Annotated in this window: 417 protein-coding genes, 8 tRNA genes, 14 pseudogenes, 1 riboswitch and 1 other annotated feature (2 of these 441 running past the window's edge); of the genes and pseudogenes, 223 read left to right on the top strand and 216 right to left on the bottom strand. The window is 51.4% G+C overall.

Annotation, left to right across the window (positions count from 1 at the left end; genetic code table 11):
• The 4 genes in view from FEK66_RS05280 to FEK66_RS05265 are tightly spaced (at most 54 nt apart) and all read right to left on the bottom strand, a layout consistent with a single transcriptional unit that may run on beyond the window.
• Window positions 1-431: the 5' portion of a D-lyxose/D-mannose family sugar isomerase gene (locus FEK66_RS05280; RefSeq protein WP_135495149.1), read on the bottom strand. It extends 253 nt beyond the left edge of the window; 431 of the gene's 684 nt are visible here — the first part of the coding sequence; it begins with the start codon at window positions 429-431; its stop codon lies off the left edge, out of view.
• Between the two features lie 54 nt (window positions 432-485).
• Entirely contained in the window at window positions 486-1,427 is a 942-nt protein-coding gene (locus FEK66_RS05275) for an ABC transporter substrate-binding protein (RefSeq protein WP_130205867.1), read from the bottom strand.
• A 30-nt stretch (window positions 1,428-1,457) separates the two neighbouring features.
• Entirely contained in the window at window positions 1,458-2,432 is a 975-nt protein-coding gene (locus FEK66_RS05270) for a hypothetical protein (RefSeq protein ID WP_021557441.1), read from the bottom strand.
• Window positions 2,429-3,949: a sugar ABC transporter ATP-binding protein gene (locus tag FEK66_RS05265; RefSeq protein ID WP_135495148.1), complete on the bottom strand. Its 1,521-nt coding sequence runs from the start codon at window positions 3,947-3,949 to the stop codon at window positions 2,429-2,431. The genes FEK66_RS05270 and FEK66_RS05265 overlap by 4 nt, the downstream gene beginning before the upstream one ends.
• Before the next feature lie 113 nt (window positions 3,950-4,062).
• Between FEK66_RS05265 and FEK66_RS05255 the strand changes: the two genes are divergently transcribed.
• The 3 genes from FEK66_RS05255 (at window position 4,063) to yjdP (ending at window position 7,438) form a co-directional block, all read left to right on the top strand.
• Complete coding sequence (locus tag FEK66_RS05255) at window positions 4,063-6,327, top strand: hybrid sensor histidine kinase/response regulator (protein ID WP_135495147.1); 2,265 nt, start codon at window positions 4,063-4,065, stop codon at window positions 6,325-6,327.
• An 80-nt stretch (window positions 6,328-6,407) separates the two neighbouring features.
• A complete protein-coding gene (locus FEK66_RS05250; protein ID WP_135495146.1) occupies window positions 6,408-6,998 on the top strand; it encodes a GNAT family N-acetyltransferase in 591 nt (196 codons plus the stop codon).
• Window positions 6,999-7,108: 110 nt separating this feature from the next.
• The gene (gene yjdP, locus FEK66_RS05245) at window positions 7,109-7,438 is read left to right on the top strand and encodes a DDRRRQL repeat protein YjdP (RefSeq protein WP_130205873.1); all 330 of its coding nucleotides are present in this window, start codon (window positions 7,109-7,111) and stop codon (window positions 7,436-7,438) included.
• A gap of 26 nt (window positions 7,439-7,464) precedes the next feature.
• On the opposite strand, the gene phnP is transcribed toward yjdP, so the two are convergent.
• From phnP to FEK66_RS05165, 16 genes are all read right to left on the bottom strand, one after another.
• Entirely contained in the window at window positions 7,465-8,223 is a 759-nt protein-coding gene (gene phnP, locus FEK66_RS05240) for a phosphonate metabolism protein PhnP (RefSeq protein WP_130259486.1), read from the bottom strand.
• A gap of 1 nt (window position 8,224) precedes the next feature.
• Window positions 8,225-8,659, bottom strand: a complete 435-nt coding sequence (gene phnO, locus FEK66_RS05235; protein ID WP_135495145.1) for an aminoalkylphosphonate N-acetyltransferase — start codon at window positions 8,657-8,659, stop codon at window positions 8,225-8,227.
• Window positions 8,646-9,203 carry a ribose 1,5-bisphosphokinase gene (gene phnN, locus FEK66_RS05230; RefSeq protein WP_131161364.1) on the bottom strand — a complete coding sequence of 186 codons (558 nt, stop codon included), beginning with the start codon at window positions 9,201-9,203 and terminating at the stop codon, window positions 8,646-8,648. The genes phnO and phnN overlap by 14 nt, the downstream gene beginning before the upstream one ends.
• Window positions 9,203-10,339 carry an alpha-D-ribose 1-methylphosphonate 5-triphosphate diphosphatase gene (gene phnM, locus FEK66_RS05225; RefSeq protein WP_130205881.1) on the bottom strand — a complete coding sequence of 379 codons (1,137 nt, stop codon included), beginning with the start codon at window positions 10,337-10,339 and terminating at the stop codon, window positions 9,203-9,205. The genes phnN and phnM overlap by 1 nt, the downstream gene beginning before the upstream one ends.
• Window positions 10,336-11,016: a phosphonate C-P lyase system protein PhnL gene (gene phnL / locus FEK66_RS05220; protein ID WP_000611425.1), complete on the bottom strand. Its 681-nt coding sequence runs from the start codon at window positions 11,014-11,016 to the stop codon at window positions 10,336-10,338. Before phnL ends, phnM begins: the two co-directional genes overlap by 4 nt.
• A 110-nt stretch (window positions 11,017-11,126) precedes the next feature.
• Window positions 11,127-11,885 carry a phosphonate C-P lyase system protein PhnK gene (gene phnK / locus FEK66_RS05215; protein ID WP_001075518.1) on the bottom strand — a complete coding sequence of 253 codons (759 nt, stop codon included), beginning with the start codon at window positions 11,883-11,885 and terminating at the stop codon, window positions 11,127-11,129.
• Window positions 11,882-12,727, bottom strand: a complete 846-nt coding sequence (gene phnJ, locus FEK66_RS05210; protein WP_000002284.1) for an alpha-D-ribose 1-methylphosphonate 5-phosphate C-P-lyase PhnJ — start codon at window positions 12,725-12,727, stop codon at window positions 11,882-11,884. Before phnJ ends, phnK begins: the two co-directional genes overlap by 4 nt.
• A complete protein-coding gene (gene phnI, locus FEK66_RS05205) occupies window positions 12,720-13,784 on the bottom strand; it encodes an alpha-D-ribose 1-methylphosphonate 5-triphosphate synthase subunit PhnI (RefSeq protein WP_001298870.1) in 1,065 nt (354 codons plus the stop codon). The genes phnJ and phnI overlap by 8 nt, the downstream gene beginning before the upstream one ends.
• On the bottom strand, window positions 13,784-14,368 hold the full coding sequence (phnH, locus tag FEK66_RS05200) for a phosphonate C-P lyase system protein PhnH (protein WP_089574897.1): 585 nt from the start codon (window positions 14,366-14,368) through the stop codon (window positions 13,784-13,786). Before phnH ends, phnI begins: the two co-directional genes overlap by 1 nt.
• Entirely contained in the window at window positions 14,365-14,817 is a 453-nt protein-coding gene (gene phnG / locus FEK66_RS05195; RefSeq protein ID WP_135495144.1) for a phosphonate C-P lyase system protein PhnG, read from the bottom strand. The genes phnH and phnG overlap by 4 nt, the downstream gene beginning before the upstream one ends.
• Window positions 14,818-15,543: a phosphonate metabolism transcriptional regulator PhnF gene (gene phnF / locus FEK66_RS05190; RefSeq protein WP_001295387.1), complete on the bottom strand. Its 726-nt coding sequence runs from the start codon at window positions 15,541-15,543 to the stop codon at window positions 14,818-14,820. It abuts the gene before it with no gap.
• A gap of 20 nt (window positions 15,544-15,563) precedes the next feature.
• Complete coding sequence (phnE, locus tag FEK66_RS05185; RefSeq protein WP_135410848.1) at window positions 15,564-16,343, bottom strand: phosphonate ABC transporter, permease protein PhnE; 780 nt, start codon at window positions 16,341-16,343, stop codon at window positions 15,564-15,566.
• Window positions 16,344-16,448: 105 nt separating this feature from the next.
• Window positions 16,449-17,465 (bottom strand): phosphonate ABC transporter substrate-binding protein, encoded by a 1,017-nt coding sequence (phnD, locus tag FEK66_RS05180; protein WP_085008099.1) that lies wholly within the window; start codon window positions 17,463-17,465, stop codon window positions 16,449-16,451.
• A 24-nt stretch (window positions 17,466-17,489) separates the two neighbouring features.
• The gene (gene phnC / locus FEK66_RS05175) at window positions 17,490-18,278 is read right to left on the bottom strand and encodes a phosphonate ABC transporter ATP-binding protein (protein ID WP_135495143.1); all 789 of its coding nucleotides are present in this window, start codon (window positions 18,276-18,278) and stop codon (window positions 17,490-17,492) included.
• 132 nt (window positions 18,279-18,410) lie between these two features.
• A complete protein-coding gene (gene yjdN, locus FEK66_RS05170) occupies window positions 18,411-18,854 on the bottom strand; it encodes a VOC family metalloprotein YjdN (protein ID WP_130205897.1) in 444 nt (147 codons plus the stop codon).
• A 284-nt stretch (window positions 18,855-19,138) separates the two neighbouring features.
• Window positions 19,139-19,474, bottom strand: a complete 336-nt coding sequence (locus FEK66_RS05165) for a zinc ribbon domain-containing protein YjdM (RefSeq protein ID WP_001300891.1) — start codon at window positions 19,472-19,474, stop codon at window positions 19,139-19,141.
• A gap of 397 nt (window positions 19,475-19,871) precedes the next feature.
• On the opposite strand from FEK66_RS05165, the gene crfC reads away from it, so the two are divergent.
• The 4 genes from crfC (at window position 19,872) to pmrR (ending at window position 24,944) form a co-directional block, all read left to right on the top strand.
• Window positions 19,872-22,100, top strand: a complete 2,229-nt coding sequence (gene crfC, locus FEK66_RS05160; RefSeq protein ID WP_135495142.1) for a clamp-binding protein CrfC — start codon at window positions 19,872-19,874, stop codon at window positions 22,098-22,100.
• The gene (locus tag FEK66_RS05155; RefSeq protein WP_138211421.1) at window positions 22,097-22,975 is read left to right on the top strand and encodes a diguanylate cyclase regulator RdcB family protein; all 879 of its coding nucleotides are present in this window, start codon (window positions 22,097-22,099) and stop codon (window positions 22,973-22,975) included. Before crfC ends, FEK66_RS05155 begins: the two co-directional genes overlap by 4 nt.
• A gap of 262 nt (window positions 22,976-23,237) precedes the next feature.
• Window positions 23,238-24,740: a glycine betaine/L-proline transporter ProP gene (gene proP / locus FEK66_RS05150; RefSeq protein WP_130205905.1), complete on the top strand. Its 1,503-nt coding sequence runs from the start codon at window positions 23,238-23,240 to the stop codon at window positions 24,738-24,740.
• Between the two features lie 114 nt (window positions 24,741-24,854).
• The gene (gene pmrR, locus FEK66_RS05145) at window positions 24,855-24,944 is read left to right on the top strand and encodes an LpxT activity modulator PmrR (protein ID WP_074399408.1); all 90 of its coding nucleotides are present in this window, start codon (window positions 24,855-24,857) and stop codon (window positions 24,942-24,944) included.
• Here pmrR and pmrB read toward each other — a convergent pair.
• The 7 genes from pmrB to melR form a co-directional block, all read right to left on the bottom strand.
• A complete protein-coding gene (pmrB, locus tag FEK66_RS05140) occupies window positions 24,920-26,020 on the bottom strand; it encodes a two-component system sensor histidine kinase PmrB (RefSeq protein ID WP_171023565.1) in 1,101 nt (366 codons plus the stop codon). The genes pmrR and pmrB overlap by 25 nt on opposite strands.
• Window positions 26,021-26,689, bottom strand: a complete 669-nt coding sequence (basR, locus tag FEK66_RS05135) for a two-component system response regulator BasR (protein WP_130205907.1) — start codon at window positions 26,687-26,689, stop codon at window positions 26,021-26,023.
• On the bottom strand, window positions 26,686-28,329 hold the full coding sequence (gene eptA / locus FEK66_RS05130) for a phosphoethanolamine transferase EptA (RefSeq protein WP_130205909.1): 1,644 nt from the start codon (window positions 28,327-28,329) through the stop codon (window positions 26,686-26,688). Before eptA ends, basR begins: the two co-directional genes overlap by 4 nt.
• A gap of 104 nt (window positions 28,330-28,433) precedes the next feature.
• Entirely contained in the window at window positions 28,434-29,771 is a 1,338-nt protein-coding gene (gene adiC / locus FEK66_RS05125; protein WP_130259497.1) for an arginine/agmatine antiporter, read from the bottom strand.
• Between the two features lie 136 nt (window positions 29,772-29,907).
• A complete protein-coding gene (gene adiY, locus FEK66_RS05120) occupies window positions 29,908-30,669 on the bottom strand; it encodes a DNA-binding transcriptional activator AdiY (protein ID WP_138211420.1) in 762 nt (253 codons plus the stop codon).
• 333 nt (window positions 30,670-31,002) lie between these two features.
• The gene (gene adiA, locus FEK66_RS05115) at window positions 31,003-33,270 is read right to left on the bottom strand and encodes an arginine decarboxylase (RefSeq protein ID WP_130206100.1); all 2,268 of its coding nucleotides are present in this window, start codon (window positions 33,268-33,270) and stop codon (window positions 31,003-31,005) included.
• Between the two features lie 197 nt (window positions 33,271-33,467).
• Complete coding sequence (melR, locus tag FEK66_RS05110) at window positions 33,468-34,376, bottom strand: transcriptional regulator MelR (protein WP_135495140.1); 909 nt, start codon at window positions 34,374-34,376, stop codon at window positions 33,468-33,470.
• Window positions 34,377-34,648: 272 nt separating this feature from the next.
• Here melR and melA point away from each other — a divergent pair, with 272 nt between their 5' ends.
• Window positions 34,649-36,004: an alpha-galactosidase gene (gene melA / locus FEK66_RS05105; protein ID WP_130205917.1), complete on the top strand. Its 1,356-nt coding sequence runs from the start codon at window positions 34,649-34,651 to the stop codon at window positions 36,002-36,004.
• Here melA and FEK66_RS05100 read toward each other — a convergent pair.
• The 5 genes from FEK66_RS05100 to FEK66_RS05080 form a co-directional block, all read right to left on the bottom strand.
• Window positions 36,001-36,651, bottom strand: a complete 651-nt coding sequence (locus FEK66_RS05100) for a DUF2238 domain-containing protein (RefSeq protein ID WP_131161354.1) — start codon at window positions 36,649-36,651, stop codon at window positions 36,001-36,003. The genes melA and FEK66_RS05100 overlap by 4 nt on opposite strands.
• A gap of 122 nt (window positions 36,652-36,773) precedes the next feature.
• Window positions 36,774-38,420 carry a class I fumarate hydratase gene (gene fumB, locus FEK66_RS05095; RefSeq protein WP_130205921.1) on the bottom strand — a complete coding sequence of 549 codons (1,647 nt, stop codon included), beginning with the start codon at window positions 38,418-38,420 and terminating at the stop codon, window positions 36,774-36,776.
• 77 nt (window positions 38,421-38,497) lie between these two features.
• Window positions 38,498-39,838 (bottom strand): anaerobic C4-dicarboxylate transporter DcuB, encoded by a 1,341-nt coding sequence (gene dcuB / locus FEK66_RS05090; RefSeq protein WP_000899528.1) that lies wholly within the window; start codon window positions 39,836-39,838, stop codon window positions 38,498-38,500.
• Window positions 39,839-40,394: 556 nt separating this feature from the next.
• Window positions 40,395-41,114 (bottom strand): two-component system response regulator DcuR, encoded by a 720-nt coding sequence (dcuR, locus tag FEK66_RS05085; protein ID WP_130205923.1) that lies wholly within the window; start codon window positions 41,112-41,114, stop codon window positions 40,395-40,397.
• Window positions 41,111-42,742 carry a sensor histidine kinase gene (locus tag FEK66_RS05080; protein WP_135495139.1) on the bottom strand — a complete coding sequence of 544 codons (1,632 nt, stop codon included), beginning with the start codon at window positions 42,740-42,742 and terminating at the stop codon, window positions 41,111-41,113. The genes dcuR and FEK66_RS05080 overlap by 4 nt, the downstream gene beginning before the upstream one ends.
• 179 nt (window positions 42,743-42,921) lie before the next feature.
• On the opposite strand from FEK66_RS05080, the gene yjdI reads away from it, so the two are divergent.
• From yjdI to ghoT, 4 genes are all read left to right on the top strand, one after another.
• A complete protein-coding gene (gene yjdI / locus FEK66_RS05075; protein WP_130205927.1) occupies window positions 42,922-43,152 on the top strand; it encodes a 4Fe-4S mono-cluster protein YjdI in 231 nt (76 codons plus the stop codon).
• Between the two features lie 11 nt (window positions 43,153-43,163).
• Window positions 43,164-43,436 (top strand): GNAT family N-acetyltransferase, encoded by a 273-nt coding sequence (locus FEK66_RS05070; protein WP_000405647.1) that lies wholly within the window; start codon window positions 43,164-43,166, stop codon window positions 43,434-43,436.
• Window positions 43,437-43,653: 217 nt separating this feature from the next.
• Window positions 43,654-43,950: a type V toxin-antitoxin system endoribonuclease antitoxin GhoS gene (gene ghoS, locus FEK66_RS05065; protein WP_130205929.1), complete on the top strand. Its 297-nt coding sequence runs from the start codon at window positions 43,654-43,656 to the stop codon at window positions 43,948-43,950.
• Window positions 43,951-43,976: 26 nt separating this feature from the next.
• Window positions 43,977-44,150 carry a type V toxin-antitoxin system toxin GhoT gene (gene ghoT, locus FEK66_RS05060; protein ID WP_130205931.1) on the top strand — a complete coding sequence of 58 codons (174 nt, stop codon included), beginning with the start codon at window positions 43,977-43,979 and terminating at the stop codon, window positions 44,148-44,150.
• Between the two features lie 118 nt (window positions 44,151-44,268).
• On the opposite strand, the gene lysS is transcribed toward ghoT, so the two are convergent.
• From lysS to aspA, 11 genes are all read right to left on the bottom strand, one after another.
• The gene (gene lysS, locus FEK66_RS05055) at window positions 44,269-45,786 is read right to left on the bottom strand and encodes a lysine--tRNA ligase (RefSeq protein ID WP_135495138.1); all 1,518 of its coding nucleotides are present in this window, start codon (window positions 45,784-45,786) and stop codon (window positions 44,269-44,271) included.
• Window positions 45,787-46,023: 237 nt separating this feature from the next.
• Window positions 46,024-47,481 carry a dipeptide/tripeptide permease DtpC gene (gene dtpC / locus FEK66_RS05050; RefSeq protein WP_130205935.1) on the bottom strand — a complete coding sequence of 486 codons (1,458 nt, stop codon included), beginning with the start codon at window positions 47,479-47,481 and terminating at the stop codon, window positions 46,024-46,026.
• A gap of 58 nt (window positions 47,482-47,539) precedes the next feature.
• A complete protein-coding gene (gene cadA, locus FEK66_RS05045) occupies window positions 47,540-49,687 on the bottom strand; it encodes a lysine decarboxylase CadA (RefSeq protein WP_130205937.1) in 2,148 nt (715 codons plus the stop codon).
• A gap of 79 nt (window positions 49,688-49,766) precedes the next feature.
• Window positions 49,767-51,101 carry a cadaverine/lysine antiporter gene (gene cadB, locus FEK66_RS05040; RefSeq protein WP_130205939.1) on the bottom strand — a complete coding sequence of 445 codons (1,335 nt, stop codon included), beginning with the start codon at window positions 51,099-51,101 and terminating at the stop codon, window positions 49,767-49,769.
• A gap of 362 nt (window positions 51,102-51,463) precedes the next feature.
• Complete coding sequence (gene cadC / locus FEK66_RS05035; protein ID WP_135495137.1) at window positions 51,464-53,002, bottom strand: lysine decarboxylation/transport transcriptional activator CadC; 1,539 nt, start codon at window positions 53,000-53,002, stop codon at window positions 51,464-51,466.
• 602 nt (window positions 53,003-53,604) lie between these two features.
• Window positions 53,605-53,680, bottom strand: a tRNA-Phe gene (locus FEK66_RS05025).
• 106 nt (window positions 53,681-53,786) lie between these two features.
• The gene (locus tag FEK66_RS05020; RefSeq protein ID WP_001188520.1) at window positions 53,787-54,362 is read right to left on the bottom strand and encodes a transcriptional regulator; all 576 of its coding nucleotides are present in this window, start codon (window positions 54,360-54,362) and stop codon (window positions 53,787-53,789) included.
• 35 nt (window positions 54,363-54,397) lie between these two features.
• Window positions 54,398-56,095 carry a protein-disulfide reductase DsbD gene (gene dsbD / locus FEK66_RS05015; protein ID WP_130259504.1) on the bottom strand — a complete coding sequence of 566 codons (1,698 nt, stop codon included), beginning with the start codon at window positions 56,093-56,095 and terminating at the stop codon, window positions 54,398-54,400.
• A complete protein-coding gene (cutA, locus tag FEK66_RS05010; protein ID WP_064525746.1) occupies window positions 56,071-56,409 on the bottom strand; it encodes a divalent cation tolerance protein CutA in 339 nt (112 codons plus the stop codon). The genes dsbD and cutA overlap by 25 nt, the downstream gene beginning before the upstream one ends.
• A 115-nt stretch (window positions 56,410-56,524) precedes the next feature.
• Window positions 56,525-57,826, bottom strand: a complete 1,302-nt coding sequence (dcuA, locus tag FEK66_RS05005) for an anaerobic C4-dicarboxylate transporter DcuA (RefSeq protein ID WP_130205947.1) — start codon at window positions 57,824-57,826, stop codon at window positions 56,525-56,527.
• A gap of 117 nt (window positions 57,827-57,943) precedes the next feature.
• A complete protein-coding gene (gene aspA, locus FEK66_RS05000; RefSeq protein ID WP_130205949.1) occupies window positions 57,944-59,380 on the bottom strand; it encodes an aspartate ammonia-lyase in 1,437 nt (478 codons plus the stop codon).
• Between the two features lie 336 nt (window positions 59,381-59,716).
• On the opposite strand from aspA, the gene FEK66_RS04995 reads away from it, so the two are divergent.
• Complete coding sequence (locus FEK66_RS04995) at window positions 59,717-60,193, top strand: FxsA family protein (RefSeq protein ID WP_130258490.1); 477 nt, start codon at window positions 59,717-59,719, stop codon at window positions 60,191-60,193.
• A gap of 15 nt (window positions 60,194-60,208) precedes the next feature.
• On the opposite strand, the gene yjeH is transcribed toward FEK66_RS04995, so the two are convergent.
• Window positions 60,209-61,465: an L-methionine/branched-chain amino acid transporter gene (gene yjeH / locus FEK66_RS04990; RefSeq protein WP_138211419.1), complete on the bottom strand. Its 1,257-nt coding sequence runs from the start codon at window positions 61,463-61,465 to the stop codon at window positions 60,209-60,211.
• Between the two features lie 275 nt (window positions 61,466-61,740).
• Here yjeH and FEK66_RS04985 point away from each other — a divergent pair, with 275 nt between their 5' ends.
• The 3 genes from FEK66_RS04985 to FEK66_RS04975 all read left to right on the top strand — a co-directional run bounded on the left by FEK66_RS04985 (window position 61,741) and on the right by FEK66_RS04975 (window position 64,215).
• Window positions 61,741-62,034 (top strand): co-chaperone GroES, encoded by a 294-nt coding sequence (locus FEK66_RS04985; protein ID WP_001026276.1) that lies wholly within the window; start codon window positions 61,741-61,743, stop codon window positions 62,032-62,034.
• A gap of 43 nt (window positions 62,035-62,077) precedes the next feature.
• Entirely contained in the window at window positions 62,078-63,724 is a 1,647-nt protein-coding gene (gene groL, locus FEK66_RS04980; protein WP_000729132.1) for a chaperonin GroEL, read from the top strand.
• A 137-nt stretch (window positions 63,725-63,861) separates the two neighbouring features.
• Window positions 63,862-64,215: a DUF4156 domain-containing protein gene (locus tag FEK66_RS04975; protein WP_000558209.1), complete on the top strand. Its 354-nt coding sequence runs from the start codon at window positions 63,862-63,864 to the stop codon at window positions 64,213-64,215.
• 202 nt (window positions 64,216-64,417) lie between these two features.
• On the opposite strand, the gene FEK66_RS04970 is transcribed toward FEK66_RS04975, so the two are convergent.
• Window positions 64,418-65,287, bottom strand: a complete 870-nt coding sequence (locus tag FEK66_RS04970; protein ID WP_130205955.1) for a YjeJ family protein — start codon at window positions 65,285-65,287, stop codon at window positions 64,418-64,420.
• A gap of 393 nt (window positions 65,288-65,680) precedes the next feature.
• Window positions 65,681-66,709 carry an EF-P beta-lysylation protein EpmB gene (gene epmB, locus FEK66_RS04965; protein WP_130205957.1) on the bottom strand — a complete coding sequence of 343 codons (1,029 nt, stop codon included), beginning with the start codon at window positions 66,707-66,709 and terminating at the stop codon, window positions 65,681-65,683.
• Window positions 66,710-66,750: 41 nt separating this feature from the next.
• Between epmB and efp the strand changes: the two genes are divergently transcribed.
• The 4 genes from efp to sugE all read left to right on the top strand — a co-directional run bounded on the left by efp (window position 66,751) and on the right by sugE (window position 68,425).
• Window positions 66,751-67,317, top strand: a complete 567-nt coding sequence (efp, locus tag FEK66_RS04960; protein WP_000257278.1) for an elongation factor P — start codon at window positions 66,751-66,753, stop codon at window positions 67,315-67,317.
• Between the two features lie 51 nt (window positions 67,318-67,368).
• On the top strand, window positions 67,369-67,494 hold the full coding sequence (gene ecnA / locus FEK66_RS04955; protein ID WP_064525758.1) for a lipoprotein antitoxin entericidin A: 126 nt from the start codon (window positions 67,369-67,371) through the stop codon (window positions 67,492-67,494).
• Window positions 67,495-67,604: 110 nt separating this feature from the next.
• Entirely contained in the window at window positions 67,605-67,751 is a 147-nt protein-coding gene (ecnB, locus tag FEK66_RS04950; RefSeq protein ID WP_000239596.1) for a lipoprotein toxin entericidin B, read from the top strand.
• Window positions 67,752-68,107: 356 nt separating this feature from the next.
• Window positions 68,108-68,425 (top strand): quaternary ammonium compound efflux SMR transporter SugE, encoded by a 318-nt coding sequence (gene sugE, locus FEK66_RS04945; RefSeq protein ID WP_130205961.1) that lies wholly within the window; start codon window positions 68,108-68,110, stop codon window positions 68,423-68,425.
• Here sugE and blc read toward each other — a convergent pair.
• The 6 genes from blc to frdA all read right to left on the bottom strand — a co-directional run bounded on the left by blc (window position 68,422) and on the right by frdA (window position 73,559).
• Window positions 68,422-68,955, bottom strand: coding sequence for a lipocalin Blc (gene blc, locus FEK66_RS04940; protein ID WP_130205963.1), 534 nt, complete (start codon window positions 68,953-68,955; stop codon window positions 68,422-68,424). The genes sugE and blc overlap by 4 nt on opposite strands.
• A gap of 87 nt (window positions 68,956-69,042) precedes the next feature.
• Window positions 69,043-70,185 carry a BlaEC family class C beta-lactamase gene (locus tag FEK66_RS04935; RefSeq protein ID WP_135495136.1) on the bottom strand — a complete coding sequence of 381 codons (1,143 nt, stop codon included), beginning with the start codon at window positions 70,183-70,185 and terminating at the stop codon, window positions 69,043-69,045.
• A gap of 62 nt (window positions 70,186-70,247) precedes the next feature.
• Window positions 70,248-70,607, bottom strand: coding sequence for a fumarate reductase subunit FrdD (frdD, locus tag FEK66_RS04930; RefSeq protein ID WP_001299198.1), 360 nt, complete (start codon window positions 70,605-70,607; stop codon window positions 70,248-70,250).
• A 10-nt stretch (window positions 70,608-70,617) separates the two neighbouring features.
• Window positions 70,618-71,013, bottom strand: a complete 396-nt coding sequence (gene frdC, locus FEK66_RS04925) for a fumarate reductase subunit FrdC (RefSeq protein ID WP_001568431.1) — start codon at window positions 71,011-71,013, stop codon at window positions 70,618-70,620.
• Between the two features lie 10 nt (window positions 71,014-71,023).
• Window positions 71,024-71,758: a fumarate reductase iron-sulfur protein gene (gene frdB, locus FEK66_RS04920; RefSeq protein ID WP_064525766.1), complete on the bottom strand. Its 735-nt coding sequence runs from the start codon at window positions 71,756-71,758 to the stop codon at window positions 71,024-71,026.
• On the bottom strand, window positions 71,751-73,559 hold the full coding sequence (gene frdA, locus FEK66_RS04915; protein ID WP_130205969.1) for a fumarate reductase (quinol) flavoprotein subunit: 1,809 nt from the start codon (window positions 73,557-73,559) through the stop codon (window positions 71,751-71,753). Before frdA ends, frdB begins: the two co-directional genes overlap by 8 nt.
• A 324-nt stretch (window positions 73,560-73,883) precedes the next feature.
• Between frdA and epmA the strand changes: the two genes are divergently transcribed.
• The 3 genes from epmA (at window position 73,884) to FEK66_RS04900 (ending at window position 76,994) form a co-directional block, all read left to right on the top strand.
• Window positions 73,884-74,861, top strand: coding sequence for an elongation factor P--(R)-beta-lysine ligase (gene epmA / locus FEK66_RS04910; protein ID WP_000004771.1), 978 nt, complete (start codon window positions 73,884-73,886; stop codon window positions 74,859-74,861).
• A 218-nt stretch (window positions 74,862-75,079) separates the two neighbouring features.
• The gene (gene yjeM, locus FEK66_RS04905; protein ID WP_130205971.1) at window positions 75,080-76,582 is read left to right on the top strand and encodes a glutamate/gamma-aminobutyrate family transporter YjeM; all 1,503 of its coding nucleotides are present in this window, start codon (window positions 75,080-75,082) and stop codon (window positions 76,580-76,582) included.
• A gap of 97 nt (window positions 76,583-76,679) precedes the next feature.
• Window positions 76,680-76,994 carry a YjeO family protein gene (locus FEK66_RS04900; RefSeq protein WP_130216739.1) on the top strand — a complete coding sequence of 105 codons (315 nt, stop codon included), beginning with the start codon at window positions 76,680-76,682 and terminating at the stop codon, window positions 76,992-76,994.
• Window positions 76,995-77,024: 30 nt separating this feature from the next.
• Here the strand turns inward: FEK66_RS04900 and mscM are convergent, their stop codons facing one another.
• The 3 genes from mscM to rsgA form a co-directional block, all read right to left on the bottom strand.
• Window positions 77,025-80,348 carry a miniconductance mechanosensitive channel MscM gene (mscM, locus tag FEK66_RS04895; RefSeq protein WP_135495135.1) on the bottom strand — a complete coding sequence of 1,108 codons (3,324 nt, stop codon included), beginning with the start codon at window positions 80,346-80,348 and terminating at the stop codon, window positions 77,025-77,027.
• A 21-nt stretch (window positions 80,349-80,369) separates the two neighbouring features.
• Window positions 80,370-81,338: an archaetidylserine decarboxylase gene (gene asd, locus FEK66_RS04890; RefSeq protein WP_135495134.1), complete on the bottom strand. Its 969-nt coding sequence runs from the start codon at window positions 81,336-81,338 to the stop codon at window positions 80,370-80,372.
• Between the two features lie 96 nt (window positions 81,339-81,434).
• Window positions 81,435-82,487, bottom strand: coding sequence for a small ribosomal subunit biogenesis GTPase RsgA (gene rsgA, locus FEK66_RS04885; protein ID WP_130205979.1), 1,053 nt, complete (start codon window positions 82,485-82,487; stop codon window positions 81,435-81,437).
• Window positions 82,488-82,581: 94 nt separating this feature from the next.
• Between rsgA and orn the strand changes: the two genes are divergently transcribed.
• The 5 genes from orn (at window position 82,582) to FEK66_RS04860 (ending at window position 84,044) form a co-directional block, all read left to right on the top strand.
• On the top strand, window positions 82,582-83,127 hold the full coding sequence (gene orn, locus FEK66_RS04880; protein ID WP_064525781.1) for an oligoribonuclease: 546 nt from the start codon (window positions 82,582-82,584) through the stop codon (window positions 83,125-83,127).
• A gap of 210 nt (window positions 83,128-83,337) precedes the next feature.
• Window positions 83,338-83,413 (top strand) — tRNA-Gly (locus tag FEK66_RS04875).
• Between the two features lie 157 nt (window positions 83,414-83,570).
• Window positions 83,571-83,646, top strand: a tRNA-Gly gene (locus FEK66_RS04870).
• Window positions 83,647-83,681: 35 nt separating this feature from the next.
• Window positions 83,682-83,757 (top strand) — tRNA-Gly (locus FEK66_RS04865).
• Between the two features lie 233 nt (window positions 83,758-83,990).
• Entirely contained in the window at window positions 83,991-84,044 is a 54-nt protein-coding gene (locus FEK66_RS04860; RefSeq protein WP_100699686.1) for a hypothetical protein, read from the top strand.
• On the opposite strand, the gene queG is transcribed toward FEK66_RS04860, so the two are convergent.
• Window positions 84,027-85,166, bottom strand: coding sequence for a tRNA epoxyqueuosine(34) reductase QueG (queG, locus tag FEK66_RS04855; RefSeq protein ID WP_130205981.1), 1,140 nt, complete (start codon window positions 85,164-85,166; stop codon window positions 84,027-84,029). The two genes, FEK66_RS04860 and queG, sit on opposite strands and share 18 nt — an antisense overlap.
• Here queG and nnr point away from each other — a divergent pair.
• The 21 genes from nnr to FEK66_RS04750 all read left to right on the top strand — a co-directional run bounded on the left by nnr (window position 85,165) and on the right by FEK66_RS04750 (window position 107,020).
• Window positions 85,165-86,712 (top strand): bifunctional ADP-dependent NAD(P)H-hydrate dehydratase/NAD(P)H-hydrate epimerase, encoded by a 1,548-nt coding sequence (gene nnr / locus FEK66_RS04850; protein WP_135495133.1) that lies wholly within the window; start codon window positions 85,165-85,167, stop codon window positions 86,710-86,712. The two genes, queG and nnr, sit on opposite strands and share 2 nt — an antisense overlap.
• Window positions 86,684-87,145 (top strand): tRNA (adenosine(37)-N6)-threonylcarbamoyltransferase complex ATPase subunit type 1 TsaE, encoded by a 462-nt coding sequence (tsaE, locus tag FEK66_RS04845; protein WP_000981977.1) that lies wholly within the window; start codon window positions 86,684-86,686, stop codon window positions 87,143-87,145. The genes nnr and tsaE overlap by 29 nt, the downstream gene beginning before the upstream one ends.
• Window positions 87,146-87,163: 18 nt before the next feature.
• Window positions 87,164-88,501: an N-acetylmuramoyl-L-alanine amidase AmiB gene (amiB, locus tag FEK66_RS04840; RefSeq protein ID WP_135495132.1), complete on the top strand. Its 1,338-nt coding sequence runs from the start codon at window positions 87,164-87,166 to the stop codon at window positions 88,499-88,501.
• A gap of 9 nt (window positions 88,502-88,510) precedes the next feature.
• On the top strand, window positions 88,511-90,376 hold the full coding sequence (mutL, locus tag FEK66_RS04835) for a DNA mismatch repair endonuclease MutL (RefSeq protein ID WP_135495131.1): 1,866 nt from the start codon (window positions 88,511-88,513) through the stop codon (window positions 90,374-90,376).
• Entirely contained in the window at window positions 90,369-91,319 is a 951-nt protein-coding gene (gene miaA / locus FEK66_RS04830) for a tRNA (adenosine(37)-N6)-dimethylallyltransferase MiaA (RefSeq protein WP_001280339.1), read from the top strand. Before mutL ends, miaA begins: the two co-directional genes overlap by 8 nt.
• A gap of 85 nt (window positions 91,320-91,404) precedes the next feature.
• Window positions 91,405-91,713 carry an RNA chaperone Hfq gene (gene hfq / locus FEK66_RS04825; protein WP_001051883.1) on the top strand — a complete coding sequence of 103 codons (309 nt, stop codon included), beginning with the start codon at window positions 91,405-91,407 and terminating at the stop codon, window positions 91,711-91,713.
• 76 nt (window positions 91,714-91,789) lie between these two features.
• Entirely contained in the window at window positions 91,790-93,070 is a 1,281-nt protein-coding gene (gene hflX / locus FEK66_RS04820) for a ribosome rescue GTPase HflX (RefSeq protein ID WP_000460360.1), read from the top strand.
• 85 nt (window positions 93,071-93,155) lie between these two features.
• Window positions 93,156-94,415, top strand: a complete 1,260-nt coding sequence (gene hflK, locus FEK66_RS04815) for an FtsH protease activity modulator HflK (RefSeq protein ID WP_130205989.1) — start codon at window positions 93,156-93,158, stop codon at window positions 94,413-94,415.
• A gap of 2 nt (window positions 94,416-94,417) precedes the next feature.
• Window positions 94,418-95,422 carry a protease modulator HflC gene (gene hflC / locus FEK66_RS04810; protein ID WP_001232411.1) on the top strand — a complete coding sequence of 335 codons (1,005 nt, stop codon included), beginning with the start codon at window positions 94,418-94,420 and terminating at the stop codon, window positions 95,420-95,422.
• 81 nt (window positions 95,423-95,503) lie between these two features.
• A complete protein-coding gene (locus FEK66_RS04805; RefSeq protein WP_001089295.1) occupies window positions 95,504-95,701 on the top strand; it encodes a DUF2065 domain-containing protein in 198 nt (65 codons plus the stop codon).
• Between the two features lie 103 nt (window positions 95,702-95,804).
• Window positions 95,805-97,103, top strand: a complete 1,299-nt coding sequence (purA, locus tag FEK66_RS04800; protein WP_000527955.1) for an adenylosuccinate synthase — start codon at window positions 95,805-95,807, stop codon at window positions 97,101-97,103.
• 206 nt (window positions 97,104-97,309) lie between these two features.
• Window positions 97,310-97,735 (top strand): nitric oxide-sensing transcriptional repressor NsrR, encoded by a 426-nt coding sequence (gene nsrR / locus FEK66_RS04795; RefSeq protein ID WP_001177639.1) that lies wholly within the window; start codon window positions 97,310-97,312, stop codon window positions 97,733-97,735.
• 38 nt (window positions 97,736-97,773) lie between these two features.
• Complete coding sequence (rnr, locus tag FEK66_RS04790) at window positions 97,774-100,215, top strand: ribonuclease R (RefSeq protein WP_130216725.1); 2,442 nt, start codon at window positions 97,774-97,776, stop codon at window positions 100,213-100,215.
• A 180-nt stretch (window positions 100,216-100,395) separates the two neighbouring features.
• Window positions 100,396-101,127 (top strand): 23S rRNA (guanosine(2251)-2'-O)-methyltransferase RlmB, encoded by a 732-nt coding sequence (gene rlmB / locus FEK66_RS04785; RefSeq protein WP_001293284.1) that lies wholly within the window; start codon window positions 100,396-100,398, stop codon window positions 101,125-101,127.
• 126 nt (window positions 101,128-101,253) lie between these two features.
• Window positions 101,254-101,655 carry a DUF2170 family protein gene (locus FEK66_RS04780; protein ID WP_130205993.1) on the top strand — a complete coding sequence of 134 codons (402 nt, stop codon included), beginning with the start codon at window positions 101,254-101,256 and terminating at the stop codon, window positions 101,653-101,655.
• Window positions 101,656-101,673: 18 nt separating this feature from the next.
• Window positions 101,674-102,372 carry a PspA/IM30 family protein gene (locus FEK66_RS04775; protein WP_130259517.1) on the top strand — a complete coding sequence of 233 codons (699 nt, stop codon included), beginning with the start codon at window positions 101,674-101,676 and terminating at the stop codon, window positions 102,370-102,372.
• 49 nt (window positions 102,373-102,421) lie between these two features.
• Complete coding sequence (locus FEK66_RS04770; RefSeq protein WP_135408730.1) at window positions 102,422-103,081, top strand: YjfK family protein; 660 nt, start codon at window positions 102,422-102,424, stop codon at window positions 103,079-103,081.
• A 17-nt stretch (window positions 103,082-103,098) separates the two neighbouring features.
• On the top strand, window positions 103,099-103,497 hold the full coding sequence (locus FEK66_RS04765) for a DUF350 domain-containing protein (RefSeq protein ID WP_000547760.1): 399 nt from the start codon (window positions 103,099-103,101) through the stop codon (window positions 103,495-103,497).
• Between the two features lie 9 nt (window positions 103,498-103,506).
• Window positions 103,507-104,145: a DUF1190 domain-containing protein gene (locus FEK66_RS04760; protein ID WP_135495130.1), complete on the top strand. Its 639-nt coding sequence runs from the start codon at window positions 103,507-103,509 to the stop codon at window positions 104,143-104,145.
• Window positions 104,146-104,147: 2 nt separating this feature from the next.
• A complete protein-coding gene (locus FEK66_RS04755) occupies window positions 104,148-105,311 on the top strand; it encodes a glutathionylspermidine synthase family protein (RefSeq protein WP_130206001.1) in 1,164 nt (387 codons plus the stop codon).
• A gap of 83 nt (window positions 105,312-105,394) precedes the next feature.
• The gene (locus FEK66_RS04750; RefSeq protein WP_138211418.1) at window positions 105,395-107,020 is read left to right on the top strand and encodes an isovaleryl-CoA dehydrogenase; all 1,626 of its coding nucleotides are present in this window, start codon (window positions 105,395-105,397) and stop codon (window positions 107,018-107,020) included.
• 116 nt (window positions 107,021-107,136) lie between these two features.
• Here the strand turns inward: FEK66_RS04750 and yjfN are convergent, their stop codons facing one another.
• Complete coding sequence (yjfN, locus tag FEK66_RS04745) at window positions 107,137-107,412, bottom strand: DUF1471 family protease activator YjfN (protein ID WP_001517630.1); 276 nt, start codon at window positions 107,410-107,412, stop codon at window positions 107,137-107,139.
• Between the two features lie 148 nt (window positions 107,413-107,560).
• Window positions 107,561-107,890 carry a biofilm peroxide resistance protein BsmA gene (gene bsmA / locus FEK66_RS04740; RefSeq protein WP_135495128.1) on the bottom strand — a complete coding sequence of 110 codons (330 nt, stop codon included), beginning with the start codon at window positions 107,888-107,890 and terminating at the stop codon, window positions 107,561-107,563.
• A 181-nt stretch (window positions 107,891-108,071) separates the two neighbouring features.
• Between bsmA and yjfP the strand changes: the two genes are divergently transcribed.
• The gene (gene yjfP, locus FEK66_RS04735) at window positions 108,072-108,821 is read left to right on the top strand and encodes an esterase (RefSeq protein WP_130216713.1); all 750 of its coding nucleotides are present in this window, start codon (window positions 108,072-108,074) and stop codon (window positions 108,819-108,821) included.
• Here yjfP and ulaR read toward each other — a convergent pair.
• The gene (gene ulaR / locus FEK66_RS04730; protein WP_000133631.1) at window positions 108,818-109,573 is read right to left on the bottom strand and encodes an HTH-type transcriptional regulator UlaR; all 756 of its coding nucleotides are present in this window, start codon (window positions 109,571-109,573) and stop codon (window positions 108,818-108,820) included. The two genes, yjfP and ulaR, sit on opposite strands and share 4 nt — an antisense overlap.
• A gap of 107 nt (window positions 109,574-109,680) precedes the next feature.
• Window positions 109,681-110,745, bottom strand: coding sequence for an L-ascorbate 6-phosphate lactonase (gene ulaG, locus FEK66_RS04725; RefSeq protein ID WP_001295191.1), 1,065 nt, complete (start codon window positions 110,743-110,745; stop codon window positions 109,681-109,683).
• A 353-nt stretch (window positions 110,746-111,098) separates the two neighbouring features.
• On the opposite strand from ulaG, the gene ulaA reads away from it, so the two are divergent.
• From ulaA to ulaF, 6 genes are read left to right on the top strand one after another with little or no spacing between them, the layout of a single operon-like run.
• Window positions 111,099-112,496, top strand: a complete 1,398-nt coding sequence (gene ulaA / locus FEK66_RS04720) for a PTS ascorbate transporter subunit IIC (protein ID WP_001355100.1) — start codon at window positions 111,099-111,101, stop codon at window positions 112,494-112,496.
• A 15-nt stretch (window positions 112,497-112,511) separates the two neighbouring features.
• A complete protein-coding gene (ulaB, locus tag FEK66_RS04715) occupies window positions 112,512-112,817 on the top strand; it encodes a PTS ascorbate transporter subunit IIB (protein WP_000218362.1) in 306 nt (101 codons plus the stop codon).
• A gap of 9 nt (window positions 112,818-112,826) precedes the next feature.
• Complete coding sequence (gene ulaC / locus FEK66_RS04710) at window positions 112,827-113,291, top strand: PTS ascorbate transporter subunit IIA (protein WP_000776505.1); 465 nt, start codon at window positions 112,827-112,829, stop codon at window positions 113,289-113,291.
• 13 nt (window positions 113,292-113,304) lie between these two features.
• Complete coding sequence (ulaD, locus tag FEK66_RS04705) at window positions 113,305-113,955, top strand: 3-keto-L-gulonate-6-phosphate decarboxylase UlaD (protein WP_023216462.1); 651 nt, start codon at window positions 113,305-113,307, stop codon at window positions 113,953-113,955.
• Between the two features lie 9 nt (window positions 113,956-113,964).
• Window positions 113,965-114,819, top strand: coding sequence for an L-ribulose-5-phosphate 3-epimerase UlaE (ulaE, locus tag FEK66_RS04700; protein WP_044697638.1), 855 nt, complete (start codon window positions 113,965-113,967; stop codon window positions 114,817-114,819).
• Window positions 114,819-115,505: an L-ribulose-5-phosphate 4-epimerase UlaF gene (ulaF, locus tag FEK66_RS04695; protein WP_135495127.1), complete on the top strand. Its 687-nt coding sequence runs from the start codon at window positions 114,819-114,821 to the stop codon at window positions 115,503-115,505. The genes ulaE and ulaF overlap by 1 nt, the downstream gene beginning before the upstream one ends.
• Window positions 115,506-115,634: 129 nt before the next feature.
• Here the strand turns inward: ulaF and yjfY are convergent, their stop codons facing one another.
• Window positions 115,635-115,910: a DUF1471 family protein YjfY gene (yjfY, locus tag FEK66_RS04690; RefSeq protein WP_000492914.1), complete on the bottom strand. Its 276-nt coding sequence runs from the start codon at window positions 115,908-115,910 to the stop codon at window positions 115,635-115,637.
• 326 nt (window positions 115,911-116,236) lie between these two features.
• Here yjfY and rpsF point away from each other — a divergent pair, with 326 nt between their 5' ends.
• The 6 genes from rpsF (at window position 116,237) to FEK66_RS04655 (ending at window position 119,432) form a co-directional block, all read left to right on the top strand.
• A complete protein-coding gene (gene rpsF / locus FEK66_RS04685; RefSeq protein WP_001216676.1) occupies window positions 116,237-116,632 on the top strand; it encodes a 30S ribosomal protein S6 in 396 nt (131 codons plus the stop codon).
• 6 nt (window positions 116,633-116,638) lie between these two features.
• The gene (priB, locus tag FEK66_RS04680; protein WP_089615903.1) at window positions 116,639-116,953 is read left to right on the top strand and encodes a primosomal replication protein N; all 315 of its coding nucleotides are present in this window, start codon (window positions 116,639-116,641) and stop codon (window positions 116,951-116,953) included.
• A gap of 4 nt (window positions 116,954-116,957) precedes the next feature.
• A complete protein-coding gene (rpsR, locus tag FEK66_RS04675; protein WP_000135199.1) occupies window positions 116,958-117,185 on the top strand; it encodes a 30S ribosomal protein S18 in 228 nt (75 codons plus the stop codon).
• Between the two features lie 41 nt (window positions 117,186-117,226).
• The gene (gene rplI / locus FEK66_RS04670) at window positions 117,227-117,676 is read left to right on the top strand and encodes a 50S ribosomal protein L9 (RefSeq protein ID WP_001196062.1); all 450 of its coding nucleotides are present in this window, start codon (window positions 117,227-117,229) and stop codon (window positions 117,674-117,676) included.
• 410 nt (window positions 117,677-118,086) lie between these two features.
• Window positions 118,087-118,578, top strand: a complete 492-nt coding sequence (locus FEK66_RS04660) for a helix-turn-helix transcriptional regulator (RefSeq protein WP_130206011.1) — start codon at window positions 118,087-118,089, stop codon at window positions 118,576-118,578.
• A 2-nt stretch (window positions 118,579-118,580) separates the two neighbouring features.
• Window positions 118,581-119,432: a hypothetical protein gene (locus FEK66_RS04655; protein ID WP_135495126.1), complete on the top strand. Its 852-nt coding sequence runs from the start codon at window positions 118,581-118,583 to the stop codon at window positions 119,430-119,432.
• A 56-nt stretch (window positions 119,433-119,488) separates the two neighbouring features.
• Here FEK66_RS04655 and FEK66_RS04650 read toward each other — a convergent pair whose 3' ends face one another.
• From FEK66_RS04650 to FEK66_RS04615, 8 genes are read right to left on the bottom strand one after another with little or no spacing between them, the layout of a single operon-like run.
• Window positions 119,489-120,460, bottom strand: coding sequence for a TRAP transporter substrate-binding protein (locus tag FEK66_RS04650; protein ID WP_135495125.1), 972 nt, complete (start codon window positions 120,458-120,460; stop codon window positions 119,489-119,491).
• Between the two features lie 52 nt (window positions 120,461-120,512).
• Window positions 120,513-121,814, bottom strand: coding sequence for a TRAP transporter large permease (locus FEK66_RS04645; protein WP_130206017.1), 1,302 nt, complete (start codon window positions 121,812-121,814; stop codon window positions 120,513-120,515).
• Between the two features lie 42 nt (window positions 121,815-121,856).
• The gene (locus FEK66_RS04640; RefSeq protein ID WP_130259525.1) at window positions 121,857-122,333 is read right to left on the bottom strand and encodes a TRAP transporter small permease; all 477 of its coding nucleotides are present in this window, start codon (window positions 122,331-122,333) and stop codon (window positions 121,857-121,859) included.
• Window positions 122,334-122,353: 20 nt separating this feature from the next.
• The gene (locus FEK66_RS04635; protein WP_135495124.1) at window positions 122,354-124,435 is read right to left on the bottom strand and encodes an FAD-binding protein; all 2,082 of its coding nucleotides are present in this window, start codon (window positions 124,433-124,435) and stop codon (window positions 122,354-122,356) included.
• The gene (locus FEK66_RS04630; protein WP_138211417.1) at window positions 124,432-125,973 is read right to left on the bottom strand and encodes a CoA-transferase; all 1,542 of its coding nucleotides are present in this window, start codon (window positions 125,971-125,973) and stop codon (window positions 124,432-124,434) included. The genes FEK66_RS04635 and FEK66_RS04630 overlap by 4 nt, the downstream gene beginning before the upstream one ends.
• A 9-nt stretch (window positions 125,974-125,982) precedes the next feature.
• Window positions 125,983-126,759 carry an enoyl-CoA hydratase/isomerase family protein gene (locus FEK66_RS04625; RefSeq protein WP_135495123.1) on the bottom strand — a complete coding sequence of 259 codons (777 nt, stop codon included), beginning with the start codon at window positions 126,757-126,759 and terminating at the stop codon, window positions 125,983-125,985.
• A 9-nt stretch (window positions 126,760-126,768) separates the two neighbouring features.
• The gene (locus tag FEK66_RS04620) at window positions 126,769-127,611 is read right to left on the bottom strand and encodes a sugar phosphate isomerase/epimerase family protein (RefSeq protein WP_130206027.1); all 843 of its coding nucleotides are present in this window, start codon (window positions 127,609-127,611) and stop codon (window positions 126,769-126,771) included.
• A 9-nt stretch (window positions 127,612-127,620) separates the two neighbouring features.
• Window positions 127,621-128,412 carry a 3-ketoacyl-ACP reductase gene (locus tag FEK66_RS04615; protein ID WP_130216695.1) on the bottom strand — a complete coding sequence of 264 codons (792 nt, stop codon included), beginning with the start codon at window positions 128,410-128,412 and terminating at the stop codon, window positions 127,621-127,623.
• A 211-nt stretch (window positions 128,413-128,623) separates the two neighbouring features.
• Between FEK66_RS04615 and FEK66_RS04610 the strand changes: the two genes are divergently transcribed.
• Window positions 128,624-129,271 carry a TetR/AcrR family transcriptional regulator gene (locus FEK66_RS04610; protein ID WP_135495122.1) on the top strand — a complete coding sequence of 216 codons (648 nt, stop codon included), beginning with the start codon at window positions 128,624-128,626 and terminating at the stop codon, window positions 129,269-129,271.
• Here the strand turns inward: FEK66_RS04610 and ytfB are convergent.
• The gene (gene ytfB / locus FEK66_RS04605) at window positions 129,255-129,893 is read right to left on the bottom strand and encodes a cell division protein YtfB (protein ID WP_135495121.1); all 639 of its coding nucleotides are present in this window, start codon (window positions 129,891-129,893) and stop codon (window positions 129,255-129,257) included. The genes FEK66_RS04610 and ytfB overlap by 17 nt on opposite strands.
• A 217-nt stretch (window positions 129,894-130,110) precedes the next feature.
• On the opposite strand from ytfB, the gene fklB reads away from it, so the two are divergent.
• On the top strand, window positions 130,111-130,731 hold the full coding sequence (fklB, locus tag FEK66_RS04600) for an FKBP-type peptidyl-prolyl cis-trans isomerase (RefSeq protein ID WP_064525832.1): 621 nt from the start codon (window positions 130,111-130,113) through the stop codon (window positions 130,729-130,731).
• Window positions 130,732-131,032: 301 nt separating this feature from the next.
• A complete protein-coding gene (cycA, locus tag FEK66_RS04595; protein WP_130206033.1) occupies window positions 131,033-132,436 on the top strand; it encodes a D-serine/D-alanine/glycine transporter in 1,404 nt (467 codons plus the stop codon).
• A gap of 41 nt (window positions 132,437-132,477) precedes the next feature.
• Here cycA and FEK66_RS26175 read toward each other — a convergent pair.
• Window positions 132,478-132,576 (bottom strand): annotated as a pseudogene (locus FEK66_RS26175) (hypothetical protein); the annotation flags it as partial.
• A gap of 126 nt (window positions 132,577-132,702) precedes the next feature.
• Between FEK66_RS26175 and FEK66_RS04590 the strand changes: the two are divergent.
• The gene (locus tag FEK66_RS04590; RefSeq protein ID WP_135408865.1) at window positions 132,703-133,860 is read left to right on the top strand and encodes a hypothetical protein; all 1,158 of its coding nucleotides are present in this window, start codon (window positions 132,703-132,705) and stop codon (window positions 133,858-133,860) included.
• 32 nt (window positions 133,861-133,892) lie between these two features.
• A complete protein-coding gene (locus tag FEK66_RS04585; protein ID WP_135495120.1) occupies window positions 133,893-135,386 on the top strand; it encodes a hypothetical protein in 1,494 nt (497 codons plus the stop codon).
• Between the two features lie 52 nt (window positions 135,387-135,438).
• On the opposite strand, the gene ytfE is transcribed toward FEK66_RS04585, so the two are convergent.
• The 3 genes from ytfE to qorB form a co-directional block, all read right to left on the bottom strand.
• Entirely contained in the window at window positions 135,439-136,101 is a 663-nt protein-coding gene (ytfE, locus tag FEK66_RS04580) for an iron-sulfur cluster repair protein YtfE (protein ID WP_130206037.1), read from the bottom strand.
• Between the two features lie 107 nt (window positions 136,102-136,208).
• Window positions 136,209-137,174, bottom strand: coding sequence for a DMT family transporter (locus FEK66_RS04575; RefSeq protein ID WP_135495214.1), 966 nt, complete (start codon window positions 137,172-137,174; stop codon window positions 136,209-136,211).
• Between the two features lie 107 nt (window positions 137,175-137,281).
• Window positions 137,282-138,142: an NAD(P)H:quinone oxidoreductase gene (gene qorB, locus FEK66_RS04570; protein ID WP_135495119.1), complete on the bottom strand. Its 861-nt coding sequence runs from the start codon at window positions 138,140-138,142 to the stop codon at window positions 137,282-137,284.
• Window positions 138,143-138,230: 88 nt separating this feature from the next.
• On the opposite strand from qorB, the gene FEK66_RS04565 reads away from it, so the two are divergent.
• On the top strand, window positions 138,231-138,611 hold the full coding sequence (locus FEK66_RS04565; protein WP_000084622.1) for a helix-turn-helix domain-containing protein: 381 nt from the start codon (window positions 138,231-138,233) through the stop codon (window positions 138,609-138,611).
• Window positions 138,612-138,823: 212 nt separating this feature from the next.
• On the opposite strand, the gene cpdB is transcribed toward FEK66_RS04565, so the two are convergent.
• Window positions 138,824-140,767: a 2',3'-cyclic-nucleotide 2'-phosphodiesterase gene (gene cpdB, locus FEK66_RS04560; protein ID WP_135495118.1), complete on the bottom strand. Its 1,944-nt coding sequence runs from the start codon at window positions 140,765-140,767 to the stop codon at window positions 138,824-138,826.
• Window positions 140,768-140,938: 171 nt separating this feature from the next.
• Here cpdB and cysQ point away from each other — a divergent pair, with 171 nt between their 5' ends.
• Window positions 140,939-141,679: a 3'(2'),5'-bisphosphate nucleotidase CysQ gene (gene cysQ, locus FEK66_RS04555; protein WP_130206045.1), complete on the top strand. Its 741-nt coding sequence runs from the start codon at window positions 140,939-140,941 to the stop codon at window positions 141,677-141,679.
• Here cysQ and FEK66_RS04550 read toward each other — a convergent pair.
• Window positions 141,669-142,226, bottom strand: coding sequence for a YtfJ family protein (locus tag FEK66_RS04550; protein WP_064525852.1), 558 nt, complete (start codon window positions 142,224-142,226; stop codon window positions 141,669-141,671). The two genes, cysQ and FEK66_RS04550, sit on opposite strands and share 11 nt — an antisense overlap.
• Window positions 142,227-142,550: 324 nt before the next feature.
• Here FEK66_RS04550 and FEK66_RS04545 point away from each other — a divergent pair, with 324 nt between their 5' ends.
• Complete coding sequence (locus FEK66_RS04545; protein ID WP_000689228.1) at window positions 142,551-142,757, top strand: DUF1107 domain-containing protein; 207 nt, start codon at window positions 142,551-142,553, stop codon at window positions 142,755-142,757.
• A 60-nt stretch (window positions 142,758-142,817) separates the two neighbouring features.
• Here FEK66_RS04545 and FEK66_RS04540 read toward each other — a convergent pair whose 3' ends face one another.
• Together FEK66_RS04540 and msrA are read right to left on the bottom strand one after the other, a co-directional pair.
• The gene (locus tag FEK66_RS04540) at window positions 142,818-144,173 is read right to left on the bottom strand and encodes a hemolysin family protein (protein ID WP_130206047.1); all 1,356 of its coding nucleotides are present in this window, start codon (window positions 144,171-144,173) and stop codon (window positions 142,818-142,820) included.
• Window positions 144,174-144,360: 187 nt separating this feature from the next.
• Window positions 144,361-144,999: a peptide-methionine (S)-S-oxide reductase MsrA gene (gene msrA, locus FEK66_RS04535; RefSeq protein WP_130206049.1), complete on the bottom strand. Its 639-nt coding sequence runs from the start codon at window positions 144,997-144,999 to the stop codon at window positions 144,361-144,363.
• 205 nt (window positions 145,000-145,204) lie between these two features.
• Here msrA and tamA point away from each other — a divergent pair, with 205 nt between their 5' ends.
• Genes tamA through FEK66_RS04520 form a run of 3 tightly spaced genes read left to right on the top strand, consistent with a single transcriptional unit; the run spans window position 145,205 to window position 151,061 of the window.
• Window positions 145,205-146,938 carry an autotransporter assembly complex protein TamA gene (tamA, locus tag FEK66_RS04530; RefSeq protein WP_130206051.1) on the top strand — a complete coding sequence of 578 codons (1,734 nt, stop codon included), beginning with the start codon at window positions 145,205-145,207 and terminating at the stop codon, window positions 146,936-146,938.
• Window positions 146,935-150,714 (top strand): autotransporter assembly complex protein TamB, encoded by a 3,780-nt coding sequence (gene tamB / locus FEK66_RS04525; RefSeq protein WP_135495117.1) that lies wholly within the window; start codon window positions 146,935-146,937, stop codon window positions 150,712-150,714. Before tamA ends, tamB begins: the two co-directional genes overlap by 4 nt.
• Window positions 150,715-150,716: 2 nt before the next feature.
• Window positions 150,717-151,061 carry a gamma-glutamylcyclotransferase gene (locus FEK66_RS04520; RefSeq protein WP_130206055.1) on the top strand — a complete coding sequence of 115 codons (345 nt, stop codon included), beginning with the start codon at window positions 150,717-150,719 and terminating at the stop codon, window positions 151,059-151,061.
• Between the two features lie 568 nt (window positions 151,062-151,629).
• Here FEK66_RS04520 and ppa read toward each other — a convergent pair.
• Window positions 151,630-152,160: an inorganic diphosphatase gene (gene ppa / locus FEK66_RS04515; protein WP_000055075.1), complete on the bottom strand. Its 531-nt coding sequence runs from the start codon at window positions 152,158-152,160 to the stop codon at window positions 151,630-151,632.
• A 308-nt stretch (window positions 152,161-152,468) separates the two neighbouring features.
• Here ppa and ytfQ point away from each other — a divergent pair, with 308 nt between their 5' ends.
• The 4 genes from ytfQ to yjfF all read left to right on the top strand — a co-directional run bounded on the left by ytfQ (window position 152,469) and on the right by yjfF (window position 157,092).
• Complete coding sequence (ytfQ, locus tag FEK66_RS04510) at window positions 152,469-153,425, top strand: galactofuranose ABC transporter substrate-binding protein YtfQ (RefSeq protein WP_064525873.1); 957 nt, start codon at window positions 152,469-152,471, stop codon at window positions 153,423-153,425.
• Between the two features lie 146 nt (window positions 153,426-153,571).
• The gene (gene ytfR / locus FEK66_RS04505) at window positions 153,572-155,074 is read left to right on the top strand and encodes a galactofuranose ABC transporter, ATP-binding protein YtfR (RefSeq protein ID WP_135495116.1); all 1,503 of its coding nucleotides are present in this window, start codon (window positions 153,572-153,574) and stop codon (window positions 155,072-155,074) included.
• 13 nt (window positions 155,075-155,087) lie between these two features.
• A complete protein-coding gene (gene ytfT / locus FEK66_RS04500) occupies window positions 155,088-156,110 on the top strand; it encodes a galactofuranose ABC transporter, ATP-binding protein YtfT (protein WP_135495115.1) in 1,023 nt (340 codons plus the stop codon).
• Window positions 156,097-157,092 (top strand): galactofuranose ABC transporter, permease protein YjfF, encoded by a 996-nt coding sequence (gene yjfF / locus FEK66_RS04495; protein ID WP_000596015.1) that lies wholly within the window; start codon window positions 156,097-156,099, stop codon window positions 157,090-157,092. Before ytfT ends, yjfF begins: the two co-directional genes overlap by 14 nt.
• Before the next feature lie 32 nt (window positions 157,093-157,124).
• Here yjfF and fbp read toward each other — a convergent pair whose 3' ends face one another.
• Window positions 157,125-158,123 carry a class 1 fructose-bisphosphatase gene (gene fbp, locus FEK66_RS04490; RefSeq protein WP_000853753.1) on the bottom strand — a complete coding sequence of 333 codons (999 nt, stop codon included), beginning with the start codon at window positions 158,121-158,123 and terminating at the stop codon, window positions 157,125-157,127.
• A gap of 175 nt (window positions 158,124-158,298) precedes the next feature.
• Between fbp and mpl the strand changes: the two genes are divergently transcribed.
• Complete coding sequence (gene mpl / locus FEK66_RS04485) at window positions 158,299-159,672, top strand: UDP-N-acetylmuramate:L-alanyl-gamma-D-glutamyl-meso-diaminopimelate ligase (RefSeq protein WP_135495114.1); 1,374 nt, start codon at window positions 158,299-158,301, stop codon at window positions 159,670-159,672.
• Window positions 159,673-159,851: 179 nt separating this feature from the next.
• Here mpl and yjgA read toward each other — a convergent pair whose 3' ends face one another.
• Window positions 159,852-160,403: a ribosome biogenesis factor YjgA gene (yjgA, locus tag FEK66_RS04480; protein WP_130259537.1), complete on the bottom strand. Its 552-nt coding sequence runs from the start codon at window positions 160,401-160,403 to the stop codon at window positions 159,852-159,854.
• A 94-nt stretch (window positions 160,404-160,497) separates the two neighbouring features.
• Between yjgA and pmbA the strand changes: the two genes are divergently transcribed.
• The 4 genes and pseudogenes from pmbA (at window position 160,498) to FEK66_RS04455 (ending at window position 163,135) form a co-directional block, all read left to right on the top strand.
• Window positions 160,498-161,850 carry a metalloprotease PmbA gene (gene pmbA / locus FEK66_RS04475; protein ID WP_032230414.1) on the top strand — a complete coding sequence of 451 codons (1,353 nt, stop codon included), beginning with the start codon at window positions 160,498-160,500 and terminating at the stop codon, window positions 161,848-161,850.
• A 183-nt stretch (window positions 161,851-162,033) separates the two neighbouring features.
• The gene (gene cybC, locus FEK66_RS04470; RefSeq protein ID WP_130206066.1) at window positions 162,034-162,420 is read left to right on the top strand and encodes a cytochrome b562; all 387 of its coding nucleotides are present in this window, start codon (window positions 162,034-162,036) and stop codon (window positions 162,418-162,420) included.
• A gap of 191 nt (window positions 162,421-162,611) precedes the next feature.
• Window positions 162,612-162,854: a type II toxin-antitoxin system RelB/DinJ family antitoxin gene (locus FEK66_RS04460; protein WP_097748117.1), complete on the top strand. Its 243-nt coding sequence runs from the start codon at window positions 162,612-162,614 to the stop codon at window positions 162,852-162,854.
• A pseudogene (locus FEK66_RS04455) lies at window positions 162,844-163,135 on the top strand (type II toxin-antitoxin system RelE/ParE family toxin). The gene FEK66_RS04460 and the pseudogene FEK66_RS04455 overlap by 11 nt, the downstream one beginning before the upstream one ends.
• Here the strand turns inward: FEK66_RS04455 and nrdG are convergent.
• The 4 genes and pseudogenes from nrdG to treR form a co-directional block, all read right to left on the bottom strand.
• Entirely contained in the window at window positions 163,136-163,600 is a 465-nt protein-coding gene (gene nrdG / locus FEK66_RS04450; protein WP_064530204.1) for an anaerobic ribonucleoside-triphosphate reductase-activating protein, read from the bottom strand.
• Between the two features lie 122 nt (window positions 163,601-163,722).
• Window positions 163,723-165,861: an anaerobic ribonucleoside-triphosphate reductase gene (gene nrdD / locus FEK66_RS04445; protein ID WP_130206068.1), complete on the bottom strand. Its 2,139-nt coding sequence runs from the start codon at window positions 165,859-165,861 to the stop codon at window positions 163,723-163,725.
• Window positions 165,862-166,254: 393 nt separating this feature from the next.
• Window positions 166,255-166,350 (bottom strand): annotated as a pseudogene (locus FEK66_RS25905) (hypothetical protein); the annotation flags it as partial.
• A 46-nt stretch (window positions 166,351-166,396) separates the two neighbouring features.
• Window positions 166,397-167,371: a trehalose operon repressor TreR gene (gene treR / locus FEK66_RS04440; protein WP_276606725.1), complete on the bottom strand. Its 975-nt coding sequence runs from the start codon at window positions 167,369-167,371 to the stop codon at window positions 166,397-166,399.
• A 156-nt stretch (window positions 167,372-167,527) separates the two neighbouring features.
• On the opposite strand from treR, the gene mgtL reads away from it, so the two are divergent.
• Together mgtL and mgtA are read left to right on the top strand one after the other, a co-directional pair.
• Window positions 167,528-167,581 (top strand): mgtA regulatory leader peptide MgtL, encoded by a 54-nt coding sequence (mgtL, locus tag FEK66_RS04435; protein ID WP_001387276.1) that lies wholly within the window; start codon window positions 167,528-167,530, stop codon window positions 167,579-167,581.
• A gap of 142 nt (window positions 167,582-167,723) precedes the next feature.
• Entirely contained in the window at window positions 167,724-170,420 is a 2,697-nt protein-coding gene (gene mgtA, locus FEK66_RS04430; RefSeq protein WP_135495112.1) for a magnesium-translocating P-type ATPase, read from the top strand.
• Window positions 170,421-170,625: 205 nt separating this feature from the next.
• Here mgtA and FEK66_RS04425 read toward each other — a convergent pair whose 3' ends face one another.
• The 4 genes from FEK66_RS04425 to pyrL all read right to left on the bottom strand — a co-directional run bounded on the left by FEK66_RS04425 (window position 170,626) and on the right by pyrL (window position 172,632).
• Complete coding sequence (locus FEK66_RS04425) at window positions 170,626-171,012, bottom strand: enamine/imine deaminase (RefSeq protein ID WP_000047542.1); 387 nt, start codon at window positions 171,010-171,012, stop codon at window positions 170,626-170,628.
• A 72-nt stretch (window positions 171,013-171,084) separates the two neighbouring features.
• A complete protein-coding gene (gene pyrI / locus FEK66_RS04420; RefSeq protein ID WP_000148581.1) occupies window positions 171,085-171,546 on the bottom strand; it encodes an aspartate carbamoyltransferase regulatory subunit in 462 nt (153 codons plus the stop codon).
• A 12-nt stretch (window positions 171,547-171,558) separates the two neighbouring features.
• Complete coding sequence (pyrB, locus tag FEK66_RS04415) at window positions 171,559-172,494, bottom strand: aspartate carbamoyltransferase (RefSeq protein WP_000013052.1); 936 nt, start codon at window positions 172,492-172,494, stop codon at window positions 171,559-171,561.
• A 3-nt stretch (window positions 172,495-172,497) separates the two neighbouring features.
• Window positions 172,498-172,632, bottom strand: a complete 135-nt coding sequence (gene pyrL, locus FEK66_RS04410) for a pyr operon leader peptide (RefSeq protein WP_032341226.1) — start codon at window positions 172,630-172,632, stop codon at window positions 172,498-172,500.
• A gap of 259 nt (window positions 172,633-172,891) precedes the next feature.
• Here pyrL and tabA point away from each other — a divergent pair, with 259 nt between their 5' ends.
• Entirely contained in the window at window positions 172,892-173,344 is a 453-nt protein-coding gene (gene tabA, locus FEK66_RS04405; protein WP_130216649.1) for a toxin-antitoxin biofilm protein TabA, read from the top strand.
• 46 nt (window positions 173,345-173,390) lie between these two features.
• Here the strand turns inward: tabA and argF are convergent, their stop codons facing one another.
• On the bottom strand, window positions 173,391-174,395 hold the full coding sequence (gene argF, locus FEK66_RS04400) for an ornithine carbamoyltransferase (RefSeq protein WP_135408769.1): 1,005 nt from the start codon (window positions 174,393-174,395) through the stop codon (window positions 173,391-173,393).
• A 161-nt stretch (window positions 174,396-174,556) separates the two neighbouring features.
• Between argF and rraB the strand changes: the two genes are divergently transcribed.
• A complete protein-coding gene (gene rraB / locus FEK66_RS04395) occupies window positions 174,557-174,973 on the top strand; it encodes a ribonuclease E inhibitor RraB (RefSeq protein WP_130206080.1) in 417 nt (138 codons plus the stop codon).
• Between the two features lie 45 nt (window positions 174,974-175,018).
• Here the strand turns inward: rraB and FEK66_RS04390 are convergent, their stop codons facing one another.
• Window positions 175,019-175,522 (bottom strand): GNAT family N-acetyltransferase, encoded by a 504-nt coding sequence (locus FEK66_RS04390; RefSeq protein WP_130206082.1) that lies wholly within the window; start codon window positions 175,520-175,522, stop codon window positions 175,019-175,021.
• Window positions 175,523-175,714: 192 nt separating this feature from the next.
• Between FEK66_RS04390 and FEK66_RS04385 the strand changes: the two genes are divergently transcribed.
• A complete protein-coding gene (locus FEK66_RS04385) occupies window positions 175,715-176,902 on the top strand; it encodes a DUF898 family protein (RefSeq protein WP_135495111.1) in 1,188 nt (395 codons plus the stop codon).
• Between the two features lie 49 nt (window positions 176,903-176,951).
• Here the strand turns inward: FEK66_RS04385 and valS are convergent, their stop codons facing one another.
• The 3 genes from valS to pepA all read right to left on the bottom strand — a co-directional run bounded on the left by valS (window position 176,952) and on the right by pepA (window position 182,214).
• Entirely contained in the window at window positions 176,952-179,807 is a 2,856-nt protein-coding gene (gene valS, locus FEK66_RS04380; RefSeq protein ID WP_130259542.1) for a valine--tRNA ligase, read from the bottom strand.
• Window positions 179,807-180,250: a DNA polymerase III subunit chi gene (holC, locus tag FEK66_RS04375; protein ID WP_000786399.1), complete on the bottom strand. Its 444-nt coding sequence runs from the start codon at window positions 180,248-180,250 to the stop codon at window positions 179,807-179,809. The genes valS and holC overlap by 1 nt, the downstream gene beginning before the upstream one ends.
• Window positions 180,251-180,702: 452 nt before the next feature.
• Complete coding sequence (pepA, locus tag FEK66_RS04370; protein ID WP_000397144.1) at window positions 180,703-182,214, bottom strand: leucyl aminopeptidase; 1,512 nt, start codon at window positions 182,212-182,214, stop codon at window positions 180,703-180,705.
• 153 nt (window positions 182,215-182,367) lie between these two features.
• On the opposite strand from pepA, the gene ytgA reads away from it, so the two are divergent.
• The 3 genes from ytgA to lptG all read left to right on the top strand — a co-directional run bounded on the left by ytgA (window position 182,368) and on the right by lptG (window position 184,663).
• Window positions 182,368-182,418: a protein YtgA gene (ytgA, locus tag FEK66_RS25900; RefSeq protein ID WP_211180521.1), complete on the top strand. Its 51-nt coding sequence runs from the start codon at window positions 182,368-182,370 to the stop codon at window positions 182,416-182,418.
• Window positions 182,419-182,480: 62 nt separating this feature from the next.
• Window positions 182,481-183,581: an LPS export ABC transporter permease LptF gene (gene lptF / locus FEK66_RS04365; protein WP_105290081.1), complete on the top strand. Its 1,101-nt coding sequence runs from the start codon at window positions 182,481-182,483 to the stop codon at window positions 183,579-183,581.
• Window positions 183,581-184,663, top strand: a complete 1,083-nt coding sequence (lptG, locus tag FEK66_RS04360; protein WP_105290080.1) for an LPS export ABC transporter permease LptG — start codon at window positions 183,581-183,583, stop codon at window positions 184,661-184,663. Before lptF ends, lptG begins: the two co-directional genes overlap by 1 nt.
• 125 nt (window positions 184,664-184,788) lie before the next feature.
• On the opposite strand, the gene FEK66_RS04355 is transcribed toward lptG, so the two are convergent.
• Window positions 184,789-186,291 carry a helicase HerA-like C-terminal domain-containing protein gene (locus FEK66_RS04355; protein WP_130206088.1) on the bottom strand — a complete coding sequence of 501 codons (1,503 nt, stop codon included), beginning with the start codon at window positions 186,289-186,291 and terminating at the stop codon, window positions 184,789-184,791.
• Between the two features lie 109 nt (window positions 186,292-186,400).
• A pseudogene (locus FEK66_RS04350) lies at window positions 186,401-186,587 on the bottom strand (alcohol dehydrogenase); the annotation flags it as partial.
• Window positions 186,588-186,780: 193 nt separating this feature from the next.
• On the opposite strand from FEK66_RS04350, the gene FEK66_RS04345 reads away from it, so the two are divergent.
• From FEK66_RS04345 to FEK66_RS04320, 6 genes and pseudogenes are all read left to right on the top strand, one after another.
• Window positions 186,781-186,865 (top strand) — tRNA-Leu (locus tag FEK66_RS04345).
• Between the two features lie 189 nt (window positions 186,866-187,054).
• Window positions 187,055-187,162, top strand: a pseudogene (locus FEK66_RS04340) (Arm DNA-binding domain-containing protein); the annotation flags it as partial.
• A gap of 248 nt (window positions 187,163-187,410) precedes the next feature.
• The gene (dptF, locus tag FEK66_RS04335; protein ID WP_135495110.1) at window positions 187,411-189,060 is read left to right on the top strand and encodes a DNA phosphorothioation-dependent restriction protein DptF; all 1,650 of its coding nucleotides are present in this window, start codon (window positions 187,411-187,413) and stop codon (window positions 189,058-189,060) included.
• A 4-nt stretch (window positions 189,061-189,064) separates the two neighbouring features.
• Complete coding sequence (gene dptG, locus FEK66_RS04330; RefSeq protein WP_138211416.1) at window positions 189,065-190,387, top strand: DNA phosphorothioation-dependent restriction protein DptG; 1,323 nt, start codon at window positions 189,065-189,067, stop codon at window positions 190,385-190,387.
• Window positions 190,368-195,449, top strand: coding sequence for a DNA phosphorothioation-dependent restriction protein DptH (dptH, locus tag FEK66_RS04325; protein WP_138211415.1), 5,082 nt, complete (start codon window positions 190,368-190,370; stop codon window positions 195,447-195,449). Before dptG ends, dptH begins: the two co-directional genes overlap by 20 nt.
• On the top strand, window positions 195,446-196,267 hold the full coding sequence (locus tag FEK66_RS04320; protein ID WP_000152409.1) for a restriction endonuclease: 822 nt from the start codon (window positions 195,446-195,448) through the stop codon (window positions 196,265-196,267). The genes dptH and FEK66_RS04320 overlap by 4 nt, the downstream gene beginning before the upstream one ends.
• Before the next feature lie 2 nt (window positions 196,268-196,269).
• Here FEK66_RS04320 and FEK66_RS25895 read toward each other — a convergent pair whose 3' ends face one another.
• The 5 genes from FEK66_RS25895 to dndB form a co-directional block, all read right to left on the bottom strand.
• Window positions 196,270-196,650 carry a hypothetical protein gene (locus tag FEK66_RS25895; RefSeq protein ID WP_240782953.1) on the bottom strand — a complete coding sequence of 127 codons (381 nt, stop codon included), beginning with the start codon at window positions 196,648-196,650 and terminating at the stop codon, window positions 196,270-196,272.
• 321 nt (window positions 196,651-196,971) lie between these two features.
• Window positions 196,972-197,325 (bottom strand): DNA sulfur modification protein DndE, encoded by a 354-nt coding sequence (gene dndE / locus FEK66_RS04310; protein WP_000937305.1) that lies wholly within the window; start codon window positions 197,323-197,325, stop codon window positions 196,972-196,974.
• Complete coding sequence (dndD, locus tag FEK66_RS04305; RefSeq protein ID WP_135495109.1) at window positions 197,325-199,334, bottom strand: DNA sulfur modification protein DndD; 2,010 nt, start codon at window positions 199,332-199,334, stop codon at window positions 197,325-197,327. Before dndD ends, dndE begins: the two co-directional genes overlap by 1 nt.
• Entirely contained in the window at window positions 199,324-200,958 is a 1,635-nt protein-coding gene (gene dndC, locus FEK66_RS04300) for a DNA phosphorothioation system sulfurtransferase DndC (RefSeq protein WP_135495108.1), read from the bottom strand. The genes dndD and dndC overlap by 11 nt, the downstream gene beginning before the upstream one ends.
• Window positions 200,955-202,040 carry a DNA sulfur modification protein DndB gene (gene dndB / locus FEK66_RS04295; protein ID WP_000179015.1) on the bottom strand — a complete coding sequence of 362 codons (1,086 nt, stop codon included), beginning with the start codon at window positions 202,038-202,040 and terminating at the stop codon, window positions 200,955-200,957. Before dndB ends, dndC begins: the two co-directional genes overlap by 4 nt.
• 298 nt (window positions 202,041-202,338) lie before the next feature.
• Between dndB and FEK66_RS04290 the strand changes: the two are divergent.
• Window positions 202,339-203,506, top strand: a pseudogene (locus tag FEK66_RS04290) (IS3 family transposase).
• 36 nt (window positions 203,507-203,542) lie between these two features.
• Here the strand turns inward: FEK66_RS04290 and FEK66_RS04285 are convergent.
• Window positions 203,543-204,649 carry an N-acetylneuraminate epimerase gene (locus tag FEK66_RS04285; RefSeq protein ID WP_135495107.1) on the bottom strand — a complete coding sequence of 369 codons (1,107 nt, stop codon included), beginning with the start codon at window positions 204,647-204,649 and terminating at the stop codon, window positions 203,543-203,545.
• Window positions 204,650-205,107: 458 nt separating this feature from the next.
• Between FEK66_RS04285 and uxuA the strand changes: the two genes are divergently transcribed.
• From uxuA to iraD, 4 genes are all read left to right on the top strand, one after another.
• Window positions 205,108-206,292, top strand: coding sequence for a mannonate dehydratase (uxuA, locus tag FEK66_RS04280; RefSeq protein ID WP_135495106.1), 1,185 nt, complete (start codon window positions 205,108-205,110; stop codon window positions 206,290-206,292).
• Between the two features lie 80 nt (window positions 206,293-206,372).
• Window positions 206,373-207,833: a fructuronate reductase gene (locus tag FEK66_RS04275; RefSeq protein WP_130204660.1), complete on the top strand. Its 1,461-nt coding sequence runs from the start codon at window positions 206,373-206,375 to the stop codon at window positions 207,831-207,833.
• Window positions 207,834-208,101: 268 nt separating this feature from the next.
• On the top strand, window positions 208,102-208,875 hold the full coding sequence (uxuR, locus tag FEK66_RS04270; RefSeq protein ID WP_130259556.1) for a Uxu operon transcriptional regulator: 774 nt from the start codon (window positions 208,102-208,104) through the stop codon (window positions 208,873-208,875).
• A gap of 413 nt (window positions 208,876-209,288) precedes the next feature.
• Complete coding sequence (gene iraD / locus FEK66_RS04265; protein WP_135495105.1) at window positions 209,289-209,693, top strand: anti-adapter protein IraD; 405 nt, start codon at window positions 209,289-209,291, stop codon at window positions 209,691-209,693.
• Here the strand turns inward: iraD and FEK66_RS25890 are convergent.
• The 3 genes and pseudogenes from FEK66_RS25890 to FEK66_RS04250 all read right to left on the bottom strand — a co-directional run.
• A pseudogene (locus FEK66_RS25890) lies at window positions 209,673-209,949 on the bottom strand (LysR family transcriptional regulator); the annotation flags it as partial. The gene iraD and the pseudogene FEK66_RS25890 sit on opposite strands and share 21 nt — an antisense overlap.
• Window positions 209,950-210,013: 64 nt before the next feature.
• Window positions 210,014-211,186 (bottom strand): beta-aspartyl-peptidase, encoded by a 1,173-nt coding sequence (gene iadA, locus FEK66_RS04255; protein ID WP_135495104.1) that lies wholly within the window; start codon window positions 211,184-211,186, stop codon window positions 210,014-210,016.
• A gap of 12 nt (window positions 211,187-211,198) precedes the next feature.
• Window positions 211,199-211,393: pseudogene (locus tag FEK66_RS04250) on the bottom strand (hypothetical protein); the annotation flags it as partial.
• A gap of 171 nt (window positions 211,394-211,564) precedes the next feature.
• Here FEK66_RS04250 and kptA point away from each other — a divergent pair.
• Window positions 211,565-212,119, top strand: a complete 555-nt coding sequence (gene kptA / locus FEK66_RS04245) for an RNA 2'-phosphotransferase (protein WP_130204700.1) — start codon at window positions 211,565-211,567, stop codon at window positions 212,117-212,119.
• 12 nt (window positions 212,120-212,131) lie between these two features.
• On the opposite strand, the gene FEK66_RS04240 is transcribed toward kptA, so the two are convergent.
• The 4 genes and pseudogenes from FEK66_RS04240 to FEK66_RS04230 all read right to left on the bottom strand — a co-directional run bounded on the left by FEK66_RS04240 (window position 212,132) and on the right by FEK66_RS04230 (window position 215,774).
• Window positions 212,132-213,310: an MFS transporter gene (locus FEK66_RS04240; protein WP_135495102.1), complete on the bottom strand. Its 1,179-nt coding sequence runs from the start codon at window positions 213,308-213,310 to the stop codon at window positions 212,132-212,134.
• Between the two features lie 76 nt (window positions 213,311-213,386).
• Complete coding sequence (locus FEK66_RS04235) at window positions 213,387-214,238, bottom strand: YjiK family protein (protein WP_130259560.1); 852 nt, start codon at window positions 214,236-214,238, stop codon at window positions 213,387-213,389.
• 60 nt (window positions 214,239-214,298) lie between these two features.
• Window positions 214,299-214,459 (bottom strand): annotated as a pseudogene (locus FEK66_RS25885) (2-hydroxyacyl-CoA dehydratase); the annotation flags it as partial.
• A gap of 34 nt (window positions 214,460-214,493) precedes the next feature.
• On the bottom strand, window positions 214,494-215,774 hold the full coding sequence (locus tag FEK66_RS04230) for a DUF445 domain-containing protein (protein ID WP_135495101.1): 1,281 nt from the start codon (window positions 215,772-215,774) through the stop codon (window positions 214,494-214,496).
• A gap of 184 nt (window positions 215,775-215,958) precedes the next feature.
• Here FEK66_RS04230 and FEK66_RS04225 point away from each other — a divergent pair, with 184 nt between their 5' ends.
• Window positions 215,959-216,903 carry an Rpn family recombination-promoting nuclease/putative transposase gene (locus FEK66_RS04225; protein WP_135495100.1) on the top strand — a complete coding sequence of 315 codons (945 nt, stop codon included), beginning with the start codon at window positions 215,959-215,961 and terminating at the stop codon, window positions 216,901-216,903.
• Between the two features lie 244 nt (window positions 216,904-217,147).
• On the opposite strand, the gene FEK66_RS04220 is transcribed toward FEK66_RS04225, so the two are convergent.
• On the bottom strand, window positions 217,148-218,560 hold the full coding sequence (locus FEK66_RS04220) for a PLP-dependent aminotransferase family protein (RefSeq protein ID WP_135495099.1): 1,413 nt from the start codon (window positions 218,558-218,560) through the stop codon (window positions 217,148-217,150).
• A gap of 250 nt (window positions 218,561-218,810) precedes the next feature.
• Between FEK66_RS04220 and FEK66_RS25880 the strand changes: the two genes are divergently transcribed.
• The 3 genes and pseudogenes from FEK66_RS25880 (at window position 218,811) to FEK66_RS25870 (ending at window position 221,091) form a co-directional block, all read left to right on the top strand.
• Window positions 218,811-218,855, top strand: a complete 45-nt coding sequence (locus tag FEK66_RS25880) for a hypothetical protein (protein ID WP_240780251.1) — start codon at window positions 218,811-218,813, stop codon at window positions 218,853-218,855.
• Window positions 218,856-218,997: 142 nt separating this feature from the next.
• A pseudogene (locus FEK66_RS25875) lies at window positions 218,998-219,880 on the top strand (DUF262 domain-containing protein).
• Between the two features lie 47 nt (window positions 219,881-219,927).
• The gene (locus tag FEK66_RS25870) at window positions 219,928-221,091 is read left to right on the top strand and encodes a DUF1524 domain-containing protein (RefSeq protein ID WP_135495098.1); all 1,164 of its coding nucleotides are present in this window, start codon (window positions 219,928-219,930) and stop codon (window positions 221,089-221,091) included.
• Window positions 221,092-221,137: 46 nt separating this feature from the next.
• On the opposite strand, the gene symE is transcribed toward FEK66_RS25870, so the two are convergent.
• The 4 genes from symE to FEK66_RS04185 all read right to left on the bottom strand — a co-directional run bounded on the left by symE (window position 221,138) and on the right by FEK66_RS04185 (window position 227,443).
• The gene (symE, locus tag FEK66_RS04200; RefSeq protein ID WP_135495097.1) at window positions 221,138-221,479 is read right to left on the bottom strand and encodes an endoribonuclease SymE; all 342 of its coding nucleotides are present in this window, start codon (window positions 221,477-221,479) and stop codon (window positions 221,138-221,140) included.
• Window positions 221,480-221,699: 220 nt separating this feature from the next.
• Entirely contained in the window at window positions 221,700-223,475 is a 1,776-nt protein-coding gene (locus FEK66_RS25605; RefSeq protein ID WP_171023564.1) for a restriction endonuclease subunit S, read from the bottom strand.
• Window positions 223,475-224,944, bottom strand: a complete 1,470-nt coding sequence (locus FEK66_RS04190) for a type I restriction-modification system subunit M (protein ID WP_135495096.1) — start codon at window positions 224,942-224,944, stop codon at window positions 223,475-223,477. Before FEK66_RS04190 ends, FEK66_RS25605 begins: the two co-directional genes overlap by 1 nt.
• A 66-nt stretch (window positions 224,945-225,010) precedes the next feature.
• A complete protein-coding gene (locus tag FEK66_RS04185; protein WP_135495095.1) occupies window positions 225,011-227,443 on the bottom strand; it encodes a DEAD/DEAH box helicase family protein in 2,433 nt (810 codons plus the stop codon).
• A 140-nt stretch (window positions 227,444-227,583) separates the two neighbouring features.
• On the opposite strand from FEK66_RS04185, the gene FEK66_RS04180 reads away from it, so the two are divergent.
• Window positions 227,584-228,552, top strand: coding sequence for a hypothetical protein (locus FEK66_RS04180; protein ID WP_138211414.1), 969 nt, complete (start codon window positions 227,584-227,586; stop codon window positions 228,550-228,552).
• A gap of 40 nt (window positions 228,553-228,592) precedes the next feature.
• A pseudogene (locus FEK66_RS04175) lies at window positions 228,593-228,754 on the top strand (antitoxin); the annotation flags it as partial.
• Between the two features lie 114 nt (window positions 228,755-228,868).
• Here FEK66_RS04175 and yjiA read toward each other — a convergent pair.
• The 7 genes from yjiA to FEK66_RS04140 form a co-directional block, all read right to left on the bottom strand.
• Entirely contained in the window at window positions 228,869-229,825 is a 957-nt protein-coding gene (yjiA, locus tag FEK66_RS04170; RefSeq protein WP_001295525.1) for a GTPase, read from the bottom strand.
• A gap of 10 nt (window positions 229,826-229,835) precedes the next feature.
• A complete protein-coding gene (locus FEK66_RS04165; RefSeq protein WP_000467859.1) occupies window positions 229,836-230,039 on the bottom strand; it encodes a YbdD/YjiX family protein in 204 nt (67 codons plus the stop codon).
• A gap of 130 nt (window positions 230,040-230,169) precedes the next feature.
• On the bottom strand, window positions 230,170-232,320 hold the full coding sequence (btsT, locus tag FEK66_RS04160; protein WP_001298933.1) for a pyruvate/proton symporter BtsT: 2,151 nt from the start codon (window positions 232,318-232,320) through the stop codon (window positions 230,170-230,172).
• A gap of 501 nt (window positions 232,321-232,821) precedes the next feature.
• Entirely contained in the window at window positions 232,822-234,087 is a 1,266-nt protein-coding gene (locus tag FEK66_RS04155) for an FAD/NAD(P)-binding oxidoreductase (RefSeq protein ID WP_135495094.1), read from the bottom strand.
• A complete protein-coding gene (locus FEK66_RS04150; protein WP_135495093.1) occupies window positions 234,068-234,331 on the bottom strand; it encodes a 2Fe-2S iron-sulfur cluster-binding protein in 264 nt (87 codons plus the stop codon). The genes FEK66_RS04155 and FEK66_RS04150 overlap by 20 nt, the downstream gene beginning before the upstream one ends.
• Window positions 234,328-235,437 (bottom strand): FAD-dependent oxidoreductase, encoded by a 1,110-nt coding sequence (locus FEK66_RS04145; protein WP_135495092.1) that lies wholly within the window; start codon window positions 235,435-235,437, stop codon window positions 234,328-234,330. The genes FEK66_RS04150 and FEK66_RS04145 overlap by 4 nt, the downstream gene beginning before the upstream one ends.
• Entirely contained in the window at window positions 235,434-236,381 is a 948-nt protein-coding gene (locus FEK66_RS04140; protein ID WP_135495091.1) for a 4-hydroxyproline epimerase, read from the bottom strand. The genes FEK66_RS04145 and FEK66_RS04140 overlap by 4 nt, the downstream gene beginning before the upstream one ends.
• Window positions 236,382-236,692: 311 nt before the next feature.
• On the opposite strand from FEK66_RS04140, the gene FEK66_RS04135 reads away from it, so the two are divergent.
• The 5 genes from FEK66_RS04135 to FEK66_RS04115 all read left to right on the top strand — a co-directional run bounded on the left by FEK66_RS04135 (window position 236,693) and on the right by FEK66_RS04115 (window position 242,852).
• Window positions 236,693-237,520, top strand: a complete 828-nt coding sequence (locus FEK66_RS04135; protein ID WP_135408828.1) for an AraC family transcriptional regulator — start codon at window positions 236,693-236,695, stop codon at window positions 237,518-237,520.
• Between the two features lie 151 nt (window positions 237,521-237,671).
• Window positions 237,672-238,592: a dihydrodipicolinate synthase family protein gene (locus FEK66_RS04130; RefSeq protein ID WP_130204736.1), complete on the top strand. Its 921-nt coding sequence runs from the start codon at window positions 237,672-237,674 to the stop codon at window positions 238,590-238,592.
• Between the two features lie 14 nt (window positions 238,593-238,606).
• On the top strand, window positions 238,607-240,217 hold the full coding sequence (locus FEK66_RS04125; protein ID WP_135408830.1) for an aldehyde dehydrogenase (NADP(+)): 1,611 nt from the start codon (window positions 238,607-238,609) through the stop codon (window positions 240,215-240,217).
• Window positions 240,218-240,228: 11 nt separating this feature from the next.
• Window positions 240,229-241,830: an APC family permease gene (locus FEK66_RS04120; protein WP_130259572.1), complete on the top strand. Its 1,602-nt coding sequence runs from the start codon at window positions 240,229-240,231 to the stop codon at window positions 241,828-241,830.
• Window positions 241,831-241,841: 11 nt separating this feature from the next.
• Window positions 241,842-242,852 (top strand): Ldh family oxidoreductase, encoded by a 1,011-nt coding sequence (locus FEK66_RS04115; protein WP_135408833.1) that lies wholly within the window; start codon window positions 241,842-241,844, stop codon window positions 242,850-242,852.
• Window positions 242,853-242,910: 58 nt separating this feature from the next.
• Here FEK66_RS04115 and FEK66_RS04110 read toward each other — a convergent pair whose 3' ends face one another.
• Window positions 242,911-244,131: an amino acid deaminase gene (locus FEK66_RS04110; protein ID WP_135408835.1), complete on the bottom strand. Its 1,221-nt coding sequence runs from the start codon at window positions 244,129-244,131 to the stop codon at window positions 242,911-242,913.
• 200 nt (window positions 244,132-244,331) lie between these two features.
• On the opposite strand from FEK66_RS04110, the gene FEK66_RS04100 reads away from it, so the two are divergent.
• The 3 genes from FEK66_RS04100 to FEK66_RS04090 all read left to right on the top strand — a co-directional run bounded on the left by FEK66_RS04100 (window position 244,332) and on the right by FEK66_RS04090 (window position 247,745).
• Entirely contained in the window at window positions 244,332-245,774 is a 1,443-nt protein-coding gene (locus FEK66_RS04100; protein WP_135408838.1) for a D-aminoacylase, read from the top strand.
• 9 nt (window positions 245,775-245,783) lie between these two features.
• Window positions 245,784-246,173, top strand: coding sequence for a RidA family protein (locus FEK66_RS04095; RefSeq protein ID WP_000023754.1), 390 nt, complete (start codon window positions 245,784-245,786; stop codon window positions 246,171-246,173).
• 102 nt (window positions 246,174-246,275) lie between these two features.
• A complete protein-coding gene (locus FEK66_RS04090; RefSeq protein ID WP_130259575.1) occupies window positions 246,276-247,745 on the top strand; it encodes a sodium:solute symporter family protein in 1,470 nt (489 codons plus the stop codon).
• Between the two features lie 9 nt (window positions 247,746-247,754).
• Here FEK66_RS04090 and FEK66_RS04085 read toward each other — a convergent pair whose 3' ends face one another.
• Window positions 247,755-248,618, bottom strand: coding sequence for a MurR/RpiR family transcriptional regulator (locus tag FEK66_RS04085; RefSeq protein WP_064530245.1), 864 nt, complete (start codon window positions 248,616-248,618; stop codon window positions 247,755-247,757).
• A gap of 181 nt (window positions 248,619-248,799) precedes the next feature.
• Here FEK66_RS04085 and tsr point away from each other — a divergent pair, with 181 nt between their 5' ends.
• Complete coding sequence (gene tsr / locus FEK66_RS04080) at window positions 248,800-250,464, top strand: methyl-accepting chemotaxis protein (protein ID WP_130204749.1); 1,665 nt, start codon at window positions 248,800-248,802, stop codon at window positions 250,462-250,464.
• Between the two features lie 49 nt (window positions 250,465-250,513).
• Here the strand turns inward: tsr and FEK66_RS04075 are convergent, their stop codons facing one another.
• Window positions 250,514-251,872, bottom strand: a complete 1,359-nt coding sequence (locus FEK66_RS04075; protein ID WP_135408840.1) for an MFS transporter — start codon at window positions 251,870-251,872, stop codon at window positions 250,514-250,516.
• 212 nt (window positions 251,873-252,084) lie between these two features.
• Entirely contained in the window at window positions 252,085-252,999 is a 915-nt protein-coding gene (locus FEK66_RS04070; RefSeq protein WP_135408842.1) for a GntR family transcriptional regulator, read from the bottom strand.
• A gap of 139 nt (window positions 253,000-253,138) precedes the next feature.
• Here FEK66_RS04070 and lgoD point away from each other — a divergent pair, with 139 nt between their 5' ends.
• On the top strand, window positions 253,139-254,161 hold the full coding sequence (gene lgoD / locus FEK66_RS04065; protein ID WP_138158451.1) for an L-galactonate oxidoreductase: 1,023 nt from the start codon (window positions 253,139-253,141) through the stop codon (window positions 254,159-254,161).
• Between the two features lie 166 nt (window positions 254,162-254,327).
• On the opposite strand, the gene opgB is transcribed toward lgoD, so the two are convergent.
• The 6 genes from opgB to FEK66_RS04035 form a co-directional block, all read right to left on the bottom strand.
• On the bottom strand, window positions 254,328-256,619 hold the full coding sequence (gene opgB / locus FEK66_RS04060) for a phosphatidylglycerol--membrane-oligosaccharide glycerophosphotransferase (protein WP_135408845.1): 2,292 nt from the start codon (window positions 256,617-256,619) through the stop codon (window positions 254,328-254,330).
• A 254-nt stretch (window positions 256,620-256,873) separates the two neighbouring features.
• On the bottom strand, window positions 256,874-257,368 hold the full coding sequence (gene yjjA, locus FEK66_RS04055) for a DUF2501 domain-containing protein YjjA (protein WP_135404049.1): 495 nt from the start codon (window positions 257,366-257,368) through the stop codon (window positions 256,874-256,876).
• A 48-nt stretch (window positions 257,369-257,416) separates the two neighbouring features.
• Window positions 257,417-258,154, bottom strand: a complete 738-nt coding sequence (gene dnaC / locus FEK66_RS04050; RefSeq protein ID WP_130204755.1) for a DNA replication protein DnaC — start codon at window positions 258,152-258,154, stop codon at window positions 257,417-257,419.
• Between the two features lie 2 nt (window positions 258,155-258,156).
• Window positions 258,157-258,696 carry a primosomal protein DnaT gene (gene dnaT / locus FEK66_RS04045; protein WP_130259582.1) on the bottom strand — a complete coding sequence of 180 codons (540 nt, stop codon included), beginning with the start codon at window positions 258,694-258,696 and terminating at the stop codon, window positions 258,157-258,159.
• Between the two features lie 106 nt (window positions 258,697-258,802).
• Window positions 258,803-259,276 (bottom strand): threonine/serine exporter, encoded by a 474-nt coding sequence (locus FEK66_RS04040; protein ID WP_135408847.1) that lies wholly within the window; start codon window positions 259,274-259,276, stop codon window positions 258,803-258,805.
• A complete protein-coding gene (locus FEK66_RS04035) occupies window positions 259,267-260,037 on the bottom strand; it encodes a threonine/serine exporter ThrE family protein (protein ID WP_130204758.1) in 771 nt (256 codons plus the stop codon). Before FEK66_RS04035 ends, FEK66_RS04040 begins: the two co-directional genes overlap by 10 nt.
• Window positions 260,038-260,666: 629 nt before the next feature.
• On the opposite strand from FEK66_RS04035, the gene FEK66_RS04030 reads away from it, so the two are divergent.
• Together FEK66_RS04030 and bglJ are read left to right on the top strand one after the other, a co-directional pair.
• A complete protein-coding gene (locus tag FEK66_RS04030; protein ID WP_130204760.1) occupies window positions 260,667-261,392 on the top strand; it encodes a response regulator transcription factor in 726 nt (241 codons plus the stop codon).
• Complete coding sequence (gene bglJ / locus FEK66_RS04025; protein ID WP_130204762.1) at window positions 261,350-262,027, top strand: DNA-binding transcriptional activator BglJ; 678 nt, start codon at window positions 261,350-261,352, stop codon at window positions 262,025-262,027. The genes FEK66_RS04030 and bglJ overlap by 43 nt, the downstream gene beginning before the upstream one ends.
• 37 nt (window positions 262,028-262,064) lie before the next feature.
• Here the strand turns inward: bglJ and fhuF are convergent, their stop codons facing one another.
• Window positions 262,065-262,853: a siderophore-iron reductase FhuF gene (gene fhuF / locus FEK66_RS04020; RefSeq protein ID WP_135408849.1), complete on the bottom strand. Its 789-nt coding sequence runs from the start codon at window positions 262,851-262,853 to the stop codon at window positions 262,065-262,067.
• 140 nt (window positions 262,854-262,993) lie between these two features.
• Here fhuF and FEK66_RS04015 point away from each other — a divergent pair, with 140 nt between their 5' ends.
• Window positions 262,994-263,230, top strand: coding sequence for a DUF1435 domain-containing protein (locus FEK66_RS04015; protein WP_130259585.1), 237 nt, complete (start codon window positions 262,994-262,996; stop codon window positions 263,228-263,230).
• A 27-nt stretch (window positions 263,231-263,257) separates the two neighbouring features.
• On the opposite strand, the gene FEK66_RS04010 is transcribed toward FEK66_RS04015, so the two are convergent.
• The 4 genes from FEK66_RS04010 to rsmC form a co-directional block, all read right to left on the bottom strand.
• Window positions 263,258-263,344, bottom strand: a tRNA-Leu gene (locus FEK66_RS04010).
• 33 nt (window positions 263,345-263,377) lie between these two features.
• Window positions 263,378-263,464, bottom strand: a tRNA-Leu gene (locus FEK66_RS04005).
• Between the two features lie 28 nt (window positions 263,465-263,492).
• Window positions 263,493-263,579: transfer RNA gene (locus tag FEK66_RS04000), tRNA-Leu, on the bottom strand.
• Between the two features lie 305 nt (window positions 263,580-263,884).
• A complete protein-coding gene (gene rsmC, locus FEK66_RS03995; protein WP_001272323.1) occupies window positions 263,885-264,916 on the bottom strand; it encodes a 16S rRNA (guanine(1207)-N(2))-methyltransferase RsmC in 1,032 nt (343 codons plus the stop codon).
• A 102-nt stretch (window positions 264,917-265,018) separates the two neighbouring features.
• On the opposite strand from rsmC, the gene holD reads away from it, so the two are divergent.
• The 8 genes from holD (at window position 265,019) to FEK66_RS03955 (ending at window position 271,488) form a co-directional block, all read left to right on the top strand.
• A complete protein-coding gene (gene holD / locus FEK66_RS03990; RefSeq protein ID WP_130204768.1) occupies window positions 265,019-265,432 on the top strand; it encodes a DNA polymerase III subunit psi in 414 nt (137 codons plus the stop codon).
• Window positions 265,401-265,847, top strand: coding sequence for a ribosomal protein S18-alanine N-acetyltransferase (gene rimI / locus FEK66_RS03985; protein ID WP_135495090.1), 447 nt, complete (start codon window positions 265,401-265,403; stop codon window positions 265,845-265,847). The genes holD and rimI overlap by 32 nt, the downstream gene beginning before the upstream one ends.
• A 14-nt stretch (window positions 265,848-265,861) precedes the next feature.
• Window positions 265,862-266,539, top strand: a complete 678-nt coding sequence (gene yjjG, locus FEK66_RS03980; protein WP_000870705.1) for a pyrimidine 5'-nucleotidase — start codon at window positions 265,862-265,864, stop codon at window positions 266,537-266,539.
• Window positions 266,540-266,629: 90 nt separating this feature from the next.
• The gene (prfC, locus tag FEK66_RS03975) at window positions 266,630-268,219 is read left to right on the top strand and encodes a peptide chain release factor 3 (protein WP_000175943.1); all 1,590 of its coding nucleotides are present in this window, start codon (window positions 266,630-266,632) and stop codon (window positions 268,217-268,219) included.
• A 401-nt stretch (window positions 268,220-268,620) separates the two neighbouring features.
• Window positions 268,621-269,226, top strand: coding sequence for a molecular chaperone OsmY (gene osmY / locus FEK66_RS03970; protein ID WP_112035949.1), 606 nt, complete (start codon window positions 268,621-268,623; stop codon window positions 269,224-269,226).
• A 126-nt stretch (window positions 269,227-269,352) separates the two neighbouring features.
• On the top strand, window positions 269,353-269,514 hold the full coding sequence (locus tag FEK66_RS03965) for a DUF1328 family protein (protein ID WP_000490275.1): 162 nt from the start codon (window positions 269,353-269,355) through the stop codon (window positions 269,512-269,514).
• 121 nt (window positions 269,515-269,635) lie between these two features.
• Window positions 269,636-270,709 (top strand): patatin family protein, encoded by a 1,074-nt coding sequence (locus FEK66_RS03960; protein WP_138211413.1) that lies wholly within the window; start codon window positions 269,636-269,638, stop codon window positions 270,707-270,709.
• The gene (locus tag FEK66_RS03955; RefSeq protein ID WP_130204774.1) at window positions 270,706-271,488 is read left to right on the top strand and encodes a metal-dependent hydrolase; all 783 of its coding nucleotides are present in this window, start codon (window positions 270,706-270,708) and stop codon (window positions 271,486-271,488) included. The genes FEK66_RS03960 and FEK66_RS03955 overlap by 4 nt, the downstream gene beginning before the upstream one ends.
• Before the next feature lie 45 nt (window positions 271,489-271,533).
• Here the strand turns inward: FEK66_RS03955 and FEK66_RS03950 are convergent, their stop codons facing one another.
• Window positions 271,534-272,397, bottom strand: a complete 864-nt coding sequence (locus tag FEK66_RS03950) for a YjjW family glycine radical enzyme activase (RefSeq protein WP_131161278.1) — start codon at window positions 272,395-272,397, stop codon at window positions 271,534-271,536.
• Window positions 272,369-273,919, bottom strand: a complete 1,551-nt coding sequence (locus FEK66_RS03945) for a YjjI family glycine radical enzyme (RefSeq protein WP_135490755.1) — start codon at window positions 273,917-273,919, stop codon at window positions 272,369-272,371. The genes FEK66_RS03950 and FEK66_RS03945 overlap by 29 nt, the downstream gene beginning before the upstream one ends.
• Before the next feature lie 257 nt (window positions 273,920-274,176).
• Between FEK66_RS03945 and deoC the strand changes: the two genes are divergently transcribed.
• From deoC to deoD, 4 genes are all read left to right on the top strand, one after another.
• On the top strand, window positions 274,177-274,956 hold the full coding sequence (gene deoC, locus FEK66_RS03940) for a deoxyribose-phosphate aldolase (RefSeq protein WP_088544469.1): 780 nt from the start codon (window positions 274,177-274,179) through the stop codon (window positions 274,954-274,956).
• 125 nt (window positions 274,957-275,081) lie between these two features.
• Window positions 275,082-276,404: a thymidine phosphorylase gene (deoA, locus tag FEK66_RS03935; RefSeq protein ID WP_000477811.1), complete on the top strand. Its 1,323-nt coding sequence runs from the start codon at window positions 275,082-275,084 to the stop codon at window positions 276,402-276,404.
• Window positions 276,405-276,455: 51 nt separating this feature from the next.
• The gene (gene deoB / locus FEK66_RS03930) at window positions 276,456-277,679 is read left to right on the top strand and encodes a phosphopentomutase (protein ID WP_130204780.1); all 1,224 of its coding nucleotides are present in this window, start codon (window positions 276,456-276,458) and stop codon (window positions 277,677-277,679) included.
• Window positions 277,680-277,735: 56 nt separating this feature from the next.
• Complete coding sequence (deoD, locus tag FEK66_RS03925) at window positions 277,736-278,455, top strand: purine-nucleoside phosphorylase (protein ID WP_000224878.1); 720 nt, start codon at window positions 277,736-277,738, stop codon at window positions 278,453-278,455.
• 160 nt (window positions 278,456-278,615) lie between these two features.
• Here deoD and FEK66_RS03920 read toward each other — a convergent pair whose 3' ends face one another.
• Genes FEK66_RS03920 through FEK66_RS03910 form a run of 3 tightly spaced genes read right to left on the bottom strand, consistent with a single transcriptional unit; the run spans window position 278,616 to window position 280,599 of the window.
• Window positions 278,616-278,879, bottom strand: a complete 264-nt coding sequence (locus tag FEK66_RS03920; RefSeq protein ID WP_135495089.1) for a helix-turn-helix transcriptional regulator — start codon at window positions 278,877-278,879, stop codon at window positions 278,616-278,618.
• Between the two features lie 31 nt (window positions 278,880-278,910).
• Window positions 278,911-279,927: a lipoate--protein ligase LplA gene (lplA, locus tag FEK66_RS03915; RefSeq protein ID WP_130221684.1), complete on the bottom strand. Its 1,017-nt coding sequence runs from the start codon at window positions 279,925-279,927 to the stop codon at window positions 278,911-278,913.
• A 27-nt stretch (window positions 279,928-279,954) separates the two neighbouring features.
• Window positions 279,955-280,599, bottom strand: coding sequence for a YtjB family periplasmic protein (locus FEK66_RS03910; protein WP_130204786.1), 645 nt, complete (start codon window positions 280,597-280,599; stop codon window positions 279,955-279,957).
• 105 nt (window positions 280,600-280,704) lie between these two features.
• Here FEK66_RS03910 and serB point away from each other — a divergent pair, with 105 nt between their 5' ends.
• Genes serB through nadR form a run of 3 tightly spaced genes read left to right on the top strand, consistent with a single transcriptional unit; the run spans window position 280,705 to window position 284,357 of the window.
• Window positions 280,705-281,673: a phosphoserine phosphatase gene (gene serB, locus FEK66_RS03905; RefSeq protein WP_130204788.1), complete on the top strand. Its 969-nt coding sequence runs from the start codon at window positions 280,705-280,707 to the stop codon at window positions 281,671-281,673.
• A 48-nt stretch (window positions 281,674-281,721) separates the two neighbouring features.
• Entirely contained in the window at window positions 281,722-283,104 is a 1,383-nt protein-coding gene (radA, locus tag FEK66_RS03900) for a DNA repair protein RadA (RefSeq protein ID WP_001029698.1), read from the top strand.
• Between the two features lie 20 nt (window positions 283,105-283,124).
• Complete coding sequence (gene nadR, locus FEK66_RS03895; RefSeq protein WP_130204790.1) at window positions 283,125-284,357, top strand: multifunctional transcriptional regulator/nicotinamide-nucleotide adenylyltransferase/ribosylnicotinamide kinase NadR; 1,233 nt, start codon at window positions 283,125-283,127, stop codon at window positions 284,355-284,357.
• A gap of 186 nt (window positions 284,358-284,543) precedes the next feature.
• Here the strand turns inward: nadR and FEK66_RS25865 are convergent, their stop codons facing one another.
• The 6 genes and pseudogenes from FEK66_RS25865 to FEK66_RS03870 form a co-directional block, all read right to left on the bottom strand.
• Window positions 284,544-284,669 (bottom strand): hypothetical protein, encoded by a 126-nt coding sequence (locus tag FEK66_RS25865; RefSeq protein ID WP_001295413.1) that lies wholly within the window; start codon window positions 284,667-284,669, stop codon window positions 284,544-284,546.
• A pseudogene (locus FEK66_RS03890) lies at window positions 284,629-284,757 on the bottom strand (hypothetical protein); the annotation flags it as partial. The gene FEK66_RS25865 and the pseudogene FEK66_RS03890, both read right to left, overlap by 41 nt.
• 66 nt (window positions 284,758-284,823) lie before the next feature.
• Window positions 284,824-285,036, bottom strand: a complete 213-nt coding sequence (locus tag FEK66_RS03885) for a DUF1471 domain-containing protein (protein WP_000848792.1) — start codon at window positions 285,034-285,036, stop codon at window positions 284,824-284,826.
• A 157-nt stretch (window positions 285,037-285,193) separates the two neighbouring features.
• Window positions 285,194-285,610 (bottom strand): SRPBCC family protein, encoded by a 417-nt coding sequence (locus tag FEK66_RS03880; RefSeq protein WP_001140838.1) that lies wholly within the window; start codon window positions 285,608-285,610, stop codon window positions 285,194-285,196.
• A 25-nt stretch (window positions 285,611-285,635) separates the two neighbouring features.
• Window positions 285,636-286,433 (bottom strand): SDR family oxidoreductase, encoded by a 798-nt coding sequence (locus FEK66_RS03875; protein WP_000762716.1) that lies wholly within the window; start codon window positions 286,431-286,433, stop codon window positions 285,636-285,638.
• A gap of 19 nt (window positions 286,434-286,452) precedes the next feature.
• Window positions 286,453-287,463 carry an aldo/keto reductase gene (locus FEK66_RS03870; protein ID WP_000023622.1) on the bottom strand — a complete coding sequence of 337 codons (1,011 nt, stop codon included), beginning with the start codon at window positions 287,461-287,463 and terminating at the stop codon, window positions 286,453-286,455.
• A 133-nt stretch (window positions 287,464-287,596) separates the two neighbouring features.
• Here FEK66_RS03870 and FEK66_RS03865 point away from each other — a divergent pair, with 133 nt between their 5' ends.
• On the top strand, window positions 287,597-288,484 hold the full coding sequence (locus FEK66_RS03865; RefSeq protein ID WP_000566334.1) for a LysR substrate-binding domain-containing protein: 888 nt from the start codon (window positions 287,597-287,599) through the stop codon (window positions 288,482-288,484).
• 153 nt (window positions 288,485-288,637) lie between these two features.
• Here FEK66_RS03865 and ettA read toward each other — a convergent pair whose 3' ends face one another.
• A complete protein-coding gene (ettA, locus tag FEK66_RS03860; RefSeq protein WP_000046754.1) occupies window positions 288,638-290,305 on the bottom strand; it encodes an energy-dependent translational throttle protein EttA in 1,668 nt (555 codons plus the stop codon).
• 335 nt (window positions 290,306-290,640) lie between these two features.
• Between ettA and sltY the strand changes: the two genes are divergently transcribed.
• Together sltY and trpR are read left to right on the top strand one after the other, a co-directional pair.
• On the top strand, window positions 290,641-292,578 hold the full coding sequence (gene sltY, locus FEK66_RS03855) for a murein transglycosylase (protein WP_135408857.1): 1,938 nt from the start codon (window positions 290,641-290,643) through the stop codon (window positions 292,576-292,578).
• An 89-nt stretch (window positions 292,579-292,667) separates the two neighbouring features.
• Window positions 292,668-292,994 carry a trp operon repressor gene (gene trpR / locus FEK66_RS03850; RefSeq protein ID WP_064530383.1) on the top strand — a complete coding sequence of 109 codons (327 nt, stop codon included), beginning with the start codon at window positions 292,668-292,670 and terminating at the stop codon, window positions 292,992-292,994.
• 84 nt (window positions 292,995-293,078) lie between these two features.
• Here trpR and yjjX read toward each other — a convergent pair whose 3' ends face one another.
• The gene (gene yjjX / locus FEK66_RS03845) at window positions 293,079-293,600 is read right to left on the bottom strand and encodes an inosine/xanthosine triphosphatase (RefSeq protein ID WP_135408859.1); all 522 of its coding nucleotides are present in this window, start codon (window positions 293,598-293,600) and stop codon (window positions 293,079-293,081) included.
• Window positions 293,601-293,650: 50 nt separating this feature from the next.
• Between yjjX and gpmB the strand changes: the two genes are divergently transcribed.
• Window positions 293,651-294,298: a 2,3-diphosphoglycerate-dependent phosphoglycerate mutase GpmB gene (gpmB, locus tag FEK66_RS03840; protein ID WP_130259594.1), complete on the top strand. Its 648-nt coding sequence runs from the start codon at window positions 293,651-293,653 to the stop codon at window positions 294,296-294,298.
• On the opposite strand, the gene robA is transcribed toward gpmB, so the two are convergent.
• Window positions 294,295-295,164, bottom strand: coding sequence for an MDR efflux pump AcrAB transcriptional activator RobA (gene robA, locus FEK66_RS03835; RefSeq protein ID WP_130204798.1), 870 nt, complete (start codon window positions 295,162-295,164; stop codon window positions 294,295-294,297). The two genes, gpmB and robA, sit on opposite strands and share 4 nt — an antisense overlap.
• 210 nt (window positions 295,165-295,374) lie before the next feature.
• Here robA and creA point away from each other — a divergent pair, with 210 nt between their 5' ends.
• Genes creA through creD form a run of 4 tightly spaced genes read left to right on the top strand, consistent with a single transcriptional unit; the run spans window position 295,375 to window position 299,384 of the window.
• Entirely contained in the window at window positions 295,375-295,848 is a 474-nt protein-coding gene (gene creA, locus FEK66_RS03830; RefSeq protein ID WP_000875488.1) for a protein CreA, read from the top strand.
• 12 nt (window positions 295,849-295,860) lie between these two features.
• Entirely contained in the window at window positions 295,861-296,550 is a 690-nt protein-coding gene (creB, locus tag FEK66_RS03825) for a two-component system response regulator CreB (RefSeq protein WP_130259595.1), read from the top strand.
• A complete protein-coding gene (creC, locus tag FEK66_RS03820) occupies window positions 296,550-297,974 on the top strand; it encodes a two-component system sensor histidine kinase CreC (RefSeq protein WP_130204802.1) in 1,425 nt (474 codons plus the stop codon). Before creB ends, creC begins: the two co-directional genes overlap by 1 nt.
• A gap of 57 nt (window positions 297,975-298,031) precedes the next feature.
• A complete protein-coding gene (creD, locus tag FEK66_RS03815) occupies window positions 298,032-299,384 on the top strand; it encodes a cell envelope integrity protein CreD (protein WP_130259597.1) in 1,353 nt (450 codons plus the stop codon).
• A gap of 48 nt (window positions 299,385-299,432) precedes the next feature.
• On the opposite strand, the gene arcA is transcribed toward creD, so the two are convergent.
• The gene (gene arcA, locus FEK66_RS03810; protein WP_001194358.1) at window positions 299,433-300,149 is read right to left on the bottom strand and encodes a two-component system response regulator ArcA; all 717 of its coding nucleotides are present in this window, start codon (window positions 300,147-300,149) and stop codon (window positions 299,433-299,435) included.
• Between the two features lie 95 nt (window positions 300,150-300,244).
• Here arcA and yjjY point away from each other — a divergent pair, with 95 nt between their 5' ends.
• The 7 genes from yjjY to FEK66_RS03775 all read left to right on the top strand — a co-directional run bounded on the left by yjjY (window position 300,245) and on the right by FEK66_RS03775 (window position 307,034).
• A complete protein-coding gene (gene yjjY, locus FEK66_RS03805) occupies window positions 300,245-300,385 on the top strand; it encodes a protein YjjY (RefSeq protein ID WP_057696375.1) in 141 nt (46 codons plus the stop codon).
• A gap of 399 nt (window positions 300,386-300,784) precedes the next feature.
• Window positions 300,785-301,471, top strand: coding sequence for a tRNA/rRNA methyltransferase (locus FEK66_RS03800; RefSeq protein ID WP_130217510.1), 687 nt, complete (start codon window positions 300,785-300,787; stop codon window positions 301,469-301,471).
• Window positions 301,472-301,684: 213 nt separating this feature from the next.
• Window positions 301,685-301,750 carry a thr operon leader peptide gene (thrL, locus tag FEK66_RS03795; RefSeq protein WP_001386572.1) on the top strand — a complete coding sequence of 22 codons (66 nt, stop codon included), beginning with the start codon at window positions 301,685-301,687 and terminating at the stop codon, window positions 301,748-301,750.
• Window positions 301,686-301,805, top strand: a sequence feature (Thr leader region). Its footprint overlaps the gene before it by 65 nt.
• Before the next feature lie 25 nt (window positions 301,806-301,830).
• Complete coding sequence (thrA, locus tag FEK66_RS03790; protein WP_131161272.1) at window positions 301,831-304,293, top strand: bifunctional aspartate kinase/homoserine dehydrogenase I; 2,463 nt, start codon at window positions 301,831-301,833, stop codon at window positions 304,291-304,293.
• Window position 304,294: 1 nt separating this feature from the next.
• Complete coding sequence (gene thrB, locus FEK66_RS03785) at window positions 304,295-305,227, top strand: homoserine kinase (protein WP_131161271.1); 933 nt, start codon at window positions 304,295-304,297, stop codon at window positions 305,225-305,227.
• Window positions 305,228-306,514 (top strand): threonine synthase, encoded by a 1,287-nt coding sequence (gene thrC / locus FEK66_RS03780; RefSeq protein WP_130259599.1) that lies wholly within the window; start codon window positions 305,228-305,230, stop codon window positions 306,512-306,514. It begins immediately after the preceding gene.
• A 205-nt stretch (window positions 306,515-306,719) separates the two neighbouring features.
• Window positions 306,720-307,034 carry a DUF2502 domain-containing protein gene (locus tag FEK66_RS03775; protein WP_130217502.1) on the top strand — a complete coding sequence of 105 codons (315 nt, stop codon included), beginning with the start codon at window positions 306,720-306,722 and terminating at the stop codon, window positions 307,032-307,034.
• 38 nt (window positions 307,035-307,072) lie between these two features.
• Here the strand turns inward: FEK66_RS03775 and yaaA are convergent, their stop codons facing one another.
• Together yaaA and FEK66_RS03765 are read right to left on the bottom strand one after the other, a co-directional pair.
• Complete coding sequence (gene yaaA / locus FEK66_RS03770) at window positions 307,073-307,849, bottom strand: peroxide stress protein YaaA (RefSeq protein ID WP_130204817.1); 777 nt, start codon at window positions 307,847-307,849, stop codon at window positions 307,073-307,075.
• Between the two features lie 69 nt (window positions 307,850-307,918).
• The gene (locus FEK66_RS03765; RefSeq protein ID WP_130204819.1) at window positions 307,919-309,349 is read right to left on the bottom strand and encodes a sodium:alanine symporter family protein; all 1,431 of its coding nucleotides are present in this window, start codon (window positions 309,347-309,349) and stop codon (window positions 307,919-307,921) included.
• A gap of 279 nt (window positions 309,350-309,628) precedes the next feature.
• On the opposite strand from FEK66_RS03765, the gene tal reads away from it, so the two are divergent.
• Complete coding sequence (gene tal / locus FEK66_RS03760) at window positions 309,629-310,582, top strand: transaldolase (protein ID WP_000130187.1); 954 nt, start codon at window positions 309,629-309,631, stop codon at window positions 310,580-310,582.
• A gap of 114 nt (window positions 310,583-310,696) precedes the next feature.
• Window positions 310,697-311,284, top strand: coding sequence for a molybdopterin adenylyltransferase (mog, locus tag FEK66_RS03755; protein WP_130204821.1), 588 nt, complete (start codon window positions 310,697-310,699; stop codon window positions 311,282-311,284).
• Between the two features lie 46 nt (window positions 311,285-311,330).
• Here the strand turns inward: mog and FEK66_RS26170 are convergent.
• From FEK66_RS26170 to FEK66_RS03740, 4 genes and pseudogenes are all read right to left on the bottom strand, one after another.
• Window positions 311,331-311,429, bottom strand: a pseudogene (locus tag FEK66_RS26170) (hypothetical protein); the annotation flags it as partial.
• A gap of 58 nt (window positions 311,430-311,487) precedes the next feature.
• Window positions 311,488-312,054 (bottom strand): acetate uptake transporter, encoded by a 567-nt coding sequence (gene satP / locus FEK66_RS03750; RefSeq protein ID WP_064530367.1) that lies wholly within the window; start codon window positions 312,052-312,054, stop codon window positions 311,488-311,490.
• Window positions 312,055-312,202: 148 nt separating this feature from the next.
• Window positions 312,203-312,916 carry an acidic protein MsyB gene (gene msyB, locus FEK66_RS03745; protein ID WP_130217496.1) on the bottom strand — a complete coding sequence of 238 codons (714 nt, stop codon included), beginning with the start codon at window positions 312,914-312,916 and terminating at the stop codon, window positions 312,203-312,205.
• Window positions 312,917-312,941: 25 nt separating this feature from the next.
• Complete coding sequence (locus FEK66_RS03740) at window positions 312,942-313,346, bottom strand: DUF2541 family protein (RefSeq protein ID WP_130259604.1); 405 nt, start codon at window positions 313,344-313,346, stop codon at window positions 312,942-312,944.
• Window positions 313,347-313,721: 375 nt separating this feature from the next.
• Here FEK66_RS03740 and dnaK point away from each other — a divergent pair, with 375 nt between their 5' ends.
• Together dnaK and dnaJ are read left to right on the top strand one after the other, a co-directional pair.
• On the top strand, window positions 313,722-315,638 hold the full coding sequence (gene dnaK / locus FEK66_RS03735; protein WP_000516137.1) for a molecular chaperone DnaK: 1,917 nt from the start codon (window positions 313,722-313,724) through the stop codon (window positions 315,636-315,638).
• Window positions 315,639-315,726: 88 nt separating this feature from the next.
• A complete protein-coding gene (dnaJ, locus tag FEK66_RS03730; RefSeq protein ID WP_001118464.1) occupies window positions 315,727-316,857 on the top strand; it encodes a molecular chaperone DnaJ in 1,131 nt (376 codons plus the stop codon).
• Between the two features lie 104 nt (window positions 316,858-316,961).
• Here dnaJ and mokC read toward each other — a convergent pair whose 3' ends face one another.
• Complete coding sequence (gene mokC, locus FEK66_RS03725) at window positions 316,962-317,114, bottom strand: type I toxin-antitoxin system toxin MokC (protein ID WP_000809168.1); 153 nt, start codon at window positions 317,112-317,114, stop codon at window positions 316,962-316,964.
• 584 nt (window positions 317,115-317,698) lie between these two features.
• On the opposite strand from mokC, the gene nhaA reads away from it, so the two are divergent.
• Together nhaA and nhaR are read left to right on the top strand one after the other, a co-directional pair.
• A complete protein-coding gene (gene nhaA / locus FEK66_RS03720; RefSeq protein ID WP_130204827.1) occupies window positions 317,699-318,865 on the top strand; it encodes a Na+/H+ antiporter NhaA in 1,167 nt (388 codons plus the stop codon).
• Window positions 318,866-318,924: 59 nt separating this feature from the next.
• Entirely contained in the window at window positions 318,925-319,830 is a 906-nt protein-coding gene (gene nhaR / locus FEK66_RS03715; RefSeq protein WP_135493436.1) for a transcriptional activator NhaR, read from the top strand.
• A 96-nt stretch (window positions 319,831-319,926) separates the two neighbouring features.
• Here the strand turns inward: nhaR and rpsT are convergent, their stop codons facing one another.
• Window positions 319,927-320,190 (bottom strand): 30S ribosomal protein S20, encoded by a 264-nt coding sequence (gene rpsT, locus FEK66_RS03710; RefSeq protein ID WP_001274019.1) that lies wholly within the window; start codon window positions 320,188-320,190, stop codon window positions 319,927-319,929.
• Between the two features lie 102 nt (window positions 320,191-320,292).
• Between rpsT and FEK66_RS03705 the strand changes: the two are divergent.
• The 12 genes and pseudogenes from FEK66_RS03705 (at window position 320,293) to caiF (ending at window position 334,181) form a co-directional block, all read left to right on the top strand.
• Window positions 320,293-320,511 (top strand): annotated as a pseudogene (locus FEK66_RS03705) (DUF2575 domain-containing protein).
• A gap of 7 nt (window positions 320,512-320,518) precedes the next feature.
• Entirely contained in the window at window positions 320,519-321,460 is a 942-nt protein-coding gene (gene ribF, locus FEK66_RS03700) for a bifunctional riboflavin kinase/FAD synthetase (RefSeq protein ID WP_130204831.1), read from the top strand.
• Between the two features lie 42 nt (window positions 321,461-321,502).
• The gene (ileS, locus tag FEK66_RS03695) at window positions 321,503-324,331 is read left to right on the top strand and encodes an isoleucine--tRNA ligase (RefSeq protein WP_135493437.1); all 2,829 of its coding nucleotides are present in this window, start codon (window positions 321,503-321,505) and stop codon (window positions 324,329-324,331) included.
• A complete protein-coding gene (gene lspA, locus FEK66_RS03690; RefSeq protein WP_135493438.1) occupies window positions 324,331-324,825 on the top strand; it encodes a signal peptidase II in 495 nt (164 codons plus the stop codon). Before ileS ends, lspA begins: the two co-directional genes overlap by 1 nt.
• Window positions 324,826-324,931: 106 nt before the next feature.
• Complete coding sequence (fkpB, locus tag FEK66_RS03685; protein WP_000004655.1) at window positions 324,932-325,381, top strand: FKBP-type peptidyl-prolyl cis-trans isomerase; 450 nt, start codon at window positions 324,932-324,934, stop codon at window positions 325,379-325,381.
• A gap of 1 nt (window position 325,382) precedes the next feature.
• On the top strand, window positions 325,383-326,333 hold the full coding sequence (gene ispH / locus FEK66_RS03680) for a 4-hydroxy-3-methylbut-2-enyl diphosphate reductase (RefSeq protein ID WP_130204835.1): 951 nt from the start codon (window positions 325,383-325,385) through the stop codon (window positions 326,331-326,333).
• 65 nt (window positions 326,334-326,398) lie between these two features.
• Window positions 326,399-327,313, top strand: coding sequence for a ribonucleoside hydrolase RihC (gene rihC, locus FEK66_RS03675; RefSeq protein WP_135493439.1), 915 nt, complete (start codon window positions 326,399-326,401; stop codon window positions 327,311-327,313).
• A gap of 22 nt (window positions 327,314-327,335) precedes the next feature.
• On the top strand, window positions 327,336-327,701 hold the full coding sequence (locus FEK66_RS03670) for a DUF805 domain-containing protein (RefSeq protein ID WP_130204839.1): 366 nt from the start codon (window positions 327,336-327,338) through the stop codon (window positions 327,699-327,701).
• A 160-nt stretch (window positions 327,702-327,861) separates the two neighbouring features.
• Complete coding sequence (gene dapB / locus FEK66_RS03665) at window positions 327,862-328,683, top strand: 4-hydroxy-tetrahydrodipicolinate reductase (protein WP_135493440.1); 822 nt, start codon at window positions 327,862-327,864, stop codon at window positions 328,681-328,683.
• 455 nt (window positions 328,684-329,138) lie between these two features.
• On the top strand, window positions 329,139-330,287 hold the full coding sequence (gene carA / locus FEK66_RS03660; protein ID WP_001589662.1) for a glutamine-hydrolyzing carbamoyl-phosphate synthase small subunit: 1,149 nt from the start codon (window positions 329,139-329,141) through the stop codon (window positions 330,285-330,287).
• A gap of 17 nt (window positions 330,288-330,304) precedes the next feature.
• Window positions 330,305-333,526 carry a carbamoyl-phosphate synthase large subunit gene (gene carB / locus FEK66_RS03655; RefSeq protein WP_130204843.1) on the top strand — a complete coding sequence of 1,074 codons (3,222 nt, stop codon included), beginning with the start codon at window positions 330,305-330,307 and terminating at the stop codon, window positions 333,524-333,526.
• 259 nt (window positions 333,527-333,785) lie between these two features.
• Window positions 333,786-334,181 carry a carnitine metabolism transcriptional regulator CaiF gene (gene caiF / locus FEK66_RS03650; protein ID WP_130204845.1) on the top strand — a complete coding sequence of 132 codons (396 nt, stop codon included), beginning with the start codon at window positions 333,786-333,788 and terminating at the stop codon, window positions 334,179-334,181.
• A 118-nt stretch (window positions 334,182-334,299) separates the two neighbouring features.
• Here the strand turns inward: caiF and caiE are convergent, their stop codons facing one another.
• The 6 genes from caiE to caiT all read right to left on the bottom strand — a co-directional run bounded on the left by caiE (window position 334,300) and on the right by caiT (window position 341,449).
• On the bottom strand, window positions 334,300-334,890 hold the full coding sequence (caiE, locus tag FEK66_RS03645; protein ID WP_135493441.1) for a carnitine operon protein CaiE: 591 nt from the start codon (window positions 334,888-334,890) through the stop codon (window positions 334,300-334,302).
• A gap of 5 nt (window positions 334,891-334,895) precedes the next feature.
• Complete coding sequence (caiD, locus tag FEK66_RS03640; RefSeq protein WP_135493442.1) at window positions 334,896-335,681, bottom strand: crotonobetainyl-CoA hydratase; 786 nt, start codon at window positions 335,679-335,681, stop codon at window positions 334,896-334,898.
• Between the two features lie 109 nt (window positions 335,682-335,790).
• Complete coding sequence (gene caiC, locus FEK66_RS03635; protein ID WP_135493443.1) at window positions 335,791-337,344, bottom strand: crotonobetaine/carnitine-CoA ligase; 1,554 nt, start codon at window positions 337,342-337,344, stop codon at window positions 335,791-335,793.
• A gap of 72 nt (window positions 337,345-337,416) precedes the next feature.
• The gene (gene caiB, locus FEK66_RS03630) at window positions 337,417-338,634 is read right to left on the bottom strand and encodes an L-carnitine CoA-transferase (RefSeq protein ID WP_130204851.1); all 1,218 of its coding nucleotides are present in this window, start codon (window positions 338,632-338,634) and stop codon (window positions 337,417-337,419) included.
• A 127-nt stretch (window positions 338,635-338,761) separates the two neighbouring features.
• Window positions 338,762-339,904 (bottom strand): crotonobetainyl-CoA dehydrogenase, encoded by a 1,143-nt coding sequence (caiA, locus tag FEK66_RS03625; RefSeq protein ID WP_130204853.1) that lies wholly within the window; start codon window positions 339,902-339,904, stop codon window positions 338,762-338,764.
• Between the two features lie 30 nt (window positions 339,905-339,934).
• Window positions 339,935-341,449, bottom strand: a complete 1,515-nt coding sequence (gene caiT, locus FEK66_RS03620; RefSeq protein WP_130221654.1) for an L-carnitine/gamma-butyrobetaine antiporter — start codon at window positions 341,447-341,449, stop codon at window positions 339,935-339,937.
• Window positions 341,450-341,921: 472 nt separating this feature from the next.
• Between caiT and FEK66_RS03615 the strand changes: the two genes are divergently transcribed.
• The 8 genes from FEK66_RS03615 to folA all read left to right on the top strand — a co-directional run bounded on the left by FEK66_RS03615 (window position 341,922) and on the right by folA (window position 349,825).
• Window positions 341,922-342,692 carry an electron transfer flavoprotein FixA gene (locus FEK66_RS03615; protein WP_135493444.1) on the top strand — a complete coding sequence of 257 codons (771 nt, stop codon included), beginning with the start codon at window positions 341,922-341,924 and terminating at the stop codon, window positions 342,690-342,692.
• Window positions 342,693-342,706: 14 nt separating this feature from the next.
• Window positions 342,707-343,648 carry an electron transfer flavoprotein subunit alpha/FixB family protein gene (locus FEK66_RS03610; protein ID WP_135493445.1) on the top strand — a complete coding sequence of 314 codons (942 nt, stop codon included), beginning with the start codon at window positions 342,707-342,709 and terminating at the stop codon, window positions 343,646-343,648.
• 50 nt (window positions 343,649-343,698) lie between these two features.
• Window positions 343,699-344,985 carry an FAD-dependent oxidoreductase gene (locus tag FEK66_RS03605; RefSeq protein WP_135493446.1) on the top strand — a complete coding sequence of 429 codons (1,287 nt, stop codon included), beginning with the start codon at window positions 343,699-343,701 and terminating at the stop codon, window positions 344,983-344,985.
• Window positions 344,982-345,269, top strand: coding sequence for a ferredoxin-like protein FixX (gene fixX / locus FEK66_RS03600; RefSeq protein WP_000203747.1), 288 nt, complete (start codon window positions 344,982-344,984; stop codon window positions 345,267-345,269). Before FEK66_RS03605 ends, fixX begins: the two co-directional genes overlap by 4 nt.
• A 58-nt stretch (window positions 345,270-345,327) precedes the next feature.
• Window positions 345,328-346,659, top strand: a complete 1,332-nt coding sequence (locus FEK66_RS03595; protein WP_135493447.1) for an MFS transporter — start codon at window positions 345,328-345,330, stop codon at window positions 346,657-346,659.
• A gap of 110 nt (window positions 346,660-346,769) precedes the next feature.
• Window positions 346,770-347,300 carry a glutathione-regulated potassium-efflux system oxidoreductase KefF gene (kefF, locus tag FEK66_RS03590; protein WP_000600725.1) on the top strand — a complete coding sequence of 177 codons (531 nt, stop codon included), beginning with the start codon at window positions 346,770-346,772 and terminating at the stop codon, window positions 347,298-347,300.
• Window positions 347,293-349,155, top strand: a complete 1,863-nt coding sequence (kefC, locus tag FEK66_RS03585; protein WP_131161263.1) for a glutathione-regulated potassium-efflux system protein KefC — start codon at window positions 347,293-347,295, stop codon at window positions 349,153-349,155. Before kefF ends, kefC begins: the two co-directional genes overlap by 8 nt.
• A 190-nt stretch (window positions 349,156-349,345) precedes the next feature.
• Window positions 349,346-349,825 carry a type 3 dihydrofolate reductase gene (gene folA, locus FEK66_RS03580; protein ID WP_135409456.1) on the top strand — a complete coding sequence of 160 codons (480 nt, stop codon included), beginning with the start codon at window positions 349,346-349,348 and terminating at the stop codon, window positions 349,823-349,825.
• Window positions 349,826-349,902: 77 nt separating this feature from the next.
• Here the strand turns inward: folA and apaH are convergent, their stop codons facing one another.
• Genes apaH through lptD form a run of 6 tightly spaced genes read right to left on the bottom strand, consistent with a single transcriptional unit; the run spans window position 349,903 to window position 356,635 of the window.
• On the bottom strand, window positions 349,903-350,745 hold the full coding sequence (gene apaH / locus FEK66_RS03575) for a bis(5'-nucleosyl)-tetraphosphatase (symmetrical) ApaH (protein ID WP_130204871.1): 843 nt from the start codon (window positions 350,743-350,745) through the stop codon (window positions 349,903-349,905).
• A gap of 6 nt (window positions 350,746-350,751) precedes the next feature.
• Window positions 350,752-351,129 carry a Co2+/Mg2+ efflux protein ApaG gene (gene apaG / locus FEK66_RS03570; protein ID WP_130204873.1) on the bottom strand — a complete coding sequence of 126 codons (378 nt, stop codon included), beginning with the start codon at window positions 351,127-351,129 and terminating at the stop codon, window positions 350,752-350,754.
• Between the two features lie 2 nt (window positions 351,130-351,131).
• Window positions 351,132-351,953 (bottom strand): 16S rRNA (adenine(1518)-N(6)/adenine(1519)-N(6))-dimethyltransferase RsmA, encoded by an 822-nt coding sequence (rsmA, locus tag FEK66_RS03565; protein WP_130204875.1) that lies wholly within the window; start codon window positions 351,951-351,953, stop codon window positions 351,132-351,134.
• Window positions 351,950-352,939 carry a 4-hydroxythreonine-4-phosphate dehydrogenase PdxA gene (gene pdxA, locus FEK66_RS03560; protein ID WP_138211412.1) on the bottom strand — a complete coding sequence of 330 codons (990 nt, stop codon included), beginning with the start codon at window positions 352,937-352,939 and terminating at the stop codon, window positions 351,950-351,952. The genes rsmA and pdxA overlap by 4 nt, the downstream gene beginning before the upstream one ends.
• Window positions 352,939-354,225 (bottom strand): peptidylprolyl isomerase SurA, encoded by a 1,287-nt coding sequence (gene surA, locus FEK66_RS03555; RefSeq protein ID WP_105289210.1) that lies wholly within the window; start codon window positions 354,223-354,225, stop codon window positions 352,939-352,941. The genes pdxA and surA overlap by 1 nt, the downstream gene beginning before the upstream one ends.
• A 52-nt stretch (window positions 354,226-354,277) precedes the next feature.
• On the bottom strand, window positions 354,278-356,635 hold the full coding sequence (lptD, locus tag FEK66_RS03550; RefSeq protein ID WP_135493448.1) for an LPS assembly protein LptD: 2,358 nt from the start codon (window positions 356,633-356,635) through the stop codon (window positions 354,278-354,280).
• Between the two features lie 254 nt (window positions 356,636-356,889).
• Here lptD and djlA point away from each other — a divergent pair, with 254 nt between their 5' ends.
• Window positions 356,890-357,705, top strand: a complete 816-nt coding sequence (gene djlA, locus FEK66_RS03545; RefSeq protein WP_130204881.1) for a co-chaperone DjlA — start codon at window positions 356,890-356,892, stop codon at window positions 357,703-357,705.
• 117 nt (window positions 357,706-357,822) lie between these two features.
• On the opposite strand, the gene rluA is transcribed toward djlA, so the two are convergent.
• The 6 genes from rluA to araB form a co-directional block, all read right to left on the bottom strand.
• On the bottom strand, window positions 357,823-358,482 hold the full coding sequence (gene rluA, locus FEK66_RS03540) for a bifunctional tRNA pseudouridine(32) synthase/23S rRNA pseudouridine(746) synthase RluA (protein WP_000525176.1): 660 nt from the start codon (window positions 358,480-358,482) through the stop codon (window positions 357,823-357,825).
• Window positions 358,483-358,493: 11 nt separating this feature from the next.
• Window positions 358,494-361,400 (bottom strand): RNA polymerase-associated protein RapA, encoded by a 2,907-nt coding sequence (gene rapA / locus FEK66_RS03535; RefSeq protein ID WP_001117011.1) that lies wholly within the window; start codon window positions 361,398-361,400, stop codon window positions 358,494-358,496.
• Window positions 361,401-361,563: 163 nt separating this feature from the next.
• On the bottom strand, window positions 361,564-363,915 hold the full coding sequence (polB, locus tag FEK66_RS03530; protein ID WP_135493449.1) for a DNA polymerase II: 2,352 nt from the start codon (window positions 363,913-363,915) through the stop codon (window positions 361,564-361,566).
• 74 nt (window positions 363,916-363,989) lie between these two features.
• Window positions 363,990-364,685 (bottom strand): L-ribulose-5-phosphate 4-epimerase, encoded by a 696-nt coding sequence (araD, locus tag FEK66_RS03525; protein WP_130204885.1) that lies wholly within the window; start codon window positions 364,683-364,685, stop codon window positions 363,990-363,992.
• A gap of 114 nt (window positions 364,686-364,799) precedes the next feature.
• On the bottom strand, window positions 364,800-366,302 hold the full coding sequence (araA, locus tag FEK66_RS03520; protein WP_000151734.1) for an L-arabinose isomerase: 1,503 nt from the start codon (window positions 366,300-366,302) through the stop codon (window positions 364,800-364,802).
• Window positions 366,303-366,312: 10 nt separating this feature from the next.
• Entirely contained in the window at window positions 366,313-368,013 is a 1,701-nt protein-coding gene (araB, locus tag FEK66_RS03515; RefSeq protein ID WP_135493450.1) for a ribulokinase, read from the bottom strand.
• Window positions 368,014-368,351: 338 nt separating this feature from the next.
• On the opposite strand from araB, the gene araC reads away from it, so the two are divergent.
• Together araC and FEK66_RS03505 are read left to right on the top strand one after the other, a co-directional pair.
• Window positions 368,352-369,230 (top strand): arabinose operon transcriptional regulator AraC, encoded by an 879-nt coding sequence (gene araC, locus FEK66_RS03510; protein ID WP_135493486.1) that lies wholly within the window; start codon window positions 368,352-368,354, stop codon window positions 369,228-369,230.
• Between the two features lie 85 nt (window positions 369,231-369,315).
• Window positions 369,316-370,080 (top strand): DedA family protein, encoded by a 765-nt coding sequence (locus FEK66_RS03505; RefSeq protein WP_135493451.1) that lies wholly within the window; start codon window positions 369,316-369,318, stop codon window positions 370,078-370,080.
• 76 nt (window positions 370,081-370,156) lie between these two features.
• Here the strand turns inward: FEK66_RS03505 and thiQ are convergent, their stop codons facing one another.
• From thiQ to sgrR, 4 genes are all read right to left on the bottom strand, one after another.
• On the bottom strand, window positions 370,157-370,855 hold the full coding sequence (gene thiQ, locus FEK66_RS03500) for a thiamine ABC transporter ATP-binding protein ThiQ (RefSeq protein WP_130204890.1): 699 nt from the start codon (window positions 370,853-370,855) through the stop codon (window positions 370,157-370,159).
• The gene (gene thiP, locus FEK66_RS03495; RefSeq protein ID WP_135493452.1) at window positions 370,839-372,449 is read right to left on the bottom strand and encodes a thiamine/thiamine pyrophosphate ABC transporter permease ThiP; all 1,611 of its coding nucleotides are present in this window, start codon (window positions 372,447-372,449) and stop codon (window positions 370,839-370,841) included. The genes thiQ and thiP overlap by 17 nt, the downstream gene beginning before the upstream one ends.
• On the bottom strand, window positions 372,425-373,408 hold the full coding sequence (thiB, locus tag FEK66_RS03490) for a thiamine ABC transporter substrate binding subunit (protein ID WP_135493453.1): 984 nt from the start codon (window positions 373,406-373,408) through the stop codon (window positions 372,425-372,427). Before thiB ends, thiP begins: the two co-directional genes overlap by 25 nt.
• A 30-nt stretch (window positions 373,409-373,438) precedes the next feature.
• A riboswitch (TPP riboswitch) is annotated at window positions 373,439-373,538 on the bottom strand.
• Window positions 373,539-373,571: 33 nt separating this feature from the next.
• Window positions 373,572-375,227, bottom strand: a complete 1,656-nt coding sequence (sgrR, locus tag FEK66_RS03485; RefSeq protein ID WP_135493454.1) for a DNA-binding transcriptional regulator SgrR — start codon at window positions 375,225-375,227, stop codon at window positions 373,572-373,574.
• Window positions 375,228-375,315: 88 nt separating this feature from the next.
• Here sgrR and sgrT point away from each other — a divergent pair, with 88 nt between their 5' ends.
• On the top strand, window positions 375,316-375,447 hold the full coding sequence (gene sgrT / locus FEK66_RS03480; protein WP_130204898.1) for a glucose uptake inhibitor SgrT: 132 nt from the start codon (window positions 375,316-375,318) through the stop codon (window positions 375,445-375,447).
• Between the two features lie 107 nt (window positions 375,448-375,554).
• On the opposite strand, the gene leuD is transcribed toward sgrT, so the two are convergent.
• From leuD to leuL, 5 genes are all read right to left on the bottom strand, one after another.
• Window positions 375,555-376,160: a 3-isopropylmalate dehydratase small subunit gene (leuD, locus tag FEK66_RS03475; RefSeq protein ID WP_135493455.1), complete on the bottom strand. Its 606-nt coding sequence runs from the start codon at window positions 376,158-376,160 to the stop codon at window positions 375,555-375,557.
• Between the two features lie 10 nt (window positions 376,161-376,170).
• Window positions 376,171-377,571 (bottom strand): 3-isopropylmalate dehydratase large subunit, encoded by a 1,401-nt coding sequence (gene leuC, locus FEK66_RS03470; protein WP_131161252.1) that lies wholly within the window; start codon window positions 377,569-377,571, stop codon window positions 376,171-376,173.
• A gap of 2 nt (window positions 377,572-377,573) precedes the next feature.
• Entirely contained in the window at window positions 377,574-378,665 is a 1,092-nt protein-coding gene (gene leuB, locus FEK66_RS03465; protein ID WP_130204904.1) for a 3-isopropylmalate dehydrogenase, read from the bottom strand.
• The gene (gene leuA / locus FEK66_RS03460; RefSeq protein ID WP_097291249.1) at window positions 378,665-380,236 is read right to left on the bottom strand and encodes a 2-isopropylmalate synthase; all 1,572 of its coding nucleotides are present in this window, start codon (window positions 380,234-380,236) and stop codon (window positions 378,665-378,667) included. Before leuA ends, leuB begins: the two co-directional genes overlap by 1 nt.
• 90 nt (window positions 380,237-380,326) lie before the next feature.
• Window positions 380,327-380,413: a leu operon leader peptide gene (gene leuL / locus FEK66_RS03455; protein ID WP_001300467.1), complete on the bottom strand. Its 87-nt coding sequence runs from the start codon at window positions 380,411-380,413 to the stop codon at window positions 380,327-380,329.
• Between the two features lie 660 nt (window positions 380,414-381,073).
• Between leuL and leuO the strand changes: the two genes are divergently transcribed.
• From leuO to mutT, 24 genes are all read left to right on the top strand, one after another.
• Window positions 381,074-382,018 carry a transcriptional regulator LeuO gene (gene leuO, locus FEK66_RS03450; protein ID WP_130204908.1) on the top strand — a complete coding sequence of 315 codons (945 nt, stop codon included), beginning with the start codon at window positions 381,074-381,076 and terminating at the stop codon, window positions 382,016-382,018.
• A 316-nt stretch (window positions 382,019-382,334) separates the two neighbouring features.
• Window positions 382,335-384,059, top strand: a complete 1,725-nt coding sequence (gene ilvI / locus FEK66_RS03445; protein WP_135406051.1) for an acetolactate synthase 3 large subunit — start codon at window positions 382,335-382,337, stop codon at window positions 384,057-384,059.
• Between the two features lie 2 nt (window positions 384,060-384,061).
• Window positions 384,062-384,553, top strand: coding sequence for an acetolactate synthase small subunit (ilvN, locus tag FEK66_RS03440; protein ID WP_001252744.1), 492 nt, complete (start codon window positions 384,062-384,064; stop codon window positions 384,551-384,553).
• Window positions 384,554-384,564: 11 nt separating this feature from the next.
• Window positions 384,565-384,651 (top strand): hypothetical protein, encoded by an 87-nt coding sequence (locus tag FEK66_RS03435; RefSeq protein ID WP_032160836.1) that lies wholly within the window; start codon window positions 384,565-384,567, stop codon window positions 384,649-384,651.
• A gap of 81 nt (window positions 384,652-384,732) precedes the next feature.
• Window positions 384,733-385,737: a catabolite repressor/activator gene (gene cra / locus FEK66_RS03430; RefSeq protein ID WP_064525210.1), complete on the top strand. Its 1,005-nt coding sequence runs from the start codon at window positions 384,733-384,735 to the stop codon at window positions 385,735-385,737.
• A gap of 599 nt (window positions 385,738-386,336) precedes the next feature.
• Window positions 386,337-386,795 carry a division/cell wall cluster transcriptional repressor MraZ gene (gene mraZ, locus FEK66_RS03425; protein ID WP_064525207.1) on the top strand — a complete coding sequence of 153 codons (459 nt, stop codon included), beginning with the start codon at window positions 386,337-386,339 and terminating at the stop codon, window positions 386,793-386,795.
• Between the two features lies 1 nt (window position 386,796).
• On the top strand, window positions 386,797-387,738 hold the full coding sequence (rsmH, locus tag FEK66_RS03420) for a 16S rRNA (cytosine(1402)-N(4))-methyltransferase RsmH (protein ID WP_135493456.1): 942 nt from the start codon (window positions 386,797-386,799) through the stop codon (window positions 387,736-387,738).
• Window positions 387,735-388,100, top strand: a complete 366-nt coding sequence (gene ftsL / locus FEK66_RS03415) for a cell division protein FtsL (protein WP_000625658.1) — start codon at window positions 387,735-387,737, stop codon at window positions 388,098-388,100. Before rsmH ends, ftsL begins: the two co-directional genes overlap by 4 nt.
• A gap of 15 nt (window positions 388,101-388,115) precedes the next feature.
• Window positions 388,116-389,882: a peptidoglycan glycosyltransferase FtsI gene (gene ftsI, locus FEK66_RS03410; RefSeq protein WP_000642222.1), complete on the top strand. Its 1,767-nt coding sequence runs from the start codon at window positions 388,116-388,118 to the stop codon at window positions 389,880-389,882.
• Complete coding sequence (murE, locus tag FEK66_RS03405; RefSeq protein WP_135493457.1) at window positions 389,869-391,356, top strand: UDP-N-acetylmuramoyl-L-alanyl-D-glutamate--2,6-diaminopimelate ligase; 1,488 nt, start codon at window positions 389,869-389,871, stop codon at window positions 391,354-391,356. Before ftsI ends, murE begins: the two co-directional genes overlap by 14 nt.
• Entirely contained in the window at window positions 391,353-392,711 is a 1,359-nt protein-coding gene (gene murF, locus FEK66_RS03400; protein ID WP_131161248.1) for a UDP-N-acetylmuramoyl-tripeptide--D-alanyl-D-alanine ligase, read from the top strand. The genes murE and murF overlap by 4 nt, the downstream gene beginning before the upstream one ends.
• Window positions 392,705-393,787 carry a phospho-N-acetylmuramoyl-pentapeptide-transferase gene (mraY, locus tag FEK66_RS03395; protein ID WP_094337176.1) on the top strand — a complete coding sequence of 361 codons (1,083 nt, stop codon included), beginning with the start codon at window positions 392,705-392,707 and terminating at the stop codon, window positions 393,785-393,787. Before murF ends, mraY begins: the two co-directional genes overlap by 7 nt.
• Before the next feature lie 2 nt (window positions 393,788-393,789).
• Window positions 393,790-395,106, top strand: coding sequence for a UDP-N-acetylmuramoyl-L-alanine--D-glutamate ligase (gene murD / locus FEK66_RS03390; RefSeq protein WP_131161247.1), 1,317 nt, complete (start codon window positions 393,790-393,792; stop codon window positions 395,104-395,106).
• Window positions 395,106-396,350: a cell division protein FtsW gene (ftsW, locus tag FEK66_RS03385; protein ID WP_130204918.1), complete on the top strand. Its 1,245-nt coding sequence runs from the start codon at window positions 395,106-395,108 to the stop codon at window positions 396,348-396,350. Before murD ends, ftsW begins: the two co-directional genes overlap by 1 nt.
• Complete coding sequence (murG, locus tag FEK66_RS03380; protein WP_135493458.1) at window positions 396,347-397,414, top strand: undecaprenyldiphospho-muramoylpentapeptide beta-N-acetylglucosaminyltransferase; 1,068 nt, start codon at window positions 396,347-396,349, stop codon at window positions 397,412-397,414. The genes ftsW and murG overlap by 4 nt, the downstream gene beginning before the upstream one ends.
• Window positions 397,415-397,467: 53 nt before the next feature.
• On the top strand, window positions 397,468-398,943 hold the full coding sequence (gene murC / locus FEK66_RS03375) for a UDP-N-acetylmuramate--L-alanine ligase (protein WP_130204922.1): 1,476 nt from the start codon (window positions 397,468-397,470) through the stop codon (window positions 398,941-398,943).
• Window positions 398,936-399,856: a D-alanine--D-alanine ligase gene (ddlB, locus tag FEK66_RS03370; RefSeq protein WP_130204924.1), complete on the top strand. Its 921-nt coding sequence runs from the start codon at window positions 398,936-398,938 to the stop codon at window positions 399,854-399,856. The genes murC and ddlB overlap by 8 nt, the downstream gene beginning before the upstream one ends.
• A 1-nt stretch (window position 399,857) precedes the next feature.
• Complete coding sequence (gene ftsQ / locus FEK66_RS03365; RefSeq protein ID WP_000075731.1) at window positions 399,858-400,688, top strand: cell division protein FtsQ; 831 nt, start codon at window positions 399,858-399,860, stop codon at window positions 400,686-400,688.
• The gene (ftsA, locus tag FEK66_RS03360) at window positions 400,685-401,947 is read left to right on the top strand and encodes a cell division protein FtsA (RefSeq protein ID WP_000588474.1); all 1,263 of its coding nucleotides are present in this window, start codon (window positions 400,685-400,687) and stop codon (window positions 401,945-401,947) included. Before ftsQ ends, ftsA begins: the two co-directional genes overlap by 4 nt.
• Before the next feature lie 60 nt (window positions 401,948-402,007).
• Window positions 402,008-403,159 (top strand): cell division protein FtsZ, encoded by a 1,152-nt coding sequence (ftsZ, locus tag FEK66_RS03355; protein WP_064525175.1) that lies wholly within the window; start codon window positions 402,008-402,010, stop codon window positions 403,157-403,159.
• A 100-nt stretch (window positions 403,160-403,259) separates the two neighbouring features.
• A complete protein-coding gene (gene lpxC, locus FEK66_RS03350) occupies window positions 403,260-404,177 on the top strand; it encodes a UDP-3-O-acyl-N-acetylglucosamine deacetylase (RefSeq protein WP_000595482.1) in 918 nt (305 codons plus the stop codon).
• A 230-nt stretch (window positions 404,178-404,407) separates the two neighbouring features.
• Window positions 404,408-404,920: a secA translation cis-regulator SecM gene (gene secM / locus FEK66_RS03345; RefSeq protein ID WP_130204926.1), complete on the top strand. Its 513-nt coding sequence runs from the start codon at window positions 404,408-404,410 to the stop codon at window positions 404,918-404,920.
• 61 nt (window positions 404,921-404,981) lie between these two features.
• Entirely contained in the window at window positions 404,982-407,687 is a 2,706-nt protein-coding gene (gene secA, locus FEK66_RS03340) for a preprotein translocase subunit SecA (protein ID WP_130204928.1), read from the top strand.
• A gap of 59 nt (window positions 407,688-407,746) precedes the next feature.
• The gene (gene mutT, locus FEK66_RS03335) at window positions 407,747-408,145 is read left to right on the top strand and encodes an 8-oxo-dGTP diphosphatase MutT (protein WP_130204930.1); all 399 of its coding nucleotides are present in this window, start codon (window positions 407,747-407,749) and stop codon (window positions 408,143-408,145) included.
• Between the two features lie 553 nt (window positions 408,146-408,698).
• Here mutT and yacG read toward each other — a convergent pair.
• Genes yacG through coaE form a run of 3 tightly spaced genes read right to left on the bottom strand, consistent with a single transcriptional unit; the run spans window position 408,699 to window position 410,269 of the window.
• Window positions 408,699-408,896, bottom strand: coding sequence for a DNA gyrase inhibitor YacG (gene yacG / locus FEK66_RS03330; protein ID WP_000005046.1), 198 nt, complete (start codon window positions 408,894-408,896; stop codon window positions 408,699-408,701).
• 9 nt (window positions 408,897-408,905) lie between these two features.
• Window positions 408,906-409,649 (bottom strand): cell division protein ZapD, encoded by a 744-nt coding sequence (gene zapD / locus FEK66_RS03325; protein WP_135493459.1) that lies wholly within the window; start codon window positions 409,647-409,649, stop codon window positions 408,906-408,908.
• A complete protein-coding gene (gene coaE, locus FEK66_RS03320; RefSeq protein ID WP_130221628.1) occupies window positions 409,649-410,269 on the bottom strand; it encodes a dephospho-CoA kinase in 621 nt (206 codons plus the stop codon). The genes zapD and coaE overlap by 1 nt, the downstream gene beginning before the upstream one ends.
• Before the next feature lie 224 nt (window positions 410,270-410,493).
• Between coaE and guaC the strand changes: the two genes are divergently transcribed.
• Window positions 410,494-411,537, top strand: coding sequence for a GMP reductase (gene guaC, locus FEK66_RS03315; RefSeq protein WP_130204936.1), 1,044 nt, complete (start codon window positions 410,494-410,496; stop codon window positions 411,535-411,537).
• Between the two features lie 34 nt (window positions 411,538-411,571).
• Here guaC and hofC read toward each other — a convergent pair whose 3' ends face one another.
• The 4 genes from hofC to nadC all read right to left on the bottom strand — a co-directional run bounded on the left by hofC (window position 411,572) and on the right by nadC (window position 415,695).
• A complete protein-coding gene (gene hofC, locus FEK66_RS03310) occupies window positions 411,572-412,774 on the bottom strand; it encodes a protein transport protein HofC (protein ID WP_135493460.1) in 1,203 nt (400 codons plus the stop codon).
• Window positions 412,764-414,149: a type II secretion system protein GspE gene (gspE, locus tag FEK66_RS03305; RefSeq protein ID WP_135493461.1), complete on the bottom strand. Its 1,386-nt coding sequence runs from the start codon at window positions 414,147-414,149 to the stop codon at window positions 412,764-412,766. The genes hofC and gspE overlap by 11 nt, the downstream gene beginning before the upstream one ends.
• A gap of 9 nt (window positions 414,150-414,158) precedes the next feature.
• Window positions 414,159-414,599, bottom strand: a complete 441-nt coding sequence (gene ppdD / locus FEK66_RS03300; RefSeq protein ID WP_130204940.1) for a prepilin peptidase-dependent pilin — start codon at window positions 414,597-414,599, stop codon at window positions 414,159-414,161.
• Between the two features lie 202 nt (window positions 414,600-414,801).
• Window positions 414,802-415,695 carry a carboxylating nicotinate-nucleotide diphosphorylase gene (nadC, locus tag FEK66_RS03295; protein WP_130204942.1) on the bottom strand — a complete coding sequence of 298 codons (894 nt, stop codon included), beginning with the start codon at window positions 415,693-415,695 and terminating at the stop codon, window positions 414,802-414,804.
• 87 nt (window positions 415,696-415,782) lie between these two features.
• Here nadC and ampD point away from each other — a divergent pair, with 87 nt between their 5' ends.
• Both ampD and ampE read left to right on the top strand, forming a co-directional pair.
• Complete coding sequence (ampD, locus tag FEK66_RS03290) at window positions 415,783-416,334, top strand: 1,6-anhydro-N-acetylmuramyl-L-alanine amidase AmpD (protein WP_130204944.1); 552 nt, start codon at window positions 415,783-415,785, stop codon at window positions 416,332-416,334.
• Window positions 416,331-417,185 carry a beta-lactamase regulator AmpE gene (ampE, locus tag FEK66_RS03285; protein WP_135493462.1) on the top strand — a complete coding sequence of 285 codons (855 nt, stop codon included), beginning with the start codon at window positions 416,331-416,333 and terminating at the stop codon, window positions 417,183-417,185. The genes ampD and ampE overlap by 4 nt, the downstream gene beginning before the upstream one ends.
• Before the next feature lie 42 nt (window positions 417,186-417,227).
• Here ampE and aroP read toward each other — a convergent pair whose 3' ends face one another.
• Window positions 417,228-418,601, bottom strand: coding sequence for an aromatic amino acid transporter AroP (gene aroP, locus FEK66_RS03280; RefSeq protein ID WP_165383261.1), 1,374 nt, complete (start codon window positions 418,599-418,601; stop codon window positions 417,228-417,230).
• Window positions 418,602-419,141: 540 nt separating this feature from the next.
• Here aroP and pdhR point away from each other — a divergent pair.
• From pdhR to lpdA, 4 genes are all read left to right on the top strand, one after another.
• Window positions 419,142-419,906 carry a pyruvate dehydrogenase complex transcriptional repressor PdhR gene (gene pdhR / locus FEK66_RS03275; RefSeq protein ID WP_000331776.1) on the top strand — a complete coding sequence of 255 codons (765 nt, stop codon included), beginning with the start codon at window positions 419,142-419,144 and terminating at the stop codon, window positions 419,904-419,906.
• Window positions 419,907-420,066: 160 nt separating this feature from the next.
• Window positions 420,067-422,730 carry a pyruvate dehydrogenase (acetyl-transferring), homodimeric type gene (gene aceE, locus FEK66_RS03270; protein WP_130204947.1) on the top strand — a complete coding sequence of 888 codons (2,664 nt, stop codon included), beginning with the start codon at window positions 420,067-420,069 and terminating at the stop codon, window positions 422,728-422,730.
• Window positions 422,731-422,744: 14 nt separating this feature from the next.
• Window positions 422,745-424,637, top strand: a complete 1,893-nt coding sequence (gene aceF / locus FEK66_RS03265; RefSeq protein WP_135493463.1) for a pyruvate dehydrogenase complex dihydrolipoyllysine-residue acetyltransferase — start codon at window positions 422,745-422,747, stop codon at window positions 424,635-424,637.
• Between the two features lie 324 nt (window positions 424,638-424,961).
• Complete coding sequence (gene lpdA, locus FEK66_RS03260; RefSeq protein ID WP_135493487.1) at window positions 424,962-426,386, top strand: dihydrolipoyl dehydrogenase; 1,425 nt, start codon at window positions 424,962-424,964, stop codon at window positions 426,384-426,386.
• A 242-nt stretch (window positions 426,387-426,628) separates the two neighbouring features.
• On the opposite strand, the gene FEK66_RS03255 is transcribed toward lpdA, so the two are convergent.
• Window positions 426,629-428,482: a DUF3300 domain-containing protein gene (locus FEK66_RS03255; RefSeq protein ID WP_138211411.1), complete on the bottom strand. Its 1,854-nt coding sequence runs from the start codon at window positions 428,480-428,482 to the stop codon at window positions 426,629-426,631.
• Window positions 428,483-428,836: 354 nt separating this feature from the next.
• Here FEK66_RS03255 and acnB point away from each other — a divergent pair, with 354 nt between their 5' ends.
• Window positions 428,837-431,434, top strand: a complete 2,598-nt coding sequence (gene acnB, locus FEK66_RS03250) for a bifunctional aconitate hydratase 2/2-methylisocitrate dehydratase (RefSeq protein ID WP_130204951.1) — start codon at window positions 428,837-428,839, stop codon at window positions 431,432-431,434.
• Between the two features lie 175 nt (window positions 431,435-431,609).
• Window positions 431,610-431,972 (top strand): protein YacL, encoded by a 363-nt coding sequence (gene yacL / locus FEK66_RS03245; protein WP_000384304.1) that lies wholly within the window; start codon window positions 431,610-431,612, stop codon window positions 431,970-431,972.
• Between the two features lie 37 nt (window positions 431,973-432,009).
• Here the strand turns inward: yacL and speD are convergent, their stop codons facing one another.
• The 3 genes from speD to FEK66_RS03230 form a co-directional block, all read right to left on the bottom strand.
• A complete protein-coding gene (gene speD / locus FEK66_RS03240) occupies window positions 432,010-432,804 on the bottom strand; it encodes an adenosylmethionine decarboxylase (RefSeq protein ID WP_130260722.1) in 795 nt (264 codons plus the stop codon).
• Between the two features lie 15 nt (window positions 432,805-432,819).
• Window positions 432,820-433,686, bottom strand: a complete 867-nt coding sequence (speE, locus tag FEK66_RS03235; protein WP_135493465.1) for a polyamine aminopropyltransferase — start codon at window positions 433,684-433,686, stop codon at window positions 432,820-432,822.
• A 105-nt stretch (window positions 433,687-433,791) separates the two neighbouring features.
• Window positions 433,792-434,139 carry a YacC family pilotin-like protein gene (locus FEK66_RS03230; protein WP_000846617.1) on the bottom strand — a complete coding sequence of 116 codons (348 nt, stop codon included), beginning with the start codon at window positions 434,137-434,139 and terminating at the stop codon, window positions 433,792-433,794.
• A gap of 164 nt (window positions 434,140-434,303) precedes the next feature.
• On the opposite strand from FEK66_RS03230, the gene cueO reads away from it, so the two are divergent.
• Window positions 434,304-435,854, top strand: coding sequence for a multicopper oxidase CueO (gene cueO, locus FEK66_RS03225; protein ID WP_131161236.1), 1,551 nt, complete (start codon window positions 434,304-434,306; stop codon window positions 435,852-435,854).
• A 46-nt stretch (window positions 435,855-435,900) separates the two neighbouring features.
• Here cueO and gcd read toward each other — a convergent pair whose 3' ends face one another.
• Complete coding sequence (gene gcd, locus FEK66_RS03220; protein WP_135493466.1) at window positions 435,901-438,291, bottom strand: quinoprotein glucose dehydrogenase; 2,391 nt, start codon at window positions 438,289-438,291, stop codon at window positions 435,901-435,903.
• 205 nt (window positions 438,292-438,496) lie between these two features.
• Here gcd and hpt point away from each other — a divergent pair, with 205 nt between their 5' ends.
• Window positions 438,497-439,033, top strand: a complete 537-nt coding sequence (gene hpt / locus FEK66_RS03215; RefSeq protein ID WP_000683335.1) for a hypoxanthine phosphoribosyltransferase — start codon at window positions 438,497-438,499, stop codon at window positions 439,031-439,033.
• 40 nt (window positions 439,034-439,073) lie between these two features.
• Here the strand turns inward: hpt and can are convergent, their stop codons facing one another.
• Window positions 439,074-439,736, bottom strand: coding sequence for a carbonate dehydratase (can, locus tag FEK66_RS03210; RefSeq protein ID WP_130204959.1), 663 nt, complete (start codon window positions 439,734-439,736; stop codon window positions 439,074-439,076).
• A gap of 108 nt (window positions 439,737-439,844) precedes the next feature.
• On the opposite strand from can, the gene FEK66_RS03205 reads away from it, so the two are divergent.
• The 4 genes from FEK66_RS03205 (at window position 439,845) to FEK66_RS03190 (ending at window position 443,366) form a co-directional block, all read left to right on the top strand.
• A complete protein-coding gene (locus FEK66_RS03205; RefSeq protein WP_000150638.1) occupies window positions 439,845-440,771 on the top strand; it encodes an ABC transporter ATP-binding protein in 927 nt (308 codons plus the stop codon).
• Window positions 440,768-441,538 (top strand): ABC transporter permease, encoded by a 771-nt coding sequence (locus FEK66_RS03200; RefSeq protein WP_064525104.1) that lies wholly within the window; start codon window positions 440,768-440,770, stop codon window positions 441,536-441,538. The genes FEK66_RS03205 and FEK66_RS03200 overlap by 4 nt, the downstream gene beginning before the upstream one ends.
• A gap of 104 nt (window positions 441,539-441,642) precedes the next feature.
• A complete protein-coding gene (locus FEK66_RS03195; protein WP_130260735.1) occupies window positions 441,643-442,083 on the top strand; it encodes a PTS sugar transporter subunit IIA in 441 nt (146 codons plus the stop codon).
• A 56-nt stretch (window positions 442,084-442,139) separates the two neighbouring features.
• Window positions 442,140-443,366, top strand: a complete 1,227-nt coding sequence (locus tag FEK66_RS03190) for a polysaccharide deacetylase family protein (RefSeq protein WP_130204963.1) — start codon at window positions 442,140-442,142, stop codon at window positions 443,364-443,366.
• Window positions 443,367-443,369: 3 nt separating this feature from the next.
• Here FEK66_RS03190 and panD read toward each other — a convergent pair whose 3' ends face one another.
• Entirely contained in the window at window positions 443,370-443,750 is a 381-nt protein-coding gene (gene panD, locus FEK66_RS03185) for an aspartate 1-decarboxylase (protein WP_000621508.1), read from the bottom strand.
• A 273-nt stretch (window positions 443,751-444,023) separates the two neighbouring features.
• Here panD and rpnC point away from each other — a divergent pair, with 273 nt between their 5' ends.
• Both rpnC and FEK66_RS03175 read left to right on the top strand, forming a co-directional pair.
• Window positions 444,024-444,896, top strand: a complete 873-nt coding sequence (gene rpnC, locus FEK66_RS03180) for a recombination-promoting nuclease RpnC (RefSeq protein ID WP_135493467.1) — start codon at window positions 444,024-444,026, stop codon at window positions 444,894-444,896.
• 68 nt (window positions 444,897-444,964) lie between these two features.
• A complete protein-coding gene (locus FEK66_RS03175; RefSeq protein WP_135493468.1) occupies window positions 444,965-445,198 on the top strand; it encodes a hypothetical protein in 234 nt (77 codons plus the stop codon).
• Between the two features lie 70 nt (window positions 445,199-445,268).
• Here FEK66_RS03175 and panC read toward each other — a convergent pair whose 3' ends face one another.
• The 15 genes from panC to thpR form a co-directional block, all read right to left on the bottom strand.
• Window positions 445,269-446,120, bottom strand: a complete 852-nt coding sequence (gene panC, locus FEK66_RS03170) for a pantoate--beta-alanine ligase (RefSeq protein WP_131161231.1) — start codon at window positions 446,118-446,120, stop codon at window positions 445,269-445,271.
• An 11-nt stretch (window positions 446,121-446,131) separates the two neighbouring features.
• Window positions 446,132-446,926: a 3-methyl-2-oxobutanoate hydroxymethyltransferase gene (gene panB, locus FEK66_RS03165; protein ID WP_138211410.1), complete on the bottom strand. Its 795-nt coding sequence runs from the start codon at window positions 446,924-446,926 to the stop codon at window positions 446,132-446,134.
• 134 nt (window positions 446,927-447,060) lie between these two features.
• On the bottom strand, window positions 447,061-448,191 hold the full coding sequence (locus tag FEK66_RS03160; protein ID WP_135406064.1) for a fimbrial protein: 1,131 nt from the start codon (window positions 448,189-448,191) through the stop codon (window positions 447,061-447,063).
• An 11-nt stretch (window positions 448,192-448,202) separates the two neighbouring features.
• Window positions 448,203-448,790 carry a fimbrial-like protein gene (locus tag FEK66_RS03155; protein ID WP_138158442.1) on the bottom strand — a complete coding sequence of 196 codons (588 nt, stop codon included), beginning with the start codon at window positions 448,788-448,790 and terminating at the stop codon, window positions 448,203-448,205.
• Window positions 448,791-448,810: 20 nt separating this feature from the next.
• Entirely contained in the window at window positions 448,811-449,413 is a 603-nt protein-coding gene (locus FEK66_RS03150) for a fimbrial protein (RefSeq protein WP_135406065.1), read from the bottom strand.
• Window positions 449,414-449,427: 14 nt separating this feature from the next.
• Complete coding sequence (locus FEK66_RS03145) at window positions 449,428-449,985, bottom strand: fimbrial protein (RefSeq protein ID WP_135406066.1); 558 nt, start codon at window positions 449,983-449,985, stop codon at window positions 449,428-449,430.
• A 13-nt stretch (window positions 449,986-449,998) separates the two neighbouring features.
• Window positions 449,999-452,599, bottom strand: a complete 2,601-nt coding sequence (locus FEK66_RS03140; protein WP_135493469.1) for an outer membrane usher protein — start codon at window positions 452,597-452,599, stop codon at window positions 449,999-450,001.
• Between the two features lie 40 nt (window positions 452,600-452,639).
• Window positions 452,640-453,365 (bottom strand): fimbrial chaperone, encoded by a 726-nt coding sequence (locus FEK66_RS03135; RefSeq protein WP_130260745.1) that lies wholly within the window; start codon window positions 453,363-453,365, stop codon window positions 452,640-452,642.
• 88 nt (window positions 453,366-453,453) lie between these two features.
• Window positions 453,454-454,050, bottom strand: a complete 597-nt coding sequence (locus tag FEK66_RS03130; RefSeq protein ID WP_130260746.1) for a fimbrial protein — start codon at window positions 454,048-454,050, stop codon at window positions 453,454-453,456.
• 346 nt (window positions 454,051-454,396) lie between these two features.
• A complete protein-coding gene (gene folK / locus FEK66_RS03125) occupies window positions 454,397-454,876 on the bottom strand; it encodes a 2-amino-4-hydroxy-6-hydroxymethyldihydropteridine diphosphokinase (protein WP_130260747.1) in 480 nt (159 codons plus the stop codon).
• Window positions 454,873-456,270, bottom strand: coding sequence for a polynucleotide adenylyltransferase PcnB (gene pcnB / locus FEK66_RS03120; RefSeq protein ID WP_205712810.1), 1,398 nt, complete (start codon window positions 456,268-456,270; stop codon window positions 454,873-454,875). Before pcnB ends, folK begins: the two co-directional genes overlap by 4 nt.
• A 59-nt stretch (window positions 456,271-456,329) precedes the next feature.
• Window positions 456,330-457,226 (bottom strand): tRNA glutamyl-Q(34) synthetase GluQRS, encoded by an 897-nt coding sequence (gluQRS, locus tag FEK66_RS03115; RefSeq protein WP_135383394.1) that lies wholly within the window; start codon window positions 457,224-457,226, stop codon window positions 456,330-456,332.
• Between the two features lie 66 nt (window positions 457,227-457,292).
• Window positions 457,293-457,748, bottom strand: coding sequence for an RNA polymerase-binding protein DksA (dksA, locus tag FEK66_RS03110; protein ID WP_032270415.1), 456 nt, complete (start codon window positions 457,746-457,748; stop codon window positions 457,293-457,295).
• A gap of 177 nt (window positions 457,749-457,925) precedes the next feature.
• Entirely contained in the window at window positions 457,926-458,630 is a 705-nt protein-coding gene (gene sfsA / locus FEK66_RS03105; protein WP_130204989.1) for a DNA/RNA nuclease SfsA, read from the bottom strand.
• A gap of 14 nt (window positions 458,631-458,644) precedes the next feature.
• Complete coding sequence (gene thpR / locus FEK66_RS03100) at window positions 458,645-459,175, bottom strand: RNA 2',3'-cyclic phosphodiesterase (RefSeq protein ID WP_131161225.1); 531 nt, start codon at window positions 459,173-459,175, stop codon at window positions 458,645-458,647.
• Between the two features lie 73 nt (window positions 459,176-459,248).
• On the opposite strand from thpR, the gene hrpB reads away from it, so the two are divergent.
• Window positions 459,249-461,373, top strand: partial view of an ATP-dependent helicase HrpB gene (gene hrpB, locus FEK66_RS03095; protein WP_135493470.1) — the 5' portion only. 305 nt of this gene lie beyond the right edge of the window; only the first 2,125 of its 2,430 coding nucleotides appear in the window; it begins with the start codon at window positions 459,249-459,251; its stop codon lies beyond the right edge, outside the window.

The raw sequence follows: 461,373 nt of genomic DNA, 5'->3' as shown, positions 1-461,373 counted from the left end.
CCGTCGATCACCACCGTAACGTCGCTATCAACCGTTTGCTCGTTGCTATTGGCATTCCACAGTTCAACAATCAAATTGCCGCCGCCGCGATTGATAATGTCCTCACGCTTACGCCAGTGAAAATGCATTGGCGTTACCTGCGCATCGCGCACATGCATGATCTTCTCGGCGTAACATTTCACATACGGCATTCCTTTTGGTGAGCCGTTACGCAGGGTAAACAGCGTCAGCCCCTGTGCAGCAAAGTCGTTGCCACCAAAAGCGGTAACATCCCAGCCGAGTTTGAGCTCAAAAACTTCCTCCCACGCAGTGGAGTCGAGTTGTTGCCATTGGGCAGGCGTGAAACTGGCAAAGGGCGGAAGATGCACGTCATGTTGCGAAAAGAATTGCCGTGTATGGCCGAGAATGTCGTTTATAGCGGAGCGTTTCATCGAAAGCGTTCTCCTTAGCGGTGGCCGGGCAGCTGCGCCGCCCGGCGTGTGGACTTATTTCACCGTCCAGCCTTTGTAATTGCCGACGTTGTTTTTGTCGATCATCGTCACCGGGATCAGCACCGGCTCTTTCGGCGCGGGTTTGCCCTGCAAAATGTCGTAGCCAATTTCCACCGCTTTCGCTGCCATCACCTGGGGATCTTGCGCAGGGGTGGCGACAAACAACGAGTTCTCACGTTTCAGCGCCTCTTCGGCGTCCGGGCTTCCGTCAACGCCGACAATAAAGAACTCGCTACGTTGTGCCTGTTTGGCTGCCAGATCGGCACCGATCGCGGTGGGATCGTTAATGGCAAATACGCCGTCGATCTTCGGATTTGCCGCCAGCAGTCCGGTCATTACCTCCAACCCGCCTTCACGACTGCCTTTGGCGTTCTGGTTGTCAGAGAGCACCTTGATATCAGGATGGCGTTTAAATTCAGTCTGGCAGCCTTCAACGCGGTTTTGCACGGCGGACACCGGAGGTCCGTTGATGATCACCACGTTGCCTTTGCCTTTCAGGCGATCGGTGATGTACTTACAGGCCATTTCGCCTGCCTGGGTGTTATCGGAAGTGATGGTGGCATCGGCGCCTTCTGCCGCTACGTCAACTGCGACGACCACGATCCCGGCGTCTTTCGCCCGTTTCACCGCCGGGCCGATCCCTTTTGAATCGGCAGCGTTGAGGATGATCATATCGACGTTAGCGGCGATAAAGTTGTCGATCTGCGACACCTGCTGGCCCAGATCGTAGCCGCTGGACACCAGCGTCACTTTGACGTTATCGCCCGCCAGTTTGCGCGCTTCCAGCTCCGCGCCTTTGGTGATCTGCACGAAGAATGGGTTTGCCAGATCGCCTACCGTCACGCCTATCGACTTCAGTTCTTTTGCCTGGGCGAACGGTGCTGCGGCCAGCAGCGCGCCTGCACAGAGCGCGGTCACTAAGGGCTTCAATCTCATGCTGTATTCCTCATGTGTAGGGTATTGTTGTTATGCGCTTTGATGATGTCGGGTACGGTATTTATCGATCAGCACCGCAATGATGATCACCGCCCCTTTGATCACCAGTTGCCAGAAGTAAGAGACGCCCATTAGGGTCATGCCGTTGTTTAGCGTGGCGATAATCAGCGCCCCAACCAGCGTGCCGGTGATGGTGCCGATACCACCGACAAAACTGGTGCCGCCGAGGATCACCGCCGCAATGGCATCCAGTTCGTACCCCATGCCTAAGTTGCCGTTGGCGCTGTACAGCCGCGAGGCGCTCATAATCCCGCCAAGCCCTGAAAGCAGGCCGCTCATGCCATAAACAAACAGCAGCACCAGCCAGACCTTAATGCCGGTAAGACGCGCTGCCTGCATATTGCCGCCGACGGCGTAGATATGAACGCCAAGCGTGGTGCGGCGCAGAATAAACCAGCACAGCACAATCACTGCGAGGGCAATCACCACCAGCCACGGGACAGGCCCAAGATAGTTATTACCTATCCACTCGAAATTAATGTTGGAGTTGATGACCGTGGTGCCGTCCGCCAGCAGATACGCCGCCCCGCGTAGCGCCGTATAGGTGCCGAGCGTGACGATAAACGGTGGCAATCCGGCAAAGGCCACCAGCGCGCCGTTGAACAAACCCAGCAGCAGGCCGAGCATCAGCGCCGCTGGAATCGACAGCATGGCGAACTCCGGGCTAAGGGAGACGACCATCGCCGCTACCGCCGTGGTGCCGAGAATTGAACCTACAGAAAGGTCGATCCCGCCAGTCAAAATGATGAAGGTCATCCCCGCCGCCAGCACAATGTTGATCGACGCCTGGCGGGTAATATTTAGCAGGTTGCTTTCGGTAAAAAAGTTTGGCGCGATAAAGCCAAATACCGCCACGATCAGGATCAGAATCGGCAAAATGCCGACCGTTTGCATCAGATCGCTCATCAGCATTTTTTTGGCAGAGGTCTTTGCAGATGTCGTCATGAGGGCACCGCCTGGGAATGGGCGTCGTTGACGCCAGTCGCTAAGGTCATAATGTTTTCCTGGGTGATGTTTTTGCCGTTTAACTCACCGGCAATGCTGCCTTCGCGCATCACATAAACGCGATCGCTCATGCCAACTATCTCCGGCAGTTCGCTGGAGATCATCAGGATCGCCACGCCTTTGCGCGCCATCTCGTTCATGATCCGGTAGATCTCGCTTTTTGCGCCGACATCCACACCACGCGTGGGTTCGTCGAGCAGTAAAATACGCGGGCCAATCGCCACCCAGCGGGAGATCAACAGCTTTTGCTGATTGCCGCCTGAAAGCCCGCCCGCTCTCACCTGGGCATGAGGCACGCGGATGTTGAGCAACTTGATGGCGTCATCGGAGATGGTTTGTGCTTTTTTGCGGTTGAGTATTCCCCAGCTGGCATCGCGCTCCAGGGTTGCCATAGTGATGTTTTCGGCTGCCGCCATTTCAAGGAACAAACCTTGTTCTTTGCGATTTTCGGTGAGAAAACCAATGCCAAGATCGATAGCTTCGCGCGGGGAGTGGATCACCACCGGTTCGCCATCGACTTCAATCATTCCGCTCGTCGCTTTATGCACGCCGAAGATCAACTGTGCCAGTTCGGATCGTCCGGCGCCCACCAGCCCGGCGAGGCCGACAATTTCACCGGAACGCACCAGCAGGCTACTCGGCTGGACTTTGCCACCGTCGGTCAGGTGGTGAACATTCAGGCGGGCTTTGCCGAGCGGGATATCGCGCTCTTTATTGAACAGATCGCTCAGTGGCCTGCCGACCATCATCCGCACCAGTTCAGCGGCGTTGAGATTGTCGCGGGTCAGGCTGCCAACGTATTGCCCGTCGCGCAGCACGCTGACGCGATCGGAAAGCTCATACACTTCCGCCATGCGGTGGCTGATATAGATAATCGCCATCCCTTCATCGCGCAGCCGCATAATCAGTTCAAACAGGCGGTGAGTTTCACGCGAGGAGAGGGCGGCGGTGGGTTCGTCCATCACCAGAATGCGGCTGTTGCGATGCAGCGCGCGGGCGATTTCGACCTGTTGTTGCTCGGCAATGGTCAGCGTCATGACTTTATCGCTGGCGTTAAACTGCGCGCCGAGGCGGTCGATCACTTTTTGCGCCTGCATCAGCATCTCTTTGCGCTGCACCAGCCCGCCGTGGGAAAGCTCGCTGCCGAGGAAAATGTTTTCAGCTACCGTCAGATTCGGTGCCAGCTGCATCTCCTGATAAATCAACGTAATACCGGCGCTTAAGGCATCTTTTGGCGTGCGAATGTGAAAGGGCTTGCCGTCAATCAGGATCTCGCCGCTGGTGGCGGTATATGCCCCCGCCAGCACCTTCATCAGTGTGCTTTTTCCCGCGCCGTTTTCCCCCATCAGAGCATGGATCTCGCCTGGGTAGACCGTCAAATCCACCCCTTTGAGCGCATAAAATTTGCCAAAAGCTTTGGCAATATTGCGCATCTCCAGAACCGGCGTGCTGTTCATGGCGGACTCCTGCGAGGTTGTCGATATCAGCACTCCATCACAGGAAAGTAAATGCAAAATGTCAGAAGCCGTTCATATTTGTCATATTGCGATTTTTCTTTACGGAGCGTGATATGGCGCACCCCGGACGTCACTTTTTTGCCAGCGCGCGCGGGCGATTGCTGCTTTTAAATTTGCTGGTGGTGGCGGTGACGCTGATGGTCAGCGGCGTGGCGGTAATGGGCTTTCGTCATGCCAGCCAGATGCAGGAGCAGGTGCAGCAACAAACGGTGGATGATATGACCGGCAGCCTGAATCTGGCGCGCGACACGGCAAACGTGGCGACGGCGGCGGTGCGATTGTCACAGGTGGTGGGGGCGCTGGAATATAAAGGTGAAGCCGAGCGATTGCAGGAGACACAGCGGGCATTAAAAAGCTCGCTTGAGCAACTGGCGGACGCGCCTTTAGCGCAGCAGGACGCCGGGCTGGTGACGCGAATCATCACGCGTAGTAACGAACTGCAAACCAGCGTCGGCGGAATGCTGGAGCGCGGGCAAAGGCGGCATCTGGAGCGTAACGCGCTGTTAAGTTCGCTATATCAAAACTTAAGTTATCTGCGACATTTGCAAAAAGTCACTCACGCGGAAGATGACATTTTGCTTAACGAGATGAACCGACTGATTGTTGCCGCTATTGCCACGTCCGCGCCGCAGGCGATTATTCATCAACTGGTCGGGGTGATGTCTGCATTACCGACCCACAGCGATACGCCATTGGTTAATACGCTACTCACTGATTTCAATGATGAACTGCGCAAGCTGGCGCCGCTTTCGGCCGCTCTCGAGCAAAGCGATCTGGCGATCAGCTGGTATATGTTCCACATCAAAGCGCTGGTGGCGATCCTCAATAGTGACATTAACCGTTACGCCGAACAGGTGGCGACGCTCTCCGGTCAGCGGGTGGCACAAAGTTACCAGGATCTGCGCTCCGGCGAGAGGCTGATCATGATTTTCGCTCTGTTAGCGGTGGTGATCACCGCGTTTGCAGGCTGGTATATCTATCGCAATCTCGGCTCTAACCTGACGGCAATTTCCCGCGCCATGAGCCGCCTGGCGCACGGTGAAGCGGACGTCACTTTTCCGGCGTTACAGCGACGCGATGAGTTGGGTGAACTGGCGCGCGCCTTTAACGTTTTTGCCCGCAATACCGCGTCACTCGAACGAACCTCACGGCTGTTGAAAGAGAAAACCACGCAGATGGAGATTGCCCAAACCGAGCGGCAGGGGCTGGAAGAGGCGCTATTGCACAGCCAGAAGTTGAAAGCGGTCGGGCAACTGACGGGCGGGCTGGCGCATGATTTTAATAATCTACTTGCAGTGATTATCGGCAGCCTGGAGCTGGTGAACACGGACTCGCCCGACGCGCCGCGAATACAGCGGGCGCTGCAAGCCGCCGAACGTGGGGCGCTACTGACCCAGCGGCTACTGGCGTTTTCCCGCAAGCAGTCCTTACATCCGCAAGCCGTTGAACTGAAAACTCTGCTGGAAGAGTTAAGCGAATTAATGCGCCACTCCTTACCGGCAACCCTGGCGCTGGAGATCGAAGCGCAGTCTCCGGCGTGGCCTGCGTGGATTGACGTCAGCCAGCTGGAAAACGCCATCATCAATCTGGTAGTGAACGCCCGCGATGCGATGGAAGGGCAGACGGGAATCATCAAAATTCGCACCTGGAATCAGCGTGTCACCCGCAGCAGTGGGCAGCGACAGGACATGGTGGCGCTGGAGGTCATCGATCATGGCAGCGGCATGTCGCAGGCGGTGAAAAGCCAGGTGTTCGAGCCGTTCTTTACCACCAAACAGACGGGCAGCGGCAGTGGGCTGGGCTTGTCGATGGTCTATGGTTTCGTGCGCCAGTCGGGCGGGCGCGTAGAAATTGAAAGCGCGCCGGGGCAGGGAACAACGGTCAGATTACAGCTTCCCCGCGCGCTGACGGTGGCGAAAAACCTCTCGCCAGCGGTGGTAGAGCAGACAGCCGTCAGCGGCGATAAACTGGTGTTAGTGCTGGAAGATGAAGCCGCGGTGCGCCAGACCATCTGCGAGCAGTTGCACCTGTTGGGCTATTTGACGCTGGAAGCGAGCAGCGGCGAACAGGCGCTGGACCTGCTGGCGGCATCAACGGAAATCGATATTTTTATCAGTGACTTAATGCTCCCCGGCGGTATGAGCGGCGCAGAAGTGGTCAATGCAGCCCGCAAACTTTACCCGCACCTGACGCTGCTACTCATCAGCGGCCAGGATTTACGCCCCAGCCATAACCCCGCGCTGCCCGATGTGGCGCTACTGCGCAAACCTTTTACCCGCGCGCAGCTGGCGCAGGCGCTGGGGCAAATTGAGGGATAATTTTCAGAATTTATCAAGAGGCCTGAAGCAAACGTGCTGCTATTGTGAGCAATTCTGTTCTGAATTGAAGTGATTTACATATGATCGTGATGCCAACCACCTATAGCCCTATGACGGTTGCTCGTTCTTTTCGCGTGGTGGAAGAGATCGAGCTTTCTGGACGTCTGTTACAGGTAATTTATGACAAGCAGACGCCAAGAGCGGCCATCATTGAAGCGGACATTGAAGTTTTTGCAGGCGTGCCGCGTCATCGGGTACTTGCCGCTCTCGATCTGCAGCGTAAAAAAGAGTTCGGCAGCGATATCATTGCCGTTGAACGCTGGTGGGAAGACTCGGATCTGGTACAGGTGGAAGGTATTTGTGTCTCTCCTGGTGAGCGCGATAAGGGGCTGGCAACTCGGCTGTATGAAGCGCTAATTCTGCAATGCGGTATCACGCTAATCAGCGATTTTGATCAATATGATGGCGGGAAGATGCTCTGGCAGAAGATCGCGCGCGAGTCCGATCAGATTTCCGTGTTTGTATTAGACACTGAACAAGGGGCATTTTGGCCTTACGATAGCACGAAAGTGATCTACGATGGCGGTTGCATTCCGGAAGAGCGTATCTGGAGTATTTCACCGGATCAAAAATGTCATGGCATTGTGCTGGTGGCGGAAAATAAACAGTGAGCTAACCAGCTAATGGAAGAGTCTGCGCCTTACCGAATTTGAGATTACTCCGCTACTCCGCTCATTCACACTCAACTAACGTTAAGCCAGTCCATTGCAGAGACTGGCTTATGAAACCTTACTCCACGCTCTTTCTTTTCACCCTGCTCACGCTGTCCACCGTTCCGGCCCAGGCCGATATTATCGACGACACCATTGGCAATATTCAGCAGGCGATTAACGACGCTTATAACCCTGACCGTGGGCGAGACTATGAAGATTCGCGCGACGACGGCTGGCAGCGTCAAGTGAGCGACGATCGGCGCAGACAATATGACGACCGCCACCGCCAGTTTGAAGATCGCCGCAGGCAGCTGGACGATCGCCAGCGCCAGCTTGATCGGGAGCGTCGGCAACTGGAAGATGAAGAGCGGAGAATGGAAGATGAGTATGGGCGGTGAGGGGGCCAGTGCGCACATTCTCCCCATCACGCTACCCCAATCTCCATCCCATCAAACCCCGCCTCAAATCCCGACGGCAGCGCGTTCTCCATCAGCCACGCATCAAACTGGTGGCTGATGTGCGTCAGAATCACGCGCGGCGAGCGGATAACTTCATTCAGCGCCAGCACGGTGTTTAAATCGCAGTGATTACGCGGCGCATCCTCGCGCGGCGGGTGGCTGCAATCAATCACCATCACTTGCGGCTGGTTATTGCGTAAAAATTTCAGCGTTTTTTCCGGCAGGCCAGCGGTGTCAGACAGCCACGCCACCCGGCTATGTGCCGTTTCCAGTAAATAGCCGAAAGTGAGTTTTGAGTGGGTGAGCGGCAGGGGCGTGACCTGCACCCCCTGCAAATCAAACACTACAAACGGTTCCACCGTGTGGCTGAAATCAAGCAGGCCCGGATGTTTAAACAGATCGTCGCAACCCTGTTCATCCGGCGGGCCGTAAACCGGGATCGGATCGCCAACGCCCCAGCGCAGCGGAAACAGCCCCTGCACGTGATCCATATGATAATGCGTCAGCAAAAACTGCTGGAACGATCCGGGTGACCAGCGATCGGCGAGATCGTGCCGCCCGGCGTCGATCAGGGTGACAGCCTCGTTAAACTTCACCACGCCGCTGCATGGCTGGCGGCGATACCGCGGTGAGCGCCGCGCTCTGACGCAGGCCGCGCACTCACAGCCCCATGCCGGAACGCCCTGTGCGCCGCCAGTGCCGGTGAGCGTGAGAGTCAGGCTCATGTTACAGCGCCTTCGTGAAGCGGAAATGGCTCTGCTCGTAGCCTTCGCGCAGATAGAAACGGTGCGCGTCGTGGCGCTTCACGTTGGTGGAAAGCTCGGTCATTTCGGCCCCGGCCTGGCGGGCTTCTTCTTCTGCCCATGCCAGCAACTTGCTACCCACGTTCAAACCGCGCGCCTGCGGCATCACCACCAGTTCCTGAATTTCGCCGATCCAGTTGACATGATGCAGATGAAACTGCAAATGCAGGCCGATCATGCCGACAACTTCGCCATCCAGCAGCGCCAGATGGTAGCGCATATTCGGGTCGCGCAGGTTGGCGTTAAAGCCCACGCGAAACGCGTGATGGTCAAACTCCGCCTGTTTTAGCTCACAAATCAGCGCGTAAACCGCGTCGGTATCGTACTGCGTGGCCGGGCGAAGCTCATAAGCAGGCATGGTGTTTCTCCTTCTGATGGATCAGCGTCAGCAGCGTGTCGACCGACTGGCGCAGGCTGCCGTCATTGTTGAGCGTATGGCAATCCTGCGGAGTATAGCGGGCGGCGCGCGCCAGCCGGGCGTTAATTTCACTGGGGTTTTCACGCCCACGGTTTTCCAGGCGCTGGCGGAGGATCTCCGGCGAAACCTGTAAACAAATGGGCAGCAGCGCCGATTGATAGCGCGCCCGCGCCTGCGGCAAATGCGCGCGTGAGCCGTTGACTACCACGTCGAATCCAGCGTGCAGCCAGAGGTCAATCTCGATGCCGACGCCATAATACAGACCGTTAGCGTGCCAGCTTAAGGCCAACAGATTTTGCCCCGCGCGGGTAAAAAACTCCTGCTCGCTCAGGGCGATATGGTTTTCGCTTCCGGCACAGGCATCGCGCGTGATGTAGCGATGTGCCACCAGTAACTGCGCCTGTTCCCGCTGGCGCAGCGCCGCCAGCAGGCTGTCTTTCCCGGAGCCGGAAGGCCCCATCAACCAGATTAGCTTTCCCATCATCAGAACACCCTTTTACCCTGACGCCAGACGTGGTCGATATGAATATGATTGCCCTTGCGATGCGCCAGCACCAGGTCGGCGCGTTTGCCCTCGCCAATCACCCCGCGATCCTGAAGATTCAGCGCCTGGGCCGGATTTTTGGTCACCAGCTTCACCGCCTGCGGCAGCGTAAAGCGGTTGCTCTGGTCATCGGCGACGCGAAATGCCGCATCCAGCAGGCTGGCGGGGTAGTAGTCGGAAGAGAGGATATCCAGCAGGTCAAGCTGCGCCAGTTCACTTGCCGCCACGTTGCCGGAGTGCGAGCCGCCACGCACGATATTCGGCGCGCCCATCAGCACGTTCATGCCATGCTTACGCGAGGCTTCCGCTGCTTCAAACGTGGTGGGAAATTCGGCGATCACGCTGCCAAGCTGGTGGGATTCGGCGACGTGGGCGTGCGTGGCGTCATCGTGGCTGGCAAGCGCAATCTGGCGTGTGCGGCAGATCGCGGCAATGGTTTCGCGATTCGGCTGCGACCAGCGTGCGGCGAGCGCCAGTTGTTCCTCTTCGTACTGCTGCATCTGCGCATCGGTGAGCGAGTATTTGCCCTGATAATATTCGCGATACTTCTCGCGGTTGGCGAACTGGCGCTGGCCGGGTGAGTGGTCCATCAACGACACCAGCGTGACTGGCTCGCGCTGCACCAGTTTTTCAAACAGCGGCAGCGTGGTGTGATGCGGCAGTTCGCAGCGCAGGTGCAGACGGTGCTCGGCGCGGTTGACGCCGCGTTTCTGCGTCTCTTCGATGGCGTTGATCATCTTCTCCAGATTCTCCAGCCGATCGCCGCCGTCGCGCACATCACCAATCGCCACGGCGTCCAGCACGGTGGTGATGCCGCTCGCCACCATCAGCGCGTCGTGGCTGCTCATCGCCGAGTGGGCAGGCCAGTCAACTTTCGGGCGCGGGGTGAAGAATTTATCGAGGTTGTCGGTATGCAGCTCAATCAGCCCCGGCAGCAGCCAGCCGCCTTCGCCGTCCATCGCTTCTGGCAGGCGGCTCTGGCTTTCGGCAAAGGCGCGGATTTCGCCGTCCTGCATCTCCAGCGAACCGTGCACCACTTCGTTTTCCAGCACCAGTTTGACGTTATTGATAATCATGCAGAGGCTCCCATTGGGTGCAGGCGGTCGGCGACGTCATTGCGTACGGCTTCATCATGGAAGATGCCGACGATGGCCGCGCCACGGGCTTTGGCTTCGCGAATCAGCTCGACTACGGCGGCGCTGTTTTTGGCGTCCAGCGAGGCGGTGGGTTCGTCGAGCAGCAGAATGGGGTAGTCGACGATAAAGCCACGGGCAATGTTGACGCGCTGCTGTTCGCCGCCGGAGAAGGTTGATGGCGCAAGGTGCCACAGGCGTTCCGGTACGTTCAGGCGCGTGAGCAGACGCGCGGCTTTAGCGGCGCAGGCTTCACGCGGAACGCCAGTATCGAGCAGCGGCTGCATCACCACTTCCAGCGCCGAAATACGCGGGATGACGCGCAGAAACTGGCTCACCCAGCCGACGGTGGTTTTGCGGATTTCCACCACTTTGCGCGCTGGTGCAGTGACCAGGTCTACCCATTCGTCACCGTGTTTGATCTGGATTTGCCCTTCGTCGGGCAGATAGTTGGCGTACAGCGAGCGCAGCAGGGTTGATTTGCCGCTGCCGGAGTGGCCGTGGAGCACCACGCATTCGCCCGCGTTGACGGTGAGCGAGGCGCGTTGTAAGACGGGCAGGCGCACGCCGTTTTGCTGGTGCAGGATGAAGGTTTTACTGACGTTTTGTACGTTAATCATTTTTCGCCTCGTGGTTCGGGTGTCGGATGCGACGCTGATGCGTCTTATCCGACCTACTGGGAGCGCATTTGTAGGCCAGATAAGGCGTTTACGCCGCATCCGGCACCGGCTCAATTCTGCAAAACCGATGACACCAGCAGCTGGGTATACGGATGATGCGGGTCGTCGAGCACGCGGTCGGTTAACCCACTCTCCACCACTTGCCCCTGCTTCATCACCAGCAAACGGTCCGCCAGCAGGCGGGCGACGCCCAGATCGTGGGTGACAATTACCACTGCCAGATTCAGCTCCACCACCAGACCGCGCAGCAGATCGAGCAGGCGTGCCTGTACCGACACATCCAGCCCGCCGGTCGGTTCATCCATAAACACCAGCTTCGGATGCGTCACCAGGTTGCGGGCAATCTGCAAACGCTGCTGCATGCCGCCGGAAAAGGTGGTTGGCAGGTCGTCGATACGGTTGGCGGGAATCTCCACCTCTTCCAGCCACTTCTGCGCGGTGGCGCGAATGTCGCCGTAATGACGCGCCCCGGTTGCCATCAGCCGCTCGCCGATATTGCCGCCTGCCGAGACTTGGCGGCGCAGGCCGTCGAGCGGATGCTGATGCACCACGCCCCATTCGGTGCGCAGCAGGCGACGGCGGTCGGCCTCGCTCATGCCATAGAGGGAACGGTTTTCATAGTGAATCTCCCCCTGCTGCGGCGTCAGGCGCGCGGAGATTGATTTCAGCAGCGTGGTCTTCCCGGAGCCGGATTCCCCGACAATGCCCAGCACTTCCCCCGGCCATAAATCAAAAGAGACATCGCTAAAGCCTTTGCCCGGCGCGTAAAGGTGAGTCAGGTTATTGACCGAAAGTAACGGTTGATTCATTGGCTTTTCGCCTCACTCTGTTGGCGGCAGTAATCGGTATCGGAGCAGACAAACATGCGGTTTCCGGCGTCATCCAGCACCACTTCATCAAGATAGCTGTGGGTCGATCCGCAGATGGCGCACGGCTCATCCCACTGCTGGACGGTGAACGGGTGATCGTCGAAATCGAGGCTTTCCACGCGGGTAAACGGCGGCACCGCATAGATGCGTTTCTCGCGCCCCGCGCCGAACAGCTGCAGGGCGGGCATCATGTCCATTTTCGGGTTATCAAATTTCGGGATCGGCGACGGGTCCATCACGTAGCGCCCGTTTACTTTCACCGGATAGGCGTAGGTAGTGGCGATATGACCGAAGCGGGCGATATCTTCATACAGCTTCACCTGCATCACGCCGTACTCCTCCAGCGCGTGCATGGTGCGGGTTTCCGTTTCGCGCGGCTCGATAAAGCGCAGCGGTTCCGGGATCGGCACCTGGAAAATAATGATCTGATCTTCGGTCAGCGGCGTTTCGGGGATGCGATGGCGCGTCTGGATAAGCGTCGCATCATCCGTGCGTTCGGTGGTGTTCACCCCGGTCACGCGCTTAAAGAAGTTGCGAATCGACACGGCGTTGGTGGTGTCATCCGCGCCCTGGTCAATTACCTTCAACACGTCGCTTTCACCAATCACGCTGGCGGTGAGCTGTATGCCGCCGGTTCCCCAACCGTACGGCATCGGCATCTCGCGCCCGCCAAACGGCACCTGATAACCGGGGATCGCCACCGCTTTTAAGATGGCGCGGCGGATCATGCGTTTGGTCTGCTCGTCGAGGTACGCAAAGTTGTAGCCGCTCAGATTAGCCATGGTTCTGCTCCTGTTGCAGACGTTTGAGTAGCTCCAGTTCGGCCTGGAAATCGACGTAGTGCGGAAGTTTGAGGTGCGAGACAAAGCCTGCGGCTTCGACGTTATCGGCATGCGCCAGCACGAACTCTTCATCCTGCGCCGGGCCTGTCGCGTGCTCGCCGTATTCCGGGGCTTGCAGAGCGCGGTCAACCAGCGCCATTGCCATCGCTTTGCGCTCGCTCATGCCGAACACCAGCCCATAGCCGCGTGTAAAATGCGGCGGCTCATCCGGCGGGTCGATAAAACCGTTGACCATTTCACACTCAGTCATCAGCAGTTCGCCGACGTTCACCGCAAATCCCAGTTCTTCCGGCACAATCGACACGTCGATATAGCCGCTGCGGATTTCGCCTGCGAACGGGTGGTTGCGCCCGTAACCACGCTGGGTGGAGTAGGCCAGCGCCAGCAAATAGCCTTCGTCGCCGCGCATGAGCTGTTGCAGGCGGGAGGAGCGTGAGCAGGGGTAAACCGGCGGCGTGCGGGTGATGTCGTCCGGCTGTGCGCCGCTATCTTCTTCAAACTTCGCCAGCCCCTGACGCGCCAGCAGGCTGAAAACGTGCGGCGACGGCTGTTGTTCGCTGTCGGCGGTGGTTAGCGTCGGCGCTTCACCGTTTGCCAGCAGAGTGAAATCGAGCAGGCGATGGGTGTAGTCGTAGGTTGGGCCAAGCAGCTGGCCGCCGGGAATGTCTTTATAAACCGCTGAAATACGCCGTTCGAGACGCATCTCCGTGGTGTCGAGCGGCTCGCTTACCGCGAGCTTCGCCAGCGTGGTGCGGTAGGCGCGCAACAGGAAAATGGCTTCAACGTTATCGCCGCTGGCCTGTTTCAGCGCCAGTGCCGCCAGTTCGCGGTCGGCAATGCCGCCTTCGGTCATCACGCGATCCACCGCGAGATTAAGCTGCTGTTCAATCTGGGCGACGCTCAGTTCAGGCAAATCAGTATCGCCCCGGCGTCGGCTCTCTTGCAGAGCGTGGGCGGCGTCGATCGCCTTTTCGCCCCCTTTCACGGCAACGTACATCAGCACACCTCCACATGAGTGGTTCGCGGGATAGCCAGCAGGCGCTCGCCGCAGGTCAGAATCAGGTCGATGCCGAGCGGGAACGGGTGCGGGCGCTCGGTGAGTTCGTGCAGAATGCACTCCGGTAGCTGCGGGGCGATCATTCGTTCTTCGGCAATACCCGCGCCGGTGAGACGCAACATGCGCCCGCCGCTCAGGCTGGCGACCTGTAAAATCAGCGTCGCGCCCGCTTCTGGCGCAACGGCTGTGCCGGTGGAAAGGGCGTTGAGCTGTTCGCTGGAAATCGCCTCATCCGTCACCGCGAAGGTCGCCTGTTCCGGTTGATTGACCAGCGGCGCGTTGGTATGAAAACGCAGGCTCTGGCTGACGATATCGTTACTTAATGGCGCGGAAAGCCACACCGGCGTGTCGTTATCGGCCAGCGTGAGCAGCACGCTGGTGGTGGCGATATTCAGCGGCTGCCAGCCGCGTTTGAGCTGATGCAGGGCGACAATCACGCCCGGCTCGCTCATGGCCTTTAACAGGCGACGAAAACTGTGCTGGGCATCCTGCACAGGAAGCATAAAAGCGGTTTCCAGGGTCATGCGTTGTCTCCGCGAACCATCGTAAAGAAGTCGACCCGGCTGGCGTTCACTTCGGCCTGGCGTGCGGCAATGCGTGCCATACGGTCAGCGTCCAGCGGGGCAATAAGGGTTTCTGATAAGTTTTGAAAGTGGCGAGATTGCTGCATCAGCGCGTCAATCAGCGCGCAGCGTTCGGCATGCTGTTTATCACGCCCCAGCACCCAGCTGTAGCCGAGCGTGCCGTCAGTCAGGCGCACGGCGGCGCGGGTGAGCGTGGCGTCGCCAGCAAAAAAGCGTTCGCCGGTGCCGCCCATCCGCGCCTGAATCTGCACCAGGCCGGTTTCAGCGGCGCGAATCACTTCATAGTCGGCGGTGATGTTCAGCGCTTTCAGGCGGGCTGCCAGTTCAGCCGGTTGGCTGTGCGCCAGCACGGACATCCAGTGCTGGTGGGTCGCGGTATCTGCGTGCATTCAGTGCTCCATGGTGAATTCAATCATGTCGGCGCGCGTCAGGCTGACGGAGTACTCCGCCGGGCTGCTTTCACCGTCACGGTGGTTAAGGGTGCGCACGCACAGCAGCGGCGACATATTCGGGATTTCAAGACGCTGGCACTCTTTGGCCTGGGCGCGGCGGGCGCTGATCCGCGTCTGGCTGCGGCGCAGCGCAATCCCCGTTTGCTCGCGCAGAAAATCGTGCAGCGAGCCGCTGTCGAAGCGTTGCAGCGTCGGCCAGAGGGTGAGGTCCGCAAAGTAGTGGTCGATTAAACAGAGCGCGACGCCGTTGACCCGACGCAGGGTGCGCAGGTGGATGACGTTCTCCCCCTCGGTTATCCCCAGCGCGTCAGCGACGTGACCGGAGGCGGGGCGCAGCACCGACAGCAGTTTTTCGCTGGTGGGGTGGCTGCCCTGGTCCAGCAGGTTCTGGCTAAAACGCGCCTGGGCGTTGAGCGGGTAATCGAACGGGCGCATCAGCACCAGCACGCCGACGCCCTGACGGCGCTGTACCCAGCCTTTCTCCACCAGTTGGTCGATGGCGCGGCGCAAGGTGTGGCGGTTCACCTCAAAGCGTGCCGCCAGTTGCTGCTCCGCGGGGAGATAGTCACCGCAGCGGTAGTGTTGACGAAGCTCCTGCTCAAGTTTTGCGGCTATCTCCTGATAGCGTGTCGGGTAGCTGGTCGGATGTGTAGACAAGTGCATAGATATCAATGCCTCGCTAATCAGATAAAGTGCTTACGCAACCGTTGAGAGAGGAAATCCAGCAGGCTGACCGTGACGATAATCAGCACCATCAGGGCGCAGGTTTGCTGGAACTGGAAACCGCGAATCGCTTCCCACAGCGTGACGCCGATCCCGCCCGCGCCGACCATGCCGACGACGGTCGCCGAGCGGACGTTGGATTCGAAGCGATAGAGGGAGTAGGAAATCAGCAGTGGCATCACCTGTGGCAGTACGCCGTAGAGGATCTCTTCGAGCTTGTTGGCGCCAGTGGCGCGAATGCCTTCCACCGGGCCGGGTTCAATCGCTTCCACTGCTTCGGAAAGCAGTTTGGAGAGCACGCCGGTGGTGTGGATAAACAGCGCCAGCACGCCAGCGAACGGACCGAGGCCGACGGCGACCACGAACAGCATGGCGAAGACCATTTCGTTAATGGCGCGGCAGGCGTCCATCAGGCGGCGCGTGGGCTGGTAAACCCACCAGGGCACCAGATTTTCGGCGCTCATCAGACCGAAGGGAATGGAGAGAATGATGGCCAGCGCAGTTCCCCAGACGGCGATTTGCAGCGTGACGGCCATTTCGGTGAGGTAATCCTGCCACTGGCTGAAATCGGGCGGGAAGAAGTCGGCGGCGAAAGTCGCCATGTTGCCGCCATCTTTAATCAGCGTGAGCGGGGCCATTTCCGCGCCCTGCCACGAGACGACCAGCACGGCGAGAACAACGGCCCAGCTCAGAAGCGAGAACCAGCTGCGCTTGGGTGGGGCGATGGTGATGGTTTGCATGTTTGGCTCCGGTTTGTAGGCCAGATAAGGTGCTTGCACCGCATCCGGCATCAACGTCTGCACATTGTCGGATGCGACGCTGGGGCGTCTTATCCGACTTACGATTTACTGCACCGCTTTACTCACCGAACTCATCGCGCTTAACGCGTTGTTCAGGCGGTCCAGGTCATCCAGCTGGGCCTGAATCTCGGTGGTTTTTGCCAGCTTGTCCTGCTCATTCAACCCTTTATTGCCTTTCACGCTTTGCATCTCTTTAAACAGCGCGAGCTGGCGAATCGGCACCAGTTGCAGGTCGCTGGAGGCGCGAAACGGTGCCCAGCCCAGGCGCTCCAGCACCGCTTTCTCTTCCGGCGTTTTGCCGTAATTCATAAAGAAGTCGTAGATCTTGTCTTTGGTGGTTTCGGAAAGATTTTTGCGCCAGACGATCGGATCGCCTGGGATCAGTGGCGACTTCCAGATCACTTTCAGTTCTTTCAGCTTCTCTGGCGCGGAGGTTTTCAGCTTGTCGAGGTTTTCGGTATTGTTGGTGGCAACATCCACCTGCTTGTTGGCGACGGCCAGCGCGTTGGTTTCATGCCCGGCGTTGACGGTGCGCTTGAAGTCGCTGGCGGAGATATTGTTTTTGGCGAAGACGTAGTAACCGGGGACGAGGAAGCCGGAGGTAGAGTTAGGATCGCCATTGCCGAAGGTGAGATCTTTCCGCTTCGCCAGCAGATCGTTCAGGTTGTTGATCGGGCTATCTTTGTTGACGATCAATACGCTCCAGTAACCCGGCGATCCATCCGCCGCGACCGTCTGGGCGAAGACCTGACCGTTGGCGCGATCCACCGCTTCCATTGCCGACAGGTTGCCGTACCAGGCGATATCCACTTTGTTGAAGCGCATTCCCTGGATAATGCCTGCGTAATCTGGGGCAAAGAAGGCGTTGACCTTCACGCCCAGCTTCTTCTCCATATCCTGTAAGAATGGCGTCCATTGCGGTTTCAGGTTTTGCTGTGATTCCGTTGAAATAATGCCGAAATTCAGCGCCTTTTCCTGCTCTTCGGCGTGCGCCGGGCTTAACAGGGTGCTGAGGCTGAACATGCTGGTGAAGGCCAGCGAGGCAATTATCTTAGCGTTCATTCGTTTTCCTCAATGATGGGGATGTCAGGCAGCTTTCGCGTTCTCTTCGATGCGATTAATGCTGCGGTAGAGATGGTCAAAACGTTCGTTATCAAACTGTTGGCTGCTGCCGTCGTAGAAGACGTGCCCCTGGCGCAGGGCGACGATGCGTTCGCAGTAGCGCAGGGCGTAATCCACCTGATGCAGCGTGACGACCACGGTGATGCCGTCGTTCTGGTTGATGTCGCGCAGTGTGTCCATCACGATGCGCGCTGATTCCGGGTCCAGCGAGGCGATCGGTTCGTCCGCCAGAATTACCTTCGCCTGCTGCATCAGCGCACGGGCAATCGCCACACGTTGCTGCTGGCCGCCGGAGAGGGTGGAAACGCGCTGATGAGCAAAGTGCACCATGCCAACGCGGGTCAGCGCCTGTAACGCGTGCTGTTTCTGCTCGCCGGTGAACCAGCTAAAACAGGTGCGCCAGAACGGCGTGCTGCCGAGCGCGCCAATCAGCACGTTCTCCAGTACGCTCAGGCGATTCACCAGGTTGAATTGTTGGAAGATGTAGCCGGTATGGGCGCGGCTTTTGCGGATATCGCGCGCCAGACGGCCTTCGCGCTGGACAGTGCGGCCCAGCAGCTCGATATGGCTACCGACAGATTTATCGCCGGTAATCAAACCGCTTAAGTGACGTAAAAGGGTGGATTTGCCGGAACCCGACGGCCCAAGCAGAGCCACCATTTCACCATGATGAATATTCAGATCAACCGCGTGCAGCGCCTGATGCTGATTGAAGGTTTTGGCGAGCTTCTCGACACGGATAATCGTTTGCATGATGCAGCCTCCCTAAAAAAGTGGCTCCATCGTGGCGGATTATTGTGACGATTTGGTTAATTAAAAGTGACTAACAGATGAAGAGTTAACGGGAATTCGATGACAGTGCGGGAGGGCGGGCCTCCCGGCGGGTTATTGCGTTGGTTGTTGTTTGACGACATTAATCATCCACGGTACGCCAAATTTATCGGTGACTTTGCCGAAGCCATGCGCCCAGAAGGTTTCCTGCCAGTCCATTTCGATTTTTCCGTTAGCTGCAAGGTTATCAAACCAGCGTTTTCCTTCTTCGACCTGTTGCGAATCGAGCACCAGCGTAAAGCCGGAGTAGCTGGCTTTTCCTGACGGCATGGCATCGCTCATCATGATATCGCTTCCGGCAATACGCACGTTAGCATGGGCGATGGCGGTATCGGGAAATTGCAACCCGGAAGGGCAGCCTTCGGCGCTGTCCTGCGCTGATTTCGGCATTTCGCCGAAGCTGATTTTATAGAGCAGTTCCGCGCCCAATGTGCGTTGATAATAAGCAATTGCGTCGGCACAGTTACCGGCAAAAGAGAGGTAGGGACTTAACGGCATGATGGTGACCTCAGTTAAGAGAAGCCAGTTAAGTGTAGTTCGAAATTTGTACAGATGAGAGGCGGCCTGATAAGACGCGCGAGCGTCGCATCAGGCAGTCGCACTGTTGCCGGATGCGGCGTGAACGCCTTATCCGGCCTACGGATGGTGCGGGTGTGCGGGAATTTGTAGGCCTGATAAGACGCGCAAGCGTCGCATCAGGCAGTCGGCACCGTTGCCGGATGCGGCGCGAGCGCTTTATCCGGCCTACCGATCATGTGCCAACATTACATTGAGCAATACAATCAGTTCTTTTTCACGAACTCAGATTTCAGTTTCATCGGACCAAAACCGTCGATTTTGCAATCGATGTTATGGTCGCCTTCAACCAGGCGGATGTTTTTCACTTTGGTGCCGATCTTCAGCATCGAAGAGCTACCTTTCACCTTCAGATCTTTAATGATGGTAACGCTGTCGCCGTCAGCCAGCAGGTTGCCGTTAGCATCTTTAACGATCAGCTCGTCACTTTCCTGCGCAGGTTCTGCGTCGTTCCATTCGTAGGCGCATTCCGGGCAGATGTACATGCCGTTATCTTCGTAAGTGTATTCGGAGTTGCATTTTGGGCAGTGTGGTAATGACATGTGGATTTCCTCAAAAGTCAGCGGGGCAAAAGCGCCAAAAAACGGCAGATTGCCGAAAAAGGCCGCAATTATACACAAAATCCCTGAGTTTGTCGGGGGTACTGCTGATTTTAGACGACGATCGTTTTCATTTGAAAGAGAAGGCAAAAAGAAAATAATCTTTTTGCCTCAGTTTATTATTTGAGATAAGGTTAACTTTATTCTTGTTCTTTTTTTTATTTAATTGTTTTCTATCTTTCTGACTTTTAAACGTGTCGGAAGAGACGTCGTCATTCTAATAAAAACAACAAATTAAATATAAATTATTTCCCGCAGTAATTATAAAAGCCGAAAACAGAACTAAAAAACGATCTGGCTAAATAAAAGTAATAAAATTTGCTTTAAGGAAGAACTTTCCATGTGCACACAGACAATATATGAGTTAAGTCAGGAGGCGGAACGTCTGTTACTGCTTTCCCGACAACAGTTGCAGTTACTGGAAAAAATGCCTCTCGCTGTACCTGGAGAAGTGGCGCCGCCTCTGACTTTACCCTGGAGTCAGCATAATATCGTCGAGCGCCACGCGATGCTGAATAATGAGCTGCGTAAAATTTCCCGTCTGGAAATGGTGCTGGCGATTGTCGGCACAATGAAAGCAGGGAAATCAACCACCATTAATGCCATTGTTGGCACTGAAGTTCTTCCTAATCGCAATCGCCCTATGACTGCGCTGCCAACGCTTATTCGCCATACACCGGGGCAAAAAGAACCCGTACTGCATTTTTCACATGTCGCGCCAATTGACCGTTTAATCCAACAATTACAACAACGCCTGCGTGATTACGATATTAAGCATCTGACCGATCTGCTGGAAATAGATAAAGATATGCGTGCACTTATGCAGCGGATCGAAAATGGCGTCGCTTTCGAAAAATATTACCTGGGCGCCCAGCCTATTTTTCATTGTCTGAAAAGTTTGAATGATTTGGTGCGCATGGCGAAAGCGCTGGACGTTGATTTTCCTTTTTCTGCTTACGCCGCCATTGAACATATTCCGGTGATTGAAGTGGAGTTCGTCCATCTGGCGGGGCTGGAAAGTTATCCGGGGCAGTTAACATTACTGGATACTCCCGGGCCAAACGAAGCCGGACAACCACATCTGCAACAAATGCTTAATGAGCAGCTGGCGCGCGCTTCTGCGGTGCTGGCGGTGATGGATTATACGCAACTGAAATCGATCTCCGATGAAGAGGTGCGTGCGGCGGTTATGGCCGTCGGCAAGTCAGTACCGCTGTATGTATTGGTCAATAAATTCGATCAGCAGGATCGTAACAGCGACGATGCCGAACAGGTGCGGGCGCTGATTTCCGGGACGTTGATGAAAGGCTGTGTTACGCCAGGGCAGATATTTCCGGTATCGTCGATGTGGGGCTATCTGGCGAATCGGGCGCGCCATGAGTTAGCCAGCAGTGGCAGGTTGCCCGATCCTCAACAGCAACGCTGGGTGGAGGATTTTGCTCATGCGGCGCTCGGTAGGCGCTGGTGTAACGCGGATCTGGAGGATATCGACCATATTCGCCATGCAGTTGAGCAATTGTGGGAAGACTCGTTATTTGAACAGCCGGTGCAGGCGTTGCTTCATGCCGCGTATGCCAACGCGTCGTTGTACGCTCTGCGTTCTGCCTCGCATAAATTGTTGAATTACGCCCAGCAGGCGCGGGAGTACCTTGATTTTCGCGCCCACGGCCTGACTGTCGCCTGCGAGCTATTGCGGCAAAATATCCACCAACTCGAAGAAAATTTGCTGCTATTGCAACTCAATCAGACGCAGGTGAGCGGTGAGATTCAACATGAAATAGAGCTGGCCCTGACATCAGCCAACGACTTTTTGCGTCAGCAGCAAGAGCAGGTGAATGCCCAGTTAGCCGTGCTGTTTCAACATGATTCGTGGCCATTAAGCGAGATTCGTACTCGCTGCGAGACACTGTTACAGACGGCACAGACCCAAATCAGCCGGGATTTCACGCTGCGTTTTGCTGAACTGGAATCAACCCTTTGCCGGGTACTAACCGATGTTATTCGTCCCATTGAACAACAGGTTAAAGTGGCATTGAGTGAGTCTGGGTTTCGCCCTGGATTTGAGTTTCCTGTTTTTCGCAGCGTGGTTCCCCACTTCAATACTCGCCAGCTATTCAGCGATGCAATATCACTCCAGGAAATAGCGGATGAGCAGGTCACCCGTTTAGGTATTGTACGTGAGACTTTCTCGCGCTGGTTGAATCAACCAGACTGGGGACGGAGTAGTGATAAATCCCCGACGAAGACCGTTGATTACAGTGTGCTACAACGTACGTTAACCGAAGAAATTGACCTCTATTGCCAACAAATGGCTAAAGTTTTAGCGGTTCAGGTCGATGATTCTGTCACGGCAGGAATGAGCACATTTTTCGCTGATTTCGCTGTATGTTTGACGGAATTACACACGCGTTTACGCGAAAGTCTGGCTTTGCGACAGCAAAATGAATCCGTGGTGAAAATTATGCAGCAGCAATTGCAGCAGACTGCAACAACGCACGGCTGGATTTATACGGACTCTCAGTTGCTACGCGATGATATTCAAACTCTTTTCACGGCAGAACAGTATTGACAAAGACGTTACTGGACGGCCCCGGTCGCGTGCTGGAGTCGGTTCATCCCCGCTTTTTAGTGGATCTGGCGCTGGGCGATGATACCCGCCATCCGCAAGCCCATCAGCAGCAGTTTCGCGAACGGCTGATGCAGGAGATCCTTGCTCGCACACAGCTTCAGATGTGGGCGAATGCCGGAATGTTAAATGCGCCGCTTAGTCTACGCCTGGCATTGGTGGAAAAATTGGCGGCAATGCTTGACCCCGGTCATCTGGCGTTGACACAGATCGCACAATATCTGGCGTTACTGCAAAAAAGGGATCTCCGCCCACAATCCGCTTTCCCGGAACTCCAGCAGCAAATTACTGCTTTATATGAGTGGTTTTCAGCCCGTTGTCACTGGAAGGAAAAAGCCTTAACGCAACGAGGGTTGCTGGTGCAGGCGGGCGAACAGAGCGAGCAAATTTTTACTCGCTGGCGTGCCGGTGCGTATGACAGTTGGTCGCTGCCTGGACGTGGTTTCATCGTTCTGGAAGAACTGCGTTGGGGGGCGTTTGGCGATGCCTGCCGTCTGGGAAGTCCGCAAGCGGCAGCGTTGTTGCTTGATGATTTGCGCGTGAAAGCGACGCAATATCTGGCTGAAAGTATCAACGCGGCACCGACTACTCGTCATTATTACCACCAATGGTTCACATCACCCACAGCTCTAAGCGGTGGGGAGCATGCTGATTTTTTAGGTTGGTTGGGTAAGTGGTCCGATGCAGATAAACAGCCCGTTTGCTGGTCGGTGACCCAACGTTGGCAAACTGTCGCGGTAGGGATGCCACGGCTCTGTTCAGCACAACGTCTGGTGGAGGCCATGGTCGAGGAAATCTTCTCTGTAAATTGCGTGTAAATAATTAGTTACATTGATGGGTGTTTAACGAAATCCATGTGTGAAGTTGATCACAAATTTAAACGCTGGTAGGGTAAAAAGGTCATTAACTGCCCAATTCAGGCGTCAACTGGTTTGGTTGTACAATTCTTAATCGGAACGTGTAAGTAAACCCGCTACGCTTGTTACAGAGATTGCACCCTGCAATTCCCGCTTCCCTTTTGCGGGCGCCACGTTATTTGCCTGACGTGTGCGGAAATGGGCTTACTCTGCGAGGAAAGCTATGCTGAAAAGGAAAAAAGTAAAACCGATTACCCTTCGTGACGTCACTATTATTGATGACGGTAAACTGCGCAAAGCCATTACCGCAGCATCGCTGGGTAATGCAATGGAATGGTTCGATTTTGGTGTTTATGGTTTTGTTGCCTACGCATTAGGTAAGGTCTTTTTCCCGGGGGCTGACCCCAGCGTGCAGATGGTTGCTGCACTTGCCACCTTCTCCGTTCCCTTTCTGATTCGACCGCTTGGCGGGCTCTTCTTCGGTATGTTGGGCGATAAATATGGTCGCCAGAAGATCCTTGCGATCACCATTGTGATTATGTCGATCAGTACGTTCTGTATTGGCTTAATACCGTCCTACGCCTCTATTGGTATTTGGGCACCGATTCTGTTGTTGATCTGTAAGATGGCGCAAGGATTCTCGGTAGGGGGCGAATATACCGGGGCGTCGATATTTGTTGCGGAATACTCCCCTGACCGTAAACGCGGCTTTATGGGCAGTTGGCTGGATTTCGGTTCTATTGCCGGGTTTGTGCTGGGTGCGGGCGTGGTGGTGTTAATTTCGACCATCGTCGGTGAAGAAAACTTCCTCGACTGGGGCTGGCGTATTCCGTTCTTTATCGCTCTGCCTCTAGGGATTATCGGGCTTTACTTGCGCCATGCGCTGGAAGAGACGCCAGCTTTCCAGCAACATGTTGAGAAACTGGAGCAGGGCGACCGGGAAGGTTTGCAGGATGGTCCGAAAGTCTCGTTTAAAGAGATTGCCACCAAACACTGGCGCAGTTTGTTGACGTGTATTGGCCTGGTGATTGCCACCAACGTCACTTACTACATGCTGCTGACCTATATGCCGAGTTATTTGTCGCATAACCTGCACTACTCCGAAGACCACGGAGTGCTGATTATTATCGCCATTATGATTGGTATGCTGTTTGTGCAACCGGTGATGGGGCTGCTTAGTGACCGTTTTGGCCGTCGTCCGTTTGTGATCCTCGGCAGTGTTGCGCTGTTTGCGCTGGCGATCCCGGCGTTCATCCTGATTAACAGTAATATCATCGGCCTGATTTTCGCTGGGTTGTTGATGCTGGCAGTGATCCTTAACTGCTTTACGGGTGTTATGGCCTCAACGCTGCCAGCGATGTTCCCGACGCATATCCGTTACAGTGCACTGGCGGCGGCATTTAATATTTCGGTGCTGATTGCTGGTCTGACGCCAACACTGGCGGCCTGGCTGGTCGAAAGCTCGCAGAATCTGATGATGCCTGCCTATTACCTGATGGTCGTGGCGGTGGTTGGTTTAATCACCGGCGTAACCATGAAAGAGACGGCGAATCAGCCATTGAAAGGTGCGACGCCAGCGGCGTCAGATTTACAGGAAGCGAAAGAAATTCTTGTCGAGCATTACGATAATATTGAGCAAAAAATCGAGGATATTGACCACGAGATTGCCGATTTGCAGGCGAAACGTTCTCGCCTGGTGCAGCAACATCCGCGTATTGATGAGTAATCTGAAATGGATGGCTTGATGCGACGCTGTCTTATCAGGCCTACAACCGAACTCTTAAGGTTCACTTAATCTCTGGCGCGCATACTCTCCTCCAGGTTAACGGAGGAGAGTGCAATGAAAAACCGTATTTATGAACGTTTAACTACCGTGTTCAGCGTGCTGGTAGTCAGCAGCTTTCTCTATATCTGGTTTGCCACGTACTGATCTTTCTTCAGCCGTACCCAGGCACGCGTGCCGGAGGTTTCTTCCCGGTTTTGCAGGAAAAACTGCCCGTGATGCAACTGCGTGATGCGGCTGACAATACTTAATCCCAGACCAATTCCGCCATAACGGCTGTCCATTCGTACAAACGCTTTGCTTAACTCCCCGCATTTACTCTCATCAATACCCGGCCCTTCATCTTCAACCGCCATTACCGCACCGCCATCTTCTTGCAGCTTAATCATAATGTTGCTGCCTTGTGGGCTGTAACGATGGGCGTTTTCTACCAGGTTTCGCAATAACATCCGCAGCAGGGTTGCATCACCCTGAACGGTGATGTCGGCGGCGATCTCTGGCAACAGCAAGGTTTGCTGACGCTGGTCGAGCATGGTACTTAACTCGTCATACGAGGGCAGAATCACATCTTCCAGCAGTTTTACATGCTGATAATTACCGGATGAAAATGACTGACCCGCACGCGCCAGTTGTAACAACTGGGAGACGCTCTCCATCATCTGATCAAGCCGCGCCACTAACGGCGCTACATCAATGTGATGCGTTTTCGCCAGCAACTCCAGATGCAAACGTACCCCCGCCAGCGGCGTTCGCAGTTCGTGAGCGACGTCAGCGGTAAACAAGCGTTCGTTATCCAGCGTGCTGGTCAGGCGAGATACCAGATCGTTCAAAGCCGAAACCACCGATTCTATTTCGAGGGTGGCACTGTGAATGGCAATGGGCGTTAAGTTGTCGGCGGTGCGCGCTTCCAGCTCTTTTTGCAACTCCGCCAGCGGACGGGTGATGCGCCGTACCGCTTGATAGCAGATAAATAGCGTCAGGCTGACCATAAACACGCCGGGGACAATCAGGCTGGCGACCGCCTCGCGGATCTCACGCATGATGTGGCGGTCGTTGTTGCGATTGTCGCGTAACGCCTGCTCAAATAGCTGAATCTGCTCGGTACTTTCATGCCATAGCCAGAAGACGCTGATCAGCTCAAACACCAGCAAAATGGCCCCGATGGTCAATATTAGCCGCTGGCGTAGCGATATTGGACGACGCAGAAAACGCATCAGATTCAATTAGTTCTCCTCATTTAAGACCAGCATATAGCCAAAACCGCGTACGGTACGGATGCGCGACTTACCCACTTTATCGCGCAGGTTGTGGATATGCACTTCCAGGGTGTTAGTCGAGGGTTCGTTGTCCCAGTTATAGATGTCGTTGTAGAGAATTTCCCGATGCACGGGGCTGCCTGCCTTGAGCATCAACCGTGACAGCAGAGCATATTCTTTCGGCGTCAGAATCAGTTCTTCACCGCCCATCCATACCTGACGGCGACCCATATTCAGCGTCAGGTTGCCAACAATCAACTCGCTTTCGCCCTGATTATTATGGCGTCGCAGCAGGGCGCGAATGCGGGCGTGTAACTCTTCCAGCGCAAAAGGCTTCACCAGATAGTCGTCAGCCCCGACATCCAGCCCGGCGATTTTGTCGGTCAGAGTGTCGCGGGCGGTGAGGATCAGCACCGGCAGGGTGTATTTTTTCTGCCGGATGCGGGCGAGAAAATGCAGCCCGTCTTCGTCGGGTAACCCTAAATCCAGTACCACCAGGCTGTAATGACCGGCTTCAAGGCTTTGTTCCGCCATCCGTGCGGTCGTGACGCCGTCGCAGGCGTAACCTTCCGTTTGCGCCGCCAGAATCAATCCCTGCAATAACAGTGTATCGTCTTCAACAATTAGAATTTTCATTCAGTCGTTCTCCTGCAAGTTTGCAGAATATCATCCGCAGCCTGGTAATACTTCGTCTCAACGCCGGTTAATCCCAACAGCGTTGAGAATAAATTGTCTTGTGAATAGTGCTGCGTTTGCGCCTGTTTTTGCAGGCAATTCTGGTCAACCTGATACCGCTTTTGATAATCCTCCGACAGCCACAGCAGCATTGGCACCTGTTTTTGGCTATCCGGGGCGATGGCATAAGGCAGGCCGTGCAGATAGATGCCATTTTCACCTAACGATTCACCGTGATCAGAAAGATAAACCAGGCTGGTGGTAAATTTATCCTGATGTTCTTTCAGCAGATTAATCGCTTTATCAACAATATAGTCGACGTAGACTAGCGTGTTGTCGTAAGTGTTCACCAGTTGTTCTTTCGTGCAGGTTTGGATCTCGTTGGTGTCGCAAGTAGGGGTAAATTTCCTGAACTGCGGCGGATAACGGTTGTAATAGGTCGGGCCGTGGCTGCCGATGGTGTGTAATACAATCACGCCATCTCCCTGCAGGTTATTGATGTACTCTTCCAGCCCGTGGAACAGCACTTCGTCATAGCATTCGCCGTTGATGCACTGACCAGGCAAGTTCAGCGCAGTGACGTTCTGGTGAGGCACGCGGTCGCAGACGCCTTTGCAGCCGCCATCGTTGTCATTCCAAAGCACGTTGATACCCGCCCGCTGAATGATATCCAGCACGCCTTCCTGGTGTTGTGCCAGCTCTTCTTTGTAATGCTCGCGCGGCATATCCGAGAACATGCACGGTACAGAAACAGCCGTTGCTGTGCCGCAAGACGCAGTATTTGGGAAATAGACCACGTTATCTTTCGCCAGCCGCGGGTTAGTTTCACGCGGGTAGCCGTTGAGCGAGAAGTTTTCCGCCCGTGAAGTTTCACCGACGATCAAAATGGTCAGGTTTTTCCGATCTCCATTTTGCATTAACGGGTTGCGGCGAGCATCCTCACCAATGCGTACCAGCGGCAGATTCGCCAGTCGTTGATGAGAATACCATGACCAGCTGGCAACAATGCTGTTAGACGGGCTTAAGGATTTCACCAGCTCTTTGTTGTTGCGAAACAGCGAGGCGTAGTCTTTATAAAATAGTGCGGCGACCAGCACAATCAGCAGTATAGAAATCAGGATGCTGGCTCCGCGGAAAAGAACACTGCGCAGGCGCGAGGTGGCAGGTTTGATTTTTATCCAGCAGGCAATCAGCGCGGCAAGTACGCCGCTTAACCCTAGCGTTAATAACATCCGCGGCGTCATCAACGCATAACTTTCCGCCGCTGTGGTATCCATAATATTGGCAATCATTGAACGGTCGATGACGATGCCATAAGTCATGATGAAATATTGCGCTGATGCGCCGACAAGAATAAACAGACATGCCAGCGGGCGATTAAGCCATAAGAAAGAGCTTAGTGTCAGGACAATATTAATCACGCTGAAGGCGACGACCGGCATCGACAAGAAAACCAGCACGTTATGCAGTGAATCCAGCGGTAACGCCTGTAATACCTGTTTAAAAAAGGCAATATTCAGGCAGATAGAGATATAAAAAGAGGCCAGCAATAGCCAGGCGAGTAAATTCAAAGAGGGTCTTTTTAGAAGGCGCTTCAACATCACGGTGTTTCCATCGAACAAAGTGCGCGTATGTTCGCAAAGCAAAGTTAAGCCAACCTTAAGTTCTTAAGGTTGGCTTATGCGTTTGCTGGATTAAGGGGGACTTAATCTTTACTGGTCGGTGCATCTAAAGGATAGGGGTTTTTATGCATCCGGTTGTAGTTCAGCGTGTACATGGCTGTGATCACCATCAGAGTGACGAATGACCACATGACCTCTTTTGCGCCAGAACCGACCACCGCCCAGATACAGTAAAGGAAGGCGATAGTCGTGATGGTCACATACGCCGGACGCGTTTTGCCAAAGTGACCGTGACCTAAAAGCAGTAAAGCGGCACAGGTGTAAAGATAAGGCACGAGGGTAAAGATTACCGATACGGAGGACACCAGACCAAACTCTTTGGTGGCGTTTGGCGAGATGCTACTGAACTGGAAGATAGTCATCAGAATACCAACGATAATCAACCCGGCAACCGGAGTACCCGCTTTGTTAACGCGGGCAAAAATGGGGGGGAACAGGCCGTCATCGGCAGCCGCTTTCGCCGTTTGCCCGGCCAGTAGTGTCCAGCCGCCCAGCGAGCCTAAGCAACCTGCCGCTGCGCAGAAGGAGACAATGGCCCCAGCGGTATCACCCAGCGCCATCCGCGCTGCATCGCCAAAAGGTGAGGCGGAAACGCGCAGCGCGGCATTAGGGATCATTCCCATAATTGCCGTGGTCGAGAGTACATAGCAGACGGCGGCAATCAATACCCCGCCTATGGTGGCGATAGGCACGTTGCGTTTCGGGTTTTTCACTACGCCCGCCGCAACGGAAGCACTTTCTACCCCGATAAACGACCACAACGTGACGTTTAAGGTACTTTGAATCGCACCGAAAGTACCCTGACCACTCACGTTCCAGGCTGCCATATACGTTTCACTGTGGAACCAGAACCAGCCGAATACTGCAATTCCGACAATGGGGATCAGCGCCAGCACAGTGGCGACAGCCTGCACGCGGGTGATCATTTTTGGACCGACGATATTAAGCAGAACGAAGATCCACAGCACCACCACACAGGTGATGGTTAATACCAACGGATCTTTGAGGATAGGGAAGAAGTAGCTTAAATACCCCACGCCAATGACCACCATGGCAATATTGCCGATCCAGCAGGCCAGCCAGTAGAGAACGTTTGTTTGATACCCGAGGAAAGGGCCAAAGCAGCGGCGCGCGTAGGCATATGAACCGCCAGGGCTGGGATCAAGGAAAGACATTTTGGCGTAGACCATCGACAAAGCCAGCGCACCGATAATCGTCACCAACCAACCATATATGGCTATCCCGCCTGTCGAGGCCAGGTTTGCAGGTAACAGAAAAACACCTGACCCCATAATATTCCCCGACACCATCAGGGTGACGGGGATTAAGCCCACTTTGTGAGCGTCAGCATCCGAAGACATAATTAAACTCCTGCGAAGGCGAGCTTCGTGACAATAAATTACGTCATATCATACGCCTACACTCGCGCGTTGAATTATCCTCAACCGGGTTATCGCTGATGCTGTTATTAATATAGCTCTTCGTTCAGGTTATAAATCAGGCGACAGAACGTTCTCTGTGCTGACTAACATAATGGAGAGGCGTCATACCATAGAAGTCTTTAAATACAGATATAAAATAGGAAGTGCTGTTGTAGCCGCAGGATTGTGATACCTGTGAGATATTTTTGCCGTCCATCATTAATTCATTTACGGCATAACGCATACGGCAGGTGGTGATTATTTGGCTATAACTGGTGTTTTCACTTTTCAGTTTTTTCTTTAACAGGCTGGGGCTTAGACATAAACAGCTGGCTACCATACTAAGATTCCAGTCTTTATGAATATCGCTTTCAATTATTTGATAAACGCTATCACTTACACAATTACGTAACATATACATCATAAGAGAAAGGAATTTTTTACTGTCGAGAAAGCGTGATAGCACAGTGAATAATAATGCACGAGTGCGTTCTTTTTCTGACTCTGTTTCAGCGGGCATCATGCTATGTTGAGCAGCGACGCGAAAGAGGTCCAGTGTCAGGCATGGTAAGGCCTGGACTGGGGTGGCGCTTCGTTGCCAGACGGGTATTTTTGAGAGATCTTTATTCAGAAAACGGAGGTAATCTTTGATGATGTTATGACTAATATGCGCAACCAAAGTGTTATTAAGTGAGGAGACATCAATAATATTATTTTCACAACTTAATAACGCCATGTGGTTAGCCTTCAGGCTTATAGGTTCTTTCCCATTCACCCTTAACCAGACATCTTTTTCAGTCAATAAAACAATACAAGGTTGGTCGCTGCAAATCCTCATACATGTACTCCTGAATGCAAATAAAAGACCCGTTTTCGCCAGGAAGAGCGATACGGGGAAATGGTTATATAATTGTATGACGAATCAAAACATGCATAAAAATAACGTGTTTTACTAATATTACAAATTTTTATAGTAATTTCTCATGTACAAAAAATTTTACATGCTGAAAAAGTGTAAATAACAGGCAAAAAAAAGCGCGGGGTGGGGCCGCGCAAAAAGTATGACATTTTTGTTTGCAGCAATTTTTATGAAAACGTTGCCATACTCAAAAGGCCTCAGGCCAGGCGGCGTAATGTTATTTAAACAATTACGCCTTCAGCGGAATAGTGGTTACGCTTTCACACACATCACGTGGTAAATACCGTCAATAATTTCGGTACCTTCAGTTTCGTGTTCGAAACCAGGGAAATGATGATCCCAGGATTGTAGTGAGCGTAAATAGCTTACCTGCGGACTGTTTTTATCGCCGAAGTTTTCGCCAGAGAGCAGCATTGGGATTCCTGGCGGATACGGGATAACAGAGTTCGCCGCAATACGTCCCGGTAGGTTTTCAATGGATACCAGTTCGACGTTGTTATCGACAATCGCGTTGTAGGCTTCACGCGGGGTGATTTCAGCCACCGGCAGGCCAGAATAGGCTTCGTTCAACCGTGCGCCTGGGTTGTTTTCTTTCAGCCAGGCAAACATTTTGTCACCCAGATCGTGAATACCCATATTCGCGTAAGTGTCAGGATATTGTTCAGCAAGTTCCGGCATCACCTGCGCCAGCGGTGTATTAGCATCGTAGTGGCGTTTGAAAGAGCAAAGTGTGTTAACCAGAGTTCCCCATTTCCCACGGGTTACGCCCATAGAGAACAGGAACATAATCTGGAAGTCAGTGGTGCGGGTTGGCACGATGCCGTGACGACCAAGCCAGGCGGTGACCAGTGCGGCAGGTACGCCAGTCTCTTCCAGTTCGCCGTCTTCTCCCATCCCCGGTGCGAGGATGCTGACTTTAATCGGGTCGAGCATGCTCCAGTTGTCCGGGATATCTTTAAAGCCGTGCCAGCTTTCGCCTGGGTGCATTACCCAGCAGTCCTGAACGGTGGTCAGCAGTTTGCTCGGCGCGTCGGCAAAGTCATAGGTTTTGCCAGTTTCCGGGTCGGTAACCACTTCTTTATTCCACGGTTTAAAGAACCAGTTTCCTTCGTCGGTAAATTCTTTATACAACCGCGCCATTGCCTGACGGAAATCGACCGCTTCGTCGATCACTTCCTGCGTCAGAGACTGGCCGCTGTTGCCGTCCATCATCGATACTGCCACATCGTTTGATGCGCAGATGGCATACAACGGGGAAGTGGTGGCATGCATCATATATGCCTGATTAAAGCGGGAGAAGTTGATCGCGCCACGGCCTTCACGCACATGAATGTAAGACGCCTGCGACAGCGCATTCAGCAGTTTGTGAGTGGAGTGGGTAGCAAAAACGGTTGGGCCGTTATGATCGCCCGGTTCACCGCGCATGGCATAGTGATCGGCATAGATCGGATTAAAGCGCGCATAGCCGTACCAGGCTTCGTCGAAGTGCAGACGATCGGAGGTTTTTTCCAGCAGATCCTGTGCTTCTTTGGCGTTGTAGCATACGCCGTCATAGGTGCAGTTGGTTACCACGCAGTAAGAGGGTTTTTGCCCAACTTTATCTTTGGTCAGCGGGCTTTCGCTGATTTTCTTCTGTAAAGTTTCAGGCTGCATTTCCTGCGGGTAGATTGGCCCGATAATGCCGTAGCGGTTGCGGCTTGGCACCATGTAGACCGGTTTCGCGCCAGTCAGCATTAAGCCTTGTTCGATGGATTTGTGGCAGTTACGGTCAACGACCACCACATCGTTATCGGTCATGCAAGCCTGCATGATAGTGCGGTTAGAGCCGGAAGTCCCGACGACGACTGACCAGGAGCGATCGGCACCAAATACGCGCGCGGCATATTTTTCGCTTTCGCCAAATGCGCCAGTATGGTCGAGTAAAGAACCGAGGGAAGTTCTTTCGATGCCCATGTCGGTACGGAACAGATTTTCACCATAATAGTCATGGTAGAAACGCCCGGCTGGCGTTTTGGTGAAGCCAACGCCGCCCTGGTGGCCCGGTGCGGCCCAGGAATACTCGTGGATGTCGCTATATTTCATCAGCGCGCTGAACAGTGGCGGCAACAGTTGCTGACGATAGCGGGTCATCGCGGCAACGGCGCGTCCGGCGATAAAGTCGGCGGTATCTTCCAGAATCCAGGCGAATTCATCGACAAGCTCCAGCAGGTCGCGATCTATTGCGGCGAGGGCTTTTTCCCGATCGCCCAACAGGAAGACCGGCACATTTTGCTGGCGTTCGTGAAGCTTACCGATCAATTCTCTGACGTTTTGATGTTCGTCCGGATGTTCCATTTGATAGCTGAACATCAGACAATCAATGGCCTCATTTGAAGAGAGAATGGCAAAGCCGTCATCAAATGAGGTTGATTTAATGACAGTGACATTTTGCTGGCTTAAGGCATTCGCCAGACGCTCAACGGCGTTACCGACCCAGGTGTCCTGATGGAGAAACTCGCTTTCAACAATTAATACTTTCATCATTGCTTACCCGGTTATGAAGGAATCTTCGTTGCGGGCAAGTATCTTCTGGGTATTTCAGGCTGTAAAGCGAGTAAAAAACAGTCGCTTTTGTTTTTTTATTTTTATAAACAAACAATTACATTGATTTCTAAAGTTGTTTTCACTGCTTATTATCGACAGCTAAACTATTTTTTTGGCTGATACTGATATCATCTTTATCCGGGAAGTGTCTGGCGGTGTTGTTGGCTAAGTTTGCGGTATTTTTGCGGCGACATGCCGACATATTTGCCGAACGTACTGTAAAAGCGACTGCTCGAACGAAAGCCTGCTGTCAGGGCAATATCGAGAATACTTTTATCGGTATCGCTCAGTAACGCGCGAACGTGGTTGATGCGCATCGCCGTAATGTACTGTTTCATCGTCAATTGCATGACCCGCTGGAAGATCCCCATCGCATAGTTGGCGTTAAGTTTGACGTGCTCGGCCACGTCGTTGATGGTTAGCGCTTGATCATAGTTTTCTGCAATAAAGCCCAACATCTGGCTGACATAAAACTGTGCATGACGCGAGACGCTGTTTTTGTGCGTACGCGAGGTTTTATTGACCAGAACCGGCTCCCAGCCAGAGAGGCTAAATCGCTTGAGCATCAGGCCAATTTCATCAATAGCGAGTTGGCGAATTTGATCGTTTGGGCTGTTGAGCTCCTGCTGCCAGCGACGCACTTCAAACGGACTAAGCTGCTGTGACGCCAGTGATTTGATCACCATACCGTGAGTGACGTGGTTTATAAGGTCTTTATCCAGCGGCCAGGAGAGAAACAGATGCATCGGCAGATTAAAAATTGCCATGCTCTGACAGGTTCCGGTATCTGTTAGCTGATGTGGCGTACAGGCCCAGAACAGCGTGATATGCCCCTGGTTGATCTTCACTTTTTCATTGTTGATCAGGTATTCCACATCGCCATCGAAAGGCACATTCACTTCGACCTGACCATGCCAGTGGCTGGTGGGCATGATATGCGGTGCGCGAAACTCAATCTCCATTCGCTGATATTCTGAATACAGTGATAGCGGGCTGCGGGTCTGCTTTTCATCGCTGCTACACATAAAGTTATCAGTATTCATGGATGGCTCTCTTTCCTGGATTATCAGAATTATGACATGAGTGGGGGAGGATGACTGCGAATGGGAGCACGGTTTTCACCCTCTTCCCAGAGGGCGTCCAAGGATAAGGAGGCCGAAATCTCTGCTTTTCAGCTAATTTATTCCCATAAACTCAGATTTACTGATACTTCACTCAGGATCTGAGTTTATGGGAATACTCGACGGGGAAGCCGGAAGTTTTCTGCGGTATCGCCTGCCATGATGAAGTTATTCAAGCAAGCCAGGAGATCTGCATGATGTCTGCACCCAAAATTACATTTATCGGCGCTGGTTCGACAATTTTCGTTAAAAATATTCTTGGTGATGTGTTTCACCGTGAGGCACTGAAAACGGCGCATATCGCTCTGATGGACATCGATCCCACACGGCTGGAAGAGTCGCACATTGTGGTGCGCAAGCTGATGGATTCAGCAGGGGCCAGCGGCAAAATCACCTGCCACAGTGAACAGAAAGAAGCCTTACAGGGCGCCGATTTTGTGGTGGTGGCGTTTCAGATTGGCGGTTATGAACCCTGCACAGTGACTGATTTTGAGGTCTGTAAGCGCCACGGTCTGGAACAAACCATTGCCGATACGCTGGGGCCTGGCGGCATTATGCGTGCGCTACGTACCATTCCGCACTTGTGGCAGATTTGCGAGGACATGACGGAAGTTTGCCCCGATGCCACCATGCTCAATTACGTTAACCCGATGGCGATGAATACCTGGGCGATGTATGCCCGCTATCCGCATATCAAACAGGTGGGGCTGTGCCACTCGGTGCAGGGAACGGCGGAAGAGCTGGCCCGCGACCTGAATATCGATCCGTCCACGCTGCGTTATCGTTGCGCTGGTATCAACCATATGGCGTTCTACCTGGAGCTGGAGCGCAAAACCGCAGACGGCAGTTACGTGAATCTCTACCCGGAACTGCTGGCAGCGTATGACGCAGGCCAGGCACCGAAACCGAATATTCATGGCAATACTCGTTGCCAGAATATTGTGCGCTATGAAATGTTCAAAAAGCTGGGCTACTTCGTCACGGAGTCGTCAGAACATTTTGCCGAATATACGCCGTGGTTTATTAAGCCAGGTCGCGAGGATTTGATTGAGCGTTATAAAGTGCCGCTGGATGAGTACCCGAAACGCTGTGTTGAACAGTTGGCGAACTGGCATAAAGAGCTGGAGGAGTATAAGAACGCCTCCCGGATTGATATTAAACCGTCGCGGGAATATGCCAGCACGATTATGAACGCTATCTGGACTGGTGAGCCGAGTGTGATTTACGGCAACGTTCGTAACGATGGTTTGATTGATAACCTGCCACAAGGATGCTGTGTGGAAGTGGCCTGTCTGGTTGACGCCAATGGTATTCAGCCAACCAAAGTTGGTGCACTGCCTTCGCATCTGGCTGCCCTGATGCAAACCAACATCAACGTACAGACGCTGCTGACCGAAGCCATTCTTACCGAAAATCGTGACCGTGTTTACCACGCCGCAATGATGGACCCGCACACCGCCGCCGTGCTGGGCATTGACGAAATTTATGCCCTGGTTGACGACCTGATTACCGCTCACGGCGACTGGCTACCTGGCTGGTTGCACCGCTAAGGTGTAATCGCTTCCGGCGCTCTGGTGATTAAGCCATAGCGCCGTAACTGGCGGCAGTGAAGACGAGCGAGCAATATCACTGTCGTTAATGCGCCAAGCAACGCACAGAACATATCGGATTGCGTGTCCCACTGGTCGCCCTGGGTGCCGAGAAAATCATCCGCTCCCTGGCCCATCGCCAGCGCCGCCCACCACTCGATCAACTCATACATGGCGCTTATTGCCAGCGCTACGCAGCAGACCAGGAACGCCACCATTTTCCGTCCACGAACGTACATTCCGCGCACGAGAATTTCTCGTGCCACCAGTGCAGGCACCAGCCCCTGGAAAAAATGCCCCAGCTTGTCATACGGATTACGGCTCAACCCTAACCATTCCTGCACCTCAAAACCGATGGGAACTTTCGCGTAGGTGTACTGCCCGCCGACCATCAGGATGATGGCGTGAAAGAAAATGAGCGTATAGAGCAGCGGCGTTAACGGGTAACGTCTGGCGGTGGCAAGCAGTAGCGGCACGACAATAATCACCGGTGTTACTTCCATCAGCCAGGTGAGTTTGTCATGGGCCGAAATGCCGGTATAAATCAGGATTAACGTTAGCGCCAGTGCGCCGGTGTTAAGAATTAACGGCTTGAGTGTGCGGGTCATGGTGAGTTCGCAAGTCAGGGAAAATACTGACTATTCACCAGCAAGCGTGAAATTACAATCGCAAAAGAGGTGGCCCAGGGGGATCACCTGGCAGCATGCTGCCAGGCGCTGGGCCGAAGAGGTTACTTAGTGCAGTTCGCGCACTGTTTGTTGACGATTTGCTGGAAGAAGTCGTTGCCTTTGTCATCGACCAGGATAAACGCCGGGAAATCTTCTACTTCGATTTTCCAGATAGCTTCCATACCCAGCTCCGGATAAGCAACGCATTCCAGATGCTTGATGCTCTGCTGTGCCAGTACCGCTGCCGGACCGCCGATGCTACCGAGGTAGAAGCCGCCGTGTTTATGACACGCGTCGGTAACCTGCTGACTGCGGTTACCTTTCGCCAGCATGATCATGCTGCCGCCGTGGGATTGCAGCAGATCCACGTAGGAGTCCATACGACCTGCGGTGGTTGGGCCAAGTGAACCTGATGGATAACCGGCAGGGGTTTTCGCCGGACCCGCGTAGTAGATCGGGTGATCTTTGATGTACTGCGGCAGTTCTTTACCAGCGTCGATCAGCTCTTTCAGCTTGGCGTGTGCAATATCTCGACCCACGATAATGGTGCCGGTGAGCGACAAACGAGTGGAAACCGGATATTGCGAAAGCTGGGCGAGGATCTCTTTCATTGGGCGGTTGAGATCGACTTTCACCGCTTCACCTTCACCCGCCTGGCGCAGTTCTTCCGGAATGTACTGGCCTGGGTTGTGTTCCAGTTTTTCGATCCAGATACCTTCGCGGTTAATTTTCGCTTTGATGTTACGGTCAGCGGAACAGGACACGCCCATACCGACCGGGCAGGAAGCGCCGTGACGCGGCAGGCGGATTACGCGGATATCGTGAGCAAAATATTTACCGCCAAATTGCGCGCCGAGGCCGAGTTTCTGGGCTTCTTCCAGCAGTTCCTGTTCCAGCTGGACATCGCGGAACGCCTGACCGTGTTCGTTCCCTTCGGTCGGCAGTTCATCGTAATAGTGAGCGCTTGCTAACTTGACGGTTTTCAGGTTGGTTTCCGCAGAAGTGCCGCCAATCACAAACGCGATATGGTACGGCGGGCAGGCTGCGGTCCCGAGGGTGCGCATTTTCTCGACGAGGAAGTTTTTCAGTTTACCCGGAGTCAGCAGGGCTTTAGTTTCCTGATAGAGATACGTTTTGTTGGCAGAACCGCCGCCTTTGGCGACGCAGAGGAATTTATATTCATCGCCATCTACCGCGTACAGGTCGATTTGCGCAGGCAGGTTAGTGCCAGTGTTGACCTCTTTGTACATGTCCAGCGGCGCGTTCTGTGAATAGCGCAGGTTATCTTCGATATAGGTGTTATAGACGCCTTTCGACAGCGCTTCTTCATCACCACCGCCGGTCCATACGCGCTGACCTTTTTTACCAACAATGATCGCGGTGCCAGTATCCTGGCAGGTCGGCAGCACGCCTTTGGCGGCGATTTCGGAGTTTCTCAAGAATTGCAGCGCCACGTACTTATCGTTCTCGCTGGCTTCTGGGTCGTGAAGAATAGAAGCAACCTGTTTCTGGTGTGCTGGGCGGAGCATGAAAGAGGCGTCGTGGAAGGCTTGCTGCGCCAGCAGGGTCAGGGCTTCTGGTTCCACTTTCAGGATGGTTTCGCCGTTGAATTCGGCAACGCTAACGTAATCGGAAGTGAGCAGATAGTATTCGGTGTTGTCTTTCCCCATCGGGAAAGGCGCCTGGTAGATAAATGGTTTGTTTGACATAGCTTCCAGCCTGTAACTCTGTATTTGTTATACGAAAATGGCGTGCCGCACAGCGACGGGCGGCACGCAAAGTGCATTTATAAGAACCCGTACATCGCGGCGAAGATCCAGCCAAAGACGCAAGATACGCTCACGCCAATCAACCCTGGCAGAATAAAGCTGTGGTTGATGACGAAGCGACCGATGTGGGTGGTGCCGGAACGGTCAAACTGAATCGCTGCCAGATCGCTCGGATAGGTCGGCAGGATATAATAACCGTAGCAAGCCGGTGCTGAAGCCACGATGTAAGCCGGGTCAACGCCAATCGCCAGTGCGACAGGAACAATCGCCGCCAGCGCCGCGGCCTGGGAGTTTACAAACTTGGAAACCAGCAGCAGAACAATGGCATAGGCCCACGGATACTCTTTCACCATTTCGCCCAGTACGCCCTGAATTTCAGACATATGCGCACCGAACATGGTTTCTGCCATCCATGCGATACCGTACACCGCCACGATGGCGATCATACCGGAACGGAATACTTCGTTTTTTGAGATAGACGCGGGATTGGTTTTGGTCAGGATAATAATCAGCGCCCCGGTCAGCAGCATAAACATCTGAATAACCAAGACCATCGACAGCGGTTTGCCGCCGAAGGACGGACGCAGGTCCGAATCAGCACCGAGGAGTGCGACCACGGCAATTGCCCCGAGGAAGATCCACATTGCCAGCCAGTTGCTTTTCGGCAGTTTTTTATCCAGCAGCGTCGCGGTGTCACCGTAAACGTACTCACGGTTTTCCGGTACGGAGATGAATTTCTGGAACTCTTCGTCTTTATCCAGATCTTTACCGCGGAACCAACTGAAAATACCGATCGCCAGGATACCGAGTAACGTCGATGGAATGGTGATTGCCAGCAGGTCGAGGAACTCAAGGTGACGACCATCAAAGGTAACGTTACCCAGCATCGCGACCAGAGACACTACCGCAACCGACACCGGACTGGCGATAATCCCCATCTGTGCACCGATAGAACTTGCCGCCATCGGACGTTCCGGACGGATATTGTTCTTAATTGCCACGTCGTAGATGATTGGCAGGATGGTGTAAACCACGTGACCTGTACCGCAAAGAATGGTCAGCGTACAGGTAACAAACGGCGCGACAATGGAGACATATTTCGGATTGCGGCGCAGCAGTTTCTCGGCAATTTGCAGCATGACGTCAAGGCCGCCCGAGGCTTGCAACGTGGCCGATGCCGCCACCACCGCGATGATAACCAGCATAACATCAACCGGTGGTTTACCTGGCTGAAGATGGAAGACGAATACCAGAATGACGAGGCCGATACCGCCTAATAGACCTAGCGCGATACCGCCCTTTCTGGCGCCATAGAACAGACATATCAATATTATGATAAGTTGGATAGTAAATAACATTTGTGAACCCTCGCGATAATCCCATTTAAATTTCTACTGAATAGAACGCAGTCTCGTTCTGTTTGTATGAACTTTTTTCAGAGCCTGACTAATATCCTTTTGGTCGTTACTGGCCTGAGTAATTACTTCACAGTGAATATTGGCTGATTCAGGCAGCAATAAATTAATACACTGTGATAAGCGACTTTTTCAGAGAAAAATACTCTCTGGCGATGGGGTTATAGTTTGTGCTGCGCAGATGTTAATAGTTTGTTTTCTACTATCTTATTGATATTTATTGGTGTATTTTTTGTTCTAATGACGGTTATAGATTATTCTGATCTACCCATTTATGGGTAAAAATACACATAATGCGGGTGACATAATAGTTAATTAACTTTTGTTAGCGTTTTGAAATTAAAAACACTATTTATCCTAAAGAATATTAAATCGATGAAATGAGAAGGGGATAATTATATTTGATCTGGCACAAGTTTTACTGATGGACGATGTAACTTGTGCCAGTGCTCTTTTGCATTACTGCAATAATTGTTACTTGCGGATAACCAATGGTGCGTTATTGGCAATATTGTTTCAGCAATGAGTAATGTTCCGCTTGAATACGGTAACGGTAAACCGGACGACCCGTGACGCCATAATGGATGCTGGTAAATAAGATGTGGCAGTTGACCAGCCAGATCAGGTACTTGCGGCAGGAAACGCGCGAGATGTTCACCTCGTTGGCCAACTCGTCGGTTGAAAACTCATAGTCCTGATGCGCGTCAATCCACTGGCACAGCGTGCGTAACGTCTGCGGCGTTAAGCCTTTTGGCAAGCGACGAGGATCCTGCTCGTTGGCGCTGCTGCCGTGGATTAGCTGATCCAGCTCGGCCTGGTCATAATACTGATGTTTTTCCAGCGCCATTTTCTTTTGTCGCCAGCCGGTGAGTGCCTCTTCAAAGCGTGATGCCTGGAAGGGTTTTATCAGGTAATCAACAACGCCGTAATGCAGCGAATCTTTAATCGTCGCGGCATCGGCGGCGGAAGAGATGACTATCACATCGCTTTTGCAGCGAGCGTTATGCAGTACCGGAAGTAAATCGAGCCCGTTCTCCTTCTGCATATAGATATCGAGCAATATCAGGTCAATAGACGTGTCGCTGTTGAAAATTATCTCTTTGGCTTTTTCCAGTGTCGAGGCCGTTCCGCAGCATTGAAAGCCCGGGATCTGCGCCACGTATCGGCGATTCAGCTCCGCCACCATTGCGTCGTCATCGATAATTAATACATTGATCATTTGCTCGACTTCTCCCCGTCCCAGGGTATCTGGACAAAAAATTGTGTGAAAATCCCGGGTTCCGATTCTACGGCGATACTGCCGTCGAGATTTTCTACCTGTTGTTTGACAAGAGCTAAACCGACGCCTCGTTCGCTTCCTTTTGTCGAGACACCTTTGTCAAAAATGTGATCGATTTTGTCGGGTGCGATCCCCGGTCCATCATCGTTAACTTCACAGTGCAGCCAGCCGTGACGGTAGTGCAATGTTACGCTAATTTCGCCTCCAGCTTCCGGCCCTAATGCCTCCAGCGCGTTTTCTATCAGATTTCCCAACGTGGTAATCAGCGTCGCGACCTGGTCTTCACTGCCGCTGTCGGGCAACTGGCTTTCGCTGTTTAAAATCAGCGTATGGCCTAAATCGGTCGCGCGGTTAATCTTGCTGATTAAAAAACCAGCGATAACCGGCGATTTGATCTTGCCCAACAGAGAGCCAATCTCTTCCTGATAGTTATTGGCTGTTTTGAGAATGTAATCTTCCAACTGCTTATAACTCTTCAGATGCAATAATCCGAGAATCACGTGCAATTTATTCATAAATTCGTGGGATCGTTCACGAAGTGCGTCAGCATAGTTGACCAGACCATCCAGTCGCTGCATCAGTTTACGTACTTCAGTTTTATCCCTGAAGGTTGAAATGGCACCGATGATAACGCCATTACTGCGCACCGGAACGGTGTTGATCAGTAATAGCCGATCTTTGACGGTAATCTCTTCGTCGCGGCGCGGCGTACCGTCGCGTAACACTTCCGAGACATCTACTACCTGTGACCACGAGTGGCTTAGCGTCGACAGTTTCTCATCGTCCTGCGACTTACGGTAATTCAGCAATTCTTGTGCGGCATCGTTGATCAGCGTGACTTCGCCGCGATCGTCCACGGCAACGACGCCTTCTTTGATAGACTGCAACATGGCCTGGCGTTGCTCAAACAGTGTGGATATTTCGTAGGGTTCCAGGCCGAAAAGGATTTTTTTCAGCACCTTAACCAGAATGCAGGTGCCGATGAGGCCGACCAGCATGCCAAATAACACCGACCAGATAATGCTCCAGCGACTGTCATTGATTTGTTGGGCCACGCGGCTTAATTCAAGGCCGATCGCCACCACGCCAATCTGTTTATTATTCTCATCATAGATGGGGGTAAATATGCGTAAAGCCTGCGCCAGAAAACCGCGATTGATAGCGACATTTTCTTCGCCATTCAGCGCTTTAAGGATGTCATCACCTTTAAATGGCTGACCAATACGCTGGGCTTCAGGATGCGAGTAGCGAAGACTTTGCATATCGGTAACGACAATAAATAGCAGATCGTTACGTTTGCGCACGGCTTCCGCGATGGCCTGGATCCCCCTCTCCTGCGGTTTTTTCTGCAAGCCCTGACGGATTTCCGGCGAATCGGCAAGGGTACGCGCTACCGCCAGCGCCTTGTTGGCCAGTCCGTCACGCGCCATATTACTGATTTGCGAGAAGTAAATCAGATGCACCGAGAACAGCACCGAGAACAGCACCGCGCTGACCATTAAGATCACTGTGGTACTCAATTTCATCGGACGTTTGCGTAACTTGCGGTAGGGCAATGGATGTCTCATCAGCTTCCTTGTGTGACAAATTTCTTAAGCATTATCTCTGATGAGGCAGATAATTCAAAGGGAGTAAGAATAATTGGCTATATAGGGGGAGAGACTCTGGAAACTGAAACTGCCGGTGCTGTATGAAGATTCCGGGCTATGCTTATTGCGAAAACCATACTGATGAGAGAGGGAAGGTCATGGATCAGGATCTACTGGACGGTGGTTATCGCTGCTATACCGGCGAAAAGATCGATGTCTATTTCAACACTGCAATATGTCAGCATTCTGGCAATTGCGTACGTGGCAACGGCAAGTTATTTAATCTCAAACGTAAGCCGTGGATCATGCCGGATGAAGTGGACGTCGCCACTGTAGTGAAAGTGATTGATACGTGCCCGAGCGGCGCACTGAAATACCGTCATAAATAAGCGAGGGAAAAATGGAAATACGTGAAGGTCACAATAAATTTTACATCAATGACGAACAGGGTAAGCAAATCGCTGAAATTGTCTTTGTGCCGACTGGAGAGAATTTAGCGATTATCGAACATACCGATGTTGATGAAAGCCTGAAAGGGCAAGGGATTGGTAAACAGTTGGTTGCGAAAGTCGTGGAAAAAATGCGCCGGGAAAAACGAAAAATTATCCCACTGTGCCCATTTGCGAAACACGAATTTGATAAAACGCGTGAGTATGATGATATTCGCAGTTGATGAGTAACGATATTTTTCATGCTCTGCGTAATGCGATGCAGGGGAGTATCTGAAGGGTCGGGGGATGCACAAAGAATGGTCAGAGAGAGCGTTTTCTTGTCCCAAGTCATCCCCTTTAGTGAGCAAAAAAAAAAGAATATCTCCTATATGAGAATCATCAATCGGGGTTAATAAACTTTGCATCCCCAGGGCATTTAATATTGATAGGAGTCTTATTATGGAAGGTAAAAAAAAGTTCAATACTTATGTCGTTTCTTTTGATTATCCATCATCTTATTCCTCAGTTTTCTTAAGGTTAAGATCATTGATGCATGATATGAACTTCTCCTCTATAGTGGCTGATGAATATGGAATACCACGACAATTGAATGAGAATTCTTTCGCAATAACGACATCATTAGCCGCAAGTGAAATTGAAGATTTAATCAGGATCAAATGCTTAGACTTGCCAGATATTGATTTTGACCTCAACATTATGATAGTTGATGACTATTTCCGTCAGTTTTACAAATAGATGGAAGGGATAAGAAGATATTCAAAATGACACTATTCTATAAAATATTAATTTTTTATGTGATTGGTGTGAACATATCCTTTGTCATTATCTGGTTTATCTCACATGAGAAAACACATATTCGTTTACTTAGTGCATTCCTGGTAGGAATAACCTGGCCAATGAGTCTGCCTGTGGCATTACTTTTTTCTCTCTTTTAGGAGCTGTGGTTGAGTGGATCCGCTGGTTATCTTGAAACGAAGCGTCTCTCCTCAAAACTTGATTTGCGGAACGACGAACGAAGCAGTCGCCTGGCTGCTTCGTTCATTAAAGTGAAACTTATTTCTGTGGACGCATCGCCGGGAAGAGAATAACGTCGCGAATAGTATGACTGTTAGTAAACAGCATAATCATTCGGTCGATACCAATTCCCAGACCTGCGGTTGGCGGCAGACCATATTCCAACGCAGTCACGTAATCTTCGTCGTAGAACATCGCTTCGTCGTCACCTGCAGCTTTGGCGTTAACCTGTTCCTGGAAACGTTCAGCCTGATCTTCTGCGTCGTTTAATTCGCTAAAACCATTACCGATTTCACGACCACCGATGAAGAATTCAAAACGGTCGGTGATTTCCGGGTTAACATCATTACGGCGCGCCAGCGGTGACACTTCTGCCGGATACTCAGTAATAAAGGTTGGCTGAATCAGATGTGCTTCTGCAACTTCATCAAAGATTTCGGTGACAATACGTCCCAGCCCCCAGCTTTTCTCTACTGTAATACCGATAGATTCAGCTAATGCTTTAGCGGCATCAAAATTATCCAGGTCGGCCATATCGGTTTCTGGACGATATTTTTTGATTGCTTCACGCATGGTGAGTTTTTCAAACGGTTTGCCGAAATCAAACACATGCTCGCCATAAGTGACTTTAGTGGTACCCAGTACCTCTTGTGCCAGGGTGCGGAACAGTGACTCTGTCAGTTCAATCAAATCGTGGTAATCCGCATACGCCATGTAGAGTTCCATCATCGTGAACTCAGGATTATGACGAACAGAAATACCTTCATTACGGAAGTTACGGTTGATTTCGAATACCCGTTCAAAACCACCTACAACCAGACGTTTCAGATACAGCTCCGGCGCGATACGCAGATACATATCTAAATCCAGAGCATTATGATGGGTAATAAACGGGCGAGCAGATGCCCCACCTGGAATTACCTGCATCATCGGGGTTTCTACTTCCATAAAGCCGCGTGCGACCATGAACTGGCGGATAGCGGCCAGAATTTTTGAACGGACAACAAACGTTTGACGGGATTTATCGTTAGCGATGAGGTCCAGATAACGTTGACGATAACGGACTTCCTGATCCTGCAGACCATGGAATTTATCTGGTAAAGGACGTAGTGCTTTAGTCAGCAGGCGTAACTCAGTACAGTGAATGGAAAGCTCACCAGTTTGCGTCTTAAACAGCGTACCGCGGGCACCGATAATGTCACCCAGGTCCCATTTTTTAAACTGATCGTTATAAACACCTTCTGGCAGGCTATCTCGTGCAACGTACAGTTGAATACGGCCACCGACATCCTGCAATGTTACAAAGGAGGCTTTCCCCATGATTCGACGGGTCATCATTCGGCCAGCAATCGAGACTTCAATGTTTAAGGATTCCAGTTCCTGGTTATCCTTCGCATCATACTCTTCGTGCAACTGGTCAGAAGTATGGTCGCGGCGAAAATCATTGGGAAACGCCACGCCTTGCTGACGCAGCGCTGCCAGTTTTTCGCGACGATTTCTCATTTCATCGTTAAAATCAATAGCCTCATTGGCTCCCTGTGTTTCTTGTTCAGACATTTTGGTTCCTCTTAATCCAGCTTTCAATTTAGCGTAGATAAAGAGACAGATCGGTACACTGTATTATCTGCCTCGACTATTAGTAACTCAGTTCATCTTATCTAAACCAACGCTTACCTCAAGTTGATATCACTAATAAATAACCATAAAAATGGTTTAAATATCTTATTAATCTGGGATTTGCTAGTGTGATTAACTGAAAGTAAATTGATTCATAACTAATTGTTTTTACGGAAGTTAATCGTTGCTTTCCTGTATCATATTCGTCGGAGTGCTAAACAGAAATCGGGTAGCAAAGGCCAATGCCACGATGATCGCGACACAAGCCAACGTCCACTCTCCCATCTGGGAAAAGAATCGCTGGTAAGCTGCAATTGCCATACCGCTAATTTGCGACTCTGTCGTCTGTTGTGCCACTACGCCTGCCAGCCAGTTGGCGACCGCGCCTGTTGCCAGCATATAAATACCGGTTAATACGCCAGACATTTTCAGACGCGTGATTTGCGCAATCGCCACCGGGTCAATAAAGAGTTCGGCAAAGCCCATTAGCGCCAGCCCGGATATCATCACACCCATTGACGCTTGACCGCCAGCCGCTGCATGTCGGGCATCAAATGCCAGCAACATAAAGCCACAAGCCATCAGCAGTAAGCCAAAGGCAAACTTCAGCCAGACGCGCAATGTTGAGTTGCCGTGGCTTTCTGGCGACGCCAGCCAGGCAAGTACAACTCCAGCGAGCATCACCGCAATTGCATTCACTGACTGGAATAGCGCGGTAGGTACTTCAATATTGAATGCCTGACGATTCACAAAGCGATCGATAAACAAGCTGATGGTACTGCCGCCCTGTTGTGCCAGTACCCAGAACAACGTCCCGACAAACATCAACAATACAATTTGCCAAAGAGCACGGCGGTGTTCGGGGAATTTGATCATCATGCGGGCAATGATTTGTGCAGCAATAAGGCAAACAATCGCCAGCAAATATCCGGACCAGTCGTTCTCCAGCAGCAGGGTAAAAAATACTGGGGCTAAACAGAGCATCACCACTAACCAGCTCCATACCGGTAAGGCAAATTTCACGCGAGTGAGCGCTTTTTTATCCATACTACGCGTGGACTGGAAATGACGATGACCGCTTAAGAAAATCAACAAACCGATAAACATGCCGCCACCCGCAAGGGCAAAGCCAACATGCCATCCATACCACTGAGCAGCCAGGCCGCAGGCGATGGGGGCTGCGATAGAACCGATATTGCCCGCAGCATACAGCAGCGAAAAACCGCCATCACGTCGATGATCGTTCTCGTCGTAGAGCTCGCCAAGCAAACAGCTGATGTTTGATTTGAATAAACCGTAGCCACAAATAATGATTGCCAGCGCCAGATACAGGCTAAAGGTTGAATTTGTATCAATGCCCAGCACCACATGGCCAAGGGTCATTAACAGCGCGCCGGCAATTACCGCAGTGCGGTTGCCGAGCAGGCGGTCGGCAAGCCAGCCGCCGAGAATAGGGGTAACGTAAACCAAAGAAGCGTATGCGCTGAACAGGCTGATGGCATGGTTATCATCAAAACCAAGCTGATGGGTGAGATAGAGAATGAGTAAGGCACGCATGCCGTAAAAACTGAAGTACTCCCAGATCTGGATCGCCACGATATAGTATATCGCGCGCGGCTGTGAGGGTGTTTTCATGTGTTCTCCTTATGAGCAAAAAAGGGAAGTGGCAAGCCACTTCCCTTGTACTAGCTAATTATTTTTTGCTTTCTTCTTTCAATACCTTAACGGTATAGCGGCCATCAGCCTGACGGTATGCACCGTGAATATCGGTTTCAAAGCCCGGATAGTGAGCGCCGATTTCACACAGCATCTGCAGGAACTCCAGAACCGGACGGCTTTCTTCGGTGATCATTTCACCCGGCATTACCAGAGGAACTCCCGGCGGATACGGAAGGATCATATTGGCGTTAATACGACCTACCATTTCGTCGAGGTAAACTTCTTCGGTCATACCGTGCAGCTCTTTCTGGAACGCAGCATACGGAGTCATTACCATTGTCGGCAGCACTTCAAATGCGCGATACATCAGATCCGGCAGATTGTGGTGAACAATCAGTTTGTGGATATTCTGAGCCAGTTCCTGAATACGCATGTTTTCATAGAATTCAGGATCTTCACGATACAGAGACGGCAGCATGTTTTTCACACGCAGGTTCAGGTCGAACGCACGTTTGAAGTCAGTCAGAGCACGCAGCAGGCTCAGTGCTTTGGTCTTATCAATACCGATGCTGAACAGGAACAGCAGGTTATACGGACCGGTCTTCTCAACAACGATGCCATGTTCGTCGAGGTATTTCGCCACGATGCTGGCCGGAATACCAAAGTCGCTCATGGTGCCGTCTTTTTCCATCCCCGGAGTCAGCAGAGTGACTTTGATCGGGTCAAGATACATGTGCTCGTTATCGATGTTTTTGAAGCCGTGCCAGGTGCTGTCAGAACGCAGCGGCCAGCATTCAGTAGTATCGATATGATCCGGCTGCCATACATCAAAGAACCAGCCATCAGATTCCGTTCTCAGACGTTTGATCTCTTTACGGAACTTGATCGCACGTTCAATGGAACCGTCGATCAGGCGTTTACCGGCATTACCTTTCATCATCGCCGCAGCGGTTTCAGTGGACGCCACGATACCGTAGTGCGGAGAAGTGGTGGTGTGCATCATGTAGGCTTCGTTAAAGGTTTCTTCGTTTACATCACCTTTAACGTGGATCATGGAAGCCTGAGAGAACGCCGCCAGCAGTTTGTGAGTGGACTGGGTTTCGTAAATCACTTTCCCTTCGACACGGCCACCGCTCATACCGCATTTACCTTCGTAAATCGGTGAGAAGTTGGTGTAAGGCACCCACGCGGAGTCAAAGTGGATGGATTTCACATCCAGCGTTTTCTTGATGAAGTCGGTGTTGTACAGCAGACCATCATAGGTAGAGTTAGTAATTACGGCATGTACCGGCCAGGTCGCGTTTGGTGTTTCTTTCACGCGCTTAGCAATGGTAGCGTGCTGGAATTCACTCTGTGGGATACCGCCAAGAATACCGTAAGCGTTACGGGTCGGGCGGAAATAGATTGGCGTAACATCGCTCATCATCATCAGGTGGGTCAGCGATTTGTGGCAGTTACGGTCAATCAGAATGGTGCTGCCTGCCGGAGCAGAGTACATACCAACAATTTTGTTCGCAGTGGAAGTACCGTTGGTCACCATGTAGCTGCGCTCTGCGTTAAAGACGCGAGCGATATACTGTTCTGCTTCTTTGTGTGGACCGCTGTGATCCAGCAGGGAACCCAGTTCAGATACTGAAATGGAAATATCAGATTTCATGGTGTTCGGACCAAAGAAATCATAGAACAGGCTACCTACCGGGCTTTTCTGGAATGCAGTACCGCCCATGTGACCAGGAGTACAGAAAGTATATTTACCTTCACGAACATATTTAAACAGCGCTTTGGTCAGCGGAGGCAGAATAGTGTTGATATATTCGTCAGTGGTCTGCTTGATCTTGTTAGCAATATCATCAGCAGCACCCAGCGCATATTCAAAGAAGCTAATCTGTAAACGCAGATCGTTCAGGCTTACATCGAGTGTGGAATATGTATTAGCGAACGCGTACAACGGCAGGTTCTCGTTCATTTTGCTAATTTCTTCGCACAACTCGAGATTATATTTATCCCAGTCAAAAATAACACCGCACAGACGCGCATTGTTTTCGATCAGTTTTAATAAGTCGTCACGGTCGTTCGGGTAAACAATCTGGAAGTTCAGACGTTCAAGCGCGCGATGAAGTTCACGGATGGGTTCTTCTTTAAAATAAACCCCCATGTGATTCAATATTGCAATAACGTTCATAGTCATATCTCCAGGTAAAAAAGGCCCCTCCCAACACATGGGACAAAATGAAAGGAGGAGCCTCGGAAAATACTTTTAATTAATGTGCGTTAGATGCTGTGTGGTTATCCATTGAGTGGCTCTGGCGCTCATGCATTTTGCGAGCGTAGAACATCAGGATAATCAGGCTGACGATGAAGGTACCTGCCAGCTCGAAGGAGCTTGCGCCCATCAGAGCGATGAAGCAGAACACGCAACCCAGTACAGAGCAGATCAGGCTGACAAAGTTGCGGATGTTAACGCCTTCAAAACGAATCAGGTCAACGCAAGAGTAGAAGTACGGCAGCATAGTCAGCAGTACTGCGATACCGGTCAGTTCACCGAACAGGTCAGATGCTTTACCACCGGCAGAGTTCATCAGAGTGATGAGGATCATCAGGGCAGTCATTTTCACTGCAGCCAGCAGCAGACCTTTTTTCGGAATACCGTTGCTGTCGACTTCACCATAAACTTTCGGGAAGTTACCGTCGTTAGCGGCACGTACACCTGCCTGGCCTACCAGCATCATCCAGGAGCCCAGAGAAGTCAGGCACGCAAAGGCGGTGAATGCAGAAACCAGCGGCGCAGCCCAGTTACCGAGGATAGTTGAAGCACTGATTGCAAACGGAGCACCGGAAGCTGCCATTACAGAAGACGGATACATACCGGAAAGCACCTGAGTCGCAGCAATGTAAACAATACCTGCTAAACCAGTACCCAGCATGGTTGCCAGTGGAACGGTACGTTTCGGGTTTTTAACCATACCAGTACTTACAGCTGCGGATTCAACACCCACGAAGGCCCACAGGCAGAGCAGAATACTTTTAATGATCGCATGACCATCAGTGGTACCCGCAGTATTCCAGTTAGCTGCATAAGTTGCAGCATCAAACCAATGCCAGCCAACAATAGCAGTCATAACCACAGGAATAAGAACCAGCACCAGGCCAATAGTGGTTAAACGGCTTACCCAGGTACCGCCGAGCATATTTACAAAGGTAAATACCCAGACGATAGCAATACAGGCGATACCCGCCGGAACAGGATCATTTAATACTGGGAAGAAGGTGGAAAGATAAGATACAGCGGTAATACCAATCGCCAGGTTACCAATCCAGTTAGCATGGTAATAAAGAACACCTGTCTGAAAACCAAATGCAGGGGAAATTTCTCCAGCATAAGCAATTGGGCCACCTTGTTGCGGGTTCTTTGTTGCCAGTCGGGCATATACATAAGCCAGCGACATTGCACCAATAATAGAAATGATCCAACCCCAGATAGCAATACCACCGATACTTGCAAGGTTCGCAGGTAATAATGCAATACCGCTCCCCATCATATTACCGGCAACAACACCGGTACAGGCAAATAGCCCAATCTTCTTGGCAGAACTCATGCTCTTCTCCTAATTTCATTTTAGAATTTGGAGTCCGGGTCATGATGTATAACTATTTACTGACCAGACCAAACTGGCGACAAGACTACTCAAAAAAAAAGATTAATCCTAAAGATTAGGTGAAATAATACAAAAGTTTATGTCAGTGAGGATTTTAGCTCTTCATTAACAGATCAGAATCGCAAGTTGATATCATGAAAAGATAAACATTCAATATTTACAATGAATTACGAGAAAGTTGCTGGTTAAATTTATGTAATAAAAAATTATGCAGCAAATAAATTGCTGCAACATGTTATGTCAATAAATATACAAGCGTTTAACGCTAAAAATCCCCACGAATGAATCAACCCAGGATTCGTTTATTCTGAAGCGAGAAATTTGTCGAGATAAGGAACAACATAAGAAACAGAAGTCTGGAATATGCCATTTTCAATCCAGTAAAGGGTGTTTGCTCCTGGGCGTAAATTAAAGGCGGTGAGATATGCATCAGCAGCTTCTCGGTTCATCCCCTTCATCTCATAAACTTTGCCAAGCAACACATAATTTAGCCAGGACATTTCAAGGTCAATGCCAGTATTTATCGCCTGATAAGATTCGTCTGTTTTTCCTTTTGTCAGAGCACTGACCGCTTTTATTTGATAGAGAATGGCCAGACTATTCATTCCTGGCAGTGTAGCAATGTTATCAATTTCTGTGTTCAGTGCTGCTAATTGTTTTTCATCTAAAGGATGCTGAGAATGACGTACTATATCAACTAATGCTTTCTCTGCTCTCGCGTAGGTAAATTCGGGAGATGATTGAACAATCTCACCTAATAACTCACTGGCACGGTTCAATGATTTATCATCACCATGCATTAAATAATCATGTGCCTGATAAAAATTAGTTAATAACGCACCACGATGAGGCAAAATTTGTTGGAGCATCTCCTGCATTTGTTGTGGCCACGGTTGATTTAACGCTTTTGACAAACTCTCCAGTAAATCATTTTGAATCGCCAGCTGATTACCGTTAGTGATGACATAACGTTTATCCAGCATGGTTGAACCATCTGCATTGTCTACCAATTTCACCGACATAAAGCACTGTTGAGCGCGGTATTGGCGCTGATTAACAAACGCAATAGATAATGTTTTACCGGAACTGCTCGGTTCATCAATGTTGTAGTTGATTTTGTCATGAACCATAAAAGTGGAGAAGGTATTAAGTGACGTAGCCACCAAATCACCCACGCCTATCGCGTAAGAGAGCTGATACGGGGAAGTCCAGCTGTTACAACTCTTATTCACCATATTAATGTCAATATCGCGTGGATTGAGCAAAATACGCGATTTACTCATAGGAAGGCGCGTTTCAAGACTGGAAAACGCCACCAGTGCTACACAGATACCTAACGACAACAGGAAAAAAAACCATACCCAAAAGGTAGTGAATCGTTTGCTTTTAACTGGGGATTGTTCAGGTGGCGTTGCGGTGTTTTGAATGTTAAGACTGTGGGAAGGAGAATCTGTGTCAGGAATCGCCTCTGGTATAGGGGGAGGCGAAGATTGCATTATTTCTTCTCCCTCCTCTTCGCTGTACCAGATAACTGGCACCATTAATTTATAACCGCGCTTTGGAACAGTAGCGATATAGACAAGACTATCTTCATCATTATCTTTTAATGACTTACGCAGTTCTGAGATACTCTGCGTTACAACGTGATTGGTAACAATACTTCTCTTCCAGACATTATCGATAAGTTCATCTCTGCTAAGTACTTCGCCACTGTGTTGAGCAAAGAAAACCAGAAGATCGATTAGTCTCGGCTCAAGGGTAAGTTGACGCCCATTGCGACTAATTTGGTTTATGGACGGAGTAACAAGCCACTCGCCAACGCGAACTACAGGTTGTTGCATAATAAAAACTCATTCGAAAAGGGAATGGTGCAATGATAATTGCCATAACCTATTTTTACCATCTATAGATGGATGCGTTTACATATTACAGGTGAATGTGAGACGTTATTTTTACCACCCGTAAACCTCTTGATTACATCGCCTTACGAAATGACTTTAATGAGAATCAGAAGTAATTTGCCTTACCACCAAGATTGATTATCTTTGCCAAAGAAAACGTTCAGAAAATAATCCCCGGAAAATTGCCTGGAACGCTTACTATTTTAATGGATTGTTAGTCTTTGCATGATCAAACGGACTGATACATTTCTCTTTGTTCGCATCCAGGAAATCTCATCAGTCGGCGTTCTGTTTATGGATGCGTTACGCTCCTGATGACGTCATTTGACGTTCAACAGCATCACGGGGCCGCACGACATTTCGCGTCAGTCAGTGTCATAGCTCAGGGACAAATTTTCTCAAACAGGGGTATACCCGCAAAATGCTGGTGATGTGGGGAGAATTTGGTTGAGTTTGGTGGGAGTGATTTGGAGGAAGAACGGTTAAATCGTCGCGTCCTGAAACGAAAAACGGACCTCCGTGGAGGTCCGTTCATATGAATTTGGTGCCCGGACTCGGAATCGAACCAAGGACACGGGGATTTTCAATCCCCTGCTCTACCGACTGAGCTATCCGGGCAACGGGGCGCATTAAACCGTAATCTGCACATCTCGTCAACCTAATTTCAGTAAAAGCGATTCAACTGCTTAAGATTGCGGCAAATCGCTTCTTTTCTGTGTTTCTGTCAGGTCAGTGCGCCACCCTGGCGGCAGCGAGCGAAGCGCAGGATATCTTCCGCCAGCCGATGTGCGGTGTCGACATCCGCCTGGCTACGATTCACCAGCATTCGGCTTAAACAACCTTCCAGCACCAGTTCCATCTGCTTTGCTACCATCGCCGGATCGTCCACTTCCAGCGTGGTTAACAGTTCGTGGGTAAAGTCGTAGGCCGCGCTTTTTTGCTGATCGGCCAATTGATGAATAGGGTGGCCAGGATCGGGATAAAACGTACAGGCAGCGATAAACAGACAGCCCGGATAGCGGTTGTTTTTAACGCACTCCGATAGCGCCTGATAACGTGCCAGCAGCTTTTGTTCGGCGGTTTGCGTTTCGTCCAGCATCAGCTGACGACGCCAGACATCTATCTGTTGGCTAAGATAGCGCAGGGCATCGTAGAGGATCGCCTCTTTGTCTGGCCAGAAGCGGCGCAGCTCGTCCAGTGGATAATCCACACGTTCAGCAACCATCTCCAGCGTGGTGTTGGCAATCCCTTGTAATTCTAATAATTTCAGGGCTTCTCCCAGTACATCTTCACGTTGCACGCTATTTTCCTCCGTCTTTCCCACTGAAGTGTCGTTCACGGTTGGCGATCGCGCAAATGTGCGCTGAAGGTTTCAGCATCCATAAAGCCCGTGACGCGCGCTTGTGGATGCTCCTGGCCTTGTCCGTCAAAAAAGAGAATTGTCGGTAGGCCAAGGACATTTAGATGCTTTAACAGCGCCACATCTTGTGCGTCGTTGGCAGTGACGTTGGCCTGAAGTAAGACCGTGTCTGCTAACGCTTTTTGCACCTGCGGGTCGCTGAAGGTGTATTTCTCAAACTCTTTACAGGCGACGCACCAGTCGGCATAGAGATCTAACATCACCGGTTTGCCTTTGGCTTCAGCGAGTGCCTGATTTAACTCATCTACCGTTTTGATTTGTGTAAAGTTGAGATGCGCCTGAGTTTGCGCGGTATGCGTCGCGCCAAATGCCCAATCCTGGAGTGGGCGCACGCTAACCAATGCTGCCGCCAGCAGGATAATTTGCACAATACGCATCCAGCCGCGTTTGGCCTGTAAGCTGGTGATAAAGGCCCAGCCAAAGAACGCGACACCCAGCGCCGACCACAAGCGTAATCCCCAGACATCACCAACTACTCGCTCCAGCAGGAAGACCGGAAGTGCGAGGATCACAAAACCAAACGCGGTTTTGACCTGTTCCATCCACGGGCCGCTTTTCGGCAGCAGGCGGTTACCAAAGACGGTTATTAGCATCAGCGGCAGGCCCATGCCCAGCGCATAGAGATAAAGCGTGCCGCCCCCCAGCCACATGTTCCCGCTTTGGGCGATATACAACAGAATCGCGCTAAGCGGTGCGGTGGTGCATGGTGAACAGATCAGCCCGGCAATCGCCCCCATAACAAACACACCGCCGGGCGAGCCACCTTGTTGGCGATTGCTCATTAGCGTGAGGCGCGTTTGCAGCGAAGAGGGGAGTTGCAGGGTAAACAAGCCAAACATCGACATCGCCAGCAAGGTAAAGACAATAGCGAGGCCGATAAGTACGTAAGGATGCTGTAGCGCTGCCTGGAACTGTAATCCTGCGGCGGCAACCACCAGACCCAGTGCCGTGTAAGTCAGCGCCATCCCTTGCACATAAATAAAGGTCAGCAACAATGCTCTGGCAGTGGAGAGCCGCTGTTTACCGCCCAGCACGATGCCAGAAATCAGTGGGTACATTGGCAGCACGCATGGCGTAAAGGCGATACCAATACCGATCAACAACGCCCAGAGCGCGGAAAAGGGCAATTGCGCGGTGGGCTGCTCTTGCTGCGGAACTGATGCAGACGGTGGCGTCGCGTTGTTAGTAACCACTTCGCTTAACGGAACGGTTTTGGTTTCTGGCGGATAACAAAAACCGGCGTCAGCACAGCCCTGGTAGGTGACAGTCAATGTCGCACCCGCACTTGCCTGGTTGATGGTCACAGGAAGCGTCAGCCGCTCGCGGTAAATCTCGCTTTTGCCGTAAAACTCATCTTCATGCCAGACGCCCTGGGGCAGCTGCACGTCGGCAATTTTCGCTTGTTCCGGCGTAATGCGGATCTGTTTACGGTAAAGATAGTAACCGTCTTTGATCTGCCAGCTCAGATTAAGCTCATGTTGGTTTTGCTGAAAATCAAAAGCAAAGGCTTGATCCGCGGGGACAAATTGTGAGCGTCCCGGCGCGTCGAATAATCCGGCAAAAACGGAAGTGCTGCAAAGTAGCAGGATCAGCGTAAAGATGCGTTGAGCCATGAGAGGTAATCTGTGTCTCCGTGTGTAACAGGTAAAACCAGAAGCTCCGGGGTTTGATACGGATGATGAGACTTCAGGCATTCCAGCAGTGCCTGCTGGTGAGATACGGTGGTTTTTAAAATCATCTGCACTTCGTATTCCTGTTCCAGTTTACCTTCCCAGTAATAGAGAGAGGTAGCGCCAGGAATCAAGGTTGCGCAGGCCGCCAGTTTTTCCGCCAACACTTTGGCAGCTAATTCCTGGGCCGTCGCTTCATCCGGCGCGGTGCACAGCACCACGACGGACGCGGTATTCGAACTTTTTTCATCAAGCATAAACACCTCGCAAGAACAGATGGAACCGCAAGAGAGAGGTCACTATACAACGGACGGGGAAAGGATGTTAGTCGGCGGGAAAGAAAGCGGGGCGTGAACGCCCCGCGATTTGTCATTACAGCATCACGCTGCCCAGCACGAAGCCGAAGCAAACGGCCAGGGCAACACCCAGAGTACCTGGGATAAAGAACGGATGGTTGAAGACGAATTTACCGATACGAGTGGTACCCGTGTCATCCATCTGTACCGCAGCAACCAGCGTCGGGTAGGTCGGCAGAATGAACAGACCAGACACGGCTGCGAAAGAAGCTACAGCGGTCAGTGGAGAAACGTTCAGCGCCAGAGCCATCGGCATCAGTGCTTTTGCAGTTGCAGCCTGAGAGTACAGCAGAGCAGAAGCAAAGAAGAAGATAACAGCCAGCAGCCACGGATGGCCCTGAATAACTTCACCAGCGGTATCTTTGATCCAGTCGATGTTGTTGGAAACGAAAGTATCGCCCAGCCATGCAACACCCAGGATACAAATACAGGCGCTCATACCTGCTTTGAAGGTGCTGGAGTTGAGGATGTTGTCGGTGTCCACTTTACAAAGAACAGTGGTCAGGGTTGCAACGCTCAACATGATAATCAGGATCGCGTTAGTGGTGTTCATCAGCGGTTTTTCAACCAGGCCCATGCTCGGGCTGTTGATAATCGCATAGATAACCACGCCAACTACGCCCAGCAGGAACAGCCAGACGGATGCTTTCGCGCCTTGTTTGATTTCAATCTGTTTCTCACCGCGCAGTTCAACCAGACCTTCTTCCAGACGCTTGCGATAAATCGGATCGTCAGACAGTTTGGAGTTGAAAAGCATGGTTACCAGGAAGGACATCACCAGAACTGCCAGCAGGGTAGACGGGATGACCACAGAGAGCAGATGCAGGTAGCTGATGCCATGACCTTCCATCACGGAAGACATGTAAACCACCGCCGCAGAGATTGGCGATGCGGTGATCGCAATCTGCGCGGATACCACTGCAGTAGACAGCGGACGGCAAGGTTTAACGCCTTGTTCCTTCGCAACTTCAGCGATAACTGGCAGTGTCGCCAGAGAGATGTTGCCGGTACCAGCAAAGATGGTCAGGAAATAGGTTACGATCGGTGCAAGGATCGTGATGTATTTCGGGTTACGGCGCAGCAGCTTTTCTGTCTGATGAACCAGATAGTCCAGACCGCCAGCAACCTGCATAGCAGAAATAGCAGCGATAACCGCCATGATAATGGAAATGACATCGAATGGGATGTTACCAGGCTTGACGCCGATAGCGGCAAGAACCAGCACCCCCAATCCACCTGCAAAACCAATACCAATTCCCCCTAATCTGGCGCCCAAGAAGATCGCCAGCAAAACGATGATGAGTTCTACAACTAGCATATTAGCCTTCCTTGTTTTTTAACAAGTTGATATCAGGTTGTTGTTTTTAAGTTACTACTCACAAGAAAAAAGGCACGTCGTCTGACGTGCCTCTTTTATTTGTACTACCCTGTACGATTACTGTTCGCTTTCATCAGTATAGCGTTTTGCTTTGTAAGCCGGATGCATCAGGTTCTGTACGGAGAAAATATCGTCTAGTTCTGCTTCAGTCAACAGACCGCGCTCCAGAACGACTTCACGTACGCTCTTGCCAGTTTCGGCACAGATTTTACCCACGATGTCACCGTTGTGGTGGCCGATGAATGGGTTCAGGTAAGTGACGATACCGATAGAGTTGTAAACGTAACCTTCGCACACTTCTTTGTTAGCAGTGATGCCGTTAACGCATTTTTCCAGCAGGTTGTAGCAAGCGTTGGTCAGAATGTGAACGGATTCAAACATGGCCTGGCCAATGACTGGCTCCATAACGTTCAGCTGCAGCTGACCCGCTTCTGCTGCCATGGTAACAGTGATGTCGTTACCGATGACTTTGAAGCAAACCTGGTTAACCACTTCCGGAACAACTGGGTTTACTTTAGCTGGCATGATGGAAGAGCCAGCCTGCAGTTCCGGCAGGTTGATCTCGTTCAGGCCGGCACGTGGGCCAGAAGAGAGCAAGCGCAGGTCGTTACAGATTTTGGACATCTTCACAGCCATGCGTTTCAGCGCGCCATGAACCATAACGTAAGCGCCGCAGTCAGAGGTCGCTTCGATCAGGTCTTCAGCAGGTACGCATGGGAAGCCAGTGACTTCAGCCAGTTTTTTCACTGCCAGCGGAGAGTACTCTTTCGGCGTGTTCAGGCCAGTACCGATTGCAGTTGCGCCGAGGTTAACTTCCAGCAGCAGTTCAGCGGTACGTTCGATGTTTTTCACTTCTTCTTTCAGCAGGATGCTGAAAGCGCGGAATTCCTGACCGAGGGTCATCGGTACTGCGTCCTGCAGCTGGGTACGACCCATTTTCAGGATGTCCTGGAATTCGACAGCTTTACGTTCAAAGCCTTCACGCAGTTGGTTAATAGCATCTACCAGTTTAATCAGAGAAGAGTAAACTGCGATGCGGAAACCGGTCGGGTAGGCGTCGTTAGTGGACTGACATTTGTTAACGTGGTCGTTCGGGTTCAGATACTGATATTCACCTTTCTGGTGACCCATCAGTTCCAGACCGATATTGGCCAGCACTTCGTTGGTGTTCATGTTTACGGAAGTACCTGCGCCGCCCTGGTAGACGTCTACCGGGAACTGATCCATGCATTTTCCGTTGTTCAGGACTTCATCACATGCGGCAATGATTGCATTCGCTACACTTTTAGGAATGGTTTGCAGCTCTTTGTTTGCCATAGCTGCAGCTTTTTTAACCATTACCATACCGCGAACAAATTCAGGAATATCGCTGATTTTGTTGTTGCTGATATAGAAGTTTTCAATCGCTCTCAGAGTGTGAACACCATAGTAGGCATCAGCTGGAACTTCCCTGGTACCCAACAGATCTTCTTCGATACGAATGTTGTTTGACATGTGAACCTTCTTTTTCAAGCTGCCAATGATTTGCTTTAAACACACAGAATATATGTGGTTTCGAATGTTTTTCGACCGACGATTATCCCCTGCATCAGTCGAATACTCGGGATCATATGCTGCTTGAGGATTTCTACCGTAATCTGGATCACTTTAAGTGTTGGTTTTTACCCCTTAATTATTAATTTGTGAAATAGATCACCGCTTTGGGATTACTACCAAAAATAGTTGCGCAAACATCTTGAAATTTTGCTAATGACCACAATATAAGCTGAACGCGATTCGCAACCCATTCAGGCGACCTGATTTAACTGGTTGCTATTACAGGAGAAACCTTTGCGCTGGTTACCTTTTATTGCCGTTTTCCTTTATGTCTATATTGAGATTTCAATCTTTATTCAGGTTGCTCATGTCCTTGGGGTATTGCTGACCCTCGTGCTGGTTATATTCACCTCAATTATTGGTATGTCACTGGTACGTAATCAGGGCTTTAAGAATTTTGTGCTGATGCAACAAAAAATGGCGGCGGGAGAAAACCCAGCGGCGGAAATGATTAAAAGTGTTTCGTTGATCATTGCCGGTTTGCTGCTTTTATTACCGGGCTTTTTCACCGATTTCCTCGGTCTTCTACTTTTATTACCGCCAGTGCAAAAGCACCTGACGGTGAAGCTGATGCCGCATTTGCGCTTTTCCCGTATGCCGGGCGGTGGTTTTAGTGCCGGAACCGGTGGCGGTAATACTTTTGATGGTGAGTATCAGCGTAAGGATGATGACCGCGACCGCCTTGATCATAAAGACGATCGCCAGGATTAATGACGAAACGCCGGATTATGTGGTTATGCCATTTTCCGGCGTTTTTCGTTTTGGCAGAAATAGCCATAACCCCGCCAGCATGATCAGGGCATATAAACTTTTCCAGCCGACCATCGCCAGTAACAGAACACATAACAGCCCGCCAATTACCGCCAGTAGTCGATAACGTCCTTGCAATAATTTACAGCCTGCCAGCATGCATAACAGGTAAATCATAATAAAGATGCCATTGGCATAGATGATAAGTGCGTCCAGATTGATCTCTAACATATGGATCGCCAACGTGCTCACCACGCAACAGCCGAGCACGGCATTAAGGGCATTAGTCGGGATATGGCGAGAAGAGAGGCGTGCCAGGTAGTGGTCAGGATTGTGTTGCGCCTGCGACCAGACTAATCGGGCGAAGCTCTGTATATAAATGTTGAGACTGGCAAAGCAGGCCAGATAGCCAATCACGCAGGCAATCCACAATGCTCCTACACCGAACAGCTGCACCACAATTTTTGGAAGCGATGCTGCCGCCGCCATTTTTTCACCATAGGCGTCGAAGTGTAATACCACCACCGTACAGCCCCAATAGACTAATCCTGCCAGCAACAGACCAATCATCAGAGCGCGGGGAAAATCACGCTCTGGATTTTTAAATTCCGAGGCGAGATGGGCAAATGCCTCCAGACCGACAAAGCACCAGAACATCACCGATAACGCAGCAAACAACCCGGAAAGTTCGATATCACCAGGCGCAGGGAAGTGGATATTCGCAGGTTTGATATCGCCCGCCCACCAGATAGCGACAATCAGCGCGACGATAAGCCCGGCAATAACCGTTTGTAGATTAGCACTGGAACTGGCACCGCGAGTACCGATGTACCACACCAGTGCCAGCGTACCAAGTTCTGCCAACAACAGTTGCCAACTATGCCAGCCAAACATTGCCTGGCCAAAGCCGGCGGCAATTTGTAGTGCAGCGGGCAGGCCCACGGGAATGACCGATAAAAATAGCCAGCCAGTGACTCGCTCAAGCCGCGAGCCAAACGCCATACCAACGAAGTGCGCGACGCCGCCCGCGCTGGGATAGTGGCGTCCCAGCAGCGCAAAGACGATTGCAATCGGGAACACCAAGATAATCAAAACGGGCCAGGCCCACAGGCTGGTATTGCCCGCTAGCAGGGCGGCTAATGCGGGAACGGCAAACACGCCCGTGCCTAATAATGAGGTTGATAACAGGCCGATCCCCTGGGCTAATCCCAGTTCTTGTTTGAGTCCACTCATGGGTTAATGTCCAATTGTGCCCAAATTTTGGGCAACTGCGCAGGATTTCGATGGTAGCACAATCAGATTCGCGTATGGCGGCGATGGAGAAATTGCGATGAAATGTGATGTGAATCAGGATTTTTACCCGATTTTGTACTGATCAGAATTTTTTTTCATTTGCCCCCTTGAAGGGGGAGAAGCCCATCCCCATTTCACTGGTCACCAGCCGGGAAACCACGTAAGGTCCGGCGTCACCCATAACAGATACGGACTTTCTCAAAGGAGAGTTATCAATGAATATTCGTCCATTGCATGATCGCGTGATCGTCAAGCGTAAAGAAGTTGAAACTAAATCTGCTGGCGGCATCGTTCTGACCGGCTCTGCAGCGGCTAAATCTACCCGTGGCGAAGTGCTGGCTGTTGGCAATGGCCGTATCCTTGAAAATGGCGAAGTGAAGCCGCTGGATGTGAAAGTTGGCGACATCGTAATTTTCAATGATGGCTACGGTGTGAAGTCTGAGAAGATCGACAATGAAGAAGTGTTGATCATGTCCGAAAGCGACATTCTGGCAATTGTTGAAGCGTAATCCGCGCACGACACTGAACATACGAATTTAAGGAATAAAGATAATGGCAGCTAAAGACGTAAAATTCGGTAACGACGCTCGTGTGAAAATGCTGCGCGGCGTAAACGTACTGGCAGATGCAGTGAAAGTTACCCTCGGTCCGAAAGGCCGTAACGTAGTTCTGGATAAATCTTTCGGTGCACCGACCATCACCAAAGATGGTGTTTCCGTTGCTCGTGAAATCGAACTGGAAGACAAGTTCGAAAACATGGGTGCGCAGATGGTGAAAGAAGTTGCCTCTAAAGCGAACGACACTGCAGGCGACGGTACCACCACCGCAACCGTACTGGCTCAGGCTATCATCACTGAAGGTCTGAAAGCTGTTGCTGCGGGCATGAACCCGATGGACCTGAAACGTGGTATCGACAAAGCCGTTACTGCTGCAGTTGAAGAACTGAAAGCGCTGTCCGTACCGTGCTCCGACTCTAAAGCGATTGCTCAGGTTGGTACTATCTCCGCTAACTCCGACGAAACCGTAGGTAAACTGATCGCTGAAGCGATGGACAAAGTCGGTAAAGAAGGTGTTATCACCGTTGAAGACGGTACTGGTCTGCAGGACGAACTGGACGTGGTTGAAGGTATGCAGTTCGACCGTGGCTACCTGTCTCCTTACTTCATCAACAAGCCGGAAACTGGCGCAGTAGAACTGGAAAGCCCGTTCATCCTGCTGGCTGACAAGAAAATCTCCAACATCCGCGAAATGCTGCCGGTTCTGGAAGCCGTTGCAAAAGCAGGCAAACCGCTGCTGATCATCGCTGAAGATGTTGAAGGCGAAGCGCTGGCAACTCTGGTTGTTAACACCATGCGTGGCATTGTGAAAGTCGCTGCGGTTAAAGCTCCGGGCTTCGGCGATCGCCGTAAAGCTATGCTGCAGGATATCGCAACCCTGACTGGCGGTACCGTAATCTCTGAAGAGATTGGTATGGAGCTGGAAAAAGCAACCCTGGAAGACCTGGGCCAGGCTAAACGTGTTGTGATCAACAAAGACACCACCACCATCATCGATGGCGTGGGTGAAGAAGCTGCGATTCAGGGCCGTGTTGCTCAGATCCGTCAGCAGATTGAAGAAGCAACTTCTGACTACGACCGTGAAAAACTGCAGGAGCGCGTAGCGAAACTGGCAGGCGGCGTTGCAGTTATCAAAGTTGGTGCTGCTACCGAAGTTGAAATGAAAGAGAAAAAAGCACGCGTTGAAGACGCCCTGCACGCGACCCGTGCTGCGGTAGAAGAAGGCGTGGTTGCTGGTGGTGGTGTTGCGCTGATCCGCGTAGCGTCTAAACTGGCTGACCTGCGTGGTCAGAACGAAGAGCAGAACGTGGGTATCAAAGTTGCACTGCGTGCAATGGAAGCTCCGCTGCGTCAGATCGTACTGAACTGCGGTGAAGAACCGTCTGTTGTTGCTAACACCGTTAAAGCTGGCGACGGCAACTACGGCTACAACGCAGCAACCGAAGAATACGGCAACATGATCGACATGGGTATCCTGGATCCAACCAAAGTAACTCGTTCTGCTCTGCAGTACGCAGCTTCTGTGGCTGGCCTGATGATCACCACTGAGTGCATGGTTACCGACCTGCCGAAAAACGATGCAGCTGACTTAGGCGCTGCTGGCGGTATGGGCGGCATGGGTGGCATGGGCGGCATGATGTAATTGCCCTGCACCTCGCAGAAATAAAGAAACCCCCGGGCAGAAATGTCTGGGGGTTTTTCTTTTGGTCATCTTTCTAGTATAAGATTCAGACACGGACGACGCGAGTTGCGTCCAGCTCATTGATTATGGGGAATAACATGCACGTAAAATACTTAGCAGGGATTGTCGGTGCCGCGCTACTGATGGCGGGTTGTAGCTCCAGCAACGAATTGAGCGCTGCCGGACAGAGCGTTCGCATCGTGGACGAGCAACCAGGTGCAGAGTGCCAGCTGATTGGTACTGCTACCGGTAAGCAAAGTAACTGGCTTTCCGGGCAACACGGTGAAGAGGGCGGTTCTATGCGTGGTGCGGCAAACGATCTGCGCAACCAGGCGGCAGCAATGGGCGGTAACGTGATTTATGGTATCAGCAGCCCGTCGCAGGGCATGCTGTCCAGCTTTGTCCCGACTGACAGCCAGATTATCGGTCAGGTATATAAGTGCCCGAACTGATGGGATCCTGAGGCTGGGTGACAAACGTATAATTGCCAGATGCGCTTCGCTTATCAGGCCCACATCAGGCATTGCAACTGATTGAATGCTCGAGAATTTGTAGGCCGGATAAGGCGTTTACGCCGCATCCGGCATGATCAACGATCACGTTATCGGTCATTTCAGGCTGGATGGCTCCAGCCTCGCATTAGCAAAGATGGGATTATTTCGCCTGTGGTGCAGTTTTGCTGATGGATTGAACGCGTAGGTGATGCAGTGCGCGTAGGCATTGATCCTGGGTCAGTGGTTGGGCGTTATTGGCTGCCATAGTCCGAACGTAGACCTGACACGGCACACCCGCGAGTTTTTTCAGTCGAGGACTGAAATCAAGCATCCGGCGAGTGATAGCCTCCACTTCTTTACCCGCTGTTGCTTCACGCGTTTTTACTACTGCTCCGCTAAATTGCTCTTTGCCACCTTCATCTTTAAAGCGATAAAGTACGGCCAGATAATGACTAAACAGATTATGTTTCCATTCTGGTTGGGAATAGGTGTCGTATTCCAGATTGCCATTGTCCTGGCAGTCGACGTCATATAACGGCAGGAAATCTAACAACGATGTAATACGTAACGCCAGTTCACGCATTTCTGCATTATTAATTGCATGAATGATTGCTCGCGCCAGCATTTCAATCTGCAACTCATTGACCACTAATTCGCATTTGCTGCCATCATGTAGCGTTAATGCGAAATTAAGATTTTCGCCCTGATTATCGGTAAGTTCCAGCGCGTTAACCCGGCGATTAATATCGGCATTTTTAAGCTCATCAACCAGAATTTCCGGGATATTTTCTGCCATTTTCTTAATGACTTTATCGCGAGCTTGCTCATACAGAAGGCGTGCATCAGCATCCAGTTTATGCTTTTGATGCAGACGACTTTCCAGCGCAATCAGAAGGTCGCGCAGTTCCATCACAGACATGAAGAACAACGATTCTTTATTGCGAGGCTCTTTAATTTTCAGCGCCAGTGCAATGAAATTATTACTCTTGCGAATAACACCGGTATTAACACCCTTGATGCTTATGGCCATGTAGGTTCTCCCTAACCATTTCTCAATTAAATAATTAATTTTAATTTATAAGCCAGATAAATGGGCTTGGTAGTAATAGTTGTTAAAATAACATAAATAGCCGTGCTCACTCTATATAAACAGAAAAGAAAGGTTAATTATTGGTGTTGGCTATATAAAGAGTAAAAATAGCAATGTATATGAATAATTAAAGGTTATGCAACGGGCAAAGATTAAACTTCCCTGTAAAATGACAGGTCGCTGTACTGCGTTTGTTGCTCTTGCCGGATGCGGCGTAAACGCCTTATCCGGCCTATAGTTCATTGAAAATTCATTCAATTTCAATGCACGATGTAGGCCTGATAAGCGTAGCGCATCAGGCAATTTTAATGTTTAACTTCCCTGTTTAATCAGTTACTGCTGGCGTAGCTGGAGATCCAGCGGCGTTTTGCTGGGTTCGCCACCAATCTCGCGCGCCAGTTTTGGCACCAGATATCCCGATACTAACGTCAGCAACTCACGCATAATCTGCCGCGCTTCATCATCGCTCACCATGAAATGCGCCGCGCCCTGCACTTTATCGAGCACATGCAGGTAATAGGGCATCACACCGGCGTCAAACAGTGCATTACTCAGATTTGCCAGCGTTTGCGCGTTATCGTTCACGCCACGTAACAGAACGCTTTGGTTAAGCAGGGTGACGCCGACACGGCGCAATTTAGCCATCGCCTGACGAAACGTTTCATCTACCTCATTGGCATGGTTGATGTGATTCACCAGCAAGATTTGCAGCGTAGAACGGGCAAAGCGTTCAACCAGCGCCTCGGTGATGCGTGCCGGGATTACAATCGGCAGACGGCTGTGAATCCGCAGACGTTTGATATGTGGGATGGCTTCCAGTTGCGTTAATAACCAGTCCAGTTCGTGATCTTTCGCCATCAGCGGATCGCCGCCGGAGAAAATAATCTCGTCCAGTTCCGGATGCGCAGCAACATACTCAAGTGCCGTCTTCCAGTTTCGCTTGTTGCCCTGATTTTCGGCATACGGGAAGTGGCGACGGAAGCAATAGCGGCAATTTACCGCGCAGCCGCCTTTGACCAGCAATAGCGCCCGGTTGTGGTATTTATGCAACAAACCAGGCACTACGCTGTGCTGTTCTTCCAGCGGGTCGGTGGAGAATCCGGGCGCGACGACAAACTCATCTTGCGAGGTAAGTACCTGACGCAAAAGTGGATCGTTTGGATTGCCTTTCTCCATGCGATCGATAAATGAGCGGGGCACGCGCAGGGCAAACAGCTTTTTGGCGCTGCGTCCGGCCAACAGTTTTTCGTCCGCGTCTATATTCAAAAGACGCAGAAGTTCATCAGGATCGGTCACAACATCGGCAAGTTGCGCTAACCAATCTTCTCTGGATGGGGTATTTAGGGTTACAATATGCGCCATTTTGTGGCTTAGCTACCAATTAATAAATTTCAGAGGGCCTTATGGCAACGTACTATAGCAACGATTTTCGTGCTGGTCTTAAAATCATGTTAGATGGCGAACCTTACGCGGTTGAAGCCAGTGAATTCGTGAAACCGGGTAAAGGTCAGGCATTCGCTCGCGTTAAACTGCGCCGTCTGCTGACTGGCACTCGCGTAGAAAAAACCTTCAAATCTACCGATTCCGCTGAAGGCGCTGATGTTGTCGATATGAACCTGACTTACCTGTACAACGACGGTGAGTTCTGGCACTTCATGAACAACGAAACTTTCGAGCAGCTGTCTGCTGATGCAAAAGCAATTGGCGACAACGCTAAATGGCTGCTGGATCAGGCAGAGTGCATCGTAACTCTGTGGAATGGTCAGCCGATCTCCGTTACTCCGCCGAACTTCGTTGAACTGGAAATCGTTGATACCGATCCGGGTCTGAAAGGTGATACCGCAGGTACTGGTGGCAAACCGGCTACCCTGTCTACTGGCGCTGTGGTTAAAGTTCCGCTGTTTGTACAGATCGGCGAAGTCATTAAAGTGGATACCCGCTCTGGTGAATACGTATCTCGCGTGAAGTAATGCGGTTGTGGTGCGGCCTGTGGGCTGCACCATCACTTTCTCAGGTCAGAGATGATGAAACGCCTTATCCTTCTTGTTTTGCTTGCCAGTGCGCTGCTCACGGGCTGTAACACCGCTCGCGGTTTTGGTGAAGACATTAAACATCTCGGTAATTCCATCTCCCGCGCAGCCAGCTAATTTTTCTTCTCTTCCTAAAAATCATCAGATTTCCGTCATTTTCGGTGGTGTTGTCTATTATTAATTTGCTATAGGCAAACACAAATAACATTACCTAAAAGGAAGACATTATGGTGAAGAAGACAATTGCAGCGATCTTTTCTGTTCTGGTGCTTTCAACAGTATTGACTGCCTGCAACACCACGCGTGGCGTTGGTGAAGATATCTCCGACGGCGGTAACGCGATTTCTGGCGCAGCAACGAAAGCGCAGCAATAAGCAATAACGGTACGGCAGTTTTGTCGTGCCGTTGATACTGATGACAAAGGCAAAATTGCCTGATGCGCTACGCTTATCAGACCTACATATCCCATGCAATATATTGAATTTGCACGATTTTGTAGGCTGGGTAAGGCATTAACGCCGCATCTGGCATAAACAACTGACACTTTGTCAACAATCGGTAACGGTACGACAAGTTTGTCGTACCGTTTATTTTTTCAGCGATAGTCACTAAGGTAATAGTTGAAATTCCCCTGCCACCAGGCAAAATATCCGTTCAACCATCAGCTTTGCAGGACGACCTGCAAACGCTTCTTTTCACCGGGGACGGCCCCATTTCTCCGGAGTTTTATATGTCCTGGATTATCTTATTTATTGCTGGGTTGCTGGAAGTCGTCTGGGCTGTTGGCCTGAAATATACCCACGGCTTTAGTCGTTTGACGCCAAGTGTTATTACCGTGACGGCGATGATTGTCAGTATGGCGCTGCTCGCCTGGGCGATGAAGTCATTACCTGTAGGGACGGCTTATGCTGTCTGGACGGGGATTGGCGCAGTCGGCGCGGCTATCACCGGCATTGTGCTGCTCGGCGAGTCCGCTAACCCGATGCGCCTGGCGAGTCTGGCGTTAATTGTGGTGGGAATTATTGGTCTGAAGCTCAGCACTCACTAACTACCGGGCTGTTGTACCCAAATAAACTTACTAACATCAAACCCTTCCCGGGTTGCGACTGCCAACATCTCCTGTTTAACTTCGTCAGAAATGGTTGGCGTGCGAGAGAGTATCCACAGGTAGTCGCGGTCCGGGCCGCAAACCAGCGCGTGGCGGTACTCCCGGTCGAGCGCGATGACATTATAACCGCCGTAGAATGGCCCAAAGAACGACACTTTCAGGGCTGCGCGACGCGGATCTCCAGTAAAGTAGGCTTTTCCTTCACTCTGCTGCCACATCTCTCTGTCTGGGTTATAGCCTTTATTAATGACATTCAGGCCGCCGTCATCCCGCAGGCTATACGTCGCGGTCACTTTCTCCAGCCCGCGTTCAAAGCGGTGATCAAAACGGGCAATCTCATACCATGTACCCAGATAGCGTTTGGTATCGAAATTATTTACCACGGTCACGCCACGCGGTGGTGTGGGAGAACTACAGGCAACCACCAGAAATGCAGCCGTCGCTGCGGCAACGAGAGGGAGCAGGCGCATAAATGTTTCCTTACTGGTTTTTTCTAAGTGTAGATGACAGCAAGGAAATGCGAAGAAAAGGTCCGAAAATTCGGACCCGATGAAATTTTACTGCAGAGCGTTGAGAATCTGCCAGGCGGCGGTAACTCTCGCTGGATTGGGATAATTTTTGTTAGCCAGCATCACAATACCCAGCTCTTTTTCTGGGATAAACGCGACATAGCTACCAAATCCGCCGGTCGCACCTGTTTTATGCACCCATGATGACCGCACAGCAGGAGCTGGGGGCGTAATCGCTTTTACTGGGCTTGTCGCCAGCGCAATTTTACTGTCGCTGCCATTGATGATGCTGTCAGGATTTACCGGCCAGTCCAGCATTTCCCAGCCCAGGCCCTGATACATATCGCCGGTTTGCCAGTAGCGAGATTGCGCCAGTTGTATCCCTTGCTGAAGTGTTTTGTCGTTGATATCACGGGGATTCATATTGCTTCGTACCCAGCGGGCCATATCTTCAATCGTCGATTTTACACCGTACGCTTCAGCATCTAACGCCCCTGGCGAAACATGCACTGCCTTACCTTCGCGATACCCCCAGGCGTAATTCTTTTCTTCCGCTGATGGCACATTAATCCACGTATGAGTGAGTTTGAGTGGCTGGAAAACACGAGTTTGCATCGCCTGTTCAAAGCTCAAACCGGATGGCTTCACAGCCAGTGCGCCGAACAAACCGATACTGGAGTTTGCATACAGACGTTGTGTTCCTGGCGCCCATTCAGGCTGCCAGTTTTGATAGAAGCGCAGCAAGTCGCTTGAGGATTTCACCTCATCCGGCACCTGTAACGGCAGGCCGCCAGCGGTGTAGGTTGCGAGATGTAATAGTGTGATCCCATTCCACTGTTTAGCGGTAAGTTCAGGCCAGTATTTTGTGACGGGATCGTTTAGATTGATTTCCCCTCGAGCAATAGCATCGCCACCAAGCACGCCCGTAAATGTTTTACTGACCGAGCCTAACTCAAACAACGTTTGCTGCGTGACGGGCCGCTTTTTTGCCACATCCGCGTAGCCCCAGGTAAAGTAATAAGGCTTACCCTGATAAATCACTGCAACGGCCATGCCGGGGATGTTTTGTTGCTCAACAAGTGGGGTAATTGTGTGATGCACAATATCGTTGATTTGTTGTTCGCTGTGGGGCGCGGCAAGAGTGGAGCAAGAGACGGTAATCAGTAAGGCGCAAAGCGTCGTTTTGAGCATAAGGTCTGGTTTCCATACAAAACGGCCCGCCATAGGCGGGCCGGATTTACATTGGCGATACGTTAGATTGTAACGATACCAATCAGTGTGACAACTGTCAGGATAGCAGCCAGACCGTAGAAAACCCATTTACCCGCAGGCACGTGAATTTTCAGATCGTGCATCGCGTGGTGCATACGGTGTAAACCACACCACAGCGGCAGGACGATCATCAGGAACAGGAATACGCGACCAATGAAGCTTTGCGCGAACGCCAGAACGCGTTCGTAGCTCAGTGCGTCACCCGGGAACAGACCCAGCGGCAACAGAATGCCAACCAGCAGGATCATTACCGGCGCAATGATCGCACTCCACATACCACCGGCCCCGAAGAGGCCCCAGAATACCGGTTCGTCAGAACGCTTTGGATTTGGATTAATCATCTCAGGCTCCTTACCAGTACAGGGCAACAAACAGGATTACGATGGTGGCAACCACGGTTACCGCCCAGAGACTTTTGATAATTGGCTCTGGTCCCATTTTTTCGTCTTTTACAATGATATTGGCCGCTTTCGGTGCCAGTTCAAACCAGGTTTTGGTGTGCAGCAGGGCTGCCGCCAGAGTGATCAGGTTAATGATCACGATAACCGGGTTTTGTAAAAAGTCGACGAATCCCGCCCAGGTTTCCGGGCCATTTTTCAGGGCAAACAGCCCGAAAATCAGTTCAATGCTGAACCACACAGCCGGAACCGCTGTGCCTTCGCGCAGCATGTAAAAGCGATAAAACGGCAATTTTTTCCACCAGGTGGACGTCATTGGCCGTACATACGGTTTACGTTTAGTCGTCATGTTGCACTCCTTAGCGTGGTTTCAGGGTCGCGATAAGAAAGTCTTTTGAACTTTCTACTTTGCCCTGCTGAATGGCCGCAGCCGGATCGACGTGTTTCGGGCAGACTTCGGAGCAGTAGCCCACGAAAGTACAGCTCCATACGCCGTTCTGGCTGTTTAACTGCGCCATACGCTCCTTCTTACCGTGGTCTCGGCTATCTTCGTTATAACGATGTGCCAGCGTAATGGCAGCCGGACCGATGAACTCTGGGTTCAGGCCGAACTGCGGGCATGCGGCATAGCACAGACCACAGTTGATGCAACCGGAGAACTGGTGATACTTCGCCATCTGCGCCGGGGTCTGGATGTTAGTACCCTGATCCGCGGTGCGGGAGTTGCCGATGATGTACGGTTTGATCGCTTCCAGACTTTCGATGAAGTGGGTCATATCGACCACCAGATCGCGTTCAATCGGGAAGTTAGCTAACGCTTCAACCTTCATGCCGTTGGTGTAGTCACGCAGGAAGGTTTTACATGCCAGTTTCGGCACGTTGTTAACCATCATGCCGCAGGAGCCACAAATCGCCATACGGCAGGACCAGCGGTAGCTCAGGTCCGGCGCAAGGTTGTCTTTGATATAGCCCAGCGCATCCAGCAATGAGGTGGTTTCATCATAAGGCACTTCATAGAATGCGCTATGTGGTGCGGTATCGACTTCCGGGTTATAACGCACCACCTCAATTTTCAGGTTTTTCATCTCAGCCATTCGCCTTCTCCTTCTTATTGGCTGCTTCCGCCTTATCGGCTGCATCCGCTTCGCCACCGTACATGCGTTTGGCCGGCGGCAGCTTAGTAATTTTCACGTCGCTGTACTCCAGGCGAGTAGTGCCATCAGCATCGCGGAAGGCGAGGGTGTGTTTGAGGAAGTTGATGTCGTCACGTTCAGTGCAACCTTCGTCCAGACGCTGGTGCGCGCCGCGGGACTCTTTACGTGCCATTGCAGAGTGCGCCATACATTCGGCAACGTTCAGACCGTGGCCCAACTCAATGGTGTAAAGCAGGTCGGTGTTGAACACGCTGGAAGTGTCGGTGATGCGAACGCGCTTGAAGCGTTCCTGCAGTTCCGCCAGCTTGTCGATGGTTTTCTGCATCAGTTCCGGCGTACGGTAGATACCGCAGCCTTCTTCCATGGCCAGGCCCATTTCGTCGCGGATCTTCGCCCAGTTTTCGCCGCCGTCCTGGTTAACCAGATCTTTCAGACGCTGTTCAACGCCAGCAACCTGGGCATTGATCGCTGCATCGTTGCCATTACCGGCAGTAGATGCGCGCTCCATTGCTTGCTCACCAGCCAGACGACCAAAGACCACCAGTTCCGCCAGGGAGTTGGAGCCCAGACGGTTTGCGCCGTGCAGACCTACAGAGGAACATTCGCCCACGGCGAACAGGCCCTTAATGCGGGTTTCGCAGTTCTGATCGGTTTCGATACCACCCATGGTGTAGTGCGCGGTCGGACGTACCGGAATCGGCTCTTTAACCGGATCGACGCCAACATAAGCTTTCGCCAGTTCACAGATGAACGGCAGACGTTCGTGCAGTTTTTTCTCGCCCAGGTGACGCAGGTCGAGGTAAACCACATCGCCACGCGGCGTGGAGATGGTGTTGCCTTTACGCCATTCGTGCCAGAAGGCCTGAGAAACTTTGTCGCGTGGACCCAGTTCCATGTATTTGTTTTTCGGTTCGCCCAGCGGAGTTTCTGGACCCATGCCGTAGTCTTGCAGATAACGGTAGCCATTTTTGTTGACCAGAATACCGCCTTCGCCACGGCAACCTTCGGTCATCAGGATACCGGAACCTGGCAGACCGGTTGGGTGATACTGAACGAATTCCATGTCACGCAGCGGAACACCGTGGCTCAGCGCCATACCCATACCGTCGCCAGTAACGATGCCGCCGTTGGTGTTGTAACGATAAACACGGCCAGCGCCACCGGTTGCCATCACCACTGCGTTAGCACGGATCTGAACCAGCGTGCCTTCCATCATGTTCATTGCTACCAGGCCGCGAACATGACCATCATCAACCAGAATATCCAGCACGAAGTGTTCGTCAAAACGCTGGATCTGCGGGAATTGCAGAGAGGTCTGGAACAGCGTATGCAGCATATGGAAGCCGGTCTTATCGGCGGCGAACCAGGTACGCTCGATTTTCATGCCGCCGAAGCGACGTACGTTCACGCTACCATCCGGGCGACGGCTCCATGGGCATCCCCACAGTTCCAGTTGGGTCATTTCGGTTGGGCAGTGGTGGACGAAATAATCCACAACATCCTGCTCACATAACCAGTCGCCACCCGCTACTGTATCGTTAAAGTGATAATCGAAGCTGTCATGATCCTGCGCGACAGCGGCGGAGCCCCCTTCTGCAGCAACGGTATGGCTGCGCATTGGGTATACTTTTGAGATTAGTGCGATTTTTGCATTCGGATTTGCCTGCGCGGCAGCAATTGCAGCACGTAATCCCGCGCCACCGGCACCTACAATGGCAAGATCGGCTTGAAAGGTTTGCACGACATTCCTCCAGATTGTTTTTATCCCACATCCACGTACTTCAGGGTAAGTGCCTGAAAGTTACGGTCTGCGAACGCTATTCCACTGCTCCTTTATAGGTACAACAGTATAGTCTGATGGATAAGTCTGAAATTTGACGAGATCGATTTTTTTAGTGCGCAAGCGGGCTAAATTATCACTGAAGATGATTAATTTAATTACTAAACCATCAGATTGTGGTTTTTTTAGTCACCCCCCCTTGCTGAATGATTCCTGCGTAAAATTTGTCTCGCCGTCGCGTTGCGAGTAGACTTCGTGCCCTTGTTAAAAACTGGAGATTTCACTATGAGCGAAACGGCATCCTGGCAGCCGAGCGCATCCATTCCTAACTTATTAAAACGCGCGGCGATTATGGCGGAGATCCGTCGTTTCTTTGCCGATCGTGGAGTGCTGGAGGTGGAGACGCCTTGTATGAGCCAGGCGACGGTAACCGATATTCATTTGGTCCCGTTTGAGACACGTTTCGTTGGCCCCGGACACTCTCAGGGGATGAATCTCTGGTTAATGACCAGCCCTGAATATCACATGAAACGCCTGCTGGTTGCCGGTTGTGGCCCAGTATTCCAGCTGTGCCGCAGCTTCCGTAATGAAGAGATGGGGCGTTATCACAACCCTGAGTTCACGATGCTGGAGTGGTATCGGCCGCATTATGATATGTACCGGCTGATGAACGAAGTTGACGATCTTCTGCAGCAAGTACTGGATTGCCCGGCTGCAGAAAGCCTTTCTTATCAGCAAGCCTTCTTACGTTATCTGGAAATTGATCCGCTCTCAGCTGATAAAACGCAGCTGCGGGAAGTGGCGGCGAAACTGGATCTGAGCAACGTTGCTGATACCGAAGAAGACCGCGATACGTTGTTGCAGTTGCTGTTTACCTTTGGTGTGGAACCGAACATTGGTAAAGAAAAACCGACCTTTGTTTATCATTTCCCTGCCAGTCAGGCATCACTGGCGCAAATCAGTACCGAAGATCATCGGGTCGCAGAGCGCTTCGAGGTCTACTACAAAGGTATTGAGCTGGCGAATGGTTTCCATGAATTAACAGACGCCCGTGAACAGCAACAACGTTTTGAGCAGGATAACCGCAAACGTGCGGCGCGTGGTTTACCGCAGCATCCAATCGACCAAAACCTCATCGAAGCTCTGAAAGTCGGTATGCCTGACTGCTCCGGCGTAGCTCTGGGCGTTGATCGTCTGGTGATGCTGGCGTTGGGCGCGGAGACGCTTGCGGAAGTGATTGCCTTTAGCGTTGACCGGGCATAATTCTGAAAAATCATCTAATTAACCACACAGAATGGCGCTGTAACGCCATTCTGTAGCAGATGTTTTCATTTTTCTGCTAAAGGCCACAATTTAAGACTGGATATTTGCTATCATCCAGGTATCAATTCTGTATGTTTTTTTATTGCGGCCCGTCAATCGATGGGTAGTGCAGTTCAGTGCGCGCGTTTTATACATGTGCTAAAACGAAGGATAATTTCATGCCTCACACGATAAAAAAGATGAGTCTGATAGGACTCATATTGATGATCTTTACCTCAGTATTTGGGTTTGCCAATAGTCCGGCAGCTTATTATTTAATGGGGTATAGTGCGATTCCCTTTTATATATTTTCTGCATTATTATTTTTTATACCATTTGCCTTAATGATGGCAGAAATGGGCGCGGCCTATCGCAAAGAAGAAGGCGGCATCTATTCCTGGATGAATAATAGTGTCGGACCACGTTTCGCCTTTATCGGCACATTTATGTGGTTTTCCTCTTATATCATCTGGATGGTGAGTACCTCAGCTAAAGTCTGGGTACCATTTTCTACGTTCCTCTACGGTACCGACATGACTCAGCACTGGCGCATTGCTGGCCTGGAGCCAACGCAGGTAGTGGGTCTGCTGGCGGTGGCATGGATGATCCTGGTTACCGTGGTTGCCTCAAAAGGGATTAATAAAATTGCTCGTATTACTGCAGTAGGTGGTATTGCAGTAATGTGTCTTAATTTAGTATTACTGTTAGTGAGCATTGCCATTTTGTTATTAAATGGTGGCCATTTTGCACAGGATATTAATTTCGTGGTATCGCCGAATCCAGGATATCAATCCGGTCTGGCGATGTTATCGTTTGTGGTATTTGCCATTTTCGCTTACGGCGGAATTGAAGCGGTTGGTGGTCTGGTAGATAAAACAGAAAACCCAGAAAAGAACTTTGCCAAAGGTATTGTTTTTGCCGCTATTGTTATTTCAATCGGTTATTCGCTGGCGATATTTTTATGGGGCGTCAGCACTAACTGGCAGCAGGTATTAAGTAATGGTTCCGTTAACCTCGGCAATATCACCTATGTGTTGATGAAAAGTCTGGGGATGACGCTGGGTAACGTGCTGCATTTGTCACCTGAGGCGTCATTGTCGCTGGGCGTATGGTTTGCGCGTATTACCGGGCTTTCGATGTTCCTGGCTTACACCGGCGCGTTCTTTACTCTTTGCTACTCGCCACTAAAAGCGATCATCCAGGGTACGCCGAAAGCGTTATGGCCGGAACCGATGACGCGCCTGAACGCCATGGGCATGCCGTCTATCGCCATGTGGATGCAGTGCGGGCTGGTTACTGTCTTCATCCTGCTGGTTTCGTTTGGCGGTGGTACCGCATCAGCGTTCTTTAACAAGCTGACGCTGATGGCGAACGTTTCCATGACGCTTCCCTATCTGTTCCTCGCGCTGGCTTTCCCATTCTTTAAAGCTCGTCAGGATCTCGACAGACCATTTGTGATTTTCAAAACACACATGTCGGCAACGATCGCGACAGTGGTGGTGGTACTGGTGGTGACGTTTGCGAACGTTTTCACAATTATCCAGCCAGTGGTTGAAGCCGGAGACTGGGATAGCACATTGTGGATGGTTGGCGGCCCTGTCTTCTTCTCGCTGTTAGCGATGGCGATTTACCAGAATTATTGCAGCAGAGTGGCAAAAAATCCTCAGTGGGCGGCTGAGTAATCAGATGCCCTATCGTCGGCCTGACGATAGGGCGTAATGACAGGGAATGAGTGGGATTTCGTATGCGCTATAGCGAAATTAAACTACGGGTTACCTCATGAGTGCGCGCATGTTTGTCTTGTGCTGCATCTGGTTTGTTGTGGCGATCCCCTGGATACTCATCACTTCCACGCTGGACAAAGAGTGGATGATTGATGAAGGCGGGGTTAAAAACATCTGTGATGTGCTGGAGTATCTGGAAAATGACGATACTCGCGATGTCGGTGTGATATTGACGTTGCCGCTCTTTTTCCCTTTTCTCTGGTTCGCGCTGCGGCGAAAAAAAGGCGGCTGGTTTATGTACGTCACCGCACTTGCGATCTTCGGCTACTGGCTGTGGCAGTTTTTTCTGCGCTATCAGTTTTGCTTGTGAGCCGGATGGGGTCATCCGGCCACAAAGACCTTACAAACTTCCCGCCTGACGACCTTTGCCCGCAGAAGTTAATGTTCTCCCCGTTTGTTTACCGTTGAGTCTTTCCAGACGCATCTGGAAGGGCGGGAATGGCATATCAATACCGTGGGCGTGGAAGCCCGCCAGAATCAGTTGATGGATTTCATGGCGCAGCGGCATGCGGTGACCCATTTCTGCGGCGTAAATACGCAGCTCGAAAATCTGGATCCCTTGCTGTAGATCCACCAGGAAGACTTCCGGCGCCGGGTTATCGATCACCAGCGAGCAGCGGCGCGCAGCGTTGAGCAAGATTTCTGTCACTTCTTCACTGTTGGCATCGGCAGGGGCCGGAATCGTCAGCACCACGCGCGTGACCGAGTCAGAGAGCGACCAGTTGATAAACTGCTCAGTAATAAACGCCTTGTTTGGCACGATAATCTCTTTGCGGTCCCAGTCGCTGATAGTTGTGGCGCGGGTGTTAATTTTCGTTACGCTACCGGTAAGATCGCGGATCGTTACCGTATCGCCAATGCGAATCGGTTTTTCGAATAGGATAATCAGGCCAGAGATAAAGTTGGCGAAAATTTCCTGCAAACCAAAGCCCAGACCAACACCGAGCGCGGCGACCAGCCACTGTAATTTCGACCACTCAATACCAATCATCGAGAAGCCGACCAGCCCGCCAATCAGCATCAGCAGATATTTGGTGATGGTGGTGATGGCGTAGCCCGTACCCGGCGTTAAATCGAGATGCTGCAAGATTGCCAGTTCCAGCAGCGCGGGCAGATTGCGCACCAGTTGCGTGGTGATGATGAACACCAGAATAGCTATCAGCACCGCACCGAGGGTGATCGGCTCCAGGCTTTCTACGCCCTGTACCGTGGAAGTGACATCCCACAGCGAAATATTTTCGAGGAAGCCGAAAGCGGAATGGATTTCTGACCACAGCACAATGACCGAAAGCAGGGCGATCAACATCAGGATTGAGCGCACCAGCCGCAAGGACTGCGCACTGATGGCATCGAGATCGACTTCGCTTTCATCGACTTCAATCGCCCCTTCCGGGCTACTGTGATGATGCGCTTCCTCTTCGCCACGCGCGCGCTGCGCTAACATCTCGGCCCGGCGATGTTTCGCCCGGTCAAAAGCCAGTCTGCGCCGCTGGATTAGCATCCAGCGGCGGATAACGTGGTAAACCACCAACAGCAGGAACCAGATGGCGACCGAGGTTTCAAGCCTTGCTAACAGCGCCTGTGCCGTTGCCAGGTAACCGACTGCCGCTGCCAGAATAGCGACCAGCGGCGCGCCAATCATCATGTTCCATAACATATGGTTGGTAATGTTATCGCCGCTTCCCTCTTTGTTGAGGTACAGCGGGATCCCCGCTTTTTTCAAACTGAGGGTGACCACCGCCAGCGCACCACATATGAGAATAAAGCAAAGCCGTCCCAGCGAACCGGAAAACTCGCGGTCGTCGAGATTATCGAACATCATCAGCGCCATAATCAGCGGCACGATAAGCCCGATGCTCATCAGGTAGTAGCGCATCCCGCGGGAAACACGTTCGCGCGGCCAGCCAAAATGAGCGATAAACAAGCCGTTCGGGCGGGCAAATGTGGCGCAAATCATCACTACCCACAGCAGCGGCACGGTGGCTGTTACGCCATCACCAATCGCTACCGCCAGCGGATAAGGCCACGCCTCGCGCAAGCCGTAACCCAGCGTCATCCACAGCACCGGTAACGGTGACGCGACGAGAATCGACCAGAAAAGGGTGCGTAATGTCAGCCAGAAGTGATCCTGAGTCACCTTGCCGACTTTCGCTGCCGAACGTTCGAGAAAACGGGTGAAATAGCGGCGCGAGTAAATACTGCAACCGACCAGAATCAACGCGCCAAACAGCGGCAAAATCGTTTCTTTGCTGGTCAGCATCATGATGCTGGCTTTACCTAACTGGCTGAAGGTGTCCAGCGAAATGAGACGGCGCAGGTCCTGGGCGATTTCCAGCGGCCAGGCGATGGTCATCGGGCGCACGTCAGAGGTCCAGAACAGATAGCGGTGCGTCGCTTCGTTCACCTCTTTCAGCGCATCTTCCAGTTGCCCGTTGGAGACTTTCAGCTTGGTCAGTTCCAGCAGTAGCGTGTCACCACCCTGCAACAATGAGTTCAGCAACTCACGCTGAGTACGCAGTTGTGCTTCGAGAATACGGTTTTGCTCGGCGGTCAGCGGTTTGCCGTCAGCCTGAAGGATTTGTCGCAGTTGAGGTTGTTTATTGAGTAGATCCTCATAGTGCAGCCGTTGAACGCGCAACTGCGCCATTTCGGTATCAAGTTGTTGCGGTTTCGGCATTTCCGGCAGTCGTGCCACCTGCGCTCGCAATGCTTCGCCGAGCAGGTTGGACGCTCCCAGCCATTGTGACTGCTCGCGCAGGGTATTCAGCGCCTGCCGGACCTGTAATGTCTGGCTGGCAGCCTGACGTTGTTGCGAAGCGACGAGATCCATTCGCTGCGCCTGCTGATTCAGCGCTGCCGAAAGCTCGCGGTTAATTTTGAATTGCGCGACGATATCTTTCGGTAAATCGGCACTGCTTTCAGCCAACAACTCGGTGCTTTCCAGCGCCCGCTCCGCCTCAAGCTGGCGTTGGCTGTTCAACTGATTACGTAAGGCCTGCAAATACGCATCCAGCTGCTGGCTCTCTTTTTCCGCCAGCTCAGAGCGCAAGCGCGCTAATTCCTGGCGGTTATTGGCAGACAGCTGCGCCAGCTCCAGTTCATCAACGAGGGCTTTCAGACGTGCGGAGTCAGACTGCAACGCGAAATTTTGTGCCTGATTAAGCGGGGTATTGCCGGTAAGTGTTCCCAGGCGGCGCTCAATTTCATTTAACTGACGACGGGCATCAGTTTGCTGTTGCGGAAGTTGATTCAATGAATCCGCTATCTCGCGGGCGCGTTCCTGCTCTTGCTGGGCCTGACGGCTTTTATCCAGCAACTGACTGCTGACCTGGAGAATTTCCTGATTCAGCGCGTCGGTAGACATTCCCGGCGACACGCTGCGCGGCTCGTCACGCATGTTGTTTAATTGTGCGCGCAGAGTAGCAGAGAGTTTCGGATAATTATCAATGACTTCTTGATATTGCTTGATACGCTCAAGGGAACTTTTTCGTTCCTCAAGCGCATTTAAGGCAGACTGGAGCGCCTCTACGACGTCCGGCTGCGCGGGTTTTGCCGCTTTTGCCTGCTCCAGTTCTTGGGTGATTTGTTTGCTATCGGGGGCCGTCGCGGCGTACGCCCCCCAACTGAGGCACCAGGCCATCAGAAAAGTGATAATCAGGCGCACGTCAGCGTTTCCTTTGATGGATTAGACCTGGTCTTTTTTGTCGTCAACCAATGGGCTGGCGTCGTGTTCTGCTTCGATCTCTTCAGCAGGAAGCGAGGCTGGTTCAGCGTCTGGCGTAACAAAGGTTTCGGTAGATACTGCCAGCGGCTGGCCAATTTTCGTGACAGACAGGCTTTCCAGTTGCTCAACCAGATTCACTTTACCTGGTGCAAACAGGTTGATAACGGTAGAGCCAAGTTTAAAGCGACCCATTTCCTGGCCTTTCAGCAGCGCCACAGAACCGTCGTTTTCCCCGGCAGGCCAGGTCCAGCGTTTGATGATGCCTTCGCGCGGTGGTGTAATGGTACCCGCCCAGACAGTCTCAATGCTGCCAACAATCGTCGCACCAACCAGAATCTGCGCCATCGGGCCAAATTCGGTATCGAACAGGCAGATCACGCGTTCGTTACGGGCAAACAGATTTGGCACGTTCTGAGCAGTGAGATGGTTAACGGAGAAGAGATCGCCCGGCACGTAGATCATCTCACGCAAAATACCGTTGCACGGCATGTGTACGCGGTGATAGTCACGCGGGGAGAGGTAAGTGGTCACAAACGTACCATTGCGGAAAAGATCCGCCATCAGATAGTTGCCCGCCAGCAGGGCTTCGAGGCTGTAATTGTGGCCTTTGGCTTGCAGGATTTTATCTTCTTCGATTTTACCTAACTGGCTGATAACGCCATCGGCAGGCATGACCAGTACATTCGGATCGGTATTGATTGGGCGTACTTCGTCACGCAGCGGACGGACAAAAAATTCGTTAAAGGTGCGGTAGCTGGCAGTATCCGGCTTCTGCGCCTCTTGCATGTCGACTTTGTAGTATTTAACGAACAGATCGATAACCAGTTTTGTCAGCCATCCTGCTCGCTTGCTTGCGCCCCAACCCGCCAGGCGAGTAAGCCATAGTTTCGGCAGAATGTACTGTAGCGAAAGTTTAAATGAATTTAACAAAGTAGCCTCCAGGCCATTGTTTTGTCGTTCCTGATCCGGCGTATATGCCGGATCCTGAAAAAAAGGGGACGATTCTAACGACGGTTAGCTTAATTGTCAGTCATCCGTATCAGAAAAGTTTTTACGCGTTTTTACCTGCGCCATGCTTTCCAGAATACGGTGATAGTTTTCGAAACGGGTTTCCGCGATTTTCCCTTCGTCAACGGCTTCACGGATAGCGCAGCCCGGATCGGTATCGTGTTTGCAATCGCGGTATTTGCACAGACCTAAGTAGTCATGGAATTCGACAAAACCGTGAGTGATTTGTTCCGGCTCGAGATGCCAGAGTCCGAATTCGCGTACCCCAGGAGAATCAATCACATCGCCGCCGTGCGGGAAGTGATACAACCGAGCGGCAGTCGTGGTGTGCTGACCCAGACCAGAGTTGTCAGACACATCGTTGGTCAGGATCTCTTTTTGCAGCCCCAGCAACGCGTTCAGCAGGCTGGATTTGCCAACGCCAGATTGCCCGGCAAAAATGCTGATGCGTCCGGTCAATGCCTCTTCCAGCGGTTTCAGCCCATCCTGAGTATGGCTGGAAACCATCAATACGCGATAACCGATGTTGCGGTAGATATCCATCTGTTCGTTGACGAACGCCATGCCTTCGTCGTCCAACAGGTCAATCTTGTTGAGCACAATAATCGGCTCAATCTGCAAGGTTTCGCAGGCTACCAGGTAACGGTCGATGATATTGAGCGACAGCTCCGGCAAAATGGCGGAGACAATAACAATCTGATCGATGTTGGCGGCGATGGGTTTCACGCCGTCGTAGAAATCCGGGCGCGTTAACACCGAGGTGCGCTCATGTACCGCTTCCACGATCCCTTTGACATTTACGCCTTCCGCCGCCGGTTTACCCGGACGCCAGACTACGCGGTCGCCGGTCACCAGCGAACGGATGGTACGGCGAATATTGCAGCGGTGAACGTCGCCATCGGCGGATTCCACATCAGCGTGCATACCAAAGCGGCTGATGACGATACCTTCATCAGGCTCGCCAAACAGATTGTCGTCGTAGTCGGGCTTCTCCTTAGACGTTTTAAGACGACGCTGGTGATTGGCGTTCACGCGGCGCTGCTGGCCTTTGGAGAGTTTATTTTTACTCAATCGTACAGACTCCTGGTCGCCCCTGATGGGCAAAACATCTATGATACACGCAATTGTGGATCAATATAGTCACTGTGAATGGGTGGAAAATAGCATGAGTGCCAATGAAAACAACCTGATTTGGATCGATCTTGAGATGACCGGTCTGGATCCCGAGCGCGATCGCATTATTGAGATTGCCACGCTGGTGACCGATGCCAACCTGAATATTCTGGCAGAAGGGCCGACCATTGCAGTACATCAGTCCGATGAACAGCTGGCGCTGATGGATGACTGGAACGTGCGCACCCATACCGCCAGCGGGCTGGTGGAGCGTGTGAAAGCGAGCACGATGGGCGATCGGGAAGCAGAACTGGCGACGCTCGAATTTTTAAAACAGTGGGTGCCAGCGGGGAAATCGCCTATCTGCGGTAACAGCATCGGTCAGGATCGCCGCTTCCTGTTCAAATACATGCCGGAACTGGAATCGTACTTCCACTACCGCTATCTCGATGTCAGCACGCTGAAAGAGCTGGCGCGCCGCTGGAAGCCGGAAATTCTCGACGGTTTTACCAAGCAGGGGACGCATCAGGCGATGGATGATATCCGCGAATCAGTTGCGGAACTGGCTTACTACCGCGAGCATTTCATCAAGCTGTAAAATTTTTCCTGGTCACGTAACCGCCGGAATACACTTGCGGCGGCGTGATTTTGACGCTAAATTGAACGCCTTGCTGATAATTTCAGCACTTGAGATAAAAATTCTAAAAATTTTTTTTAGGGGGGTTGCAGAGGGAAAGATTTCTCGTATAATGCGCCTCCCGTAACGACGCAGAAATGCGAAATTACGAAAGCAAAAATTAAGTAGTACGCGGGAATAGCTCAGTTGGTAGAGCACGACCTTGCCAAGGTCGGGGTCGCGAGTTCGAGTCTCGTTTCCCGCTCCAAAATTTGAAAAGTGCTGTAAAGCACAGACCACCCAATCGCAGTATTTCGAATTGCGACAAGGCGGCAACTGAACGAATCCTTGGGGACTTACAAAAGTAAGTGACTAAGGTGAGTGAAGGCAGCCAAGGCAGTAGCAGTTCGAAAGACGAAGATTAAGCGGGAATAGCTCAGTTGGTAGAGCACGACCTTGCCAAGGTCGGGGTCGCGAGTTCGAGTCTCGTTTCCCGCTCCAAAATTTGAAAGTGCTGCAAAGCACAGACCACCCAAGCGGGAATAGCTCAGTTGGTAGAGCACGACCTTGCCAAGGTCGGGGTCGCGAGTTCGAGTCTCGTTTCCCGCTCCAAATTCTTCCCCCAATAAAATATCCACAGCGACGCGATGCGTTATTGCTGGTTTTTGTTGCCTCTGACAAACTCTTGTAAACAGAGTTATCCACAGGTCCGGGCTGTAATCTTAATTTCAGAAAAACTTCGCACGGTGAATAGTAATTTTTTAACTTGTTGATATATAAGTTGAAAATTAAGATTGTATTTTGTCGTATCGATCACTTGACGATGATATTCGTCTTGAATTGCAATGCGTTTTTATTTTTATTCACAAGCTGTGGATGAATCAGGCGTCACGTGGTAGTCCCTTTTCAATTACACGAACCAGACGCTGTTTTTTCGGTAATTGCACTTCGACCACGCACGCATTTCGTCTCTCAATTTGCTGCGCAATCGCCCACGCTATATGCTCATCAAGAAGTGGGTGCTCACCTTTACGACTTTCCAGCGCCGTCAGAATCGCTTCATCCCAGGGCGCATTGCCTAATGCTACGGCGATATTACGCAGCCAACGCAGGTGACCTATACGGCGAATCGCCGATCCTTCCGTGACTTTTAAGAATTTCTCTTCGCTCCATGCAAAAAGCTCAATGAGTTCCGGTGCGTGTAGTGGTTTGCGCGGGCTGAAATCGTCTTCAGTTGTCAGTTGTGAATAGCGATTCCACGGGCAGATAAGCTGACAGTCATCACAGCCGTAAATACGGTTTCCCATTAACGGTCGCAACTCTTCCGGGATAGCCCCTTCCAGCTCAATCGTCAGATAAGAAATACAACGGCGAGCATCGACGGTATATGGCTCGACGATGGCGCCGGTCGGGCAAATCGTCATACAGGCCACGCATTTACCGCATCCTTCCTCGACCGGTTGATCCACGGGCAGAGGAATATCGACCAGCAATTCACCTAAAAAGAAGAACGAACCGGCCTCGCGATTGAGGATAAGTGAGTGCTTACCTGTCCAGCCAAGTCCAGCTTTTTCAGCTAACGGGCGCTCGAGAATAGGCGCAGAATCGACAAACGGTCTAAAATTCAGCGAAACACAATGTTGCTGAATCATCTCGCCCAGCTTTTTGAGTCGGTTGCGCAGAAGCTTGTGATAGTCACGGCCCAGCGCATAACGGCTAACATAGCCGAGTTTGGGATTTTTCAGCGTGCTGGCAAATGCGGCGTTGGCAGGAAGATAATTCATCCGCACGCTGATCACGCGCAGCGTACCGGGCAATAACTCGTGGGGGCGGGCGCGCAGCATACCGTGACGCGCCATCCAGTCCATTTCGCCGTGGTACTGTTTGTCCAGCCATGCTTGCAGTTTGGGCTCGGACTCGCTGAGATCGGTATCGGTAATACCTACCTGCTGAAAGCCCAGTTCCAGCCCCCACTGTTTAATTTTTTGCGCTAACTGATTGAGATCGAGGGGCTCTGACATGACGGACCATACAATGAAGAAAAACCCCGTAAGTATACCACACACCGTCTGGCACGCCGACGATATCCGCCGCGGAGAACGTGAGGCGGCCGATGCGCTGGGGCTAACGCTCTATGAGCTGATGCTTCGCGCTGGCGAAGCCGCATTTCAGGTGTGTCGTGCGGCTTATCCTGACGCCCGCTACTGGCTGGTGCTGTGCGGTCACGGCAATAACGGCGGTGATGGTTACGTGGTCGCGCGGCTGGCAAAAGCGGTCGGCATTGATGTCACGCTGCTGGCCCAGGAAAGTGACAAACCGTTGCCGGAAGAGGCCGCGCTGGCACGCGAGGCATGGTTAAACGCGGGAGGCGAAATCCATGCGACGAATATTGTCTGGCCCGAGTCGGTGGATCTGATCGTCGATGCGCTGCTCGGCACTGGATTGCAGCAAGCGCCTCGTGAATCTATTAGCCAATTAATCGACCATGCTAATACCCATCCCGCGCCGATTGTGGCGGTTGATATCCCTTCCGGCCTGTTGGCGGAAACCGGCGCCACGCCAGGTGCGGTGATCAACGCCGATCACACCATCACCTTTATTGCGCTGAAACCTGGCTTGCTCACCGGGAAAGCACGGGATGTTACCGGACAACTGCATTTTGACTCTCTGGGGCTGGATAGCTGGCTGGCAGGTCAGGAGACGAAAATTCAACGGTTTTCTGCTGAACAACTTTCTCACTGGCTGAAACCGCGTCGCCCGACTTCGCATAAAGGTGATCACGGGCGGCTGGTGATTATCGGTGGCGATCACGGCACGGCAGGAGCTATTCGTATGGCAGGAGAAGCGGCGCTGCGTGCTGGCGCTGGTTTGGTCAGAGTGCTGACCCGCAGTGAAAACATTGCGCCGCTGCTGACCGCACGACCGGAATTGATGGTGCATGAACTGACTATGGACTCTCTTACAGACAGCCTGGAATGGGCCGATGTGGTGGTGATTGGTCCCGGTCTGGGCCAGCAAGAATGGGGAAAAAAAGCCCTGCAAAAAGTTGAAAATTTTCGCAAACCGATGTTGTGGGATTCCGATGCATTGAACCTGCTGGCAATCAATCCCGATAAGCGTCACAATCGCGTGATCACGCCGCATCCTGGCGAGGCTGCGCGGTTGTTAGGCTGTTCCGTCGCTGAAATTGAAAGTGACCGCTTACATTACGCACAACGTCTGGTACAACGTTATGGCGGCGTAGCGGTGCTGAAAGGTGCCGGAACCGTGGTCGCCGCACATCCTGACGCTTTAGGTATTATTGACGCCGGAAATGCAGGCATGGCGAGCGGCGGCATGGGCGATGTGCTCTCTGGTATTATTGGCGCATTGCTTGGGCAAAAATTATCGCCGTATGATGCAGCGTGCGCGGGCTGTGTCGCACACGGTGCGGCAGCTGACGTACTGGCAGCGCGTTTTGGTACGCGCGGGATGCTGGCAACCGATCTCTTTTCCACGCTACAGCGTATTGTTAACCCGGAAGTGACTGATAAAAACCATGATGAATCGAGTAATTCCGCTCCCTGATGAGCAGGCAACATTAGACCTGGGCGAGCGGGTAGCGAAAGCCTGCGATGGCGCAACCGTAATCTATCTGTATGGCGATTTAGGCGCAGGTAAAACCACCTTCAGCCGTGGCTTTTTACAAGCTCTGGGTCATCAGGGTAATGTCAAAAGCCCCACTTATACGCTGGTCGAACCCTATACGCTCGACAATTTAATGGTTTATCACTTTGATTTGTACCGCCTTGCCGATCCCGAGGAGCTGGAGTTTATGGGGATCCGCGACTATTTTGCCAACGATGCCATCTGCCTGGTGGAGTGGCCACAACAAGGTACAGGTGTTCTTCCTGACCCGGATGTCGAAATACACATTGATTATCAGGCACAAGGCCGTGAGGCGCGCGTGAGTGCGGTTTCCTCTGCGGGTGAATTGTTGCTGGCGCGTTTAGCCGGTTAACCTTTAAAAGGTGGCGGGATGATGTATCGCATCAGAAATTGGTTGGTGGCGGCGTTGGTGCTGCTGTGCGCGCAGGCTGGCGCCGCGACGCTCTCTGATATTCAGGTTTCTAACGGTAATCAACAGGCGCGGATAACGTTAAGTTTTAATGGCGATCCTGATTATGCGTTTAGCCATCAAAGCAAACGCACCGTGGCGCTCGATATCAAACAAACGGGCGTGATTCAGGGGCTGCCGTTGTTGTTCAGCGGTAATAATCTGGTGAAGGCGATTCGCTCTGGAACGCCTAAAGATGCACAAACGTTGCGGCTGGTGGTCGATCTTACCGAAAACGGTAAAACCGAAGCGGTGAAGCGGCAGAATGGCAGCAATTACACCGTTGTCTTTACGATTAATGCCGATGCGCCGCCACCGCCCCCTCCAACGCCTGTGGTTGCTAAACGCGTTGAGGCTCCGCCAGTGGTCGCACCGCGCGTCAGCGAACCGGCGCGCAATCCGTTTAAAACAGAAAACAACCGTACCACGGGCGTTATCAGCAGCAATACGGTAACGCGTCCGGCAGCGCGCTCGACGGCTAACACTGGCGATAAAATTGTCATCGCTATTGATGCTGGACACGGCGGTCAGGACCCTGGCGCTATCGGCCCTGGTGGTACACGGGAGAAAAATGTCACCATCGCCATTGCGCGTAAATTACGTACCTTGCTCAATAACGATCCGATGTTCAAGGGCGTTTTAACCCGTGACGGGGATTACTTTATCTCGGTGATGGGGCGCAGCGATGTGGCACGTAAGCAAAACGCCAATTTCCTTGTGTCGATTCATGCCGATGCCGCACCAAACCGTAGTGCCACCGGAGCCTCCGTATGGGTGCTCTCTAACCGTCGCGCCAACAGCGAAATGGCAAGCTGGCTGGAACAGCATGAGAAGCAGTCGGAGCTGCTGGGCGGGGCGGGCGATGTGCTGGCGAACAGTCAGGCCGACCCGTACCTAAGCCAGGCGGTGCTGGATTTACAATTCGGTCATTCCCAGCGGGTAGGGTATGATGTGGCGACCAATATGATCAGTCAGTTGCAACGCATTGGCGAAATTCATAAACGCCGACCAGAACACGCCAGTCTCGGCGTTCTGCGTTCGCCGGATATCCCGTCAGTACTGGTCGAAACTGGTTTTATCAGCAATAACAGCGAAGAACGTTTGCTGGCGAGCGACGATTACCAACAACAACTGGCAGAAGCCATTTACAACGGCCTGCGCAATTACTTCCTTGCGCATCCAATGCAGTCTGCGCCGCAGGGTGCAACGGCACAAACTGCCAGTACGGTGACGACGCCAGATCGCACGCTGCCAAACTAAGGATTATTGATGCCAATTCAGGTCTTACCGCCACAACTGGCGAACCAGATTGCCGCAGGTGAGGTGGTCGAGCGACCTGCGTCGGTAGTCAAAGAACTGGTGGAAAACAGCCTCGATGCGGGCGCGACGCGTATCGATATTGATATCGAACGCGGTGGGGCGAAACTTATCCGCATTCGTGATAACGGCTGCGGTATCAAAAAAGATGAGCTGGCGCTGGCGCTCGCGCGTCATGCCACCAGTAAAATCGCCTCTCTGGACGATCTCGAAGCCATTATCAGCCTGGGCTTTCGCGGTGAGGCGCTGGCGAGTATCAGTTCGGTTTCCCGTCTGACGCTCACTTCGCGTACCACGGAGCAGCAGGAAGCCTGGCAGGCCTATGCCGAAGGGCGCGATATGGACGTGACGATTAAACCGGCGGCGCATCCGGTGGGTACGACGCTGGAAGTGCTGGACCTGTTCTACAACACCCCGGCGCGGCGCAAATTCTTGCGCACCGAGAAAACCGAATTTAACCATATCGATGAAATCATCCGCCGCATTGCGCTGGCGCGTTTCGACGTCACTATCAACCTGTCGCATAACGGAAAAATCGTACGTCAGTACCGAGCAGTACCGGAAGGCGGGCAAAAAGAACGCCGTTTAGGGGCGATTTGCGGCACTGCTTTTCTCGAACATGCGCTGGCGATCGAATGGCAACACGGCGATCTCACGCTGCGCGGCTGGGTGGCCGATCCGAATCACATCACGCCCGCACTGGCGGAAATTCAGTATTGCTACGTGAATGGTCGCATGATGCGCGATCGCCTGATCAATCACGCGATCCGCCAGGCCTGCGAAGACAAACTGGGGGCCGATCAGCAACCGGCATTTGTGCTATATCTGGAGATCGACCCGCATCAGGTGGACGTCAACGTACACCCCGCCAAACACGAAGTGCGTTTCCATCAGTCGCGTCTGGTGCATGACTTTATCTATCAGGGCGTGCTGAGCGTGCTGCAACAGCAGCTGGAAACGCCTTTGCCGTTGGAAGATAACGCCCAGTCAGCACCGCGCCATATACCCGAAAACCGCGTGGCAGCAGGGCGTAATCACTTTGCTGAACCGGCAGTTCGTGAGCCAGTGGCTCCGCGTTACTCTCCGTCTTCATCTCCTGCGCCTGCTGCAAGTAGCGGTAGCCGTCAGGCCGCCCCGTGGCCGAACGCGCAACCGGGCTACCAGAAACAGCAAGGCGATGTGTATCGCCAGCTTTTGCAAACGCCTGCAGCGATGCACAAACCAAAAGTGCAAGAATCGCAGGAACTTACGCTGGCTGCGAATGGTCAAAGCTTTGGTCGGGTGTTGACTATCGTCCATTCGGACTGTGCGCTACTAGAACGTGACGGCAATATTTCACTTTTAGCCCTGCCGGTGGCGGAACGCTGGTTACGTCAGGCGCAGTTAACGCCGGGAGATGCGCCGGTCTGCGCTCAGCCGCTGCTTATTCCGCTGCGGCTAAAAGTCTCTGGTGAAGAAAGATCGGCCTTAGAAAAAGCGCAGTCTGCACTGGCGGAATTGGGTATTGAATTTCAGTCCGATGCGCAGCATGTGACCATCAGGGCCGTGCCTTTACCCTTACGCCAACAAAATTTACAAATCTTGATTCCTGAACTGATAGGCTACCTGGCGAAGCAGTCCGTATTCGAACCTGGCAATATTGCGCAGTGGATTGCACGAAATCTGATGAGCGAACATGCGCAGTGGTCAATGGCACAGGCCATTACCCTGCTGACGGACGTAGAACGGTTATGTCCGCAGCTTGTGAAAACGCCGCCGGGTGGTCTGTTACAATCTGTTGATTTACATCCGGCGATAAAAGCCCTGAAAGATGAGTGATATCAGTAAGGCGAGCCTGCCTAAGGCGATTTTTTTGATGGGGCCGACGGCCTCCGGTAAAACGGCGTTAGCTATTGAGCTGCGTAAAATTTTACCAGTAGAGTTGATAAGTGTTGATTCTGCCCTTATTTACAAAGGGATGGATATCGGGACGGCGAAGCCGAACGCTGAAGAATTACTCGCCGCGCCGCACCGATTGCTGGATATTCGCGATCCGTCGCAGGCTTATTCGGCCGCTGATTTTCGCCGCGATGCGCTGGCGGAGATGGCCGATATCACGGCGGCGGGGCGGATCCCACTGTTAGTGGGCGGTACGATGTTGTATTTCAAGGCATTGCTGGAAGGGTTGTCGCCGCTACCGTCGGCGGACCCGGAAGTACGGGCCAGAATTGAGCAACAGGCGGCAGAGCAAGGTTGGGAGTCATTGCATCGTCAACTTCAGGAGATCGATCCGGTTGCGGCAGCAAGGATTCATCCAAATGATCCACAAAGGCTTTCCCGAGCACTGGAAGTTTTTTTCATTTCGGGTAAAACTTTAACGGAACTGACGCAAACGTCAGGAGACGCTCTACCGTATCAGGTGCATCAGTTCGCCATCGCCCCGGCGAGCCGTGAACTGCTCCATCAACGAATTGAGCAGCGTTTTCATCAGATGTTGGCTTCAGGTTTTGAAGCAGAAGTCCGGGCGCTTTTTGCCCGAGGAGATTTGCATACGGATTTGCCTTCCATTCGTTGCGTGGGTTATCGCCAGATGTGGTCTTACCTTGAAGGCGAAATCTCATACGATGAAATGGTTTATCGAGGTGTTTGCGCCACGAGACAGTTGGCGAAGCGGCAGATAACCTGGCTGCGTGGTTGGGAAGGAGTTCACTGGCTTGACAGTGAAAAACCAGAACAGGCGCGTGACGAAGTATTACAGGTTGTTGGTGCTATCGCAGGCTGAATGTGTACAATTGAGACGTATCGTGCGCAATTTTTTCAGAATCGAAAGGTTCAAAGTACAAATAAGCATATAAGGAAAAGAGAGAATGGCTAAGGGGCAATCTTTACAAGATCCGTTCCTGAACGCACTGCGTCGGGAACGTGTTCCAGTTTCTATTTATTTGGTGAATGGTATTAAGCTGCAAGGACAAATCGAGTCTTTTGATCAGTTCGTGATCCTGTTGAAAAACACGGTCAGCCAGATGGTTTATAAGCACGCGATTTCTACTGTTGTCCCGTCTCGCCCGGTTTCTCATCACAGTAACAACGCCGGTGGCGGTACCAGCAGTAACTACCATCATGGTAGCAGCGCGCAGAATACTTCCGCGCAACAGGACAGCGAAGAAACCGAATAAGGTTTCGGGCTGTTTTTTTTACACGGGGAGCCAGCGATCCTGCGTTCCCCGCTGATCTATTTAGAGGGTTATACGCTTGTTTGACCGTTATGATGCTGGTGAGCAGGCGGTACTGGTACACATCTATTTTACGCAAGACAAAGATATGGAAGACCTCCAGGAGTTTGAATCTCTGGTTTCTTCCGCCGGTGTCGAAGCATTGCAGGTGATTACCGGTAGCCGTAAAGCGCCGCACCCAAAGTATTTTGTAGGTGAAGGTAAAGCAGTTGAAATTGCGGAAGCCGTAAAAGCGACGGGAGCTTCGGTCGTTCTTTTTGACCATGCCCTGAGCCCGGCGCAGGAGCGTAACCTGGAGCGTTTGTGCGAGTGTCGTGTTATCGACCGCACCGGCCTTATTTTAGATATTTTCGCCCAACGTGCGCGTACCCATGAGGGTAAGTTGCAGGTTGAGCTGGCGCAGCTGCGCCATCTGGCTACGCGCCTGGTGCGTGGCTGGACCCACCTTGAAAGACAGAAAGGCGGGATAGGTTTGCGTGGTCCGGGTGAAACCCAGCTCGAAACCGACCGTCGTTTGTTGCGTAATCGCATCGTACAGATACAGTCGCGCCTGGAAAGAGTTGAAAAGCAGCGTGAGCAGGGGCGGCAATCACGTATCAAAGCCGACGTCCCTACTGTTTCGCTGGTGGGATATACCAACGCCGGTAAATCTACCCTTTTCAATCGCATCACCGAAGCGCGGGTCTACGCGGCAGACCAGTTGTTTGCCACCCTCGACCCGACGTTGCGGCGTATTGACGTCGCAGATGTCGGTGAAACCGTGCTGGCAGATACCGTAGGGTTTATTCGCCATTTGCCGCACGATCTGGTGGCGGCATTTAAAGCCACGTTACAAGAGACGCGGCAAGCCACATTGCTGCTGCACGTCATTGATGCGGCAGATGTGCGTGTACAAGAAAACATCGAAGCGGTGAATACGGTTCTTGAAGAGATCGATGCTCACGAGATCCCAACTCTGCTGGTGATGAACAAGATCGATATGCTGGAAGATTTCGAACCGCGTATTGATCGGGACGAAGAGAACAAACCGATCCGTGTCTGGCTTTCCGCACAGACCGGAGCGGGGATACCACAGCTTTTTCAGGCTTTGACGGAGCGGCTTTCCGGCGAGGTGGCGCAGCATACATTGCGTTTGCCGCCGCAGGAAGGGCGTCTGAGAAGTCGTTTTTATCAGCTTCAGGCAATAGAAAAAGAGTGGATGGAGGAGGACGGCAGCGTAAGTCTGCAAGTTCGTATGCCGATCGTTGACTGGCGTCGCCTCTGTAAACAAGAACCGGCGTTGATCGATTACCTGATCTAACGGCGTAGCGTCTGAAGCGTGGAGTCATATCCTCTGGCGTCGAAAGACAACAGGGATCACCGCATAACAAATATGGAGCACAAACATGGCGTGGAATCAGCCCGGTAATAACGGACAAGACCGCGACCCGTGGGGAAGCAGCAAACCTGGCGGCAACTCTGAGGGAAATGGAAACAAAGGCGGTCGCGATCAAGGGCCACCTGATTTAGATGATATCTTCCGCAAACTGAGCAAAAAGCTCGGTGGTCTGGGCGGCGGTAAAGGCACTGGTTCTGGCGGTGGCAGTTCATCGCAAGGCCCGCGCCCGCAGCTTGGCGGTCGTGTCGTTACCATCGCAGCGGCAGCGATTGTCATTATCTGGGCGGCCAGTGGTTTCTACACCATTAAAGAAGCCGAACGCGGCGTGGTAACACGCTTTGGCAAATTCAGCCATCTGGTTGAGCCGGGTCTGAACTGGAAACCGACGTTTATCGACGAAGTCAAACCGGTGAACGTGGAAGCCGTGCGTGAATTGGCCGCTTCCGGTGTGATGCTGACGTCCGATGAAAACGTAGTGCGCGTTGAGATGAACGTGCAGTACCGCGTCACCAATCCGGAAAAATATCTGTATAGCGTGACCAGCCCGGATGACAGCCTGCGTCAGGCTACCGACAGCGCCCTGCGTGGGGTTATCGGTAAATACACCATGGACCGCATTCTGACGGAAGGTCGTACCGTGATTCGTAGCGATACTCAGCGCGAACTGGAAGAGACTATCCGCCCGTATGACATGGGTATCACGCTGCTGGACGTCAACTTCCAGGCTGCTCGTCCGCCGGAAGAAGTAAAAGCGGCGTTTGATGATGCGATTGCCGCGCGTGAAAACGAACAGCAATACATTCGTGAAGCAGAAGCGTATACCAACGAAGTTCAGCCGCGTGCGAACGGTCAGGCGCAACGTATCCTCGAAGAGGCGCGTGCGTACAAGGCCCAGACCATCCTGGAAGCTCAGGGTGAAGTGGCGCGCTTTGCTAAACTTCTGCCGGAATATAAAGCCGCGCCGGAAATTACTCGCGAGCGTCTGTATATCGAGACGATGGAAAAAGTGTTGGGCAACACCCGCAAAGTGCTGGTTAACGATAAAGGTGGCAACCTGATGGTTCTGCCGTTAGACCAGATGCTGAAAGGTGGTAACGCGCCTGCGGCGAAGAGCGATAACGGTGCCAGCAATCTGCTGCGTCTGCCGCCAGCCTCTTCCTCCACAACCAGTGGAGTAAGCAACACGTCGTCCACCAGTCAGGGCGATATTATGGACCAACGCCGCGCCAACGCGCAGCGTAACGACTACCAGCGTCAGGGGGAATAACGATGCGTAAGTCAGTTATCGCGATTATCATCATCGTGCTGGTAGTGCTTTACATGTCTGTCTTTGTCGTCAAAGAAGGTGAGCGCGGTATTACGCTGCGTTTTGGTAAGGTACTGCGTGACGATGACAACAAACCTCTGGTTTATGAGCCGGGTCTGCATTTCAAGATACCGTTCATTGAAACGGTGAAAATGCTCGACGCACGTATTCAGACCATGGACAACCAGGCAGACCGCTTTGTGACCAAAGAGAAGAAAGACCTGATCGTCGACTCTTACATCAAATGGCGCATCAGCGATTTCAGCCGTTACTACCTGGCAACGGGTGGTGGCGACATTTCGCAAGCGGAAGTGCTGTTGAAACGTAAGTTCTCTGACCGTCTGCGTTCTGAAATTGGTCGTCTGGACGTGAAAGACATCGTCACCGATTCCCGTGGTCGTCTGACCCTGGAAGTGCGTGACGCGCTGAACTCTGGTTCTGCGGGTACAGAAGATGAAGTTACTACCCCGGCAGCAGATAACGCCATTGCCGAAGCGGCAGAGCGCGTAACGGCTGAGACGAAGGGTAAAGTTCCGGTCATCAACCCAAACAGTATGGCGGCGCTGGGTATTGAAGTTGTCGATGTGCGTATCAAGCAGATCAACCTGCCGACCGAAGTGTCTGAAGCGATCTACAACCGTATGCGCGCCGAGCGTGAAGCGGTAGCGCGTCGTCATCGTTCACAAGGTCAGGAAGAAGCAGAAAAACTGCGTGCGACTGCTGACTATGAAGTCACCAGAACGCTGGCAGAAGCAGAACGTCAGGGCCGTATCATGCGCGGTGAAGGTGATGCCGAAGCTGCCAAGCTGTTTGCAGACGCATTCAGCAAGGATCCGGACTTCTACGCGTTCATTCGTAGCCTGCGTGCTTATGAGAACAGCTTCTCTGGCAATCAGGACGTGATGGTCATGAGCCCGGACAGCGATTTCTTCCGCTACATGAAGACGCCGAGTTCCGCGACGCGTTAAGATAACGACCGCGGTACAGGTCAATAAAGCCACCGCATCCTCAGGGATGTCGGTGGTTTTCTTTTTCTATAAGGATAATGAATGAATTCGACAATCTGGCTGGCGCTTGCCCTGGTTTTAGTCTTGGAAGGTTTAGGGCCGATGCTTTACCCGAAGGCATGGAAGAAGATGATCTCCGCAATGACTAATTTACCCGATAATATTTTACGTCGTTTTGGCGGTGGACTTGTGGTTGCGGGCGTTGTGGTCTACTACATGTTGAGGAAAACGATTGGCTGAGCAAAAAATAGGCTGACTAAGGTCATTTTTGGATGCAAAAAGTGCTGTAACTCTGAAAAAGCGATGGTAGAATCCATTTTTAAGCAAACGGTGATTTTGAAAAATGGGTAACAACGTCGTCGTACTGGGCACCCAATGGGGTGACGAAGGTAAAGGTAAGATCGTCGATCTTCTGACTGAACGGGCTAAATATGTTGTACGCTACCAGGGCGGTCACAACGCAGGCCATACTCTCGTAATCAACGGTGAAAAAACCGTTCTCCATCTTATTCCATCAGGTATTCTCCGCGAGAATGTAACCAGCATCATCGGTAACGGTGTTGTGCTGTCTCCGGCCGCGCTGATGAAAGAGATGAAAGAACTGGAAGATCGTGGCATCCCCGTTCGTGAGCGTCTACTGCTGTCTGAAGCATGTCCGCTGATCCTTGATTATCACGTTGCGCTGGATAACGCGCGTGAGAAAGCACGTGGCGCGAAAGCGATCGGCACCACCGGTCGTGGTATCGGGCCTGCTTATGAAGATAAAGTAGCACGTCGCGGTCTGCGTGTTGGCGACCTTTTCGACAAAGAAACCTTCGCTGAAAAACTGAAAGAAGTGATGGAATATCACAACTTCCAGTTGGTTAACTACTACAAAGCTGAAGCGGTTGATTACCAGAAGGTTCTGGATGATACGATGGCAGTTGCCGACATCCTGACTTCTATGGTGGTTGACGTTTCTGACCTGCTAGACCAGGCGCGTCAGCGTGGCGATTTCGTCATGTTCGAAGGTGCGCAGGGTACGCTGCTGGATATCGACCACGGTACTTATCCGTACGTAACTTCTTCCAACACCACTGCTGGTGGCGTGGCGACCGGTTCCGGCCTGGGCCCGCGTTATGTTGATTACGTTCTGGGTATCCTCAAAGCTTACTCCACTCGTGTAGGTGCAGGTCCGTTCCCGACCGAACTGTTTGATGAAACTGGCGAGTTCCTCTGCAAGCAGGGTAACGAATTCGGCGCAACTACGGGGCGTCGTCGTCGTACCGGCTGGCTGGACACCGTTGCCGTTCGCCGTGCGGTACAGCTGAACTCTCTGTCTGGCTTCTGCCTGACCAAACTGGACGTTCTGGATGGCCTGAAAGAGGTGAAACTCTGCGTGGCTTACCGTATGCCGGATGGTCGCGAAGTGACTACCACTCCGCTGGCAGCTGACGACTGGAAAGGTGTTGAGCCGATTTACGAAACCATGCCTGGCTGGTCTGAATCCACCTTCGGCGTGAAAGATCGTAGCGGCCTGCCGCAGGCGGCGCTGAACTACATCAAGCGCATTGAAGAGCTGACCGGTGTACCGATCGATATCATCTCTACCGGCCCGGATCGTACTGAAACCATGATTCTGCGCGACCCGTTCGACGCGTAATTCTGGGACGCCCGGCAGATATTTTGCCTGCTGGGCTAACAGTGTGATACATTGCTGTGTCGGGTAAGCCATTACGCTATCCGACACAGTGTTAAATCCTCGCTTTTTTCCTTCCCCAAACTGAAATAAATTAGCGACACAGCTTGTGGCTGGTTTATCATCAATATAAATGTATTTTTTCCCGATTTCCCTTTTTTGAGGTTGATGTGCAGTTAACGAGTTTCACTGATTACGGATTACGTGCGCTGATCTACATGGCATCATTGCCAGAAGGGCGGATGACCAGTATTTCTGAAGTGACTGACGTCTACGGCGTCTCCCGTAATCATATGGTCAAAATAATCAATCAACTTAGTCGTGCCGGCTACGTGACTGCTGTTCGTGGAAAAAATGGCGGCATTCGCCTGGGTAAACCGGCGAGTGCGATACGTATTGGTGATGTGGTGCGCGAGCTGGAACCTTTATCGCTGGTGAATTGCAGCAGTGAGTTTTGCCACATTACACCTGCCTGTCGGTTGAAACAGGCACTTTCTAAGGCCGTGCAAAGTTTTCTTACGGAACTGGATAACTACACGCTTGCCGATTTGGTTGAAGAGAATCAACCGCTTTATAAATTATTGCTGGTGGAGTGACGAAAATCTTCATCAGAGATGACAACGGAGGAACCGAGATGTCACAAGATCCTTTCCAGGAACGCGAAGCTGAAAAATACGCGAATCCCATCCCTAGTCGGGAATTTATCCTCGAACATTTAACCAAACGTGAAAAACCGGCCAGCCGTGATGAGTTGGCGGTAGAACTGCACATTGAAGGCGAAGAGCAGCTTGAAGGCCTGCGTCGCCGCCTGCGCGCGATGGAGCGCGATGGTCAACTGGTCTTCACTCGCCGTCAGTGCTATGCGCTGCCGGAACGCCTCGACCTGGTGAAAGGTACCGTTATTGGCCACCGTGATGGCTACGGCTTTCTGCGGGTTGAAGGACGTAAAGATGATTTGTATCTCTCTAGCGAGCAGATGAAAACCTGCATTCATGGCGATCAGGTGCTGGCGCAGCCGCTGGGCGCTGACCGTAAAGGTCGTCGTGAAGCGCGTATTGTTCGCGTACTGGTGCCAAAAACCAGCCAGATTGTTGGTCGCTACTTTACCGAAGCGGGCGTCGGCTTTGTGGTTCCTGACGACAGCCGTCTGAGCTTCGATATTTTAATCCCGCCCGATCAGATCATGGGCGCGCGGATGGGCTTTGTGGTGGTTGTTGAACTGACCCAACGCCCGACTCGCCGTACCAAAGCGGTGGGTAAAATCGTCGAAGTGCTGGGCGACAATATGGGCACCGGCATGGCGGTTGATATCGCTCTGCGTACCCATGAAATTCCGTACATCTGGCCGCAGGCTGTTGAGCAACAGGTTGCCGGGCTGAAAGAAGAAGTGCCGGAAGAAGCAAAAGCGGGCCGTGTCGATCTGCGCGATTTACCGCTGGTCACCATTGATGGCGAAGACGCCCGTGACTTTGACGATGCAGTTTACTGCGAGAAAAAACGCGGCGGCGGTTGGCGTTTATGGGTCGCGATTGCCGACGTCAGCTACTATGTGCGTCCGCCAACACCGCTGGACAGCGAAGCGCGTAACCGTGGTACGTCGGTGTATTTCCCTTCGCAGGTTATCCCGATGCTGCCGGAAGTGCTCTCTAACGGCCTGTGCTCGCTCAACCCGCAGGTAGACCGCCTGTGTATGGTGTGCGAGATGACAATTTCGTCGAAAGGCCGCCTGACTGGCTACAAATTCTATGAAGCGGTGATGAGCTCTCACGCGCGTCTGACCTACACCAAAGTCTGGCATATTCTGCAGGGCGATCAGGATCTGCGCGAGCAGTACGCCCCGCTGGTTAAGCATCTCGAAGAGTTGCATAACCTCTATAAAGTGCTGGATAAAGCCCGTGAAGAACGCGGTGGGATCTCGTTTGAGAGCGAAGAAGCGAAGTTCATTTTCAACGCTGAACGCCGTATTGAGCGTATCGAACAGACCCAGCGTAACGACGCACACAAGTTAATTGAAGAGTGTATGATTCTGGCGAATATCTCGGCGGCGCGTTTCGTTGAGAAAGCCAAAGAACCGGCACTGTTCCGTATTCACGACAAGCCGAGCACCGAGGCTATTACCTCTTTCCGTTCAGTGCTGGCGGAGCTGGGGCTGGAACTGCCGGGCGGCAACAAGCCGGAACCGCGTGACTACGCGGAGCTGCTGGAGTCGGTTGCCGATCGTCCTGATGCAGAAATGCTGCAAACCATGCTGCTGCGCTCGATGAAACAGGCGATTTACGATCCGGAAAACCGTGGTCACTTTGGTCTGGCATTGCAGTCCTATGCGCACTTTACTTCGCCGATTCGTCGTTATCCTGACCTGACGCTGCACCGCGCCATTAAGTATCTGCTGGCGAAAGAGCAGGGGCATCAGGGCAACACCACTGAAACCGGCGGCTACCATTATTCGATGGAAGAGATGTTGCAACTGGGTCAGCACTGTTCCATGGCGGAACGTCGTGCCGACGAAGCAACGCGCGATGTGGCTGACTGGCTGAAGTGTGACTTCATGCTCGACCAGGTGGGCAACGTCTTTAAAGGCGTTATTGCCAGCGTCACTGGTTTTGGCTTCTTTGTTCGTCTCGACGACCTGTTCATTGATGGTCTGGTCCACGTCTCTTCGCTGGACAATGACTACTATCGCTTTGACCAGGTAGGGCAACGCCTGATGGGCGAATCCAGCGGCCAGACTTATCGCCTGGGCGATCGCGTGGAAGTTCGCGTCGAAGCGGTTAATATGGACGAGCGCAAAATCGACTTTAGCCTGATCTCCAGCGAACGCGCACCGCGCAACGTCGGTAAAACGGCGCGCGAGAAAGCGAAAAAAGGCGATGCAGGCAAAAAAGGCGGCAAGCGTCGTCAGGTCGGTAAAAAGGTAAACTTTGAGCCAGACAGTGCCTTCCGTGGCGAGAAAAAACCGAAGCCGAAAGCGGCGAAGAAAGATGCGAGAAAAGCGAAAAAGCCATCGGCTAAAACGCAGAAAATAGCCGCAGCGACCAAAGCGAAGCGTGCGGCGAAGAAAAAAGTGGCAGAGTGATCATTACCCTCTTCAAACAGAAGAGGGTTAGATTGCTGACAAAATGCGCTTTGTTCATGCCGGATGCGGTGTGAACGCCTTATCCGGCCTACATAATCACGCAAATTCAATATATTGCAGGGACCATGTAGGCCGGATAAACGTAGTGCATCAGGCAAAACGTAAACAACGAGTACATTAATGAGCGAAATGATTTACGGCATCCACGCAGTGCAGGCCCTGCTGGAGCGCGCCCCTGAACGTTTTCAGGAAGTCTTTATTTTAAAAGGCCGTGAAGATAAACGTCTGTTACCGCTGATTCACGCCCTTGAATCCCAGGGCGTGGTTATCCAGCTGGCAAACCGCCAATATCTCGATGAGAAAAGCGACGGTGCCGTGCATCAGGGCATTATCGCCCGTGTGAAACCAGGACGGCAGTATCAGGAAAACGATCTGCCGGATCTGATCGCTTCGCTCGAACAACCGTTCCTGCTGATCCTCGACGGTGTAACCGATCCGCACAACCTCGGCGCGTGCCTGCGTAGCGCGGACGCCGCTGGCGTTCATGCGGTGATTGTGCCGAAAGATCGCTCCGCACAGCTCAACGCCACGGCGAAAAAAGTAGCCTGCGGCGCGGCAGAAAGCGTTCCGCTGATTCGGGTGACTAACCTTGCGCGCACCATGCGTATGTTGCAGGAAGAGAACATCTGGATCGTCGGTACGGCAGGCGAGGCGGATCATACACTCTATCAGAGCAAAATGACCGGACGGCTGGCGCTGGTGATGGGCGCGGAAGGTGAAGGTATGCGTCGTCTGACCCGTGAACATTGCGATGAGTTGATCAGCATCCCAATGGCAGGAAGTGTTTCTTCGCTGAACGTTTCGGTTGCGACCGGAATTTGCTTATTTGAAGCGGTTCGCCAGCGCAGCTAATCCCTCTGATTTAAGAAAAACCATCCAGATTTGGATGGTTTTTTTTTATCTATAGCTGGTAAGATAATTACGCTCTATAAATATTCACCTTATTAATAATTAAATTTAATATATATGGAATAATATATGATATGGAATCCGTTGGCGCTGGCGACAGCGTTACAAGCTGTACCTAAACAAAATATTGATGTAACAAATAGTGAAAATGCATTAATTATTAAAATGAATGATTACGGCGATTTGCAAATCAATGTTCTTTTTACTTCTCGCCAGATGATTATCGAAACATTTATTTGTCCGGTAAGCTATATCAATAATCCAAATGAATTTAATACATTCCTTTTAAGAAATCAGAAAATTATGCCGCTGTCATCGGTGGGGATCTCCAGCGTGCAACAGGAAGAGTATTACATTGTTTTCGGGGCATTATCGCTTAAATCTTCTCTTGAAGATATCCTGCTTGAAATAACCTCGCTGGTAGATAATGCATTGGATCTGGCTGAAATTACAGAAGAATATTCACACTAATTACAAGGACGGGTATTTATGGGAATTTTAAAAAGTTTATTTACGCTGGGGAAATCGTTTATCTCCCAGGCGGAAGAATCCATTGAAGAAACCCAGGGCGTGCGCATGCTGGAACAACATATTCGGGACGCCAAAGCTGAACTGGATAAAGCCGGAAAATCTCGCGTCGATCTGCTGGCGCGGGTGAAATTAAGTAACGATAAGCTGAAAGATTTACGCGAGCGTAAAACCAGTCTGGAAGCCCGTGCGCTGGAAGCATTAAGCAAGAACGTTAACCCATCGTTAATTAACGAAGTCGCCGAAGAAATTGCGCGCCTTGAGAATCTTATTACCGCTGAAGAACAGGTGTTGTCGAATCTGGAAGTCTCCCGCGATGGTGTGGAAAAAGCCGTTACGGCAACGGCACAGCGTATTTCCCAGTTTGAGCAACAAATGGAAGTCGTTAAAGCTACTGAAGCCATGCAGCGTGCGCAGCAGGCCGTAACGACCTCGACCGTTGGCGCCTCTTCCAGCGTTTCGACAGCTGCAGAGTCATTAAAACGCCTGCAAACGCGTCAGGCCGAGCGCCAGGCCCGGCTGGATGCCGCCGCGCAGCTGGAAAAAGTGGCAGACGGTCGCGATCTCGACGAAAAACTGGCGGAAGTGGGGATTGGTGGTGTTAATAAAAGCAATGCCCAGGATGTGCTGGCAAGGCTGCAACGCCAACAGGGCGAGTAATTTTTTGCCAGCCTCACTAAAAGGCTGGCTGCTAATTTAAGGATAAAATATGTCTGGTTTTTTCCAGCGCCTGTTTGGTCAGGATGATAAGCCTGTTATCGTTCGCGGTCCGCTGGGACTTCATCTCAATAGTGGCTTTACGCTCGACTCGTTAGCGTTTCGTTTGCTGGAAGATGAATTGCTGATTGCGCTGCCGGGTGAAGAATACACGGTAGCAGCTGTCAGCCACATCGATCTGGGCGGCGGTAGCCAGATTTTCCGCTACTACACTTCGGGCGATGAATTTCTGCAAATCAATACCACCGGCGGCGAAGATATTGATGACATTGATGATATCAAGCTCTTTGTCTATGAAGAGAGCTACGGTATCAGTAAAGAGAGTCACTGGCGCGAGGCGATCAACGCCAAAGCGATGGGGGCAATGACCTTAAACTGGCAGGAAAAACGCTGGCAGCGATTTTTTAACAGCGAAGAACCGGGAAATATCGAACCCGTCTACATGCTGGAAAAAGTAGAAAATCAAAACCATGCCAAATGGGAGGTCCATAATTTTACCATGGGCTACCAACGGCAAGTGACCGAAGATACTTACGAATATTTGCTGTTAAATGGTGAGGAATCTTTTAACGATCTCGGCGAGCCGGAGTGGTTATTTTCGCGCGCGCTGGGCGTCGATATCCCGCTGACATCACTTCATATTATTGGTTAATTACAGGGACGTTTACGATGCATATACTGGATTCACTTCTTGCTTTTAGCGCCTATTTTTTTATTGGCGTGGCGATGGTAATTATTTTTCTTTTTATCTATTCTAAAATTACACCGCATAACGAATGGCAGTTAATAAAAAACAATAATACCGCGGCGTCACTGGCGTTCAGCGGTACATTGTTGGGTTACGTGATCCCGTTATCCAGTGCGGCAATCAATGCGGTGAGCATTCCGGATTATTTCGCCTGGGGCGGGATTGCACTGGTGATTCAGTTACTCGTTTTTGCTGGTGTCAGACTTTATATGCCCGCATTAAGCGAAAAAATTATTAATCACAATACCGCCGCAGGAATGTTTATGGGAACCGCCGCGCTGGCTGGCGGTATTTTTAACGCAGCTTGTATGACATGGTAATGGACGATCATGGCCAGAAAACGCAAATCAAGAAATAACAGTAAAATTGGTCACGGAGCGATCAGTCGCATTGGTAGACCGAATAATCCTTTTGAGCCACGCCGCAACCGCTACGCACAAAAATACTTAACGTTGGTGTTAATGGGCGGCGCCGCTTTTTTAATAGTCAAAGGATGGAGTGAAAGTAGCGATGTCGATAACGACGGCGACGGAACGTTTTACGCGACAGTGCAGGATTGCATTGATGACGGTAATAATTCAGACATCTGTGCTCATGGCTGGAACAATGCCAAAGCGGCATTTTATGCCGATGTTCCGAAGAATATGACTCAGCAAAATTGCCATTTTAAGTATGAAAATTGCTATTACGACAATGTTGAACAGAGTTGGATCCCGGTCATTTCTGGATTTTTGTTAAGCCGGGTTATTCGTAAAGATCGCGATGAGCCGTTCGTCTATAACAGCGGTGGATCCTCATTTGCTTCCCGTCCCGTCTGGCGCAACACTTCCGGTGATTACTCCTGGCGCTCCGGTTCTGGCAAAAAAGAGTCTTACTCCACGGGCGGCTTTACCACCAAAAAAGCGTCTACCGTTTCTCGCGGCGGCTATGGTCGCTCGTCCAGCGCCCGCGGGCATTGGGGAGGCTAATCATGCTGAGACACAATGTTCCTGTGCGGCGGGATCTGGACCGGATTGCCGCCGATAACGGATTTGACTTTCATATCATCGACAATGAAATCTATTGGGATGAGAGTCGGGCTTACCGCTTTACTCTGCGCCAGATTGAAGAGCAGATCGAAAAACCGACTGCGGAACTGCATCAGATGTGCCTGGAGGTGGTGGATCGTGCGGTTAAAGATGAAGAGATCCTGACGCAACTGGCGATCCCGCCGTTGTACTGGGATGTGATCGCCGAAAGCTGGCGCGCACGCGATCCTTCGCTGTATGGCCGTATGGATTTTGCCTGGTGTGGTAATGCGCCGGTTAAGTTGCTGGAGTACAACGCCGATACGCCAACTTCATTGTACGAGTCGGCTTATTTCCAGTGGTTGTGGCTGGAAGATGCTCGGCGCAGCGGCGTTATTCCGCGCGATGCCGATCAGTACAATGCCATTCAGGAGCGCCTGATTTCACGCTTTAGCGAGCTTTATAGCCGGGAGCCATTTTATTTTTGCTGCTGTCAGGACACCGACGAAGACAGGAGTACCGTGCTGTACTTGCAGGACTGCGCTCAGCAGGCAGGACAGGAGTCGCGGTTTATCTACATTGAAGATCTCGGTTTGGGCGTCGGCGGTGTACTGACCGATCTTGATGATAATGTCGTCCAGCGTGCATTTAAGCTGTATCCGCTGGAGTGGATGATGCGTGACGATAACGGTCCGCTGCTGCGCAAGCGTCGTGAGCAGTGGGTAGAGCCGTTATGGAAAAGTATCTTGAGTAACAAAGGGCTAATGCCGCTGCTTTGGCGCTTCTTTCCTGGTCATCCTAATCTTCTGGCGTCCTGGTTTGAGGGTGAAAAACCGCAGATCGCCGCTGGCGAAAGCTATGTGCGTAAACCGATCTACTCACGCGAGGGCGGTAACGTCACCATTTTCGACGGCCAGAATAACGTCGTTGACCACGCTGATGGTGATTACGCCGATGAACCGATGATCTATCAGGCGTTTCAACCGCTACCGCGATTTGGCGATAGTTACACGCTGATTGGTAGCTGGATTGTCGATGATGAAGCGTGCGGTATGGGTATCCGCGAAGATAACACGCTGATCACTAAAGATACTTCGCGTTTTGTTCCGCACTACATTGCGGGTTAAGAATGTTTTAGCAATCTCTTTCTGTCAGGAATCCGTGGCAGTGACCATACTAATGGTGACTGCCATTGATGGAGGGAGACACCGTGCACTGGCAAACTCACACTGTTTTTAATCAACCTATACCCTTAAATAACAGCAATTTATACCTGTCTGATGGCGCGCTCTGCGAAGCGGTAACGCGCGAAGGCGCTGGCTGGGATAGCGATTTTCTCGCCAGTATTGGTCAGCAACTCGGAACGGCAGAATCCCTTGAACTGGGGCGGCTGGCGAATGTAAACCCACCTGAACTGTTGCGCTACGATGCCCAGGGGCGACGTCTGGACGATGTCCGTTTCCATCCCGCATGGCACCTGCTGATGCAGGCGTTATGTACCAATCGGGTACACAACCTGGCCTGGGAAGAAGATGCTCGTTCTGGCGCATTTGTGGCGCGGGCGGCGCGTTTTATGTTGCACGCGCAGGTTGAGGCCGGGTCGTTATGCCCGATAACGATGACCTTTGCCGCTACGCCATTGCTGTTACAGATGCTACCCGCGCCGTTTCAGGACTGGACCACGCCGCTGTTGAGTGATCGCTACGATTCCCACTTATTGCCAGGCGGGCAAAAACGCGGTTTGTTGATTGGCATGGGAATGACGGAAAAGCAGGGCGGTTCCGATGTCATGAGCAACACCACCCGTGCAGAGCGTCTGGAAGATGGCTCTTATCGGCTGGTGGGGCATAAATGGTTTTTCTCGGTGCCACAAAGCGACGCGCATCTGGTGCTGGCGCAGACCGCGGGCGGTTTGTCCTGCTTTTTTGTGCCGCGATTTTTGCCTGACGGGCAACGCAACGCGATTCGGCTGGAGCGTCTGAAAGATAAGTTGGGTAATCGTTCCAATGCCAGTTGCGAAGTGGAGTTTCAGGATGCCATTGGCTGGTTGTTGGGTCAGGAAGGGGAAGGGATTCGCCTGATCCTGAAAATGGGCGGGATAACGCGTTTTGATTGTGCACTGGGCAGCCACGCCATGATGCGCCGTGCGTTCTCGCTGGCGATTTATCACGCACATCAGCGCCATGTATTTGGTAATCCGTTAATAGAACAGTCTCTGATGCGCCATGTCTTAAGTCGCATGGCGCTTCAGCTTGAAGGGCAAACAGCATTGTTGTTTCGTCTGGCGCGGGCCTGGGATCGACGTGCCGATGCTAAAGAAGCCCTATGGGCGCGCTTATTTACGCCTGCGGCGAAATTTGTGATCTGCAAACGTGGCATTCCGTTTGTGGCTGAAGCGATGGAGGTACTGGGCGGTATTGGCTATTGCGAAGAGAGCGAACTACCGCGACTTTATCGAGAGATGCCAGTGAACAGCATCTGGGAAGGCTCTGGCAATATTATGTGCCTCGATGTGCTGCGCGTTCTTAATAAGCAAGCGGGTGTATACGACTTGCTGTCGGAAGCGTTTATGGAAGTGAAAGGGCAAGATCGTTATTTTGATCGCGCGGTTCGTCGCTTACAACAGCAACTGCGCAAACCGGCTGAGGAATTGGGACGGGAGATAACACATCAATTATTTTTGCTGGGCTGCGGCGCGCAAATGTTGAAATATGCTTCTCCGCCAATGGCGCAGGCGTGGTGTCAGGTGATGTTAAATACGCGCGGTGGCGTGCGGTTGTCAGAGCAGATCCAGAATGATTTATTGCTGCGGGCGACGGGGGGAGTGTGTTTGTAAGCGTATACGACGGATGCGACGCTGGTTTCGATTAACTAAATGAAATATGTGAAAATTGTAGGCCGGACAAGGCGCTCGCGCCGCATCCGGCATTGTTCATTTGCTGTAGATGACACTCACGCATACAGTATCGCCTGTACACGCCAGTTATCGGGCTGCTGGTCTTCATACATGGTAATAATGCGATACCATGATGCCCCTTGTTCATCGGCCTTTAACGCCACGATACGTTCCACGTCCTGCGGATCCCCTGAAATATTGCTAACCGAGATCTGACCTATTTCATTCAGGCCCGTCACGCAGTCAGCACTGGCGAATTCTGCAGACTGTGCCGTGGCGCTCGCAGGGCAAGTCACTAATTGCAGCGAGGGTGAGGCAAGTAATTGTTTCATCGTCAGCTCCATTTTTCGTTTCCCCACATGTGGCAGGGCATTCCATCGCGGTAATAAACGCCCGAGCTTCCAGCCGGTAATTTATTGTGCACAGGTAAACGCATAGGGACGCAAAGCAATGTAAAGCTGGCTATGTAAGTTGTCTGATTTATTTAAGGTACAAAATGGCTTGTGAATACCACTGTCCTGTCACGATGGTTTCATCCACCATTACGACAACGTAATAATCAGCTTTTGCAGCGACAGCTTTCGCTCTGATTTCTGCTAATGCGTCATCCGGAGAGCCCCGTACCATCGTGCTTACGCTACCTATTCGCTGTAACCCTTGTGTCTGGTCACGGCGAATCTCTTGCGGATGGTCCGTTACTGGCGGTGCTGGCTGTGGCGTACCTTGCAGTGCGCTACAGGCGCTTAGCATCAACACCAATAATAAACTGGCAAACCGATAAATAACGCTATTACGTTTCCTGCTAACCATAGTGTAGTGCCTTATTTATTTAACTTGAGGGGAATGTTCCCAAATTGTTACCTGGTACGCGATTTTCGAATGAAAACGTTGTGAAAGCGTAATCCACATCTCAACATTATGAACTAATACGGTCAGCAGAAACTTGTGCTAAGGATTTCTTCATGTCATACCAGACTCAAAGGAGAAAAAGATGATTGAATTAGAATCACGCGTGCTGGCTGATATTCCCGTTCTTCACGCTTATCCCATAGGGCAAAAAGAACCCCCATTACCGTGTGTGATTTTTTATCACGGATTTACTTCATCCAGCCTGGTTTATAGCTATTTTGCCGTCGCGCTGGCGCAGGCTGGTTTCCGGGTGATCATGCCGGATGCGCCCAATCACGGTAGCCGTTTTAGTGGCGACGCAGCGAGGCGTTTAAATCAATTCTGGCAAATCTTGCTACAAAGTATGCAGGAATTCACTACTTTACGTGCGGCAATAGCCGAAGAAAACTGGCTGCGTGATGAACGCCTGGCGGTTGGTGGCGCGTCGATGGGCGCAATGACCGCGTTGGGGATTACCGCTCGCCACCCCACGGTGAAATGTACCGCCAGCATGATGGGGTCTGGCTATTTCACATCGCTTGCCCGTTCACTGTTTCCACCGTTGAAGCCTGAAACGCCAGCACAGCAAAACGAATTTAATAACATTATTGCTCCACTGGCAGAGTGGGAAGCGACAAACCACCTGGACGAACTGGGAAGCAGGCCACTGCTGTTGTGGCATGGCCTTGACGATGATGTTGTGCCTGCCGAGGAATCACTACGTTTGCAGCAGGCATTAAGAGAAACGGGACGAGATAAACAGTTAACCTGTTTATGGCAGCCTGGCGTGCGCCACCGTATTACACCCGAGGCGTTAGATGCTGCGGTGACATTTTTCCACCAGCATCTTTAAACACGCAGAATGCTGACCCCTTGCGCTTCCAGCTGTTGCAGGATCTCTGGGTTAGCATTTTTGCCGGTGATCAGCATATCGATTTGATCGGCGCGGCTAAAGAGCATCCCCGCGCGTTCACCAATCTTACTGCTATCGACCAGCACTACCAGTTTCCCCACCACACTCAGCATCTTCTGCTCTGCCATCGCCGTCAGCATATCGGTTTTATATAACCCTTCTGCGGTCAGCCCTTTGCCGCTGGTAAACATCCAGTGCCCGGCATAGAGACTGTTTTCGCTGCCCTGTGGGCTTAAGGTGATGGACTGACTTTTGTTGTACTGCCCGCCCATGATGATCACGCTGTCATGTTCCTGATCGATCAGATAGTTTGCCAGCGGGAGATAATTAGTGATGATTTGTACCGGTTTGCCACACATTTCCCGGCCGAGCAGAAACGCGGTAGAGCCGCAGTTGATGACCACGCTTTCGCCCGGGTTGACCAACTGCGAGGCCGCTTTAGCGATACGTACTTTTTCATCGTGATTTTGCGCCTGGTGCAGATTCATCGGCGTCCATCGCGGGCGCTGCTGGGTAATCGCTTCGGCGCCATTGCGCACTTTTTTCAGTTTGCCGCTTTCGTCGAGTTTATTGATATCGCGTCGCGCAGTGGCAGGCGAAATTCCCAGACGCTCAACGACTTTCTCCACGGTCACAAAGCCCAATTGTGCGAGCATTTCCAGGAGGATTTGATGTCTTTGTGCTTCAGTCATGAGCTATTCCGATAAAATTTGATTTTTTTAGATGATATTTGAAATAGCCAGGAAATACTACGCCGGATAGCGCGAACAGATCCACGCTACCCGGTATCAACGACAGATTACAGGAACGATTTGAACGGCAGATCCGGTTCAATAGTGAAGCAATCGTCAAAACCACGCGGATAGTGATACTCGAAGTTATCTTTATCCAACGGCCAGGTAAACTTGCCACCGACCTGCCAGATAAATGGCTTAAAGCCATACTTCAGACGATCTTTTTTCATCTCCCACAGTACGCGGATTTCCTGCGGATCGGCCTGGAAGTTTGACCAGATATCATGGTGGAACGGGATAACAACTTTCGCATTCAACGCTTCGCCCATACGCAGCATATCGGCGCTGGTCATTTTGTCGGTAATACCGCGTGGGTTCTCACCGTACGATCCTAACGCCACGTCGATCTGATGCTCGTTGCCATGTTTTGCATAGTAGTTAGAGTAGTGGGAATCGCCGCTGTGATACAGGGAGCCGCCCGGTGTTTTGAACAGATAGTTTACTGCGCGATCGTCCATGCCGTCTGGCAGCACGCCAGCCGCTTTTTGATCCGCTGGTAGGGTGATCAGTGCAGTACGGTCGAACGCGTCAAGGGCATGAATTTCAATGTCTTTCACTTTTACCACATCGCCTGGTTTGACCACGATGCAGCGCTCTTTTGGTACTCCCCAGCCAATCCATAAATCCACGCAGGTTTTCGGTCCGATAAACGGTACGTCATCAGCACAGTTCTGCATCACGGCAGCAGCGACATTGACGTCGATATGATCGTTGTGATCGTGAGTTGCCAGTACCGCGTCGATCTGGCGAATCGCAAACGGATCAAGAACAAACGGGGTAGTACGCAGGTTTGGCTGCAGTTTTTTCACGCCAGCCATGCGCTGCATCTGGTGACCCTGTTTCATCAGCGGGTTACCGTGACTTTGTTTGCCAGTACCGCACCAGAAATCAACGCAAACGTTGGTGCCACCTTCCGATTTCAGCCAGATCCCAGTACAACCGAGCCACCACATCGCGAATGTACCAGGAGCTACCTGCTCTTGTTCAATTTCTTCATTCAGCCAGCTACCCCACTCCGGGAAAGTGCTCAGGATCCAGGATTCACGGGTGATACTTTTCACTTTACTCATCGCCATTTACCTTCATGATGTTCAGTTTTAATCAATATGTGATTGGTTTTGATTAATCCTGACACTATTTTTTCAGGAAGGCAATGGCCATTTTTTGACTTTTTGCCAGGGGAGTTGTTGTGGATTTTGAGTGTGGAAAGATTTAACGGAATGTGTAATTCATTTAACTAAATGAATTTAAATGAGTAATTGTTTCGTTGCATGAATCCCACTCTATCCATGTGGAATTATTTGCGTGCCGCGTCACATTTAATCATAAATAATCTTGTTGTGATTACTTTTGAAAATTAGAGTGAATGCACAACATTCCGGGTGTGCGGAATACCCGGTTACCTCTTCTTCAGGAGATCGTTATGGAGATCCTCTACAACATCTTTACCGTGTTTTTTAACCAGGTCATGACCAATGCCCCGTTGTTGCTGGGTATTGTGACCTGTCTGGGCTACATCCTACTGCGCAAAAGTGTCAGCGTTATTATTAAAGGGACGATTAAAACCATTATTGGTTTCATGTTGTTGCAGGCAGGGTCCGGCATCCTGACCAGCACCTTCAAACCGGTGGTGGCGAAAATGTCGGAAGTCTACGGTATCAACGGTGCGATTTCAGATACTTACGCGTCGATGATGGCAACCATTGAACGCATGGGCGATGCCTATAGCTGGGTGGGTTACGCGGTGTTGCTGGCTCTGGCGCTGAACATCTGTTACGTGCTGCTGCGTCGTATTACCGGTATTCGCACCATCATGCTGACTGGTCACATCATGTTCCAGCAGGCGGGGCTGATTGCCGTTACGCTGTTTATTTTCGGTTATTCCATGTGGACGACCATTATCTGCACCGCGATTCTGGTTTCGCTCTACTGGGGCATTACCTCCAACATGATGTACAAGCCGACTCAGGAAGTGACGGATGGCTGCGGTTTCTCCATCGGTCACCAACAGCAGTTTGCATCATGGATTGCTTATAAAGTCGCGCCGTTCCTGGGCAAAAAAGAGGAGAGCGTTGAAGACCTCAAACTGCCTGGCTGGCTGAACATTTTCCACGACAACATCGTCTCCACGGCGATTGTCATGACCATCTTCTTTGGCGCCATTCTGCTCTCCTTCGGTATCGATACCGTGCAGGCGATGGCGGGCAAAGTGCACTGGACGGTCTACATTCTGCAAACCGGTTTCTCCTTTGCGGTGGCGATTTTCATCATCACTCAGGGCGTGCGCATGTTTGTGGCGGAACTCTCTGAAGCATTTAACGGTATCTCCCAGCGTCTGATCCCAGGTGCGGTTCTGGCGATTGACTGTGCGGCTATCTATAGCTTCGCGCCGAACGCCGTAGTCTGGGGCTTTATGTGGGGCACCATCGGTCAGCTGATTGCGGTTGGCATCCTGGTCGCCTGCGGTTCCTCCATTCTGATTATTCCTGGCTTTATCCCGATGTTCTTCTCCAACGCCACCATCGGCGTGTTCGCTAACCACTTCGGCGGCTGGCGTGCGGCGCTGAAAATTTGTCTGGTGATGGGGATGATTGAAATCTTTGGTTGCGTCTGGGCGGTGAAACTCACCGGTATGAGTGCCTGGATGGGTATGGCGGACTGGTCAATTCTGGCACCGCCGATGATGCAGGGCTTCTTCTCCATCGGTATCGCCTTTATGGCCGTCATCATTGTAATTGCACTGGCTTATATGTTCTTCGCAGGCCGCGCGCTGCGCGCAGAAGAAGATGCAGAAAAACAACTGGCAGAACAGTCTGCTTAATAAGGAGTTTTGATTATGACCGTACGTATTCTGGCTGTGTGTGGCAACGGACAAGGCAGTTCCATGATCATGAAGATGAAAGTGGACCAGTTTTTAACCCAATCAAACATTGACCACACGGTAAATAGCTGCGCGGTTGGCGAATACAAAAGCGAGTTGAGCGGCGCGGATATCATCATCGCTTCTACGCACATTGCGGGCGAAATCACCGTGACCGGCAACAAATACGTGGTTGGCGTACGCAACATGCTCTCTCCTGCTGATTTTGGCCCGAAACTGCTGGAAGTGATCAAAGAGCATTTCCCGCAGGATGTGAAGTAAGGACGCGCCATGAAATTACGTGATTCGCTGGCGGAGAATAAATCTATCCGTCTGCAGGCTGAAGCTGAGACATGGCAGGACGCAGTGAAAATCGGCGTTGACCTGCTGGTGGCGGCGGATGTTGTCGAGCCGCGTTACTACCAGGCGATTCTGGATGCGGTTGAACAGCACGGCCCGTACTTTGTGCTCGCACCAGGCCTGGCAATGCCGCACGGTCGCCCGGAAGAGGGCGTTAAGAAAACCGGTTTTGCGCTGGTGACGCTGAAAAAGCCGCTGGAGTTCAACCACGAAGATAACGATCCGGTGGATATCCTCATCACTATGGCGGCGGTTGATGCCAACACTCACCAGGAAGTGGGCATCATGCAGATCGTCAACCTGTTTGAAGATGAAGAGAATTTCGACCGTTTACGTGCCTGCCGTACCGAGCAGGAAGTACTGGATCTCATTGACCGCACCAACGCGGCAGCTTAAGAAGGAATTGAACATGTCATTACCGATGTTGCAAGTCGCGCTGGACAACCAGACTATGGATAGCGCCTACGAAACCACTCGCTTGATTGCCGAAGAAGTCGACATTATCGAAGTGGGCACCATTCTATGCGTGGGCGAAGGCGTGCGTGCGGTTCGTGACCTGAAAGCGCTCTACCCGCACAAAATCGTGCTGGCAGATGCCAAAATTGCCGATGCGGGCAAAATCCTTTCTCGTATGTGCTTCGAAGCCAACGCTGACTGGGTGACCGTAATTTGCTGTGCGGATATCAACACCGCCAAAGGTGCGCTGGACGTAGCAAAAGAGTTTAACGGCGACGTGCAGATCGAACTGACCGGTTATTGGACCTGGGAACAGGCGCAGCAGTGGCGTGACGCAGGCATTCAGCAGGTGGTTTATCACCGCAGCCGTGACGCGCAGGCCGCAGGCGTGGCATGGGGCGAAGCGGACATTACCGCGATCAAACGTCTTTCCGATATGGGCTTCAAAGTAACCGTCACCGGTGGTCTGGCGCTGGAAGATCTGCCGCTGTTCAAAGGTATTCCGATTCATGTGTTTATCGCAGGTCGCAGCATCCGTGATGCCGCTTCTCCGGTTGAAGCTGCGCGTCAGTTCAAACGTTCCATCGCCCAGCTGTGGGGCTAAGGAGCGGATATGTTGTCCAAACAAATCCCGCTTGGCATCTATGAAAAAGCGCTCCCCGCCGGGGAGTGCTGGCTGGAACGGCTGCAACTGGCAAAAACGCTGGGCTTCGATTTTGTCGAGATGTCGGTAGATGAAACTGACGAGCGCTTGTCGCGCCTCGACTGGAGCCGCGAGCAGCGTCTGGCGCTGGTGAATGCAATTGTGGAAACCGGCGTGCGTGTACCGTCCATGTGCCTTTCTGCTCATCGTCGTTTCCCGCTGGGTAGCGAAGATGATGCGGTGCGGGCGCAGGGGCTGGAGATTATGCGTAAAGCTATCCAGTTCGCCCAGGACGTCGGCATTCGCGTGATCCAGTTGGCGGGCTATGACGTTTACTATCAGGAGGCCAATAACGAAACGCGTCGTCGTTTCCGTGACGGCCTGAAAGAGAGCGTCGAGATGGCGAGCCGTGCGCAGGTCACGCTGGCAATGGAGATCATGGATTACCCATTGATGAACTCTATCAGCAAGGCGCTGGGCTACGCGCACTATCTCAACAATCCGTGGTTCCAGCTCTACCCGGATATCGGCAACCTGTCGGCGTGGGACAACGATGTGCAGATGGAATTGCAGGCCGGAATCGGGCATATCGTCGCGGTGCATGTGAAAGACACCAAACCGGGTGTCTTCAAAAACGTGCCGTTTGGCGAAGGCGTAGTGGATTTCGAACGTTGCTTTGAAACGCTCAAACAGAGTGGCTATTGCGGGCCGTACCTGATTGAGATGTGGAGCGAAACGGCGGAAGACCCGGCGGCAGAAGTGGCGAAAGCGCGTGACTGGGTAAAAGCGCGCATGGTCAAAGCGGGCATGGTGGAGGCGGCATAATGCAAAAGCTGAAACAGCAGGTGTTTGAAGCCAACATGGATCTGCCGCGTTACGGGCTGGTGACCTTTACTTGGGGCAACGTCAGCGCCATTGACCGCGAACGCGGGCTGGTGGTGATCAAGCCCAGCGGTGTCGCCTACGAAACCATGAAAGCGGACGATATGGTGGTGGTCGATATGAGCGGCCGGGTGGTGGACGGGAAGTATCGCCCGTCTTCCGACACCGCGACGCATCTCGAACTCTACCGCCGTTATCCGTCGCTCGGCGGCATTGTCCATACCCACTCCACTCATGCCACCGCATGGGCGCAGGCAGGGCTGGCGATCCCGGCGTTAGGCACCACGCACGCTGACTACTTTTTGGGCGATATCCCGTGTACGCGCGGGTTAAGCGAAGAAGAGGTGCAGGGCGAGTACGAACAGAACACTGGCAAAGTGATTATCGAAACGCTGGGTGACGCCGAGCCGCTGCATACGCCGGGAATTGTGGTGTATCAGCACGGACCGTTTGCCTGGGGGAAAGATGCTCACGATGCGGTGCATAACGCGGTGGTGATGGAGGAAGTGGCAAAAATGGCGTGGATTGCGCGCAGTATTAACCCACAACTCAATCACATCGACAGCTTCCTGATGAATAAACACTTCATGCGTAAGCACGGTCCCAACGCCTATTACGGGCAGAAGTAAAACACGCGCTGCGGAAATTGCCTTCTTCGGGAGATAACTGGTCTGATTCCGCAGCCGTTTTTCAAAAAAAAGCCCCCGGAGAAGGGGGCAAAGCAAACTATGGCAATGTTTCGTTGGTTATACCTGGTGCTAGCGATAAATATCCGCGCTGGCGTGCATATTGCCGTTACTCCCCGGTTCCCGCATCAGAATCACGTGGTAGTACGTTGCGCCTTGCGCATCTGTCTCTTCATTCAGTGCCTGGCGAGCTTCACTTTCAGTGGCGAAGTTATGGTTGATATAAATCACGCCTAAGCTCTGCACGTCGTCCATATTTCTGGCCTGGTGGTTATTAATTTCAATGGCTGCCCATGTATTTGCACTTAGCAAAAGCACAGCCAGAAGGGCTAAAACACGGCTGAACATAGATACCTCCTCAACGGCTGACTTTGTGCGCGCTCCTCTGTGATGATCTTCTGATTTAATTTTAATCAATGATAAAGAAGTTGATGGTGACCATTTCTGATGCAGTTGTTCAAAAAAACGCCCTGATGGGATGTGATGAACTTCAAATCAGCGGGTTAGTACGATTTGGCGAAAGATGAGATTTATTTGTCGGCTGGCCTTGAGTTTAGCGGGGCATACAAGTACTATAACGCGTCATTTTTCAGCCGACCTTTAACACGTTCCTTGCCTCCCCGGGATTCGGCTGACCCAGACAGGAGGCTGAATAATCCGTAAGGAGCAATTCGATGCGTCATTACGAAATCGTTTTTATGGTCCATCCTGACCAGAGCGAACAGGTTCCGGGCATGATCGAGCGCTACACTGCTGCCATCACTGGTGCAGAAGGCAAGATCCACCGTCTGGAAGACTGGGGCCGCCGTCAGCTGGCTTACCCGATCAACAAACTGCACAAAGCACACTACGTTCTGATGAACGTTGAAGCTCCGCAGGAAGTGATCGATGAGCTGGAAACTACCTTCCGCTTCAACGATGCCGTTATCCGCAGCATGGTTATGCGTACCAAGCACGCTGTTACCGAAGCATCTCCGATGGTTAAAGCGAAAGACGAGCGCCGTGAGCGTCGCGATGATTTCGCAAACGAAACCGCAGATGATGCTGAAGCTGGGGATTCTGAAGAGTAATTTCTGATGACCAACCGTCTGGTGTTGTCCGGCACCGTGTGCAGGACTCCCCTTCGCAAGGTCAGTCCATCAGGAATTCCTCACTGCCAGTTCGTGCTTGAGCATCGTTCTGTGCAGGAGGAAGCCGGTTTTCACCGGCAGGCGTGGTGCCAAATGCCCGTTATTGTTAGCGGATACGAAAACCAGGCCATTACTCACAGTATAACGGTCGGCAGTCGCATAACCGTTCAGGGGTTCATTTCATGCCACAAGGCAAAGAACGGACTGAGCAAAATGGTTTTGCATGCCGAGCAGATTGAATTGATAGATTCTGGAGACTAGCCATATGGCACGTTATTTCCGTCGTCGCAAGTTCTGCCGTTTCACCGCGGAAGGCGTTCAAGAGATCGACTATAAAGATATCGCTACGCTGAAAAACTACATCACCGAAAGCGGTAAGATTGTCCCAAGCCGTATCACCGGTACCCGTGCAAAATACCAGCGTCAGCTGGCTCGCGCTATCAAACGCGCTCGCTACCTGTCCCTGCTGCCGTACACTGATCGCCATCAGTAATCGGTCACGGTCCATTAATACGACTTTGAGAGGATAAGGTAATGCAAGTTATTCTGCTTGATAAAGTAGCAAACCTGGGTAGCCTGGGTGATCAGGTAAACGTTAAAGCGGGCTATGCTCGTAACTTCCTGGTACCGCAGGGTAAAGCTGTTCCAGCTACCAAGAAAAACATTGAATTCTTCGAAGCACGTCGCGCTGAACTGGAAGCTAAACTGGCTGAAGTTCTGGCAGCAGCTAATGCTCGCGCTGAGAAAATCAATGCACTGGAAACTGTTACCATCGCGTCTAAAGCTGGCGACGAAGGTAAACTGTTCGGTTCCATCGGTACTCGCGACATCGCTGACGCTGTAACTGCAGCTGGCGTTGAAGTGGCTAAGAGCGAAGTTCGTCTGCCGAACGGCGTTCTGCGTACCACTGGCGAACACGAAGTGAGCTTCCAGGTTCACAGCGAAGTATTCGCGAAAGTGATCGTAAACGTAGTAGCTGAATAATTCGTTATTCAACGAGACGTAAAAACGCCGACCTTGTGTCGGCGTTTTGCTTTTAGTGATAAAAACCTCAGAAACAGCTGTTCCCTTCATAAAGTTCTCTTACTATTCCTTTTATAAAAAACTCTCAGGACCCATACCTGGCCCCCAGCCTCGCCGCTGGTAGCTCGTGTCATGTTTTTTTACGCGGAAAACATGACAAAAGCATCAATACAGCGTCTCCCTTGTAAGATAATAAAAACAATAAGTTAGGTGCAAATTCGCTGTTATTTTATTGTTTTTTTAGATAAAAAGATAAAATATTATCGCTTCTATGGGGCTGATTGCTTGATGTGCAAAGTAAAAGATCGTTTAACCAAAAAAATGCTAATATTATGGTTATTATGGTCGTAAAAAGATAAAATATTATCACTATGGGTAAAAAAACAGCACCGTTACTCCCTTATACGAATCAGATGCTTAGTGAATTTGGTGAGCGGCTGAAACTTGCTCGTTTACGACGCAGGCTTACCGCAAAGCAAGTTGCTGAACGTGCCGGGATGTCGCCAATAACATTGCGTTCTCTGGAGTCAGGAAGTGCAGGGGTCACGATAGGGGCATATTTGTCTGTGATGCAGGTTTTGGGTCTGGAAACGGATTTAAATAAGCTTGCAGCTGAAGACGACTTAGGGCGTCAGCTCCAGGATTCCCGTTTGATTAAAAAAAGAGGGCTTGCTCGTTCATCCGGTAAGAATGACGAAGGGATTCAGACAGCCTCATTTCAGACGAAACGCGAGAAAGAAGGTCATCTCACCACGGATTTAACAGCGCTGGCAAAAGACTCAACGCCAACTAATCCAGGGGAAACGTCCACCTCTCTTGCTGCACTATTACAACCGATAAAAAAACCGATAAAAGGAAATTAATTATGGCATTAATCGGAGTGTATGCGGATTGGGAAGGCCTGGATGGTCCTGCGCGTATTGGTTATTTGCACAGTCGTCGCACCCGGGCGCGTGAGATATTTGAGTTTGAGTACGATAAAAAGGCGCTTGCAGATCCTGCACTTAATTTTATTCAGTTAGATCCTGAAATAATGTTGTATGAGGGAGCACAGTACCCAATTCCTCCTAAGGATAAATTTGGTGCATTTAGTGATTCCTGCCCGGATCGTTGGGGACGCATGCTAATGAAGCGGCGTTTTGAGAGGGATATCCGAGACGGATTATTTGATAAAGACTCCCACCTTTATGAGTCTGATTATTTATTAGGTGTACATGATCTTTATCGGGTTGGGGCTCTTCGATATAAACTTGAAGACACTGGAGAGTTTCTTGATAACCGCATTGATGTTGCAGCCCCACCATTTACCGAAATAGCGAGTCTGGAAAGGGCTAGCCGGGCAATTGAAGAAGATCCTGATAATAGAGAACTCATGGGGCAAAAATGGTTAAGAATGCTAATCGCTCCGGGGGGATCATTAGGAGGGGCACGTCCGAAAGCCAGTGTTGTTGATGAAGCAGGACATCTCTACATCGCTAAATTTCCCAGTGCAAAAGATGAGTATGATGTTGGTGGATGGGAAATGGTCGTTAATGCACTTGATTTGGAATTAGCTCGAGAAGTTGCGGAGTATTTTCGACTTGGTTTGACAGAAGCAGATGACATTATTGCTAATTTTAGAGGAATTGTCAGTCAGTGGCGAACCATTGCCGAGCGTCTTAGATTACCTGGTCGTGAACAAGAGTTAATGGCAGAGGCGTTCAGGGCGTCAATTTAGAATAGTTATTTCGATATATTCGATGAGGGCCGCAATAAGCAGCCCTATTAAGATAATTACTTCGTCGCCTGAATGTCGGCCAGCATTGGGGCAAGGGCAGGGTTATCCTTAGCGAAGTTTGCGTACATTGGCTGTACTTTCTCGATAAACGGAGCTTTATCAACCTGGTAGACTTTCACGCCCATTTTATCCAGTTTCGCAAATTCTTGTTTCTCTTCTTCGCTCCACAAGTCTTTCATGTAGCTCATTGATTCTTTAGATGCTTTTAATATAGCAGCCTGATTTTCCGGGCTAAGTTTATCAAACGCAGCATTGCTCATCAGAACCACATCGGGAACCATAGTGTGTTCGTCAAGGCTGAAGGATTTTGCCACTTCACCGTGACGCATGGTGGTCAGCGCCATCACACTGTTTTCCGCCATATCGACGACGCCCTGCTGTAAGGCTGTATACAGCTCGCCGTAATCCAGTGGCGTCGGGTTACCGCCCATGACTTTGATCATTTCAACTGCGCCAGGACTTGGCTGGACACGGACTTTCATGCCTTTCAGATCCTCTGGTTTCAGTACCGGTTTATTGCCGTAGAAGCTGCGGGCGCCTCCATCATAAAAAGTCAGCCCGAAATAACCTTTGCTTTTCGTTGAGTCGAGGATTTTTCTCCCGATATCGCCCTGCATCACCTGATAATAATGATCACGATCGCGGAACAAATAAGGCAGGCTAAATAATTTATAAGAATTTTCAAATGCTTCCATTTCTGCCGCATTGGTTTTTACCAGCGGAATAGCGCCAGAACGAATCAGCTCCATTGTTTCTCGTTGAGTACCCAATGTTCCATTTGGATAAATACGAATAGTAATATCACCGTTAGAGTACTCTTTGCTCTTTTTCGCAAAGAACTCCATCGCTTTATGAACAGGATGAGACTTATCCTGATTATGACTCAGTTTTAATGTCACTGCCCAGGACTGGCTTGCGGATAACATAAGAACAGCACCGATAATGCCAGCGGATACTTTTATTTTCATAGATGTTCCTTTTCTAATAAATATGGCGGCAGGTGCCGCCAGTGAATGCATATCAGTAGCCCAGTGCTCTTGGCAATGCCATACTGATTTGCGGAATATAGGTCACCATTGCCAGCACCAATACCATCACGGCATAGAATGGCAGCATAGGTTTGATAATTTTATTAATCGGTAATTTAGATACACTACAACCGACAAATAACACACTGCCTACAGGCGGAGTACAAATACCGATACACATGTTCAGTACCATGACAATACCAAAGTGAATCGGGTCCATGCCCAGTTCGGTGACAACCGGTAAAAATATCGGCGTAAAAATCAGTACCGCTGGCGTCATATCCATAAATGTGCCAATGATCAACAAGATAATATTGATAATAAGCAGGATTACTATTGGATTATCAGAAATGGTATTGAGCAAATCGAGGATCAGGAAGGGGACGTCAGCGTTGGACATAGCCCATGACATGCCCATTGAAGAACCGATCAATAACAAAACAATTGCGGTGGTAATGACGGATTCCAGAAATATTTTAGGCAAATCTTTAACTGAGATTTCACGATAAAGAACCAGCGCAAGGAAAAGGGTATAAATTACCGCAATTGCCGAAGCCTCTGTCGGGGTAAAAACACCGCTTAGTACACCGCCCATAATTAACACAATCAGGAAAATACTGGGGATCGCCATCCATATAGCCACTCCAGCCTGGCGTAAAGTTGGGCGTTCTGGTTTGGGGTATCCGCGACGTACCGCGATAATACCGGCGACGACCATCAGCGCCAGGCCCAGTAAAATTCCCGGAACATACCCTGCCAGGAACAGTGCAGCAATAGACGTACCGCCGCTGACCAGTGAATAGACGATCAACGTATTGCTTGGTGGAATAAGTAAACCAGTAGGAGCAGAAGCAACGTTAACCGCAGTGCTGAATGCCGGGTCGTAGCCTTCTTTAACCTGTTGCGGATGCATGACACCGCCCATCGCCGCCGCCGAAGCAACGGCTGAACCAGAAATTGCCCCGAACAGCATATTGGCAAGAATATTACAGTGAGCAAGTGAGCCTGGCAGACGACCGCCAAGAATTCGCGCAAAGTTAATTAGCCTTCGTGCTATTCCTCCATGATTCATAATGTTGCCAGACAAGATAAAAAATGGGATTGCCAACAACGTAAAACTATCTAACCCGGAGGCTAACTTTTGGGAAACCACACTCAATGCTGAGTTGAAATCGAGTTGTGTGGAAATTGATGCCAGTGTCGATAAACCAATGGCATAAACAATAGGTACACCTAATGCCAACATAAAAAAGAAGGCACCAAATAACACAATAATCGGTAACCAGTAATCCATAATTTCTCCATTCCTACTATGGTTGGTTGTTGTTTATTATCTTTAGCGTGGTTGTTTAAGTTCTGTTAAAACCATATCTATGGTGTATATAATAATAAGTACACCACTAATCGGGATGCTCATATAGATATATCCCATCTGCCAACCTAAAGCGGGTGAGGTTTGACCTGAATCGAATGTGTCCATAGTTAATAGCCCACCACCATATACCATAATGATGGTGGCGAAGATAATAACGATAGTCTGAATACACAAAAATAAATGACGCCGTGCTTTTCCTTTCAGCATCATAGGAAGCAGGTCAATCGCCAGGTGCCGGTTCTGCCCCGCGGTATAGGCACCACCAAAAAGGCCAAGACAAATAAAAAGCAAACGACTGAGCTCATCCGTAAATATACTGGGGCTTTTAAATATAAATCGTGCTACCACCTGCCATGTCACACATGCCACAATGATCGCCAAAATGGTAATATTCAATGTTGCAAGCAGAGCATTAATAGATCTAATTATATTTCGCATAGTGATTAACCTTTGCAATATCATTCATCCTGTGGCTGGTAAATTGTCCCATTAAGAAAACCAGGCCAGTTTTTTTCAAACCAAATGCCGCGGATAATGGGAAACTCACGAACAGGTGCTTTTCTGACGTGAAAGATACCATTGCAATAATGAATAAGTAGCTTATCTTTTTTATCCTCAGTACGCTCTGAACGAAAGCGCCAAGCATCACAAAAACCATTTCGTGTTTGCGGAATAGAATTTCCATCTCCGTCGAGAATAATACGAGCCCCACGGCTACCACCATCGGCATCAATATAATGCGTCAACTGTGTCAATACGGCAGCAGAGGTCAGCGCCATATGCCGCCACATAAACAGCTCGGCAACTTCGCCCACATGTTTGATAGCCAATCCATGCTGTTGGACAAATTCGTTCAATAGCAGGGCATCACGAGTGGCACGTCGGACTTTATCGGCATGGCAAATAAACCCCGCATGATCAGACATTCGTGCCTGAATTTTTTCCTTAACCAATGACAATGGCATCCCGGTCCCGTTATCGTGCGCCTGAGTAATGATCTCTCTTATGGACGCCAGGGCCGGAGCGGTCAGTTGTGCAATATCCCCATCAACAGACTGCTTCTGCGTGCAACCAATAAAACGCGCCAGGCGCACTGCAAAAACCTGTCCAGCATTCAGTGCCGCGCCGCCAGGCCGGGTAACGCCGTGAGTTCCGGCAACTTCTCCCACCGCGAAGCAACCAGGCAGGGAGGTTTGCCCCCAGATATCCACTTCTATACCGCCATTCATATGTTGATTGTTCATGGCGAACTGCAGAGGCTGCGCGGTGAGATCGTAGCCGTGCATCTTGTACAGCGAGATAGACAGCGGATTCATTCGTTGCAGGCGTTCGATGGGCGATTGCGCCAGGGCGCCGTTGTTTTCAAGATATGCGCGAACGTCGTCGTCCAATCGATCCAATGAGAACGGCAAATCACCAGGCACCGCTTCAGGATTGCGATTGAAATCCATAAATACCTGGCGACCTGATTGCTGCTCTTGCGCCACCGCCATATCTAACAAGCTGGAGCCAAAATCCATTACCCGCGTGGCGTGAAACGGCCACTGATAACCTTTACGGAAGATGTTTGAAGCCAGTTCCTGGGTGGTGCGATAGTAATCTGCAAGGAAGTTATACTCGTTGCCCTCAGCATCCACAGAATAGATATACGGGATCACCTGCACATAGGTGCCGGATAAATTCCACGGAAACGTGCTGCGTGGCGTGCCTATACCAAACTGGCTTTCTGTCAGATTGGTTAGCGTCAGACCTTCTTCCAGGGCCAGTCCCAGCGAGCCGAAGCATTTATGTGGATAAACACTGTCGCGATAAAGCTCGCCCGGTCCGCCCGTTGCCAGTACCACATTGGGCGTAGTCACAATGGCCAGCCCCCAGGGGTTATGAGCGCGGGAACCGGTTGCGAGAATAGCCCCCGCAACGCGATCTTCGCCATTCTCTCCGCACTGATGCAGGAGCTTAATCACCGTTGCACTGGTCAACATTGGGATGGCGAGGCGCTGCACTTCCTCCAGCAATACTTTTACCATCAGGCGAGATGTCCGCGGTCCACAGGAGGTTGCGCGTCCGGCTTCGTCATGGTCGGTTTGATAACGGAGAATTGCGCCATAGCGATCTTCCGGTAATTCCAGACCAAGATATTGCAGACCGCCGAGGGTATGCAGAGAACCGACCGCCTCGACATAAGCGGTGTCGTGATCCATTGCGCCACCGCTCGCCAGTGCCTCGGCCAGTTTGGCAAAATTGTCTCCGTTGCCCGCAGTAGCGGCGGTAAACAGTGTTTGTTTATCAGAACCGGAACACGCTGACGTTCCCATGTATAACCCGGCGGTCGCGATCAGTACATTTTGCAGGCGACGTTTCAGCTCAACCGCCGCACGTAATCCTGCTGCGCCGCTACCAACGACCAGCGCATCAACTTGCCAGATCGGGTAATCAATATCCTCAACGGTGACAATTGACGTTGGTTCTGCTGACACAAACCCCTTTGGAAAAGTGACGTGCGTCAGCGAATCGAGGATGGCGTCATCAAGCTGGCTCATGCATCCTCCATTGGCGTAAACAGGCTGCTTTCCATCAGACGTGGTTGCCTGATAATCGGGCGGAAGGCCATAAACGGCAGAATGTCGCGCTCAATCTCCACACCCGGCGCGATCTCAATTAATTCAACGCCTTCTGCCGTTAACTGGAATACCGCGCGTTCAGTGATATACAACACTTCTTGACCACTTTGCTGTGCGTAGGCGGCGCTAAAGGTAATTTTTTCCACCTGAGTAACCAGTTTGGGGATCTGACCTGACTGAGCTATATGCAGGCCATCTGGCGTTACATCGATTTTGCTGCCTTTGGCGTCAAACGTGCCGCAGAACACCACTTTTCGGGCGTTTTGTGCAATTTCGAGGAAGCCGCCGGGGCCGATCAGATTGCCGTTGAGATGCGAAACGTTGACGTTGCCGTGCTGATCCATCTCGCCCATGCCGAGGAAAGTGATATCGATACCGCCGCCGCTGTAGAATTCGAATTGATCCAGCGAAGGGATAATGGCGTCGGCGTTACGGGCACAGCCAAAAAACGCGTCATCCAGCATCATGCCGTTATGTACGCCTTGCTCAACACTTAGCCACAAACTTTGATAAGGCACGCCTTCACGCAGCGCAACGCCAGGAATACCGCCCGGAATACCAAAGCCAAAGTTGGTTGAAGCACCAGCTACCAGTTCACGTGCTGCCCGACGGGCAATCAGACGACGTACCGGATGACTAACCAGTTCAATAGCGTCGTTAGAACTCAGACGGCGATGTTGACCACTAATTGTCAGGTCGTAACCACCAAGATAGGTTTGCGGTTGTTCGCGGTGTTCAACGATGCCATCGACCAGAATCCCCGGAAGCTTGACTCTACGTGGTTCAAGCGCGCCTGCTTCCAGTACATCGCGCACCTGTACGAACACTTTGCCGCCGCTGTTGTGTGCTGCCAGCGCCATCGAATAGCTATCCATATCAATCGCTTCTTCTTCGAGGCTGACGTTGCCACGCGGATCGGCATAAGTGCCGCGCAAAATGGCATAGTCCACTTTGAAAGGGCGATAGCGGAGTTTGGTTTCACCATCAATTTCAATCAGTTCTACCAGATCATCGGTGGTGCAAGCGTTTGACTTCCCGCCGCCATTACGCGGATCAACAAACGATCCCAACCCTACGTGGGTAAAAAGTCCCGGACGTCCGGCGCCGATCTCCCGCAGCAGAGCCTGAATTACGCCGCCCGGGAAGCAGTAGGCTTCAATGGCATTGTTTTTCACCAGTTCCTGCATTTTGGGCGACCAGGTAAAGTGTCCGGCAATTATGCGTTTGAGCATTTCGGCATGAGCGAAGCGATTGGTACCTTTGCTGTCGCGATCGCCAATACCCAGCGAGTGGATTAATGTCAGATCGCGCGGGTGTCCGGTTTGCAGGAAACGAGCTTCAATGGCTGCCAGAATATGGTCAGCTTCCACCATGCCGCCGCCGTTACCGCTAATGGCAATGGTTGCGCCGTCCTGAATTTGCGCCGCCAGTGCCTCGGCGGTTGATATCTTACGCATACAATTTCCTTATTGATTGTGGAAGCTCACGCTACTTTTTTCGGCAAACGCGCGCGTCGCCTGCTGGCAATCCTGAGTGGCGGACATTAACCCTGCCAGTAACTGGTGCGAGTAATCGGCGTGTTTATTTTCCAGCGCCAGAATCAGTTGCTTAATATGCGCCAGTGCCACCGGACCACATTTTTCCAGCTGCGCTAACTGATTCGCCATCCAGCTTTCTACCTGTTCTTTTTCCACCACTTCATCAATTAAATTCGCCGCCTGGGCTTCATGTGCCGTCAGACGTTTCCCCAGCATCAGCATCTGGCGACCGACCACCGGACCGACCTGATTAAGCACGCGTTCAATGCCCATCCAGCCAGGCACCATACCGAGCATCACTTCCGGGTTAGAGAATTTCGCGCTGGGGCGAGCAATACGAATATCGCAGCACAAAGCAAGTTCAATCCCACCGCCAATGGTATGACCGTTGAGATTCGCAACGGTTAATTGGGGTAAATTGCGCAGGCGATTAAAAACCTCATTACCGCGTTTAATCCATTTTCTGCCCATATCTAATGGCGAATAGGCTGACCACGATTTAATATCGCCGCCTGCACAAAAGAATTTATCGCCGGTAGCAGTTAATTCGACTAATCGTAATGTGGTGTCGTTTTCAATTTCATTTAAATAATGATCGAGAGATTCGATCATTTCTTCATTAATAGCATGACATTTATCTTCACGGTTCAATGTCAGGCGGCAGGTAGCCGCCGCTCTGCTGAACAGAACGGGTTGGTCACTCATGTTCATTCCTTAACAATAATGCGCGATGCGATCGACGCTAATATCCAGCGTGCTGTTAATATCTTTCTGCCACCAGTACGGCGAGAATATTTCCAGTTCAATAGCGCCATTAAATCCGGCGTTTTCAACCAGCCGACGGATTGACGGAATATTGATGACGCCATCTCCCGGCATTCCCCGATCATTGACCAGATCGGTGGTTGGTACTAACCAGTCGGAAACATGAAACGCGAGAATGCGTTTTCCGGCACGCAGGATTTGGCTGGCGAGCTCCGGATCCCACCAAACGTGGTAGACATCTACCGCGACGCCGAGGCCAAATTCGCCATCGGGATCGAGTTCATCACACCAGTCCAGCGCCTGGCGTAACGTGCACAAACAGGAACGATCGGCTGCGGTCATCGGGTGCAGCGGTTCCAGCGCAATCGGCACGCCGACCTCTTTCGAATGCGGTAGTAACTGGCGAATCCCTTGTTTCACCTGTTCCCGCGCCTCATACAGATCTTTTGTACCCGTTGGCAGTCCACCAACCACCTGCATATAACAGGCGGCGTTAAGCACGGCGGCGTCGTCCAGCGCCCGGCGGTTATCATCAATCGCTAGTTTGCGTTCCGCCAGCGTCGGTGCGGTGTAGTAAGTGCTACGGCACAAACCGGAGACGCTCATGTTACTGGCGGCGAGTTGGCGGGCGATCTGCTGGAGATCTTCGCCCTGCAATTCTCTGCGCCAGGGGGCTATTGCGCCAATACCGCGCGCGGCGCAAGCGTCAATAATGGCGGGCAGCGGCGTTTTATAACCCAGCGTCGCGGTATTAATGCTGAATAAATCAGGGCGTTGTAACAGATCTCTCATGATTCAGCCTCAGAAGCGCGGCATACTTAAGCCGCCGTCGATGGCGACCGCCTGACCACAGGTGTAAATCAGTTTGCCTTCCGCCATCGCGCGGACAGTGGAGGCGATATCAGCCGGATAACCCCAACGTCCCCACGGCACCAGACCTTTGGCAATCAATTCGTCGTAATAGGCGGTTGCCGGAATGGTCATATCGGTTTTTATTAGGCCAGGGCGCACTTCATAGACGCCAATTTGTTCGTTACAAAGGCGAGCGGCAAACAGACGAGCAGCGGCAGAAACGGCGGTTTTGGCAATGGTGTATTCGCCGCGATTCATCGCCAGCATGATGGCGTTTATGGAACTGACAAAAATAATCGAACGGTGCGGCAGCTCCGCTTCCGGCTTCGGCTGTGCGAGCAGACGTTTACTGAATGCCTGAGCGAGGAAGAACGGTGCGCGGGTATTGATGGCAATGTTTTGGTCGAAACTGTCTGGTTCGAGATCGAGGAGGTCACCGCGCTTTTTCACTGAAATCCCTGCGTTGTTGAGCAGACAGTCCAGACGCCCCCACTGGTTTTGCGCCGCGTCGAGCATCTCTTCATGTAGGGAGAGATCGCCGACATCGGCAGGGAAGCAAATGACTTCCACGCCTTCTGCCATACATTCTTGTTGTGTGATATGCAGTTTTTCTACGCTGTCGGCATCAGGGCGATCGTTAATCAGCAGGTTAAACCCGCCACGAGCAAGTTCCAGCGCACAACCCTTTCCAATACCACGTGCAGCGCCAGTGATGACAGCAACAGGACGAGTGGATTTCATAGGTTAATCCTCTTTTTTTGAATATTGTTTCCTTAAGTGATGGTTAGCTTGCAACTAGTTAGCAAAAAGATCAACCATCTGGTTGGTTGATCTGCGATAATGATCACAGGACATTTGATAACTCGATGAAAGACAATGTTTTGCCTTTTTGCTGTCGCTGAGATCAAATACGGTTATGATAGCCATCACGAAGAAGACGTGGGGAAGCGGAATGTATCTTGATACCAGTCACGCGCAAAACCTGAAGGAAAAATTGTTGTTATGCGCAGTCAATGAATTTGCCGAATATGGCTACGAAGGGGCCAGAGTCGATAATATTGTGAAGGCCGCAGGGTGCAGTAAACAGACGGTTTATCACCACTTCGGGAACAAAGAAAATTTATTTATTGAAGTTCTGGAATATACCTGGAATGATATTCGGCAAAAAGAAAGATCCCTTGATGTTTCTGGCCTTCCGCCACAAAAAGCCATAGAGGAAATTATCGATTTCACCTGGGATTATTATATATCTAATCCCTGGTTTCTAAAGATCGTGCATAGCGAAAACCAAAGTAAAGGTGTGCATTATGCGAAATCACAGCGCCTCCAGGATATTAACCACGCGCACTTGCAGTTAATGGAGACATTATTGGCTGAAGGGAAGAAACGTAATATTTTTAAGCCAGATATCGACCCGCTGCAGGTGAATATTAATATTGCTGCACTCGGGGGATATTATTTGATAAACCAGCATACACTTGGCCTGGTTTATCACATCAGTATGGTTTCACCGCAGGCGCTGGAAGCCAGACGTAAGGTCATCAAAGAAACTGTCCTTAGCTGGCTTCTGATTGACCCTTCAGCTATCGAGCGCGAATAAAACTGCCATCCGGCTGGCGGGTAAACAAGACTTGTTGATTATTCCCCGTATCAATGGTTAAGCCCGTCACCACGCCGCTGGCGTTCTGGCGGATTTTCACTATCTGCCCGTTTTGCAAATTACTTAATGGTTTGCCCGCGCCTTCTACCTGTGCCATTGCGTATACATCGGTAGGAGGCAGACCGTGGTCGCGGAACAGTTGTGCCATCGTTTTACCGGCTTCAACACGATAAGAGCGCCATTGATTGTCAATGCCGCTATCTGGCTGGAAAGGTTGCGTTTGCGTAGCTTGCGGCTGCTCTTCCGGTTGACCTTCCTGTATTGGTTCTGGAGCGACCGGGGCAACTTGATCCGGATCGTTTTGCGGCGTAACTAGCTGCGCCCGAAGTTGTTCTTCTGTCGGCGGCTGAGATTGCGACTGAATATCCAGCTGCGCTTCACGCGTCACGACGGGGGAGTCGGGCGCATCCTCAGACGGAAGCAGAAAACCGACCACCAAAATAATGGCGGCAATAATAATCCCCCGACGATGCATCGGTGGTAGCGGATCCATGAAGCGAAAGTTGTCCGGCGCGTGCCAGACCTTCTCCAGGGTTGGTTTTAGTTCAAAGCGCCCGGGCATGGTTTCCTCCTGCTCCGCGTCTTGTTCCTCAATCATAGCCTATGAATAAGCTAACGCTATGATGTCCGTGGTAAACCCGCCTCTATTATATTCATACGGGATATTGCTATTGTTTCTTTTTCCCCGGGATTTGTCATCACTCTCGCGACAAAGTTTTACCCAAGGAAGTGTGGCTGATATGCTGCCCGTTACTTTATACCCTGAGGAAGGAAATACGATGACCACCCCAACTTTTGACACCATCGAAGCGCAAGCAAGCTACGGCATTGGTTTGCAGGTAGGGCAACAACTGAGTGAATCTGGTCTGGAAGGGCTGCTGCCAGAAGCGCTGGTTGCAGGTATTGCCGACGCGCTGGAAGGCAAACATCCGGCTGTTCCGGTTGATGTGGTGCACCGCGCGCTGCGTGAAATCCATGAACGTGCCGATGCTGTTCGTCGTCAGCGTTTCCAGTCGATGGCTGCTGAAGGTGTGAAATATCTTGAAGAAAACGCTAAAAAAGAAGGCGTGAACAGCACTGAATCCGGCCTGCAATTCCGCGTGATCAACCAGGGCGAAGGCGCAATTCCTGCCCGTACCGACCGCGTCCGCGTTCATTACACCGGTAAATTGATCGACGGCACTGTATTTGACAGCTCTGTTGCCCGTGGCGAACCGGCTGAATTCCCGGTGAACGGCGTGATCCCTGGCTGGATTGAAGCACTGACTCTGATGCCAGTAGGTTCTAAGTGGGAACTGACGATCCCGCAGGAACTGGCCTATGGCGAGCGTGGCGCTGGCGCGTCCATCCCTCCGTTCAGCACCCTGGTGTTTGAAGTCGAGCTGCTGGAAATCCTCTAAACAGCGTATTCTGTTCCCCTCGAGCCAGAGGGGAGCAGGCATTTAGCAATAAACCCTTCAGTTTGCCAATAGGCGATATTTTGTGTTGCAAACACTCCGTAAGCGTGTATTTTTGTGAGCTGTTTCGCGTTATCACCGTGATATGACACTCATTTTAAACATAAAATTAACATTAGATCTAAATCTTAGTATTCATCCCACGTATTGTTTCCTAATATCGATGAGTCCCGATACAGATTCGTCGTATCATAGACTGACTAAAGGCCGCAGAGCCTGAACAACACAGACAGGAAGAAAAAACATGGTAGATCAGGTAAAAGTCGTTGCCGATGATCAGGCTCCGGCTGAACAGTCGCTACGGCGCAATCTCACAAACCGGCATATTCAGCTTATTGCCATTGGCGGCGCCATTGGTACGGGGTTGTTTATGGGATCCGGTAAAACAATCAGTCTTGCCGGGCCGTCGATCATTTTCGTTTATATGATCATCGGTTTTATGCTCTTTTTCGTGATGCGGGCAATGGGGGAATTGCTGCTTTCGAATCTGGAATACAAATCTTTTAGTGACTTCGCTTCCGATTTATTAGGGCCGTGGGCAGGATATTTCACTGGCTGGACTTATTGGTTCTGCTGGGTGGTTACCGGTATGGCGGACGTGGTTGCCATCACGGCTTATGCGCAGTTCTGGTTTCCGGGGCTATCTGACTGGGTCGCCTCGCTGGCGGTTATTGTGCTGTTGCTGACCCTGAACCTCGCCACCGTGAAAATGTTCGGTGAGATGGAGTTCTGGTTTGCGATGATCAAAATCGTCGCCATCGTGTCGTTGATTATCGTCGGCCTGGTCATGGTGATGATGCACTTCCAGTCTCCGACCGGTGTGGAAGCGTCATTTGCGCATTTGTGGAATGACGGCGGCTGGTTCCCGAAAGGCTTAAGCGGCTTCTTTGCCGGATTCCAGATAGCGGTTTTCGCTTTCGTGGGGATTGAGCTGGTAGGTACTACTGCTGCGGAAACCAAAGATCCAGAGAAATCACTGCCGCGCGCAATTAACTCTATTCCGATCCGCATCATTATGTTCTACGTCTTCGCGCTGATTGTGATTATGTCCGTGACGCCGTGGAGTTCGGTAGTCCCGGATAAAAGCCCGTTTGTTGAACTGTTCGTGTTGGTGGGGCTGCCTGCTGCTGCCAGCGTGATCAACTTTGTGGTGCTGACGTCTGCGGCTTCTTCCGCTAACAGTGGTGTCTTCTCTACTAGTCGCATGCTGTTTGGTCTGGCGCAGGAAGGTGTGGCGCCGAAAGCGTTCGCTAAACTCTCTAAACGCGCCGTACCAGCGAAAGGGCTGACCTTCTCTTGTATCTGTCTGCTCGGCGGTGTGGTGATGTTGTACGTGAATCCAAGCGTGATTGGCGCGTTCACGATGATCACGACGGTTTCCGCGATTCTGTTTATGTTTGTCTGGACGATTATCCTTTGCTCATACCTTGTGTATCGCAAACAGCGTCCGCACCTGCATGAGAAGTCAATCTACAAGATGCCGCTCGGCAAGCTGATGTGCTGGGTATGTATGGCGTTCTTTGTGTTCGTCATCGTGCTGCTGACGCTGGAAGATGACACCCGCCAGGCGCTGCTGGTTACCCCACTGTGGTTTATCGCGCTGGGGCTGGGCTGGCTGTTTATTGGTAAAAAACGCATGGCGAAGTAATGCCGCTAAGGCACCTGCGGGTGTCTTTCAGGCTGCAAAATTGCCTGATGTGCTGCGCTTATCAGGCCTACAGAACCTCTGCAATATATTGAATTTGCGTGCTTTTGTAGGCCGGATAAGGCGTTTACGCCGCATCCGGCATGAACAAAGCACACTTTGTCAGCAATCTCCTTTGTCTTTATACATTCCTAAAAATACTTCCTGTCATCGACAGCTCTCAGGCGCGGGCTTACCGTGGATCTTTGCCACTCATTGCAGAGTTCACTATGGCTAAGCACAGTTGGTTATTAATCGCCGCATTACCTCTCTCCATTTCACCTTCCTGGGGCGCAGATTTTTATTACCGCCAGCAGGAGAAAAGCACGGTTTATGTCGCCGAACAGAAGGGAGAAAAAGATGAGATCCTCTCCGAACTGCCGGACGTTAATTTTTCCCGCCTCTGGCGCATTGCCAATTTAGCCAATAAACAAGAAACCCGTTTACTGTCCGATTTTAATCCCGATAAGTTCGATTGCGATGATGAGGGGGATTGCCAGCATACCTGGCTCACCGATGGACGCTCTGTTCTTTGGTCTGGCAAAGTCCTGAAAAATCCACCCGGTAAACCTAAAGTCGATGCCGCCAGTTTTCAGGCATTCGGCGCTTTCGCTGCCGATAAACGCAGCGTCTATTTTGACGGCCAGCGTACCGATGATAATAGCGGTGATAAGCAGGTGGATATGTCAACGCTGGAAGAGACGGACATCTGGAATTTACTGCGTGATAAAAATAGTCTCTGGCATAAGGGGCGCTGGTTGGGAAGCGCTGACGGGTTTCAAATCGTGCGGCATGATTCATCCCTGCAATTTGTTGTGCTGACAAATTCGCAGGTGATTGTTAATGGCAAGCCGCTGCCCGCCGATCGCAAAACCTTTCAGATTAAACGTTGGATGCCTGGCGAACGGTTGGTTTATCGCGATAAAAGCGGTGAGCATGACTATGAGCTGGAGGATACCAGCTATCGCTGTGCACCTTTTAATATTGGTCTGAATAACGTGTCCTGGCTCAAACATAAAGCCACTCCAGCGGGCAGTGAGTGTATTTATGAAACGCTGGCGGGAGTTGATCCGGAATATTTTTATCTATTTGTTCGGAATACCGGTTTATATAAGAACCAAATTTATAAAGTCACAACCAACGCCCTGGGCGAAGGGGAGTTGATTAATCTCAAGCCAGAGGATCTCTCCGACTCACTTGAAGCAGGTGGTAGTTGGGGATTAACTAACACGTTTATATCAACAGACGGGCAGCTTTACACTCAACAAGCGACTGGAATTGGGAAAGAGCACGCCCAACAAGGTGAATGGCTGCGTTATAACTTAGGTAAGGGAGGTTGGTCATCGGTGAAGCAACCCCCGAGCGGTCTTAAACCCTTATTTAAATAACCTCTTCACGCTAACAGCTTCAGGATGACGCTATGTTGCCAATTAAACCCTTTTGTCTCGCACTGGCTTTATTTTCAACCTCCTCACTAGCCTGCTCCGGTGTGCCTACTGCTGTGTTTTATTACCAGCCGTGGGGGCAAGGCACAAAATATATCGTTGAAGATAGCGACGGTTACGGACTCTATTTCCCGGATATTCATATACCACAGGTGAAGTTCAAACAACTGCGCCGTGTATCTGACGGCACTGATGATGAATATGATTCTCCTGATGATATCAATAATGATTTTGTGCGGGTGGATGGTGGCGCTTATATCAGAACCAACGGTGGTTGGCGTTTCGACTGGTTGACTGATGGCCGCCATATTTTATGGGCAGGGAAAATAGTTCAGAACCCGCCGGGAATACCGAAAGTCGATGCCGCAACATTCCGCGCATGGGGGCGTTTTGCTGCCGATAAAGACAGCCTCTATTTTGATGGCGAACGCACGGATGATAATCACGGCGAAAAGCAGGTCGATATGGATTCGCTGCAACAGGTGGGAGGGAGGATGAATTCAATTGATTCCGCGGATGTGCTGAAAGATCGTCGCAATCTTTACTTTCAGGGGCGCTGGTTAGGTAGTGCGCAAGGGTATTCTATTCTTGACATTAAACCCTGGACACGTCGTCCCATTATTTATTCACCTAATAGCTGCGAAAGCAAAAGTAATCCGGGACCCTGGGATACCATCTGGCGGACTAAATCGCAGGTCTTTGTGAATGGAGATGCCATCAACGCCGATCCGGATACCTTTCATATTGTGCGCTGGATAGCCGGTTCACTGCTGATTTATCGCGATAAAGACGGGGAGAAACGTTATTCATTCGGTAAAGATTGCCGGAGTACGTTTGATCTACAGCGGGATAAAGTAACCTGGATGACCCGAGATGCTTCCAGGCGTGCCAATGACTGCCGGGTTGCGACCATTCCTGATGTTGATCCGGAATATTTTCGCCATCTGACGGATAATGTGGCGCAATATAAAGATTCGCTCTATCTGGTGAAGTATGTTTCTGGGGTCGAAAAAACGCTGTCGGTCATACATTTACCAGGCCCACAACAAGAATTACAGGAAGGTGCTAATGTTGTAGGGAACAAAGTTTATTTCATTGCGAGCGATGATGTGACTATTTTTGATATCAATGGGCAATGGCAGTGGTATAAAAGCTCCGATGGCACACCATTAAATTATTTAGCACATGACGATCGCTATACGTATTTTATTAATGGAGACACGGTTGAGCATTTTGAACTGAAAGGCCAATGGACCTGGTTTAAAGACGCTAATGGTCAATTATCAGATACCTTTGCTCATGATGACCATTATATTTATTACGTAGGCGATGGGCTGGTTCGTGATGCGAAGCGGCGTAATGAGACTCGGCAACTCAATGCGGCGCATCTTGATAAAAATGGCAGTCTGCTTACCGTTGAAGGCAGATACACCAGTTACAACAATGAATTACTTCCATTGAATGACTGAATCACTTAATAATCAACGATCCTGCTCATGTCAGGATCGTTGATCGAACAAATCACTCACCCGCCAGCGCGCGCGGGAACAGTACATTGTTTTCCAGACTGATGTGCTCCATCAGGTCATCAATCAGTTCATTAATGCCGTTATACATCGCTTTCCAGGTGGTGCAGGCTTCCGGCGGCGGTGTGACGTTATTGGTGGTGTGTTTAATCACTTCCAGCAGTTCACCCGCTTCATCGTGCTCGCTTTCCATCACGCTGATTGGCCCCATTGCCTGGCTGCCCATGCCTTGTTTGATCATCGGGAAGAGGATCTGCTCTTCTTTCATCATGTGGCTGGAAAGCTCTTCATGCAGCATAGTCAGATATTTTGTCAGCCCTTTTGGAACGCTCGGTTTGTCGGCGTGAACGCGCTCGACTTTAGTCGCTTGCAGGATCAGCTCCGGCAGTTGCTCGCGGTGACGATCGTGGTAGCGCACGATGATATGGTCGATGATTTCTGCCAGCGGCGCGCTACGCCAGTCTTTCTCAATCGGTTGTTCAGCAAGCTTTGCCAGCTCGGCCTCAATGACGTCAACATCCAGCTCTTTACGTGCCGCAGCACGAGCCAGCGTCTGCTTACCGCCACAGCAGTAATCCATATCATATTGACGAAACAGAGCCGAAGCGCGAGGAATAGAGAGCGCCAGTTCACCTAAAGGTTGGTCGCGATAAGCCATAGCTGATACCTCATTCTTAATAATATAAGATGTATTTTAAATGCATCTTTAAGGCAAAAGCTATAACCCTTACGTAGCAGAGGCTTATTTAACTCACTGCCAGCATGTCAACTTTCTGAGACAGATTCAGTTAAAGGCTTTTCCGGTTTTGCTCTGACCGCAATAACCACGCCAACCACTAACAGCGCGATACCGCTCAGCGTCATCAGCGGTGGAATTTGTTGGCGTAGCAAAAAGGTGTACAGCAAACCTGCCAGCGTTTCGAAAACAATCAGCGGCCCGAGAATCACTGTCGGTAATCGCTGGCTGGCGACGTTCCAGCAAAGCGCGCCGACCCATGAGCAAAGCACGGCAATCGCAATCATCAGGCTGATAAACACCAGCGGACGGGGGCCAAAGGGTAGGGAGAAGTCCGGCGTTTGGGTATTCAGCCAGTAACAAGCGACGAGATAGCCGATGAGAGAAACCGGCAGTGTGACCAGTGCCTGGGCCGTCGCCCACATCATTGGATGTTTGTCTGGGTTTTCCCGCAGCCAGCGGGCGTTGCGCAGGGCATACCACGCCCAACAGACTACAGAGACTGACGCCAGCACGATGCCTGAGGTATAACGAGCCCAGTCAAAATCGGGGAGTCCGTGGTTTAACTCAGCAATATTCACACACGACAGGCCGATGCCAATACAAACCAGCGCCGGGGCGAGTTTTCCCCACCCGAGTTTGCCGTCGCGCTGGCTATAAAGCAGATTGGCGAAGACAGGAATAACTACCGGCAGAGTTCCGATAATCATCGTGGAAACAGGCGCGCCGGTACGTTGAATGGCACTGGCGAGACAGAAGTAATAGATCAGGTTGCCCATCATGGTGAGCATTAGTGCGGTAAGCCAGTCGCGACGCGCCAACTGACGCAGACGCACGCGTCCCAGCCAGGCAATGGGCAGCGCAATTAACCCTAACGCCAGATAACGCCCCATCGACTGCAACATCGCCGGGTATTCTGGCACGATCAACGGCCCGACAAAAATAAGCCCCCACATCAACCCTGCTAACAGGGCGTACAGCACGCCGCTAATCATTACTGGCATCCATTGGTCTGTCAGAAGAAAGTTCAGGAAGCAGACGTGATTGCTCCCGGCATCCCGTCATTATCAGAGAGGATGCGGGAGGATGCCACTTTAATTAACTAGTTATTAACATTAAAAAGATGGCTTACGCTTTCGGCTAGCGTTGTCGTTGGGCGGCCAATTAATTTGCTAAGCGTTTTGCTGTCATCAAACAGACCGCCTTTCGATGCGCCAACGTCAGAATCCGCCAGCATATCCGCCAGTCCGCCAGGCAGTCCGACGCTTTTCAGTGCCGCGGCGAAATCGGCTTCGCTCAGGTTTTGATAGGTAACCTGTTTGCCGCTCTGTTTGGTCAGCTCTGCCGCTAACTGTGTCAGCGTCCAGGCACTATCACCTGCCAGTTCATAAATTTTGCCTTCGTGGCCTGTTTCGCTCATTACGCGCGCCGCAGCTTCTGCATAATCTGCGCGCATGGCTGAGGCGATTTTGCCATCGCCCGCCGCACCGATAAATACGCCGTGTTCCAGTGCTGCCGGGGCGCTGGCGAGGTAGTTTTCGGTGTACCAGCCGTTGCGCAGCAGGGTGTAAACGATGCCAGAATCAGCCAGCATTTTCTCGGTTTCGATGTGCTCATCGGCGAGGCCGAGCGGTGAGGTATCTGCATGTAGCAGGCTGGTATAAGCGATAAATTTCACGCCAGCCGCCTTTGCGGCATTAATAACATTACGATGCTGCGGGGCACGTTGACCCACTTCGCTGGAAGAGATCAGCAGCAGTTTTTCCACGCCCTGTAGCGCAGATGTCAGTGCGGCTTCATTTCCGTAGTCAGCCTGACGCACGGCAATGCCTTGTGCGTTCAATGCATGGGCTTTTTCCGGATTGCGGACAATAGCCACTATTTGGCTGGCAGAAACCGATTTCATCAAGGATTCAATAACATAGTGACCAAGTTGGCCAGTTGCGCCAGTAATAGCGATCATGGGAAGTCTCCATCTGTTTGTCTTGTGTTTAAATACGCTAACACCTAAACTTACTTTTAGTAAGTACGTACAAAAAGGTAAGTATGAGATGAGTCAGGTTAGCCTGTCGCAACAACTGAAAGAGGGAAATCTCTTTGCTGAACAGTGCCCGTCGCGCGAGGTGTTGAAACACGTCACCAGCCGTTGGGGGGTATTGATTCTGGTGGCGCTACGCGAAGGTACTCATCGCTTTAGCGACCTGCGGCGCAAAATCGGCGGGGTGAGTGAAAAGATGCTTGCGCAGTCGTTACAGGCGTTAGAGCAGGATGGTTTTCTTAACCGTATCGCGTATCCGGTGGTGCCGCCGCATGTGGAATATAGCCTCACGCCGCTGGGCGAGCAGGTGAGCGAAAAGGTTGCTGCACTGGCGGACTGGATTGAGTTGAATTTGCCCGAGGTGTTGGCGGTGCGGGATGAACGTGCGGCATAACAGCCGGATGCGCTGCGCTTCTACGGCCTACGGTTCATAGCTTGTAAGGCGGATAAGGTGCGTCAGTATCGCATCCGCCAGGAAGAGCCGGATGAGCTGCGCTTATCCGGTCTACGGTTCATGGCTTGTAGGGCGGATAAGATGCGCCAGCATCGCATCCGCCAATAAATGCCGGATGCGGTTGATGATTTGTAGGCCGAAAATGAAGTGTTTTACTTACTCAAATCCACCTGATAAATCGCAAAGCCGATATCATCGGTCGCGACTTTATTCATCGGATACTGCCCTTTCTCTTTAATAAATGCTGCGGCTTTATCTGACGGGGAAGTTTCGAAACGGATATCCAGTTTCTTATCGCCAGCAATCGGCGCTAGACGCCAGTTGTTATCTGCCGCCGGGTGGATTTCTCCCGCACGTTTAGACTCTTCAGCAATCCACGCTGCCAGTACCGAACGGTTCTCATCCGGTGAAGCAAAGGCAATATGGCTATCACCTGTTCCGGCAAATTTGCCGCCGTAAGCGCGATAGTTATTGGTGGCAACGAGGAACATGGCGTTCGGATCAATGGGTTTACCGTTAAAGGTCAGGTTCTTAATCCGCTCTGCATTGGCATTAACCACCTGACATTCGCCGTCATAGCGGGCGGGCTGGGTAACATCAATCTGATAATTCACGCCATCAATCACATCAAAGTTATAGGTACGGAAACCATCCCAGTTGATGAGTGACTGTGGTTGAGTGCTGTTGGGGTCTATCTGATTAAACTGCCCGGCGGAGCATTCCAGCCACTCTTTCACCTCTTTACCGCTGGCTTTCACTACGATAAGCGTATTGGGATAGAGATAGAGATCGGCGGCATTACGGAAGGTCAACTGGCCTTTTTCCACTTCGACATAGCTGGCAGGGTCGTTCTTACGCCCACCGACTTTAAACGGCGCGGCAGCAGAGAGCACCGGCAGTTTTGCCAGGTCAGGATCGCCCTGAATGTAATGTTCGACATACGCTTTTTGCGCGTTGTTCACTACCTGCACGGTCGGATCATCCTGCACCAGCGCCAGATAGCTATACATATTGTCGGCAGATTTACCGATCGGTTTGCTGACAAACTGGCGTGTGGCGTCGTGATCGACCTTTAGCGTTTCTACCAGTTGACTGTCTTCCGCCGCGAGAGATTTTTTATTGGTGATATCGTAAATAGGCCGTGCTTCGGCTTTGGCCTGCGTCACCTGCCATTTCCCGCTGTCATTATTGAGTTGCAGATCAACCACGCCCAGATGATCGCCCCACATGCCAGGCATTACCGCCGGAACGCCGTTCAGCGTACCTTTGGCAATATCCGCGCCTTTAATATCGGCAAAATCTTTACTCGGGAAGACGGCGTGAGCATGGCCAAACATAATGGCGTCAACGCCCGGAATTTCACTGAGATAATAAACTGAGTTTTCCGCCATCACTTTATACGGATCGGCAGACAAACCAGAATGCGCCAGGACGACAACAATATCGGCCCCTTTCTCGCGCATTTCTGGTACGAACTTGCGCACTGTTTCAGTAATATCGTTAACGGTGACTTTGCCGGATAAATTGGCTTTATCCCAGCTCATAATCTGCGGTGGCACGACGCCGATGTAGCCAATTTTCAGCGTCTGTTTTTTCCCGTCTTTATCGACCACTTCGGTGTCTTTAATTAAATACGGCGTAAACATCGGCTGTTTGGTCTTAGCGTCAATGACGTTGGCGTTTATATAAGGGAATTTCGCCCCTGCCAGCGCATTTTTCAGGTAATCCAGACCGTAGTTAAATTCATGATTGCCGAGTGTGCCGACCGTATAATCCAGCGTATTCAGCGCCTTATAAACCGGATGAACATCACCTGCTTTTAATCCTTTCGCCGACATGTAATCTGCCAGCGGACTCCCCTGAATCAAATCGCCGTTATCGACCAGCACGCTGTTTTTCACTTCATTACGCGCGCCATTAATCAGACTCGCAGTACGAACCAGTCCGAATTTTTCTGTGGCGGAGTCTTTGTAATAATCGAAATCCATCATATTGCTATGCAAATCAGAGGTTTCCATTATGCGGAGATCGACTGTTGCCGCATTCACACTGGCGGCAATCAGCGTAGCAAGGAGCGTTGCACTAAACTTAACCATCTGGGCATCCTTTTATGAATGAGTAGATGAAACGTCTTTCATACAGAGCGTTGAAGGATGCCATAAATAATAAATCAGGAAACGATGACGCCATCACAGTTGGCGGATTCTTTAACGATAGGGTATAAGTAAAACAACGAGTTAACACCACTGAAACAAAAGAGGTGGAGAATGTTAGAACAAGTATGTCAACTCGCACGGATTGCGGGCGATGCCATTATGCAGGTCTACGACGGGACGAAACCGATGGACGTCGTCAGCAAAGCGGATAACTCACCGGTGACAGCGGCGGACATTGCCGCGCATACCGTAATCATGGACGGTTTACGTACGCTGACGCCGGATATTCCGGTTCTGTCTGAAGAAGATCCTCCCGGCTGGGAAGTCCGTCAGCACTGGCAGCGTTACTGGCTGGTGGACCCGCTGGATGGCACTAAAGAGTTTATTAAACGTAACGGCGAATTCACTGTTAATATTGCGCTCATCGACCACGGAAAACCGATTTTAGGTGTGGTGTATGCGCCAGTAATGAACGTAATGTACAGTGCGGCAGAAGGCAAAGCCTGGAAAGAAGAGTGCGGCGTGCGCAAGCAGATTCAGGTACGCGATGCGCGGCCGCCGCTGGTGGTCATCAGCCGATCCCATGCGGATGCAGAGCTGAAAGAGTATCTGCAACAGCTTGGCGAACATCAGACGACGTCCATTGGCTCTTCGCTGAAATTCTGTCTGGTGGCGGAAGGGCAGGCGCAGCTCTACCCACGTTTCGGACCAACCAATATTTGGGACACTGCCGCCGGCCACGCTGTTGCTGCTGCAGCCGGAGCGCACGTACACGATTGGCAGGGTAAACCGCTGGATTATACCCCGCGTGAATCGTTCCTGAACCCAGGATTCAGAGTTTCTATTTATTGAGCAACTTATGCAGCAGGTCCATCACTTGCTGCACCTCTTCCTGGGTGAGCGCTCCGTCCTTCGCCCATTGCACACGGCCGTCTTTATCGAGCACGGCAATGGCAGAACTCTCTTCATCCAACTGCCAGGCGCCGCGCGCGACGCCGTTGCTATCGACAATAAACTGCGACCACGGATAAAGCTTTTTATTACTTTCCAGACTGCTGCGCACAAACATGCCGGAACCCGGAATTGCGTCATCTGTGTTGACAATGGTGGTGGTCTGGTAGCGATCGTGCGGCAACTTCGCCGATTTAATCGCTTCTATCAGCGTCGCGTTTTTCTCTTTGGCTGACGTACGACCAGCTATATGTTGTAGCACTCGCACTTTTCCCGCTAACTGCGCGCTGTTCCAGGTTTTGTAGCTAAACTGATCTTTATCAAGCACCAACTCGCCACGATCGGTAATGCCAATCGGCGGTACTCGCTGGCCGGTTTCGAACTGATGTGCAGAGGCCATCATCGGCAGCAGCAGGCAGGTGAGGGCCAGAATCTTGCGTAGAGTCATGGTGTTTCCTTCTTATGATATGCAGGTGATCCGACCACTTGGGTCTGACTTTTAATCATATGTGCTATTTATCGAAAATCCCGCAAGTGTGATGCCAGTTTGCGGACAAGCGCACAAATCATATGAAAAATGAATGCTTATACTAAAGATTCTGATTAGGCGAAAAGATAATTCTGAATAATTGTAACGTTACGGTAAAAAAACTCATACAGGCTGGAAACATTACCGCAGTAGTCTATAGTCATTAGGCATTAAAATTTGCGCCTCATAATAGTTGGACCGATTGTGGTACCGCAAAGGCGTAATACTCAGCAGGAGACAACAATGAAAATTTTCCAACGGTACAACCCACTGCAAGTGGCGAAGTACGTGAAGATCCTGTTTCGTGGACGGTTATACATCAAGGATGTTGGCGCTTTTGAATTTGATAAGGGTAAAATTCTTATCCCAAAAGTGAAGGATAAACTGCATTTATCAGTGATGTCCGAGGTAAACCGTCAGGTTATGCGTCTGCAAACAGAGATGGCTTAACCAAAGTGCTATGCAGTAATAAGACGGCTCCTGATTCAGGAGCCGTTGATGTTTCTGAGGTTATGCGACGTTTTCTTCTTTATCTTTGTCTTTATCTTTTGCGTCAGTCAGTTTTGGCGAAAGGACGGTGGCTTTGCTGTCGATCCGCGTTACCAGCAGCTGGTCGATGCGGTAGTTATCGATATCCACCACTTCAAATTTGTAGCCGGCGAATTTCACCGAATCAGTGCGTTTGGGGATCTTACGCAGCATAAACATCATAAAGCCGCCAATGGTTTCGTAATTGCCTGACTGCGGGAACTCGTCAATATCCAGTACACGCATCACGTCATCAATCGGTGTTCCACCATCGATTAGCCATGAGTTCTCATCACGCGCCACAATCTGCTCTTCCAGACCCTGACCAACCAGATCGCCCATCAGTGTGGTCATCACGTCGTTGAGGGTGATTATCCCCACAACCAGCGCGTATTCATTCATGATTACTGCAAAGTCTTCGCCCGCAGTTTTAAAACTTTCCAGCGCCTCAGAAAGGGTCAGCGTGTCTGGCACGATCAGCGTGTTGCGAATTTGTACGCCACTGTTCAGCGCCAGGCTTTGATTGGCCAGCACGCGGTTAAGCAGATCTTTCGAATCCACATAGCCGATGATGTGGTCGATATCTTCAGTACAGACGAGGAATTTTGAGTGCGGATGTTCCGCCACTTTATTCTTCAGACTTTGCTCGTCTTCGTGGAGATCGAACCAGATGACGTTCTCACGCGGAGTCATAGACGACGGGACAGTACGGGATTCAAGCTCGAACACGTTTTCAATCAGTTCATGCTCTTGTTTACGTAATACCCCCGCCAGCGCCCCCGCTTCTACTACCGCGTAAATATCATCGGAAGTGATGTCATCCTTGCGCACCATCGGCAGTTTAAAGATACGGAAGATCATGTTCGCCAGGCCGTTGAAGAACCACACCAGCGGGGTGCAGACGTACAGGCAGAAGCGCATCGGGTTGATGATACGCAAAGCCACAGCTTCTGGCGCAATCATACCGATGCGTTTCGGGGTTAAATCCGCAAACAGGATAAACATGCCAGTCACTAACGAGAAAGAGAGAATAAAGCTCAGTTGCTCAGAGAGCTCTGCCGACATATAGCGGGAGAACAGGCTGTTAAAAGCCGGGGAGAACGCTGCATCACCGACGATACCGCCGAGAATCGCCACTGCGTTCAGACCGATTTGTACCACGGTAAAGAACATGCCGGGATTTTCCTGCATATTCATAACGCGTTGGGCATTTATATTGCCTTCATCAGCCAGCAGTTTAAGTTTGATTTTGCGTGAGGCGGCAAGCGAGATCTCGGACATCGAGAAGAACGCACTTACGGCGATCAAGCAGAGTATGACTAAAATACTGTTTAACATATCTTATCTAACCGTTCAGGTCAGATCCTCGGAAGGGGAAGTTGATTAATTTGTGTGAAATACACATTGAAAGCCGATTCGAAGAGAGTGAACCGGCATTTTCAGAGGCTAGTATAGCGTAAGGTACTGTAAAGTCGCCAGAGGGTTAAATTTTTGTCTCATTTCACTTTGGGGCCACCTTTTAATACTACACTTCAGGCGGCAGACAAACGCCTATTCCACCAATTCCGCAATAGCCATAAGGGTTTTTATGTAGATACTGTTGGTGGTCATCTTCGGCATAATAGAACGGTGTGGCGTTAGCAATCTCGGTGGTTATCTGGCGATCGTCATCGGCGGTGAGCATTGCGGCCTGAAAACGTTCCAGACTGGCGCGGGCTGCGGCATCCTGTTCTGGTGTCAGCGGGTAAATCGCGGAACGGTACTGCGTGCCGTGATCATTACCTTGACGCATCCCTTGTGCAGGATCGTGGTTCTCCCAGAAAACCTGCAACAGTTGTTCATAGCTGATTACCGACGGATCATAAACCACCCGCACCGCTTCGGCGTGGCCGGTCTCACCGGAACACACTTCCCGATAAGTCGGGTTTGGCGTGTAACCGCCAGTGTAGCCTGCGGCAGTGCTGTAAACACCGGGAAGTTGCCAGAAAAGGCGTTCAACGCCCCAGAAACAGCCCATCGCAAAAATGGCGATCTCCATTCCGTCAGGCACATTTGTCATTGAGTGACCGTTGACCGCATGCAGCGTAGCTACGGGCATCGGGGTATTCCGTCCAGGAAGGGCATCGGTGGGGGAAACCAGATGCTTTTTATCAAATAAACTCATGGTGTCGTTCTCCCGAAAGTCGGTCATAGGGGTTTAGGTTGTAACAAGGGACGTATTTGCACACAATAACCCCCGTGAATGGGTCTAAAGTAAAACATAAGTAATATTTTGGGTTTAGTCTGCTTTTTAATCCATATTGCTGGATTATTGTTAAGCCGTTTAACGGAGTTCCAGGGGCAGGAATAAAGGATATTCAGGAGAAAATGTGCGCTATATCCGACAGTTATGCTGTGTAAGCTTACTCTGCTTTAGTGGTTCTGCCATCGCCGCGAATGTCCGTCTACAGGTGGAAGGGTTATCGGGACAGCTGGAAAAAAACGTTCGTGCACAGCTTTCTACGATTCAAAGTGATGAAGTGACGCCAGACCGGCGCTTTCGCGCACGTGTTGATGATGCCATTCGGGAAGGTCTAAAAGCACTGGGCTATTACCAGCCAACAATTGAATTTGATCTCCAGCCACCGCCAAAGAAAGGACGGCAGGTGCTGGTTGCTAAAGTTACACCGGGTGTACCCGTGTTGATTGGCGGCACCGATGTAGTCTTGCGCGGCGGTGCGCGAACCGATAAAGACTATTTGAAGTTGCTGGATACTCGCCCGGCTATAGGTACGGTGCTAAACCAGGGCGATTATGAAAATTTCAAAAAGTCCTTAACCAGTATTGCGCTGCGTAAAGGCTATTTCGATAGCGAATTTACCAAAGCTCAGTTAGGCATAGCGCTTGGCCTGCATAAAGCGTACTGGGATATTGATTACAACAGTGGCGAACGTTACCGCTTTGGGCATGTCACTTTTGAAGGTTCGCAAATTCGCGACGAGTACCTGCAAAACCTGGTACCGTTCAAAGAAGGCGATGAATACGAGTCAAAAGATCTGGCGGAACTGAACCGTCGCCTTTCCGCGACTGGCTGGTTTAATTCGGTGGTAGTGGCACCGCAATTTGATAAAGCGCGCGAAACGAAAGTATTACCATTGACAGGCGTGGTTTCGCCGCGAACAGAAAACACCATCGAAACCGGGGTCGGTTACTCTACGGACGTGGGACCGCGCGTGAAAGCGACGTGGAAAAAGCCGTGGATGAACTCATACGGTCACAGTCTGACCACCAGTACCAGTATTTCCGCGCCGGAACAGACCCTCGACTTCAGCTATAAAATGCCGCTGCTGAAGAATCCACTGGAACAATATTATTTGGTGCAGGGCGGTTTTAAGCGCACTGACCTGAACGATACCGAATCCGATTCCACTACGCTGGTGGCTTCTCGCTACTGGGATCTCTCCAGCGGCTGGCAGCGCGCCATTAACCTACGCTGGAGTCTCGACCACTTTACTCAGGGTGAAATTACTAACACCACAATGCTGTTTTATCCAGGGGTGATGATTAGCCGGACGCGATCACGCGGCGGCCTGATGCCGACCTGGGGCGACTCGCAACGCTACTCTATCGACTATTCCAACACAGCCTGGGGATCGGATGTCGATTTCTCCGTTTTCCAGGCACAGAACGTCTGGATCCGCACACTGTACGATCGCCATCGCTTTGTTACGCGCGGCACGTTGGGCTGGATTGAAACCGGTGACTTCGACAAAGTACCGCCGGATCTGCGTTTCTTCGCCGGGGGCGACCGCAGTATTCGCGGCTATAAATACAAATCTATTGCGCCGAAATATGACAATGGTGACCTGAAAGGGGCATCAAAACTAATTACCGGATCACTGGAGTACCAGTACAACGTGACCGGAAAATGGTGGGGCGCGGTGTTTGTCGATAGCGGTGAAGCGGTGAGTGATATCCGCCGCAGCGACTTCAAAACCGGCACCGGGGTCGGCGTGCGCTGGGAATCGCCGGTCGGGCCAATCAAGCTCGATTTCGCCGTACCGGTCGCGGATAAAGACGAGCACGGGTTACAGTTTTACATCGGTCTGGGGCCAGAATTATGAGTTTATGGAAAAAAATCAGCCTCGGCGCGGTTATCGTCATCTTACTACTGCTGGGCTCGGTGGCATTTCTGGTTGGCACCACCAGCGGCCTGCATCTGGTATTTAAAGCGGCGGACCGCTGGGTGCCTGGGCTGGACATCGGCAAGGTCACTGGCGGCTGGCGCGACCTTACCCTGTCTGACGTTCGTTATGAGCAGCCAGGCGTGGCGGTAAAAGCGGGCAATCTGCACCTGGCCGTTGGGCTGGATTGTCTGTGGAACAGCAGCGTTTGTGTTAACGATCTGGCGCTTAAAGATATTCAGGTCAACATCGACAGCAAAAAAATGCCTCCTTCTGAGCAGGTTGAAGAAGAGGAGGATAGTGGACCGCTGGATCTCTCTACGCCGTATCCCATCACACTGACACGCGTGGCGCTGGATAACGTCAACATCAAGATTGATGACACTACGGTGTCGGTGATGGACTTCACCTCCGGCCTGAACTGGCAGGAGAAAACCCTGACCCTGAAACCGACGTCGCTGAAAGGCCTGTTGATTGCTTTGCCGAAAGTGGCGGACGTGGCGCAGGAAGAAGTGGTCGAACCGAAGATTGAAAATCCGCAGCCGGAGGAAAAGCCGCTCGGCGAAACGCTGAAAGATCTCTTTTCTCGCCCGGTATTACCGGAAATGACCGACGTGCATTTGCCGCTTAACCTGAACATTGAAGAGTTTAAAGGCGAGCAACTGCGCGTGACAGGCGACACGGATATCACCGTGAGCACCATGCTGCTGAAAGTGAGCAGCATCGACGGCAATACCAAACTGGATGCGCTGGATATTGACTCTAACCAGGGGATTGTCAATGCCAGCGGTACGGCACAATTGTCCAACAACTGGCCAGTAGATATCACCCTCAACAGCACTTTGAATGTGGAGCCGTTGAAAGGTGAAAAGGTGAAGCTGAAAGTGGGCGGTGCGCTGCGCGAACAGCTGGAGATAGGCGTTAACCTTTCCGGCCCGGTGGATATGGATTTGCGCGCTCAGACGCGGCTGGCGGAAGCCGGACTGCCGCTCAACGTGGAAGTGAACAGCAAACAACTTTACTGGCCGTTCACTGGTGAGAAGCAATATCAGGCGGATGACCTGAAACTGAAACTCACCGGCAAAATGACCGATTACACGCTGTCTATGCGTACGGCGGTGAAAGGGCAGGAGATCCCGCCAGCGACCATTACCCTTGATGCGAAAGGGAATGAACAGCAGGTCAATCTCGATAAACTCACCGTTGCGGCGCTGGAAGGAAAAACCGAGCTGAAGGCGCTGCTCGACTGGCAGCAGGCCATTAGTTGGCGCGGCGAATTGACGTTCAACGGCATTAATACGGCGAAAGAGTTCCCGGACTGGCCATCGAAACTCAATGGTTTGATCAAAACGCGCGGTAGCCTGTACGGCGGCACCTGGCAGATGGACGTGCCGGAGTTGAAGCTGACCGGCAACGTCAAACATAACAAAGTGAACGTTGAGGGAACGCTGAAAGGCAACAGTTATATGCAGTGGATGATCCCAGGTCTGCATCTGGAACTGGGGCCAAACAGTGCCGAAGTGAAAGGCGAGCTGGGGGTAAAAGATCTCAATCTTGACGCCACCATCAATGCGCCGGGGCTGGATAACGCGCTGCCAGGACTTGGCGGTACAGCGAAAGGGCTGGTGAAAGTTCGCGGTACGGTGGAAGCGCCGCAGTTGCTGGCGGATATCACCGCGCGCGGCTTGCGCTGGCAGGAACTTTCTGTGTCGCAGGTTCGCGTGGAAGGCGACATCAAATCCACCGATCAGATTGCGGGTAAACTCGACGTGCGCGTTGAGCAAATCTCGCAGCCGGATGTGAATATCAGCCTCGTTACTCTGAATGCGAAAGGCAGCGAAAAGCAGCACGAGTTACAACTGAGGATTCAGGGCGAGCCGGTTTCCGGGCAGCTTAATCTGGCAGGTAGCTTTGATCGCAAAGAAGAACGCTGGAAGGGAACACTTAGCAATACGCGCTTCCAGACGCCGGTCGGACCGTGGTCGCTGACGCGTGATATCGCGCTGGACTATCGCAATCAGGAGCAAAAAATCAGCATTGGGCCACACTGCTGGCTTAACCCGAATGCGGAACTGTGCGTGCCGCAAACCATTGATGCCGGGGCTGAAGGGCGTGCGGTTGTGAATCTCAACCGCTTCGACCTGGCAATGCTGAAACCGTTTATGCCGGAAACTACTCAGGCAAGCGGTATCTTCACGGGTAAAGCGGACGTTGCCTGGGACACCACCAAAGAGGGGCTGCCACAGGGTAGTATCACTCTTTCGGGGCGTAACGTGCAGGTGACGCAAACCGTCAACGATGCGGAGCTACCGGTGGCGTTTCAGACGCTGAACCTATCGGCAGAGCTGCGGAATAATCGCGCTGAGCTGGGCTGGACCATCCGTCTGACCAATAACGGCCAGTTTGATGGTCAGGTGCAGGTGACCGATCCGCAAGGCCGTCGGAATCTTGGCGGCAACGTCAACATCCGCAATTTTAACCTCGCAATGGTGAACCCCATCTTTACGCGTGGTGAAAAAGCAGCGGGGATGGTGAGCGCCAACCTACGTCTGGGCGGTGATGTGCAAAGCCCGCAGCTGTTTGGTCAGCTACAGGTCACAGGCGTGGATATCGACGGCAACTTTATGCCATTTGATATGCAGCCGAGCCAGCTTGCGGTCAATTTTAACGGTATGCGCTCGACGCTTGCGGGGACCGTGAGGACTCAGCAGGGTGACATCTACCTGAACGGTGATGCTGACTGGAGCCAGATTGAAAACTGGCGGGCGCGGGTAACGGCGAAAGGCAGTAAGGTACGGATCACCGTACCACCGATGGTGCGAATGGATGTGTCGCCTGACATCGTATTCGAAGCGACACCAAGCCTGTTTACCCTCGATGGTCGCGTGGATGTACCGTGGGCGCGCATTGTGGTGCACGATCTGCCGGAAAGTGCGGTGGGTGTCTCAAGCGATGTGGTGATGCTCAACGATAACCTGCAACCGGAGGAGACGAAAACCGCGTCAATTCCGATCAACAGCAACCTGATTGTCCACGTCGGCAATAACGTGCGCATTGATGCCTTTGGCCTGAAGGCGCGGCTGACGGGCGATCTCAACGTCGTACAGGACAAACAAGGTCTGGGCCTGAACGGGCAAATTAACATCCCTGAAGGGCGCTTCCATGCATATGGCCAGGATCTGATTGTGCGCAAAGGCGAGCTGCTGTTCTCTGGTCCACCGGATCAACCGTATCTCAATATCGAAGCCATTCGTAACCCGGATGCTACAGAAGATGACGTAATCGCTGGTGTTCGTGTCACCGGGCTGGCGGATGAGCCGAAAGCGGAGATCTTCTCTGACCCGGCGATGTCACAACAGGCTGCATTGTCTTACTTATTGCGTGGACAAGGGTTGGAGAGCGATCAGAGCGACAGCGCGGCGATGACTTCGATGCTGATTGGTCTGGGGGTTGCGCAAAGTGGTCAGATTGTGGGTAAAATCGGCGAGACATTTGGTGTAAGTAATTTAGCGCTCGACACCGAGGGGGTAGGTGATTCTTCCCAGGTGGTGGTCAGCGGCTATGTATTACCAGGCTTACAAGTGAAATACGGCGTGGGGATATTTGACTCTATAGCAACACTCACGTTACGTTATCGCCTGATGCCGAAGCTATATCTGGAAGCCGTGTCTGGTGTAGATCAGGCACTGGATTTGCTCTATCAGTTCGAGTTTTAGCTATGCGAATATTTGTCTACGGCAGTTTACGTCACAAACAAGGCAACAGCCACTGGATGACAAATGCCCAGTTGCTGGGCGATTTCAGTATCGATAACTACCAGTTGTATAGTCTGGGCCACTATCCAGGCGCAGTTCCGGGAAACGGAACGGTACATGGTGAAGTTTATCGTATTGACAACGCCACGCTGGCCGAACTTGATGCCTTGCGCACCAGGGGCGGTGAATACGCGCGCCAGTTGATTCAGACGCCGTACGGGAGTGCATGGATGTACGTTTATCAACGACCCGTCGATGGATTAACGCTGATTGAAAGCGGCGACTGGTTAGACAGGGATCAGTCATAATATAAACACGCCACCTTCGGGTGGCGTTGTTTTTTGCGATGTATCTCGCGATTTTTTTGTAACTTTCACATCTTTTGCTTTTCTCTCCGAGCCGCTTTCCATATCTGCAATCGCATAAAAAACTCTGCTGGCGTTCACAAATGTGCAGGGGTAAAACGGGGGCACGCTTTGAACGGTGAGTATGAGTGAGGTCGGCTAACTTCCAGCAAGTGGCTATGAACAGCAAAATGGTGGTCGAGTTTAGCTTGTTCTTACCGTTCAAGCCTTTCAACTGCTGAAAATAATAATAGTGGAGTAGATAGTTTATAAATTGCGGGCATAAAAAAACCCTTACTAACCGAAGCCCGGCGTTCAGGGTTATTGCGCTATACTCGTCATACTTCAAGTTGCATGTGCTGCGACTGCGTTCATTCACCCCAGTCACTTACTTCTGTAAGCTCCAGAGGATTCACTCACTTGTCGCGTTACTCGGCCTTAGGCCTCGCCCTTTCAGGGCCAACGCAAGCGTTGTTCAAAACGCCGTTGGCGTTTTGTCCTGCAAGTTGAATTATTTAGAGTATCTAAGAACTTATTTATTCTTTGCGCGCTCGAAGGAAGCAACGATTTCAGCTTTAGCGGCTTCAGCGTTTTCCCAACCTTCAACTTTCACCCACTTGCCTTTTTCGAGGTCTTTGTAGTGCTCGAAGAAGTGAGCGATCTGAGCTTTCAGCAGCTCCGGCAGATCGTTAACGTCTTTGATGTGATCGTATTCTTTGCTCAGTTTGCTGTGCGGAACAGCAACCAGTTTCGCATCTTCACCAGCTTCGTCGGTCATTTTCAGAACGCCAACCGGACGGCAACGGATCACAGAACCCGGCTGCAGCGGGTACGGAGTCGGGACCAGAACGTCAACCGGGTCACCGTCCAGAGACAGAGTGTGGTTGATATAGCCGTAGTTGCACGGGTAGAACATCGCGGTGGACATGAAGCGGTCAACGAACAGTGCGCCGCTCTCTTTGTCGATTTCGTATTTGATCGGATCAGCGTTAGCCGGGATTTCGATAACAACGTAGATGTCTTCCGGCAGATCTTTACCCGCAGGGACGTTGAGTAAGCTCATGTCTGTTTCCTTTAGAATATGTGGCAAACAAGTGCCGAGTATTATAGCCAACTCGCGCCGAATGTCTTCGCTTGTTTTCGCTCTCATTTTCCTTTTTCGCCAGTTTTAAGACGGTTCGCAGAGCTGGAAAATCCATAACCGTAGCCGCATTTTTCATAGTGATATGAAAGCGATTACAAACTTGTGATTAACGATGTATTTACTTTTTTGAAGTGTGATGTAACGCAATCTGTTACAGAACCAATTGTCTATAGTTTTTTCGCGAACATCTTTTCACCAATAATAATCACCCCGACGAGGACAACCCTATGTGGAAACGCTTACTTGTAGTCTCTGCAGTCTCGGCAGCCATGTCGTCTATGGCGTTGGCAGCTCCGTTAACCGTAGGATTTTCGCAGGTTGGATCCGAATCCGGCTGGCGCGCAGCAGAAACTAATGTGGCGAAAAGTGAGGCCGAGAAACGCGGTATCACACTGAAAATTGCCGATGGTCAGCAAAAGCAGGAAAACCAGATTAAAGCAGTGCGTTCCTTTGTCGCGCAAGGGGTAGATGCCATCTTTATCGCCCCGGTGGTTGCAACGGGTTGGGAACCTGTTTTGAAAGAAGCAAAGGAAGCCGAAATTCCGGTCTTTTTGCTTGACCGTTCCATCGACGTGAAAGACAAATCTCTCTATATGACCACCGTCACCGCCGACAACATCCTCGAAGGCAAGTTGATCGGTGACTGGCTGGTCAAAGAGGTCAATGGCAAACCGTGTAACGTGGTTGAGTTACAGGGCACCGTTGGGGCCAGCGTCGCCATTGACCGTAAGAAAGGCTTTGCCGAAGCTATTAAGAATGCGCCAAATATCAAAATCATCCGCTCGCAGTCCGGTGACTTCACCCGTAGTAAAGGCAAAGAAGTGATGGAGAGCTTTATCAAAGCGGAAAACAACGGCAAAAACATCTGCATGGTTTACGCCCATAACGACGACATGGTGATTGGCGCAATTCAGGCAATTAAAGAGGCGGGCCTGAAACCGGGCAAAGATATCCTGACAGGCTCTATCGACGGCGTGCCGGACATCTACAAAGCGATGATTGATGGCGAAGCAAACGCCAGCGTTGAACTGACGCCAAACATGGCGGGACCCGCCTTTGACGCGCTGGAGAAATATAAAAAGGACGGCACCATGCCTGAAAAGCTGACGCTGACCAAGTCCACCCTTTACCTGCCTGATACCGCAAAAGAAGAGTTAGAGAAGAAGAAAAACATGGGGTATTGAGACGTATCAGGCATTAATGCCTGATACCGACTCGTAGGCCGGAAAAGGCGTTTACGCCGCATCCGGCAGTTGTGCACTGGTGCCTGATGCGACGCTGGCGCGTCTTATCAGGCCTGGCGGGAGCACGCTTTACTTCGGGGGAAACCATGACGACCGGCCAACACCAGGAAATCCTCCGCACCGAAGGATTAAGCAAATTTTTCCCTGGCGTCAAAGCGTTAGACAACGTTGATTTCAGCCTGTGCCGTGGCGAAATCATGGCGCTGCTCGGTGAAAACGGGGCGGGAAAATCAACGCTAATCAAAGCATTAACCGGTGTATACCACGCCGATCGCGGCACCATCTGGCTGGAAGGCCAGGCTATCTCACCGAAAAATACCGCCCATGCACAACAACTCGGCATCGGAACCGTCTATCAAGAAGTCAATCTGCTACCCAATATGTCGGTCGCTGATAATCTATTCATAGGTCGCGAACCCAAACGTTTCGGCCTTCTACGCCGCAAAGAGATGGAAAAGCGCGCCACCGAACTGATGGCATCTTACGGTTTCTCCCTCGACGTGCGCGAACCGCTCAACCGCTTTTCAGTTGCGATGCAGCAAATCGTCGCCATCTGTCGGGCTATCGATCTCTCCGCCAAAGTGCTGATCCTCGATGAACCCACCGCCAGTCTCGACACCCAGGAAGTAGAGTTACTGTTTGGCCTGATGCGTCAGTTGCGCGATCGCGGCGTCAGCCTGATCTTTGTCACTCACTTTCTCGATCAGGTCTATCAGGTCAGTGATCGGATCACCGTCTTACGCAACGGCAGCTTTGTTGGTTGTCGGGAAACCCGCGAGCTACCGCAGATCGAACTGGTGAAAATGATGCTGGGGCGTGAGCTGGATACTCATGCGCTACAGCGTGCCGGAAGAACATTGCTTAGTGACAATCCTGTTGCAGCGTTTAAAGATTACGGCAAGAAAGGAACGATCGCGCCGTTTGATCTGGAAGTACGCCCCGGCGAGATCGTCGGTCTGGCAGGCTTGCTGGGATCAGGACGTACCGAAACCGCTGAAGTGATCTTCGGCATCAAACCAGCCGATAGCGGCACGGCGCTGATCAAAGGCAAACAGCAAACCCTGCGATCGCCACATCAGGCTTCGGTACTGGGCATCGGCTTTTGCCCGGAAGACAGGAAAACCGATGGCATCATCGCCGCCGCCTCGGTGCGGGAAAATATCATCCTCGCTCTCCAGGCCCAGCGCGGCTGGCTACGGCCGATTTCCCGTAAAGAACAGCAAGAGATTGCCGAACGCTTTATCCGTCAGCTGGGCATTCGTACTCCTTCCAGCGAACAACCGATTGAATTTCTCTCCGGCGGCAATCAGCAAAAAGTGTTGCTCTCACGCTGGCTGCTGACTCGTCCGCAATTTCTGATCCTCGATGAGCCAACGCGTGGCATTGACGTTGGCGCCCATGCCGAGATCATTCGCCTGATTGAAACGCTGTGCGCTGACGGTCTGGCGCTGCTGGTGATCTCCTCCGAACTGGAAGAACTGGTGGGCTATGCCGATCGGGTGATTATCATGCGCGATCGCAAACAGGTGGCGGAGATCCCGCTGGCAGAGCTTTCCGTTCCGGCGATCATGAACGCCATTGCGGCGTAAGGAGAACAGTGTGATGCCTCAATCTCTCCCGGACACTGCGCCGTCGAAAAGGCGTTTTCGCTGGCCGACGGGGATGCCGCAACTGGTAGCGCTATTGCTGGTGCTGCTGGTCGACAGCCTGGTAGCCCCGCATTTCTGGCAGGTAGTGCTTCAGGATGGGCGTTTGTTCGGTAGCCCCATAGACATTCTTAACCGTGCAGCTCCCGTTGCGTTACTGGCGATTGGCATGACGCTGGTGATCGCCACCGGTGGGATTGATCTCTCCGTAGGGGCGGTGATGGCTATCGCCGGAGCCACAACGGCTGCGATGACGGTCGCGGGATTCAGCCTGCCGATTGTTTTGTTAAGCGCCCTGGGCACCGGCATCCTGGCGGGATTGTGGAACGGTATACTGGTAGCGATCCTCAAAATTCAGCCGTTTGTCGCCACCCTGATCCTGATGGTCGCCGGGCGCGGCGTGGCGCAACTGATCACCGCCGGGCAGATCGTCACGTTTAACTCGCCGGATCTCTCATGGTTTGGCAGCGGATCGCTGTTGTTCCTGCCAACGCCGGTCATTATCGCGGTGCTGACGCTTCTTCTGTTCTGGCTGTTGACCCGCAAAACGGCGCTGGGGATGTTTATTGAAGCCGTTGGTATCAACATTCGGGCGGCAAAAAATGCCGGAGTCAACACACGAATCATCGTCATGCTCACCTACGTATTGAGCGGGCTGTGTGCGGCGATTGCAGGCATTATCGTGGCGGCGGATATTCGCGGTGCCGACGCCAATAACGCCGGATTATGGCTGGAGCTGGATGCCATTCTTGCGGTGGTCATCGGTGGCGGATCGCTGATGGGCGGACGCTTTAACCTGCTGCTCTCAGTGGTGGGGGCGCTGATTATTCAGGGAATGAACACCGGAATTTTACTTTCGGGATTCCCGCCGGAGATGAACCAGGTGGTAAAAGCGGTGGTGGTGCTTTGCGTGCTGATTGTCCAGTCGCAACGCTTTATCAGTCTGATTAAAGGAGTGCGTAGCCGTGATAAAACGTAACCTGCCGCTTATGATCACCATCGGCGTCTTTGTGCTGGGCTATCTCTACTGCCTGACGCAGTTTCCCGGCTTTGCTTCCACGCGCGTGATTTGCAATATCCTGACCGATAACGCCTTTCTTGGGATCATTGCCGTTGGCATGACCTTTGTGATCCTCTCCGGTGGGATCGATCTCTCTGTCGGTTCGGTGATCGCCTTTACCGGCGTGTTTCTGGCAAAAGTGATTGGCGATTTCGGCCTCTCGCCGCTATTGGCGTTTCCACTGGTGCTGGTGATGGGTTGCGCCTTCGGCGCATTTATGGGGCTTCTGATCGACGCCCTGAAGATCCCTGCGTTCATCATTACCCTGGCAGGAATGTTCTTTTTGCGCGGCGTCAGCTATCTCGTTTCGGAAGAGTCGATCCCGATAAATCATCCCATTTATGACACGCTTTCAAGCCTGGCGTGGAAAATCCCCGGTGGTGGTCGCTTAAGCGCGATGGGGCTGCTGATGCTGGCGGTGGTGGTTATCGGCATATTCCTCGCGCATCGTACCCGTTTTGGTAATCAGGTATACGCCATTGGCGGCAACGCGACGTCGGCAAACCTGATGGGGATTTCCACTCGCAGCACCACTATTCGCATTTATATGCTCTCTACCGGACTGGCGACACTGGCAGGAATTGTCTTCTCGATTTATACCCAGGCCGGATACGCCCTGGCGGGTGTAGGTGTGGAACTGGACGCTATCGCGTCGGTGGTGATTGGCGGTACACTTTTGAGCGGTGGCGTTGGAACGGTATTAGGGACGCTTTTTGGTGTGGCGATTCAGGGACTGATCCAGACTTACATAAACTTTGACGGCACGCTGAGCTCATGGTGGACGAAAATCGCCATCGGCATTTTGTTATTCATTTTTATTGCCTTACAGCGTGGGTTAACGGTGTTGTGGGAGAATCGTCAGAGTTCGCCAGTGACAAGAGTCAACATTGCGCAGCGATAAAAACGCCTCTCCGTGTGGAGAGGCGCAGGAGATTACGCGTCCGGGAACTCACGGATAAAGCGTTCGACATCTTCAACCATATGGTCGTTGCCGACGAAGAACGAACGACGCTGGTGCAGGGTTTCCGGGATGATATCCAGAATACGCTCTTTGCCATCGCTCGCTTTACCGCCCGCTTGTTCCGCCAGGAATGCCATCGGGTTGCACTCATACAGCAAACGCAGTTTGCCGTCCGGGTGGCTGGCAGTGCTTGGGTAGAGATAAATACCGCCTTTCAGCAGATTACGGTGGAAATCCGCGACCAGCGAGCCGATATAACGTGAGGTATACGGACGGTTGGTAGATTTATCTTCTTCCTGGCAGAATTTAATGTACTTCTTCACCCCGTTCGGAAACTTAATGTAGTTCCCTTCGTTGATAGAGTAGGTTTTTCCTTTCTCCGGGAAGCGCATCCGTTCCTGGCACAGGCAGAAAACGCCGAGCGAAGGATCGTAAGTAAAGGCGTGAACACCGCATCCGGTGGTGTAAACCAGCATGGTAGAGGAGCCGTATACCACGTAACCTGCAGCAACCTGTTTGTTACCAGGCTGGAGGAAATCTTCTTCCGTTACCGGCGTGCCGACCGGTGTAACGCGGCGGTAAATGGAGAAAATGGTACCGACAGAGACGTTAACATCGATGTTGGACGAGCCATCCAGCGGATCCATCAGCACAACGTATTTTGCGTGTTCACAACCTTCAAAGACGACAATCTCATCTTCTTCTTCGGATGCAATGCCCGCAACAATATCGCGTGCTTTCAGTGCGGCTTTCAGTTTTTCATTAGCGAACAAGTCGAGTTTTTGTTGAACCTCGCCCTGCACATTCTCAGCACCGCTGGCACCCAGGATATCAACCAGTCCAGCTTTGTTGATATCGCGATGAATAATCTTGGCGCCCAGTTTTATTGCCGATAGCAAAGCAGTGAGCTCACCGGTAGCATGAGAAAACTCGTGCTGCTTTTCGACAATAAATTCACCTAACGTTTTCATAAAACTTTCCCTGCAATGTTTATGGAGTAAAGCGACCGCAATAATCTTAACAAATAATCTCAATGTTGCGCTCAGGTGAATCGCGCCAGCAAATTACGGATTATCCTGAAATGCGTTTCTCTGTTGCCCGACATATGCGTAAAATGAACGGTAGATTAAAAAAGGATAGTGACGTATGCGCATTCATATATTAGGAATTTGTGGCACGTTTATGGGCGGTCTGGCGATTCTGGCGCGCCAGTTGGGCCATGAAGTAACGGGTTCGGACGCCAATGTGTATCCGCCGATGAGCACCTTACTTGAGAAGCAAGGCATTGAACTGATTCAGGGTTATGATGCCAGCCAGCTCGATCCTCAGCCGGATCTGGTGATTATTGGCAACGCCATGACCCGTGGAAATCCGTGTGTGGAAGCGGTACTGGAAAAAAACATTCCATATATGTCAGGTCCGCAGTGGTTGCACGATTTTGTGCTGCGTGACCGCTGGGTGCTGGCCGTTGCCGGTACACACGGTAAAACCACCACCGCGGGAATGGCGACCTGGATTCTGGAACAGTGCGGCTATAAACCAGGTTTTGTGATCGGTGGAGTACCGGGGAACTTTGACGTTTCTGCACGCCTGGGCGAAAGCGACTTCTTTGTTATCGAAGCAGACGAGTATGACTGCGCCTTCTTCGACAAACGCTCTAAGTTTGTTCATTACTGCCCGCGAACGCTGATCCTCAACAACCTTGAGTTCGACCACGCCGATATCTTCGACGACCTGAAAGCGATTCAGAAACAATTCCACCATCTGGTGCGTATTGTTCCTGGTCAGGGGCGTATTATCTGGCCGGAAAACGACATCAACCTGAAACAAACCCTGGCGATGGGCTGCTGGAGTGAACAGGAGCTGGTGGGCGAGCAAGGTCACTGGCAGGCGAAAAAGCTGACCACTGACGCTTCCGAATGGGAAGTCTTGCTGGATGGCGAAAAAGTGGGCGAAGTGAAATGGTCGCTGGTGGGCGAACATAATATGCACAATGGTTTGATGGCGATTGCTGCGGCCCGTCATGTTGGCATCGCACCGGTTGATGCTGCTAACGCGCTGGGATTGTTTATCAATGCCCGTCGCCGCCTGGAACTGCGTGGCGAAGCTAATGGCGTGACGGTGTATGACGATTTTGCCCATCACCCAACGGCAATTCTGGCAACGCTGGCGGCGCTGCGCGGCAAAGTTGGCGGTACGGCGCGTATTATTGCCGTGCTTGAGCCGCGTTCCAACACCATGAAGATGGGCGTCTGCAAAGATGATTTGGCTCCGTCATTAGGTCGTGCCGATGAAGTCTTCCTGCTGCAACCGTCACATATTCCGTGGCAGGTAGCTGAAGTGGCAGAAGCATGTATTCAGCCTGCGCACTGGAGTGGAGATGTTGATGCGCTGGCAGAAATGGTGGTGAAAACCGCTCAGCCTGGCGACCATATTCTGGTGATGAGCAACGGCGGTTTTGGTGGGATCCATCAGAAACTGCTGGATGGTCTGGCGAAGAAAGCGGAAGCTGCGCAGTAATCCTGAGACGTTTTATCAGGCCTACAGGGGCAACGTGCTTTTGTAGGCCGGATAAGGCGTTGACGCCGCACCCGGCATTTGAGCATAGCGCCTGATGCGACGCTTGACGCGTCTTATCAGGCCTACAGATCTGACGGTGCACTGCATCCGGCAAACCATACTCACATCAACAACGAAAATTACCCTTCGTTCTCTGCCAGCTCGCGCAGATACTGGAAAATCTGGCGTGCGGATTTCGGCGGCTTATTCCCTTCTTTCTCTTTCTTCGCGTTGCGGATCAGAGCACGCAGTTGCTGACGATCGGCATCTGGCCACAGATTCAATACTTCAGCGATAGCATCATCCCCTTGATCGATCAGACGATCGCGCAGGTTTTCCAGTTTATGGAACAACACCACCTGCTGGTTGTGGCGGTTTTTCAGCTTATCCAGCGCCTGACGGATAGGCTCTACATCGCGTTGGCGCAGCATCTTACCAATGAGCTGCAACTGGCGGCGGCGACCTTCCATCTTAATACGCTGGGCTAACTCAATAGCCGCACGCAGATCCGCATCTAACGGGATCTTATCCAGCGCGTTTTTCCCCAGATCAACAATTTCTGCGCCCAGGCGTTTTAGCTCCTCGGCGTCACGTTTAATTTCACTTTTACTAACCCAGATAATTTCATCGTCTTCGTCTTCGATGTCATCACCGGGAACGTCGTCGAGCCAGTCTTCGGGCTGCTTAGTCATGTCAGGCTCCTTAAAAAAAAGAGGCTAATGTTACCAGTTAAGATGCGCACTGAAAAACGGTTCTCTGTTAGACTTCAGAGAAACTCTCTACATTATGGCACTTGCAATGAAAGTAATCTCTCAAGTTGAAGCGCAGCGCAAGATTCTGGAAGAAGCAGTTTCGACTGCGCTGGAGTTGGCCTCAGGCAAATCGGACGGTGCGGAAGTTGCCGTCAGCAAGACCACCGGCATTAGCGTTAGTACGCGCTATGGTGAAGTGGAGAATGTCGAATTCAATAGCGATGGCGCGCTGGGGATAACCGTTTATCACCAGAACCGCAAAGGTAGCGCATCATCCACCGATTTAAGCCCGCAGGCCATTGCACGCACCGTACAGGCGGCGCTGGATATTGCGCGTTACACTTCGCCAGATCCGTATGCAGGCGTGGCAGACAAAGAACTGCTGGCTTTCGACGCGCCGGATCTTGACTTGTTCCACCCCGCAGAAGTCTCTCCAGACGAAGCCATTGAACTGGCGGCCCGTGCTGAACAGGCGGCATTACAGGCGGATAAACGCATTACCAACACCGAAGGCGGCAGTTTTAACAGCCATTACGGCGTCAAAGTTTTCGGTAATAGCCACGGTATGTTGCAAGGCTACTGCTCAACGCGTCATTCGCTCTCCAGTTGCGTGATTGCCGAAGAAAATGGCGATATGGAGCGTGATTATGCCTACACCATTGGCCGCGCGATGAGCGATCTACAAACGCCAGAGTGGGTCGGGGCCGACTGCGCTCGCCGTACTTTATCGCGTCTGTCACCGCGTAAACTCTCCACCATGAAAGCGCCGGTCATTTTTGCCAATGAAGTGGCAACCGGGCTTTTTGGGCATCTGGTTGGGGCGATAGCGGGTGGATCGGTTTACCGTAAATCCACCTTCCTGCTGGATTCGCTGGGTAAACAAATTCTGCCGGACTGGCTGACCATTGAAGAGCATCCGCATCTGCTGAAAGGGCTGGCATCTACGCCATTCGACAGCGAAGGTGTTCGCACCGAACGTCGCGACATTATTAAAGATGGCATCCTGACTCAGTGGCTGCTGACCAGCTACTCGGCGCGCAAACTGGGGCTGAAAAGCACCGGACACGCGGGCGGCATTCACAACTGGCGCATTGCCGGACAAGGTCTAAGCTTCGAGCAGATGCTCAAAGAGATGGGTACTGGGCTGGTGGTGACGGAATTGATGGGCCAGGGCGTGAGTGCAATTACCGGTGATTATTCCCGTGGCGCGGCGGGCTTCTGGGTAGAAAACGGCGAAATTCAGTATCCGGTTAGCGAAATCACCATCGCAGGTAATTTAAAAGATATGTGGCGCAATATTGTCACCGTCGGTAACGATATTGAAACACGCAGTAATATACAGTGTGGTTCTGTGCTGTTGCCGGAGATGAAAATCGCCGGACAGTAAAAAAACTGGCGCGACCTGCCGCGCTATAAACTAAAAAATTACACAAAATCATTCGCACTGCATCGAGACGGAAAGTGAATGAGGGCCGGGGAGCGTACTCGTAGTACGTGACTCGGGCGAATGAGCGTAGCCGTCGATGAGGCAGTGTGAAGGATGAAGTGTAAATAAAAAAGGAAGTGAGCAATGCGTAAAAGCCTGTTAGCTATTCTTGCAGTCTCCTCGTTGGTATTCAGTTCGGTGTCGTTTGCCGCTGAGCTGGAAGACAATATGGAAACCCTCAACGACAATTTAAAAGTGGTCGAAAAAGCGGATAACGCGGCGCAAGTCAAAGACGCGTTAACCAAAATGCGTGCCGCGGCGCTGGATGCGCAAAAAGCAACGCCGCCGAAGCTGGAAGGAAAATCGCCAGACAGCCCGGAAATGAAAGACTTCCGCCACGGTTTCGACATTCTGGTTGGCCAGATTGACGACGCGCTGAAGCTGGCTAATGAAGGTAAAGTAAAAGAAGCGCAGGCCGCCGCAGAGCAACTGAAAACGACCCGCAATTCATATCACAAGAAGTATCGTTAATTCCTCATTGGGCGGTGAAACGTCGCCGCCCAATGCTCTCCTCTCCCTTCGTAAAATCACCGCTAAATCTCTCTTCACTACGGCATATTTCTGCGTGTCGCCGCCATTTTTGCGAGGCGTTTTCCAGAAATGAATGTAATGCATATGTAATGCTATAATGCATTACACTTTTCATAATTACCGGAGGCATAATGGCCACACTTAACGTCCGTCTGGATGACAAATTGAAAAACGAGGCTTATGCGGTGCTGGAAAAATTAAATATCACGCCTACTGAAGCCGTACGGCTGCTGTTTCAGTACGTTGCGGAAAATGGGCGAATGCCGGTAAAAACGCTCACTGTCAGTGATAGTGAAGAAGCCTTGTTACGCACTGTCAGGGAACGACTGGCCAACCCACAAGAGGCCATTAAGGTCCGACCGGATGAACTATGAGCTGGCCTTTGATCCGCGAGCGCTGAAAGAGTGGCAAAAACTGGGCGTGACAGTCCGGGAACAATTTTAAAAAAGAGCTTGAGGATGTGCTGAAAAGGCCGCGCAATCCCTCGGCTAAACTGCGGGATTTACCGAACTGCTACAAAATTAAGCTTCGCATTCTGGGATATCGCCTGGTTTATCAGGTTAACAATAAAGAGTTGCTCGTGTTGGTGATAGCTATTGGTAAGAGAGAGAACTCAGCCGTTTATGAAGATGCGGATAAACGGCTGGAAGAGTGATTAACGTAAATGGTGTACCACCTGGTTGCTGCTGCCGCGCCAGATCAGGGAAGGGTCTTTTAAATCCTGCATAAACTTGCCATCAACCAGCACGTTAATCAAATCAACAACCTGCATTTGTGCAGCGTTGAGTTCGTCGAGTTTATACCCTGTCCACACCCAAATGTCTTTACCCGGGCATTCGGCACGGATGCGTTGTACCAGTTTCAGAATATCCGGCACGTTTTGCGGATGCAGCGGATCGCCGCCGGAGAGGGAAATGCCCTGGCGTTTGATGCGAGTGTCGTTCAGATCGTTGATGATCTGGTCTTCCATTTCTTTGGTAAATGGCTGACCGGAATTTACCCGCCAGGTGCTTTTGTTATAGCAACCGGGGCATTCATGAACACACCCGGAGACAAACAGGGTGCAACGAGTGCCGGGGCCGTTGACGATGTCGACAGGATAGTATTGATGGAAGTTCATATTTCGCCTGGCTTATCAGTCCGCGTGTAGGCCGGATAAGGCGTTTACGCCACATCCTGCAATCAACGCCGGATGCGACGCTTTCACATCACATCCGGCATTTGCTTAACGCAGCGTGGAGATCAACCGATCTGCCCATTTCCCAAATGTTTAACGCGGCGCTTAACTTCTTCCTGCTTGCCGGCGTTAAACGGACGCGCATCCGGACTACCTAAATATCCGCACACGCGGCGAGTTACCGACACACGGGAGGTGTCATGGTTACCACATTTCGGACAAGTGAAGCCTTTGCTGGTGCACTCAAACTCGCCGGTAAAGCCACATTCGTAGCATTCATCGATCGGTGTGTTGGTGCCGTAATACGGCACATGCTGATAGCTGTAATCCCAGACATCTTCCAGCGCCTTCAGGTTGTGCTGAATGTTTGGATACTCGCCGTAGCAAATGAAGCCACCGTTCGCCAGCGGCGGGTAAGGCGCTTCAAAGTCGATCTTGTCGTACGGGTTCACCTTCTTCTCCACATCAAGGTGGAAACTGTTGGTGTAGTAACCTTTATCGGTCACGCCCGGCACCACGCCAAACTCGGCGGTATCGAGACGGCAGAAGCGGTCGCACAGGTTCTCACTCGGCGTACTGTAGAGGCTGAAACCGTAGCCGGTTTCTTCTTTCCACTGATCCACCGCCTGACGCAGACGTTCAACAATCGCAATACCTTTCGCACGCAGCTGCTCGTTGTCGTAAACATGCTCGCCGCCGAACAGCGCGTTAATGGTTTCGTGGATACCGATGTAACCCAGCGAGATAGACGCTCGACCATTTTTGAAGATTTCAGACACGTCATCGTCTGCATTCAGACGTACGCCGCAGGCACCTTCCATATAGAGGATCGGCGCTACGCGCGCTTTCACGCCTTCCAGACGGGCGATACGGGTCATCAGCGCCTTACGCGCCAGCACCAGACGTTCATCCAGCAGCTTCCAGAAGGTGGCTTCATCGCCTTTTGCTTCCAGAGCAATACGTGGCAGGTTCAGGCTGATCACGCCGAGGTTGTTACGACCATCGTGGATCTGCTCACCGTTTTCGTCTTCCCACACGCCGAGGAAGCTGCGGCAACCCATTGGTGTTTTAAACGAGCCGGTGACTTTCACTACCTGATCGTAGTTCAGGATATCCGGATACATGCGCTTGCTCGCGCACTCCAGCGCCAGCTGTTTGATGTCGTAGTTCGGATCGCCCACTTTATGGTTCAGGCCATCGCGAATTGCGAACACCAGTTTCGGGAACACGGCGGTTTTACGGTTTTTACCCAGGCCCGCGATACGGTTACGCAGGATAGATTCCTGAATCAGGCGCGATTCCCAGCTGGTACCCAGACCAAAGCCAAAGGTCACAAACGGCGTCTGACCGTTGGCGGTGTGCAGGGTATTTACTTCATATTCCAGCGACTGGAATGCGTCGTAGCACTCTTTGATAGTACGAGAGTTAGCGTAACCTTCGACGTCAGGAATGCTCCACTCTTCCGCGGTTTTACGGTGTTTGTTGTAGCTGGCGGTGACAAACGGCGCCAGAACTTCGTCGATACGGTTAATGGTGGTGCCACCATAAATATGGCTGGCGACCTGAGCAATAATTTGTGCAGTTACTGCGGTAGCTGTAGAGATCGACTTCGGCGGTTCAATCTCTGCATTCCCCATCTTAAAGCCTTGCGTCAGCATGCCTTTCAGGTCGATCAACATGCAGTTGAACATTGGGAAGAACGGCGAGTAATCGAGATCGTGGTAGTGGATATCACCACGTTCATGCGCCTGCACCACGTCACGCGGCAGCAGGTGCTGACGTGCATAGTGTTTAGCAACAATCCCGGCCAGCAGGTCACGCTGGGTCGGAATGACTTTACTGTCTTTATTCGCGTTTTCATTGAGCAGCGAGGAATTAGTCTGCTCGACCAGACCACGGATCTCCTGGTTCAGACGACCGCGTTTTTCACGTTCAATGTCGCGATCGTGACGGTACTCAATATATGCACGGGCCAGTTGTTTGTACGGGCCAGACATCAGTTGGTTTTCAACAGCGGTCTGGATTTCGTTGATATCTACCTGGTTACGCCCCTGCATTTGCTCGCTGACGATAGCGGCAACAGTGGCACAATAATCTGCATCATCGACTTCCGCTGCTTTAGCTGCACGCAGAATAGCTTCTTTGATGCGCTCTGATTTAAACGGCACTTTGCAGCCGTCTCGTTTCATCACATGCGGTGTCATGATCGCTCCATATTTTTAAGAACAGGTTATCCACAGAAAGTTGGGAAGTGCGCCCCGGTTTATTCAGCTCTTGTTACGGGGATTTACTGCAATCCCAATTCGCTTTATCCACAATTGTGTCGGCTTCGTTGATGTGTATCTTGTTGCAAGTTTAGACGATGGATACAACATATTGGGTTTAGATGCATTTTAAAGTCTATATATAGTGCTTTGCATTAAGGATGTTTGCGTTTTTTTTGATTTAGCTCAAAGTAAAAAGCAGAGAGTACGGATGGCGGGCGCTAGAGCGATGTGTAAATTTTTTGATGATTTTCTGGTTATAAAATCAACAAAAACAATATACTACCCGGTAAGTCCCCGGAAATACTCGCTTTAGCATGGTCTGGAGAGGGATTATCTCTGAAACCACCAGACAGCCTCAAAAGACCGTAATGTCGTGGCACAGAGTTGTGGTGAGGTTTCTTCAAAGCTATACATCAGAAGCTGCCAGTAGTGTTCTGAACACTCTTTGGATAAATCTGGTAGAAGGTAACTCTCAGGAAAGGGCTGCTGGGATGACGATTTGTTGAGGTTCGCTGCGTCCGGTTACCTGTTCGATCAACTGGCTGGCAGCCTGACGTCCGGCTTCGGCGTAGCCTGGATCAACGGTGACGATCTCCGGATGGAGAAACTTCATTAACGGCGTGTTACCGACGCTCGCCAGTTGCAGTGTGTCGATGTGTTGCTCTTGCAGGTACTTACATGCCCCGAGCGCCAGCGTGTCGGTTGCGCACAGCAACGCAGTGGTTTCTGGCATAATCACTTTTGCCACGTTCTCGTAACCTTGCTTCATGGCCAGGCCGGGCAGGGCGGCGACGGGATGTAGTTTATGTGCTTTGCAAAATGCCAGATAAGCCTCATGACGCCGCTTACCAGTGGTAATGTCGCTGTGTGGTACGCCAAGATAACTGATATTGCGATGCCCCCGATCGTAGAGGCATTGCATCAGAATCTTAATCGCCCCTTCGTCGTCATAACAGACCGAAGCAAAACCTTTTGCGTCATGCGCCAGCAGTACCAGAGATGATTGCCAGTGAGCTAACATTTCTTCCGTTATGCCGGTAAAACCGAACAGCACCACTCCGTCAATATTGCGACGTTTCAGAACGCCTAAATGTTCAGTAACCAGCTGTGGCGAAAACTGGCTTTCCATCATGATCGGATCGTAACCCTGTTCATAGAATGCCGGCAGCATCGTCTGAACGGCGAGATTTTCTGATAACGAATCCAGACGGGTGACGATAATAGCAACCACTTTATCGCTTTGCCCACGCATAGCACGCGCGGATCGGGAAGGGGAAAATCTATGCTGATTCATCACTGCTTCCACGCGCTCGCGCGTGTGCTGACTCACGCCACTTTCGTTATTCAGCACTCGGGAAACCGTGGATTTCCCCACGCCGCTTAAACGAGCAATGTCTTTGATGGTCAGCCGATTTTGCATCCTGTTGTCCCGTAATTTGCGTTTAATTATTTGAGCCTAACTTTACCCACGCATTCAGCAATGGGTAAAGTCTGGTTTATCGTTGGTTTAGTTGCTTGCAGATATTATATCGGCATAAATGCTACGAATATTATTGGATTCTCCTTATTATTTGCGGCGCTTTTTTCACTTACCGGAGGTTATATGGAACCTGATCCCACGCCTCTCCCTCGACGGAGATTAAAACTTTTCCGGTAAGCCCGTCTTTTCACGGCATTACCGGATGTGTAAGGCCGTGACGTTTTAACGTCCCAGCTCATGTTTATTACCTTCAGGTAATGCTTTGCGACGCCTGAAGATATTTTCTGCACCATGCTTACAGGGTGCGGAGGGACTTCCTATGTTTAAAGAAATTTTTACCCGGCTCATTCGCCATTTACCTTCTCGTCTGGTCCATCGCGATCCGTTGCCTGGTGCGCAACAGACAGCGAATATTCCGATCCCGCCTTCCTTAAGCGCGCATTGCCTGAAAATGGCGGTGATGCCAGAAAAGGAATTATGGAAAACCTTCGGCACGCATCCAGAAGGGTTAAATCAGGCGGAAGTGGAATTAGCCCGCGAACAACACGGTGAAAATAAACTACCCGCGCAACAACCGTCGCCGTGGTGGGTACATTTGTGGGTCTGTTATCGCAACCCCTTTAATATTTTGCTCACGATCCTCGGCGGCATTTCTTACGCCACGGAAGATTTATTTGCCGCGGGCGTTATTGCGTTAATGGTAGCTATTTCTACGTTGCTGAACTTTATTCAGGAAGCGCGCTCCACCAAAGCAGCAGATGCCCTGAAAGCGATGGTCAGTAATACTGCGACGGTGCTGCGCGTAATTAACGATAAAGGCGAAAATGGCTGGCTGGAGATCCCGATCGATCAGCTGGTGCCTGGCGATATTATTAAACTGGCGGCGGGAGATATGATCCCGGCAGATTTACGTATTTTGCAGGCGCGGGATCTGTTCGTCGCCCAGGCATCGTTAACCGGTGAGTCTCTGCCCGTGGAAAAAGCCGCAACCACTCGCCAGCCAGAGCACAGCAATCCGCTGGAGTGCGATACCCTGTGTTTTATGGGCACCACCGTGGTGAGCGGTACGGCACAAGCAATGGTGATTGCCACAGGTGCCAACACTTGGTTTGGTCAACTGGCGGGGCGTGTCAGCGAGCAGGAAAGCGAGCCGAATGCTTTTCAGCAAGGGATCAGCCGCGTCAGTATGCTGCTGATTCGCTTTATGCTGGTGATGGCGCCTGTGGTGCTGTTGATCAACGGGTACACCAAAGGCGACTGGTGGGAAGCGGCACTTTTCGCGCTTTCGGTAGCAGTAGGCTTAACGCCGGAAATGTTGCCGATGATTGTCACCTCGACGCTGGCGCGTGGAGCAGTAAAACTGTCGAAACAGAAAGTGATTGTCAAACATCTGGACGCGATTCAGAACTTTGGTGCAATGGATATTCTGTGCACTGATAAAACAGGCACCCTGACGCAAGATAAAATTGTGCTGGAGAATCATACCGATATCTCCGGTAAAACCAGTGAGCGCGTGCTGCATAGCGCGTGGTTGAACAGTCATTACCAGACCGGACTTAAAAACCTACTTGATACGGCGGTGCTGGAAGGTATAGATGAAAAGTCAGCGCGCTCGCTGGCCAGTCGTTGGCAGAAAGTGGATGAAATTCCTTTTGATTTCGAGCGTCGCCGGATGTCGGTGGTAGTGGCAGAAAATGCCGAACACCATCAACTGGTGTGCAAAGGCGCATTGCAGGAAATCCTCAATGTGTGTTCGCAGGTGCGTCACAATGGCGCGATTGTTCCGCTCGATGACACCATGCTGCGTAAGATTAAGCGGGTTACAAATACGCTTAATCGTCAGGGGTTGCGTGTGGTGGCGGTGGCGACGAAATATCTGCCCGCGCGTGAAGGGGATTATCAGCGGGCGGATGAATCCGACCTGATCCTCGAAGGATATATTGCTTTCCTTGATCCGCCAAAAGAGACAACCGCTCCGGCACTGAAGGCATTAAAAGCGAGTGGAATTACCGTCAAAATCCTTACTGGCGACAGTGAGTTAGTGGCGGCGAAAGTGTGCCATGAAGTGGGGCTGGATGCGGGAGAGGTGGTAATTGGTAGTGATATTGAAACGCTAAATGACGATGAACTGTCAAGCCTGGCGCAACGTACCACACTGTTTGCCCGCCTGACGCCGATGCATAAAGAACGCATTGTGACTTTACTGAAGCGCGAAGGGCATGTGGTTGGCTTTATGGGCGATGGTATTAATGATGCGCCCGCCTTACGCGCTGCGGATATCGGCATTTCTGTGGACGGTGCGGTAGATATTGCCCGTGAAGCGGCTGATATCATTCTGCTGGAAAAAAGCCTGATGGTACTGGAAGAGGGGGTTATTGAAGGACGCCGAACTTTTGCCAACATGTTGAAATACATCAAAATGACGGCGAGTTCGAACTTCGGTAATGTGTTCAGCGTGCTGGTGGCGAGTGCTTTCCTGCCCTTCCTGCCGATGTTGCCGTTACACTTGCTTATTCAAAACCTGCTGTACGATGTGTCACAGGTGGCGATTCCGTTTGATAACGTTGATGACGAGCAAATTCAAAAGCCGCAGCGTTGGAATCCGGCGGATTTGGGGCGCTTTATGATCTTCTTCGGACCGATAAGTTCGATCTTCGATATTCTGACGTTTTGCCTGATGTGGTGGGTATTTCATGCCAATACGCCGGAAACGCAAACGCTGTTCCAGTCGGGCTGGTTTGTGGTGGGATTACTGTCGCAAACGCTGGTTGTGCATATGATCCGCACCCGCCGTGTGCCGTTTATTCAGAGTTGTGCGTCGTGGCCATTAATGGCGATGACCGCGATCGTGATAGTCGTGGGGATCGCGTTGCCGTTTTCACCGCTGGCTGGTTATCTGCAACTGCAGGCACTGCCGTTAAGTTACTTCCCGTGGCTGATTGCGATTCTGGCAGGGTATATGGTGTTAACGCAGTTGGTTAAAGGGATTTATAGTCGTCGTTACGGCTGGCAGTAAAGAATTAACTGGGCATGGTGGCCCGGATTCAGATTGCAGACAAAGTGGGCTTAGTTCATGCCGGATGCGGCGTAAACGCCTTATCCGGCCTACAAATTCAATAAATTGCAGGAATCACGTAGGCCTGATAAGCGTAGCGCATCAGGCGATTTTGCTTTTGTCATCAGACTTAATCCGGGCATGATAGCCCGGATTTCCATCAAGATTAGCGACGAACAGCGATCGCTTCGATCTCAATCTTCACGTCTTTCGGCAGACGTGCAACTTCAACGCAAGAACGTGCCGGGAAGGTGGCATTGTGCTCGGTGAAGAACGCTTCGTAAGTGGCGTTTACGGTTGCGAAATCGTTCAAATCTTTCACAAACACGGTGGTTTTAACGATATCGCCCACTTTCAGACCTGCCGCTTCCACGATCGCTTTTACGTTATCCAGCGACTGACGCGCCTGTGCAGCGACGTCTGCCGGTACTTCGCCAGTTTTCGGGTTTACCGGGATCTGACCGGAAGTGATGATCATACTGCCCAGATCAACGCCCTGAACATACGGACCGATAGCTGCGGGTGCATTTTCCGTCGCGATAGTTTTGCTCATGATTTCTCCTTTATTACAGCGGTAAAAAGTCTGGCTCATTATAGGGAGCCTGACATTTATTACCAACCGCAATTAATTGGCCAGCACCACATTATGCGAAAACTCTTTTTCACAATATTTGCATTTGAGCGCAATATCATTGGCGCGTTTTCTCACGGCAAAGCTGGAAGAAACCGGTTCTGCATGGCTGATACAGTTGCTGTTCGGGCAGACCAGCACATTATCAATACGTTCCGGCAGGCTGGGGCGTGATTTGCCGACCACTTCATAGTTGTCGATACGGTTTACCGTGGCTTGCGGTGCATACAGTGCCAGTTGGTCTACTTGATCTTCACTTAAAAAGGTATTTTCGATTTTGATCAGATCCTTGCGGCCCATCTCGCCGGAAGGTAGGTTCAGACCGATGGTGATGCGCTGATCGGTTTCGGTTAACTTGAACAAGCTCAACAGCTTAAATCCGATCTGGGCGGGGATATGGTCAATTACCGTGCCGCGTTTAATAGCTTCAACTTGCAATTTATTATCGTGTGTCATCTCTATTTCCCCTTACAGTACCAGATCGCGATTCAGAACCAGTGCCAGTAACGCCTGGCGAGCGAAAATCCCATTGCCTGCTTGCTGGAAGTACCAGGCGTGCGGCGTTTTATCGACATCCGTCGCAATTTCATCAATACGCGGCAGCGGATGCAGCACTTTCATATTGGCTTTGGCGTTGTGGAGATCGCTGGCGCGCAGGACAAACTGTGCTTTTACGTTGGCGTATTCGGACGGGTCCAGACGCTCTTTTTGCACGCGAGTCATATACAGAATGTCCACTTCCGCCATCACTTCTTCAATGGAACTATGCAGACTCCAGGCGATACCTTTTTCATCGAGCATATCCAGAATGTATTGCGGCATTGCCAGCGCGTCCGGCGCGATGAAGTAAAAACGGTTGCCGTCGAACTTCGCCAGCGCCTGGGTCAGGGAGTGAACGGTGCGACCATATTTCAGGTCGCCGACCATTGCGACGCGAAGATTGTCGAGACGCCCCTGGGTTTCCTGAATGGTGAATAGATCCAGCAAGGTTTGCGTCGGATGTTGGTTGGAGCCATCACCGGCATTCAGTACCGGTACATTGCCGGAAAATTCGGTTGCCAGGCGTGCCGCACCTTCCTGTGGATGGCGCATCACAATCGCATCGACGTAAGTGCTGATAACCGAGATGGTATCAGCCAGCGTTTCCCCTTTTTTTCCCAGTGAGGTGTTTGCGCTGTCAGAGAATCCCACCACACTAGCGCCCAGGCGGTGCATCGAGGTTTCGAAAGAGAGGCGGGTGCGGGTTGATGCTTCGAAGAAGCAACTGGCAATCACTTTATGTTTCAACAGTTCTGGTTGCGGGTTCGCTTTCAGTTTCGCCGCTGTCGCCAGCACCAGATTAAGGTCATCGCGACTAAGGTCGTTTATGGAAATGATATGTTTTTGATATAGCGGATTAGCCATCTTTTATCTCCTGACGCCTGGGCAAAAAAAAGCCCCTCGATTGAGGGGCTGGGAATAGGTGAACAACGGGAAGAAAAACGGCAGGCCAGCGTCTTTTTTCAGACGCGGTAAGACAAAATGTCGAACACACTGAACCATACATCCTCCCGGCAAATTGTCCGGCATTATACTCAGCCAGAAAGTGGGATCAAGCAATCAATGCAAAAAATTACCCAGGTAAACGATTGTAGTGAATTTATATGCTTTAAAATTGAGTTTTTAACAATGATTTTTTTGTGAAAAGCGGGCGGAAAAACATGCTTTGGCGCAATCGGACAGCAAAAAATGCTGGTATGGCAGTAAGGAATTACGTATAACGAGAGAAATGAAACATTGTTTTAATTGAGGAATGAAAAAGATGATCATCGGAAATATTCATAATCTCCAGCCGTGGTTGCCAGAAGAGTTACGCCAGGCCATTGAACATATCAAAATGCACGTTACGGCAGAAACGCCAAAAGGTAAGCATGATATCGAAGGCAATCGTCTGTTTTATCTTATCTCTGAAGATATGACTGAGCCGTATGAAGCGCGTCGCGCGGAGTATCATGCCCGCTATCTCGACATCCAGATTGTGTTAAAAGGGCAGGAAGGAATGACTTTTAGCACACAGCCTGCGGGTACGCCGGATACTGACTGGTTAGCTGATAAAGACATCGCCTTTTTGCCTGAAGGTATTGAAGAGAAAACAGTTATCCTTAATGAAGGCGATTTTGTTGTGTTTTATCCGGGTGAAGTGCACAAACCGCTGTGCGCAGTGGGTGAGCCTGCTCAGGTTCGCAAAGCGGTTGTTAAGATGCTGATGGCTTAAGCGAGTACCTGCCGGTGGCGACGTGAAGCCGCCTCCGGTACTGAAATTATTTGGCAAGCGTCGCGACCATTACCGCTTTGATAGTATGCATACGGTTTTCCGCCTGATCAAAAACAATGCTGGCGGGAGATTCGAAAATCTCGTCCGTTACTTCCATCCCACCATGTAGGCCAAATTCTTCAGCCATCTTTTTGCCAAGCGTTGTTTGGTCATCATGAAACGCGGGCAGGCAGTGGAGGAATTTGACCTCCGGGTTACCAGTTAACTGCATCATCTTGCTATTCACCTGATAATCACGCAGCAATGCAATCCGTTCAGCCCATTTCTCTTTTGCTTCACCCATTGATACCCACACATCGGTATAGATAAAGTCAGCACCTTTAACGCCAGTCGCGACATCTTCTGTCAGGGTAATATTCCCGCCATTTTGTTGTGCCAAGGCGCGGCATTCCGTAACCAGCGAAGATTCCGGCCAGCATGCCTGTGGCGCCACCAGACGCAAATCCAAACCGGTCAGCGCGGCCGCTTCCAGCATCGAGTTCCCCATGTTATTGCGGGCATCTCCGGCGTAGACCAGCGTCATCTCATTAAACGCTTTACCCGGTAAATGTTCTTGCATGGTCAGCAGATCTGCCAGCAGTTGCGTGGGGTGGAACTCATTGGTCAGCCCATTCCATACCGGGACGCCAGCGTATTCCGCCAGTGTTTCGACAATCTCCTGACCATAGCCACGATACTGAATACCGTCATACATGCGGCCAAGCACGCGGGCGGTATCTTTAATTGACTCTTTATGGCCAATCTGGCTGCCGCTTGGGCCGAGATAAGTAACGCGAGCGCCCTGGTCATATGCGGCAACTTCGAAAGAGCATCGGGTACGGGTTGAGTCTTTTTCGAAGATGAGCGCGATGTTTTTACCGGTGAGTCTGGCTTCTTCTTTACCGCTTTTTTTATCTGCTTTTAGTTTAGCGGCTAGCTGGAGCAAGGTGTTGAGTTCAGCTGGCGTAAAATCAAGTAATTTCAGGAAATGCTTATGATAAAACCCGGACATAGATCCCTCCTGTGGCTTGCGCCATAATGAATTAAAATTCAATTTATATGTATGAATATTCATTTGCAAGCCTAAAGCATAAAACTTTGTCACAAAGGTGGAGGCAATGTCAGTGGTGTGTGACAATAAGAGTATCAGCAGGACATTAAGAGGAATAAGTCATGGCAAACCCGGAACAACTCGAAGAACAGCGTGAAGAAACACGTTTGATTATTGAAGAATTACTGGAAGATGGCAGCGATCCGGACGCGCTGTACACCATCGAACATCACCTTTCCGCAGACGATCTGGAAACCCTGGAAAAAGCAGCGGTTGAAGCGTTTAAACTTGGTTACGAAGTGACCGATCCGGAAGAGCTGGAAGTGGAAGATGGCGATATCGTAATTTGCTGTGACATCGTCAGCGAATGCGCGTTGAATGCCGATCTGATCGATGCCCAGGTTGAGCAATTGATGAACCTGGCAGAGAAATTCGACGTTGAATACGACGGTTGGGGGACTTATTTTGAAGATCCTAACGGCGAAGATGGCGACGATGAAGATTATGTCGACGAAGACGATGACGGTGTTCGCCATTAATTAATTGATTAAAATGCCCGATAGCACACACTAGCGGGCATTTTTTTAGAGTTCGCGCAACATCCGCACTTCACAATCAACATGGCCCGTGCAGCCAAGTGCATAGTCGATATGTTGAAAACCTAAATGTTCATACAAACCAATCGCTTCTTTCAAAAAAGCGGTCGTTTCCAGATAGCAGCGTTTGAAGCCCATTTCTCGTGCCTGCTCCATCGCCATTAAGGCCAGTTTTTTCGCCAGCCCTTTGCCGCGAATGGCGGGAAGAAAATACATTTTCTGCAGTTCGCAAATGTCCGATTCACTACCTGCTAATGGCGCAATCCCGCCGCCGCCCACCACTTCGCCATTGTGCTCAACTACCCAATAGGCATGACCGGGCTGACTATACACTTGATACAATTCGTCGAGATTGGGATCGGCGACGGTATAGCCTTTATCAGCGGTAAGACCGTACTCTGCGGACACCTGGCGGATGACGCTGGCGATGGCGGGATTATCGGCGGCGGTAAGTTTGCGCAAACGGAGCGCGGGCGAAACGACAACATTCATAGCATAGCTCAATTTCAAATGTATGATTTATAGCTCCCTTTAATACCACCCTCGCTTATGTGGTGCAAGAAGAAGATAAATCAGAAAATATTAAGCATATATCGCTTAGATAAAGCGTATTCTAGGTGGTCCAGTATCAATTGACTGGAATTATTATCTATATGAATGGAATTTATTTTAGGGATATAGTTCATGAATGGTGTAAACGTCGGGAAAGATAATCCTCGTCACGCATTTGTTTTTACAGGAAAAGGTGGTGAGTATTTTCTTATTTGTCTTGTGAATTTTTTACTGACAATTATTACTCTGGGAATATATGGGCCGTGGGCATTAGTGAAATGCCGTCGTTATATTTATCAACATGTGACACTCAAGGGGCAACCATTTAGTTATAAGGGAACAGGTGGTGCCATTTTTGTTAGCATGTTACTTATTATGATCGTTTATTTTTTCAGTATTTCTTGTTTTGCAGGCCAACACTTTGTTCTTGCTTTTCTCCTGTTTGCTCTCTTGATCTGCGGTATTCCTTGCATGGCAGTGAAGAGTCTGCAGTATCAGGCGAACATGACCTCACTGAATGGTATTCGCTTTGGCTTTAACTGCTCAATGCTTCGTGCATGGTGGGTTATGTTAGGTCTGCCTGTTCTGTTGGCATTAGCTTTTTGGCTCGCACTGTACCTTATTGCGCAAGTGACGACATCGATAGGTGGGTTATTCTTTAACTTAGTGGTCTTAAGCTTGCTTTCCGTCATCGGACTGGGTGTTATCAACGGTATTACCTATAGCAAGTGGATGCCATTACTGGGTAATAACGCGACTTTTGGTGTCCATCAATTTTCCATTAAGGTCAACGTAAAAGAATGCATTAAAGGCTGTATGCTCGCAATATTAACCATGGTTCCTTTCATCATTGTGATTGGTGTTATGATTGCGCCAGTATTTCAGCAGTTAATGATGATGACCATGTTGGGTAGGTCCGATGCGGGCAGGGAGCTAGTATTGCAATATTACCCGCAGATTACGGCTTCTTATTTCCTGTATTTTGTCGCGATTCTTGTTTTTGCCTGTTATCTCTATGTCACGTTACGCAATCTGTTTTTGAATAATCTGGCACTGGCAAATGGCACTATTCGTTTTCATTCATCTGTTACCGCGATCGGTATGCTTTTGCGCATGTTGGCGGTATTAATGGGGTCCTCAATTACCTGTGGTCTGGCTTATCCCTGGCTGAAAATGTGGATGGTTAGCTGGATTGCTAACAATACCCATGTCCAGGGCGACCTTGATTCGCTGGAGTTAACCAATGATGACAAACCGCAGGATAGCGGTCCGTTAATGTGGATATCTCGCGGTATTATGCCGTATGTTCCGTTTATCTAAATAAAAAGGCCGGAGCATGCTCCGGCCTTCGTTTTCTTCACAGTGTTGATTACAGCGCGGCGATAACTGCCTGCTGTTCAATCAGCTTCGCTTTCGCTTCCGCATAACCTTCCAGCTTTTCACGCTCTTTCGCGATGACCGCTTCCGGTGCGCGCGCTACAAAGCCTTCGTTCGCCAGCTTGTTCTCGATGCGGCTGATTTCACCTTCAATCTTTGCCACTTCTTTTGCCAGACGCGCCAGCTCATCTTCTTTGTTAATGAGGCCCGCCATCGGGATCAGCAGCTCTGCGCCGTCGACGATCTTAGTAACGGAAACCGGGCCTTTGTCATCCGCGGGCAGTACGGTGATGCTTTCCAGACGCGCCAGCGTTTGCAGGAAGCCACGGTTTTCGTTCACGCGACGTTCTGCATCTGCACTGCAACCACGCAGCAGCAGCTCCAGCGGTTTGCCCGGCGCGATGTTCATTTCCGCGCGGATATTACGTACAGCAACGATCGCCTGCTTCAGCCACTCGGTGTCGGCCAGCGCCGCTTCATCGACCTGAGACGCATCGTACTGCGGGAACGGCTGCAGCATGATGGTGTCGGCAGTGATGCCACAAAGCACTTTCACACGCTGCCAGATGGTTTCGGTGATGAACGGAATGATCGGATGCGCGAGGCGCAGCAGACCTTCCAGCACGGTCACCAGCGTATGGCGAGTACCGCGCAGTTCGGCTTCGGTGCCACCGTTCATTACCGGCTTGGTCAGCTCCAGATACCAGTCGCAGAACTGGTTCCAGGTGAATTCATACAGAATCCCTGCGGCGATATCGAAGCGGAAGCTGTCCAGCGCTTCGCGGTACGCTTTAATGGTCTGGTTGAACTCAGCCAGAATCCAGCGGTCCGCCAGTGACAGCGTCATTTCGCCGCCGTTGAAGCCGCAATCCTGACCTTCCGTGTTCATCAGTACAAAGCGGCTGGCGTTCCACAGCTTGTTACAGAAGTTACGGTAGCCTTCCAGACGCTTCATATCCCAGTTGATGTCACGACCGGTAGAAGCCAGCGCCGCCAGGGTGAAGCGCAGCGCGTCAGTACCGTGCGGCTCAATGCCGTTCGGGAACTGCTTCTCGGTGCGCTTACGGATTTTATCCGCCAGCTGTGGCTGCATCATATTGCCGGTACGTTTTTCCAGCAGTTCTGGCAGCGAAATACCGTCAACCATATCCAGCGGGTCGATAACATTACCCTTGGATTTAGACATCTTCTGGCCTTCGTCATCACGAATCAGACCGGTCATGTAAACGGTGTGGAACGGCACCTGCGGTTTGCCATTTTCATCTTTGATGAAGTGCATGGTCATCATGATCATGCGGGCAATCCAGAAGAAGATGATGTCGAAACCAGATACCATCACGCTGGTTGGGTGGAACTGACGCAGGGCGTCGGTGTTTTCCGGCCAGCCAAGGGTAGAGAATGTCCACAGTGCAGAAGAGAACCAGGTGTCGAGAACGTCTTCGTCCTGACGCAGGGCAACATCAGCACCAAGGTTATTTTCTTTACGCACTTCGTCTTCGTTGCGGCCAACATAAACGTTACCCGCTTCGTCGTACCATGCCGGGATACGATGACCCCACCACAGCTGACGAGAGATACACCAGTCCTGAATATCGCGCATCCAGGAGAAGTACATGTTTTCGTACTGCTTCGGTACGAACTGAATGTCGCCGTTCTCAACCGCTTCAACCGCCGGTTTCGCCAGTACATCGGCACGCACGTACCACTGGTCGGTCAGCATCGGTTCGATAACTACGCCGCCACGGTCGCCGTAAGGAACGGTCAGGTCGTGCGGTTTAATTTCTTCCAGCAGGCCAAGCGCGTCAACCGCAGCAACGATGGCTTTACGCGCAGCAAAACGCTCCAGTTTCTGGAACTCTGCCGGGATCTCGCTGGAATAAACATCAGATTCGTTACCTTTGGTATCGAACACTTGAGCGCTTTCACGGATATCACCGTCAAAGGTCAGGATGTTGATCATCGGCAGGGCGTGACGTTTACCGACTTCATAGTCGTTAAAGTCGTGCGCCGGAGTGATCTTCACGCAGCCGGTGCCTTTTTCCATATCGGCGTGTTCGTCGCCCACGATCGGAATACGACGGTTAACCAGCGGCAGAATGACATATTTGCCAATCAGATCTTTGTAACGCGGGTCTTCCGGGTTAACGGCCACGCCGGTGTCGCCCAGCAAGGTTTCCGGACGGGTAGTCGCAACCACCAGATAATCTTTACCGTCTGCGGTTTTCGCGCCATCAGCCAGCGGATAGCGGATGTGCCACATCGAACCTTTCGATTCGCGGTTTTCTACTTCCAGGTCAGAGATAGCGGTACGCAGTTTCGGGTCCCAGTTTACCAGGCGTTTGCCACGGTAAATCAGGTCTTCTTTATACAGACGGACGAAAACTTCTTTCACCGCATTGGACAGGCCTTCGTCCATGGTGAAGCGTTCACGCTCCCAGTCGACGGAGTTGCCGAGACGGCGCATCTGACGGGTAATGGTGCCGCCGGATTCCGCTTTCCATTCCCAGATTTTGTCGATGAAAGCTTCGCGGCCGTAATCGTGACGGGTTTTACCTTCTTCTGCGGCAATCTTGCGCTCAACGACCATCTGGGTAGCGATCCCGGCGTGGTCAGTACCGACCTGCCACAGGGTGTTTTTACCCTGCATACGCTGATAGCGGATCATGGTATCCATGATGGTTTGCTGGAAGGCGTGACCCATATGCAAACTGCCGGTGACGTTCGGCGGCGGGATCATGATGCAGAAACTTTCCTGGCTTTCATCGCCATTAGGCTTAAAGTAGCCCTGCTTTTCCCAGTGCTCGTAAAGCGGCTGTTCGATATCTTGTGGGTTATATGTCTTTTCCATTATTTCCAGGTTGCCGTATTCAGGTTGAAACCAGCCACGCGGTAGGCTTTATAGCGTTCGCGCGCCAGTTGTTTCAGAGAATCTTCATAAGGGACGAAGTCTACCACTTCTGTGAAAGCGGTGGCAAAATCTGCAAAGCTTGTTCGCAGACTAATCAATATATCGCGCGGGCTGCTGCTACGCTTTTGCGGCCAGGCGATCTCCACCGGCGCACCGCCGCGCGGTCCTTCTCCCGCTAAATTATGCGGAACAAAGCTTTCTGCCGGACGTGCCCACAGGGCTTCATCCAGCCGGTAAGCCTGCTTTTCATCTTCACAGGCGATGAGCACGCGCTTACCACTGCGCCAACGTTCTGCGGCAATTTCACACACCAGCTGCTCAACGGCGCTTAAGCCATCGACGGTGGTGTCATTGTCCAGAAGGTAGAACGTTGCGTTTTTCATATATGGGGCTTCTTGTGGTGGATTTAAATATGCATCTGGTAATACACAGCATTGCCTGATGCGACGCTGCCACGTCTTATCAGGCCTACAAGTTCAGTGCTGTGTGTCGGTCGGATAAGGCGTTCACGCCGCATCCGACAATAACAGCGTTGCCTGATGCGACGCTGCCGCGTCTTATCAGGCCTGCGAGTTCAGTGCTGTGTAGGTCGGATAAAGCGTTCACGCCGCATCCTACAATAACAGCGTTGCCTGATGCGACGCTGCCGCGTCTTATCAGGCCTACGAGTTCAGTGCTGTGTGTCGGTCGGATAAGGCGTTCACACCGCATCCGACAATAACAACTTTGCCTGATGCGACGCTGCCACGTCTTATCTGGCCTACGAGTTCAGTGCTGTGTAGGTCGGATAAGGCGTTCACGCCGCATCCGACAATAACAACTTTGCCTGATGCAATTACTCTTCGCCGTTAAACCCGGCGCGATTCAACAGGAACTGTGCCAGCAACGCCACCGGACGACCGGTTGCGCCTTTTGCTTTACCAGAACGCCAGGCTGTTCCTGCAATATCCAGGTGCGCCCAGTTGTACTTGCGGGTAAAGCGCGACAGGAAGCAACCTGCGGTAATTGCCCCGCCAGGACGACCGCCAATGTTCGCCATATCGGCAAAATTGGACTCCAGTTGTTCCTGGTATTCGTCACCCAGCGGTAAACGCCATGCGCGGTCACCGGATTGTTCAGATGCAGCAATCAGCTCATGGGCCAGCGGGTTATGGTTCGCCATCAGACCGGTAATGTGATGACCCAGCGCGATAACGCAAGCACCGGTCAGCGTCGCCACGTCAATCACCGCTTCCGGCTCAAAACGCTCAACGTAAGTTAACACGTCGCACAGTACCAGGCGGCCTTCGGCGTCGGTATTCAGCACTTCTACGGTTTGACCGGACATGGTGGTTAACACATCGCCCGGACGATAGGCACGCCCGCCAGGCATGTTTTCGCAGCCTGCCAGCACGCCGATAACGTTAATCGGCAGTTGCAGTTCCGCGACCATCCTCATCACGCCATAAACCGCCGCCGCACCGCACATATCGTACTTCATCTCATCCATGCCTTCTGAAGGCTTGATGGAGATACCGCCGGAGTCGAAGGTTAAACCTTTACCGACCAGCACGATAGGGCGTGCATCTTCCGACGCGTTGCCTTTGTACTCAATCACCGACATCAGCGATTCGTTTTGCGAGCCCTGACCGACTGCCAGATAGGAATGCATCCCCAGCTCTTTCATCTGCTGTTCGCCGATAACGCGGGTAATAACATTCTTGCTGTAGCTGTCAGCCAGCTGGCGCGCCTGAGAGGCGAGGTAAGCGGCGTTACAGATATTCGGCGGCATATTGCCGAGATCTTTTGCTGCTTTAATCCCGGCGGCAATCGCCAGACCGTGCTGGATCGCGCGCTCCCCGCTGGTCAGTTCGCGGCGGGTCGGCACGTTGAACACCATTTTACGCAGCGGACGACGCGGTTCGCTCTTGTTCGTTTTCAGCTGATCAAAACTGTAGAGTGTCTCTTTTGCCGTCTCGACAGCCTGGCGCACTTTCCAGTAGTTGTTACGGCCTTTAACGTGCAGTTCAGTCAGGAAGCAGACCGCTTCCATCGAGCCAGTATCATTCAGCGTATTAATGGTTTTCTGAATCACCTGCTTGTACTGGCGCTCATCCAGCTCACGTTCTTTACCGCAACCAATAAGGAGAATGCGCTCAGAAAGCACGTTCGGCACATGGTGCAGCAACAGCGTCTGCCCCGGTTTTCCTTCCAGTTCGCCTCGGCGCAGCAGGGCGCTGATGTACCCATCGCTGATTTTATCGAGCTGTTCTGCAATCGGAGAAAGGCGACGTGGTTCGAAGACGCCCACGACGATGCAGGCACTCCGCTGTTTCTCCGGGCTACCGCTTTTTACACTAAACTCCATGCACTACGCTCCTGAATCTTAAAGACAACGGCGGTGGCTACAGATAGAATTGCAAGCTTTCGTAACTCATGTCCGCTGTTGCGATGACTTCGTGTTAATCTTAACGTTATTACGGCATTGGCACGTCAGAACAAAATCTGAGAGGTGAATCCGTTGAGTATAATTATCTTAGCGACGATTTCGACGACTCAAGAGAATAAATGACGTTTAAGCCATGAAACAAGCTAAAATCCTGCAAAAGACGAGTTTTTACGGGCGTATTTAAAGTGATAATCATAAGATATCTGGTGCGGGAGACGCTCAAAAGCCAGCTGGCGATACTCTTCATCTTGCTTTTGATCTTCTTCTGTCAAAAGTTAGTGAGGATCCTCGGCGCAGCGGTTGACGGCGATATTCCGGCGAATCTGGTGCTCTCCCTGTTGGGGCTGGGCGTGCCGGAAATGGCGCAGCTTATCCTGCCATTAAGCCTGTTCCTCGGGCTGCTGATGACGCTGGGCAAACTGTATACCGAAAGTGAAATTACGGTAATGCATGCCTGCGGCCTGAGCAAAGCGGTGCTGGTGAAAGCGGCGATGGTTCTCGCGGTGTTCACGGCGATTGTCGCGGCGGTTAACGTTATGTGGGCGGGGCCGTGGTCATCGCGCCATCAGGATGAAGTGCTGGCAGAAGCGAAAGCTAACCCAGGCATGGCGGCGCTGGCGCAAGGGCAATTCCAGCAAGCGACTAATGGCAGCTCAGTGCTGTTCATCGAAAGCGTTGACGGCAGCGATTTCAAAGATGTGTTCCTCGCGCAAATTCGACCAAAAGGTAACGCGCGTCCTTCCGTGGTGGTGGCCGATTCCGGACATTTAACGCAACTTCGCGACGGATCCCAGGTCGTCAGCCTCAACCAGGGAACGCGCTTCGAAGGCACCGCACTGTTACGTGATTTCCGCATTACGGACTTCCAGGATTATCAGGCGATCATTGGTCACCAGGCGGTGGCGCTCGACCCGAACGATACCGACCAGATGGACATGCGCACATTGTGGAACACCGACACCGATCGTGCCCGCGCAGAACTGAACTGGCGTATCACGCTGGTATTCACTGTATTTATGATGGCGCTTATGGTCGTACCTCTGAGCGTGGTTAACCCGCGTCAGGGACGTGTCCTGTCGATGCTGCCAGCCATGCTGCTATATCTGCTTTTCTTCCTGATCCAGACCTCCCTTAAATCTAACGGCGGTAAAGGTAAGCTGGACCCGACGCTGTGGATGTGGACCGTTAACCTGATTTATCTGGCTTTGGCGATTGTTCTCAACCTTTGGGACACAGTACCGGTCCGCCGACTGCGCGCCAGTTTTTCGCGTAAAGGAGCGGTGTGATGCAACCTTTTGGTGTTCTTGACCGCTATATCGGTAAAACCATTTTCACCACCATCATGATGACGCTGTTCATGCTGGTGTCGCTCTCCGGCATTATCAAGTTTGTCGATCAGCTGAAAAAAGCCGGGCAGGGGAGTTACGACGCGGTAGGCGCGGGAATGTATACCCTGTTGAGCGTGCCGAAAGATGTGCAAATCTTCTTCCCGATGGCGGCCCTGCTGGGCGCGTTGCTCGGGCTGGGGATGCTGGCGCAGCGCAGCGAACTGGTGGTGATGCAGGCTTCTGGTTTTACCCGCATGCAAGTCGCGTTGTCAGTAATGAAAACCGCCATTCCACTGGTTTTGCTGACGATGGCGATTGGCGAATGGGTCGCGCCGCAGGGCGAACAGATGGCGCGTAATTACCGCGCGCAGGCGATGTACGGTGGTTCGTTGCTCTCTACTCAGCAAGGTTTATGGGCTAAAGATGGTGACAACTTTGTCTATATTGAGCGAGTAAAAGGTGATGAAGAGTTAGGTGGTATCAGTATTTATGCCTTTAACGAGAATCGTCGTCTGCAATCCGTTCGCTATGCCGCTTCCGCGAAGTTTGACCCTGAACATAAAGTCTGGCGTCTGTCGCAGGTTGATGAATCTGACCTGACCAATCCAAAACAGATAACCGGTTCGCAGACGGTGAGCGGCACCTGGAAAACCAACCTCACGCCGGACAAACTGGGCGTGGTGGCGCTGGATCCGGATGCGCTCTCCATCAGTGGTTTGCACAACTACGTGAAGTATCTGAAGTCGAGCGGTCAGGATGCCGGACGTTATCAGCTCAACATGTGGAGCAAAATCTTCCAGCCGCTATCCGTGGCGGTGATGATGCTGATGGCGCTGTCGTTCATCTTTGGCCCACTGCGTAGCGTACCGATGGGCGTTCGCGTGGTCACCGGTATTAGCTTCGGTTTTGTGTTCTACGTACTGGACCAGATCTTCGGCCCGCTGACGTTGGTTTACGGCATCCCGCCGATTATCGGCGCACTGTTGCCAAGCGCCAGCTTCTTCTTAATCAGTCTGTGGCTGTTAATGAGAAAATCGTAACTTGATGAATGAATAAAGGGAGCTAAAGCTCCCTTTATTATTGTTAGCAAAGTGGCGTTGGCCTGATAAGCGTAGTGCATCAGGCAAAGGCAAGCTGGTGTGAGAGAACACAAACAGCGCCTGACTTACCTTTTTCTCCCTCCAAGCAAACTCCCCAGCACACCGCGTACAATCTGATTCGTCACCTGGCGGGCGGCGCTTTTCGCCATTGTTTGCACCACGCCATCTTTCTTCCCGCCGCGTGGTCCGGTAGTGCCAAACAAAATATCCTTCAACCCACCCAGAATACCGTCATCTTCACTTATCTCTTTCCCTTTGGCCGGAGGGGTATTTTGCTGCTCGGTACTTGCCTGTACGCCTTTTTGCAACATCTCATAGGCGGATTCCCGGTCCACGTCATCTTCATACTTGCCATACACCGGGGAGTGATTAATCAAGCCATTACGCTCATCTTCTGTCACCGGCCCCATCCGTGAACAAGGCGCGATCACCATCGCACGCTCTACCACAGAAGGGCTTCCTTTCGCATCCAGAAAAGAGATCAACGCTTCGCCGGTTCCTAGTTCCTGAATCGCCTTTTCCGTATCAAATGCAGGATTAGGTCGCATGGTTTGCGCTGCCGTCTTCACCGCTTTCTGGTCTTTCGGTGTAAAGGCGCGCAGAGCGTGCTGAACACGATTTCCCAACTGCCCAAGCACGTTGTCCGGAATATCAGAAGGGTTTTGCGAAACAAACCAGACGCCTACGCCTTTTGAACGGATAAGCCTTATTACCTGTTCAATCTTATCCAGCAACACCTGCGGCGCATCGTTAAACAACAGATGCGCTTCGTCAAAGAAAAACACCAGTTTCGGTTTATCCAGATCGCCTGCTTCCGGTAATTGTTCATACAACTCTGAAAGCATCCACAACAGGCTGGCGGCGTACAGTTTTGGCATCTGGTAGAGTTTTTCGGCGCTAAGGATATTGATAACACCCTTACCGTTGGCATCGGTACGCATCCAGTCTTTGATATCCAGCATCGGCTCGCCAAAGAAATGCGTCGCCCCTTGCTGTTCCAGCGTCAGTAATCCGCGCTGGATGGCACCAACCGATGCGCTACTGATATTACCGTACTGATTCTGGAATGATTTGGCGTTATCACCGATGTATTGGGTAATCGCCCGCAAATCTTTAAAGTCGAGAAGCAACAATCCCTGATCGTCAGCAATACGGAAAATGATATTCAGGACGCCAGATTGCACATCGTTGAGATTCAACAAACGCGCCAGCAACAACGGCCCGAGATCCGATACCGTTGCCCGCACTGGATGACCTTTCTCACCAAAAATATCCCATACCACCACTGGATTAGCATGTGGTTGCCAGTCGTTGACGCCGATATTTTTCAACCGAGCGAGCAGTTTTTCCGAGGTAGTACCTTCTGCCGCAACCCCGGTCAAATCACCTTTTACATCGGCCATAAACACCGGAACGCCGATTTCTGACAGAGATTCCGCCAGTTTTTGCAGCGTGACAGTTTTACCTGTCCCCGTTGCGCCAGTAATCAGTCCGTGACGGTTAGCCATAGCGGGTAATAAAAACAGTTCTGTGTCCGGCGTGCGGGCAATTAAACGTGGTTCGCTCATGAGATTTCCTCCAGTTCCCTGTCTGGAGTATAGGCACGGTTAAAAAGTTTTCACCACTAAATTCAGCCGATTGCGAGATATCTTAAAGGCCTGGCAGAAGCGACCCAACAAAGTCTCCGCAATTCATAATTGTAGGCACCGCACCTTGCCAGAAGTTGGTCTGATTATCGCGAATACAGGTGTCACAGTGACCACTGCTGCGCGGCGCTACCTTGGGCAACCACGCGGCGAATCACCTTATGTTCGGCAAGTAGCGGATATTGCGAAAATCCCTATTCGTTATTGATTATCGACATGCTTTTGTCGTTCTTTGGTGTTGCCCGAGAAGTGTAGAGCACGGCTGAGCGGGGTCTGGAGTGTGACAAAGGTTACATATCGCTGAAGACAACGCTGAAATTTTCAGCACTTAGCGAGGCAGGCACAAGCTGGCGCTTGCATGGCGGCGCGTGACAGGTATAATCCACAACGTTTTCCGCATACCTCTTCAGTGCCGAAGTGGCGAAATCGGTAGACGCAGTTGATTCAAAATCAACCGTAGAAATACGTGCCGGTTCGAGTCCGGCCTTCGGCACCACATCGTATGCAAATCGAGTCGCTCAAGGGCGGCTTTTTTTGTGTCTGAAATCCAGTAGTTATCTACTTTTTTCGCTATTTTAACTCTCTCAGGGGCAACCTATATCAACGTACATCTACCAACACATGTTGGTATAGATGATGGTATTTCCGGTTCGATAATGCTTGTACCAACAGGGAGGGGATAAGCATGGCGTTAACAGATATAAAAATCAGAACAGCCAAGCCAACGGATAAGCAATACAAACTGACCGATGGCAGCGGTATGCACTTGCTTGTCCATCCTAATATTAGCCGTTTGACTATGCAAAAATCAGTCTGGGTAATATTTAGCGTATATGTTTAATTAATATACAACTAATCAACCAGCTTCCAACGTGGAGCTGGTTGATGGATTTGACCCGCCATCTCTGGATGTGTTTTGTGTACGGATAGGCAAAGATACAATTTTCAAATTGCTTGTAATAAATGTCTCAAAGAGACTATAGATATCAGCGGATTGCTTTTATAGAATAGGTGTAATCTTACTTTTGAGAACATGAAGTTATGAGCGCAATCACATTACGTAAAGCGTTGGGTGTACTTGCGAAGTCATCTTCGTTTTCCGTCACCACCGTTACACATCGCCAGAAGGACGAGTTCGACCAGTTGAAAGAACAACTCTTTGTAAAACAAGAGATTGAGACTGAATTACAACGTTATTTAGAAATTGCTAAGTCTGGCGAAATCATTTTTCTGTGCGGTAGTAGCGGGGATGGGAAGTCCGAGATTTTAACCCGTTGCCAATCAAATCCGCGTTATCAGCGGCGATTTAATTTTCATCTGGATGCAACGCATAGCTTTGCCCCGCGACAATCAGCCATTGATGCTTTGAATGATTTATTTGCGAATCATCATCAGCAATCATCTCCATTGCTCATTGGTATCAACACCGGAATGCTCGCTAATTTTGCTAGAGAAGGAGCTAAATGCCATCAGGTGATCCGATCGGCTATTGACTCATTTTTATCGGCGCAGCACGACGCAAGCCGCCCTTACCGTAACGAGAATTGTTCTTTTTTTGATTTTGAACACTACCCTAAATTTCAGTTTAACGAAAATAAAAATTATTCACCATTTATTAAAACTTTATTAGATAACTTAACTCGCGATCATGATAATAACTTATTTCAGGTTATTTTTCGGCGCGATGAATCAGTTAATCCAGAGCTAAAAGAGGTCGTGAATTTTAAATTGCTTTGCATGCCTGGCGTGCAGAATGTATTAATTACACAACTCTTTAAAGCTCGATTAATTAAAGACCAGTTCGTAACTACCAGAACACTGTTGGATTTTTTGCATCACCTGCTGACGGGACCTGGCTACTTATTTGATAACCTCTTCACCGGTGAAGAAAATGATTTGATTGAAAAAGTTTGCGATTTTGATCCCGCTAGATTGCACACTTATGAACTTGATCAGTTTGTTCTGCGCTATGAACTGGGACTGGTTGACGCTGAGCTAGATGATTTTTTAGTCGCACTTGAGTCGTTGCATATTAAGTTTGATCGCCAGTGCGTTAAGCCAGGCGATGCAACTTCATTGATCCGGCTTTTTTGGCTGCTACAACACGAATCATTGGGAAATGATTATCATCGGAAATTTTCCGCGTTCTTTAACGAGTCGGTGTTTGAACGTTACTCAGAAATCTGGCACTTGCATAGAAATTACACAGCAGATCCAGAGCAAAAAAGATCACTGAATCGCTTCTATGCATTTGAACTCATCGCGGGTATCCAGCGTTATGCGAACCGCAAAGCGCCTGAATTAAGTATGCAAAAAGAAGAGTTCTTTTTGGGTGAATTTGGTGGGGTTAAAATAACCGCGCCGGTAGAGGTTAAGCCTAATTGGGATGCCATCCGCAATAAACATACTGCCCATCCAACCGGTTTCGATGTCTATTTAAAAGTGGGGGAAAATCCACTGCCGCATATCCATATCGGACTTAATCTTTTTGAACTATTGGACAAACTGAATAATGGCTATCGTCCGAATAAATACGATAAAAACGCTATTGTGTTACTCGATGAAATTGTTGAGTTGATTGCAGGGCAGGCTAAATTCAGCCGCGAAATCAAATTTTATGACGGCGGACAACGGGTTTATCGTGCAAAGGCTGATGACGATATGATCACTATTAGCGGTATGGAGGGTTAGCAGAATGTACCCTATCGCAACTGAGTTAAAGGTGGGTAACAATCAACTGGATAGCTACCTGCCAGTACGCAATAAAAATAATGATGTTAACTGGCAATTTGTTACTGGCCTGGTCCTTAGCTATGCCCTGAAACGCAAAATCGAAGCCTACGATCCTGACCAATTCCGTGAAGATTGTAAAATACATATGCAGGAGTTGCTTGATGAGCCTGCATTCTGGTCCGTGCTGGAACGGATGTATTTTTCCAGTCAGGATATTTTCCGTGTCTCCCCACTTTTTTTACTTTTTCACGCCCAGTTTAATGGTGAAAAAATAAGTGCGGGCTCAACGGCAGATAAACGACTTGGCACGTTGTTTGCCAATTTAATGGGCGATTTCAGCCTTCGTTACCCTATACAGGACAGACTGAATTTCATTGAGCAGCAAATGCTGAATAAGCTCAATGAAAAGATAATGCTGTTGGGGAAAGGACCGTTTGCCGAGGAGCAACCGTATCTTCCGTATATGGTAAAGTGTTTTCAGTCTGATCTGGCATTTCTGGCAGAACATCCACAGTACCTTTTACAGGAATTGACCAACACCCTACGCTTGTACGCTTTTAGCTGGTGCGCTCAACTGGCGCTCAATATTGACAATTGGCAGGATGGCGAACCACAAAGCAAATCGCTTTTTTTTATCCTTGATAGCGAAAAAGCCAGCTCTGAACGGGAAAAGGTGAAACGTTATGGCTATAAGCTGTTTGCCAGCCAGAGTGAAAAACTGTTCCCGGTGCTCTCTGCTCTAGAGGTTTTGCAGTGGGGAAAAGGACAGAAAAAGCGTCCGTTATGGCAGATTTATCAAGACACTCTGAATGATTCAGACTCATCTGCCCGAGTACTAAATGACCTTAATGTTTATTTGCAGGATTTTATTGTGGATCGAGGCCTCCCACTTCGTGAACGCGCAACAAACCTGGAAAATGCCTTCAAACAGCTATTATCCGTTGCCGTAGAGCAGTTCCAGGGTAAAAAAACTGACCGCGCAACGGTAAATCGTAAATACGTTAATGAGCTGGAAAACCATATTTGCACTGACTTCATTCAGGTGCGTGGTCGGGCAGGGAAAGTGCTGGTGCTGAATCAGGATCGTCTTCTGTTGCTGACCAATCTCACCGTGGGCAAAAATGACAAACTCCGCCTGCATGAACTGCTGCGTGGTTTTGAACAGCGCGGTTTTTATCTGGATAACCAGTCGGCGCAAACGCTGGTGGCGTTTTATGAACGCATGGGAAATGTAGAGCGAATGAGTGATAGTGGAGACGCAGTGTATGTCCGTAAAACAGTATGAAACCTATCTGGCAGAAACTTTTATTGAATGGGTAGGTGGCATCATTCAGCCCGGCGAGCGCTACCAGTTCAAATCTCCCGATCCCGATAATGCCTTAAAACTGTGGGAAGCATTCGTCTCTCTGGCGGACGGCAATCAGTTGGAAATTGCGCCAGGGCAATATATTGATTGCCTCTCCTGCAATGGTGTTCAGCTTATTCCTGTACTGCACGGAGCCGAGGTCCCAGCATTCACAGAAAACTACATTTCTCATTTGCGCGATGAAGTTGCAGGGCGCAGCGGCGTTTTTGCTCAAACAGCGCTGTTGATTATTCACAACAGTATGCTCGATACCCTGATTAATAGCACGAAAGATGTGGCTGCACCGGATGCTATCTGGTATCCAGAAACTTTCAGTCATCAACTGGAGAAGCTCATTACCACTGACAGTAACCGTTCGGAATTGTCCCGCTGTTTGCTGGAGGATCAACTGGCAACGGTACTGGATGAAGGCGCGACCGTATTTGGTTTCTCGTCTTTGTATCGCTTGCTGGATGATGGAAATCTGGATTTCTCCGAGCTTCATTTGTTTAAAGATGATGAACTACTGAACTATAGCCGGAAGCAACTACGCACCCGACTGAATGAAAACCGGAAATTGTATCGGCAGATAGAAGATTGTGTTGAACGCTATAGTGGACAGCTGGAGAATGTGCTGCCTGAGTTTAGTACAAAATTTATTCAGGAGCATTTTTACGATAAAAATGACTGGCGTGAGCTCGATTTCTCTGACTACAGGAAAGAGAAAGAAGATAACATCAAACAAAAACTGGTGCTGGAGGACGTTTCCGTCAAAAACGGCGAGATTTGGCAACGGGCGAAAAGCTCTAGTAAGGCAGGTAAACGTGACATCAGTCTGCTGGTGCAGGTGCAGCCGGGGAAATCAACTGCTGAGCTGGAGTTCCGTTTTCAGGGTAGTGATCTTCAGGATCATCAGATAAAGATTGCCCACAATCGCCAATTAAAGAATGTACCTTTCTGGAGCACCAGTCGGGCGGGCGGCAAGATTTCCCGCATTAAGGCATCGGTGCCTTTTGACGGGCATCCCTGCTTCTTTAGTCTCGAGCTGATCAACCGCAATCATTCAGCCGAAGAGTATAAATTTCGCCTGTTGTTAGTCGAGCAGGGACAATTCTGGCTAAACGATATTCAGCACTTCTACCGTGTTGAGCCAGGTAAAGATCAAATAACCCTGCAACTGGAAGATAACACGCTTCGTATTGCCGAGTCTGGTAACCTGATCTATACGTTGGATGACGGGAATGAAGACATCGACTGCCAGCATTATGCTCAGGTGAATTTTGAGACGCTGGCAAATCAAAGTGACTTGGTTCAGTTTGCGCTCGTTTCCGGTGATTCCCGTCTGTTGTTTAACATCGAGGGGCCTGGAGCAGAAGAAGGGTTAACGCTGCCGTTGCTTTTTGACCAAAGTCGTTTCAATAAGTTGTTCAAAGAAGAGGGCAATGCAACCTGGAACCGATTAAAAAGTCGCATCATACTCGATAATACTGAACACCAGGTCGTCGGAGTACGCCAGCAGTTGTTGATGCAGGAAGCCTTATTAATTGAGCAACGTTTGCTGGGGACGGGAAATGACGATAGCGAGTTTGCGCTGGATGAACTCCTTGCCAGCTATCCTGATCTCCATAACGCCTATGAGCAGTTATTTGCCTACTATCATCGTCGTAACACCCTGCCGAGTCTGGTATCGTGGTCAGCGGAATATCGCACACTGGTCAGGTACATTGTTACTACGTTTGAACAGTCACTCCAGCAAATCGGCCTGAGTAGAGCGCTAACAGCGCAGGAAAAACGTCTTCTGCATCTTGGAATCTGCCGCAATGATAGCCATGAGCGCATCTCACCACTGCACCCATTAGTGCTGGCCTACCATCTACAACTGGCAGACGCTATCGTTACTGAGTCGGAACAGAACGATTCGGCTTCATTTGCCACACTACCACCGATCACTCTTGATCGCCTGATGGTTTCCGGTTTAATGCCGTTTGTTTACCACAGTGAACATGAATACGCGCAACTACAGCCGGTGGAAGAAAACCGCTTCTGGATTGATGTGGTTCCTCAGCGGAAAGTTAGCCATGACTATGTTAAACGTCTGGTAAAAGACAAACTCAATGAGTTCACGGACGCTTACGCCCGATTGTTCCAGAGCACTGAAAACAGTGCATTGATTATTAACGCCATTAATCAAGGGAACGCCAAAGAACTGTTTCTGGGATTAGTAGAATATTTTAAGCAAGAAAAAGAGCACGCTATTTCGGTTCATGTGAACTGCTACGATGAACGTTTGCTACCCAATATGTTCGATCACTTTGCCGAAAGTGGTAGTTATGAGCAGCTTAAAAACGATCTCGATCTGAACAGTGGCGTATGGCGAGCTGAAGCCGATATGTTGATCGATCTGCTGCGTAGCCGGTTAACGTTCAGCAAGTTTGTCCTGCCGTCAGAAAGCGACAAGCTGGCCTATGCTCATCTGGCATTTTTCACTAATACAGCACCTGTGGATTGTCGCCAGATCCGCATTGAAGATGCGTCCAGCGGAGTATTGTGTCATGGGTTGATTGCTGGGGAAGGTGCTGAAACACAGGGGGATGCTTACTTTACCGCGTTTGGACTGCGTGATGTGGATACTGAGCCTTACTGCGCCCTGCGTCTTGCCCGACTAATCGGTTGCCTGTGGCAACCCGCACGTCAAAGTAACAACCAATATCATGGACAAGGGATCGGCCTGGCTGTGAGTGGCAATTTTAAACAGCTACTCAATTACTCCTACAATAGCGCGCTCTGGACCACCATTATTGATCCAAAAGTCACTCTCGACTTTTTCACCAGTCAGAAAGATGTGGTGCTTATCCACTATTCTGACCAGTACACCAGTTGCGCAGGCTACGATGCCGTCACCGTCACGAAGCAGGTTGATTTGTTCCTGCGGTTGCTCCAGACCGGAAGCCCGTTAGGGCAACCTGCTATTGATAGTCAGCATTTGCTGGCTGAATTTAATGCCTTTAACGGCGAATGGCTGCTGAAAATGCTGCGCTCCAGTGAAAGAGAGCGTAAAGAGAAGCACGGCATTATAGGTGCGTACAAATTTGTGCAATCTATGTTGCAGCAGTCCGATATTTGCTGGATTCCGTTATCGGTGGCCGAAATGATCCGCGTGTCCGGGAATGTCGGACTGAAAATGAAAGAGAGCGATTTGTCGAGAAATTTACAGGGTTATCGTAAAGGTGCGATCTCTGATGATGTGCTCTTTGTTGGTTTCAAAGAAAACCGCCTCTATCTGTTGCCGCTGGAAGTTAAAACTGGGGCGCGGCCTGACTACAGCTATGCGGGCCAACAGGCTCGTGAGCTGAAACGTTATTTACAGCAGGACATTCTGGAACCACAAACGCTGGCATCACAATTGTACCGGGCGCTCTTTATTCGTCAGGTGCTGATGCAGGTGGAGAAACTGCGTCTGTATGGTGTGCTGGACAGCAACAAACTGGCTCCCTTGCTCGAGCGATGCGAATGGTGGTTAACGGGCGACTATCAGTTAGGTGAGTTGACCGATTATGCGGACGGCTTCGTCGTGGCGCATGTGGACAGCGCAACCTGCTTCGATCTCTCTTATAAAGAGACAGCGGAGAATATCTTACAGATCGAAATCCCTTATTCACTGCTGCCTTCGTTGATTGCTGCTCAGGGGGATGAACCACCGCTGGCAGAACGTTACCGGGTGCCGGAAAAATACCGGCTTAAGCCAGAGTGTGATGCCAGTCCGACACAACCCGAAGCCGTGGTAGAAGTCACCACGCCGACTACTGCACAACTCGTTTCGGAACCAGAGTCGTTACCGCCTGCTGTACCGGCGGCAACCCCTGATATTCGCGATACTCCATTACAGATCCTGTTTGGTTATGATGCTGCGCGTCAGAGCCCGTTACATTGGGAGCCAACCAACACCGCCAAGTTCATGAATACCAATACCGGCATTATTGGAACGATGGGCACCGGTAAAACCCAGTTTACTAAATCGCTGGTCACACAGTTGATGCGTAATCAGTCCTGTAATGTTGATGGTAAACCTATCGGTCTGCTGATCTTCGACTACAAATCAGACTATGTGGACGAGGCTTTTCTTGATGCTACGGGGGCCAAAAAGTACAAATTATTTAAGCTGCCCTACAACCCCTTATCTCTGTTTGGCGACACGCCAATGTTACCAATCCATACCGCTGGTGGACTATCAGAAACGATGGCAAAAGCCTATGGATTGGGCCATAAACAGCAGCTCAAATTAGAAAATCTGATTTTAGAATGCTACGAAGCTGCAGGCATTTCGCCGGAAGATCCGACAACATGGTCAAGGACTGCGCCGACGATTGAAGATGTATGGCAGCGCTTCCTCGATCAGGAAAAGGTTGAAGAGGATTCGCTTTACGCAGCACTTTCTAAACTGGCGCGTTACAAGATATTCGAGACCATCCCGGAGAATATGACCAGCTTGTACGAATTGATTGACGGCGTCACCGTGATTGAACTGGCTGGTTACCCGCCAGAAGTTCAAAACTTGGTGGTCGCACTCACTCTGGATCTGTTTTACGCGCAGATGCAAAAACGCGGTAAACCGGTGGTGCGGGGAGATTATCGTCAGCTTACCAAAATGATTCTGGTGGACGAAGCCGATAACTTTATGCGTCAGGATTTTTCCAGTCTGCGTAAGATCCTTAAAGAAGGCCGTGAGTATGGCGTCGGTGCGATCCTGTCAACGCAGGAGATCACTCACTTTAAGACCGGGGAAAATAATTATGCCTCCTATATTTTAACATGGGTGATCCATCGTGTTTCTGAGATTCGGAATGCGGATATCAAGGCGGTATTTAACGTCGATGATAAAGGTGAGCAGGAGTCTTTGATGGGGCAGATTCGGCAGCTTGAGAAGCATTTTAGCCTGTATGTGGATGGGGACAAGCGGGTTAAGAAAATGCGGGATCGTGCATTTTGGGAGTTAATTAAATGACGATTATTGAAGCTATCATAAATGTATTAAAGGAACATGGAAAACCTTTGTCACATAAGGATATTTATGATTGCATCATAAATAAAGAGTATTATTCATTTGGTGCAAAAGATCCTGTGGCAGTAGTGCGGGGGGAAATTAGAAAACATTGCTATGGCATTGATTTTCCTAGTGCATCACCACGAAAAATATTTATTGAAGTTAAATCTGTAGGGCAATCAAAGCCATTATACGACCTATGGCAGGGACAAGCATCAAATGCTAGCCCTCTTAAAATTGAAAAGGTAACAAAAGATCAACTACCAGAAGAGATAATTCATGGGAAGTATCTTGAGCATATTAAAACTATTAAAGAACAATTGCTTGATGCTATTAATTCTTCGGATCCAGCTTTCTTTGAGAGACTTGTTGTTACACTTTTGTTAAAAATGGGTTATGGGTGGCACGAGTCTGAGGCAGGCAAGGTTGTTGGTGGCGCTGGGGATGAGGGCATAGATGGAATTATTAATGAAGATAAATTAGGTTTGGAAAAAATATATATCCAAGCTAAAAGATATAATAGTAAAAAGGTACCACCTAGCGAAATTAGAGAGTTTATTGGTTCGATGAACCAAAAAGGAGCACATAAAGGGGTATTTTTTTCATCTTCATGTTTTACCGAACAGGCAATTAATAGTGCAGAAAAAGCACAAGGCATGAACATCACTCTTGTTGATGGTGAACAGTTATGTGAATATTTAGTCCAAAATGGCATGGGGGTTGCGAAGGTAAGTACATATGAAATCTATGAAATAGATAAAAATTTCTTTGATTTATAATGTTAATATAAAATGGGGTGCCACCCCCATTTTATTAAATTTGTTTTTTTTATCTCGTCCTTAAAATCTCTTATCTTATTGAAAAAACTGTCCTTTATCGTGTCTAATTCGTTTCTTATTTTTTCAATTTTACCTGAAATCTCCTTGCATTTTTCAGTATTGGGACTTTCATCGCTTGTTTCAAAATCTATTATAAGTTTCCTTAGCTCTACGGTTTTTTCCTTATAACTATCTACACATTTTTTAGGTTCAAAAGCGCCTATTGATTGTAAGAGGCTGGAAGCCATGTTTTGTTTTTCAAAAGCAGGGTAAACCTTTTCAGAGGACTGTTTTTCTTTATCACTAAAGCCTTCCTCTAATGGTTTACTACCAGGATCGCTCAATGTTGTATACTTTCTGTGTTTGTTCGAGGCATATAATCCTACAGCATCGGAAAATAAGCAAAAACAATCGAAGGCTTTATATAATAGATCTACTTCTTTTTCATAAACTTTGCTACGAGCAGTTTGATTAGGTGTTTTAAAAAAATATAACAGGTTAAAAGTATTATTGCCACGGAGCTAATTAAACTTCCTATGGAGGTCACGTAATCTACCCAATCTTTGCTGGTAACTATTTCTGTTAGTTCTTTAATCTGATCGAAAGTAATTTCCATTTTATTTCCTTAATTGCCAGTGCATAACGCACTGGCATGATAGTTATCATTACAATGAAATTAAAAAGTCTCTTAAATTTCGATGGTTTCTAACAGAAGCGATTCCATCCTCAACATGTGCTGCCCATGCTTTAATTATCAATTTTTGGTCGAGATTAGGATAAAGCATCTTTAACACCAGTTCTGTAGCTTGCAGTGTTTCCCCAAGCCACGTAATTTTATCCAGCACTAGCGAGCCATCCAGCTTCTTACTATCCCGCTCAGGCGAATAGCGAAACTCACTCTCCACCGAGCGAAAAAATGCTAGTCGAGCCGCGACATTGGGCGTAATTCCAGTATATCCCTTTAACTTCTTGAGCTGATCTTCGGTCTGACGACTAAGCACCATTCGATTTGGGAGCATTAGACAGCCTCCTTGGTTAATTCCCAGAAATAGCCAGGCTTCAGCGCAGATGATTTAGTATGCGCATTAAACACAATCTCATAAGCATGAGAAATATCATCACGCAGTTGATCGACGAAATAACGCTCGTCCACTTCAGTATCGGTGGATAGCAGCACAACCTGATGGCTGGCCTCCGGGAAATAATGATTAATCAATTTATCCCGATGCTGAGAATCCAGACGCCCTAACGGCGTATCAATAATCACCGGGAAATCACGCCCAGAGGTTTTTGCCAGCGCCTCAAGAATGGCAATCGCATAAATCTGCTTTTCACCCGCAGAAAGCAGCTTACGATTAATCACCGAACCCTTTTCATCCACCAGTTCAACATCAAATGTCTGCGGATTTATGTGCGCATTAAGCTGTAAATCCTCTTTACGAGCCAGCTTGTGGTAGGCAATTTCAAAGTTAGCAGATAATTTTTTCACTCGCGCCTGCGTAAGTACATCGCTGTAGTAATCGAGCAGGTTAATGGTTTCCTGCGCATTTTTAAATGCGCTGCTCAAACCATGTTGGCTACGGGTGATGTCATGTGCTTTCTGTACCTGACGAACACAGTCCAGTTGCTGCTGTTTCGTCCGTTTAGCCTCTTCCAGCAGTGAGCGGTATTTTTGCCGCTGTTTTTCACGCTTATGGTCGAGCTCGCGTAATGCTGCAAAGAGATCCATTAACTGCTCGTCTTCCGGGGCACGAGCAATATTAGCTGCGGCCTGCTCCAGTTGTTGTTCAATATCTGCTAATTGTTGGCGGTACATATCAAAACGCTGCCATGCTTTTTTGCTGTCTTGCTCAATGGACTGCTGGAGCATACCGGCTTCACGTTCAGAAATATCAAACAGCAAATCACCTTTTGGTTTGGCTGCCATATATGCTTCCAAATTATTGGTAATCGCTTCGGTAGCAATGGCTCTTGTACTGCTTTCACTGCTTGAACGGAACGCAATATCATTTTTGAGTTGAGTTAAAAATTGATTTAACTCCGTCTCAAAATTTTTCGCCTGCTTGATCTGCGCTTCATTGGCAATTTTTTCCAGCAACCGCGACAACGTATTAGGCGCTAACGCATAGGGCAACGATCCATCGCATTCCTGTCGTAACGCTTTTTCCAGACGCTCTTTTTCTTTTAACAGCGTTTCAACTTTCTGTTTTTCCTGTGCTTTGGACTGGGCAAATGCACCGCCCTGTGCATTTAACAATCCCTCATGGCGAATAATGTCCTGGGATAAAAATTCAATCCGCGAGTTGACGAAGTCGGCCTCTTCCAGCAATTTCTCAGCCTGACGGGCAAGCGTTTTAATCTTTGTCTCAAGCGCTTCGACCTGCTGTTGCTGGGAGCCACCTAACTGTGCGGTTTGTTGGCGTTTGACAAAAATCATCAGGTCATTTTGCAGTCTGGCGATCAGATCCAGTCCTAACAAACGACGCACTGCTGTACGCAGAATATTGCCGGATTCATCTTCCGCCAACTCCGCAATCTTCTCTCCATCAAAAAAGAAAAGATCGGCAACACCGTGAGGAATTAATTCATTCAAAAACCCCTGGCACTGGTCATAACTGAGTTCACTTCGCGGTTGTCCATCCTGCTGCAAAGAGAGGCGATCTTTCTTTCCTTTCTTCCAACTACGCGTGACGGTGAATTCAGTCTCATGACCGTTTTGATTGTAGGTAAAGGTCAGTTCTACTGCGGCCTCATCCGGACGCTCTGCTGTATACGTCCCGCTGTGCACCAGTGCTCCGAGATGTTCAACATACTCCTGCTGCTGCATTGCCGGGCCAAACGCTAAACGCCCATACAGTGCCAGTCGAATTGCCGACAAAATAGATGTTTTCCCTGCACCATTTAAACCACCAAATAGAACAATCGGGCGAGGATTTACTTCATGCGGACGCTTTCTTGGAGCAAGGTCAATTGTGTGAGTACCGTTAAATACTCGAAAATTATGTAACACTAATTGTTTAATGAGCACGTTCGTTTTCCTCCTCGACCAAAACAGAGGATTCACTGGCGTCTACAATTCTGCGCTGTAGAACCTGAAGTTCAGCTTCCAGCTTGGTGACTTCTTCCTGATGAATATCCCGGTCGTTACGTTTTTGTAGTGTTGCTTGTTGCTGTTGGATCTCTTCGAGGCTGCCCCAGTCCTGTTTTAGAATGGTACCAAGCTTGTCAAAAATCCCCTGACGACGGCTTAACCCTTCCATTGATACTTCCAGTTCAATTAGCTTCATGACCATCTCGGGTGCAACATCAAACCCCTGAGCTATCTGTACCAACAAATCTGCATCGCTGGCATCAAAGCGTGATTGATCATCAACTACCCAGTCCAGATCCCGTTGATACACCTCGCGGTAAATCCCCGGCAACGTATCGTACCAGTCTGGCTCATTAGGATCCTTCAACCACTCTTGGCGGATAGCGTGCAGTTCCGGCTCGGTGATTAACGTAATCGTGTGGCCCTGGGCGTTTAAATCACGCTCAATTTCCAGTAAGTCTTTTAACCATTGCTGGCGATATTTGAGCCAGTAGGGGCCAGGAACATGCTTACGCTCTGCACTGCGATCTTCACCGTCTTTAGCGTACTGATAGCTCACCTTACCGGTACGGCGTTTATAGTTGCGATAGGTGTCTTTATTCACCGGATCGGTGGTAAACGCCAGCAGATCACGATATTTCAGCAATGGCGACATCCACTCTTCGCCATTTTTGATCAGACTTTCCATCGCTTTATCTTTGGTGACTACGGTACAGGTCCAGCATCCAAAGCGAGAGTTCCCGCAAGAGGGGGTACTTTCGTCTATTACCAAGGGACACTCACCCTGTGCGGAAGAGTCCATATACAGCGTCCACAGAGGACGATTGTTTCCACCCCACGGGCTTTCCCATTCGTCGATATCTTCAGGAGCATAGCGGAACGCGCCGCGCAGCAGTTTCCAGACGTCTTCTACATCCCAGGTATCAATAGGGGTATAGATAAACGCATTTGCCAGTGTGGTATGCCGGGCCAAGCGTGAGCCATCAATTTTGTGCTTTGCGATGACCTGCGCACGGGAGGCACTCTCACTACTACGTGAGCCGAGGACAACAATCACTTCATCAAACTGGCTGATCTTTTCTTTAATAAAGTCGCTCACCGGATTGATTTTCATACGCTCGGTACACCAGCGAAAACTACGGGTTGGGGCCGGATAACCTTTCCCCAGTAAATTGACCCAGAAGGTTTCATTAGTTTTAGGCGTTACCGCATGTTGAGTGATCGGCAGGCCATTACGTTTTGCGCCTGCCTCAATCTGCAACATCGTTTTCTTAATTAAATCTACTACTACTGGGGTTTCCACCAGCGTATCGGATGACACTACAAAAACATCTTTGCTGCGCATTTCCGGGGGCAGGCCAAGCAGGGCCAGATACACTAGCGTGATCACGGCGGAAGAATCTTTCCCACCGCTATAGCCAATTACCCACGGACGCTTATCCGTACAATAAATTCTCTGAACCTCGGCAACATATTCGGCCAGAGGGCGTCCAGCGAACTGCTCCTGATTAATAAAATCTTCGTATTCGGCCAAATCATAGGCCTGAACTAATTTACTCATAAGACAACCATTTGAGCTTCAAGCTCCTGTTCTTCAGGAGTGAGAGGAATTGAGAGTGCGTTTTTTAGCGCATTGCAGGTGAGCTGGATCGCCGTACTGGTTTTGCTCAACTTGCCGTGCTGCATCGCACGTTTGATAAGATCCGGATTGTTTCTGCGCCAGTTAAACGCTTTGAGTGCAGCAATTTTATCAGGCCACTGCTCAGGGTAATCTGTCAGCAGTGTATACCCCAGTTGTCCGAGTGCCTGCAAACCAATACCGTGAGCATGAACATAGTCCTGACGTAGTTGAACCGGTGAAACTTCCTTTTTTGCGGCTAACTGCCAGTCCGGCATTACATGATAAATAGCCTGCCAATAGCGAGTTGCTATCTGGGTACATTCTTCAAAATCGCTCTCTTTAGGATCTTTTCCCAGCAACGCACGGGTAGCTTGTTTGATGCTGCTTAACGTAAATAATTTATTTGACCGCTGACTGATACTGGATTTTTCCAACTCAGTCATTCCGACAAACGGCTCTACGGACATTGCCAGATAACGCGCCAGATTTGAACTGGCATCCCGATGATCATACAACGATGCCAACGATGGGCTGGGACGAATAGCATATTTATTCAGATCGGCAAACATCTGTTGGCTGCGTTTTAATCCTTCATCGACAAAAAACAGCACAGGAATGTTATCCTGCCCCAGTTCCGGGCGAGCGTCTAAAGCGTCTTCAATCGCTTTACGACGATGCTGACCGTCGTTGATCAAGATTTGTGCGTCCATCGGTACACATAACGTCCCTAGATTATTCGTGCCGGGAAACTCATCAAACTGGACGTCAACGGCAATGGACGCTGTTAGTGCAGAGAATACATAATCTTTGGGGTTTTCAAGAAGATAGCGCACCATTTCGGGGATGCGAGATTTATTGAGGGTGCGTTGCGCCCGCAACTCCGGGGGGACATCATTTTCATCAAAGCTAAAAATTTTGGGGATGATACGCATCGGGCATGTGGCAATGTAGAAGGGGCGACCCGCCTGAATGCCACGTATAGCCGGAAACGAGTAGCAGTAGTCTGCATCAACACTAGCCATGCTGTAATCCGTAAAAAATTAAATGAATTTGAGTTACGTGATATTTTACGTAACACTGGATAAAAATTACAGCTTTTTTACGTAATAAATTGCGTACTATTTTCAGATATACCCGCTAATTAGCTTTATACTTAATACACTCGTACAGAAATGGTGTGTTCTGCAGAACACTCTCTTTCCCTGGGGACAATGGCTGTTGTAACTCACCCAGCAGTTTTGTCAGCACTGAAGTGGCACACTGAATTTGGCCACCTGAACAGAGGTGATATGCTCACCTGAGAACAACACAGGTGCTCCAATGAAAAAAAGAAATTTCAGCGCAGAGTTTAAACGCGAATCCGCTCAACTGGTTGTTGACCAGAACTACACGGTGGCAGATGCCGCCAAAGCTATGGATGTCGGCCTTTCAACAATGACAAGATGGGTCAAACAACTGCGTGATGAGCATCAGGGCAAAACACCAAAAGCCTCTCCGATGACACCAGAACAAATCGAAATATGTGAGCTGAGGAAAAAGCTACAACGCATTGAAATGGAGAATGAAATATTAAAAAAGGCTACAGCGCTCTTGATGTCAGACTCCCTGAACAGTTCTCGATAATCGGGAAACTCAGAGCGCACTATTCGGTGTTCACACTCTGCCATGTGTTCGGGGGGCATCGCAGCAGCTACAGATACTGGAAAAACCGTCCTGATAAACCAGACGGCAGACGGGCTGTATTACGCAGTCAGGTACTTGAGCTACATGGCATCAGCCACGGTTCAGCCGGAGCAAGAAACATCGCCATAATGGCAACCCGGAGAGGCTACCAGATGGGACGCTGGCTTGCTGGCAGGCTCATGAAAGAGCTGGGCTGGTCAGCTGTCAGCAGCCGACTCACCGCTATAAACGTGGTGGTCATGAACATGTTGCTATCCCTAACTACCTTGAACGGCAGTTCGCCGTGACCGAGCCAAATCAGGTGTGGTGCGGTGATGTGACCTATATCTGGACGGGTAAGCGCTGGGCGTACCTCGCCGTTGTTCTCGACCTGTTCGCAAGAAAACCAGTGGGCTGGGCCATGTCGTTCTCGCCGGACAGCAGGCTCACCATGAAAGCGCTGGAAATGGCATGGGAAACCCGTGGTAAGCCCGGCAGGGTCATGTTCCACAACGATCAGGGCAGTCATTATACGAGCAGGCAGTTCCGGCAGTTACTGTGGCGATACCAGATCAGGCAGAGTATGAGCCGGCGCGGAAACAGCTGGGATAACAGCCCAATGGAACGCTTCTTCAGGAGTCTGAAGAACGAGTGGATGCCGGTGGTGGGTTACGTAAGCTTCAGCGAGGCAGCTCACGCCATAACGGACTATATCGTTGGATATTACAGCGCACTAAGACCGCACGAATATAACGGTGGGTTACCCCCAAACGAATCGGAAAATCGATACTGGAAAAACTCTAACGCGGTGGCCAGTTTTTGTTGACCACTTCAATTTTCAGGCAATGGAAACCCAGAAAAGTTAGTTTTGCACAGTAACTTTATTATCTCTCACTGAGAGCAACACTGAATCCGCAACAGCTTTACCACCCGCAATTTCACCGCCAATAATCAATAGACTATTATTCCAGGGCAATGATACTCCGTAGGCTCGACCTTGCGACAGTTCGCCAGATTTCTCCCATTTCCCGTTATGCCACAGATAAATATCAGCACTATACGATTTTTTCAGGCCTTCATGCGCATAGTTCTTACCGTTCTGGTAATTTTCGCGCGAGCCTTTAAATCCGGCTCCTCCGGCAAATATAAGAGAGTCATTGCTAATACCTGCAAAACCGCCAGCGACGCCATCTGGTGATGAGACGGGAGGAAGCTTATTCCATTTTACGTTATTGCCGGTAAGATCAAGTTCAAATACGGCATCTGTCCGCAGTCCAGGCTTTATTTCACCATTAATAAGCCAGGTTTTATCACCTTTATTCACAACCGCCGCACCAGCCGTCCCGTACCAGGGCGATTCGCCAGCGTAACTCCATTGCTGTGTAGAGGGATCAAAAGACAACAGAAACTTATTGAAGAAATAATCTTCTGCTTTTTTATCGAAATAGCGGGTGTTGATTTTATCTATAGTTTTTGAATCTTTTCCGGCCTCGTTGAGATCTTCAAAATAGCCATTGAAGATATTTTGGTTAACACCGCCAGTAACATAAGCCTTGCCGTTGTGTACAAAAGTCACATGGCCCGCTATGCCCATTGGCGCGTGTGACATCAATTTAATCCAGGTATTAGTTGCTGGGCTATATTTATACACATCGTTGAACACCCTGGTTAAACCTTGTTGGTTTTTGCCAATACCGCCAAATACATACAAATCACCATCAATAAATGCGGACGTTGCTTGATCTCTCGCGCCGCCGGGGAATTCAGCCAGAGCTGTCCATTTTTTATCTTTGGCCTGTGTGTCCAGCTTGTACCATGCCGTTCCTGCACTACCTAAACCAATGTAGACAGTGTCGTTATCAATTGCACCAGTACCACTTTTAAATGGTACTGGAATTTCCGGTAATACAGACGCGTTCGCGGCAAATGATGCCATCATGATAGCAAGCGCCGTTATTGTTTTATTCATTGTGAATTACTCCTGCTCGCTGGAATTCAAATGTCGCACCATGTGCCTATATACCTTTTATACCAAAACTAAATAGCAATCTTCGCAACAACATCAGTTTTGTTGTGTCGGTCACAACTTATGCAATGGGGGAGCAGGTTAATCCATTGTTATGTTGGACGACACGTTATGTAAATTGGTCAACCATTATTGCGATGAATGTCACATCCCCCGATCACTAACCGCCGATCCTCCTTTGTTGTCATTTGCAGTAACCGACATGAGAGTAGATTTCTTGTGATGTGGTTAACCAATTTTAGATTTCAGGTTGACATGTCTTACCAAAAGGTAGAACTTATACGCCATCTCATCCGATGCAACGCCACGGCTGCGGTCTGGTCGTTCATTCGGATACCTAAACAACTCCGGGGTTCCGCGTCTCTTCGCTGTTGAACCCACTACGTGAAAGAGGAATAAACATGGAACAGACCTGGCGCTGGTACGGCCCTAACGATCCGGTTTCTTTAGCTGATGTCCGTCAGGCGGGCGCAACTGGCGTGGTTACCGCGCTGCACCATATCCCGAACGGCGAAGTATGGTCCGTTGAAGAGATCCTCAAACGCAAGGCGATCGTTGAAGACGCAGGTCTGGTGTGGTCTGTCGTGGAAAGCGTGCCAATTCACGAAGATATCAAAACCCACACTGGCAACTATGAGCAGTGGATCGCTAACTATCAGCAGACCCTGCGCAACCTGGCGAAATGCGGTATCCGCACCGTGTGCTATAACTTCATGCCGGTGCTCGACTGGACCCGTACTGACCTCGAATACGTGCTGCCAGACGGCTCCAAAGCTCTGCGCTTCGACCAGATCGAATTCGCTGCATTCGAAATGCATATCCTGAAACGTCCAGGCGCGGAAGCGGATTACACCGAAGAAGAAATTGCTCAGGCCGCTGAACGCTTCGCCACCATGAGCGACGAAGACAAAGCGCGTCTGACCCGTAACATCATCGCCGGTCTGCCGGGCGCGGAAGAAGGTTATACCCTCGACCAGTTCCGTAAGCACCTGGAGCTGTACAAAGATATCGACAAAGCGAAGCTGCGCGAAAACTTTGCGGTCTTCCTGAAAGCGATTATTCCAGTTGCCGAAGAAGTTGGCGTGCGTATGGCTGTTCACCCGGACGATCCGCCGCGCCCGATCCTCGGCCTGCCGCGTATCGTTTCCACCATTGAAGATATGCAGTGGATGGTTGATACCGTAAACAGCATGGCGAACGGTTTCACCATGTGCACCGGTTCCTACGGCGTGCGTGCTGACAACGATCTGGTTGATATGATCAAGCAGTTTGGTCCGCGCATTTACTTCACCCATCTGCGTTCCACCATGCGTGAAGATAACCCGAAAACCTTCCACGAAGCGGCGCACCTGAACGGTGACGTTGATATGTACGAAGTGGTGAAAGCGATTGTTGAAGAAGAACACCGTCGTAAAGCGGAAGGCAAAGAAGACCTGATCCCGATGCGTCCGGACCACGGTCACCAGATGCTGGACGACCTGAAGAAGAAAACCAACCCAGGTTACTCCGCGATTGGTCGTCTGAAAGGCCTGGCCGAAGTTCGCGGCGTCGAACTGGCGATCCAGCGCGCTTTCTTTAGCCGTTAATACCCACCGGCATGGCTGCGCGCCGTGCCGGTTCCTTCTTCCTTGCCGTCACTCTCTGAAGACGGATTCTGGAGTTTACGATGACTACTATTGTTGACAGCAATCTGCCGGTTGCCCGCCCGTCATGGGATCATTCTCGTCTGGAATCACGCATTGTGCATCTCGGTTGCGGGGCGTTTCACCGCGCGCACCAGGCGCTGTATACCCATCACCTGCTGGAAAGCACCGATAGCGACTGGGGTATCTGCGAAGTTAACCTGATGCCAGGCAACGACCGCGTGCTGATCGAAAACCTGAAAAAACAGCAGCTGCTGTACACCGTGGCGGAAAAAGGCGCGGAAAGCACCGAGCTGAAAATTATTGGTTCGATGAAAGAGGCCCTGCATCCGGAAATCGACGGTTGCGAAGGTATTCTCAACGCGATGGCGCGTCCGCAGACGGCGATTGTCTCCCTGACGGTCACGGAAAAAGGCTACTGTGCCGATGCGGCGAGCGGTCAGCTGGATCTCAATAACCCGCTGATCAAGCACGATCTGGAAAACCCGACTGCGCCGAAGTCCGCAATTGGTTACATCGTAGAAGCCCTGCGTCTGCGTCGTGAAAAAGGGCTGAAAGCGTTTACGGTGATGTCCTGTGATAACGTGCGTGAAAATGGTCATGTGGCGAAAGTTGCCGTTCTGGGGCTGGCTCAGGCGCGTGACCCGCAACTGGCGGAATGGATTGAAGAGAACGTCACCTTCCCGTGCACCATGGTTGACCGTATCGTTCCGGCGGCGACGCCTGAAACGTTGCAGGAAATTGCTGACCAGCTGGGCGTTTATGACCCGTGCGCCATTGCCTGCGAACCATTCCGTCAGTGGGTCATTGAAGATAACTTCGTTAATGGTCGTCCGGACTGGGATAAAGTCGGCGCGCAGTTTGTTGCGGATGTTGTACCGTTCGAAATGATGAAACTGCGTATGCTTAACGGCAGCCACTCTTTCCTGGCATACCTCGGTTACCTCGGCGGTTATGAAACCATTGCCGACACCATGACTAACCCGGATTACCGCAAAGCGGCCTTTGCCCTGATGATGCAGGAACAAGCACCAACGCTGTCGATGCCGGAAGGGACGGATCTGAACGCCTATGCGACGCTGCTGATCGAGCGTTTCAGCAACCCGTCTCTGCGTCACCGTACCTGGCAGATTGCGATGGACGGCAGCCAGAAGTTACCGCAGCGTTTGCTGGATCCGGTGCGTTTACACCTGCAAAACGGCGGTAGCTGGCGTCACCTGGCGCTTGGCGTAGCGGGCTGGATGCGTTACACCCAGGGCGTGGATGAGCAGGGTAATGCTATCGACGTGGTAGACCCGATGCTGGCCGAGTTCCAGAAGATCAATGCGCAGTATCAGGGCGCAGACCGCGTGAAAGCGTTGCTGGGCCTGAGCGGTATCTTTGCCGATGATCTGCCGCAAAATGCAGACTTTGTTGGCGCGGTGACTGCGGCATATCAGCAGCTGTGCGAGCGCGGCGCGCGTGAGTGTGTGGCTGCACTGTAACTGACTGATTACCCTACAGACTCACTGGTCAATCAAAAACATATTTGGTTGACCAGTTTTCGTTTTTTGCCCACCTGTACGTGCCAACTTCCAGTGCTAATGGTATAGTTTGAAATTAACGGTCAACGTAAAATTGCCCGGTAAGTAAGCCTGGCGGGCCTACGGATCAATCGCAATTTATTGAATACGCACTCTTTGTAGGCCGAATAAGGCGTTCACGCCGCATCCGGCAATAATTTGATTAATCGCATCTAACGGACACAACATCATGAAATCTGCCACCTCTGCGCAAAGACCTTACCAGGAAGTTGGGGCGATGATCCGCGATCTGATCCTTAAGACGCCGTACAATCCTGGCGAACGGCTACCGCCGGAGCGTGAAATCGCAGAAATGCTGGATGTCACCCGCACGGTGGTGCGTGAGGCACTGATCATGCTGGAGATCAAAGGGCTGGTAGAAGTACGACGTGGTGCCGGTATTTATGTGCTCGACAGTTTACCCAGCCACAATGCAGAGAGCACAGAGGCCAACGTCTGCAATGACGCCGGTCCTTTTGAACTGTTACAGGCGCGCCAGTTGCTGGAAAGTAACATCGCCGAGTTTGCCGCTTTGCAGGCTACCCGCGAAGATATCGTTAAAATGCGTCAGGCATTGCAACTGGAAGAGCGTGAACTGGCTTCCAGCGCGCCGGGCAGTAGCGAAAGCGGCGACATGCAGTTCCACCTTGCTATTGCTGAAGCCACGCATAACAGCATGCTGGTGGAACTGTTCCGTCAGTCCTGGGAGTGGCGGGAAAATAATCCAATGTGGATCCAGTTACATAGCCATCTCGATGACAGCTTATACCGCAAAGAGTGGTTGGACGATCACAAACAGATCCTGGCTGCGTTAATCAAGAAAGATGCCCGCGCGGCAAAACTGGCGATGTGGCAGCATCTGGAGAATGTGAAGCAGCGCTTGCTGGAGTTCTCTAATGTTGATGACATCTATTTCGATGGTTATCTGTTTGATTCGTGGCCGTTGGATAAAGTGGACGCCTGATCCCTCATTTCTGGTGCAAAGTTGAACCGCTTTGCACTATGTATGTTCCCTGAATAATTAATTATGTTCTGCAGAATATATTATGCGTAATTTAATCATTACGTACGATATATTGTTTTGGAATAATTATATATCAGTTTAACGCTGAGAAATTATTCGGAATAATCAGAATATGTTAACGTATTTCCGTTATGTTTAATGACTTTTGTCAAATGATACCTTTTTAAATAAAAAGTCAGTGGATATTCTTTTCTGTACAGTGTTTTATCTTTGGCGGATCTTATAAATCCCTTATGAAAGTGCCAGGGACGCAATGAGCATAAAGGAATGATTATGGAATATGAGCATCAACCCAGTGGTGTCCAGCAGCCAGGGCAGGATACAGATGCCACTAAACGTCAGGAGTGCGCAAAATGATGCGCCAATCGGTTCAGACGGTATTACCTGAAAGTACAAGGAACAATACGTTATCGCTGCGTGATTCCGTATGTCGGGATCTCTTTCAACTTTTTAGTTCTCCCCATTCACCGCTACCAATATTACTTGTTTCAGGCATGCCTGAGTGGCAAGGGCATAATCAGAGCGACAAGCTTCTCCAGAGTTGGTATTGCCGCCAGTTACGTTCCGCGCTTTTATTTCATGAGCCACGTATTGCAGCATTGCAGGTCAATCTGAAAGCAGTCTATTGCCACGAGTTGGTCATTAGTCTGGAGATGATGCTGTACCACGATGATGAGCCGCTAACGTTTGACCTGGTCTGGCAGAAGGGGAGCTGGCATAGTTCAATACCGGGACTTTCAGCCAGGTTCAATCTTTAGCCCACGCAGTTCACGCCAGAAACGCTCTGCAACGGGATTCATCCGGAATGCGGGATAACTAATTCGTCCCGATTCAGGACAATGAGCTACCCGCTGCGAATTTCTTGTTGTATGGCGTACTCCGGCAGCCAGATATTCCACAGCTGCCGAAGGCAACTTGCTTGAATAATTGGCCCATGAAGAGCCAAAAAGTGCTGAAACGTAACTCGCAGTGGCATGTCAGGGGGCGGTTAATAAATCGCCCCACACAGGAGTTGTAGCGTTGCCTTTGGCGATTAAACAGCTCAACGCCAGTCGCCTGTTCAAGCGTTCGGAACTGCTTATGCAGTTTCAAACGTCCCTTTCACACACGCTTTGCCGTCTTTGACCATCAGTTTGCCGCGAGCGTATACCTGTTCGATACGCAACTGTGGTGTCATCACTAACAGATCCGCGTCATTGCCCGGCAGAATTTCGCCTTTCCCGTTCAGGTTAAGGAAACCAGCGACGCTACTGGTGAGTGGACGCAGGGCATCGCTGATACTAAAGCCATAGTCTTTAACCAACACTTGCACGGTTTCCAGCAACGTCTCAAAACCCGCAACACCGATATGCGTTAAATTCCCTTCATCGTCAAAGAACGGCTGACTGCCGTTGCCGTCGGAGCTAAGGGTAACGCGAGCCAGCGGAATACCCGCCTGAACGGCGCGGGCAATACCTTCGGCAGGGGCGACCGGTTCGTCAATGCTGCTGGTGATGTCGATGGTGCCGCCTTTGCGCGCGAACTCCAGCGCCTGCTCAAACAACGGAATGTTGCGGTTAACGTGGGTCGGCAGCAACTTGCTGATGGGGACGTCGCAGTTCTCAAGAAGGTCATAGATGGGCTGTAACGCCTTTTTGCTGTCGCCCATGTGGAACACGGTGACGCCAGGTTTACCGCCGAGCAAACCTCCAACGCGGGATTCCGCCGCCATATTGGCCAGATGATAAACATCCGGCGCGGCCGAGCGGTGGTCTGAGATGGCACATTTCACACCAATCACGCGATCGATAATCGCCACATCTTTTTCCACCGAGCCTGTAATGGTACGGGAAGGCACATGATAAGCACCGGTCAGCATCCAGGCGCTGATGCCTTCTTCATTGAGCGCACGAGTCTTGGCGAGTAAGGATTCCGGGTGGCGAGAGATAGAGTCGGTGCCGAGCAGACCAACCACTGACGTGACGCCCGCTTCTGTCAGACGACTAAGCGCGACTTCCGGCGTGCGTGTAGTGGGGCCAGCTTCGCCGCCGCCGCCAATTAAATGGACGTGTTGATCAATAAAACCGGGGCAGAGGATCTGCCCGCTGAGATCGACAACCGTGCAGTCCGGTACGATGTCAGAAGGGATGTTGCTGGCAACGGCGATAATCTTGCCGTTAGCGACGAGGACATCGCAAATTCCTCGATCTTCCGGCGCATATAAATGCGCTCCCTGCAGCAGGGTAAAACCGGCTGCGGAATAATCAATCATGGTAACTCCTTGTTAAATAATAAGCTGCATAACCAGGTTTGACAGCAACGCGTTAATCACGCCGACGGCAATGATATGCGGGTAGCCTTTGGCATTCACTTTAGCTGTCTCCATGCAGCGACCGACATTTTGCACCGGGTTGCCTATTAAATACATCGCGGGCAGTAAAACGGTGACATCATGCTCGGTTAACACGCCAGCTACAGCATCCCCTTGTTGTGCCATAACAATCCCCATTATGTATGCTTGTGGCGGCTACGTGGAAAAATTACGCTGCGCGGAGAACCTTCCTGTAAGGATTGAGTTGCAGAAAATTCATAAACACAGTGACAATAACGGCTGGTGAGTAAAGGCGGCGAATACAAGGACGAATGCAAAATGGCAAAATACAACGACAAAGAGCTGGCAGAGACGAGCAAGTTTTTAAGTTTTGTCCTCCGACATAAACCGGAGGCGATTGGCATCGTGCTGGACCGTGAAGGATGGGCGGATATCGATAAGCTCATACTCTGTGCACAAAAAGCTGGCAAGCGGTTAACCCGCGCATTACTGGATACTGTGGTCGCCACCAGCGATAAGAAGCGCTTTAGTTATTCCAGTGATGGTACGTGTATTCGCGCCGTTCAGGGGCATTCGACTTCGCAGGTCGCCATTGCCTTCATCGAAAAAACACCGCCACAATTTCTCTACCACGGTACGGCAAGCCGTTTTCTTGAGGCGATAAAAAAACAGGGGCTGATTGCAGGGGAGCGTCATCATGTGCATCTCTCTGCTGATGAAGCAACGGCCCGCAAAGTTGGGGCAAGACACGGTTCGCCGGTTATCTTAACCGTCAAAGCACAGGAAATGGCGAAACGAGGGATCCCTTTCTGGCAAGCGGAAAACGGGGTCTGGCTGACATCAATGGTTGAGGTTGAGTTTCTTGAGTGGTAAGGGAAACAGCCCTTATGAAGCGACCACTTGTAGCTTAAATAATTGCACTGTGCTGATAAGCGCAGCAATAAACAACGCCGCCGCGCCGCAGAGAGTGGCGCTGGCAAGCGCCGATGTTCCATTGCCGAGCATACTGGTCAGCGCCGGGCCGAGGATTTGCCCAATGCCGTAAATGAGCGTCACAAAGCCTAAAAGATTGAGATTTCCCGGTACGCTCAGTTGGCGGGCGATAGTCATCACCAGAGATGTCGTGCCCATAAAGGTACCGCCAAAACCGATACTACTGATGATAAGCAAGAGAGGCGAGTCGCTGGCGAGAGTAAGCAGCACACAGACAGCCTGCACCAGTAAATTCGCCGTCAGGCAGGGTAATGCTCCCCAACGTTTTGCTGCCCATAGCCAGCCAAAGCAACCAGGCACAATTGATAAGCCGACTAACGTCCAGAGATGGGCGGTTAACAATGGTGAGCCTGCATCTTTCGCCATGAGCGGCAGGTAAGTCGCGACGATGATATAACCAAATCCCGCCAGGCCGTACAGAATAGCCAGTAACCACCAGCTCATTATCTGTTGCTCCGTTTTTGCCAATGGCGTTGGCGCGACGGTGTGTTTTTTCGAGGGCATTAAAAGCGTAAGTGCAATCAGCATCATGCCAGAAAGCGCCCCGGCGCCTTGCCATAACGTTTGCGAGGAGAGGGCAAAATGCAGGCCTGCCAGAACATATTCATTGCCCAGCGCGATGCCAATGCCAACGCCAGAAAACAAAGCTGCCAGCACAAAAGGATGGCGCGTGTGCTGCATAATCAGCGTCGAACCAAAAATCAGCATTCCAGCGCTGGCGACACCCGCCAGGAAGCGAATCAAGAACACCAGGATAAATGACGGCAACCATGCCATTGCGAGGATCAACAATCCGCTCGCCAGGGCAGAAGCCAACAGAAATGGGCGCAGACGCGACGGCTGGTGAAATGCGCCAAACGAAAATAGCAGACTGCCAGCCAGATACCCCGCATAGTTGCCGCTGGCAATCCACGAGAGCTGGCTAAATGAAAACGCCCCTTCCGCCATCATGACGGGCAACATAGGTGTATAAAGGAAGCGACCTAATCCCATACCTAAGGTCAGAACCAGCATCCCGAAAAGCGCGGTGCTGAAAGAAAAGCGTTCTACGGGATGCGAGGACGGAGGCATGTTTAACCTTGTTTGTATTTTTTGTAATTAACAAGTTAATAACAAAAAAGTGAAACATGCCAGCCTGTTAATGTGATTATTTAGGGGTAAAGCGATAAAAATGATTTGGTTCGCTAACGATATAAATATTACCAGAGGCATCCATCGCAACCCCTTCGGCCTGTTTGATGTTATGTGAAAGGCCATACTTGCCTTTGGTTAACGACATTTCGCCGATCACGTCTCCTGTTACGGTTACTTCCTGGAGTGCGCGTGATTCATGAGACAACACCAACAAGCTATTTTTTTGTGGGTTAAAATCTGCGCCAGAAACATCATCTAAATTAAACTGCTGCTGTAATGTCTGGTCTTTGCTGATGTGTAATTCATCGTTACGCAACAGCCCGCTCACTTTGTAGACCTCGATCGGATTTTTCTCTTTAAAAAACCAGAAAGTTTGATCGGCAGGAGAATAGGCCAGCCCTTCAAAACCACAATTGGTCGGGGTTTCCTGCAGCGGGATTTTTATTTTTTTGAGGATTTTTACTTCCGAGTTGGCATCAAGTGAAATCACATAAATGGCATAATCGCGCTCATCGCTAATGACAAACTGATTATCGCCAATGTATTCGATCGTCTCGAGATCCTTAACAAAATCCAGAGGAATAGTGCGGATCAAATCGCCATTGGTGGTCATTTCAACAATGGCGGCAGGTTTGTTGATAGTGCTAAACAGGGTATTGCTCTGTGCCGACCAGGTCAGCGAGGAGATATTATTCGTTACGCCTGCAATTTCTTTGCCGTCAATGGTGGCGTGGTAATTCTGAAATGATGCTGCATGATTGCTTTTACGGGCGCAAGATTGCACGAAGAAAGTACACACTGCCACAATGGCAAAAAGAATCACAATAACGGAGATGCGTTTACTTAATGAAATACTTTTTGTCACGGTAATCCCTTTAAGGCAAATCAATAAGATATCGGGAAGTATACGTAGCGATCTTAATAAATCCTTAACGCCGTTCGGCTGTTGCATTACATGAACAGGTTTAAACGCCGCCATGTATTCGTACATTTTCTTTTTGCTGTCGCAGATAGCTTCACTGACCACCAGATCAGAAAAATAGAAGTAGGGGCATTATCGGTTTTGCTGAAACTGTAGCTGCTTTTCTCAGTTCGCCCCTGGCATAATTTTTATCGCTTCCTAAAAATTGCTGAGGGGTAGCAAGGCCGGGAGCTGCGACAACAAATACAAAATCAGACCAATACAACCGCCGACTAGCGTGCCGTTAACACGGATAAACTGGAGGTCCTTGCCAATATTTAACTCGATCTGCCGCGACATATCGCGCGCATCCCAGCTTTTTACCGTATCGCTAATGTGGCGAGTCAGGAATGCCGAAAACTCTGGCGCGACGCGGTGCGCGGCCTGTTCCAGATGACCATTTAACGAGGCGCGCAGGGCATCATCGGCAATTAACGTCTCGCCAAACCACTGCCCCGCTCGCGCGATGCGTTCTTTCACGCGAGAATCTTCGCTGTTGATATCCGCTTTCAACCACTTCCGCAAATCTCCCCACAATTCACCAAGATAGCGGTTAAATGCTTCATCTTCTTTCAGATAACTTTTCACGGCATCGGCCCGCGCCGCCATTTCCGGATCGTTTTTCAGTTTCTCGATCAGCGCGAAGGTAGCGCGATCAAACGCATGGCGGATCTGATGTGCGCGATCGCGGCTGATATCATCAAGCAAAGAATTCACGGCGTCAGAAACCAACTCCGCGCTATGTTCGCCCAGCCATTCAGTGGGCAAAATTTTGGCTTTCAGCGGATGCTCGCTCTCCAGCCAGCGGACGATCTGCTGGGCGATAAACTTGCGCGATTTGTCTCGTTGCAGCAGGGCGATCAGTTGTGCGATTAACGTATCGAGCAGCACCTGATGACGATCGTTTTTGGTCATGCTCTCCAGCATTAGTGCACTGGTGCCGGAAAGATCCACTTTATCGATCGCCTTATGCACCGCACGCTTAAGCAGACGTTGAATACGCGCATCATCGGTCAGTTCGAGAAAACCACTCATGATCTGCAACAGATGCTGTCCAACGCGACGGGCGTTTTCCGGCTGACTAAACCAGTTGCCAATTAACAACGCCGGTTCATGACGCCGGATTAGCGCTACCAGCGATTGAGTATCGAGAAATTTTTCCTGCACGAACTGGCCGAGATTTTCGCCAATCCGGTCTTTATTACGCGGAATAATCGCCGTATGGCGAGAAATAATCGGTATCGGCACGCGGCGAAACAGCGCCACCACCGCAAACCAGTCCGCCAGCGCGCCGACCATCGCCGCTTCGGCAATCGCCTTCACGCCGCTCACCCAAAAGTTGGGCGGCAAAAACAGCGTAACGATAAAAGTCGCGGCAGCAACGAGCAGCAAAGAGAGCGCCAGCATTTTGGCGCGTCGGAGTTCAATGATTTTATTCATATCGTAAGAATAGAGCCTGACGGTAAGAAAACGCAAAAAGCGAGATATCTTCCATAAAAATGTATCGCTTGCAGGAGAACAAAAATAGCCTGGAACGTGCCTCGGGGAATGGGAAATTGCCGGGTGAGAAGGGTTTTGTTAGTCGCTAAAGTCGGGTCATCTTATCAACAGGTGATGGATCGCCATGACAAACTTCACGACCAGCACGCCGCATGATGCATTATTTAAAACCTTTCTCACGCACCCTGACACTGCGCGGGATTTTATGGAGATCCATTTACCAAAAGGCATACGTGAACTATGCGATCTCGACACCTTAAAACTGGAATCTGCCAGCTTTGTCGATGAAAAATTGCGGGCGCTACACTCCGATATTTTATGGTCGGTAAAGACCCGCGAAGGCGATGGCTATATCTATGTGGTGATTGAACATCAGAGCCGCGAGGATATCCATATGGCGTTTCGTCTGATGCGCTATTCCATGGCGGTGATGCAGCGCCATATCGAGCATGATAAACGCCGGCCGCTACCGCTGGTCATCCCGATGCTGTTTTATCACGGTAGCCGTAGTCCTTATCCCTGGTCCTTGTGTTGGCTGGACGAATTTGTCGACCCGACTACCGCACGAAAGCTCTATAACGCCGCGTTCCCGCTGGTGGATATCACTGTCGTGCCAGACGACGAGATTGTGCAGCATCGCAGAGTCGCCCTGTTGGAGTTGATCCAAAAGCATATTCGCCAACGCGATCTGATGGGGCTTATCGACCAACTGGTAGTATTACTGGTTACAGAGCGTGCTAATGACAGCCAGATAACTGCGCTGTTAAATTACATTTTACTGACTGGCGATGAAGCGCGTTTTAAGGCGTTTATCAGCGAACTTACCCGTCGAATGCCACAACAAAGGGAGCGAATAATGACTATTGCAGAGCGAATTCATAATGATGGATGGCTGTTGGGGAGGGAGAAAGGGAAAGAAGAAGGGGAACAGCGCCTCCTCCGATTGTTGTTGCAGAATGGGGCAGATCCTGAATGGATACAAAAGATTACTGGACTTTCGGCAGAGCAAATGCAGGCATTAGAGCAGCCCTTGCCTGAAAGCAAGCGCGATCCATGGATCGAGTACTAATCAGAGACTGATGACAAACGCAAAGCTGCCTAGTGCGCTACGCTTATCAGGTCTACATAACCCATTCAATATATTGAACTTTAAAGATTTTTTGTAGCCATGGTAAGGCGTTCACATGGCATCCGGCATGAACAAAGCGCGCTTGGCCTAAGCCATGCTGGAACGTGGCGATGGCCCAGCAGAGATAAAACGAGTTACAGGTGATTCGTGAGAGTAAATCAGGTGTTTCGCCACTATTTCGAAATTATTCCATTGCCCGATACACGGCCTCGCCAATTTGCTTCAGTGCTTCGCGATAGGTTTCGCTGAGCGGCAAAGCGCAGTTGATGCGCAGACAATTACGGTATTTGCCGGAAGCCGAGAAAATCGAGCCTGCCGCCACCTGGATTTTCATGCGATACAGCTGCCGCGCGACGCAGACCATATCGACCTGTTCAGGCAATTCTATCCACAGTAAAAATCCGCCTTTCGGGCGCGTAATACAGATTTCGCAGGGAAAATATTCCCGTATCCAGCAGGTATAAAGCGCCATATTGCGCTGATAGTTCTGCCGCATACGCCGGATATGGCGATGATAGTGACCTTCCAGTACAAACGTTGCTGCCGCCATTTGCGTGGACGGTACGTTAAAGCTGCTGGTGGCGTATTTCATATGTAGCAGTTTATCGTGATAACGTCCCGGCGCGACCCAGCCCACGCGCAGGCCGGGCGCAATGCTTTTACTGAACGAGCTGCACAGCAGCACCCGACCGTCGATATCCCATGAGTGAATGGTCCGCGGGCGCGGATACTCCGTTGCCAGCTCGCCGTAGACATCATCTTCAAAAATCACAATATCATGACGCTGAGCGAGAGAGAGAACGGCCCGTTTGCGCGCGTCCGGCATAATAAATCCCAGCGGATTATTACAGTTTGGCACCAGAATGATGCCTTTAATCGGCCACTGTTCCAGCGCCAGTTCCAGCGCTTCAACGCTGATGCCAGTTTCTGGATCGGTCGGGATTTCAATCACGTTCACGCCAATGCCACGCAGCATCTGCATCGAACCGTAATAACAGGGCGATTCGACCGCGACGATATCGCCTGGTTTACACACTGCCATTAGCGCCAGCGCCATCGAGTTATGGCAGCCGCTGGTGATGACAATGTCATCAGCGGTGACCACCGAGCCGCTGTCGAGCATCAGTCGGGCAATCTGCTCGCGCAATACCCGCTGACCGGTTAATGAATCATAGCTGAGAACGGTTTGTAGATTATGCTGCACCACCCGACTTAGCTCCCGCCAGAGCGGTTTCAGGCTGGGCGCTTCGACATCCGGCGTGCTTTTACTGAACGGAACAATAGAACTGTCGCTATGCGCTTTCAGCATATCCAGCACCTGATCCCACTGGGTAATTTCCACCGGGCGCTGCACCGGACGTGTCATTGGCGGCACTGGCGGCTGGGCTTTATGTTGCGTGACAAAATAACCCGAACGTGGTTGCGGAGTGATGAGCTTCATCGTCTCCAGCGTCTGATACGCCTGCTGCACGGTGCTGATGCTGACGCCGTGCTCCTGACTTAAGCTGCGCACCGACGGCAATTTCTCCCCGTGACGATACAGCCCCTGCTCAATCCGCTCGGCAAGTAGAGTCGCCAGATGTTGATAACGCGTCATGCTGTATTCCTTATTTGGACCATACAGAGAGAAAAACCGGTACAGATGAGGCTAAAAAACCGGATGCAGATGCTGTTTTAACCTGTCTGTATGTTAAATAAAAGTAATATTTGCATCTGTATTGTGAACAGCCAGAAGGCGGATGATGAAGCCTCTGAAAGATGAGGAGGCAGCAGATGGAATTTCACGAAAACAAAGCTAAAGCGCCGTTTATCGGACTTGTGCAACTCTGGCAGGCGGTGAGGAGTTGGTGGCTGAAAAAGCAGACTCGGCGGGTGTTACAGCAGATGAGTGATGAACGGTTGAGGGATATTGGGCTACGCAGGGAGGATGTGGAGTGAGAGTGCTGTTCGTCGCGGATAAACAGGATTTCTCTATAACCTCCACAAGGAAGTGGTTATTATTGCGTCATTATTGCTTCACGGAAGGACGCCAGGATGAAAGCCACAGAGGCTCGCCTACTCGATTTTTTAAAACGTTCGCAGCAGTTTGTTATTCCCATTTATCAACGCACCTATTCATGGACCGGGCAACAATGTCGGCAACTTTGGGACGACATCATTCGTGCCGGAAAGCGTGACGATATATCAGCGCATTTTATCGGTTCGGTTGTTTATATTGAGCAGGGGTTGTATCAGGTTTCTGGTATTTCTCCGTTGCTGGTCATTGATGGTCAACAACGGCTGACGACCGCAATGTTGCTGATAGAGGCTTTATCGCGCCATCTTGGCGAAGACGAAGTTTTTGATGGCTTTTCGGCAATGAAATTGCGTAATTATTATTTACTCAATCCTTATGAGTCCGGCGAGAAAGGATTTAAATTACTGCTGACCGAGACTGATAAAGACAGTTTGCTGGCGTTAATAAAACAAAGACCAATGCCAGAAAACTATTCCCATCGAATAATGGAAAATTTTACTTTCTTTGATGAGCAAATTGCCAAACTCGGTGATGACTTGATCCCCTTATGTCGAGGGTTAGCAAAGTTATTAATTGTCGATGTGGCGCTTAATCGTGATCAGGATAATCCGCAACTGATTTTTGAAAGTATGAACTCCACCGGTAAGGCGTTAAGTCAGGCCGATCTGGTGCGCAATTTTATTCTGATGGGCCTCGAACCAGAGCATCAAACCCGGTTGTATGAAGATCACTGGCGTCCAATGGAAGTCGCCTTTGGTCAGCAAGGTTACAGCGAATATTTTGACAGTTTTATGCGCCATTATCTGACGGTAAAAACGGGGGAGATCCCTCGGACAGATGAAGTCTATGAGGCATTTAAACTACATGCCCGCAGCCAGAGTGTTGCTGAAAAAGGCGTAGATCGGCTGGTTGAAGATATTCACATCTACGCGGAGTATTACTGTGCAATGGCATTGGGAAAAGAAAGTGACAAATCGCTTGCTACGGCTTTTCAGGATTTGCGCGAGTTAAAAGTCGATGTGGCGTATCCTTTCTTACTGGCGCTTTATCATGACTATAAAAATGGCGTTTTGTTTCACGAAGATTTCCTGAGCATAATTCGTTTAATTGAATCTTATGTTTTCCGCCGTGCAGTATGTGCGATTCCGACAAATTCTCTTAACAAGACGTTTGCTACTTTTTATAAGGTCATTAATAAAGAAAAATATCTGGAAAGTATTCAGGTACATTTTATGAACCTGCCTTCATATCGTCGTTTCCCCAACGATGATGAATTTAAACGGGAATTAAAAATTCGCGATCTCTATAACTTCCGCAGCCGCAGCTACTGGTTACGACGACTGGAAAACGATAAACGCAGAGAGCGCGTGGAAGAGTTTACGATTGAACATATTATGCCGCAGAACGAAAATTTGTCGGCTAAATGGCGTGAAGAGCTGGGAAGCGACTGGCAGCGTGTGCATAAAGAACTGTTACATACGTTGGGGAATCTCACTTTAACGCGCTATAACTCCCGCTACAGTGACAGACCTTTCGCGGAAAAACGCGATATTGAAGACGGCTTTAAACATAGCCCGCTCTATTTGAATATCGGTCTTGGACAGTGCGAAAAATGGGATGAAGCCGCCATTCGCGCCCGTGCCGATCGTCTGGCCAATCTCGCGGTTCAGGTCTGGCAAGCGCCTTCTCTTCCTGAAGAGGTTTTAGCTGTTTATCGAGGTCAGCCGGAGAACAAAACCAATTACAGCCTGAATGATTTTCCTTTTCTTGCTGATGGTTCGCATAGCCGGGTGTTATTCGATCATCTTCGCGATGAAGTTATGCGCCTGGACGCAGGGATCACGCAGGAAGTTTTAAAACTGTATATTGCGTTTAAAGCTGAAACGAATTTTGTTGATGTTGTGCCGCAAAAAAGCCGACTGCGATTGTCGCTTAATATGCAGTTTCATGAACTGGTCGATCCGAAAGGTATTGCCAAAGATGTGACAAATGTTGGGCGCTGGGGCAATGGCGATGTGGAAATTGGTTTCAGCGACCTCGCACAACTTCCTTATATTATGGGATTAATTCGTCAGGCATTTGAAAAACAGATGGAGAGCGCGTTGATATAACGCGGCGAATAATACCCGGTAGCACTGGTGCTACCGGGTTAATTTATCAGGCAACTTTCTGTTTACCCGTAATCACCCCAATAAACTCCTGCACCTGCTTTTGTTTACGCGCCGATAGTTTGCACACCTGGCGCAGCGACTGCATTAGTTCGCTCTCTTCGGCGGCGGGTGGTTGGGCGGTGAGGACAATACAGCCTTCCATCACTTTGACATCTACCACAGTGCCGGTGGCAAAACCGGCGGCTTCCAGCCACTGACCTTTCAGGGTGATGGCGGGAATACGGCTGTAATCCGGGTAGCGACTCGCATAACTCACGGTTAATTGACGGTTATTTGCTGGGGAGACTTCTGCTTCGAACGGTTGTGCAATAGAATGCGTGTCAGTCATAACTGCTATTCTCCGATAATAGTGATTGTGATTAGCGGTGCGGGTGTGTTGGCGCACATCCGCACCGCGCTAAATACCTGGATATATCATCAGTAAATACAGGGAAAGTCCAGCTAAAAATTAATGAAAATAAGATGAAAATTAGCGTAAAATATAATTTTTGGTGATGTGAATAAAGCGGCCATTTAGCCGCTTTATTGGTTTTTTGAGGGCGAGGAAATTAGTTTATCGCCGCGTCAGTCAGTGCGTCTGCAAGGTGCAGTTGGGTTTGTTGGGCGGATTGGATTTGAGAACTAAGCTCTTCACATATTTTCATGTATTGTTTTAATGTTTCAGTGATTTTTAATTGCTCTTTATAGCAAGGCAATGCAATAACTAACTCTGAAACTTGGTTTCTGGATACATTTTTCATAGATGAACTTGTTCCTCCCGCTACGTCCTTATAATATTTTCGCGAAAACACTGAATTATTAACTAAGTTAATATAATAAGGGTTTGCAAATGAGGAAAATTCAAATCTAATGATCTTATCACTAAGCATTAGATTTATTGGTGGATTTTCAGGTACAACAACAGATCGAGCAACTAGCTCTGAAGTGTTTGCTCTGGAAATTAAAAAATCATTTTCTTTAACTTCATATTCTTGCCTTGGTAATAAATGTGCGGGTAATGCTTTGTTTTCTTGTGGTCGATATTCTCCCCAAGTTACAGCACTAATTTTCAGTACGCCCCATTGATTTCCAGATCTTGGTTCATTCTCACATTGTGGACTCCAGCCTGCCTCGGACTTTAGAGCTAAATCACCTAAACGACACCACTCCCACCCTTCCGGTAGTTCAAACGGTTTTTCCTCATCGCTAATTGGCGGCAACGGTTTTTGTTTTTTTATTTTCCCTTCTTTCACCAGTTGAGCTTTTTCCTGCGCAATTCGTTTGAGCAGTTCAGAGGCTGGTTCGTCATTCGGATCCTGCGGCACAAGTTTACCCATTACGGCCAGTTGCAGAATGGTCTGTTTTAACGCATCCACGCTGGCTTCGGTGGTAAATAGTGTGTCGAAATGCTCGCTAATACGCGCCCAATTTTCAGCCAGTTCCTCGGCGTTTTGGCTGTCTGTAAGTGTTCCCAACAGGGTTTCAACCAGTTGCTGATGTGCGTCCAGACTTGTCAGGGATTGCTGTTCCAGTTGGTCGCATAGGGACATAAGTTCATTTGCCCTTGAGACGATTTTTAGTTGTTCACTCAATGGCGGTAAAGGTAATAATATTTTCGAAACAATTGCCCCAGAGACTTCTTTAAATGTAGTCCCACTTGCCTCTGCATCTATTTTTTTTGCAGATGCCAGTAGAAAGTAATATATATATTCTGCACTTTCTTTGATATATGGAACACAAGATTTAAAACCCTGGTTTGTTGACAGTTCTGCATCTGCTATAGCGACATATCCAATTGGTGCTCGGCTAGAGAAAAGCACACTCCCCTTTGGCATCAACCGGGCTGATGAGTTTGACAGTCCTGCGGGTGAAATATCACGGGCTCCAGATGTAATGTACTTCCCTTTGAGTCCGTAGAGGTCTGCTGGAGTAATCCACTTAATACCATTTTTGGCCCAAAATTGCGGATTATCGGACTTTGGAGTTCCTCCTCCGACTATTTCACCTACGGTTGCCAGTGTGACCCACTCCCATCCCTCCGGCAATTCAAACGGCTTCTCTTCCTCGCTAATTTCCGGCAGCGGTTTTTGCTTTTTAATTTTACCTTGCTTCACCAGCTCCGCTTTTTCCGCCGCAATACGCTTCAGCAGCTCCGACGCCGGTTCATCATGCGGATCCTGCGGCACCAGTTTACCGCGCACCGCCAGTTCCAGAATCAGCTCACGCAATTTCTTAATACCATACAAATCAATCTTACCGGAGCTGCCGCGCCCGGCGGTGGAACGGGTTTGCAACGCCGAGGTCCAGGTTTCCATATGATCAACGATCAGCTTTTCCACACTCATCAGTTAACCTCCTTGCCAGACAGCGCAGCGCCGAGAATATCGCGCAGTTGATTACGCAGCGTCTGGATCTGCGCCTGTTGCTTTGCATACTGCGCTAACAGTTCGTCCGGATCATGGCTGACGGTTTCCGCCTGATGTGGGTTTTTAATATCCAGATTGAAGTTACGCGCAATCACGTCATCAATGCTGACTTTCCACGCTTGCTCATTCTCGACGCGGCTGGCAAAACCATCGGCCTCGTTACCCCACCAGTCGATCTCCGCCTGAAACTCTTCAAACTTCATCGGCTTGGTTTTGCTGTAGTTTTTCACGCCCGCCGGATACGGATGCTCATAGAACCAAATCTCTTTGGTTGGCTGACCTTTGGTAAAGAACAACAGGTTGGTTTTAATGCCGGTATAGGGGTTAAACACACCATTCGGTAAGCGCACGATGGTATGCAGGTTGCACTCTTCGGTAAGTAGCTTTTTGATTTTGGTTTTAACGCCTTCGCCAAATAGTGTGCCATCCGGCAATACCACCGCCGCGCGACCGTTTTTCGCCAGTACTTCCACAATCAGTTGCAGGAACAAATCCGCCGTTTCGCGGGTTTGCATCTCTGCTGGAAAGTTCTTCTCAATACCATCTTCTTCCGTGCCACCAAACGGCGGGTTGGTAACAATGACATCCAGTTGTTCATCCCAGGAGGAAAGCGGTTTGTTCAGGGTGTTGTCGTGACGAATTTGTACCGGTACTTCAATGCCGTGCAGCAGCATATTGGTGGTCGCCAGCAGGTGCGGAAGCTGTTTTTTCTCAACACCGTGGATCTGTTGTTGCAGCGTCTGATGATCGGCGACGCTCTTCACGTATTTGTTCTTTACATGATCAAATGCGCAGGCAAGAAAACCGCCCGTACCGCAGGCCGGGTCCATAATGGATTCGCCGAGTTTCGGATCGACGCGATCCACCATAAAGCGAGTGACGGCGCGTGGAGTATAGAATTCGCCAGCATTGCCCGCAGATTGCAGATCTTTAAGGATCTGTTCGTAAATATCACCAAACAGATGGCGTTCGCTGGCGCTGGTAAAGTCAATTTCGTTCAGCTTGTTGATCACCTGACGCAGTAGCGTACCGTTTTTCATATAGTTATAGGCATCGCTGAACGCCTGCTTTACCACGTAGCCGCGTGGGTTTTTATCGATAGGCGCAGTGAGGTTTTTCAACGCCGGGAACAGATCATCATTAACGAATTCCAGCAGGGAATCACCGGTAATGCCCTGCGCGTTGGCGGCCCAACTGCGCCACAAATAACGCTGTGGGATCGGATATTGATAGTTATCCTGCTCCAATTCCAGCGCCTCTTCCTGGGCATCGAAGATTTTCAAAAATAGCAGCCAGGAGAGCTGACCGAGACGCTGCGCATCGCCGTCCACACCGGCATCTTTGCGCATAATATCTTGTAATGATTTGATTACTGAGCTGATAGACATGTTGTATTCCATGAAAAACAAGGCCTTCTGCAACATGATGGTTGCAGAAGGCACAAAAGAGAGTTGTTAAGCAGAGCGGGGCGGTAATTGGTAGATTTCGTTTTCCAGCTCGCTGAGCGCCTGATTATACCCGTTACGGTCGCCAAATCCGGTTTTAATAATCTCCGGTAAGGTGCCCATGCTGTCGAATGGCTTAAGTTTCAGCACCTGAATACTTTCGATCTCCTGTACGCCCGCATCGGCGTATTTATCCAGCAGATTATCGAGCACGGCTTGCGCTGCTTCAGAGTATTTTGTGAAGTAGTTCCGCTTGCGCACGTTCTCGGCGCGCTCTTTGCGGGTTAACGGCGGCTGACCATACACTACGTGGCAAAGCATGTCGAATGGGTCGAGATCTTTACCGACTTCTTCTGCCAGTACTTCCCAGATGATCCCCTGTTGCTCCAGCTCGTGAATGATCGCTTCTTTGCGATCGGCGTCCTGCCACTTGCGGGTAAAGTCATCCAGCGAGGCATATTCTTTGAGCAGTGTTTTGCGGGTGTAATCTTTAAAGGATTCGGTAACCAGTTTACCGTCGGCGTCGTAATACTGAACACGCTGGGCAATAACGCCCACCGCTACACCGTTGACGTGAAACTTGCGGATTTTCTTCTCGTCTTCTTCCGGAAGTGGGCCGACATCATCGGTATCTTTAACCTGGTATGGTGGCGCAGGCGGTTCATCAACGCCTGTTACCTGTTCGTCGACATGTTCGCTGATTTCTTCGAGTTTCTCTTCAAAATCAGAGTCTGGATCGGCGATATCCTCTGGTGTGGTATCCATGACTTTTTCGGGAATGCCATCGAAACGCTCATCGGCAAACAGTTCGGTGGCTTTTTTAAAGTCGAGGATGGTAAACCAGAGTTTGCCGTAACGTTCGTCGATGCGTGTACCACGACCGATAATCTGCTTGAATTTGGTCATCGACTGGATGTTCTGGTCCAGTACTACCAGTTTGCAGGTTTTAGCATCCACACCGGTGGTCATCAGCTCTGAAGTGGTCGCGATAACCGGGTACGGTTTTTTCGGGTTGATGAAGTTATCCAACTGAGCTTTGCCAATTTCATCATCGCCGGTGATTTTCATGACGTATTTGTCGTTCTTTTTCACCTGCTCCGGGTTGAGATTAACCAGGGCGCGGCGCATACGTTCTGCATGATCGATGTCGTTACAGAAGACGATGGTTTTATCCATCGGATTGGTGCGCTTGAGGTAGTCGGTAATGGTTCTGGCAACCAGTTCTGTGCGTTCGTCGATTACCATCGTGCGATCGAAATCTTTCTGGTTATAGATACGATCGTCGATCACTTCGCCGTTTAAGTCAGTTTGCCCTTTGGTTGGGCGCCAGCCTTGCAGATCAACATCAATATCAACACGGACAACTTTATAAGGGGCGAGGAAGCCGTCTTCGATCCCTTCTTTTAGCGAGTAGACGTAAACCGGATCGCCGAAGTAATCCGTGCTGGAGACTTCATGCGTCTCTTTTGGCGTGGCGGTTAAGCCAATTTGGGTGGCGGAACTGAAATAATCAAGGATCTCTCGCCAGGCGCTGTCTTCGGATGCGCTGCCGCGATGGCATTCGTCGATCACGATCAGATCGAAGAAATCTGGTGCGACTTGTTTAAACGCTTTTTGGTCTTCCTCCGGGCCAGTTATAGCCTGATAGAGCGCGAGGTGAATTTCATAAGCGGGATCAATGGTGCGTCCGCTGACTTTGGTCATTGCCGTACCAAATGGCTGGAAATCATTATGTTTGGTTTGGTCGACCAGAATGTTGCGATCGGCAAGGAACAAAATGCGTTTTTTATTTTTTGATTTCCACAGGCGCCAGATGATCTGGAATGCGGTATAGGTTTTCCCTGTTCCGGTCGCCATGACCAGCAGAACGCGGTTTTGCCCGTTGGAGACGGCTTCAATGGTTTTGTTGATTGCCTGAAGCTGGTAATAACGTGGCGATTTACCGCTGCCATCGTCGTAATAGTCCTGAGTAATCACCGGAAGCTGAGCTTGTGTGTATCCTTTCCAGAGGCAGAATTTTTGCCAGAGTTCAGCGGGGGAGGGGAAGTCATCCAGTGTTATTTGCTTTTCAAGGCATTCACCTTCAGCTGCGGTGGTATCGCGGAAGATAAAGCCATCACCGTTGGTGGCAAAAACAAAAGGAACGTCCAGCAGGCGCGCATATTCAATGCCCTGTTGCATCCCTTTGCCAATTTCATGTTTGTTGGCTTTTGCTTCAATCACGGCTAAGGGAATGCCTGGTTTGTGATACAGCACGATGTCAGCAGATTTTACCGTTCTGCGTGCCGCAACTTTACCACGTACGATGACTTTACCGTCCCGGAGTTTGACCTCCTGTCTGATTTGCGTTGTGTTGTCCCAGCCTGCATTGAGAATGGCTGGCATAACGCATTTGGTAATGATGTCTGCTTCCGTCAGGTTACTTAGGTTCAGTTCCGCCATGGGGTGTTCTCATCTAAATGCGATGCGCAAATTCTACACAGAAAAATAGATGAATTCATCTGTTCAAAGAGTATTATCAGCGTTAAGTCACTGTTTTAAAGGTATTCTTGAGTTTCATCAATAGCTGGATAAGGATTCATATGGAGAATGTTCGGTTCTTGCAAGGAGTGAAACAATATTTTTGTACTAAGGCATTAGATGTCATTCTGCTAATTTATCTACTCCTTGGTTTTATACTTCTCCCTTATAAATATCTGTGGAAAGATATTATTTTATCTCTGTACTTTGTTGGTATTCTTCTTTATGCATTAGTGGAAGAAAATCGCATTACAGAATATATGGGGTATTTTGTTAAGTTCAGCAATAAAAGCAGGTTGAATAGTTGTGCTGCCTGGTGTTCACTTATTGCATGGTTTATATTTTTGTTTTTTGTGCTTTCAATTAATATTTTTCCAGTCAGTGCCTCTGTATATATTTTTAGTGCTTTTTCAGTATTTGTTTTTCTGGGAGGTATTTTTATTATATTAGAGTTAGAGTTTAAAGAAAATAAAAAATTAATGATTATTAGGTCTATGACTATAGCTGTCATGCCAATTATATATTTATTCACAAGTAGTTATGCTTCCAGTTTATTTTTAAGTTTGAGCAATCTAAACATTACGCTAACTCCATGGGTTGAGTATTTCTGGAAAGGGATGGTTTTTATGTTGCTTTTCTTCATGTTAATGCAACTTATTATCTATTTTGCTTTTTTAACTCTGGGGACTAAATTAAGTGTGTATAGGTTGTTTATACTTGCCGGAGCATTTGTAGTATCTACTTTTTTAGTGACTTTTGCTTCAAAAAATGTAGAAGGTATTTCGTACTACGTTTTAAAAAGCACCATTGATTTTGAATGGCGCAGTCAGGTTAAATGTGGAGAATTGAATATTTCACATCCGAATGAAAGGTATTTCGGTTTTAATACTGATAAATATACTGTATTTTATTCCAATAGAGAGGGTAAATGGGGTTTTGATGAGTTGAAATGTAAGAAAGGTTCTGACAGGAGGGATGCATATTCCATTGAGAATGTCTCAGAATATAACGTGCCTAGATGGCTGAAATAAGATATCTTTATAAATTATATAGTAAAGGTTCTGGTCATAAATGAGCATGGTTAAACATAAACGGGGCACACTCTACACACTTGATGTGCAGCAAGAAGCTGAACTCATGGCTTTGGTTAATAAATCCGATGAAGACATTGATTACAGCGACATTCCTGCTTCTGGTAGCGAAGCATGGTCTGACGCCAAACGCGGCAATTTTTTGCCCAATCCAGGTATTCACGCGCAATAAAACATAGCGGAGGGGAGCACGTCGTTCTGTTTCCCCTCACCGCTAAATAGGGCATTGAACTGCTTTACACTCAACCTTTCACGATTACTTCCTCAACCCCGCAAACGCCGCCCGAATCTCATCCTCCGGCAGCTGAATCCCGATAAACACCATCGTGCTATGCGGTTTTTCATCGCCCCACGGGCGGTCCCAGTCGGCGCTGTAGAGGCGCTGGACGCCCTGGAACAGCAGACGGTTAGGTTCGCCGTCAATCCACAGCATCCCTTTGTAACGCAGCAGTTTATCCGCCGATTCCAGCAGCAGGTTTTCCATCACCCGGGAAACTTCGCTGATATCTACCGGGTAATCCAGTTCCACCACAATCGATGAAATATCGTTTTGTTTATCCGCGATAAAGTGGAAACGTGGTTTGGTGCTGACAACGTTTTCTTCCAGCATAAAACCGTTGGTGTTGAACAGCAGGCCCAGGTCGATGTCGCCGTGGGTGACGGTGTAGACCGGTGCGCGGGCGTTGATGCGCGCCAGGCGTTCACGCAGTTTCTCTGCTTCGCCCGCGACGTCGGTTTTAGTCAGCAGAATACGGTCGGCGTAGCCAACCTGCGACTGGGCGATGGTGAACTGGTTCATCTGCTCATCGGCATGTACCGCATCCACCAGCGCAATCACGCCGTCCAGCAGGTAACGCTGGCATAAAATCTCATGGGAGAAAAAGGTCTGAATAATCGGGCCGGGATCGGCCATGCCGGTGCATTCAATGACCAGACGATCGAACTGAATATTGCCCTTGTCGAGATTATCCAGCAGGTCGAGTAGCGCGTCCTCCAGCTCGTTGGAGCGCGAACAGCAGATGCAGCCGTTGGTCAGCGTTTTGATCTGCGTGGCGCGGTCGCCAATCAGTTGATCATCAACGGAGACTTCGCCGAATTCGTTTTCAATCACGGCAATCTTGTAGCCGTGTTGTTCGTTAAGAATATGGCGCAGCAGGGTGGTTTTGCCCGCGCCTAAAAAACCGGTGAGTAGGGTAACTGCAATCGGGTTCATGCTCTCTCCATTAACAACAGCGCATACCGCCTTTACCATCGCCGCCGTAGCGCGCGTTCTGGCGTTCGCGGAAGAATTCTTCATAGCTCATGTACGGCTTGTCGGGATGGTTGGTCTTCATATGCTCGACGTAGTTGTCGTAGTCTGGAATGCCAATCAACATCTTCGCCGCCTGGCCGAGATATTTTTTTGCTTGTCCTAAGTTACCAAACATTTTGCCTTCCAGATATGCGTAAAGCCCGGAAGGTCCGGGCTGGGGATTTGCCGGATGCGGCGTAAACGCCTTATCCGGCCCACGATAGACACTTTGTAGGCCGGATACGCGCAGCGCATCCGGCAACCGGTTAGTGGTGCGAAGAGATCTTCACGCCGCCTTCCGGGATTGGAACGTACGGAGTTTCTTTGTCAGTACGTTTGTCGCTGTTACGCACCGCAAGCCAAGTTTTGAAACCGTAGAAGATGATGCTGTACACCACAATCAGGAACAGAATACTCAGGCCTGCGTTGGTGTAGTTGTTCACAACGATGTGGTTCATGTTGGCAATCTGCTGCGCCGTCAGGTCAGTACCGTTAGCAATCTTCTCTTTGTACTGGCTCGCCATGTAGAAGAAGCCTTCCATCTGCGGGTTGGTGCTGAACAGTTTCAGGCCCAGCGCCCAGGTGGTGCAGATAAGCAGCCATACAGCCGGAACAACAGTTACCCAGATGTATTGGGTGCGCTTCATCTTAATCAGCACAACGGTGCCCAGTACCAGCGCTACGGCTGCCAGCATCTGGTTGGAGATACCGAACAGCGGCCACAGGCTCTTAACGCCGCCCAGAGGATCGACCACGCCCTGATACAGCAGGTAGCCCCACAGGCCCACACAGCCCGCAGTACCGATGATACCAGCAACCAGAGAGTCGGTTTTTTTCAGGAACGGGATGAAGTTACCCAGCAGGTCTTGCAGCATAAAGCGGCCAGAACGGGTACCGGCATCCAGCGCGGTCAGGATGAACAGAGCTTCGAACAGAATACCGAAGTGATACCAGAAGCCCATGTCAGCCATCGGCAGCACTTTGTGGAACACATGAGCGATACCTACCGCCAGTGTCGGCGCACCACCTGCACGGTTCAAGACAGAAGGCTCACCAATGTCTTTCGCGGTTTGCAGGATCTGCTCTGGCGAAATCACGAAGCCCCAGGAGCTGACAGTCGCTGCCGCGTGTGCGGTAACGTCTTTCAGCTGCGCCATGATGATCGGCGCGTTCTCGCCACCCATTTCATGCAGGTTAGGCATGGTGATGCCAAGGCCCGCAGGCGGTGTGTTCATCGCGAAGTAAAGACCCGGTTCGATGATGGACGCAGCAACCAGCGCCATAATCGCCACGAAGGACTCCATCAGCATTGCGCCATAGCCAATGAAACGCGCGTCGGTTTCATTAGCCAGCAGTTTCGGCGTCGTACCGGAAGAGATCAGCGCGTGGAAGCCAGATACCGCACCACAGGCGATGGTGATGAACAGGAACGGGAACAGAGCGCCTTTCCACAGCGGGCCAGTACCGTCAATATACTGGGTCATCGCAGGCATTTTCAGTTCCGGGTTCAGCACCACGATACCCAGCGCCAGGCCGACGATAACGCCGATTTTCAGGAAGGTTGCCAGATAGTCGCGCGGTGCGAGGATCAGCCACACCGGCAGCAGTGCGGAAACAAACGCATAGCCAATCAGCGCGAAGGTAATGGTGGTGTCTTTAAAGGTCAGTGCCGGACCCCAGTACGGATCGTGAGCAATCACGCCACCGAAGTAGATAGAGGCAACCAGCAGCACGATACCAATGACAGAGACTTCACCCACACGCCCCGGACGAATAAAGCGCATGTAGATACCCATAAACAGCGCAATTGGTACGGTTGAGCAAACGGTGAAGACACCCCACGGACTTTCGGCCAGGGCTTTAACCACAATCAGCGCCAGGACGGCAAGGATGATGATCATGATTAAGAAACAGCCAAACAGCGCGATAGTTCCCGGTACTGGCCCCATCTCTTCTTTGATCATCTCACCGAGAGATGCGCCGTTACGGCGAGAGGAGATAAACAGCACCATAAAGTCCTGTACCGCACCGGCCAGCACTACCCCCGCCAGCAGCCACAGCGTGCCAGGCAGGTAGCCCATCTGCGCGGCGAGAACCGGACCAACCAGCGGACCAGCACCGGCGATAGCGGCGAAGTGGTGACCAAACAACACGTAACGGTTGGTCGGAACGTAGTTCAGACCGTCGTTGTTAATAACCGCAGGCGTCGCGCGCGTGGGGTCGAGTTTCATCACCTTCTGGGCGATGTACAGACTGTAGTAGCGATACGCCACCAGATACACCGACACAGAGGCGACCACGATCCACAGGGCGCTGACGTGCTCCCCCCGACGTAATGCAACTACCGCGAGGCAGAATGCACCGATGATTCCGAGAATCACCCAGGGTATGTGCTTGAATAGTTTTTTCGTATCCATAGTAAAACCTGGCATTTTACTCGTCGTCTTTTGGCTTACAGGCGCGGCAGCTGCGTTCGTTCACCTCTGTCACTTACTGTTGTAAGCTCCCGGGGATTCACTCACTGGCTGCCTTCCTGCAAACCAAAATCCATAGAGTAATTTGTTAATCATAGGCCGAAGCCGTTCTAGGTTTGCGTTGCGTTTGAGGAGGTAAATTGACCGCTATCCTGCAGTGATGTTGCCAGAGTTACGCGCGCGTAAAGTAAGGTAAATAACTGAGTGGTTATATTAGGGACGTAAGCGGTCAGGAATGGCGGTGAGCGGTTGGGCAAGAATTATTCGCCGGGCTAATATGTGATTGAGATCACGAATTTTTTTGCCTGGATAGATTTCTCGTTTGCGCCTCAATAATTGCCAGATGCGCCATGCTTATCTGGCCTGGATAGATTCTGCAATGTATTGAATTTGTAAGATTTACCAGACCGGATAAGCCATTAACGTCAAATCCTTATCAGGGATTTAATGTGGTGAAGGTGGCTGGTGCGCCAGGGCAATTAACGTTTCGCTGCGAGAGGGGGAAAGGGGTTCTCGCGGTTGCGGTAATGGCCAGCCGTACAACCATCGAGCGGTAGCGGCGCAGGTTCTCCCCTGACAGGCTCCCATGCCGCAGCGGGTCGTTAATTTGGCCTGCAGCCAGCTTTGTGCTTGCTCTACATCGCTACAGCGAATGTCTTCGCAGCGGCAAAGCAGCGTTTCTGGTGTCGCAACGCGCTTGAGACTTTCGGGCAGGGCAAAGGTTTTATGAAGTGCAAGGGCGAAGCGCTGCCACCCGGCACGTTTTTGTTGCAGAAACCTGGTTTCATGGGCGCGATCGGCCGCACAAAGCCCGGCTATCTCACCTTCTATCAGCGCCAGTTCACTGCCACCAAATCCAGTACATTCACCGGCTGCATAGATGTTTTTAACCGAGGTTCGCTGAAGTTCATCCACCTGCACGGCATCATTGCTGATGACACAATTGAAGAACAACCCTGGTTCAAGATTAGGCACCAGACCATAGCCAATAGCCAATTTGTCGCATGGCAGTGTGATTTCCCTACCATTGTGTCGGAGGGTGACAGCACGCAATGTGGCGTCGCCGTGAGCAGCGATAACCTGGCTTGCACTGAGATAACGACGAGGAAATAGTGTCGCCAGTTGGCGCAGCTTACCCGGCCAACGCCATAGCCCGAGGCCAAAGCGCAATAGCGCTGCGCGTGGGGCTTGTTCCACAATCGCCACCACTTCGCCTCCGGCACGGCGAACGGTGTCAGCAACGGCCAGTAATAGTGGCCCGCTTCCGGCAATTACCACTTTTTGATTTGCCATGTGCAGCCCCTGTTTCACTTGTGCCTGTAACCCACCCGCGCCACTGACACCGGGCAGCGTCCAGCCTGGAAACGGTAATGCAAGTTCACGAGCACCGCAGCAGAGAATCAGCTTATTCCAGCTTACGGTGCCGTAGTCTTCTGCGGTTTCGAACAGTACACAATTTTCGCTGCGGCGGGCGATTAACCTCGCTCCGTTGAGCACACGAATCCGCGATTCGTTGGCAACGGCATCACGGTAATGGCGGGCCAGTGGAGGAAGCTGAATTTGTGGGCCATCGCGCCAGATTTGACCGCCAGGACGCGGATTATCATCAAGAATGATGACCTGCTTATCGCACTTTGCTGCGGCCAGAGCAGCTGATAGCCCCGCCGGGCCTGCACCGAGAATTAAAATGTCACACTGTAAGGTCTGCATATCCGCTCCTTTCAATCTGCATGTCTGGCTGGCAAAGGGTCTGACAACCTGGTACCCGACGACCATTAACGTTCACCCGACACTCCTGGCAAACGCCCATGCCGCAGAAGGGCGTACGTGGTTGCCCGCTCACCGAAAGGCGCGTAATGGGGTTATCAGTTAAGGCCAGTGCCGCCGCTACGCTAATACCCGTCGGGACAAACCAGGGCTGTCCGGCAATAAAAATTCGAATGGTGCCACTCATGCGCTGGCCTCCAGGGAGATAAGTCTGGCGGGTAGCCAGGGGGCAGGAGATACGAGGCTGCGTTCACCCAGCAACTGTGCGGCTAACAGCGACGCGCTGGCGGGGGCAGTGGTCACGCCAAGCCCTTCATGACCAAGAGCCAGCCAGACGCCAGCACGGGAAGGATGCGGACCGAGAAGGGGATTGCCATCCTGCGAGGCGGCGCGAAAACCGCTCCAGCAACGAATAATATTGAGCGTTGCCAGAGACGGCAGAAAGTGTTGCGCTCTGGACAGCATCGCGGCCAGGAGTGGAAGGTCCAGTTCGCGATCCTGGTTATCGAACTGACGCGAAGAGCCAACCAGCAGTTGGCCGGTGGGACGAGGCTGCACATTAAAGGCCACTGACGTGCCGCCGCCGTGAGCACTGGCGCCGTAGCCAAGTTCAACCAGTTGGTGATTGACCAGTGGACCATAGCGATCAGTAATCGCCAGTTGGCCTTTCTTCGCGCGCAGCCATGGCTCCCCCAGTAACGTATTGGCCCCCAGACCACTGGCGATGACGATCGCGTCGGCGCGTACCTGGCGACCGCTCTGTAATGTCACTGTTGGTTCTTCCAGACGAATGGCCGGATCAACCAGATGTGTCAGCTTATCGCCCGCATTGGCAATAAACCAACGGGCAACGTTTGGGGCATAGACGATGCCATCGCCCGGCACCCATAACCCGCCGGATAGCCCCGGGCGTAGCATAACTTCTCGCTCGGCCAATTGTGCGGTGCTTTGCATTTCGCTGTTTACTTTCTGCGATGCCAGACGTCGCTGCTTCTCTCGGGCAATTTCCAGTTCTTCTGGTGTTTCCGCCAGCCACAATGTGCCACAGCCGCGCCAGGCACAGCTTTCCGGTAACTGAGGCGTCAACGTGCGCCACAGTTCCAGCGACCAGGCAGAGAGCGTCAGTTCTGCGGGATCATCATCCATACAGACCAGATGCCCCATTCCTGCAGCTGTAGCTCCGGCTCGGCCGTCGTCAATTAACGTGACTCTCACCCCACGTTTTGCCAGTTGCCATGCGCAGGCGGCCCCGATGATGCCTGCGCCGATGACAATGACCTCCGTGCTGTTCACAGGCTAATCCCCCAGCAGAAGGGATCGTCCGGATTAAGGAACAGGCGATTGTCGCCGCATACCCAGGCTTCTCCACGAATGGTGGGGATAATCTTCTCGCCATGGCAGGCATAGTGAGCCGTAAACTGGCTACCAATAATACTGGCCTGGCGCCAGATATCGCCGGGGGCGAGTTTTCCGTCCTCTGCCAGACAGGCCAACTTGGCGCTGGTGCCTGTGCCACAGGGAGAACGATCCCACGCTTTGCCTGGGCAAAGGACGAAGCTACGGCTATCCGCCTGATCGTCATCGGCAAAAAGTTCGATATGATCGATAATGCCACCATTTTCACCGACGATCCCCGCATTATCGAGTCCTTCCCGTACAGCCCAGGCGTATTCAGTTAACTGCGGGATTTGTTCCGGCACAATATCAAATGGATGATCATTAATAAGAAAAAACCAGTTGCCACCCCAGGCGATATCACCTGTAACTGTACCCACCGCCGTTTCCACACTTACCTGTTTTTGCCAGCGCCAGGCCGGAACGTTTTCAACTGACACACTGCCATCGTCATGCAATGTGGCGTTTACATCTCCAACAGGGGTTTCAATGCGATGAACGCCTGGTTTAATACGATCTAACCAGGCCAGTGAAGCAACAAGCCCGATAGTGCCGTGCCCACACATATTCAGGTATCCAGCATTATTGAAAAAGATGACACCTGCCGTGGCATGAGGGGAAACCGGCTCACACAGTAGCGCGCCGACCAGCACGTCGTTGCCGCGTGGCTCAAGAATTATGGCTTTGCGCCAACTGTCAAATTCCCGGGCAAAACGTTCGCGCCGTTCGGCCATGCTGCCGCTACCGAGATCGGGAAAGCCATCAATAATCAACCGGGTCGGCTCGCCTCCGGTATGGGAGTCGATAGCCCTGAGTTCAGTGATTTGGTGAGGAACATGCATGCTTTGGCTCCATGTGGTTAACGAAATGTTTCTAAATGCTGGCGTAATTGCAACTTTATCGCTTGAAGGGTTTCTGCAAGGGAAATGACGAAATCAGCACAGTGAATTATTTTGCGACACCAGGAGCGGTCATACTTTTTTAATATTAATCATCTTGTTAGTGATGTGTTAGACCAAGAACAAGCGTTCGTCAGTAGTGAGAGCAACGGAAAGTGGAAATACACGGAAGGATCGCAAAATGCGCTTTCAGTACTTGTTATGTTAACTAAAGGTTAATAAACATTCATCCTCAATCGCTATGAGGAACAGCTATGTCCAGCATATGTCATCAGACTATTGAGTTTTCCCCTTGTGAAGAAACTGCGCTGGCCGTTGATGAACTTAGTCAAATTTGCGAGGGGCTGGCGCGGCAGCGTCCACAAAATATTCAGGCATTGTTAAATGCACTGGCACTGATTGCGCCACTTCTTAACGCCATTCCTAATGTGGTGTTTTTTATTAAGGATGTGCAGGCCCGTTATCTGTTAGTCAATATGACGTTGGCGCGACGCTGCGGGTTTAAAAACGTGACATCGCTACTGGGGAAGACATCGGCAGATGTTTTCCCTTCTGCACTGGGACGAGGATATACCGAACAGGATCTGCGTGTGCTACGCGAAGGGGTTGCGTTACGTGATCAACTGGAGATGCATCTCTATAACGGGCGCGAACGCGGCTGGTGCCTGACGCAGAAACTGGCACTGCGCGATATGCAGGGGCGTGTGATTGGAATGGCGGGGATCTCACATGATCTCCAGGAAGCACATGCGCGTCATCCTGCCTGGCAACGTCTGGCGATCATCGATGAGCACATTCGCAATCACTACCACCGCGCGATCTCTATGGAAGAGTTGACTGAAATGAGCGGAATGTCTGTGGCGCAAATTGAACGCTACTGTAAGCGGATTTTTCACCTGACTCCTCGCCAGATGATCCACAAAGTTCGACTGGAAAAGGCCACTGAGTTGCTTGCAGGAAATACGCCGATTACCGATATCGCTTTGCAGTGCGGTTATACCGACCACAGTGCGTTCAGCCGTCAATTTAAGGCGATGACAGGCTCAACACCGCGTGATTTTCGGATGACGTTGGTCGGGTAGCACGACAAATCGCAACCGGGCATTGTGCTAATTTCGTCATCCTGGGGAAAGAAAATCGACAAGCCGCCAGCGCAAGGAGAGGTCAATCTGTTAATGAGGATTCACTTTTAATTCACATTAACGCAACAGGTTGACAATAAGGAAACCAAAGATGAGCAATAAAGCGATTAACTGGAGTGGCGTTTTTCCGGCGGTTAGCACTCAGTTCCGTAGTGATTACTCACTTGATTTGGATGCCACCCATGCGGTGATGAAAAACCTGGTTAAAGACGGGGTTTCTGGCCTGGTAGTGTGCGGTAGCGTAGGAGAAAACACGTCACTTACCACTCAGGAAAAACTGCAAATCATCGAAGTCGCGAAAGATGCTGCTGGCGGAAAAATTCCGGTGATTGCCGGGGTTGCTGAGTTCACCACCGCCTTTGCCCGGACGATGGCAAAAGAGGCCGAGAAGGTCGGTGTTGATGGCGTTATGGTGATGCCTGCTTTGGTTTACTCGTCTAAGCCTCATGAAACTGCAGCGCACTTCCGCAGTGTGGCAATGGCGACCGACCTGCCGATCATGGTCTATAACAACCCACCGATTTATAAAAACGATGTCACCCCTGATATCCTGGAAACACTCGCTGATTGCGAAAATATTGTCTGCTTTAAAGATTCCTCTGGTGATACTCGTCGTTTTATCGATCTTCGCAATGCGGTAGGAGATCGCTTTGTGCTGTTTGCAGGGCTGGACGATGTCGTGGTTGAGAGCATTGCGGTGGGCGCTGAAGGCTGGATTTCCGGGATGTCAAACGCCTTCCCACGCGAAGGTGAGACGTTGTTCCGTTTGGCAAAACAACAGCGTTTTGACGAGGCTATGGCGCTGTATCGCTGGTTTATGCCGCTGCTGCATCTCGATGCGCGCCCTGACCTGGTGCAGTGTATCAAGCTGTGCGAAGCCCTGTTGGGGCGTGGCAGTGAGGTTACTCGCCCGCCGCGTCTGGCGCTGGAAGGTGAAACGCGTGCCCAGGTTGTGGCGATAGTTGAGAAAGCGCTGGCGACTCGCCCTGCGCTGCCGGACGTGGGCCTTTGAGGTGGGGAGAGACTATGACTGAAACTTTCCCTTTCACCGGGCAACAGTTCATCGCCGGGCAACGTGTTGCCAGCGGTGAACCGTCGCTGGTCAGCCTGCGAGCGCAGGATGGCGAACCTACCGGGCAACGTTTTTACCCGGCCTCCGTGGAGGAGGCCGCGCAGGCGGCTATTGCGGCGCAGCAGGCTTTTGTGCGCTATTCACAGACCAGTGCCGGGCAACGTGCCGATTTTTTAGAAACCATCGCCGATGAACTTGATGCGGCAGGCGACGAACTGTTCGCTACGGCACATCAGGAGACGGCGTTACCCCTGGCGCGTTTACAGGGAGAGCGGGCAAGAACCAGCGGGCAGATGCGCATGTTTGCCGGGTTATTACGTCGGGGCGATCTGTTTGAGGTAAGAATTGATACTGCGTTGCCGGAGCGTCAGCCTTTGCCTCGACCGGATTTGCGCCAGTATAAAACGGCTCTCGGGCCGGTGGCGGTATTTGGTGCCAGCAACTTTCCACTCGCTTTTTCTACCGCCGGTGGTGATACAGCAGCGGCACTGGCTGCAGGATGCCCGGTAGTTGTGAAAGCGCATCCTGGGCATATGGCAACGGCAGAAATTATCGCGTCAGCGATCGCTCGTGCCGTGACTAAATGCGCCATGCCCGCAGGCGTATTCAATATGATTTTCGGTACTGATATCGGTGCTGAACTGGTGAAACATCCCGCAATTCAGGCGGTGGGTTTTACCGGCTCATTACGTGGTGGCATGGCACTCTTTCGTTTGGCTCAACAGCGTCCACAGCCGATACCGGTTTTTGCCGAAATGTCGGCTCTCAATCCCTTTTTCATTCTGCCGCAGGCGCTATCAGTACGTGCCGATACGCTGGCCCGCGATTTAGTCGCGTCGTTCACGCTGGGATGTGGACAGTTCTGCACTAAACCAGGCTTGGTTGTGTTGCTGAAGGGGGAGAAAAACGCGGACTTTTTGCAGCAACTGGTTGAGAAAGTGAATGCCGCCTCACCGCAACTCATGCTGAACGCCTCCACGCTTGAGCACTATCGCCACAGCGTAGAGAAACTGGCAGGACATCCGACAATTCAGTGTTTGGCGGGGGACGATAATCATCAGACCGGACGTGCAGAGGCTCGTCTCTATCAGGCTCAGGTGGCAAGCGTACTTGAAAAAGATCCTCTGTTGCAGGAGGAAGTGTTCGGGCCGCTCGCGATTGTGGTTGAAGCCGCTGATGAAGCGGAGTTGTTGCAGGTGATTAACGCTCTGCAAGGGCAACTTACTGCCACACTTCAGGCGGATGAGGATGACCGGCAACTGGCTGGTCGTTTATTGCCGTTGTTGGCTGATAAAGCCGGACGCGTATTGTTCAATGGCTATCCCACCGGCGTCGAGGTTTGCGATGCCATGGTACACGGTGGTCCGTTCCCGGCAACCACCGACGCGCGCGGCACGTCCGTAGGCACGCTGTCCATTACTCGTTTTCTGCGCCCGGTATGCCTGCAAAATGTACCTGCTGCTCTATTACCGCCTGCGTTGCAGGACAGTAATCCATTAAACCTGCTGCGCCTGGTTAACGGCCAGTGGACCCGGGAAGCCATTTCCTCCTTGTTGACTCATTGAAGGGCATCACTATGACAATTCCTTCTACCCAAAGCACGCAAACCGTCGTTGTTGAGTCGGGGAAGTTTAAAAAGCAGTTAACGCTCACCGACTTGACCTTTATTGGTCTGGGGGCGATTTTTGGTTCTGGCTGGCTGTTTGCTGCCAGCCATGTCGCATCGATCGCTGGCCCAGCCGGGATTGCTTCCTGGGTTATTGGCGGTTTTGCGGTGTTGCTACTGGGGATTATTTACTGCGAACTGGGGGCGGCGCTTCCCCGCGCGGGCGGTATTATTCGTTACCCGGTATTTTCGCACGGCGAATTGATGGGCTATCTGCTGGGCTTTATTACCCTGATTGCCTTCTCCAGCCTGATCTCCATTGAGATTGTAGCCGCACGGCAATATGCTGCCGCCTGGTTTCCGGCGCTGACGCAGACGGGGAGCAGTGACCCGACGCTGTTAGGCTGGGTGGTGCAGTTCTTACTGTTGTGCTTCTTTTTTGCCCTGAACTACTACAGTGTCAAAACGTTCGCCCGCTCGAACAATTTTATTAGTGTGCTGAAGTTTCTGGTGCCGTTGCTGGTGGTAATAACGTTATTTGCCTTCTTCAAACCGGAGAATCTGCATATACAGGGTATGGCTCCATTTGGTATGTCAGGAGTGGAAGCGGCAATTAGCGCGGGTGGGATTATCTTCGCTTACCTTGGGCTGACACCGATTATCTCCGTTGCCAGCGAGGCGCAAAATCCGCAACGTACCATCCCATTTGCGCTGATCCTCTCGGTAATTCTCTCGACCATCATCTACGTTCTGTTGCAGGTCGCCTTTTTGGGTAGTATTCCTACTGAATCGCTAAGTGGGGGTTGGGCGGAGATCAGTAAGAACTATTCGCTGCCGTATCGTGATATCGCCATTACCCTTGGGATGGGCTGGCTGGCATTTATGGTGGTATGTGATGCTATTGTGTCTCCCAGCGGCACTGGCAATATTTACATGAATGCGACACCGCGCGTGATCTATGGCTGGGCGAAGGCGGGAACATTCTTTAAAACCTTTACTCATATCGATAAGGAGTCAGGTATTCCACGTCCGGCACTGTGGCTGACGTTTGGTTTATCTATCTTCTGGACGCTGCCGTTCCCGTCGTGGGAGCAATTGATTAGCGTGGTTTCTGCGGCTCTGGTACTGAGCTACGCCATCGCGCCGGTTACAGCTGCCGGGCTGCGTCGTAATGCACCAGATATGCCGCGCCCGTTCCGCGTTCGTGGTTTTGCGGTGCTCGGCCCACTCTCTTTTATGATTTCCGCGCTGATTGTTTTTTGGTCTGGTTGGGGAACGCTTTCCTGGCTGCTGGGGCTACAAATCGTAATGTTTGTGGTTTACGTGGTTTGTAAGTCGAAAGTGCCTGTTCAGCATGTCAGCCTGGCGCAGCAGATTAAATCTTCATTGTGGCTTATTGCCTTCTATGCCCTGATTATGCTGTTTTCCTGGTTGGGTAGTTTTGGCGGTAGCGGCATTATAGGTCACCCGTGGGATACTATCGTCGTCGCGCTGATGTCGTTGGGAATTTATTACTGGGGCGCATACACCTGCCTTCCTCGGGCGAACTTTAACGGGGATGAAGAAGAATAAAGGAGTAGAAAATGGATAGAGTAATCCTCTCATTATCAGAGGCTTACGCACTAGCCTATCATGCGCTCATCAGTAACGGATTTAGTGAGCAACATGCGGTGGTGATTGCGAAAAACGTTACCGCCGGGGAGCGCGACGGCTGTGCCTCGCACGGTTTATGGCGACTGCTGGGGATTGTTGACACGCTGCGAAAAGGGAAAGTCTCTGCCGATGCTCTGCCGACAGTGGAATCTCAGGCTCCGGCAATCGTTAAGGCCAATGCCAAAGGTGGCTATTCGCTGTTGGCTTATCAGCAGGCACTGCCGTTACTGATCGAGAAAACGCGTCAGTGCGGGATTGCAGCACTGGCGATTAATCATTGTGTTCACTACTCCGCCTTATTTGCGGATGTTGAACCGCTGACTGAAGTCGGACTGGTGGCGCTGGCGACCACGCCAAGCCATGCCTGGGTTGCGCCGAAAGGGGGGCGCAAACCTCTATTTGGTACTAACCCAATCGCGTTTGGTTGGCCGCGCGACAAGCAGCCGCCATTTATTTTTGATATGGCGACCAGTGCGGCGGCACGCGGGGAGATTCAGTTACATCAGCGAGCCGGGAAATCACTTCCTGAAGGTTGGGGGATCGACAGCAATGGCAACGCCACCACCGATCCACAAGCTGTGCTGGACGGAGCAATGTTAACCTTCGGCGGTCATAAAGGTTCGGCACTGGCAGCGATGGTGGAGCTGATTGCGGGGCCACTGATTGGCGATATGACCAGTGCTGAGTCTCTTGCGTGGGATAATGGTGCAGGTGGTTTGCCATATGGTGGAGAGTTGATCCTGGCACTCGATCCGCAGCGTTTTCTTGGTGAGGATGCCGGGAGGCATCTGGCAAGGGCGGAAACACTGTTTAGTCAGATGCAGGCACAGGGCGCGCGCCTGCCGGGAGAACGTCGCTACCTGGCACGATTGCGCAGTGAGCAACAGGGTGTAGAGATCAGCCAATCACTCTATGACGATATTCGATCCTTAAGTAGCTGATAGATACTAAAGGATATACATACAATTAATGGCGGGAAGGATCCCGCCATCTGCGCTATCAAAACAACGTATCCAGCTCTGCCAGTACGTTGTAGTCGTCATCAGTCAATAACAACGTTTTCCATTTGTCGAAGGTCAGGCACGGATGGGAAGTGCCAAACACCAGAATATCCCCCACCTGCACGTCGCTATTAGCTGACAATTGCAACATGCAGTGCTGATCCATAATGCCGACACTGCGAATAGCCTCAGGATCAAATGCCAGTGGCTGGCCGTTGCGATAGTGGGCGACTGGTTGCGGCAGTCCGGCGTCGAAGGCGCAATCACGCTTACCAAAATTAACCACTGCACGATCGGCCTCTGGCACCGATTGCACCATGGCGACCAGTTCCAGTGCAGATGTGAGATCGCCTGCCAGATCGCAAGCCACGGGATCACGGGCGATCAATTGCTGTTGCGCGATGTCGTAGATCCCTGCGTCATGGGTGATGTAGCAGCCTGGGCGAATGACGATTCGGCAGTTAGTCGGTTTTTCTGCCGCCAGCCAGATATTGCACACCACGTCATACCAGACCGTGCCTGCTCCGGTGAGAATAAACTCGCCATCAACCAGACTTGCCATATCACAAGCCAGTTGTGCGGCATCCTGCAGCAGAGCTTCTACCTGCGGCTGTGGATCGTCACCGTGTAAAACCCCTTCATATAACTCCAGCCCGCGCAGACGTAGCCCTGGTAATTGGGCCGCTTGTTTAGCCAGTGCCAGTGCGGCATCCGTTGAGCGGCAACCACAGCGCCCGCCGGGAACCCCCAGCTCAATCATCACGTTCAGCGTCTGTTGCTGGCTGGCAAAAAAGACAGACAAAGCGCGGGCGTTCTCAATGCTGTCGATACAGCAGATAAAATCGACTTTCGGGTAATGCCGTTGCAACTGGGCAATCAACTGCATATTCGCCTTGCCGACCAACTGGTTAACCATCAGCACACGCTGAATACCGCTCGCCATTGCCGCACCAGCCTGCCACGCGCTACCGACACCAATTGCCCAGGCACCAGCCGCCTGCTGCGCCTGAAAAATCCACGGCGTCATGGTGGTTTTACCGTGCGGTGCCAGCGAAACGCCGCGCGCGTCAGCATAGCGTTGCATCCACATAATGTTGTTCTCCAGAGCCTGCTTTTTAATGATCGCGGTAGGTAAACAAACATCTTCGGCAAGGATATTTGCGGGCATTTGCATCAGAGCAGATTTATGGGGAACCAGAGGTTCTGAGTGGTATTTCATAACATTTACCTTTTGAGTTTTTCACCGTATCGGATGCGAGTATCATTTGTAACTAAATGAAATATAGGCATTTAGTTTATTTATCTTATGATTTGTGAATAAAAGTATCAGAAAATCATCTGGGTTTTGCGTAGTTTTCCACTGTTTTTCATCCTTGTAAATGGTTAACTTATCACCATTGCAGAAATGGAGTGACGAACATGCAGGTTGACTGGTTATTCAAAAATGTGACGGTTATCGACGGCAGCGGCGGCCCTGAATTTCGCGGTGACGTGGCAATAACAGGTGATCGGATTGTCAATATAGCCCCTGCGCTTAACGTTACGGCGCAGCAGGTCATTGACGGTGAAGGACGGGTGCTGGCACCAGGGTTTATCGACGTTCATACCCATGACGATATCAACGTTATTCGCATCCCGGAATATCTGCCAAAAATCAGCCAGGGGATCACCACCGTGATTGTCGGCAACTGCGGGATCAGTGCAGCGTCGGCGAAAATGAAAGGCGAAGTCCCTGACCCGATGAATCTGTTGGGGGAAGCGGAGCACTTTATTTATCCCACCGTTGAAAGCTATGCCCAGGCAGTGGAAGCAGCCAGACCGTCACTGAACGTAGGCACGCTGATTGGTCATACGGCGCTGCGTAATAATCATATGGACGACCTGTTTCGCCCGGCGACGGCGGATGAAATTGCCGCTATGCGTGCCGACTTACGTCTGGCGTTGAGTCAGGGAGCGCTGGGGTTAAGTTCCGGACTGGCTTATGCCACGGCATTTCAGGCGACTACCGAAGAGGTAATGGCGCTGGCGGAAGAATTAGCCGGTGAGAAGGGGGTTTATACCACTCATCTGCGTTCTGAATTCGAACCGATTCTGGATGCGCTGGATGAGGCGTTTCGTATTGGGCGTCATGGCAAAGTGCCTGTTGTGGTTTCCCACCATAAATGCGCCGGGGCGAAAAACTGGGGGCGGACAAAAGAAACGTTGGCTTTTTTTGACCAAATGCGTCAACACCAGGAAATTGGCTGCGATGTCTACCCTTACTCAGCCAGCTCTTCAACGCTGGATCTCAAACAAGTCACCGACGAATTCGATATTGTGATCACCTGGTCACAAACACATCCGCAGCAGGCCGGGAAAACACTGGCACAAATCGCCACCGACTGGCAGATGAGTATGCTGGAGGCCGCGAAGCTGCTAATGCCTGCCGGGGCTATCTACTACAACATGGACGAGCGCGACGTCCGCCGAGTGTTGAGTTATCCGGTCAGTATGATTGGCTCTGACGGCCTGCCTAATGATCCCATGCCGCATCCGCGTTTATGGGGCGCTTTCCCTCGTGTGCTGGGTCACTATTGTCGTGATGAAGGCTTATTCCCGCTGACCACGGCTATCCACAAAATGACCGGGCTTTCTGCCAGCCGTTTTTGTCTGCCCCAGCGTGGACTGGTAAAAGTCGGCTATTTTGCGGACCTGGTGTTGTTCGATCCGCAAACCATTCGTGATGTTGCCAGTTTTTCTGATCCCAAACGCCCGGCAGAGGGCATTGAAGCGGTGATGGTAAATGGTGTTATGAGCTATGGTCGCGATAAACGCATTACAGGCCGTGCGGGCCGTTTCCTGCGCCGCCAGACCTCACATTAAGGAGTGAATATGAGCATTAAACGTTACGGTACGGAAGGTGGAACAGGCACTGGTGGGCAGCATTTGCCGTTTGCCAGGGCGGTTGAGGCGGGCGGCTGGCTGTACGTCTCCGGGCAAACACCCATGAAAAACGGTGAAGTGGTAGAAGGCGGTATCGTTGAACAGTCACGACTGGCGATCCAAAACTGTGTCGACATCATGACTGAAGCCGGTTATAGCCTGGCGGATGTGGTTCACGTGAAAGTGATCCTGACTGACGCCCGCTATTTCCAGTCCTTTAATAAAGTATTCAGAGAATTTTTTGGCGAGAATCCGCCTGCACGTATTTGTTGTGTGGCTGATCTGGTTGTCGATTGTAAAGTCGAAGTCGATGTGACCTGTTATAACGCGACCCGCTAATAAATTTAAGAATTAAAAAAACAGACCGCAATTGAGTGCTGAATACATTCAGCACTCCGGGAACTCTTACATTATTTTCTCTCTACTGGCAGGATGTGAATTATGAACAGTCATATCTTTTTAGTCGGCTTTATTATTTATGCCATCGCCATGATTTGGCTTGGTTGGTTTGTTTCTCGTAATCAGAAAAGCGGAGAAGATTTTCTGCTGGGCGGGCGTTCGCTGCCGCTGTTTCTGACGCTGGGCTCAACCGTTGCCACGATGGTCGGCACGGGTTCCAGTATGGGCGCAGTGGGCTTTGGCTACAGTAATGGCTGGGCCGGAATGCTTTATGGCGTCGGTGGAGCCGTAGGTATATTGCTGGTGGCGTGGCTGTTTGCTCCGGTACGTAAATTACGTTTTATGACCATGAGTGAAGAACTCTCTTATTATACTGGCGGGAGTCATTTAATTAAAAATATTGTCGGTCTGATGATATTTATTGCCTCTATTGGCTGGCTGGGCGCGCATATTTTAGGTGGCAGTATGTATCTTGCCTGGGCAACAGGTATTGATCTTACTGTAGCAAAATTAATTATCGCCTTAGCTTTTGCGATTTACGTTATTATCGGCGGTTATTCGGCGGTAGTGTGGACAGACACCATTCAGGCCTTAATTTTGTTCTTTGGTTTTATTTTGATGGCTATTCTTGCCGTTGTTCACGTAGGCGGCTGGAGTGCGATTGAACAGGCGATGGACCCAAAAGCGATGAGCCTGTTTGCGATTGATAAAATGGGCGTGTTACCTGCGCTTTCGCTGGCGCTGGTTATTGGCGTAGGTGTGCTGGCAACACCGTCTTATCGCCAGCGTATTTACTCGGGTAAAGATGTTCCCTCTGTACGCCGTTCGTTTGTTATTACTGGCGTGTTGTATCTGTTCTTCTCAATTCTGCCTGCCATTATCGGCATGGCGGCGTTCACCATGAACCCGAATCTGGAAAACAGTAACTATGCCTTCTTGTTCGCCACCAGTTTTCTGCCGCCATTGCTTGGCCTGGTGGTACTGATTGCGGGGCTTTCTGCCACCATGTCTTCCGCCAGCTCTGATGCCATCGCTGCGGTGGCGATTATGATGCGCGACGTCTACACCATGGTTACCGGCAGAATGCCGCCGGAGAACAAGGCAATCACTTACTCACGCTGGATGCTGACCTTTGTTATTGGCCTGGCGCTGGTCTTTGCTCTGACCTCTAATGACATCATCAGCTACATTACCAAAATGATTTCGATGCTGATGTCCGGGCTGTTTATCTGCTCGATTCTCGGTCGCTTCTGGCTACGCTTTAACTGGCAGGGCGCGCTGGCGGCGTTAGTGAGCGGTATGGTGATGTCAATTGTGGTGCTGATGAATGCCGACTGGCTGGCTTACTGGGGTAACCCGTGTATTCCGTCAGTGCTGGGAAGCCTGGTCGCTGGCGTACTGGTGACGCTGGTAACGCCAGCAAGCGAGATCAGCCGGGAAGAAGCTCTGGCTATTATCACCAATGAGCGTGAAAACCAGAGTGTCGTGATCACCAAACCTGAAGAGGCATAACCAATAGTGCTAATCGCCAAGTGGCTGGCGGTTAGCGCCACCCCGATGGCTGTCTAGTGCCAGTTTTATCCGCCGCAGGCGATCTTTCGCCTGCGCTTTATTTGCCATAGCCAGCTCTGTTGCCAGCACATCGATCATCGCGAGCATGGCGTAACGGGAAGGGGTGGGCTTAAAAATGTAATCACTTTCCTGAACCAGCAACGGCAATACCAGATCCACCTGTTCTGCCAGTGGTGTTTGTGCAGGCGTAATGGCGATAACTCGCGCGCCGTACTGACGGGCGATAGCGGCACTTTCGATGATTTCCGGTGTATAACCGCCCAGCGATAGCACAATCACCACATCCTGCGGCATAACCGCAGAGCACATCATTCTCATCATGAGTGAGTCGTTCTGACTGACCACTGGCAATCCCAGGCGGAACAGACGGTACTGGATCTCCTGCGAGCAGATGGTAGAACCGCCGCCCGTTCCCAATGCAAGAATTTGCCGCGCCTGGCTTAACCAACTGACCGCCTGGCTGATGGCGTTCATATCCAACGAGCGACGATGCGTTTCCAGCACGCTGATAATTGATTCGTAGATCCCCTGAACACCGTCAAGATCCGGTACATCGAGAATAAACCGCTGCCCGATAGCCAGTGACTGCGCCAGTTTGACTTTCAGTTCGCGGACATCTTTGCAACCCAATGCACGGGCAAAACGTGTCACCGACGCCTGGCTGGTTTGTGTTAACCGCGCCAGCTCAGCAATTGGCAGTTCCACGGCTGCGGAGACGTCATCAAGAATAAATTGTGCGATACGCTTTTCAGTGGCGGTTAACGCCATAAACCGTTCGGTAATGCAGGAGATGATATCGATGCTATAAGCCATGGGAGTATCACTGATTCAGTAAAAACTGGTACTTTGTACCATAAAAATTGCTCCAGAGTGTGACCCTCATAAAAAATGTAAGTACGCAGCGACAAAAAAACGCTCAACACCGCTCCAGATCATAAAGTTTTCTACCACCAGGCCGACAACCTGAGTATCAGGTCTGGAGGGAAGAGAAACCATGTTTAAACGTATTAAGATCGTGACCAGCTTATTGCTGGTTTTGGCCGTTTTTGGCCTTTTACAACTGACATCAGGCGGTTTGTTCTTTAATGCCTTAAAAAATGACAAAGAAAATTTCTCCGTTTTACAAACCATTCGTCAGCAGCAATCCACGCTGAATGGCAGCTGGGTCGCGTTGTTGCAGACACGTAACACTCTCAACCGCGCGGGTATCCGCTACATGATGGATCAGAACAATATTGGCAGCGGTTCAACCGTCGCCGAGCTGATGCAGAGTGCCAGTATTTCGCTGAAGCAAGCGGAAAAAAACTGGGCGGACTACGAAGCGTTGCCGCGTGACCCGCGTCAGAGCACAGCCGCAGCGGCGGAAATCAAACGTAATTACGATATTTACCACAATGCGCTGGCGGAGCTGATCCAGCTGTTAGGCGCAGGCAAAATCAATGAGTTCTTTGATCAGCCAACTCAGGGATATCAGGACGGTTTCGAGAAGCTGTATATGGCTTATATGGAGCAAAACGATCGTCTCTACGATATTGCCGTCAGCGATAATAATGCTTCCTACAACCAGGCGATGTGGGTGCTGGTGGGTGTGTTGATCGTCGTGTTAGCCGTCATTGTGTCCGTCTGGTTTGGTATTAAAGCCTCGCTGGTAGCACCAATGAATCGCCTGATCGAAAGCATTTGTCATATTGCTGGCGGGGATTTGGTAAAACCCATTGAGGTGGATGGTTCTAACGAAGTAGGACAACTGGCTCAGAGTTTGCGCCATATGCAAAGTGAACTGATGCGTACTGTCGGAGATGTACGTAACGGTGCTAATGCCATTTATAGCGGTGTCAGCGAAATTGCCACGGGTAATAACGATCTCTCATCACGTACTGAGCAGCAAGCGGCTTCACTGGAAGAGACGGCGGCCAGCATGGAGCAACTGACTGCAACGGTGAAACAGAACGCCGAGAACGCGCGTCAGGCCAGTCATCTGGCGTTAAGTGCTTCTGAAACCGCGCAACGTGGTGGCAAGGTAGTGGATAACGTGGTACAGACGATGCGCGATATCTCCACCAGTTCGCAGAAGATTGCCGATATTATCAGCGTTATCGATGGTATTGCCTTCCAGACCAATATTCTGGCTTTGAACGCGGCGGTTGAAGCGGCGCGCGCGGGCGAGCAAGGGCGTGGTTTTGCGGTAGTTGCGGGGGAAGTGCGTAACCTGGCGCAGCGTAGCGCCCAGGCGGCCCGTGAAATTAAAAGCTTGATTGAAGACTCCGTAAGTAAAGTGGATGTCGGATCTACGCAGGTCGAAAGTGCCGGGGAAACCATGACAGAGATTGTCAGCGCCGTAACACGCGTTACTGACATTATGGGAGAAATCGCTTCAGCCTCTGATGAGCAAAGCCGTGGCATTGATCAGGTTGGTTTAGCGGTTGTCGAAATGGATAGGGTAACGCAACAGAACGCCGCGTTAGTGGAAGAGTCTGCTGCCGCTGCCGCCGCGCTGGAAGAGCAGGCCAGCCGTCTGACCGAAGCCGTAGCGGTGTTCCGTATACAGCAAACGCAACAGCGTCAGTATGAAGCTTTGCCAGTGGTAAACGCAGCGTTGCCGGTTGTGTCGCGCAAAATTGCCGTCGCTGATAGCGGGGATAACTGGGAAACGTTTTAATCGCCATGAAAAATGCCCGATAAGCGATGACTTATCGGGCAAGGGAAAATTACTCTTTATGTGGATCGCTAATTGGCTGATGCACCATGAAGATGTACGCCAGCGCACCTGCCGCTGTGACACAACCGCAGATAATCAATGCCAGGCGAAACGAGTTGGTGGTATCAACAATGAAACCGGTAACAACTGGCGCGAAAGAGGCGCAGATGAAGCTGGCAAAGTTCTGGATACTACCCACCGTCGCAGCCATGCGAGAAGCTACTGCTACGTGGACCAGCCCCCAGCCGGATGTTCCGGCAAAGTGCAGGAAGAACAGCGCCATGCCAATCAGTAGAACCGCTGTCATGGGCGTTGTCGCTTGCGGTACTACCAGAGTAAAGGAGGCTGAACAGAACATCCCAGTAACAATACATATCTTACGATTCTTAATCGGATCCATCCCTCTTTTTACCAGCCAGTCGGTCGCATATCCGTTGAGCAGCATCCCTGTTCCCCCAAACATAAAAGGTATTGCCGCCATCAAACCGGTGCTTTTTAAATCCAGGTGATAGACTGTTTGCAGGTAACCTGGCAACCAGGCAATGTACAGCCACCCTGCATAGTTCATACCGCTGAAACCGAGCATCATTCCCCACATTGTGCGGTTACGAAACAGGCTGCGCCATTCGGCAAAATTGAGTGGATCGCGGCGGGTATTGACGCTACCGCTGTTAAGATAGGTTTGTTCAACGGCGGTCAGTGTTATCTGCTCGCGGTTGCGATAGAGCATAAACCAGGCGATGGCGAGAAAAATGCCCAGTGTGCCAATGGAAATAAACATTCCACGCCAGCCGATGGCCAGCATCATCGCTGCCAGAATCGGTGGGCTTAAGGCAATGCCAAGGACGGAGGCTGCGTTGAAAAAGCCCATAGGACGCCCACGCTCTTTGATGTTGAACCAGTCGTTAATGACTTTGACACCACACGGGTTCATCGGTGCTTCACCGAGTCCCATACCAATACGTACCAGCACAAACTGTGTGAAGTTGTGTACCAGGCCAGACATTGACTGGAACAGCGACCAGACGATCATCCCCAGCCCAAGTATCAGTCGGGGGCCTTTACGGTCCAGCAGCACGCCGCTGGGCAACTGCCCAATCCCGTAAGAGAGCGAAAACACAGAGAGCAACGCACCAATTTCGGTGGCGTTTAACCCCAGTTCTTGACGAATAGTTAAATTCGCAACTGACAGCGAGCTGCGATCAAGAAAGTTTATTACCGCTGCAACAAATAACAAAAACATGGCGATGGTTCTGATGCGTTTAATTCGGGGGCTGCATTGAACTAATTTCTCTGGCTGCTCAGGTATATCTTCCGATAACGAACTAAACGAAGAGCGTGGTGCGAGGTTAATATTTCCTTTTTTCACGCCGGACTCCTGTGTTTATATTTAATCGTTTGCGTAATAATATATTGCGCAAGGTTGATATTAATGGCAGATGAAAGCTTTAGGCTTTCACTACCGCTCACAAAAATATTTATAGTCGACTGATTGTGAGAATAAGTAAGCGGGAATTTTGCTGTGTTTATATTTTGATAAAACCGTGCACAAGCTAATGGTTTGCTGTTTTTAATCTGTACTTAATGAGGGAACCGTTTGTTCTTATTGATGGAGCGAATCATCGATTGTTTGGCTGAATTTAAATGGCTACGTAGTGTGATAATGGCATCCAGATTGCTGCGACATATCAAAGCGCATAGAATGGTCATATGTTCATCTATAGCAATAATATTGCGCTGCTTGAGATCGCTTTCATCCCATTGCAGATGAAAATGAAAGATAACTGAGATTATTTCAAACGAGTGGTCAAAAAAGATATTCTCGGTCGCTGAAAGAAGTAGGGCGTGAAAATCTCTGTCCAGTTGTGAGAACATGCGAAAGCTGCTGCCGATGTTGTCCCGTAGCGTCCGGTGACGTTCGAGCATGGTTTTTGCCTCCAACCAGCGTGGATCATTATCAGGCAGGTTGAGAAAATGCTTAATTGAGTGCGTTTCAAGCATTTCACGCAGTTCAAAAAGCTGTTCGGCGTAGGACTGGTCGAATTGCTTCATGCTCCACTGGCCGCGTTTTTCACTTTGAATAAAGTTATAACACCATAATTTTGAAATATATTTCCTTGCTGTCATTGAGCTAACTCCCGCCGCTCGTGCCAGTTGTAGCTCAGAAAAAGTTTCCCCAAGGAGTAACTGACGCTGATTTATCATCGTAAAAAAAAACTGCTCAAATACTTTATTTTGTTCATTCATCAAAGTAGTAGTAGAGGCAAATCCGTCGTTATGATCAGGTTTACGCGCGATGACGTATTCGTTTCCTGACAGGATAATGACACCGCATTGGTGTAAATGGCTAAGAATATGACGCACCGTAGTTCGACTGACACTGTACATTTCCGCCAGTGCGCTTTGCGAAGGGAGTGGGGAAGGGATATACCCACGTGCCATATCATCAATGAACTGGTTAATCACATTGTAGCGTAAATTTTTCGAACGACTCATATTTTCCTCCTTGTCGCGCCATTAAAACCCGATTTAAAACATTTTTATGTGTGTGTTTTCACAAAATGGATTTTACGTTGCGCAGGTGTTTTTTATTTTTATAAATATCTAAGAAAATGAAAAAATGGAGAGCGGAATCATGTCTAAGATAAATATATTAATTTGTCAGAAACCAAAGGAGTTAGTCTGGAAACAACGTGAAATGCCTATTCCTGGTAACGAAGAAGCATTAATAAAAATTAAGTCTGTCGGGATTTGTGGTACCGATATTCATGCCTGGGGTGGAAATCAACCATTTTTTAGTTATCCACGCGTTTTAGGCCATGAAATATGTGGGGAGATTGTTGGGATGGGAAAAAATATTGCTGATCTTAAAAATGGTCAGCAAGTTGCGGTTATCCCTTATGTTGCGTGTCAGGAATGCCCTGCGTGTAAAAGTGGTCGCACCAATTGCTGTGAGAAAATTTCGGTCATTGGCGTGCATCAGGATGGCGGTTTTTGTGAGTATTTGAGCGTGCCGGAGGCGAACATTTTGCCTGCCGATGGTATTGATCCGCAGGCGGCAGCGTTGATTGAACCTTTCGCTATTAGCGCTCATGCGGTTCGTCGCGCAGCAATTGCGCCTGGTGAGCAGGTGCTGGTGGTCGGGGCGGGACCAATTGGTCTGGGCGCGGCAGCAATCGCTAAAGCCGATGGTGCACAGGTGGTGGTGGCGGATACCAGTCCGGCGCGGCGTGAGCATGTGGCAACGCGCCTGGAGTTACCCGTGCTGGACCCGTCAGCTGAGGATTTTGACGCGCAGCTGCGAGCGCAGTTTGGTGGTTCGCTGGCGCAGAAAGTGATCGACGCGACAGGTAATCAACATGCGATGAATAACACCGTGAATCTGATTCGTCACGGCGGCACGGTGGTCTTTGTCGGTCTGTTTAAAGGCGAGTTGCAGTTCTCCGATCCGGAATTCCATAAAAAAGAAACGACGATGATGGGTAGCCGAAATGCCACGCCGGAAGATTTTGCGAAAGTCGGGCGGCTGATGGCGGAAGGGAAAATTACTGCCGACATGATGTTAACCCATCGCTATCCGTTCGCCACGCTGGCAGAAATCTATGAGCGCGATGTGATTAACAATCGTGAGTTGATTAAGGGCGTAATTACTTTCTGATAATCGAGTTGCCATGCAGCGCCCGGGGAAATGTTGGGCGCTGTTTTTTCTGTTTTCAATAATGTTTTGTAGGTCGGAGAAGGCGTTTTCGTCGCATCCGGCATTATGTACTCAATGTTGGATGCGACGCTTGCGCGTCTTATCTAACCTACAAATCAGTCAGTGATTACCCTTCACGCGCCACCACTTTGATTTCCACCATACCAATGCCGAGCTTACGCGGCGAATGGCCGAGAATATTCCCTTCGTTGGTTGAGACAGGTTCTGGCGGAACAATTACCAGCGTGTCGGCATCGGTTGGGTTCTCGAAATGCAGCGTGGTGGTGGTCACTTCATTGTCCAGCACGATGGTTTGTTCTTCGTTGCCTACGCGTACCGGAATGGGACGGCTGGCGTTATTACCGTATGCTTTGGCGGTGATCACCAGGTCAAATTTCTTCGGCAGAGGATGTTTGTACTCGATTTTCACTTCATCGCCCAGCTGCGCGTTGGACCAGCGTCCCCACGACTCCGGACGGGAAATCCCGCTAAACTGTTTCACTTCTTCCGGTGCACCTGCGACGTTAAAAATGAAACTGTCGGCTTTGTAGCGAATATCGTTATCGACAATCTTCAGCGTATCGACATTGCCTTTGTAGCGTTCCATATCGATGACGGTATCTTTAAATACGGTTTTGCCCTTCCACGTCGTTTTATCAACATGTTGAACAATTTGCTGACCACCAAGCTGCCCCTGGGAAACACACCAGTCAGTGGAGAGAGCCAACTCTGGCGCCCATAGCTGCGCCATCTTGTAGCAGCGATCAACCCAGACGAAATTGTCGCGCGGCGCGAAATCGGCCAACTGGAAACGAAGTGGTGCAGAATATTCACTTTCTGGCAGTGGTTCCACACGTTTATCCGACACGCGTAACAGCAGCGGCAGACGGAAATGGGTACCCGAGAAGGCGATCATGTTTTTATTCTGATCGATGGTGAACTCTTTCATCTCGGTGGGGAATTTCCACAGACGAATGATATCGGGCTTCCACGCCAGCACTTTCTCTTTAATGTTGAGGAACACTTCCGACATGGATTGACCAGAGAGGCTACTACGCCCAAGGCCGATAAAGTTATCGCCACCAAGAATATCCAGCACTGTAGCGCCGTTGTCCATGGTGTTGCGCTTCACCGCCAGCGTCTCTTGCTGTGGCTTGTCGCCACGAATGACGAAAAACAGGTTGTTACGATCCTGTTTATTAAGGTATTTCCACGCCGTGTTGTTCATCGCTAAATGGTCAGATGAGACGACGATGACGGTATCTTTAAACCACGGTGACGCTTTGATTTTATTGATAAACGTCGCGATGTTCTCCTGGCTGCAACTTACCGCACTGAATGACTGATTCGGCTTACCGTCAAAATCATATTTTTTGCGGTTGCAGGTGCGAGAGATAAAACCATCCGGGTGATGGGTATCGACCGTCAGAGTAAACAGTGAGAATCGCTGACCAGAGCGGGAAAGCTCTTCAAACTTTTTCCACGCTTCATCCAGCACGGTATCGTCGTAGAATCCCCAGTCGTTGCGATAATGCGGATCCGCCACCACACTTTTCAGCTCTTCTGCACCATACAAATGGTCGAAGCCGTGTGATTTCAGGAACACATCTTTACCCGCAAAACGCAGGTTAGCCCCTTGCACAAAATAGTTCTGATAACCTGAGTTTTTCAGGATATCGCCAAGACAGATGTTCTGCGGGAAGAAGCTGGAAACCGAGGCAGAGGCGTTACCTTCAAACGGAGCAAACAGTGGAATCCCGCACTGAGACGCCACCATGCCCGCGATAGTGTAATCCGTTCCTGGTAGTTGCTGAGTATGACTGAAATCCAGCCCTTCATTTTTCAGTGCGCCCAGTTCGGGAGTGAGGTCCGGAAAAGCGTCGTTATCAAAATAGGTCCGCTCCAGACTCTCACCATAGATATAAACCAGGTTAAGTTTGGGGGCAGGGATGGTTTTCGACGGTTCTTTATAATAAGCAGCAAAGTCAGGATCGCCGTCGCGTGACTGGGATTTTACCAGCTCCGTTATCTGGCGAAACGCCGGGCTGGCGTCCACAGAACCCAGCGCCAGTAAGAGTGCCAGCAGGCTGTAGCCAAAATGGTGAGGATGATGACGGCGTCGGCGTAGGATCCAGCCCAGCGCGCCGAAAACTACCGCCAGTGCCAGCACGATACCCACTCCCGGCAGGATATACTTGCTGACGCCAGCACCGGTCAGGCTGTTAGTTAAGGTATAGAGCACCGCGTCGTTAATGCCGTCGCCAGTAAAATAGTCACTGGCAAACAGGGTAATGTTTAAAACGACAAATAACCCCAGTACCGTTAACGTGGCGGCAAACCACCAGGTGTTACGTCCCGCTTTCCATGCGTAGATCAGCACAGAGGCGAGAAATAGGGCGAAAGAGAATAGTTCTGACAACGGGCGATCCTCACTAAAACAGGCCGGTTAGCCGATGTTTAAGATTTTTTGAGAAACACAATGTAATGGTGCTGCCATATAGCTGCAATTCTAGTGTCAAAAAAATGCGATGTTGTTAGGAATTAGTTTATAAACAGACTTTTTTGCGCAAGAAAGCTTCCCGTGTAACAGAGGGAAAGACGTCCAGAAACAGGGAAAAGAGCGGGGAAGGGCCGCGTTAGTTTGTTAATAGCTAAAACGCGGCGTTATGCGGATCAGGAAATAAAGTTCAGACCTTGCTTTAACACCAGATCGCAGGCTTTGGTTTTTACCTTTTCAGCCAGAGGCGTCGTACCGATGTTATCCAGGTTAAGCTGCTGACCATCTTTGGTTTTTAGCAAACCCTGAATGCCATCCAGATAGTTGGTATCTTCTTTCTGTTCTTCGCTGTTCAGGCCCAGCTTCTCCAGGACCTGATTTTTGATGTTTTCCGCGTCGGTAACTGAAGCCAGTTTTTGCTTCGCGCAGTATTGCAAAATGCCTGCGGCATTGTTCATGTTGTCTGCGCTTAACGCTTGGTTGCCACTACCAAGCAGGTTAGTTAATGAGGCGAGCGACCAACCGCCTTCCTGTGTGGTGCTGTTTTGGTTGCCAAGTTCGCTGGCGGCGCTGGAAAGCGCATCTTTCCAGGACGCGGCATGCACCCCGGTGGAAATTAATGCGCTGGTGGCAATTGCACAGCACAGAAGGTGTTTAATAGTTTTCATCATCATTACTCAAGGTGGAATTGTGTCGCAGTATAGCGCCGGAAAGGAGGATTAATACTCTTTACCCGTTACCCGGCTACGATAGCTTTCCCAGTTAAAAATAACCCACAGACTGTTACCCAGTCGCATACGATCCATAACGCGTTCGCCCAGTAACTTGGTCATCTCGTCCATATTGCTGTTGGTCAGCATCCCGGTCGGGCGTTTGGAAGAAGAGCGGCGATCGACGATCTGGTTGATGATCACTTTTTCGTATTTCGATTCGGTCTGCACGCCGATCTCATCGATCACCAGCAGGTCAACGTTGCTCAGATCGTTAAGCAGTTGTTCTTCGCTGGTACCGCTATTTCTGAAGGTATCTTTCATCGCCGACATAATATCGGCCACGGTGATGATCAATACGGATTTACCGCGTAGCAGCAGTTCGTTGCAGATTGCCGCCGCCAGATGGTTTTTACCAGTTCCCGGCTTGCCAGAAAAGATAAAGCTGGCGATGTTGCCGTCGAACTCTTCGACATACTGGCGCGCTTTGCTCAACGCATTCATCTGCCCTTCGCACTCAACACGATAGTTCTCAAAGGAGCAGTTTTGATGCAGTGGACGAATGCCAGAGCGGTTAAAGGTACGCTGCATTTTCATCGCCCGATTCTCGCGCTCAAGAGCGGCGGCACGGAGCGCCCCTTGTTCTTTCTGCCACGCCAGAAGTTCTTCACCCGTTTTGAAGGCGGGTTTGATATGGGCTGGCATCATTTTTTGCAGACGTTGCATCAGGTCGCCAACGTTTTTCATCGTTACCCTCTGAATCCCGGTGGAATTTGGCTGTCAGGTTCACTGACTGTGTTCACATCTCGTTTCGTTAATCCGCCATTGCTGGCACGACCTATTTGCAGGCTGCGCGCCAGTTTTTGTTGCCACTGCACATGATGGAAGACTTTGCCTTCCGCCTGCCAATAAGAAATAAATGACGCCAGTTCTTCGGCGGTTACCGGCTCTTTTAGCGCCACGCCCCATAATGCCGCCTGACGGATAAAGTCGGTATCGGGTTGCCAGTCTGGGTACATGGCGAATTTACCCATGGGTACGGCAACGGGGGCGGCTTGCGGTTCCTGATAGAGTTGATCGTCCAGGGCCACGTCACTTCCCGGACGCGTCAGTTTTTCTTCCAACGCCAGCAGTTCAGCAAGACGCGCGGGCGTAACGGCATAAAACGCCGGGGCATTGTTGGCAAATACGGCAACCATGCCGCCTTCTGCTTTTGCCAGAACGGTTTGGTGATCGTGTACCAGGGCGTCAATACCAACGACGTCCGGGGTCAAAACTCTGGAGGACATACTGTTTCTCAATATGGAACGATGAACGAGAAGGGAGATTACTTTTATAGTAACACACGGATGAGGCCAGGCAGCCTCTCATCCATGTGCTTTAAGCGAGGCAATTTTATACGCGGGGGCGCTTGCGGTACAACCACAATCCAGGAACGGAAAGACCGATGGATAACGCGCCAACAATTGATGAAGCGGTAAGAAAGTTAGTTAACAGGGTAATCATTAACGGCTCGCTGTAACCTAACTGACTGATTTTTACCGCTGAAATCATTGCAGTATACGCCGGGATGCCCGGGAACATCGGAATGACAGCCGCCACGGTAAAGACTTTCGGGTGCGCCAGATACCAGCGCGACCACTGAATACCAATGGTGCCGACCAGTAGCGAAGCCATAAACGTCGACCACTCAATATTGAGTCCAGTAGTCATTAAAATCATTCGCGAACCATGACCCATCGCGCCAAGCAGCGTACACCAGCGTAATGCCCGGATTGGCACGTTGAACACCATCGCAAAGCCGACTGCTGGGATTGCCGCGAGAATCATATCCTGCGCTAATGCTAATAGAAATTCGATTACACCCATCCGCGTAGCCCCCAAATTGTGAGTGCCATCACCACGCCAACGCAGGTTGCCAGTGTCAGCAGGCTGGCAATCGCCCAGCGTGCCAGTCCGGTATTTATATGACCTTTAAACATATCGGCTACAGCATTTATCAACGGAAAACCCGGCACCAGTAAAAGAACACTGGCCGCCATTGCCACAGTAGGCGTATGACTGAATGTCGGAAGTTGTAGAAGAAGGCCAGAAATTGTGGTGGCGGCGAAGGCAGTGATGCAAAAGTTTATTTGTGGATGGAGGTGGCGTTGTGCCAGTAGCTGGCGGATATACATGGCGATCATACTGGCGAAGAATGTAATCAACGCACCATCCCAACCACCGTTATTCAGTTTACAGAAACAGGCGCAAGAGAGTCCCACCATCAAAGCGACCAGCCAACGCGGATAGCGCAGGGGATGTATTTGGCTAAAACGTTTCTCAACACCTTTGTAATCCAGCAGCTTATGTTCCGCCAGAATCACAATGTGTTGTACCTCAGTAACCACATGCATATTAATGCCGCGATCGTGGTTTTTGCGCGTAGATGTCAGACATTGACCATCTTTAATGGTGGTCAGCACTATGGCGTTCGAAGAGATAGAACTTTCGACGCAGTCCATCCCTAACGCCCGACCCAGTCGTGAAGAAAGCTCGTCAACCAACGCACTTTCCGCACCATGTTGTAAAAGAAATAACCCGCACTGGATACATAGCCGTGTAACGGCTCGCTGTTGCTCTGTTTGCATAACTCGCCCTTTGTCATAGACGCGTTGCGTATTTTTCAAAAAATGAGAACCCTTTTGTATCACGAAGCATGACTGTTTTGACGTTGGTTAAGATCAAAATTGCGCTGATTAATCCTGGTTGCGGTGATGAGTTCGCTGAAGGGAAGCGATGCAAGTTTTGAGTGGAATAAATAATTTCATGAATATTATCATTAAAATGAATTTATCGTTTTGTTTTTACGCGATTGAGTAATGGCTGATGAAATAATTTTTTTTCGGAACCGGGTAAGAAATATCCTTCAGTTTTTATTGGTTTTTTTCTTGATATTCTGGTTAAAGGATTTTCATTTAACTTTTATTCGTTATTTTAAATGATATCTTAAACTGATTGATTTTGAGGGTTTTGATTAAGTATTTCTAACAACATAATTTAGATATTTTAAATGTGTCAGAGGTATTTTTCCAGGTTATTATTTGATGCTAGTCTCCTGAAACATACAAAGGATTTTTTGTGTGGCTGGGGTAAACTGATATGAAGTGAATGCTAAGGATAAATTATTCGCTCAATCTATTAATTTGTTGGAGTCATTTGAAGGGTGAATGTCCTGAATAAACCATCATAATTTATAGACAGTGGATATGGAGGATATATGTTGCCAGGATGCTGCAAAAATGGAATTGTTATCAGTAAAATACCCGTTATGCAGGCAGGGTTAAAAGAGGTCATGAGGACCCATCTCCCTGAATACGATATAACGAGTAGCACCTCTGCGGAGGAGCTGACCATATTACAATTACGTCGTGCTGGGTTAGTTATTGCCGATTTAGCCGGACAAACAGAAGATCCGCGTTCTGTTTGTGAACATTACTATTCATTGATCTCACAATACCGGGAAATTCATTGGGTTTTCATGGTTTCGCGAGCCTGGTACTCTCAGGCGGTGGAGCTGCTTATGTGTCCAACTGCGACGTTACTGTCCGATATCGAGCCCATTGAGAATCTGGTCAAGACCGTTCGTTCCGGCAATGTCCATGCAGATCGCATCAGCGCCATGCTGACTTCGCCTGCAATGCCGGAAATTCAGGAAGTTGGTTATCGCACCGTGATTCTTACCCTTTCTGAACGCAAGGTACTGCGGCTGTTAGGTAAAGGATGGGGCATCAACCAAATAGCTTCATTGCTTAAGAAAAGCAATAAAACCATCAGCGCACAAAAAAACAGTGCGATGCGTCGGCTGGCAATTCACAGTAACGCTGAGATGTATGCATGGATTAATAGCGCACAGGGGGCAAGGGAACTTAACTTGCCTTCTGTTTATGGAGATGCCGCGGAATGGAACACAACCGAATTAAGAAGAGAAATGTCGCACTCATAGAAAAGTGCGTCATGAGCAGTATCGGTATTGAGAGTTTATTCAGAAAGTTTGCGGGTAATCCTTATAAACTCTATACGTACACCAGCCAGGAGGCTTTTCAGGATGCTATGTCGCGGGTTTCATTTGCGGCGGTCATTTTTTCTTTTTCTGCCATGAGAACTGAGCGCAGGGAGGGATTATCTTGTCTGACTGAGCTGGCAATCAAATTTCCACGTACCCGGCGTTTGGTTATTGCGGATGATGATATTGAAGCGCGGTTGATTGGCTCATTATCGCCTTCTCCTTTGGATGGTGTGTTAAGTAAAGCATCAACACTGGATGTTTTTCACCAGGAGCTGTTTCTGTCATTAAATGGCGTACGTCAGGCGACCGATCGACTGAACAACCAGTGGTATATTAATCAAAGCCGGACGCTGAGCCCGACGGAGAGGGAAATATTACGGTTTATGTCGCGTGGCTACTCAATGACGCAAATTGCTGAACAGCTTAAACGGAATATAAAAACGATCCGCGCGCATAAATTTAATGTGATGTCGAAACTGGGTGTCAGTTCTGATGCCGGATTGCTTGAGGCGGCAGATATTCTGTTATGTATGCGGATTTCAGAAACAAGTAATGTGTTGCATCCATATTAATCTACTTAATGCCGGGTTTATCCTCCCGGCAGTGTGCTTATTTCAGCGTGCAATCCCCACACTGTTGCACATCCGGTAAGCGATAACGCTGGCAACAGGTGCGGCGCACCAGCAGGCCGTCGCGCAGCACGACTGTGCGCCACAATGGATTATCTTCGCCGCTGGAGAGCGTTTTCTCAAAGAACAGGGCATGGCGGAGCGATTCAACTAACGCCTCGCCAAGCAACTGCTTCATCTCAGTCAGATACCAGTTAATCAAATAACCGGTATTACTCCAGATAAGTTTGCCGTTAATTTCACCTGTCGCTTCTAATGCCTGCACAACCGGAACCAGCGCCTGGCTGATTAACGTTTCCATTCGCTGCTGTGGCGAATGTGATGTTGCGTTTTTATCTTCACACACATCGACCCAGAAACAGGCAGCACGACCGGTTTCGTGAAACTCAACGTGGAAATGTTCCGGGGAAAGATCTAACGCTTTATCCTGCGTCAGCAGCGCCAGCATTAATGGCGGCACCATCAGGCCGATATACCACTGCGCCCACAGTGAGATTAGCGGTTTGTTCTCGCGGATCATCATTGGTTGATTGCGGTAGATATGATCGGAGTAGACCGCCAGTAGAGAACTTAGCGCATTGGGAGAGGACCATTGCGCCAGCGTCATGGCACTAAGCGGGGCGGGTTCATCCAGACGGATAAACTCCAGCAAATGTTCACGATGTTCGGCGATCGTCGCGCGAACCGCTTGTGCAAGCGTGGGATCTTGCGGCTTGAGATGCGTTCGCCAGATAACATCTTCATAGAGCGGTGCGGAACGATAGGTCATAATAGTGATAGTAATCTAAATGATAATGATTGCTAATCCTATCGATAGGTTTACCCGATATCAAGGGATTTCTCTGGCTTGCAAATGATAAAAATTATCATATGATATTGGTTATCATTATCAATAAAAGAGATCAAACCATGTTGCAACGTATGCTGGGCAGTGGCTGGGGAGTGTTGCTGCCAGGATTGCTGATTGCAGGGCTGATGTATGCGGATTTATCGCCGGATCAGTGGCGGATTGTGATTCTGATGGGATTAGTATTGACGCCGGTGATGCTGTATCACAAACAATTACGGCACTACGTTTTGCTACCATCGTGCCTGGCGCTTATTTCTGGCGTTATGCTGATGATAATGAACGGGAATCAGGGATGATAAAACAGGGAAGGAAGTAAAGATAATTGGTGCGAGGGGGGGGACTTGAACCCCCACGTCCGTAAGGACACTAACACCTGAAGCTAGCGCGTCTACCAATTCCGCCACCTTCGCACAGTCATCTTACTTTTTTGATATCGCCTCGTTTGGTGCGAGGGGGGGGACTTGAACCCCCACGTCCGTAAGAACACTAACACCTGAAGCTAGCGCGTCTACCAATTCCGCCACCTTCGCCCAGTGCGAGCAATATCAACGTGGTTTTTGGTGCGAGGGGGGGGACTTGAACCCCCACGTCCGAAAGGACACTAACACCTGAAGCTAGCGCGTCTACCAATTCCGCCACCTTCGCATACCATCAATTCTTAAAAAAGAATTGCTACCACGGAGGCGCATTCTAGTGGTTTTCAGCTTTTCGTCAATAGTTAATTATCGCCTGATGTGTAATTGCTGGAAAAATGGCCATCAGCGGATTGTGGATAATTCGTTTGTCGGTCGGATAAAGCGTTCACGCCGCATCCAACACGGCATACGGGCGCAGATGCCAGATGCGACGCAGGCGCGTCTTATCTGGCCTACGGGTAATACAGGTCTTGTAGGTTGGATAAGGCGTTCACGCCGCATCCAACACGACATGCGGCGACAGGTGCCAGATACTTAACCTTTCTTCGCCTGGCGGGTCATAATGGCGCGATACACCTTGAAGCGCCCGGTTTGCGCGATAACTTCATGGAAGCCAAATGTCTCATCCAGCACATCCGGATAAGGCAGGAAGGCGTTCGCTACAATTCGCAGCTCGCCGCCGCTGTTAAGATGACGCACCGCGCCGCGAATCAGCGTTTGCGCCGCATCCAGGCTGGTTTGCATCCCATCGTGGAACGGCGGGTTGGAGATGATCATATCAAAACGACCTTTCACTTCGGAAAAGACGTTGCTGGCAAAGACTTCACCTTCAACACCGTTGGCAGCAAGCGTCGCACGGCTGGCTTCTACCGCTGGCGCAGAGACATCGCACAGAGTGAGACGAATCTTCGGTGAGTGGCGCGCAAAGGCAACCGAAAGCACGCCCGCGCCACAGCCGACATCCAGCACTTTACCTTTGGTGTGCGGAGTTAACGTCGAGAGCAGCAACTGGCTACCGACATCCAGACCGTCGCGGCTAAACACGCCAGGCAGCGTTTTGACCGTCAGGCCATCGACGCTGTATTCGCCCCAGAATTTATCGGCATCAAACACCGGCTGTTTTTCCAGACGACCAAAATAGAGGCCACAGCGACGGGCGCTGTCGACTTTATTCAACGGCGCATAATCGGCCAGCATCTGCTCGGCGCTGCGCACGCCGCTGCGGTTTTCACCAACAACAAAAATATCCGTCCCCACCGGCAGCAGAGAAAGTAAATTCATCAACTGGAACTGGGCTTCTGGTTTATTCTTCGGCCAGTAGTAAATCAGCGTATCGCAATCTGCGACATCATCCGCTGTGGCGACCAGACTAAAACGGGCGTTATCCCCCATCTGGCGGCTTAACACCTGCCAGTGGTGGAATTGCTGGGTATGAGCACGGCTGGCCGCGGTATCTAAACGCGCGGGCAGGTCATCCTGTAAGTCTCCGGCAAACAGAATACGGCTTTGTTCGAAATCATCACTGTGACGCAGCAAGACTTCACTTGCCGGGGTAAATGCAGACATGGAATGCTCCTCAATTGATACTGGCGGCGATTATAGCCATATGTTGGCGCGGTATCGACGAATTTGCTATATTTGCGCCCCTGACAACAGGAGCGATTCGCTATGACATCCCGACGAGACTGGCAGTTACAGCAACTGGGCATTACCCAGTGGTCGCTGCGTCGCCCTGGCGCGTTGCAGGGGGAGATTGCCATTGCGATCCCGGCACACGTCCGTCTGGTGATGGTGGCAAACGATCTTCCCGCCCTGACCGATCCACTGGTGAGCGACGTTCTGCGTGCATTAACCGTCAGCCCCGATCAAGTGCTGCAACTGACGCCAGATAGGATCGCGATGCTGCCGCAAGGCAGTCGCTGCAACAGCTGGCGGTTGGGTACTGACGAACCGCTATCACTGGAAGGCGCTCAGGTGGCATCACCGGCGCTCACCGAATTACGGGCAAACCCAACGGCACGCGCCGCATTATGGCAACAAATTTGCACATATGAACACGATTTCTTCCCTCGAAACGACTGATTTACCAGCGGCTTTCCACATTGAACAACGCGCCCACGCCTTTCCGTGGAGTGAAAAAACGTTTGCCAGCAATCAGGGCGAGCGTTATCTCAACTTTCAGTTAACGCAAAACGGCAAAATGGCGGCGTTTGCGATTACGCAAGTGGTGCTGGATGAAGCTACATTGTTCAATATTGCGGTCGATCCCGAGTATCAGCGTCAGGGGCTGGGAAGGGCGCTGCTGGAACATCTGATCGACGAACTGGAAAAACGCGGCGTGGCGACGCTCTGGCTGGAAGTCCGTGCCTCAAACGCTGCCGCCATTGCCCTGTACGAAAGTTTAGGCTTTAACGAGGCGACGATTCGCCGCAATTACTACCCCACCACGGACGGTCGCGAAGACGCCATCATCATGGCGTTGCCAATCAGTATGTAAGACAAGGTGGAATAATGAAGTGGGACTGGATTTTCTTTGATGCCGATGAAACGCTGTTTACCTTTGACTCATTCACCGGCTTGCAGCGGATGTTTCTTGACTACAGCGTCACCTTTACCGCTGAGGATTTTCAGGACTATCAGGCCGTTAACAAGCCACTGTGGGTGGATTATCAAAACGGCGCGATCACTTCATTACAGCTTCAGCACGGGCGTTTTGAAAGTTGGGCCGAACGGCTGAACGTCGAGCCGGGTAAACTCAACGATGCCTTTATTAATGCGATGGCAGAAATCTGCACGCCGCTGCCGGGCGCGGTTTCCCTGCTTAACGCCATTCGTGGTAACGCCAAAATCGGCATAATCACCAACGGTTTTAGCGCCTTGCAGCAAGTGCGTCTGGAACGCACGGGCCTGCGTGATTACTTCGATTTGCTGGTGATTTCCGAAGAAGTTGGCGTTGCCAAACCGAATAAGAAAATTTTCGATTATGCGCTGGAACAGGCGGGTAATCCTGACCGTTCACGCGTGCTGATGGTTGGCGACACTGCCGAGTCCGATATTCTCGGTGGCATCAACGCCGGGCTTGCGACCTGCTGGCTGAATGCGCACAATCGCGAGCAACCAGAAGGCATCGCGCCCACCTGGACCGTCTCTTCGTTGCACGAACTGGAGCAGCTCCTGTGTAAACACTGATTGCCTCCCCCCCGTTGATGGGTAAAATAGCCGCAATTTTTCGTTTTCAACAAGCGCGGCGCGATGCCGCTTACTCAAGAAGAAAGAATTATGACGTTGTCTCCTTATTTGCAAGAGGTGGCGAAGCGCCGCACTTTTGCCATTATTTCTCACCCGGACGCCGGTAAAACTACCATCACCGAGAAGGTGCTGCTGTTCGGACAGGCCATTCAGACCGCCGGTACGGTAAAAGGCCGTGGTTCCAACCAGCACGCTAAGTCGGACTGGATGGAGATGGAAAAGCAGCGTGGGATCTCCATTACTACGTCTGTGATGCAGTTTCCGTATCACGATTGCCTGGTTAACCTGCTCGACACCCCGGGGCACGAAGACTTCTCGGAAGATACCTATCGTACCCTGACGGCGGTGGACTGCTGCCTGATGGTTATCGACGCTGCAAAAGGTGTTGAAGATCGTACCCGTAAGTTGATGGAAGTTACCCGTCTGCGCGATACACCGATCCTCACCTTTATGAACAAACTTGACCGTGATATCCGCGACCCGATGGAGCTGCTCGATGAAGTTGAGAACGAGCTGAAAATCGGCTGCGCACCGATCACCTGGCCGATTGGCTGCGGCAAGCTGTTTAAAGGCGTTTACCACCTTTATAAAGATGAAACCTATCTCTATCAGAGCGGTAAAGGCCACACCATTCAGGAAGTCCGCATTGTTAAAGGGCTGAATAACCCGGATCTCGACGCAGCTGTTGGTGAAGATCTGGCACAGCAGCTGCGTGACGAACTGGAACTGGTGAAAGGCGCATCTAACGAGTTTGACAAAGAGCTGTTCCTTGCGGGCGAAATCACCCCGGTATTCTTCGGTACTGCGCTGGGTAACTTCGGCGTCGATCATATGCTGGATGGCCTGGTGGAGTGGGCGCCTGCGCCGATGCCGCGTCAGACCGATACCCGTACCGTAGAAGCGAGCGAAGATAAATTTACCGGCTTCGTATTTAAAATTCAGGCCAACATGGACCCGAAACACCGCGATCGCGTGGCGTTTATGCGTGTGGTGTCCGGTAAATATGAAAAAGGCATGAAACTGCGCCAGGTGCGCACCGCGAAAGATGTGGTGATCTCCGACGCGCTGACCTTTATGGCAGGCGACCGTTCGCATGTTGAAGAAGCGTATCCGGGCGACATCCTTGGTCTGCACAACCACGGCACCATTCAGATCGGCGACACCTTTACCCAGGGCGAGATGATGAAGTTCACCGGTATTCCGAACTTCGCGCCAGAACTGTTCCGTCGTATCCGGCTGAAAGATCCGCTGAAGCAAAAACAGCTGCTCAAAGGGCTGGTACAGCTTTCCGAAGAGGGCGCGGTGCAGGTGTTCCGTCCGATCTCCAACAACGATCTGATCGTTGGTGCGGTTGGTGTGCTGCAGTTTGATGTGGTGGTATCGCGCCTGAAGAGCGAATACAACGTCGAAGCGGTGTATGAGTCAGTCAACGTCGCCACCGCTCGCTGGGTAGAATGCGCGGACGCGAAGAAATTCGAAGAGTTCAAGCGTAAGAACGAAAGCCAACTGGCGCTGGATGGCGGCGACAACCTCGCTTACATCGCTACCAGCATGGTCAACCTGCGCTTGGCGCAGGAGCGTTACCCGGACGTTCAGTTCCACCAGACCCGCGAGCATTAATTCTTGCCTCCAGGGCGCGGTATCCGCCGCGCCCTGTCAATTTCCCTTCCTTATTAGCCGCTTGCGGAATGTTCTTAAAACATTAGCTTTTGCTTATGTTTGCGCGTTTTTTAGTCGATACGGCGAGCGGTTTCAAAATTGTGATCTATATTTAACAAAGTGATGACATTTTTGACGGCTTTAAATACCGATCAATACGTAGATATCAGTATTTAAAACCGTTAACTGTCATCCGATTGATATTAATAACTGATTCAGAGGCTGTAATGGTCGTTATTCATCACTCATCGCTTTTGTGATGGCGACCATTGACTTCTGTACAGGGTGAAGTCTCTCCCTTTCAGCAATGCAACCTCGTGTTGCCTGGCTCAAATTACGAGCAAACATACAGGAATAAATCGATGACTATGACAAGACTGAAGATTTCGAAAACTCTGCTGGCTGTAATGTTGACCTCTGCCGTCGCGACCGGCTCTGCCTACGCAGAAAACAGCGCGCAGACAACCAATGAAAGCGCAGGGCAAAAAGTCGATAGCTCTATGAATAAAGTCGGTAATTTCATGGATGACAGCGCCATCACCGCGAAAGTGAAGGCGGCCCTGGTGGATCATGACAACATCAAGAGCACTGATATCTCTGTCAAAACCGATCAAAAAGTGGTGACCCTGAGTGGTTTCGTTGAAAGCCAGGCCCAGGCCGAAGAGGCTGTGAAAGTGGCGAAAGGCGTTGAAGGCGTGACCTCTGTCAGCGACAAACTGCACGTTCGCGACGCTAAAGAAGGTTCTGTGAAGGGCTATGCGGGTGACACCGCCACCACCAGTGAAATCAAAGCCAAACTACTGGCGGATGACATAGTCCCTTCCCGTCATGTGAAAGTTGAAACCACCGACGGCGTGGTTCAGCTCTCCGGTACCGTCGATTCCCAGGCACAAAGCGACCGTGCTGAAAGTATCGCCAAAGCGGTAGATGGTGTGAAAAGCGTTAAAAATGATCTGAAAACTAAGTAATTCGTCGTAATTCGTTCTCCCGAACTTTGTCGGGAGGCGCGATGTGCACCACACTAAAAATATCGCATTGAGTGATTTTCACGCTCATATCAAGCGGTGACATTAACTATGGTAAAGGAGACGCTTATGTTTCGTTGGGGCATCATATTTCTGGTTATCGCGTTAATCGCCGCCGCACTTGGGTTTGGTGGTCTGGCCGGTACCGCTGCAGGCGCAGCTAAAATTGTCTTTGTCGTCGGGATTATTCTGTTCCTGGTGAGTTTGTTTATGGGCCGAAAACGACCCTAGATTTCAAACTATTAAGAAAATTTTATACAAGGCCAGTCCAGCGGACTGGCTTTTGCGGTTTTAGCGAATAATAAATTGCGTTACTTTGTCAGTCTTTCACAACAAAAACAGGAAGGCAGAGGTGGGGCAGCGAATACCTGTAACGCTTGGTAATATTGCGCCGTTGTCGCTAAGGCCGTTCCAGCCTGGACGAATTGCTCTGGTGTGCGAAGGCGGCGGGCAGCGTGGAATTTTCACGGCTGGTGTGCTGGATGAGTTTATGCGCGCGCAGTTTAATCCTTTCGATCTTTATCTCGGCACATCTGCCGGGGCGCAGAACCTTTCGGCATATATCTGCAATCAGCCCGGTTACGCGCGCAAAGTCATCATGCGCTATACCACAAAACGCGAATTTTTCGATCCAGTGCGCTTTGTACGTGGAGGAAATCTTATCGATCTCGACTGGCTGGTGGAGGCCACCGCAAGCCAGATGCCGTTGCAAATGGACACCGCCGCGCGGCTGTTTGACAGCGGTAAATCCTTTTATATGTGTGCCTGTCGTCAGGATGACTACGCGCCGAATTACTTTTTACCAACCAAACAAAACTGGCTGGATGTGATTCGCGCCTCCAGTGCGATACCTGGTTTTTATCGTAGCGGAGTGTCGCTGGAAGGCATTAACTACCTGGATGGTGGGATCAGTGATGCGATTCCGGTTAAAGAGGCGGCAAGGCAGGGAGCAAAAACGTTGGTCGTCATCCGCACCGTGCCGTCACAAATGTACTACACGCCGCAGTGGTTCAAGCGCATGGAACGCTGGCTGGGTGACAGTAGCCTGCAGCCGCTGGTCAATCTGGTGCAGCATCATGAAACCAGCTATCGTGACATTCAGCAGTTTATTGAGAAACCACCGGGCAAGCTGCGGATATTCGAAATTTATCCGCCGAAGCCATTGCATAGTATTGCGCTCGGTAGTCGGCTTCCGGCACTGCGCGAAGACTATAAACTTGGGCGTTTATGCGGTCGTTATTTCCTCGCCACGGTTGGCAAGCTATTAACTGAAAAAGCGCCGCTTACCCGCCATCTGGTGCCAGTGGTGACGCCGGAATCGATAGTCATTCCGCCTGCGCCAGTCGCCAACGATACGCTGGTTACCGAAGTGAGCGACGCTCCGCAGGCGAACGACCCGACATTTAACAATGAGGATCTGGCTTGATTTGCCGTTTTATCGACACCCACTGCCATTTTGATTTCCCGCCGTTTAGCGGCGATGAAGAGGCCAGCCTGCAACGCGCGGCACAAGCGGGCGTAGGCAAGATCATTGTTCCGGCAACCGAGGCGGCAAATTTTGCCCGCGTGTTGGCACTGGCGGAAAATTATCAGCCACTGTATGCCGCATTGGGCTTGCATCCGGGTATGTTGGAAAAACATAACGATGCATCGCTGGATCAGTTACAGCAGGCGCTGGAAAGGCATCCGACGAAGGTGGTAGCGGTGGGGGAGATCGGCCTGGATCTCTTTGGCGACGATCCGCAATTTGAGAGGCAGCAGTGGTTGCTCGACGAACAACTGAAACTGGCGAAACGCTACGCTCTGCCGGTGATCCTTCATTCACGGCGCACGCACGACAAACTGGCGATGCATCTTAAGCGTCACGATTTGCCGTGCACTGGCGTGGTTCACGGTTTTTCCGGCAGCTTGCAGCAGGCCGAACGGTTTGTACAGCTGGGCTACAAAATTGGCGTAGGCGGTACTATCACCTATCCACGCGCCAGTAAAACCCGCGATGTCATCGCAAAATTACCGCTGGCATCGTTGTTGCTGGAAACCGACGCGCCGGATATGCCGCTCAACGGTTTTCAGGGGCAGCCTAACCGCCCGGAGCAGGCTGCCCGTGTGTTTGCTGTGCTTTGCGAGTTACGCCCGGAACCTGCGGATGAGATTGCCGAAGTGTTGCTTAATAACACGTATGCGGTGTTTAACGTATGTGGGTAGTTTGTCTTTCGTGTCGGATAAGGCGTTCACGCCGCATCCGGCATGTCACAAATACAGCGCCGGAAATATCAACCGGCTCACCCCGCGCTCCCGTAACGCATCAGCCAACTGCTCAACGTCTTCCGGTGTGGCGCTCGCCCAGCTTTGCGCCTCGCCATACACGCCGTGGGCATGAAACGCGTTCAGGCGAACCGGAACATCGCCAAGCCCCTTGATAAACGCCGCCAGTTCTTCGATGTGTTGCAAAAAATCCACCTGGCCTGGAATTACCAGCAAACGCAGTTCCGCCAGCTTGCCGCGCTCTGCCAGCAAACAGATGCTGCGCTTAATCTGCTGATTATCGCGTCCGGTTAGCTGTTGATGGCACGCGCTCCCCCACGCTTTGAGATCGAGCATCGCGCCGTCGCACACCGGGAGTAATTTTTCCCAGCCGGTTTCGCTCAACATACCGTTACTGTCCACGAGGCAGGTGAGATGGCACAGTTGCGGATCGTTTTTGATGGCAGTAAACAGCGCCACCACAAACGGCAGCTGGGTCGTGGCTTCGCCGCCGCTCACCGTTATCCCTTCAATAAACAGCACCGCTTTGCGGACATGGCTAAGCACCTCGTCCACGCTCATGGATTGCGCCATTGGCGTGGCATGTTGCGGACACATCTTCAGGCAGGTATCACATTGCTCGCAGACCATAGCGTTCCACAGCACTTTGCCGTCAACAATCTGCAACGCCTGATGCGGACACTGTGGCACGCACTCTCCGCAATCATTACAGCGCCCCATCGTCCACGGATTGTGACAATTTTTGCAGCGCAGATTGCAGCCCTGCAAAAACAGAGCCAGACGACTGCCTGGCCCGTCAACGCAGGAGAAGGGGATAATCTTACTGACTAAAGCGCATCTGCTGTTCATGGCTTATCACGCGCGGCTGGCGTTCCAGAATACGAGTGTTACGTGCGGCCTCTTCGCCCAGCCAGGTGGTGTTGGTGCGTGAACCTTCGGCGCGATATTTTTCTAAATCCGACAAACGCACCATATAACCGGTAACGCGAACCAGATCGTTACCGCTGATATTGGCGGTAAACTCACGCATTCCGGCTTTAAAGGCACCGAGGCAAAGCTGTACCAGCGCCTGCGGATTACGTTTGATGGTTTCATCGAGCGTCAGAATGTCGCTGATGCCGGAATAATAATAAGCATGATGCGGGGCGACAGTTTGCAGATGGGTGATCGGATCTGGCTCATCGCCATACGGCAAGCGTGCGCCCGGCGTGGTGCCGATATCAGAACTGATCCCCGACTGTGCGTGCAACATGGCGCGTTTTTGCCAGCCATATTTCACAGGGGTATTGGCGACAAACTCCGCCAGTTGCGCGCTGATGCGATAACCCACTTCATTTGCAGCGGTTTCTTTACCGTAGCGCGCGGCAATCCCTTCTTTCTCGCACAGCAAGTTAACCGCTTCCGCCAGCCCATACATGCCAAACATTGGCACAAAACGTTCAGGGTTAATCAGCCCTTCTTTCACCAGGAAGCTATTCTCAAAGAAGTGTGATTGTTGATAGAGGAATTCACACCGCGCATCGATGATGGCGATCTGCTGTTGGCAGTAGTGCGGTAGAGTGCGCGTAAAGAAGTCTTCCAGCGATTCACTGCGCTCGGCAATGGCTTTCAGGTTAAGGCGCACCAGCGTGCTGCCACCCCCCGCCAGCGGCAGTGAGTTGTAACAGCTCACAATCCCGTAGCCCCCTTTTGTGAAAATTTTATCATGCACCGGACCGTTGGCGATGTGCGGTTTGCTACATTCACAGATGTTTTTCGCCACTTCCAGCAGCAGGTCATCAGGGGTAATTTCAGGATCGTAGATAAAGGTCAGGTTCGGTGAAACCTGCTTCAGCTCCGCGTCTGCGCGTAAAATCGCTCGGGTAATAGGCGAGTCAGACGGGCCGATATTGGCGTGCATAAAGGCATCTGGCAGGGTTCTGTCGAGGTAACGCCAGAAACGTTTTATTCGAATGTCGATCTCGTCTTGTGTTAGAATTCTAACATACGGTTGCAACAACGCATCCAGCTGCCCCAGGTAGACCGGCATCGATGTGACCGAAGGGACATGATGATAAAGAATGGTCAACAGAGAGAGCGCGTCATCAAGATCTTTCGCGCCTTCCAGCTCCAGCCATTCGGAACCGTTCGCCAGAAAACGGGCGTAATCGGGTAAGACATAGCGCGGTTTGTACGGCGCATGACCTTCAAACATATCGCAGATTACGCCTTCATCCAGCGCGCGGCGGGCTTCGGCAGGCAGCTGCGGATAAGGCAGATTGTTTTCTGCTTCCAGCGCCAGAAAATGGCGTTTCTGCTCCGGACTAAGCACCGGGCTTGTGACAATTTGCTGGCAACGTTGTTGCAGTGCAATCTCGTGAGAAGTGGGCATCTTCTTTTCCTTTTATGCCAAAGGTGATGCGCCATTGTAAGAAGTTTCGTGATGTTCACTTTGATCCTGATGCGTTTGTCACCATCGGTGCATTCATTTGAAAGTGAATTATTTGAACCAGATCGCATTACCGTAATGCAAATTTGTAAGTAGATTTTCTTAATTGTGATGTATATCGAAGTGTGTTGCGGAGTCGATGTTAGAATACTAACAAACTCGCAAGGTGAATTTTATTGGCGACAAGCCAGGAGAATGAAATGACTGATCTGAAAACAAGCAGCCTGCGTGCACTGAAATTGATGGACCTGACCACCCTGAATGACGACGACACCGACGAGAAAGTGATCGCCCTGTGTCATCAGGCCAAAACTCCGGTCGGCAATACCGCTGCTATCTGTATCTATCCTCGCTTTATCCCGATTGCTCGCAAAACGCTGAAAGAGCAGGGCACCCCGGAAATCCGTATTGCTACGGTAACCAACTTCCCACACGGTAATGATGACATTGAAATTGCGCTGGCAGAAACCCGTGCGGCAATCGCCTACGGTGCTGATGAAGTTGACGTGGTGTTCCCGTACCGTGCGCTGATGGCGGGCAACGAGCAAGTTGGTTTTGATCTGGTGAAAGCCTGTAAAGAGGCTTGCGCGGCAGCGAATGTACTGCTGAAAGTGATCATCGAAACCGGCGAACTGAAAGACGAAGCGCTGATCCGCAAAGCGTCGGAAATCTCCATCAAAGCGGGTGCCGACTTCATCAAAACCTCTACCGGTAAAGTGGCAGTGAATGCGACGCCGGAAAGCGCGCGCATCATGATGGAAGTGATCCGTGATATGGGCGTAGAGAAAACCGTTGGTTTCAAACCGGCGGGTGGCGTGCGTACTGCGGAAGATGCGCAGAAATATCTCGCCATCGCAGATGAACTGTTCGGTGCTGACTGGGCAGATGCGCGTCACTACCGCTTTGGCGCTTCCAGCCTGCTGGCAAGCCTGCTGAAAGCGCTGGGCCACGGCGACGGTAAGAGCGCCAGCAGCTACTAAGTAAGATGCTTTGCGCCTGATGCGCTGCGCTTATCCGGCCTACGAGACGTATCACCCGTAGGCCGGATAAGGCGTAGACGCATCCGGCAAAAGCCGCCTCATACTCTTTTCCACGGGAGGTTACCTTGTTTCTCGCACAAGAAATTATTCGTAAAAAACGTGATGGTCATGCGCTGAGCGATGAAGAAATTCGTTTCTTTATCAACGGCATTCGCGACAACACTATCTCCGAAGGGCAGATTGCCGCCCTCGCGATGACCATTTTCTTCCACGATATGACGATGCCGGAGCGTGTCTCGCTGACCATGGCGATGCGAGATTCAGGAACCGTTCTCGACTGGAAAAGCCTGCATCTGAATGGCCCGATTGTTGATAAACATTCCACCGGTGGCGTCGGCGATGTCACTTCGTTGATGTTAGGGCCAATGGTCGCAGCCTGCGGCGGTTACATTCCGATGATCTCCGGTCGCGGCCTCGGTCATACTGGCGGCACGCTCGACAAACTGGAATCCATCCCTGGCTTCGACATCTTCCCGGATGACAACCGTTTCCGCGAAATCATTAAAGACGTCGGTGTGGCGATTATCGGCCAGACCAGCTCACTGGCTCCGGCGGATAAACGTTTCTACGCGACCCGCGATATTACCGCAACCGTGGACTCCATCCCGCTGATCACCGCCTCGATCCTGGCGAAGAAACTGGCGGAAGGTCTGGACGCGCTGGTGATGGACGTGAAAGTGGGTAGCGGCGCGTTTATGCCGACCTACGAACTCTCTGAAGCCCTTGCCGAAGCGATTGTTGGCGTGGCTAACGGCGCTGGCGTGCGCACCACCGCGCTGCTCACCGACATGAATCAGGTATTGGCCTCCAGTGCAGGTAACGCGGTTGAAGTACGTGAAGCGGTGCAGTTCCTGACGGGTGAGTATCGTAACCCGCGTCTGTTTGATGTCACGATGGCGCTGTGCGTGGAGATGCTTATCTCCGGTAAACTGGCGAAAGATGACGCCGAAGCGCGCGCAAAATTGCAGGCGGTGCTGGACAACGGTAAAGCGGCAGAAGTCTTTGGTCGTATGGTGGCAGCACAAAAAGGCCCGACCGACTTCGTTGAGAACTACGCGAAGTATCTGCCGACAGCGATGCTGACGAAAGCAGTCTATGCTGATACCGAAGGTTTTGTCAGTGAAATGGATACCCGTGCGCTGGGAATGGCAGTGGTTGCGATGGGCGGCGGTCGCCGTCAGGCATCTGACACCATCGATTACAGCGTCGGCTTTACTGATATGGCGCGTCTGGGCGACCAGGTAGACGGTCAGCGTCCGCTGGCGGTTATCCACGCGAAAGACGAAAACAGCTGGCAGGAAGCGGCGAAAGCGGTGAAAGCGGCAATTAAACTTGCCGATAAAGCACCGGAAAGCACACCAACTGTCTATCGTCGTATCAGCGAATAACGGTATACTGATCTGATCATTTAAATTTGAAGCACTGAGTACGGAGAACATATGAAACGTGCATTTATTATGGTGCTGGACTCATTCGGCATCGGCGCTACAGAAGATGCAGAACGCTTTGGTGACGTCGGGGCTGACACCCTGGGTCATATCGCAGAAGCTTGCGCCAAAGGCGAAGCTGATAAAGGTCGTAAAGGCCCGCTCAATCTGCCAAATCTGACCCGTCTGGGGCTGGCGAAAGCACATGAAGGTTCTACCGGTTTCATTCCGGCAGGAATGGACGGCAACGCTGAAGTTATCGGCGCGTACGCATGGGCGCACGAAATGTCATCCGGTAAAGATACCCCGTCCGGTCACTGGGAAATCGCCGGTGTCCCGGTTCTGTTTGAGTGGGGATACTTCTCCGATCACGAAAACAGCTTCCCGCAAGAGCTGCTGGATAAACTGGTTGAACGCGCTAACCTGCCAGGTTACCTCGGTAACTGCCACTCTTCCGGTACGGTCATCCTGGATCAACTGGGCGAAGAGCACATGAAAACCGGCAAGCCGATTTTCTATACCTCCGCTGACTCCGTGTTCCAGATTGCCTGCCATGAAGAAACTTTCGGTCTGGATAAACTCTACGAACTGTGTGAAATCGCCCGTGAAGAGCTGACCAACGGCGGCTACAACATCGGTCGTGTTATCGCTCGTCCGTTTATCGGCGACAAAGCCGGTAACTTCCAGCGTACCGGTAACCGTCACGACCTGGCCGTTGAACCGCCAGCACCGACCGTATTGCAAAAACTGGTTGATGAAAAACACGGCCAGGTGGTTTCTGTCGGTAAAATTGCAGACATCTACGCCAACTGCGGTATCACCAAAAAAGTGAAAGCGACCGGCCTGGACGCGCTGTTTGACGCCACTATCAAAGAGATGAAGGAAGCGGGTGATAACACCATTGTCTTCACTAACTTTGTTGACTTCGACTCTTCCTGGGGCCACCGTCGCGATGTCGCAGGCTATGCTGCGGGTCTGGAACTGTTCGACCGCCGTCTGCCGGAACTGATGTCTCTGCTGCGCGATGACGACATCCTGATCCTCACCGCTGATCACGGTTGTGATCCGACCTGGACCGGTACTGACCATACCCGTGAACACATTCCGGTACTGGTTTACGGCCCGAAAGTAAAACCGGGTTCGCTGGGTCACCGCGAAACCTTCGCGGATATCGGCCAGACTCTGGCAAAATATTTTGGTACTTCTGATATGGAATATGGCAAAGCCATGTTCTGATGGATTTGGGCGGAGCGTTGACTCCGCCTTTGTTATGTCACAAAAAGGATAAAACGATGGCTACCCCACACATTAATGCAGAAATGGGCGATTTCGCTGACGTAGTTTTGATGCCTGGCGACCCGCTGCGTGCGAAGTATATTGCTGAAACTTTCCTTGAAGATGCCCGTGAAGTGAACAACGTTCGCGGTATGCTGGGCTTCACCGGTACTTACAAAGGCCGCAAAATTTCCGTAATGGGTCACGGTATGGGTATCCCGTCCTGCTCCATCTACACCAAAGAACTGATCACCGATTTCGGCGTGAAGAAAATTATCCGCGTAGGTTCCTGTGGCGCTGTTCTGCCGCACGTAAAACTGCGTGACGTTGTTATCGGTATGGGTGCCTGCACCGATTCCAAAGTTAACCGCATCCGTTTTAAAGATCATGACTTCGCGGCTATCGCTGACTTCGACATGGTGCGTAACGCAGTAGATGCAGCTAAAGCACTGGGCGTTGATGCGCGCGTTGGTAACCTGTTCTCCGCTGACCTGTTCTACTCTCCGGACGGCGAAATGTTCGACGTGATGGAAAAATACGGCATCCTCGGCGTAGAAATGGAAGCGGCTGGTATCTACGGCGTGGCTGCAGAGTTTGGTGCGAAAGCACTGGCTATCTGCACCGTGTCTGACCATATCCGTACTCACGAGCAGACCACTGCTGAAGAGCGTCAGACCACCTTCAACGACATGATCAAAATCGCACTGGAATCCGTTCTGCTGGGCGATAAAGAGTAATTGTGTTTCGCTGAAAGGCGATTGTCGTGTTAAGCCGGAGCGGGAGACTGCTCCGGCTTTTTAGTATCTATTCATCAATAGCAACTGATTTATAGATTTACTATTATTTTTCATATGGATAGGAAATCAAATCCATTCAAGTATCTATTCACGAATCTATTCATTTATGTTCAACCGTCATCCAGTAAGGGCATATCAGCAACTCTGGCGGACAACCATAAATTCCTGCCATTTTGCATTTGATATTTGAGCTAAGCCGTTCCGTCTTTTCGATCCGTTTTAGAGAATTAATCGAGATACCTAACATTTTACTTACTTCAGCAAGCGATAATTTATGCCTGATACGCACGGCGGCTAGCCAGGATATACCCTGGCTGAACATTAAATTGATAATCTCCCGTTCCTGGTTCTCCAGATCGATCATATTTCCTTCCCTGGATATTTTAATGAGCGAGTTACCGTACCGCCCCCGCTATCCACGCCGACAACTCCCGTAGCTCTTTTTCCTGTTCAGGGAAGTCGACCAGCAGCGCTTCGCACTCCTGTTGCAGCATATCCGCGCGGTAAAGACAGCCTTGCAGCCGCCCAGCGAGAGCTTCCAGCGGCGCGGGGTTAAGGCTGTCGGTAAACACCTGGGCGCGGGTGATATGGCCTTTTTCAACGTCGAAATGCAGTTCTACGCCGCCCCAGGTAAAGCGTTCGTCCAGCAGATGCGAGAACGCCGGAGCCTGACCGAAGTTCCACTCCCAGCTACTCTGGCGGGCAAAGGTTTCGGCGAAGTTCGGCAAGTCTGGCGTTTTGTCCGGGGAGATGATTTCCGCTTCTGTGCGCTCGCCATAATGGGCGAAAAAGGCCTCGGTTATGGCCTCGCAAACCTGCTCATGGGTAATTCCCGGTAGCAGCTCGGTCAGATTGGTCACGCGGGAACGTACTGAAGTAATGCCTTTCGCCGCCAGTTTCTTTTTATCCGGATTGAGATAGTTTGCCAGGCGGCTGAGGTCGGCATTGAGCAGCAAGGTGCCGTGGTGGAAACCGCGATCCTTGGTTTCGCGATAGGCCGAGCCAGAGACTTTGCGGTCGCCTTCGGCGGTTTTGACCACCAGATCGTTGCGCCCAGAAGCTTCTGCGGTGACGCCGAGCGCGTTCAGCGCATTAAGCACAATCTCCGTGGAGATGGTTTTATCGTACTCCGGTTTGCCAGCCATAAACGTAAAACAGGTATTGCCGAGATCGTGGAACACCGCGCCGCCACCGCTGCTGCGCCGTGCCAGGCGGACGTTATCTTCTTCCATCCGTCGGGTATTACACTCTTTCCACGGGTTTTGCGCACGACCAATCACTACCGTGTCGGCATTGCGCCAGAGAAACAGAACGCGCTGCGTGGCGGGCATCTGGCGAAAAATACACTCTTCCACCGCCAGGTTAAACCACGGATCGTAAGAGTCAGAGATGAGCAGGCGTAATGTGGACATAACGATTTCCTTTCTTGTAGTAATGGGTCACTCTTTTTTCTCGCTTTCTTCCTCTTCCGGTACCGGTTTGCTGGCGGTTAACAGGAAGGGCGATTGCTGCCAGCGGGTACGTTTACCCTGCAACAGTGTGCGAGTTAGCACCACACCGATTGCCAGCGAGAGCAGCAGCATCAGGCGTAGAATATTGGTGGTGTTATCCACCTGTTTGGCTTCGGTGGCGAGCGTATGGGTATCGAGCGTGAGGCGCAGATAGCCGAGCGGTCCATTTTTCCCCTTAATCGGTTCGACAATCTGCTGGTTAAAATAGCCACCTGCTTTTTTACCGTCGAGCGCCAGTCGGTCGCGCACCTCGACGCTTTCGCCTGCGCGGGCGATAAGATCGCCTTGTTCGTCATACACACCCGCGTCGAGGATGCGACTTTCGTCCGTCAACTGATCGAGGATCGCCCGAATGCGTTTTTCATCAGGTGAGTTGGTACGCATCAGCGGCGCAACGTTCAGGGTTACCTGATGCGCCAGGGTACGGGCCAGTTCTTCCAGCTGTGGATTACGCTGTCGCTGGTGGTTTTGACTAAACCATGATGCTCCCTGCATTAGTGCGACTAACAACGCGAGACAGAACAGGACAATCACTGCCCGATGCAGCCGGAATTTTAGTTTTGTGCGAGCCATATTCCACCCGTTGAAAATTTGAGACTTAATGTTGCCAGAAGCAATGGATACAAGGTAGCCTCATGCGTTATTTTCCCTGCTTCGAACGATTTTACAGGAGCCTTAATGCCTAACATTACCTGGTGCGACCTGCCTGAAGATGTCTCTTTATGGCCGGGTCTGCCTCTTTCATTAAGTGGTGATGAAGTGATGCCACTGGATTACCACGCAGGTCGTAGCGGCTGGCTGCTGTATGGTCGTGGGCTGGATAAACAACGTCTGACCCAGTACCAAAGCAAACTGGGCGCGGCAATGGTGATTGTTGCCGCCTGGTGCGTGGAAGATTATCAGGTGATTCGTCTGGCAGGTTCACTCACCGCCCGGGCTACGCGCCTGGCCCACGAGGCGCAGCTAGATGTCGCGCCGCTGGGGAAAATCCCGCACCTGCGCACGCCGGGTTTGCTGGTGATGGACATGGACTCCACCGCCATCCAGATAGAATGTATTGATGAAATTGCCAAACTAGCCGGAACGGGCGAGATGGTGGCGGAAGTGACCGAACGGGCGATGCGCGGCGAACTCGATTTTACCGCTAGCCTGCGTAGCCGCGTGGCGACGCTGAAAGGCGCTGACGCCAATATTCTGCAACAGGTGCGTGAAAATCTGCCGCTGATGCCAGGCTTAACGCAACTGGTGCTGAAGCTAGAAACGCTGGGCTGGAAAGTGGCGATTGCCTCCGGCGGCTTTACCTTCTTTGCTGAATACCTGCGCGACAAGCTGCGATTAACCGCCGTGGTAGCCAATGAACTGGAGATCATGGACGGTAAATTTACCGGCAATGTGATCGGCGACATTGTGGACGCGCAGTACAAAGCGAAAACCCTGACCCGGCTGGCGCAGGAGTATGATATTCCGCTGGCGCAAACCGTGGCGATTGGCGATGGTGCCAACGACCTGCCGATGATCAAAGCGGCAGGGCTGGGGATTGCCTACCATGCCAAGCCAAAAGTGAATGAAAAGACGGAAGTCACCATCCGTCACGCTGACTTGATGGGGGTATTCTGCATCCTCTCTGGCAGCCTGAATCAGAAGTAATTGCCCGCCCGTCATCCTGCGGGCGGCACAGCATTAACGAGGTACACCGTGGCAAAAGCTCCAAAACGCGCCTTTGTTTGTAATGAATGCGGGGCCGATTATCCGCGCTGGCAGGGGCAGTGCAGCGCCTGTCATGCCTGGAACACCATCACCGAGGTGCGTCTTGCTGCGTCGCCAACGGTGGCGCGTAACGAGCGTCTGAGTGGCTATGCCGGTAGCGCCGGAGTGGCTAAAGTCCAGAAACTCTCCGATATCAGCCTTGAAGAGCTGCCGCGTTTTTCCACCGGATTTAAAGAGTTCGACCGCGTATTAGGCGGCGGCGTTGTGCCGGGAAGCGCCATTCTGATTGGTGGTAACCCAGGTGCCGGGAAATCCACGCTGCTACTGCAAACGCTGTGCAAACTGGCGCAGCAGATGAAAACGCTGTATGTCACTGGCGAAGAGTCGCTGCAACAGGTGGCAATGCGCGCTCATCGCCTTGGCCTGCCGACCGACAATCTCAATATGTTGTCGGAAACCAGCATCGAGCAGATCTGCCTGATTGCCGAAGAAGAGCAACCGAAGCTGATGGTGATTGACTCGATCCAGGTGATGCATATGGCGGATGTTCAGTCATCGCCAGGCAGCGTGGCGCAGGTGCGTGAAACAGCGGCTTATCTGACGCGCTTCGCCAAAACGCGCGGTGTGGCGATTGTCATGGTGGGGCACGTAACCAAAGATGGTTCGCTGGCTGGCCCTAAAGTGCTGGAACACTGTATCGACTGTTCGGTGCTTCTGGACGGCGATGCCGACTCCCGTTTTCGCACCTTGCGCAGCCATAAAAACCGCTTCGGCGCGGTGAATGAGCTGGGCGTATTTGCGATGACCGAACAGGGGCTGCGTGAAGTCAGCAACCCTTCAGCCATCTTTTTAAGCCGTGGCGATGAAGTGACCTCTGGTAGTTCAGTGATGGTGGTATGGGAAGGAACGCGTCCACTGCTGGTGGAGATTCAGGCGCTGGTCGATCACTCGATGATGGCGAATCCACGCCGCGTGGCAGTAGGTCTGGAGCAAAACCGTCTGGCAATCCTGCTGGCTGTGTTGCACCGTCATGGTGGGTTGCAAATGGCCGATCAGGATGTATTTGTGAACGTGGTCGGCGGCGTGAAGGTAACAGAGACCAGCGCCGACTTAGCGTTACTGCTGGCGATGGTTTCCAGCCTGCGTGACAGACCGCTACCGCAGGATCTGGTGGTATTTGGTGAAGTCGGGCTGGCAGGGGAGATCCGCCCGGTGCCCAGCGGCCAGGAACGAATCTCAGAAGCGGCGAAACACGGTTTTCGGCGGGCGATTGTTCCGGCGGCTAACGTACCGAAAAAAGCGCCGGAAGGGATGCAGATTTTTGGCGTTAAAAAACTCTCCGACGCGCTTAGCGTGTTCGACGACTTATAATGAGAGATACGGAGGGAGATATGTCGTCATTTGATTACCTGAAAACTGCCATCAAGCAACAGGGCTGCACGCTACAGCAGGTAGCTGATGCCAGCGGTATGACCAAAGGGTATTTAAGCCAGTTACTGAATGCCAAAATCAAAAGCCCCAGCGCGCAAAAGCTGGAGGCGTTGCACCGTTTTTTGGGGCTTGAGTTTCCACGGCAGAAGAAAACGATCGGCGTTGTATTCGGTAAGTTCTACCCACTGCATACCGGACATATCTACCTTATCCAGCGCGCCTGTAGCCAGGTTGACGAGCTGCATATCATTATGGGCTTTGACGATACCCGTGACCGCGCGTTGTTCGAAGACAGTGCCATGTCGCAGCAGCCGACCGTGCCGGATCGTCTACGCTGGTTATTGCAAACCTTTAAGTATCAAAAAAACATTCGTATTCATGCCTTTAACGAAGAGGGCATGGAGCCGTATCCGCACGGCTGGGATGTGTGGAGCAACGGCATCAAAAAGTTTATGGCTGAAAAGGGGATCCAGCCGGATCTGATCTATACCTCGGAAGAAGCCGACGCGCCGCAGTATATGGAACATCTGGGGATCGAAACAGTGCTGGTCGATCCGAAACGCACCTTTATGAGTATCAGCGGTGCGCAGATCCGCGAAAACCCGTTCCGCTACTGGGAATATATTCCTACCGAAGTGAAGCCGTTTTTTGTGCGCACCGTGGCGATCCTCGGCGGCGAGTCGAGCGGTAAATCCACCCTGGTAAACAAACTCGCCAATATCTTCAACACCACCAGTGCGTGGGAATTTGGTCGTGATTATGTCTTTTCGCATCTTGGCGGCGATGAGATTGCATTACAGTATTCCGACTACGATAAAATCGCGCTGGGACACGCACAATATATTGATTTTGCAGTAAAATATGCCAATAAAGTGGCGTTTATCGACACTGATTTTGTGACTACTCAGGCGTTCTGCAAAAAGTACGAAGGACGCGAGCATCCGTTCGTGCAGGCGCTGATCGATGAATACCGTTTTGATCTGGTGATCCTGCTGGAGAACAACACTCCGTGGGTGGCGGATGGTTTACGCAGCCTCGGTAGTTCGGTGGATCGCAAAGAGTTCCAGAACTTGCTGGTGGAGATGCTGGAAGAGAACAATATCGAATTCGTGCGGGTTGAAGAGGACGATTACGACAGCCGTTTCCTGCGCTGCGTGGAGCTGGTGCGGGAGATGATGGGGGAGCAGGGATAACCGTGACGAAACTGCTCAAAGGCGAGGTATAAAATGAGTTTTTTTGATGAGTTGAAAACCTCTCTGGAAGAGACTGTCGAGATTAGAAAGAACCTGTACGGGTGACCCGCTACGAAATTGCGGATGCTAAGGCTATTCGTGAGCAACTTCATACTCCAACCGACCGGTTGCGTAGCCAGAATGCAATCAAATCTGACAGTTCGCTTCGGCGCGCGCTTTGGTGTATTTACCGGAGTAAATCAGCGTGCCGTGGAAAATTATGCGCAGCGCTTCTGCTGATTTGCGTACCTTCGCAGATGATAAGTCCAGCACTGGCGCGCTGCGCGTAATACTCCGCCATCATGTCAATCGCAACGTCACCCGCACCGGCGCGGGAACGCGTCATCGGTGGCAGTACAATACGGTTTTTTCATGGCAACGCATTCAGCGCATATTTAGCAAATTACGTAATGGGTTCCTCGCGCGATTATTTATACAGTTCGGCACTCATGGTGACGGTATTGCCCATGCGAGCGCTGGTAATTTTGTATTCAGAGGCGTTCATCTCTTTCGCTTTCTGCGCAATAACCGCTTCAGCGGAATCCAGTGTTGTACCGGTTGCTGTCACGCTTTGCGCCGATGCGTTAAACGCCGCGACAGAGAAAAGAGAAGCCGTAAAAATTGCGATGATCGTTTTCATGTTTATATTCCAGAGTGTCTTAATTGTTTGGCGTTTATTAACGCGATGGGGAGAGAATACGCCTGCTGCCTGATAACATAAATGATACAAATGGCAATAGACTATTCTGTTTTTGTTAATAATCAGACGCCGGACGTTCCGACGCCTGTCGATCGCATCAGGCAACAAAGTTGTCCTTTAGCGCCTTGAGACCATCCCGATAGATGCCGGTAAACAGCGCCTCGGCCTCTTCGTTCGTCACATTCACCGGGGTGAATTCACCGAACCATTCCACACGGGAAACCTGGCTGTCGGCGGTTTCATGAACGGTAATGGTGGAGAGGTAATCCACCACCGGGAACGGTGCCTGAATAATGGAATAGGTATAACTGCGTTGACGGTTATCAAACGCTTCCAGACGTTCAACCACAGTGCCGCCGTCAGAGGTTGTCAGCGAACGAACGCGACCGCCTTCTGTCACTACGCTTTTCGGGATGAACGGCAGCCAGTCTGGCAGCGCATCAAAGCCGCCCATCAATTGCCATACGGCGTCGGCAGAAGCCGGAATTTCGATCGATACAGTTGTTTTAGCCATGATAATTTTCTCTTAATTTATAGGGTTACATTGTCAGGGTGTCGACGACGCCGCCATCGACGCGCAAGGCTGCCCCTGTGGTTGCCGAGGAAAGCGGTGACGCGAGATAAACCGCCAGATTCGCCACTTCTTCCACATCTGCCGCACGCTGGATGATGGAACTCGGACGCGAGGTTTTAACAAACTCATCGGCCTGTTCACGCGCACTGCGTCCCGATTGTGCAGCGGCATCCGCCAGCATCTCTTTCAGGCCATCGGTAAAGGTTGGCCCTGGCAGAATGGCGTTGACGGTCACACCGGTCCCCGCCAGTCGTTTCGCCAGACCATGAGAAACCGCCAGATTCGCGGCTTTGGTGACGCCGTAGTTGATCATGTCGCCAGGGATTGCCACGCCGGATTCGGACGAGACAAAGATAATCCGCCCCCAGCCCTGTTCCGTCATGCCTGGCGCATAGTGACGCGCCAGACGAACGCCGGAGAGGACGTTGACGTTATAGAAGTGCATCCACTCATCATCCGGAACGCTAAAGAAATCTTTATCGTTAAAAATGCCCAGATTATTGACCAGCACATCAGCCGTTGGGACTGCAGCGATCAGCGCAGCCACGCCGTCTTCGGTGCTGAGATCCGCCACCACGCCGCGCAGTGACGCTGTGGGAGTTTGTGCCGCAATCGCAGCCATGGCGTCATCAACGCCGCTCTGTTTACGGCCGACGACAACCACCGTTGCGCCTGCTTTTGCCAGTCCGGCGGCGATACCCTGCCCAATGCCGGAGGTTGAGCCGCTGACCACCGCGACTTTACCTGTCAGATCCAGTTTCATCGTTTTCTCACCAGGTTGATTAACGGGTCGGCAGCGGAGCGTTTTCCGCAACCAGATTTTGACGGCGCATTTCTGCCCAGAATTCAGCCGGAACAGGCGCATTCAGTGCAGCCAGATCTTCTGCCATACGGCCAGGACGGCTGGAGCCAGGAATAACCGCTGCAACGGCCGGGTTTGCCAGCGCGAACTGCAGCGCAGCCGCTTTAACGTTCACATTGAAACGTGTGGCAATGGCGTTAATTTGCGCCACTTTCTGCTGGATGGCCGCAGAGGCTTTCTGATATTCAAAGTGCTCGCCGCCTGCCAGTACGCCAGAGCTGTATGGACCGCCCACAACGATATCCACGTTCTGTTCCAGTGCTTCTGGCATCAGGCGTTGCAGCGCACGTTCGTGATCCAGCAGGGAATAACGCCCCGCCAGCAGGAACGCATCCGGCTTCGGTTCGTCCAGCGCCAGCGTCAGTTCGCAAGGTTCGACGCGGTTCACACCCAGTCCCCAGGCTTTAATCACACCTTCGTCACGCAAACGCGTCAGCGCACGAAATGCACCGGTACGGGCAATGTTGAACTGCTCCAGCCAGCTGTCACCGTAGAAGTCCTGCGCCGGGTCGTGGATCCAGACAATGTCCAGACGGTCTGTTTTCAGGCGTTTCAGGCTGTCTTCAATCGATCGCAGCGTGGCGTCAGCAGAGTAGTCATTCAGAATTTTGTTTTTCAGGCCGTGTTCGAACAGGCCACCTTTTTCACCGAAATCCCGTTTTGCCGGATCTTCCATTTCGTCCAGCATGATGCGACCGACTTTGCTACTCAGAACGTATTCATCGCGTGGATACTGAGACAGCGCTTCACCCATGCGGATTTCAGAAAGGCCAGAGCCGTACAGCGGCGCGGTATCAAAGTAACGCACACCCAGGTTCCAGGCTTCGCTCACGGTGGCGTGGGCCTCTTCTTCCGGAATGGCACGGAACATGTTGCCAAGTGGTGCGCCGCCTAAGCCAATTTTGCCGGGGAGTAAATTTTTAATGCTCATAAGATGTCCTCAATTATTCGGTTTGTGTTAGGGCGTTTTTTTGCTATCGCCCTGTGACGTGGATCACAATACCTTGCGATGTTGTGACTTGATAGGACATAATTCGTCTGACTTAAGTCCTTTGAGGTCTAACATGATTGATTTACGCCAACTGAAGTACTTCGTGGTGGTCGCAGAAGAAGAGCACGTGGGACGCGCAGCCGAGCGATTACATATCTCGCAATCGCCGCTGAGCCGCCAGATTGCACAACTGGAAGAACGACTGGGGCTGACGCTGTTTGAGCGTAATCAGCAGCGCATTCGCCTGACCGCTGATGGACAGACATTCCTTGCCGAAACACGTTCGTTGCTGACACACGCCAACCGCCTGGAGTCGTTAGGCAAACGCCTGGGACGGGGGGAAGATGGGGGCTTGTGTATTGGCTATATCGAAAACGCCATGCATTCCGGTGTACTTTCTACGGCGTTACGTACGTTACGTGTATCGCGTCCGAATGTGCATATCGCTCTTTACAGCCAACCACCGGCTACCCAGATTGAAGGCCTGCGCCAGCGCAGTCTCGATTTTTCTCTGGTCGATACGCCGCCCACCGACAGCGAGCAGGATCTGGAATATATTCAGGTTCTGGATGATCGAATGTTGTTGGCCTTACCGCAAAATCATCCTCTGGCGCAGGAGGAAAATCTTGTTGCGTCACAACTTGGCGATGAGCAGTGGATTGCGGTGATTCATAACGACGATGCGCATTCTCGCGATCATTTTGTCGCCGCCTGTGTTAACGCCGGGTTTAATCCTGATATTCGCCTGGAAGCGGGTGAACCCCTCACGGCATTAGGTCTGGTCGCTGCGGGATTAGGTCTGGCCTTAATTCAACATAGTCTGCGTCATAATGCGCCGGAAGGGGTGGTATTACGTGAATTGCCGTGGATGAATTATTCAACGCAATTATGGGCAGCCTGGCATAAAGCCAACCAACGTCCGCTGGTTTCCCATTTCCGCCAGATTCTGCGCGGTGAATAAAACGTTAAGCGGGAACCATGAGTTCCCGCTTGAGTTGAGATGTCAGTCCGCATCTGAGCTAATACACTTAAAGAGAATTCTGCCTTTTCGGGGACTCATCATTTAACTAATGCCGGATGCGATGCTGGCGCGCCGCACCCGGCATTTTACGCATTACTTCGCAATACGCTTGTACTTGATACGCTTCGGCTCCAGCGCGTCTGCGCCCAGCGTGCGTTTCTTGTACTCTTCGTACTCGGTAAAGTTACCTTCGAAGAACTCAACTTTACCCTCATCCTGGTAATCCAGAATGTGCGTGGCGATACGGTCGAGGAACCAACGGTCGTGCGAGATAACCATCGCGCAGCCCGGGAACTCCAGCAGGGCGTTTTCCAGCGCGCGCAGGGTTTCGATATCCAGGTCGTTGGTTGGTTCGTCGAGCAGCAGCATGTTGCCGCCAACCTGCAGCAGCTTCGCCAGATGCAGACGACCGCGCTCACCACCGGAAAGTTCACCAACGCGTTTACCCTGATCAACCCCTTTAAAGTTAAAGCGGCCAACGTAGGCACGGCTTGGCATCTCGGTGTTGCCGATCTTCATGATATCCAGCCCGCCGGAAACTTCTTCCCAAACGGTTTTGCTGTTATCCATTGAGTCACGGAACTGATCAACAGACGCCAGTTTCACCGTTTCACCTAAAGTGATGGTGCCGCTGTCCGGCTGTTCCTGACCGGAGATCATACGGAACAGGGTCGATTTACCCGCGCCGTTCGGACCGATGATCCCGACGATTGCCCCTTTCGGGATCGAGAAGCTCAGGGAGTCAATCAGCAGGCGATCGCCGTAGGATTTACGCAGGTTGCTGACTTCCAGCACTTTATCGCCCAGACGCGGTCCAGGTGGAATAAACAGTTCGTTGGTTTCGTTACGTTTCTGATATTCGGTGCTGTTCAGCTCTTCAAAGCGTGCCAGACGTGCTTTACCTTTCGACTGACGGCCTTTAGTTCCCTGACGTACCCACTCCAGCTCTTTCTCGATCGACTTACGACGCGCCGCTTCTTGAGAAGCTTCCTGCGCCAGACGCTGATCTTTTTGCTCCAGCCAGGAGGAGTAGTTGCCTTCCCACGGAATACCTTCACCGCGGTCAAGTTCGAGGATCCAGCCTGCAACGTTATCGAGGAAGTAACGGTCGTGAGTAATCGCCACAACGGTGCCTTCGAAGTCGTGCAGGAAGCGTTCCAGCCAGGCCACGGATTCGGCATCCAGGTGGTTGGTCGGTTCGTCGAGCAGCAGCATGTCTGGTTTTTCCAGCAGCAGACGGCACAACGCCACGCGACGACGCTCACCACCGGAGAGGTTAGCGATTTTCGCGTCCCAGTCCGGCAGACGCAGCGCATCCGCCGCACGCTCCAGCTGTACGTTCAGGTTATGACCGTCGTGAGCCTGAATGATCTCTTCCAGACGGCCCTGTTCAGCGGCCAGCTTGTCAAAATCGGCATCCGGATCGGCATACAGCGCATACACTTCATCCAGACGTTTCAGGGCGTTAACCACTTCAGAAACGGCTTCTTCAATGGACTCACGTACGGTGTGTTCCGGGTTGAGCTGCGGTTCCTGCGGCAGGTAACCAATCTTGATGTCTGGCTGCGGACGCGCTTCACCTTCGATGTCTTTATCAATGCCCGCCATAATGCGCAGCAGGGTGGACTTACCGGCGCCGTTCAGGCCCAGGACACCAATTTTTGCCCCAGGGAAGAAACTCAGAGAGATGTTTTTCAAAATATGACGTTTCGGCGGAACAACTTTGCCGACACGATGCATGGTATAAACGAATTGAGCCACGTTGGACTTCGCCTCTATGTTTATCATGATGATGAGTTTTCAAAGCCGAAGTGTAGCCTTTTTCCCCGCCTAATCCCAGTTGGTCGATCACCTTCGCAGTATACTCGTCATACTTCAAGTTGCATGTGCTGCGCTTACGCTCGCTCACCCCAGTCACTTACTTCTGTAAGCTCCTGGGGACTCACTCACTTATCGCCTTCCTGCAACTCGAATTATTTAGAGTATAAAAGTAAAAAAGTGTCCGTAACGTGGCGTAAACGGCAATGACTGGTTAGCATAAATCTATTACGCGGCATGATGCTGCATTGATGTATTTACACTTAGAGGGTGCGCTTGTGGAAAAAGCCAAACAAGTTACCTGGCGGCTGTTGGCTGCCGGTGTCTGTCTGCTGACGGTCAGCAGCGTGGCGCGAGCCGACTCACTGGATGAGCAGCGTAGCCGTTACGCGCAAATCAAGCAGGCCTGGGATAACCGACAAATGGATGTGGTCGAACAAATGATGCCATCCCTGAAGGATTACCCGTTATACCCCTACCTGGAATATCGCCAGATCACCGATGACCTGATGAATCAACCGGCGGTGACGGTCACTAACTTTGTTCGCGCTAACCCCACGCTTCCTCCCGCTCGCACGCTGCAATCTCGTTTCGTCAATGAACTGGCGCGGCGTGAAGACTGGCGTGGCTTGTTAGCCTTTAGCCCGGAAAAGCCAGGCACAACCGAAGCCCAGTGTAATTACTACTATGCAAAATGGAACACCGGGCAGAGTGAAGAAGCCTGGCAGGGGGCGAAAGAGCTGTGGCTAACCGGAAAGAGCCAGCCTAACGCTTGTGACAAGTTATTTAGCGTCTGGCGAGCGTCCGGCAAACAAGAACCCCTGGCTTATTTAGAGCGTATCCGCCTTGCGATGAAAGCAGGCAATACCGGGCTGGTGACGGTGCTGGCAGGGCAAATGCCTGCCGATTACCAGACTATTGCTTCGGCAATTATTTCGTTGGCGAATGATCCTAATACTGTGCTGACCTTCGCGCGTTCCACCGGCGCGACCGATTTTACCCGTCAGATGGCGGCGGTGGCATTTGCCAGCGTGGCGCGTCAGGATGCTGAAAACGCACGACTGATGATCCCTTCACTTGCCCAGGCACAGCAGCTTAATGAGGATCAGATTCAGGAGCTGCGTGATATCGTCGCCTGGCGTCTGATGGGCAACGATGTTACCGACGAACAGGCGAAATGGCGTGATGACGCGATTATGCGTTCGCAATCCACGTCGTTAATTGAACGCCGCGTGCGGATGGCGCTTGGCACTGGCGATCGCCGTGGTCTGAATACCTGGCTGGCGCGTCTGCCAATAGAGGCGAAAGATAAAGATGAATGGCGCTACTGGCAGGCGGATATACTGCTGGAACGCGGGCGTGAAGCTGAAGCAAAAGAGATTTTGCATCAACTCATGCAACAGCGTGGATTTTACCCGATGGTCGCTGCGCAACGTATTGGCGAAGAGTATCAACTAAAGATTGATAAAGCGCCGCAGAACGTTGACAGCGTCCTGATCCAGGGGCCGGAGATGGCGCGCGTGCGCGAGTTGATGTACTGGAATATGGATAACACCGCACGTAGCGAGTGGGCCAATCTGGTGAAGAGCAAGTCAAAAACAGAGCAGGCGCAATTGGCACGCTATGCCTTTAATAATCACTGGTGGGATCTCAGTGTTCAGGCGACGATCGCCGGGAAATTGTGGGATCATCTGGAAGAACGATTCCCCCTGGCCTACAACGATCTCTTCGAACGTTACACCAACGGCAAAGATATCCCACAAAGCTATGCAATGGCGATTGCCCGTCAGGAGAGCGCCTGGAATCCGAAAGTGAAATCACCGGTAGGAGCCAGCGGCCTGATGCAGATTATGCCCGGTACGGCGACTCAGACGGTGAAGATGTTCTCTATTCCTGGTTATAGCAGCCCTGGGCAATTGCTGGATCCGGAAACGAACATCAACATTGGCACCAGTTACCTGCAATATGTTTATCAGCAATTTGGCAATAACCGCATTTTCTCCTCGGCAGCTTATAACGCCGGTCCAGGGCGGGTGCGCACGTGGCTTGGTAACAGCGCCGGGCGTATCGACGCGGTGGCGTTTGTCGAGAGTATTCCGTTTTCCGAGACGCGCGGTTATGTGAAAAATGTGCTGGCTTATGACGCGTACTATCGCTATTTCATGGGCGATAAGCCCACGCTTTTGAGCGCTACGGAATGGGGACGTCGTTACTGATTTGAACCTTTATGATATGCTATCGTACTCTTTAGCGAGTACAACCGGGGGAGGCATTTTGCTTCCCCCGCTAACAATGGCGACATATTATGGCCCAACAATCACCCTATTCAGCAGCGATGGCAGAACAGCGTCACCAGGAGTGGTTACGTTTTGTCGACCTGCTTAAGAATGCCTACGAAAACGATCTCCATTTACCGTTGTTAAATCTGATGCTGACGCCAGATGAGCGCGAAGCATTGGGGACTCGCGTGCGTATCGTCGAAGAGTTGCTGCGTGGTGAAATGAGCCAGCGCGAGTTAAAAAATGAACTCGGCGCCGGCATCGCGACCATTACGCGTGGATCTAACAGTCTGAAAGCCGCCCCCGTCGAGCTGCGCCAGTGGCTGGAAGACGTGTTGCTGAAAAGCGATTGATTTTGTAGGCCAGATAAGACGCGTCAGCGTCGCATCAGGCATTGTGTACCGAATGCCGGATGCGGCGTGAACGCCTTATCCGGTTTACAATGGCTGATACACGGCATTATGAAACGGACTTAGCGCCAGAATCACCGCCTGATGATAAACGCTGGCGCGAGTGAGTTTCCCGGCGGTAAACACGCCGATGGCTCCTTCCTTACGACCAATCTCATCAATACCGGTATAACGCGACATCACGGGGCCGAGCGCCTCGCCTTCACGCACTTTCTCCAGAATCACCGCAGGCAACGGCAAAGTAGCCGAACGCGCCTCGCCGCGCTGGCTGGCGTTTTCAATGACCACCCAACTGAAGGTGCTGTCACCATCAATGCCCGCTTCAATCGCCACCCAAAAATCGGCCTCTGGATGTAAACGGCGGGCATTTTCTACCCGATTTCGTGCGCCAGCGCGCGTTTCCTCACTGCCAAAGGGTTGTTCCGGTACGCCGCTCTCGACGGCAACGGACTCAATGTGGCAGGATCCTTCGCCGAAGATCTCGTGAAATGCCTGCAGAATGGCCTGAATTTTAGCGGGATTGGTGGTCGCACAGACAACATGGTGCATAATCAGGATTACTCAAAAATTAACGTTACAGCAGTATACGGAAAAAAAGCATGTTACAGGTATACCTAGTCCGCCACGGTGAAACGCAGTGGAACGCCGAGCGACGTATTCAGGGTCAGTCTGATAGCCCACTGACTGCCAAAGGTGAGCAACAAGCAATGCAGGTGGCGGCACGTGCCAAAGAGCTTGGAATCACACATATCATCAGTAGCGATTTAGGTCGCACCCGGCGCACGGCGGAAATCATCGCTCAGGCTTGCGGCTGTGACATAATCTTTGATTCCCGCCTGCGTGAATTAAATATGGGCGTGCTGGAAAAAAGACATATCGACTCTCTGACCGAAGAAGAAGAGAACTGGCGTCGCCAACTGGTAAATGGCACTGTTGACGGGCGTATTCCTGAAGGCGAGTCAATGCAGGAACTGAGCGAGCGCGTCCATGCTGCACTGGAATCTTGTCGGGATTTGCCGCAGGGAAGTCGACCGCTACTGGTGAGCCACGGTATCGCGCTGGGATGCCTGGTGAGTACTATTCTGGGCCTACCTGCATGGGCAGAACGCCGCTTACGTCTGCGTAACTGTTCTATTTCGCGCGTGGATTATCAGGAAAGCCTGTGGCTGGCGTCTGGTTGGGTCGTTGAAACCGCAGGGGATATCTCGCATCTGGACGCCCCTGCATTAGACGAGCTGCAGCGTTAACGACGTACTGGAATCAGCAGTTCGCAGCGCAGATTAATTGGGCGATCTCCCGCTTTGGCATCTTCTGCCGGATAGTATCGCTCAATATCCTGACCTTTACGGCGCGTCAGGTTCAGCATCGGCATACAGGTTCCGTACACCGTCAGGATAAATTCCTGTACGCCGGTTCCCAGACCTTCATAGGTAAACATCACATATTCGCCGCCCTGCAACAGCACCGGATGCCCCGTCAGTACATAGCCGTCTGCTTGCTCCTGAGCCAACGCAGTCGTGTAGAACACCTCTTGCTCGTCGTCTTTATCCTGGCTTGGACGCGTTTCATTCAGGCCGTAAAGTACTGGCGGAATAGTCGGCGCATTACCGAGAAAATCGTGCCAGAACTGATAACGCATTTCATGGCGGAAATCAGAGATTTGCTCCAGTGAACAGGAGTAACTCTGAGTTACGCCAATCAGCGGCGTGTCTTCCAGCGTGACAAATTTGTGCTCTGGCATGGTGAATTCACCCAGACGCAGCGGTGGGCGAATACCAAAGGCGCTCCATTCAGGAGAACGGCGGTAAAGTGCGGGAGTCTGGGCAAACTGCTTCTTGAATGCACGAGTAAATGTCTGTTGAGAGTCGAAGCGGTATTGCAGCGCAATATCCAGAATTGGGCGCGCGGTCAGGCGTAGTGCAACCGCCGATTTCGACAAACGACGAGCACGAATATACGCGCCAATAGCATGGCCAGTGACATCTTTAAACATTCTCTGTAAGTGCCACTTGGAATAACCTGCTTTCGCCGCTACATTGTCGAGCGACAGTGGCTGATCCAGATGACCTTCCAACCAGATTAAAAGGTCGCGAATAATGCCGGCCTGATCCATAAAATATCCTCATCCTTTCACAACGAGCACCTGACATCAGGTAATTGGATAATAGCATTTTTTGCTGTTTTAGCATTCAGTGTTTTTTTCTTAGCAGAGTATGTTTTAGGTCTTGACGGAAATAAAAGTGTTGAGATTTTGTTCTTAATCAATATGTTATTTACCGTGACGAACTAATTGCTCTGTGTAACTTATAAAAATGGTAACAATATGAAATACAAGCATTTGATCCTGTCTTTAAGCCTGATAATGCTGGGGCCATTGGCACATGCGGAAGAAATTGGTTCGGTCGATACCGTATTTAAAATGATCGGCCCGGATCACAAAATTGTCGTAGAAGCCTTTGACGATCCCGATGTGAAAAATGTCACCTGTTATGTGAGTCGGGCAAAAACCGGCGGTATTAAAGGGGGATTGGGCCTGGCGGAAGATACTTCCGATGCGGCTATTTCCTGCCAGCAAGTCGGGCCAATTGAACTGTCAGAGCGCATTAAAAACGGCAAAGCTCAGGGCGAAGTGGTATTCAAAAAACGTACGTCGCTGGTCTTTAAGTCGTTACAGGTCGTACGCTTCTATGACGCCAAACGCAACGCGCTCGCTTACCTGGCCTACTCCGACAAAGTTGTTGATGGGTCACCGAAAAACGCGATTAGCGCGGTGCCTGTCATGCCGTGGCGGCAATAACAGAGGCGATATATGCAACGGGAAACGGTCTGGTTAGTGGAAGACGAGCAAGGGATAGCCGACACGCTGGTCTACATGTTGCAGCAGGAAGGTTTTGCCGTCGAGGTCTTTGAGCGAGGCTTGCCGGTGCTGGATAAAGCACGCCAGCAGATTCCCGACGTCATTATTCTCGATGTAGGTCTGCCGGATATCAGCGGCTTTGAATTGTGCCGTCAGTTGCTGGTGATCCATCCGGCGCTACCTGTACTGTTCCTGACAGCCCGTAGTGAAGAGGTGGATCGCCTGCTTGGACTGGAAATTGGCGCTGACGACTACGTGGCTAAACCGTTTTCACCCCGCGAAGTGTGCGCCAGAGTGCGCACTTTACTGCGTCGGGTGAAGAAGTTCTCAACGCCGTCTCCCGTCATCCGTATTGGTCATTTTGAATTGAATGAACCCGCGGCGCAGATCAGCTGGTTTGACACGCCGTTAACGCTAACACGGTATGAGTTTTTGTTGCTGAAAACGTTACTCAAGTCGCCGGGCCGCGTCTGGTCCCGTCAGCAACTGATGGATAGCGTCTGGGAAGATGCGCAGGACACCTACGATCGCACTGTCGATACTCACATTAAAACGCTGCGTGCCAAACTGCGCGCTATTAATCCCGAGCTTTCGCCGATCAATACCCATCGCGGCATGGGATACAGCCTGAGGAGCCTGTAATGCGTATCGGCATGCGGCTGTTGCTGGGGTATTTTTTACTGGTGGCGGTAGCCGCCTGGTTCGTACTGGCTATTTTTGTCAAAGAAGTTAAACCGGGCGTGCGAAGGGCGACGGAAGGGACGTTGATCGATACGGCAACGTTGCTGGCGGAGCTGGCGCGTGCCGATTTGCTCTCTGGTGACCCAACGCATGGGCAGTTGGCGCAGGCATTTAACCAGCTACAAAATCGCCCGTTTCGCGCCAATATCAGCGGCATCAACAAAGTGCGCAATGAATATCATGTCTATATGACTGATGCGCAGGGCAAAGTATTGTTTGATTCGGCCAATAAAGCCGTCGGGCAGGATTATTCGCGCTGGAATGACGTATGGCTAACGTTGCGTGGTCAGTATGGTGCGCGCAGTACGTTGCAAAATCCTGCCGATCCCGAAAGTTCTGTGATGTATGTTGCCGCACCTATTATGGACGGCACGCGGCTGGTTGGCGTTTTGAGCGTAGGCAAACCGAACGCGGCGATGGCGCCGGTGATTAAACGCAGCGAGCGGCGAATTTTATGGGCGAGCGCCATTTTGCTGGGAATTGCGCTGGTAATCGGCGCAGGAATGGTTTGGTGGATCAACCACTCCATTGCCCGACTCACTCGTTATGCTGATTCCGTTACCGACAATAAGCCCGTTCCGCTTCCTGAACTCGGCAGTAGCGAGCTGCGTAAGTTAGCGCAGGCGCTGGAAAGTATGCGCGTGAAGCTGGAAGGGAAAAACTATATTGAGCAGTATGTCTACGCGTTAACTCATGAGTTGAAAAGTCCGCTGGCGGCAATTCGTGGCGCGGCGGAAATTTTACGCGAAGGTCCGCCACCGGAAGTGGTAGCCCGTTTTACCGACAATATTCTGACGCAAAATGCGCGAATGCAGGCGCTGGTGGAAACGCTATTACGCCAGGCAAGACTGGAGAATCGCCAGGAGGTCGTTCTTTCTGCGGTTGCTGTGGCGGCTTTATTTCGCCGCGTCAGCGAAGCGCGCACCGTGCAGTTGGCAGAAAAGAATATCACTCTTAATGTTATGCCCACCGAGGTTAACGTTGCTGCTGAACCTGCGTTGCTGGAACAGGCACTGGGGAATTTACTGGATAATGCTATCGATTTTACTCCCGAGAATGGCCGCATAACGCTTAGCGCTGGGGTGGAGCAGGAACACGTTACGCTTAACGTGCAGGATACCGGCAGCGGTATTCCTGACTACGCGCTGTCACGTATTTTTGAGCGTTTCTACTCTTTGCCGCGTGCGAATGGGCAAAAAAGCAGTGGTCTGGGGCTGGCGTTTGTCAGTGAAGTTGCCCGTTTGCTTAATGGCGAAGTCACGTTGCGCAACGTGCCGGAAGGCGGCGTATTGGCCTCGCTTCGACTTCACCGTCACTTCACATAACTTCAAATTCTTCCCACATAGCCTTCATATCCTGTCGCCATTGCAAAGGAGAAGACTATGTTGAAATCCCCCCTGTTCTGGAAAATGACCACCCTGTTTGGTGCAGTATTGCTGTTGTTGATTCCGATAATGCTGATTCGGCAGGTGATTGTCGAACGTGCCGATTACCGTAGCGATGTGGAAGATGCGATTCGCCAAAGTACCAGCGGGCCGCAAAAACTCGTTGGGCCGCTCATCGCTATTCCTGTGACCGAGCTTTATACGGTGCAGGAAGAGGATAAAACCGTGGAGCGGAAACGAAGTTTTATCCATTTCTGGTTACCTGAGTCGTTGATGGTTGATGGTAATCAGAATGTGGAAGAACGCAAGATTGGAATTTATACCGGTCAGGTCTGGCACAGTGATTTAACGCTAAAAGCCGATTTCGATGTTTCGCGTCTTAACGAACTCGACGCGCCAAATATCACCTTAGGCAAGCCATTTATTGTGATTAGCGTCGGGGATGCGCGTGGTATTGGCGTGGTGAAAGCGCCTGAAGTTAACGGAACAGCGCTGACCATTGAACCCGGTACCGGGTTAGAGCAAGGCGGGCAGGGCGTGCATATCCCTTTACCTGAAGGGGACTGGCGGAAGCAGAACCTGAAGCTGAATATGGCACTGAATTTAAGCGGTACCGGCGATCTTTCTGTGGTGCCTGCCGGGCGTAATAGCGAAATGACCTTAACCAGCAACTGGCCGCATCCCAGTTTTTTAGGTGATTTTTTGCCAGCGAAACGAGAAATAAGTGCATCCGGTTTTCAGGCGCAATGGCAAAGTAGCTGGTTTGCCAATAATCTCGGTGAGCGTTTTGCTTCAGGCAATGATACCGGCTGGGAAAACTTCCCGGCGTTTAGCGTCGCAGTCACTACGCCTGCCGATCAGTATCAATTAACGGACCGGGCGACTAAGTACGCTATTTTGCTGATTGCCCTGACTTTTATGGCCTTCTTTGTTTTTGAAACGCTCACCGCGCAACGTTTGCACCCGATGCAATATTTGCTGGTGGGGCTGTCATTGGTGATGTTTTATTTGCTCTTGCTGGCGCTTTCTGAACACACCGGTTTTACCGTGGCATGGGTAATTGCCAGCTTGATAGGGGCATTAATGAACGGTATTTACTTGCAGGCGGTATTAAAAGGTTGGCGCAATAGCATGTTGTTTACCCTCGCGCTGTTGTTGCTGGATGGTGTGATGTGGGGACTGCTCAACTCTGCCGATAGCGCACTGTTGTTGGGAACCAGTGTGCTGGTGGTGGCGCTGGCAGGCATGATGTTTGTGACGCGGAATATCGACTGGTATGCATTTTCACTGCCAAAAATGAAAACCAGTAAAGAAGTCACAACGGACGATGAGTTACGTATCTGGAAATAAAAAAACGGCGCTAAAAAGCGCCGTTTTTTTTGACGGAGGTAAAGCCGATTAATCTTCCAGATCACCGCAGAAGCGATAACCTTCACCGTGAATGGTGGCGATGATTTCCGGCGTATCCGGCGTAGATTCGAAGTGTTTACGAATACGACGGATCGTCACGTCTACAGTACGGTCGTGCGGTTTCAGCTCACGGCCGGTCATTTTCTTCAGCAGTTCAGCACGAGACTGAATTTTGCCTGGGTTTTCACAGAAGTGAAGCATGGCGCGGAACTCGCTACGCGGCAGTTTGTACTGCTCGCCATCAGGGCCGATCAATGAACGGCTGTTGATGTCCAGTTCCCAACCATTGAACTTGTAGCTTTCAACGCTACGACGTTCTTCGCTGACAGTACCCAGATTCATGGTACGAGACAGCAGGTTGCGCGCACGGATAGTCAGTTCACGCGGGTTGAACGGTTTGGTGATGTAGTCATCTGCGCCAATTTCGAGGCCGAGAATTTTATCGACTTCGTTGTCACGGCCAGTCAGGAACATCAACGCAACATTTGCCTGCTCACGCAGTTCACGCGCTAACAGAAGACCGTTCTTACCCGGCAGATTGATATCCATGATCACCAGGTTGATGTCATATTCAGAGAGGATCTGATGCATTTCCGCGCCATCTGTCGCTTCGAAAACATCATAGCCTTCCGCTTCGAAAATACTTTTCAACGTGTTGCGTGTTACCAACTCGTCTTCAACGATAAGAATGTGCGGGGTCTGCATGTTTGCTACCTAAATTGCCAACTAAATCGAAACAGGAAGTACAAAAGTCCCTGACCTGCCTGATGCATGCTGCAAATTAACATGATCGGCGTAACATGACTAAAGTACGTAATTGCGTTCTTGATGCACTTTCCATCAACGTCAACAACATCATTAGCTTGGTCGTGGGTACTTTCCCTCAGGACCCGACAGTGTCAAAAACGGCTGCCATCCTAACCATTTTAACAGCAACATAACAGGCTAAGACGTGCCGGACACCCAATAAAACTACGCTTCGTTGACATATATCAAGTTCAATTGTAGCACGTTAACAGTTTGATGAAATCATCGTATCTAAATGCTAGCTTTCGTCACATTATTTTAATAATACAACTAGTTGCCTTATACAACTAATAAACGTGGTGAATCCAATTGTCGAGATTTATTTTTTATAAAATTATCCTAAGTAAACAGAAAGATATGTAGCAATTTTTAACAATTGCACCGTTAGTATAGTCAAGAAATAGTTTAGCTTTTTTTAAGTTAAGTGAAGGGCTTTTTCTGCGACTTACGTTACGAATTTGTAAATTCTCTCCGCGTAATAAGTTGACATTCATCACCCTGTGCGCGGTTATTTGATCAAGAAGAGTGGCAACATGCGTATAACGATCATTCTGGTAGCACCTGCCAGAGCTGAAAATATTGGTGCAGCGGCCCGGGCGATGAAAACAATGGGATTTAGCGAGCTGCGCATTGTCGATAGCCAGGCACACCTGGAACCAGCTACCCGCTGGGTGGCACATGGTTCTGGTGATATTATTGATAATATTAAAGTTTTTCCAACGCTGGCTGAATCGCTACACGACGTTGATTTTACCGTTGCCACCACTGCGCGCAGTCGGGCGAAATACCATTACTACGCCACGCCGATAGAACTGGTGCCGCTACTGGAGGAAAAATCGACATGGATGAACCACGCGGCGCTGGTCTTTGGTCGCGAAGATTCCGGCTTGACTAACGAAGAGTTGGCGCTTGCTGATGTCCTCACCGGCGTGCCAATGGTGGCGGATTATCCATCACTGAATTTGGGACAGGCGGTGATGGTCTATTGCTATCAATTAGCAACATTAATACAACAACCGGTGGAATCTGCCGCAACGGCGGACCCATTTCAACTGCAGGCTTTACGTGAACGTGCCATGTCATTGTTAACGACTCTGGCGGTGGCAGATGACACCAAACTGGTCGACTGGTTACAACAACGCATCGGGCTGTTGGAGCAACGAGACACGGCCATGTTGCATCGTTTATTGCATGATATTGAAAAAAATATCACCAAATAAAAAACGACAAGGAAGAGCGTTTTCAGATTTTTATTCTGACTGCAATGGGCAATATGTCTCTGTGTGGATTAAAAAAAGAGCATCTACCAGCACTCTATGAACTGGTAACCTGCCGTGAGCAAATTAAAATTTTATTGACTTAGGTCACTAAATACTTTAACCAATATAGGCATAGCGCACAGACAGATAAAAATTACAGAGTACACAACATCCATGAAACGCATCAGCACCACCATTACCACCACCATCACCATTACCACAGGTAACGGTGCGGGCTGACGCGTACAGGAAACACAGAAAAAAGCCCGCACCTGACAGTGCGGGCTTTTTTTTCGACCAAAGGTAACGAGGTAACAACCATGCGAGTGTTGAAGTTCGGCGGTACATCAGTGGCAAATGCAGAACGTTTTCTGCGGGTTGCCGATATTCTGGAGAGCAATGCCAGGCAGGGGCAGGTGGCCACCGTCCTCTCTGCCCCCGCCAAAATTACCAACCATCTGGTCGCAATGATAGAAAAAACCATTAGCGGTCAGGATGCTTTACCCAATATCAGCGATGCCGAACGTATTTTTGCCGAACTTCTGACGGGACTCGCCGCCGCCCAACCGGGATTTCCACTGGCGCAATTGAAAGCGTTCGTTGATCAAGAATTTGCCCAAATCAAACATGTCCTGCATGGCATTAGCTTGTTGGGGCAATGCCCGGACAGCATCAACGCCGCGCTGATTTGCCGTGGTGAAAAAATGTCGATCGCCATTATGGCCGGGGTACTGGAAGCGCGTGGCCACAACGTTACCGTTATCGATCCGGTCGAAAAGCTGCTGGCAATCGGTCATTACCTCGAATCTACGGTCGATATTGCTGAGTCCACCCGACGTATTGCGGCAAGCCGCATTCCGGCTGACCATATGGTGCTGATGGCTGGTTTCACTGCGGGTAACGAAAAAGGTGAGCTGGTGGTGCTGGGACGTAACGGTTCTGACTACTCCGCCGCGGTACTGGCCGCCTGTTTACGCGCCGATTGTTGCGAGATCTGGACGGATGTCGACGGTGTCTATACCTGCGACCCGCGTCAGGTGCCCGATGCGAGGCTGTTGAAGTCGATGTCGTACCAGGAAGCGATGGAGCTTTCCTACTTCGGCGCTAAAGTTCTTCACCCTCGCACCATTACCCCTATCGCTCAGTTCCAGATCCCTTGCCTGATTAAAAATACCGGAAATCCTCAAGCACCAGGTACGCTCATTGGCGCCAGCCGTGATGAGGACGAATTACCGGTCAAGGGCATTTCCAATCTGAATAACATGGCAATGTTCAGCGTTTCTGGTCCGGGGATGAAAGGAATGGTCGGCATGGCGGCGCGCGTCTTTGCGGCAATGTCACGCGCCCGCATTTCAGTGGTGCTGATTACGCAATCATCTTCCGAATACAGTATCAGTTTCTGCGTACCACAAAGCGACTGTGCGCGTGCTGAACGCGCGATGCAGGAAGAGTTCTACCTGGAACTGAAAGAAGGTTTGCTGGAGCCGCTGGCGGTCACTGAACGGCTGGCCATTATCTCGGTGGTGGGCGATGGTATGCGCACCTTACGTGGGATCTCGGCGAAATTCTTTGCTGCGCTGGCCCGCGCCAATATCAACATTGTCGCCATTGCTCAAGGGTCTTCTGAACGCTCAATCTCTGTCGTGGTAAATAACGATGATGCGACCACTGGCGTACGCGTTACCCACCAGATGCTGTTCAATACCGATCAGGTTATCGAAGTGTTTGTGATTGGCGTCGGTGGCGTTGGCGGTGCGCTGCTGGAGCAACTGAAGCGTCAGCAAAGCTGGCTGAAGAACAAACACATCGATTTACGCGTTTGCGGCGTTGCTAACTCGAAGGCGCTGCTGACTAATGTGCATGGCCTTAACCTGGATAACTGGCAGGAAGAACTGGCGCAGGCCAAAGAGCCGTTCAACCTTGGGCGCTTAATTCGCCTGGTGAAAGAATATCATTTGCTGAATCCGGTGATTGTCGATTGCACTTCCAGCCAGGCGGTGGCGGATCAATATGCCGACTTCCTGCGCGAAGGTTTCCATGTGGTGACCCCGAACAAAAAGGCCAACACCTCGTCGATGGATTACTACCATCAGCTGCGTTACGCGGCGGAAAAATCACGGCGTAAATTCCTTTATGACACCAACGTCGGTGCGGGGTTGCCGGTCATTGAGAACTTGCAAAACCTGCTCAACGCGGGTGATGAATTGATGAAGTTCTCTGGCATTCTTTCTGGTTCGCTTTCTTTCATCTTCGGTAAGTTAGACGAAGGGATGAGCTTCTCCGAGGCCACCACGCTGGCAAGAGAAATGGGCTATACCGAACCGGACCCGCGTGATGATCTTTCTGGTATGGATGTGGCGCGCAAGCTGTTGATTCTCGCTCGTGAAACAGGACGATCACTGGAACTGGCGGATATCGAAATCGAATCTGTGCTGCCCTCAGAGTTTAACGCGGAAGGCGATGTTGCGACTTTTATGGCGAATCTGTCACAGCTCGACGATCTCTTTGCCGCGCGCGTAGCGAAGGCCCGTGATGAAGGAAAAGTTTTGCGCTATGTTGGCAATATTGATGAAGATGGCGTCTGCCGCGTGAAGATTGCTGAAGTGGATGGCAACGATCCGCTGTTCAAAGTGAAAAACGGCGAAAACGCATTGGCCTTCTATAGCCACTATTATCAGCCACTGCCGCTGGTCCTGCGCGGATACGGTGCGGGTAATGACGTTACAGCTGCCGGTGTCTTTGCCGATCTGCTGCGCACCCTCTCATGGAAGTTAGGAGTCTAAAATGGTTAAGGTTTATGCTCCGGCTTCCAGTGCCAATATGAGCGTCGGGTTTGATGTGCTCGGGGCGGCGGTGGTGCCTGTTGATGGTTCCTTGCTGGGAGATGTAGTGACGGTTGAGTCAGCAGAGCGCTTCAGTCTCAACAATCTTGGACGGTTTGCAGGCAAGCTGCCGTCAGAACCGCAGGAAAATATCGTTTATCAGTGCTGGGAGCGTTTTTGCCAGGAAGTGGGTAAGCAAATTCCGGTGGCGATGACCCTGGAAAAGAATATGCCGATCGGTTCTGGCTTAGGTTCCAGCGCCTGTTCGGTGGTCGCGGCGCTGGTGGCGATGAATGAACACTGTGGTAAGCCGCTCAATGATACCCGCCTGCTGGCCTTGATGGGCGAACTGGAAGGGCGTATCTCCGGCAGCATTCATTACGACAACGTAGCACCGTGTTTTCTTGGCGGCATGCAGTTGATGATCGAAGAAAACGGCATCATCAGCCAGCAGGTACCAGGATTTGATGAGTGGTTATGGGTGTTAGCGTATCCGGGGATTAAAGTCTCGACGGCAGAAGCACGGGCTATTTTACCGGCGCAGTATCGCCGCCAGGATTGCATTGCTCACGGGCGACACCTGGCGGGCTTCATTCATGCCTGCTATTCCCGCCAGCCTGATCTGGCCGCAAAGCTGATGAAAGATGTTATCGCCGAGCCGTATCGTGAGCGTTTACTGCCAGGTTTCAGACAGGCACGACAGGCGGTCGCGGAAATCGGTGCGCTAGCGAGCGGTATCTCTGGCTCGGGGCCGACCTTGTTCGCCCTGTGCGATAAACAGGATACCGCCCAGCGAGTTGCCGACTGGTTAGGTAAGAATTACCTGCAAAATCAGGAAGGTTTTGTTCATATTTGCCGGCTGGATACGGCGGGCGCACGAGTACTGGAAAACTAAATGAAACTCTACAATCTGAAAGATCACAATGAGCAGGTCAGTTTTGCGCAAGCCGTAACGCAGGGATTGGGCAAAAATCAGGGGTTGTTTTTCCCTCATGAGCTACCGGAATTCAGCCTGACCGAAATTGATGAGATGCTGAAACTGGATTTCGTCACTCGCAGCGCGAAGATCCTCTCGGCGTTTATTGGTGATGAGATCCCACAGGAAGTTCTGGAAGAGCGCGTGCGCGCGGCATTCGCTTTCCCGGCTCCGGTTGCCAAAGTTGAAAATGACGTCGGTTGTCTGGAGTTGTTCCACGGGCCAACGCTGGCATTTAAAGATTTCGGCGGTCGCTTTATGGCGCAAATGCTGACCCATATTGCGGGCGATAAGCCAGTGACTATTCTGACTGCGACTTCCGGCGACACCGGAGCGGCAGTGGCTCACGCTTTCTACGGTTTACCGAACGTTAAAGTGGTCATCCTTTACCCGCACGGCAAAATCAGTCCACTGCAAGAAAAACTGTTCTGTACGCTGGGTGGCAATATTGAAACCGTCGCCATCGACGGCGATTTTGATGCCTGCCAGGCTCTTGTTAAACAGGCATTCGATGATGAAGAACTAAAAGTGGCGTTGGGACTGAACTCTGCTAACTCTATTAACATCAGTCGTTTGCTGGCGCAGATTTGCTATTACTTTGAAGCCGTGGCGCAGTTGCCGCAGGAAGCGCGTAACCAGCTAGTTGTTTCAGTGCCGAGCGGAAACTTCGGCGATTTGACGGCAGGATTGCTGGCGAAATCACTCGGTCTGCCGGTGAAACGTTTTATTGCTGCCACTAACGTTAACGATACGGTGCCGCGTTTCCTGCACGACGGGCACTGGGTGCCTAAAGCTACCCAGGCGACATTATCCAATGCGATGGATGTCAGCCAGCCAAACAACTGGCCGCGAGTGGAAGAGTTGTTCCGCCGTAAAATCTGGCAACTGAAGGAGCTGGGTTATGCGGCGGTGGATGATGAAACCACCCGACAGACAATGCGTGAGTTAAAAGCACTGGGCTATACCTCGGAACCGCATGCTGCCGTGGCTTACCGTGCGCTGCGTGACCAGCTTCATCCGGGAGAATATGGTCTGTTCCTCGGCACCGCGCACCCGGCGAAGTTTAAAGAGAGCGTGGAAGTGATTCTTGGTGAAACGCTGGAACTGCCAAAAGAGCTGGCAGAACGTGCTGATTTACCCTTACTTTCACATAGTTTGCCTGCCGATTTTGCTGCGCTGCGCAAACTCATGATGAATCATAATTAATATCTATTAAATTCCGAAAAAATAGCCGGGCTTGTGTTTATACAGCTCGGCTTTTTTGTGGAGAAAATATGAGAAAAATCGACAGAAAAAAAGGAGAAATTTTCAATAAATGCGGTGACTTAGATTGGATAATGACAACGAGGATTCTTTTACCGTAAGCTCCTTATATCGGCCCATAACTGGCAATGATAATAAGGAGTCACCTGTGAAAAAGATGCAATCTCTCTTACTCGCATTTTCCCTGATTCTGGTTGCTCCTATGGCAGCGCAGGCTGAGGAAATAATGCTGGTGCCATCAGTAAAGTTACAGATTGGCGATCGTGATTATCGCGGTTTCTACTGGGATGGCGGTTACTGGCGTGACCACGACTGGTGGCACAGAAATTATGAATGGCGAGGCAATCGCTGGCACCCATACGGACTGCAGCCGCACTATAATAATCATCGCGATCATCGTGACGATCATCGTCATGATCACCGGGATGATCATTATCCGGGGCCTGGCAGACATCACCGCTAAATATAAATGCCGGATGACCTCCGGCATTTACCGCAAACTTAACGCAGTTCGTAGCGTTTAAACACCAGTTCGCCATTGCTGGAAGAGGCTTCATCGAAGAAGTAACCTTCACTGTTAAAACCTGTCAGTTGCTCTGGCTTGGTCAGGCGATTTTTAATGATAAACCGACTCATCAGGCCACGCGCTTTTTTAGCATGGAAGCTGATGACCTTAAACTTGCCGTTCTTCTCATCGAGGAATACCGGCTTGATTATCTCGGCATTTAATTTCTTCGGTTTCACTGATTTAAAATACTCATCTGACGCCAGGTTAATCACCACCTGATCGCCTTGTGCTTCGAGCGCTTCGTTTAGCTTGTTGGTGATCACATCCCCCCAGAACTGGTACAGGTCTTTACCCCGCGCATTCTCAAGACGGATCCCCATCTCCAGACGGTATGGCTGCATTAAATCGAGCGGGCGCAGTACGCCGTACAAACCGGAAAGCATACGTAAATGCTGCTGGGCAAAAGCAAAATCTTCTTCACTAAAGGTTTCGGCTTGCAAGCCGGTATAGACATCGCCTTTAAATGCCAGAATTGCCTGCCGGGCATTCTCTGGCGTGAAATCTGGCTGCCAGTCATGAAAGCGGGTAGCGTTGAGATCGGCCAGCTTGTCACTGATTTTCATCAGTTTGCCAATCTGCGGTGCCGTTAGTTTTCGCGCTTCATGGATAAGCTGTTGGGAGTTGTCTAACAGCTCCGGCAGCGTGTAGCGTGTGGTGGCCAAAGGGCTTTGATAATCAAGTGTTTTAGCAGGTGAAATCAGAATCAACATATCCAGTCCTTGCAGGAAATTTACTGCGACTGTAGCAAAAAAAGTGGATGAGTTGATCGATAGTTGTGATTACTCCTGCGACAAATCATCCCACGCGTCAGGGGACAGTTGCTGACTGATATCCGGGTAGCGCAGCGGATCAAACACCGGACGTACGCCGAGTTTACGCTGGCGCAGATAATCGCTGGCAATGATATGCACCACAGGGGAAAGCAGCAAAATCGCTGTCAAATTGGTGATTGCCATGCAGGCCATAATAATATCGGCCAGTTGCCACATCATCGGAAGGCTCAGTAGGGTGCCGCCAATGACTGTAACAAAGATACAGATACGCAGACTCCAGATAGCTTTCCGGTTGTTCAGCCGTAAAAAGAAGAGATTATTTTCGGCATAAATGTAGTTGGCGACGATCGAGCTGAAGGCAAATAGAATCACTACTATCGTGACAAATTCTGCCCCCCAGGAACCCATTAATACACGCATCGCTTTCTGAATGAGTTGGATACCTTCCAGTGGCAAATAGGTGGTGCCGTTACCAGCCAGCAATATCAGCATGGCGCTTGCCGTACAAATCACCATCGTGTCGATAAAGATGCCGATCATCTGGACAATACCTTGCGCTGCCGGATGCGGTGGCCATGATGCCGCCGCCGCCGCTGCGTTCGGTGTTGATCCCATCCCCGCCTCATTGGAAAACATACTGCGCTGAAAGCCGTTAGTAATCGCCTGACTCAGGGTATAACCCGCCGCGCCGCCTGCCGCTTCCTGCCAGCCAAAGGCGCTTTCAAAAATAGACCAAATAACGTGTGGAAGTTGCCCGATATTCATTGCGCAAATGACCAGGCTGGCGAGTACCCAGATTAACGCCATAATAGGGACAAACCATTGCATTAACCGGGCGACGCCATGAATGCCGTGAGTTATCGCCAACAAGGTAAAAATGGCGAGAATGACACCCGTTACTAACGGAGGGAAATCAAATGCAAAACTCATCGCGCGAGCGACAGCATTTGCCTGAACACCGCTGAAAATCAGTCCGTAGGCGATGAGCAAAAAGACGGCGAACAGAACGCCCATCCAGCGCATCCCTAACCCACGCGCCATATACCATGCCGGTCCGCCGCGAAACTGCCCATTGACGTCACGTTCTTTATAAAGCTGGGCAAGGGAACATTCAGCAAAAGAGGTCGCCATGCCAATAAACGCGGCAACCCACATCCAGAAAACAGCACCCGGTCCACCGGCGGTGATAGCCAGCGCAACGCCTGCTAGGTTGCCGCTGCCGACGCGCGCGGCGAGACTGGTACACAATGATTGAAAAGAAGTTAAACCGCCTCGTTGCGGATGAATGCTATTTTTAAGACTTTTGCCAAACTGACGAATATAGCGAAATTGAACGAACCCAGAACGAAAAGTGAACCAACAGCCTGCGCCGAAGAGCAGGTAGATCATCACTGATCCCCATAGTACGTTGTTAATAAAAGAGAAAAAGTCAGGCATTTGTATCCCTCTTGTCGCCGGCGCGCGGTTACATTCCTGTGTAAACGTTACCAATTGATTAAGAATTATATACGATGTGCATTGGTTGATAACGTCTGTGTAGCATACATGAGGTTTTGTTTAAAAATGGCGGGTGATATCAACGCCATGTCAGAAATCCGAAACAGTCTTGCCTGGTGATAACCCTTTTGTCTGCGGTTGCGCTGTCGTTACGTCGTGATATCATCAGGGCAGACCGGTTACATCCCCCTAACAAGCTGTTTAAAGAGAAATACTATCATGACGGACAAATTGACCTCCCTTCGTCAGTACACCACCGTAGTGGCCGACACTGGGGACATCGCGGCAATGAAGCTGTATCAACCGCAGGATGCCACAACCAACCCTTCTCTCATTCTTAACGCAGCGCAAATTCCGGAATACCGTAAGTTGATTGATGATGCTGTCGCCTGGGCGAAACAGCAGAGCAACGATCGCGCGCAGCAGATCGTGGACGCGACCGACAAACTGGCAGTAAATATTGGTCTGGAAATCCTGAAACTGGTTCCGGGCCGTATCTCAACTGAAGTTGATGCGCGTCTTTCCTATGACACCGAAGCGTCAATTGCGAAAGCAAAACGCCTGATTAAGCTCTACAACGATGCAGGTATTAGCAACGATCGTATTCTGATCAAACTGGCTTCTACCTGGCAGGGTATCCGTGCTGCAGAACAGCTGGAAAAAGAAGGTATCAACTGTAACCTGACTCTGCTGTTCTCCTTCGCTCAGGCACGTGCTTGTGCGGAAGCGGGCGTGTTCCTGATTTCTCCGTTTGTTGGCCGTATTCTTGACTGGTACAAAGCCAATACCGATAAGAAAGAGTACGCTCCGGCAGAAGATCCGGGTGTCGTTTCTGTATCTGAAATCTACCAGTACTACAAAGAACACGGTTATGAAACCGTGGTTATGGGCGCAAGCTTCCGTAACATCGGCGAAATTCTGGAACTGGCAGGCTGCGACCGTCTGACCATCGCACCGGCACTGTTGAAAGAGCTGGCTGAGAGCGAAGGGGCTATCGAACGTAAACTGTCTTACACTGGTGAAGTGAAAGCGCGTCCGGCGCGTATCACCGAGTCTGAGTTCCTGTGGCAGCACAACCAGGACCCAATGGCAGTTGATAAACTGGCGGAAGGTATCCGTAAGTTTGCTGTTGACCAGGAAAAACTGGAAAAAATGATCGGCGATCTGCTGTAATCATTCTTAGCGTGACCGGGAAGTCGGTCACGCTACCTCTTCTGAAGCCTGTCTGTCACTCCCTTCGCAGTGTATCATTCTGTTTAACGAGACTGTTTAAACGGAAAAATCTTGATGAATACTTTACGTATCGGCTTAGTTTCCATCTCTGATCGCGCGTCCAGCGGCGTTTATCAGGATAAAGGCATCCCTGCGCTGGAAGAATGGCTGACATCGGCGCTAACCACGCCGTTTGAACTGGAAACTCGCTTAATCCCCGATGAGCAGGCGATCATTGAGCAAACGTTGTGTGAGCTGGTGGATGAAATGAGTTGCCATCTGGTGCTGACAACCGGCGGTACTGGCCCGGCGCGCCGTGACGTAACGCCCGATGCGACGCTGGCAGTAGCGGACCGCGAGATGCCAGGCTTTGGTGAACAGATGCGCCAGATAAGCCTGCATTTTGTACCAACTGCGATCCTTTCGCGCCAGGTGGGGGTGATTCGTAAGCAGGCACTGATCCTTAACTTACCCGGTCAGCCGAAGTCCATCAAAGAGACACTAGAAGGCGTGAAGGATGCCGAGGGTAAGGTCGTGGTACATGGCATTTTCGCCAGCGTACCGTACTGCATTCAGTTGCTGGAAGGACCATACGTTGAAACTGCACCGGAAGTGGTGGCAGCATTCAGACCGAAGAGTGCAAGACGCGAAGTTAGCGAATAAAAAAATCCCCCCAGGCGGGGGATGAGACTGATGACAAACGCAAAACTGCCTGATGCGCTACGCTTATCAGGCCTACGAGTTTCCTGCAATATATTGAATTTGCACGATTTTGTAGGCCGGATAAGGCGTTCACGCCGCATCCGGCATAAACAAAGCGCACGTTGTTAACAATCTTATCCCTTCGAGCGGGGGGATCTTAACGATTAGTGAGACTCACCAATCGGCAGAACGGTGCGACCAAACTGCTCGTTCAGCACTTCACCCATTGCCAGATAAATTGCGCTGGCACCGCAGATCAGGCCAATCCAGCCTGCGAAGTGGATGATTGCTTCGTTACCGGCAATGTTACCGATCGCCAGCAGGGCAAACAGCACGGTCAGGCTAAAGAATACGAATTGCAGAACGCGTGCGCCTTTCAGCGTGCCGAAGAACATAAACAGCGTAAACACGCCCCACAGACCCAGGTAGACACCAAGGAACTGCGCATTTGGCGCATCGGTCAGGCCCAGTTTCGGCATCAGCAGAATCGCAACCAGCGTCAGCCAGAAAGAACCGTAAGAGGTGAAGGCAGTTAAACCGAAAGTGTTGCCTTTTTTATACTCCAGCAGACCGGCAAAAATTTGCGCGATACCGCCGTAGAAGATGCCCATAGCGAGAATAATACCGTCCAGAGCGAAATAACCCACGTTGTGCAGGTTAAGCAGAATGGTGGTCATGCCGAAGCCCATCAGGCCCAGCGGTGCCGGATTAGCCAACTTAGTGTTGCCCATAATTCCTCAAAAATCATCATTGAATGAATGGTGAAATAATTTCCCTGAATAACTGTAGTGTTTTCAGGGCGCGGCATAATAATCAGCCAATGGAGTAGTGTCCATGATCTTTTGAGGGGAAAATGAAAATTTTCCCCGATGTGAGGGATTAGGCCTGAGTGGCGCTGACAATTCGACGCAGGCAGGCAATTTGCAGGACCGCCGGAATAGTAACGCGATAGGCGCTACCGCTGACGGCTTTAACTCCGTTTAATGCCGCGCCCACCGGGCCACCAAGCCCCGCACCACGTAGTAGGCCATGCCCGAGAACGCTCATTGCTGCGTGGGTACGTAAAATGCGGGTAAGCTGGCTGGAAAGCAGATGCGACACGCCTTTTGCCAATAATTTGTCTTTCATCAGCAGCGGTAATAGCTCTTCCAGCTCGTTGACTCTGGCATCGACCGCCTTGAGAAATTCCTGCTTATGTTCCTCGTCCATTTTCTTCCAGGTATTACGCAGAAATTGTTCCAGTAATTGTTGCTCAATTTCAAACGTAGACATCTCTTTGTCGGCTTTTAGCTTCAGCCGTTTTGAGACGTCGAGCAAAATGGCCCGGTACAGTTTACCGTGTCCGCGAAGTTTGTTAGCGATACTATCGCCGCCAAAATGCTGTAATTCTCCGGCAATTAGCTGCCAGTTGCGGCGATGTTGCTCGGGATGCCCTTCCATCGATTTGAACAGTTCATTACGCATCAGAACGCTGGAGAGGCGAGTTTTGCCTTTTTCGTTATGGGTGAGCAAACGGGCGAAATTGGTCAGTTGCTCCTCACTACAATGCTGGAGAAAATCCAGATCTGAATCATTCAGGTAATTAACATTCATTTATTGTGGCTTCTCTGTTCAAGCGTTAATCGTCGCCGATAATTTTCAGCGTGGCCATATCGGACGAGTTCACTGTATGACCGGAAAAGGTGATTTTTGACACGCAGCGTTTGTTGTCGTTATCGCTGTTAATGTTGATCCAGCTGGTGGTTTGCCCTTCTTTAATTTCGGCGGGAACATTCAGGCTTTGACTGGCGCTACGGGCGGCTTTGAAATAAACCGACGCGCCGCTCAACTGTAAATCGCCGTGGTCGGCGGTGAGTTGGATACGTTTTACGATGCGGCAAACGGGGAGTTTCAGTGCCAGATCGTTGGTTTCGTTACGCGGCATCGCAATGACGCCGAGGATTTTATGGTCGTTAGCTTGCGCCGTGCAGCACAGCATAAGGCTAAGTACCAGGCTGGCGGAAATCGTAAAAACGGATTTCATAAAGATTCTCTTAGCGGGGGAGCAGTAGGGGATGAATAGCCACTAGTTTACTGCTGGCGAAAAGAAGATTCAGGTATGTAATCTTTTCTTTTTATTACAATTTTTTGGTGAATCTCTTGTGTTGGATTCATTCTTTATATGAATGAAATTGCCGTCTGTTTCATGTCTTCTTACGGCATATCACGAAATTTCTGCGCAAAAGCACAAAAAATTTTTGCATCTCCCCCTTGATGACGTGGGTTACGACCCCATTTAGTAGTCAACCGCAGTGAGTGAGTCTGCAAAAAAATGAAATTGGGCAGTTGAAACCAGACGTTTCGCCCCTATTACAGACTCATACCACATGATGACCGAATATATAGTGGAGACGTTTAGATGGGTAAAATTATTGGTATCGACCTGGGTACTACCAACTCTTGTGTAGCGATTATGGATGGCACCACTCCTCGTGTGCTGGAGAACGCCGAAGGCGATCGCACCACGCCTTCTATCATTGCCTATACCCAGGATGGTGAAACTCTGGTTGGTCAGCCGGCTAAACGTCAGGCAGTGACGAACCCGCAAAACACCCTGTTTGCGATTAAACGCCTGATTGGCCGCCGCTTCCAGGACGAAGAAGTACAGCGTGATGTTTCCATCATGCCGTTCAAAATTATTGCTGCTGATAACGGCGACGCATGGGTCGAAGTTAAAGGCCAGAAAATGGCACCGCCGCAGATTTCTGCTGAAGTGCTGAAAAAAATGAAGAAAACCGCGGAAGATTACCTGGGCGAACCGGTAACTGAAGCTGTTATCACCGTACCGGCATACTTTAACGATGCTCAGCGTCAGGCAACCAAAGACGCAGGCCGTATCGCTGGTCTGGAAGTAAAACGTATCATCAACGAACCGACCGCAGCTGCGCTGGCTTACGGTCTGGACAAAGGTACTGGCAACCGTACTATCGCGGTTTATGACCTGGGTGGTGGTACTTTTGATATTTCCATTATCGAAATCGACGAAGTTGACGGCGAAAAAACCTTCGAAGTTCTGGCTACCAACGGTGATACCCACCTGGGTGGTGAAGACTTTGATAGCCGCCTGATCAACTACCTGGTTGAAGAATTCAAGAAAGATCAGGGCATTGACCTGCGCAACGACCCGCTGGCAATGCAGCGCCTGAAAGAAGCGGCAGAAAAAGCGAAAATCGAGCTGTCTTCCGCTCAGCAGACCGACGTTAACCTGCCGTACATCACTGCAGACGCGACCGGTCCGAAACACATGAACATCAAAGTGACTCGTGCGAAACTGGAAAGCCTGGTTGAAGACCTGGTAAACCGTTCCATCGAGCCGCTGAAAGTTGCACTGCAGGACGCTGGCCTGTCCGTATCTGATATCGACGACGTTATCCTCGTTGGTGGTCAGACTCGTATGCCAATGGTTCAGAAGAAAGTTGCTGAATTCTTTGGTAAAGAGCCGCGTAAAGACGTTAACCCGGACGAAGCTGTAGCTATCGGTGCTGCTGTTCAGGGTGGTGTTCTGACTGGTGACGTAAAAGACGTACTGCTGCTGGACGTTACCCCGCTGTCTCTGGGTATCGAAACTATGGGCGGTGTGATGACGACGCTGATCGCGAAAAACACCACTATTCCGACCAAGCACAGCCAGGTGTTCTCTACCGCTGAAGACAACCAGTCTGCGGTAACCATCCACGTGCTGCAGGGTGAACGTAAACGTGCGGCTGATAACAAATCTCTGGGTCAGTTCAACCTGGATGGTATCAACCCGGCACCGCGCGGTATGCCGCAGATCGAAGTTACCTTCGATATCGATGCTGACGGTATCCTGCACGTTTCCGCGAAAGATAAAAACAGCGGTAAAGAGCAGAAGATCACCATCAAGGCTTCTTCTGGTCTGAACGAAGATGAAATCCAGAAAATGGTACGCGACGCAGAAGCGAACGCCGAAGCTGACCGTAAGTTTGAAGAGCTGGTACAGACCCGCAACCAGGGCGACCATCTGCTGCACAGCACCCGTAAGCAGGTTGAAGAAGCAGGCGACAAACTGCCGGCTGACGACAAAACTGCTATCGAGTCTGCGCTGACTGCACTGGAAACTGCTCTGAAAGGTGAAGACAAAGCCGCTATCGAAGCGAAAATGCAGGAGCTGGCACAGGTTTCCCAGAAACTGATGGAAATCGCCCAGCAACAACATGCCCAGCAGCAGACTGCCGGTGCTGATACTTCTGCAAACAACGCGAAAGATGACGATGTTGTCGACGCTGAATTTGAAGAAGTCAAAGACAAAAAATAATCGCCCTATAAACGGGTAATTATACTGACACGGGCGAAGGGGAATTTCCTCTCCGCCCGTGCATTCATCTAGGGGCAAATCAAAAAAGATGGCTAAGCAAGATTATTACGAGATTTTAGGCGTTTCCAAAACAGCGGAAGAGCGTGAAATCAAAAAGGCCTACAAACGCCTGGCCATGAAATACCACCCGGACCGTAACCAGGGTGACAAAGAGGCCGAAGCGAAATTTAAAGAGATCAAGGAAGCTTATGAAGTTCTGACCGACTCGCAAAAACGTGCGGCATACGATCAGTATGGCCATGCGGCGTTTGAGCAAGGCGGCATGGGCGGCGGCGGTTTTGGCGGCGGCGCAGACTTCAGCGATATTTTTGGTGACGTTTTCGGCGATATTTTTGGCGGCGGACGTGGTCGTCAACGTGCGGCGCGTGGTGCTGATTTACGCTATAACATGGAGCTCACCCTCGAAGAAGCTGTACGTGGCGTGACCAAAGAGATCCGCATTCCGACTCTGGAAGAGTGTGACGTTTGCCACGGTAGCGGTGCAAAACCAGGTACACAGCCGCAAACCTGTCCGACCTGTCATGGTTCTGGTCAGGTGCAGATGCGCCAGGGCTTCTTCGCCGTACAACAGACCTGTCCACACTGTCAGGGCCGCGGTACGCTGATCAAAGATCCGTGCAACAAATGTCATGGTCATGGTCGTGTTGAGCGCAGCAAAACGCTGTCCGTTAAAATCCCGGCAGGGGTGGATACCGGGGACCGCATCCGTCTTGCGGGCGAAGGTGAAGCGGGCGAACACGGCGCACCGGCAGGCGATCTGTACGTTCAGGTTCAGGTTAAACAGCACCCGATTTTCGAGCGTGAAGGCAACAACCTGTATTGCGAAGTCCCGATCAACTTCGCTATGGCGGCGCTGGGCGGTGAAATCGAAGTGCCGACCCTCGATGGTCGCGTCAAACTGAAAGTGCCTGGCGAAACCCAGACCGGTAAGCTGTTCCGTATGCGCGGTAAAGGTGTCAAGTCTGTCCGCGGTGGTGCGCAAGGTGACTTGCTGTGCCGCGTAGTGGTCGAAACACCGGTAGGTCTGAACGAGAAGCAGAAACAACTGCTGCAAGAGCTGCAGGAAAGCTTCGGTGGCCCAACCGGCGAGCACAACAGTCCGCGTTCGAAGAGTTTCTTTGATGGCGTGAAGAAGTTTTTCGACGACCTGACTCGCTAACCTCCCCAAAAGCCTGCCCGTGGGCAGGCCTGGGTAAAAACCAGGGTGCGTTGAAGATATGCGAGCACCTGTAAAGTGGCGGGGATAACTCCCCGCCGTTGCTCTTACTCGGATTCGTAAGCCGTGAAAACAGCAACCTCCGTCTGGCCAGTTCGGATGTGAACCTCACAGAGGTCTTTTCTCGTTACCAGCGCCGCCACTACGGCGGTGATACAGATGACGATCAGGGCGACAATCATCGCCTTATGCTGCTTCATTGCTCTCTTCTCCTTGACCTTACGGTCAGTAAGAGGCACTCTACATGTGTTCAGCATATAGGGGGCCTCGGGTTGATGGTAAAATATCACTCGGGGCTTTTCTCTATCTGCCATCCAGCTAATGCCTGAGACAGATAGCCTCAAGCACCCGCCGCTATTATACCGCTCTCTTTAACCCACTCTGTTTTATCGATTCTAATCCTGAAGACGCCTCGCATTTTTATGGCGTAATTTTTTAAGGATTTAATTATTTAACTTTAATTTATCTCTTTATCGCAATTATTGACGACAAGCTGGATTATTTTTGAAATATTGTCCTAACAAACGACGCCGACTTACAACAAATTAATTATTACTTTTCCGAATTAATCCCTCAGAAATCCAGACATTAAGCTATGATTATCAGGGCTTGAGGTCATCAGCCACCGCTTTCGAGCGCCAAAAACACTTCCTCTGCTGGTGACTTAATCTTCTTTATAGATCGTAAAAAACGAATTATTCCTACACTATAATCTGATTTTAACGATGATTCGTGCAGAGTAAAATAGTAAAAACGATCTATTCACCTGAAAGAGAAATAAAAAGTGAAACATCTGCATCGATTCTTTAGCAGTGATGCCTCGGGAGGCATTATTCTCATCATTGCCGCTGTTCTGGCGATGATTATGGCCAACAGCGGCGCAACCAGTGGATGGTATCACGACTTTCTTGAGACGCCGGTTCAGCTCCGGGTTGGTTCTCTTGAAATCAATAAAAACATGCTGTTATGGATAAATGACGCGTTAATGGCGGTATTTTTCCTGTTGGTTGGTCTGGAAGTTAAACGCGAGCTGATGCAAGGATCGCTGGCCAGTTTGCGCCAGGCGGCATTTCCAGTTATTGCCGCAATCGGCGGGATGATTGTCCCGGCATTGCTTTATCTGGCCTTTAACTACGCCGATCCTGTTACTCGTGAAGGGTGGGCGATCCCGGCGGCAACTGACATTGCTTTTGCGCTGGGGGTTCTGGCGTTATTGGGAAGTCGTGTACCGTTGGCGCTGAAGATCTTTTTGATGGCGCTGGCTATTATCGATGATCTTGGGGCCATCATAATCATTGCCTTGTTTTACACTAATGATTTGTCGATGACCTCTCTTGGCGTTGCAGCCGTAGCAATTGCGGTGCTCGCGGTGCTGAACATTTGTGGTGTTCGCCGCACGGGAGTTTATATTCTGGTCGGCGTGGTGCTGTGGACCGCAGTGTTGAAATCAGGTGTCCACGCAACGCTGGCAGGTGTCATTGTCGGTTTCTTTATTCCATTGAAAGAGAAGCATGGCCGTTCTCCGGCGAAGCGCCTGGAGCATGTATTGCATCCATGGGTGGCTTATCTGATTTTGCCGCTGTTTGCTTTTGCCAATGCCGGCGTTTCTCTGCAAGGCGTGACGTTGGATGGCCTGACCTCCATCCTGCCATTAGGGATCATCGCCGGTTTGCTGATTGGCAAGCCGTTGGGTATTAGTTTGTTCTGCTGGTTGGCGCTGCGTTTGAAACTGGCTCATTTGCCAGAGGGAACCACTTATCAGCAAATTATGGCGGTTGGGATCTTGTGCGGTATCGGTTTTACTATGTCTATCTTTATTGCCAGCCTGGCTTTTGGTAGCGTAGATCCAGAACTGATTAACTGGGCGAAATTGGGCATTCTGGTTGGCTCAATCTCTTCGGCGGTAATTGGATATAGCTGGTTACGCATTCGTTTACGTCCATCAGTTTGACAGGGCGATGTACCGGGGAGCCATAAATGGCTCCCTTTTCATTCTTATCAGGGAGAGAAATGAGCATGTCTCATATCAATTACAACCACTTGTATTACTTCTGGCATGTCTATAAAGAAGGTTCTGTGGTTGGCGCAGCGGAGGCGCTTTATTTAACACCACAAACCATTACTGGGCAGATCCGGGCGCTGGAAGAGCGCCTGCAAGGGAAACTATTTAAGCGTAAAGGACGTGGTCTGGAACCCAGCGAACTGGGGGAACTGGTCTATCGCTACGCCGATAAAATGTTCACCTTGAGCCAGGAAATGCTGGATATCGTCAACTATCGCAAAGAGTCCAATTTGTTGTTTGATGTTGGTGTGGCAGATGCTCTTTCCAAACGCCTGGTCAGTAGTGTTTTGAATGCCGCAGTGGTGGAAGACGAGCAGATCCATTTACGCTGTTTTGAATCGACGCACGAGATGCTGTTGGAGCAACTGAGTCAGCATAAGCTGGATATGATCATCTCTGACTGTCCGATAGACTCCACCCAGCAGGAAGGGCTGTTTTCCATAAAAATTGGCGAGTGTGGTGTCAGTTTCTGGTGCACTAACCCGCTGCCAGAAAAGCCGTTTCCTGCCTGTCTGGAAGAGCGTCGCTTACTTATTCCGGGGCGTCGCTCAATGTTGGGACGCAAGCTATTAAACTGGTTTAACTCTCAGGGCTTAAACGTTGAAATTCTGGGGGAGTTTGATGATGCGGCGTTGATGAAAGCTTTTGGAGCGACGCATAATGCTATTTTCGTTGCACCTTCGCTTTACGCTAATGATTTCTATAACGATGACTCGGTTTTGGAGATAGGCCGCGTTGAGAACGTGATGGAAGAGTACCACGCGATTTTCGCCGAAAGGATGATTCAACATCCTGCGGTACAGCGTATTTGCAACACAGATTACTCTGCGTTGTTTACTTCAGCTTCAAAATAACCATTTGTACTCTGCAGGCTGCAGTTTTGGCCTGCAGATGGGCATAAAAAAACCCGCTTGCGCGGGCTTTTTTACAAAGCTGACAACAAAAGGCGATTAAGCCAGTTTGTTGATCTGTGCAGTCAGGTTAGCCTTATGACGTGCAGCTTTGTTTTTGTGGATCAGACCTTTAGCAGCCTGACGGTCCACGATCGGTTGCATTTCGTTAAATGCTTTCAGTGCAGCAGCTTTGTCGCCAGCTTCGATAGCTGCGTATACTTTCTTGATGAAAGTACGCATCATAGAGCGACGGCTTGCGTTGTGCTTACGAGCCTTTTCAGACTGAATGGCGCGCTTCTTAGCTGATTTGATATTAGCCAAGGTCCAACTCCCAAATGTGTTCTATATGGACAATTCAAAGGCCGAGGAATATGCCCTTTTAGCCTTCTTTTGTCAATGGATTTGTGCAAATAAGCGCCGTTAATGTGCCGGCGCTAGTTACGTAGTGATGGCGCAGGATTCTACCAGCTTGCGGGGTGTGAATACAGCTTTTCCGCGATAAAAATTGCATCAGGCCGTGAGTTTCTGCCCGTGATTTGCGCCATGGCAATGAAAAGCCACTTCTTTCTGATTTCGGTACTCAATCGCCGGTTAACCTTGACCGCTGTACAAGGTATACTCGGACGATTTTCACTGTTTTGAGCCAGACATGAAGCTGATACGCGGCATACATAATCTCAGCCAGGCCCCGCAAGAAGGGTGTGTGCTGACTATTGGTAATTTCGACGGCGTGCATCGCGGTCATCGCGCGCTGTTGCAGGGCTTGCAGGAAGAAGGGCGCAGGCGAAACTTACCGGTGATGGTGATGCTTTTTGAACCTCAACCACTGGAACTGTTTGCTACCGATAAAGCCCCGGCAAGACTGACCCGACTGCGGGAAAAACTGCGTTACCTTGCAGAGTGTGGCGTAGATTACGTGCTGTGCGTGCGTTTCGACAGGCGCTTTGCGGCGCTGACTGCGCAAAACTTCATCAGCGATCTACTGGTGAAGCATTTGCGGGTAAAATTCCTCGCCGTGGGTGATGATTTCCGCTTTGGCGCTGGTCGTGAAGGCGATTTCTTGTTATTACAGAAAGCTGGCGTGGAATACGGCTTTGACATTACCAGTACGCAAACTTTTTGCGAAGGTGGCGTGCGTATCAGCAGCACCGCTGTGCGTCAGGCACTTGCAGACGATAATCTGGCTCTGGCAGAAAGTTTACTGGGGCACCCGTTTGCCATCTCCGGGCGTGTGGTCCACGGTGATGAATTAGGGCGCACGATAGGTTTCCCGACGGCGAATGTACCGCTACGCCGTCAGGTTTCCCCGGTGAAAGGGGTTTATGCGGTGGAAGTGCTGGGCCTCGGCGAAAAGCCGTTACCCGGCGTGGCAAACATCGGAACACGTCCAACGGTTGCCGGTATTCGCCAGCAGCTGGAAGTGCATTTGTTAGATGTTGCAATGGACCTTTACGGTCGCCATATACAAGTAGTGCTGCGTAAAAAAATACGCAATGAGCAGCGATTTGCGTCGCTGGACGAACTGAAAGCGCAGATTGCGCGTGATGAATTAACCGCCCGCGAATTTTTTGGGCTAACAAAACCGGCTTAAGCCTGTTATGTAATCAAACCGAAATACGGAACCGAGAATCTGATGAGTGACTATAAATCAACCCTGAATTTGCCGGAAACAGGGTTCCCGATGCGTGGCGATCTCGCCAAACGCGAACCGGGAATGCTGGCGCGTTGGACTGATGATGACCTGTACGGCATCATTCGTGCGGCTAAAAAAGGCAAAAAAACCTTCATTCTGCATGATGGCCCTCCTTATGCGAATGGCAGCATTCATATTGGTCACTCGGTTAACAAGATTCTGAAAGACATTATCGTGAAGTCCAAAGGACTTTCCGGTTATGACTCGCCGTATGTGCCTGGCTGGGACTGCCACGGTCTGCCGATCGAGCTGAAAGTAGAGCAAGAATACGGTAAGCCGGGTGAGAAATTCACTGCTGCCGAGTTCCGCGCCAAGTGCCGCGAATACGCAGCTACCCAGGTTGACGGTCAGCGCAAAGACTTTATCCGTCTGGGCGTGCTGGGCGACTGGTCGCACCCGTACCTGACCATGGACTTCAAAACTGAAGCCAACATCATCCGCGCGCTGGGCAAAATCATCGGCAACGGTCACCTGCACAAAGGCGCGAAGCCAGTGCACTGGTGCGTTGACTGCCGTTCTGCACTGGCAGAAGCGGAAGTTGAGTATTATGACAAAACGTCTCCGTCCATCGACGTCGCTTTCCAGGCGGTCGATCAGGATGCGCTGAAAGCAAAATTTGGCGTCAGCAACGTTAACGGCCCAATCTCGCTGGTAATCTGGACCACCACGCCGTGGACTCTGCCTGCAAACCGCGCAATCTCTATTGCACCGGATTTCGACTATGCGCTGGTGCAGATCGACGGTCAGGCCGTGATTCTGGCGAAAGATCTGGTTGAAAGCGTAATGCAGCGTATCGGCGTTACCGATTACACCATTCTCGGCACGGTAAAAGGTGCGGAGCTTGAGCTGCTGCGCTTTACCCATCCGTTTATGGGCTTCGACGTTCCGGCAATCCTCGGCGATCACGTTACCCTGGATGCTGGTACCGGTGCCGTTCACACCGCGCCTGGCCACGGTCCGGACGACTATGTGATTGGCCAGAAATACGGTCTGGAAACCGCTAACCCGGTTGGCCCGGACGGCACTTATCTGCCGGGCACTTACCCGACGCTGGATGGCGTGAATGTCTTCAAAGCGAACGACATCGTCGTTGCGCTGCTGCAGGAAAAAGGCGCGCTGCTGCACGTTGAGAAAATGCAGCACAGCTATCCGTGCTGCTGGCGTCACAAAACGCCGATCATCTTCCGCGCGACACCGCAGTGGTTCGTCAGCATGGACAAAGAAGGTTTGCGCGCGCAGTCGCTGAAAGAGATCAAAGGCGTGCAGTGGATCCCGGATTGGGGCCAGGCGCGTATCGAGTCGATGGTCGCTAACCGTCCTGACTGGTGTATCTCCCGTCAGCGCACCTGGGGCGTACCGATGTCACTGTTCGTGCATAAAGACACGGAAGAACTGCATCCGCGTACCCTCGAACTTATGGAAGAAGTGGCTAAACGCGTTGAAGTTGATGGCATCCAGGCGTGGTGGGATCTCGATGCGAAAGAGATCCTCGGCGACGAAGCTGACCAGTATGTGAAAGTGCCGGATACTCTCGACGTATGGTTTGACTCCGGATCTACCCACTCTTCCGTTGTTGACGTGCGTCCTGAATTTGCTGGTCACGCAGCGGACATGTATCTGGAAGGTTCTGACCAACACCGCGGCTGGTTCATGTCTTCTCTGATGATCTCTACCGCGATGAAGGGCAAAGCGCCGTATCGTCAGGTACTGACCCACGGCTTTACCGTGGATGGTCAGGGTCGCAAGATGTCTAAATCCATCGGCAACACCGTTTCGCCGCAGGATGTGATGAATAAACTGGGCGCGGATATTCTGCGTCTGTGGGTGGCATCTACCGACTACACCGGTGAAATGGCCGTTTCTGACGAGATCCTGAAACGTGCTGCCGACAGCTATCGTCGTATCCGTAACACCGCACGCTTCCTGCTGGCAAACCTGAACGGTTTTGATCCGGCAAAAGATATGGTGAAACCGGAAGAGATGGTGGTACTGGATCGCTGGGCCGTAGGTTGTGCGAAAGCGGCACAGGAAGACATCCTCAAGGCGTACGAAGCATACGATTTCCACGAAGTGGTACAGCGTCTGATGCGCTTCTGTTCCGTTGAGATGGGTTCCTTCTACCTCGACATCATCAAAGACCGTCAGTACACCGCCAAAGCGGACAGTGTGGCGCGTCGTAGCTGCCAGACTGCGCTGTATCACATCGCAGAAGCGCTGGTTCGCTGGATGGCACCTATCCTCTCCTTCACCGCTGATGAAGTGTGGGGCTACCTGCCGGGCGAGCGTGAAAAATACGTCTTCACCGGCGAGTGGTACGAAGGCCTGTTTGGCTTGGCAGATGATGAGGAATTTAATGATTCCTTCTGGGACGATGTTCGTTACATCAAAGATCAGGTAAACAAAGAACTGGAAAATCAGAAGGCGAATGGCATCAAGTCTAATCTGGAAGCTAAAGTTACGCTGAAATATGCTGACGATGATCTGGGGACTATTGCGAAGCTAAAACGTCTGGGCGAAGAGGCGAGATTCATTTTCATTACGTCTCAATTCGTCATTTCTGATGAGGCTGGCGGTATCAATGATGAAAATATCCAGTATAACCCTGGTAATACAACCGTTCAGGCAGTTGTAACTCGTGCCGAAGGTGAGAAGTGTCCACGCTGCTGGCACTACACCCTGGATGTCGGCAAGGTGGCGGAACACGCAGAAATCTGCGGCCGCTGTGTCAGCAACGTCGCCGGTGACGGTGAAAAACGTAAGTTTGCCTGATGAGTCAATCGATCTGTTCAACAGGGCTACGCTGGCTGTGGCTGGTGGTAGTCGTGCTGATTATCGATCTGGGCAGCAAATACCTGATCCTCCAGAACTTTGCTCTGGGGGATTCGGTCCCGCTGTTCCCGTCGCTTAATCTGCATTATGCGCGTAACTATGGCGCGGCGTTTAGTTTCCTTGCCGATAGCGGCGGCTGGCAGCGTTGGTTCTTTGCCGGTATAGCGATTGGTATTAGCGTTACCCTGGTGGTGATGATGTATCGCTCGAAGGCGACGCAAAAGCTAAACAATATCGCTTACGCGCTGATTATTGGCGGCGCGCTGGGCAATCTGTTCGACCGCCTGTGGCATGGCTTCGTTGTCGATATGATCGACTTCTACGTCGGCGACTGGCACTTCGCCACCTTCAACCTTGCCGATACTGCAATCTGTGTCGGTGCGGCACTGATTGTGCTGGAAGGTTTTTTGCCTTCTAAAGCGAAAAAACAATAATAAACCCTGCCGGATGCGATGCTAACGCATCTTATCCGGCCTACAGATTGCTGCGAAATCGTAGGCGCATCCGGCAAAAATCCTCAAAATATAAGAGCAAACCTGCATGTCTGAATCTGTACAGAGCAATAGCGCCGTCCTGGTGCACTTCACGCTAAAACTCGACGATGGCACCACCGCCGAGTCTACCCGCAACAACGGTAAACCGGCGCTATTCCGCCTGGGTGATGCTTCTCTTTCCGAAGGGCTGGAGCAACATCTGCTGGGGCTGAAAGTGGGCGATAAAACCACCTTCTCGCTGGAGCCAGATGCGGCGTTTGGCGTGCCGTCACCGGACCTGATTCAGTACTTCTCCCGCCGTGAGTTTATGGATGCAGGCGAGCCAGAAATTGGCGCAATAATGCTTTTTACCGCAATGGATGGCAGTGAGATGCCTGGCGTGATCCGCGAAATTAACGGTGACTCCATTACCGTCGATTTCAACCATCCACTGGCCGGGCAGACCGTTCATTTTGATATTGAAGTGCTGGAAATCGATCCGGCACTGGAGGCGTAACATGCAGATCCTGTTGGCCAACCCACGTGGTTTTTGTGCCGGGGTAGACCGCGCTATCAGCATTGTTGAAAACGCGCTGGCCATTTACGGCGCACCGATTTATGTCCGTCACGAAGTGGTGCATAACCGCTACGTGGTCGATAGCCTGCGCGAGCGCGGGGCTATCTTTATTGAGCAGATCAGCGAAGTGCCGGACGGCGCGATCCTGATTTTCTCCGCACATGGTGTTTCTCAGGCAGTCCGCAACGAAGCGAAAAGTCGCGATTTGACGGTATTTGACGCGACCTGTCCGCTGGTGACCAAAGTGCATATGGAAGTCGCGCGCGCCAGCCGTCGTGGCGAAGAGTCGATTCTCATCGGCCACGCCGGGCATCCGGAAGTGGAAGGTACGATGGGCCAGTACAGTAACCCGGAAGGGGGAATGTATCTGGTCGAGTCGCCGGACGACGTGTGGAAACTGACGGTCAAAAACGAAGAGAAACTCTCCTTTATGACCCAGACCACGCTATCGGTGGATGACACGTCTGATGTCATCGACGCACTGCGTAAACGCTTCCCGAAAATTGTCGGGCCGCGCAAAGATGATATCTGCTACGCCACCACCAACCGTCAGGAAGCGGTACGCGCCCTGGCAGAGCAGGCAGAAGTGGTGTTGGTGGTCGGTTCGAAAAACTCCTCCAACTCCAACCGTCTGGCGGAACTGGCCCAGCGCATGGGCAAACGGGCGTTTTTGATTGACGATGCGACAGATATCCAGGAAGAGTGGGTAAAAGAGGTGAAATGCGTCGGTGTGACTGCTGGCGCATCGGCTCCGGATATTCTGGTACAGAACGTAGTCGCACGTTTACAGCAGCTTGGCGGTGGCGAAGCCATTCCGCTGGAAGGCCGCGAAGAAAATATCGTTTTCGAAGTGCCGAAAGAGTTGCGTGTCGATATTCGTGAAGTTGATTAAGTCATTAGCAGCCTAAGTTATGCGAAAATGCCGGTCTTGTTACCGGCATTTTTTATGGAGAAAACATGCGTTTACCTATTTTCCTCGATACAGACCCCGGCATTGACGATGCCGTCGCCATTGCCGCCGCGATTTTTGCCCCCGAGCTCGACCTGCAACTGATGACCACCGTCGCAGGTAATGTCTCGGTTGAGAAAACTACCCGCAACGCCCTGCAACTGCTGCATTTCTGGAATGCGGAGATTCCGCTTGCCCAGGGAGCTGCCGTGCCGCTGGTACGCGCACCGCGTAATGCAGCATCTGTGCACGGTGAATCGGGAATGGCTGGCTACGACTTTGTCGAGCACAACAGAAGCCCACTGGACAAACCCGCATTTCTGGCTATTCGGGATGCCCTGCTGCGTGCGCCTGAGCCTGTTACTCTGGTAGCCATCGGCCCGTTAACCAATATTGCGCTGTTACTTTCACAATGCCCGGAATGCAAACCGCATATTCGCCGTCTGGTGATCATGGGTGGTTCTGCCGGACGCGGCAACTGCACACCAAACGCCGAGTTTAATATCGCTGCCGATCCAGAAGCGGCTGCGTGCGTCTTCCGTAGCGGCATCGAAATCGTCATGTGCGGTCTGGATGTCACCAATCAGGCGGTGTTAGCTCCTGATTATCTTGCTACATTGCCGGAGTTGAATCGTACCGGAAAAATGCTGCACGCCTTGTTTAGTCACTACCGTAGCGGCAGTATGCAAAGCGGCCTGCGTATGCACGATCTCTGCGCTATCGCCTGGCTGGTGCGCCCGGACTTATTCACTCTCAAGCCGTGTTTTGTGGCAGTGGAAACGCAGGGCGAATTTACCTCAGGTACTACGGTTGTTGATATCGACGGTTGCCTGAGTAAACCTGCAAACGTGCAGGTGGCGCTGGATCTGGATGTGAAAGGCTTTCAGCAGTGGGTGGCGGAAGTGCTGACCCTGGCGAACTAATCAGAAAACAAGGAAGTGTTCTATGACGTATGGAGAAGCGTATTTGGAAGGGTGGAAAAACATCTTTAATTATGAAGGTGTCGCCACCCGTTTTGAGTTCTGGTCGTTTATGATCGGTAGTGTCGTTATCTGTCTGCTACCGCTTTTATGCTGGTGGTTTGCGGAAACAATGAACAATGACTATGGTGTTTTCATTTTTTTTGCGCTGCCCGCGTCATTTATTTTAACGTTGATTTTTGCCGTACCGGCGATGGCGCTAGCCGTCAGAAGGATGCACGATATCGGATATCCAGGGTGGTGGGTCATTATTGTCGTGTTGATCCCTGTTACGGGCGTAATTCTGCTTATACTTTGCTGCCTGCCGTCAAAGTCACAAGACCAGGCATAATGACAGATGGTATGACGCATCACTTTCTGCGTCATGCCTTTCACTGATATCCCTCCCTGTTTATCATTAATTTCTAATTATCAGCGTTTTTGGCTGGCGGCGTAGCGATGCGCTGGTTACTCTGAAAACGGTCTATGCAAATTAACAAAAGAGAATAGCTATGCATGATGCAAACATCCGCGTTGCCATCGCGGGAGCCGGGGGGCGTATGGGCCGCCAGTTGATTCAGGCGGCGCTGGCATTAGAAGGCGTGCAGCTGGGCGCGGCGCTGGAGCGCGAAGGATCTTCTTTACTGGGCAGCGACGCTGGTGAACTGGCCGGCGTCGGAAAAACAGGCGTTACCGTGCAAAGCAGCCTCGACGCGGTAAAAGATGATTTTGATGTGTTTATCGATTTTACCCGTCCGGAAGGTACGCTGAACCATCTCGCTTTTTGTCGCCAGCATGGTAAAGGGATGGTGATTGGTACAACGGGTTTTGATGACGCTGGCAAACAAGCGATTCGTGACGCTGCCACAGATATTGCGATTGTCTTTGCCGCCAATTTTAGCGTTGGCGTTAACGTCATGCTTAAGCTGCTGGAGAAAGCCACTCAGGTAATGGGTGACTACACCGATATTGAAATTATCGAAGCACATCATAGACATAAAGTCGATGCGCCGTCAGGCACTGCGCTGGCAATGGGGGAGGCGATTGCTCATGCACTGGACAAAGACCTGAAAGATTGCGCGGTCTACAGTCGTGAAGGCCATACTGGTGAACGTGTTCCTGGCACCATTGGTTTTGCCACTGTACGTGCGGGTGACATTGTGGGTGAACATACCGCCATGTTTGCTGATATCGGCGAACGTCTGGAGATTACCCATAAGGCGTCCAGCCGCATGACATTTGCTAACGGTGCGGTAAGATCGGCATTGTGGCTAAATGGCAAGAAAAATGGTCTTTTTGATATGCGAGATGTGCTGGATCTCAATAAATTATAACCACAAAACATTTGCATTGATGCAAAAATAACATATCTAATTCATTGATTGTAAAGGGCTTTAATTTTTAGCCCTTTTATTTTGTGGTTTTTTCTTAATTGTTGATGCAAATTGCCAAAAATATAAAGTTTTGTCTGTGGTTTTTGTTGTTTTAATGTAAATTTTGACCATCTGGTCCACTTTTTTCCGAGTGAATTTTGTTTTTACATTCTTCTCGCTGTGCAAGCGTTTTCCTGACTACGTTAGGTGATCTTTTTGTCGCTTAATGCCATAAAAATATGCATGACGCATAAAATCATATAATAAATACCGCGATTGAGTTGACTTTTAGCGCCCATATCTCCAGAATGCCGCCGTTTGCCAGAAATTCGTCGGTAAGCAGATTTGCATTGATTTGCGTCATCATTGTGAATTAATATGCAAATAAAGTGAGTGAATATTCTCTGGAGGGTGTTTTGATTAAGTCAGCGCTATTGGTTCTGGAAGACGGAACCCAGTTTCACGGTCGGGCCATAGGGGCAACAGGTTCGGCGGTTGGGGAAGTCGTTTTCAATACTTCAATGACCGGTTATCAAGAAATCCTCACTGATCCTTCCTATTCTCGTCAAATCGTTACTCTTACTTATCCCCATATTGGCAATGTCGGCACTAATGACGCCGATGAAGAATCTTCTCAGGTACATGCACAAGGTCTGGTGATTCGCGACCTGCCGCTGATTGCCAGCAACTTCCGCAACACCGAAGACCTCTCTTCTTACCTGAAACGCCATAACATCGTGGCGATTGCCGATATCGATACCCGTAAGCTGACGCGTTTACTGCGCGAGAAAGGCGCACAGAATGGCTGCATTATCGCGGGCGATAACCCGGATGCGGCGCTGGCATTAGAAAAAGCCCGCGCGTTCCCAGGTCTGAACGGCATGGATCTGGCAAAAGAAGTGACCACCGCAGAAGCCTATAGCTGGACACAAGGGAGCTGGACGCTGACCGGCGGCCTGCCAGAAGCGAAAAAAGAAGACGAGCTGCCGTTCCACGTCGTGGCCTACGATTTCGGTGCCAAGCGCAACATCCTGCGGATGCTGGTGGACAGAGGCTGCCGCCTGACCATCGTTCCGGCGCAAACTTCTGCGGAAGATGTGCTGAAAATGAATCCAGACGGTATCTTCCTCTCCAACGGTCCTGGCGACCCGGCCCCGTGCGATTACGCTATTACTGCCATCCAGAAATTCCTCGAAACCGATATTCCGGTATTCGGCATCTGCCTCGGCCATCAGTTGCTGGCACTGGCGAGCGGTGCGAAGACCATTAAGATGAAGTTCGGACACCACGGCGGCAACCATCCGGTGAAAGATGTTGAGAAAAACGTGGTGATGATCACCGCCCAGAACCACGGTTTTGCGGTGGATGAAGCAACATTACCTGCAAACCTGCGTGTCACGCATAAATCCCTGTTCGACGGTACGTTACAGGGGATTCATCGCACCGATAAACCGGCGTTCAGCTTCCAGGGGCACCCGGAAGCCAGCCCTGGTCCACACGACGCCGCGCCGTTGTTCGACCACTTTATCGAGTTAATTGAGCAGTACCGTAAAACCGCTAAGTAATCAGGAGTAAAAGAGTCATGCCAAAACGTACAGATATAAAAAGTATCCTGATTCTGGGTGCGGGCCCGATTGTTATCGGTCAGGCGTGTGAGTTTGACTACTCTGGCGCGCAAGCATGTAAAGCCCTGCGCGAAGAGGGTTACCGCGTTATTCTGGTGAACTCCAACCCGGCGACCATCATGACCGACCCGGAAATGGCTGATGCGACCTACATCGAGCCGATTCACTGGGAAGTGGTACGCAAGATTATTGAAAAAGAGCGCCCGGACGCAGTGCTGCCAACGATGGGCGGTCAGACGGCGTTGAACTGCGCGCTGGAGCTGGAGCGTCAGGGTGTGCTGGAAGAGTTCGGCGTCACCATGATTGGTGCTACCGCCGATGCGATTGATAAAGCAGAAGACCGCCGCCGTTTCGACGTAGCGATGAAGAAAATCGGTCTGGAAACTGCGCGTTCCGGTATTGCACACACGATGGAAGAAGCGCTGGCGGTTGCCGCTGACGTGGGCTTCCCGTGCATTATTCGCCCATCCTTCACAATGGGCGGTAGTGGTGGCGGTATCGCTTATAACCGCGAAGAGTTTGAAGAAATCTGCGCCCGCGGTCTGGATCTCTCCCCAACCAAAGAGCTGCTGATTGATGAGTCGCTGATTGGCTGGAAAGAGTACGAGATGGAAGTGGTGCGTGATAAAAACGACAACTGCATCATCGTCTGCTCTATCGAAAACTTCGATGCAATGGGCATCCACACCGGTGACTCCATCACTGTCGCGCCAGCGCAAACGCTGACCGACAAAGAATATCAAATCATGCGTAACGCCTCGATGGCGGTGCTGCGTGAAATCGGCGTTGAAACCGGTGGTTCCAACGTTCAGTTTGCGGTGAACCCGAAAAACGGTCGTCTGATTGTTATCGAAATGAACCCGCGCGTGTCCCGTTCTTCGGCGCTGGCGTCGAAGGCGACCGGCTTCCCGATTGCTAAAGTAGCGGCGAAACTGGCGGTGGGTTACACCCTCGACGAACTGATGAACGACATCACTGGCGGGCGTACTCCGGCCTCCTTCGAGCCGTCCATCGACTATGTGGTTACTAAAATTCCTCGCTTCAACTTCGAGAAATTCGCCGGTGCTAACGACCGTCTGACCACTCAGATGAAATCGGTTGGCGAAGTGATGGCGATTGGTCGCACGCAGCAGGAATCCCTGCAAAAAGCGCTGCGCGGCCTGGAAGTGGGCGCAACTGGCTTCGACCCGAAAGTGAGCCTGGATGACCCGGAAGCGTTAACCAAAATCCGTCGCGAACTGAAAGACGCAGGCGCAGAGCGTATCTGGTACATCGCCGATGCTTTCCGTGCGGGCCTGTCTGTGGACGGCGTCTTCAACCTGACCAACATTGACCGCTGGTTCCTGGTACAGATTGAAGAGCTGGTGCGTCTGGAAGAGAAAGTGGCAGAAGTGGGCATCACTGGCCTGAACGCTGACTTCCTGCGCCAGCTGAAACGCAAAGGCTTTGCCGATGCGCGTCTGGCTAAACTGGCGGGCGTTCGCGAAGCGGAAATCCGCAAGCTGCGCGACCAGTATGATCTGCACCCGGTTTATAAGCGCGTGGATACCTGTGCGGCAGAATTTGCCACCGACACCGCTTATATGTACTCCACTTATGAAGAAGAGTGCGAATCGAATCCGTCTACCGACCGTGAAAAAATCATGGTGCTTGGCGGCGGCCCGAACCGTATCGGTCAGGGTATCGAATTCGACTACTGCTGCGTACACGCCTCGCTGGCGCTGCGTGAAGACGGTTACGAAACCATTATGGTGAACTGTAACCCGGAAACCGTCTCCACCGACTACGACACTTCCGATCGCCTCTACTTCGAGCCGGTAACCCTGGAAGATGTACTGGAAATCGTGCGTATCGAGAAGCCGAAAGGCGTTATCGTCCAGTACGGTGGTCAGACTCCGCTGAAACTGGCACGTGCGCTGGAAGCCGCTGGCGTCCCGGTTATCGGTACCAGCCCGGATGCTATCGACCGTGCGGAAGACCGTGAACGCTTCCAGCATGCGGTTGACCGTCTGAAACTGAAACAACCGGCGAACGCCACCGTTACCGCTATTGAAATGGCGGTTGAGAAGGCAAAAGAGATTGGCTACCCGCTGGTGGTGCGCCCGTCTTACGTTCTCGGCGGTCGGGCGATGGAAATCGTCTATGACGAAGCTGACCTGCGTCGCTACTTCCAGACGGCGGTGAGTGTCTCTAACGATGCGCCAGTGTTGCTGGATCACTTCCTCGATGACGCGGTAGAAGTAGATGTGGATGCTATTTGCGACGGCGAAATGGTGCTGATTGGCGGCATTATGGAGCACATCGAGCAGGCGGGCGTGCACTCCGGTGACTCCGCATGTTCTCTGCCAGCCTACACCTTAAGTCAGGAAATTCAGGATGTGATGCGCCAACAGGTGCAGAAACTGGCCTTCGAATTGCAGGTGCGCGGCCTGATGAACGTGCAGTTTGCGGTGAAAAACAACGAAGTCTACCTGATTGAAGTTAACCCGCGTGCGGCGCGTACCGTTCCGTTCGTCTCCAAAGCCACCGGCGTGCCGCTGGCAAAAGTGGCGGCGCGCGTGATGGCAGGCAAATCGCTGGCTGAGCAGGGCGTGACTAAAGAAGTCATCCCGCCGTACTACTCGGTGAAAGAAGTGGTGCTGCCGTTCAACAAATTCCCGGGCGTTGACCCGCTGTTAGGGCCAGAAATGCGCTCCACCGGGGAAGTGATGGGCGTCGGGCGCACCTTCGCTGAAGCGTTTGCCAAAGCGCAGCTGGGCAGTAACTCCACCATGAAGAAACAGGGCCGTGCGCTGCTCTCCGTGCGTGAAGGCGACAAAGAACGCGTGGTGGACCTGGCGGCAAAACTGCTGAAACAGGGCTTCGAGCTGGATGCGACCCACGGCACGGCGATTGTGCTGGGCGAAGCGGGCATTAATCCGCGTCTGGTAAACAAGGTGCATGAAGGTCGTCCGCACATTCAGGACCGTATCAAGAATGGCGAATACACCTACATCATCAACACCACCTCAGGTCGTCGCGCGATTGAAGACTCCCGCGTGATTCGTCGCAGTGCGCTGCAATATAAAGTGCATTATGACACCACCCTGAACGGTGGTTTCGCTACCGCGATGGCGCTGAATGCCGATGCGACCGAAAAAGTTATTTCGGTGCAGGAAATGCACGCACAGATCAAATAATAGCGTGTGATGGCGGATATGTTTTATTCGCCAATTTGATCGAATAACTAATACGGTTCTCGAAAGAGGACCGTTTTTTTATCTGTAAGACAAAACTTTGTTGGAATTCATATTTTTGATGGCGTAAGCAGGATTTTGCTCACACTAATCCTTCGTTAGGTTGCATACTATCGATATATCCACAATTTTAATATGGCCTTGTTTAATTGCTGCAAAACGAGTCATAGCCAGTCTTTTAATTTGTGAAACTGGAGTTCGTATGTGTGAAGGATGTGTTGAAAAACCACTCTATTTGTTAATCGCCGAATGGATGATGGCTGAAAACCGGTGGGTGATAGCAAGAGAGATCTCTATTCATTTCGATATTGAACACAGCAAGGCGGTTAATACCCTGACTTATATTCTGTCGGAAGTCGCAGAAATAAGCTGCGAAGTTAAGATGATCCCTAATAAGCTGGAAGGGCGGGGATGCCAGTGCCAGCGACTGGTAAAAGTGGTCGATATCGATGAGCAAATTTACGCGCGCCTGCGCAATAACAGCCGGGATAAATTAGTCGGCGTAAGAAAGACGCCGCGTATTCCTGCCGTTCCGCTCACGGAACTTAACCGCGAGCAGAAGTGGCAGATGATGTTGTCAAAGAGTATGCGTCGTTAATGTCATTTCGTTGATACCGTGCGACCTGGTCGCCGGATGCGATGCTGGCGCATCTTATCCGGCCTACGGTTGCTCTCCAGCCGGGTTGGATAAGGCGTTTATGCCGCATCTGACGATGTTACCGTTTCGGCGTCACATCCGTCGTCCCCTGCAAACGGGGGCGATTTTCCTCCATTTGCCTCAACGGCTGCGTTTCATGTAACGATGCATGACAACGCCCGACAAGATCATGATATTCTTTGGTATTTAACCGCTTCCAGTGTAACTCGTCGTCACTCACATTGCGTACAGCGCGGGCTGGCGTACCCATCAACAACTGGCGTTTCTCGCCGCTAAAGCCTGCTTTGACAAAACTCATGGCGGCAACAATGCTCTCTTCGCCAATGACCGCGCCATCCATAATCACGCTGTTCATCCCGACCAATGCATCGCGACCAATCACACAACCATGCAGGATCGCTCCGTGCCCGATATGGCCGTTTTCTCCAACGATGGTGTCAGTGTCGCAGTAGCCATGCATAATGCAGCCATCCTGAATATTGGCTCCCGCTTGCACGATCAAACGCCCGTAGTCACCACGCAGCGAGGCGAGGGGGCCGATGTAGACTCCGGCCCCCACAATCACATCGCCAATCAATACTGCACTGGGATGGACAAACGCCGTCGGGTGAACCAGCGGAATTAACCCCTCAAAGGCGTAATAGCTCACGGTTGTTAACGTCCTTTCCACACCGGATCGCGCTTCTCGGCAAACGCCAGCGGCCCTTCAAGGGCATCTTCCGAATGCAGAACTGATGGGTAGTGTTTCAACACGCCGCTGCGAATATAGCGATACGCTTCTTCTACTGGCATTTCGCTGGTGGTGCGGTAGATCTCTTTCAGCGCCGCAATCGCCAGCGGGGCGCTGTCAACCAGTTGCTGCGCCAGTTCGCGGGCGTTATCCATCAGTTCCGTCTGGCTAACTACGCGGTTGACTATCCCCCAACGCAGCGCCTCTTCTGCGCCCATTCTTCTGCCGGTCATCACCATTTCATTGACGATGGCAGGCGGCAGGATCTTCGGCAGACGCAGCACACCGCCGCTGTCAGGAACGATGCCCAGTTTGGCTTCCGGCAGGGCGAAGCTGGCGTTATCGGCACAAACAATAAAATCTGCCGCCAGCGCCAGTTCAAAGCCGCCGCCAAAGGCGTAGCCGTTCACGGCTGCGATGACCGGTTTATCCAGATTGAAAATTTCGGTTAAGCCCGCAAAACCACCCGGACCAAAGTCAGCATCCGGTGCTTCGCCTTCTGCTGCTGCTTTTAAATCCCAGCCTGCGGAAAAGAATTTCTCTCCGGCACCGGTAATAATGGCGACACGTAATTGCGGATCGTCACGGAAATTTAGAAATACTTCGCCCATTTTAAAGCTGGTTTTCGCATCAATAGCATTCGCTTTTGGGCGATCTAGGGTAATTTCCAGAATTGATCCATTGCGGGTCAGATGTAATGATTCACTCATTCCTTTTCTCCATTTTTGCTTTTTCAGGGACGACAACGCCCCTGCAAAAAAATGCATATTATTGTTGAACGTGATTATTACCAGACAGAGTAGTACCCTGCTGTAGTGTTTATTTCAGCGCCTTTCTGATTATTTTCCCCGAGCAATTACGTGGTAGATCTTTTCTGATCTCCAGATAAGAGGGCACTTTAAATTTCGCCATATTCTGTTCGCAATAGTAGAAGAATTCCTCTTCGCTCAATATTTCACCTTCATTCAGCACCACAAACGCTTTGATGGCTTCATCGCGAATCGAATCTTTAATACCAACAACCACGATGTCCTGAATTTTCGGGTGCGCGGCGATAATATTTTCCAGCTCTACGCAAGAGACATTCTCCCCACCGCGTTTGATCATATTGCAGCGACGATCGACGAAATAAAAAAAGCCCTCTTCGTCGCAGTATCCGGTATCGCCAGTATGCAGCCAGCCATCAGCTTCCAGGACTTTAGCGGTGGCCTCAGGGTTGAGAAAGTACTCTTTGAAGATGGTTTTTCCCGGTACGCCTTTAATGCAGATTTCACCGATCTCACCAGCCGGGAGCGGACGATTGTGATCGTCGCGGATCTCCGCTTCGTAGCAAAATCCCGCCCGGCCAATCGACGGCCAGCGTCGTTTATCGCCAGGGCGATCGCCGATAATGCCAACAATGGTTTCCGTCATCCCATAAGAGGTCAGCAAGCGAACGCCGAAGCGTTCACAAAACGCATCTTTTTCCTGCTCCGACAGGTTGAGATAAAACATTACTTCCCGCAGATGGTGTTGCTGATCGCTCGCTGAAGGCGGTCGCACCATCAACGTACGGATCATCATCGGAATACATTCGGTAACGGTGGCGCGATACTTCTGTACCTGTCCCCAGAAGGCGCGAGCGCTGTATTTCTCGACCAGCACAAAGGTGGCTCCGGCAGAAAACGCCGCCATCGCCGCAGTACACTGGCAATCGATATGAAATGCAGGCATTACCGTCAGGTAGACGTCATCGTCACGCAGTGCGCACTGCCAGGCGGAGTAATATCCAGCGAAGCGCAGGTTGTAATGGGTAATCACCACCCCTTTCGGTCGGGAAGTGGTACCGGAGGTAAAGAGAATTTCCGCCGTATCGTCGGTCGTTAGCGGCGGTGCATAGCACAAGGTGGCAGGTTGTTGATTTTTCAGTTGAGTAAACGAACTCACACCATCATCAGCGGGAAGCGCCACATCTGTCAGGCAAATGTGCCGCAACTGAGTGGCATCTTCCTGCTGAATCTGTTGATACATAGGATAGAATTGCGCACTGGTCACCAGCAGGCACGCCTGGCTATTTTGCAGGATCCACACGCTTTCTTCGCGTAACAGGCGGGCGTTAATCGGCACCATAATCGCGCCAATTTTTGCCAGCCCGAACCAGCAAAAGATAAATTCCGGGCAGTTGTCGAGATGTAGAGCAACCTTGTCGCCTTTGCGAATCCCCAGCGTATAAAACAGGTTTGCCGTGCGGTTAATCTCCTGATTTAACTCAAGATAACTATACCGGTTAACGACTCCGCCGCTGGATTCACAAATCAGCGCCGTTTTATGACCGTAAACGTCCGCCAGATCGTCCCACATTTGACGTAGATGTTGTCCGCCAATGATATCCATTGCACCTCTATCCATTTTGTTCGTTTGTTATTGGGCGGGCGCTAGTCAGGCAAGCCGGCTGGCGCCACGCGTTTAGTCCTCAACTTTGGCCAGACCTTTGCTGACCAACTCCTGAATGTCGTTTTCGCTGTAGCCGATAGTTTTCAAAATGGCAGCCGTATCCATGCCATGTGATGGCATTCCGCGCCAGATTTGGCCTGGGTTATTTTTGAATTTCGGCATCACGTTTGGCCCTTTGCAGGTGCGACCATCCATCGTTTGCCACTGGGTGATTGATTCACGAGCCACATACTGTGGATTGCTTTCCAGTTCCGGTACGGTCAGCACTTTGGCGCAGGCGATATTCAGTTCAGCAAAGCGTTCTTTAACTTCCGCGATGGTGTGCGCCGCCAGCCAGGCATCGAGTTTCTCTTCTACCAGTGGTCCGTAAGGGCATTCGATACGGTGGATAAGCTGGGTGCCTTCCGGGATTTCCGGCGTGCCGAGCAGATGTGCGAGGCCGATATCTTTAAAGCATTCTGCAATCTGAGTAATGCCCACCAGTTCCATCACAATGTAGCCGTCGGCGCATTTGTACAGACCGCAACCGGCGTAGTAGGGATCTTTACCTTTGGTCATGCGCGGGCACATTTCGCCGCCGTTGAAGTAATCCATCATGAAGTACTGGCCCATACGCAGCATCACTTCATACATGGCGATGTCGATGCTTTCGCCTTTACCGGTTTCACGCACTTTATGCAGTGCTGCCAGCGCCGCCGTGGTGGCGGTCAGGCCAGAAAAGTAATCGGCGGTATACGGGAAGGCAGGCATTGGCTGGTCAACATCACCGTTCTGAATCAGGTAACCACTGAAGGCCTGGGCGATGGTGTTATAGGCCGGAAGATTGGTGTACTCCTCGGTGCCGTACTGACCAAAACCGGACAGGTGAGCGATAACCAGTTTCGGGTTGTGCTGCCACAGGACTTCATCGGTAATGCCACGACGGGCAAAGGCCGGACCTTTACTGGCTTCGATGAAGATATCGGTGGTTTCCATTAATTTCAGAAACGCTTCGCGGCCTTCATCTTTGAAAATATTTAACGACAGCGCGTGCAAATTGCGACGAGAGAGCTGCGGGTAGTTAGGTTGAACGCGAATGGTGTCGGCCCAGGCGACGTTCTCGATCCAGATAACTTCCGCCCCCCATTCTGCGAACATTTGCCCGGCGAACGGCCCGGCGATTTCGATACCGGAGAAGACAACGCGCAATCCGGCCAGCGGCCCGAATTTCGGCATGGGTAGATGATCCATTATTAGCTCCTGAAAAATTGTGTAGCGCATGACTGCCGGATGCGGCGTAAACGCCTTATCCGGCCGACATTCGTGCTTCCGTAGACCTGATAAGACGCGGCCGCGTCGCATCAGGCAGCGCACGGACTTAGCGGTATTGCTTCAGCACCGCACGACCCAGCGTCAGGATCTGCATTTCGTCAGATCCCCCGGAGACGCGGTCTACACGCAGATCACGCCAGAAGCGGCTGATGCGGTGGTTGCCCGCAATCCCGACACCGCCCAGCACCTGCATTGCGCTATCCACCACTTCAAATGCCGCATTGGCGCAGAAGTATTTGCACATCGCTGCATCGCCAGAGGTGATGGTGCCGTTGTCTGCTTTCCACGCAGCTTCATACAGCATGTTTTTCATGGAGTTTAATTTGATCGCCATGTGGGCGAATTTTTCCTGAATCAACTGGAAACGACCAATCGCCTCGCCAAACTGCACGCGCTGGTTGGCGTAGCGCGCCGCATCTTCAAAGGCGCACATCGCCGTACCGTAGTTGGTCAGGGCTACCAGGAAACGTTCATGGTCGAACTCTTCTTTGACGCGGTTAAAGCCGTTACCTTCCCGACCGAACATGTCTTTCTCGTCCAGTTCCACGTCGTCAAAGGTGATTTCACAGCAGCTATCCATACGCAAACCGAGCTTCTCAAGTTTGGTCACTTTGATGCCTGGTTTGCTCATATCAACAAACCATTCGGTGTAGACAGGTTTGTCCGGAGAAGCCCCGTCGCGCGCCATCACCACGATGTACGGGGTGTAGGCGCTGCTGGTAATAAAACACTTACTACCATTAAGATAAATCTTACCATTTCTACGGGTATAAGTCGTTTTCAGGCTACCCACGTCGGAGCCCGCGCCCGGTTCGGTAATCGCTGAGTTCCACATCTGCTTACCGGTGCCGCGGAAAGCCATAATCTTGTCGATCTGCTCTTGTGTGCCTTCACGCAGGATGGTGTTAAACCCGCCTGGCAACTGGTACAGCACGTAGGTTGGCGCCCCCAAACGACCCAGTTCCATCCACACGGCGGCGAGGGTAACAAACCCCGCATCCAGACCACCGTGCTCTTCCGGGATCAGCAGGCTGTCGATATCCATATCCGCCAGTGCTTTGACAAAACGTTCCGGGTAGACGCTGTCACGGTCGCACTCGGCAAAATAGGCCTCCCAGTTTTCGCTGGCCATCAGTTCGCGGATACCGGCGACAAACAGTTCCTGCTCATCATTTAAATTAAAATCCATCTTTCAACCTCTTGATATTTTGGGGGTTAATTAATCTTTCCAGTTCTGTTTCGCGTCTTTAATAAAGGAGAGCGTCACCATAATGTTGACGAAGAACAGCGGGCATCCTCCGGCGATGATGGCGGTTTGAATCGGTTTCAGGCCGCCGAGCGCCAGCAGAACAATGCCGATAACACCAACCAACACTGACCAGCCGATACGCACCAGCAGCGGCGGCTCTTCGCCATCGCGTACTTCGCGGCAAGTGGACATCGCCAGGGTGTAAGAGCAGGCGTTAATCAGGGTAACGGTGGCAATAAAGCAGAGAATGAAGAAGCCCCACATGGTGGCAGTGCTGAGCGGCAGAGCGGCCCAGGTTTCGATGATGGCGCGCGCCACACCATACTGTTCGATCAGGTTTGGAATGTTGATGATGTTTTTATCCATCAACAGCAGAGTGTTACTACCGAGTACGGTCCACAGGATCCAGGTGGATGCTGTCAGCCCCATCACCATACCGAAGCACAGTTCACGCACGGTACGACCACGGGAAATACGCGCCAGGAAGATACTCATCTGGATGGCGTAAATCACCCACCATGCCCAGTAGAACACGGTCCAGCCCTGCGGGAAGCCGCCTTTGCCAACGGCATCGGTATAGAACAACATGCGCGGCAGATACATCAGCAACATCCCCACCGAGTCGGTGAAGTAGTTCATGATGAAGCTGGCGCCGCTGACGATGAATACCCAGCCAAGCATCAGGAAACTCAGATAGCTGCGCACATCGCTGGCGATTTTCACCCCTTTTTGCAGACCACAGGCGACGCAGATAGCGTTGAGGATGATCCAGCAGGTAATGATGATAGCGTCCAGTTGCAGGGTATGCGGAATACCAAACAGATACTGCATACACTCGGTCACCAGCGGCGTGGCAAGACCCAGACTGGTGCCCATTGCGAAGATCAGCGCCACCAGATAGAAGTTATCGACGATAGTGCCAAACAAGCCTTTGGCATGTTTTTCACCGACCAGCGGCACCAGAGTGGAGCTGGGGCGAATCACATCCATTTTGCGGACAAAGAAGAAGTACGCGAAGGCGACGGAAAGGAAGCTGTAAGTGGCCCACGGTAGCGGTCCCCAGTGAAACAAACTGTAGGCCAGCCCCAGTTCTTTCGCACCAGTAGAGTTTGGCGCTAAAGCAAATGGCGGTGTGGAGATGTAGTAGTAGATCTCAATCGATCCCCAGAACAGTACGGCGGCTGACGTACAGGAGGCGAACATCATAAAGATCCAACTGGCGGTGCTAAACTCTGGCGGCTCGTTACCTAAACGCTTTTTGGCATACGGGCCAAACACCAGCCAGAACCAGCCGAAAAGCATCACCACCATATACCATTCAAATGCCCATCCCCATACATTGGTGACGTAACTGAATACAGCATTAATAACGACATTCGCCGCATCCAGATCCCTTACGGTAAGCCAACAAAGTATGCCAACGATTATTAATGGCGGAAAGAACACCTTCGGTTCTATTCCCGTTTTACTCTTTTCTTTTGTCATGAGTTAATTCCACTGTGAAAACGAATATTTATTTTGCGTTCCCGTTTGTTTTATTTTTGTTAACATTTAATATAATTATTATTAACCTCGTGGACGCGTTACTGGCTAACTCATAATGGGTATTCAATTGGCTGCATTCTGTGATGTAAATCACAGTTTTTCATCGGGTAAAAACAGAGTGTCTTTGTGTAAATATCCATTATTAATCAATATGATGGATTTGATTGTGAGTAAAAAAATAGCATCTGACTTTCAATATTGGTGATCCATAAAACAATATTGAAAATTTCTCTTTGCTACGCCATGTTTTCAATATTGGTGAGGAGCTTAACAATATTGAAAGTTGGATTTATCTGCGTGTGACATTTTCAATATTGGTGATTAAAGTTTTATTCCCGAATTAAAGGACGTGCTATCTGTAATTAACACCACCGATATGAACGACGTTTCCTTCATGATTTCTGGAGATGCAATGAAGATTATTACTTGCTATAAGTGCGTGCCTGATGAACAGGATATTGCGGTCAATAATGCTGATGGTTCGTTAGACTTCAGTAAAGCCGATGCGAAAATAAGCCAATACGATTTGAACGCTATTGAAGCGGCTTGCCAGTTAAAACAGCAGGCGGCAGAGGCGCAGGTGACGGCCTTAAGTGTGGGCGGTAAAGCCCTGACCAACGCCAAAGGGCGTAAAGATGTGCTATCGCGCGGCCCGGATGAACTGATTGTGGTGATTGATGACCAGTTCGAGCAGGCACTGCCGCAACAAACGGCGGCTGCATTGGCTGCCGCGGCACAGAAAGCTGGCTTTGATCTGATCCTCTGCGGCGACGGTTCTTCCGACCTTTATGCCCAGCAGGTTGGTCTGCTGGTGGGCGAAATCCTCAATATTCCGGCAGTTAACGGCGTCAGCAAAATTATCTCCCTGACGGCAGATACCCTCACCGTTGAGCGCGAACTGGAAGATGAAACAGAAACGTTAAGCATTCCGCTGCCTGCGGTTGTTGCTGTTTCCACTGATATCAACTCCCCACAAATTCCTTCGATGAAATCCATTCTCGGCGCGGCGAAAAAGCCAGTCCAGGTGTGGTCGGCGGCGGATATCGGTTTTAACGCGGAGGTTGCGTGGTCTGAACAACAGGTTGCCGCGCCGAAACAGCGCGAGCGTCAGCGCATCGTGATTGAAGGCGACGGCGAAGAACAGATCGCCGCATTTGCTGAAAATCTTCGCAAAGTCATTTAATTACAGGGGATGCTATGAACACGTTTTCTCAAGTCTGGGTATTCAGCGATACCCCTTCTCGTCTGCCGGAACTGATGAACGGTGCGCAGGCTTTAGCTAATCAAATCAATGCCTTTGTTCTCAATGATGCCGATGGCGTACAGGCAATCCAGCTCGGCGCTAATCATGTCTGGAAATTAAGCGGCAAACCGGACGATCGGATGATCGAAGATTACGCCAGTGTCATGGCTGACACTATTCGCCAGCACGGCGCAGACGGCCTGGTACTGCTGCCAAACACCCGTCGCGGCAAATTACTGGCGGCAAAACTGGGTTATCGCCTCAAAGCGGCAGTTTCTAACGATGCCAGCACCGTCAGCGTACAGGACGGTAAAGCGACGGTGAAACACATGGTTTACGGCGGCCTGGCAATTGGCGAAGAACGCATTGCCACGCCGTATGCGGTACTGACCATCAGCAGCGGCACGTTTGATGCGGCTCAGCCAGACGCGTCACGCACTGGCGAAACGCACACCGTGGAGTGGCAGGCTCCGGCTGTGGCGATTACCCGCACGGCAACCCAGTCGCGCCAGAGCAACAGCGTCGATCTCGACAAAGCCCGTCTGGTGGTCAGCGTCGGTCGCGGCATTGGCAGCAAAGAGAACATTGCGCTGGCAGAACAGCTTTGCAAGGCGATAGGTGCGGAGCTGGCCTGTTCTCGTCCGGTGGCGGAAAACGAAAAATGGATGGAGCACGAACGCTATGTCGGTATCTCCAACCTGATGCTGAAACCTGAACTGTATCTGGCGGTGGGGATCTCCGGGCAGATCCAGCACATGGTTGGCGCTAACGCGTCGCAAACCATTTTCGCCATCAATAAAGATAAAAATGCGCCGATCTTCCAGTATGCGGATTACGGCATTGTTGGCGACGCCGTGAAGATCCTTCCGGCGCTGACCGCAGCTTTAGCGCGTTGATCCACTCTGGCAGGGCTGCATTTCGGCCCTGCCGCTGACAGGGAGTTCTTATGTCCGAAGATATCTTTGACGCCATCATCGTCGGTGCTGGGCTTGCCGGTTCGGTTGCCGCACTGGTGCTCGCCCGCGAAGGGGCGCAAGTGTTAGTTATCGAGCGTGGTAATTCCGCAGGTGCCAAGAACGTCACTGGCGGGCGTCTCTATGCCCACAGTCTGGAACACATTATTCCTGGTTTCGCCGACTCCGCCCCCGTAGAACGCCTGATCACCCATGAAAAACTCGCGTTTATGACGGAAAAGTCAGCGATGACCATGGACTACTGCAATGGTGATGAAACCTCGCCATCCCAGCGTTCTTACTCCGTTTTGCGCAGTAAATTTGATGCCTGGTTGATGGAGCAGGCCGAAGACGCGGGCGCGCAGTTAATTACCGGGATTCGCGTCGATAACCTCGTACAGCGCGATGGCAAAGTTGTCGGTGTAGAAGCCGATGGCGATGTGATTGAAGCGAAAACAGTGATCCTTGCTGATGGGGTGAATTCCATCCTTGCCGAAAAGCTGGGGATGGCAAAACGCGTTAAACCGACGGATGTGGCGGTTGGCGTGAAGGAACTGATCGAGTTACCGAAGTCGGTTATCGAAGACCGTTTTCAGTTGCAGGGTAATCAGGGTGCGGCTTGCCTGTTTGCGGGTTCCCCCACCGATGGCCTGATGGGCGGCGGCTTCCTTTATACCAATGAAAATACCCTGTCGCTGGGGCTGGTTTGTGGTCTGCATCATCTGCATGACGCAAAAAAATCGGTGCCGCAGATGCTGGAAGATTTCAAACAGCATCCGGCCGTTGCACCGCTGATCGCGGGCGGCAAGCTGGTGGAATATTCCGCTCACGTAGTGCCGGAAGCAGGCATCAACATGCTGCCGGAGCTGGTCGGTGATGGCGTATTGATTGCCGGTGATGCCGCCGGAATGTGTATGAACCTCGGTTTTACCATTCGCGGTATGGATCTGGCGATTGCCGCCGGGGAAGCCGCAGCAAAAACCGTGCTTTCAGCGATGAAAAACGACGATTTCAGTAAGCAGAAACTGGCGGAATATCGTCAGCATCTGGAGAGTGGCCCGCTGCGCGATATGCGCATGTACCAGAAACTACCGGCGTTCCTTGATAATCCACGCATGTTTAGCGGCTACCCGGAACTGGCGGTGGGCGTGGCGCGTGACCTGTTCACCATTGACGGCAGCGCGCCGGAACTGATGCGCAAGAAAATCCTCCGCCACGGCAAGAAGGTGGGCTTCATCAATCTGATCAAGGATGGCATGAAAGGAGTGACCGTTTTATGACTTCTCCCGTCAATGTGGACGTCAAACTGGGCGTCAATAAATTCAATGTCGATGAAGAGCATCCGCACATTGTTGTGAAGGCCGATGCCGATAAACAGGTGCTGGAGCTGCTGGTGAAAGCGTGCCCCGCAGGTCTGTACAAGAAGCAGGATGACGGCAGTGTGCGCTTTGATTACGCCGGATGTCTGGAGTGTGGCACCTGCCGCATTCTGGGGCTGGGGTCGGCGCTGGAACAGTGGGAATACCCGCGCGGTACCTTTGGTGTGGAGTTTCGTTACGGCTGATGTTGGTTTGATACGTAACGCCGTACTGACTCTCATTGCAAAAAAACAGGAATAACCCATGCAACCGTCCAGAAACTTTGACGATCTTAAATTTTCCTCTATTCACCGCCGCATTTTGCTGTGGGGAAGCGGGGGGCCGTTTCTGGATGGTTATGTACTGGTAATGATTGGCGTGGCACTGGAGCAACTGACTCCGGCGCTGAAACTGGACGCTGACTGGATTGGCTTGCTGGGCGCGGGAACGCTCGCCGGGCTGTTCATTGGCACATCGCTGTTTGGCTATATCTCCGATAAAGTCGGACGGCGCAAAATGTTCCTCATTGATATCATCGCCATCGGCGTGATATCGGTGGCGACGATGTTTGTCTCATCCCCCGTCGAACTGTTGGTGATGCGGGTACTCATCGGCATTGTTATCGGCGCAGATTATCCCATCGCCACCTCAATGATCACCGAGTTCTCCAGCACCCGTCAGCGGGCGTTTTCCATCAGCTTTATCGCCGCGATGTGGTATGTCGGCGCGACCTGTGCCGATCTGGTCGGCTACTGGCTTTATGATGTGGAAGGCGGCTGGCGCTGGATGCTGGGCAGCGCAGCGATCCCCTGTTTGTTGATTTTGATTGGTCGATTCGAACTGCCTGAATCTCCCCGCTGGTTGTTACGCAAAGGGCGAGTAAAAGAGTGCGAAGAGATGATGATCAAACTGTTTGGCGAACCGGTGGCTTTCGAGGAAGAGCAGCCGCAGCAAACCCGTTTTCGCGATCTGTTTAATCGCCGCCATTTTCCTTTTGTTCTGTTTGTTGCCGCCATCTGGACCTGCCAGGTGATCCCAATGTTCGCCATTTACACCTTTGGCCCGCAAATCGTTGGTTTGTTGGGATTGGGGGTTGGCAAAAACGCGGCGCTGGGGAATGTGGTGATTAGCCTGTTCTTTATGCTCGGCTGTATTCCGCCGATGCTGTGGTTAAACACTGCCGGACGGCGTCCATTGTTGATTGGCAGCTTTGCCATGATGACGCTGGCGCTGGCGGTTTTGGGGCTGATCCCGGATATGGGGATCTGGCTGGTAGTAATGGCTTTTGCGGTGTATGCCTTTTTCTCTGGCGGGCCAGGTAATTTGCAGTGGCTCTATCCTAATGAACTCTTCCCGACGGATATTCGTGCTTCAGCCGTGGGCGTGATTATGTCATTAAGCCGTATTGGCACCATTGTTTCGACCTGGGCGCTGCCAATCTTTATCAATAATTACGGCATCAGTAGCACCATGCTGATGGGGGCGGGGATCTCGCTATTTGGCTTGTTGATTTCCGTAGCGTTTGCCCCGGAAACACGTGGGATGTCACTGGCGCAGACCAGCAATATGACGATTCGCAGGCTGCGAGCGGGGTAATTTATTCAGATTTCTCTCTTTTCTGAATCAATATTATTGACTATAAGCCGCGTGAATATATGACTACACTTTGTGGGAAAACAAAGGCGTAAACACGCGGGCTAATAACTATGATCCTCATAATTTATGCGCATCCGTATCCGCATCATTCCCATGCGAATAAACGGATGCTTGAACAGGCAAGGACGCTGGAAGGCGTCGAAATTCGCTCTCTTTATCAACTCTATCCTGACTTCAATATCGATATCGCCGCCGAGCAGGAGGCGCTGTCTCGCGCCGATCTGATCGTCTGGCAGCACCCGATGCAGTGGTACAGCATTCCACCGCTCCTTAAACTTTGGATCGATAAAGTCTTCTCCCACGGCTGGGCTTACGGTCATGGCGGCACGGCGCTGCATGGCAAACATTTGCTGTGGGCGGTGACGACCGGCGGCGGGGAAAGCCATTTTGAGATTGGTGCGCATCCGGGCTTTGATGTGCTGTCGCAGCCGCTACAGGCGACGGCAATCTACTGCGGGCTGAACTGGCTGCCACCGTTTGCCATGCACTGCACCTTTATTTGTGATGACGAAACCCTCGAAGGGCAGGCGCGTCACTATAAACAACGTCTGCTGGAATGGCAGGAGGCACATCATGGATAGTCATACGCTGATTCAGGCGCTGATCTATCTTGGTTCGGCGGCGCTGATTGTACCCATTGCGGTACGCCTCGGTCTGGGATCTGTACTTGGCTATCTGATCGCTGGCTGCATTATTGGCCCGTGGGGGCTGCGACTGGTGACCGATGCCGAATCTATTCTGCACTTTGCTGAAATCGGCGTGGTGCTGATGCTGTTTATTATCGGCCTCGAACTCGATCCACAAAGGCTGTGGAAGCTGCGTGCGGCGGTGTTCGGCGGTGGCGCATTGCAGATGGTGATTTGCGGCGGCCTGCTGGGGCTGTTCTGCATGTTACTTGGGCTGCGCTGGCAGGTAGCGGAACTGATCGGCATGACGCTGGCGCTCTCCTCTACGGCGATTGCCATGCAGGCGATGAATGAGCGCAATCTGATGATGACGCAGATGGGCCGCAGTGCCTTTGCGGTGCTGCTGTTCCAGGATATCGCGGCGATCCCGCTGGTGGCGATGATCCCGCTACTGGCGGCGAGCAGTGCCTCGACGACGATGGGCGCATTTGCCCTGTCGGCGTTAAAAGTGGCGGGCGCGCTGGTGCTGGTGGTACTGCTGGGGCGCTATGTCACGCGTCCGGCGCTGCGTTTTGTTGCTCGCTCTGGCTTGCGGGAAGTGTTTAGTGCCGTGGCGTTATTCCTCGTGTTTGGCTTTGGTTTGCTGCTGGAAGAGGTCGGCTTGTCGATGGCGATGGGCGCGTTTCTGGCGGGCGTACTGCTGGCAAGCTCGGAATATCGTCATGCGCTGGAAAGCGATATCGAACCGTTTAAAGGTTTGCTGCTGGGGCTGTTTTTTATCGGTGTTGGCATGTCGATAGACTTTGGCACGCTGATTGAAAACCCATTGCGTATTGTTATTTTGCTGCTTGGTTTCCTTATCATCAAAATTGCCATGCTGTGGCTGATTGCCCGACCGTTGCAGGTGCCAAATAAACAGCGTCGCTGGTTTGCGGTGCTGTTAGGGCAGGGCAGTGAGTTTGCCTTTGTGGTATTTGGTGCAGCGCAAATGGCGAATGTGCTGGAGCCGGAGTGGGCGAAATCGCTGACTCTGGCGGTGGCGCTGTCGATGGCGGCAACGCCGATCCTGCTGGTGATCCTCAATCGCCTTGAGCAATCTTCTACTGAAGAGGCGCGTGAAGCCGATGAGATCGACGAAGAACAGCCGCGGGTAATCATTGCCGGATTCGGTCGTTTTGGGCAGATCACCGGGCGTTTACTGCTCTCCAGCGGGGTGAAAATGGTGGTGCTCGATCACGACCCGGACCATATCGAAACGCTGCGTAAATTCGGCATGAAAGTGTTTTACGGCGACGCCACGCGGATGGATTTACTGGAATCTGCCGGAGCGGCGAAAGCGGAAGTGCTGATTAACGCTATTGATGATCCGCAAACCAACCTGCAACTGACGGAGATGGTGAAAGAACATTTCCCGCATTTGCAGATTATTGCCCGCGCCCGTGATGTCGACCACTACATTCGTTTGCGTCAGGCAGGCGTTGAAAAGCCGGAGCGTGAAACCTTCGAAGGTGCGCTGAAAACCGGGCGTCTGGCGCTGGAAAGTTTAGGTCTGGGGCCGTATGAAGCGCGAGAACGCGCCGATGTGTTCCGCCGCTTTAATATTGAAATGGTGGAAGAGATGGCAATGGGCGAAAACGATACCAAAGCCCGCGCGGCGGTCTATAAACGCACCAGCGCGATGTTAAGCGAGATCATCACCGAGGACCGGGAACATCTGTCACTCATCCAACGGCATGGCTGGCAGGGTACTGAAGAGGGGAAACATACCGGTAATATGGCGGATGAACCGGAAACGAAACCCTTATCCTAATAAAGAGTGACGTAAATCACGCTTTACAGCTAACTATTTGTTTTTATTTCATTGTATTGCGGCGAGTCCACGAACAGATTATGGACTCGCCAGCAAAATAAAAATTTTCCTCAACATCATCCTCTCGCCAGTCGACGAAGGTTTACGCTTTACGTATAGTGACGACAATTTTTTTTATCGGGAAATTTCAATGATCAGTTTGATTGCGGCGCTAGCGGTAGATCGCGTTATTGGCATGGAAAACGCCATGCCGTGGAATCTGCCTGCCGATCTCGCCTGGTTTAAACGCAACACCTTAAATAAACCTGTGATTATGGGCCGCCATACCTGGGAATCCATCGGTCGCCCGCTACCTGGACGCAAAAATATTGTCATCAGCAGCCAGCCGGGTACGGACGAGCGCGTAACGTGGGTGAAGTCGGTGGATGAAGCCATTGCGGCGTGTGGTGACGTACCAGAAATTATGGTGATTGGCGGCGGTCGCGTTTATGAGCAGTTCCTGCCGAAAGCGCAAAAACTGTATTTGACGCATATCGACGCGGAAGTGGAAGGCGACACCCATTTCCCGGATTATGAGCCGGATGACTGGGAATCGGTATTCAGCGAATTCCACGACGCTGATGCGCAGAACTCTCACAGCTATTGCTTTGAGATTCTGGAGCGGCGGTAATTTTGTATAGAATTTACGGCTAGTGCCGGATTTGACGCCGGTTGCGTCTTATCCGGCCTTCCTGTATCAGGCTGTGTTTAAGACGCCGCCGCTTCGCCCAAATCCTTATGCCGGTTCGACGGCTGGACAAAATACTGTTTATCTTCCCAGCGCAGGCAGGTTAATGTACCACCCCAGCAGCAGCCGGTATCCAGCGCGTAAATACCTTCCGGCGTACCTTTGCCTTCCAGCGATGCCCAGTGACCAAAGGCGATGCTGTACTCTTCAGCGACAGGGCCAGGAATCGCAAACCACGGTTTCAGCGGGGCAGGGGCTTCTTCCGGCGATTCTTTGCTGTACATATCCAGTTGACCGTTTGGAAAGCAAAAGCGCATACGGGTAAAGGCGTTGGTGATAAAACGTAATCGCGCCAGACCACGCAAATCTGGTGACCAGTTGTTCGGCATATCGCCGTACATGGCATCGAGGAAGAAGGGGTAAGAGTCGCTTGACAGTACCGCTTCTACGTCACGTGCGCACTCTTTCGCGGTCGGTAAGTCCCACTGCGGCGTGATCCCCGCGTGGGCCATCACCAGCTTTTTCTCTTCATCGATTTGCAACAAAGGCTGACGACGTAGCCAGTTAAGCAGTTCATCGGCATCAGGCGCTTCCAGTAGCGGCGTGAGACGATCTTTTGGTTTGTTGCGGCTTATGCCTGAAAACACGGCCAGCAGATGCAGATCGTGATTGCCCAGCACCAGACGTACGCTGTCGCCTAAGGATTTCACATAGCGCAGAACATCAAGCGAACCAGGACCGCGCGCAACCAGATCGCCCGTCAGCCAGAGAGTATCTTTCCCAGGGGTAAATTCCACTTTATGCAGCAATGCGATCAGTTCATCGTAACAGCCATGAACATCGCCAATAAGGTATGTCGCCATAGTTTTTTAATGAATGAATATTGGAACGGCGAGTCGGAATACGGGAATGTCGATGATAAAGGGAACGCCGTTCTCATCAATCATTTCGTAGTGACCCTGCATGGTGCCCAGCGGCGTTTCGATAATCGCGCCGCTGGTATACTGGTACTCTTCGCCAGGCGCGATATGCGGTTGGACGCCCACCACACCTTCGCCCTGGACTTCTGTTTCACGGCCATTGCCGTTAGTGATCAGCCAGTAACGCCCCAACAACTGCACTGGCGCTCGCCCCAGATTGCGTATGGTTACGGTATAAGAAAAAACGTAACGTTCATTATCAGGTGAAGATTGTGCCTCAATATAGACGCTTTGAACCTGAATACACACTCGGGGCGAATTGATCATCGTTAACTCTCCTGCAAAGGCGCGTTCTCCGCCAGATAGTTCGCCATCTGGCAATATTGCGCGACAGAGATATTTTCCGCTCGCATCGCTGGGTCGATCCCCATTCCCGTTAACACATCGGCGCTAAACAAGTTGCCGAGGCTATTACGAATGGTTTTACGACGCTGGTTAAAGGCTTCAGTGGTGATACGACTCAGCACGCGAATATCTTTAACCGGATAAGGCATCGTCGTGTGCGGAACCAGACGTACGACGGCGGAATCCACTTTGGGTGGTGGTGTAAAGGCTGATGGCGGCACTTCCAGCACCGGGATCACGTTGCAATAGTATTGCGCCATGACGCTTAATCGACCATACGCCTTGCTGTTCGGTCCTGCAACCAGACGATTCACCACCTCTTTTTGCAACATAAAGTGCATGTCGGCAATGGCATCAGTATAGCTAAACAGATGGAACATTAACGGCGTGGAAATGTTATACGGCAGGTTGCCGAAAACACGCAGCGGCTGGCCCATTTTCTCTGCCAGTTCACCGAAGTTGAAGGTCATCGCATCCTGCTGATAAATCGTCAGTTTCGGGCCTAAGAACGGATGCGTTTGCAGGCGCGCTGCCAGATCACGGTCAAGTTCGATGACTGTCAGCTGGTCCAGTCGTTCGCCAACCGGTTCGGTTAAAGCTGCCAGACCGGGGCCGATTTCGACCATTGCCTGGCCCTTTTGCGGGTTAATGGCAGAAACAATACTGTCGATCACGAACTGATCGTTGAGAAAGTTTTGCCCGAAGCGTTTACGGGCTAAATGGCCCTGGTGGACTCGATTATTCATTGGGTATTAACAATCATTTTGATGGCGAGATTAAGCGCCGTAATAAAACTGCCGACATCGGCTTTGCCACGTCCCGCCAGTTCAAGCGCGGTGCCGTGGTCCACTGATGTGCGAATAAAGGGCAGGCCCAGCGTAATGTTCACACCGCGCCCGAAGCCCTGGTATTTTAGCACGGGAAGACCCTGATCGTGGTACATCGCCAGCACGGCGTCGGCGTTGTCGAGATATTTCGGCTGAAACAGGGTATCGGCAGGCAACGGCCCGTTGAGTTTCATCCCCTGCGACCGCAGTTCGTCGAGAACGGGAATGATGGTGTCTATCTCTTCCGTGCCCATATGACCGCCTTCGCCCGCGTGCGGATTCAGGCCACAGACCAGAATGTGCGGTTCGGCAATACCAAATTTGGTTCGTAAATCGTGATGCAAAATAGCAATCACTTCGTGCAGAAGCGCAGGGGTGATGGCGTCAGCAATATCGCGCAGCGGTAAATGCGTTGTTGCCAGCGCCACGCGAAGTTCTTCGGTTGCCAGCATCATCACCACTTTTTTCGCCTGTGAACGCTCTTCGAAAAACTCGGTATGACCGCTAAACGGAATGCCTGCGTCGTTGATAACGCCTTTATGCACCGGACCTGTGATCAGCGCGGCAAATTCGCCGTTAAGGCAACCGTCGCACGCGCGTGCCAGCGTCTCCACCACATAATGCCCATTCTCAACTGCTAATTGTCCCGCAGTGGCAGGTACACGTAGTGCAATGGGAAGTAGCGTCAGCGTTCCCGCAGATTGCGGTTGCGCAGGGGAGTCGGGGGAATAAGGGCGGAGGTTAAGCGGTAAACCGAGCATCGCTGCCCGGTCGGTAAGGAGAGTGGCATCGGCACAAACAACCAGTTCTACTGGCCACTCTCGCTGTGCAAGCCGGACAACTAAGTCCGGGCCAATCCCGGCGGGTTCGCCGGGAGTGATCACAACACGTTGGGGTTTAACCATTAGTTGCTCAAAATTTTCACATAAGCGCTGGCGCGTTGTTCCTGCATCCAGCTTGCTGCTTCTTCCGAGAACTTACGGTTCATCAGCATGCGGTATGCACGATCTTTTTGCGCCGCATCGGTTTTATCGACGTTACGGGTGTCCAGCAGTTCGATTAAATGCCAGCCGAATGAAGAGTGAACTGGTGCACTCATTTGACCTTTATTCATGCGGGTCAACGCATCACGGAAGGCTGGATCGAAAATATCTGGCGTAGCCCAACCGAGATCGCCGCCCTGATTTGCAGAGCCAGGATCCTGAGAGAACTCTTTTGCTGCGGCAGCAAATGTGGTTTTACCGCTCTTGATATCCGCAGCAATTTGTTCCAGTTTCACGCGGGCCTGTTCGTCAGTCATGATAGGCGACGGTTTCAGCAGAATATGGCGAGCATGAACTTCGGTCACCGAGATATTTTTGCTTTCGCCGCGCAGGTCGTTAACTTTCAGAATGTGGAAGCCAACGCCGGAACGAATTGGGCCAACAATGTCGCCTTTCTTCGCGGTGCTTAATGCCTGGGCGAAGATCCCCGGCAGCTCCTGAATGCGACCCCAGCCCATTTGGCCGCCATTCAGCGCTTGCTGATCGGCAGAGTGAGCGATAGCCAGTTTGCCGAAGTCTGCACCGTTACGTGCCTGATCGACAATGGCACGCGCCTGAGTTTCTGCCTCATTCACCTGTTCAGAAGACGGGTTTTCCGGCAGCGGGATCAGGATGTGGCTTAAGTTCAGTTCAGTGCTGGCATCATTTTGATTACCGACTTGCTGCGCCAGAGCTTCAACTTCCTGTGGCAGGATAGTGATGCGACGACGCACTTCGTTGTTGCGCACTTCCGAGATAATCATCTCTTTGCGGATCTGATTACGATAGGTGTTGTAGTTCAAACCATCGTAAGCCAGACGGCTGCGCATCTGATCCAGCGTCATGTTGTTCTGTTTGGCAATGTTGGCAATCGCCTGATCAAGCTGCTCATCGGAGATTTTAACCCCCATTTTCTGCCCCATCTGCAGGAGGATTTGATCCATGATCAAACGTTCCATGATTTGGTGGCGCAGCGTAGCGTCATCAGGAAGTTGCTGCCTTGCCTGGGCAGCGTTCATTTTTACCGACTGCATTAATCCATCAACGTCGCTTTCCAGCACGACGCCGTTATTGACGACGGCTGCGACTTTATCGACTACCTGGGGGGCAGCGAAACTGGTATTCGCAATCATGGCGATACCGAGAAGCAGCGTTTTCCAGTTCTTCATACTTTTTCCATTTCAATTAACCGCACTGCGGATTACGTGGTAAATCAACAAATCACAAAGAGTTTTGATACGGCAGAATGTTCGAACGCAGCATCTCTTGCGTACCCAGACCGTAGTTGGAACTCAGGCCGCGAAGTTCGATGTTAAAGCCGATTGCGTTGTCATATATCGCATGTTGTTTATCGTTATCCCAACCGTTCAGCTTACGCTCATAACCGACGCGGATCGCATAGCAGCAGGAGCTGTATTGCACACCTAACATTGAGTCGGCTTGCTTGTTCGCGTTGGTGTCGTAGTAGTACGCCCCGACAATCGACCAACGATCGGCGATTGGCCAGCTAGCGACTGCACCCACCTGCGAAATGCCATTCTTATACTGCTCGGCAGTGGAATAGTATTTAGGCAGCGTAGCCTGAATATATTCCGGGCTGGCGTAGCGGTAGTTCAGCTGTACCAGACGGTCTTCATCCCGACGGTATTCAATGCTGGTGTTGCTGGTGGCTACGTTATCCAGACGAGTATCGTACTGAATGCCGCCACGCAATCCCCAGCGTTCGGAGATGCGCCAGTAGGTATCGCCTGCCCATACCAGTGAGCCCGTTTTGTCGTCATTCTCCCATGTTATGTTGTCATCGCCGGTGCGAGACTCCGTGAAATAGTAGATTTGACCAACGGAAATATTAAAACGTTCAACGGCTGCATCATCATATACGCGAGTTGTGATACCGGTCGTGACCTGGTTCGCGGAAGCAATACGGTCAAGACCGCCATAAGTCCGGTCCCGGAACAGGCCCGAGTAGTCGGATTGCAGCAATGAGGAGTCATAGTTATAGATGTCGCTCTGATCGCGATACGGCACATACAGGTATTGTGCGCGCGGCTCCAGCGTCTGGGTGTAACCCGGCGCCAGCATTTCCATATCACGTTCGAAGACCATTTTGCCGTCAACTTTAAATTGCGGCATTACGCGGTTAACAGAATCTGCCAACTTATTGTTTTGTGGGTTGCTGTTATACCAGTCGAGATTGGTCTGCTGATAATGGGTAGCCAGCAGCTTCGCTTCGGTATTGATACTGCCCCAGGTGTTAGATAACGGCAGGTTGATCGTCGGCTCCAGATGAACGCGAGTAGCCTCCGGCATATTGCTGTTTGTATTAACAAAATGCACTGCCTGACCATAAATACGGGTATCAAACGGGCCGAGATCGTTATGGTAGTAGTTGACGTCTAACTGTGGTTCAGCGGCATAGCTGTTGCCACTGGTATCATCAAAAACCTGGAATTGTTTCGTCGAAAGCGTGGCGTCAAAGTTCTGCACCGCATAGCCCACGCTGAATTTTTGCGTGGCGTAACCATCGGTACTGGAACCATATTTATTATCAAAATCATTGAAATAGGTCGGGTCGCTGACTTTGGTGTAGTCGATGTTAAAGCGCCAAACTTGGTCCATCACTCCGGAGTGTTGCCAGTAGAACAACCAACGGCGTGAATTGCTATCTTCTGGATGTTCATCTTCATAGACTTTATCCGAAGGCAGATAGTCCAGTTCCATCAAGCCTGCGCCGGCCTGGGTGAGATAACGGAATTCGTTTTCCCACATAATGTTGCCACGACGATGCATATAATGCGGCGTGATGGTGGCATCCATATTTGGCGCGATGTTCCAGTAATACGGCAGGTAGAACTCAAAGTAGTTGGTGGTGGTGTACTTGGCGTTCGGGATCAAGAAACCAGAACGGCGTTTGTCACCCACCGGCAACTGTAAATAGGGGCTGTAAAAGATCGGAACCGGACCCACTTTAAAACGGGCGTTCCAGATCTCCGCGACTTGTTCTTCGCGGTCATGAATAATTTCGCTACCCTCCACGCTCCAGGTATCAGAACCCGGCAGACAGGAGGTAAAAGTACCGTTATCCAGGATGGTGTAGCGGTTTTCGCCACGCTGTTTCATCAGGTCTGCTTTACCGCGCCCCTGACGCCCCACCATCTGATAATCACCTTCCCAGACGTTGGTGTCTTTGGTGTTCAGATTCGTCCAGCCTTTTGGCCCTTTGAGGATCACCTGGTTATCGTCGTAATGGACATTACCGAGCGCATCGACGGTACGTATCGGCTCCGGTTGTCCTGGCGCCTCTTTTTGATGAAGCTGTACTTCATCGGCCTGCAGACGGCTGTTACCCTGCATGATATCCACGCTGCCGCTAAACACGGCGTCATCGGGGTAGTTCCCCTTTGCATGGTCAGCATTAATCGTCACGGGTAGGTCATTGGTATCGCCCTGTACCAGAGGACGGTCATAGCTTGGCACGCCCAACATGCACTGTGAGGCGAGGTCGGCTGCCAGTCCCTGTTGACTATAAAGGGCGGTGGCAATCATGGTGGCCAGGAGAGTGGGGATACGTTTTTTCATACGTTGATTTTATTGTTCCATCATCGGTAACGTTGCGCGTGACAAACGGTCAGAGACTAACGTACTCGTCATCTCTACGCTAGTGTTAATCCTGTCCGAATAGCGTCTGTGGTGTTAGGCACGGCATTGAATGACAGGTATGATAATGCAAATTATAGGCGATGTCCCACAATTGACCGCAGCCGGAAAACGGTAAAAGCACCTTTATATTGTGGGAGATAGCGCTGGTTTCCGTAAGTCCATTTGGGGAATATATGCAGTATTGGGGAAAAATCATTGGCGTGGCCGTGGCCTTACTGATGGGCGGCGGCTTTTGGGGCGTAGTGTTAGGCCTGTTAATTGGCCATATGTTTGATAAAGCCCGTAGCCGCAAGATGGCGTGGTTCGCCAACCAGCGCGAGCGTCAGGCGCTGTTTTTTGCCACCACTTTTGAAGTGATGGGGCATTTAACCAAATCCAAAGGTCGCGTTACCGAGGCTGATATTCATATCGCCAGCCAGCTGATGGAGCGAATGAATCTGCATGGTGCTTCCCGTACTGCGGCGCAAAATGCGTTCCGGGTGGGAAAATCAGACAATTACCCACTGCGCGAAAAGATGCGTCAGTTCCGCAGTGTCTGCTTCGGGCGTTTTGATTTAATTCGTATGTTTCTGGAGATCCAGATTCAGGCGGCGTTTGCTGATGGTTCGCTGCATCCAAATGAGCGAGCGGTGCTGTATGTCATTGCTGAAGAATTAGGGATCTCCCGCGCCCAGTTTGATCAGTTTCTGCGCATGATGCAGGGCGGTGCACAGTTTGGCGGCGGTTATCAGCAGCAGTCCGGCGGTGGTAACTGGCAGCAAGCGCAGCGTGGCCCGACGCTGGAAGATGCCTGTAATGTGCTGGGCGTGAAGCCAACGGATGAGGCGACCACCATTAAACGCGCCTACCGTAAGCTGATGAGTGAACACCATCCGGATAAGCTGGTGGCGAAAGGTTTGCCGCCTGAGATGATGGAGATGGCGAAGCAGAAAGCACAGGAAATTCAGCAGGCGTATGAGCTGATTAAGCAGCAGAAAGGATTTAAATAAGTTTCAAAGTGTAGGCCTGATAAGACGCGGCCCGCGTCGCATCAGGCAATCGGCGCAAAATTGCCGGATGTGGCGTGAGCGCCTTCTCCGGCCTACCGAACTTCGCCAGCGTGACGATTAAAAATCCGCTGGCGCTTTAAACGTCATACTATTGCCATATGCCGGATGGGTAATCGTCAACATCTCTGCATGTAGCAACAAACGCGGTGCCATTGCTCTCGCTTCTGGTGAAGCATAAAAACGATCGCCGAGAATCGGATGACCCAGCGCCAGCATATGCACACGCAATTGATGTGAACGCCCGGTAATCGGCTTTAACACCACTCTTGCCGTGTTATCCGCCGCATACTCCACCACTTCATACTCCGTCTGCGCAGGTTTACCCGTTTCGTAACAGACTTTCTGTTTCGGGCGGTTTGGCCAGTCGCAAATCAGCGGCAGATCCACCAGACCTTCTGCGGGGGATGGATGCCCCCAGACGCGGGCCACATACTGCTTTTTCGGCTCGCGCTCGCGGAACTGACGTTTTAATTCCCGCTCCGCGGCTTTGGTCAGCGCCACTACAATCACCCCGCTGGTAGCCATATCCAGACGATGCACCGATTCTGCCTGCGGATAATCACGCTGAATGCGCGTCATCACGCTGTCTTTGTGCTCTTCCAGACGACCCGGTACAGACAACAAACCGCTCGGCTTGTTGACCACCATAATGTGGTCATCCTGATACAGGATAACCAGCCAGGGTTCCTGCGGTGGATTGTAGTTTTCCATCCCCATTTTCGGCTCCGTTACTGATGCGTCACAACGATCAAACGCAGGGCATCCAGACGCCAGCCTGCCTGATCCAGGCTTTCCATTACCTGCTGACGGTTGCTTTCAATGGCGGTCAGTTCGTCGTCACGAATGTTCGGGTTCACCGCACGCAGCGCTTCCAGACGAGACAGCTCGGCAGACAGTTTTTCGTCGGCTTCGTTACGCGCCGCATCAATCAATGCACGGGCAGATTTCTCGATCTGCGCTTCACCCAGCTGAAGGATAGCGTGAACATCCTGCTGCACGGCGTTAACCAGTTTGCTGCCGGTGTGACGGTTAACCGCGTTAAGCTGACGGTTAAAGGTTTCAAACTCAACCTGCGCTGCCAGGTTGTTGCCGTTTTTATCCAGCAGCATACGTACCGGTGTCGGCGGCAGGAAGCGGTTAAGCTGCAACTGCTTCGGCGCCTGGGCTTCAACCACGTAAATCAGCTCTACCAACAGTGTACCTACCGGCAATGCTTTGTTTTTCAACAGTGAAATCGTGCTGCTACCAGTATCGCCAGAGAGGATCAGATCCAGACCGTTGCGGATCAGCGGATGCTCCCAGGTAATAAACTGCGCATCTTCACGCGCCAGCGCCACTTCACGATCAAAGGTGATGGTGATGCCATCTTCCGACAGACCAGGGAAGTCCGGCACCAGCATATGATCGGACGGCGTCAGCACGATCATGTTGTCGCCGCGATCGTCCTGATTGATACCGATGATATCGAACAGGTTCATGGCGAAGGCGATCAGGTTGGTATCGTCATCCTGCTCTTCAATGCTTTCTGCCAGTGCCTGGGCTTTTTCGCCACCGTTGGAATGGATTTCCAGCAGGCGGTCACGCCCCTGTTCCAGCTGTGCTTTCAGCGCTTCATGCTGCTCGCGGCAGTTTTTGATCAGATCGTCAAAGCCTTCGGTTTGATCCGGTGAAGCCAGATAGTTAATCAGATCGTTGTATACGCTATCGTAAATAGTGCGTCCGGTCGGGCAGGTGTGCTCGAACGCATCCAGACCTTCGTGATACCAGCGCACCAGCACTGACTGAGCGGTTTTTTCCAGATAAGGCACATGGATCTGAATATCGTGCGCCTGGCCGATACGATCCAGACGACCAATACGCTGCTCCAGCAGATCCGGGTTGAACGGCAGATCGAACATTACCATGTGGCTGGCGAACTGGAAGTTACGTCCTTCAGAACCGATTTCCGAGCACAGCAGTACCTGCGCACCGGTGTCTTCTTCAGCAAACCAGGCGGCAGCGCGGTCACGTTCGATAATCGACATGCCTTCGTGGAACACCGCGGCGCGAATACCTTCACGTTCGCGCAGTACCTGCTCCAGTTGCAGCGCAGTGGCCGCTTTGGCGCAGATCACCAGCACTTTCTGAGAGCGATGGCTGGTCAGGTAGCCCATCAGCCACTCAACGCGCGGATCGAAGTTCCACCAGGTGGCGTTATCGCCTTCAAATTCCTGATAAATACGCTCCGGGTAGAGCATATCGCGAGCGCGATCTTCCGCACTTTTACGTGCGCCCATAATGCCGGAGACTTTAATAGCCGTCTGATACTGCGTCGGCAGCGGCAGCTTAATAGTGTGCAGCTCGCGTTTCGGGAAGCCTTTCACACCGTTACGCGTGTTACGGAACAGCACGCGGCTGGTGCCGTGGCGATCCATCAGCATCGAAACCAGTTCCTGACGGGCGCTCTGTGCATCTTCGCTGTCGCTGTTTGCTGCTTGCAACAGCGGCTCGATATCCTGCTCGCCGATCATCTCGCCGAGCATGTTCAGTTCGTCATTGCTCAGTTTGTTACCTGCCAGCAGCATGGCAACGGCGTCTGCAACCGGACGATAATTTTTCTGCTCTTCAACGAACTGCGCGAAATCGTGGAAACGGTTCGGGTCCAGCAGACGCAGACGGGCGAAGTGGCTTTCCATTCCCAGCTGTTCCGGGGTTGCGGTCAGCAGCAGAACGCCCGGCACGTGCTCTGCCAGTTGTTCAATAGCCTGATATTCGCGGCTCGGCGCGTCTTCGCTCCACACCAGGTGATGCGCTTCATCGACCACCAGCAGGTCCCATTCGGCTTCACAGAGGTGTTCCAGACGCTGTTTGCTACGACGGGCAAAATCCAGTGAGCAAATCACCAGCTGTTCGGTGTCGAACGGGTTGTAAGCATCGTGCTGAGCTTCGGCATAACGCTCATCATCAAATAGCGCAAAGCGCAGGTTGAAACGGCGCAGCATTTCCACCAGCCACTGATGCTGTAAAGTTTCCGGTACGATAATCAGCACACGTTCAGCAGCGCCAGAGAGCAACTGCTGATGCAGGATCATCCCGGCTTCAATGGTTTTCCCTAAACCCACTTCGTCAGCCAGCAGAACGCGCGGCGCGTGGCGGCGACCAACATCATGAGCGATGTTGAGCTGGTGCGGGATCAGACTGGTACGCTGACCGCGCAGGCCGCTGTACGGCATACGGAACTGTTCGCTGGAATACTTACGCGCGCGATAACGCAGCGCAAAGCGGTCCATACGGTCAATCTGCCCGGCAAACAGACGGTCCTGCGGTTTGCTGAACACCAGTTTGCTATCAAGGAAAACTTCACGCAGGGCCACGCCGGACTCTTCAGTATCCAGGCGAGTACCGATATAGGTCAGCAAGCCATTTTCTTCTTTTACTTCTTCGACTTGCATCTGCCAGCCGTCATGGCTGGTAATGGTATCACCAGGGTTGAACATCACGCGGGTCACGGGGGAATCACTGCGTGCGTACAGACGGTTTTCACCAGTAGATGGGAAAAGTAATGTGACAGTTCGCGCATCCACCGCGACAACGGTTCCAAGTCCTAATTCGCTTTCTGTATCGCTGATCCAGCGTTGACCAAGTGTAAAAGGCATATGTGTTTGGCTCTATATCTTTAATTGCAGGCAATAACTACCCGCTACCAGGCTAATGTGGTAGTGGTGTTATTCAGGTCCAGGAATGGAAAGGGCGCTATGGTACTGGATGGCAAGGCATTCGTCACGCATCAAAATGGTATCTGACGAACTCTTTTTTTGCTCAAAATAGCCCAAGTTGCCCGGTCATAAGTGTAGCAAAATTATCCTCAATAAAGGGGAGTATTCCTTCCGCCACAGGTTGAAGCTGGCGGGTCAGATAGTGTTCGTAATCCAGCGGCGAACGTCGATAGTCCAGCGGCTCCGGGCCGTTGGTGGTCCATACGTACTTAATGGTGCCACGGTTCTGGTATTGCAAGGGGCGACCGCGTTTTTGGTTTTCTTCATCGGCAAGGCGTGCAGCGCGTACATGTGGCGGTACATTACGCTGATATTCGCTCAGCGGACGGCGAAGCCGTTTACGGTAAACCAGTTGCGCATCCAGTTCGCCCGCCATCAGTTTGTCGATAGTTTCACGCACGTACTCCTGATATGGCTCGTTGCGAAAGATGCGCAAGTACAGCTCCTGCTGAAACTGCTGGGCCAGCGGCGTCCAGTCGGTACGCACGGTTTCCAGCCCTTTAAATACCATCCGCTGTTTGTCGCCCTCCTGAATCAGCCCGGCATAACGCTTTTTACTGCCGGTATCGGCTCCACGAATGGTCGGCATCAGAAAACGGCAGTAATGGGTTTCATACTCCAGTTCCAGCGCGCTGGTCAGCCGTTGTTTTTGCAGCGTTTCCGCCCACCAGGCGTTAACGTGCTGCACCAGTGCGCGACCGATTTTCGCCGCCTCTTCTTCCGAATGTGCGCCTTTCAGCCAAACAAACGTTGAGTCGGTATCGCCGTAGATCACGTCGTAGCCCTGCGCTTCAATCAATGCTTTGGTTTGCCGCATGATCTGATGACCACGCATGGTGATCGACGACGCCAGGCGCGGATCGAAGAAGCGGCAGGCAGTGGTGCCAAGCACGCCATAAAAGGCATTCATAATGATCTTCAGCGCCTGCGACAGCGGCTTGTTGCCCTGACGTTTGGCTTCATCGCGCCCGTGCCAGATGTTAGTCACAATCTCCGGCAGGCAATGTTTTTCCCGCGAGAACCAGGCATCGAGAAAACCTTCGGTGCTGTGCTCTGGATCAGGCTGCGCCATGCCTTCTACCAGCCCGACGGGATCAATCAGAAAAGTGCGGATGATTGACGGGTACAGGCTTTTGTAGTCCAGTACCAGCACCGAATCATAAAGCCCTGGCCGCGAATCCATCACGTAGCCGCCAGGGCTGGCGTGCGGTGGCACTTCGCCGAGATTAGGCGCGACATAACCAGCGCGGTGCATACGGGGAAAATAGAGATGACCAAACGCCGCTACTGAACCTCCGTGGCGGTCTACCGGCAGGCCGTTCACCGTTGCTCGTTCGAGCAAAAACGGCATGATTTCAGTTTTATGGAAAATCTGCGTCACCAGTTCGCAATCTTTCAGGTTATAAGTCGCCAGCGCGGGCTTATCTTCGGCGAAACGACGGTCAATTTCGTCCATTCGATCCCACGGGTTATCGATAGATTTTCCTTCGCCTAATAGCTCCTGAGCGACAGTTTCCAGCGAGAATGAAGAGAAATTCCAGAACGCGGATTTCAGCGCCTCGATACCGTCGATAATTAGCCGACCTTTGGCCTGGGCGAAAAAGACGCCGTCTTTAAAGCCGTGCTCGCGCCACTCCAGCTCGCTGTTATCGCGCCCCAGACGCAGCGGAATACGGTAACGCTCGGCATGTTTTTGCAGCATTCGCAGATCGAACTGCACCACGTTCCAGCCGATGAGCACATCGGGATCGTGATTTGCAAACCAGGCGTTAAGTTTTTCCAGCAGCTGCGGGCGGCTGGCGACGTATTCCAGTTCGAAATCGAGCGCGGAGACATCGCCATTCTCTGGCCCCAGCATATAAACGATGCGCTGCCCGCAACCTTCCAGGCCGATGCAGTACAGCTCACCATGGCGGGTAGTTTCAATATCAATAGAAACCCACTTGAGTGGCGGACGATAGTCGGGATTCGGTTTCAGACGGGCATTAACGATAGCGCCATTGCGCATATCTCCCTCGACCCACACCGGAGCGGTGATGAAGCGCTCCATCAGATAGCGTTCTGGCGGGCGCACATCGGCCTCGTAGATGGTAACGCCACCTTCACGCAGGCGCTTTTCGTAACTCATCAACTGGCGATGGGCGCGACAGTAAAGGCCATACACCGGCTGACGGTGAAAATCCTTTAACGCCAGCGGTGTCAGGCGAAAGCCTTGCTCACCCTGCAAAATATGCTGAGCGCGGGGAACCTGATCGGCGGGAATAAACGCCACGGACTCTTGCGGCGCAAGCGTAACGTGCAACGGCCCGTTGTCCGTTGCCAGCCAGAAAGAAACTTCGGTCCCTTGAGGGGTATCCCGCCAGTGTCGGGTTAAGATAAAACCTGCCTGCGCCACGCTGAAAATCCAATAAAAAACCAGGCTTGAGTATAGCCTGGTTTCGTTTGACTGGCTGTGGTTTTATACAGTCGTTACTGCCCGTAATACGCCTTTGCACCATGCTTACGCAGATAGTGTTTATCCAGCAAGGTTTGCTGCATATCAGGGAGCTGCGGGGCCAGCTGGCGGCAGAAAATCCCCATATAAGCGACCTCTTCCAGCACGATAGCGTTATGCACCGCATCTTCGGCGTTTTTACCCCACGCAAACGGACCGTGAGAATGGACCAGAACGCCGGGCATTTGCGCTGCATCGATACCCTGTTTTTCGAAGGTTTCTACGATGACGTTACCGGTTTCCCACTCATATTCGCCGTTGATTTCTGCGTCGGTCATTTTGCGGGTGCAGGGAATGGGACCGTAGAAATAGTCGGCGTGGGTGGTACCGGTTGCCGGAATTGACTGGCCCGCCTGCGCCCAGATGGTGGCGTGGCGCGAGTGCGTGTGCACAATGCCGCCAATGGACGGGAATGCCTGATAGAGCAGTCGGTGAGTTGGCGTGTCAGAGGAGGGCTTTTTCGTACCTTCAACCACTTCACCGGTTTCGATGCTGACCACGACCATATCGTCGGCGGTCATGATGTTGTAATCGACGCCGGAAGGTTTGATCACAAAGACGCCGCGCTCGCGATCAACGGCGCTGACGTTGCCCCAGGTCAGAGTGACCAGGTTGTGTTTTGGGAGCGCCAGGTTGGCTTCTAAAACCTGACGTTTGAGATCTTCTAACATGTTGACTCCTTCGTGCCGGATGCGCTTTGCTTATCCGGCCTACAAAATCGCAGCGCGTAGGCCTGATAAGACGCGGCAGCGTCGCATCAGGCGTTACATACCTGATGCGGCTACTTAGCGACGAAATCCGTAATACACTTCGTTCCAGCGCAGCGCGTCTTTAAACGCTGGCAGGCGGGTGTCGTTATCAATCACCGTGATTTCAATGTCGTGCATCTCGGCGAACTGGCGCATATCGTTAAGGTTCAGCGCATGGCTGAAGACGGTGTGGTGCGCACCACCAGCAAGGATCCACGCTTCGGAAGCGGTTGGCAGATCCGGTTGCGCTTTCCACAGCGCATTCGCCACCGGCAGTTTTGGCAGGGAGTGCGGTGTTTTCACCGTGTCGATGCAGTTAACCAGCAGACGATAACGATCGCCGAGATCAATCAGGCTGGCGACAATCGCCGGACCGGTTTGGGTATTGAAGATCAGGCGGGCAGGATCATCTTTACCACCAATACCGAGGTGCTGAACGTCGAGGATCGGTTTCTCTTCTACGGCGATCGACGGGCAGACTTCCAGCATGTGGGAGCCGAGCACCAGGTCATTACCTTTCTCGAAGTGGTAGGTGTAGTCCTCCATAAAGGAGGTGCCGCCCTGCAGACCGGTTGACATCACCTTCATGATGCGAAGCAGGGCGGCAGTTTTCCAGTCGCCTTCGCCCGCAAAGCCGTAGCCTTGCTGCATCAGACGCTGTACGGCCAGGCCAGGAAGCTGTTTCAGACCGTGCAAATCTTCGAAGGTGGTGGTGAACGCGTGGAAGCCACCTTGTTCCAGGAAACGCTTCATCCCCAGCTCAATACGCGCCGCTTCCAGCACGTTCTGTCGTTTTTCGCCGTGGATTTGTGTGGCAGGCGTCATGGTGTAGCAGCTTTCGTACTCATCGACCAGCGCGTTAACATCGCCATCGCTGATGGAGTTCACCACCTGCACCAGATCGCCAACCGCCCAGGTATTGACGGAGAAACCGAACTTGATCTGTGCGGCAACTTTATCGCCGTCAGTGACCGCCACTTCACGCATGTTATCGCCAAAACGGCAGACTTTCAGATGACGGGTATCCTGTTTAGATACCGCCTGACGCATCCAGGAGCCGATACGCTCATGTGCTTGTTTATCCTGCCAGTGACCGGTAACGACGGCATGTTGCTGACGCATACGCGCGCCGATGAAACCGAACTCGCGACCGCCATGTGCAGTCTGGTTCAGGTTCATAAAGTCCATGTCGATGCTGTCCCACGGTAGCGCCGCGTTAAACTGGGTGTGGAATTGCAGCAACGGTTTGTTGAGCATGGTCAGGCCGTTGATCCACATTTTGGCCGGGGAGAAGGTGTGCAGCCACACCACCAGACCCGCGCAACGATCGTCGTAATTGGCATCGCGGCAAATTGCGGTGATTTCGTCCGGCGTGGTACCCAGCGGTTTCAGCACCAGTTTGCAGGGCAGTTTCGCTTCCGTATTCAGCGCATTAACGACGTGCTCGGCATGTTGGGTGACCTGACGCAGGGTTTCCGGGCCATACAGATGCTGGCTGCCAATTACAAACCACACTTCATAATTATCAAAAATCGTCATTGTCGTGTCCTTATAGAGTCGGAACGGCCTGGGCAGCCTGTGCCGGGGCGGAAGTTGGAAGATAATGTTGTTCGGCGCTTATCGCCCACTGCTGATAGCGGCGATAAAGCTGTTCAAAGCGTTGTGCCTGTTCGGTACGTGGTTGCAGGGTTTTCTCTACCGCACTGGCCATTTTTTGCTGGGCTGATGGGATGTCGGCATGCACTTTCGCGGCGACGGCAGCGAAAATCGCTGCACCGAGCGCGCAACACTGATCAGAGGCAACAATTTGCAGCGGGCGATTCAGCACGTCGCAGCAGGCTTGCATAATCACCTGGTTTTTCCGCGCGATGCCGCCCAGCGCCATCACGTTGTTTACGGCGATCCCCTGGTTAGTGAAGCACTCCTGAATTGCGCGCGCGCCAAAAGCGGTAGCGGCAATTAAACCGCCGAACAGTAGCGGAGCGTCGGTAGCGAGGTTCAGGTCGGTAATCACCCCTTTCAGGCGTTGGTTAGCGTTTGGCGTGCGACGACCATTAAACCAGTCGAGTACCACTGGCAGGTGATCCAGAGACGGATTTTTGGCCCATGCTTCGGTCAGCGCCGGAAGCAGTTGTTTCTGGCTGGCTTTGATTTGCTCTTTCAGTTCCGGATGCTGGGCGGCAAGCTGTTCCAGCGGCCAGCCGAGTACGCGACCAAACCAGGCGTAGATATCACCAAACGCCGACTGACCTGCTTCCAGACCGATAAATCCAGGAACCACGCTGCCATCAACCTGACCGCAAATGCCTTTAACTGCCCGCTCGCCAACGCTCTGTTTGTCGGCAATCAGAATGTCGCAGGTGGAAGTACCGATAACTTTTACCAGTGCGTTAGGCTGTGCGCCTGCGCCGACTGCGCCCATATGGCAGTCAAACGCGCCGCCGGAAATCACCACGCTTTCAGGCAGACCGAGACGCTGCGCCCATTCCGGGCATAAGGTGCCCACCGGAATATCGGCAGTCCAGGTGTCAGTGAACAGCGGGGAAGGCAAATGGCGATTGAGGATCGGGTCCAGTTCGTCAAAGAAACTGGCTGGAGGTAAACCGCCCCAGCTTTCATGCCACAGAGATTTATGCCCGGCGCTGCAACGTCCGCGGCGAATATCCTGCGGGCGTGTGGTGCCGGAGAGCAGGGCGGGTACCCAGTCGCACAGTTCAATCCACGATGCGGCAGATTGCGCCACGGCGCTATCCTGGCGAGTCACATGCAGGATTTTTGCCCAGAACCATTCGCTGGAATAAATACCGCCAATATAGCGAGAGTAGTCAGTTTTGCCCGGTGTATGGCACAAGCGGGTGATCTCTTCCGCTTCTTCAACCGCCGTGTGGTCTTTCCACAAAACGAACATCGCGTTCGGGTTTTCGGCAAACTCCGGGCGCAGCGCAAGCACGTTGCCGTCGGCGTCGATTGGTGCAGGCGTGGAGCCGGTGGTGTCCACGCCAATCCCGACCACCGCTGCGCGCTGTTCGGCGCTAAGTTCTGCCAGCACGGTTTTCAGCGCCGCTTCCATTGACTCAATGTAGTCACGCGGATGATGACGGAACTGGTTATTCGGGGCGTCACTAAATTGCCCTTCCTGCCAACGGGGATACCACTCTACGCTGGTGGCGATCTCTTCACCGGTGGCGCATTCCACCGCCAAAGCTCGCACAGAATCACTGCCAAAATCGAGGCCAATTGCAATCGCCATCGTTTCACTCCATCCAAAAAAACGGGTATGGAGAAACAGTAGAGAGTTGCGAAAAAAAGCGTCAGGCAGGATCCGCTAATCTTATGGATAAAAATGCTATTGCATAGCAAAGTGTGACGCCGTGCAAATAATCAATGTGGACTTTTCTGCCGTGATTATAGACACTTTTGTTACGCGTTTTTGTTATGGCTATTGCCCCCCTTTGTTACAAAATGCTTTTCACAAGCGGGGTTGCCGGTTGGATTAGCGAGAAGAGCCAGTAAAAGACGCAGTGACGGCAATATCTGATGCAATATGGACAATTGGTTTCTTCTCTGAATGGCGGGAGTATGAAAAGTATGGCTGAAGCGCAAAATGATCCCTTGCTGCCGGGTTACTCGTTCAACGCCCATCTGGTGGCGGGTTTAACGCCGATTGAGGCCAACGGTTATCTCGATTTTTTTATCGACCGATCGCTGGGAATGAAAGGCTATATTCTCAATCTCACCATTCGCGGACAGGGCATAGTGAAAAACCAGGGGCGAGAATTTGTCTGCCGACCAGGCGATATTTTGCTATTCCCGCCGGGAGAAATTCATCACTACGGTCGTCATCCGGAGGCCCGCGAATGGTATCACCAGTGGGTTTACTTTCGCCCCCGCGCTTACTGGCACGAATGGCTTAACTGGCCGTCGATATTTGCCAATACCGGTTTCTTTCGCCCGAATGAAGCGCATCAGCCGCATTTCAGCGATTTGTTCGGGCAAATTATCAATGCCGGACAAGTGGAAGGGCGCTATTCGGAGTTGCTGGCGATAAATCTTCTTGAGCAATTGTTACTGCGGCGCATGGAAGTCATTAATGAGTCGCTACATCCGCCAATGGATAATCGGGTACGCGAGGCTTGTCAGTACATCAGCGATCACCTTGCGGACAGCAATTTTGATATCGCCAGTGTCGCACAGCATGTCTGCTTGTCTCCGTCGCGTCTGTCGCATCTGTTCCGCCAGCAATTAGGGATTAGTGTCTTAAGCTGGCGCGAAGATCAACGCATCAGTCAGGCGAAGCTGCTATTGAGCACGACTCGTATGCCTATCGCCACAGTCGGACGCAATGTTGGCTTTGATGATCAACTCTATTTCTCACGGGTATTTAAAAAATGCACAGGTGCCAGCCCGAGCGAGTTCCGTGCCGGTTGTGAAGAAAAAGTGAATGATGTAGCTCTCAGGTTGTCATAATTGGTAACGTATCAGACGATTGACGGCTTGACGGAGTAGCATTGGGTTTGCAGAATCCCTGCTTCGTCCATTTGACAGGCACATTATGCAAGCATTGCTGGAACACTTTATTACCCAATCCACTGTGTATTCATTGATGGCGGTGGTGTTGGTGGCCTTTCTGGAGTCACTGGCGCTGGTCGGTTTGATTCTGCCCGGTACGGTGCTGATGGCGGGGCTGGGGGCGCTGATAGGTAGCGGCGAGTTAAGTTTCTGGCACGCCTGGCTGGCGGGGATTGTTGGCTGCCTGATGGGCGACTGGATCTCCTTCTGGCTGGGCTGGCGGTTTAAAAAGCCGCTGCATCGCTGGTCATTTCTGAAGAAAAACAAAGCGTTACTCGATAAAACCGAGCATGCGCTGCATCAACACAGCATGTTTACCATTCTGGTCGGACGCTTTGTCGGGCCGACGCGCCCGCTAGTGCCAATGGTGGCGGGGATGCTGGATCTGCCTGTGGCGAAATTTATCACGCCAAATATTATCGGCTGCCTGTTATGGCCTCCGTTTTACTTCCTGCCGGGGATTCTGGCGGGCGCGGCGATCGATATTCCTGCCGGAATGCAGAGTGGCGAGTTTAAATGGTTGCTGCTGGCGACGGCGGTGTTTTTGTGGGTTGGCGGTTGGTTGTGCTGGCGATTATGGCGCAGCGGCAAGGTAACCGATCGTTTAAGTCATTATTTGTCGCGTGGTCATTTGTTGTGGCTGGCGCCGTTGATTTCTGCCATTGGCGTGGTGGCGCTGGTGGTGTTAATTCGCCATCCGTTGATGCCGATGTATATCGAGATTTTGCGTAAAGTGGTTGGGGTTTAGAGGATAGTCTTGTGCGGGGCGCCTGATGCGGACAAAACGTCGGATAAGGCGTTCACGCCGCATCCGACAGTGCATATTAACCTGTAATTCCCAACAGCGCCGAAGCACTCGCCTTACCACTCAACAACTCATCGGTCATACCCTGCCAGGCGATGCGCCCGTCGGCGACCACCACCGAGCGCGTGGCTATCCGCGCCGCATCTTCCACACTGTGCGACACCATCAATAACGTCATTTTTTGCTGCTGGCAGCTTGTACTGACCAGCGTCAGCATCTCCTGACGCAGCGCCGGGTCGAGCGCCGAGAACGGTTCATCGAGCAATAAAATCGGCTGTTCGCGCACCAGACAACGCGCTAACGCCACGCGCTGCCGCTGACCGCCGGAAAGCTCGCCCGGTAACCGCGTTATTAAATTATCAATCCCCATCTGGCGTGCGATAGCATGCATTTTCTCCTGCTGTGCCGCGTTCAGCTTCAGTCCTGGATTAAGCCCCAGCCCGATGTTCTGCGCGACCGTCAGGTGACTGAACAGGTTGTTCTCCTGAAACAGCATCGATACCGGACGGCGTGACGGCGGCGTCGTGGTGTGATCAACGCCGTCGATAGTCAGCGAACCGCTGGCTGGCGTCAGAAAACCGGCGATCAAATTCAGTAGGGTACTTTTACCCGCGCCGCTTGGCCCGAGGATCGCCACCTGCTCGCCGCGCTCCACCGTTAAGCTAAAACGCATCGGCAAATGGTGGTAAAGCCAGGTGATATCAGTCAGTTTTAACATTTCGCCCCGGTAGTTTTTCAATCACGGTAAACAGCAGAAAACAGAGCAGCAGCAGAATTAACGCGGTGACCGCGCCGTCCTGGCTGCGATAGGAGCCAATTTGCTGGTAGAGATAAAACGGCAGGGTGCGGAAATCATCGTTACCGAACAACGCCACCACGCCAAAATCACCAATCGACAACACGCAGGCAAAGGCCAGCGCCTGCGCCAGCGGACGTTTCAGAGCGCGCAGCTCCACCACTTTTAAGCGCGACCAGCCTTCAATGCCCAGCGACTGACACAACATGCTGTAGCGGGCGGTGATATCGCGCATTGGGTTTTCCAGCACCTTCAGCGCGTAAGGGATCGCCATTAACGCATTGGTGAAAATCACAATGCCGTCAGCAGATTGTGGCAGGCCAATAGTGTTGTTGAGCAGCAAAAAGAAGCCCGTTGCCAGCACAATCCCCGGCATGGCGAGGATCAACATGCCGCTCATCTCCAGCGCCTGACCCGCCAGCATTTTTTGCCGCGCCCGCAGTTCGCGACTGCTCCATAGCAGCATCATGGTCAGCACTACGCACAATACGCCTGCCGCCAGCGCAATACGCAACGAGGTCCACAGCGCCTGCCACAGCACCGGTTGTGCCAGCACTTCCGGCAACTGGCGATTTACCCCATCGACAATCACCGCCAGTAACGGTGGCAGCAACAGCAGCAGCGCCAGCACGATCAATACCGTATCGCAAATGCGGCTATGCAGACGATCGTCCGGGTCGCGCCAGCCTTGCAGCAGCGTGGTGCCAGGCGCAATGGCCTTACTCAATCGCTGACTCAATAGCACCAGTCCGAGGCAACACACCATCTGGATCAGCGCCAGCATCGCCGCGCGGGCGGGATCGTAGTCGTAACTCAGTGCCTGATAGATTGCCAGCTCGATAGTGGTCGCCTGCGGACCGCCCCCCAGCGACAACACGGTGGCGAAGCTGGCGAAACAGAGCATAAAGATAAGCGCAGCAACCGGCGGAATTTGTCGCCGTAACCACGGCCATTCGACGAAACGAAAGAAGTGCCAGCCGCGCATCCCAAGCTGGGCAGCAAGCTGGCGCTGCTCGCCGGGAATGTTTTCCAGCGCCTGGAGTAATAAGCGGCTCGCCATCGGCAGATTAAAAAATACGTGCGCCAGCAAAATGCCTTGCAGGCCGTAGGGCGAAAAGGTCCACTCCAGACCAAGCGATTGCCAGAGCGATGCCAGCCAGCCCTGGCGACCATAGACGCTAAGAATGCCGAAAACGGCGACCAGCACCGGGAGGATCAAGGTCATTGCGCACAGACGCAACAGCGCCTGCCGCCCCGGAAAGCGCCTGCGGTAGAGGGCGCGGGCGAGGAAAATCGCAGGAACGACAGAGAGCAGCGCCGAAAGAAACGCCTGCCAGAAGGAGAAACGCACCACATGCCACAGGTAGCTGTCCTGCCAGATTGTTGCCCAGTCACCCTGCGGCGCGTTCCACCACAGGGCGAGAAACGCCGCCAGTGCAACCGCCACCACAAGCGTAGCAGCGCTTACACCTGGAATTAACCAGCCGGGAATTAACGGCTGACGGCGCGTTGCCATTCGCTAATCCAGGTCTGACGTTGTGCCGCCACTTCGGCTGGCGTGAACTCCAGCGTGGTTGCTGGTTTGGTCAATTGTTCAAACCCGGCAGGCAGCGTGACGTTTGCTACCGGATACATCCAGTTGCCAGTTGGAATCGCATTCTGGAAAGCCGGAGAAACCATAAACTGGAGGAATTTTTGCGCCAGCTCCGGCTGCTTGCTGGCAGCGGTGCGGGCGGCAACTTCCACCTGCAGATAGTGACCTTCGCTGAAGTTCGCAGCGGCGTAGTTATCTTTCTTCTCTTCGAGAATGTGATAAGCCGGAGAGGTGGTGTAACTCAGTACCAGATCGCTTTCGCCTTTTAAAAACAGGCCGTAGGCTTCGCTCCAGCCTTTGGTGACCGTAACAGTTTTCTTCGCCAGCTTCTGCCAGGCTTGTGGGGCGTCATCGCCATAGACTTTTTGCATCCACAACAGCAAGCCAAGCCCCGGCGTACTGGTACGCGGATCCTGATAAATCACTCGCCAGTTTTGATCGCTCTCAACCAGCTCCTTCAGGCTTTGCGGCGGATTTTTCAGTTTGTTTTTGTCATAGACGAAGGCGAAGTAGCCGTAATCAAACGGTACGAAAGTGTCATTATTCCAGCCGCCGGGAATGTTTACTGCATCCGTTGCCACACCGCTTTTGGCAAACAGTCCGGTTTTACTGGCGGCGTCTAACAGATTGTTATCCAGCCCCAGCACCACATCGGCTTTGCTGTTTTTGCCTTCCATCCGTAGACGGTTGAGAAGCGAAACGCCATCTTCCAGCGCCACCAGTTTCAGTTCGCAATTACAGTCGGCTTCAAAGGCTTTTTTGACCACCGGACCAGGCCCCCAGTCGGCGGCGAAGGAATCGTAGGTATAAACAGTCAGAACGGGTTTAGCGAAAACAGGCGCTGTGCACAGCAACAGCAGGGGAAGACATTTTTTTAACACTTTGCACCTCAAAAAAGAGTGGCAAAGGACTTGAGAAGGAGCCTCAAATCCCTTCGCCGGCGTTATCCGGATCAGGTTCGACGGGTATTTTCTCAGCGCACGCGTCCGCGTGGCACCCCGTTGAGAACGGCGTTAGTGTAGTGATTTTGTTATCAACCAGCAATCATGGATCCGGTGGCGCAAACCACGCTGATTTAAAATCGAACCAGCCGAGGGTGTTCATGCGCAGGCCGCGCATACTGCGTTGCCCCTGAATAATCAGCCAGTGGTGGATCAGCGGCACCATCGCTTTGCTGGCTACTAACCGCTGGCACCAGTTCGCCAGGTTCATCTCGCCGTTGCGCCAGCGCGTGGCGTCGGCTTGCCAGTCGAGAGGAATACAGTGCTGTAGCAGCGGCACTTCGCACAAGTGTGCGAACAGCGAAAAATCCAGCGGCAGCGTAAAGTTGGCGCTGTTAAGCCAGATGTCGCTTTCGATCTCACCTTCGTGCCACTGATCGTAGCTGATCTCTTTGATTTCCAGGGTGACCTGGTGACTTGCCAGAATCTGCTGCATGATCCTGGCAATCACCCGATGTTCAATATGATCCTGATAAAAGGTCAGGGTGAGATGTTCCAGTCCGGCAGGTTTTTCGCAATGTGTTGGGCGGGCGTGGTGCCAGCGGGGGAGCAGCCCATAGGCCGGAAACCACAGTTGCTGGTACTGTTCCTCGGCGAAATAAACCAGATTGGTCGGCGAAAGTACATAGCTTATCCAGTCTCTGACTTGCTGATTCGCTCCGCGATGGGTGCGACTGTCGAACAGTAGATAGTAGCAACCTTCTTCAAGGCGACTTTCAATCTCTTTTTCCTCGCCCTGCGGCCCTTTCAGCATCAGGCCTCCTGCGGGGTCATCGGCAATTTCCGGCAAGACCCAGACGTTAACTTCGTCGATTAATGCCCGATAACCGAAGAAATCATCGAATGCCTGAATTTTCAGTTGGTTAGTGCTGTTACGCATTACCGCATACGGACCGGTACCGATAGGGTGGCTGGCAAAATTGCTGAGGGTTTCCCATTCACGCGGCAGGATCATCGCCGGAACTTGCGCCAGCAGTAACGGCAACCAGCGATCTGGCTGAGTGAGATGAATATCCAGCGTCCAGGGCGTCGGCGACACAATTTCAGCGATGTGGGAATAGAGCGGCAGCGTATTGATCCGCTTCAACGAGGCGATGACGTCGTCTATTTCCAGTTCACGACCATGATGAAAATGGACCCCGGGGCGCAAAAAGAAGCGCCAGTGGAGTGGGGAAATTTGCTGCCAGTGGTGGGCGATGTCCGCCTCCAGTTCCCCATTTTCCTCATTTATGCGGGTTAACGCGCTGAAAATTTGCCGGGCGATATGCGTTTCGGAACGGCGTAATGCGCTGCCAGGCAGCAGATTACGCAACGGACGATAGTAGAGCACGCGCAGGATGTGCCGCCCCTGGCGGAAGCTACGCCCCAGATGGGAAATCAGCATTTGCCGCACAGCCGTTTTGTCGCCAACCAGCTGCACCAGTTGGTCGATATGATCCTGTTCAAGCAAATCTTCTGCCCGCTGTTGCTGAAGCGCCAGCCCGGTATACAGGAAGGTCAAACGTGAACGTTTACCGCGCCCAACTTCAGCTTCCCATGTTAACCAGCCGCGATCCTGCATGGTGTTGAGCAGGGTGCGCATATGACGACGGGAGCAGCTCAATAACTCCGCCAGTTCGTTGAGCGTCGTGTCCTGCGATTTACCCTCGCAGCATTGCCACAGGCGGATGAATTGTTGTTGCAGACGAGCTGATGGCATAAAAGGGGAACTCCTGCGCAAAAGTCAGCAATTTTATTTTCCCTATATTAAGTCAATAATTCTTAACGATGAAGCAAGGAGGTGTCCCATGCGTCAGTTTTATCAGCACTACTTTACCGCGACAGCGACGTTGTGCTGGCTGCGTTGGTTAAGCGTTCCACAACGATTAACCATGCTTGAAGAGCTGATGCAGTGGGAGGGGAGTGATTCTGAATACTGATTTGCGGACATCATGTGTGACTGAGTATTGGTGTTAATCGCCACGCCAGCAGTGATTATCTGCTGGCTTTTTTCTTTTTGGCGATTGAGTGCCGGACGGCGTACAAACTAACGCATAAATGCTGGTTGCTTCTCTTCATAAGTGGCAATAGCGTCGTCGTGCTGCAGCGTCAGACCGATGCTGTCCAGCCCATTCATCATGCAGTGGCGGCGGAAGGCATCGATGCTAAACCGATAGGTTTTCTCACCCGCTTTCACCTCTTGCGCTTCCAGGTCCACGTCGAAATGAATCCCCGGATTGGCTTTCACCAGCGCAAACAGCTCATCCACTTCGTCATCATTTAATTTCACCGGCAGCAGCTGGTTGTTGAAGCTGTTGCCGTAGAAGATGTCAGCGAAACTCGGCGCAATCACCACTTTAAAACCGTAATCGGTCAATGCCCACGGCGCGTGCTCACGCGAGGAGCCGCAGCCGAAGTTTTCCCGCGCCAGCAAAACGGAAGCGCCCTGATACTGCGGGAAGTTCAGCACGAAGTCCGGGTTTGGCTGTTGGCCTTTTTCATCCAGAAAACGCCAGTCGTTAAACAGATGCGCGCCAAAACCTGTACGCGTCACTTTCTGCAAAAACTGTTTCGGGATAATCGCATCGGTATCGACATTGGCGGCATCCAGCGGAACCACCAGGCCTGTATGTTTGATAAATTTCTCTGCCATGGTCTGCTCCTTATTTAATGTTGCGAATGTCGGCGAAATGTCCGGTCACAGCAGCGGCGGCAGCCATTGCCGGGCTGACCAGATGCGTGCGCCCGCCGCGCCCCTGGCGGCCTTCAAAGTTACGGTTGCTGGTGGAGGCACAACGTTCGCCCGGATTCAGACGGTCGTTATTCATCGCCAGACACATTGAGCAACCAGGCAAGCGCCATTCAAAACCGGCTTCAATAAAGATTTTGTCCAGACCTTCCGCTTCCGCCTGAGCTTTTACCGGGCCAGAGCCGGGAACCACCAGTGCCTGTACACCTGGCGCGACTTTTCGCCCTTTGGCGATTTCCGCCGCCGCGCGTAAATCTTCAATACGTGAGTTGGTACAAGAACCGATAAACACTTTATCGATAGCGACTTCGGTCAATGGAATACCCGGTTTCAGCCCCATATAGGCCAACGCTTTTTCTGCCGACGCGCGCTCAACCGGATCGGTAAACGAAGCCGGATCGGGAATATTGTCATTCACGGAGATCACCTGACCGGGGTTAGTTCCCCAGGTGACCTGCGGGGCGATCTCTTCTGCTTGCAGAGTCACAACAGTATCGAAAGTTGCACCTTCGTCGGTTTGCAGGGTCTTCCAGTAGGCGACGGCATCGTCAAAATCTTTGCCTTTCGGCGCATGCAGACGGCCTTTGACATAGTTAAAGGTGGTTTCGTCAGGTGCAACCAGACCGGCTTTCGCGCCCATTTCGATTGCCATATTGCACAGGGTCATACGACCTTCCATGCTTAAATCACGGATTGCTTCGCCGCAAAACTCCACCACATGCCCGGTGCCGCCAGCGCTGCCGGTTTTACCGATAATTGCCAGCACGATATCTTTCGCGGTAATGCCCGGCGCGGCTTTGCCCTGGACTTCAATTTTCATGGTCTTCGCGCGGCCCTGTTTCAGGGTTTGCGTTGCCAGCACGTGTTCAACTTCAGAAGTACCGATACCAAACGCCAGTGCGCCAAAAGCGCCGTGGGTGGCGGTATGCGAGTCGCCGCAGACAATGGTCATCCCTGGTAAGGTGACGCCCTGTTCCGGCCCCATCACGTGGACGATCCCCTGATACGGGTGATTCAGGTCATACAGCTCGACGCCAAATTCTTTGCAGTTTTTGATCAGCTCCTGCATCTGGATCCGCGCCATTTCACCGCAGGCATTAATGTCTTTGGTCTGGGTGGAGACGTTGTGATCCATGGTGGCGAAGGTTTTCCCCGGCTGACGCACCGGGCGACCGTGGGCGCGCAGGCCATCGAACGCCTGCGGTGAGGTCACTTCATGCACCAGGTGGCGGTCGATATATAACAGCGGGGTTTCGTTTTCGGCTTCGTACACTACGTGAGCGTCGAACAATTTTTCGTATAACGTCTTAGCCATGATTACACCCCTTCTGCCACATAGCGGGCAATGATATCGCCCATTTCATCGGTACTAACGGCGGCAGCGCCACGGGCTAAATCCCCGGTGCGAATGCCTTCTTCTAATGCGCGGTTAATGGCGCGTTCAATGGCGCAAGCCGCATCATCGGCATCCAGGCTGTAGCGCAGCAGCAGCGCCAGCGACAGAATTTGCGCAATCGGGTTGGCGATGTTTTTGCCTGCGATATCTGGTGCCGAGCCGCCCGCCGGTTCATACAGACCAAAACCTTGCTCGTTCAGGCTAGCGGAAGGCAACATCCCCATCGAGCCAGTGATCATCGCACACTCATCAGACAGAATGTCGCCAAACAGGTTGGAGCACAGCAGAACGTCAAACTGTGATGGATCTTTAATCAGCTGCATGGTGGCGTTGTCGATGTACATATGCGCCAGTTCGACATCCGGATATTCAATGGCGATCTCATTAACAATTTCCCGCCATAAAATAGAGGATTGCAGCACATTGGCTTTGTCGATTGAGGTGACTTTGCGACGACGCTTGCGGGCAGATTCAAACGCGATACGGGCGATACGTTCGATCTCAAAACGGTGATACACCTCGGTATCAAACGCTTTTTCATATTGTCCGCTGCCTTCACGGCCTTTTGGCTGACCGAAATAGATGCCGCCGGTCAGTTCGCGCACGCACAGGATGTCGAAGCCGTTAGCGGCAATGTCAGCACGCAGTGGACAGAATGCTTCCAGCCCCTGATACAGTTTTGCCGGACGCAGATTGCTGAATAATTTGAAGTGCTTACGCAAAGGCAACAGCGCGCCGCGTTCTGGTTGCTGGTCTGGTGGTAAATGTTCCCACTTCGGGCCGCCTACCGAGCCAAACAGCACGGCATCGGCTTGCTCGCAACCTTCAACCGTCGCAGGCGGCAGCGGCTGTCCGTGGTTATCAATGGCTGCGCCGCCTACATCGTAATGGCTGGTGGTGATGCGCATCGCAAAGCGGTTGCGCACGGCATCCAGCACTTTCAGCGCCTGGGTCATCACTTCCGGCCCGATCCCATCTCCGGGCAAAACGGCAATATGGTAATTCTTCGACATCACACGGTTTCCTTGTTGTTTTCGTTGTGTTGAGCTTTGCGTTGCAACTCTTTTTCGACTTCTGCGGCGCGCCAGATATTGTTCAGTACGTGCACCATGGCTTTGGCGGAGGACTCGACAATATCGGTGGCCAGGCCGACGCCGTGGAAGCGGCGACCGTTGTAGTTGGCGACGATATCCACCTGACCCAGCGCATCTTTACCGTGGCCTTTGGCGGTCAGGCTGTATTTCACCAGTTCGACGTTATAGTCAGTGATACGGTTAATGGCCTGATAGACGGCATCGACCGGACCGTTACCGTTGGCGGCTTCCGCTTTGACTTCTTCGCCACAGACCAGTTTGACGGCGGCAGTGGCGATATCGTTAGAACCAGACTGCACGCTGAAGTAATCCAGACGGAAATGCTCCGGCTCTTCTTGCTGCTTACCGATAAAGGCCAGCGCTTCCAGGTCATAATCAAACACCTGACCTTTTTTATCTGCCAGCTTCAGGAAGGCGTCGTACAGATTGTCTAAATTATATTCACTTTCTTTATATCCCATCTCATCCATGCGGTGTTTCACTGCCGCACGGCCTGAACGAGAGGTCAGATTCAGCTGGATTTGGTTCAGACCAATAGATTCTGGTGTCATGATTTCGTAGTTTTCGCGGTTTTTCAGCACGCCATCCTGGTGGATACCGGAGGAGTGTGCGAATGCGCCGCTACCAACAATGGCTTTGTTTGCCGGGATCGGCATATTACAAATCTGGCTAACTAACTGGCTGGTGCGCCATATCTCCTGGTGATTAATGGCTGTGTGGACGTTGAGGATATCCTTACGAACTTTGATCGCCATGATCACTTCTTCCAGCGAACAGTTTCCGGCGCGTTCGCCGATCCCGTTCATTGCGCCTTCTACCTGCCGCGCTCCGGCATGTACCGCCGCCAGTGAGTTACCTACTGCCAGGCCTAAATCGTCGTGGGTGTGTACGGAAATAATGGCTTTGTCGATGTTAGGCACGCGTTCATACAGGCCGCTGATGATTCCGGCGAACTCAAACGGCATGGTGTAGCCCACGGTGTCCGGAATGTTGATGGTGGTGGCACCGGCGTTAATCGCCGCTTCGACCACTCGCGCCAGATCGGCAATCGGGGTACGCCCGGCATCTTCGCAAGAAAATTCAACGTCATCGGTGTAATTACGGGCGCGCTTCACCATATAGATAGCGCGTTCGATCACTTCATCCAGCGTGCTGCGCAGCTTGGTGGCGATGTGCATTGGGGAGGTAGCAATAAAGGTATGAATACGGAAGGCTTCGGCGACTTTCAGAGATTCAGCCGCCACATCGATATCTTTTTCCACGCAGCGAGCTAACGCACATACGCGGCTATTTTTGACCTGGCGGGCGATGGTTTGCACCGATTCAAAATCGCCTGGCGAAGAGACGGGGAAACCCACTTCCATTACGTCAACACCCATACGCTCAAGGGCCAGCGCAATTTGCAGTTTTTCTTTCGCACTCAGACTTGCCTGTAACGCCTGTTCACCGTCGCGTAATGTGGTATCGAAAATAATAACTTGCTGGCTCATGGTTTAGGTCCTTGTCTCTTTTAGAGCGCCTCGCTTCGGGCATAAAAAAACCCGCGCAATGGCGCGGGTTTTTTTTGACTGCGTGCTGGCTTAATGCTGGATGCCGCTCACTCGTCTACCGCGCAAAGAAGATGCGTTTAGTAGTAGTAGACCGATAAAGCGAACGATGTGAGTCATTAAATCAGCTCCAGATGAATGCGATATGCTTTTAGAGTTACTGGATACAAAAACGGATGTCAACCCTGTAGTAAGAAAAGCGGCTTTTCAGCGGTAATTTTGCATGTATCAAATTAGCTAATTGTGCTGTGTATACATAAACCAACAATATTAATTTCTGTCAGCCAGATCACACTTTTCATTAATTGACATACTTCAGCATAATTTATTGCATTTAATCAATAAGTGATATGCATATAGATAGTATCAATTACCTAACCCATCCTGATGATTTTTCTGTAATTATTTATTTGATGAATGTTTAATTATTGATGAGGCTTATATTATTGATAAGTTAATAAGGAAGATATGGGTTATTAATATATAAATTTTTAATTAAATTGGCGATTTTATACATATCATGGATGATTGAGCATTCATGGTGATTATGATTATATTGTTTGTGTGACAAAAACATTATAGATAATCATGCTGTGGTGGATGACTCTCTGCGCGGCGGTGGGTTTTGTTTTAAACAGAACTCTTATCTTTATGTTTTCCTAATTTTACTCATTTTCCTTTTTCTTATTTTATATGTATGGTAAATCATATTTTTCAGGATTATTTTTTTTCTGCATTCCGGTAAGGAAAAGGGAGTTAAGTGTGACAGTGGAGTTAAGTATGCCAGAGGTAAAAACAGATCATCCAGAACCAGCAGATTTTAGTAAGCCACAGCTGCGCATGGTCGATCTAAACTTATTAACTGTTTTCGATGCCGTGATGCAGGAGCAGAATATTACTCGTGCCGCTCATGTTCTGGGAATGTCGCAACCTGCGGTCAGTAACGCTGTTGCACGCCTGAAAGTGATGTTTAATGACGAGTTGTTTGTTCGTTATGGTCGTGGTATCCAACCGACTGCCCGCGCATTTCAACTTTTTGGTTCTGTGCGCCAGGCGCTGCAATTAGTGCAAAACGAATTACCGGGTTCAGGTTTTGAGCCTGCCAGTAGCGAGCGGGTATTCCATCTCTGTGTTTGCAGCCCGTTAGACAGCATTCTGACCTCGCAGATTTATAATCACATTGAGCAGATTGCGCCAAATATACATGTTATGTTCAAGTCTTCATTAAATCAGAACACTGAACATCAGTTGCGCTATCAGGAAACGGAGTTCGTTATAAGTTATGAAGATTTCCACCGCCCTGAATTTACCAGTGTGCCGTTATTTAAAGATGAAATGGTGCTGGTAGCCAGTAAGAACCATCCGCATATTAAAGGTCCATTACTGAAACATGATGTTTATAACGAACAACATGCGGCGGTTTCACTCGATCGTTTCGCCTCATTTAGTCAACCGTGGTACGACACAGTAGATAAGCAAGCCAGTATTGCTTATCAGGGCATGGCAATGATGAGCGTCCTTAGCGTGGTGTCGCAAACTCACCTGGTCGCTATTGCGCCTCGTTGGCTGGCTGAAGAGTTCGCCGAATCTTTAGAATTACAGATATTACCGCTGCCGTTAAAACAGAATAGCAGAACCTGTTATCTCTCCTGGCATGAGGCTGCCGGGCGCGATAAAGGCCATCAGTGGATGGAAGAGCAATTAGTCTCTATATGTAAACGCTAAACAAAAGCAGAATAAATCAGGCATTCCTTTCTGGTTTATTCTGCTTTTTTTATTAAATGTAGAATTTTGTTCTAAATGCATGTGCGCCAGATTTCATGAAAAATTAAAAAATAGAGAAATTGCTGTAAGTAGCCGAATCTAGCCAATTTATTATCAATTTACGCCTTCATTCTGGAGTATTTTATCGTTTCTTTTCTCCTTTCCTCCTGTTTATTCTTATTTCTTCACGTTTGTGACTCTGTCTGCCAATTGCTTAAGCAAGATCGGACGGTTAATGTGTTTTACACATTTTTTCCGCCAAACAGTGAGGCAGGCCATGGAGATGTTGTCTGGAGCCGAGATGGTCGTCCGATCGCTTATCGATCAGGGCGTTAAACAAGTATTCGGTTATCCCGGAGGCGCGGTCCTTGATATTTACGATGCATTGCATACCGTGGGGGGTATCGATCACGTATTAGTTCGTCATGAGCAAGCGGCTGTGCATATGGCCGATGGCCTGGCACGTGCAACCGGGGAAGTGGGGGTCGTGCTGGTGACGTCGGGTCCTGGGGCGACTAACGCGATTACCGGTATCGCTACTGCTTATATGGACTCCATTCCCTTGGTTGTCCTTTCTGGTCAGGTAGCGACCTCGCTGATAGGCTACGATGCTTTTCAGGAGTGCGACATGGTGGGAATTTCCCGCCCGGTGGTAAAACACAGTTTCCTGGTTAAGCAAACGGAAGATATTCCTCAGGTGCTGAAAAAAGCATTCTGGCTGGCGGCAAGTGGTCGTCCTGGGCCAGTGGTGGTTGATTTACCGAAAGATATTCTTAATCCGGCGAACAAATTACCCTACGTCTGGCCGGAGTCGGTCAGTATGCGCTCTTATAACCCGACCACACTGGGTCATAAGGGGCAGATTAAACGCGCATTGCAGACACTGGCGGCAGCGAAAAAACCGGTAGTTTACGTTGGCGGCGGCGCCGTGACTGCGAGTTGCCATCAACAACTCAAACAGATTATTGAGCAGCTTAATCTTCCCGTTGTCTCTTCATTAATGGGGCTGGGGGCGTTTCCGGCAACGCATCGTCAGGCGCTGGGGATGCTGGGAATGCACGGCACCTACGAAGCCAATATGACCATGCATAATGCCGATGTTATTTTTGCGGTCGGCGTGCGCTTTGACGATCGCACCACTAACAATCTGGCCAAGTACTGCCCGAATGCAACGGTTTTACATATTGATATCGATCCTACGTCGATCTCAAAAACCGTTACCGCCGACATTCCGATCGTTGGTGACGCGCGGTTGGTGCTGGATCAAATGCTGGAGTTGCTGGCACAAGAAACGGCTCACCAACCGTTGGATGAAATTCGTGACTGGTGGCAACAGATTGAACAGTGGCGCGCTCGCCAGTGCCTTAAATACGACACTCAGAGCGAAAAGATTAAACCGCAAGCGGTGATCGAGACACTCTGGCGGCTAACGAAAGGTGATGCATATGTCACGTCCGACGTCGGGCAGCACCAGATGTTCGCCGCGCTTTATTATCCTTTCGATAAACCGCGCCGCTGGATCAATTCCGGTGGCCTCGGCACTATGGGCTTTGGTTTGCCTGCGGCGCTGGGTGTCAAAATGGCATTGCCAGAAGAAATCGTGGTCTGTGTCACTGGCGACGGCAGCATTCAGATGAACATTCAGGAACTGTCTACCGCTTTGCAATATGAACTGCCGGTGCTGGTGGTGAATCTCAATAACCGCTATCTGGGGATGGTGAAGCAGTGGCAGGACATGATCTATTCCGGCCGCCATTCACAATCTTATATGCAGTCGCTACCGGATTTCGTTCGTCTGGCGGAAGCCTATGGCCATGTTGGGATCCAGATCTCTCATCCGCAAGAGCTGGAAAACAAACTTAGCGAGGCACTGGAACAGGTCCGCAATAATCGCCTGGTGTTTGTTGATGTCACTGTTGATGGCAGCGAGCACGTCTACCCGATGCAGATTCGTGGCGGCGGAATGGATGAAATGTGGTTAAGCAAAACGGAGAGAACCTGATTATGCGCCGGATATTATCCGTATTACTCGAAAATGAATCAGGCGCGTTATCCCGCGTGATCGGCCTCTTTTCCCAACGGGGCTATAACATTGAAAGCCTGACCGTTGCGCCAACCGACGATCCGACATTATCGCGTATGACTATCCAGACTGTGGGCGATGAAAAAGTGTTGGAGCAGATTGAAAAGCAATTACACAAGCTGGTCGATGTGCTGCGTGTTAGCGAACTGGGGCAGGGGGCGCATGTTGAGCGGGAAATCATGCTGGTGAAAATTCAGGCCAGTGGCTACGGACGTGACGAAGTGAAGCGCAATACGGAAATATTCCGTGGGCAAATCATTGATGTCACGCCATCGCTTTATACCGTTCAATTGGCGGGAACCAGCGATAAGCTTGATGCATTTTTAGCATCGATTCGCGATGTGGCGAAAATTGTGGAGGTCGCTCGTTCCGGCGTAGTAGGACTTTCGCGCGGCGATAAAATAATGCGTTGAGAATGATCTCAATGCGCAATTTACAGCCCAACATGTCACGTTGGGCTTTTTTTGCGAATTCAGTGGGAACCTGGAATAAAAGCAGTTGCCGCAGTTAATTTTCTGCGCTTAGATGTTAATGAATTTAACCCATGCCAGTACAATGGGTATGGTTTTTACATTTTACTCAAGGGGCAATTGTGAAACTGGATGAAATCGCTCGGCTGGCGGGAGTGTCGCGGACCACTGCAAGCTATGTTATTAACGGCAAAGCGAAGCAATACCGTGTGAGCGACAAAACCGTTGAAAAAGTCATGGCAGTGGTGCGTGAGCACAATTACCACCCAAATGCCGTGGCTGCTGGGCTTCGTGCTGGACGCACACGTTCGATTGGTCTTGTGATCCCCGATCTGGAGAACACAAGTTACACCCGTATCGCTAACTATCTTGAACGTCAGGCGCGGCAACGGGGTTATCAACTACTGATTGCTTGTTCCGAAGATCAGCCAGACAACGAAATGCGCTGTATTGAGCATCTTTTGCAGCGCCAGGTCGATGCCATCATTGTTTCGACGTCGCTGCCGCCGGAGCATCCTTTTTATCAACGCTGGGCTAACGACCCGTTCCCGATTGTCGCGCTGGACCGCGCCCTCGATCGTGAACACTTCACCAGCGTTGTGGGTGCCGACCAGGATGATGCAGAAATGCTGGCCGAAGAGTTACGTAAGTTTCCTGCTGAGACGGTGCTTTATCTTGGCGCGTTGCCGGAGCTTTCTGTCAGCTTCCTGCGCGAGCAGGGTTTCCGTACCGCCTGGAAAGATGATCCACGCGAAGTGCATTTCCTTTATGCCAACAGTTATGAGCGGGAAACCGCTGCCCAGTTATTCGAAAAATGGCTGGAAACGCATCCGATGCCGCAGGCGCTGTTCACCACCTCATTTGCGTTGTTGCAAGGCGTTATGGATGTCACGCTGCGCCGCGATGGCAAACTGCCTTCTGATTTGGCAATTGCGACCTTTGGTGACAACGAATTGCTCGACTTCTTACAGTGTCCGGTACTGGCGGTAGCCCAGCGTCATCGCGATGTTGCGGAACGCGTACTGGAGATTGTGCTCGCCAGTCTGGACGAACCGCGCAAACCAAAACCAGGCTTAACACGCATTAAACGTAATCTCTATCGTCGTGGTGTACTAAGCCGTAGATAAACATTACGAAAAGATGCGCCAGTGGATTTTACCTCTGGCGCATTGAGTACGTAATTGGACATCGATATCCATAATGTAAATAAGACTATTCTGGACAATTATCCATAAGCCCTCCTGAATATCCTGCCAATTAACTCCATTCGCTGCGTTGAATGATAATTAACTCGTAACGGTAGATTGCAATTGCATTATTTTGTTACAAGCAAATCGGCAATTGCCGATTAAACAAACACTTTTCTAAACTTTTGCCCAAAGTCGCTGGCATCAGGCATGGCGCACGTGCAACAGGGACTGTTATCCGGGGGAGATATGTCCTAAAATGCCGCTCGCGTCGCAAACTGACACTTTATATTTCCATTAAGGAAAATCGAGTCGTTTTTAAAACGGTAATGATGAATGGGATTTTTTCTTACAACTATTCATGACGTTAATTTGCTTCGTTTGTTGGGCGATTTTTAAACAATGCAGATATTAGCCGTAAACATTGGGTTTTTTGCTTCGGTAAGGAATGTTCCTGGCTTGACAAGCTTTTCCTCCGCTCCGTAAACTCCTTTTAGTGGGAATTTGTGGGATAAAGTGGTAATCGGGGGGAGACTGGCATGTTCCGGGGAGCAACGTTAGTCAATCTCGACAGTAAAGGGCGCTTATCGGTGCCTACCCGTTATCGGGAAGAACTGCTCGGGAGCGCTGCCGGTCAAATGGTGTGTACCATTGACATTCATCACCCGTGCCTGCTGCTTTACCCCCTTCCTGAATGGGAAATTATCGAGCACAAATTATCGCGTCTTTCGAGCATGAACCCTGTTGAACGTCGTGTTCAACGCCTTCTGTTAGGGCATGCCAGTGAGTGTCAGCTGGATAGCGCAGGTCGATTATTAATCGCGCCTGTGTTGCGGCAGCATGCCGGGCTGACGAAAGAAGTGATGCTGGTCGGGCAGTTCAATAAGTTCGAACTGTGGGATGAAACGACCTGGCATCAACAGGTCAGGGAAGATATCGACGCTGAACAGTCTGTTACCGAAAATTTGTCGGAGCGACTGCAGGACTTGTCTCTATAAAATGATGGAAAACTATAAACATACCACGGTACTGCTGGACGAAGCCGTAAATGGCCTCAATATCCGTCCTGACGGTATCTACATTGATGGAACTTTTGGTCGCGGTGGTCACTCACGTCTGATTCTTTCGCAACTTGGCGAAACGGGACGCTTGTTGGCAATCGATCGCGACCCGCAGGCTATTGCCGTCGCGAAGACTATTAATGATCCGCGCTTCTCCATCATTCATGGACCTTTCTCTGCGCTGGGCGAATATGTCGCCGAGCGCGATCTTATCGGTAAGATCGACGGCATTCTGCTCGATCTTGGCGTCTCTTCACCGCAACTCGATGATGCTGAACGCGGTTTTTCCTTTATGCGCGATGGCCCGTTGGACATGCGTATGGACCCGACACGCGGTCAGTCTGCCGCCGAATGGCTACAAACCGCAGAAGAATCCGATATTGCCTGGGTATTAAAAACCTATGGCGAAGAGCGTTTTGCTAAACGTATTGCACGCGCCATTGTCGAGCGTAACCGCGAACAGTCGATGACCCGCACTAAAGAACTGGCAGAAGTCGTTGCTGCCGCAACGCCGGTGAAAGACAAATTCAAACATCCCGCGACCCGTACCTTCCAGGCGGTGCGCATTTGGGTGAACAGTGAACTGGAGGAGATAGAGCAGGCGCTAAAAAGCTCGCTTAACGTGCTGGCCCCAGGCGGGCGGCTTTCGATCATCAGTTTTCATTCGCTGGAAGATCGTATTGTGAAACGCTTTATGCGTGAAAACAGTCGCGGTCCACAAGTTCCGGCAGGGTTACCGATGACTGAAGAGCAGCTCAAAAAACTGGGTGGCCGTCAGTTGCGAGCACTAGGTAAGTTGATGCCGGGCGAAGAAGAGGTGGCAGAGAACCCTCGTGCCCGTAGTTCAGTTCTGCGTATTGCAGAGAGGACGAACGCATGATCAGCAGAGTGACAGAAGCCCTCAGCAAAGTTAAAGGATCGATGGGAAGCCACGAGCGCCATGCCTTGCCTGGCGTTATCGGTGACGATCTTTTGCGGTTTGGGAAGCTGCCGCTCTGCCTGTTCATTTGCATTATTTTGACGGCGGTGACTGTGGTGACCACGGCGCACCATACCCGTTTGCTCACCGCTCAGCGCGAACAACTGGTGCTGGAGCGAGACGCTTTAGACATTGAATGGCGCAACCTCATTCTTGAAGAGAATGCGCTCGGCGACCATAGCCGGGTGGAACGGATCGCCACGGAGAAGCTGCAAATGCAGCATGTTGATCCATCACAAGAAAATATCGTAGTGCAAAAATAAGGATAAACGCGACGCATGAAAGCAGCGGCGAAAACGCAGAAACCAAAACGTCAGGAAGAACATGCCAACTTTATCAGTTGGCGTTTTGCGTTGTTATGCGGCTGTATTTTATTGGCACTGGCTTTCCTGCTGGGGCGTGTTGCCTGGTTGCAGGTAATCTCCCCGGATATGCTGGTCAAAGAGGGCGACATGCGCTCTCTTCGCGTTCAGCAAGTCTCCACCTCCCGCGGCATGATTACCGACCGTTCTGGTCGCCCGTTAGCAGTGAGTGTGCCAGTAAAAGCGATCTGGGCCGACCCGAAAGAAGTGCATGAAGCCGGCGGCATCAGCGTCGGCGACCGTTGGAAGGCGCTGGCTAACGCGCTCAATATTCCGCTGGATCAACTTTCCGCCCGCATTAATGCCAACCCGAAAGGGCGCTTTATCTATCTGGCGCGTCAGGTTAACCCTGACATGGCTGAATACATCAAAAAACTGAAGCTGCCGGGGATTCATCTGCGTGAAGAATCTCGCCGTTACTACCCGTCTGGCGAAGTGACCGCTCACCTCATTGGCTTTACCAACGTCGATAGCCAGGGGATTGAGGGCGTCGAGAAAAGTTTTGATAAATGGCTTACCGGGCAACCGGGCGAACGTATTGTGCGTAAAGACCGCTATGGACGTGTAATCGAAGATATTTCTTCTACCGACAGCCAGGCGGCGCACAACCTGGCGTTGAGTATTGATGAACGCCTGCAGGCGCTGGTTTATCGCGAACTGAACAACGCCGTGGCCTTTAACAAGGCTGAATCCGGCAGCGCCGTGCTGGTGGATGTCAACACCGGCGAAGTGCTGGCGATGGCCAATAGCCCGTCTTACAACCCCAACAATCTGAGTGGCACGCCAAAAGAGGCGATGCGTAACCGTACCATTACCGACGTGTTTGAACCGGGCTCTACGGTCAAACCGATGGTGGTGATGACCGCGTTGCAACGTGGTGTGGTGCGGGAAAACTCGGTGCTTAATACCGTTCCTTATCGAATTAACGGCCACGAAATTAAAGACGTGGCGCGCTATAGCGAATTAACCCTGACCGGGGTATTACAGAAGTCGAGTAACGTCGGTGTTTCCAAGCTGGCGTTAGCGATGCCGTCCTCAGCGTTAGTAGATACTTACTCACGTTTTGGGTTGGGAAAAGCGACCAATTTGGGGTTGGTCGGAGAACGCAGTGGCTTATATCCTCAAAAACAACGGTGGTCTGACATAGAGAGGGCCACCTTCTCTTTCGGCTACGGGCTAATGGTAACACCGTTACAGTTAGCGCGAGTCTACGCAACCATCGGCAGCTATGGTATCTATCGCCCGCTGTCGATTACCAAGGTTGACCCCCCGGTTCCTGGTGAACGTGTCTTCCCGGAATCCATTGTTCGCACCGTGGTGCATATGATGGAAAGCGTGGCGCTACCGGGCGGGGGTGGCGTGAAGGCGGCGATTAAAGGCTATCGTATCGCCATTAAAACCGGTACCGCGAAAAAGGTCGGGCCGGATGGTCGCTACATCAATAAATATATTGCTTATACCGCAGGCGTTGCGCCTGCGAGTCAGCCGCGCTTCGCGCTGGTTGTTGTTATCAACGATCCGCAGGCGGGTAAATACTACGGCGGCGCCGTTTCCGCGCCGGTCTTTGGTGCCATCATGGGCGGCGTATTGCGCACCATGAACATCGAACCGGATGCGCTGACAACGGGTGATAAAAACGAATTTGTGATTAATCAAGGCGAGGGGACAGGTGGCAGATCGTAATTTGCGCGACCTTCTTGCTCCGTGGGTGCCAAACGCACCTTCGCGAGCACTGCGAGAGATGACACTCGACAGCCGTGTGGCTGCGTCGGGCGATCTTTTTGTAGCTGTAGTAGGTCATCAGGCGGACGGGCGTCGATATATCCCGCAGGCGATAGCGCAAGGTGTGGCTGCCATTATTGCAGAGGCAAAAGATGAGGCGACCGATGGTGAAATCCGTGAAATGCACGGCGTACCGGTCATCTATCTCTGCCAGCTCAATGAGCGTTTATCAGCGCTGGCGGGCCGCTTTTACCATGAACCCTCTGACAATTTACGTCTCGTGGGCGTAACGGGTACCAACGGCAAAACCACCACTACCCAGCTTCTGGCGCAGTGGAGTCAGTTGCTTGGTGAAACCAGCGCGGTGATGGGGACCGTAGGTAACGGCCTGCTGGGTAAAGTTATTCCGACGGAAAACACGACCGGTTCGGCAGTCGACGTTCAGCATGAGCTGGCGGGGCTGGTGGATCAGGGCGCGACTTTTTGCGCAATGGAAGTTTCCTCCCACGGGCTAGTACAGCACCGTGTGGCGGCATTGAAATTTGCGGCGTCGGTCTTTACCAACTTAAGCCGCGATCACCTTGATTATCACGGTGATATGGAACATTACGAAGCCGCAAAATGGCTGCTTTACTCCGAACATCATTGCGGTCAGGCGATAGTCAACGCCGATGACGAAGTAGGCCGTCGCTGGCTGGCAAAACTGCCGGATGCAGTTGCGGTGTCGATGGAAGACCATATCAATCTGAACTGTCATGGCCGCTGGTTGAAAGCGACCGACGTGAACTATCACGACAGCGGCGCAACCATTCGCTTTAGCTCAAGCTGGGGCGATGGGGAAATTGAAAGTCGCCTGATGGGCGCTTTTAACGTCAGCAACTTGCTGCTCGCGCTGGCGACGCTGCTGGCACTGGGGTATCCGCTGGCTGACCTGCTTAAAACCGCCGCGCGTCTGCAGCCGGTTTGCGGACGTATGGAAGTGTTTACTGCACCGGGCAAACCGACGGTGGTTGTGGATTATGCTCACACCCCAGATGCACTGGAAAAAGCCTTGCAGGCTGCACGACTTCACTGTGCAGGCAAGCTGTGGTGCGTCTTCGGCTGTGGCGGCGATCGTGATAAAGGCAAGCGTCCACTGATGGGGGCGATTGCTGAAGAGTTTGCCGACGTGGCGGTAGTAACTGACGATAACCCGCGTACCGAAGAACCGCGCGCCATCATCAACGATATTCTGGCGGGAATGTTAGATGCCGGACATGCCAAAGTGATGGAAGGTCGTGCCGAAGCGGTGACTTGCGCCGTTATGCAGGCTAAAGAGAACGATGTGGTGCTGGTCGCGGGCAAAGGCCATGAAGATTACCAGATTGTTGGCAATCAGCGCCTGGACTACTCCGATCGCGTCACGGTGGCGCGTTTGCTGGGGGTGATCGCATGATTAGCGTAACCCTTAGCCAACTTACCGATATTCTCAACGGTGAACTAAAAGGGGCAGATATCACCCTGGATGCCGTAACGACTGACACGCGGAAACTGACGCCAGGCTGTCTGTTTGTTGCCCTGAAAGGCGAACGTTTCGATGCCCACGATTTTGCCGACCAGGCGAAAGCTGGGGGCGCGGGCGCACTCCTGGTCAGCCGTCCACTGGATATCGACCTGCCGCAGTTAATCGTTAAAGACACGCGTCTGGCATTTGGTGAACTGGCTGCATGGGTTCGCCAGCAAGTTCCGGCGCGCGTGGTTGCTCTGACCGGTTCCTCCGGTAAAACCTCCGTTAAAGAGATGACTGCGGCGATTTTAAGCCAGTGCGGCAACACGCTTTATACGGCAGGCAATCTCAACAACGACATCGGCGTGCCGATGACGCTGTTGCGCTTAACGCCGGAATATGATTACGCAGTTATTGAACTTGGCGCGAACCATCAGGGCGAAATTGCCTGGACTGTGAGTCTGACTCGCCCGGAAGCGGCGCTGGTCAACAACCTGGCAGCGGCGCATCTGGAAGGTTTTGGCTCGCTTGCGGGTGTCGCGAAAGCGAAAGGTGAAATCTTTAGCGGCCTGCCGGAAAACGGTATCGCCATTATGAACGCCGACAACAACGACTGGCTGAACTGGCAGAGCGTAATTGGCTCACGCAAAGTGTGGCGTTTCTCACCGAATGCCGCCAATAGCGATTTCACCGCCACCAATATCCATGTGACTTCGCACGGTACGGAATTTACGCTACAAACCCCAACGGGTAGCGTCGATGTACTGCTGCCGTTGCCGGGGCGTCACAATATTGCGAATGCGCTGGCAGCCGCCGCGCTCTCCATGTCCGTGGGCGCAACGCTTGATGCTATCAAAGCGGGGCTGGCAAATCTGAAAGCCGTTCCCGGGCGTCTGTTCCCCATTCAACTGGCGGAAAACCAGTTGCTGCTCGACGACTCCTACAACGCCAATGTCGGTTCAATGACCGCAGCAGTCCAGGTACTGGCTGAAATGCCTGGCTACCGCGTGCTGGTGGTGGGCGATATGGCGGAACTGGGCGCTGAAAGCGAAGCCTGCCATGTACAGGTGGGCGAAGCGGCGAAGGCGGCTGGTATTGACCGCGTGTTAAGCGTGGGTAAACAAAGCCATGTTATCAGCACCGCCAGCGGCGTTGGCGAACATTTTGCTGATAAATCCGCGTTAATTGCGCGTCTTAAATCACTGATTGCAGAGCAACAGGTGATTACGATTTTAGTTAAGGGTTCACGTAGTGCCGCCATGGAAGAGGTGGTACGCGCTTTACAGGAGAATGGGACATGCTAGTTTGGCTGGCCGAACATTTGGTCAAATATTATTCCGGCTTTAACGTCTTTTCCTATCTGACGTTTCGCGCCATCGTCAGCCTGCTGACCGCGCTGTTTATCTCATTGTGGATGGGCCCGCGTATGATTGCCCATTTGCAAAAACTCTCCTTTGGTCAGGTCGTTCGTAACGATGGCCCGGAATCGCACTTTAGTAAGCGCGGTACGCCGACCATGGGCGGGATTATGATCCTGACAGCGATTGTGATCTCCGTACTGCTGTGGGCTTATCCCGCTAACCCATATGTCTGGTGCGTACTTGTGGTGCTGGTGGGTTACGGCATCATTGGTTTTGTCGACGACTATCGCAAAGTGGTGCGTAAAGACACCAAGGGCCTGATTGCGCGCTGGAAGTATTTCTGGATGTCGGTGATCGCGCTGGGCGTCGCCTTTGCGCTGTATCTTGCCGGGAAAGACACGCCAGCAACGCAGCTGGTGGTGCCGTTCTTTAAAGATGTGATGCCGCAGCTGGGGCTGTTCTACATCCTGCTGGCTTACTTCGTCATTGTTGGTACCGGTAATGCGGTAAACCTGACCGATGGCCTCGACGGGCTGGCGATTATGCCGACCGTATTTGTCGCCGGTGGTTTTGCGCTGGTGGCGTGGGCAACCGGCAACATGAACTTTGCCAGCTACTTGCATATACCGTATCTGCGGCATGCCGGGGAACTGGTTATTGTCTGCACCGCGATAGTCGGGGCAGGGCTGGGCTTCTTGTGGTTTAACACCTATCCGGCGCAGGTCTTTATGGGCGATGTCGGTTCGCTGGCATTAGGCGGCGCGCTGGGCATTATCGCTGTGCTGCTGCGTCAGGAATTCCTGCTGGTGATTATGGGCGGTGTGTTTGTGGTTGAAACCCTGTCGGTTATTTTGCAGGTCGGCTCCTTTAAACTGCGCGGGCAACGTATTTTCCGCATGGCGCCGATTCATCACCACTATGAACTGAAAGGTTGGCCGGAACCGCGCGTCATTGTGCGCTTCTGGATTATTTCGCTGATGCTGGTCCTGATTGGTCTGGCAACGCTGAAGGTACGTTAATCATGGCTGATTACCAGGGTAAAAATGTCGTTATTATCGGCCTGGGCCTCACCGGGCTTTCCTGCGTGGACTTTTTCCTTGCTCGCGGCGTGACGCCGCGCGTTATGGATACACGTATGACACCGCCTGGCCTGGATAAATTACCCGAAGCGGTGGAACGTCACACTGGCGGTCTTAATGACGCGTGGCTGATGGCAGCCGATCTGATCGTCGCCAGCCCCGGTATTGCGCTGGCGCATCCATCTTTAAGCGCCGCTGCCGATGCCGGAATTGAAATTGTTGGCGATATCGAACTGTTCTGCCGCGAAGCGCAGGCACCGATTGTGGCGATCACCGGTTCTAACGGCAAAAGCACTGTCACCACTTTAGTGGGCGAAATGGCGAAAGCAGCAGGTGTTAACGTCGGCGTGGGGGGCAACATTGGCCTGCCTGCGTTGATGCTGCTGGATGCCGAGTGCGAACTGTACGTGCTGGAACTGTCGAGCTTCCAGCTGGAAACCACCTCCAGCTTACAGGCGGTGGCGGCGACCATTCTGAACGTGACTGAAGATCATATGGATCGCTATCCGTTTGGATTGCAGCAATATCGTGCGGCAAAACTGCGCATTTACGAAAATGCGAAAGTTTGTGTCGTCAATGCCGATGATGCCTTAACGATGCCGGTTCGCGGTGCGGATGAACGCTGCGTCAGCTTTGGCGTCAACATGGGTGACTATCACCTGAATCATCAGCAGGGCGAAACCTGGCTGCGGGTGAAAGGCGAGAAAGTGTTGAACGTGAAAGAGATGAAACTTTCCGGGCAACACAACTATACCAATGCGCTGGCAGCGCTGGCGCTGGCTGATGCCGCAGGGTTACCGCGCGCCAGCAGCCTGAAAGCGTTAACCACGTTCACTGGTCTGCCGCATCGTTTTGAAGTGGTGCTGGAGCATAACGGCGTACGCTGGATTAACGATTCGAAAGCCACCAACGTCGGGAGTACAGAGGCGGCGCTGAACGGCTTGCAGGTAGATGGTACGCTGCATTTGTTGCTGGGCGGTGATGGCAAATCGGCGGATTTCAGTCCACTGGCGCGCTATCTGAATGGCGACAACGTGCGTTTGTACTGTTTTGGTCGTGATGGCGCCCAGTTAGCGGCACTGCGCCCGGAAGTGGCAGAGCAAACCGAAACCATGGAGCAGGCGATGCTCTTGCTGGCGCCACGCGTGCAGCCAGGGGATATGGTGCTGTTGTCACCAGCCTGTGCCAGCCTCGATCAGTTCAAGAACTTTGAACAACGGGGCAATGAGTTCGCCCGTCTGGCGAAGGAGTTAGGTTAATGCGTTTATCTCTCCCTCGCCTGAAAATGCCGCGCCTGCCAGGACTCAGTATCCTGGTCTGGATCTCCACGGCGCTTAAAGGCTGGGTGATGGGCTCGCGGGAAAAAGATACCGACAGCCTGATCATGTACGATCGCACCTTGCTGTGGCTGACCTTCGGCCTCGCGGCGATCGGCTTTATCATGGTGACTTCGGCGTCAATGCCCATTGGGCAGCGCTTAACCAACGATCCGTTTTTCTTCGCGAAGCGTGATGGCGTCTATCTGATCCTGGCATTCATTCTGGCGATCATTACGCTGCGTCTGCCGATGGAGTTCTGGCAACGTTACAGCGCCACGATGCTGCTTGGATCAATCATCCTGCTGATGATCGTGCTGGTGGTAGGTAGCTCAGTTAAAGGGGCATCACGTTGGATCGATCTCGGCCTGCTGCGTATTCAGCCTGCGGAGTTGACCAAGCTGTCGCTGTTTTGTTACATCGCCAACTATCTGGTGCGCAAAGGCGACGAAGTACGTAACAACCTGCGCGGCTTCCTGAAACCGATGGGCGTAATTCTGGTGCTGGCAGTGTTACTGCTGGCACAGCCAGACCTTGGTACAGTAGTCGTATTGTTCGTCACCACACTGGCGATGCTGTTCCTGGCGGGGGCAAAATTGTGGCAGTTCATTGCCATTATCGGCATGGGGATTTCAGCGGTCGTGCTGCTGATCCTCGCCGAACCGTACCGTATCCGCCGTGTTACTGCGTTCTGGAACCCGTGGGAAGATCCCTTCGGTAGCGGCTATCAGTTAACGCAATCCCTGATGGCCTTTGGTCGTGGCGAATTGTGGGGGCAAGGTTTAGGCAATTCGGTACAAAAACTGGAGTATCTGCCAGAAGCTCACACTGACTTCATTTTCGCCATTATCGGCGAAGAACTGGGGTATATCGGTGTGGTGCTGGCGCTTTTAATGGTATTCTTCGTCGCTTTTCGCGCGATGTCGATTGGCCGTAAAGCGTTAGAAATTGACCACCGTTTTTCCGGTTTTCTCGCCTGTTCAATTGGTATCTGGTTTAGCTTCCAGGCGCTGGTTAACGTAGGCGCGGCAGCGGGGATGTTGCCAACTAAAGGTCTGACATTGCCGCTGATCAGTTACGGTGGTTCGAGCTTACTGATTATGTCGACAGCCATCATGATGCTGTTACGTATTGATTATGAAACACGTCTGGAGAAAGCGCAGGCGTTTGTACGAGGTTCTCGATGAGTGGTAAAGGGAAGCGATTAATGGTGATGGCAGGCGGTACTGGCGGGCACGTGTTCCCGGGACTGGCTGTTGCGCACCATTTAATGGCCCAGGGGTGGCAAGTTCGCTGGCTGGGTACTGCCGATCGTATGGAAGCGGACTTAGTGCCGAAGCACGGTATCGGGATCGACTTTATTCGTATTTCTGGTCTGCGCGGCAAGGGTATTAAAGCGTTGCTCGCGGCCCCGCTGCGGATCTTTAACGCCTGGCGTCAGGCGCGGGCGATTATGAAAGCTTACAAGCCCGATGTGGTGCTCGGTATGGGCGGCTATGTTTCCGGGCCTGGTGGTCTGGCAGCATGGTCGTTAGGCATTCCGGTCGTACTTCACGAACAAAACGGCATTGCTGGCTTGACCAATAAATGGCTGGCGAAAATTGCTACCAAAGTGATGCAGGCGTTTCCGGGGGCTTTCCCTGATGCCGAAGTTGTTGGTAACCCGGTGCGTACTGATGTGCTGGCGCTGCCGTTGCCACAGCAGCGTATGGCTGGTCGTGAAGGTCCGGTTCGTGTTCTGGTTGTGGGTGGTTCCCAGGGAGCGCGGATCCTTAACCAGACAATGCCGCAGGTTGCAGCAAAGCTGGGTGATTCAGTCACTATCTGGCATCAGAGCGGCAAAGGTTCGCAACAAACCGTTGAACAGGCTTATGCCGAAGCGGGGCAACCGCAGCATAAAGTGACGGAATTTATTGATGATATGGCGGCGGCCTATGCGTGGGCGGATGTCGTCGTTTGCCGTTCTGGCGCGTTGACGGTGAGTGAAATCGCTGCGGCAGGGCTACCTGCGTTGTTTGTGCCGTTTCAACATAAAGACCGCCAACAGTACTGGAATGCGCTGCCGCTGGAAAAAGCGGGCGCAGCCAAAATTATCGAGCAGCCGCAGCTTACTGTGGATGCCGTCGCCAACACCCTGGCCGGGTGGTCGCGAGAAACCTTATTAACCATGGCAGAACGCGCCCGAGCTGCATCCATTCCGGATGCCACCGAGCGAGTGGCAAATGAAGTGAGCCGGGCTGCCCGGGCGTAATCGTAGCGATGCCTTTTGCATCGTATGAATTTGAGAAGTTAATGGCGTAAAGAATGAATACACAACAATTGGCAAAACTGCGTTCCATCGTGCCTGAAATGCGTCGCGTTCGGCACATACACTTTGTCGGCATCGGTGGTGCCGGTATGGGCGGTATTGCCGAAGTTCTGGCCAATGAAGGGTATCAGATCAGTGGTTCCGATTTAGCGCCAAACCCAGTCACGCAACAGCTAACGAACCTGGGAGCGACGATTTACTTCAACCATCGCCCGGAAAACGTGCGTGATGCCAGTGTGGTCGTAGTTTCCAGCGCGATTTCCGCCGATAACCCGGAAATTGTTGCCGCTCATGAGGCACGTATTCCGGTTATTCGTCGTGCTGAAATGCTGGCTGAGTTAATGCGTTTTCGTCATGGCATCGCCATTGCCGGGACGCATGGCAAAACCACAACCACCGCGATGGTTTCCAGCATCTACGCAGAAGCGGGCCTCGACCCGACCTTCGTGAACGGTGGGCTGGTAAAAGCGGCGGGTGTTCATGCACGTTTAGGCCACGGTCGTTACCTGATTGCTGAAGCTGATGAAAGCGATGCGTCGTTCCTGCATCTGCAACCGATGGTAGCGATTGTCACTAATATCGAAGCCGACCATATGGATACCTACCAGGGCGACTTTGAGAATTTAAAACAGACTTTTATTAATTTTCTGCACAACCTGCCGTTTTACGGTCGTGCGGTGATGTGTGTTGACGATCCGGTAATTCGCGAATTGTTACCGCGTGTAGGCCGTCAAACCACCACTTATGGCTTCAGCGAAGATGCTGACGTGCGTGTGGAAGATTATCAGCAGATTGGCCCGCAGGGGCACTTTACGCTGCTGCGTCAGGACAAAGAGCCAATGCGCGTTACACTGAATGCGCCAGGTCGTCACAATGCCCTGAATGCTGCCGCTGCCGTTGCGGTCGCCACGGAAGAGGGGATTGAAGACGAGGCTATTTTGCGTGCGCTGGAGAGTTTCCAGGGAACCGGACGCCGCTTTGATTTCCTTGGTGAATTTCCATTGGAACCTGTGAATGGTAAAAGCGGTACGGCAATGCTGGTTGATGACTATGGTCACCACCCGACCGAGGTGGACGCCACTATTAAAGCGGCGCGAGCAGGTTGGCCGGATAAAAACCTGGTGATGCTGTTTCAGCCGCACCGTTTCACCCGTACGCGCGACCTGTATGATGATTTTGCCAATGTGCTGACTCAGGTGGATACCCTGCTGATGCTGGAAGTGTATCCGGCAGGCGAAGCGCCTATTCCGGGTGCGGACAGTCGTTCGTTGTGTCGTACAATCCGTGGCCGTGGGAAAATTGATCCGATTCTGGTGCCGGACCCGGCGCAGGTGGCCGAGATGTTAGCACCAGTATTAACTGGTAACGACCTGATCCTCGTTCAGGGGGCAGGAAATATCGGAAAAATTGCCCGATCTTTAGCTGAAATCAAACTGAAGCCGCAAACTACAGAGGAAGAGCGACATGACTGATAAAATCGCGGTCCTGTTGGGCGGGACCTCCGCAGAGCGGGAAGTTTCTCTGAATTCTGGCGCGGCAGTGTTAGCTGGGCTGCGTGAAGGCGGTATTGACGCGTATCCTGTCGACCCGAAAGAAATCGACGTAACGCAACTGAAGTCGATGGGCTTTCAGAAAGTGTTTATCGCTCTGCACGGTCGCGGTGGTGAAGATGGCACGCTGCAGGGTATGCTCGAGCTGATGGGCTTGCCTTATACCGGCAGTGGAGTGATGGCATCTGCGCTTTCAATGGATAAACTACGCAGCAAACTGCTTTGGCAGGGGGCTGGTTTACCGGTAGCGCCGTGGGTAGCATTAACCCGCGCAGAGTTTGAAAAAGGCATTAGTGATAAGCAGTTAGCAGAAATTTCTGCCTTAGGTTTGCCGCTTATCGTCAAGCCGAGCCGCGAAGGTTCCAGTGTGGGAATGTCAAAAGTAGTAGCAGAAAATGCTCTGCAAGATGCATTAAGATTGGCATTTCAGCACGATGAAGAAGTATTGATTGAAAAATGGCTAAGTGGGCCGGAGTTCACGGTTGCGATACTCGGTGAAGAAATTTTACCGTCAATACGTATTCAACCCGCTGGAACCTTCTATGATTATGAGGCGAAGTATCTCTCTGATGAGACACAGTATTTCTGCCCGGCAGGTTTAGAAGTGGCTCAAGAGGCAAATTTGCAGGCATTAGTGCTGAAAGCATGGACGACTTTAGGATGCAAAGGATGGGGACGTATAGACGTCATGCTGGACAGCGATGGACAGTTTTATCTGCTGGAAGCTAATACCTCACCGGGTATGACCAGTCACAGTCTGGTGCCGATGGCGGCACGTCAGGCGGGTATGAGCTTCTCGCAGTTGGTAGTACGAATTCTGGAACTGGCGGACTAATATGTCGCAGGCTGCTCTGAACACGCGAAACAGTGAAGAAGAGATTTCTTCTCACCGCAATAATGGAACGCGTCTGGCGGGGATCCTTTTCCTGCTGACCGTTTTAACGACAGTGTTGGTGAGCGGCTGGGTCGTGTTGGGCTGGATGGAAGATGCGCAACGCCTGCCGCTCTCAAAGCTGGTGTTGACCGGTGAACGCCATTACACGCGTAATGACGATATCCGGCAGTCGATCCTGGCATTGGGTGAGCCAGGTACCTTTATGACCCAGGATGTAAATATCATCCAGACGCAAATTGAACAACGCCTGCCGTGGATTAAGCAGGTGAGCGTCAGAAAGCAGTGGCCTGATGAATTGAAGATTCATCTGGTTGAATATGTGCCGATTGCGCGTTGGAATGATCAGCATATGGTTGACGCTGAAGGAAACACCTTCAGCGTTCCGCCAGATCGCACCAGCAAGCAGGTGCTCCCAATGTTGTATGGTCCGGAAGGCAGCGCAAATGAAGTGTTGCAGGGTTATCGCGAAATGGGGCAGATGCTGGCAAAGGACAGATTTACTCTGAAGGAAGCGGCGATGACCGCGCGGCGCTCCTGGCAGTTGACGCTGAATAACGATATTAAGCTCAATCTTGGCCGGGGCGATACGATGAAACGTTTGGCTCGCTTTGTAGAACTTTATCCGGTTTTACAGCAGCAGGCGCAAACCGATGGCAAACGGATTAGCTACGTTGATTTGCGTTATGACTCTGGTGCGGCAGTCGGCTGGGCGCCCTTGCCGCCAGAGGAATCTACTCAGCAACAAAATCAGGCACAGGCAGAACAACAATGATCAAGGCGACGGACAGAAAACTGGTAGTAGGACTGGAGATTGGTACCGCGAAGGTTGCCGCTTTAGTAGGGGAAGTTCTGCCCGACGGTATGGTCAATATCATTGGTGTGGGCAGCTGCCCGTCACGTGGTATGGATAAAGGCGGGGTGAACGACCTCGAATCCGTGGTCAAGTGCGTACAGCGCGCCATTGACCAGGCAGAATTGATGGCAGATTGTCAGATCTCTTCGGTATATCTGGCGCTTTCTGGTAAGCACATCAGCTGCCAGAATGAAATTGGTATGGTGCCTATTTCTGAAGAAGAAGTGACACAAGAAGATGTAGAAAATGTCGTCCATACCGCGAAATCGGTGCGCGTGCGTGATGAACATCGTGTGCTGCATGTGATCCCGCAAGAGTATGCGATTGACTATCAGGAAGGGATCAAAAATCCGGTAGGACTTTCTGGCGTGCGTATGCAGGCAAAAGTGCACCTGATCACATGTCACAACGATATGGCAAAAAACATTGTGAAAGCCGTTGAACGTTGTGGCCTGAAAGTTGACCAACTGATATTTGCCGGACTGGCATCAAGTTATTCGGTATTGACGGAAGACGAACGAGAACTGGGCGTCTGCGTCGTCGATATCGGTGGTGGTACAATGGATATCGCCGTTTATACTGGCGGGGCATTGCGTCACACCAAGGTAATTCCTTATGCTGGCAATGTCGTGACCAGTGATATCGCTTATGCCTTTGGCACACCGCCAAGCGACGCCGAAGCGATTAAAGTTCGTCATGGCTGCGCGCTGGGTTCCATCGTCGGTAAAGACGAGAGCGTGGAAGTGCCGAGTGTAGGTGGTCGTCCGCCGCGTAGTCTGCAACGTCAGACGCTGGCGGAGGTGATTGAGCCGCGCTATACCGAGCTGCTCAACCTGGTCAACGAAGAGATATTGCAGCTGCAGGAAAAGCTTCGCCAACAAGGCGTAAAGCATCACCTGGCAGCGGGTATTGTATTAACCGGTGGCGCGGCGCAGATCGAAGGTCTTGCCGCCTGCGCTCAACGCGTGTTTCATACGCAGGTGCGTATCGGCGCGCCGCTGAATATCACCGGTTTAACGGATTACGCTCAGGAGCCGTATTATTCAACGGCAGTGGGATTGCTTCATTACGGGAAAGAGTCACATCTTAACGGTGAAGCGGAAGTTGAAAAACGTGTTACAGCATCTGTTGGCTCGTGGATCAAGCGACTCAATAGTTGGCTGCGAAAAGAATTTTAATTTTTATGAGGCCGGCGGTGATTACGGCCTCAGGCGACAGGCACATATCGGAGAGAAACTATGTTTGAACCAATGGAACTTACCAACGACGCGGTGATTAAAGTCATCGGCGTCGGCGGCGGCGGCGGTAATGCTGTTGAACACATGGTGCGTGAGCGCATTGAAGGTGTTGAATTTTTCGCGGTAAATACCGATGCACAGGCGCTGCGTAAAACAGCGGTTGGGCAGACGATTCAGATCGGTAGTGGTATCACCAAAGGACTGGGAGCTGGCGCTAATCCAGAAGTTGGCCGTAATGCGGCTGATGAGGATCGTGATGCACTGCGTGCGGCGCTGGAAGGTGCAGACATGGTCTTTATTGCAGCGGGCATGGGCGGTGGTACCGGTACAGGTGCAGCGCCGGTTGTTGCTGAAGTGGCTAAAGATTTAGGTATTCTGACCGTTGCTGTTGTGACCAAGCCTTTCAACTTTGAAGGCAAGAAGCGTATGGCATTTGCGGAGCAGGGGATCACTGAATTATCCAAACATGTAGACTCACTGATCACAATCCCGAACGACAAACTGCTGAAAGTTCTGGGCCGCGGTATCTCCCTGCTGGACGCGTTTGGCGCAGCTAACGATGTGCTGAAAGGCGCTGTTCAGGGTATCGCCGAGCTGATTACTCGTCCGGGTCTGATGAATGTGGACTTTGCAGACGTACGTACTGTGATGTCTGAAATGGGCTACGCAATGATGGGGTCTGGCGTGGCGAGCGGTGAAGACCGTGCGGAAGAAGCGGCCGAAATGGCAATTTCTTCTCCGCTGCTGGAAGATATCGACCTGTCTGGCGCACGAGGCGTGCTGGTTAACATCACTGCGGGCTTCGACCTGCGTCTGGATGAATTCGAAACCGTAGGTAACACCATCCGTGCATTTGCTTCGGACAACGCGACCGTGGTTATCGGTACTTCTCTTGACCCGGATATGAACGATGAACTGCGTGTAACCGTGGTTGCTACAGGTATCGGTATGGACAAACGTCCTGAAATCACCCTCGTGACTAATAAGCAAGTTCAACAGCCAGTGATGGATCGCTACCAGCAGCATGGTATGGCGCCGCTGACGCAAGAGCAGAAGCCCGTGGCCAAAGTGGTGAACGACAATACGCCACAAACCGTGAAAGAGCCGGATTATCTGGATATCCCGGCATTCCTGCGTAAGCAAGCTGACTAAGAATTAGCTGGAATTTGGGTTGCGAGGCTCTTTGTGCTAAACTGGCCTGCCGAATGTATAGTACACTTCGGTTGGATAGATAATTTGGCGAGATAATACGATGATCAAACAAAGGACACTTAAACGTATCGTTCAGGCGACGGGTGTCGGTTTACATACCGGCAAGAAAGTCACCCTGACCTTACGCCCTGCGCCGGCCAACACCGGGGTCATCTATCGTCGCACCGACTTGAATCCACCGGTAGATTTCCCGGCCGATGCCAAATCTGTGCGTGATACCATGCTCTGTACGTGTTTGGTCAACGAGCATGATGTACGGATTTCAACTGTTGAGCACCTGAACGCAGCGCTCGCGGGCTTAGGCATCGATAACATTGTTATCGAAGTTAACGCGCCGGAAATCCCAATCATGGACGGCAGTGCCGCTCCGTTTGTTTACCTGCTGCTTGATGCTGGTATCGACGAGCTGAACTGCGCCAAGAAATTTGTTCGCATCAAAGAGACTGTTCGCGTCGAAGATGGCGATAAGTGGGCTGAATTTAAGCCGTACAATGGTTTTTCGCTGGACTTCACCATCGATTTCAACCATCCGGCAATCGATTCCAGCAATCAACGCTATGCGATGAACTTCTCTGCTGATGCGTTTATGCGCCAGATCAGCCGTGCGCGTACGTTTGGTTTCATGCGTGATATCGAATATCTGCAGTCCCGTGGCCTGTGCCTGGGCGGCAGCTTCGATTGTGCCATCGTTGTTGACGATTATCGCGTACTGAACGAAGACGGCCTGCGTTTTGAAGACGAGTTTGTGCGTCACAAAATGCTCGACGCGATCGGTGATTTGTTCATGTGTGGTCACAACATTATCGGCGCATTTACCGCTTATAAATCCGGTCATGCACTGAATAACAAACTGTTGCAGGCTGTACTGGCGAAACAGGAAGCCTGGGAATATGTGACCTTCCAGGACGACGCAGAACTGCCGTTGGCCTTCAAAGCGCCTTCAGCCGTACTGGCATAACGACATCTATACTGTCGTATAAAATTCGACTGGCAAATCTGGCACTCTCTCCGGCCAGGTGACCCAGTCGTTTTTTTTTGAGTTTTTACAGCGTCGTAAGAAATCGGTGCGAACGCTGTTTTCTTAAGCACTTTTACGTGTTACTTATCTTGAATACTGCTGTGGACTTCTGGCTTTAATGATAAGATTTGTGCGCTAAAAACGTTGAATACGATCGGGATGGCAATAACGTGAGTGGAATACTGACGCGCTGGCGACAGTTAGGTAGACGCTACTTCTGGCCGCATCTCTTATTAGGGATGGTCGCGGCGAGTTTAGGTTTGCCTGCGCTCAGCAACGCCGCCGAGCCAAACGCGCCCGCAAAAGCGACAACGCGCAATCACGAGCCTTCCGCCAAAGTTAACTTTAGTCAGTTGGCCTTGCTGGAAGCAAACACACGCCGCCCGAACTCGAACTATTCCGTTGATTACTGGCATCAACATGCTATTCGCACGGTAATCCGCCATCTCTCCTTTGCAATGGCGCCGCAAACGCTGCCCGTTGCCGAGGAATCTTTACCGCTTCAGGCGCAACATCTTGCTTTACTGGATACGCTCAGCGCGCTGCTGACCCAGGAAGGCACGCGGTCTGAAAATGGTTATCGCATTGATTATGCGCATTTTACCCCTCAAGCAAACTTCAGCACGCCCGTCTGGATAAGCCAGGCGCAGGGCATCCGTGCTGGCCCTCAACGCCTCAGCTAACAACGAGAAACCTTTACTTCATTTTATTTACTCCGCAATGCGGGGTGTTTGAGATTTTATTATGCTAATCAAATTATTAACTAAAGTTTTCGGTAGTCGTAACGATCGTACCCTGCGCCGGATGCGCAAAGTCGTCAACATTATCAATGCCATGGAACCGGAGATTGAAAAACTCTCCGACGAAGAACTGAAAGGAAAAACGGCAGAGTTCCGTGCGCGTCTGGAAAAAGGCGAAGTGCTGGAAAACTTGATTCCGGAAGCCTTCGCTGTCGTGCGTGAAGCCAGTAAGCGTGTTTTTGGCATGCGCCACTTCGACGTACAGCTGCTCGGCGGTATGGTTCTTAATGAACGTTGCATCGCGGAAATGCGTACAGGTGAAGGTAAAACCCTGACCGCAACGCTGCCTGCTTACCTGAACGCATTAACCGGTAAAGGCGTGCACGTTGTTACCGTCAACGATTACCTGGCGCAACGTGACGCCGAAAACAACCGTCCGCTGTTTGAATTCCTCGGCTTGACCGTCGGCATCAACCTGCCGGGCATGCCAGCACCGGCAAAGCGTGAAGCTTACGCGGCTGACATTACTTACGGTACGAACAACGAATACGGCTTTGACTACCTGCGCGACAACATGGCGTTCAGCCCTGAAGAACGTGTACAGCGTAAACTGCACTATGCGCTGGTGGACGAAGTGGACTCCATCCTGATCGATGAAGCGCGTACACCGCTGATCATTTCCGGCCCGGCGGAAGACAGTTCGGAAATGTATAAGCGTGTAAACAAAATCATTCCGTACCTGATCCGTCAGGAAAAAGAAGACTCCGAAACCTTCCAGGGCGAAGGCCACTTCTCGGTGGATGAAAAATCTCGCCAGGTGAACCTGACCGAACGTGGTCTGGTGCTTATTGAAGAGCTGCTGGTGAAAGAAGGCATTATGGATGAAGGTGAGTCGCTGTACTCTCCGGCCAATATTATGCTGATGCACCACGTAACGGCGGCGCTGCGTGCTCACGCGCTGTTTACCCGCGACGTCGATTACATCGTTAAAGATGGTGAAGTTATCATCGTTGACGAACATACCGGTCGTACCATGCAGGGCCGTCGCTGGTCTGATGGTCTGCACCAGGCTGTGGAAGCAAAAGAGGGTGTACAGATTCAGAACGAAAACCAGACACTGGCTTCGATCACCTTCCAGAACTACTTCCGTCTGTATGAAAAACTGGCGGGGATGACCGGTACGGCTGATACCGAAGCTTTCGAATTCAGTTCCATCTACAAGCTGGATACTGTAGTCGTTCCGACCAACCGCCCGATGATTCGTAAAGATCTGCCGGATCTGGTCTACATGACCGAAGCGGAAAAAATTCAGGCGATCATTGAAGATATCAAAGAACGTACTGCGAAAGGCCAGCCAGTGCTGGTGGGTACTATTTCAATCGAAAAATCGGAACTGGTATCAAACGAGCTGACCAAAGCTGGTATCAAACACAACGTTCTGAACGCTAAATTCCACGCCAACGAAGCGGCAATCGTTGCTCAGGCGGGCTATCCGGCTGCAGTGACCATCGCGACCAACATGGCGGGTCGTGGTACTGACATCGTGCTTGGCGGTAGCTGGCAGGCAGAAGTTGCCGCGCTGGAAAACCCGACCGCAGAGCAAATTGAAAAAATTAAAGCCGACTGGCAGGTGCGTCACGACGCGGTACTGGAAGCAGGTGGCCTGCATATCATCGGCACTGAGCGTCACGAATCTCGTCGTATCGATAACCAGCTGCGTGGCCGTTCTGGTCGTCAGGGTGATGCCGGTTCTTCCCGTTTCTACCTGTCGATGGAAGATGCGCTGATGCGTATTTTTGCTTCCGACCGAGTATCCGGCATGATGCGTAAACTGGGTATGAAACCCGGTGAAGCCATTGAGCATCCGTGGGTAACTAAAGCAATTGCCAATGCTCAGCGTAAAGTTGAAAGCCGTAACTTCGACATTCGTAAACAGCTGCTGGAATACGATGACGTAGCTAACGATCAGCGTCGTGCCATATACTCCCAGCGTAACGAACTGCTGGATGTCAGCGATGTGAGCGAAACCATCAACAGCATTCGTGAAGATGTGTTCAAAGCAACCATCGATGCCTACATTCCGCCACAGTCACTGGAAGAAATGTGGGACATTCCAGGTTTACAAGAACGTCTGAAAAACGACTTCGACCTTGATTTGCCGATTGCCGAGTGGCTGGACAAAGAGCCAGAACTGCATGAAGAGACGCTGCGTGAGCGTATCCTGGAGCAGTCCATCGAAGTGTATCACCGTAAAGAAGAAGTGGTTGGCGCTGAGATGATGCGTCACTTCGAGAAAGGGGTGATGCTGCAAACGCTGGACTCCCTGTGGAAAGAGCACCTGGCGGCGATGGACTATCTGCGTCAGGGTATCCACCTGCGTGGCTATGCACAGAAAGATCCGAAGCAGGAATACAAACGTGAATCGTTCTCCATGTTTGCGGCGATGCTGGAATCGTTGAAATATGAAGTCATCAGCACGTTAAGCAAAGTACAAGTACGCATGCCGGAAGAAGTTGAAGAGCTGGAGCAGCAGCGTCGTATGGAAGCTGAGCGTTTAGCGCAAATGCAGCAGCTTAGCCATCAGGATGACGACTCTGCAGCTGCGGCTGCGCTGGCAGCGCAAACCGGCGATCGTAAAGTTGGACGTAACGATCCTTGCCCATGCGGTTCTGGTAAAAAATACAAGCAGTGCCATGGTCGCCTGCAATAAAAGCTAAGTGTTGAAATAAAAGGCGCAGGATTCTGCGCCTTTTTTATAGGCTTAAGACAATGAAAAAACTGCAAATCGCGGTAGGTATTATTCGCAACGAAAACAACGAAATCTTTATAACCCGTCGCGCCGCAGATGCGCACATGGCAAATAAGCTGGAGTTTCCGGGCGGTAAAATAGAAACGGGAGAAACGGCAGAACAAGCGATGGTACGGGAGCTTCAGGAAGAAGTCGGGGTTACCCCGCAACGTTTTTCGCTGTTTGAAAAGCTGGAATATCAGTTCTCTGACAGGCATATCACACTGTGGTTCTGGTTGGTCGAAAGCTGGGAAGGGGAACCATGGGGGAAAGAGGGACAGCCCGGTGAGTGGATGGCGCTGGCCAGCCTCGATGCAGAAGATTTTCCGCCAGCCAATGAACCGGTAATTGCGAAGCTTAAGTGTCTGGAGGTCGGATAAGGCGTTTACGCCGCATCCGACATTTACACAAGATGCCTGATGCGACGCTGGCGCGTCTTATCAGGCCTACATGGTTTATTAACTCGTTGATAAATCAGATTTTGTAGGTCGGATAAGGCGTTTGCGCCGCATCCGACATTTACACACGATGCCTGATGCGACGCTGGCGCGTCTTATCAGGCCTACGAGGTTTATTAACTCGTTGATAAATAATGTTTTGTAGGTCGGATAAGGCGTTTAAGCCGCATCCGACATTTACATAAGATGCCTGATGCGGCGCTGGCGCGTCTTATCAGGCCTACGAGGTTTATTAACCCATTGATAAATTAGATTTTGTAGGTCGGGTAAGGCGTTTACGCCGCATCCGACATTTGCACACGATGCCTGATGCGGCGCTGGCGCGTCTTATCAGGCCTACGAGGTTTGTTAACTCGTTGATAAATCAGGTTTTGTAGGTCGGATAAGGCGTTTGCGCCGCATCCGACATTTGCACAAGATGCCTGATGCGACGCTGGCACGTCTTATCAGGCCTACGTGCGGCATCGGACAAATGTCACTGCTTTGGCTCTTCGCTCCAGTCATCGCTCTCAGAAAGATCGCCACTGCTGGGGATTCGTTTTTCTTCAGCAGCCCATTCTCCGAGGTCGATCAACTGGCAGCGTTTGGAACAAAATGGCCGAAATGGGCTGACTTCACCCCACACCACCGTTTTCCCGCAGGTGGGGCAATTCACCGTAATAGTTTCTGACATTTTTACTCCTTAGCAACAAGCCAGTTCGAAATCCAGACGTTCCGGTACTTGTCCATTTTCACTGTCCAGCGGCATAAAGCGAATGGCAAAACGGCTCTTATGACCGGATATTTGCGGGTAAAGCTGTGAATCGAGTGCCAGATTCAGGCGTAACAAATCGGCGTCTTCGCCGTTATCCTGATAAAAACCGTTCAGACTGGTCAGTTTGCGGAACGGTGCCGACTGACGAATCAAATCCAACACCATTGTAAGTGCCTGTGTCAGCGGGCTCAGGCTGGCAATCCAGGTTTCGACCTGACTGTCGCGCTGCGACTGGGGTAAATGCAACCAGATATGCAACGTAGGTAAATCAAAGCTGCAACAACCGCCGGGAATGCTCAGACGCTGGCGCACCAGGGCAATCATCCTGTCTTCACGCAGAAATTGCCCGATACGCGGCGCGGAAATCAGTACGCTACCTGCGGCCTTCAACTGCTGAATTAATGCTTCAATACGGGGCTGGTCCACGCCAGGCACACCAATCCAGGTCTGGAGTTTACGCTGTTGACGTTCCAGCTCTTTCAGTAGTTCGGTACGAACTTCTCCACGCTCGAACACATCCAGCAATTCACTAACATTACGGAAGAAATGCAGAGCACCAGCGTAGTCAGCAATAGGCAAATTTACGGTGAGTTGTTGAATTAAAAACTCAATGCGCAGCCATGTACGCATTTTTTCATTTAGTGGATGTTCAAAAAGGACCTGGGTCTGCATTAAGTTTTTTCCTGTGAGACAAACTGCGACGCGAGCTGCAAATAGTGTGCGTGCAGGCGGGCAACATCTGATGCAATAGCATCTGGTGTGCCGTTATTATCAATGACGTCATCTGCCACCGCAAGACGGGCTTCGCGCGTTGCCTGGGCAGCAAGAATTTGTTCGACATGCTCGCGAGTAACATCATCGCGCTGCATGGTGCGCTTAAGCTGCGTTTCTGGGCTGACATCCACCACCAGCACTCGATTCGCTTTTTTATACAGTGAGTTTTCTACCAGCAATGGCACAACCCATAACACATAAGGTGACGTTGCTTGCTGGATCTGGCGTTGCGTCTCCTGCTGAATCAGAGGATGCAGCAGGGCATTAAGCCAGTTTTTCTCTTCCGGATAGGCAAAGATCCGCTCGCGCAAGGCGCGACGTTGCAATGTTCCATCAGCAGCAATCATATCCGCGCCAAAGTGTTCAGCAATGGCACGCAGTGCAGGTGTACCCGGTTCAACCACCTGACGTGCAATAATATCGGCATCAATGACATTAATTCCGAGGTCAGCAAATGCATTTGCAACGGTACTCTTGCCACTGCCAATGCCGCCTGTTAAGGCAACTGTATACCTCATAATATATATTCCTGGGAATTCATCATGATTATCAAAATGTTAATAAAGAGCGCGCGAAAGCGAAATTGATGAAACGTTCGCCCACTATTTACCAGGTAAATTTATGGGATTGTAGCGTAAAAAAAGACAATTTCGCAGTCTTGCGCCATATCGATTAGTGCGTATGATAGCGTCACTGGAGTTGCGCTCTTACCCTTACAGCCATTAACCCCAGGAATCTGCACATGCGTATCGAAGAAGATCTGAAGTTAGGTTTTAAAGACGTCCTCATCCGCCCTAAACGCTCTACCCTTAAAAGCCGTTCCGATGTTGAACTGGAACGTCAATTCACCTTCAAACATTCAGGTCAAAGCTGGTCCGGCGTGCCGATTATCGCCGCAAATATGGACACCGTAGGCACTTTTAGTATGGCTACGGCACTGGCTTCTTTCGATATTTTGACCGCTGTACATAAACATTACTCTGTTGAAGAGTGGCAAGCGTTTATCAACAATTCTTCTGCTGATGTGCTGAAACATGTGATGGTTTCTACCGGCACGTCGGATGCCGATTTCGAAAAAACTAAACAAATTCTTGACCTGAACCCGGCATTAAACTTCGTTTGTATTGATGTTGCGAATGGATATTCTGAGCACTTCGTGCAGTTTGTGGCGAAGGCGCGTGAAGCGTGGCCGACCAAAACTATTTGTGCAGGCAATGTGGTAACTGGCGAAATGTGTGAGGAGCTTATCCTCTCCGGTGCCGATATCGTTAAAGTTGGCATTGGTCCTGGCTCTGTTTGTACAACTCGCGTGAAAACGGGCGTCGGTTATCCGCAGCTTTCTGCGGTGATCGAATGCGCCGATGCCGCGCACGGTCTGGGCGGGATGATCGTCAGCGATGGCGGCTGTACCACACCGGGCGATGTGGCTAAAGCTTTTGGTGGCGGTGCCGATTTCGTAATGCTTGGCGGAATGCTGGCTGGTCACGAAGAGAGCGGCGGCCGTATTGTTGAAGAGAACGGCGAGAAATTTATGCTGTTCTACGGTATGAGCTCAGAGTCTGCGATGAAACGTCACGTTGGCGGCGTTGCGGAATATCGCGCTGCAGAAGGTAAAACCGTTAAGCTGCCGCTGCGAGGCCCGGTTGAAAATACCGCGCGTGATATTTTAGGCGGTCTGCGTTCAGCCTGCACTTACGTTGGGGCTTCACGCCTGAAAGAGCTGACCAAACGCACCACGTTTATCCGCGTACTGGAACAAGAAAACCGCATCTTCAATAATCTGTAATCTCCCAATGCTGGCGTGGAGCAACACGCCAGCATTATCCCACCCCACTCATCGCATCGCCCAGATGGAAAATTGGCAGATACATTGCCACCACCAACGTACCGATAATTCCTCCAGTAATGACCAGCAACGCCGGTTCCAGTAAGGCGGCAAGGTTATCTGCCAGCGCCAGCGTGTTATCCCGATGATGATGGGCAAGATTCTCCAGCATGAGATCCAGCGACCCGGATGTCTCTCCTGTCCTCACTAACTGCAAACAGAGCGGGCTAAACTCCCCCGTATTTTTTAGCGCCAGCCAGATGGGGTGACCGTTACTGATATCATGCTGAATTTGTGTCAGAAGTTGCGCCCAGTACTGGCAGCGCATCGTCTCCCTGACGCTCTCCACTCCCTGCAAAAAAGTAATCCCTGCACTTTGTGTCAGCGCCAGAATCGTAAAGATCTGCGTGAGTTTTTGTCCCCGCATCAGGGCTCCCATTATTGGGATGCGTAATAACCATTTCTGCTGCGCAATAAGCCAGGTAGGGCGACGCATCAGCAGTTTGTTAGCTATCGCCAGCAGAAAGCCGAGCACTATCAGCAGCCAGCCCCATTTGCCACTAAAGTCTGCCAGCGTCATGATCCCCTGCGTTAGTGCCGGTAGTGGGGTGTTAAAGGTTTTATAGATAGCGGCAAACTCCGGCAGAACAAAATGCAGCATTGCCACAACCACCATGATTGCCATCGCTAAAATGATGATGGGATAACGCAACGCTGATTTCACTTTGTCGGCCAACTGGCGCTGGGCTTTTTGTTGACGCGCCAGTTCAAAGCAGCATTCATCCAGCTTACCGGTCACTTCCCCCGTGCGGATCATCGCCTGATAGAGCGGCGGAAATACCTCTGACCAGGGTAATAAGGCACTGGAAAAGGCCACGCCCTGTTCGAGATCGTGCGCCAGCGATTGCAACAATGCCTGCCATTGCTTACTTGGATGCTGTTCAGCCAGCAGTGCCAGCCCTTCAGAAAGCGTTAACCCGGCTTTAAGTAGCGTCGCCAGTTGATGAATGACTTCCGTGCTTTTATCTCCTCGCCAATGCGCAGAATTGATGGCGATTCGCTTCAGGCTTAGTGGGGTAACCCTTTGCTGCTGTAGAGCCAAAAGTAGCAAAGCACGGCTCTCTGACCATTGCATCCCATCTTGCTCATTGCCGTCGCCGGTTATGCCATGCCATCGCCAGAGTTGCTTATTCGCCATGTGGCATCCCCAGCACGCGGATTAACTCTTCAAAGGTGGTTAAGCCTTGTTCAACGGCCAGGCAGCCGTTTTCAAAAAGTGTGCGCATACCTGTCCGCCTGGCGTGCGTTTCCAGCGATTCAACTTCAATATTAGAGGAAATAAGCTGGCGTATGGCTGGTGTAATGGGCAGGACTTCAAACAAGGCGGTACGACCATAAAAACCGTGGTAGCAATGTTCACAACCCGGTGCCTGCCAGCGGGACAGCGGAGATGACCATACATTGTCCGGAAGGCGGATCGGTTCCCCTTGCTGCTGGCGGCAATGCGGACAAAGTTTACGTACCAGGCGCTGGGCTATTACCAGAGTGAGGGCCGACGAGAGCATCCAGCGAGCAACGCCCATTTGCTGTAAACGCACCAGCGTTTCACAGGTGGAGTTGGTGTGTAGCGTGGACAATACCAGATGACCCGTTTGCGCGGCTTTAATGGCAATTTCTGCCGTTTCGCCATCGCGGATCTCTCCGATCATGATGACGTCAGGATCCTGGCGCAATAACGCACGCAAAACGCCCTGAAAGGTGAGTCCGGCACGCGGATGTATTTGTGTCTGGTTTAGCCCGGCGATGGGGATCTCAACCGGATCTTCCACGCTGCAAATATTAATATCGGCGGTATTCAGCGTTTGCAGTGCGCTATACAGCGTGACTGTTTTGCCGCTGCCGGTAGGGCCAGTTACCAGCACCAGTCCCTGTGGTTGCTGCAAGGCGTGGGTAAAGTCCGTCAGTTGTGACGGTTGCATCCCTAGCGTGTTGACATCAAGCGCCTGGTCCACCTGCTGTAACAACCGTAATACCACCTTTTCACCGCCGCGACATGGCAAGGTAGCAATACGAAATGAGACGGCGTTCCCGGCCAGTTCGACAGTGAATTGCCCGTCCTGCGGCAGGCGATGTTCCGCAATATCCAGGCTTCCCAGCACTTTTAACCTGGCGGTTAAAGCGACTCCGGCATCCAGTGAAACATCAGGTAAAGGATGCAGCACGCCGTCGATACGCAAGCGGATACGATAGCTATTGTCCGCTGGTTCGATATGAATATCTGACGCGCGTTGTTCCAGTGCAGATTGCAACGTATGAGCCAGCAATTCTGCTTTAGGCTGATGTTTCTCCTGAACGGCTACGGGCAATGTCTGTTGTGTGCGACTGGCGTGACCTTCCATCTGTTGGCGCGTCCAGCAGGTGAGCTCAATACGTTTGGTGGTAGCGAAATGCAATGCGTCCAGCAACTCATGTGAGGGGGCATCGACCACCGCAATATGAACCACTTCTTCGCTGGCATCCAGTAAGACCCCCTGGTAACGCAAACACAGGGCGGTGAGCTGTGAAATATTCATCGCCGCTCCTTAGTTGGCGTCATCAAAGCGGAAGACATCTTCGCAGGCTTGCTGCAATGCGCTGTCACTTTGAATATTGCAGTTGCGCGTCCAGCCGGTGACACCATTAGCGTTATCCCAACCGGGTGTCATAACGATGCTTAGCCCATTGAGACTCTCTTGCCCGGTCAGCGACACCACGCCCTTTGCCACACTCATGGCTGAAACATAGCGGGTGGTGGTAGGCGAGGGGATGCCATTGCTGCCGCCGTCGCAGGTGTCCAGTCCGCCATGTTCCAGCGCGCACAATTCTACGGCGGTACGGTAAGGCACAAAGGTTTGTAGCATGTCGGTAAGTGCGGCTTTGCGCAGGTAGTTTTGATAAGCGGGAATACCAATGGCGCTTAAAATGGCAATGATGCCAATAACCACCATCAGTTCGATAAGTGTAAAACCGCGTTGCTTGTCCATCTGTTTCGCTCCTTGATTTGGTTGGCGCTACTTTGGCAAACGCCATCAGCACAGGCGAGGGGCAAAAAACGAAACGGGAAGGCGGCTTCCGAGGTTTTTTATTACGTTGCAGCGAAAGACAAGAAATTTGCGAGGCGTTACGAAGAAAGTTGGGGAAGGGGAGATTATCCGCCCGCGATGGAGCGGATAAATCTGTCAGCAATTAGCGAAAACGCATTGAAAGATCGAGTGCCTGTACGTGTTTAGTTAGCGCACCGACGGAGATAAAGTCCACGCCCGTTTCAGCAAACTCGCGTAGCGTTTTGTCGGTGACGTTGCCAGACACTTCCAGCAGCGCCTTGCCGTTGGTGCGTTTAACGGCTTTGCGCATCTGTTCTGTGTCGAAGTTATCCAGCATGATGATATCGGCACCTGCTTTCAGTGCTTCATCAAGTTCTTCCAGATTCTCGACTTCAACTTCTACTGGCGCATCCGGGTGCAGCCAAGACGCTTTTTCGACCGCCTGGCGCACTGAGCCGGAGGCAATAATATGGTTTTCTTTGATCAGGAAGGCGTCAGAAAGCCCCAGACGATGGTTAGCCCCGCCGCCGCAAAGTACCGCGTATTTCAGGGCAGAACGCAGGCCGGGTAAGGTTTTTCGCGTATCCAGCAACTGCGTATCGGTGCCTTCCAGTAACTCAACATAGTGGCGAACCTTACTGGCTACGCCAGAAAGAGTTTGTACAAAATTAAGCGCAGTACGTTCGCCGGTTAACAGCACGCGAGATGGGCCTTCGAGTTCGAAAAGGAGTTGATTGGCGTTAATGACATCACCGTCATCCACATGCCAGGTAATGGTGACATCGTCGCCTGCCAGTTGAATAAACACTTCTTCAACCCAGCGTTTACCACAAAATACGCCTTCTTCGCGGGTGATCACCGTGGCATGAGAGCGTGAATTTTCCGGTAAAAGTTTTGCCGTAATGTCGTTGTTGGCATCGACTGTTCCGCCTAAATCTTCTCGCAGCGCCTGAGCCACCGCGCCGGGGATATCGAGATTAATGCGTTCCAGCAGCTCGTCACGTCGGGTGTCAGGGTTATAGCGGCGAGGCGGCATGTTAAAACTCCAGATAGCTAACGAATCATAAGGTAGAAACATGCTACTCTGAACCGGGTATTAGCACCACATATAAGGAGATCCTGCATGTTGTTAGAACAGGGGTGGCTGGTCGGCGCGCGCCGCGTTCCCTCACCACATTACGATTGTCGCCCGGATGACGAAACTCCCACCTTGCTGGTGGTGCACAATATTAGCCTGCCGCCAGGCGAGTTTGGCGGTCCGTGGATTGATGCATTATTCACCGGAACTATTGATCCGCAGGCTCATCCCTTCTTTGCAGAGATTGCCCATTTACGCGTCTCCGCTCACTGTTTGATTCGCCGTGATGGTGAAATTGTCCAGTATGTTCCTTTCGATAAACGCGCCTGGCATGCGGGTGTTTCCGTGTATCAGGGGCGCGAACGCTGTAATGATTTCTCTATTGGGATTGAGCTGGAAGGCACTGATACGCTGGCGTATACCGATGCGCAGTATCAGCAATTGGCGGCGGTCACGCGGGCATTGATTCATCGCTATCCAGCCATTGCCAATAATATGACGGGCCATTGTGATATTGCGCCGGAGCGTAAAACCGATCCCGGCCCTGCCTTTGATTGGGCACGGTTTCGCGCCCTGGTCAGCAAGGAGACAACATGACGCTGTTTACAACCTTACTGGTGTTAATTTTCGAGCGCCTGTTTAAGTTGGGCGAGCACTGGCAGCTTGATCACCGCCTCGAGGCGTTTTTCCGTCGGGTGAAACATTTTTCGCTGGGGCGCACATTAGGGATGACCATTATCGCGATGGGGGCGACCTTTTTACTGTTGCGCGCGTTGCATGGGTTATTGTTCAACGTCCCGACGCTGGTGGTGTGGCTGTTGATTGGTTTGTTGTGTATTGGCGCAGGAAAAGTTCGTCTCCATTATCATGCTTATCTGACCGCAGCTTCTCGTAACGACAGCCATGCCCGTTCCACGATGGCTGGCGAGTTAACCATGATTCATGGCGTCCCCGCAGGCTGCGATGAGCGTGAGTTTTTGCGTGAACTGCAAAATGCCCTGTTGTGGATTAACTTTCGTTTTTACCTTGCGCCACTGTTCTGGCTAATTGTAGGCGGTATCTGGGGACCCGTTACCCTGATGGGCTATGCATTCTTGCGTGCATGGCAATACTGGCTGGCGCGCTACCAGACGCCGCATCATCGCTTACAGTCGGGGGTTGATGCCGTGCTTCATGTAGTGGATTGGGTGCCAGTTCGCCTTGTGGGCGTAGTTTATGCCTTGATTGGTCACGGTGAGAAAGCGTTACCAGCCTGGTTTGCTTCACTGACCGATTTCCATACATCGCAATACCAGGTATTAACGCGTCTGGCACAGTTCTCACTGGCGCGTGAACCGCATGTCGATAAGGTTGAGACACCGAAAGCAGCGGTTTCAATGGCGAAGAAAACCTCGTTCGTGGTTGTGGTGGTGATTGCGCTACTGACGATTTACGGGACATTGGTGTAAATATTGCTGCCCTCACCCAGAACGGGTGAGGGCGTAGAGAGATTAATGTGCTTTTACGGCTTTTGCGGTTTTCTCTTTGAACAGATAACCGATACCTAACACAACCAGCCATACCGGGATCAGGTAAACCGAAATCGCCATCCCCGGCGTCATCAGCATTATCACCAGTACCGCCGCCATAAACAGCAGGCAGATCCAGTTACCCAGCGGATAGAGCAGGGCAGGGAAACGAGTTACCACACCTTGTTCTTGCTTAGCGCGACGGAACTTCATATGTGCCAGGCTAATCATCGCCCAGTTAATAACCAGTGCAGAAACCACCAGCGCCATTAACAGTCCGAAAGCGGACTCTGGGGCAAGGTAGTTAATCAGTACGCACAATGCCGTAACCAGCGCAGATACCAGAATGGTATTTACTGGTACGCCGCGTTTATCGACGGAAGCGAGCATTTTCGGTGCGTTACCCTGTTGTGCCAGACCGAACAGCATACGGCTGTTGCAATATACGCAGCTGTTGTACACGGAGAGCGCAGCCGTCAGTACCACGATGTTCAGCGCATTTGCCACAAAGGTATCGCCTAACTCGTGGAAGATCAGCACAAACGGGCTGGTGTCAGCGGTAACGCGTGTCCACGGCATCAGTGAGAGCAGAACGGCTAACGAACCAATGTAGAAAATCAGGATGCGGTAGATAACCTGATTAGTTGCTTTCGGGATGCTTTGCTCCGGGTTATCAGCTTCTGCAGCGGTGATCCCCACCAGTTCCAGACCACCGAACGAGAACATGATAATCGCCATCATCATCACCAGCCCGGTGAAGCCGTGCGGCAGGAAGCCACCTTGAGCCCACAGGTTGCTAACGGTCGCCTGCGGGCCGCCGTTGCCGCTGAACAGCAGCCAGCCGCCGAAGATGATCATCGCTACCACCGCGATAACTTTGATAATGGCAAACCAGAACTCCATCTCGCCAAACACTTTTACGTTGGTCAGGTTGATGGCGTTGATCACCACAAAGAACACGGCGGCAGAAGCCCAGGTGGGGATTTCCGGATACCAGAACTGAATGTATTTGCCGACAGCCGTAAGTTCTGCCATGGCAACTAAAACGTACAGTACCCAATAGTTCCAGCCAGAAGCGAATCCGGCAAAGCTGCCCCAGTATTTATAAGCAAAGTGGCTAAAGGAGCCTGCGACAGGTTCTTCGACCACCATTTCACCCAGCTGACGCATGATCAGAAAGGCGATAAAACCAGCAATGGCATAACCCAGGATAATCCCTGGTCCTGCGGACTGAATTACGGAGGCGCTACCCAGGAATAGCCCTGTCCCTATCGCGCCACCCAGCGCGATAAGCTGAATATGGCGGTTTTTAAGGCCGCGCTTTAGCTGCTCGCCGTGCTGTTGACCTTCCATCATGAAACCTCGTGCGGTGATTGTTTTTTTGATCTACGCAATGATGCGTGTGTAAGTTTGCAATTCCGTTTGTTGTATTAATTTGTTTACATTAAAGACGTTTGAATTGTTACAAAAAGACTTCCGTCAGATCAAGAATAATGGTATGCGGCAGCGAATGCACCCGCTTTATGCATGGTTGAAGATGAGTTGCTTAAAAAGGAACCGTTTGTAAAGATCAGCCTCGAATCCGCTCAATATATAAAATGAATATAAATTCATTTTAATTGAATTAAAAATCGAAAAATTGGTAAGTGAATCGGTTCAATTCGGATTTTTATAGTTTAATAATCGTTAAAAAATCACTTTCCTACGTAAAGTCTACATTTGTGCATAGTTACAACTTTGAAACGTTATATATGTCAAGTTGTTAAAATGTGCACAGTTTCATGATTTCAATCAAAACCTGTATGGACATAAGGTGAATACTTTGTTACTTTAGCGTCACAGACATGAAATTGGTAAGACCAATTGACTTCGGCAAGTGGCTTAAGACAGGAACTCATGGCCTACAGCAAAATCCGCCAACCAAAACTCTCCGATGTGATTGAGCAGCAACTGGAGTTTTTGATCCTCGAAGGCACTCTCCGCCCGGGCGAAAAACTCCCACCGGAACGCGAACTGGCAAAACAGTTCGATGTATCCCGTCCCTCATTGCGTGAGGCGATTCAACGTCTCGAAGCGAAGGGCTTGTTGCTTCGTCGCCAGGGTGGCGGCACGTTTGTTCAGAGCAGCCTTTGGCAAAGCTTCAGCGATCCGCTGGTGGAGCTGCTCTCCGACCATCCTGAATCACAGTATGACTTGCTCGAAACACGACACGCCCTGGAAGGTATCGCCGCTTATTACGCCGCGCTGCGTAGTACCGATGAAGACAAGGAACGCATCCGTGAACTCCACCACGCCATAGAACTGGCGCAGCAGTCTGGCGATCTGGACGCGGAATCAAACGCCGTACTCCAGTATCAGATTGCCGTCACCGAAGCGGCCCACAATGTGGTTTTGCTTCATCTGCTAAGGTGTATGGAGCCGATGTTGGCCCAGAATGTCCGTCAGAACTTCGAATTGCTCTATTCGCGTCGCGAGATGCTGCCGCTGGTGAGTAGTCACCGCACCCGCATATTCGAAGCGATTATGGCCGGTAAGCCGGAAGAAGCGCGCGAAGCATCGCATCGCCATCTGGCCTTTATCGAAGAAATTTTGCTCGACAGAAGCCGTGAAGAGAGTCGCCGTGAGCGTTCTCTGCGTCGTCTGGAGCAACGAAAGAATTAGTGATTTTTCTGGTAAAAATTATCCAGAAGATGTTGTAAATCAAGCGCATATAAAAGCGCGGCAACTAAACGTAGAACCTGTCTTATTGGGCTTTCCGGCGAGAGTTCAATGGGACAGGTTCCAGAAAACTCAACGTTATTAGATAGATAAGGAATAACCCATGTCAGAACGTTTCCCAAATGACGTGGATCCGATCGAAACTCGCGACTGGCTCCAGGCGATCGAATCGGTCATCCGTGAAGAAGGTGTTGAGCGTGCTCAGTATCTGATCGACCAACTGCTTGCTGAAGCCCGCAAAGGCGGAGTCAACGTAGCCGCAGGCACCGGTATCAGCAACTACATCAACACCATCCCCGTTGAAGAACAACCGGAGTATCCGGGTAATCTGGAACTGGAACGCCGTATTCGTTCAGCTATCCGCTGGAACGCCATCATGACGGTTCTGCGTGCGTCGAAAAAAGACCTCGAACTGGGCGGCCACATGGCGTCCTTCCAGTCTTCCGCAACCATTTATGATGTGTGCTTTAACCACTTCTTCCGTGCACGTAACGAGCAGGATGGCGGCGACCTGGTTTACTTCCAGGGCCACATCTCCCCGGGCGTTTACGCACGTGCTTTCCTGGAAGGTCGTCTGACTCAAGAGCAGCTGGATAACTTCCGTCAGGAAGTTCACGGCAATGGCCTCTCTTCCTATCCGCACCCGAAACTGATGCCGGAATTCTGGCAGTTCCCGACCGTATCTATGGGTCTGGGTCCGATTGGTGCTATTTACCAGGCTAAATTCCTGAAATATCTGGAACACCGTGGCCTGAAAGATACCTCTAAACAGACCGTTTACGCGTTCCTCGGCGACGGTGAAATGGACGAACCGGAATCCAAAGGTGCGATCACCATCGCTACCCGTGAAAAACTGGATAACCTGGTCTTCGTTATCAACTGTAACCTGCAGCGTCTTGACGGCCCGGTCACCGGTAACGGCAAGATCATCAACGAACTGGAAGGCATCTTCGAAGGTGCTGGCTGGAACGTGATCAAAGTGATGTGGGGTAGCCGTTGGGATGAACTGCTGCGTAAAGATACCAGCGGTAAACTGATCCAGCTGATGAACGAAACCGTTGACGGCGACTACCAGACCTTCAAATCGAAAGATGGCGCGTACGTTCGTGAACACTTCTTCGGTAAATATCCTGAAACCGCAGCCCTGGTTGCAGACTGGACTGACGAGCAGATCTGGGCGCTGAACCGTGGTGGTCACGATCCGAAGAAAATCTACGCTGCATTCAAGAAAGCGCAGGAAACCAAAGGCAAAGCGACAGTAATCCTTGCTCATACCATTAAAGGTTACGGCATGGGCGATGCGGCTGAAGGTAAAAACATCGCGCACCAGGTTAAGAAAATGAACATGGACGGCGTGCGTCACATTCGCGACCGTTTCAATGTGCCGGTGTCTGATGCAGATATCGAAAAACTGCCGTACATCACCTTCCCGGAAGGTTCTGAAGAGCATACCTATCTGCACGCTCAGCGTCAGAAGCTGCACGGTTATCTGCCAAGCCGTCAGCCGAACTTCACCGAGAAGCTGGAGCTGCCGAGCCTGCAAGACTTCGGTGCGCTGCTGGAAGAGCAGAGCAAAGAGATCTCTACCACTATCGCTTTCGTTCGCGCCCTGAACGTGATGCTGAAGAACAAGTCGATCAAAGACAGGCTTGTGCCGATCATCGCCGACGAAGCGCGTACTTTCGGTATGGAAGGTCTGTTCCGTCAGATTGGTATTTACAGCCCGAACGGTCAGCAGTACACCCCGCAGGACCGCGAGCAGGTTGCTTACTATAAAGAAGACGAGAAAGGTCAGATTCTGCAGGAAGGGATCAACGAGCTGGGCGCAGGTTGTTCCTGGCTGGCAGCGGCGACCTCTTACAGCACCAACAATCTGCCGATGATTCCGTTCTACATCTATTACTCGATGTTCGGCTTCCAGCGTATCGGCGATCTGTGCTGGGCGGCTGGCGACCAGCAAGCGCGTGGCTTCCTGATCGGCGGTACTTCCGGTCGTACCACCCTGAACGGCGAAGGTCTGCAGCACGAAGATGGTCACAGCCACATTCAGTCGCTGACTATCCCGAACTGTATCTCTTACGACCCGGCTTACGCTTACGAAGTTGCTGTCATCATGCATGACGGTCTGGAGCGTATGTACGGTGAAAAACAAGAGAACGTTTACTACTACATCACCACGCTGAACGAAAACTACCATATGCCGGCAATGCCGGAAGGTGCTGAGGAAGGTATCCGTAAAGGTATCTACAAACTCGAAACCATTGAAGGTAGCAAAGGTAAAGTTCAGCTGCTGGGCTCCGGTTCTATCCTGCGTCACGTCCGTGAAGCAGCACAGATCCTGGCGAAAGAGTACGGCGTAGGTTCTGACGTTTATAGCGTAACGTCCTTCACTGAACTGGCGCGTGATGGTCAGGATTGTGAGCGCTGGAACATGCTGCACCCGCTGGAAACTCCGCGCGTTCCGTATATCGCTCAGGTGATGAACGACGCTCCGGCAGTGGCATCTACCGACTATATGAAACTGTTCGCTGAGCAGGTCCGTACTTACGTACCGGCTGACGACTACCGCGTACTGGGTACTGATGGCTTCGGTCGTTCCGACAGCCGTGAGAACCTGCGTCACCACTTCGAAGTTGATGCTTCCTACGTGGTTGTAGCGGCGCTGGGCGAACTGGCTAAACGTGGCGAAATCGATAAGAAAGTGGTTGCTGACGCAATCGCCAAATTCAACATCGATGCAGATAAAGTTAACCCGCGTCTGGCGTAAGAGGTAAAAGAATAATGGCTATCGAAATCAAAGTACCGGACATCGGGGCTGATGAAGTTGAAATCACCGAGATCCTGGTCAAAGTGGGCGACAAAGTTGAAGCCGAACAGTCGCTGATCACCGTAGAAGGCGACAAAGCCTCTATGGAAGTTCCGTCTCCGCAGGCGGGTATCGTTAAAGAGATCAAAGTCTCTGTTGGCGATAAAACCCAGACCGGCGCACTGATTATGATTTTCGATTCCGCCGACGGTGCAGCAGACGCTGCACCTGCTCAGGCAGAAGAGAAGAAAGAAGCAGCTCCGGCAGCAGTACCCGCGGCTGCGGCAGCAAAAGACGTTAACGTTCCGGATATCGGCAGCGACGAAGTTGAAGTGACCGAAATCCTGGTGAAAGTGGGCGACAAAGTTGAAGCTGAGCAGTCGCTGATCACCGTAGAAGGCGACAAAGCTTCTATGGAAGTTCCGGCTCCGTTTGCTGGCACCGTGAAAGAGATCAAAGTGAACGTGGGTGACAAAGTGTCTACCGGCTCGCTGATTATGGTCTTCGAAGTCGCGGGTGCAGCAGGCGCGGCAGCTCCAGCAGCTAAACAGGAAGCGGCTCCGGCAGCAGCACCAGCGGCTGCAGCTGGCGTGAAAGAAGTTAACGTTCCGGATATCGGCGGTGACGAAGTTGAAGTGACCGAAGTGATGGTGAAAGTGGGCGACAAAGTTGTCGCTGAACAGTCACTGATCACCGTAGAAGGCGACAAAGCTTCTATGGAAGTTCCGGCTCCGTTTGCTGGCGTCGTGAAGGAACTGAAAGTCAACGTTGGCGATAAAGTGAAAACTGGTTCGCTGATTATGATCTTCGAAGTTGAAGGCGCAGCGCCTGCGGCAGCTCCAGCGAAACAGGAAGCGGCAGCGCCGGCTCCGGCAGCAAAAGCTGAAGCCCCGGCAGCAGCACCGGCTGCGAAAGCCGAAGGCAAATCTGAATTTGCTGAAAACGACGCTTACGTTCACGCGACTCCGCTGATCCGCCGTCTGGCACGCGAATTCGGCGTTAACCTGGCGAAAGTGAAGGGCACTGGCCGTAAAGGTCGTATTCTGCGCGAAGACGTTCAGGCTTACGTGAAAGAAGCTATCAAACGTGCAGAAGCGGCTCCGGCAGCGACTGGCGGCGGTATCCCTGGCATGTTGCCGTGGCCGAAGGTGGACTTCAGCAAGTTTGGTGAAATCGAAGAAGTGGAACTGGGCCGCATCCAGAAAATCTCTGGTGCTAACCTGAGCCGTAACTGGGTGATGATCCCGCACGTTACCCACTTCGACAAAACTGATATCACCGAGCTGGAAGCGTTCCGTAAACAGCAGAACGAAGAAGCAGCGAAACGTAAGCTGGATGTGAAGATAACCCCAGTTGTCTTCATCATGAAAGCCGTTGCTGCAGCTCTTGAGCAGATGCCTCGCTTCAACAGTTCGCTGTCGGAAGACGGTCAGCGTCTGACCCTGAAGAAATACATCAACATCGGTGTGGCGGTGGATACCCCGAACGGTCTGGTTGTTCCGGTATTCAAAGACGTCAACAAGAAAGGCATCATCGAGCTGTCTCGCGAGCTGATGACTATTTCTAAGAAAGCGCGTGACGGTAAGCTGACTGCGGGCGAAATGCAGGGCGGTTGCTTTACCATCTCCAGCATCGGCGGCCTGGGTACTACCCACTTCGCGCCGATTGTGAATGCGCCGGAAGTGGCTATCCTCGGCGTTTCCAAGTCCGCGATGGAGCCGGTGTGGAATGGTAAAGAGTTCGTGCCGCGTCTGATGCTGCCGATTTCTCTCTCCTTCGACCACCGCGTGATCGACGGTGCTGATGGTGCCCGTTTCATTACCATCATTAACAACACGCTGTCTGATATTCGCCGTCTGGTGATGTAAATAAAAGAGCCGGCCCAACGGCCGGCTTTTTTCTGGTAATCTCATGAATGTATTGAGATTATTAGCGAATAGACAAATCGGTTGCCGTTTGTTGTTTAAAAATTGTTAACAATTTTGTAAAATACCGACGGATAGAACGACCCGGTGGTGGTTAGGGTATTACTTCACATACCCTATGGATTTCTGGGTGCAGCAAGGTAGCAAGCGCCAGAATCCCCAGGAGCTTACATAAGTAAGTGACTGGGGTGAGGGCGTGAAGCTAACGCCGCTGCGGCCTGAAAGACGACGGGTATGACCGCCGGAGATAAATATATAGAGGTCATGATGAGTACTGAAATCAAAACTCAGGTCGTGGTACTTGGGGCAGGCCCCGCAGGTTACTCCGCTGCCTTCCGTTGCGCTGATTTAGGTCTGGAAACCGTAATCGTAGAACGTTACAACACCCTTGGCGGTGTTTGCCTGAACGTCGGCTGTATCCCTTCTAAAGCACTGCTGCACGTAGCAAAAGTTATCGAAGAAGCCAAAGCGCTGGCTGAACACGGTATCGTCTTCGGCGAACCGAAAACCGATATCGACAAGATTCGTACCTGGAAAGAGAAAGTGATCAATCAGCTGACCGGTGGTCTGGCTGGTATGGCGAAAGGCCGCAAAGTCAAAGTGGTCAACGGTCTGGGTAAATTTACCGGGGCTAACACCCTGGAAGTTGAAGGTGAGAACGGTAAAACCGTGATCAACTTCGACAACGCGATCATTGCAGCGGGTTCTCGCCCGATCCAACTGCCGTTTATTCCGCATGAAGATCCGCGTATCTGGGACTCCACTGACGCGCTGGAACTGAAAGAAGTACCAGAACGCCTGCTGGTAATGGGTGGCGGTATCATCGGTCTGGAAATGGGTACCGTATACCACGCGCTGGGTTCACAGATTGACGTGGTTGAAATGTTCGACCAGGTTATCCCGGCGGCGGACAAAGACATCGTTAAAGTCTTCACCAAGCGTATCAGCAAGAAATTCAACCTGATGCTGGAAACCAAAGTTACCGCCGTTGAAGCGAAAGAAGACGGTATTTATGTGATGATGGAAGGCAAAAAAGCACCCGCTGAACCGCAGCGTTACGACGCCGTACTGGTAGCGATTGGTCGTGTGCCGAACGGTAAAAACCTCGATGCAGGCAAAGCTGGCGTGGAAGTGGACGACCGTGGCTTCATCCGCGTTGACAAACAGCTGCGCACTAACGTGCCGCACATCTTTGCTATCGGCGATATCGTCGGTCAGCCGATGCTGGCACACAAAGGTGTTCACGAAGGTCACGTTGCCGCTGAAGTTATCGCAGGTCAAAAACACTACTTCGATCCGAAAGTTATCCCGTCTATCGCGTACACCGAACCAGAAGTTGCATGGGTGGGGCTGACCGAGAAAGAAGCGAAAGAGAAAGGCATCAGTTACGAAACCGCCACCTTCCCGTGGGCTGCATCTGGCCGTGCTATTGCTTCCGACTGCGCAGACGGTATGACCAAGCTGATTTTCGACAAAGAATCTCACCGTGTGATCGGTGGTGCGATTGTCGGTACCAACGGCGGCGAGCTGCTGGGTGAAATCGGTCTGGCGATCGAAATGGGTTGTGACGCTGAAGACATCGCGCTGACCATCCACGCGCACCCGACTCTGCACGAGTCTGTGGGCCTGGCAGCAGAAGTGTTCGAAGGTAGCATCACCGACCTGCCGAACCCGAAAGCGAAGAAGAAGTAATTCTTCTTGTGCCGGAACATCCGGTAAATTAAGAAGCGGCTGACCAGGCCGCTTCAGATTGTTGATAAAGTGCTCGTTGTTGATGCCGGATGCGGCGTGAACGCCTTATTCGACCTGCAAAATCATGCAAATTCAATATATTGCAGGAGCTATGTAGGCCCGATAAACTTGCGTATCGGGCAATTCGATGTTTGTCATCAGTCTTAAGCGGCTAACTACGCCGCTTTTTTTATGCCTGCAATTTACCTTTCCAGTCTCCTTGTTCCACGCTCAGACAACCGTTCGCGTACCGCTGACCGTTGCTCATTATTCAATCGGGCAGTATGGTTATTGTCGTTCAGACGTTGCGGGCGGCTCTCCTGAATTTTCTCCCGCGCAACTTGACGCTGCTCAGGCGAGGCAGACTGGATACGCTGACGTGCTGCATCTCTTTGCTGTTGATTCTGCGGGCTGGTCTGCATTTTCTCACGGGCCGCCTGACGCTGCTCAGGCGAGGCCGACTGGATACGCTGACGCGCCGCCTCTCTTCGCTGCTGGTTCTGCGGGTTAGTCTGCATTTTCTCGCGAGCCGCCTGGCGCTGTTCAGGCGAGGCAGATTGATAACGCTGACGCGCCGCCTCTCTTCGCTGCTGGTTCTGCGGGTTAGTCTGCATTTTCTCGCGGGCCGCCTGGCGCTGCTCAGGCGAGGCAGACTGATAACGCTGGCGAGCGGTGTCCTTTTGCTGCTGGGTCAGTGGTTGGTGGCGGCTGAACTCGCGGAAGTCGTCATAATTGCCATAGTGTTCCGCTTCATTAAACCGCTGTGCCGCAGCCTGACGCTGGGTATCTCGCGTAGTGACTGGTGCTGCGTGTGTTCGTTGCTGAAACTGACTTGCTGCCGCCTGGCGCTGGCTGTCGCGCGTTGGGGCAGGTAACTGTGTGGCACTCATGCCGCCTTTAACATCGGTTTGGTGAAACCGTTTTGCCATATCCTGATCATGATAAGGCACACCATCGCGGTAGTTTGGATTGTGCCGCCATGCCATATTCTTGTCAGTAAGATGCTCACCAGTAATACGGTTGAAATTGTTGACGTCGATATTGATGTTGTCGCCGTTGTGTTGCCAGCCATTACCGTCACGATGACCGCCATCGTGGTGATTATAATCATCATCGTCATGATGATGATGGTCATGATCGTCATCGTCCCAGTCGATGCTGCTGAATAGTGCATACGTGGTAGCAACGCCCATGCTGTAGCCAAATCCGCGCACGAAGCTGTCAACAAACGGTTCTCCGGCTGGCGGCGGCAGGTAAACCGGCGGATAAGCGGTATTGGCCCAACTGCCGTAAACCACGGTTGGGTTGTAGTTGGGAATATAAACTACATCCGGATTGGCGGGCTCAATGGTTATTACGGTTGGCGCAGGTTCAGCGACGACGGGGCTGGACGTAGAAACGGTATTTGATTGTGTGACAGGGGCGCTGGCGGGCTGATTTGCCGGTACGACTTTTTTCGTTGTCGTGATGACCTTTTGTTCAGTTGATGACTTCAGTGACCCGGTTTGTTGCGCCAGTTGCCGCAAACGTTGTACCGAGTCCATCACATCCTGCGGCTGCGCCAGAAACGCGTCGCCAAGATTTTGTACCCATTGCGGGTTTTCCCCCATCAACGCCATCAATTGCGGAAAAGCCACAAGTGATTTGACGCTGGCGTCCCACGGCTGGTCGGACACTGCCTGAATAGCGGCATCACCTTGCTTGAGCGGGTTGTCGTGCGACCACTGCACGGCCTGGGCGACATTTGCCGGATAGGTCGATGCCATCAGCACCTGCGAAAGCAGAGCGTCGGGATATAGCGCGACGGGCGCGATCCATTGATCGATTTGTGCAATGCTGAATGTAGATTTGACGACGGCAGGCGTTACGGGGGGCGCGGAAACCGTTGCAGGAAGCGTAACTGCGGTGATGTCAGGCGCAGTCTGTTGTGTCGATTGCGGTTCCACAGGTGCTTCCACTGTGCGGCTTTTTATATATAGCCCGGCAGAGGCGGCACAAAGCCCGGCACTGCAAATTAGCGCCAGCACATGGGGTTTAAACGGCAAAGTCATTTTCATAATTCGGATCTCAAGGAAATCGCAATGGTCGGCGAACTGCCACCCGCAGGTGCTGTAAATCTGAGTATAAAGAGGCGGTAGTTTAAATTTTGACTAATCTTGGGATTCGTTGAGAAAGGTGATTATCATCATGCGAATTAACGAAGTTTTTACGGAGGGAAACAATCTCTAGACCATCCTTAACGATTCAGCCACTTTTTTATGTTGCTTTTTTGTAAACAGATTAACACATCGTCAAAATCCTGCTATTCTGCCCGTTGCGGTACTGGGCATTTACCCTACAAACTGCTGTCTCACAGGAGCGTGAAGAGAATCGCCTGCCGCACTATGACAATGAGAGCGAGGAGAACCGTCGTGCTAGAAGAATACCGTAAGCACGTAGCTGAGCGTGCCGCTGAGGGGATTGCGCCCAAACCCCTGGATGCAAACCAAATGGCCGCGCTTGTAGAGCTGCTGAAAAACCCGCCCGCGGGCGAAGAAGAATTCCTGTTAGATCTGTTAACCAACCGTGTTCCCCCTGGCGTCGATGAAGCCGCCTATGTAAAAGCAGGCTTCCTGGCTGCTGTCGCCAAAGGCGAAGCCAAATCCCCACTGCTGACTCCGGAAAAAGCCATCGAACTGCTGGGCACCATGCAGGGTGGTTACAACATTCATCCGCTGATCGACGCGCTGGATGATGCCAAACTGGCACCGATCGCTGCCAAAGCACTGTCCCACACGCTGCTGATGTTCGATAACTTCTATGACGTAGAAGAGAAAGCCAAAGCAGGCAACAAATACGCGAAGCAGGTAATGCAGTCCTGGGCGGATGCCGAATGGTTCCTGAATCGCCCGGCGCTGGCTGAAAAACTGACCGTTACCGTCTTCAAAGTCACTGGCGAAACCAACACCGATGACCTTTCTCCGGCACCGGATGCGTGGTCGCGCCCGGACATCCCATTGCACGCGCTGGCGATGCTGAAAAACGCCCGTGAAGGCATTGAGCCAGACCAGCCAGGCGCTGTTGGTCCGATCAAGCAAATCGAAGCTCTGCAACAGAAAGGTTTCCCGCTGGCGTATGTCGGTGACGTTGTGGGTACGGGTTCTTCGCGTAAATCCGCCACTAACTCCGTACTGTGGTTTATGGGCGATGATATTCCGCATGTGCCGAACAAACGCGGCGGTGGTCTGTGCCTCGGCGGTAAAATTGCACCAATCTTCTTTAACACGATGGAAGACGCGGGGGCACTGCCAATTGAAGTGGACGTCTCTAACCTGAATATGGGCGATGTGATTGACGTTTACCCGTACAAAGGCGAAGTGCGTAACCACGAAACCAACGAGCTGCTGGCGACCTTCGAACTGAAAACCGACGTGCTGATTGATGAAGTGCGTGCTGGTGGTCGTATTCCGCTGATTATCGGGCGTGGCCTGACCACCAAAGCGCGTGAAGCACTTGGTCTGCCGCAGAGCGATGTGTTCCGTCAGGCGAAAGATGTCGCTGAAAGCGACCGTGGCTTCTCGCTGGCGCAGAAAATGGTAGGTCGCGCCTGTGGTGTGAAAGGTATTCGTCCAGGCGCGTACTGTGAACCGAAAATGACTTCTGTAGGTTCCCAGGACACCACCGGCCCGATGACCCGTGATGAACTGAAAGACCTGGCGTGCCTGGGCTTCTCGGCTGACCTAGTGATGCAGTCTTTCTGTCACACTGCGGCGTATCCGAAGCCAGTTGACGTTAACACGCACCACACGCTGCCGGACTTCATTATGAACCGTGGCGGTGTGTCGCTGCGTCCGGGTGACGGCGTAATCCACTCCTGGCTGAACCGTATGCTGCTGCCGGATACCGTCGGTACCGGTGGTGACTCCCATACCCGTTTCCCGATCGGCATCTCTTTCCCTGCGGGTTCTGGTCTGGTGGCATTTGCTGCCGCAACAGGCGTAATGCCGCTGGATATGCCGGAATCTGTTCTGGTGCGCTTCAAAGGCAAGATGCAGCCGGGTATCACCCTGCGCGATCTGGTACACGCCATTCCTCTGTATGCGATCAAACAAGGTCTGCTGACCGTTGAGAAGAAAGGTAAGAAAAACATCTTCTCTGGCCGCATTCTGGAAATTGAAGGTCTGCCGGATCTGAAAGTTGAGCAGGCCTTTGAGCTGACCGATGCGTCCGCCGAGCGTTCTGCCGCTGGTTGTACTATCAAGCTGAACAAAGAACCGATCATCGAATACTTGAACTCCAACATCGTCCTGCTGAAGTGGATGATCGCGGAAGGTTACGGCGATCGTCGTACTCTGGAACGCCGTATTCAGGGCATGGAAAAATGGCTGGCGAATCCTGAGCTGCTGGAAGCCGATGCAGATGCGGAATACGCGGCAGTGATCGACATCGATCTGGCGGATATTAAAGAGCCAATCCTGTGTGCACCTAACGATCCAGATGACGCGCGTCCGCTGTCTGCGGTACAGGGCGAGAAGATCGACGAAGTGTTTATCGGTTCTTGCATGACTAACATCGGTCACTTCCGTGCTGCGGGTAAACTGCTGGATGCGCACAAAGGCCAGTTGCCGACCCGCCTGTGGGTGGCACCGCCAACGCGTATGGACGCCGCGCAGCTGACAGAAGAAGGCTACTACAGCGTCTTCGGTAAGAGCGGTGCGCGTATCGAGATCCCTGGCTGTTCCCTGTGTATGGGTAACCAGGCGCGTGTAGCAGACGGTGCGACGGTGGTTTCCACCTCTACCCGTAACTTCCCGAACCGTCTGGGGACTGGCGCGAACGTCTTCCTGGCTTCTGCGGAACTGGCCGCTGTTGCAGCGCTGATTGGCAAACTGCCGACGCCGGAAGAGTACCAGACCTACGTTGCGCAGGTGGATAAAACTGCCGTTGATACTTACCGTTATCTGAACTTCAACCAGCTTTCTCAGTACACCGAAAAAGCGGACGGGGTGATTTTCCAGACTGCGGTTTAATAAGTAAGCGCACGCGCTGCGCATAAACGACACAATGCCCGGTGAATGTGATTCCCGGGCATTTTTTTATCTCTAAACCACCGTCGCTCCGCTGTTTTTCTCCGATAAGGCTGCGATAATTACATCAATGGCGCAATGCGATTTCGGCGCATTGCCGGGAGCAGAGGAACACACTATGGATTACGAATTTCTGCGCGATATTACCGGAGTGGTAAAGGTGCGCATGTCCATGGGGCATGAAGTGGTCGGGCACTGGTTTAATGAAGAGGTGAAAGAAAACCTGGCCTTGCTTGATGAAGTGGAAGACGCCGCGCGCACGCTCAAAGGTAGCGAACGTTCCTGGCAGCGGGCAGGGCATGAGTACACGCTATGGATGGACGGCGAAGAGGTGATGGTTCGCGCCAATCAACTGGAATTCGCTGGCGATGAAATGGAAGAGGGGATGAACTACTACGACGAAGAGAGCTTGTCGCTGTGCGGCGTTGAGGATTTTCTTCAGGTGGTGGCGGCGTACCGTAATTTCGTGCAGCAGAAGTAGGTAAATCAGGCGGAGCCTCCGTGCTCCGCCAGGGCCGTTAAACGGCAGGCATATTGCGCCCGTAATAAATCTCGCGCATTTCTTTCCACAGCGCAGCGGTAATTTCCTGGCGCTCGCTGTCGGTTAAATCTTCCGGTTTGGTGTGGAACATGTAGTGCTTAAGGTCGAACTCTTTAAGCAACATCTTGGTATGGAAGATATTTTCCTGATAGACGTTTACATCCACCATGTCATACAGCGTCTTTATATCTTCGGACATAAAGTTCTGAATCGAATTAATCTCATGGTCGATAAAGTGCTTCATACCGTTAATGTCGCGGGTAAAGCCGCGCACGCGATAATCAATGGTCACGATATCGGACTCAAGCTGGTGGATCAGGTAATTCAGTGCCTTCAGCGGGGAGATCACGCCGCAGGTAGAGACTTCAATATCGGCGCGGAAGGTACATAAACCGCCTTCAGGATGGCTTTCCGGGTAGGTATGTACGCAAATATGACTTTTATCGAGATGGGCAACGACCGTTTCTGGCAGTGGGCCGGGGTGTTCTGTTTTGTCGATAAGTTTTGGGTCGACCGGTTCTTCGCTCACCAGAATAGTGACGCTGGCACCCTGTGGTTCGTAATCCTGGCGGGCGATGTTAAGAATATTGGCCCCGATAATGGAACAGGTTTCTGACAGGATTTCGGTCAGACGGTTGGCATTATAGAGTTCATCGATATAAGCAATATAACCGTCGCGTTCTTCGGCAGTTTTGGCATAGCAGATATCGTAAATACAAAAACTCAGACTTTTGGTCAGATTATTAAAGCCATGCAGTTTCAGTTTTTTCAATTTCTTATCTTCTCCTTAGAGCGCCTGTGAAGCCAGTGCGTCTTGCAGATACTGAGGTAAGGCAAAAGCTGCCGTATGGACTGCCGGATTGTAATAACGGCATTTCAGGCCAGAGGCGAGAAAACGCGCCTGAATAATTTCGGTTGAGAGATGGCGTAAGGCGTCGTTATCTGTCGCCCATGCAAAGGTCATGATGCCGCCGTAATAGGTCGGGATCGCCGCCTGATAAAAGCCAACGTCGCTGAAGTAATGGCTGAGTTTGCGATGGCTGTCGATGGCCTCTTCCTGCTGTAAAAAGCAGACACCGTTTTGTGCGACGAAGATACCGCCAGGATTCAGGCAACGTTTGCAGCCTTCATAAAATGCTGAGGTGAACAGACTTTCGCCGGGGCCGATAGGATCGGTGCAGTCGGAGATAATGACATCAAAGGTCTGGCTGGTTTGATTCACGAAATTGACGCCATCGTCGATCACCAGCTTAAAGCGCGGATCGTCGTAGCTACCGGCGTTGTGGTTGGGCAAATACTGACGGCAGAACGACACCACGCCCGCGTCGATTTCCACCATCGTGATTGACTCAACGTTTTTATGTCGGGTCACTTCACGCAGCATTGCGCCGTCCCCGCCGCCGATGATCAGCACATGTTTCGCGTGACCGTGGGCCAGTAGTGGAACGTGGGTCATCATCTCATGATAGATAAACTCATCGCGCTCGGTGGTTTGTACTACGCCATCCAGCGCCATTACGCGACCAAATGCGGCGTTCTCAAAAATGATCAGATCCTGGTGATCGGTCTTTTCATGATACAGAACGTTATCTACAGCAAAGTACTGCCCAAACTGGTCGTGTAGCGTTTCATGCCACAGTTTATTTTCGGCCATGGGTTGATACCTCCTTTGTTAACACTCGTAAAAAAAGAGCGCAACATAATAGCTAACATTGACCGTGGTTGCACGGTCAATGTTTCTACAAAAAGGTATCAGGGATTATTTGACGTAGGCAAGCAGGCTTAAGGAATCGCGGGCCAGGGCTTTGCACTTTTTCGCGACGGGAATACCGATACCGCTGAGATCGCGGTAGCTGTCTTCACCGAGGGATTTCATGTCGAAGGTGTCGTAGTTGCTGAGATCCCACTGGTTTTGCTGGGCGAAAAAGACCAGTGCGCGACGAATTTGCCCATTAGGTAAGTTCTGGTAACCACAATCGTTCTTCAGAAAAACAAAAACTGCCGTTAAATCGGCCATATCTTCGGCTTCAGACTCGCTGAGCGCGTAACTGTTTGCGCAAACGGCCATCAGGCTGCCGAATAACACTGTTCTGAAAAACGTCTTCATTGCTTCTACCAGGACTTAAAGAAGATAAACGTTAGCACACTGTGAGCGAGGCGACGACCATTATTGTCGATTAAATTGTGTCTGCGGCTTGACCTTCCCGTAAGGGGAAGGGCTATGCTCAACGTTTGATTTTGTTTCGCCTGCTTGAGAATAAGGAAATAACTATGCAACGCCGTGATTTCTTAAAATATTCCGTCGCGCTGGGCGTGGCTTCGGCTTTGCCGCTGTGGAGTCGAACAGTTTTTGCCGCAGAACGTCCAACACTGCCGATCCCCGAACTCCTCACTTCTGATGTTCGTGGCCGCATAAGATTATCGATCATGCCAGGTCAGTCCACCTTTGCCGGGAAAACGGCGACCACCTGGGGCTATAACGGTAATCTGTTAGGGCCTGCGGTGAAGTTGCAGCGCGGTAAAGCCGTGACGGTTGATATCAATAACCAACTGGCGGAAGAGACGACGTTGCACTGGCACGGGCTGGAAGTGCCGGGAGAAGTGGACGGCGGCCCGCAGGGAATTATTCCGCCAGGCGGTCAACGCACGGTGACGCTGAACGTCGATCAACCTGCCGCTACTTGCTGGTTCCATCCGCATCAGCACGGCAAAACCGGGCGTCAGGTGGCGATGGGGCTGGCAGGTCTGGTGGTGATTGAAGATGACGAGATCCTGAAATTAATGCTGCCAAAACAGTGGGGTATCGATGATGTTCCGGTGATCGTTCAGGATAAAAAATTTAACGCCGACGGACAGATTGATTATCAACTGGATGTGATGACCGCCGCCGTGGGCTGGTTTGGTGATACGTTGCTGACCAACGGTGCAATCTACCCGCAACACGCCGCCCCGCGGGGTTGGCTGCGCTTGCGTTTGCTTAATGGTTGTAATGCCCGCTCGCTCAATTTCGCCACCAGCGACAATCGCCCGCTGTATGTGATTGCCAGCGACGGTGGTCTGCTGCCTGAACCGGTGAAGGTGAGCGAGCTGCCCGTGCTGATGGGCGAGCGTTTCGAAGTGCTGGTGGAGGTTAACGACAACAAACCATTTGACCTGGTGACGTTGCCAGTCAGCCAGATGGGGATGGCGATCGCGCCTTTTGATAAGCCGCATCCGGTAATGCGGATTCAGCCGATTGCCATTAGTGCCTCTGGTGCTTTGCCAGACACATTAAGTAGCCTGCCTGCGTTACCTTCTCTGGAGGGGCTGACGGTACGCAAGCTGCAACTCTCTATGGACCCGATGCTCGATATGATGGGTATGCAGATGCTGATGGAGAAATATGGCGATCAGGCGATGGCCGGGATGGATCACAGCCAGATGATGGGCCATATGGGGCATGGCAATATGAATCATATGAACCACGGCGGGAAGTTCGATTTCCACCATGCCAATAAAATCAACGGTCAGGCGTTTGATATGAACAAGCCGATGTTTGCGGCGGCGAAAGGGCAGTACGAACGTTGGGTTATCTCTGGCGTGGGTGACATGATGCTGCATCCGTTCCATATTCACGGCACGCAGTTCCGTATCTTGTCAGAAAATGGCAAACCGCCAGCGACGCATCGCGCAGGCTGGAAAGATACCGTTAAGGTAGAAGGTAATGTCAGCGAAGTACTGGTGAAGTTTAATCACGATGCACCGAAAGAGCATGCTTATATGGCGCACTGCCATCTGCTGGAGCATGAAGATACGGGGATGATGTTAGGGTTTACGGTATAAAAAGACCGTAATCGGAAATATGCCCGGATCTCTCCGGGCATTATGGTTACTTCACATCATCCGGCAGCGCATAAGCGACAATATAATCGCCCATTTTTGTGCCAAATGAACCGTGACCGCCTGCGGAGATCACCACATACTGCTTGCCATTCACTTCGTAGGTCATCGGCGTTGCCTGACCACCCGCTGGTAAACGACCCTGCCACAGTTTTTCACCGTTGCTCATGTTGTAAGCGCGCAGGTAGTTATCTGCCGTAGCGGCAATAAACAGCACGTTACCCGCCGTGGAGATAGGCCCGCCCAGCATCGGCATACCCATATTGAACGGCACCGGAACCGGCATCGGGAACGGCATGCTGTCCTGCGGCGTACCAATACGTTTCTTCCACACCACTTCGTTGGTTTTCAGATCCAGCGCCGAGATATAACCCCATGCTGGCTGTTTACATGGCAGACCAAACGGTGAGAGGAACGGGTTGAGCGTGACGCCATACGGCACACCGTACTGCGGCTGAATGCCGGATTCCGTACCCGTGCCTTTGGCATCTTTCGGCTGCTCCATCGGGTTGCCAGGACCGCGTGGGATCAGTTTCGAAACAAACGGCAGTGCCATTGGGTTGGCAATCGCCACTTCACGATTCGGATCAACGGAAATCCCGCCCCATTCGAACATCCCCAGGTTACCCGGGAAGACCAGCGTACCCTGTTCAGATGGCGGGGTGAAAATGCCTTCATAGCGCATCTGGTGGAACATCACGCGGCACACCAGCTGGTCAAACATGGTGGCGCCCCACATATCCGCACCGCTCAAATCTTTCGTCGGACGGAAGCTCAGTTCCGAGAATGGTTGAGTAGGGGTAACGTAATCGCCTTTCGCTGCACCTTGTGGCACTGGTTTTTCCGGGGCCGGAACCACCAGTTCACCATTACGGCGATCGAGCACAAAAATGTTGCCGGTTTTCGCCGGAGCATAAATGACCGGAACTTTCTGACCATTGACGGTGATATCCGCGAGCGTCGGCTGTGCCGGAAGATCCATATCCCACAGGTCGTGGTGAACGGTCTGGTAGCTCCACGCCAGTTTTCCGGTGGTGGCATTCAGCGCCAGAATCGAGCTGGCATAACGTTCCTGTTCCGGTGTGCGGTTACCGCCCCAGATATCTGGTGTGGTCACGCCCATTGGCAGATAGACCAGATCCAGCTTCGCGTCATAGGCAGCAGGTGCCCACGAGTTGGGTGAGTTAAAGGTAAAGGTGTGTTCGTCAGACGGGATTGCGTTCGGATCTTTCGCGCCCGGATCAAAAGCCCACAACAGCTCCCCGGTGTTGACATCAAAACCACGGATCGCGCCAGACGTTTCGCGGGTTGAGAAGTTGTCGGTAACTGAACCGGCCATCACGATGGTTTTATCGGTGATAATCGGCGGAGAAGTCGGCTCATACAGACCCGGTTTGGTGTCCGGCATATTGCTTTGCAGATTGAGCACGCCTTTATTGGCGAAGGTTTCGCACAGCTTGCCGTTTTCAGCGTTGAGTGCAATCAGGCGACCATCATTGACCGGAAGAATGATACGACGCGGGCAATCCGCCATCACTTCCGGCGAAGCAGTTTCAGCTTTGGCTTCATGATAAGAGACGCCACGGCAGGTTACGTGTTGGAAAGACTCGTTGGTTTTCAGCTCAGGATCGTAATGCCATTTCTCTTTGCCGCTGGCGGCATCGAGCGCAAACAGACGCTGGTGAGCGGTACACAGGTAAAGGGTGTCGCCCACTTTAATCGGCGTCACTTCATTGGTGATTTCGCCCGGATCGTTCGGCTGCTTCACATCGCCAGTACGGAACACCCAGGCTTCTTTCAGATTATGGACGTTATCGGCGTTAATTTGTTTCAGTGGTGAAAAGCGTTGACCTTCCTGATTGCGGCCATAGGCAGGCCAGTCCTGATCGGCAACGGGAGAAATGGCTTCTGCTGGTGTGGTATCGACGCTTAAAGTGCCGTTGATTTCTTGCGGATCGTGAAATCCGGCCCAGGTGAGGATACCGCCGCTAATCAACAGTGCGACTAACAGCGCAGCAACTGCGCCGCCAGAAGGAATAACCAGGCGACGCCAGACAAACGGCAGGATCAGCCAGATGCCGAAGAAGACCAGAATGTCGCTGCGCGGAGTCAGCGCCCAGAAGTCGAAACCAACTTCCCAGACGCCCCAAATCATAGTGCCGAGCAGCAGAGCGGCATACAGCCAAAGCGCGGCACGTTTACTGCGCCACAGCATCCAGGCGACGCCGAGCATCACAAGGCCAGCGATAGGGTAGTACCAGGAGCCGCCAATCGCGACCAGCCAGCCTCCGCCAATGAGTAGATACAGCCCGCAAAGCGCTGCAAATAGGGCTGTTAGCGTGACGAGTAATCGTCGCGAGCCTGTATTGTTAATTGCCATAAAGAAACACCATTTCAATTCATTAATATTTTAGTAGCAATTAATTATAGGTTTTAACATGTGTGATCGTCATCACAATTTGAGCTTTATTAACAGATTCCGCGAATGAATAGTTTTACTGGTATACTGCATGTCTTGCGCTTTGTTGCGGTGCTGAATCCCGCCCGTGCGAAGTGATTTGTTTTTAAATCATATGGTTAGATATATGAAACATACTGTAGAAGTAATGATCCCCGAAGCGGAGATTAAAGCGCGTATCGCCGAACTGGGTCGTCAGATTACTGAGCGTTACAAAGACAGCGGCAGCGATATGGTGCTGGTAGGTCTGCTGCGTGGCTCATTTATGTTTATGGCGGACCTGTGCCGTGAAGTTCAGGTATCTCATGAAGTCGATTTTATGACCGCCTCCAGCTACGGTAGCGGCATGTCCACCACCCGTGATGTGAAAATCCTCAAAGATCTGGATGAAGATATCCGTGGCAAGGACGTGCTGATTGTTGAAGATATCATCGACTCGGGGAATACACTGTCGAAAGTGCGTGAAATCTTAAGCCTGCGTGAACCGAAGTCGCTGGCGATTTGTACGCTGCTGGATAAACCGTCCCGTCGTGAAGTGAACGTCCCGGTAGAATTTATCGGTTTCTCGATCCCGGATGAGTTTGTGGTGGGTTACGGCATTGATTACGCACAGCGTTACCGTCATCTGCCATATATCGGCAAAGTGATTCTGCTGGACGAGTAAGTGTGAAGTTGCCGGATGTGTTGCATCCGGCATGGCATATTTATTTGTGGTTGGCGTGTTTCAGCTTGAGGTTGGAAATCCCGTGACGGTAACGTTGCTCAAGGGTTTCGCGGTTGGTGGCAGTAACATCCAGATCACGCAGCAAGCCGTCGTGAATGCCGTAGGCCCAGCCGTGAATGGTCACTTTCTGCCCGCGTTTCCACGCTGATTGCATAATGGTGGAGTGGCCCAGGTTATACACCTGTTCCATGACGTTCAGTTCACACAAGGTATCCAGACGGCGCTCTGGCGGCATTTCGCCGAGCAATGAGCTATGTTTGAACCAGATATCGCGGATGTGCAGCAGCCAGTTGTTGATAAGCCCCAGTTCCGGGTTTTCAACTGCGGCTTGTACGCCGCCGCAACCGTAGTGGCCACAGATAATAATGTGTTCAACTTCGAGAACATCCACTGCATACTGAACCACGGAAAGGCAGTTCAGGTCGGTGTGAATGACCAGGTTAGCAACATTACGGTGAACAAAGAGTTCGCCCGGCTCAAGACCGGTTAAACGTTCTGCAGGAACGCGACTGTCGGAACATCCAATCCATAGAAAGCGCGGTTTTTGCGCTTGTGCCAGTTTCTCAAAAAACCCGGGATCCTCTTCCACCAGCATTTTTGACCATAGTGCATTATTGCTGATGAGTGTATCTATGTCTTTCATGGAGGTTAACGACCTGTAACCAAATAATTACGTTTGGCTAATATAGGGCAACTCCGGGACGATTTAAACCACAGATAAAGTGTAAGAACGTAAGGTAAGTAAAAATTTATGACCATTGCACTGGAACTTCAACAGCTTAAAAAAACCTATCCAGGCGGCGTTCAGGCGCTTCGTGGGATAGATTTGCAAGTCGAAGCGGGTGATTTTTATGCGCTTCTCGGGCCGAACGGGGCCGGAAAATCAACCACTATCGGTATTATCAGCTCTCTGGTAAATAAAACCTCCGGGCGGGTCAGCGTATTTGGTTACGATCTTGAAAAAGATGTCGTCAACGCTAAACGTCAGTTGGGACTGGTGCCACAGGAATTTAACTTCAACCCGTTTGAAACCGTACAGCAAATTGTGGTGAATCAGGCGGGGTACTACGGTGTAGAGCGCAAAGAAGCGTACATCCGCAGCGAAAAGTATCTTAAGCAACTCGATTTGTGGGGAAAGCGTAACGAACGTGCGCGCATGTTATCTGGCGGGATGAAACGTCGTTTAATGATCGCCCGTGCGTTAATGCATGAACCTAAACTACTGATTCTGGACGAACCGACCGCAGGCGTAGATATTGAACTTCGCCGCTCAATGTGGGGCTTTTTGAAGGATTTAAACGACAAAGGCACCACCATTATTCTTACCACGCATTACCTGGAAGAAGCAGAAATGCTGTGCCGCAATATCGGCATTATTCAACACGGCGAACTGGTGGAAAATACCTCGATGAAGGCGCTGCTGGCGAAGCTGAAATCAGAAACCTTTATTCTCGATCTCGCACCGAAAAGCCCGTTACCGAAACTCGATGGCTATCAGTATCGACTGGTGGATACCGCGACGCTGGAAGTTGAAGTGCTGCGTGAGCAGGGGATCAACAGCGTATTCACGCAGTTAAGTGAGCAGGGCATTCAGGTATTAAGTATGCGTAACAAAGCTAACCGTCTGGAAGAGTTGTTTGTTTCACTGGTTAATGAAAAACAAGGAGATCGCACATGATGCATCTTTACTGGGTGGCGTTAAAAAGCATCTGGGCGAAAGAGATCCATCGCTTTATGCGTATCTGGATACAGACGCTGGTGCCACCGGTTATCACCATGACCCTTTACTTTATCATCTTCGGTAACCTGATTGGTTCGCGTATTGGCGATATGCATGGCTTCAGCTATATGCAGTTCATTGTTCCGGGGCTGATCATGATGTCGGTAATCACCAATGCCTACGCCAACGTCGCTTCATCATTTTTTGGCGCCAAGTTCCAGCGTAATATTGAAGAACTGCTGGTCGCTCCGGTTCCGACTCACGTCATTATTGCCGGATATGTCGGCGGTGGCGTAGCGCGCGGACTGCTTGTTGGTATGCTGGTGACAGCAATTTCGCTGTTCTTTGTACCGTTTCAGGTGCATTCGTGGGTATTTGTCGCTTTAACGCTGGTGCTCACGGCGGTGTTGTTCTCTCTTGCCGGATTGCTTAATGGTGTGTTTGCCAAAACGTTTGATGACATCAGCCTGGTACCAACCTTTGTGTTAACGCCACTCACGTATTTGGGCGGGGTGTTTTACTCACTGACCTTGTTGCCACCGTTCTGGCAGGGGCTGTCGCATCTCAACCCAATCGTTTATATGATCAGTGGATTCCGCTACGGCTTCCTCGGCATTAATGATGTGCCGCTGGTTACTACTTTTGGTGTGCTGGTTATTTTTATTATTGCGTTTTATCTGATCTGCTGGTCGCTGATCCAGCGCGGACGCGGTCTGCGCAGCTAAGGCTAGTTCCTCTCCTCTGGATTCGGGGGAGAGGAGTTTTGACGACTATCACCCTTTATCAACAATGGTCAGGGTAGACTGATTTTCAGCTAAGGAGGAAGGTAATGTTAGGTTGGGTAATTACCTGTCACGACGACCGGGCGCAAGAGATGTTGGATGCGCTGGAAAAAAAACATGGCGCACTTATCCAGTGCCGGGCGGTGAATTTCTGGCGCGGATTAAGTTCCAATATGCTCAGCCGCATGATGTGCGATGCTCTGCATGAAACAGATTCTGGCGATGGGGTTATCTTTTTAACCGATATTGCAGGTGCTGCGCCTTATCGTGTTGCATCGTTATTAAGCCACAAACATTCCCGTTGCGAAGTGATTTCTGGTGTCACGTTACTGTTAATTGAGCAGATGCTGGCCTACCGTGAAACGTTATCCAGTGCGGAGTTTCGCGAGCGAATTGTCGAACTGGGGGGGCCTGAAGTCAGTAGTCTCTGGCACCAACAACAAAAAAATCCCCCCTTTGTCCTCAAGCATAATTGGTTCGAGTATTAAATCGCATTCCGATTTTGCTACACTAACGGCGCTGTTTCTCGCCTGGTAGTTTTCTCATGATTAAAAAGATTATTTTTTTACTGCTGCTGGTTTCATCTGGTGTCGGCGCAGCGCTTCCCGCGCGTTATATGCAAACCACTCAGGATGCAGCTATCTGGGGAAAAATTGGCGACAAAACGGTAACCGTCGGCAACATTCGCGCCGGGCAGATTATTTCGGTCATCCCAACCGCTGCCGATTATTATGAATTCAATTTTGGTTTTGCTACGGGGTATATTGATAAAGGGCATCTGGAACCTGTACAAGGGCGGCAAAAAGTTGAAGATGGTCTGGGGGATCTGAATAAGCCACTGAGTAACCAAAATCTTATTACATGGAAAGATACTCCGATATACAACGCGCCTGATGCGGGTAGTGCGCCATTTGGCGTGTTGGCCGATAATTTGCGTTATCCCATTATTAATAAATTAAAAGATCGCCTGAATCAAACCTGGTATCAAATTCGTATTGGCGAACGACTGGCCTATATCAGTGCACTGGATGCGCAGCAGGATAACGGTATTCCTGTATTGACCTACCATCATATTTTACGCGATGAAGAGAACACCCGTTTTCGTCATACTTCGACCACGACGTCGGTGCGAGCTTTCAATAACCAGATGACCTGGTTGCGCGATCGTGGATATACCACGTTAACCTTGTATCAACTGGAAGGGTATCTGCGTAATTCGATGAATCTTCCGGCTCGCGCGGTGGTGCTGACGTTTGATGATGGCTTGAAATCAGTGAGTCGTTATGCATATCCCATTCTGAAACAATATGGCATGAAGGCGACGGCGTTTATTATTACCTCTCGCATCAAACGTCATCCACAGAAATGGAATCCGCAGTCATTACAGTTTATGAGTGTTTCTGAACTGCGTGATGTCAGCGATGTTTTTGATTTCCAGTCGCATACGCATTTTTTACATCGGGTTGATGGTTATCGCCGACCCATATTACTCAGCCGCAGTGAGCATAATATTCTGTTTGATTTCGAACGCTCTCGCCGGGCGCTAAACCAATTTAATCCTCGAGTCTTGTATCTTTCGTATCCATTTGGTGGATTTAATGACAAAGCGGTAACGGCGGCAAATGAAGCTGGATTTCATCTGGCGGTGACCACCATGAAAGGTAAAGTAAAACCGGGGGATAATCCGTATTTATTAAAGCGGCTGTATATTTTAAGGACAGATTCGCTGGAGACGATGTCGCGGCTGGTGAGTAACCAGCCGCAGGGGTGATTATCAGGCAACCTGTACCGGAATCGCTTTCGCGGTACGTTTCATTTCATTGTCGCCTTCAAAGTAGGCAACGTTGGGGCGCCAGGTACGGGCTTCTGCATCTGGCATAGTGACGAAGCTGGCGATGATGACAATATCGCCGACGCTGGCACAGTGGGCCGCCGCACCGTTGACAGAAATAATTCTCGAACCGCGTTCTGCCGCGATGGCATAGGTGGAGAAACGCTTGCCGTTGGTAACATTCCAGATATCAATGGCTTCGTTTTCGAGAATACCGGCTGCGTCAAGAAAATCCTGGTCAATGGCGCAAGAACCTTCATAGTGCAGGTCCGCATGAGTCACTTTCACGCGGTGGAGTTTGCCCTGCAGCATCGTGCGAATCATAACTTCTACCTTTCTACCCTGTCGTTAACGAAGCAGGCGATGCCTGCTTTGAGGAAATTCTCACGCAGTATTGCCCGATTTTTGATAAGTGTCTACTGATCTGGTGGCATTTGCACCAGCAGTTTGCGTACCGCGCCGAAGCTTGCCATGTAACGCCTGTAACCAATTGAAATTTCTCTGAACGCTACTCGGTAAACAACAAAGAGGCAGCAGACGACAGCGCATATTGGCCGGATACTTCCTTCACACAGGGCAACATGGAAGGCAGGGAAGATGGACGCACCGAGTACCACACCGCATGACGCGGTATTTAAACAATTTTTAATGCATGCGGAGACGGCTCGCGACTTTCTGGAGATACATTTGCCAGTGGAATTACGCGAACTGTGTGATCTCGACACGCTGCATCTTGAGTCGGGGAGTTTCATTGAAGAGAGCCTGAAAGGACATAGCACGGACGTGCTCTATTCCGTGCAAATGCAGGGCAATCTTGGTTATCTGCACGTTGTGATTGAGCATCAAAGCAAGCCGGATAAGAAAATGGCCTTTCGCATGATGCGCTATTCGATTGCTGCCATGCACCGGCATCTGGAGGCGGATCACGATAAGCTGCCGCTGGTGGTGCCAATTCTGTTTTATCAGGGCGAGGCCACACCTTATCCACTCTCAATGTGCTGGTTTGATATGTTTTACTCACCGGAGCTGGCGCGGCGCGTCTATAACAGTCCATTCCCGCTGGTGGACATCACCATCACACCGGATGACGAAATCATGCAACATCGGCGGATTGCGATTCTCGAACTGCTGCAAAAACATATTCGCCAGCGCGACTTAATGTTATTGCTGGAGCAACTGGTCACGCTGATTGACGAAGGGTACACTAGCGGAAGTCAGTTAGTTGCCATGCAAAACTATATGCTGCAACGCGGTCATACTGAACAAGCGGATTTGTTTTACGGTGTGGTGAGAGACAGGGAAACAGGAGGGGAGTCTATGATGACGTTGGCGCAGTGGTTTGAAGAGAAGGGAAGGCAGGAGGAAAGGCAGGAATTCGCCCAGCGTCTTTTGAGTAAAGGGATGTCTCGAGAAGACGTTGCAGAGATGGCAAATTTACCTCTTGCTGAGCTTGATAAGCTGATTAACTAAGTTATCTGCATTATCAGTTTTAGCCAGATAATTGTTATTGTTAACTGACCAGATAATTAAGGGAATCTATGGACATAAAGACACGGAGAGAAACCAGGCAGACGTTGGCGCAGTGGTTTGAAGAGAAGGGATTTCAGAAGGCGTATCAGGAGGCGTTTCAGAAGGGATATCAAGAGGGACTCCAGGAGGTAAGACAGGAATGCGCCCAACGTCTTCTGAGGAAAGGAATACTTCGTGAGGATGTTGCAGAGTTGGCAAATTTATCTCTTGCAGAGGTTGATAAGCTAATTAGCCTTAATTAAGTTACCTGTGTTATGACAGTTGACGTGGCAATGAATAACTGGCGCCATCAGCTGTAGCGCCAGTTAAGTATTACGCCAGCTCGATCATTTTGTTGTCGATCAGGCGAGCATCGCCAAGCCAGGCGGCTACCAGAATTACTGCCCGTTTGCTGTTTTCAGAGACTTCCAGCAGCGTGTCGGCATCGCGAATCTGAATATCATCAGCGCGGAAGCCTTTTTCATTCAGTTCTTGCCCTGCAATGGCAATAATCTCATCGAGATCCCGCTCTCCAGCCTGCAATTTGTCGGCAATCGAACTTAAAACTTTGTACAGACCGGGCGCAATTTTGCGTTGTTCCGCCGTCAGATAACCGTTACGGGAACTCAGCGCCAGACCGTCTTTCGCGCGCATAATCGGTACGCCGACAATCTCAATATCGAAGCCCATATCAGCAACCATTTTGCGTATCAGCGCCAGTTGCTGAAAGTCCTTTTCGCCGAAGCAGGCGATGTCCGGCTGAACCAGGTTAAACAGCTTGCTGACGATGGTCGACACGCCGCGAAAATGTCCCGGACGGCTGGCACCTTCCAGCATGGTCGAAAGGCCAGGAACATCAACATAGGTGTGGGTTTCGGTACCGTTCGGGTAGATCTCTTTTACCGAGGGCGCGAAAACCAGATCGACTTTGCGCTTGTTCAGTTTTTCGCAGTCTTCTTGCAAAGTGCGTGGATAGCGAGCCAGATCTTCCGGGCGGTCGAACTGCATCGGGTTAACGAAAATGCTGACGACTACCACATCGGCGCGGGCTTTGGCTTCGTCGACCAGTTTCATATGGCCATCGTGCAGGTTACCCATGGTTGGCACCAGCGCCACGCGCTTACCTTCCATACGCAGGCGGCGAATTTGCTGACGCAGCAGCGGCAGGGTTTCGATAATTAACACAACGTGACTCCTTAATGGAAACGGTGTTCTTCGCCCGGATAAACGCCGGACTCCACTTCAGCCATATACTGCCGCACAGCCGCGCGGATGTCGCCCGTTTCAGCGAGGAAATTTTTAGCGAATTTAGGAATGTGACCGCCGGTAATGCCAAAGGCGTCGTGCATCACGAGGATCTGCCCGTCGGTGACGTTGCCTGCGCCAATACCAATAACCGGGATCGCCAGTGCATCGGTAATGCGTTTTGCCAGCTCAACCGGCACACATTCCAGCACCAGCAGTTGTGCACCAGCGGCTTCTAAGGCTAATGCATCGCTGAGCAGTCGATCGCCCGCTTCATCGCCGCGCCCCTGTACTTTGTAGCCGCCGAAAATATTCACTGACTGCGGCGTTAAACCTAAGTGACCACATACAGGAACTGCGCGCTCGGTAAGCATTTGTACCGTTTCAACAAGCCACTCACCGCCTTCAATTTTGACCATATTGGCACCGGCACGCATAACCGTTGCGGCGTTTTCAAAGGCTTGTTCCGGCGTGGCATACGCCATAAACGGCAGGTCAGCCAACAGCAGGCAGTTTGGCGCGCCGCGACGTACCGCAGCGGTATGGTAGGCGATATCAGCAACGGTAACTGGCAGGGTGGAGTCATGCCCCTGAACCGTCATGCCCAGTGAGTCGCCTACCAGCATGACGTTAAGTCCTTCATCAGCAAAAAGTTTCGCGAAGCTGTAGTCGTAAGCGGTAATGGTCGCGAAACGTTTTTTTTCCTGTTTGTACTTCTGCAGTAAGGAGATGGTGGTCGGTTTCATAACGTATCCTGATGGCTAAAGTTAGATCCATTCGCATTCTAGCAGTCGATATCAGGCGGGCAATGGTTTTTAGTGTTATGAGGATATTCGCACCAGTGCAGAGTTCTGGTGCGAAATGGGGAGAAATCGCTTAATTATTCATAGGAAAAAGAGAAGGTTGCTTTACCCGTAAAATCACCCACGTCAACAACCCCACTTCCTCCATCTTTTACTAACTGTGCAGTGAAAGGAAAATACAGAAGATTGTTAGACCAGTTAGTGTAATTAAGAACCACAGCGTTGCTACCATCAGCATTTAATTGAAGTTTATTGTCATTGGCGGTCGAATAAATTTTGACACCAACTCCAGTTGCTGAGCCGGATGATTTTCCTATCAGTTTTTTATCAGGAGCCGCATTTTTCGCATTCAATTTAACAGTAATTTTGTTTGCGTAACAGAAATCTCCACGAATGGAAAAGGGTACTTCTCTGGTAATACCCTCGTTAATTTCAGAAATATATGAATCTCCTAAACTAACTTCATTGCCTTTAATATTTCCTTTTGTTGGATCCAACGCAATAGTAGTACAGGTAGGCTCTTCTACAGTAAAGTTTAATGAATCACTTTGCATAAGAAACCGAATTGTTGGTTGGAAACTAGGACCAATACGCCATAGGGCAATCGGTCCCGGCATAATCTTTCCACTGGAAACACCTTCCTGGGGTTTAAACTCAGGCGTATAATAGAGACGAAAACGTAGTGACCAATTATAATCGGTATCTGCCCACACCCACCAAACATCAGGGTTTGGTGTAAAGTTATCCTCTCCAGAAGGCAGGAGACGTAAATCAAGATTGATATTCGGTTTTTCACGTTGACCACAATTTGTACAGAGTAATTCTACTGAGTATGCAATCCCTTGAACAGTGGTTTTTAATAATGCAGCACCAACTTCATTAACATACCCCGTTTGCAAAGTGGCATCTGCAACATCAATAAAATGCACTGACTCATCACCAGCTGAGACTGCTTTACAGCCAATGCCTCCTCCTCTAAGAACAATAGGCACATCCCAGACCCCATCAGCCATTTCTGAAACGGAAGTTACCTGTTTCGTTACGACGTGATAGATTGAAGGGGAGATATCCATCGTATAATCCCCATTAGAACCATTTTCTATATAACACTCGGCCCCAGTATCAGCAAAAACATACCCAGAAAATATCAAAAAAAGAAGTATTGCATGGCATAGTTGAAGTAATGGATTGTTATTGTTTCTTTGCATAATGATCCTTATTATTCGTAATAAACGTTAACGACGACCTGACTTCTCACCATACCCGCTGTCGGGGGAGTGGTATCATCAATGCGCTGCATACGGGAATAAAACGTCCAGATTGATGGAATCACTTGATTTGACTGAATTGAATAAATGGCTTTTGATTTTCCGTCCGTACCCCGAACGTTGAATGTCTGTTCATTGGGTTGTGCTGAAAAAATAACAACGCCAACATTTTTTGCCCCGGTAGATTGCAACTCATATTCATTGCTAAAAACCTGATTATTTACCGAAGCAAAAGCCCCAACTTGTGGTTGAAAATCTAGTTTAATTTGCGACTGTGTGGTTTGTAGATTATCACAGGAAATAACTTTAACGGTGAATGTCTTGCCACCGGCATAGTCAGTTTCTGGTGTCACATTGTCGGAAAAATAGTCCAGTGTCACGGTGCCGAGATCGACAATATTATTGTCTACTGTCACCTGACAGGTACTGGAGACGATCTGTGCTGTGAGATCTACATCCTGACCTGCACTGCAAAAAGGAGCGCAGAGGGCTGTTGTCAGCCCTAAATAAAGTGCGAAATTATTATGCCTATTAAGCATTATAATATCCTTATCCATTGTTACTGATAAGTGATAGTAAAGGTCGCTGGAGAGAGGAAATCTCCAGGAGTGACATTTGCTACTGGCCCATTATCAGCAATAACCATTCGGGCACTTAAAATATAATCATAAGGTTTTGTCATGGTGGCAGTAGAAAGATCGGCTGTCAGGGCATTGGCACTAAAACAATTGAACGGCTCACTACCAGATCCCTCAGGAATATTGCTTGTCCATACTTCAACGGCAGCATTTGTTGCCGGACCATTGCTGGATTTATTGGCAAACGCAGCTGTGTTAGCTCCACTGCCTGCGCACCCTGGTGTCCTCGGGGTTAATTTTACTTTAGCACTTTTCCCTGGAATACCAGCACAACCGCTGAAACGAATTTTGAATACTTTAACTTTGCTTTTTGCGTAAAGTTCAGAAATATAAACATCACCAAATGCAATTGTAGATATAGAATTATTACTCGCATCAAGCAAGGTAGTGGTACAAGTACCCATCGTGATTTCACTATTTACTGTCAGGGAGGCTGAAGGCGTACCAGCCTCAGCGACATTTACAAAAGTAACGCCACTAACGATAACAGTACCAATCATTGTAGCTATAATTTTTATTTTCATGGTTGCGGTTCCTGTTATTCGTAGGTGAAGTTGAAGGTGGCCTTAGCCCGAAAAGTACCGGTATTCCCCATTCCTGCTGTAGTTTCGCGTAGCGCAACAGTAAGAGGTAGGCCATTGGCTTTATTGTCCGCTGACCATTCAATACTGAATGTATTATTTGGTGTTATAAAGGCAGAATCTGCGGTATCCCTGAGTTTGATGCCCATACCTATATTGGCTGCCGCTGAGGTAGTCGCTTCATTTTTTATTAATTTACCTGAAATTGATGCGCCCGATAGTTTTGTGTAAATCTTTTGATAACCGCTACTACATCCCGAAGCCACTAACTTAAAGTTGGCTTGTGCTAGTGTATTACCGGTGACTATTTTATCCAATCCAACGCTGGCAATAGTCAGACTATAATTATCGCCACCATCAGCATTAACTTTGGGGCCACCATCTTGAACGATAGTAATCGTACATGTAGTGGCTAATATGTTTGCAGTAAAATCGACATCAAGCCCATCTGCCGCAAAACTTATAGTAGGTAATCCAAAGCCTATTAGTACGGATGTTTTTAATATCCTTCTCATAAAATATTCCATATTAGTGGTTAGCCAACTGGCAGGTTAGATTATTCAATAATAAAGTATTGGTACTACCCAGCGTTTGCGGTTGTGCCGGGACGCGATACGGTAATTTGCAATCGATGGTGTGATTATTTTCAAACCAGCGCACAATTAATTCTCCGCTATCATTAATTCCGCGGACAAATGCCTGGCCACCCTGACCCATACTGCCGATCATTATGTCATCCTGGTAAACTTCTGCTGCAAACGGAATAGATTTTCCATTATTAGTGATGATATTTAATACGGCAGAACGCCCCTGATCCGTTTCAAAACTGGTCAGGATAATAGAACCACTGCGTGGAATTGTGGTGGCGCTGGTACTTTTAAGTTCTACGTCATTTTCCATTGTTTCAATATTCAGACCTACCTGGTTTTCCCGGTATGGGCTGACAGAAGACGTAATGGCATACCCCCAGCGATCAATTTCATCATTACTGTTATTAACTCGCGCACCCTTAGCACCCGGTGCTTTAATAACAACCAATGTGTCATTGCTGCTGAAACTATTATTGGTGTATGTCAGGCCACCACTGTGCAACACAAATCCACCATCGGTGCTAATTGAATATTGTTGATTATTGTCGCTGGTGGCAGACGCCGATGCGGAAATCCCTCCCCATGCAGACTCATAGCTGAGGTATCCCCCCAAAGAGGCAACATCACCGGATGCATTATCCAGACTATATCCGGTATTAACGCTGTAGCTCATTAAATGGTCTTCGCTGCTACCAGAACTACTGACGTTCATTTGATGAGAACCATTAAAGTCGGTATTGACCTGAGTATTCAGATTGCGAAAACCAGATGCACGACGTTTGCCACCAAAAATATTCTCCAGTGGAACACTTACGTTCAGGTACATTGCGTCGTCTTTATCGCCATCAGCATTCCAGCTACGTTGCAAGTTGACGCTGAAACTTCCCCACGAGACACTTTTACTGTAGCCCACGTTATATTCAGTGTGGTTATTGGCAGCGGCCCAATAATCTGTCCAGCTACCAGATAAATAGAGTGAACCGTAGTCTTCATAAGCAATATTCAGTGGCTGGTTTATACTGATGGTAAACTGATTTTTCATCCGCGAATAATTTCGCATGGTATTTTTATCTTCATCACCAGATGAATGATTTGCATCATCGATTAATGTCAAGGCATCATGCAGACCAAGATAATTCTGTGTGGAGTAACGATAGGCAGCAAGGTTAAATGAAGTGCCTGTTCCCTCGAAGAGTTTATTCCAGGTGATACGATAACTTTGCCCCTGATAGGTTTTATCATCGGGGATATCGGTACGGGAGTGAGTTACGTCTACTGCAAAAGCACCAATACCCGTATTGATCCCCAGGCCCAATAATCCGGCGATATAATCATTGTCAGTAACTTGTACTCCGGTATAGCCCGTTAACAGGTTATTAATACCATAGTAAAACGATGCCTGCGCCATGTTGGGTTCATGGTACAGGTTGTCATCAATGACCTGACCAGCACTGAAATCCCAACGTCCGACTCCTGGACGTTGCATCTGTACAACGGAGGAGAACGGTTGAGTAAATGAACGTGTAGAGCCATCGGCCTCTTCAATGGTGACAACCAGTTCACTACCAAACCCGGACGGGCTAATATCATCAATGGTGAATGCACCAGGCGGAACGGTTGCCTCATAGATTTTATACCCGTTCTGGGTAATGGTGACTTTAGCGTTAGTGTTAGCTACACCGCGGATAGTTGGTGCATAGCTGGCTAATACGGAGGGCAGCATACGGCTGTCACTGTAAAGGCGTAACCCGCGCACATTGACTGAGTCAAAAGTTTCACCGGTAGTGTAGGCATCACCAAGAATTATCTGTGAACGGATCGCTGGGATGTCGCGCTGAAGGTAACGATCCTGAAAATCAAAGTTGCTTCCGCCATCTTTTGACCAGTTATAGTTGCCGCGTGCGCGCAGATGCCAGGCACCTAAATTAATGCCAGAATTGAATGCGCCATAGATACTGTCTCTGTCTCGATTATCTGAATCGGTGTGGTACATGTTCAGTGAATAGGAGAGCATGGCAGCGTTTATCCCTGATTCCCACAAAGAAGGATCGACGTAACCGCCATAGCTTTTATACACATAAGCCTGAGGAACGGAGAGCTCCAGAAATTGCTCCCCACCGTCATAACGGATCTCTGCCTGATCAATTGATTTTACCAGATCCAGACAATCTCCTTCTTCGCCCTCTCTGGCTAGCAGGGTAACAGGTTGTTCTGGTTGCTTAATGTGCATCTGTGCAAGATTTTTACGGGTAATACAGGCAGCTGCGCTATTTTCACCAATATCAACAAAGGGCAGCTCTAAACTAGCGACAGATTTTTCATTTACAAATACACGGACGTTATAAACACCCGGTGGTGTTGGGTTTCCTTGTGTGTAACGTTTCACATCGATTGTTGATGATCCTGCTCCCATCAAAAACGAACTGTCATACTCTACACTTTCTGTTGCCGCGCCATTACCGCTATAGAACAAGGCGCAGCAGGCAGCTAGTATCGTCTTTTTCGGGGCACGGTTTTTATGATGAGTAAGCTTATACAAGATTGCATTCCTGGCGATATAAAAAGAATCCGTTTGGTTATTAGAGTGATGCAGAACCATCAATATTGCCGCCATAGTCATTGATGGCTTTGTAGACTATTTTTCCTGATGACACGTTACCTGCCAGCCCGGTAACGGCGAAGCTAGCCTGACTAAAAGGAGCGACCATGCTGGAGTCTACGGTGTAGGTTTTGCCGCCGCTCTCCAGAGTGGTATCGTTGAATGAAACGTAGTAAGGCGTTGGGTTATTTACCTGTACCTGTGCGTTGCTTAACTTCCATGTCAGTTTTGCGGGCGCTTCGGCTGGTTCACCCTGTAAGCCACTGGGGCGATAAAAGAGTTTGATGCGGGTACGGAAAGCTAGTTGTAATAAGTTTTTGTCAGACTCTGCATCTTTTGGTTTAGGCGGTACTTCCAGCACGTTAAACCAGAAAACACTTTCTCTGTCCGCAGGAAGTGTTGTTGCCCCGGTAAACATCACTTTTACTGTTTGTCCGCGTTTGGGTTCAACACGTGAAACTGGCGGTGTGGCGGTAAACGGTACTTTGATTTGGCTGGGATCTGCATTGTCGTCACCTGTATCCAGCCAGTTTTGAATTAATAAAGGACGATTTCCTTTGTTTTCCAGGCGAACGTTAACATCTTTTTTATCAGCGTTATAAATGATACGCGTACCGGAAATAATAATATCGGCAAATACTGGAGTACTGGCTAAGAGAGTACTCATAAATAATGCACTAACGGTTTTTTTTACGAAGGGAAACATAAGCACTCCTTGCCTCAATGTAGGTATACACATAAGAGAAAAATAAGGTTTGCCTTTCAGGCAAACCTTATACTCAGATAATGAACTATTACTGGTAAGTAATGGTGTACAAGGCATTAGTGGTAACGTGACCTGCAGTAACATCCTGGCTGTTCGGCGCTTTTACATAGGAAGCATTGAACTTGTACTGACCATCACCTTCTGAATCTAAATTCAGCAGGTGTTTTTCAGCAGAATTGTTCATGTTGACCAGTTTAGTATCAGCGCTACCATCCTGTTTTTGCATATTATGCACAGCAATATTGACGTTTTTTGACGGCTGAATACCGTTAACAGTCACGTTCATATTGTTATTCAGTGTACCACTTGTGTTTGCGTAGCTGGCTGAACCCATGGTTAAAGCTGCGACATTGACAGTGCCTGGTGCACAATCAACGGTAATCATAAATTCTTTAGGCAGTAAACCAACGGTGTTTGCACTTACTTCTGCAAACGTATCGCTGACGTTAGCAGTATCCAGCGTAACTACGCCATCGGTAGTGATGCTGTGTTTGCCTTCATCAACAACACCGACTTTACAGGTTCCGGATTGCACCAGACCGTTAAAATCGATATGACCACCATCTACAGCCAGTGCAGATCCTGAAGTGAAAACCAGAGTGGCCGCGAGAAGTGCTTTTTTCATTACATGTATCCTTACAAAAAATATTAGTTAATGTAGCTGGCGGATAATACTGATTATGTGGTTGTTATGTAAGAGGGGGGTGATTATTATTTGGTTGAATGTATTTATTTAATTTATTGGTTTGTTTGTTTTAATTGATTTTTTAGTGAAATGTAATTGAATTTATTTGTTTTTTGTATGATTAATGATGTCAAGTTAGATAATTTGAAAGGTGATTGTAGAATAATTAATGTGGGAAAATTCAAGTTTATGTTTATGATAAGAAATAATTTCTTTTGGGAGGGGATGGTATATCTACTATCATCAACTACTTTTTGAGTTTATTTGTAAATATAAATTATTCAAATTACCAGATTGCAGGTTGTGAAGTGTTCAGAATATTAAGTATATTTTGCAACGATGCGCCATCAGGAAAAACCAGCTCCGGCGCAATCTCAAACAGCGGCCACAGCATAAATCCACGATTTTTCATATCGTAGTGCGGAACGGTGAGTCGTTCGGTATTAATCGTTTCATTACCGAATAACATAATGTCTAGGTCCAGCGTGCGTGGCCCCCAGCGTTCAGCTTTGCGGACGCGACCTTGCTGCAACTCAATACGCTGTGTGTGATTGAGTAACTCTTCAGGGGCAAGAGCGGTTTCCAGCGCTACGGCTGCGTTTAAGTAATCGGGTTGATCTTGCGGCCCCAGCGGTGGGGTACGGTAAAACGAAGAAACGGCAAGAATGCGGCTTTCCGGAATGTCACCTAATGCTTTCACGGCAGCATTGACCTGCTCCAGCGGAGAGGCCAGATTGCTGCCTATGGCAATATACGCCACCGTCATGCGGTACCCTCGCGACGCGGCGCGCGTTTGCGCGGACGGCGAGTACGACGGCGCGGTGTTGGATCTTCATCCAGCTCGTTGAGCATCCCTTTTTGGTCTGGTGGCGCAGAAACCTGGAACTCACCCCACCATTTCGCCAGACGTTGCAGCTCGGCGTTGCGTTCCACTTCAGCACGCAGGGACAGCAGGTCGTAGGCGGCGCGGAATTTCGGATGCTCCAGCAGTTTCCATGCCCGTTTGCCCTGACGACGGGACATACGCAGCTGCAGCTGCCAGATATCGCGAGTTAGCGTAGTCAGACGTTTCGGGATTGCCAGTGAACGGCAGGCTTCGTCCAGCACGTCGTTCATCGCCAGCGCGAAAGCGTCGTGATAGGTCAGGCCGCTTTCCTGAGCAATTTTCTGCGCTGTTTCCAGCAGTGGATACCAGAACATGGCGGCAAACAAAAACGCCGGGTTAACGCGCATATCGTTATGAATACGCGTATCGGTATTCTTCAGTACCTGCTCAATGATCCGCTCCATTGGGCTGTCGCCATTTTCCGTGAAGTAACGGGTAATGGTCGGGAACAGCGGCTGGAACAGATTATATTCACACAGCAGTTTATAGGTTTCGTAACCGTAGCCCGCTTGCAACAGTTTAAGAGACTCTTCAAACAGGCGTGCTGGCGGAATATCGTTGAGCAGAGTAGCAAGGCGTGGGATCGGCTCGGCAGTTTCTGGGCTGATGCGCATCCCCAGTTTCGCGGCAAAACGTACTGCGCGCAGCATACGTACCGGATCTTCACGGTAGCGCGTTTCCGGGTTCCCAATCAGGCGGATAACACCGTCTTTCAGATCCTGCATGCCACCAACGTAATCACGGACGGTAAAATCCGCGACGCTGTAATACAGACTATTAATAGTGAAATCGCGGCGCTGGGCGTCTTCTTCGATGGAGCCGAAAATGTTGTCGCGTAGCAACATGCCGTTTTGCCCGCGCTGAGAAGTCGTGCGGTCGCTGACATTGCCTTCGTGGTGACCTCGGAAGGTGGCGACTTCGATAATTTCCGGGCCAAACATCACATGAGCTAGACGGAAACGGCGACCTACCAGGCGGCAATTACGGAACAATTTGCGCACCTGCTCAGGCGTGGCGTTGGTGGTCACGTCAAAATCTTTCGGCTTTTTGCCAAGTAACAGGTCGCGTACGCCGCCGCCAACCAGCCAGGCTTCGTATCCCGCTTTATTGAGCCTGTACATTACCTTCAGGGCATTTTCACTGATATCTTTGCGGGAAATAGCATGCTGCTCGCGCGGGATCACCGTCACCTGTGGACGGGCGACTGCCTGTTCAGCTTCGCTCTCCTCGCGGCTCAACACCTTGCGGCAAAAATTAGCGACTCGGGTAAAAATAATACACCTCGGTAGTGTCAAACATCATTCAGGACAAAAAAATAGCGGCTAATCATAGCTCAGCATGACGCATTTGAGAATGTTGAATTTACAATTGCCGACTCTGGCACGGCGGTCAGCGTCCAGTTTTTGACGGCTGACTGAAGGATTTGCTCTACGCTGTAATCCTGCCAGTGCGCTTCTGCCTGCTGACCCAGAAAATGAAGTGCCGCGATTAGCACAGGGCGCGGATCGCCTTTCGGTAACGCAGGCGCATGATTCTGCTTGGAAAGTTTAGTGCCTTGTGCGTTTAGCGCCAGCGGTAAATGAATGTAATCTGGCACCTGCCAGCCAAAAAGCTGGTACAGCGAGATTTGCCGCACTGTCGGTTCAATTAAATCTGCCCCACGAACAATTTCTGTGACGCCCTGGAAGTGATCATCGACCACCACCGCCAGGTTATAGGCAAACAAACCATCACGACGATGAATAATAAAATCTTCTCGCGCCAGTTTTTCGTCGGCGTGAATAATTCCGCGTAGTTGATCAGTAAACTGCGTGACCGGATACAACTGCCGAATACGCACAGCCGCGTTGTCTGGTCCATGATGCAATGTTCGGCAATGACCATCGTAAATACCGCCAATGCTTTGGATACGCGCACGCGTGCAGGTGCAGTAATAACTTAGCTCTTGCTCATGTAACCAGGCGAGTGCTTCGCGATAGGCGTCGTGACGTTGGGATTGCCAAAGAACATCGCCGTCCCAGTGCAGGCCGTAATGTTCCAGCTGGCGCAGGATAGTTTCTGCGGCACCGGGAACTTCACGAGGCGGGTCGATATCTTCAATGCGTACCAGCCAGCGACCTTGCCGGGCGCGAGCCTGCAAATAGCTGCCAAGCGCAGCGATCAGAGAGCCAAAATGAAGTTCGCCGGAAGGTGAGGGGGCGAAGCGACCAATATACTGTGTGTCTGTCATCTCTTTGAACAAAAAATAAGGCGGGAGTATTTCCCGCCTGTGGTAAACGTGATGGAACGGCTGTAATTAGCCAGCCATCTGTTTTTCGCGAATTTCAGCCAGCGTTTTGCAGTCGATGCACAGATCGGCTGTCGGGCGCGCTTCCAGACGACGAATACCAATTTCAACACCGCAAGATTCGCAGTAGCCGAAATCTTCGTCTTCCACTTTTTTCAGCGTCTTCTCGATCTTTTTGATCAGCTTACGCTCGCGATCGCGGTTACGCAGTTCGAGGCTGAACTCTTCTTCCTGGGCTGCACGGTCTACCGGGTCCGGGAAGTTGGCTGCTTCATCCTGCATATGTGTAACGGTGCGATCGACTTCATCCCTGAGTTGATTACGCCATGCTTCCAGAATACGACGGAAGTGCGCCAGCTGGGCTTCGTTCATATACTCTTCGCCCGACTTCTCCTGATATGGCTCCACCCCAGCGATGGCGAGAATACTCAGGGACGATGTTTTACGGTTTTGCCCTTCTTGCATGTTGCTTCTCCTTAACACGCACTATCGATCCCCATGTTCGGGGGAAAAATGAGGCCGCTATAAATAGCAGATGCTTTTCCGGATAGCAATTATCTAAACGTAACACTTGACAACTGTGTGAGGAAAAGCGTATTTGCGCACGCGACCAGAATGTAAATTAACCAGTTACTTACACTACTACAATGTAACCGGCAGTGATTTTTTAAGAGCCATACCTTCAGCAGAAAGTTCCGCTTTATAAGCCAGAATTTCTACTCCCCTCTGTTGTGCTTCTGACAATAGTTGCGCGTATTTCTCATCGATGTGGCGCGCGGGTGAAAACCGTGTAATGGCTGAATGCAGTACAGCGAAAAAAATCACCGCTCGTTGGCCTTCAGCCGCTACGCTCATCAACTCCCGAAGATGTTTCTGCCCACGTTGGGTAACCGCATCGGGAAAGTAACCTTGCTCATTTTCCGCTAACGTAACCGATTTCACTTCAATATAGCAGTCAGGTCGAAACCTCGCCTGTAACATGAGGTCAATACGACTGCGCTCGGCACCGTATTTTACTTCGCTTTTCAGCGAGCTATAGCCTGATAGCTCCGAAATTTCCCCATTAAGGATAGCCTCTTTCGTCAATCTATTCGCCCAAAGCGTATTAACGCAAATAAATGCGCCGCTTTGGCTTTGGGTTAATTCCCAGGTGTGCGGGTATTTCCGTTTTGTATTGTCGGAAGTCGAATACCAGACGGTATCGCCAGGCGTTGCACAACCGGTCATCGCGCCAGTGTTGGGGCAGTGTAGCGTCAATTCACGACCATCAGGTGTGATCACATCGGCTAAAAAGCGTTTATAACGCTGAATTAGCGTGGCGCGCTGTAAAGGAGGAGAAAATTCCATTATGACAATCCTTTTTATTGCGTCAGCGTCCAGCGTTTGAGCTGTGTGTAGCGTGTACGCCCACGGGCAAACGAGGAAGCATAAAGAGTGAACTCCTTCACCTCATATGACCAATTAAAACCAGGCGGTGGGATTGTTACCGCCTCGCTGGCGTCGCGCAATAAGGTGATATGCGGATGAAATGGTCGATTGCTTTGAAAACAACCACTGCGTGCTGCCTGAGAACGAAGCATATTCGCCAGTTGGATTAAGCCGCGCGGCGGCTGGCGCATACCCAACCATACCACGCGTGAACGCAGCCACTGACCTGCGTCATCAAGCGTGAGTGTAAAACCGGGTTGACGAATTCGCCCGGCCAGCAGTGAGAGCGCCTTCTCTTTGTCTGCGCTTACTTCGCCTAAAAACGCCAACGTCAGATGCAAATTCTCAGCAGCAACCGGGCGGCCCGCTTCAGGTGGAAACTGTGCGGCGCGCCAGTGAATAATCTGTTCGCGGATTTCAGCAGGTAGGTCAATGGCAAAGAACAGCCGTTGCGGTTCAGACATGTCAGGCACTCGGTTATGAATTACCGCGATGCTACAATGTGGCGCGAAGAATGTTAACCCTCTGGAGCGTTTTGTGTCGTCGTTACCCGTTGCAGCCGTCTTACCTGAATTACTTGCCGCCCTCGATTATGCGCCGCAGGTGTTATTAAGTGCGCCGACCGGAGCCGGAAAATCGACCTGGCTACCGCTGCAACTGCTGGCGCATCCAGGGATTCACGGGAAAATCATCCTGTTGGAGCCACGTCGACTGGCGGCGCGTAACGTTGCGCAACGCCTGGCGGAGCTGCTGAACGAAAAGCCTGGCGACACAGTTGGCTACCGGATGCGTGCGCAAAACTGCGTCGGGCCGAATACTCGTCTGGAAGTGGTCACCGAAGGCGTGTTGACGCGCATGATCCAGCGCGACCCAGAACTGAACGGCGTGGGGCTGGTGATCCTCGATGAATTTCATGAACGCAGTTTGCAGGCGGATTTGGCGCTGGCGTTGTTACTCGATGTGCAACAAGGTCTGCGCGATGACTTAAAGCTGCTAATTATGTCGGCTACGCTGGATAACGATCGCTTGCAGCAGATGCTGCCAGAAGCGCCCGTTGTTGTTTCCGAAGGGCGCTCGTATCCGGTGGAGCGCCGCTATTTGCCGTTGCCTGCACACCAACGCTTTGACGAAGCAGTAGCTGCCGCTACCGCCGAATTGCTGCGCCAGGAAACTGGGTCATTACTGTTATTTTTACCTGGTGTCGGAGAAATTCAGCGCGTGCAGGAGCAATTGGCGTCACGTATCGGCAGTGATGTGTTGCTCTGCCCGCTGTATGGCGCGTTGTCGCTGAACGATCAGCGAAAAGCTATCCTCCCTGCGCCGCAAGGAATGCGCAAAGTGGTGCTGGCGACCAACATCGCTGAAACCAGTCTAACCATCGAAGGTATCCGTCTGGTGGTGGATTGCGCCCAGGAAAGGGTAGCGCGCTTTGATCCGCGTACGGGTCTTACTCGGTTGATCACTCAGCGCGTTAGCCAGGCGTCGATGACGCAACGTGCCGGGCGCGCCGGGCGTCTGGAGCCAGGTATTTGCCTGCATTTAATCGCTAAAGAGCAGGCGGAACGCGCCGCAGCGCAAAGTGAACCGGAGATCTTACAAAGCGATCTCTCCGGTTTGTTGATGGAATTACTGCAATGGGGATGTAGCGATCCGGCACAGATGAACTGGCTGGATCACCCGCCAGCGGTGAATCTACAGGCGGCGAAACGTCTGTTACACATGCTGGGGGCGCTGGACGGTGAACGGCTTAGTGCGCAAGGGCAAAAAATGGCGGCGCTGGGTAACGATCCGCGTTTAGCGGCAATGCTGGTGAGTGCGAAGAGCGACGATGAAGCGGCTACCGCCGCAAAAATTGCCGCCATACTCGAAGAACCGCCACGGATGCGGAATGGCGATCTTGGCGTGGCGTTCTCGCGTAATCAACCAGCCTGGCAGCAACGTAGTCAGCAACTGTTGAAACGCTTAAACGTTCGCGGCGGTGAGGAGGACAGTTCGCTTATTGCGCCGCTACTCACCCGAGCGTTTGCCGATCGTATTGCTCGTCGGCGTGGGCAAGATGGTCGCTATCAACTGGCGAACGGCATGGGGGCGATGCTGGATGCCGACGACGCGTTAAACCGCCACGAATGGCTGATCGCACCGTTATTATTGCAGGGCAGCGCCTCGCCGGATGCGCGGATTTTGCTGGCGCTGCCGGTCGATATTGATACGTTAGTAGAACGTTGCCCGCAACTGGTGCATCAGTCTGACACTGTGGAGTGGGACGACGCTCAAGGCACGCTGAAAGCCTGGCGTCGGCTGCAAATTGGCCAGCTCACGGTAAAAGTGCAGCCACTAGCGAAACCTTCGGAAGAAGAATTACATCAGGCGATGCTTAACGGTATACGCGATAAAGGATTAAACGTCCTCAACTGGACGCCAGAAGCGGAACAGCTACGCCTGCGTTTACTGTGCGCTGCGAAGTGGTTACCAGAGTATGACTGGCCAGCGGTCGATGACGCGAGTTTATTGGCGACGCTTGAAACGTGGTTGTTGCCGCATATGAGCGGCGTACATTCGCTACGTGGCCTGAAATCAGTCGATATTTACCAGGCGCTGCATGGATTACTCGATTGGGGAATGCAGCAACGTCTGGTGAGTTCCCTGCCTGCGCATTACACTG

This window comes from Escherichia sp. E1130 (assembly GCF_005781065.1).
GTDB lineage: Bacteria > Pseudomonadota > Gammaproteobacteria > Enterobacterales > Enterobacteriaceae > Escherichia.
The sequence above is the reverse complement of the archived record's forward strand: the minus strand, read 5'-3'. Positions and strand labels throughout refer to the sequence as shown.

Coding starts and splice junctions, on each gene's coding strand:
- FEK66_RS05275 (WP_130205867.1), bottom strand. CDS start 1,427: ATGAGATTGAAGCCCTTAGTGACCGCGCTCTGTGCAGGCGCGCTGCTG.
- FEK66_RS05270 (WP_021557441.1), bottom strand. CDS start 2,432: ATGACGACATCTGCAAAGACCTCTGCCAAAAAAATGCTGATGAGCGAT.
- FEK66_RS05265 (WP_135495148.1), bottom strand. CDS start 3,949: ATGAACAGCACGCCGGTTCTGGAGATGCGCAATATTGCCAAAGCTTTT.
- FEK66_RS05255 (WP_135495147.1), top strand. CDS start 4,063: ATGGCGCACCCCGGACGTCACTTTTTTGCCAGCGCGCGCGGGCGATTG.
- FEK66_RS05250 (WP_135495146.1), top strand. CDS start 6,408: ATGATCGTGATGCCAACCACCTATAGCCCTATGACGGTTGCTCGTTCT.
- yjdP (WP_130205873.1), top strand. CDS start 7,109: ATGAAACCTTACTCCACGCTCTTTCTTTTCACCCTGCTCACGCTGTCC.
- phnP (WP_130259486.1), bottom strand. CDS start 8,223: ATGAGCCTGACTCTCACGCTCACCGGCACTGGCGGCGCACAGGGCGTT.
- phnO (WP_135495145.1), bottom strand. CDS start 8,659: ATGCCTGCTTATGAGCTTCGCCCGGCCACGCAGTACGATACCGACGCG.
- phnN (WP_131161364.1), bottom strand. CDS start 9,203: ATGATGGGAAAGCTAATCTGGTTGATGGGGCCTTCCGGCTCCGGGAAA.
- phnM (WP_130205881.1), bottom strand. CDS start 10,339: ATGATTATCAATAACGTCAAACTGGTGCTGGAAAACGAAGTGGTGCAC.
- phnL (WP_000611425.1), bottom strand. CDS start 11,016: ATGATTAACGTACAAAACGTCAGTAAAACCTTCATCCTGCACCAGCAA.
- phnK (WP_001075518.1), bottom strand. CDS start 11,885: ATGAATCAACCGTTACTTTCGGTCAATAACCTGACTCACCTTTACGCG.
- phnJ (WP_000002284.1), bottom strand. CDS start 12,727: ATGGCTAATCTGAGCGGCTACAACTTTGCGTACCTCGACGAGCAGACC.
- phnI (WP_001298870.1), bottom strand. CDS start 13,784: ATGTACGTTGCCGTGAAAGGGGGCGAAAAGGCGATCGACGCCGCCCAC.
- phnH (WP_089574897.1), bottom strand. CDS start 14,368: ATGACCCTGGAAACCGCTTTTATGCTTCCTGTGCAGGATGCCCAGCAC.
- phnG (WP_135495144.1), bottom strand. CDS start 14,817: ATGCACGCAGATACCGCGACCCACCAGCACTGGATGTCCGTGCTGGCG.
- phnF (WP_001295387.1), bottom strand. CDS start 15,543: ATGCACTTGTCTACACATCCGACCAGCTACCCGACACGCTATCAGGAG.
- phnE (WP_135410848.1), bottom strand. CDS start 16,343: ATGCAAACCATCACCATCGCCCCACCCAAGCGCAGCTGGTTCTCGCTT.
- phnD (WP_085008099.1), bottom strand. CDS start 17,465: ATGAACGCTAAGATAATTGCCTCGCTGGCCTTCACCAGCATGTTCAGC.
- phnC (WP_135495143.1), bottom strand. CDS start 18,278: ATGCAAACGATTATCCGTGTCGAGAAGCTCGCCAAAACCTTCAATCAG.
- yjdN (WP_130205897.1), bottom strand. CDS start 18,854: ATGCCGTTAAGTCCCTACCTCTCTTTTGCCGGTAACTGTGCCGACGCA.
- FEK66_RS05165 (WP_001300891.1), bottom strand. CDS start 19,474: ATGTCATTACCACACTGCCCAAAATGCAACTCCGAATACACTTACGAA.
- crfC (WP_135495142.1), top strand. CDS start 19,872: ATGTGCACACAGACAATATATGAGTTAAGTCAGGAGGCGGAACGTCTG.
- proP (WP_130205905.1), top strand. CDS start 23,238: ATGCTGAAAAGGAAAAAAGTAAAACCGATTACCCTTCGTGACGTCACT.
- pmrR (WP_074399408.1), top strand. CDS start 24,855: ATGAAAAACCGTATTTATGAACGTTTAACTACCGTGTTCAGCGTGCTG.
- basR (WP_130205907.1), bottom strand. CDS start 26,689: ATGAAAATTCTAATTGTTGAAGACGATACACTGTTATTGCAGGGATTG.
- eptA (WP_130205909.1), bottom strand. CDS start 28,329: ATGTTGAAGCGCCTTCTAAAAAGACCCTCTTTGAATTTACTCGCCTGG.
- adiC (WP_130259497.1), bottom strand. CDS start 29,771: ATGTCTTCGGATGCTGACGCTCACAAAGTGGGCTTAATCCCCGTCACC.
- adiY (WP_138211420.1), bottom strand. CDS start 30,669: ATGAGGATTTGCAGCGACCAACCTTGTATTGTTTTATTGACTGAAAAA.
- adiA (WP_130206100.1), bottom strand. CDS start 33,270: ATGAAAGTATTAATTGTTGAAAGCGAGTTTCTCCATCAGGACACCTGG.
- melR (WP_135495140.1), bottom strand. CDS start 34,376: ATGAATACTGATAACTTTATGTGTAGCAGCGATGAAAAGCAGACCCGC.
- melA (WP_130205917.1), top strand. CDS start 34,649: ATGATGTCTGCACCCAAAATTACATTTATCGGCGCTGGTTCGACAATT.
- FEK66_RS05100 (WP_131161354.1), bottom strand. CDS start 36,651: ATGACCCGCACACTCAAGCCGTTAATTCTTAACACCGGCGCACTGGCG.
- fumB (WP_130205921.1), bottom strand. CDS start 38,420: ATGTCAAACAAACCATTTATCTACCAGGCGCCTTTCCCGATGGGGAAA.
- dcuB (WP_000899528.1), bottom strand. CDS start 39,838: ATGTTATTTACTATCCAACTTATCATAATATTGATATGTCTGTTCTAT.
- dcuR (WP_130205923.1), bottom strand. CDS start 41,114: ATGATCAATGTATTAATTATCGATGACGACGCAATGGTGGCGGAGCTG.
- FEK66_RS05080 (WP_135495139.1), bottom strand. CDS start 42,742: ATGAGACATCCATTGCCCTACCGCAAGTTACGCAAACGTCCGATGAAA.
- yjdI (WP_130205927.1), top strand. CDS start 42,922: ATGGATCAGGATCTACTGGACGGTGGTTATCGCTGCTATACCGGCGAA.
- FEK66_RS05070 (WP_000405647.1), top strand. CDS start 43,164: ATGGAAATACGTGAAGGTCACAATAAATTTTACATCAATGACGAACAG.
- ghoS (WP_130205929.1), top strand. CDS start 43,654: ATGGAAGGTAAAAAAAAGTTCAATACTTATGTCGTTTCTTTTGATTAT.
- ghoT (WP_130205931.1), top strand. CDS start 43,977: ATGACACTATTCTATAAAATATTAATTTTTTATGTGATTGGTGTGAAC.
- lysS (WP_135495138.1), bottom strand. CDS start 45,786: ATGTCTGAACAAGAAACACAGGGAGCCAATGAGGCTATTGATTTTAAC.
- dtpC (WP_130205935.1), bottom strand. CDS start 47,481: ATGAAAACACCCTCACAGCCGCGCGCGATATACTATATCGTGGCGATC.
- cadA (WP_130205937.1), bottom strand. CDS start 49,687: ATGAACGTTATTGCAATATTGAATCACATGGGGGTTTATTTTAAAGAA.
- cadB (WP_130205939.1), bottom strand. CDS start 51,101: ATGAGTTCTGCCAAGAAGATTGGGCTATTTGCCTGTACCGGTGTTGTT.
- cadC (WP_135495137.1), bottom strand. CDS start 53,002: ATGCAACAACCTGTAGTTCGCGTTGGCGAGTGGCTTGTTACTCCGTCC.
- dsbD (WP_130259504.1), bottom strand. CDS start 56,095: ATGGCTCAACGCATCTTTACGCTGATCCTGCTACTTTGCAGCACTTCC.
- cutA (WP_064525746.1), bottom strand. CDS start 56,409: ATGCTTGATGAAAAAAGTTCGAATACCGCGTCCGTCGTGGTGCTGTGC.
- dcuA (WP_130205947.1), bottom strand. CDS start 57,826: ATGCTAGTTGTAGAACTCATCATCGTTTTGCTGGCGATCTTCTTGGGC.
- aspA (WP_130205949.1), bottom strand. CDS start 59,380: ATGTCAAACAACATTCGTATCGAAGAAGATCTGTTGGGTACCAGGGAA.
- yjeH (WP_138211419.1), bottom strand. CDS start 61,465: ATGAGTGGACTCAAACAAGAACTGGGATTAGCCCAGGGGATCGGCCTG.
- FEK66_RS04985 (WP_001026276.1), top strand. CDS start 61,741: ATGAATATTCGTCCATTGCATGATCGCGTGATCGTCAAGCGTAAAGAA.
- groL (WP_000729132.1), top strand. CDS start 62,078: ATGGCAGCTAAAGACGTAAAATTCGGTAACGACGCTCGTGTGAAAATG.
- FEK66_RS04975 (WP_000558209.1), top strand. CDS start 63,862: ATGCACGTAAAATACTTAGCAGGGATTGTCGGTGCCGCGCTACTGATG.
- FEK66_RS04970 (WP_130205955.1), bottom strand. CDS start 65,287: ATGGCCATAAGCATCAAGGGTGTTAATACCGGTGTTATTCGCAAGAGT.
- epmB (WP_130205957.1), bottom strand. CDS start 66,709: ATGGCGCATATTGTAACCCTAAATACCCCATCCAGAGAAGATTGGTTA.
- efp (WP_000257278.1), top strand. CDS start 66,751: ATGGCAACGTACTATAGCAACGATTTTCGTGCTGGTCTTAAAATCATG.
- ecnA (WP_064525758.1), top strand. CDS start 67,369: ATGATGAAACGCCTTATCCTTCTTGTTTTGCTTGCCAGTGCGCTGCTC.
- ecnB (WP_000239596.1), top strand. CDS start 67,605: ATGGTGAAGAAGACAATTGCAGCGATCTTTTCTGTTCTGGTGCTTTCA.
- sugE (WP_130205961.1), top strand. CDS start 68,108: ATGTCCTGGATTATCTTATTTATTGCTGGGTTGCTGGAAGTCGTCTGG.
- blc (WP_130205963.1), bottom strand. CDS start 68,955: ATGCGCCTGCTCCCTCTCGTTGCCGCAGCGACGGCTGCATTTCTGGTG.
- FEK66_RS04935 (WP_135495136.1), bottom strand. CDS start 70,185: ATGCTCAAAACGACGCTTTGCGCCTTACTGATTACCGTCTCTTGCTCC.
- frdD (WP_001299198.1), bottom strand. CDS start 70,607: ATGATTAATCCAAATCCAAAGCGTTCTGACGAACCGGTATTCTGGGGC.
- frdC (WP_001568431.1), bottom strand. CDS start 71,013: ATGACGACTAAACGTAAACCGTATGTACGGCCAATGACGTCCACCTGG.
- frdB (WP_064525766.1), bottom strand. CDS start 71,758: ATGGCTGAGATGAAAAACCTGAAAATTGAGGTGGTGCGTTATAACCCG.
- epmA (WP_000004771.1), top strand. CDS start 73,884: ATGAGCGAAACGGCATCCTGGCAGCCGAGCGCATCCATTCCTAACTTA.
- yjeM (WP_130205971.1), top strand. CDS start 75,080: ATGCCTCACACGATAAAAAAGATGAGTCTGATAGGACTCATATTGATG.
- FEK66_RS04900 (WP_130216739.1), top strand. CDS start 76,680: ATGAGTGCGCGCATGTTTGTCTTGTGCTGCATCTGGTTTGTTGTGGCG.
- orn (WP_064525781.1), top strand. CDS start 82,582: ATGAGTGCCAATGAAAACAACCTGATTTGGATCGATCTTGAGATGACC.
- nnr (WP_135495133.1), top strand. CDS start 85,165: ATGACGGACCATACAATGAAGAAAAACCCCGTAAGTATACCACACACC.
- queG (WP_130205981.1), bottom strand. CDS start 85,166: ATGTCAGAGCCCCTCGATCTCAATCAGTTAGCGCAAAAAATTAAACAG.
- tsaE (WP_000981977.1), top strand. CDS start 86,684: ATGATGAATCGAGTAATTCCGCTCCCTGATGAGCAGGCAACATTAGAC.
- amiB (WP_135495132.1), top strand. CDS start 87,164: ATGATGTATCGCATCAGAAATTGGTTGGTGGCGGCGTTGGTGCTGCTG.
- mutL (WP_135495131.1), top strand. CDS start 88,511: ATGCCAATTCAGGTCTTACCGCCACAACTGGCGAACCAGATTGCCGCA.
- miaA (WP_001280339.1), top strand. CDS start 90,369: ATGAGTGATATCAGTAAGGCGAGCCTGCCTAAGGCGATTTTTTTGATG.
- hfq (WP_001051883.1), top strand. CDS start 91,405: ATGGCTAAGGGGCAATCTTTACAAGATCCGTTCCTGAACGCACTGCGT.
- hflK (WP_130205989.1), top strand. CDS start 93,156: ATGGCGTGGAATCAGCCCGGTAATAACGGACAAGACCGCGACCCGTGG.
- hflC (WP_001232411.1), top strand. CDS start 94,418: ATGCGTAAGTCAGTTATCGCGATTATCATCATCGTGCTGGTAGTGCTT.
- FEK66_RS04805 (WP_001089295.1), top strand. CDS start 95,504: ATGAATTCGACAATCTGGCTGGCGCTTGCCCTGGTTTTAGTCTTGGAA.
- purA (WP_000527955.1), top strand. CDS start 95,805: ATGGGTAACAACGTCGTCGTACTGGGCACCCAATGGGGTGACGAAGGT.
- rnr (WP_130216725.1), top strand. CDS start 97,774: ATGTCACAAGATCCTTTCCAGGAACGCGAAGCTGAAAAATACGCGAAT.
- rlmB (WP_001293284.1), top strand. CDS start 100,396: ATGAGCGAAATGATTTACGGCATCCACGCAGTGCAGGCCCTGCTGGAG.
- FEK66_RS04780 (WP_130205993.1), top strand. CDS start 101,254: ATGATATGGAATCCGTTGGCGCTGGCGACAGCGTTACAAGCTGTACCT.
- FEK66_RS04775 (WP_130259517.1), top strand. CDS start 101,674: ATGGGAATTTTAAAAAGTTTATTTACGCTGGGGAAATCGTTTATCTCC.
- FEK66_RS04770 (WP_135408730.1), top strand. CDS start 102,422: ATGTCTGGTTTTTTCCAGCGCCTGTTTGGTCAGGATGATAAGCCTGTT.
- FEK66_RS04765 (WP_000547760.1), top strand. CDS start 103,099: ATGCATATACTGGATTCACTTCTTGCTTTTAGCGCCTATTTTTTTATT.
- FEK66_RS04760 (WP_135495130.1), top strand. CDS start 103,507: ATGGCCAGAAAACGCAAATCAAGAAATAACAGTAAAATTGGTCACGGA.
- FEK66_RS04755 (WP_130206001.1), top strand. CDS start 104,148: ATGCTGAGACACAATGTTCCTGTGCGGCGGGATCTGGACCGGATTGCC.
- yjfN (WP_001517630.1), bottom strand. CDS start 107,412: ATGAAACAATTACTTGCCTCACCCTCGCTGCAATTAGTGACTTGCCCT.
- bsmA (WP_135495128.1), bottom strand. CDS start 107,890: ATGGTTAGCAGGAAACGTAATAGCGTTATTTATCGGTTTGCCAGTTTA.
- yjfP (WP_130216713.1), top strand. CDS start 108,072: ATGATTGAATTAGAATCACGCGTGCTGGCTGATATTCCCGTTCTTCAC.
- ulaR (WP_000133631.1), bottom strand. CDS start 109,573: ATGACTGAAGCACAAAGACATCAAATCCTCCTGGAAATGCTCGCACAA.
- ulaG (WP_001295191.1), bottom strand. CDS start 110,745: ATGAGTAAAGTGAAAAGTATCACCCGTGAATCCTGGATCCTGAGCACT.
- ulaA (WP_001355100.1), top strand. CDS start 111,099: ATGGAGATCCTCTACAACATCTTTACCGTGTTTTTTAACCAGGTCATG.
- ulaB (WP_000218362.1), top strand. CDS start 112,512: ATGACCGTACGTATTCTGGCTGTGTGTGGCAACGGACAAGGCAGTTCC.
- ulaC (WP_000776505.1), top strand. CDS start 112,827: ATGAAATTACGTGATTCGCTGGCGGAGAATAAATCTATCCGTCTGCAG.
- ulaD (WP_023216462.1), top strand. CDS start 113,305: ATGTCATTACCGATGTTGCAAGTCGCGCTGGACAACCAGACTATGGAT.
- ulaE (WP_044697638.1), top strand. CDS start 113,965: ATGTTGTCCAAACAAATCCCGCTTGGCATCTATGAAAAAGCGCTCCCC.
- ulaF (WP_135495127.1), top strand. CDS start 114,819: ATGCAAAAGCTGAAACAGCAGGTGTTTGAAGCCAACATGGATCTGCCG.
- yjfY (WP_000492914.1), bottom strand. CDS start 115,910: ATGTTCAGCCGTGTTTTAGCCCTTCTGGCTGTGCTTTTGCTAAGTGCA.
- rpsF (WP_001216676.1), top strand. CDS start 116,237: ATGCGTCATTACGAAATCGTTTTTATGGTCCATCCTGACCAGAGCGAA.
- priB (WP_089615903.1), top strand. CDS start 116,639: ATGACCAACCGTCTGGTGTTGTCCGGCACCGTGTGCAGGACTCCCCTT.
- rpsR (WP_000135199.1), top strand. CDS start 116,958: ATGGCACGTTATTTCCGTCGTCGCAAGTTCTGCCGTTTCACCGCGGAA.
- rplI (WP_001196062.1), top strand. CDS start 117,227: ATGCAAGTTATTCTGCTTGATAAAGTAGCAAACCTGGGTAGCCTGGGT.
- FEK66_RS04660 (WP_130206011.1), top strand. CDS start 118,087: ATGGGTAAAAAAACAGCACCGTTACTCCCTTATACGAATCAGATGCTT.
- FEK66_RS04655 (WP_135495126.1), top strand. CDS start 118,581: ATGGCATTAATCGGAGTGTATGCGGATTGGGAAGGCCTGGATGGTCCT.
- FEK66_RS04650 (WP_135495125.1), bottom strand. CDS start 120,460: ATGAAAATAAAAGTATCCGCTGGCATTATCGGTGCTGTTCTTATGTTA.
- FEK66_RS04645 (WP_130206017.1), bottom strand. CDS start 121,814: ATGGATTACTGGTTACCGATTATTGTGTTATTTGGTGCCTTCTTTTTT.
- FEK66_RS04640 (WP_130259525.1), bottom strand. CDS start 122,333: ATGCGAAATATAATTAGATCTATTAATGCTCTGCTTGCAACATTGAAT.
- FEK66_RS04635 (WP_135495124.1), bottom strand. CDS start 124,435: ATGAGCCAGCTTGATGACGCCATCCTCGATTCGCTGACGCACGTCACT.
- FEK66_RS04630 (WP_138211417.1), bottom strand. CDS start 125,973: ATGCGTAAGATATCAACCGCCGAGGCACTGGCGGCGCAAATTCAGGAC.
- FEK66_RS04625 (WP_135495123.1), bottom strand. CDS start 126,759: ATGAGTGACCAACCCGTTCTGTTCAGCAGAGCGGCGGCTACCTGCCGC.
- FEK66_RS04620 (WP_130206027.1), bottom strand. CDS start 127,611: ATGAGAGATCTGTTACAACGCCCTGATTTATTCAGCATTAATACCGCG.
- FEK66_RS04615 (WP_130216695.1), bottom strand. CDS start 128,412: ATGAAATCCACTCGTCCTGTTGCTGTCATCACTGGCGCTGCACGTGGT.
- FEK66_RS04610 (WP_135495122.1), top strand. CDS start 128,624: ATGTATCTTGATACCAGTCACGCGCAAAACCTGAAGGAAAAATTGTTG.
- ytfB (WP_135495121.1), bottom strand. CDS start 129,893: ATGCCCGGGCGCTTTGAACTAAAACCAACCCTGGAGAAGGTCTGGCAC.
- fklB (WP_064525832.1), top strand. CDS start 130,111: ATGACCACCCCAACTTTTGACACCATCGAAGCGCAAGCAAGCTACGGC.
- cycA (WP_130206033.1), top strand. CDS start 131,033: ATGGTAGATCAGGTAAAAGTCGTTGCCGATGATCAGGCTCCGGCTGAA.
- FEK66_RS04590 (WP_135408865.1), top strand. CDS start 132,703: ATGGCTAAGCACAGTTGGTTATTAATCGCCGCATTACCTCTCTCCATT.
- FEK66_RS04585 (WP_135495120.1), top strand. CDS start 133,893: ATGTTGCCAATTAAACCCTTTTGTCTCGCACTGGCTTTATTTTCAACC.
- ytfE (WP_130206037.1), bottom strand. CDS start 136,101: ATGGCTTATCGCGACCAACCTTTAGGTGAACTGGCGCTCTCTATTCCT.
- FEK66_RS04575 (WP_135495214.1), bottom strand. CDS start 137,174: ATGATTAGCGGCGTGCTGTACGCCCTGTTAGCAGGGTTGATGTGGGGG.
- qorB (WP_135495119.1), bottom strand. CDS start 138,142: ATGATCGCTATTACTGGCGCAACTGGCCAACTTGGTCACTATGTTATT.
- FEK66_RS04565 (WP_000084622.1), top strand. CDS start 138,231: ATGAGTCAGGTTAGCCTGTCGCAACAACTGAAAGAGGGAAATCTCTTT.
- cpdB (WP_135495118.1), bottom strand. CDS start 140,767: ATGGTTAAGTTTAGTGCAACGCTCCTTGCTACGCTGATTGCCGCCAGT.
- cysQ (WP_130206045.1), top strand. CDS start 140,939: ATGTTAGAACAAGTATGTCAACTCGCACGGATTGCGGGCGATGCCATT.
- FEK66_RS04550 (WP_064525852.1), bottom strand. CDS start 142,226: ATGACTCTACGCAAGATTCTGGCCCTCACCTGCCTGCTGCTGCCGATG.
- FEK66_RS04545 (WP_000689228.1), top strand. CDS start 142,551: ATGAAAATTTTCCAACGGTACAACCCACTGCAAGTGGCGAAGTACGTG.
- FEK66_RS04540 (WP_130206047.1), bottom strand. CDS start 144,173: ATGTTAAACAGTATTTTAGTCATACTCTGCTTGATCGCCGTAAGTGCG.
- msrA (WP_130206049.1), bottom strand. CDS start 144,999: ATGAGTTTATTTGATAAAAAGCATCTGGTTTCCCCCACCGATGCCCTT.
- tamB (WP_135495117.1), top strand. CDS start 146,935: ATGAGTTTATGGAAAAAAATCAGCCTCGGCGCGGTTATCGTCATCTTA.
- FEK66_RS04520 (WP_130206055.1), top strand. CDS start 150,717: ATGCGAATATTTGTCTACGGCAGTTTACGTCACAAACAAGGCAACAGC.
- ppa (WP_000055075.1), bottom strand. CDS start 152,160: ATGAGCTTACTCAACGTCCCTGCGGGTAAAGATCTGCCGGAAGACATC.
- ytfQ (WP_064525873.1), top strand. CDS start 152,469: ATGTGGAAACGCTTACTTGTAGTCTCTGCAGTCTCGGCAGCCATGTCG.
- ytfR (WP_135495116.1), top strand. CDS start 153,572: ATGACGACCGGCCAACACCAGGAAATCCTCCGCACCGAAGGATTAAGC.
- ytfT (WP_135495115.1), top strand. CDS start 155,088: ATGCCTCAATCTCTCCCGGACACTGCGCCGTCGAAAAGGCGTTTTCGC.
- fbp (WP_000853753.1), bottom strand. CDS start 158,123: ATGAAAACGTTAGGTGAATTTATTGTCGAAAAGCAGCACGAGTTTTCT.
- mpl (WP_135495114.1), top strand. CDS start 158,299: ATGCGCATTCATATATTAGGAATTTGTGGCACGTTTATGGGCGGTCTG.
- yjgA (WP_130259537.1), bottom strand. CDS start 160,403: ATGACTAAGCAGCCCGAAGACTGGCTCGACGACGTTCCCGGTGATGAC.
- pmbA (WP_032230414.1), top strand. CDS start 160,498: ATGGCACTTGCAATGAAAGTAATCTCTCAAGTTGAAGCGCAGCGCAAG.
- cybC (WP_130206066.1), top strand. CDS start 162,034: ATGCGTAAAAGCCTGTTAGCTATTCTTGCAGTCTCCTCGTTGGTATTC.
- FEK66_RS04460 (WP_097748117.1), top strand. CDS start 162,612: ATGGCCACACTTAACGTCCGTCTGGATGACAAATTGAAAAACGAGGCT.
- nrdG (WP_064530204.1), bottom strand. CDS start 163,600: ATGAACTTCCATCAATACTATCCTGTCGACATCGTCAACGGCCCCGGC.
- nrdD (WP_130206068.1), bottom strand. CDS start 165,861: ATGACACCGCATGTGATGAAACGAGACGGCTGCAAAGTGCCGTTTAAA.
- mgtA (WP_135495112.1), top strand. CDS start 167,724: ATGTTTAAAGAAATTTTTACCCGGCTCATTCGCCATTTACCTTCTCGT.
- FEK66_RS04425 (WP_000047542.1), bottom strand. CDS start 171,012: ATGAGCAAAACTATCGCGACGGAAAATGCACCCGCAGCTATCGGTCCG.
- pyrI (WP_000148581.1), bottom strand. CDS start 171,546: ATGACACACGATAATAAATTGCAAGTTGAAGCTATTAAACGCGGCACG.
- pyrB (WP_000013052.1), bottom strand. CDS start 172,494: ATGGCTAATCCGCTATATCAAAAACATATCATTTCCATAAACGACCTT.
- pyrL (WP_032341226.1), bottom strand. CDS start 172,632: ATGGTTCAGTGTGTTCGACATTTTGTCTTACCGCGTCTGAAAAAAGAC.
- tabA (WP_130216649.1), top strand. CDS start 172,892: ATGATCATCGGAAATATTCATAATCTCCAGCCGTGGTTGCCAGAAGAG.
- argF (WP_135408769.1), bottom strand. CDS start 174,395: ATGTCCGGGTTTTATCATAAGCATTTCCTGAAATTACTTGATTTTACG.
- rraB (WP_130206080.1), top strand. CDS start 174,557: ATGGCAAACCCGGAACAACTCGAAGAACAGCGTGAAGAAACACGTTTG.
- FEK66_RS04390 (WP_130206082.1), bottom strand. CDS start 175,522: ATGAATGTTGTCGTTTCGCCCGCGCTCCGTTTGCGCAAACTTACCGCC.
- FEK66_RS04385 (WP_135495111.1), top strand. CDS start 175,715: ATGAATGGTGTAAACGTCGGGAAAGATAATCCTCGTCACGCATTTGTT.
- valS (WP_130259542.1), bottom strand. CDS start 179,807: ATGGAAAAGACATATAACCCACAAGATATCGAACAGCCGCTTTACGAG.
- holC (WP_000786399.1), bottom strand. CDS start 180,250: ATGAAAAACGCAACGTTCTACCTTCTGGACAATGACACCACCGTCGAT.
- pepA (WP_000397144.1), bottom strand. CDS start 182,214: ATGGAGTTTAGTGTAAAAAGCGGTAGCCCGGAGAAACAGCGGAGTGCC.
- lptG (WP_105290080.1), top strand. CDS start 183,581: ATGCAACCTTTTGGTGTTCTTGACCGCTATATCGGTAAAACCATTTTC.
- FEK66_RS04355 (WP_130206088.1), bottom strand. CDS start 186,291: ATGAGCGAACCACGTTTAATTGCCCGCACGCCGGACACAGAACTGTTT.
- dptF (WP_135495110.1), top strand. CDS start 187,411: ATGAGCGCAATCACATTACGTAAAGCGTTGGGTGTACTTGCGAAGTCA.
- dptG (WP_138211416.1), top strand. CDS start 189,065: ATGTACCCTATCGCAACTGAGTTAAAGGTGGGTAACAATCAACTGGAT.
- dptH (WP_138211415.1), top strand. CDS start 190,368: ATGTCCGTAAAACAGTATGAAACCTATCTGGCAGAAACTTTTATTGAA.
- FEK66_RS04320 (WP_000152409.1), top strand. CDS start 195,446: ATGACGATTATTGAAGCTATCATAAATGTATTAAAGGAACATGGAAAA.
- dndE (WP_000937305.1), bottom strand. CDS start 197,325: ATGCTCCCAAATCGAATGGTGCTTAGTCGTCAGACCGAAGATCAGCTC.
- dndC (WP_135495108.1), bottom strand. CDS start 200,958: ATGAGTAAATTAGTTCAGGCCTATGATTTGGCCGAATACGAAGATTTT.
- dndB (WP_000179015.1), bottom strand. CDS start 202,040: ATGGCTAGTGTTGATGCAGACTACTGCTACTCGTTTCCGGCTATACGT.
- FEK66_RS04285 (WP_135495107.1), bottom strand. CDS start 204,649: ATGAATAAAACAATAACGGCGCTTGCTATCATGATGGCATCATTTGCC.
- uxuA (WP_135495106.1), top strand. CDS start 205,108: ATGGAACAGACCTGGCGCTGGTACGGCCCTAACGATCCGGTTTCTTTA.
- FEK66_RS04275 (WP_130204660.1), top strand. CDS start 206,373: ATGACTACTATTGTTGACAGCAATCTGCCGGTTGCCCGCCCGTCATGG.
- uxuR (WP_130259556.1), top strand. CDS start 208,102: ATGAAATCTGCCACCTCTGCGCAAAGACCTTACCAGGAAGTTGGGGCG.
- iraD (WP_135495105.1), top strand. CDS start 209,289: ATGATGCGCCAATCGGTTCAGACGGTATTACCTGAAAGTACAAGGAAC.
- iadA (WP_135495104.1), bottom strand. CDS start 211,186: ATGATTGATTATTCCGCAGCCGGTTTTACCCTGCTGCAGGGAGCGCAT.
- kptA (WP_130204700.1), top strand. CDS start 211,565: ATGGCAAAATACAACGACAAAGAGCTGGCAGAGACGAGCAAGTTTTTA.
- FEK66_RS04240 (WP_135495102.1), bottom strand. CDS start 213,310: ATGCCTCCGTCCTCGCATCCCGTAGAACGCTTTTCTTTCAGCACCGCG.
- FEK66_RS04230 (WP_135495101.1), bottom strand. CDS start 215,774: ATGAATAAAATCATTGAACTCCGACGCGCCAAAATGCTGGCGCTCTCT.
- FEK66_RS04225 (WP_135495100.1), top strand. CDS start 215,959: ATGACAAACTTCACGACCAGCACGCCGCATGATGCATTATTTAAAACC.
- FEK66_RS04220 (WP_135495099.1), bottom strand. CDS start 218,560: ATGACGCGTTATCAACATCTGGCGACTCTACTTGCCGAGCGGATTGAG.
- FEK66_RS25870 (WP_135495098.1), top strand. CDS start 219,928: ATGGCATTGGGAAAAGAAAGTGACAAATCGCTTGCTACGGCTTTTCAG.
- symE (WP_135495097.1), bottom strand. CDS start 221,479: ATGACTGACACGCATTCTATTGCACAACCGTTCGAAGCAGAAGTCTCC.
- FEK66_RS25605 (WP_171023564.1), bottom strand. CDS start 223,475: ATGAGTGTGGAAAAGCTGATCGTTGATCATATGGAAACCTGGACCTCG.
- FEK66_RS04190 (WP_135495096.1), bottom strand. CDS start 224,944: ATGTCTATCAGCTCAGTAATCAAATCATTACAAGATATTATGCGCAAA.
- FEK66_RS04185 (WP_135495095.1), bottom strand. CDS start 227,443: ATGGCGGAACTGAACCTAAGTAACCTGACGGAAGCAGACATCATTACC.
- FEK66_RS04180 (WP_138211414.1), top strand. CDS start 227,584: ATGGAGAATGTTCGGTTCTTGCAAGGAGTGAAACAATATTTTTGTACT.
- yjiA (WP_001295525.1), bottom strand. CDS start 229,825: ATGAACCCGATTGCAGTTACCCTACTCACCGGTTTTTTAGGCGCGGGC.
- FEK66_RS04165 (WP_000467859.1), bottom strand. CDS start 230,039: ATGTTTGGTAACTTAGGACAAGCAAAAAAATATCTCGGCCAGGCGGCG.
- btsT (WP_001298933.1), bottom strand. CDS start 232,320: ATGGATACGAAAAAACTATTCAAGCACATACCCTGGGTGATTCTCGGA.
- FEK66_RS04155 (WP_135495094.1), bottom strand. CDS start 234,087: ATGCAGACCTTACAGTGTGACATTTTAATTCTCGGTGCAGGCCCGGCG.
- FEK66_RS04150 (WP_135495093.1), bottom strand. CDS start 234,331: ATGAGTGGCACCATTCGAATTTTTATTGCCGGACAGCCCTGGTTTGTC.
- FEK66_RS04140 (WP_135495091.1), bottom strand. CDS start 236,381: ATGCATGTTCCTCACCAAATCACTGAACTCAGGGCTATCGACTCCCAT.
- FEK66_RS04135 (WP_135408828.1), top strand. CDS start 236,693: ATGTCCAGCATATGTCATCAGACTATTGAGTTTTCCCCTTGTGAAGAA.
- FEK66_RS04130 (WP_130204736.1), top strand. CDS start 237,672: ATGAGCAATAAAGCGATTAACTGGAGTGGCGTTTTTCCGGCGGTTAGC.
- FEK66_RS04125 (WP_135408830.1), top strand. CDS start 238,607: ATGACTGAAACTTTCCCTTTCACCGGGCAACAGTTCATCGCCGGGCAA.
- FEK66_RS04120 (WP_130259572.1), top strand. CDS start 240,229: ATGACAATTCCTTCTACCCAAAGCACGCAAACCGTCGTTGTTGAGTCG.
- FEK66_RS04115 (WP_135408833.1), top strand. CDS start 241,842: ATGGATAGAGTAATCCTCTCATTATCAGAGGCTTACGCACTAGCCTAT.
- FEK66_RS04110 (WP_135408835.1), bottom strand. CDS start 244,131: ATGAAATACCACTCAGAACCTCTGGTTCCCCATAAATCTGCTCTGATG.
- FEK66_RS04100 (WP_135408838.1), top strand. CDS start 244,332: ATGCAGGTTGACTGGTTATTCAAAAATGTGACGGTTATCGACGGCAGC.
- FEK66_RS04095 (WP_000023754.1), top strand. CDS start 245,784: ATGAGCATTAAACGTTACGGTACGGAAGGTGGAACAGGCACTGGTGGG.
- FEK66_RS04090 (WP_130259575.1), top strand. CDS start 246,276: ATGAACAGTCATATCTTTTTAGTCGGCTTTATTATTTATGCCATCGCC.
- FEK66_RS04085 (WP_064530245.1), bottom strand. CDS start 248,618: ATGGCTTATAGCATCGATATCATCTCCTGCATTACCGAACGGTTTATG.
- tsr (WP_130204749.1), top strand. CDS start 248,800: ATGTTTAAACGTATTAAGATCGTGACCAGCTTATTGCTGGTTTTGGCC.
- FEK66_RS04070 (WP_135408842.1), bottom strand. CDS start 252,999: ATGAGTCGTTCGAAAAATTTACGCTACAATGTGATTAACCAGTTCATT.
- lgoD (WP_138158451.1), top strand. CDS start 253,139: ATGTCTAAGATAAATATATTAATTTGTCAGAAACCAAAGGAGTTAGTC.
- yjjA (WP_135404049.1), bottom strand. CDS start 257,368: ATGATGAAAACTATTAAACACCTTCTGTGCTGTGCAATTGCCACCAGC.
- dnaC (WP_130204755.1), bottom strand. CDS start 258,154: ATGAAAAACGTTGGCGACCTGATGCAACGTCTGCAAAAAATGATGCCA.
- dnaT (WP_130259582.1), bottom strand. CDS start 258,696: ATGTCCTCCAGAGTTTTGACCCCGGACGTCGTTGGTATTGACGCCCTG.
- FEK66_RS04040 (WP_135408847.1), bottom strand. CDS start 259,276: ATGGGTGTAATCGAATTTCTATTAGCATTAGCGCAGGATATGATTCTC.
- FEK66_RS04035 (WP_130204758.1), bottom strand. CDS start 260,037: ATGCAAACAGAGCAACAGCGAGCCGTTACACGGCTATGTATCCAGTGC.
- FEK66_RS04030 (WP_130204760.1), top strand. CDS start 260,667: ATGTTGCCAGGATGCTGCAAAAATGGAATTGTTATCAGTAAAATACCC.
- bglJ (WP_130204762.1), top strand. CDS start 261,350: ATGGAACACAACCGAATTAAGAAGAGAAATGTCGCACTCATAGAAAAG.
- fhuF (WP_135408849.1), bottom strand. CDS start 262,853: ATGACCTATCGTTCCGCACCGCTCTATGAAGATGTTATCTGGCGAACG.
- FEK66_RS04015 (WP_130259585.1), top strand. CDS start 262,994: ATGTTGCAACGTATGCTGGGCAGTGGCTGGGGAGTGTTGCTGCCAGGA.
- rsmC (WP_001272323.1), bottom strand. CDS start 264,916: ATGTCTGCATTTACCCCGGCAAGTGAAGTCTTGCTGCGTCACAGTGAT.
- holD (WP_130204768.1), top strand. CDS start 265,019: ATGACATCCCGACGAGACTGGCAGTTACAGCAACTGGGCATTACCCAG.
- rimI (WP_135495090.1), top strand. CDS start 265,401: ATGAACACGATTTCTTCCCTCGAAACGACTGATTTACCAGCGGCTTTC.
- yjjG (WP_000870705.1), top strand. CDS start 265,862: ATGAAGTGGGACTGGATTTTCTTTGATGCCGATGAAACGCTGTTTACC.
- prfC (WP_000175943.1), top strand. CDS start 266,630: ATGACGTTGTCTCCTTATTTGCAAGAGGTGGCGAAGCGCCGCACTTTT.
- osmY (WP_112035949.1), top strand. CDS start 268,621: ATGACTATGACAAGACTGAAGATTTCGAAAACTCTGCTGGCTGTAATG.
- FEK66_RS03965 (WP_000490275.1), top strand. CDS start 269,353: ATGTTTCGTTGGGGCATCATATTTCTGGTTATCGCGTTAATCGCCGCC.
- FEK66_RS03950 (WP_131161278.1), bottom strand. CDS start 272,397: ATGAACAGCAGATGCGCTTTAGTCAGTAAGATTATCCCCTTCTCCTGC.
- FEK66_RS03945 (WP_135490755.1), bottom strand. CDS start 273,919: ATGCCCACTTCTCACGAGATTGCACTGCAACAACGTTGCCAGCAAATT.
- deoC (WP_088544469.1), top strand. CDS start 274,177: ATGACTGATCTGAAAACAAGCAGCCTGCGTGCACTGAAATTGATGGAC.
- deoB (WP_130204780.1), top strand. CDS start 276,456: ATGAAACGTGCATTTATTATGGTGCTGGACTCATTCGGCATCGGCGCT.
- deoD (WP_000224878.1), top strand. CDS start 277,736: ATGGCTACCCCACACATTAATGCAGAAATGGGCGATTTCGCTGACGTA.
- FEK66_RS03920 (WP_135495089.1), bottom strand. CDS start 278,879: ATGATCGATCTGGAGAACCAGGAACGGGAGATTATCAATTTAATGTTC.
- lplA (WP_130221684.1), bottom strand. CDS start 279,927: ATGTCCACATTACGCCTGCTCATCTCTGACTCTTACGATCCGTGGTTT.
- FEK66_RS03910 (WP_130204786.1), bottom strand. CDS start 280,599: ATGGCTCGCACAAAACTAAAATTCCGGCTGCATCGGGCAGTGATTGTC.
- serB (WP_130204788.1), top strand. CDS start 280,705: ATGCCTAACATTACCTGGTGCGACCTGCCTGAAGATGTCTCTTTATGG.
- nadR (WP_130204790.1), top strand. CDS start 283,125: ATGTCGTCATTTGATTACCTGAAAACTGCCATCAAGCAACAGGGCTGC.
- FEK66_RS03885 (WP_000848792.1), bottom strand. CDS start 285,036: ATGAAAACGATCATCGCAATTTTTACGGCTTCTCTTTTCTCTGTCGCG.
- FEK66_RS03880 (WP_001140838.1), bottom strand. CDS start 285,610: ATGGCTAAAACAACTGTATCGATCGAAATTCCGGCTTCTGCCGACGCC.
- FEK66_RS03875 (WP_000762716.1), bottom strand. CDS start 286,433: ATGAAACTGGATCTGACAGGTAAAGTCGCGGTGGTCAGCGGCTCAACC.
- FEK66_RS03870 (WP_000023622.1), bottom strand. CDS start 287,463: ATGAGCATTAAAAATTTACTCCCCGGCAAAATTGGCTTAGGCGGCGCA.
- FEK66_RS03865 (WP_000566334.1), top strand. CDS start 287,597: ATGATTGATTTACGCCAACTGAAGTACTTCGTGGTGGTCGCAGAAGAA.
- trpR (WP_064530383.1), top strand. CDS start 292,668: ATGGCCCAACAATCACCCTATTCAGCAGCGATGGCAGAACAGCGTCAC.
- yjjX (WP_135408859.1), bottom strand. CDS start 293,600: ATGCACCATGTTGTCTGTGCGACCACCAATCCCGCTAAAATTCAGGCC.
- gpmB (WP_130259594.1), top strand. CDS start 293,651: ATGTTACAGGTATACCTAGTCCGCCACGGTGAAACGCAGTGGAACGCC.
- robA (WP_130204798.1), bottom strand. CDS start 295,164: ATGGATCAGGCCGGCATTATTCGCGACCTTTTAATCTGGTTGGAAGGT.
- creA (WP_000875488.1), top strand. CDS start 295,375: ATGAAATACAAGCATTTGATCCTGTCTTTAAGCCTGATAATGCTGGGG.
- creB (WP_130259595.1), top strand. CDS start 295,861: ATGCAACGGGAAACGGTCTGGTTAGTGGAAGACGAGCAAGGGATAGCC.
- creC (WP_130204802.1), top strand. CDS start 296,550: ATGCGTATCGGCATGCGGCTGTTGCTGGGGTATTTTTTACTGGTGGCG.
- creD (WP_130259597.1), top strand. CDS start 298,032: ATGTTGAAATCCCCCCTGTTCTGGAAAATGACCACCCTGTTTGGTGCA.
- arcA (WP_001194358.1), bottom strand. CDS start 300,149: ATGCAGACCCCGCACATTCTTATCGTTGAAGACGAGTTGGTAACACGC.
- yjjY (WP_057696375.1), top strand. CDS start 300,245: ATGACTAAAGTACGTAATTGCGTTCTTGATGCACTTTCCATCAACGTC.
- FEK66_RS03800 (WP_130217510.1), top strand. CDS start 300,785: ATGCGTATAACGATCATTCTGGTAGCACCTGCCAGAGCTGAAAATATT.
- thrA (WP_131161272.1), top strand. CDS start 301,831: ATGCGAGTGTTGAAGTTCGGCGGTACATCAGTGGCAAATGCAGAACGT.
- thrB (WP_131161271.1), top strand. CDS start 304,295: ATGGTTAAGGTTTATGCTCCGGCTTCCAGTGCCAATATGAGCGTCGGG.
- thrC (WP_130259599.1), top strand. CDS start 305,228: ATGAAACTCTACAATCTGAAAGATCACAATGAGCAGGTCAGTTTTGCG.
- yaaA (WP_130204817.1), bottom strand. CDS start 307,849: ATGTTGATTCTGATTTCACCTGCTAAAACACTTGATTATCAAAGCCCT.
- FEK66_RS03765 (WP_130204819.1), bottom strand. CDS start 309,349: ATGCCTGACTTTTTCTCTTTTATTAACAACGTACTATGGGGATCAGTG.
- tal (WP_000130187.1), top strand. CDS start 309,629: ATGACGGACAAATTGACCTCCCTTCGTCAGTACACCACCGTAGTGGCC.
- mog (WP_130204821.1), top strand. CDS start 310,697: ATGAATACTTTACGTATCGGCTTAGTTTCCATCTCTGATCGCGCGTCC.
- satP (WP_064530367.1), bottom strand. CDS start 312,054: ATGGGCAACACTAAGTTGGCTAATCCGGCACCGCTGGGCCTGATGGGC.
- msyB (WP_130217496.1), bottom strand. CDS start 312,916: ATGAATGTTAATTACCTGAATGATTCAGATCTGGATTTTCTCCAGCAT.
- FEK66_RS03740 (WP_130259604.1), bottom strand. CDS start 313,346: ATGAAATCCGTTTTTACGATTTCCGCCAGCCTGGTACTTAGCCTTATG.
- dnaK (WP_000516137.1), top strand. CDS start 313,722: ATGGGTAAAATTATTGGTATCGACCTGGGTACTACCAACTCTTGTGTA.
- dnaJ (WP_001118464.1), top strand. CDS start 315,727: ATGGCTAAGCAAGATTATTACGAGATTTTAGGCGTTTCCAAAACAGCG.
- mokC (WP_000809168.1), bottom strand. CDS start 317,114: ATGAAGCAGCATAAGGCGATGATTGTCGCCCTGATCGTCATCTGTATC.
- nhaR (WP_135493436.1), top strand. CDS start 318,925: ATGAGCATGTCTCATATCAATTACAACCACTTGTATTACTTCTGGCAT.
- ribF (WP_130204831.1), top strand. CDS start 320,519: ATGAAGCTGATACGCGGCATACATAATCTCAGCCAGGCCCCGCAAGAA.
- ileS (WP_135493437.1), top strand. CDS start 321,503: ATGAGTGACTATAAATCAACCCTGAATTTGCCGGAAACAGGGTTCCCG.
- lspA (WP_135493438.1), top strand. CDS start 324,331: ATGAGTCAATCGATCTGTTCAACAGGGCTACGCTGGCTGTGGCTGGTG.
- fkpB (WP_000004655.1), top strand. CDS start 324,932: ATGTCTGAATCTGTACAGAGCAATAGCGCCGTCCTGGTGCACTTCACG.
- ispH (WP_130204835.1), top strand. CDS start 325,383: ATGCAGATCCTGTTGGCCAACCCACGTGGTTTTTGTGCCGGGGTAGAC.
- rihC (WP_135493439.1), top strand. CDS start 326,399: ATGCGTTTACCTATTTTCCTCGATACAGACCCCGGCATTGACGATGCC.
- FEK66_RS03670 (WP_130204839.1), top strand. CDS start 327,336: ATGACGTATGGAGAAGCGTATTTGGAAGGGTGGAAAAACATCTTTAAT.
- dapB (WP_135493440.1), top strand. CDS start 327,862: ATGCATGATGCAAACATCCGCGTTGCCATCGCGGGAGCCGGGGGGCGT.
- carB (WP_130204843.1), top strand. CDS start 330,305: ATGCCAAAACGTACAGATATAAAAAGTATCCTGATTCTGGGTGCGGGC.
- caiF (WP_130204845.1), top strand. CDS start 333,786: ATGTGTGAAGGATGTGTTGAAAAACCACTCTATTTGTTAATCGCCGAA.
- caiD (WP_135493442.1), bottom strand. CDS start 335,681: ATGAGTGAATCATTACATCTGACCCGCAATGGATCAATTCTGGAAATT.
- caiC (WP_135493443.1), bottom strand. CDS start 337,344: ATGGATATCATTGGCGGACAACATCTACGTCAAATGTGGGACGATCTG.
- caiB (WP_130204851.1), bottom strand. CDS start 338,634: ATGGATCATCTACCCATGCCGAAATTCGGGCCGCTGGCCGGATTGCGC.
- caiA (WP_130204853.1), bottom strand. CDS start 339,904: ATGGATTTTAATTTAAATGATGAGCAGGAACTGTTTGTCGCCGGTATC.
- caiT (WP_130221654.1), bottom strand. CDS start 341,449: ATGACAAAAGAAAAGAGTAAAACGGGAATAGAACCGAAGGTGTTCTTT.
- FEK66_RS03615 (WP_135493444.1), top strand. CDS start 341,922: ATGAAGATTATTACTTGCTATAAGTGCGTGCCTGATGAACAGGATATT.
- FEK66_RS03610 (WP_135493445.1), top strand. CDS start 342,707: ATGAACACGTTTTCTCAAGTCTGGGTATTCAGCGATACCCCTTCTCGT.
- FEK66_RS03605 (WP_135493446.1), top strand. CDS start 343,699: ATGTCCGAAGATATCTTTGACGCCATCATCGTCGGTGCTGGGCTTGCC.
- fixX (WP_000203747.1), top strand. CDS start 344,982: ATGACTTCTCCCGTCAATGTGGACGTCAAACTGGGCGTCAATAAATTC.
- FEK66_RS03595 (WP_135493447.1), top strand. CDS start 345,328: ATGCAACCGTCCAGAAACTTTGACGATCTTAAATTTTCCTCTATTCAC.
- kefF (WP_000600725.1), top strand. CDS start 346,770: ATGATCCTCATAATTTATGCGCATCCGTATCCGCATCATTCCCATGCG.
- kefC (WP_131161263.1), top strand. CDS start 347,293: ATGGATAGTCATACGCTGATTCAGGCGCTGATCTATCTTGGTTCGGCG.
- folA (WP_135409456.1), top strand. CDS start 349,346: ATGATCAGTTTGATTGCGGCGCTAGCGGTAGATCGCGTTATTGGCATG.
- apaH (WP_130204871.1), bottom strand. CDS start 350,745: ATGGCGACATACCTTATTGGCGATGTTCATGGCTGTTACGATGAACTG.
- apaG (WP_130204873.1), bottom strand. CDS start 351,129: ATGATCAATTCGCCCCGAGTGTGTATTCAGGTTCAAAGCGTCTATATT.
- rsmA (WP_130204875.1), bottom strand. CDS start 351,953: ATGAATAATCGAGTCCACCAGGGCCATTTAGCCCGTAAACGCTTCGGG.
- pdxA (WP_138211412.1), bottom strand. CDS start 352,939: ATGGTTAAACCCCAACGTGTTGTGATCACTCCCGGCGAACCCGCCGGG.
- surA (WP_105289210.1), bottom strand. CDS start 354,225: ATGAAGAACTGGAAAACGCTGCTTCTCGGTATCGCCATGATTGCGAAT.
- lptD (WP_135493448.1), bottom strand. CDS start 356,635: ATGAAAAAACGTATCCCCACTCTCCTGGCCACCATGATTGCCACCGCC.
- djlA (WP_130204881.1), top strand. CDS start 356,890: ATGCAGTATTGGGGAAAAATCATTGGCGTGGCCGTGGCCTTACTGATG.
- rluA (WP_000525176.1), bottom strand. CDS start 358,482: ATGGGGATGGAAAACTACAATCCACCGCAGGAACCCTGGCTGGTTATC.
- rapA (WP_001117011.1), bottom strand. CDS start 361,400: ATGCCTTTTACACTTGGTCAACGCTGGATCAGCGATACAGAAAGCGAA.
- araD (WP_130204885.1), bottom strand. CDS start 364,685: ATGTTAGAAGATCTCAAACGTCAGGTTTTAGAAGCCAACCTGGCGCTC.
- araA (WP_000151734.1), bottom strand. CDS start 366,302: ATGACGATTTTTGATAATTATGAAGTGTGGTTTGTAATTGGCAGCCAG.
- araB (WP_135493450.1), bottom strand. CDS start 368,013: ATGGCGATTGCAATTGGCCTCGATTTTGGCAGTGATTCTGTGCGAGCT.
- araC (WP_135493486.1), top strand. CDS start 368,352: ATGGCTGAAGCGCAAAATGATCCCTTGCTGCCGGGTTACTCGTTCAAC.
- FEK66_RS03505 (WP_135493451.1), top strand. CDS start 369,316: ATGCAAGCATTGCTGGAACACTTTATTACCCAATCCACTGTGTATTCA.
- thiQ (WP_130204890.1), bottom strand. CDS start 370,855: ATGTTAAAACTGACTGATATCACCTGGCTTTACCACCATTTGCCGATG.
- thiP (WP_135493452.1), bottom strand. CDS start 372,449: ATGGCAACGCGCCGTCAGCCGTTAATTCCCGGCTGGTTAATTCCAGGT.
- sgrR (WP_135493454.1), bottom strand. CDS start 375,227: ATGCCATCAGCTCGTCTGCAACAACAATTCATCCGCCTGTGGCAATGC.
- sgrT (WP_130204898.1), top strand. CDS start 375,316: ATGCGTCAGTTTTATCAGCACTACTTTACCGCGACAGCGACGTTGTGC.
- leuD (WP_135493455.1), bottom strand. CDS start 376,160: ATGGCAGAGAAATTTATCAAACATACAGGCCTGGTGGTTCCGCTGGAT.
- leuC (WP_131161252.1), bottom strand. CDS start 377,571: ATGGCTAAGACGTTATACGAAAAATTGTTCGACGCTCACGTAGTGTAC.
- leuB (WP_130204904.1), bottom strand. CDS start 378,665: ATGTCGAAGAATTACCATATTGCCGTTTTGCCCGGAGATGGGATCGGG.
- leuA (WP_097291249.1), bottom strand. CDS start 380,236: ATGAGCCAGCAAGTTATTATTTTCGATACCACATTACGCGACGGTGAA.
- leuL (WP_001300467.1), bottom strand. CDS start 380,413: ATGACTCACATCGTTCGCTTTATCGGTCTACTACTACTAAACGCATCT.
- leuO (WP_130204908.1), top strand. CDS start 381,074: ATGCCAGAGGTAAAAACAGATCATCCAGAACCAGCAGATTTTAGTAAG.
- ilvI (WP_135406051.1), top strand. CDS start 382,335: ATGGAGATGTTGTCTGGAGCCGAGATGGTCGTCCGATCGCTTATCGAT.
- ilvN (WP_001252744.1), top strand. CDS start 384,062: ATGCGCCGGATATTATCCGTATTACTCGAAAATGAATCAGGCGCGTTA.
- FEK66_RS03435 (WP_032160836.1), top strand. CDS start 384,565: ATGCGCAATTTACAGCCCAACATGTCACGTTGGGCTTTTTTTGCGAAT.
- mraZ (WP_064525207.1), top strand. CDS start 386,337: ATGTTCCGGGGAGCAACGTTAGTCAATCTCGACAGTAAAGGGCGCTTA.
- rsmH (WP_135493456.1), top strand. CDS start 386,797: ATGATGGAAAACTATAAACATACCACGGTACTGCTGGACGAAGCCGTA.
- ftsL (WP_000625658.1), top strand. CDS start 387,735: ATGATCAGCAGAGTGACAGAAGCCCTCAGCAAAGTTAAAGGATCGATG.
- ftsI (WP_000642222.1), top strand. CDS start 388,116: ATGAAAGCAGCGGCGAAAACGCAGAAACCAAAACGTCAGGAAGAACAT.
- murF (WP_131161248.1), top strand. CDS start 391,353: ATGATTAGCGTAACCCTTAGCCAACTTACCGATATTCTCAACGGTGAA.
- mraY (WP_094337176.1), top strand. CDS start 392,705: ATGCTAGTTTGGCTGGCCGAACATTTGGTCAAATATTATTCCGGCTTT.
- murD (WP_131161247.1), top strand. CDS start 393,790: ATGGCTGATTACCAGGGTAAAAATGTCGTTATTATCGGCCTGGGCCTC.
- ftsW (WP_130204918.1), top strand. CDS start 395,106: ATGCGTTTATCTCTCCCTCGCCTGAAAATGCCGCGCCTGCCAGGACTC.
- murG (WP_135493458.1), top strand. CDS start 396,347: ATGAGTGGTAAAGGGAAGCGATTAATGGTGATGGCAGGCGGTACTGGC.
- murC (WP_130204922.1), top strand. CDS start 397,468: ATGAATACACAACAATTGGCAAAACTGCGTTCCATCGTGCCTGAAATG.
- ddlB (WP_130204924.1), top strand. CDS start 398,936: ATGACTGATAAAATCGCGGTCCTGTTGGGCGGGACCTCCGCAGAGCGG.
- ftsQ (WP_000075731.1), top strand. CDS start 399,858: ATGTCGCAGGCTGCTCTGAACACGCGAAACAGTGAAGAAGAGATTTCT.
- ftsA (WP_000588474.1), top strand. CDS start 400,685: ATGATCAAGGCGACGGACAGAAAACTGGTAGTAGGACTGGAGATTGGT.
- ftsZ (WP_064525175.1), top strand. CDS start 402,008: ATGTTTGAACCAATGGAACTTACCAACGACGCGGTGATTAAAGTCATC.
- lpxC (WP_000595482.1), top strand. CDS start 403,260: ATGATCAAACAAAGGACACTTAAACGTATCGTTCAGGCGACGGGTGTC.
- secA (WP_130204928.1), top strand. CDS start 404,982: ATGCTAATCAAATTATTAACTAAAGTTTTCGGTAGTCGTAACGATCGT.
- mutT (WP_130204930.1), top strand. CDS start 407,747: ATGAAAAAACTGCAAATCGCGGTAGGTATTATTCGCAACGAAAACAAC.
- yacG (WP_000005046.1), bottom strand. CDS start 408,896: ATGTCAGAAACTATTACGGTGAATTGCCCCACCTGCGGGAAAACGGTG.
- zapD (WP_135493459.1), bottom strand. CDS start 409,649: ATGCAGACCCAGGTCCTTTTTGAACATCCACTAAATGAAAAAATGCGT.
- coaE (WP_130221628.1), bottom strand. CDS start 410,269: ATGAGGTATACAGTTGCCTTAACAGGCGGCATTGGCAGTGGCAAGAGT.
- guaC (WP_130204936.1), top strand. CDS start 410,494: ATGCGTATCGAAGAAGATCTGAAGTTAGGTTTTAAAGACGTCCTCATC.
- hofC (WP_135493460.1), bottom strand. CDS start 412,774: ATGGCGAATAAGCAACTCTGGCGATGGCATGGCATAACCGGCGACGGC.
- gspE (WP_135493461.1), bottom strand. CDS start 414,149: ATGAATATTTCACAGCTCACCGCCCTGTGTTTGCGTTACCAGGGGGTC.
- ppdD (WP_130204940.1), bottom strand. CDS start 414,599: ATGGACAAGCAACGCGGTTTTACACTTATCGAACTGATGGTGGTTATT.
- nadC (WP_130204942.1), bottom strand. CDS start 415,695: ATGCCGCCTCGCCGCTATAACCCTGACACCCGACGTGACGAGCTGCTG.
- ampD (WP_130204944.1), top strand. CDS start 415,783: ATGTTGTTAGAACAGGGGTGGCTGGTCGGCGCGCGCCGCGTTCCCTCA.
- ampE (WP_135493462.1), top strand. CDS start 416,331: ATGACGCTGTTTACAACCTTACTGGTGTTAATTTTCGAGCGCCTGTTT.
- aroP (WP_165383261.1), bottom strand. CDS start 418,601: ATGATGGAAGGTCAACAGCACGGCGAGCAGCTAAAGCGCGGCCTTAAA.
- pdhR (WP_000331776.1), top strand. CDS start 419,142: ATGGCCTACAGCAAAATCCGCCAACCAAAACTCTCCGATGTGATTGAG.
- aceE (WP_130204947.1), top strand. CDS start 420,067: ATGTCAGAACGTTTCCCAAATGACGTGGATCCGATCGAAACTCGCGAC.
- aceF (WP_135493463.1), top strand. CDS start 422,745: ATGGCTATCGAAATCAAAGTACCGGACATCGGGGCTGATGAAGTTGAA.
- lpdA (WP_135493487.1), top strand. CDS start 424,962: ATGAGTACTGAAATCAAAACTCAGGTCGTGGTACTTGGGGCAGGCCCC.
- FEK66_RS03255 (WP_138211411.1), bottom strand. CDS start 428,482: ATGAAAATGACTTTGCCGTTTAAACCCCATGTGCTGGCGCTAATTTGC.
- yacL (WP_000384304.1), top strand. CDS start 431,610: ATGGATTACGAATTTCTGCGCGATATTACCGGAGTGGTAAAGGTGCGC.
- speE (WP_135493465.1), bottom strand. CDS start 433,686: ATGGCCGAAAATAAACTGTGGCATGAAACGCTACACGACCAGTTTGGG.
- FEK66_RS03230 (WP_000846617.1), bottom strand. CDS start 434,139: ATGAAGACGTTTTTCAGAACAGTGTTATTCGGCAGCCTGATGGCCGTT.
- cueO (WP_131161236.1), top strand. CDS start 434,304: ATGCAACGCCGTGATTTCTTAAAATATTCCGTCGCGCTGGGCGTGGCT.
- gcd (WP_135493466.1), bottom strand. CDS start 438,291: ATGGCAATTAACAATACAGGCTCGCGACGATTACTCGTCACGCTAACA.
- hpt (WP_000683335.1), top strand. CDS start 438,497: ATGAAACATACTGTAGAAGTAATGATCCCCGAAGCGGAGATTAAAGCG.
- can (WP_130204959.1), bottom strand. CDS start 439,736: ATGAAAGACATAGATACACTCATCAGCAATAATGCACTATGGTCAAAA.
- FEK66_RS03205 (WP_000150638.1), top strand. CDS start 439,845: ATGACCATTGCACTGGAACTTCAACAGCTTAAAAAAACCTATCCAGGC.
- FEK66_RS03200 (WP_064525104.1), top strand. CDS start 440,768: ATGATGCATCTTTACTGGGTGGCGTTAAAAAGCATCTGGGCGAAAGAG.
- FEK66_RS03195 (WP_130260735.1), top strand. CDS start 441,643: ATGTTAGGTTGGGTAATTACCTGTCACGACGACCGGGCGCAAGAGATG.
- FEK66_RS03190 (WP_130204963.1), top strand. CDS start 442,140: ATGATTAAAAAGATTATTTTTTTACTGCTGCTGGTTTCATCTGGTGTC.
- panD (WP_000621508.1), bottom strand. CDS start 443,750: ATGATTCGCACGATGCTGCAGGGCAAACTCCACCGCGTGAAAGTGACT.
- rpnC (WP_135493467.1), top strand. CDS start 444,024: ATGGACGCACCGAGTACCACACCGCATGACGCGGTATTTAAACAATTT.
- FEK66_RS03175 (WP_135493468.1), top strand. CDS start 444,965: ATGGACATAAAGACACGGAGAGAAACCAGGCAGACGTTGGCGCAGTGG.
- panB (WP_138211410.1), bottom strand. CDS start 446,926: ATGAAACCGACCACCATCTCCTTACTGCAGAAGTACAAACAGGAAAAA.
- FEK66_RS03160 (WP_135406064.1), bottom strand. CDS start 448,191: ATGCAAAGAAACAATAACAATCCATTACTTCAACTATGCCATGCAATA.
- FEK66_RS03155 (WP_138158442.1), bottom strand. CDS start 448,790: ATGCTTAATAGGCATAATAATTTCGCACTTTATTTAGGGCTGACAACA.
- FEK66_RS03150 (WP_135406065.1), bottom strand. CDS start 449,413: ATGAAAATAAAAATTATAGCTACAATGATTGGTACTGTTATCGTTAGT.
- FEK66_RS03145 (WP_135406066.1), bottom strand. CDS start 449,985: ATGAGAAGGATATTAAAAACATCCGTACTAATAGGCTTTGGATTACCT.
- FEK66_RS03135 (WP_130260745.1), bottom strand. CDS start 453,365: ATGTTTCCCTTCGTAAAAAAAACCGTTAGTGCATTATTTATGAGTACT.
- FEK66_RS03130 (WP_130260746.1), bottom strand. CDS start 454,050: ATGAAAAAAGCACTTCTCGCGGCCACTCTGGTTTTCACTTCAGGATCT.
- folK (WP_130260747.1), bottom strand. CDS start 454,876: ATGACGGTGGCGTATATTGCCATAGGCAGCAATCTGGCCTCTCCGCTG.
- gluQRS (WP_135383394.1), bottom strand. CDS start 457,226: ATGACAGACACACAGTATATTGGTCGCTTCGCCCCCTCACCTTCCGGC.
- dksA (WP_032270415.1), bottom strand. CDS start 457,748: ATGCAAGAAGGGCAAAACCGTAAAACATCGTCCCTGAGTATTCTCGCC.
- sfsA (WP_130204989.1), bottom strand. CDS start 458,630: ATGGAATTTTCTCCTCCTTTACAGCGCGCCACGCTAATTCAGCGTTAT.
- thpR (WP_131161225.1), bottom strand. CDS start 459,175: ATGTCTGAACCGCAACGGCTGTTCTTTGCCATTGACCTACCTGCTGAA.